Source organism: Acinetobacter sp. Z1 (assembly GCF_024296945.1).
Classification (GTDB): Bacteria; Pseudomonadota; Gammaproteobacteria; order Pseudomonadales; family Moraxellaceae; genus Acinetobacter; species Acinetobacter beijerinckii.
The window spans coordinates 1,903,152-2,364,524 of the sequence record NZ_CP101115.1 but is presented as its reverse complement, the minus strand read 5'-3'; the positions used below and the strand labels follow the sequence as shown (position 1 = coordinate 2,364,524).

Below are 461,373 nucleotides of genomic sequence, written 5' to 3'. Positions count from 1 at the left end.
GGATTTTGTATAAAGTGGCAGACATTATTGAAGCGCGTGTTGATGAACTTTCAAAGCTACAAACCAGAGACAACGGTAAACCGCTGGCAGAGACGCGTGCTTTAACCTTGAGTGCGGCTGCAACAGCACGTTATGTCGCAGCGGCGTGTGAAACCTTAAATGATGAGTTGACGACACAACGTGCGCCAGATTTTATGACCATGAGTGTGCATGAACCTGTTGGGGTAGTGGCAGCGATTACACCATGGAATTCGCCGATAGCCAGTGAAGTGCAGAAGTTAGCACCTGCAATAGCAGGTGGTAATGCAGTCATTCTAAAACCAGCGGAAGTGACTTCCTTAATCGCATTGGAATTAGCAAAAATCTTTGAAGAAGCGGGTTTGCCTAAAGGTCTATTGAGTGTACTGGTTGGACGTGGCTCGGTGATTGGTGATGCAATCGTAAAGCATCCATTAGTACGCAAAATTTCCTTTACAGGTGGAACCAGTACAGGACGTCATTTAGCACATATTGCCGATGACAAGTTGATCACCACATCTTTAGAGCTTGGTGGAAAATCACCAACGATCGTCATGCAAGATGCCGATATTGAGCTATCAGCGAAAGGTGTGGCTTATGGCATTTTTAGTTCAGCAGGACAAGCATGTATTGCAGGATCACGCTTATTTGTGCATAGCAGTATTTATGATCAATTCTTAACGCGTCTAGTTGAAATTACCAAAGGCTTGCGCGTAGGACATCCTGAAACCGCAGGCGTGCATTTGGGTTCTTTGATCAATCCGAAGCATTTAGCTTCTGTGGATGCTTATGTTCAATTAGCCAAAAAAGAAGGTGGTCAAGTTTTGGTTGGTGGGCAGGCATTGACTGAAGGTGAATTGGCAAAAGGTAGTTTCTATTTACCGACCATTATCACAGGCCTCGATAACTCAGCTCAAACCTGTCAGGAAGAAATCTTTGGTCCTGTATTGGTAGTGATGAAATATGACGATGAAGCAGATTTGATTGCACAAGCCAATGACAGTTGTTTTGGTTTAGCCGCAGGGATTTGGACTGAAAACTATCGAAAAGCTTGGCAACTTGCACGTGCTCTAGAAGTGGGAACAGTCTGGATTAATACCTACAAAAAATTCTCGATTTCTGCACCTTTTGGTGGTTTCAAAGAAAGTGGAATTGGACGTGAAAAAGGTCGTTTAGGCATCTTGGCGTATATGCAACAAAAAAGCATTTATATGGGATTAAGCGAACAGCCAAATCCTTGGTGCGATTAATAAATTCATGGATAGAACAAGTTTTTGAGGAATAAGGTAATGACAGAACGTGTAAATGTAGGCGAAGCAATCGCTCGTGTTTTAGAGGCGCATCAAGTTGATAGTATCTACGGCGTCATTTCAATTCATAATTTACCAATTGCTGATGCAGTAGGTCGCCGTGAAAAAATTCGCTTTGTCGCGGCGCGTGGTGAAGCAGGTGCAGTGACGATGGCAGATGGTCATTCACGCTTTAAAGGTTTGGGGGTTGCCTTAACTAGCACAGGTGCAGGTGCAGGAAATGCTGTGGGTTCATTGATTGAAGCAATGAATGCGGGCAGTCCAGTGTTGCATTTAACAGGTCAAGTTGAACGTGAATATTTAGATCGTGATGCAAGTTTTATTCATGAGACCAAAGATCAACTGACTTTCTTACGTGCATCGAGCAAAGCTGCTTTTCGTATTACTAGCCCTGACAATGCAGTAGGCGTGATTCGTGAAGCGATTCGTGTCGCAACGACTGTCCCAATGGGGCCTGTTAGTGTTGAGCTACCGATTGATGTTCAAGCAGCAGAAATTGACCTACCACTGAATCTAGGTCCAGTCAAAGCACTGGAATTACCTCAAGCAGATCAAGTTGAAGTCGATTTGATTGTTAATGAAATCAAAAAAGCCAAACGTCCAATTTTTTGGATCGGCGGTGGTACGCTCAATAGTGTGGATGAAGTCAAAGCGATTGCTGACTTGGGTATTCCAGTAGTATCTTCAACCCATGCGCGTGGTGTGTTAGCAGATGATCATCCACGTAGTCTAGGTGCATTCCATAACTCAGCAGGCGTTGAACAACTTTTAAAAGATGCTGATTTATTGGTTGTTGTTGGTTCTCGCTTACGTAGTAACGAAACCAAAACCTATTCAGTGCAGTTCCCTGAAAATATTATTCAGGTCGATGCTAATCCTGTTGCACAACAACGTAATTACAAAATTCGTAATTTCATTTGTGGTGATGCCAAAGATGTGTTGCAACGTGTTCTCACAGGTTTAGCAGGCGTGTCTAAAATAGATAATGAATATGATGCAGCAGTTGTTGATGCGAAACAGGCAGCAATCAATTCTTTACGTACACAGCTTGACCAATATGCGTTGATCTGTGATCACCTTCGTGCAGCACTACCACAAGATGGAATCTTTGTTCGTGATATCACCATGTCAGGCAGTACCTGGGGCAGTCGTTTATTCCCAGTACAAGCACCAAATCAAAATATTCACTCTTTAGCAGGGGCGATTGGTCTAGGTTTAGCGACTGCAATTGGTGCCTCAATTGCCAATCCTGACAAAAAAGTGATTGGTTTAGTCGGTGATGGTGGTTTGATGCTCGGAATTGGTGAGATTGCGACGATGGCGCAAGAAAATACCAATATGGTGCTAATGATCATGAATGATGGTGGTTATGGCGTGATGCGTGGTATTCAAAATAACTACTTCGGTGGCCGTCAGTATTTCAACGAATTGCACACACCTGATTACCAAGCCTTGGGTGAGGCGATGGGCGTGAAAAGCTGGAAAGTCGGCAGTGCAGAAGAGTTTAAAACAGTCATTCAGCAGGCAGTTGATTTCCAAGGACCAAGTGTGATTGAGCTAGATATGAATTCAATTGGACCACTGAGCTTTGCAGGTCCACCACAAAAGAAATTGTACTGAGTAATTTAAATATTGGTTGAAATGGCTGATGTTTGAAAATTTGTAGGCAAATTTTTTTGCCTACAAAACAATAAAAACTATGTTTTACAGGTAAAACAATAATCCAGACCAACAGGACGGTTGGTATCGAAGCGAAGGAATATGATATGAAAAAGACATTAGTCATGATGTTTGCTGCACTGTCGATAAGCGCGGTATCAAATGTACATGCACAAAGTTCAGCACTGGAATGGAAAAGTGAGGATGGAACGGATTCTGTCAAGCTTGGTGGAGTGATGCGTTTGAATCAACGTTATGAAAATTGGGAGGGGCCAAATGGTGGTTTTGGAAAACTCTATTTTGATATTTTTCGTGTTGATCTGAAAGGCAAGTTTGATGATGCCTATTTCAATGCTAGTTACCTTTTTCAAGATCAAGAGAAACGATCAATTGAAAAAGCCTATGTGGGATATCATTTGGATGAACATAACAGCATAGAAGCAGGTTTTGTTTATAAACCCTTTGCAATTTATCCTTATCCACAAAATGGTTGGACTTATCATATTCCATTCTTTTTGGGTTATGGAAATAACATCGCTCCAGGTTTGAACTGGAATTTTAACAACAAAGATTGGGATGTGAAGTTAGGCTATTATCCTGAAATGCTTGCAACTAATCTTCGATATTCACCTGAAAGTGCGACTTATAATGATTTGGCTGAAAATGCATTTCCAACACAAAAAGCCTATCAAAATGAAAAGCGTCATCAAGTAAATACACGGATTGTTCGTAAGTTAGAAACTGAATTTGGTAAGCAAGAAATTGGTGTATCAGGTGCAATTGCTCAATTGCATAACAAAATCACGGATGACAACGGCAAATATTATGCAGTGGGTTTGCATACTGATAATAATTACAAACGTTTCAATGTCCAAAGCTCAGTGATTCATTATCAATATGATGCAAAAAATCCAGATGGTGTAAATGATGATATGACCTTGATGGGTGCAAATGGTTTAACGCCAGCATATTTCATTGCTTCTGAGGGAACCATTGCAAGTTTAAATCTTGCATATACCTTACCTGTACAGGATATGGGTAAGCTTAAAGCAATCCGTTTTTACAATGACTATAGTTACTTGGATAAAAAACGGGATGATTGGTCTGATTCGCAAATGAATACCACTGGTATGATGTTCATTGCCTCACCCGTTATGGTTTGGGCGGATTATACGTGGGGAAAAAACTCAAATATTATCGGTGGAGCTAGCAATGCCACAGGTTTTACATCTACGGTTTCGCCAAACAGTGATAAATGGCTTTATCGTATCAACTTAAATATTGGTTTTAGTTTTTAAATCTTCATAAATTTTGATCACAAACAAGAAAGCAAAGCCGAGGCTTTGCTTTCTTATAATGAGTTATCAGTTTATATTTTACTAATCAAATCATTGATTTGTTTTGCTTGTTCAGCTGCATTACCTGTGTAAGTTGCAGGTGTAAGCTGAGCTAAACGTGCACGTTCATCTGCTGGAACTTGTAATAGTTCATCACCATTCACAAAATCTACCATCATGTCACGTGTCATTGCCTGACCACGTGTTAGTGCTTTCAATTTTTCGTATGGTTTTTCAACGTTATAACGACGCATAACAGTTTGAATAGGCTCGGCAAGAACTTCTTGTGCTTGGTTTAAATCTTCATTTAAACGGTTTGCATTCAGTTCAAGTTTACCAATGCCTTTTAAGCATGCATCAAAAGCAATCAAGCTTTGCGCAAAACCAACACCCATGTTACGAAGAACAGTTGAGTCAGTTAAGTCGCGCTGCCAACGAGATACAGGAAGTTTTTCACCTAAGTGACCCAATACCGCATTTGCGATACCTAAGTTACCTTCTGAGTTTTCAAAGTCGATAGGATTTACTTTATGAGGCATTGTTGAAGAACCAACTTCACCATCTTTTAATTTTTGCTTGAAGTAACCAAGAGAGATATAGCCCCAAACATCACGGTTAAAGTCGATCAAGATCGTGTTGTAACGACGTAATGCATCGAACAATTCAGCCATATAATCATGTGGCTCAATTTGTGTAGTATATGGGTTAAATGCTAAACCTAAAGACTCAACAAATGCTTGCGCATGCGCAGCCCAATCAATTTCTGGATAAGCAGAGAGGTGAGCATTGTAGTTACCTACAGCACCATTGATTTTGCCTAATAATTCAACATTTTCAAATTGCTTGATTTGGCGTGCTAAACGATAAGCAACGTTCGCCATCTCTTTACCCAAAGTAGTAGGGCTAGCCGTTTGACCATGTGTACGTGACAACATTGGTTGTTCAGCATGTGTGATTGACAAAGCAGATATCGCATTCAAAATTTGCTTCATGCTTGAAACTAGAACTTCACGACCATTTTTAAGCATTAAAGCGTGAGATAAGTTGTTGATATCTTCAGATGTACAAGCAAAGTGAATAAATTCACCTGCATTTTTTAATTCATCAATATTTGCAATTTTTTCTTTAAGGAAATATTCGACTGCTTTTACATCATGATTGGTCGTACGTTCAATTTCTTTAATGCGGTTCGCATCTTCTTCAGAAAAATCAGCAACAATCGCATCTAAAGCTGCATTGGTTTCAGCAGAGAAAGCAGGGACTTCGATAATTTCTGCACGATTTGCAAGTGCTTGTAACCAACGCACTTCAACAGTGACACGAGCGTGGATTAAACCAAACTCAGACAAAAAAGGGCGTAGTGCATCGCATTTGCTTGCATAACGTCCATCAAGTGGTGAGAGTGCGGTTAAAGCATTCATACAGATTCCTTAAATTAAAATCTCTACTTACAAGAGAGATTTAGAGAGGTTGTAAAACGGTATAAAAATAAATTCGTTTCAGCATCGGTTTAAACCACTTGATACTGCAAACGAGCGAGAGCTTGAATATCTTGCAATAATTTGCGTTTACTAAAAATCATACTCCACGAGCTACCACCAGATTGCTTCCATAAATGAGCAAGTTGTAGGCCTGTAAATAAACACGCACGGATACGGTTGGTATGATTGATATCTTTAAATGCTTCGGCATTGCCGCGAACGAGGATGCGTGGATTGATTTGTCCCGCAGTTTCTACATAGGTTTGCGCTAGGTTGGCAATGATACTTGGGTGTAAATAGTTATTATCAAAAAAAGATAGCTGTTTTAAAATTTTTTGTTGAGAGGCTTCAATAATTTTAACGTATTCAGGATTGCTATAAACTTTCTTTTCCAGTTGCAACAAAGCCATCGCATAGGACATTGGTAGTTTCGCAGCAGAAAGTTTAGGAACACGTGATTTAGGAGCACTATTAAAAGGTTGTGTGATACAACCTTCCAAGGTTTTTAGTCCTAAAGAAATATCAGCCAGTTGATTGAAGAAATCTAAGGTTTGGGATGCTTTATTAATTGTAGGGCGAATGTTTAAACTCGCTTTTATGAGTAATTCAAAATAGAAATTACCTGTATCCCCAATACTTTGCTGACCAGCCATCGCGGTCATATGTGTAAGCTGTGTTGCTTGAAAAACCGCTGCTAATGCTAAAGCACGGTTTTGTCTAACATTCAACGCTTGAGCGTGCTGAAAGGGTAACTCGACCATGCTTCGCTTCCAATTTCCTTAAATAAAATCTGGTTCTGGTGCATTTGTATGGTGAATGACACCACCGCCTAAGCAGACCTCTCCAGCGTAGAACACCACGCTTTGTCCAGGAGTCACAGCTCTTTGTGGTTCATCAAACTCAACCCGAATACCATTTTCGGTTTGCTCATCACGATAGATTGTACACGCTTGATCTGGCTGACGATAACGGGTTTTTGCCGTGCATCGGAATCCAGTCGATGGTATATCTTGTTCACCAGCAACCCAATCAATCGATTCGCTCCAAAGCTGCGTGCTTTGCATCAATGGATGTTCATGTCCTTGACCGATCACCAGTCGATTATTGGCAATATCTTTGTGTAATACGAACCATGCACCTTCTTGTACACCTTTCATACCACCGATACCAATACCACCACGCTGACCCAGCGTATAGTACATCAAGCCATGATGTTCACCAACTTCTTTACCTGACTCCAAAACAATTTTTCCAGCTTGAGCAGGTAGATATTGTTTAAGGAAATCGGTAAAACGACGTTCACCAATAAAGCAAATACCAGTCGAGTCTTTTTTCTTGGCAGTTGCCAGATCTAACTCTTCTGCAATGCGACGAACTTCTGGTTTTTCAATTTCACCCACAGGGAACAAGGTCTTGTTGATTTCACGACCATGCACCGCATGTAAGAAATAAGTTTGATCTTTATTATTATCAACACCACGTAGTAATGGCGCATAAGTTTCGCCACGTGAATTTTGCATACTCGCGCCACGACGCGCATAGTGACCTGTTGCGATGAAATCAGCACCTAAAGTCATGGCATGGTCGAGGAAAGCACGGAATTTAATTTCTTTATTACAGAGAATATCAGGGTTGGGCGTGCGACCAGCAGCATATTCAGCTAAGAAATGCTCAAAGACACGGTCCCAATATTCCATTGCAAAATTAGCAGTATGTAGTTTAATGCCAATTTTATCTGCAACCGCTTGCGCATCTGCCAAGTCTTCTAGTGCTGTGCAGTAATCCGTACCATCATCTTCTTCCCAGTTTTTCATGAAAAGACCTTCAACTTGATATCCTTGTTGAAGTAATAGTGCGGCAGAAACGGAGGAATCTACACCACCAGACATACCGACGATGACACGTTGTTGCATCTAATTAAGCATCCAAATGAGAAGTGAATGAGGGAGAGAAAGGGTGCTCATAAATAAGCGATAAAGGATATTTCTTGCCAGCAAGGGCATCTTGAACAGCTTTTAAAACCAATGGGCTACGTGCACGAGCTGTTTCTTGCAGTTCAGCCAAGTTCATCCATACTGCATTGACAATACCTGTATCCAGTTGCGCATTTTCTTCAACTGATGTGAGATGTGCCAAGAAGCAAAAACGGTAATAGGTACGGTCTGGAAACATTGGAGGTGTATAGGTATAGATACCGAGCAAGTGATCTATTTCTACATGATGACCTGTTTCTTCTAAGGTCTCACGGATCGCTGCTTCAATAATCGTTTCACCGCATTCGACATGACCAGCAGGTTGATTAAACACCGTATGCACAAAGCCTTCGCTGTGTTCTTCAACAAACAGAAAACGTCCGTCTTTTTCAACTACAGTGGCGACTGTGACATGAGGTGTCCAAGCGGTCATAGAAAGCACCAAGATTTTTTAAAAACGTATTCTACAAAATTTGAGAGTTTTTGGCTATGGTAGTGCTGATGGGGATTCATTGAATTAATCTAGATTTTTAATTTCATTAATAATTGTATCCAGCAACCAGAAATTTTCTTCAATTGAAATAGCCTTTTTACTCAATTCATCTATATTCTTTCCTTCTATTGTCCATAGAAAAGGATAAAATGAAAAGACCTGATTCCCAGTAAGTTCTTGAACATCAGTTTTCCAATTATTCCATCTTAAAGAGCCATAAAATTGATCGAGATCGCCATTTAAACACCAATTTAAGAAATCTGAATAACCAATCTCTAAATTTTCCCATCTTAAACAGTCGGGAGCAAGATAATAAATATCACCTAAGTTTTCTCCCAAACCACCACCATTTATCGAAAAATAACCGCCCAAAATATCATCGGCTATAAGCAAATAATGAGGTTGCTTATGTTGTTGGATGATTGTTTTTCCAATATTCCATTCATGAATTCCACGATCTAACTTTTTGCTGCCAGAGCCTAAAACTCTCAACCATCCATGATCAATGATTAAACCACCAGTTTCATAAATCATAGCTCCCATTGTGGAGCGAGTCGTCACTTGGTTTGAAAGTAATTCACTTTCTGCTCTGTTTATATTATTAGGTAGCACTTCAAATTGATTCTTAGCTGTTTCCAACCAGCTTTTAATGAGAATCCAACCTGATTCCTTAGTATCTATTAGTTCATTTAGTTGTTTCATTGTTCTTTGAGTTCGTTAGTGTGAATTGACTAAATGGATATAAATTTAATTATTCTTATAATTATCCTTCACTTTTACATAATTTTGCGCTGAATAAGGTAAAAATGCTTTTTCTTTATCTGTGAGAGGGCGGACTTGTTGCACAGGACTACCTACATACAAATAACCGGTTTTTAAGACTTTGCGTGGTGGAACAAGGCTACCTGCACCAATCATCACATCATCTTCAATAATCACGTCATCTAAAACTACAGTATTGATCCCAATCAGGACGCGATTACCAATAGTACAACCGTGTAAAGTCACATGATGCCCAACAGTCACATCTTCACCAATAACTAAAGGTGAGCCATTTGGTTTTGATTGATTTTTATGACTGACATGCAACATACAATGATCTTGCACATTACTATTTTTGCCAATCTGAATTGAGTTGACATCACCACGAATCACAGCAAAGGGCCAAACCGAGACATTCTCTCCTAATTTGACATCCCCGATAACTACAGACATTCCATCTATATAGCAACTTGAATCAATATTAGGTGTTTGATCGAGATATGGACGAATGTTCTTAGTCATTAGAAGCTTCAAAACAAAATATGATGGAATTATAAATTAAAAAAGCATTCATACCCAAGAGCATGAATGCTTAATGAGTAAACTCAAAACTTAGAATAAGTTGCTAAAGAACATTTTGATATGGTCAATCATACGAGCAAAGAAACCCGCTTCTTCAACAGGTTTTAATGCAACAAGCGGTTTTTCAGCAATTACTTTACCATCAAGGCTTGCCACTAATTTACCTACCACTTGACCTTTTGCTAAAGGTGCATTTAGTTTCGGTTGAACGACAAGCTGAGTTTTGATTTTATCTGCTTGACCTTTAGGCATGGTTACGTTGAAGTTTTCAGCTAAACCAATTTGAACGTCATCTTCTTTACCAAACCAGACTTTTGCTTTCGCAAGAACTTGATTTGCAGGTTGTACATTTGCAGTTTCAAAGTTTGCAAAACCCCAAGCCAATAATGTACGTGTTTGATTGGCACGCTCATTCATACTTGGTGTACCAAAGATCACTGAAATTAAACGCATTGGACCACGTTTACTTGAGGTGGTTAAACAATAACCTGCTTCTTCGGTGTGACCTGTTTTTAAACCATCAACACTTGGGTCTGTATAAAGCAAAGCATTACGGTTGCCTTGTTTAATACCATTAAATGTAAACTCTTTTTCTGAGTAAATTGGATAATATTTAGAGCTATCTTTGATGATATGTTGTGCCAACACAGCCATATCTTTAGCGGTAGAATAATGTCCTTCGGCTGGCATACCTGTTGAGTTCATGAAATGGGTATTGACCATACCAACACGTTTAGCTTCTTGGTTCATCATGTGGGCAAAAGTTCCTTCGTTACCCGCAACATGTTCTGCCATTGCTTTAGAAGCATCATTACCCGATTGAATAATAATACCACGAAGCATTTCTAATACGGTCGCCGTACCATTTAAAGGTACATACATGCATGACTCAGTACTACTTCCACGACACCACGCAGATTCATTCATGCGTACTTGTTCGTCTTCAGTCAATTCACCCTTTAAAAGTTTTTGTTCAATGATGTAACTGGTCATCATTTTTGTCATAGACGCTGGCGCAAGTTTTTCATTTTCGTTTTTTGCGGCTAGGATCTGTCCTGTCTCATAATCCATTAATACATAGGATTTATTATTTAATTCTGGTGGAGCAGATAGGACAGTCGCTGCATATGAAAAGCTTGGCAAAAGTAATAATGCAGCAAGAGCGCTTTTTTGAGTCATTCTAGGTGGTTCCAATATCTTGTGTGAAGCAGAAGAGCCTAGCATTTTAGGATAAAGCTAAGCCGACTTCTATGGGCGAAGTCGGCTTTTTCATACAGTATTGTAACCAATCAGTTACTTCGAATAATAATTCCGAACGTCATCGCAAATTTGACGATTATCTTCGTCAGAAGCAGCTTTTGCATCACTACGAGCTTCTTTTAATGCTTCTTGGAAATCTTTAGTTTTTACTTGCTTATTCAGTGTTTCAACTGCCTTAGCATCATTATTTAAATAGGCTTTAACTAAATTGTCATATGCCTTGTTAAATTTTAAGTCTTTACCAATCAAGCTTGGGCAAATTTCAGAAAGAACGTAGATTGCAGCAAGTTCTTGCTTAGTGACAGTGTCAGAAATGGGTGTTACTTCAATCTTTTCTGCTTCAGATGCTTTTTTATCTGCTGCAAAGGCTGTAGGAGCTAAAATGCTAGAAGCGATGAGAAATGAAAGACCTAGTGCTTTAAAAACATTTTTTTTCATAAGAAATAAAACTCAGAACAAGACTTAAAGAATTTGAATAACTTATAGCATAAAAGCGTGTTAAAAAATGTAGGTTTGCTGTAGGAATGGTAGTGTTATGTGATTTTTAAATTTACTTTTTTTATTCAATTTATTATTTAAAGAATGATTTTTGTAGATATAGAATGACTTTACAGATGAATTTTTTTTAAAACACGACTGAGTAAGCTGATTCTATAAGGGCAAATGTTCTTAAGCTTTCTAAAATGAAGTTTGGAATAAAAAATAATTCATTCCCTCAGCTTTAAAATATCGAGTAAGTTAGACGAACTGAGTGGAGATAACCTAAAAGATAAAAAATCAGAATAAGGTATAAAAAGGAGCAGAATAATGACTAGATTTAATGGCGGTGTTGATATCGCATTGAAACTTCCACCTCACCAATTCGACGCTACTGTCACATTTTATCGTGATGTAATTGGTCTCAAACAAATTACAGATAAAGCCCCAGACGTAGGCTTTGAGTTAGGTCTGATCAAATTATGGATTGCTGCTGCACCAGAAATGAGCCAAGCCGAAATTTGGCTTGAACTGTTTACCGATGATTTTACTGAAGCTGCTCAATACCTTGATAAAGTCGGTGTTATTCGTTGTGATGCAATAGAGCCATTACCTGAAGGTTTTCGAGGTGGTTGGATTACGAGTCCAGCCAATATTATTCATATGGTTCGAGAACCTGACGCTTGGTAAATTGATTGGTATCACAAGAATTGAGAGAATTGACTTTGTGCAGATGTAAAAGTGTGGTTTTAAATACGGGCATTTAAAAACCACACAAATATCGAATAGACATTAACCTTCAAAGTTTAAAACATCTTCACAGACAGATTTCTGCTCTGATTTTTCAACTTCTTTAGCTGCTTCACGTGCATCTTTTAATAAAGATTGGAATTCTCCATCTTTTTGCAAGCTTTCAATTGATGCAGATTTATCAGAATAATTACTTAAATATGAAGCAACCATTTGTTTGATGTTTTGGTCAAACTTTGCATTTTTGCCAATAAGAGCAGGGCACATTTCAATTAAGACTTGTGCATTTGCAATATCATCTTTGATCAGCGCATCTGCTTCTTTTACTGAAACCGCTTCGTCAGCAAAAACAACTGACGCCGTAAGAAGTGAGAAACCAACCCCAAAAACTCGAATAAAATTAGATAAATGTCTCATGTCTGTATAAATTTCTAATACTAAGAAGATATAAATATATATAATTCAATGAATAATTCAATTGAAAAAACTCAGTAGTAACATTTAAAGAGATAGGATTTTAGTGAATATTTTAATAGCAAATGATGATGGTGTTTTTGCTCCTGGGCTTCAAGCCTTAGCACAGGCTTTAAAACCTTTAGGGCGTGTTGTTGTGGTTGCACCTGAAAGTGAACGCAGTGGTTATTCTAGTGCTTTAACTTTAGACCGTCCATTACGCCCGATTCCGATTGCAGAAGATGTTTGGGCTGTTAATGGAACCCCAGCTGACTGTGTTTATTTATCGATGAATGGTTTGTTCGATTTTGAGTTTGATCTTGTCGTCAGTGGCATTAATAGTGGCGCCAACTTGGGTGATGATGTTTTATACTCTGGAACAGTCGGCGCTGCTTTTGAAGGTCGTTTAATGAAACATCCTGCTTTGGCTGTATCATTGGCTGGATCAAATGTACGTTCTTATGAACACCCACAAGATTATGCACGCGCGGCCCAATGGGTCCATGATTTTATTGCTAAAGGCCTGCCAATCTTACCGCCACGTCATATTTTCAATATTAATATTCCAGATGTTGAAGAGATTCAAGGTGCGCAAGTGACTTATCAAGGACGCCGTGCGCAGTCTAAACCGATTAGTAGTCATGTTGACCCAAGAGGTCGCCAAGTTTATTGGATAGGTTTAGCAGGAGAAGCGGTTACTGAACCTCAAACTGTATCGAGTCATATCCAATCTGATTTCTTTGCAGTTGCAAATGGTTATGTCAGTATCACTCCAATTCAAATGGATGCTACAAATTACGATGTACTTGATAATTTGCATGATCATGTAAATGGTTAACAGGTGCTATGTTATAACTTTGTGAATATAGAATGTGAGAGCTCGTTTTTTCTCACTTTTTTGGTACTCTTAGGCGCAAATAAAATAAGGTTTTTTTCGATGAGGGCGAAGATGCACTTAAACAATGTCTCGATTTTTCTATCACAGAAGATGATTAAAACAGTTGTATTATCTATGGCGGTAGCAACAGCGGCAATTGTGACGGGTTGTGCATCAAAACCACAGATTAATGGTGGTACACGTTATGTACAAGCACCAAATTATTATACTGTGCGCTCAGGTGACACGCTTAGTGCAATCGCCAATCGTTATGGTTTGAATTATTTAGATATTGCTGCTTTAAATGATATTGCTGCGCCATATCGTATTTATGTTAATCAATCGCTTCGTTTAAAAGGATCGGTTGCGCAACGTACTACATCGACTCAGGCAATGGCTCAGACAACACCGATTCAACGTCAAACGATTAATTTACCGCCGCAACAACAAGTGATAACCAAAACTCAACCTGTTGTACCTAAAGCTGTCGTACCAACCGTACCAGTGAATCCTTCATCAACGCTAGCTTCTAATTTACGTTGGGTGAAACCAACCAATGGAGCCATTATTCAAAGCTTCAATTTAGCCAGTAATGTTAAAGGCACGCGATACGGTGGTAATGAGGGTGATCCAATTTTTGCTGCTGCAAATGGACAAGTGGTTTATGCCGCTGATGGCTTGAAGGAGTATGGTAATTTGGTGTTAATTAAGCATGTTGATGGATATATCTCTGCTTATGCTCATAACAGCAAAATGCTAGTGAAAAGTGGTGATAATGTCACTGCTGGACAGAAAATTGCAGAAATGGGATCAACAGGTGCTTCACGCGTAATGCTAGAGTTCCAAGTTCGCTTAGATGGTAAGCCTGTTAACCCGACAACAGTATTGCCAAATTAAATGAAGCAATTAACACTCTTTCAATAAATTATTAATAATCGCTAGTTTAAGGGTAGACTTCCCTGTATACTTATTGAGATTGCTTTAACTACAACAATAAGCACATTTTAATAAATTAAGAGGGAAGTCTATGTTAGACCAATTGCGTGCAATGGGGGTATTTGCCTGCGTTGTAGAAAAAAGTTCTTTTAGCGGTGCAGCAAGAGATCTTGGGATTACAACGAGTGCTGTTAGCCAACAAATACGTTCTTTAGAACATGAAATGGATGTCACATTACTTCATCGTTCAACTAGAAAACTCAGTCTTACAGAAGCTGGACAGGCTTTTTTCTTGAGTTGCCAAGAAATGTTGGCAGCAGCAGAACGCGGTAAAATCCGAATTAATGAATTAAGAGATGATCTTGTCGGTGATCTGCGTATTGCAACGACACCAGAGCTAGGTGCTTTGCATGTTATTCCTGCACTTTCACATTGGATGTCTGCACATAAAGGTTTAGCCATTCATTTTGAGGCAGATCACCGTTATATCGATTTGATTGAGGAACGTATTGATATTGCGATACGTATGAGCTTACGTGTAGATGATCATCAATTAACTGCGGTTCCTTTGGCTCGTGTAGATCAAGTGTTGGTTGCTTCACCAAGCTATATAAACCAATCAACGCCAATCACGCGTCCTGAAGATTTACGCCACCATGAGCTTCTTCCTATAACATTAATGCAAAACTATCAACATTTCGCTTTCCGTAATGGTTTGAGTGGGGAAGTCGTAAATGTAGATATGAAAACACGTTTAGGAACCAATAATGTATTTGTTGCTAAATCGCTCTGTCAGCAAGGACATGGTTTAGCACGTATTTTATATATGGACATTCAGAAAGAGTTGATGAATGGCACTTTGGTTGAAGTTTTACCAGATTGGCATTTACCGCATTATACGCTACATGCTTTGACCTCGAAGCGTGAACAATACCCAATGAAAGTTCATCGTTGTATCGATGCACTTAAACAATATTTTGGGCAGCTTCCAGGTGGACGTTCTTTACAAGGCGTAGCCTAATCAAAAAAGCCATGTTCAATCTAGAACATGGCTTTTTTTTTACTTCAACTTCTTTTTAAGTTTTGGCTTCATTGTTTTCGCTTCAACGGTATTGTCTTCAGACACTTTATTATTCGCTTCAGAGGTTTTCTTTACTTTTTTGCGCTTCTTCTTTTTCTTGGATTCATCATCCTCGACAGCTTCACCATCTTCAATTGCTTGCCAATACTCTAATTGCTGCATAACGGCAGCATAAATTGAGTTTTTACTATAGCGACCCTTTTTATCAAGAGTACCTACTGGACGAGCCATTAAAATTTCTAAGGCTTGATCAATCGTATCAATCGCATGAACGTGAAATTGTCCTGTCTCAACGGCTTCAATTACGTCTTGGCGTAGCATTAAATGCTGCATGTTTTGACGAGGAATAATGACGCCTTGTTTGCCTGTTAAGCCTTGCAGCTTACAAGCATCATAAAACCCTTCAATTTTCGCATTAACACCACCAATCGGTTGTACTTGACCTAACTGATTCATCGAACCCGTGATAGCCCAAGATTGATCAATTGGAATTTGGCAAATTGCAGAAATTAGAGCTGAAAGCTCCGCAACGGTTGCACTATCCCCATCAACTTGTCCATAACTCTGTTCAAAGGCTAACGCAGCAGAGAAGTGTAGAATTTGCTCACGTCCAAAGTGTGCTTTTAGGAAGCTAGACATGAGCAAGACACCTTTTGCATGCAAAGAACCACCAAGTTCAACGCTACGCTCAATATCTAAGATATCTCCACCACCTTGATAAACAGATGCAGTAAGACGAGAAGGTAAGCCGAACTCAACATCTGCATAATGGATCACGGATAGGGCGTTAATTTGACCTAAGCGATGTCCAGAGGTTTCGATCAGTTGTGTTCCACGAGACAAGTCTTGCCAGTAGAGTTCACGTAAATATCCCAAACGGTATTGACGATGATGTAAAGCTTGATTGACATGATGATCAGTCACGAGCTTATCATCTGCTTTAAACGCATGATGATGCGCTTCACGGATCAAATCTCCTAATGTGGACGCATGTAATGAGAGAGAGCTTTGATCTTCTGCTTGGCGGCTGGAGTCGGTCAGCAGGGCTGCGAGTGCAGAGCGATCAAAAGGTAATAATTTGTCGGCTTGAACATAGTCGGCAATGAGCTGTACATAAGCTTGTTCATTACTGTCATTACGTTGTAATGTGTCAGTAAAGTCAGCGCGAATTTTAAATACACTGCCAAGCTCAGGTTCGACCTCTAAAATTTCATAATAAATTTCAGGCTCAGCTAGTAATACAACTTTAATATCTAAAGGAACAGATGCTGGTTCAATTGAAATGCTTCCTGTTAAGGTGAGCATGTGTTCTAAAGAAGAAAGTTTCAGTTGCCCTGATTTCAGTGCTCTTTTTAGACCTTGCCAAGCATAAGGCTGTTCAAGTAGCTGTTCGGCTTCTAAAATTAAGAATCCGCCATTCGCTTGATGAAGTGAGCCAGGTCGAATTAAAGTAAAGTCAGTGGTAATGGTGCCATTGTGCGTGAGTTGTTCTACATGTCCCAATAAGTTGTAGTGCGTTGGAAAATCTTCAAAAATGACAGGCGCACCACTATTAGGTTTATTGGCAACGATAACATTGGCTTGATATCTTGATGGTACACGATTAAAAAGTGCTGGTGTGAAGTCATCTTCTTCTTGTTCCAAGATGAGCTCAACATTATCAATAATATCATCTGCATATTGCTTTAAATATTGATCTAAGCCTTTAACATCTTTATTTTTATTTAATAACAGTTCAATGCGTGGCATCACCACTTGAGTTGCAATATCACGATTTAATATTGAAACTTTATCTCTGGCATCATCTTCTAAATCACCTAAATGCAAACCAAGACGTTCTAGTTTCTTTTCCATATAACGCATGTTTGAGGTGATTTCTGCGCGTTGCTTGGTATTTAAGCTATCTAAATCATTCTGTGTCATTTCATGATATTCATTATCTTGAAGATACATTGGAATGAAGACATGTTTGTCATTACGAGAAATCAGTTTTAAATCGAGCTCTTCACCTTCTTTGGTCAATTCGATTAATGCTTGTTGTTGTACATCACCTGTATCTTGGCGAATGCGTTCAATGCGGTTGTGATAGGTCTCAGCACTAAAACGACGCTCAAGTTGTTTTAGAATAATTTGCCATGATTGTTGTAAAGCTGCTTGAAACTTTACGCCTTGACCTGCTGGAAAGCGCAATGCAAGAGGTTGTCTTGGGTTTTTAAAATTATTGACGTAGACCCAATCATTAGGTGTTTGCATGGTTTTCGCATGCTGTTGAAGTAAACGCTTGATCATTGTGCGTTTACCAAGTCCCGCTGTACCTACAGCAAAAATGTTGTAGCCAGAATAAGGTAATGAAATTCCCGCCTCAACTGATGCGCGTGCACGATCTTGTCCTAGAAAATTATTGAGTGGCTTAATTCGTTTGGTAGAGCTAGGAATTTTGGCGAAATCTGGCGTATGCGTAAGTTGATCTGCTTTTAAAGCTGTTTTGGTTAATGTTGGTTGTATATCCGTCTGTTCGAAAGCGCTTGGAAAGGTACTGATATTTGCTGTAATCGTGTTTGCTGGTGTTAATGAAAGGGTTGTTGCAGTCATTTGATCGAGCTTTTGGGTCACTATTGATATCCAACAAATAAAACGAAAGTTAAGTAATTAAAGGTATACAGTTTTAGGTCTAAAGATCAAGCGAACTTGTGTTTTTTATCGACGAAATAGTCAGACTTTAGCAATATTTAATTTGCTTGATTTTTTATAGATTGAAACATGTGATGAATAACGCTCAATAGTTGCATAAAGCAACTTGCAAGCGATCTCAAGAAACGATTGAATATGCACATTCAAGTAAGTTCGTGGAAAATAATAACCAATGACTACACAAGCCTCTAGTTGGGCATCAGCATTTAAAGCATTTTTAGATCGACGTGCTCTGATCATGTTATTTCTTGGTTTCTCTGCGGGGATACCAATTTTATTGATTTTTTCGAGTTTATCTTTGTGGCTAGGTGAGGCAGGGATTGATAAAAGTGCTGTCACATTTTTTAGTTGGGCAGCATTAGGATATTCATTTAAATTTGTTTGGGCACCTTTAATTGATGAGTTACCTGTTCCTTTTTTAACGAAGAGTTTAGGTCGCCGTCGCGCTTGGTTGTTAATTGCTCAGTGTTTAATCATTTGTGCAATTTGTATCATGGCATTTTCTGATCCTTCACTAGGGCAAAGTTATCTTGTACAAATGGCAGTCGGAGCAGTTTTATTGGGCTTTTCCGCGGCGACACAAGATATTGTTATCGATGCTTATCGTATCGAGCTTGCTGAAAGTGAAATGCAAACGGTTTTAGCCTCAACATATAATGCTGGTTATCGGATCGGGATGATCGTTGCGGGTGCCGGTGCTCTATTCTTAGCAGCTTATTTAGGAACTGCGAAGGGTAACTATATTTATGACGCTTGGAAATATACGTATTTAACGATGGCGGCTGTGATGGCGGTAGGTATTATCACGACCTTATCTATTCGTGAACCCCAAGTAAATCGCACCTACAAGCATTATAAAACCACAGATTATTATCGTCTTGTTTTTGTCTTTTTTGTTGCTGTTTCAACCTTTGTCGTGAGTTATATCTATTCAGGTAATTTAACTGAAGCGATTACTCAATCTGCTCACATTAAAGACACCGCTGCTTTATTTGGTCTTGAAGCATTGCGCTTTTTAACAGCCACAGCCTTTGCCTTATTGATCGGTTTTGCTTTGGTGAAAATGGGTGTTGTGAATCAACAAATGGCGAAAGAAACTTGGGTCGCGCCAATTCTTGATTTCTTCAAACGATATGGGCTTAAACTCGCATTAGTGCTGTTGTTATTGATTGGATTTTTTCGTATCTCTGACATTATCGCAGGGGTGATTTCGAATGTGTTCTATCAGGATTTAAACTTTACTAAAGAGCAGATTGCTGAAGCAGTTAAAATTTATGGTGTTTTATTTAGTTTGGTAGGCGGTTTCTTAGGTGGATTGTTAGCGCAACGTATGAACATTATGAAATTAATGTTTGTAGGTGCAGTATTGGCAAGCTCAACGAATTTAATTTTTATTGGTTTAGTGAAGTCAGGAAAACCATTGGATCAAGTTGAAGTGCAGGTTGGTGATGATCGGCACTACCAAGTTGAAACCGATGAGGTCGGATATTGGAAACTTTCAATACCTAATGAAGTTCTATCCAAACAAAACACTGTGAACGTGAGTGCTCAGTATCAAAATCAGTCAGATTCAAAAGTAATTTTGTCTATTCCTTATCTAGTAAGTTCTCAAAAAGCTCAGATTCAATTATTGCCGATCAGTGGCGATGATCAACTTACTCCTAACGAGTTAAAGCAAAGTTTAGTCATTAAAGGTCAGTTGGCAGATATAAAGATTGATGAGTTGAACTCAGAGCGTCCAGTTGTTTTAACATTGGATGGTCAGGAGTTTGTCGCTAAAGTTGATAAAAATGCGGTGTTTACTGGCGTTATTGATGGCAAGCTTTTACAAGCATCGCCAACGAAAACAATTACTGCATTGGCAAATTTAAAAAATAACACTGAACATGCATTATTAGCAACCCGACAATATCGTATTGATACAGCGAGCCATGCCGAAATGGCTTTAGATGTCGACATTGAACCTGTTGCAGTGATCAATCCAGCACAAAAAGGTGCAGTTGAGCTTTCTGGTAAAGTGATTAAGAGCTATAGTTCTTTATGGCTATATTTAGCTATCATTATAGATAACTTGGCTTCAGGATTGGCAGGTGCGGCATTTATTGCCTTTTTATCTAGCTTAACCAGTGTGTCATTTACTGCAGTTCAATACGCTATTTTTAGCTCTTTAATGACTTTAACCCCTAAATTATTAGGTGGGTACTCAGGTACGATTGTCAGTAATATTGGTTATCCGAATTTCTTTTTAATGACGACTTTAATTGGTATTCCAATTTTAGTATTAGTGGTTTGGGTCGCGAAACTGTTACGCGATCATGAAAATCAAACAACACAACAGACAGGTGAATAACGATGCGCATGTTACATACGATGCTACGAGTAGGTAATTTAGAACAATCTTTAACGTTCTACACTGAGGTGCTTGGTATGAAATTGCTACGCCAACGTGATTATGAAGAAGGGCGTTTTACCTTGGCTTTTGTTGGTTATGGTGATGAAGAAAATAATACGGTACTTGAGCTAACGCATAACTGGGATACATCTAGTTATGAGCTTGGAAATGCTTATGGTCATATTGCGATTGGCGTAAATGATGCTTATCAAGCATGTGAAGACATTAAGGCACGTGGTGGTAAAGTTGTGCGTGAAGCAGGACCAATGAAAGGAGGCGTGACTGTTATTGCTTTTGTTGAAGACCCAGATGGTTATAAAATTGAGTTGATTCAACAAGATCAAGACGCACGTAATAATTAATCTTTGATCTATTTAGTCTAGGGTTTCTAAACCGAAGCCCTAGCTTTATTTATTTGGCCCAGTATGATGTTTGAGCGAATGGTCAACAATATCATATTGGGCTTTGTTTTTAGTGAATAGATAGGGATAGGTTATGTTGAAGCTATTGGGAGTGGATCGCTTTACAATATTGTTAATTTCCATGGTAGTACTGGCGACGTTTTTGCCAGTTTCAGGTCAAGCCGCGCATTTTTTTAATATTTTAACGACAGTTGCGATTGCCGTACTTTTTTTTCTTCATGGAGCAAAGCTTTCACGGGAAGCTGTGGTTGAAGGTATGTTGCATTGGAAAATGCATGCTTTAGTGTTTGCATTTACCTTTCTGATTTTCCCTGCAATTGGTATTTTGTCGAAACCAATATTAGAACCATTGTTAGGACAGCCACTTTATTGGGGTTTCCTCTTTATGTGTTTCTTACCTTCAACAGTTCAGTCATCGATTGCATTTACGTCAATTGCAAAAGGGAATGTTGCTGGTGCAGTGTGTAGTGCTTCTTTTTCCAATATTATTGGCATGTTCATTACACCAATTTTAGTAAGCTATTTTATTTTAGGACAGAGCCAACATGGCTTTGATCCAACCAAATCAATTATTCAAATTACATTGTTATTATTGGTCCCTTTTGTTTTAGGGCAATTGTTACGTCCACTTGTTTTTCCATACATGGTTAAACGTCCGAGCTTGGTCAAAGCATTCGATCAAGGTTCTATCTTGATGGTGGTTTATGGTGCTTTTAGTAGTGCGGTTGTCGCAGGTTTATGGCATCAGGTGAGTGGTATAACTTTATTATATCTGACACTTGCTTGCTCAGTATTGCTAACCATTGTTATGCTACTTGCTCTGTATTTACCAAAGTGGTTAGGCTTTAATCAAGCTGATCAAATCACAATTTTCTTTTGTAGCTCGAAGAAAACACTGGCAAGTGGTGTGCCGATGGCGCAAATTTTATTTATTGGACAGCCTTTGGGAATGATCGTATTGCCAATTATGATTTTTCACCAAATCCAGTTGATGGTATGCGGCATCATTGCCAATCGTTGGGCAAAATCAAAGCAAGATTAATTCGCTAAATTAAATTAGTTGGCGTATAATACTCGCCACTTGTTGGCTTTGCTCTGACCTTTATGAGTCTCGGTGAGTCAAAAGAAATGGTCTGTTGTGGTATTGATCTGCGAGTTTAAATACTCTGCTTTCCTCATTTTGAGAGTGATCAATTGCGATAACAGCTTAAGCCTTTCTTACTAAATTAGGAGCATCGACCATGCGCGCCGATATTCATCCAAAATATACAACATTAGTTGCAACTTGTTCATGCGGTAACGTGATTGAAACTAAATCAGCTTTAGGTAAAGAAACTCTTTATCTTGACGTATGTTCAGCTTGCCACCCATTCTATACTGGTAAACAAAAGAATGTGGACACTGGTGGTCGTATCGACAAATTCAAACAACGTTTTTCTGGGATGTCACGTTCTATCAAACGTTAATACTAAAAACGCAAAAAAAAAACGGGCTTTATGCCCGTTTTTTTGTCTCAAAATAAATGTATTGAACTAGATGAATTTTAATATTTGCACTTAGTATTGATCAGTGCAAATATTAAAAATACACAAGACCTTATTGATCTTGTACATCTGTTAAACGGTCTAATTTCTTTTGGAAATAATTGCCTTGTAGGTATCTTGCTTCTACATTCCATGCATTTGCGAATAAATTCATATCATTCAAATCTATGAGTAATATTTCTACAGATTTCATAGCAATGAAATGAAGAATTTTCTCCTGTAGTACAGCAATATCTTTTTCGGAACTTAGCATTTTTGCTAACTTATGATTGAAACTTAAATATTGCGTGTCTATTTGCTGAAGGATTGAGTCGCTATAAAGTGAATCACCAAAATTTCGAATCGATATTTCTGCGCCATGCTGACGTAGTAAAGCAATTTGAGGCTGTGCTTGCGATAAATTTTGTTGTAACGCTTGCTCAGAAAATTGTAAAACTAAAGGATGAGCTTGTTTACTACCTATAATCGTCAGTAATTTAGCCGTTAATTCAGGAAGCTTTTTATCATTCAATAAGATGTGATGGTTTAGATTTACAATTAATTTAGCCTTTGGATATTGGGTAATAAAGTTATGCAACTGTTTAGAAGCTTCCACTAATATCCAACGATCTAATTGAACTGATAATTCCGTATCGTCTTTTAACTCATCAATACTATTCAAATCTTGCCACTGATTATTATGAATAAACCCACCGGTAACTTCATAAGTATGGGTATTTTGATCTTGTTTATCATAGAGCTGTTGATATTTAATATGAATATCACCCGCATCTAATTTCAATTTTAATTCTTGTAATATACTTAACTGTGCAGATGTCGGAACATGCTCTGTCGTTAAACTAATATCTGCGTCAATTTTTGGGCTATTAATTTCAGGTAGAGTCGAAGCGAATGCTTTCGTGAGGATCTGCTCAAAGATAGCCTCATCTGAAATTTGTTGTGATAGCTCGTAATGACCTAATTTAAGCTGGAGCGGGAACGTATAATTTGCCGTGACCAAAAGCTGTGGTTTTTGTAAAGCATTAAGGCTAATTAATAGTGAGTTTAAAACGGTTTTAGATTCTGCTTGAACCAAAGCAACAAAGAGCGCTGTATCAATTTGATAAACAGGAACACTGAGTTGTTCTTTGATAAAAGTGGGAATATTTGCAAAATATGCTTTCGTCGCACGCCAATCTGATTGAAACACTTCATTTGGACAACTCTTGAGGCTAAATAAAACTAAAGCATTCGAGTTGGCAGGATGATTTGTCAAATGGCGATTGATTTGTTGGAGTACAGAATTAATATTAGATGCTTTATCAACTGCGATAGATGGTTGTGTGCTGTTAGCTGAGCCTTGGGCTAATGACTCACATTCAATATTAAGCTGAACCTCATCATCATTACCAGAAGGTAAGAACTCTAAATGTAGAGGATTATTTTTTACGCTAGGGTTTTGTGTTCGTAATTCAAATCGAGCTTGCTCAAATTGCCCTTGGGATATTTTTTTAAAGCGGACTTTAAACTGAGCCAAATCTTCAGGTTGTAAAACATCTAAAATTGGCAACCCAATTAAATCATCTTCACTACCGAATCCAAATAAATTGGCATATTCAGTATTGGCATTCATGTGAATACCTTCTTGCAGAATCGCGACCGCTTTATGGCTTTCCGCAACTAATGACTGTGCTTGTGTTTGTGCAGCTTCTAATTCATCGAGTAAACGATGCTCTGCTTGAACAAGTCGGCTAAAAGACAGCGCACGAATAATACTAATATAAAATCTTTCAGGTGCTTTAAGATTTAAAACATCATAAATGCCTTTATGAATATAGTTCTGAAATTGGTCGGAACTATAATCCTCAGGTTCAAGGAGCAAAATAGGAAGACTCGGCTGATGAGAAGCTTGAATTAAAGATAAAGTTTGTTCTACTTTTAAATCATAAGCTCGACCAAAAATAACAATATCCCAAGTCAAATTGAGCTGTTTTTCAAACGCTTTTAGATCATCTAATAATGTTGCTTGAACTTGATGATCTTGCTGATTAAATATTTGTAAAATTTGATTATAACGTAATTGGTTATCATCAATAATAAGTAAACGTGTTTCGGTACGCTTTAACTTTTTAGAGAGTAAAGAATTTCTCACTTCAATGCTTCCCATAAATCTTGATCATTTGTATCCATATTTTTTTGTGCCATAAACTTATTTAGAACAGGCTGTTCTTCTTCGTTTAGCAGTTCAAAATCAAATTGAACAAAACTTTGGGTAATTAATTGTGCTGTTAATAAGTACACTTTTACTTCCTCTTTCCCCAATCTTAAATGAACAGCTTGCTGCTCTCGAAAAATTTGTGAACCTGGTAAAATTAAGGTTGTTTTAGTCTCATCCAAATTTTGATTTTTTAATAAAAGGGCAGGATGATAATTACTGATATGACGATCTGCTTGCAAACGCACTGCACAAGGGAAAATATCTTGTGCCAAAACTTCTAAACCGAGTTCTAAACTTTTTTCTGTTGATTGTTTTAACCAACGAATAACACCACCACGCCAATGTCCGTGTGAGGTTTCTTTTACAAGAATATATTCACCTGTTCTTAGGTTTTTAGGTGCATCCCCAGACCACTTGATGCGATATCCATTTACACTAATATCCAGAATGTCTGTTTGATACACAGATTTACTTTCACGACTCAAACGTTGGATCGATGATTCTTGATTACTAGAATTATCTTTTTTATCCCAAGTTGATAAAAACTTTGACTCACTTTGTAAGCCATAGCCATGTTCTAACATTAATGTTTCAGCGAAATTTTTAGCTTTAGATAAATAAAAGTGTGCAGTCAGTAAGCCGAAACAAATATGTAATTGAGCAGAATATTCATAACGCTCGTGACGACGTTCTGCTGTAGAACCTAAAATTGTTTGCACATGAAATTTCAGCGCAGGGGTTAAATAGATTTTTTCATTTTTAGAGATATATTCTGCATTTTTATGCAGTGTCGCAGTAACGTGATCGAGCAGGCTATGCGTACTAATAAAAATGTTAGGATTAAATCCAGAACTTTGTTTTTTATTATAAATCGGTGGATGATCTTTGGTGACATCCACTACATATTTGGTTAAGTCTGTTTCTTTGGTTAATAGTTGAACCATTTTTGCCCAATCGAAACTACACTGAAATAGGGCTTGAATCTCTGATTGACGAATTTGATTAGTATTAAAAATATCCATTAAAATCAGTTGAGCATATGCTTGACTGATATTGTTCAAACTCGGTTTACCTGGTGCTTGCTCAATATTGGTGTAATGGTATTTGTGTGTTAATGCAGCATCATATAGCTGATGTGCGATTAACCACTGACCAGCAACAGGCTCGCTATACAACATGTGTTGTTGATAAAGTAATTGAGTGAGTTGCTGTAATGCTTGAAAGGTCGCAAGTGTTCGTGCAGTTTGTAGATTTTTTTTCTGATTTAAAGCGAAAAATGAAAATTTTTGATGTTCTAGCTGATCATTACTACGACGTACGATATTGATATAGATTGCCGCAAAGTAGCAGCGTAACAGCATTGCAAGTTCAATGATGTGTTCATTTCGGTCAGAACTGATCACACCTTGATTAAAGAAATTTTTCTCTAAGCTGCCTAAAACATTTTCAATGGTTGGATGTAATGCTTGGATTAAATCAAATCGTAATGTTTCTGAACATTCTAATTCACTCAGTTCAAGCAACGCCGCAAATAAAGCTTTAGATGTATCGCCTAATTGCATAATGGATAGACCTGATATCCATTCATTTATACTTTTAGTGTTCATCGCGCAAAAACTTAATTTGTCACGTCTTAAAACAGTAGGAATTTGAAAAATATCCGAAAATGCATTATTCATCATTGTAATCAATCTCAGAACGTTTGAACCCCAAAAAGCGGTGTCTTATTTTTTTCGCCCGCTATTTCCCTGACGAGTTTAGGGACTAAATAGCCTGGCAAACTCGCTAATACATCACTGTATATCTGATCTATCTCTGAAGATCTTAAGTCAAAATGTTGAGCGCCTTTTACTTTATCTAAAACATGTAAATAGTAGGGCATTACTCTAGCTTCAAATAGTCGCCAACTCAGTGCGGTTAACGTTATTGCAGAATCATTTACACCTTTAAGTAAAACTGCCTGATTTAACACAGTAATATGATGTAATGTTAACTGTTCTAACTTTGAACACGTGTAATTGTCGAGTTCTGAAGCATGATTTGAGTGTATCACTACTATAATGCGTAGCCTACTGTTTTTTAAAATAGAAATCAGTTCTTCATCGATTCGATTTGGTATAACAATCGGAACACGTGAGTGAATTCTCAAAATTTGAACTTGAGGGAGTGATGATAGACGTTCTAACCAAAGTGCCAATTTTCGATTTGATAAAGTTAATGGATCGCCACCACTTAAAATGACTTCATTGATTTTTGGATTTTGCTCAATATACTGTTTTATTTTAATCCAATCATCATTTTTGGGCAGATTTTCCTGATACGGAAAATGTCGACGGAAACAATAACGGCAATGAATTGCACATGCACCTGTCAATGTCAGAAGAAAACGCGATTGGTATTTATGCAGAACCCCAGGCATTTGATTTGCCGCTTCTTCCCCTAAGGGATCAGTCACAAACTCAGGATGTTCTTCAAGTTCTAAATGATGAGGTAAAACTTGTAGCAATAGCGGATCAAAAGGATCACCAATGATCATTTTTCCGACGAATGCGCGAGGAACACGTAATTTGAACTGTTCAGAAGCAAGGATTGCCCCTGATAATAACTGTTCAGTGGATAACTCAAGCAGATTTAACAACTCTAAAGGATCAGTAATTAGATCACTGAGTTGTGATTGCCAGTTTTGCTCTTGATGTAAATAGTTTATCATGCCATACGTTAAAATAGTGTTAGTGCAACACCTGTACGTGTAGTCTAGCATTAATAGATTTGAGTTTTAAGTTGGAGTGCGCCTTTCATGGCCTATTATTCTACAAATGATTTTAAAGGTGGCCTTAAGGTCATGCTTGATGGTAACCCATGTTCAATCATGGAAAATGAATATGTAAAACCAGGTAAAGGTCAGGCGTTTAACCGCGTAAAATTACGTAACCTTCGTTCTGGTAAAGTTTTAGAAAAAACTTTTAAATCAGGTGATTCTTTAGAAGCTGCTGATATTGTAGAAGTAGAAATGGATTACCTCTATAACGATGGTGAGATGTGGAACTTCATGGATCCTGTAACTTTTGAGCAAATCGCTGCTGATAAAACAGCAATGGGCGATGCTGCAAAATGGTTAAAAGACGATTCAAATGAAAAATGTACGATCATGTTATTCAATGGTGTACCTTTAACAGTAAGTCCACCAAACTTCGTTGTACTCAAAATTGTTGAAACTGATCCAGGCGTACGTGGCGATACTTCTGGTGGTGGCGGTAAACCTGCGAAACTTGAAACTGGTGCTGTAGTACGTGTTCCATTATTCGTTCAGCAAGAAGAAAGCGTTCGTGTAGATACTCGTACTGGTGACTACCTAGAGCGTGCTTAATCGTTAAACATAAAGTATACGATTATAGAGGGGATGATAAAAAATCATCCCTTTTTTTATGCCAAAGTATTAGATAAAAAAGATGTAATAAAAGATAAACTAACAAAGATATTTCTTCTACATAGAATGAGAAAGGGAAATCAATATAACCACAACTTAAGTATTTGAGAGGTTTTGAATGGAAACAATACCAGCGAAATCAACACTTCCCTCAAAGCTCCTCTGGAGTTTAGTTGCTATTGTCGGAGCAACTTCATTTGGGATTTTAGCGGTTAGTCGTGGTGAACATGTAAATGCGGTTTGGCTTGTACTTGCTGCAATTTGTGTCTATAGCATTGCTTATCGTTTTTATAGTTTATTTATCGCCAATAAAGTTTTTGAATTAAATTCTAGACGGTTAACGCCAGCTCATCGTTTAAATGATGGTCTGGATTATGTTCCTACCAATAAGTTTGTCTTGTTTGGTCATCATTTCGCAGCGATCGCTGGAGCTGGTCCTTTGGTAGGACCAATCTTAGCGGCGCAAATGGGGTATTTACCCGGAACCATTTGGTTGCTGGTCGGCGTTGTGATTGCAGGTGCAGTTCAAGATTTTCTTGTACTATTTATCTCCACACGTCGTGATGGTCGTTCGTTAGGTGAAATGGCAAAGCAGGAATTAGGTACGTTTGCTGGTGTAGTGGTCATGCTTGGTACATTGGGCGTGATGGTCATTATCTTGGCAGTACTTGCACTTGTTGTCGTGAAAGCACTCGCTCATAGTCCTTGGGGCGTATTTAGTATTGCTGCAACGATTCCTATTGCATTGTTTATGGGTGTTTATATGCGTTATCTGCGCCCAGGCAAAATTGCGGAAGTATCAATCATTGGTTTTGTATTGATGATGGCTGCGATTGTATTTGGTGGAGATGTCGCAAAAGATCCATATTGGGGTCAGCTATTTACCTTGAGTGGTACTCAACTGACTTGGGCATTGATTATTTATGGTTTTATTGCATCAGTTTTACCCGTCTGGCTACTGTTAGCGCCACGAGATTATTTATCAACATTCCTTAAAATTGGTGTTATTGCAGGTTTGGCAATTGGGATTGTCTTTGCAATGCCTGATTTGAAAATGCCTGCGGTAACACATTTTGTTGATGGTACTGGACCTGTATTCGCTGGAACGCTATTTCCATTCCTATTTATTACTATTGCTTGTGGGGCGATTTCTGGTTTCCATGCGCTCGTCGCTTCGGGCACAACACCTAAACTTGTCGATAACGAAGTCAATATTCGTATGATTGGCTATGGTGGGATGTTGATGGAATCATTTGTCGGGATTATGGCAATGATTTGTGCGACTGTGCTTGATCCAGGTATTTATTTCGCGATTAATGCACCTGCTGCTGTTTTAGGAACAACAGTTGAGACAGCTGCTGAAGCGGTACGTAATTTAGGCTTTGTTGTTACACCAGAAATGTTAACTGTACTCGCTCAAGAAGTGGGTGAGAGTTCAATTTTATCTCGTACTGGTGGCGCACCGACTTTTGCGATTGGTATGGCACATATCATTTCAGAGATTTTCAATAGTCGTTCAATGATGGCTTTTTGGTATCACTTCGCGATTTTATTTGAAGCATTATTTATTCTGACTGCCGTTGATGCTGGTACACGTGCATGCCGCTTTATGGTTCAAGATACAGTGGGAATTGTGATTCCTGCGGTTAAACAATCAAGCTCGTTTTTTGGGAACTTGGTTGGAACTTTTGTTGCAGTCGCAGGATGGGGATTCTTCGTTTATCAAGGTGTAGTTGATCCATTAGGAGGTATTAACTCCTTGTGGCCATTATTTGGTATTGGTAACCAAATTCTTGCATCTATGGCATTGATCTTGGGTACAGTGATTTTATTCAAGATGAAGAAAGAAAAATATGTTTGGGTCACCATCGTTCCAACAGTTTTCTTGTTTATTACTTCTATGACCGCCGGTTGGCAAAAAATATTCCATGAAAACCCAAAAATTGGTTTCCTAGCACAAGCAAATCGTTTTTCTGATGCGATTGCACGTGGTGAATTACTCGCCCCAGCGAAAACAGTAGCCGAGATGCAAACCATTGTGATGTCCAATCAAATCAATGCTGTATTGTGTGGATTCTTCATGATTGTTGCAGTGGTCATGGTGATTGCATCTATTGGTGCGATTCGAAAAGCACTAGCGAGTTCATCACCGACAGTGAATGAAGCACCTGCCGTTTATTCAGAAGTACCGATGACTGCGAATAGCGTGAAGGGAGAATAGCTATGGACTTTAAAATTGCGCGAGAGAGTGGATCAGTGATTGTGAAGATTATTAAATTCACAATTATGTCGCAAAAACACCTGATTTTTTCACCAAAAAATTGGTCTCGGATCGCAATTCTGTGGCAAAACTTACAAAAGAGTTTTCGTTTAATGGTTGGTGTGCCAGATTACGAAAATTATCTTAAACACATGCAGCTACACCACCCAGATTTAACACCGATGGATGCGAAGACTTTTTATCGTCATTGTGTCGATGCACGTTACCCATCTTCTGGCGGGAATATGAAAAAATGCCCTTGCTAGAAATCATTTGATTTCTTTGAAAAAAAATCAAAACAGTGTATGTTGAGGCATACACTGTTTTATTTTGGGGATAGAATTATGTGGGGCATGGAAAAAGCTTCTGTTCAAGAGAAAAAAATACAAAATCAACAACTAGAACATGATATTAAAAGCTTTAGCCATAAAATTGAAAGTTTCCTTATTGAAGTTAATCAGCTAATTTTAGATAAACCACAACAAACCAAACTTGCACTCACTTGTTTGTTGGCAGGTGGTCATGTGTTATTTGAAGATTTACCTGGTTTAGGTAAAACCACCTTAGCCAGTGCTTTAGCACGTTTGGCGGGACTGCATTTTCAAAGAATTCAATTCACTAATGATATGCTGGCAAGCGATGTGATTGGGATTAATATTTTTAATCAAAAAGAACATGTTTTCGAATTTAAAAAAGGACCCGTTTTTACCCAAATTTTACTTGCAGATGAAATTAACCGTTGTAGTCCAAAAACGCAAAGTGCCTTGCTCGAGGCTATGGAAGAAGGGGCGGTCACAGTTGATGGGATTCATTATGAGTTACCTCAACCTTTTTGGGTGCTTGCAACTCAAAATCCACTCTTTCAAAGTGGAACTTATGCTTTGCCTGAGTCACAGCTAGATCGGTTTTTAATGCGATTGTCTTTAGGCTACCCATCTCGTCAAGCTGAAAAACTTCTCTTACAACAAAGTTCACGTCAGCTTCTTATTCATCAATTAGATGCAGTATTTACTCAAGCAGACATTCTGCATTTACGTGAGTTGGCTAAGCAGATTTTCCTTAGTGATGCAGTGCTTAACTATATTCTAGATTTGGCCTCAGAAACACGTAAGCAAAGACATGGATTATCAACACGTGGTGTATTGGCATTAAAAGCCGCTGCACAAGCTCATGCATTGGTTGAAGGGCGTGATTTTACAACGACTGATGATGTACAAACTGTTTTTATTGCAGTTGTTGCCCATCGTTTGAGTCTAAGTGAGGTGGAAGTTAAGCAAATTTTGCAGGTAGTGGAAGTCTTGTAGTTGAGATAAGCGTATGCAAAATGGCTTTAAACAAAACATAGAACAATGGGTTGCGAAGCGTTTTCAAGTAGATGGAGAGAAGACACTATTACAAAAAGACGTTTTAGTGTTTATTTATAAACAAGGTTTTTTATATTTAGTTTTGATATTAATCACCTTTATCGCTGGAATTAATTATGCAAATAACCTGATTTTAGGTTTTTGTTTTTTAATCAGTGCAATGCTCTGTATCAGTTTTTATCTAACATTTAAACAACTGCATGCTTTAAAAGTTGAAGTTATCGCAACTGAAGTAGGACAGGTTGGGCAGTCCTTAATACTAAAAATTTTATTTAAGCAGAAAATTAACTCAGCCCGATATTTACGTATTCAATGGCAAGAAAATGAGCAACTTATCTATTTTGATCAAGCGCAGCAAGCATTAGAGCTTACTGTATTGCCGCAACACCGTGGTCATTATGAGATAGGTTCAATAAAGCTTTTTTCCACATATCCACTTGGCTTGGTACGTGCGTGGACATATTTCTATCCTAAACAAAAAATATGGATAGCACCTAAAGCTTATGATTGGCAAAAAGAGCATAAGAATCAGCCGACCAATGCGAATGATAGCCTTGATGAGTTTAAAGAACTTCGATCTTTTCAACTAGGTGATTCATATCAAAATGTAGCATGGAAGCAAGTTGCACGTGGTCAAGGTTTTTTTATCAAGATGTTTGAAGCTCAAGCCAATCTTCAATATTTAGTGATCGATTATCAACAAGTACCCGCACTTGGGCATGAAGAAAAACTAAGTTTTATAATGGGGTTGGTCGAGCAATGTGAGCAGTTAGGTGATGATTATTGTTTGATATTACCGCATGCGATATTAGAAAGAGGGCAAGGACACGCTCAATTGATCAAAGCTAAACTTTTACTTGCGCAGGCCTAAGATGAATAGACAAATATATTTTTGTATTCTAGCTGTACTTGGGTTTGTGTTATTAGGGCAAGTTGCATTCATTCCTGTGACACTGAGTGGATTGTGGGGAATTGTTTGGCTAAGTTTAGTTTGGAGATTTAGTAAACATCTTATGAATCCATTTCCCAAATGGATACTCGTTCTGTTTGTATTTATGTCATTAGCATTAATCTATGTAAATTATCAAACGCTATTTGGGGTTGAGGCAGGTGTAGCCTTTTTGAGTACATGCCTTTTTGCTAAAAGTTTAGAATCGAAAAATACTCGAGATTTATTAATCTTCTTTAATTTTGCCTTATTTGTCAGTGCAAGTTTACTTTTGCATAGTCAGGCCTTTTGGATGGCTGTAATTGTGTTCTCAGCATTTATTATGTGCTTACTCGGTTTATATCGAATACAAACCAATTTATTTAATAAAAGTAAATTATCGTCTAAGCAGTTGAAACAAGATATAAAACAAATTTTTAAGTTCGTTGGAATTGCAACGCCGTTTTTTATTTTACTCTTTATTTTCTTTCCACGTTTACCACCTTTGTGGGCAATTCCAATTCAAAAAGATCGTGCAACCACTGGTATTAGCGATCGTATGTCGCCAGGCGATATTGCTCAATTATCTCAGTCCTCTGCTTTAGCTTTTCGTGTAATTACAGATATGTATCAATTACCTAGTCGACAATCATTATATTGGAGAGCATTAGTCTTAGATGAATATGATGGTGTAACTTGGACCAGTAGCTTTTTTAATCAACAAATTAAAATGGAGCCAGCTCATCAAAGAGCTGTGAAATATCAATATTTGCCCGCAGACGAACAATCCGATTGGATTATGGGACTGGAATATTCAATTCCACAAGAACGCTATTTGCAACTTTATCAAGATAACAGTATACGCCCAAGTAAATTAATTAAACGCAACCAACCGATTCAAATGCTGTGGTTAGGAAGATCAGCAGATGAAGCTATTCCTTTGTCACCTAGACAATTCGAATTTAATATCAAGTTTGATCACGATCGTGATCTAAAATCACAAAAATTGGCATATGAATTGTTTGAAAAAAATCAAAAGCAACCAGAAAAATATATTCAGTCTGTTTTGTCATGGTATCGAAAAAATGGCTTTGTATATACATTAACACCAGGCACTTTAGGTGGTGATCGCATTGATCAATTCTTATTTTCTAGTCGTAAAGGGTTTTGTGAGCACTATGCTTCTAGCTTTGTCATGCTGATGCGTTATGCAGGCATTCCTGCGCGTGTGGTGACAGGCTATCAAGGTGGTCAATTGGCACCTGATGGGCAAAGTTGGGAAGTGAGACAATTAGATGCACATGCATGGAGTGAGGTTTATCTGAATGGTAAATGGAAAAGGATTGATCCTACAGCAATGATTGCTCCGCAACGACTTGATTCTGGAATGCAGGATTACTTAGCACAAGACCAAACAGTTTGGGGCGATGAAAAAGCAAAAGCTTGGCGTTTACAGCAATTTAAATTTTTGAAAAACGTGCGAATTTGGAGTGATTATTTAAGTTATCAATGGCAAAGTAAAGTTGTTGGTTATGATGTGGAAAAACAAAAAAGTTGGTTGGCGAGATTAGGTTTAGATTCAACCTATGGATATGTAATCTTATTATTATTGGGTATGGGTGGGGTTTTAGTTATATATGTTGGTTTTTATTGGTGGAAACAAACAAATCAGCATAAGGAGTATCAGCGCTTAATTTTTAAATTTGAAAGATCATTACCTAAATATTTGCATAAAATGCCTTCTGAAACTTTTTCATTATGGATGCAAAGGTTAGGAACGCAAGTTCAAAATAAGCAAGTATTTGAAAAAGCAATTGTGTTACATCAAAAAATCGTATTTTTAGAACAGAGTAATAATGCAAATATTCAAGAATTTAAGCGCTTGCTTAAAGACTGCGCGATTGCACTAAAACAACCTTAAAAAAACTTGTGAAGCTGATCAAAAATGAATATGATGCTTTTCATTCTAGGTGTATAGCTCAGTTGGTTAGAGCGCTACGTTGACATCGTAGAGGTCAGCAGTTCGAGTCTGCTTATACCTACCAAGATTCACTGTGAAAACAGTATATTAAAGCCCACTCAAAAAGTGGGCTTTTTTTTTCGGGGAACTTCATTCGGTTTTAATGTGAATAAGTACAATAAATCACCGTATTTAGAATTTTAAAAGTTAACTAAAACTAATTCGTGAGATCGAGGCTAGCTGTTCCGCGTGGTCGTTTAGTTATGTTATATCTCAGCTAATATTCGATATGTGATCAGATTACTTTTTACATATGTACAGTCCGTCCAGTAAGCACAAAAGCTTTATACATGAAAATTAACTGTAAAAACTAAAGAAAATAATCTAAATAACCTCCTTTACGAGGTTTTTCTTGCCGAACGGATTACGGCGCACAAAGCCCTGCTAACAAAGATGTGATAGTGGGGCTTTATATTTTATGTGTTAAGCTGAGATTCATAATTATGGATTCTTAAAATGTATATTTGTATTGGCGGCGATTTAAATGGGGAAGTAGTTACAGGTCGTGAAGGAACATATTTTGAAGCGAGTGAAATTAACACTGAAAAAAAGTCTACATACAATCGTCAAACTTACATTGTTGGTGAAAAAACATATCGGTTTTGGCTTTGCGCTGAGCTAACCTATGCTGAGACAACAAAAATAGCGAATGATTACTTGGCTCAAAAGCATCCATACCTTTCATAATTTTGAGATTGAAAATAAGCCCGCCCATTTTGGTGGGTTTAATTTTATAGAGCGAGTCGGTCGGATAAATATTGGTTAAGAAAAAAATCCAATTAAAAAAGCCCCTCATATCTGAGAGGCTAGTTATATCAATTTTCTGGTATGAATGGCTGCAATTTCTTAAATAACTAAACAAATCAAATTGATAAAAGTAGTTAATAGTATAATAAATCAGTGCACTAATTTATTCTTTATAGTAGCAGAGCCTCAAAACAACGTCCAAGGCACTGTTAATAAGAAATTATTTGTTATTAGGATCAGGTTGTTCATTATTCTCAGGCAGATCCTTTACGGTGCCAGGAGCTTGTGTAGATTGAGTTTCAGCAGGTGGTGTTGCTGCAGAATGCTTGTTTATTTGAGATTTGAGGATATTTGCATGGTTAGTTGTATTCTGAGAAAAACTTTTAAAACCTGACATTTTTATCTTCTTATCTTCACTAGGGAGAGTTCATAGTACGCTTTAAACGCCGTTACATTGCGGTAGTTTTAAGACTTATATGTGTTGATATGTCCTAGAAAAGATGTTTATCTCGATGACTTATTTCATAAATAAAATCAATTATATATAAGCTATTGAGTCTTATCCTTTAAATTCTGAAATTGATCTATCCAAATTTCAAGTAGGGGTACACAAAGCACACATATATAATTTTTATTAATGTATTTGATTAAAAGTCATAAGAATTAATTAAATATAGTTCCATATGAAATATTGATAGTATAAATGTGTGGTTAAGCATAGTATGTATAATTAAATTGGAGCATATTAATGCTAAAAGATATTACAATTATTGATTTCCAAGGTAAAGAAAAAAGAGCGCAAGCAAATTATACAGAAGTAAATGCTAATAAAATCAATTATTCAGCTAGAGTTCAGAAACCAAACGTTGAATATATTTTGTTAAAAGGTGAATTTATTTACCCTACTTTAGATTTAGTTTTCAATAGCTCCGATGGCAACAGCTACTATATTGAGTAAACAAAGCTCATATACAGATTAAACATAACCCACTTCGGTGGGTTTTTTATTACCTGAATATTGAGGTGAAACGTAATGAGCAGACCTTGCAGACAGTTTGGGTATCCGAACCTAGTCAAAAGCTACCTGATGTCAATATAAAAGAATTGGAAATAAAGGGAATTACCAATTTTCAGCAAGCGATGCTTCAAGCTTATCGCGCATTGAATAAGATCAAGTATCAAAAGAGGTCTGTAGAATTTGGCGCATATCATGAAGCTGATTTGATCACTCGAAATGATTTAATTCTAGTTGCTGATGATACATGACCAATGCTTATCAGTTCGGGTTCTGTGCTTGAACAAGATAGTTTGTATTTAACGCTGTCCCAACCTTGTCTGCTCACACCAGGTGAAACATATGTGATTCATTTACAAATGCCAAATAAGCAAGTTGATGTAATTGAGGCCACTCAGGGTATAAGTGAATATTAAGTCCTACTTGCACGTGCACCTACTTCTTTAATTGTGCTTGAATATGAGGGAAATATTAGCGCCTCAACTTATTTAGTCACAACAGATACGCATAGTAAACGAGATCTATTTTTAATTACTGAAAAGTCGGGTGGTGGTGCTGAATCTTCAATCACCGCGATAAACTACACTGATAAATATTACTTAAAGCATAAAGACTATATTTAAATCTTAACGCCGCCGAAAGGCGGTTTTTTCCAATTCGTCAATTTTTGACCAAATAATTAGCTAAATAGATATACTAAAAATTCAATTAAAATGAGGTGATCCGTGAAAAAAATAATCTTAGGGACTTTGATAAGCGTAATAACAATAGGCAATACATTTGCAGCATGTACCTATAATTTAAATGCTACACAATCACAAGTAGATGCAGTTAATGCACTAGGTGGTCGTCAAGCAACACTCATGCCTACAATAAATTTAACCGAGCAAAAAGGCACAGCAGTGATTGGTCATTTTAGTAATTCTGTTGATCAAATCGCAACTTCTAGTAACTTTATAAGTAATACTTCAATTAACACACCTATCAATGACAAGGTAGTTGTTAACACTAATATATTGGCTAGCGAATTTGTTTTTGATGTTGCTAATATTAAAGATATTGCTTTGGGTGCTAGTCATGAAATTCAACAATTGGGCCTTCAGATATTAGGCGCATCAAGTTCGAAAAATGAACTTAGTTTGGATTTAGCCTATAGCTTAATAAATAACGATCCTAATTATTCAAATGGCAGTTATATTACTTTAACTGCAGCCACAACAAAGCTAAATGCCAGTGGACAACTGGTTGCTAAAGATTTTGATCGAAAATTGATACCTGTTACAGTGCCTAGTGTTGGTAAGGTTCGAGTAGGGATGTATTTCAATCAAGTGACCAAGCAACTAGGTTATATCATTAATGGTACGAATTATGGGTATCTAAATATTCTTGCAGAAAATGCATTAAGTAATATTGGATTTCAAGCAGTTTCACAGCCATCTCCAAATACAACTTCTAGGTTTCTTGGTAAACAAGTTTCTATTCAGGTAATCACTAATTCTGCAAATATGCAGTTTACCTATCCTTCAAACACAAAGGACATTTGTGGGAATACAATTTAAATAAAAAAGGTAACTATAAATGAAGAAAGTAATTTTATCCTCAATGCTTGGTTTAGTTTCCATTGGAAGTGCTTATGCTGAATGTACATATAGCCTTGATGCGACCTTAACGGATATTAAAAATTGGCAAACAAGTAACAATACAGTTCCTAATTTTTCAAGAACATATGAGTTAATTCAGAATATTAACCAAACTGACCAGAAAGCAAATGGTCCAATTAACTTTTATGCCAATACAAGTGTTGATCATTTTGCAACATCAAAAAAAGTGGCGAATTTCAGAGCTCAATACAGATATATAACAAATATTCCATCTAATGTACCTATGGTAGATACTGCAGTAAGTAGTACTGGAATTGTTGCATTAGAGTCAGTGATTGATGTTGCTAATCTGAATATAAATATGGGTGCATCAACTGACTCGTACGAATTTGGCTATAACTTAACGGGTTCTTCTTCACAAAAAACCGAACTTGGTTTAGATATTGTTTATGGCAAATATAACAATTCACCTGGCCAAGCCAATGGTGACTATATCTATGTGACAGGAGGTTCATTTAAACCAAATGGAACTGGATTCACTACAGTTAAAGAGTTCGACCGTAAAACTCATCAAATTACTGTGCCAATAGATGGAAAAACTAGAGTTGGTGTATATGTGAATCAGTCAACAAAACAAGTTGGCTATATCATTAATGGTGTGAATTATGGTTATTTAAATATCACTCTGCAAAATGCCATAAATACAATTGGTTATTCTGCTGTAATTAACCAAGAACCATATTCTAATTCATTATTAGTTGGTAAGAATGTAAGCCTACAGCTCATCACAGATCACTCTAAAATGTTACTCACATATCCGAGTGCAGCCAAAGATATCTGCGGAACAGCACTTTGACTTAAAACTCCTTCGGGAGTTTTTTTAAGAAACGGCTATAGCCCCAATTGGGGCTTTTTTATTATCTGGAGAAAAGTGAATGCAAGATTATTTTAAATATGCAATTGATTGGTTAGATGCGCATAACCTAACAGTGGTCGCCGTAATTCTGTCAGTGATTGTCGCGATCGTCAGATCACTCAAGAAACGTGGAAAGATCGACTGGTTAGAAGCTGTATTGTGCGGGTGTTTAACGTTAACGATTGTGAGTGCATTAGAGTATTTAGCGTTACCTATACAGCTTTCAATCTTTGTGGGTGGTATTGTGGGCTTCAAAGGCACACTTTGGGTGGATCGAATGATTAGTAAAAAAGTAGGTGAGGAATCATGAAGGCGATCATTGATTATTTACGTAAAATCAGTGGTGGAAAACTGACCCAAAAACAAGTCGATGCCACTGATAAATTAATGAATGTAGCAACAGCCTATGATGTTGCTGATATGCTTGGAATCGCAATTGATTCTGAAATCACTATAAGTTCTATAGGCATTCAACTCATCACCAGTTTTGAAGATTTAAAGTTGAAATCTTATGACGATGGAGTAGGAGTCTGGACCATCGGTTATGGGACAACGATTTATCCAAATAGTGTTGCTGTAAAGAAAGGCGATAGTTGTACCTTAGAACAAGCAAAGTCCTTTTTTCAACATGATTTGAGGCGCTTTCAAACAGCAGTAAATGATGCTGTGAATATTCCACTCTCACAAAATCAATTCGATGCATTGGTTTCTTTGGCTTATAACATCGGAACGAATGCTTTTAAAACATCGACCTTAGTGAAGTATCTGAATGCTTTAGATTATAAAGCCGCAGCGGATCAATTTTTGGTATGGAATAAAGCGGGCGGTAGTGTGTTGAAAGGTTTGGTTCGCCGCCGTGAAGCAGAGAGAGCATTATTTTTAAAGAAATAAAAAAAGCCCTTTTTTTAAGGGCTTCCTAAATACTTAATAACTATTTATATGGATTTTTTTTGAAATTAATTTTCTCCACTTAACGATTTTAATAGGCTAGATAATTTGGGACTTAAATAAAATCCAATATTTTCTGCTTCATTGGTGGCAAGTTTGTTATTGTAAATATTTATTAAAATTTCATTTTCTCTTATATCTCTTATTCTTATTTGTGCATTAAGAAATGCTAATGGTTTGCCAGGTATTTTTATTTTTGAACCGGAAATAATCTCTTTAGTAATTATTTTAATTATTTCATTATCATCAATAACTAATTCTTCTTTGTTAACTAAATGAGAATTAAATACTAAATTAATATTCTTAATTTCAGATGATTTTATAGAGTTACTGCCTAAAGTAATAATATCACTCATAATTTCGTATTCTTGAAAATGCGGGCTTGGAGCAGAAATAGGAGCTGGTCGATTTTCAGGTGTTGCTACTTGCCATACTGCACCATTTTCTTGCCAAATTCGGCATTTGTTGTTGGAGAATAAAAAACCTGTATTAGCCATTACAGGTTTTTTTATAACTTTAGCAATTGCGTAAAGTAGAGCAGCTCCCTCTTCACCTGCACCAGTATGACAAGACCAAATTTTCAACCATGGAAAGTTACGTTGACTAAGTTTTTCTAAAAAAGGGCCCCATGCAACTTGATTCCAATTAGCTATAAAGTTCTTTTGCCAGTCTTGGGGACCATGACCACTACCAGACGTTAAAAAACCTTCACTTCCATGACCACCAATATTCAGTGCCCCTGAACCTTGTATTTGATTATCGATTGAATTGGAGGCTGGTAGTCTACTTAAAAAATTATTGACTGCTTGCTCAGTAGTTGAATGTCTCATTGAATTCCAAAAGCCACATGCTAAATTATTATTTGCACCGTTATCAGCACCGTTTGAAATAGTATTTATTTCACCTATACCTGAGATGCCTATTTCGTAAGATATTTCAACTAGTTTTAGTTCATTCATTTTTATTACTCTTTTTTTGTTAGTTGTATTATTATATGATAATAATATATGAGATTAAAGCAAGGTTTGAGTAAAATAATTGTTTTAATTATTTTATAAATTTAATTTAGTTTTTCTAAATTATTTTCTAATAATATTTTAAAGATAAGGTTTTGGAATGCGAATATTAATATTTATTATAGCTATTTTTATTTTAAATGGGTGTTCTGGAAATGTTTATACAGTAAAAAATCCTATCATAGAATCCAATAAAAAAGTATTGGGAATTCCATTCTATGGATATAAAATCCAAGAAAAAACTGTTTTATTGGATCGTATAAGAAATCCAAAAACTGGTGAAATTACACATTCTATGTATGAATCGGAAAGCTCTAAAAAATATTGCAAACCTGATAAACGTATAGATAAAATTCCTGTAGCTGATTATTCGCAATTATATTATATTTATTATGATCCTGCTTTTTTTGAAAGTAGCAAATTTGGAGTAACTTTAGAAAAAGGAATGTTGACAAGCATAAATAGTGAGTCAACTCCAGGTCCTAAAGTTGCTATCGAAACGCTTCAAGGGATTGCTTCATTGAGAGAGGATATTTTGAATGGTTTCAATGTTCAGGAGAGTTTGGTACAAACAAAATCTATAATTTTATGTTCTGAGGAAAAATAATGAAAATTATAATTCAAAAGCCCTTTTTGAAGGGCTCGATTCAACGATATATAGATACTACAGATTCTCATTTCAAATAAAAGCCAAGCATCACAGCAAACATTCCAGGAAGCATACATAAAAAGCCCATCGCTTTAGCTTCTTGGGTGTTTCTGATATGTCTATGAAATATATGTGGACCAAAGATCACTCCGAAAAAAGCTAAGATGAATCCAATAATTATCAAAAATGCAGACATATTTTTTATCCGTTAAGATGCTTTCTTATCAAAATTAGAACTCAAATACACAACATTTTTTGGTTCAACCATAGAGACATTTTTCTTTTCATCAATGACGGCACATAAGGCAGAGCCACATAAGATACGGTATTGTTTTAAATCGGTTTCAGAGCCAGTAATTTTGACTAAAGGTAATTCATTAATATTGGCGAGAATGTCCATACCATTTTTCTTGCCTTTTTCTTGTGTATCAAGAATTGATGTAAATATTACAACTGAACAACCTATGATTAGAGATACATAAAGAGTAAAAGTTGTATAGTTCTTTTCTAATTCATCTATTTGACTAGAATTGTGAGGTTTAACTTCATGTTTAAAGCGAAACTTAATCTTCCGTCGTAAAAAATCAACTATTGTTTGATCTAAATCTAGAGAAACATAAACATATCGTAAAACATAAATACCTATTCCAGTTAGGAAAATAGCGATTAAAGGGCTTAATGCTTTCAGAAATCCCCAATAGATTTTATCTTGAACGCTAAAGTTTAGGACGACTGGATCTACATAGAAGGGACGTAGTAACCCTCCCAAATAAGATTGACCAGATACAAATAGAAAAATGGCGATCAAAGAAGTGATGATTGCCAAATCAAACGAAAAATTAAACTTCATGTTCTTTCCTTATTATTTCTTGTTCGGGCAATTCTTGCCATTTCCACCCGATAAACAATCATCTTAATTGTATTTGTGAAAGCCCTCACAAGAGGGCTTTCACAGGCTAGTTTTTGGAAACATACCTTAACTAATCCTATCTTTTTAGTTAGCTACACCATCTTGTTCAATTTTTTCTGCAGCTTTCCAACTTGGTAGTGAACTCAAATGTTCGACGTAGCTTTTGATATGGGGATATTTTTCACCTTGTTTCATATGATGAATTAACCCGTGAAGTGCAAATCCCATCATAAAGTCAGCGCCAGTTAAACGATCGTCCACCAAAAATAATTTATCTTTTAAATAATCATTTAAATAACCAAAAACTTTATCAAACTCAACTTGAGTATAGTTTTCTAGAAACACTAATTTTGTACCGTGTTTGGTTTCTATTTGATTAAACGTTTTTAATAAAAATGGCACCATCGCAGAGCTTTCTGCAAAGTGAATCCATTGTAGGTAATTTGCATAAGTAGCGTCATTTGTATCGGGTGCTAGATGTGTTGCAAGTTTTTGAATCAGTAATTCTACAATAGCTCCTGATTCTGCAATGACTTTACCTTGCCATTCAATCACAGGAGATTTTCCTAGAGGATGAATGTTTTTTAGTGACTCAGGTGCCAAATGAGTAGTTTTGTCACGGTAATAGCGTTGCAATTCATAAGGTTGATTGATTTCTTCTAGTAACCACAAAATGCGGAAAGAGCGTGATTGGTCTAAGTGATGTAATGTAATCATGATGATTCCTGCTTTCAAAGCTTTATGGGAAATTTCCCCAAATTTTACGGTTTCAAATATACCCTTAAGTCAATTGATAGTGCTGTTTATCTACTTATAAATAACAATTCAAGCTAGGGCTATATTGATGAGGCTGAGAAAGAGGCATTACAGAGAAAGTTGAATGCTCATCAATATAATTTAACTTAAATGAAAGTTAAAATTATTGTAATTTCATCCTAGAATTTTATAGAGCAGACTTTGATTTTTGATCGAAAAATGTTAGAAATTTTCGGAGAATAAAATTGTAAAATTCTGATTTTATTGAAGTAAGGAAAGTGGTTTTTGACCTGATTTTCAGTCAAATGATGCATACTATTTTTATATAATGTAATTTGTTAGGTTGGGTTTGATGCAATCTTTAAATCGTAAAGGTTAATAGTTCGAGCTTACACTTACCAAAATATAGGGACTTAGGAGCATAAAACAGTTTGTAAGTTCTTTATTAAAGTTTAATTAAAGTTTATTTGTATTTGTCACGCTACATTATCTTGACCCAAACAAATATTGGTGATAATTTAAACAATAAGGAAGTCATATACTATTTGGGATTCAAGAGAAATCTTGCCTAAATGAACAAGATATGACAACCTGAATACACAGCTAACAACGAACGAAACGGTTCAGATCGTTTTTAAAAATGTTCAAGGTTGTAGAAAAGCCCGTTAATCGGGCTTTTTTAATGCCAATTAGGTTTGAAGAAGCTTTAGGCTTTAGTGTGAAATAAAGATTGGGGTAGCAATAGGGGATTGTGATGCTGATGTTTATTATTTTGGTCATCGTGATTGGCTTAGTTTTATTAATTTTCTTTGCAAAGAAAACAGATGCTACACAGGATACTTCTGATTATAGCAATCCTTATATTTCTACATCTTCAAACTTCGATTCATTTCAGGACAATAATGATCAACGTATAGATGATAGTGATTCTAATGCTGACTCAAGTAGTTGTGATAGTAGTAGCAGTAATGATTAAAAAAGCTTGTACCCCTTGGGGTAAGGGATACAAGTTAAACTGAGCTTAAGGTAAGTCAAACCAGATCATTTGACTGTCTTGCAATGCTGCAATGGATGCAGTTTCATCAAATACTAAAGCGTCACCAGCTTTAACCAAATGATCGGCAATCATTACTTCACCTGAAATTACATGTACATAATTCACTTTTTTCCGTGCTGTAATTTCTAAATGTTGATCTTTCTCAATCACTGCAGTTTTGACTTCAGCATTTTGACGAATCAGCATTGGCGCGGTTTCATCACCAGCAATCAAGTGCCATTGATTTGGGTGATCTTTGGGGTTAAGTAAAATTTGCTGATATGTTGGCTCAGCATCTTGCACATTTGGTTGAATCCAAATCTGTAATAAATGCACAGCCTTATCATGCTTGTTCATTTCACTATGAGTTACACCTGTTCCAGCACTCATCAATTGCCATTCACCTGCATTGATTTGTCCCTCATTACCCATACTGTCTTTATGAGAAATGGTGCCATCAAGTACACAGGTTAGAATTTCCATGTTGTCATGGGGATGTGTACCGAAACCATTGTGAGCAGCAACCGTATCATCATTGATCACGCGGAGTGCACTCACACCCATATATTTCGGGTTGTACCAACTACCAAATGAAAAGCTATGATAAGTATCTAACCAACCAGCTTTGACATGCCCACGATTTTCACTACGATGTAGATAAGCATTCATCTTTCATCTCCCAAATTATTATGTTTTGCTTGATAGTTATAATATCGATTCATAATAGTGATAAATAGTCTTTAATTGCGACATATTGTTCTATAAATGAAATGATACAGTATTATGTATTTTCTTGAATAAAATAAAAAAGGCTGAATAAAAATATTCAGCCTTTTAAAGTTAGTAAATTAATTTACCAATCTTTTATTTTGATTTGTTTTCTAGTTGTGGAATCGCAGAGCCTTGGCCAACTGCAAGTAAACCTGTTTCAGTATAGATACCCAATTTTGCACGAGTATCGGTAATGTCGAGGTTACGCATGGTTAATTGACCGATACGATCCATTGGCGTAAATACAGAATCACCTTTCTCCATGGTTAAACGCTCAGCTTCATAAGTAAGGTTAGGAGATTCAGTGTTCATAATCGTGTAGTCATTACCGCGACGTAATTCTAAAGTCACTGTACCTGTAATGGCTTTAGCAACCCAACGTTGTGCTGTTTCACGAAGCATAAGCGCTTGTGAATCGAACCAACGACCTTGGTAAAGTAGGCGACCTAAACGTAAACCGTTAATACGGTATTGTTCAATCGTATCTTCGTTATGAATACCAGTTACTAAACGCTCATAAGCGATATGCAACAAAGCCATACCTGGTGCTTCATAAATACCACGAGATTTTGCTTCGATAATACGGTTTTCGATTTGGTCGGACATGCCTAAACCATGACGACCACCGATACGGTTTGCTTCAAGAATGAATTCAACTGGATCTTCGATACGTTGACCATTTAAAGCAACAGGGAAGCCCTCTTCAAATGTGATTGATACTTCTTCAGCATCAATTTTTACATCATCTTTCCAGAATGCAACGCCCATGATTGGGTCTACGATTTTAATACCTGCATTAAGATATTCTAAATCTTTGGCTTCATGCGTTGCACCCAACATATTTGAGTCGGTTGAATACGCTTTTTCTTTTGACATTTTATAGTCAAAACCGTTGTCGATGAGGAATTGCGACATTTCGGCACGACCGCCTAACTCATCAATAAAGGTTTGGTCTAACCAAGGCTTATAGATTTTAAGCGCAGGGTTGGTCAATAAACCGTAACGATAGAAACGCTCAATATCGTTACCTTTATAAGTTGAACCGTCACCCCAGATGTTCACATCATCTTCTTTCATCGCGGTAACAAGCATTGTACCTGTTACTGCACGACCTAAAGGTGTTGTGTTGAAATAAGGTACACCGCCAGTGCTAATATGGAAGGCACCACATTGAATTGCAGCTATACCTTCAAGAGCAAGTTGTAAACGACAATCGATTAATCGAGCTTTGACTGCGCCGTACTGTTCAGCTTTCTTTGGAATAGCATCATAGTCATCTTCATCAGGTTGACCCAGATTTGCAGTATATGCATAAGGTTCTGCGCCTTTCTGTTTCATCCACAATAAAGCTGCTGAAGTATCGAGACCACCAGAAAAGGCAATCCCAACTTTTTTGCCTACAGGTACGTGCTGCAAGATAGTTGCATTATCAGTCATTGCTTGTCCTAACGTTTATTAGTAAAGACCCCTAGTCGGTAGTCTTGGAGAATAAAAAATCGGAGCTATTGTAACACTTTTCATTAAGCTTGTTTTCGTCAAAAAAAAACTAAGCGCAAAATTTATGCTCTAATTCATTTTGTTTTTAATTTTTAAGCTGAAAAGCATATTCGTTACATTAGTCTTGACTTTAGTGTCAGCATTTTCTCAAAAAGAGTCATAAACTCATATAAAAATTCAGTTAAAGTACTATGCAACAAGTTGCAAAGCCAAAATTATAGAAGGAATACCATGACTAGCTATGCAAATATCTTAAAACCATTACATTTAGGTTTTACTACCATTAAAAACCGTGTCGTAATGGGCTCTATGCACTCAGGTTTAGAGGATCGTTTCTTTAATTATCCTAAACTAGCAGCTTATTTTGGTGAGCGAGCAAAGGGTGGAGTTGGATTGATCATCACAGGTGGTATTTCTCCAAACCGTCAGGGTTGGTTACTCCCTGCGGGCGGAACGATGAATAGTTTGGCGGATATTCCCCATCATCGTTTAGTGACGCATGCAGTGCATAAGCATGGCGCAAAAATTTTAATGCAAATCTTGCATTCAGGTCGCTATGGTTATCATCCATTTTCGGTTTCATCTTCACCGATTCAAGCGCCAATTAATCCATTTAAACCGCGTCAAATGTCTGATTCTCAGATTTTAGCAACAATTGACGATTACGCGCGTTGTGCAAGCTTAGCGAAAAAAGCAGGCTATGATGGCGTAGAAATCATGGGTTCTGAAGGTTATTTAATTAACCAGTTTTTAAGTAGCCATGTGAATAAGCGTACTGACCGTTGGGGCGGTGATATCGACAATCGTATGCGTTTCCCTGTGGAGATTGTCAAAGCGATCCGTGCCAAAGTGGGTGAAAAATTCATTATTGCATTTCGCTTGTCTTTACTTGATTTGGTACATGATGGCAACACAATGCAAGAAGTGATTGTGGTTGCAAAGGCATTAGAGAAAGCTGGAATTACGCTATTAAATACAGGTATTGGCTGGCATGAAGCACGTGTTCCAACGATTGTGACTTCTGTACCACGTGCTGCATTTGTAGATTATACCGCTGCGGTGAAACAGCACGTATCCGTTCCGGTCATTGCTTCAAACCGTATTAATATGCCAGATGTTGCTGAAGAAATTATCGCTTCTGGTAAAGCGGATATGGTGCAAATGGCTCGTCCATTCTTAGCAGATGCTTATTGGGTAAATAAAACTGCAACCAATCGTGTTGATGAAATTAATACCTGTATTGCGTGTAACCAAGCATGTTTAGATCATGCATTTAAGAATGAGCGTGTCAGCTGTTTAGTCAATCCACAAGCGTGTCATGAAACAGAATTGGTTTATATCAAAACCAAGAAACCAAAGCGTATTGCTGTTGTTGGTGGTGGTGTAGCAGGTATGTCTGCTGCAACCGTTGCAGCAAGTCGTGGCCACGCCGTAACGTTATTTGAAGCCAATAACGATGTCGGTGGTCAGTTTAACTTGGCGAAAGTTGTGCCTGGTAAAGAAGAGTTTCATGAAACGATTCGTTATTTCAAAGTTCAGCTCAAGCAGACTGGTGTTGATGTGCGTTTAAATACCAAAGCCAGTCGTGAGCAATTAGAACGTGAAGGCTTTGACGAAGTTATTGTCGCAACGGGTGTTGTACCTCGTGCTTTAAAAATACAAGGTAGTACTGCACCACAAGTGTTGTCATATGCTGAAGTATTACGTGGTGCAGAAGTGGGTCATAAAGTTGCCGTGATTGGGGCTGGTGGTATTGGCTTTGACGTATCAGAGTTTTTATTAAAACCACCATATCAACCACAGCCACAACCATTAGCAGAATGGCAACGTGAATGGGGCGTTGATCCAGATCCTAACTATATTTCTGAAGGTGGAATGCAACGTCCAGAAGTTGAAATACCTGTGCGCCAAATTTACCTATTACAGCGTAAGACAACGCCATTAGGTATTGGTTTGGGCAAAACCTCTGGTTGGGTGCATCGCGCGCAACTTAAAAAGCATGCCGTACGTATGCTGCGTGGGGTGCAATATAAAGCCGTAACTGATGAGGGTCTATGGGTTGAGCACAATGGTCATGATCAATTATTACGTGTCGATACGATAGTAGTATGTGCAGGTCAGGAATCAGTTAAAGAACTGATGCCTAAAGAGGGCGAAAACACGTCGGCGAACTACCATATTATTGGTGGTGCGAAGCTTGCAGCTGAGCTAGACGCTAAACGTGCGATCAGAGATGGTGCTGAATTAGCCGCTAAACTCTAAAATTGATGAAACAATATGCATTTGAATACGTTGCAGTTAAATTTCTCTTGTGTAAAGAGGGCAAGCTTTGTATTCTTACGCACATGGAAGCGTGGCAGAGCGGTTTAATGCACCGGTCTTGAAAACCGACGAGGGTGTGAGTCCTCCGTGAGTTCGAATCTCACCGCTTCCGCCAAATATCTAAATAAGCCCTTGTTTTTACAAGGGCTTATTTTTTATCTATGATCTTACCCCTCAACCTACCCCTCATCAAACATTGGATTAAGTGATATCTAAAAAGTCATCTTTTTACTTATTTGGACATCGTATCAGTTGAAATAAAATTTCCAGTAGAATTCCAAACTGATTTTTAGTGAGGAAATATGGCTGAAAATATACTTTAGAATGACCATTCGTTACTTTGAGCTAATACTTAAATGATCTGTTATATTGGCTTTTGACCGTTGCTTATCTTCACTTTAACCTTAGATAAAATTGCTTGATTTTATACATACTGTTTATGGGATTTTATTGATTCATAATTATGGGCAGACTGTAAAAAAATAAATCTGTCCATATTCTTTAGATGCTAGTAAGTGATGTTAAACCGTTAGACTTGCTGATAGTGGCTTAACATACGGTCTGTTAAGTTGTCTGCATCCTTAGAGGTTGATGATCTTAGCCAATTTGGGTGAAAGTAAGTTTAGTGTATCGGGTATGGTACTTTTTAAGCTATCTTTGCTGATTTTGTGCGTATGGGGTGATCCATTATTTGTACAAGAAATGCTTGTAATTTTGCCTGACATAGCTTTTTTTGGTGCTTTACTTATTTCGATATCGTCAAAATGACTGAGTAAATCGTGTAATTTATCCATGTGCTGAGCTAGATCATAATCTTCATTTTGATTAATACATTCCGCTAAGTCCTGAGTCTTTGCGAAATTGTAGGATTCGATTACAGAGTCGGGAATTTCTATATCCGAGTTTTCCAATAGTAATTCTGAATAATTGATACCCTGAAATTTTATTGGATCACCGTTTAAAATTTTGCGCTTAAAAATCTGTTCATAGAAAATTAGACTGATTAGGGCAGACAAAACAGTATCAGCTCTTTTTAGTACAGAGGACGCATTTACCACACTATCTAATTGATTTCGAATTTGATGGATTTTTTGGAATTGCACTTCGTTGATAGGAATTGCTGTATTAAAACCACTTCTGAGTCGATCTACTTTTCTAGCAATAAAATGATGTAATAAGTCATTGATAATATTTGGTAAATTATTGGAATCTTCATCTAAATGAATATTTAAGTTTAGATATTCTGGAGATTTGGCTTCTGAGTCATAAGAGGAAGTATCAATAAACGATTTGTTATATGCAGGTAAAGGTGAATCATATTTGAATAATCGAGACAGTACCAACTTTGCTTCTTGCGGAGTGGGCTGTTTGGTAATATTTTGGTTTTTCACTTTTTTATTATTAAATTTATGATAATCAATGAAAATCATAAAATAATCTAAAAAAAGCTGTTCAATCGTCCAATGTGGGAAAAGATTAGGCAGATATAAATTATTATTTTTTAGGTGGGTCAGAAGAATTTCAGAAGAATATATGTTATTAGACCTTTTTTCATATTCTTTGATTTTATCCCAGAAGAAGATATAAGCTTGGTTGTACATGCTTACGATCTCATAATGTTGTAATAAATCATGAATTAAATATTCATCTGCTAAGTACAGTTCATGGGTTTGACAATACCCAACAACATGATCGAGTAATCGCCGATCTAAAAGAATGGTTTCAACGTTTTCTTTAATCACTGTGGCTGAGAGGGTAGTCTTTTCTTTATATTTTACAGTGATTTGGTGCTTTAAGTTTATCCCTGTTTGAATGATTACATGTTCGAGATATACATATAAATCTGGAAAAGTCGCTTGAAATTCTTTGCTCTGCACCGCTTGTTGGATAAGTTTTTGCATAACGGGATGTGCGATTCTGAAAATTTCGTGATCAAAGATAGGTTTACTCATTTAAATACGCTACTTAACAATTGGGAATCTTGTTTTTCTGAAGTTTCCGATAATTTTAAAGCATATTTATATCCGAAGACATCCACATCAGGTTTAAATCGGAGTAAACAATGCAAACCTCAGAAAATAGAACTAACCAAATAATTCGCATTAATAAATTAAAGCAGATGATTGGTCTAAGTAGATCAAGTGTCTATGACAAAATGAATCCCAAATCGAAACGCTATGATGCTTCATTTCCTCGTCCGATCAAGCTGAGCATATCGGCTGTAGGGTGGTTTGAGCAGGACATAATTGACTGGCTCAATTCGAAAAAAAGCTGATCAGATTAGCGCGATATCTTTACAGCCTCAAATTATCCCATTTAACCCTAAGACACTGTAACTCCTTGATTTCGAGGTCATTGGATTACGGTGTTTTTTACGCCTGACCATTTGTGGTACTTATATTATTTATATATCTAATAATACTACATTAATTAAATTAGTTATTAATTAACAGATGGTTAGGTGTGATTGATTACAGTAGAGTAAATTATCATGACACAATCACCCTATGTTATGAATGATAGTCAAACACACAAAATTGAATATATACCACCAACACAAGATCCTACTTTATCGAAGAATCCTATAACCAATACCTTGTATCGTTCTATGCAACAAATAACACATGATCCTGATCAACATTTCCAGTTGATGGAAAGTGAATATGAATCATGTTTTAAAGCAGACGACAGTCAACACTCTAGCTCATTGGTCTTAGATCACCAACTTGAGTTCAGTGAGGAATTGCAGGCTTATATTCTTCGTAGAAATCCTGAATTGGAGAAAATATTTACACGAATAAAATATGTGAACTTGATTGTTGAAAAGGGATTCGTGAGAGCTTGTCGTCCATTAGCTAAGAATAACCCATTGAAAGTAATGGGTATTCAATATGAATATGCAGATAAAGAGTTGCAGCAATTATTCAAACAGCTATTTAGACAAGGTTGTGAATCACTTGAGCAATATGACTGTGAACACAATCGAGTTGTACTACAGGCATTTAATGAGGTTTTAAAGCCTGTATATCATGCTGACTTTGAATTTATATATCTAAATGATCCGATTACGATAACCAATCTGGATGGTACGACCAGAATTGGTGTATTCGCTGAATTGCTTGATCAATTTGTGGAGCGAACTTATTGGCTTACCCAAGAAAAAGAGTTTAAGTATCAGCAAAAGAAACGAAAGGATCGTGCTAGAAACCAATTTGAATCAGCTAAACGGTGTATAGATTTGATACTTGAAAAGCATTCAAGAGTATTAGTTATCCGTATTGACCTCAGATTTGATAAAACCCAGAACCCGACTCTTGACCAAGTCAAAAAGGATTTACGTACTTTTTTGCGTTCTGTAGGTCGTACTAAGAATCTGAATATCCTAGGGTATATCTGGAAGCTAGAATTCGGTCAAAGAAGGGGATTTCACTATCACTTTATATTTATCTTAGACAGTCGAGATCATTCTCAGGAAATTAAACTTGCACAACAGATTGGTCAGATTTGGGAAAAGGTCATCGGTGTTGAGGGGACTTTCCATAATTGCCATTTCAAAGCGGTCAATAATCAATATGATAAGTTAGCCATAGGACGGCTGCATCGTCATGAGCAACAGAAATACCAGTATTTACTGGGATTGCTGCGTTATTTTGCAAAGAAAGATCAATTTATTCTGCATAAAAATATTGGTAAAGAACGTACTCTAGGGACAAGTATTGATAAGAATATTGCAAAGACAATGGGACGTAAAAAACAAGCGGAGGTGAACAAGTGAATCACTTTCCAATTACGCCTCCGCAGCCCATATGTCAACGGACTCCACAGTTTCCTTTGGTGTTGGATGCACATCAGAATTATATATTTAACCAAACTGTGAAAAGCTTAGCCCAAATTGAGAAAGGGCAGCTTCAAGTAATGGATAAGCGTGCTAAGGAATGTTTTGAACCACAATATCAAGCATTCTTATATTTTTTACCTTGGTTGCATAATCATCGTACCGTATTGAATGAATTTCAGTTAAACCCTTATTGGAACGCATTGATAGAAATAGTAGGTCATTATCAATTTCAAGATATGAATTATGTATTGGCGAATGCACATCCTATCCATGGAAAAATTAAAACCAAATTATTGAAGCAACGTACTGCAATAAAATATTCAGAGTTTATTGAGCCTATTAACGCAAGTGTAAAACATCAAAAAGCTGTATTTAAGCGCTGTTTAGATAAGCATAAGCAAATGAACTGTTTGTTCTTTGAATTACAGTGCATCTTTACTCATCCACTGTATCAGAGTGATGAAGTTCAACTACCTAAACTCGTTCGAAAATGGCTGGAAAGATTGCATCAATCAGAGCAATTAGCTGGCAAGCTGTATGATGTGCAATGGCGTATTGTGAAATCACTGAATGGATTTTATTCAGTCCATGCCATCATTTATGTGATTGGTGATGAGTTTAAATATTCCGATTTTATCTTGCGGGTATGGAGAGGGGCTTGTTTACACAAGGGACATGAGCTTGTGCAAGGATCACCTTATTTGGTTTGGGAAAAACACTGTTACTTTGCGGACAGTGATATGCGTAGCTACTGGCGTAAACATATTGAGTTTCTAAATGAACCACTCAAGATTTACCGCTATATGAGTCAGCATATTTCCTATTTGTGGCAAAGCTATACAGGAAATATCCCTACTAAATAAGCTTCTCAAATATAAGGCGTTCTAATCAGAACGCCTTTTTATGCTTGTATAAATCCTTGTGATTAAATCTCTAAAAGTTATAGGTATAGGTCAAACCACTGTTGGTGGTGACCGTCACTTCACGAACATATTCAGCCGAACAACCCAAGTAAACTTTTGCCACAGAGCCATAACGCATATTCTGGTAATCATAAGTACCTTTACTTCTACAATTTCCACGATTGATTAAAACGCCTGTGATGGTGGTTGGTGCATCGTTTAAAGACATGATGTTTAACAAATCGCTATAGCCTGTCATGGAGTATTGTGATTCTTCACGACGGACACGGACTTCAAATTGTTCTTGTACAGTGGGTTCAGTCACTTCCTCAGCATTGTATGTTTCATCTTCTAAAAAGGATTTATCTACGGCTGGAAAATCATCTTCGGATTGAGGGGGAGTTTCAGTCGTATCAGCAGTGCTATTCTCACTTGTTTGAGTTTGGACATCTTTGGATTTTGGTACATCGTTGCCCGAATTACATGCGCTTAAAGTCAGCAGCAACACACTGGATAAAACAACAGATGGAATAAAATTCATTACACATGCCTATATTTAATTGAATGTTGTGATCTACAGGGTTGGGCGAAAGCCCAACCCTGTGTATTTAATTGTTTGGTCAATCAATTTTTTACTTTTTATAAAAGTGGGAATTACTCATCGATCTTTTTAAATACTTTCTCGATCGGCGTGTAGTTTTCCAAGCTAAAATCAAAAGGAATTGGCTTTTTAAGTGTCACATCAAATTGCTTTAATCGAGCATTTTCTATGCCGTTGAAATGTTTGCGTTGAAAGGACATGGTGCTTGGTTCAAGGATAGCGATCGGCTCATTTGCTGAATCAGCTTGCGTATTGTTGGCTTTATAAATGACTAAACTATCTAATTCCAACTTATGATTATTGAAGTTAAAAATATAACCGACATACTTTTGCCCACTAGCCGTAATGATATTTTGTGCTAACTCTGGCGTGGATGGGGCAGTGAAATTCACAATAAGATCAGATGCGAAATTCATGTTCTCAAAATGTAATTGTTTCGAGTCAGCATCGTAGTAAACAAAATTATCAATAGGACCCTTTGGTCGATCATTCGGTGTATAGCTGCTTGGCATAAACAGACTTTGACCAGACGTAGCATTTAAACTGAGTTCTAATAGCTTTAAGTCATAATTGAGATGGGCATTTTTACTGTCCAGTTCTTTTTGAAGTGTCTGAATACGTTGTTGATATTGTTCTGTACTTTCAAATTGATCTTTTTGTGGTGGAACGACCTGCATTGTCGATCTTATATAATTGATGGCTGTATCATGCGCTGCACGCAAAGAATAGTCGTCACCTAAAGCAAAAGTGAATGCAGGAAATTGTTGACCTGTATGACCAATTACCAAAACTTGATTATTTTTTAAAGCCAGCACATTTCTTAAATCATTCAGAACAGATTGGAAATGCACACAGTTTGCACAATAGTCAGCCACATCCGAATTCTCAGCAAACATCTGCAAACCAGAGATGGTTTTATACGGTGGATAAAAAGAAAAATACCCTTCATCTTTTATTAATTCCTGAAAGCTTTCACCTGTTTGGGTGAGCGGAGGTGTAATTTTATTTCGAGCGATAATCAAAGGAGAAGAAACAGCCTGTGCAGAGGCAGCATCATTCAATGACATGTTTTCAATCTTTTGAGTTAGTTCCTTGTTCTCTACATCATCATTTTGTGGTTTTGAACAGCCGACCAATGCAAGGCTGGTGAGCAGCGCAATTGAAACGTATTTCATCCTATTATTTCCCCATCCAATATTTTTAAAGTTTTAAAAATGAACTATGAAATTGACTGTAATTTCAAATACATTCTGTTTGGCTGTCACAGGCTCTAGCGATGCTATTTCTGAGCAATAAGGACAACCAAAATAAGCTGTGCGATGAATTTCATGATTTTTATCCAGCACAAAACACCACTGACCAAAATGGATGCAGCAGTTAATTGATTCCTTGAATCAATCAGGACACAGCGAAAGCGTGCGATAAATGAATGGGAATGAAATGCCGAAAAGGCGGAGAAAGTGCAGGGGAATAAAGCACAGTAAATTGCGTCATGGTTGACTATTCCTTTTGTGATGAGAAGTAGTCTTACCAAATTACTGTCAAATAATGGTGGCAAGACTAGAAGGGTTGACAGACTGATACAAAAGGAAATCAGCGCACGCAAGCGTGCCCCTCCTAGCCTCACCATAAAGGCGTGACTTAAGAGAACGCACAAAAACCTATATCGCGTTTGTTGTGCGCCTTTTGTAAACGGTCTGTCAAAACCGACTGACAATGTAGGTCAGCCCTTGCATCATAATCGTTGCCAAAAAACAGGTCAATTGATCTGTTTAATCATCATTCAAAAATCGCCTAAAACTGATGATAAAAAACGCATTCTAAAAAAATACAAATACATAGCATCTAATTGAGAACGGTGTTTCTCCATTCGAGACGGCACCAACACATGCTTCAGCTACATCGCAATCATTTTGCCTGCTTCCCCAGTAGGCTTTTTTATTCATTTACAGGAAATACCACAATGAGTTTGCCATGTCCTTATTGCCAGTCTAGAGAGACGGTACAACTGCAATCACCCCAACATTTACCCAGTACCTCATCCAATAGCTCCTTTTCTAATGGTGTGATGTCACCGATGGCACTTGCCACATTAGGCGTGAGTGTTTCCAAAAGCCTGAATATTCCACCGATTGCAGGCGCAATTGTTGGGGTGTTGATCGGTGGTATCTGGATGTTGATCACTGAAGATGAACAGCAACAACCGCTACAACCCATTTCTCGCAGACAGTACTACTGCAATCACTGTGACCGCAGCTTTAGCCCGAATTTACGCAATTAAGCATTCAGCAAAATTTAAATCCAACGCTTTTACCCATTTTAAAATTGATACAGGAATTATTCTTATGGCACATTTAGTAGAAACAATGGCATTCACTGGACAAACCCCTTGGCATGGCTTAGGCAATGAACTCACCCCAAACCAACCTATAGAGGTCTGGGCACAACAGGCAGGTATGGATTGGCGGATTGAATCTTCAGATGTTAGTTACATGGCACAGAATGAAAAGGGGCAAAGCATTATCATGCCTTTTGAAGAGCAACGGGTACTTTATCGCTCAGATACCCACGCACCGTTATCGGTGGTGAGTCAGCGCTTTCAGGAAGTGCAACCGATGGAAATCCTACACTTCTACAAAGACTTGACCGAGCAATCAGGCTTTGAACTGGAAACCGCAGGCGTACTCAAAGGCGGTAAGAAATTCTGGGCATTGGCTAAGACAGGACAAACTTCGGCCTTAAAAGGCAAGGATGTCAGTAATGGTTATATTTTATTGGCAACAGCATGTGATGGCACATTGGCGACTACAGCACAATTTACCTCCATTCGGGTGGTATGTAACAATACTTTAGCGATTGCTCTCAAAGGACAAAATACCAGTGCAGGCGTAGTGAAAGTTCCGCACAGTACCAGATTCAATGCGGAACGCGTCAAACAGCAACTGGGGATTTCAGTTCGTGCATGGGATGAACACATGTATGAAATGAAACAACTGAGTCAGCGCAAGGTAACACAGCAGGAAGCCGCAGCCTACTTTGATGCAGTATTTAACAACACCAACTTGAGTATTGCTGAACAGGATGAAAGCATCATTCAGTTCTATCGAAATGCAGCCATGCCAAATCAAACACCATCCAAAGCCGACAATAAAACTGAACCGAATGGACGTGCCATGTCTAAAGTCATGACCATGTTTAACGGACATGGACGAGGCGCAGAACTCAGCTCAGCCAAAGATACGGCGTATGGTTTGCTGTGTTCCATTACGGAATTTTGTGACCATGAACGAAGAGCCATGAGCACTGATCATCGACTCGATTCTGCTTGGTTTGGGGCAGGTGCAGCCATTAAACAGCGTGGTCTGGAACAGGCATTGAGAATGATTGCCTAAATTCAGTTTCAGTTAAGTCTTCTACATTAGCCTAAGCAGACGGTAATACCGTACAAGCACAGTAACACCTTTAGCCACATTTCCAGATGTGGCTTTTTTTATGCCCAAAATTCAGCTTTTACGATTTTACTCTTACAGGAATAGTTGCAATGAATAGTCATACTCAAATTCAAAACACCTTAAACCATCCACCTTTACAACCCTATGTACCTAACTTAAATCAACCCACTCAACAGGTTGAGGTGGGAACTCGAAAACGAGATCGACCGAATACGCAACCACGAAAAACCAAAGCACCCACAGCCAAACGTCTTGCCAACACCAAACAGATGAATTACCAGCAATGGTTAGAAGTTCGAAAGCAGGGCATTGGTAGCAGTGATGCCGCTACCGCATGTGGACTCAATCCGTATATGTCGATGCTAGAACTATGGATGATCAAAACAGGTCGGATGCAACAAAACATTGAGGACGAAAGTGCAGGCTATGCACCCTTATATTGGGGCAAGCAGCTAGAACCTTTAGTCGCTGAGTACTACAGCATACACACCAATAATAAGGTACGTCGTGTCAATGCAGTGCTACAGCATCCCGATGAAGACAAACACTTTATGTTGGCGAATTTGGATTATGCCGTAGTGGGTAGTGAAGAAGTTCAAATCTTGGAATGTAAAACCGTGGGGGAATATGGCTCTAAGCTTTGGCGAGATGGTGTACCACTGTATGTACTGTGTCAGGTACAGCATCAACTTGCGGTGACAGGCAAACAAGCCGCGCATATCTGTGCCTTGGTTTGTGGACATGAAACTAAAATCTTTAAAGTGACCCGTAACGAAACGGTGATTCAGCACATCATTAATGCGGAACGTCATTTCTGGCAATGTGTGGAATCCGATATTCCACCAAGTGTGGATGCCTCGGACTCAGCAGCCAAAGCTTTACAACAACTTTATCCAGCACAAACGCCATTACTAGTAGAAGACCTCAGCCAAAATGAACAAGCCAACTATCTATTTAACCAATTGTTAGAGGAGAGACATAGGGTTGAGCAGCATCAACAGTATTTTGATGAACTCAAACATCAACTGCAAATGATGATGAAAGAGGCAGAACGAGCGGTATTTACAGGTGGTTCAGTCACTTGGAAAAAATCACAGGACTCAATCAGCCTAGACAGTAAATCCCTGCTTAAATTGCATCCTGAATATCTACAGCAGTTTCCACAAACCAAAGTGGGAACACGAAGATTTCAGATTTACCCGAATGGTGGATAGAGCAGATACGTATATCCAGCATTTCTTTCTTAAACAAACGTATCAACCACCAGAGCCACGTCAAACAACCCGATCCCATACCTCAACAGGTATGGGATTTTTTTATACCCAAAATTTTAAACAGCTATAAAGAGGACATCACCATGATTAAAGGCTTAGCAATTACACCACCCGTTTTAGGTCGTATTAGCATCGGCAAAATTGTCGAAAAGAATGGAAAACGACTCCCTGAAAAAGATGACCAATTTACCATTACCAGCCAAATCCAGAATAAGGATGGCTGGGTGAAACATCCACTGGATGAACAGTTACGTGCCAAAGCACAAAACCAGAAACTCAGAAGCATACCTGTACGAATGATTTTTAATGATCCTGAGCTCAACCTTAGAGCTGAGTACAGCCTTTTTGACCGCCAAACTGGACGCTTAATCTGTTCAGGCAATGGCGAAACCTGTCAGCGACTCGGACAAAATGGCATTGAACAACATCCATGTCCATCACCTGATTTATGCCCATTGGCGCAAGGTGGGCTGTGTAAACCTTATGGACGGCTGTATGTGAATCTGGATGAATCGGATGAGTTTGGCACATTCATCTTTAGGACCACAGGCTTTAATAGTATTCGGACATTGGCAGCACGGCTAAGTTATTACCATGCAGCATCGGGTGATTTACTTTCATGTCTGCCATTGCAACTAACATTGAGAGGAAAAAGCACAACACAAAGTTATCGTACTCCGATCTATTACGTGGATTTAACCTTAAGGGATGGCATAAACCTGAAAGATGCAATTAGCTCAGCCAAACAGATCGATGAACAAAGCAAGGCAGCAGGGTTTTATCAGGAGGCTTTGGACCATGTGGCACGACAGGGCTATGGCAATGCCAGCTTTGAGATAGGTGGTGAAGAGGGCTTGGATATTGTTGAGGAGTTTTATACTGAGGAAGCTAAATCTGAGCAACATCAGCAAACGCATGATTTAACTCATGTTCAGGATATTCAGAAAGGGTTGCAGCAGTCGGTTCAAGCTCTGAATTAAATACTGTTGGGGGCTAAGAAGCCCCCAACAGTAATATTGCTACTATTTTTTATTAAAAAATTTGAACTACTTATTGAATCAATAAACATTACTTAAGTATCGTTTATTTGGAGGGCGGTAGTACGTTAGGCTTTTGTAACATTAATCCATTTATAACTTTTTGTTGTCTACTATCCTCATTACGTAGTTGTTTATCTTTGGAATGATGGTCATCTTTATTCTCATCAACTTTGGTATCGCCATGGTTATGATCAGTAATATTACGTAATTCAGTATCATCTAAGGAGCGAATCGTTTTTGAAGTGCTAGGTTCAGCCCAAGATATTGTATTTAAAAATATGAGAAATAATAAATTGTACTTCATCCATGAAGTCATAGCGTGATCCTTTTTTACTCAATACCGACTACAGTGGTGATATAACCAGTGGCTAAAAGAATTGATAGACCTAATGACATCTCAAATAAAATGGCATAGCCCAATTGTTTCGCAAATTTCGGGTCTTGTAAGCGAGGTGTGAAATACCATTTGTTAAAGGCTGCTAACAATAAAATACTTAGGACAAATAATATTTTAATAATAAATCCATGCCCATAAGGTGTATTGATTAGAGTATTAAAATCTTTAAAGAGTAATAAAGCAATACTAAGACCACAAGCGATGAGTATTCCTACAATAAAGGCTGCTATTTGCCCAAATAGATGCATATGTTCTTTAAGTGGTAAGCCATTAATTTTTTTGCTTGTTTTCCATAATGGATAAAGCGACCCCATCCATAAGGACATTACAAGTACATGTATTGATAACAAAGCTTGAGCGAATAAGGGTAAATTCGTGACGTGTCCGAGTTGTGAAAAACTTAAAACGATTGGTGTGAGCAGTATGGTAAAGATTGCTCCTTCAGTTTTGGAAATATCAATCGTCCCTTTACTAAGTTTGACTATCATAAATATGAGTAAAAGTGCAAAACTGATTGATCGAATGATATAGACATGTCCAGTAGGAGTATTGACTAGTATATTTATATAGTTGCTATCCCACATACCTGAAAGGCCAGTGTTGGCAAAACTTCCTATAAGAATGAAGAAGCCGAGAACACTTGAAAAAAGACCTAAGCCTGTACCAATAGTTATGTATTTGAGAATAGTTTCCTTTATTTCTACATAACGTCCAAGTAAGAAGTAGGAGAAAGTACCACCAACAACAAATGCAATACCTAAATATAAAATGACTTTAACAAGCCATGATGCATATATCCAAGATTCAGGAATCATAATTTTCTCCATCGTAATAGCAACATGCCAGCAGTTCGCTGGCATGTTGCTATTAGCACTTGATTTTTATTTTGCTGATTTAATGGTGAAATTATATTCGCCATTCATGTTGTGGCCATCCGCTCCCATTGTGGTCCACACGACTGTATATTTTCCTTTTTTTAGTTTAGGTGCAGCGACGTCAAATGATTTTTTCATATCATGAGTTATTTTATAATTTAAAGGAATGTCCTTACGTTGTGCATCAAGTAACTTAACGTTCATTAGCATGACTTCTTCACCAAAATTGAGTGTTATGTTTTTTGGTTGACTTGCTACAGAAGCATTGATCGCAGGAATTGCACTTTCAAGTTTCACGTGTGCAAATGCACTTGAAGCAGTAACAATCAGTGTTGCACCTACGAGAGTGTTACGTAGAGCTGACATTTTATTTTGAAAAATTTTCATTTCTTCATCCTCTTTAAATTAATCTTGGGCCCAGTAATGACCGAATGAAATTCATTGATTGATAGCTTGGTCACCAACTTTGTAATCCTATTATCAAAGAAAGATAGAAACACTCCGATGACTTCAAAATTACATTTTTGTCATTTTAAAAATTGAAAAGTCACAAGTGCTACACTGACTATAAAGAAAATTTCGCTTATCTAATGATCAAGTAATAGGAAATTATTTACGTTTTAATCAATTTATTACTTTTAAAATTAAATATGAAGGAGGTTGTATGGACCATCATCATCACGAAGATAAAAATACACTTACTGATCCTGTCTGTGGCATGGCATTAAAAGAAACATCTCAATTTTATGAAAAAGTTGACAGTAAAACTTTCTATTTTTGCAGTGAAAATTGCTGGTTAAAGTTTAAGAATGATCCTGCTTTTTATATTAATAAACTAGCAAAAGCGACTAATCCAAAAGAGATTGGGATAAATTCAATTGTGGTTGATCAGCCGATAAATGTGAATACTTCTACTATTTACACTTGTCCGATGCATCCCGAAATTCAACAAAATCACCCTGGGAATTGTCCTAAATGTGGTATGACTTTAGAGCCTTTACTTCCAAATCTGGATGAAGCTGACGAAAACCCTGAACTAAAAGATTTTAAAAGACGATTTTGGTATACCTTACCTTTAACTCTTATCGTTGTATTTTTAGCAATGTTTGGTCATCAATTGAACTGGTTCGAAATGCAGGTGCAAAGCTGGATTGAACTGGTACTGACTTTACCAATTGTTTTGTGGGCAGGAATGCCATTTTTTGTGAGATGTTGGCAGTCAATTCTTAATCGGAGTCCAAATATGTGGACCTTGATTGGAATTGGTACAGGAGCTGCTTTTATATACAGCCTCATTGGAACTTTGGCTCCACAAGTATTTCCAGACTCTTTTGTTTCTATGGGACGTGTCGCTGTATATTTCGAAGCCACAGCAGCCATTATTTCGCTGACCTTATTAGGCCAAGTTCTTGAGTTGAAAGCTCGATCACAGACCTCGGCAGCAATTAAATCTTTACTTGGGCTAGCACCTAAGACTGCAAGAAAAATAAATGACGATGGTAAAGAAGAAGATATTCCTCTTTCCCATGTACATGTTGGAGATTTGCTCCGAGTACGACCAGGTGAAAAGGTCCCTGTTGATGGAGTTGTTACTGAAGGGTCAAGTTCTATTGATGAATCAATGTTAACAGGAGAACCTGTTCCCGTTACAAAACGTGAAGGCGATCAAGTAATAGGTGCAACAATAAATATGAATGGTTCATTAGTAATGCGTTCAGAAAAGGTTGGATCTTCAACGGTACTTTCTCAGATCGTACAAATGGTATCGCAAGCTCAACGTTCTAAAGCGCCGATGCAAAGAATGGCAGATCATGTTGCAGGTTGGTTTGTTATGGTAGTTATTGCTATTTCTGTGCTTACATTTTTTGGTTGGGGGGTATTTGGCCCAGAGCCTAGCTGGGTTTACGGGTTAATTAATGCTGTCGCAGTGTTAATTATTGCTTGCCCATGTGCTTTAGGCTTAGCGACACCTATGTCAATTATGGTGGCAACAGGTCGTGGTGCATCGAATGGTGTACTTTTTCGTGATGCAGCTGCAATAGAAAATTTACGTAAGATTGATACTTTAATTATTGATAAGACAGGTACTTTAACTGAAGGCCAACCCTCATTCGATAAGGTTATCGCTCTTTCGGGCTATGAAGAAAATGAGGTACTTCGGTTAGCAGCTAGTCTGGATCAGGGGAGTGAACACCCTTTAGCTGATGCAATCGTACGTGCTGCCCGTGAAAGAGATCTTGTACTGTCTAGACCAACATCTTTTGAATCTGGCTCTGGGATTGGTGTTAAAGGAGAGTTAAATGGACAACAATTATCTCTTGGTAATACAGCATTAATGGAACAGCTGGGAATATCAGTTAAAGCATTTGTTCCCGAAGCTGAAAAGTTAAGAGCCGAAGGTGCAAGTGTCATGCATTTAGCTGTGGATGGAAAACTGATAGGGTTAATAGCTGTTTCAGATCCAATCAAAGCAAGTACACCTGAGGCTGTTCTTTCATTAAAAGATTCCGGTCTAAGAATCGTAATGGCTACTGGTGATGGATTAACAACAGCTAAGTCTGTTGGCGCTAGATTAGGTATTGATGAGGTTTATGGTGAGGTTAAACCCGCAGATAAATTAGAATTGGTTAAGAAATTGCAAAAAGAAGGAAGAGTGGTTGCGATGGCTGGTGATGGGATCAATGATGCCCCAGCTTTAGCTCAGGCTGATATCGGAATTGCAATGGGTACAGGAACAGATGTAGCAATGAATAGTGCACAAGTTACTTTGGTAAAAGGTGATTTACGCGGTATAGAGATTGCTCGTTCATTATCAGAAGCAACCATTAAAAACATGAAGCAGAACCTTATGTTCGCATTTCTTTATAATGCTTTAGGTATTCCTTTAGCAGCGGGTATTTTATATCCATTTACTGGCTGGTTACTTTCTCCTATGATCGCAGCCTTAGCAATGAGTCTAAGTTCAGCATCAGTCATTGGTAATGCTTTACGACTACGTAGCCAAAACTAAGTTTTTCTGACTACTCATTATTTTTAACTATTAAAGATGAGTAGTCAGTAGTTGTTTATTTTTATATAAGCGATTAATTTTTAAAAATAATTTTAAAAGTTATGCGGCCATTATGATAGTCTGCTCTAATTGTTGCGCCATGTACATCAAGAATGGATTTGGTAATTGCTAGCCCTAAGCCAGTACCTTCCTCAACTCGCTGTCTGGAAGCATCTGTTCTATAAAAACGGTCAAATAATCGATTTAGCTGGTCTGATGATAAAGGTGAGCTTTCATTCTCAATTGTAAAAACAGTTTTATCAAAGCTTTGTTGGCAATTGATTTTGATCACTGAATCTGTTTTTCCATATTTGATCGCATTTGATAATAGATTACTGAGTGCTCGACGTAACATTGAAGGATCGCCATTTACATAACCTAGACCAGTTTGTTCTAAAGTCATTTTCTTTTCAGAAGCAATAGCATCATAAAAGTCAAATAAAGCTGAAATTTCTTTGACCAAATCAATTCTTTGTAAGTTTGGTAAATGCAAACCGTGTTCGGCTTTGGCAAGGAATAACATATCTGAAACCATCCGAGCTAAACGTTCAAACTCTTCTAAGTTAGAAAAGAGAACTTCCTGATAAGTATTGATATCTCTACTACGGGATAAACATACTTGGGTTTGAGTCATCAAATTATTAATAGGTGTACGAATTTCATGAGCAAGATCAGATGAGAAGTCTGATAATTTCTCTACAGCAGATTCCAGTCTATCTAACATATCGTTAAAAGCTATGGCTAAGGATCTAAGCTCTGTTGGCGTGTTTTCGACTTCTAAGCGTTCAGAAAGATGTTGAGCAGATATACCTTCTGCCACTTTTGCCATTTTTTGAACTGGGCGTAACCCTCGCCATGCTGCGAACCACCCTAAGAACATTAAACAAATTGTACCCACAAATCCAATGTATAGAAGTTGACGTCTAAAGTCATTTAAGAAATGTAGATGCTCAGAAGTATCGATGCCAACGACAATTTGAGCTGACATAATTGAGTCTTGATGATTAAAAGACTTTGTATAAATTAAACCACGGTAGGTTTTATTTTGAATGCTCCATTCAACCCAAGGCTTTCGTTTTGATTTATTGAGTGTTTGGGTATGAATGGTGGATGGTGCTGAACTAAAAATAATTTGACCCGTTGGTCGTTCAATTTGAACAATTAGATCATGATGACCAACTAAGGCATCTTTTAAATATAAATTCAATTCTTGAGAATTAGAAGGATTCTGTTCTAATAGATTCTCTATAAGTTGAATTTTACCTTCTAATTGAGTTCGGTCTTGAGCTTCGAAATGATGCATTACGAGTTGATGAATAACTAGTCCCATAATCATTAGAATGATTACGGTAGATAGAGAAAAAATAATAGCTATACGAAAGCTGATTGCATTAAACAATTTACGAGTCATCTTCAACCTCTAGAACATAACCCATTCCCCGTATGTTCTGGATTAGCTTAGGGCTAAAGTTACTGTCAATTTTACTTCTCAAACGTTTAATAGCGACTTCTACGACGTTGGTATCACTATCAAAATTCATATCCCAAATTTGAGAAGCTATGAGTGCGCGAGGTAAAATTTCACCACGTCTACGCATAAATAATTCCATCAGCGCGAATTCTTTAGCTGTTAAGTCAATACGTTGCCCAGCGCGAGTGACGCGGCGTTTACGAAGATCAAGTTCAAGATCAGCAATTGTAATAAGGTTACTATCTTCTTTTTGTTGTCCCCGTCGGAGTAAGCTTTTAATGCGTGCTAATAACTCAGCAAAAGCAAAAGGTTTTACGAGGTAGTCATCAGCTCCCAAATCTAATCCCTTAACTCGATCTTCAATTTGATCACGCGCTGAAAGAAATAGAATAGGCATTGTCTTTCCGCTTTTGCGAATATCATAAATGATATTCCAGCCATCTAATTTTGGTAACATAACGTCCAAAATGATGAGGTCATATTCTTCGGAAAGTGCTTGATGTTTACCTGATAATCCATCTGTGACCCAATCCGTAATATACCCAGCTTCAGATAGACCTTGTTTAAGGTAGTCACCAGTTTTTTGTTCATCTTCAACTAGTAAGATTCTCATTGATAAAAATCCAATATCACTCATTAAGAATATAATAACGTTATAAATACGTGATTCTTTGTAGATTACAAAAATGTCATTTTCATGTCATATAGATGTTTGGTGGTAGCCTTTAAGGTATTTGTATAAAGTTAATTTTTGGAGCAAAACATGAAAACTCTATTCCGTCGTAGCTTAACTACACTTATGTGTATTGGAACTTTAATTGCAGGAACTCAGTCTTGGGCAGCCGATGCTAAACAGGGAACCACTGTAGTCACTGAAACTAAAGCGGACTCAAAAATGTCAGAGAAATGCCAAAAACCTTGTAATATGAAGAATGATGAGAAAACCCAACAGGATCATAGTCAGCATGAGCATGGCAATATGGCTGATATGTCTCAGATGGATCACTCTAAGATGATGAATATGGATCAGTCTAAAATGGGTAATATGGATCATTCAAATATGATGAACATGGACCACTCAAAGATGAACATGTCAAATACATCAAATAAATAACAAATACGATAAATGAAAGATTGGGGAGATTAAAGCGAATAATTGGTTTGCTTGAGCTCCCCATCTTTATATTAGATAGGTGAAATAAATGTCTAAAAAATTAAGTCATGTCCTTTTAATAGGAGTTGGTTTATTTTCATCAACTTGGGTAATGGCGGCAGTTAAAGAATATGATTTAACAATCGCTGAACAAACTGTAAATATCACAGGAAAACCAGTTGAGAGAATTACTGTAAATGGTAAATTCGTTGCACCACTTCTTGAATTTGAAGAAGGTGATGAGGCCGTTATCCGTGTTCACAATAAGTTAAAAAATCAGGACTCTTCAATCCATTGGCATGGCTTATTATTACCTGGAATTATGGATGGTGTACCTGGATTTAACAAATTTAATGGCATTGCCCCTAATAAAACTTATGAATATAAGTTTAAAGTCCGCCAAAATGGTACTTATTGGTATCATTCACATAGTAAAGGACAAGAACAAGACGGTTTATATGGTGCTTTTGTTATTTATCCTAAAGATAAAACTCCACTAACAGCTGCTGAAAAAACCGATAAAGATTACGTTGTTTTGCTTTCTGATTTTCATAATTCGACAAGTGATCAAATTATGAAAAATCTTAAAAAAGAAGCAGACTACTATCAGAACCGCCGCGAAACAGTATTCGATGTATTAAAACAAGTTAAACGTGATGGGCTAAAAGCGACTTGGCAAGACCGTTCGATGTGGAATCAGATGCGAATGCTCAAGACTGATATGTCTGATGTGACAAAATATACTTTTTTGATGAATGGTAAGACTCCAGAACAAAATTGGATTGGTAATTTTAAGACGGGTGAAAAAGTACGTCTTCGGTTCATTAATGCCTCAGCAATGTCATTCTTTGACGTCAGAATCCCTAACTTGAAAATGACGGTAGTCAGTGCAGATGGGCAGCCAGTGAAACCTGTTCCTGTTGATGAATTCAGAATAGGAACGGCTGAAACGTATGATGTCATCGTAGAACCTAAACAATCAAATTATCAAATTGAAGCAGAATCAATTGATAGGAGTGGCTTTTCAGTTGGTTCATTACATGATGAAAATACTCCTCCAATAAATCAAATCAAAATGCCGAAGTCACGTCCTCGTTCTTTATTAACTATGGAAGATATGGGGATGGGGCATGATATGTCGTCTATGGCGGGCATGGATCACGATATGTCTTCAATGAAGGGCATGAATCACGACATGTCTTCGATGAAAGGTATGGATCATGACATGTCTTCGATGAAAGGCATGAATCACGATATGTCTTCTATGAAAGGCATGAATCACGATATGTCTTCTATGAAAGGTATGAATCATGATATGCCGATGAATAGCGCTACTGTTAAGTCGGCTTCAGACAAGAATGATAATACCGTATTTGGATGGGCAAATGCTTCAACACCCGTTGGTCAAAAAGCACTCCAGTATAGTGATTTACAATCTTTAAACCCTCAACCAGATACTCGTGCCCCTGAACGTGAAATGGAAATCCGTCTTGGTGGGAATATGGAGCGCTACATTTGGACAATTAATGGTAAGAAGTTTAATGAAACAGAACCATTCAAAGTGAAATATGGGGAACGTATACGCTTGAAATTTGTGAATGACAGTATGATGGCTCACCCAATGCACTTGCACGGTATGTTTATGCAGCTTGAAAATGGTCAAGATCCAAGTAATATGCCAAATAAACACACGATCATTGTGCCACCAGGGAAAACAGTTACAACTTTACTTACTGCTGATGAATTAGGTGAATGGGCTATCCACTGCCATTTGTTATATCACATGGCAGCTGGAATGATGAACAAACTCATTGTGGCAAATGTAGATAGCAATGATGTTGATTCAAAAAGTATCGTTGCCCAACCCCATGCAAATGATAAGGGAGTGAATCAACATGCAAACCACTAAAAAACTTTTTTCAAAAACACTTTTATCAGTTGCTTTAATTGGTTTAGCAGGTATGGCATTTGCGAATGATAATTCGACTGAAAATCTAAATAAGAGTACTTCAAGTATGAATGTGCTTTTAAGAGAATCAGGCGGATTAGGTTATGTTGAACGCAATGTTGCTCAAAAAACTTCAAAAGACAAAGGAATTGAAACTTTAACTCTTAGCCAAAATCATGATAAACATCTGAACGAGCATGGTGGGCAGATTTACCAAACAACTAAATTTTCCAATGAGTGGATAGTTGATAAAGATGGTAAAGGCAGTTTAGGTTCGAGTTTCGAAACATTGATTGGAACAGATGAAAATCGAATGTTTGTTGAAGCCAATCTGAATAAAGCAGAGAGTAATGATCCCAATTATGATGTATCAGCTCTTTACAGTAGAAATGTTGCACCATTTTGGGATGTTCAAGCTGGGGTAAGGTATAGTGAGGACAAAAATAACCGTAATAGTAATCGCATTGATGGTGTTATTGGATTATTAGGTCTTGCTCCTTATTTCTTTGAGACAAAAGCTTACCTTTATGGTGGTGAAAATAATTTTTGGGGAGCCAGTTTTGATTTCGACCGTGATTTATTACTCACTCAAAAGTTGATTACTCAGCCATATATTGAAGCAGATGTTGTGTTTAATGATAATTCTGACTTTGCATCAAAGACGGGATTGTCAGAATTGAAGACAGGTATTAAAACTCGTTATGAGATTACCAAACGTATCAGACCATTTGTTGATATAGCTTATCAATATGAAAAAGGGCAGAAATTAACAACTTTTCAAGAAGCTACAGATTCTGAAAAGGGGTGGTTATACGGGGCAGGCATTGAATTAGTTTTCTAAATATTTTATTAAGAATGAATAATGGTGATATTCCATTATTCATTCTTAATTATTTTAAACTTACGGATAACCCTTCAAGTACTTTACAAGAGTTAATTTCCAAAAAACCAGAGCATTTACTTCTTAAATCAGAAAGTTGTTGCTTAAGCTGAATCTGTTTTTGGATATTCTGCTCTAATTGATGAATATGTTTATCAACTAAGATGTTAATAGAACTACAGTTTCCACAAGGTTTGTCTTTGTATGCTAATAAAATTTTTATTTCGTCCAAGCCCATATTCAAAGTTCGGCAATTAAGAATAAATAGAAGTCGCTCTAAGTGGTCTTTGTTATAAAGTCGATAATTAGCTTCCGAACGATTAGGGGCTAGTAATAAAGCTTCTTTTTCATAAAACCGTATTGTAACAACAGGGCAACCGGATAGCTGAGATAATTCACCAATTTTTAAGTTCATTTCAAGTCACCTGATCTATTGACTCTATAGTAGCTATAGGGATTTTAATATGCAATACGTGAAGATATGACTATAGGCACATCAATGAGTGGTTGCGGTTGTAATCAAGAAAGTTCTTGTGAAGACACTAAGCAAAAACAAAATGAATCAAAAACAGATTCTTGTAAAATTAAAGATTTAGCTACAGAAGAAAGTAAAAGTTCTTGTTGCGATAATGAGGTACAGCAAGAACCTACCCCTGATGAAAAAGATTCCTGCGGTAGTAAGCAGTCGAATTCATGCTGTGGCCCAGATACTATAAATTTACCAGAGCAAGTTCGTGGCAATGAAAGTATAGTGGCTTTCATCAGTGACTATAGCATCCCGAAAATGGATTGTTCCACAGAGGAACAAATGGTTCGGATGACTTTATCTCCATTGGTAGATGTTAAGAGCTTGGTTTTTGATTTGCCGAATCGAAACCTAAAAGTTCTGCATAATGGTGAAAGTAATGAAATCACTGCAAAACTTGAAGCTCTTGGATTTGGGGCAAAATTAAATAAAACTGAAGTTTATGAAAATAAAGAACAAGCACAAGAAGCTAGTACTTTTCTGATTCCGAAGATGGATTGTTCGGCAGAAGAGCAAATGGTAAGAATGGCACTTTCTCCCTTGCATGAAGTTAAAGGTTTATCTTTTGATTTGGCACAAAGACGGTTAGTTGTTTTCCATACCAATGGGATTAATGAAATTACCACAAAACTTGAAGCCCTTGGCTTTGGTGCAAGGCTTGTGGAAACGGTAAAAGCTACGGAGGAATTGCCTGAAGCACCTGATCCAACTAAGCAGGCGGAAGTCCTAAAATTATTACTAACGATTAATGGTGTTCTTTTTTTTATTGAGTTCATAAGCGGAATCATAGCCGCATCGACGGGGCTTATTGCGGACTCTCTTGATATGTTTGCTGATGCAGCCGTTTACGGTATAGCACTTTACGCGGTAGGGAAAGCGGCTAAATACCAATTAAAAGCAGCTCATTTTGCAGGATGGATTCAACTTTTATTAGCTTTGATCGTTATTATTGATGTTGTCAGACGTTTCATGTTCGGTAGTGAACCAGAGTCAGATTTGATGATCATTATTGGCTTCTTAGCACTTATTGCCAATGTGACGTGCTTGTATCTCATTTCTGGGCATAAAGACGGCGGAGCCCATATGAAAGCGAGTTGGATCTTTTCAGCTAATGACGTAATAGTAAATATGGGGGTTATTTTAGCAGGCGTACTTGTCGCATGGACTGGTTCAGCTTACCCGGATTTGATTATTGGTATTCTTGTTTCACTGTTTGTACTGAATGGCGCTCGAAAAATTTTGGCGTTGAAATAGGGTGCAGACAATGAATTTATTTCAAGTAAAGCAAGATCAGACTGTAAAAATTATTGATCTTAAAAAGGGTGAACAGTATCAAGATAAAAATGATCCTGTTCTGGAGCGTTTAGAACTGCTGGGCTTTAGAGTAGGTGAATCCTTACAAGTGCTTGCGAAAGGGCTTTTTGGTGGTGATCCTGTGTTGGTTCAAATCGAAACCTCACGTTTCGCCTTAAGAAAAAATGAAGCAGAACGAATTTTTGTAGAGATTACCAATGGAAACTAAAAATATTGCACTTGTTGGTAATCCTAATTGCGGTAAAACATCACTTTTTAACACCCTCACAGGGACTCGTCAAAAAGTTGCAAATTATGCTGGGGTAACGGTAGAACGGAAAGAGGGATTTTTTAAACTACCTTCTGGTGATACCGTTCGAGTATTGGATTTGCCTGGGACTTACAGTTTAAAGCCAAGTAGTTTAGATGAAGAAGTAACTAGAGCAGTCTGTTTTGGCGAGTTAAAAGGTGAAGTTATACCTGATATTTTTGTATGTGTTGTGGATGCTACGAATCTTCATCTTCATTTAAGTCTTGTACTTGAAGTCAGAGCTTTAAACAGACCAATGTTACTTGTTCTTAACATGATGGATGAGGTTAGAAAACGTGGTATCTCGATTGACACATCAAAATTATCTCAGCTCTTAGGTATTCCTGTTGTTGAATCGATAGCTGTAAAGACAAAAGGGATTCAGGGTTTATTAACTCAGTTAGACCAAAAAAATTTGTTTGTTGCCCCTTATCATTCTGATCTGAGTCACTTTGACCAAATCAAATATATTACAAAACAAGTCATCTTGAAAAATGATAATGGTGATAAACGAACGGCTTTCTTGGACAAAATGTTCTTACATCCAGTTTTTGGATTATTAATATTGACCTTTACCATGTTTGTAATGTTTCAGGCTGTCTTTATTTGGGCTCAACCATTAATTTCCTTTGTTGAGGATTCGATTTCATGGTTTGGTGGGGCGATAGGACCTCTGATCACTCATCCACTTTTAAGAAGTTTGGTCGTTGATGGTGTAATTGCAGGTGCTGGTAGTGTACTCGCGTACATGCCTCAAATTCTGATCTTATTTTTCTTTATTTTAATTTTAGAAGAATCGGGATACTTACCTAGAGCTGCTTTTTTGTTAGATAAGCTGATGTCTAAAGCTGGTTTAAGTGGGCGTTCATTTATTCCACTACTTTCAAGCTTTGCTTGTGCAATTCCCGGAGTCATGGCGACTAGAAGTATTAGCTCTGAAAGAGATCGTTTAGCAACGATTATGATTGCACCTTTGATGACGTGTTCTGCACGATTACCTGTATATGCTTTGCTGATCGCTGCATTCATTCCAAACAAGTTGGTTTATGGTTGGCTCAGTTTACAAGGTCTAGTTCTGTTCGGGCTTTACATGTCAGGAATCGTATCCGCTTTATTGGTTTCTTTATTCCTAAAATTAGTAAGAAAAGATAAAACTGAAAGTATTTTCATTTTTGAATTACCTACATACCGTATTCCAGATGTTCGAAATGTAGCTTTGGGGCTTTATGATAGAGCGACTATATTCTTAAAAAGAGTCGGTGGAATTATTGTCGCACTGTCTATTCTATTATGGTTCTTGGTAACGTTCCCATTACCACCCGATAACCCAACAATGCCACCAATCAATTACAGTATAGCTGGGCAGTTAGGGCATTTGATTCATCCAATATTTGCTCCGATTGGATTTACTTGGGAAATTTGCATTGCTTTGATTCCTGCAATGGCAGCTCGTGAAGTGATTATTGCTGCATTAGGCGTGATTTATGCAATGTCTGGCGATGAGGATGCAGTTACCCAAACTCTATTATCTCAAATATCAGGTCCTGATGGATGGGGATTAGCAACAGGTATGTCACTATTGGTTTGGTTTATTTTTGCCCCACATTGTTTAGCGACATTAGCGACGATCCGAAGAGAAACAGGGAGTTGGAAACAACCAACCATAATGGCTGTTTATCTCTTTTCGTTGGCTTATCTATTCGCTTTTATCACTTATCAAGTTGTTAGTCGTTTAACGGTTAATTAAAGATGAGTATGACTGAAATCACGTCACAAATAGTGGTAAAGCGAGAGAAGTATGCCTAATACTCTACAAATGAATTCAACCAAAAAAATGTTTCAGTTTTATCCTCGCAATTTATTTTGGCTTGGGCTTTCCGTTCTTGCCATTGTTTTGGATCAATGGACAAAATGGATTGCCTTAGAAAAAATTTCTCACATAGATTTACCATGTCAGGATGGCGTAGAAAAAATTTGTGCTTATTCTGATTCTATTCAGGTCATTCCACAAATTCTTGATTGGACATTGGCATATAACCACGGCGCAGCGTTTAGCTTCTTATCTGATGCAGGTGGTTGGCAACGTTATTTGTTTACAGGTTTAGCTGGTATCTTTTCCCTGATCTTTATTTTTTGGCTGATGCGTATCCCAAAGAAATTAGTCATTTTACCTATTGCTATTTCGCTGATTTTAGGTGGTGCGATAGGTAATTTAATTAATCGAATGGTTTTGGGCTATGTGGTTGATTTTATACATATCTACTATGAGAAAATTTGGAGTTTTCCAGTATTTAATTTAGCAGATTGTTCGATTACTTTAGGCGTGATTTTTTTGCTGATTGATACGTTTTTTTTGGAAAAGAAGCGTAACCAAAGCACGGAGATGAACATGGTTAGCATTTTGAAGTAATCGCTTATATTAATTAGGGGTTGTTATTTCGCTAAGAATCTGTAAAACTGAAAAAGCTTAAATTTTGGTCATGACATTATGCACTGGTTAAAAACATGCCTTTCGCTGTTTTTATCATTTGCTATCCTCATCGTAGGATCGGCAGCAGCAGCTGCATCTGTACATAGTCCATGTTTAATGTCATCTCAAGATATGCAATCTATGCAAATGATGAATTCTGAAGATCATGAAAAAGCAAGTGCTATGCACATGGATTGTATGAAAGCTGAAGTAAAGATTAAGAAGCAATTACATGATCCATCATGTATGTCTAAGCAAGATTGTATTATGTCATTTTCTAAAATTGCATATACATCTACAGCACTAGGTGTTTTGCAATCTATGGTTTCTTCCCCTGTGGAACAGTCTGCTTTTTCTCCATTAAATCAAAATTTCACCTCATCTGATCCTTCCAATTTATGGAAACCCCCACGCTCTAATTAATTTGATGACTAATCATCATTCATAGAGTTTTCTATGGATGTTCTGCACGTGCGCGTGTACATCATTTTAGAGCTAAAAATATGAACTTTAATAAAGAAAAACTGTCCCTAAAATGGGGTGGATGCTCAATTGTGACGATCTGTTTTTTCTTGAGTTATGGTCATGCTTATGCCCAGCCATTGACTTTGGATACAGCGTTGAAGCTTGCTGAGCAATATGCACCTACTCTAAGAGCTAATAGCGCTCAGATTGAAGGCGCTGAGAATATGGTTTCAGCCTCTGGTATCTTACCCAATCCTAAACTGTTTGTGGGCCTCGATAACTACCCTGTATCAGGTGATGCTGCATGGTCTGTCACACAAGAGGGGATGACGATGCAAAAGATTGGCATCATGCAAGATTTTCCAAATCGTGCCAAAAGATTAGCTGAAGTTGAATTAGCAAAAGCTGAATTGGGTTCAGCAAATGCTCAAACAGAAATTCTGCGAATTGAGTTACGTCAAAAAGTAGCATCGGCATGGCTTAAACGTTTTTATCTTGAGCGTAAACTGGCGTTATATGATGACCTTCTTTCAGAAAATGGATTGCTATCCCAGATTACACAAACACAGGTTGCGTCTGGTCGAACCATGGTTGCTAATACAATTTCCCCTAGGCTGGACAAAACTATTTTACTTGATCAAAAAGATGATTTGCTTCGAGATATAAATAAGGCAAAACTAGAATTACACCGATTAATCAGTGAGGACTCTAGTGGTACAACTGAAATAGAAAGTTTGCCTACCCAAGAACCTATAATTAATTTTGATACATCACGTTTATATCATCATCTGCATCAACACCCTGAACTAAAAGCATTCCAAGCAGAAAAGCAAACTGTTGAAGCAAAGCTTAAGCAAGCCCAAGCCCTTCAAAAACCAGATTGGGGTATTGAGCTTGCCTATCAGCATCGTGCTCCTGAATTTGGAGATATGATTGGTGTACAACTGACAACAGAACTACCAATATTTTCAAAAAAACGTAGTGGTCCGCTCATTCAGGCAGCATTAGCTGAACAAAATCGGATTACAGCAGATCAGGAGATAAAATACCGCGACCATCTCACCATGTTAGATGAGGGGCTGTCGGATTTAAAAGCTCTTGAAAGACAAATCCAACGTACCGTTCAAAGTACACTTCCTTTGGCTAAAGAAAAAGTAACTTTACAGTTAGCAAGTTATCAGGCTGGTAAAGCCAATTTGTCAGATGTCATTGAGACACGACAAGCATTACTAAATCAGCGATTACGTCTCATCGATTTACAACAACAGCAAGCAATTATCAAAGCCCAGCTCTATTTTTCTTTTGTAGAACCCACCTTAAACCATGCTGAGGAGTCAAGATAATGTTAAAAAATAAATTGGCATTTGTAATTGCTGGCTTGATTGTGGGCAGCTTGGGAGTCGGTAGTGGGGTTGGATATTGGTATGCGCATCAAAATGATAAAAAGCAAACTGTAAGTGATCAGGCAACTGCTAATGTGTTGTACTGGTACGATCCAATGAAACCAGAACAGCATTTTGATAAGCCGGGGAAATCCCCTTTTATGGATATGCAATTAGTCCCTAAGTATGCGGATGAAAGTACTTCTGGAATAACTGATAGTGCAGGAGTAAAGATTGATCCAGCTCTTCAACAAAATCTAGCCATCCGTTATGCCACAGTCGAACAGGCTGTAATGGGCAATACCTTGTTAACCAATGGCATATTACAAGCGAATGAACGGCAAACAGCTATTTTACAAACTAGAGCAAGTGGCTTTGTCCAGCGAGTGTACGGGCATGCTGTTGGAGATATGGTGACGCAAGGAAGCCCTATAGCTGATATTTCAATACCGGAATGGACTGGAGAGCAAACTGAATTTTTAGCTGTGCTCCGTACGGGAGATCGTTCCCTTATTCAAGCAAGCCGTCAACGTTTACAGCTTTTAGGAATACCACAAAATGTGATTCATCAAGTTGAGCGAACTCGTCGAGTGCAATCTAATATAACTTTGCAAGCTCCAACTAGTGGATTTATTGATTCACTAGAAGTCCGCAATGGTATGGCTTTGGCTATGGGGCAAACCTTGGCCACAATTAAAGGTATCAACCCGATTTGGCTAGAGGCAGCCGTTCCTGAAAAACAAATTGCTGGAATCAAACGAGGTATGAGTGTAGAAGCCAATTTTGCTGCTTTTTCTCAAAAAGTAGCTGGCAAAGTTATCGACATTTTGCCTACCTTAGATACAACATCAAGAACTATTAAAGTTCGGATTGAATTACCAAATCCTAGTGGTCAACTTAAGCCAGGGATGTTTGCTTCTGTCAATATAATAAATAATCCCCAAAGCAGTTTAGTTGTGCCAGAGCAAGCTGTTATACGTACCGGTACTCGTAATATCGTCATTGTGGCACATGAACAAGGGCGTTTTGAACCTGTTGTTGTACAGTTAGGGCAGAGTGATGGAAATAAAATAGCAATTCTACAGGGTTTGAACGCTGGTCAGAAAGTAGTGGTTTCGGGACAATTCCTAATTGATTCTGAAGCAAATTTACAGGGTGTACTGGATAAGTTAAACACTGGACAATCGATTACTTCATCTCAAGTAACTAAGGCATCAATATACCAAGGCATTGGTAAAGTGGAAAAAGTTACTGCTCAAGACATTACCATTTCGCATCAGGCAATTGCTGAGTTGGGTTGGGGAGCTATGACCATGGGCTTTAAACAACCAGTACAACCATTTACCCAAATTCAGCAAGGAGATCAGGTCAGTTTTCGCTTTACACATGTTGGGGATGCTTATGTGATTTCTGACATTTCCAAGATGTCTATGACATCTATGAAGAACTAAACGGGAGAACCATCATGATCGCCCGTATTATTCGTTTTTCAATTGCAAATCGAGTATTTGTCTTATTAGCTGCTGTAGTTCTTGCCGTTTGGGGAACTTGGGCTGTCAAAAATACTCCGGTTGATGCTTTACCGGATTTATCTGATGTACAAGTGATTGTCAGAACTAATTACCCAGGTCAGGCACCACAAATTGTTGAAAATCAGGTGACGTACCCTTTAACAACAACCATGTTATCAGTGCCCGGTGTTAAAACGGTTCGCGGTTATTCTTTTTTTGGTGATTCATTTGTATATGTCATTTTTGATGAACATACCGATCTTTATTGGGCCCGTTCGCGTGTATTGGAATATCTAAATCAGATTCAGGGAAGAATTCCTGCAAATGCGAAATCTTCATTAGGGCCAGATGCCACAGGCGTTGGCTGGGTTTATGAATATGCGTTAGTTGATCCAACAGGACAACATGACCTTGCACAACTGAGAAGCATACAAGACTGGTTTTTAAAGTATGAACTAAAGACATTACCCAATGTGGCTGAAGTTGCCACGATTGGGGGAATGGTGAAGCAATATCAGGTTGTCTTAGACCCAAGCAAAATGGCGGCTTTAGGTGTTACACAAAACAATGTCATTGAAGCGATTCAAAAGGCTAATCAGGAAACTGGTGGTTCAGTCCTTGAAATGGCTGAAACTGAATATATGGTACGAGCTTCTGGTTATTTAAAAACTTTAGATGATTTTCGCCAGATTCCACTACGAACAAATAGTTTGGGTGTTCCTGTTTCTTTAGGTGATGTTGCAACAATTCAACTCGGACCGGAAATGCGTCGTGGTATCACTGAGCTGAATGGACAAGGTGAAACTGTTGGCGGTGTTGTGATTTTACGGGCCGGTAAGAATGCACGTGAAACGATTACTGCTGTGAAAGCAAAACTGGCTGAATTGCAACAAAGTTTACCTAAAGGAGTGCAAGTTGTTCCTGTATATGATCGCAGTAAACTGATTGATCGGGCTGTAGAAAATTTAAGCCATAAATTGATTGAAGAATTTATTGTGGTGGCTTTGGTTTGTGGATTATTCCTCTGGCATTTACGTTCAGCAATGGTTGCGATTGTTTCTTTGCCCTTGGGAATCTTGTCAGCTTTTTTATTGATGTATTATCAGGGACTAAATGCCAATATCATGTCATTGGGTGGTATTGCCATTGCAATTGGCGCTATGGTCGATGCCGCTGTGGTTATGGTCGAAAACGCACATAAGCATATCGAAGCTTGGCAACATGAACATCCTGATCAAGTTTTAAAAACACAAGAGCGTTGGGACATCATTACGCATTCTGCTAGTGAGGTTGGACCTGCTTTATTTTTCTGTTTACTCATCATTACTTTATCCTTTATTCCTATTTTTACTTTACAAGCACAAGAAGGACGACTGTTTTCTCCATTGGCATTTACTAAAACTTATGCCATGGCCGCTGCCGCAGGGTTATCAATTACACTGATTCCAATTTTGATGGGGTACTGGATTCGAGGGAAGTTACCCTCTGAACAATGCAATCCATTAAACCGTTTTCTAATCAAAATATACCGTCCGATGTTGGATAAGGTCTTAGCTTATCCAAAGACAACTTTATTTGGTGCATCATTCATTTTTCTTCTCAGTCTTTTCCCTTTAACTCGCTTAGGTGGAGAGTTCCTGCCCAATATGGATGAAGGTGATTTACTGTATATGCCTTCGGCTTTACCGGGATTGTCCGCAGCAAAAGCTTCTGAGTTACTTCAACAGACTGATCGAATGATTAAAACTGTTCCAGAGGTTGCCACGGCATTTGGTAAAGCTGGGCGAGCAGAGTCAGCTACAGATCCAGCACCTTTAGAAATGTTTGAAACCACGATTCAGTTTAAACCGCGATCTGAATGGCGTTCAGGTATGACACCCGACAAGTTAGTAAAAGAACTGGATAAAGCGGTTCAAGTACCGGGTTTAACAAATATCTGGGTGCCACCTATTCGTAACCGAATTGATATGTTGGCAACTGGGGTTAAAAGCCCAATCGGGATTAAGATTTCAGCAAATGATTTGCAAGATATTGATCGGGTCGCACAACAAATTGAACAGGTTGCCAAAAAGATACCCGGTGTTAGCTCAGCTTTAGCTGAACGACTCACAGGTGGGCGATATGTTGATATCGATATTAATCGAAAGCAAGCTGCACGTTATGGTCTTAATATCAATGATGTACAGCAAATTGTGTCATCAGCAATTGGTGGGGAGAATATTGGGGAAACTGTTGAGGGATTAGCTAGGTATCCTATTAATGTACGTTATCCACGAGAAATCCGAGATTCACTTGAAGCCTTAAGGAATCTACCAATTCTGACTGAATCAGGTCAGCAAATTGTTTTGAGTAGCATTGCCAATATTCAAATCACTGATGGCCCCCCAATGCTAAAAAGTGAGAATGCTCGCCCAAGTGGTTGGGTCTATGTTGATGTACAAGAGCGTGATTTAGCTTCTGTAGTTCAGGATTTGAAACGATCTATTGATGAACAAGTGAAACGCTCTGCGGGTATGAGTATTAGTTATTCAGGTCAATTTGAGTTTATGGAAAGAGCAAATGCTCGTCTAAAGGTGGTGATACCAATCACTTTGATGATCATTTTTCTATTGCTCTATTTGATTTTTAGACAAGTACAAGATGCCGCTCTGATTATGCTGACTCTACCATTCGCTTTAATCGGTGGTATTTGGGCAATGTATTTCAGTGGCTATAACTTTTCAATTGCCATAGCAGTAGGCTTTATTGCACTTGCGGGTGTTGCCGCAGAGTTTGGTGTGGTCATGTTGTTTTATTTAAAGCAAGCCATACAACAAACGCAGTCTTCTGAAAAATCCTTAACTGAACAACAGCTCAATGACGCACTTCGTACAGGGGCTGTTCTACGTGTTCGCCCAAAAGCGATGACTGTAGCTGTAATTTTAGTCGGGCTACTTCCTATTCTTTTGGGGACTGGAACAGGTTCTGAATTGATGAGCCGTATTGCTTTACCGATGGTTGGAGGCATGATTTCAGCTCCGCTTTTATCAATGTTTGTTATCCCCGCTGCCTACCAACTTCTAATCAAAAGGAAACTATCAAAATCTTGATAGTTTTATTATTTCGTTCAAAGAGGTTTTATTATGTTTAAATTTATGAAAATTGTAGCTCTTGTTGCAACTATTGCTACGTTAAGCGCTTGTAGTAAAAATGAGGCATCAGAGCAAAAGAAAGCGGAAGCACCTATGGAGCAGATGAGTAAAGAATCATCTACAGCAATGACAGCTCAAGCTGTTGGCGTTATTACGGCTATTAATACGAAAGAAAATATTTTGACACTCAATCATGAGGCAATTGCAGCGATTAAATGGCCAGCAATGACAATGGGTTTTAAGGTTGCAGATCCTAAGTTGTTAAATGGGCTTGCAGTAGGGCAAAAAGTTGATTTTGAATTAAAAGCAGATGGTGAAATTTACACAATCGTAAGTGTTAAACCAGAAAACAAGTAATGTCAAAAGTATAACTAATATCAAGAGTACAGAGCCTGTAAAAAAATCTGTTTAATTGCCTTTAAAACGAATGCTTCAGCCATCTAAGGCTGAAGCATTCGTTTTATGATGTCTAGTTAAAGTGTGTACAACAGAATTCAGTCCAATCAGCCATTAAACCTTTACGTTTTTCAAGGTACCCTCCACGTAAGTAAGAAGCTTCAACTTCATCGGGTAGTTTATGGGCAAGTACATGCTCACAAACTTCCCGTGAATAATCCGTTTTATCGGCTGACCAATCACGGAATGTAGAACGGAAACCGTGTGTTGTAACCACACGATTTTGTTTTGGATCAATATAGCCTAAGCCATCTTCTTTAAGCTTCTGCTCATGCATCCGTTTGATCAATGTGGTTAATGACATATCAGAAAGCATTTCTCCAGAACGTGGGGCAGGGAAAATGAAATCTTGTGCTTGAGTATGATTTTTGATTGATTCAAGCAACGTGATGGCTTCTTCAGACAAAGGTACGCGATGTTCCTTTTCTGCTTTCATCCGTTCTTTAGGAATAATCCAAACCTTATTCTTAAAATCAATTTCCTGCCATTTAGCCCCAAAAATCTCACCAGATCGACATGCAGTTAAAATCGCAAATTCCAGAGCTTTAGGGGAAATCCCTTTTTTCTGTCTTAAATGCTGGATAAACTCAGCAACCTGTTCATAAGGCAGGGATGGATGTGGGCGTGATTCCTGCTTTAAGTTACCTAATATAGGTTCAAGATTGCCTTTCCATTCAGCAGGGTTGTCACCCTCAAAATATCCCATAGCCTTGGCATAATCAAAAATGGTTTCTATACGACCACGAATACGTCTGGCTGTTTCATTTTTTTCAATCCAGATTGGTTTGAGAGCTTCAGCAATATCTACTTTGGTAATGGTGCCAATGGTGAGATCACCCAGCGTTGGATAGATATAGGTTTCCAGTGTTGTTGACCATTGTCCGATATGCTTTTGATTTTTGAGTTCACGGGTTTTATTGGCAATAACAACTTTTGCACATTCCATGAATGTTTTATTCCGTAGTTGCTGGACATGCAGCTTTTCAAGCTGTTCCTGTTTATGCAGAATAGGATCAATCCCATTTCGTATTTGTAATTTTAATTCAGCGGCTTTGGCACGGGCTTCTGCCAAGGAAACTTCAGGGTAGGGGCCAATACCAATATCACGGCGATGAGGTTTTAATTTTCCATCTTTATCCAGACGTTTTCCCACAACGGCACGTAAAATCCAGACACGGGAATCTCTTTCAACATTTAAACAAAGACCATCAACGCCGCCTACGTGGTATCGACCAGTCTCTTTAATTCTTGCTACACTGAGTGCAGAAAGCTCTTTGGATTTCTTTGGCATTCTTTTATTTACCCCTCAACCTACCCCTCATAAAATACTGGAAATGGTCGGATTAGACAAGACTAGGTTGGATGGGTATGGTTGTAATTAATTGAAAAATATTAATTTATAATATTGTTTTGGACTTCTTGGGATTAGTGTTAGACGGACACCGCTTCCGCCAGTTATCTTAAAGGGGATCAAATATATAGTTTGATTCCCTTTTTATTTGGCACAATTTTGGCGCTCACTTGTTTTTTCTTTTCTAAGCTAATCCACTTCGCATAACGATCCGATCCATTAGCATGATTGCACTATGACCTAACTATAAAGCGAAATAGCTTTCTAATGGTCAGTTAGTTGAATTAGCCTAAGCTATCTTTAGTATACAATTTACCAAGTGACAATTTTCGCCACATCAAAACTTATGTGGTTATATATGTTAAAAATATGACTTAAGTTATTAATAGTAATAATTAATTTATGAAAATTGGTTGAAATAAAATCAATTATCTTTAATGATAACTATACTTCACTTAGTCATTCATTCTAGGAGGTAGATCATGATTGATGTGCAATATTCCGAAAATGTCTCGATTCAGCAATTAGCTGATAATGCGTTCCTATTAAAAATTAATGATGCAAAGGTCTATCAGTACTTATTAGTGCAATGCGGCACAACGTTTGGTTGGGAACGATCTATACAAAAGTCACAAAGCTTTTTTAACGGAGACATTGAATATCAAATCAATGTTTCCAATATTCCATTAGAAAACTTTGGTCGAGAGTTTTTCATGCTTGAACCTGAACTACTCAATAATATTGCTAAAACTTAGTCTTTAATGAAAAGGGCATTAATCATATGTTGATGCTCACACCGTCATTCACACTTTCCCCACATCTACCCCGATGTGGTTTTTTTATGCCCAAAATTTAACTTTACGATTTTATTTATATAGGAACTTATACAATGGATAGTTATACGCTAATTCAGAACACGCTTATGCAAGCCTTATGGCAGACTTTACGTCAACTTAAATGAATTGGATGATTTTGGCACATTCATTTTTAGAACCATAGGCTTTAACAGCATACGCACTTTGGCTGTACGATTAAGTTATTACCATGCGGCATCGAGTGATTTACTGTCATGTTTCCTTTGCAGCTCATGTTACGAGGCAAGAGCACTACGTAAAGTTATCGTACTCCAATCTATTACATAAATCTAACTTTACGTGATGGTATTAATTTGCAGGAAGCAATTACTTCAGCTAAGTAAATTGATAAATCAGCAAGCACGTTAGCAGGGTTTTATCAAGACGTTCTGGATCATGCGGCACGACAGGGGCTATGGTAATGCTTGTTTTGACATGGGAGGTGACGAAGGTATGTATATTGTTGAGGAGTTTTATACTGAGGAAGCAAAATCTGAGCAACATCGTCAAACGCATGATTTAACTAATATTCAGGATATTCTGAAAGGGTTGTAGCAGTCAGTTCAGGCTCTGGATTAAAAATATTAAGGGGCTAAAGACTCCCTTAATATCTAATTTTATACCAAAATTTTAAAATACATTGAGTTAAACTTAAAGCATTGTTTTTATAAACCTAAGCAATACACAAGCCATACAGATGATTGTCAGTGCTTAGTATTTTTCGGTTTTGATCCAAACTAACTAACGAGCTAACATCATCCAATAATTTAATCTGATCTTCTGATAACTCAATATTGATCGCATTTAGATTGCTATTTAACTGTTTTAAAGATTTTGGTCCAATTATTGGGATAGTCCCATGTGTACTTGCCCATGCGATTGCAACTTGATCAGCTGAAACGCCAAGTTGATTAGAAACTTCAAGTACTGCATCTAAAATTTTTGTACGCTGCGCTGTGTTTTCTGCTTGAAAAACATTTCCACCAAAACCTTCTGCACGCCCAGTTTCACCTTTACGATATTTTCCAGTTAACATGCCTCCACCCAAAGGGGACCATGTGACCATTCCTAATCCTAGTGCTTTTGAGGCTGGTATTAAGTCTACTTCTGGTTCTCTATGAACCAAACTATGTTGAAATTGTATAGCTGCGACAGGTACTGAATTTTTAAGTTCAGCCAAGGTAACAGCACGTGATACTCTCCAAGCTGGAAAGTTCGAAAGTCCAGCAAAGAGTATTTTCCCAGCACGAGATAGATCTTCCAATCCTCTAAGTATTTCCTCACTGGAAGTAATATTATCAGGATGGTGTACCCAGTAAAGATCGATATAGTCGGTTTTTAATCTGCGTAAACTTTCCTCAACTGAGAAAATCATTGCTTTACGGCTATTACCTTTATGTAGTTGATTTGAGTTTGGCGTAGCTCCGCTTGAAAATTTTGTTGCTAAGACAACTTCATTACGGATACCTTGTAGCAATTCACCTAATATTTGTTCAGATTGACCAAATTGATAAACATCCGCGGTATCAATAAAGTTCCCACCAACATTTAAATATTGATCTAGTATTAATTTTGCTTCTTCAATAGAGGCGCCATAGCCCCAACCTGTACCAAAATTTCCTGTTCCCAACGCGATCTGAGAAACATTTAATCCTGTTTTTCCAAATACTATATTTTTCATAATTTAAACTCCAAAATTATTCTGCAATTTCTACAACGACTTTGCCTTTCGCACGTCCAGTATTCACGTATTCAAGTGCTTCGTTCATTTGTGAGAATGGATATTCTTTATCAACGATAGGTTTAATTTTCCCAGCCTCAACAAGTTCAGCTATTTGAGACAGCTGATATCCATTTGGTTGCATGAATAAAAATGAATAGGTAATGTCTCTTTTTTTTGCCTTATTACGAATGGACCAACTTAAAAGCGGAATGATAAATTTTAATAACCAATTTGCTTTGATTGCTTCAGCAAAAGCACGGTCAGGTGGCCCTGAAATACTGATAATACGACCACCACGCTTTATAACGTTCAATGACTTTTCTAAAGTTTTTCCACCCTGCGTGTCTAAGACCACATCGTAATCTTTCAGTTCTTGCTCAAAATCCATGGTTTTGTAGTCAATAATAATATCTGCGCCTAGTTCTCTAACCCAGCAAGTATTTTTACCACTTGTCGTTGTTGCGACAGTTGCACCGAGATGCTTAGCAAGCTGAATTGCAATCGAGCCTACACCACCTGAACCAGCATGAATCAATACTTTTTGTCCTGATTTAACTTTTGCAATTTCTACTAATGCTTGCCATGCAGTCAAGGCGACAAGCGGTAGTGAGGCAGCATGCTGCATAGAAATATTTTGAGGTTTCAGTGCAAGTGACGATTGCTGAACGATTGTGTACTCAGCAAAAGAACCATTCGAATCTGTCTTGGCATAGACTTCATCACCGACTTTAAACTGAGTAACATTTGAACCAACTTGAGCAACGACACCTGCAAAGTCATTACCTAAAATAAATGGAAACTTAACAGGTAAAATCGCTTTGAATTCACCCTCTAATACTCGTAAGTCAAGCGGGTTGATACTTACAGCATGTACTTTAACAAGTACAGAATCTTTTGAAATAGATGGTTTAGGCTGTTCATCTAGTTGTACATCATCGGTTTTGCCATAACGGTTAATATATGCTGCTTTCATTTGGGACCTCTATATATTTATTTTTTAATCCTTAGAAATGGACTTATTAAGTTGGGTTAAACTTTCAAACTGCGTTGAATCAATGTGTCAAAGATCTTTACTGGGGCAAATTTTCGTAAATTCTTTAAGTGTCTTGCTGTCTTGCCTGATGTATAACGAGGCAAAATGTTTTGACTGTTGATTACCGTTAAAATTGTCTTAGCAACAACACCTGGATCATCTGACTTATTAATTGCTTTTATCATGTGCTGATGGAGCTTCTCGCGAATGTGGTCATACGCTGAGATTTTTGCATCTGCTTCTAGTAAGTTTATGCCTAATGAAGTTTTAGTGTAAGCAGGTTCTATTAATGAAACACGAATCCCTTGTGTTCTCAATTCATGATCTAAGGACTCTGAATAACCTTCAAGCGCATGTTTTGATGCAGAATAAAGCGCGCCAAAGGGCATTGGCAGAAGTCCTAAAACAGAGCTAATGTTCAAAATAAGTCCAGAATTTTGTTTACGCATCACTGGAAGTACTGCTCGAGTCATTCGGACAACACCAAAGAAGTTGGTATCAAAAATAGCTTGAGCTTGTTGCATCGAACTTTCTTCAGCGCCAGCGGGTGCGATTGCAAATCCTGCATTATTGATCAAAATATCAATTCGACCTTCATTTTGAATCACTTTCGCGATTGCACGATTAACCGAATCTTCATTATTTACATCTAGTTCAATCAGATTGAATTTATATTGAGATGACTCACTTGTGCGTCGACTCGTACCATAAACAATAAAACCTGCCCTATGTAAAAGTTCTGCTGTTGCTAAACCAATACCAGAAGATGCACCTGTAATAAGAACCACTTTGCTTGTCATACAACATTTCTCACACGTAATAGGTTGGTGATGGAACAACCAATTTCACCTTGATGTTTTGATCATAATCTAAAATTAAAATAGTTACTACTAAAAAGATAGTGACAATGCGTTTTTGTTGATGTATGGTTAATATTAAATCGATACTGACTTTGTTTTTGATTTCCTTATCTCAAGAAATAATTAATTAAATTCAGTTGAATAGGCTTTATGCATTAATTCTGAGGATTAAAAAAATGAATTTTTTACTAAATACAATTGCGATGGGATTGACGGTGGTCTCTGTTTTTATTTCGCCATTAACGCAAGCCGAAACAGTAGCATCGATCTCTTTTAGCGACTCGGTGGCTAAAGGTGACGGATTATCTCCAAAACTTATTTTCAATCAGCAAGCTGGTCAAAATCCTCAGTTAGCTACGAATTGGAAGAATGTACCAACTCAATTTATAAATGCTGATGGAGTTAATTTCGCCTACAGAGAATATGGTCAACAAAATGGTGGAACACCTATTATTTTTCTGAATCATTTAGCTGCTGTATTAGACAATTGGGATCCAAGAATTATTGATGGAATTGCCGCAAAACATCATGTGGTGGTTTTTGATAACCGTGGTGTTGGTGCTACTACAGGTAAGCCTGCTCAGTCGATTGAGCAAATGGCAGGAGATGCAATTACCTTTATTCAAGCAAAAGGTTTCAACAAAGTTGATTTATTTGGTTTTTCGATGGGAGGCATGATTTCACAAGAAATCGTATTGAAACAACCAAACTTAGTAAGAAAGATGATTTTATCAGGAACAGGACCTGCTGGAGGAACTGGCATCAGTACAGTTGGACGAGTTTCTAATTGGGATTTAGTCCGTGGGATGGCAACGCGCCAAGATCCTAAAGTCTATTTGTTTTTTACTCGGACCGACAATGGTAAAGCTGCTGCGAAACAGTTTGTTCAACGGATTAATGAACGTACCGAAAACCGCGATAAAGAAATCACTATTTCTGCCTATCGTGCCCAGCTTAAAGCACTCAAAAAATGGGGAAGTAAGAAACCCTCCGACCTTTCTGTGATTCAACAACCTGTTTTAGTTGCTAACGGTGATCATGATCGAATGGTACCCACTGTAAATACTTATGACTTAGCAAAGCGCCTTCCAAATAGCACGCTCATCATCTATCCAGATGCTGGACATGGTGGAATTTTTCAGTTTCATGATGATTTCGTTAAACAATCGCTTACTTTTTTAGCTAAATAAAATTAGATCCAACCAAATATTTAAAAATTAGGACAATCAATATGACCGCGATTACACACCAAACCGCTGAAACACAATTTATAGAAGTTGATGGAGCCAAATTTGCTTATCGTAGATGGGGTAATGCAAATACAGAGCAACCACCGCTATTTTTTCTTCAGCATTTCCGAGGTGGTTTAGACAATTGGGACCCATTAATTACTGATGGATTAGCAGCGGACCGAGAAGTTATTTTATTCAATGGGCGAGGGGTCGCTTCATCAACTGGACAACCTCGAACTCGGATTGAAGATATGGCTGACGATGCAGCAGCGGTAATTCGAGCATTAGGTTTGAAACAAGTTGATTTACTGGGCTTCTCTTTAGGCGGTTTTCAAGCACAAGATTTGGTACGTCGCCACCCTGAATTAGTTAGAAAATTGATGTTGTTAGGGACAGGTCCTCGGGGAGGAAAACCTAGAGGTGATGATCCTGATGTTCCAGCCTTAGTATTGAAGCATGCCACCAGTGCTGTCCCCTCTGAAGATGACTTTCTATTTTTATTTTTTGGTCGATCATCAACAGCAATTCAAGCAGGGCATGATTTCTGGCAACGTCGCCATCAACGTAAGAATCAGGACCCAGCAAGTTCAGACAGCGTAATGCAGGCTCAGATTGAAGCCAATATGCACTTTTTACCGAAGCTTGATGAACAAGATCCTTTTGCTCATTTACGCGAGATTAAACAGCCAACCTTTATTCTTAATGGTGTAGATGATGTGATGATTCCAACCATCAATGCTTATCAGATGGCACTTAATATTCCAAATGCACAGCTGTTTATTTATCCCGATGCTGGTCATGGAGCACAGTTCCAGTACCCAGAACGTTTCCTCAAGCATGCAATACAGTTTCTAAATGAGTAATGCATCAGGATTCCCTAAGTATCTTCATATATTGATGAACAGAGAACTAAAATGATGAAATTTAAATTATTACTGTGGATGCTGACTAAGCTTTTACAACGAGCTGTGAAAAATAACCCAAAATGTGCTGCTTATGTGAAAGATAAAAATGTCACATTCCAAATTCAAACGGCTAGTGGTGAAGGACGTTATTTTGAAGTCAAAAATGGCAAAATAAAGTCTCATACTGGTCGAAGTAAATCCCCAAGTTTTACATTCACTTTTAAAAATGGCAGTACAGGTTTTGCTGTGCTATCAGCTAACGATAGTGTTAATACATTTTTAACAGCCCTTAGAAAACAGGATCTTGTGATTACTGGAAACTTTGTCGATGTCATGTGGTTTCAAAGTCTAGTCGACTTTATTCAACCTCAGCCTAAATCATCTTCAACTTTGTGAGCGAAGCCCATGACTGACTTGCCATTAAAAACAAATCTCCTGAATCAGCCTTTAACGTTACCGAATGGTTTCGTAATTCCAAATCGTTTGGCTAAGGCAGCAACCAGTGAAACGCTAGCGACCTATTCCAATAACCCAACTGAAAAGCATATACGACTATACCAGCGTTGGGCGGCATCAAGGGTTGGCATGATTATCACGGGCAACATTATGATCGACCGACGTGCTTTAGGGGAGCCTGGGAATGTTGTGATTGAAGATGAACGGGATTTTGTAATTTTACAGCAATGGGCAACAACGGTGACTGATCAAGGCTCCCAATTATGGGCACAACTCAATCATCCTGGAAAACAATCCCCAAAAGGATTAAATTCACGAAACATTTCTGCTTCAGCAGTGCCATTTGGGGCCGAAATGCGATCATTATTTGCAACGCCAGATGAAGCAACCCATCAAGAAGTACTAGAGATCATTCAGCGCTTTGGTCGTAGTGCGTTGATATGTAAAAAGGCTGGATTTAGTGGTGTTGAGATACATGCTGCACATGGTTATTTGATTAATCAATTCTTATCACCATTACACAATCTAAGAAATGATGAGTGGGGAGGTACTCCAGAAAATCGTCGTAAGTTTTTAATGGAAGTCTATGCAGAAATTAGAAAACAAGTAGGGGCATATTTTCCAATTGCGATAAAGCTTAACTCAGCGGATTTCCAAAAAGGTGGATTTACAGAAGAGGATTCTCTAGCAACCATTAAAGCATTATCTAAAGCAGGAATTGATTTAATTGAAATTTCAGGCGGTACTTATGAGTCAGGTGTAGCTAAAGCACCTCAAAAAGCATCAACTATTGCTCGTGAAGCATTCTTTATTGATTTTGCTGAAAAGGTTAGGGCGCAGGTAAAAACACCATTAATGGTGACAGGTGGCTTTAGGAGTGTTGAAGGTATGAATCAAGCTTTAGGATCAGATGCTTTTGATGTAGTTGGGATTGCTAGACTGATGGCAATTGATCCTGATGCTCCCAAATATCTATTAGCAGGAACCAATAGTGAGCAAACAGTTCAACCAATTAAGACTGGCATAAAAAAGATTGATCAACTTGGGGTTATGGAAGTACTTTGGTATACCCAACAACTTAATCGCATTGCCAAGGGAAGTAATCCAAAACCTAAGGAAAGTGGCTTATGGGCATTTATCAAATCAGTTTTACGTAGTGGTTGGGGAACTTACAAAACACAGCGTACTCGAATCAAATAATAATTTAGTATTTAAATTTATAAAAAAGCACTCTCACAGGAGTGCTTTTTATTATTCAGCTTTTTGGTGAATAGTTCGAGATCCAATTTCAGCACCTGTCACTTTATCAATTACAATCGGTTGAATTTCTGTACCTTGTTCAGCATCAAGAAATATAGGCATTTTCTCAGGATTTTTAAAAGGTTTATGCTTACGACCCCATGCACCTATTACAAATAAAACGGGTAAGAAATCTTTGCCTGCTTGAGTTAATACATATTCTTCACGTGGTGGATGTTCAGAATATTGTCGTTTTTGAAGTAATCCTTCATCTACTAAAACGGACAAACGTTTAGTCAGCATCGTGGGAGCAATGCCTAAACTTTTACGAAATTGATCAAAGCGTGTAAATCCTGCATGTGCATCACGTAGAATTAACATACTCCAAGCATCACCAAGAACAGATAGGCTTCTTGCAATTGGACAAATTTCAAGATTGGTATTTTTAGTCATAAAATTAACAAACTTTATAGTAACTACTTAAATGATATTAACATGGTTGGTTTTTTTAAACTATTAAAATTGGCAATTAAGAGCCATATAGATACATTGTATTTAGATTGATTGCATTCTCTTAACAGTATGAGCGGTTAAGTTTACGAGATGGGATTAATTTGTAAAAGATGTTTAGTTTAAACAAAAAAATTGATGAGTAGAGGAAAGTAACTGAAATTTATTAGAAGTCTTTGCATATTAGACCTCTTTCATAAATCATTTTTCACTCAGCTCCAAATTATAGATTCCAGCGATTAAAATAAATCTCAAACCAAGTCTTTTCCCTCTATTTCGATAACGTTCGGCAAGGATCCTGAAGGTTTTCAGGCTGCCAAATACATGCTCAATACCTATTCTTCTTCTATTCATTTCCTGATTAAAAACTTTTAATTCGGGATCCAATTTAAAGCCTCTTTTTGCTTTTAATGGGCTTTGTTGCACAAAGGTTTGAAAGACAATGCTACCCTAATTGAGCTAAATTCAAGTGACAACTTGGGTATGAGGTCGACCTAATTCTGTGAATTTATTCAAAACTGCTACACGTGCATGAATCTCATTCACCTGACTAGGAAAACTCCTTGCTGTTAATTTATCGCCTAATAATTTGATGCAATGCATTTTGGTTTCCACTAAACTTCGACGATGATAACCAGACCATTTTTTCCAAAGTGACCTACCTAGCCGTTTGACTGTTTTTAATAATTCATTCCTCTCTAAAGATCTCAATTTCTTATCTTTCCAAAGTTTTGCATTCTTCCTAGGTGGAATGACTGCATGTGCATCTCGATCTAAAATGACTTGTCGGCAGTGCTTTGTGTCATAAGCACCATCTGTATAAACTGAATCAATTCGTTCATCCAACGGAATTTGATCAAGCAAATCACCAAGTACCTGTGAATCACTCACATTGTTTGTTATGAGCTGAACTGCTCGTATTTGAAGGGTCTTAGCATCTATACCAATATGAAGTTTGCGCCATTGGCGACGATATTCAGGCTGATGTTTCTTACGCTTCCATTCGCATTCACCTAAAAATTTTAACCCTGTAGAATCGACGAGTAGGTGTAATCCATCACGACTTTTCTGATAGCTTATCGCAATATCAATATGCTTTTGTCGTCTACATAGGGTGGAGTAATCTGGTGCTGTCCAATTCAAACCACAGAGTTTAATCAGGCTTTGAGAAAAGCCAGTGACCATACGTAAAGAAAGACGGAATAGAGATTTGATCATTAAACAGCATTGAATCGCTGTATCGGAATAAGTTTGATTTCGTCCATGCTTGCCTTGTGGCTGTGCATACCATTCGGTTTTGGGATCAAACCAGATTGAAATATTTCCTCGCTTGATTAAAGCTTGGTTATACGAGGACCAATTGGTTGTACGGTAGATTTTAGGGGCAGGCTTCTTCATCTGGAAATTATATTGCTGAAGAAACCTTCAAGAATAGCTTTGTGCAACAAAGCCAATTAGAACTATAAAATGTCAACAGACCCAATTGATTGTTAAATTTTTTCTAAAAAAGTCTGAATAACTTCACGAGATTTGCTCACTAATTTTTTTGCATAAAGTTTGTTATCTTCTCTTAATTGAGGGATTGATAAGCCTGCATATCGTATCTCACAAGTATGACCAATCAACCACTTCTCAAAACTTTCTTCAATCATTTCAAGATGAAATTGTAAGGCTAGAATTTTATTTCCTACTGAAAATGCCTGATTCGGATAAATGGTTGAACTAGCGAGTAAAGTCGCATTATTTGGTAAGTCAAAAGTATCACCATGCCAGTGTAAAACTTTGATACTTTCAAGTGATGTTAAGACATTACTATCACTATCTAATAACTTAATTTCTAATTCGTTCCAACCTATTTCCTTTTGATGTCCTGCATATACTTTAGCACCAAGCGCATGCGCAATAAGTTGTGCACCTAAGCAAATACCTATGGTAGGTTTGTTTTCTAGCAATCGCTGCTTCAGACCTTCAAGTTCATCCTTTAGAAAAGGATAGTCCTCTGTTTCATATACACCAATTGGACCACCTAAAATAATAGTGAGTCCTTCATAATTGAAAGCTAGTGTTAGATCATCAACACCAGCTTCAAAATATCGGACACGAAAACCAAAATCATAAAAAATATCTTCTAAGGAACCTAAATCTTCAAAGGCAAGATGTTGAATCGCATATATTGTTTTAGGAAGAGATGTTTGTAGGCTCATATCAATACTTCTTGTTTATTCAGGGTAAATCATAACGGTTCAATACATGATTATATTCAAAAATAAATAAGTATTAATGTTGTTTAGTCGTATTCCAATCAGATAATAATAATCCGTATTGTAATAAATCATGGTGTTGATTTGACCAATAGCCTGCTTCTCTCAGCAAACCTTCATTCCTAAAACTTAAATTTTCAATTAAACGAAGAGATTGTGCATTTTTAGGATGAATGAGCGCTTCGATTCGATTTAACTTCATTTCGGTAAAACCCCACGGGATAATTGTATTTAGTGCTTCAAACATGTAGCCATTCCCCCAAGCAGATGAAACAAGTTCATAGCCAATACTACATTTTTTCCAATTTGTGTCCCAACGGAACAGCCCACAAGTTCCGATTAAATGGTCTTCGCCTTTTAGCTGAATACCCCATCTTGTACCTGGGTTAGCCTGAATTCTCCAGTTTGCAAAAAGTTCGATAATGCTTTGTGCTTGTTCTGATGATTGGACTGGATTTGTACCAAACCAACGCATTGCTTCAGTATCACTGTAAATTTCAAAAATTTGTTGAATATCAGTCTGAGTAATTTCACGTAGAATCAGTCTTTTGCTTGTAAGCGTAGGGAAGGGAGTCGATGGCATCGTTATTTGTCTTAAAAAAGTAATTGAGATGAATCTGTTTGTTGAATGTTAGGAACTTGATGTTCATCTTTTAAATCAACGCCAGAAAAACCAAGCTGTTTTGAATTTTTCATCAACTTAATCAAGCGTTGTGTTGCAATTGGGATACTTAGTCCAGCGTTTCGAACATTTGAAATACAATTACGTTGGGCATCTGTCGAACCTGTATGCGCATCCCATGTATAGTACACGCCCATGCTATCTGGAGAGCTTAATCCTGGGCGTTCGCCGATGAGCATGACCAGCATAGGTGCTTTTAAAATTCCCGCGACATCATCTCCTAAAGCGACTCTACTGCCAGTTGCAATGATGACAGGAGCAAGTGTCCAATCTTGTTGTTGAATTTGTTTTGCTAAAGACAGAATAAAAGGTATTGCATTTGATTCGATTGCACGGGCAGATAATCCATCTCCTACAACAATACAAACATCGTATTTCTCAGCTTTATTGCTAAATTTATTTACTAAGCGTTCTTTTGAGTCTTTCGATAATTGTCGCCCTAAATCAGGTCGCTTGAGATATGTTTGTTTGTCTTTAGCATTACTTTCTACATGGATACTTTCTATAAACTGCTTAGATAAATGTTCAGATAAATAATGAGTATCTAATTTCTGGTAAACAGCATCCTGAGCTTGAGCATGCGCTAATTGAAAATCTAATAATACTTTGGTTGGCAAACTACATCCCGTACGACCCAAAGCGATTCTTGCATCTGTAAATTGCTTTAGTTTTTCCCATTGGTCTTGATGTGTTGATGATGGGTATTGAATATCAGGACTCAGCTTCATAGTATTGCTCCTAGTTCATGAGTAAACGAGAGAACTGTTCAGGCATTTGTTCTGCCCAATGAATATGGGCATTTTGCTGTTTAAAAATACCTTGTTGTTCTAGCCATTTAGAAAATTCAGGGGCAGGTTTCAGGCCCAATAATTGTCTTAAATACAATGCATCATGGAAAGATGTCGTTTGGTAGTTCAACATAACATCATCCGAACCAGGTATACCCATAATGAAGTTCAGACCAGCAGCACCAAATAGAGTGAGTAATACGTCCATATCATTTTGATCAGCATCAGCATGATTGGTATAGCAAATATCACAACCCATTGGTAAGCCGAGTAGTTTTCCACAAAAATGATCTTCTAACCCAGCTCGAATAATTTGTTTACCGTTATAAAGATATTCAGGTCCAATAAAACCAACAACTGTATTGACTAATAAAGGTTGATATTTTCTCGCCACTGCATAAGCCCGTGTTTCTAGTGTTTGCTGATCAACTCCATGATGAGCATTACTTGAAAGCGCGCTGCCTTGTCCAGTTTCAAAGTACATGACATTATTTCCTAGAGTTCCTCGGTTTAATGCCAAAGTCGCCTCATAACCTTCTTGTAATAACGCTAATGAGATACCAAATCCTTCATTGGCACGTTGTGTTCCTGCAATGGACTGAAACATCAAATCAATAGGTACATTTCTTTCAGCTAATTGAATTCCTGAGCTAATGTGGGTGAGAACGCATGATTGAGTTGGGATTTGATATTCTTGAATCACATGATCCAAAAGCTTTAAAAGTTCGGTTAGATTATGTAAATTATCTGTTGCAGGATTAATCCCTATAACAGCATCGCCATTACCATACATTAGACCATCTAAAATACTCGCAGAAATACCTAATACGTCATCCGTTGGATGATTGGGTTGTAATCGAGTGGAAAGATGACCTTTTAAACCAATTGTATTTCGAAACTGGGTAATTACTTCGCACTTGCTTGCGACATAGATGAGGTCTTGGTTACGCATGATTTTACTTACAGCAGCAACCATTTCTGGAGTGAGTCCAGATGCTAAAGTAGTAAGTGTTTCTGAAGTTGCCTGCTCGCTTAGCAACCAGTTGCGAAAATCTCCGATAGTAAAATGTGAGATAGGATTAAATGCCTGAGCATTATGCTCATCTATAATCAATCGTGTCACTTCATCGATTTCATAGTCGACGACAGCCTCATTGAGAAAAGTTTTTAAGGGAAGATCAGCCAATGCCATTTGTGCTGCAACGCGTTCAGTTGCATCGAATGCAGCAACACCCGCAAGTTCATCGCCTGAACGTAAAGGTGTTGCTTTTGCCATAAGTGTTTTCAAATCTGCAAAATGATATTGTTGATTGGCAACTATAATTCGATAGCTCATTTTTTATCCTTAATCTTTATAGTGTTTTCTCGGTAGCTTTAATATTTGCAAACTCTTCTTCTGGCGTACCTTTTACTAAATGATAACGGCTATAGAGTAAAAAGTAAGCAATAAAGCATGCATAAATAAGTGCTGCAATGAACCATATTTTCGGATTAACAACAAAGCCTGCAACGACGGCAGCAATTGCCATGATAAGTGCGAGAGAGGAAGTTATGATTCCTCCTGGGGTTTTATAAGGGCGAGGCATAACTGGTTTGGATAAACGAAGCTTAATATGAGAAAGTAAAATGAGGACATAAGAAATTGTTGCACCAAACACGGCAATTAAGATTAATGAATCACCTTCTTTAGTCAAAGACAGCAAGAAGCCAATAATCCCTGGAATAATGATAGCTAAATAAGGTGCTTTATTTTTATTGGTTAATGATAATGATCTTGGTAAATATCCAGCACGAGACAAAGCAAAAATTTGTCTTGAATATGCGTAAATAATTGAGAAAAAACTCGCGATTAAGCCTGCTAAACCGACAAAATTAACAAATGTAGCAACCCATATTTCAGTTCCATACACTTTGATCAGAGCATCGACTAACGGGGCGCCTGAGTTTTGTATATTACTTGCACCCGCAGCGCCTACGCCTAATATCAAAATAAGCAGTGCGAAAGCAGTTAAAATAAACATCGCACCCATGAGTCCGCGTGGTAAAGATTTCGCAGGATCTTTGGTTTCTTCGGCAGCAAGTGGTACGCCTTCAACTGCTAGGAAAAACCAAATTGCGAATGGTACAGCAGCCCAAATACCGATATAACCATGTGGAAGAAAAGCGCTGGCTCCAAATGCATTACCGACAGGTATATCAAATAAATTTTGTAGATTAAAATGAGGTGCCATAGCGGCAATAAAAACCACTAGAGCAATAACAGCAATAAGCGTAATGGCAAATATAATTTTAAGTGCCTCACCAGCACCTTTTAAGTGAATTCCCATAAAGACGAGATAGCAAAATAGATACACCATCCAACCATTTAAACCAAATAACGACTCACAATATCCGCCGATGAAAACAGCAATTGCAGCAGGGGCGATCGCGTATTCAATTAAAATGGCAGTTCCTGTTAGATAACCTCCAAGAGGACCGAAAGCTGCACGCGCAAAACTATAGCCCCCACCAGCAGTTGGCATCATTGTCGACATTTCAGACATCGAAAGACATAAACATAAATACATGATCGCAACTAGAACGGTTGCTATAAACATTCCACCCCAACCACCTTGAGCAAGACCGAAATTCCAGCCAGCAAAATCCCCAGAAATGACGTAGGCTACACCCAAACCGATCAGAAGAACCCATCCGACCGTACCTTGTTTCAATTGTCGTTGTGAAAAATATTCAGCTGATGAGATTTCAGTTTGGGAGGAGGTGCTTGATACAGTGTTTGATTGATTCATACAAGATTACTCATCAGAGTGAATTTATATCAAACAGTGCAAAAGTAATGCCTAATTTTTTAGAAAAAATCTAATAGTCTGCTTTTTTTATTCCAAATGATAAAAATAGTAATTTTTTCAGAAGCTTTTGATTTTAATGATGACTGAATTGAAACCTTAGGAATTAATCTATCGTGCAACTATCTATAATTTATCTAACAAATATAGGGGTGCGCACCAAGATGATGCGCAACACAGAATAAAAAGAACTTCAATATATTTGTATATATGAAGCTCTTTTATAAATTAACTTTTAGAAAAATGAACTCTAAGCGATCTTTTGATCAAGCCAATCAAATAATGCCTGATAGACTTTTTCACGAACAGGAGGTGAGGACAATACAAGGTCATGCAGACCATTGTGTATTGCGAGTGTTTGTATATCACCTTTCATTTTTTTAGCGTTATTCGTCATGTCTTTAACGTCAAGAATAACATCACTTTGTTGTGCATCTAATCCCCATTTTCTAGGGTATTTAGATTGATGCGAGTGCATAATCAATGTTGGGATATTTAATCTAATGCCTTGATGTACTTCTTTTTGAGCTTCATGGATTGCGTGCACAAAGCACAATCGAACAAATGGAACCGATTTTGGTTTCCAATTTAAATTGAAGTCCCATTCTCCATAAAAGTCTTGATGTAAACTTGGTGTGTACCATTGATTTAAACCGCTTGGAAATTTTGCGTTGGGTAAACGTTTGCCAATTTCACTTAAAACAGGAATTCCAACTTTTTTCTCTAAGAGACTTTTATAAAAATCATAAAATGGACTATTGGTCCATAAGGCTTTAATTAGACGATGGTCTGGATAATGTGCAGCGTACAACGTAGTAATTAAGCCGCCAGTTGAATGTCCTGCAAGTAAAACTTGGTTATGGTTTTCTTGACCAATGATTTCCAGTGCTTTGCTTATTTCAGCATCATACTCACGTAAATCAAGGACATAATAAAGCTTTTGATGCGGTAATTTTGAACGTCCATATTTTCTTAGGTCAAGGGCATAAAAATCATAACCATGTTCATTGAATTGCTCAGCCATTTCTTTTTGAAAGAAATAATCAGCAAAACCGTGGATATATAAAACTGCCTTCTTTGTTGCTTGTGTTGTTTTTTTTCTAATTAATGTTGCAATGACTTTACCATCGTAGTCATCAGCAAAATTCAAAGTCATTTTTTGGTAAGCATCACCCAATATATCTGTTTGATATGTATAAAGATTTGAAGTAGGCATTTTTATATCAAGTCTGAATTCATTTACAAACACATTAAATGAAAACCTTTGGATGTCAATGTAAAAATGAGATATACCGAGTTCTCAAATACGCTTTGAGTTTTTAATTTTCATAAAAAATCGTTAAGCTATGTGCTGTTGTTTTTGACTGACGAAATTATGAAACAAGAAACTGCACTAAATTTACTAAAAGCTGGAGAAAATGTTTTTTTAACGGGTTCGGCTGGTGCAGGTAAAACGTACACACTTAATCAATATATTCATTATTTAAAAGCACGAAAAGTTCCTGTTGCGATTACCGCTTCTACTGGAATTGCCGCGACTCATATGAATGGTATGACCATTCATACATGGGCAGGCATAGGTATTAAAGACAGTTTGAGTGATGATGATCTCAAGCGTATGAAAGAGCGTAAATATTTAAAAGAGCACCTAGAAAATGCCCAAGTTTTGATTATTGATGAAATTTCAATGTTGCATGCTAAGCAACTGAACTTAGTGAATCAGGTCTTAAAATACTTCAAAGAAAGTGATGAAGCTTTTGGTGGTATCCAAGTTATTGTCGCTGGAGATTTTTTCCAATTACCGCCAGTTGGTAAAAAAGAAGAAAGCAATCGAGATAAATTTTGTTTTATGTCAGATGCATGGGTAGAAGCGAAATTTCGAGTTTGTTATTTGACTGAACAACATCGTCAAGATGATGAAACGCTCAATAAAATTCTGAATGCAATCCGTGCTCAGAATATTCAAGATCATCATGTTAGTGCCTTACAGCAATCACGTCAGCACGATATTGGCGATACCTTTACTCGTCTCTACACTCACAATATGGATGTTGATAACATCAACTATCAACACTTGAATGAGATTGATAACGAAAGCCATCAATTTAATGCTGTACTTGATGGTAATGACAAGTTGATTGAAACGCTAAAATCCTCAGTTCGCGCACCAGAAGAGTTAACGCTTAAAAAACATGCCAAAGTGATGTTTGTTAAAAATAATTTTGATATGGGATATATCAACGGCAGTTTGGGTGAGGTGATTGGCTTTGAAGAAGATGATAAACAGGGCATTTTACCTAAGGTAAAATTAACTGACGGAACAACGCTGTTAGTTGAACCTGAGACGTGGTCAATTGAAAATGAAGCAGGTAAAGCAATTGCGAGTTTTCAACAAATTCCATTACGTTTAGCTTGGGCAATTACCATTCATAAAAGCCAAGGTATGACATTAGAAGCAGCAGAAATTAATTTAACGCATACTTTTGAAAAAGGTCAGGGTTATGTGGCTTTATCACGATTAAAGTCCATGACAGGACTGAAACTGCTCGGATTTAATGAACAAGCACTTGAATTAGATAGTTTAGCGATTAAAGCTGATCGTCGTTTTCAAGAACTATCTAAGGAAGCTGAAGTTAATTTTGAAAATATTGACTTAACCACACAACACAATGCATTTATTCGACATTGTGGTGGTACATTAAATGCGACAGAAATTAATCGTAATGAAAAGAAACTTTCTAAAAGCACTAAGCAAAATTATGCAGCAGCAACACTAGACGAAACGCGTGCATTATTTGAAGATGGATATGAAATTGAAGATATCGCACATGAACGTGGCTTAACCCCAGCTACGATTATTAACCACTTAGCGCGTTTACAAAAAGAACAAGGCTTAGATATTTCAGTTGCTAACCCTGGCGAAGAAGTTATTGAAGAAGTCCGTAAAATTTATAAACGCTTACATAAACGCAAGAATCCTGAACATTTTACCGATGATGGTGCAATCAAGTTGCGCCCAATTGTTGAAGCAACAAGTCCACGCATGGCTTATGATCAAGTCCGTCTAGCACTTTTATTTATTGAATAGGAAGTTAAAATGCCTCATCTGATTGCTCACTATTCAGCAAATTTAATTGAATTAGATCAGCATGCTTTACTCAAAGTCGTGAATACTGCATTGATTGAAACTGATTTATTCAGTGCTGATGATATCAAATCGCGCATTTTTAAAGATGACGTGTTTTTGATTGGTTTAGAAGAAAATCAAGAAGCCTATATTCATCTGAAACTTTATCTTTTGAGTGGACGAACTGAAGCGCAAAAACAAGTGGCGGGTGAGGCGTTACTTGGTGTACTTGAGCAAAAAAACTATATGAAAGCTAAGATCGAAAACTCGATACAAGTTTGTGTCGAGGTCATTGATATGCCACGAGAGTTTTATTTTAAAGCGATAATTGAGCCATAATTAGAAAGTAAAATTCGGAAAGAACTTTGACGAATTGATGTAAAAGTTAGTTCTTTGATCTAAAAAACTTCAAAACTTTGTTTACTATGTACATGATTCAGATTTTGATTACAAACTTTTATTATTTCAATAGTTTGTGAGCTCTGCTAAAACAGAGCCACATTAAAGAGTTTCGATATCCACATATTGCCGAATCAAATTATCATCTAACATATGTACATAATCTAAAAATGCTACATTGAAGCTACCCACAGTCTGAGCGTGTTCAAATGCCAGTTTTCCTGCAATTGAAAAATGAATATGTGAGGCGAGGGCAGCAATTGTGGGGTTGCTTACAGCGTTATATGCTGCTGTTAATGCCCCTAACGCACAACCTGTTGCTGTGATTTTAGGTTGCAAATAGCAACCTCCATTCACCTGAATAACGCAATCAAAATGTTTGGAAATGATGTAATCAGACTGACCAGAGATTGCTATACAGTCAGCATGCCGTAGTAAATTTTTTGCTTGGGCATAAACATCTTGACTGTTTAATGTAGTGTCTACACCCTTAGATTGATTTTGACTGCCTGCTAGCGCACTTATTTCTGAGGCGTTGCCACGAATAATACTCGGTTTAAATTCTAAAAGTTGTTCAACAGTTTCACTACGCCATTTTAAAATTGCACCATAACCCACTGGATCAAGTATCCAAGGGACTTGATGTTGTTGAGCAGTTTTAGTTGAAATTAACATGGCTTGAGTTTGTTCAGTTGTTGGCGTCCCTAAATTAATACTCAAGGCAGAACTGATTTTTGTAAAATCTTCTGCTTCAAAAGGATTATCAATCATTGCAGGTGATGCACCTGCTGCAAGTAAAATGTTCGCGACATAATTACTGGCTACGCTATTGGTGATACATTGTACAAGTGGTGTTTGACTCTGCAAGGAATGCCATGCTTCTATGACTTGTTCAATTAATTGTTGTTTTTGTGACATTTTGCAGCCCCTTGAATGCACTCAAAAAAGGTATTTTAACGTGTAAAATAATGATCTTGATGTTTACACTTACGACAAATGAGCGAAACATAGTCATCTGCATCATAATCCACAATAAGATCATTTGAACCACAATACATGCAACGTTTGACTGAATAAAAATTAAGTCTAGGTTCTATTTTTCGCCAAGATTTCCAAATCGGCTGAAAGAAAACACTTTCATCATAACCTAGTAATTTAAATAGTAAAATCTCACTCATTTTACTCAATGGAATATTGTGTGGTCTTGGTAAAGTTGTGGTTTCCCAGCGTTCTGCTAAGGCACGTTCACGATATTGTTCCAATGTTTTTTTCAGTAAATTGGTATTAATAAATTTATCATTTCTAGGTTGTAATACCTTTTGTTTGTGTAAGTATTCCAATGCTGTTTGGATTAAATAATAAATTTGTCCCACTGCTAAGCCTTCCATTAAACGATAGCAAAAGGCTTGGAAGGCGCGATTCCCAGCAATTTTAATCCCCCAAGTTCTACAGTAAAACTGCATAAATTGAACAATTTCTTGATAGAGCACTAAATAAAGTACATCCTTCACTTCATCAGTGCTTTTAAAAGGGATGCCTAAGCTTAAATTTTGATAAAACCAATTACGTAATTGTTGAGCGATACTATAAAGACTCGGATCAGAATATCCATCGAGTCGAATATTTAAATAAAAATGTTCAGTTTCACTGGTTGAATCTTTTAACTTAAAGATGCCAAGTTTAACCAACTCTTGAACGATTTGATTTTGAAATAAATAATTGGGTGTGAAATCATAGTACTTAATTTTTTGCCAATGGATCATTTCATCATGTTGGACATCTTCGCGGGCATAATTATCGAGCAAGCTAAGTAAAAATAATTTATGTAAAAAACTCAGCTGATTTAAGCTATAAACCACTTCATCCTTGATTTTGTATTTTCGTTGTTCTTGTAAGATTGTCTGTTGAGTTTGCTTTTTTCTCTGTGCAGTACATTGAGCACAGTGGCAATTTAACTTACTGTCGCTTTTAAAAACGCGGTGCTGACAATGACTGCATTCATGAAATTGAAATTCTTGTGAATATTGTTCTGCTTCGATCCAAAACATGGAGGCTTGGCATAAAGGGCAATGGCTACTTTCATCTAACTGTTTTTGTAGAATCTGTAAATCCATTCAAATAAAACTCACTTGCTATAAACCTAAGATTATACATGTTGGATGATCCTTGAGATGGAAAGTTTATACTTAAAAAAAGAAAACCTAAAATAGGATGCAATCCACTGAAATTTATATAAAAGTTATTTAGACTACTTTGTATTTTTTGAAAATATAGTAAATTTCTACGTCAATTAAAATTACATTTGAATCTTAACTTAAAAAATTGAAAAGGAATGGGGAAATGGGCGTATCATCGAAAGTAAAACAGGAAAAGTATATAAAGGAAAAGCACGTTTAAATAATGATGGTAAGCGTTTAAATATGCGCGGTTATGTTGGGATTTCAGCTCTGGGTCGGACTGTGGTATGGATTAGAATAGACAGTGCCAACCCATAATCATTTATTATTAAATGTGTGAATTGCTTAAAATTTTAATGAATATTAAGCAATTAAATATCCATTAGTCTTGTTGACTGTCTGGGTTCATTAGAATAAAAGTGTATAGGAAGGATTGCTTTGCATTAAGGAGAAATTTATGCAAAAAAACTCACTCATGAAAGGAATCATGGGAATTTCTTTTGCTTTATGTACAACAACAACTTTTGCGATTACTCCTGAGGGTTTTTGGAAAAGTATTGATGATCGTACTGGTCAACAGCTTTCGATTGTAGAAATCAAAAAGAAACCAGACAATACATACACAGGAACGATTGTATATCGCTATCCAGTTTTAGGTGGTGGAACTGTATTGACTCATTGTGTGAAATGCCCTGAGCCATATAAGAATAAACCCATTTTAGGCTTACAAATTGCTTCTGATCTAAAAGAAGATCCAAAAAAGCCAAATCATTATATTGATGGTCGTATACTAGAGCCTAAGACAGGCAATATTTATAAAGGCAAAGCTCAACTAAGCCCAGATGGAAAACGTTTGCGTATGCGAGGATACATGGGTATTTCTGCGCTTGGACGCACTCAAGTATGGATTCGAACTGACAGCGCGAACCCTTAGGCTTTGCTAAAATTTATTTGATTAATAATGAGAAAATTATGATAAATCGTATACTTATGAAAGGAATCATAGGCGTTTCGATTGCTTTTATAAACATCACTACTTCTGCAACTTCTATTGAGGGCTATTGGAAAAGTATTGATGATCGTACCAGTGAACAACTTGCAATTGTTGAAATTAGAAAAGTTGAGGATGGTACATATCGTGGTAAGACTGTTTATATTTATCCAAGCGTAAGAAAAGGAGCAGACGTTACACATTGTGTAAATTGTCCACCGCCTTATACAAACAAACCACGTTTAGGTTTGGAGTTCATGACACAAATTATTCAAGATCCTAAAGATCCAAATAATTATATAAATGGAAAATTGCTAGATCCAGCTACTGGTAAAATTTATAAAGGCAAGGCTCGTTTGAGTATTGATGGCAAAAGATTGAAGTTAAGAGGCTATATTGGAGTCTCAATGCTAGGACGTTCAATCGTTTGGATTCGTACCAATAGTCCAAATCCTTAATGAGATATATTTAATTTGTAGAATGCCTTAGGGATCACTTTTGGCATTTTTTTTCTGCTAAAGAATCATGATTGTTGTATTAAATTTTAAATAAAAACTGTCACTTAGTGTACAAATGAACTGTAGCGTACAGTGTAACTTAAATAAAAATGTGATACTTTTCGAATATTAAACTTATAAAGATGAATAAGTTACTTTTTTAAATGACGGGGTCAATATGCTAAATCGTATACTCATGAACGGAATCATGGGAATAACTATTGCTTGTGCAAGTGTGTCAACTTTTGCTGCTTCTATCGAAGGTTATTGGAAAAGTATCGAAGAACGTACTGGAGAACAGCTTTCTATTGTCGAAATTCGCAAAGGAAGTAATGGACGTTTTCATGGAAAAATTATATATCGTTATCCAAACTCACATGGCATCGCACTCACAAATTGCACTAAATGTGCAGCACCAAACACGAATAAGCCAATTTTAGGTTTGGAGATATTATCTGGATTTAGAGAAGATCCAAATAAACCAGACTCTTATATTGATGGTCGTGTTTTAGAACCGACTTCAGGTCGAGTTTATAAAGGTAAAGGTGTTGTGACTGGCGAAGGTAAGCGTTTACGTATGCGTGGATACATGGGTGTTTCCGCACTTGGTCGTACTGTGGTGTGGATCAGAACTGATAGCCCAAATCCTTAAAATAATTTAAGCCTAAAAAAACCTCGAAGTTTCGAGGTTTTTTGTTGATTGATGATTAAACAGGGCATGGTAAATTTTCGTCCTCCTGACCAATTTTTTTTGCAGCAATAAGTGCTTGTACCTTTTTACTTGGTAATTTTTCTTTGCCAAGCGCGTCGTATGTATTCACAATATTGGTTACTTCTAATGCCGTTAGTTCAATTCCTTCTGCTGTTAAAAAAACCGAGATTACGTGGTGATCAACACCTGCCTTTGCAAGATCGTGGATCGCTTTAATATTTTCTAAACGATATAGATGTGCTTTCAATTCCATAGTCGTAGCCCTCGCTTGTTATTTTATATACCTACATTGGCATATATGATTAAGCAATAACCGTGCACAAAATGTTAAGTTGAAGAAAAAAATGTAAATTAAGCGATGAAAAGGGCGGGCTTCTGTATTTTTTATTTAAGAATAGAAAACTATGTTGTAATTTTGTCTAAACGAACCTTAAATTCTGCTCTTGTATTTGAAAAAAGAACAATAAACATCATAAAACTCTTAAATGAGATAGTTGTGTCTAAAGACAGGTTTTATAAGTTGGCGTATGATTTGCTAATCAAGAAGTCTTGCCAACAAGACCATCTAATGACATGACGAAAGATAAGGAATACTGATGAATATCGCTGCGCAACCTCCTGTACAAGCAGATCAAACCATTTATTTGAAAGATTATCAAAAACCATCTTTTTTAGTTGAATCAATTAATTTAGATATTCAAGTCTATGATGATCATACGATTGTTGATTCAATATTGGTGATGAAGCGTCAAGCTAGTGGAGCATTAGTATTATTAGGACGTGATTTAGAGCTGAAATCCATTCAACTCAACGGTAAATTATTAACTGCTGATCAGTATGAGCTAGATGCAGAGCAATTACAGATCACTGATGCACCAGATGAGGTCATTATTCAAACTCAAGTGATCATTCATCCAGAATCAAATACTCAACTGGAAGGTTTATATAAGGCGGGCGATCTATTTGTTACCCAAAACGAACCCGAAGGTTTCCGCAAAATTACTTTTTATCCAGATCGTCCAGATGTTTTGTCAGTATTCACGACCCGTGTTGAAGCAGACAAAAAATATCCTGTTTTATTGGCAAATGGTAATTTACTTGAAACGGGTGAGGCTGGTGAAGGTCGTCATTTTGCAATTTGGCAAGACCCAACCAAAAAACCAAGTTATTTATTCGCCTGCGTCATAGGTGATTTAGCTGTATTGAGAGATCGTTATACAACTTCTGAAGGTCGCGATGTTGCCTTAGAAATTTACGCGATCGAGAAAGATATTCCAAAATGCCATATTGCGATGGAAGCATTAAAGCATTCGATGCGTTGGGATGAGGAACATTATGGTCGTCCTTATGATCTCGACAATTATATGATTGTTGCAGTTAGCCAATTCAACATGGGGGCGATGGAGAATAAAGGTTTAAATATCTTTAATACCTCTTGTGTACTCGCTGATGAAGAATTTACGACTGATGCAGCAATCATGCGTGTTCAATCAGTAATTGCACATGAATATTTCCATAACTGGACGGGTAACCGTATTACTTGTCGCGATTGGTTCCAGCTTTGTTTAAAAGAAGGTTTGACTGTATTTCGAGATCAATCATTCTCTGAAGATTTACAGTCGGCAGCAGTACAGCGTATCGATGATGTTGCTGTATTAAAAGCACATCAATTTCCTGAAGATGCGGGTCCATTATCTCATCCCCCACGTCCAGATCATTTTGTCGAAATAAATAACTTCTACACAGCGACGGTTTATGAAAAAGGGGCGGAAATTAACCGCATGATGGCAACACTTTTAGGTAAAGAAAAATACCGTAAAGGCACAGACGAATATTTCTTTCGCCATGATGGTCAGGCTGTAACAGTTGAAGATTGGGTTGCAGCACTCAGCGTAGGGTCTGGTGTAGATTTATCAAATTTCCTGACGTGGTATAACCAACCGGGTACACCTAAGCTAGAAGCGAAAGGTGAATATAATGCAGCTGCAAAGACCTATCGTTTGAGCTTCAAACAAAGCTTAAAAGCACATCCGAAGTATCCAAACTTAAAAGCTGTTCCAATCCCAGTTGCTTTAGCATTGTTCAATGCAAAAACGGGTGAGCAGTACACTTTGCATAGTGCTGATCTATTCGTAAATGATGTGAAAGATGGCGTTTACTTATTTGATCAAGATGAAGTTACTATTGAATTTTCAGATGTGACCGAACAACCAGTCGCTTCATTACTACGTAACTTCTCTGCGCCTGTAAATCTAAGTTTTGATTATTCTAATGATGATCTAGCGTTCTTGATTCAACATGAAACCAATGGTTTTAACCAATGGCAAGCGACTCAAACGTTGCTAGAACGCATTTTATTAGAAGATCATCAAGCAGATACCTACATCCAAGCAATTAAAAATACGTTGCCTGATTTGGTTAATAAAGATCCTTTGCTTGCATCACGTTTGTTTGATGTACCAAGTGAAAGTTATTTGGGTAGCCGTATCGATCAAGATTATGAACCTGAGTTAGTACGCGAGAAACGTGAAGCAGTTATAAATCGTTTGGCGCGTGAACTTGGCTCGTTCTGGAAAGAAACCTATTTAGCGCTTGATCCTGACTTGCAGAAAGAATTTTCTTTGGCAATGGGTGTACGTGCATTGAAAAACATCATGTTAAATATGTTGGCACGTCAAGGTGATGAATCTGCTTTCGATTTGGCTTATCAGCAATATCAGCAAACAGGGAATATGTCTGAGCGTTTAGGTGCTTTGCGTGTTCTCGTGTGGAATGATGCACGTCAAGCTCAATCGGTACTTGATGATTTCTATAATCGTTTTAAAGATGAAGCTTTATCTTTAGATCAATGGTTTACCATTCAAGCATCTAATCCTAATGCCACTGCTGAAACCATTGGATATCTCACCAAGCATCCTGATTATGATTTAGGTACACCGAATCGTATTCGCTCAGTGAGTGGTGGATTATCTAATAGTCCAGTGAATACATGGAGTTTTGGCGTTGAACATTTCATCAATCTAGCAACTTATTTAGATGAGAAAAATCCAATTTTAGGTTCTCGCTTATTACAAGTATTGTCACGTTGGTATACCTTAGCTGAACCTCAGCGTTCGCAGGTGCAGCAAGCACTTAAAGCGATGCAACCAAAGGTTAAATCGAAGAATGTATCTGAAACATTAAATTCTTTACTCAGTATTTAATCTAAACTAAGTTTTAGCTTTAACCACAATCGTTTACGGTTGTGGTTATTATTTTTTATTCAGCATTTATAGAATTTCCCGCAATTAAAAAATTATAAAAAAAATAGAAATGGGAGCATTATAGGAATAATGACACATGGCTTTGAGTGTATTTGATCTTTTTAAAATCGGTGTAGGTCCTTCAAGTTCACATACTGTCGCACCGATGCGAGCAGCATATCGTTTTGTCGAGGTATTGCAACAACGCCGTGATTTAGAAAAGGTCAAACAGATTAAAATTTACTTATACGGTTCATTATCTTCAACAGGAATTGGTCATGCTACAGACAAAGCAACTTTACTGGGGCTAATGGGGAATGATCCTGAGACAATCAATATTTCAGCAAGTGATTTAACTCTAGAGCGCGATTTAAAATCTAAAATTTTAAAAATTGCAGGTATTCACCAAATTCCGTTTGATGCGAATCAAGACATCCTCTTTATCGATGAAGCTTTGCCGTATCACCCGAATGCAATGAAAATTATTGCATTTGATCAGCAAGATAATGAAGTCTATGCCAATACTTATTATTCGATAGGCGGAGGTTTTATCTTAGATGAGAGTCATATAGGCCAAGGAAGTTTTATTGAAGATAAAACTCAGATTCCATATCCATTTCAAAGCGCAAAAGAACTGTTAGCACTTTGCAAAAAGCATCAGTGCAGTATCAGTCACTTGATGTTAGAAAATGAGAAAAGCTGGCGAACTGAAACTGAAATACGTGCCAAAATCATGGCAATTTGGCAAGTGATGCAATCTTGTATTCAAAGTGGTTTACAGCATGATGGCATTTTGGCAGGTGGATTAAATGTAAAACGTCGTGCGAAAAGTATTCACCAACGTTTATTAAGAAAAGAACATAGCAATCTGATCGCGACCACCTTTAATGCAATGGAATGGGTAAATTTATTTGCACTTGCAGTAAATGAGGAAAATGCAGCAGGTGGAAGAGTCGTGACTGCACCGACCAATGGAGCGGCTGGAATTATTCCCGCAGTTTTATCCTATTACGTGAATTTTTCCGAAGATGAATCTGAGGAGACGATTGTAAAATTCTTTTTAAGTGCCGCAGCAGTTGGGATTTTATGTAAATTGAATGCTTCTATTTCTGGAGCAGAAGTGGGCTGTCAGGGTGAGGTCGGTTCAGCATGTGCAATGGCTTCAGCAGGTTTAGCTGAAATTTTAAATGGAACACCTGATCAAGTTGAACATGCTGCCGAAATTGGGTTGGAACATAATCTAGGATTAACTTGTGATCCTGTGGGTGGCTTAGTACAAATTCCTTGTATTGAACGTAATGCCATTGCTGCTGTAAAAGCGATTAATGCTGCACAGATGGCGCTCAATGGTGATGGCCAGCATTATGTTTCTTTGGATAAAGTCATTCAAACTATGAAAGAGACAGGTAAAGACATGTCCGATAAGTATAAAGAAACCTCGAAAGGTGGTTTAGCTGTAAATTCGATTGAGTGTTAAATACCATATAGACGATTGCTAAGCTGACATAAAAAAAATTGATAAAAAAGGATATTGATGGATATCCTTTTTTATTTGACAATTTGTATTGTCATAAATAGTATGTGATGAAATCTAATACGAAGATGGATCGCTGAGATGGAAATAAAAACAATCACATTACCCACCCGTGACATAGAAGTAGAAGTTTATACACCTGCTGAAAAATCAGATAAAGTGCCTGCAATTTTATTGCTACATGAGTTATTTGGCGTACTTGATGTTTATCGTGAAGATGCTCAAGATTTAGCAGATCGTGGTTATTTGGTTTATGTACCCAATTTATTTAGTGGTGGTGCAGTTAAATACTGTATTCGCGCAATGGTTAGTAAGGCTGGGCGTATAAATGCTGCGGATAGTGATGTTAATCAAGAAATTCATGTGCTACTTGATGCATTAAAGGCTGACCCACGCTCAAATGGTCGACTTGGTATGCTTGGTCAATGCTTGACAGGTGGCTACGTTATCCAAATGGCAAAACGTGCGGATATGCTTGCACCTGTGGTTTATCATCATTCTTTGGGCATTCAAGGTGCAGGTGTACCGAAAAAAGAATCCTTGGATGACATACGAATCTTACAAGGTCATTGGTCAACTGTAGACCCATTTTGCCCAGCAACGAAACGTAATAAACTGATAAATCAGTTAGGAGATCGTGTAGAGGCTTATACTTATAATATGCCACATGGCTTTCGAAGTGTAAGTCGTGGCTTACCTGAGGCGAAAATTGTATGGCAGCGAACGGTTGATTTTTTCGATCGAGAATTAAAACAAATAGGCGTATAAATGTTATTCTCAAAATAGATCATGAATAAGTGTTTATTTTTATAAAAAATAAAAGGTGAGAGAAAATGTCTTCTAAATATGAATATGCTGGTTTTTGGATACGTGTTGGCGCAGCCATTATTGATTCAATTATTGTTGCAATTGCTTTAATTCCGATTGCGATGATTGTGGGATGGAATAGCACTTATACTTCTGGAATGAGTTCTGGGTTAGAGTGGGCATGGCAACTTCTTTGCGCGGTATTTTATATTTTCTGTTGGATTAAATTTGCAGGAACACCAGGTAAACGTCTATTACGTTTAAAAGTTTTAGATGAAAAATCAGGTAATCATGTAACAGTCGGTCAGGGGATTATTCGCTATATAGGCTACATACCTGCAACACTTGTTTTATTTATTGGACTTATTTGGGTTGCGTTTGATTCTAAAAAACAAGGCTGGCATGACAAAATGGCAAAAACTGTTGTAGTCAGAGAGCTTTAATTTAGAGCGAAATTTTATCATGTAATAAAAAATTCATATGATAGGGCTTGTGAATCAATTCGCATGTCCTATAATGCCGTTGAGTTTATTCACGGAGATCCTAAATGGGAAGTTGTTCGAGGTTCGGGTTTAATAAAGGATTAAGCCAAAGCGAATACTGAGCAAGTGAGTTATTTAGGTCGGCTATCTTGCAATGAGATAGCTTTGCTAAAAATTATCTAAACCTTCCAATAAAATTTTGCTGTATCCACAAAATTTATTCTATTGACTACGTCCTGTTTAGTTTCTCACCTAAAATAGGGAGAAGCCTATGTTTTTTCATGCTTCCATTCAATGGCTTGTTGTTCTTAACGTATTTATTTTATGTGGATTATTGCTGCCCCAAAAGAGTAAGGCTGGCCCACTCATCAACACCGATGATATTTCTATAACAGCTGCACAGCAGTGTCAGCTAGAAAGTGCCTATAATTATAATCAAGACGGAACGTGGTCTTATCAAGTCGTACCTGCCTGTAATCTCAATCAAAATTTAGAAGTATCTTTAGGTTATCACTCAAGTAAAGATCACGATCAGATTCATGGCTTTTCGCTTCAAGCGAAAAGTATTTTAAAGCCAATCGAAAATGATTGGGGTATTGCTAGTAGTTTACAGCTATCACGTGATGATGTAGCTCATCATGGGGATTTAAACTGGTTTTTGAATGTTCCAGTCAGTTTTCAACTCTTAGATCAACGTTTAGCATTGGATACCAATCTCGGTTATCAACAAGCCGATGAGCGTCTAGTTCGCTGGGGAATTGCTTCAACTTATACGCTGACCGAGCATGTTGGTGTAACACTTGAAACTTATAATCAAGACCGTCAAGCGCCATTTTTTCAAACAGCGCTGCAATACAGTTTGATTCCGAATGTACTTACTTTAGAAGCTTCCTTTGGCGATCGTCTACATCGTTTAAAACAGCATTGGTTTGGACTTGGTTTAAGTTATACACCGTCATCATAATGAGCTTAAATTCAGTTGATCTATTATTAGACTTATTGATAAAAATATAGGTGTAAGATGCAATTAAAATTTTTACAAAATATTGATTTATCGAATATTGCTGACACTTTGGTCAGTCTATCTGTTGCTTTTATTCTCGGTGCATTAATTGGTTTTGAACGTCAGTATCGACAACGTACGGCTGGACTCAGAACCAATGTTTTAGTCGCTGTTGGTGCTGCAATTTTTGTCGATATTGCCACCAATTTAACGGGTGCAGAAGGTGCAGTTCGCGTGATTGCCTATGTGGTTTCAGGTATTGGTTTCTTGGGTGCGGGTGTGATTATGCGCCAAGAAGGCAATATTCATGGTTTAAACACGGCAGCGACCTTATGGTGCTCTGCAGCCGTTGGAGCTTCCGCGGGTTCAGATCTTATTATTGAAGCAATACTGGCAACGGCTTTTATTTTGGCAGCCAATACTTTGCTAAGACCGATTGTTCATGCAATAGACCGTCGTCCATTAGATGACGAAACTGAAGTGTTACATGTGATTTATATCATTTGTGATCGTGTACAAAGTAAAGTTGTAATGGATGAATTAAATCTGACGCTGAAACATCATAATTATCCAGCCAAAGATATTGAAGTCACTCCATTTGGTGAAAAGGAAGTGGAAATTGAGGTGACGTTGATTGCGACTTCGATCGAAAGTGAAGATGCACAGCATATTATTAATCATTTGAATGCGATGCCACAGATCCGTCAGGCATTTTGGGATAAAAATGCCGTAACATAATATTTGTGTATCACGGTTTTAGATTTTTTAGCTATTTAAAATCATTTATTTGAGATGAATTGTCTCATAAATAATATATAAGTCTACTATTGTTTCAAATAGAATGATTTCAGATTGATAAAAATGAGAACAGTATGAGTTCAGAAGCACATTCAATAAGCTTGATTGCGCCAGTGGTTTTATTGGCAGCTGCTGTTGTCGCAGTACCTATATTTAAGCGTATAGGGTTAGGGTCAGTTTTAGGATATCTAATTGCAGGGCTTATTATCGGGCCATTTGGTTTTGCATTTTTCCATGATTCGGCCTCCATTTTGCATATCGCTGAATTAGGTATTGTGATGTACTTATTTGTGATTGGGCTAGAAATGCAGCCTTCTCATTTATGGGGATTAAGGCGAGAAATCTTTGGCTTAGGAACTTTGCAAATTGTGGCGTGTTCTTTGGCGCTTACTGGCGTGGGACTTTTATTCGGCTTTACATGGCAAGTAGCATTTATTGGCGCTGCTGGTTTTGTATTAACTTCAACTGCGATTGTGATGCAATTACTTGGTGATCGGGGAGATATTGCTCAACCGCATGGGCAGAAAATTGTCTCGATTTTATTGTTTGAAGATTTATTGATTGTGCCTTTGCTTGCGATTGTGGCATTTATGGCACCAAATCATGTTGTCGAAAGCACGTCCACTCGCTTAGAAAATATAGGAATAGGACTCATCGCGATTGCTGGATTAATCGCGGCAGGTTATTGGTTACTCAACCCCTTATTTAGATTGCTGGCTGCTGCGAAAGCAAGAGAAGTGATGACTGCGGCTGCGCTTTTAGTGGTTTTAGGTGCTGCTTTGTTGATGCAAGTGAGTGGCTTATCAATGGCAATGGGTGCTTTCTTAGCTGGCGTTCTGTTATCTGAATCTACATTTCGACATCAAATTGAAGCAGATATTGAACCCTTTAGAGGGTTGTTACTCGGCTTGTTCTTCCTTGGTGTTGGCATGTCGCTTGATTTATCAGTAGTTGCTCAGAACTGGCAGCTCATTATTAGTGGTGTTTTGGCGTTGATGTTTGCTAAGGCACTGATGATTTATGTGATTGCTCGTGTTACTAAGAGCTCTCATTCAGAGGCTTTAGATCGAGCATTATTAATGGCACAGGGTGGAGAATTCGCCTTTGTATTATTTACCGCGGCTGTGAGCGCACAAGTTATTGATAATACTGTTAAATCAAATCTTACTGCGATTGTTGTATTATCCATGGTGTTGACGCCAATTATTGGAATTATTTTTAGTCGATTTACCAAGACAGATAAAACGGTTTCTTTGGAAAATGTCAGTGTTGCAGAGGGTCTATCTGGCAGCGTATTAATGATTGGTTTTGGTCGCTTTGGTCAAGTTACAAGTCAATTGTTACTAGCGCGTGGCGTTGATGTAACGATCATTGATAATGATATTGATATGATCCAAAACGCAGAAAAATTTGGCTTTAAAATCTATTATGGTGATGGTTGTCGTCTAGATATTTTGCACGCATCAGGCGCAGAGTCGGCACAAGCAATTGTAGTTTGTGTAGATAGTAAAGAAACAACCAATCGAATTGTTGAGTTGGTTACGCATGAGTTCCCACTTGCTAAGCTACTCGTTCGATCTTATGACCGAGAGCATTCACTTTATCTAGTGAAACAGAAAGTTGATTACATGATGCGTGAAACCTTTGAATCAGCAATTAAATTTGGTGAAGTAATATTACAAGAACTTGGTGTAGATGAAGATGAAGTTCGTATTATCTCTGATGAAATTCGAGATCGAGACAATGAACGCTTTGAGACGGAAATTGCAGCTGATGATGTTTATGCAGGTGCGGGTATGCAATATTCACACACTCATCCTCGCCCAACTGCGCCATTAATTCGTCCTAAACAAGCTGGACGAATTTTAAATGATGAAGAGACACAGAAAGATTTAGACGAAAAATAATTCTTAATATTTTTGAATAAGTCTTAGTCCAACTAAGGCTTATTTTTTTGCTTAAATTTGAATAAAACTAAAACAAAAATACCTAGGATCAAACCCCAGAAAGCTGAACCAATTCCTAAAAATTGTACACCCGAAGCACTGCATAAAAATGTTAGGAGCGCTGCTTCACGTTCTTCTACATTTGCAAATGCCACAGCGATGTTATGACTAATGGTAGCAAAAAGTGCAATACCAGCAAGGGCAACAATAAAAATTTGTGGGAATGACATCAGCAAACTTACAAGTGTCGCCGCAAAAAGTCCCATTAAAATATAAAATAAGCCACAACTAATCCCTGCGATATATCGTTTGCTTGGATCAGGATGCACTTGATCATCTAAGCTTACTGCTGCACTGATCGCCGCTAAATTTATTGAAAAACATCCAAAAGGAGCAAAAATAGTATGTGCAACACCTGTCCAACCAACCAATTGATTTACATGCGGGTGATAACCATAACTTTTGATCATCGCAATTCCTGGTAAGTTCTGCGAGGTCATATTGATCACAAACAGTGGCAAAGCTAAACCAAGAATTGCAGACCATGAAAATGAAGGTTGCATCCATACAGGTTGAGTAAATGACCAAGTAATCGATTGCAATTTAAAATCAATAAACAACGGACAAATTGCTGCGCCTAAAATTACTGTGAGTACGATGCTGTAACGAGGAAACAAGCGTTTAGACACAAGATAAATAATAAGCATGCTCAGAATAAATCCTAGGTGGCTTTCTAAACTGCTAAAAATTTGGATACCGAATTTTAACAAGATGCCAGCAAGCATTGCACAAGTTAGACTTTGAGGAATATGCGCTAATAGTTTCTGAAAAATGCCAGAAAATCCAACCACAGCAATTGCGATACCACAAATAACAAATGCACCAATCGCTTCATAAAGATCATAATGACCTGTAGATGCAATAATTAAAGCAATACCTGGCGTAGACCATGCCGTTGCTACGGGGTATTTATACTTCCAAGATAGAATTAAACCAGATAAACCAATCGCCAGACCTAAAGCCCAAAACCATGAGCTAATTTGTGCAGTATTTGCACCTAGCGATTGAGCGCCTTGAATCACTAATATTGCAGATACACTAATACCAATTAGGAAGGTAATAAAACCCGCAAACACCGCAGGAATTGAAAAATCTTGGATGAGACGTTGCATCTATACATCTACATTTATTTAAAATTTGTTGAAAAGTATATCGTTAATACACACTAAATCGTAGTTCTAAAATCATCAAATCAATAAATCAAATTTAATTTAGGTGAGGGTGGACGTAGCGAGTCTTAAACCAAAACCAAAGAATAGAATACCGACTAAAAAAATCCCACTTGCTGCAAGTTTGTAGTTGTGTTTAAAAAAGTTAGCTAATTTAATACCTGAGAAAATTAAAGCAGTTAAATAGCTAAAACTAATGATTTGCAAAATAATAGCTAAAATTAAAAAGCTAAATGCGGGATAAGCATAACTAGGTTCAACGAATTGAACAAAGAAAGACAGGAAAAATAGGATCGCTTTAGGATTGAGTAGACTAATACTGAGTGCGGTACGATAAGGGTGAATCTGATCAAGTTTAGGTAAATCAGCGAGTTCAGCGTTATGAGTTGGTTTATTCCACGTCTGATACGCAGATTGTAATAGTTTAAATCCTAAATAAGATAAGTAGCACGCGCCTGAAAGTTTCAGAAGAACAAACAAAATCGGAAAAGCTTTAAGGAGGGAAGCCGCACCTAAGACAGTACAGATAATTAAAATAAAATCACCGGTAAAAACACCACAAGCAGCGGCGTATCCTGTACGGATACCATAGCGCGAAGCGACAGACATCACATACAAAGAATTCGGACCTGGCAATAACACAATTAAGATTGTACCAATAATATATGTGGTTAAATCTGTTATGCCAAACACGATAAACTCTTTAAAAAACCGATTTTTGCTAATATAACAAAAATCGGTTTTTATAGGTGAAAAATCGACTAATTATGCTTTAATTTCAGCATCAATACCGAAAGACTGGCGTAGTAATAAACTTAACTGATCACGTGCTTTGATAAAGCCATCAATTCCACCTTGAAGTAATTGGAAAGCCATCAAATCTTGTTCTAACTCAGCTTTAAAACTTTCTTTGGTTTGCAGCGCACGTTCAATTTTATCAGCTTGTAGTGCTGCATCTTTTGTTAATTGTGCTTGAATAGTTTGCTGGTCTTGTTCCAATTGTGCCAATAAATTCGGTGCAATCGTTAATAAATCACAACCTGCCAAACCGAGTACTTGTGCTGTGCTACGGAAACTCGCACCCATAACTTGAGTTTGAATATCATATTGTTTGTAATAATTATAGATTTTCTTAACAGATAAGACACCAGGATCTTTTTCGATCGGGTACTGATCAACACCTTCAGCTTTCTTATACCAATCCAAAATACGACCTACAAATGGAGAGATCAAAGTGATGTTTGCATCTGCACAAGCCTGCGCTTGATGTAAACCAAATAACAAGGTGAGGTTACAAGGAATACCTTCCGCTTCAAGAACTTTTGCTGCTTGGATACCTTCCCAAGTTGAAGCAATCTTAATTAAGATACGTGATTGTTCGATTCCGTATCCTTGATAAAGCTTAGACAGTTCACGGGCTTTAGCGATTGTTGCTTCGGTATTATATGAAAGTGAAGCATCTACTTCAGTTGAAACACGACCATCAATTAACTTTAGAATTTCTACACCAAATTTTACAGTCAAAATATCAATCGTGCGTTCAATCAACGCATCACTTTGATAGCCTTCTTCTTTGGCCTGATAAAAGGCATCTTCAATCAGCTCTTTACTTTCAGGCTGTTCAGCCGCAGCAGTAATGAGAGAAGGGTTTGTTGTTGCATCTAATGGTCGAAACTTTTCAATTGCTTCAAGATCACTACTATCAGCAACAACGGTTGTTAAATTCTTTAATTGGTCTAATGCATTCTGGGTCATTGATATAACGTTCTTAATAAACAATATTATTGGTAACTTCTTTTATAACACAATCTGACTGAAAGCAAAGTACAGCTTTCGTTTGATGGATCAGTATTAAATAAGTGGCTGTTATTTAGCCGTATCATGGCGTTGTGCTCTAATATGATCAATTAAAAAGCGCGCCGCAGCACCTAATTCACTTTCTCTACTCCATACTAAATCAACGAAATATTCGAATTTCGGGGTGAAATCATAGAGTTCTAAGATTTTCAATTTCTTCTTTAGCTCAGGATTTTCATTAAACATTTCGAGTGGAAGTACGCCCCAACCTAAATTTCTCACAATCATCATACAAGCAGAGTGGTGATTATCAGTACGCCAATAATCTTTAGAAAAAAGTAATTCTGGTTTAATACTGTTATCACGACTTGCGACAACGATTTGACGCGTTTGCACCATTTGCTCGAAAGAAACATTCTCTAGTTGTGCAAGAGGATGATGCTTAGCAAGTACTGGCACCAAAGCTTCTCTTTTTAACTCTACAAATTGTTCACGACTATCCAGTTGTTCTCGCTCAAACATCAGTGCAAGTTGTGCTGTTTGATCAAGCAACATTTGTAGAGCGTCTTCTTGAGGAGCTGAAACGATATTGATTGCTAAACTAGGAAAATGTTGTTCTAACAAAGTGATGTAATCAGTCCAATTGGTATGGAGTAATTCTGAGACTATAACGATATTCAGTGTTGATTCAAGACCATTACTCAAGGCATGTGCATGTTGCTTCCATTGATTCATTTCAATCAATAATTGCTGAGTTTTTTCATAAAGCACCATCGCTTCGGCTGTCGGCGTTGGCTCACGACCAATTCGTTGGAACAAGTTGAGATTGAGATCAATTTCTAAATTCGCAATCGACATGCTCACAGCGGAAGGAACTTTGCCTAATTTACGTGCAGCAGCAGAAAATGAACCTGTTTCAATCACGGTTTGGAACATCAAAAGTTGTTCTTGATTTATATTCATCTGTCAAAAAAACTGAAAGAATCTGATTAGATTAATCAACATTATAAAAATAAAATGGCTCATATACAAACAAGAGAGTGTTATAGAAATGTTGATTTCCAAAAGAAGACTCGTTCATGCGATGAGCTATGAAGTGATTTTATTGGTCATCATCGCAATCGCGTTAAGTTTTATTTTTAATATGCCTTTAGAAGTCACTGGTGTTTTAGGTGTGATTATGGCGGTGATTTCTGTGGTGTGGAATATGATTTTTAATCATTATTTCGAGAAAGTTGAATATAAATATCAATGGAAAAGGACCATTCCAGTTCGTATTCTTCATGCAGTCGGCTTTGAAGGCGGTTTGATGCTTGCGACCATTCCGATTATTGCCTACATGATGAAAATGAGTTTCATTGATGCATTAATTTTAGACTTTGGTTTAACCATGTGTATTTTGGTTTATACATTTATATTCCAGTGGTGTTATGACCTGATTGAAGAACGCTTCTTTCCGAATGCCAAGTTAGCTGTTTAAACAGTAATATTCCAATAAAACATAGTAATAGTATTGATTTAAAAGTTGATTCAAAGAAATTTGGATCAACTTTTTTTGTGCATGGTTTAAGAGGAGTCTTTTATTAGACCAAACCAAAACCATTTTGAAAATTTGGGTTTTGAACTAAAACAACACACTACTATTAACTTTAAGTTAATGAATTTGCATTTAGGTTGATTGATCAAAATCTCGAAAAAGTTTTTTATAAGAATAGATCAAGACATAACCAAGGGAAAGCACATGGAAGGTTCTGTTCAGCATAAAGAACGACTATGGACAAAGCGTCGGCATAGTAAACAACTCAAGTTGGAAATGGCAAAAAAGTATACAGACGGCGTAGTTATTCCAACACAAGATATTATCAAGGTTTTAGAAACCCTTATTACACCTGGTGATCGAGTTGTACTCGAAGGAAACAATCAAAAACAGGCAGACTTTTTATCGCGTTCATTGGCAAAAACGAATCCCGATATTTTACATGATCTACATATGATTATGCCCAGCGTAGGACGTCCTGAACATTTAGATTTATTTGAAAATGGTATTGCACGCAAATTAGATTTTTCATTTGCTGGAACGCAAAGTTTACGTATCAGTCAGTTGCTTGAAGATGGATTGCTTGAGATAGGGGCGATACATACTTATATCGAATTGTACTCTCGTTTGCTGGTCGATTTAATCCCAAATGTGGTGTTGTCGGCTGGGTTTATGGCAGACCGACAAGGCAATATTTATACAGGTCCTAGTACAGAAGATTCGCCTGCATTGATTGAACCAGCAGCATTCAGTGATGGAATCGTGATTGTACAAGTCAATGAGCTCGTTGATGACGTGAGTGATCTGCCGCGTGTTGATATACCAGCTTCATGGGTGGACTTTATCGTTGTTGCAGATCAGCCATTTTACATTGAACCTTTATTCACGCGTGACCCTAAACACATAAAACCAGTACATGTGTTAATGGCGATGATGGCTATTCGAGGTATTTATGAAAAGCATCAGGTGCAATCTTTAAATCATGGAATTGGTTTTAATACCGCTGCGATTGAGCTTATTTTACCGACTTATGGTGAATCCTTGGGTTTAAAAGGAAAAATTTGCCGTAATTGGACTTTAAATCCTCATCCAACTTTAATTCCTGCGATTGAAACAGGTTGGGTTGAAAGTGTGCATTGTTTCGGTACTGAGTTGGGAATGGAAAAATATGTTGCGGCACGTCCAGATATATTTTTCACAGGTCGTGATGGCTCTTTAAGATCTAACCGAATGATGTGTCAGCTCGCAGGGCAATATGCAGTTGATTTATTTATTGGCGCAACGCTTCAGGTAGATGGAGACGGTCATTCTTCAACAGTAACCAAAGGGCGCTTAGCAGGTTTTGGTGGTGCCCCCAATATGGGACATGATCCTCGCGGTCGTCGTCATGCTACACCAGCATGGATGGATATGCGTATTGCGGGCAGTACAGATACTGACACCTATTTGGCACGTGGTAAAAAGCTAGTCGTTCAAATGGTTGAAACCTATCAAGAAGGTGGCAAACCGACATTCGTTAAAACTTTAGATGCTGTAGATGTGGCAAAAAAATCTGGAATGGATTTAGCGCCGATTATGATTTATGGCGATGATGTTACTCATTTGCTGACCGAGGAAGGCATAGCCTATTTATACAAAGCTCGAAGTTTAGAAGAACGCCGTGACATGATTGCTGCTGTTGCAGGGGTCACAGAAATTGGTCTAAGCCAAGATCCTAAAAAAACACAAAAATTGCGCCAAGAAGGATTAGTTGTATTTCCTGAAGATTTAGGTATTCGGCGTACAGATGCAACGCGGGAGCTGTTAGCAGCCAAAAACATCGCTGATTTAGTGACTTGGTCTGATGGATTGTATCAACCGCCTGCAAAATTTAGGAGCTGGTAATGAATGCGATCTTAAAAACCACTAGCTTTTTTAGCACTTCAGAATATTTAGCAGATATGGCTGTAGAAGCATTATTGGCTGAAGTGAATTTAACTCCTAAACCAGCATTGGTCGATCAACGCGGAAGTGGCGCACATGATGATTTAACGCTTGAACTAATGGAAAAATCGGCACGTAGTTTGTTGCCTATGTTCAAAGCCATGGCTGAAGCTGCTGAATATCATGGTCAAGTTTGTCAGAGTTTAAGAGAGGATATTGGTCAACTCGGTAGACAAGGCGAACAACGCATGTTGCAAGTCACGAAAGGTATCAATACACATCGTGGCGCAATTTGGTCAATTGGACTTGTAGTGACTGCTACGGCATTACGAGTTCGAAATCAGCAACCTTTTCTTATAGATAATATTTGTGCCACAGCCAGTCAAATAGCGCAGATCGAAGATCGTTTTATTCCTCAGCAAAGTCCGAGTCACGGTCAAAAAATAAGACAAAAATTTGGCATCAATGGCGCTAAACAACAAGCCCAGCAAGGTTTTCCAATGATTACTCAATTTGGAATCACCCAGTTAAGACTGAGTCGTGAGCAAGGGATTAAAGAGTCTGAGGCACGTTTGAATGCTTTGTTAGCGATGATGGCACAGCTGACGGATACTTGCGTCATCCATAGAGCAGGACTTGAAGGTTTGAATCTAATGCAAACCGGCGCCAAACACATATTAGAGCTAGGCGGTTGTTCGACTTTTCAAGGACGGAATCGACTTGAACAATTAGAACAGGAGTTATTGGCAATAAGAGCTTCAGCAGGTGGAGCAGCAGATCTACTAGCCACACTTTTATTTCTAGATGAAGTTGAACAATACAACTGGACTTGATAGCAGGGAATATATCAATGGAAATACTGAATTTTGAATTTAAAGCAAATCAATCTCCACAAAAATCTGCCTTAGTCGGTTGTGTAGGCTCAGGTGATTTAGAAATTTTAATGGAGCCTAGCACCTCAGGAAAAACAACGATTCAAGTGATGACTTCTGTGGATGGCAGCGAGCAACGTTGGAAAAATTTATTTGAACGTATTTTTCTAGATCCAAACACGCCCGCTGTGAATATTGATATTCATGATTTTGGTGCTACGCCTGGGGTTGTCCGTTTAAGACTAGAGCAAGCATTTGAAGAGGTGCAACATGGCTGATATCGAGTATTTACTCAGTAAGCAAAGTTTTATCGAACTCAGTGCACGTGAGCGAGCAAAGTCATTATTTGATAAAGATCAATTTAAAGAACTACTTGATCCGTTCAGTCGCATGATGTCACCTTGGCTATTGAAACAGAATATTGTGCCACAAGCGGATGATGGCGTTGTGATTATCAAAGGTTTGATTCAACAAAAGCCAGTTGTGGTGATTTCAATAGAGGGCGTATTTCAAGGCGGCAGTTTGGGTGAAGTGGGCGGCGCTAAAATTGCTGGTGCATTAGAGCTCACAATTGAAGACAACCAAAACAATATTCCAACCACTGCAATTCTATTGCTAGAGACTGGTGGAGTCAGATTACAAGAAGCGAATTTAGGTTTGGCTGCGATTGCTGAAATTCAATCCGCTATTGTGGAGCTGAGACAATTTCAGCCTGTTATAGCTGTCATTGCAGGTAGCGTAGGCTGCTTTGGAGGAATGTCTATTGCTGCTGGATTATGTAGTTATCTGATTATGACTCAAGAGGGACGTTTAGGTTTAAACGGTCCTCAAGTGATTGAGCAAGAAGCAGGAGTAGAAGAGTATAACGCCAAAGATCGTCCATTCATTTGGAGCATTACTGGTGGCGAGCAACGTTTTGCAAGTGGTCTTGCGGATGCATTTGTCGAAGATGATCGTGACCAAATTAAGCAGCAAATTATTCGTTATATGCAACAAGGGCTCTCTAAAGTTCAACGTAGTACCCAAGCTGCATTTTATTTGTCAAAACTTTCTCAAGTAGATACGTCAGATCAGATTTCACCGATGCAAGTACAAACACTATATCAGGGAGAACAAGCATGAACATGGATGTAAATGCGGTGAGAAGTTCAATCAGAGGAAAACATTGGTTCAATGTTTTAACTCAAAATTTTGAGGCTATTGATACTGGCATAGCGTCATTACATGTTGCAAATGGGCAGCTCAATGGTATGGAAATCAGTGTGCTTTCTATCGTAGCTGATGAACATAATCTTTATCCAAGAGCACGACAAGGTGAAGTTGGATTACTTGAAGGTTGGTCTTTAGCGCTTGCAGTAGATCAGATTATTCAAGCTGATCGAGAGCTTGAAAAAAAGCGGGGCATTGTTTGTATTGTAGATGTTCCAAGTCAGGCATATGGTCGTAGAGAAGAAGTATTTGGAATTCATCAAGCATTAGCGGGTGCAGTAGATAGTTACGCTCGGGCGCGTTTGGCAGGACATCCACTTGTAAGTTTGCTGGTAGGTAAATCTATGTCTGGGGCTTTTTTAGCACATGGTTATCAAGCAAATCGAATCTTGGCATTAAATGATCAGGGTGTAATGGTACATGCTATGGGCAAAGAATCAGCAGCACGTGTGACTTTGCGAACTGTCGATGAATTAGAAAGTCTTGCTGCCAATATTCCCCCAATGGCTTATGACATCGAAAGTTATAATTCATTAGGCTTACTATCAAATTTATTAAATGTGAGTAACGCGGACGAACCGACTGACGAAGATATTGAGTACATACAGCAAGCGCTAAAGAGTGCTTTTGAAGATATTACTTTGAGTGGTGTAAATGATTTAAAGCATCGTCTTAATGCAGAGAATCGCAGTATGTCAAAACAAGTTCGTGAGTTGTTGAGGGAGCAATGGACATGATGCATTCTTTCCAACCTCATGATCTTCTGTGGGGCATGACCACAAAGTTGTTACCTAATAGCGCTCCACAATGGGTGATTGATACGATATCCGAGCAAAAGCCTGTGGTGGTAAGACGTGCTGTCTCGGCTTGTAATATGGTTGCTGTCGGTATAAGGGGAATTCAACGGAGCCAAAGATTTGCAACTGAGGTACCAATTAATGTCATTACAAAGTGTATACAGCCAGAGTGCTTAATAGAAGAGGATTTAAGCTTATTTCCTCACTTAAAGTTGAAGTTGCAACAAGTTTATAACGTGATGCAAAGCTTTAATATGACATGGGGTTATACAGGTAGTGTTGGATTTGAATTGGCTACTGGATTGAGAACGGTCACAGAAAATAGCGATATTGATTTACTCATTCGAGCAGATGAGCCTGTTTCAAAATCGCTTGCTCAAACTATTTTACTTCAGTTAGATCATCTCAATATGAAGCTTGATGTGCAATTACAAACACCTCAGGGTGGTGTCGCACTTAGGGAATGGGCAGGCAAAAAAGGGAGTGTTTTACTAAAGAGAAACGATGCTGCTGTTTTGGTCGGAAATCCTTGGTACTAAGGGAATAATAACATGAGCTCAATATGGGTATATCCAGGACAAGGTGCTCAAAAGATCAATATGTTACATGATCTTCCAAAGCATGCCTTGGTGAATCAGTATCTTGAACAGGCATCAGATGTTTTGAAAGAAAACGTCATGTTACTTGATCAGGTTGACGCGTTAAAGTCTACCTACGCAGTTCAGCTTTGTTTATACATTGCTGGTGTTATTAGTTCCGCTTTATTACGAGAGCAAGGGTTACAACCAAAGTACGTTGCGGGTTTATCGATCGGTGCTTGGGCTGCGGCAACGGTTGCCAATGTTATTCGCTTTGAAGATGGGCTCACTTTTGTTGCCAAACGCGCAGAATTGATGCAACAAGCATATCCGAATGGTTATGGAATGACTGCAATTATTGGCGCTGATCGTTTTCAAGTTGAGTCATGGATTGCAAAAGTTGCATCAGATGGTCAGGAGGTTTTCATGGCAAATCTGAACGCTGAAAATCAAGTAGTAATTTCAGGGTCATTTGAAGCAATGCAATTGGTAGCAAAATATGCAAAACAGAATGGAGTAATTTCTAAAAAAATTGAAATTAGTGTGCCATCACATTGCATGCTTTTGGAAAAACAAGCGCAGCAACTCGCGTGTTTAGTGAAAGGATTAAATTCGCAACAACCAACCATACAATATTTGAGTGGTACTTCTGCGCGATTACTCAGAACAAATACTCAAATTATTGACGATATTGTTTTTAACATGAGTCGGACAGTGGATTGGCAGAGCACCGTTCAGGTCGCATGGGAGCGAGGTGTACGCTTACAGATAGAGGTTTTACCCGGGACTGTTTTAACGGGTTTAGCTCGGAAAGTATTTAAAGAAGGGACAGTCTTATCCTTTCAAAATACACAATTTGAAAGTCTGATTATTGCAATGCAAAAGGAAGAAGATTTTGTATAAAGCATAATCAAAAAATGATGCAACTCAAAGGATAGAGGAAACGGAAAATGATTATATACGGAACAGCAATTTTAGCGATTTGTCATTTATTGGGTGATTATTTTGGTAATACGCTAGGCATGCTTTTGGGTGTAAAGGCAAATGTTGGTGGTGTAGCCATCTCTATGATTTTACTTATATTGGCGAAAGAGTTATTAGCGAAAAAAGGTTATCTCCCTCAAGTCACACAATTTGGCATTTTATATTGGTCAGGGATGTACATTCCAATCGTTGTTGCGATGTCTGCGGGACAAAATGTTGTTGCGGCACTGTCGGGTGGATTATTAGGAATTATCGTATCTGTTGCTTCACTTATAGGCACGGTATTGGTTATTCGATATTTAAACCGTATGAGTGGTGACTATGAAACATATGAATGGTCATTAGAAACAACTGAAAAAACGGCTTAAAAAATAATATAAAGGATTGATGAAATGGAAGATTTAATAGCGGTTCTCAGTAAAAATGCACTTGTCACAGCACTTGCGGTTACTGGCTTGATGATGTTTGTATCGCATTTATTGTCTAAATACTTAACCAAAGGAAAGTTACAGAGTTCAGCAATTGCAATTACATTAGGATTGGTTGTGGCATATTTTGCAGGCGTATATACCAATGGCACCAAAGGTATTTCTGATATTGCAATATTTTCAGGGTTTGCATTATTAGGTGGAGCAATGATCCGCGATCTTGCAATCGCATCAACAGCTTTTGAAGTCGATGTGAAAGAGGTGAAAAAAGCTGGAAAAGTCGGATTAATTGCTTTGACTTTAGGATGTGTTGTGCCATTTGCAATTGGAGTTGTTGTAGCTTGGTGTTTAGGTTACAAAGATCCAATTTCAATGACTACGATTGGTGCCGGTGCGATGACTTATATCGTGGGGCCGATTACAGGTACTGCCATAGGTGCAAGTTCAGATGTAATTGCATTGTCAATTGCGATTGGTTTAATCAAATCGGTGTTCTTTATGGTTGGAACGCCTTTATTAGCAAAGTTTATGTATTTAAAAAGCCCTAGATCAGCAATGGTTTTTGGTGGCTTAGCTGGAACAACTAGTGGAACTGCTGCTGGTTTAGCTGGTACTGACGTCCGTTTAGTTCCATACGGTGCTTTAGTTGCTACCTTTTATACAGGATTAGGATGCTTACTTGGACCTTCAGTTTTCTTTCTAACCGTCAATGCAATTTTTAGTTAATTGAAATTGAAGACTAAAAAGGGTAGTTAATTAAATATTAACTACCCAAATAATTATAAATATTGTCGCGCAAACATCCGACATTCAGCGATTAATGCCAATAGGTTTGGATCCCTTTCTTTACTCTTTAGAAAAACGACTCCAATTTCCTGTTTGATTTGATAAGGTGCTTGTAATGGAATAAGTTTGACCGAACTTTCATAAATTGTAGAGATACGGCCAGGTAGTAAAGCCATGCCTACACCTGTACTGACCATACTGACCAAGGTGAAAATATCACTTACCTGTAAGAAAACTTTTGGATCAATACCTGCTTTTTCAAACACAATATCGCTGTCATGACGTGTTGCAAAACCTTTAGAAAGCGTTAAAAAAGTTTCGTCTTTCAAGGTACTTAAATCGATTTCCTCTAAAGTGGATAGCGGTGAGTTTTTGTTGACAGCAAGATATATATTGTCCTCAAACATCGCTAAGCTTTCAAAATCAGGATCAGATGTTGTTTGATTTAATGCAACGATAATTGCATCTAACTCGGTTGTTTTTAACTTTTTGACTAGATCTAGGTTTGAGCTAAGTAGCAATTGAATATCTAATTCACCTCGGCGTAATTTTAAACGACTAATCACATTCGGTATGGTATTTACAGTCAACGAGTATAACGAACCTAAATGTAAAACTTTGGCTGCAAATCCAGCTGCTTCTCTCGTCTTATTAACCGTTGTTACGATATCTTGCACGATTTTTTGAGCATGCTCTTGTAGTACATAAGCGCTTTTTAATGGAATTAAGTTGCGACCTTCATTTTTAAATAATGGACAACGCAGACTATTTTCTAGGGAATGCAATGCCTTGTGAACACTGACATTACTGATTTGCATTTCTGTCGCAGTTTTTGAAAGGCTGCCACAGCGCATGAAAGCTAGAAAAATTTGAATTTTTCTTAAGGTTAGGTCTTCATCAATTTCCATATCAATCATGCTCGTAGCGAATTAAATTTACTTTAAATTGACATTTATATTAGGTCTAAAAGCGCTGTTATGTTCATGATATAGACTAAAATCTTTGAATTAATTTAAGATCGAGTAATGGTTGCATATTTTTAATAAGCTTTAATTGTGAATAAATAGCCTAGGCATCAATACAGGGTGATGATATTTATCCACATAACAATTCTGTGGTTATGTTTTTAATTTCTGAGTTGCTCATAAACATATAGTTATATAAATTGTGTGAGTATTGTTCAAGTTTCAAATTGATCAGTTAAGATGGTCTAAACCAATGCGATTAATAATGCTTAAAACTTCCAACTAAGTTTATAACGAAACGGTAGAAATCCTACGTGAGTCAACTGACATCTGAGCAACGATCTGAGCTTTTAAAAAATAAAGATCTTCATATTTTTGGAGAGGATTTATCTCAGTCGGAATTAGTGGGTTGCGAGGAATGCGACACGATCTATCGTAGAGTTGATTTAGCCGCTGGAGAGCGGGCGTATTGCGAGTGTTGTGGTGCAGAACTTTATAGGCAACCCAAATCGTTTACATCACTATTAGCATTGGTAATAACTGCTTTTATTATTTTTATTATTGCTAATAGCTTTCCTATTGTAAAAGTTGAGCTACAAGGGAATTTTTCCCAGACGACATTGCTTGGTGCAGCATGGACAATGTTTCAGATTGATCGAGCTTTTGTGGGGATTTTAATTTTAATAACCACATTTATCGTTCCCTTAATTGATTTGATGCTTTTAATGTATGTACTCACATCAATTGGACTTTTTAAAACCAGACCTAAATTTTTAAGATTGACATTAAGAGTGCTGTTCTTATTTCGAGTATGGGGAATGGTCGAAGTTTTTCTTATCGGTGTATTGGTCACTCTTGTAAAATTAGTAGGAATGGTCATTGTCATTCCTGGGATTGCACTTTGGGCATTTGGCATATTAAGTATATTGCTGGTCTATATATCTTCAGTAAAAATTAAAGATATTTGGGACGAAATTGATAGGTGTTTATCATGAAAAATCAGCATGTAAGCGCCAACAAATATAATGATCATTCGATTGGAAATATTAAACACTACCCAAGAGCAAAAGATTTTTCACTCTTACAATGTCATTGTTGTGGTCTTTTAAATCCGCAACAAAATATGGATGGAGATGATCAACATTGTTCACGTTGTCATACAGCATTACATCTTCGAAAACCTTATAGTTTAGATCGAACTTTAGCATTAGTGATCGCTGCGAGTATTTTATATATTCCAGCAAATGTATTACCAATGACAATGACGGATTCATTGCTTGGTCGTCAGCAAGATACAATTATGAGTGGTGTGATTTATTTCTGGAAAAGTGGTGACTATTTGGTATCTGCCGTAATTTTTATGGCGAGTATCTTTATTCCTATGTTAAAACTACTGATCTTGTGCTTCCTATTAATTGCAGTACGTATACAATCATTTTCACGATGGAATTTTTCTCCTGAACAATGCACATTGTTATATCGAGTTGTCGAATTTATAGGTCGATGGTCGATGATCGATGTATTTGTAGTGGCTTTATTAACAGCGCTCATTCAGATTCAATCGCTTGCAACCATCTTAGCTGGGCCAGGTGCTGTTGCATTTGGAGCAGTTGTTGTTCTCACTATGTTTGCATCTTTGAGTTTTGATCCACGAATTATTTGGGATAATTATTACGCAAATGAAGCTCGTGATCGCCAGCAATCTATAGAGAAAACTTCGACAGTAATGCACATGGAAAACTCCATTGAATAAACTAATTTTTAACTTTGACCAAGAAAAGAATCATAAGTATGTCTGAGAATACGCCGAATAACGAACAGTCTGTCTTGAGTTCTTCAGAGTCAAATTTGAAAGAGCAAGGATTACCTGAACCTCAGAAAAAGAAAGATCGTTGGAGACCAGCACTAATTTGGTTGATTCCATTTATTGCATTATTAATTGGTCTTTCACTTGCAATAAAAGCTGTTTTGGATACAGGTCCTACGATAGATGTATCATTTAGAACGGCTGAAGGTTTGGTCGCTGGTAAAACAACAGTTCGTTATAAGCAGGTGGATATTGGACTGGTTCGGCAGATTGATTTATCTGAAGATCGTTCGCATGTGATTGCAAAAATTGAATTAAGAAAAGATGCCAGCAATTTTGCAGCTAAAGATTCTCGGTTTTGGGTGGTACGACCAAGAGTGGGAGTAGGTGGTATATCTGGTATTGATACTTTACTGTCGGGTGCATATATTGAAGTTGATGGTGGTAAATCGCCTGAAAAAAAAGAAAATTTTTCTGGGCTTGAAGTTCCTCCCGTAATTTCATCCGACGTACCCGGCAAAGTCTTCTTTTTAAAAGCACGTGATTTAGGTTCTCTTGATATTGGTGCGCCGATTTATTATCGCCGTATTAATGTGGGTCAGATTACAGCATATAAATTAGCTCAAGATGGTAAAAGCGTAGAGCTGCAAACATTTGTACAAGCACCCTATGATAAGTTCGTGACAACAGATGCGCGGTTTTGGCAAGCGAGTGGTGTCGATGTAACTTTGAATGCATCTGGATTTAATTTAGACACTCAATCGCTTGCAAGCATTGTCGCGGGCGGTATTGCTTTTGGTTATCCTGAAACATCTAACGCTGCTTCTGCTGAAAATAACAGTCGATTTAACTTGTGGGATTCACGAACAGAAGCGATGAAAGAGCCAGATGGTAAAGCACATCAAATTTTGATGTACTTTAATCATTCCTTACGTGGTTTAGCTGTTGGTGCACCGATTGATTTTATGGGTATAGAAATTGGCAGTGTTAAATCAATTAATGTTGAATTTGACCCAAGCTATTCACAACTTCGTATGCGTGTTGACGCTGTAATTTATCCTTCACGTCTTGCAAATGGTAAAGAGTTAGATCCAGATGGTGAAATATTTAAACATTTCATTCAAAAAGGCTGGCGTGCACAAATGCGAACAGGGAATTTACTTACAGGGCAAAACTATATCGCTTTTGATATGTTCCCTAAAGCCAAATCAGCAACTTTAATAATTCGTGCTGATGGCAAAGCAGAAGTACCAACTACGCCAACTGAATTAAGTGGATTACAAGCGCAAGTTTCTCAAATTGCAGATAAAGTGAGTAAGTTCCCATTGGTTGAGATTGGTCAGGATGTTCGTAAAACATTGAATAATATGAATACGACCATTGAATCTACAGATAAATTAGTAAAACAGTTAGATGGTAAAGTTGCTCCTGGCTTACAAGCTGCTTTAGACGATGTGCGCAAAACCATGCAATCTACTGAAACAATTTTATCGAGTGATGCACCAATGCAGCAGGATGTGCGTCGAGCACTTCAACAAATGACACGAGCTGCCGCCTCATTACAACTTATGGCAGATTATATTGAACAACATCCTGAATCACTGATTCGTGGAAAAAGACCAGAGGCTGACAATGATAAGTAAAAGCATTAAAAAATCATTTTTCAATGAGAAAGTGATTGTCGATAGTGGTCTAGTTTTAATGACGATAATGTTGAGTGCCTGCTCTAGTTCGACTACACCCAACTACTATACATTGGCGCCTAAAGTGACGCCAATAGTGAGTTCTAATGTTCGTGTGATTGAAGTATTGCCTGTAGGTCTACCTGATCGTTTAAATAGAGCACCTTTGGTAATTCAAAATAATAATGGACAGTCCAAAGTGTTAGATAATGAACGTTGGACTTCTACATTAAGCGCTGAATTACGAGATGGTTTATCGGCTGGGTTACAGCAAAAATTAGGTGCTGTCGATAGATATAGTAGTGGCATGACAGGTGGCAAAGTGTCATATCGTATTGCAACAGATTTTTCACGTTTTGATATAATCAATAATCATGCTAGTGACAAATATAATCGAGCCGTTGAGATCTCGGTTGCATGGATTATTAAACGAGAAGACCCTTTTAAAGTTCTATCAGAAAAAACCAATCCAAACACGACTAATACGATTAATCAGCTCAGTTGCAGAATGTCATTCACGCAACCTATTTTAAATGATCTTAATAAAACTCAAGATGTTGTAAATGCTTCAAGTATCGGGTTGAGTCGTGTTATTGATGCTGTTGCTGCTTCTGTAAATATGGTTGATGAAAAAAGAATAATGACGATGAATGGTGTGACTTGTTCGTAATACCTATTTGGGTTTAAAGTTTTGCTTATAACAGTGGTTGTAATTTGAAATTGATTGGATTCATTTTCTATAAATGTGATCAGTATGTTTAAATGAAGTCTTTAAATATACTAATTTACTTTGCTCATGCTTAGTAGAACGATCATAACAGTCTCAATTATTCTGATGATATATCCTTAAGTGAAGGCTCTGCATTTTTCACTGTTGATTTCAGAAAATGTAATTTAATTGTTTAATTTAATAGCAAATATCCGTTTTTTTCATTTCATTGCATTAAAAGAACTTGTATTCCTATTTAAAATTCGCTACCATCCTTTCGGTGTTAAAACTTGCAAATACAAGAGTTTACACTATAAAGGGCCTATAGCTCAGTTGGTTAGAGCAGCGGACTCATAATCCGTTGGTCCCGTGTTCAAGTCACGGTGGGCCCACCATATAAAACCTCGTAACTATTTGAGTTATGAGGTTTTTTAATGGAAGAAATGAAAAAAAGTTTAGACCAACGGTCTATTTGATGGTCCATCAGTTCAAAAATCCGATGGACCAATTTATGGTCAAACCTCTTCTAGATTCGACATTTCCGCAAGTTCATTTGCTAATTGCTCAGCCTGTTCTATAACAGTTTCAGTCGCTAATAATGCCATATCAGGTGGGTATCCATATTTTTTTAGCAACCGTTTCACAATTACTCTTAACTTTGCCCGTGCTGCTTCTTTAATTGTCCAATCCAACGTGACATTTTGGCGAATAGATTCAGTAAGTACCACTGCAAGCTCTCTAAGGATATCTTTTTGCATAAGTTCTCTTGCACTATCATTTTCAGCGACAGCAGAGTAAAAGGCATACTCATATTCAGTTAGATTGAGTTCGGCAGCAAGCTTGTCAGACTCCTGAATGGTCTTTGCGAGCTTGATGAGTTCATCAATCACTTCAGCAGCAGTGAGTACTTTATTCTGATAGCCTTTAATGGCAGTACTTAGCATATCCATGAGCTTCTTGCCTTGGGTTACGCTACGTTGTCCTCTTATTTTGATTTCATCAGCCAATAGTTTTTTCAGTGTTTCAAGCGCAATATTTTTATGCTGATATCCTTTCATCTCTTGCATGAACTCATCTGAGAGAATAGAAATATCAGGTTTCTGAATACCAGCCGCATCGAAGATATCGACCACTTGTTCAGTAACTAAGGCTTGATCAATTGTTTGCTTCACTTTGGCTTCAAGTTCGGCATTACTCATACCTGAGATTTTGCCTGTACCATCGCTAAATTTTACTAATCGAGCTTTTACTGCTTGAAAGAATGCAACGATAGGAGCTGCTTCCATTGCAGAAGGATGAGGAACAGCTAAAGCAAATGCTTGAGACATTGCTGTAACCGCAGTGAGAAAGCGGTTTTTGGCTTGTCCTTGCTCTATACCCAAAATATGCTCCTCAGCCTCCAAAATAATACTTAACTTACGTGAAGTATTTGCAGTGAAGTACTCAGCATAATTGAAGCCATGCATCATTCCATCAAGGACTTCTAGTTTTTCTTGCAAAATTGTGGCTGCTTCATCTTGTATTAGCGCAGGATCACCTTTACCACCTGCATCAGAATAAAATGACAAAGCTTCTTTGAGGTCTGATGCGATTCCTAAATAATCGACCACTAAACCGCCGAGTTTATCTTTATATACTCGGTTGACTCGTGCAATGGCTTGCATGAGGTTATGACCTTTCATCGGCTTATCAATATATAAAGTGTGCATACTTGGGGCATCAAAGCCTGTTAGCCACATATCACGAACAATAACGAGTTTGAGTTTGTCGTCATTATCTTTCATTCTATTGGCTAAGATTTGGCGTTGTTGCTTGGTGGTATGATGTTTGGCAATCACATCACCATCCGATGCACTGGCGGTCATGACGACTTTGATGACACCATCATTTAAGTCATCACTATGCCATTCAGGCTTGATTGCTACAATTTCATTGTAAAGATCTACGGCAATTCTACGTGACATACTCACGATCATGCCTTTACCTTGATTGGCATTGGCGACTAATCGTTGCTCAAAATGTTCAACGAGGTCTTTTGCAATCGCTTTGATGCGTTCTTTACTACCAATGAGTCCTTCAACTCTTGCCCATTTAGCACGTTCTTTTTGGGTTTGGTTTAGATCATCTTCAGTAAATTGATCATCAAATTGCTCAATCAGTTCTTTACCTTCATCTCTGATTGCAATTTTTGCTAAACGGCTTTCATAGAAAATTCGTACTGTTGCGCCATCTTCAACTGCCTGTGAAATATCGTAAATATCAACATAATTACCAAAAACAGCAGGGGTGTTGACATCCGTTTTCTCAATCGGCGTACCTGTAAACCCTAGGTAAGTTGCGTTTGGTAATGCATCACGCATGTATTTGGCAAAGCCGTATACGGTACGCTTACCTACGACTTTGCCATCATCATCCTTAATATCGACTTCTTTTGCATTGAAACCATACTGTGAGCGGTGCGCTTCATCAGCAATCACAACAATATTGGTTCGATTGGATAATTCTTCGTAAATGCTGCTACCGTCTTCAGGTTGGAACTTTTGGATGGTGGTAAAGATCACGCCACCTGAACCAACCTTGAGCAGTTCTTTAAGTTCATCTCGATTATCTGCTTGCTTGGGTGTTTGTCGAAGAAGTTGGCTTGCACCTGCAAAAGTACCAAATAATTGATCATCTAAATCATTCCGATCCGTAATGACCACAACGGTTGGGTTATCGAGTGCAAGTACAATTTTCCCCGTATAGAACACCATAGACAACGATTTGCCTGAGCCTTGCGTATGCCAAACCACACCTGCTTTTTTATCACCTAAGGCTTGTTGTTGTACCAGTTCTTGTTTGCTTCTACCTTGTTGATGAATAGCGACTTCGGCTGATTGAGATTCAGTATTTGCATTTGATGCACGAATGGTAGAAAGGACTGCGGCATTGACTGCATAGTATTGATGGTAAGCAGCCATTTTTTTGATGGTCTTAACGGTAATCAAACCATTGGTATCTTCTTGCTTGCTTGACTCAAACACAATGAAATGTCGAATCATATCAATCAAGGTGATAGGATTAAGTAAGCCTTGAATCAGTACTTCGAGTTGCGCTTGCGTCTTCTTGGCTTTGGTTTGACCATTTGCTGTTTTCCAAGCCATATATCGACTAAAATCAGCAGAAATCGTACCTGCTTTCGCTTCTAAGCCGTCAGAAATAATATTAAAAGCATTGTATGTAAATAGGGTAGGAATTTGGTTTTGGTAAGTCTGAATCTGTTTGTATGCGCCCTCAATGGTGGCATTTTCATCCGTAGCATTTTTGAGTTCAATGACAACGAGGGGTAGACCATTCACATACAGAATAAGATCAGGTCGCCGTTCCCAACGATCTTCTCGAATGGTGACTTGATTGACTACGAGAAATTCATTATTTGTCGGGTGGTTAAAGTCGATGAGCCAAGCGAGTTCACCTTGTGTATTCCCATGCTTGGAAATCTCAAGCTTGATACCTTCGGTCAATAAACGATGAAATGCTTGGTTGTTACTCAGCATTTCTTGTGACTGTAAATTATTGATTTGCTTGAGTGCTTCGATGCACTTGTCTTCGCTCAGTTGAGGGTTGAGTCGTTGTAATGATGCCAATACTTTCGATTCTAAGATGACCTGCTTATAGCTTCTTAAAGGATCGACCGATTTAGATTCAATATCAGGCCCATAAATGTAAGTGTAGCCTAGTGCTTCAAGTTGCTCTATTGCCATCAGCTCTATGTCTGATTCTGTCATCTTAGACACTAAAAAACCTCACATTATAATTTTTGGAACGTTGCAGACTAAATATAACAAAAAAAGTAGATAAATTTCGAAAATTTAGTTATTTATATCGATGAAATAATTATTGTCACATACTTAATTTTTTTATAAGGATAAAGATAATGGGTTCGCATTCGATTATAATTGGGGAAGATGAGAAGCATCCTTTAATAGAAATTTCAGCTCAATATTCTAAACAAGAAAAGGTATATAAAAAGATTCCACATTTAGATGCACTTTCTAACATTGCTTCAGTTGCCGCACAAGCAGCTCCTGCATTAATGACATCAGCTGAGATTGCTAATAAGCATATTATGGAAGTTGTAATTCATGGTGATTTAGCCCAAGCTGCTGATGGAAATGGTTTAAGAGCATTTTCTCGAGCTACAAATGGCGGAATTACAGAACATGCTCGTTTATATCACGCTGATTCATTATCTAAACTGGTTAATGCTGCTGCTGTCTGGCAAATAGCATCTGTAATAGTTGCACAAAAACATTTGGCTGACATTAATAAAAAACTAGAAGCTTTGCAAAATAGTGTAAATCAGATTTCTGATTTTCAGAAAACTGAACGTAAAGCAAGAGTTCAAGCAATCTTTGATAACTTAAAAGAGAAGATGGATTTTTTAACTATCGCAAATCCAGAACAACGAAAAATTATTCTGAATGCTTCAATTTTATCGAAATATGATGATGATTTAAAACAGATTTACTTACATCTTAAAGCTGATTTAGAGAAATATGGTCTGCAAAAAGTTGAACATAAGGAAATATTTGGAACCGCAGATCTAAAAGCAGATATTGAAAAAAAAGTAAAAGACGTAAATGAGCTAGCAGAGCTTGCATTCCTATGTTTAAGTTTACGTCTAATTTGTTGTCATATTATGAATCATTTAGGAGATATGGATGTAATCAAAGAATTACTTCAACAGCGTATTATGCAAGAGCTAGAACATTTGATATTGTTAAATAATCGAATAAAAGAGAATATTACAACTGAAATTAATTCTATGAATTCTTTAACTAATAAGGCTCAGAAAGTAGTCAATGACAATAAAGGTAAAATTGCTGCAACAATTTTAACAATTGGTTTTCCTCCGATAGGTCTAACCACTTTTGCTTTAGGTGCTACAGTTGGCTTTGGTGGTAGTTTTATGGATGGAAAAACTAAGAATCAGCTGAGTATTTTGGATAAGAGAAAACAGGAGTTACTACACAGTGTGCAAACATTTTCATCGAACATTGCTGAAAAAAGTGTGTTTGCAAAGAAAATAGCCGAACATGGTATCCAAGCTGTAATGGCAAAAGAACCCCCAATTACACTAGCTTTTCAGAAATTAGATGATCAACATCTTCTGTGCATGAACACAGGAGAAAGAATTCTAGTCTAACGAGTATAAGTTTAAGTAGTCTTATTGATAAGGCTACTTTTTAGTATCTTAAATAAGTTAGTTTAGTGGAACTACTATCTTATTAATTTTCCAACTCAAGCCATTACGGACCATCAGTACTTTGACGTCTTTAGCTTTGCCTTGATCTTTGACCACAATCTCAAAGTCATTGAGAGAGGTGTATCCTGATTTGTAATCTGGTTGATGTTCATCTTGGATTGATGATTCTTCTTGTTGAACTGAATCTTTTACGTTGTCCTTTAGATTTTTCCCTTGAAGCATCAATGTCATGCCTTCAGGAGTAACAACAGTATCTACCATTTTATCAACCATAGTTGTTGCCATCATTGCACCTAAAGCTTCCCAACCATTAGTTTCTTTTGATGTCATATCCTTAACCATGTAAGCATTCATTTGATCTTTGAAGCTTTGGCGGCTACTTGGATAGTCGATGTATGCAGAGACTTTCTCGCTGTCACCTGCTTTTGCTGCACTCTTGATGCTATTGAGGACGAGGTAGGGCGAAGCATAGTAGTAGCCCCCAACTAGTACGATAACAGCAGCGATTATAGCCTCGATTAATTTCTTATTTACATTCAGCCCCCTGAATGTAATGTAAAAAAGGTGAAGCCATCAAATGACTTCACTAAATATTATACGACTTGTTCTGTTTGGTATTGGATTCTAACTTCACCGCTCATAAGCTTAGGAAGCAAGGTGTCTCGTAGTTGTTCAAGTGTCTGGATTTGCCCTAAATTCTCTTTTACTTTTTCATAGTAAATTTGAACTTGTTCCCCACATTGTATAAGAAAAGAATTATCAAATTTTGGAAATGGGCAAGCTTCAATTAAAGAACCACTAATATTGGGTTGTGCGCTACCTGTTGCTGAGTTCGCAATGTAATCTTGCCCATATTCACTCTTCAAGTGAAGATAAGCGAGATATTCAGCTCCTTTAAACTTTGGTTCTAGCAATCCCACTCGTTGATTTAATAAAAGCTTTTTACTTGTTTTTGGCACAAGACCCAACTTACCAATTTCAGCTCCTGTCATCGCAATTAAGACTTGCCCACTCAATACATAGAAGCGTTGAGCAGTAGATAATCCAACTTCATCACATACAAAATCAGTTTGCTCAATATCAATGATATTTCCTGAAATATTCTTGATCTTGATTACTCCAAAAATTCCACTTTCCTGAAAATCTTTACTTTTAAATGTATATCCGCTTTGTAAACGAATTAATTGTGTAAGATCAGCATCTCCTAACTCCTCTCTCGCTTCCTCAATAAACCACTGTCGAAACAGTGTTTCAGCCATCGCTTCTAAAGTTTTATTCTGACGATGTAATAAGTCGATCTTGTCATCTAATGATGAAAGAACAGAGGCTATGGCTTTTTGTTCAGGGAGAGGGGGAAATGAGAACTCTAAAGCACGAATGTCTTTCATATTTAGATGGGCAACTACACTACCACCTGAAAGCTCATTTAAATAATCCTTAAATCTCGGTGATACGAAAGAATAGAGCAAGTACTTCTTATCGATTTTATCTGAATAGATTTTGATAAGCACAGTTCTCTGCCCAAGACAAATTTTATGATCTTTATCAATCCATCCTACCTCGCCAACAGGAGCTTCACGGGCAAGTATAAGATCACCAGTTTCAGGTATTCCTCTTTTAGTCCATGAATTATAAGTTTCTACACTGACTCTGTTTGCTTGTTCATATAACAAACGTCCATTTTTGATGTCAGGAGTACGAATAGAATAATATTCACTTGAGTCTATTTTTGGTGCTGTCTTATGTTCGCAGTCAATTACATTTGCGATTTCATCTAGGCGGTATGTGATTAATTTACTCATATAATCACCTTTGCCAAATTCTCCATAATAGCTTGATTCAGCTTAGCTTCTTCTGCAAGTTGTGCTTCAAACTCTGCTTTTAGACTGCTAAAGCGTTCTTTAAAATCAAACTCATCTTCATCATCAGCCAAACCGACATAACGACCTGGGGTAAGCACATAATCAAGCTCAGCGACTTTTTCGAGTGGTACAGAAGCACAAAAGCCTGCAACATCTTCGTACACAGCGTTTTTATTACGCCAGTTATGGTAAGTCTCTGTAATCAGCTTAATGTCATCATCAGATAAAACTTTGGTTCTGCGGTTAATCAGATGCCCTAAGTTACGAGCATCAATAAACAGAATCTCGTTGCTACGATCTTTGTACTTGCTTGAATTGGCACGATCACGACGCAAAAACCATAAAGCAGCAGGAATCTGAGTATTTAGAAAAAGCTTGGCAGGTAAATTGACAATACAGTCGATCACATTGGCATCATTAACCAAAGCTTTGCGAATTTCACCTTCACCACTGGTTTTGGAGGTGAGCGCACCTTTCGCCAGTACCACACCAGCTTGTCCTTTAGGCGACATGTGATAAAGAAAATGCTGCATCCACGCGAAGTTAGCATTGCCCACAGGGGGGGTACCTAATTGCCAGCGAGCATCGCCAACCAATTGCTCACCACTCCAGTCGGATACGTTAAATGGAGGGTTGGCGATGATGTAATCTGCCTTGAGGTCTTTGTGCGCATCATTGAGGAATGAACCCTCAGAGTTCCATTTCACATGCTCTGAGTTAATGCCACGAATGGCTAAGTTCATCTTGGCAAGTCGCCAAGTGGTCTGGTTGCTCTCTTGACCATAAATCGAAATGTCATCAATCAGGCCTTGATGAGATTCTACAAATTTCTCCGACTGAACGAACATACCACCCGAACCACAGCAAGGATCAAATACACGCCCTTTATACGGTTCTAACATCTCAACTAATAAACCAACAATTGACTTTGGCGTATAGAACTGACCACCTTGCTTACCTTCAGCTAAAGCAAACTCACCTAAGAAATACTCAAATACATGACCTAATACATCGGCAGAGCGAGACTTGGTATCACCCAATGCGATATTACCGATCATATCGATCAGTTCACCTAAACTTGTTGGATCAAGATTTTGACGTGCGTAGACTTTTGGAAGTACACCTTTGAGTTGAGGATTATCATTCTCAATCGCTTCCATTGCGGCATCGACAATCACCCCAATAGAGGGTTGCTTGGCTTGTTCTAGTAGATAAGACCAACGAGCGACTTCAGGCACAAAGAAGACGTTATAGGCGGTGTATTCATCACGATCTTCTGGATCTGCACCTGCAAACTCACCTTGACCATCGACTAATTTTTTATAGTGCTCTTCAAATGAATCACTGATGTATTTGAGGAAGATCAAACCAAGTACGACATGTTTATATTCAGCAGCATCAATATTCTTTCGAAGTTTATCTGCTGACTTCCAAAGTACGACCTCAATTGGTTCTTGTTTTGTTTGCTTTGGAGTACGAGCCATAGTGTTTGTGAATCCCAATAAATCATCATTTTATGAGATGATTATAATAGATCGTCTAGTCAAAATACTAGAAAGAGCAGAAATATCACGACATTGGTTGTCGCTATTATAACTTGACGAATAAAGCAGGTAAGTAATAAGTATGGTTAGAGTTCTCTAAAGGGGGGAGTTTTGGAGGGGGAGTAAAAAATCTGTAGAGAAAAAAAGGTGAAAGCCATGCTATATAAGGGATAGAGACCAAAAAACAGGGGGGAGTTTTCTTATATAATAATTCATATAACTAACAAATTTCCCCCTTTATTCTCAGACAGGCTTGAGCTGGTATTAGCAAAGATGAATACAGTCGAATGAGTGTGATGTACAACAAAAAGAATAGGTCAAAGGTTGATGGGTATTGATTGATATTATATTAATCTGATTGTGTTTGCTTTTGAGTCGAGGGTAAATATCAACCAAGTCTAATTTCAGTCAAATATTTTAGCCTATTAATGATTGAATTTTTTATAAAAATCCTTATCTAGTTCTAAACTTAGGAATTATTAAGGTCTACAAAACTATGTGTACTTATGAAGAATCAATCATTAGTAAAAAAGAAATTGATTGTGAATACCGATGTCCGAAACTTTCTGCTACTGATGAGAATAAAAAAGAGCTATCTTATCGAATTTTGAGGTTAGCCGATTCTACTTTAGGTTTAGAAATATTGAATTCGGCTAAAGGTACAGTATTTAAAAATCCTTTGAGTTTAAATACTCTCAGAGAGTATATTTTGGAATTAGCAGATATAAAGTATTACAAAGCCAGTGATATGTTTCAGCCATTATTCGCAAGGATAAATTTATTAGCTGGAAAGCTTTCTGTAGCAGATAATAATAATTCTGGATTTTTATGTGCAGTATTAATAAACCTAGGTTTGATTTCAAAAAACAGATCAGGCGAATATAGTGTATATCAACTAATACCTGAAGCAATTAATAATCTTGAAAAATTTTTAAATATTCACACAGAGAAATGATTCCCAAAGTGTTCATTGAGCTGATTTAGTGAGTAATGAACAGTTACTTAACCACATATTATTTTCATGATCTTTAGAACTAGGAATGATCATGAAGATAATTTATTTTATACCAAGCAACGCCACAGTTTCCCACAATTTTTGTTCGCTACAGCCCTATATTTTGAGCTTTGCCCTTCTTGGGAGCGAATCAGAATGACACAAATTTTGCAGCAATGGCTCAAAAAGGAAAGAAAATCTAAAGGAATTTCGAAACTAGAATTATCCAATAAGCTGAACAAACCTAGCTCATATGTCAATGATATTGAGCAGGGTCAATATGTATTGGATATTATTGAGTACCTATATTATTGCCATGCACTAGGGAGTGATCCTAAGCAAGGAATCCAGTACATCAGCGATGAGCTAGAAAATCAGCGTAAGTGATTCTGTTATTGTACGAACTGATTGTATTTTCTACAGTATAGATTTTGGAGGGGGAGTAAAAAATCTAGAATACAAAAATAGATAAAAGACTTGCTGGACAAGGGTTAGTGACCAAAAACTAGGGGGAGTTTTCTTATATAATAATTCATATAATATCAATTTCCCCCCCTACAGTAGATCAATCTTATTTTTCTAGCAAAGCGAAATAAATCTAACTTTGATTTACATATTATTTGAGTGAGTTGCTAAGTAAATAATGTATGCAGCAATAATATTCATAAACGTGAACAGGAGTACAGATGAAATATTCGCATCATTTAGAGTGCATTGCAGATGCTATTGCGCTCATTCCAACAGAGAAAGCACAAACTTTGGCAAACGCACTTTACACATGTAATAACCCAGATAGAGCTATTCTTGAGAAGCTAATTGCTATAGGTCGTATTCTGATCTGATCTAGTCTCATACGTTTCACAATTGATCCCGATGTACGAAAAGTACATCGGGATTTTTTATGCTTGCATTCAGATTAGGAGAAAGGCCATGTAACAGACCAATTAGCATGAAAATATTTAGATTATCGTGGATGAATGCTTAGGTAGGAGGTATGGAGCTATTATCTTTTGGAAGCTCATTCTGAATTAATTCCAGTCCAATCTGAGGATCAATACCCAAAGTATGGCAATACCATACATATTCTACGACATCTAAACGGCGTTCGCCTTGTTCAACTTTTTGTATAAACGAGTGCGGTTTCTCCATACGTTCTGCTAGAGCACGCATAGAAAGATTTCTAGCTTCACGTTCTTGTTTCAACCAACTTCGCAAAGCAAGCATTTCATTGGTGTAGATACTATTTGTCATTGTACCTATTTAAGATACATTGACCTTTGTACCCAAAATAGGTACATTATGTGCGTATCTCTATCATCATTTAATTCAAATATTTATAAGTTAGGTATATATGGAAGGAAAAATCCTTGGAATTGATACTGTCCAAAATAAAGCAGTAATCATCACAAAAAATAGTGAGCGTATTACATTTGATTTGTACGAATGGCGTGGCACTATTCCAATAAAAGAGGGCTTAGAGATTGATTATGAGCTCAATGATTCGAGTCAAGCGATAAATGTTTATCCTTCTCTAGCAGCTACCACCGTAGTTCAGAATAAGGAAAAATCAAAAGTTGCATTGATACTCTTAACGTTAGTTGGCGGTGGCTTGGGCGCGCATAAATTCTATGTCGGCTCGTGGGGATGGGGGATTGTGTATCTTTTGCTTTGTGTACTCTATATCCCACTCATTTTAAGCTTTATCGAATTTGTTCGGTATTGCTTCCTGTCTGAGCAAGAAATTAATGAAAAAGTCCGAAAGCTTAAGGGACCATTTTCATGGCTTTGGTGAATTAGCTTCTCACTGATTCGAAATATCTATGTCCCGATGTACGAAAAGTACATCGGGATTTTTTATACCCAAATTTTGGAGAAAAATATGCAACCACGTGTTCCAGATAAAATTAATCATACTCTAGTCAATACGCTAATTTGCCCAAAACTATCGGAACGATCCAAAGGGAACTTGCATTATCAAATATGGCGAAATAATGATGATGCGTCTTTAGGAATAGCGATTAGCAAAAATGAATCATCAGGTGGGTTTAGCGCAGAATTAGTCAAAATAGAAGATATTCTTCAGACAGTTTATGCATTACGAAAAACTGGAAAAGCTTTTCATGCAACCTCATTGAAAGGACTTTTCATTGGTAAGTCAGCAAATAACCCATGCTTTCTGGCTGCAATTCTCGTTGATCAGAAAGTCGTTCATCCTCATCCCAATACGCAACGGTTATTAGAGGTGAGTGATGATGCTGAATTTTGGCTAAAAAGGCTCAATGACGCATCATCTGCACCACTATCTAATGTATTAGACGATGATGACAAAAAGGCAATCGATACAAAATCTATTACTGATAAGCCGAAACACGGACGCTCTGAAACATCAAAAAAGGAGGGATAGCGAATGAATATTGTCAAAAGTAAGCGTGATTTAGAACATGTGATGAATCAAGCTATACGTTTAGCAATAGCTAGTGCGATTGATCGAATCGAAATAGAGTATCAAGAAGACTACCAAGCCACCCAATATGGGTGGTTTGTTGTTTTAGAGCATACCCATGAACTTAACGTACCTATTGCAGGTTTACCATTCTCAATTCTGGACAAACTAAATGCTAGTGAGGTTGAGTACATTGAGAAATGTCCATACGCTTGTGAAGTTTATATCACCCTTAACGATACTGAAGGAGTGTTGATCTATATTCCATATCAAATCTATCCAAATTTGGGTATCAAAAATACGTGATGGTGCTTTAGCGAACCCCAGTCAGCAAAGTAGTGGAGAGGATAATCGAATAAGCCCCTGAGTTATGTCACTCTAGTTGTTAAACAGCATCCCATAAATCTAAACACCAGTCTTAAACCGTAAGATGAACCGTAAAACTTTTTGGGTTTTACGGGAATTCTAATTTGGACTTGTAAGGAAAGGACTAATGCATACGTCAAATAGGAAGAAGCAGGGTCTTGTAGTCCTTAGTTCCTTTGGATAATTATTTGCTGTAGTTTTTCTCTTTGTATTTGCGATATATTTTTTTCGAAAGTTAACCCATTACTTAGATTTTGCTGATATTGCGAATGCAGTTCAAGCCAGCCAACAGCTTCTGATAAATTATTTTGAATGAGTAACTTCTTGGCTTTATTGAATAATGATAACTGGATTGGAGGTGGCAATTTTAGTGAGTCAGTTTTTTCTTCTAAGGTTTTTGATGAGCGATGAACTTTTAAAGTTAATAGTTCTGCACGATCAATAAATTGTGTTTCTTCTTCGCGTTTAAGTATTTGAAAATATTCTAGAACAGAAGAAAATTCCTGAGTATTTAGTAGAGATATTGCTTTCTTAAGATTCTCTGTAGAGATCGTTCTGTAGCTGTAGATATCCAGTTTTTGCTTTTCTATCAAAGTGTGAAGCTTTTTTATTAAGTCTGGAAATGATACAAAACGGAATAACTCTTGATGATCACTCCATAAATTCTGATTAATCTTTAGAATATTTTTAGCAACATAGACTGTTTCGAAACAGTGTAAGTATTTTAAATTAATATCTTTAATATTTTGTCGTGAACAAATGACTCTATATAGAACCTTATCAACTTCTAAGGATATTGATTCAATAATAAAAATATGCTTGTAATAGTTGATTTTCTTATCAAAAATCAGACATTTATTATAATCAACATTAAAGAAAAAAAGTTGTTTGCATTTATAAAATCTTCCCAATATTTTTTTCTCTTCAATTTTACGTAACTTGCTTCTTAATGTCATGCGTGTGGTCGGAATATCTGCAGCAGCATTGTAATAATCTAATAAATCTTTTAATGATTTAGCTCCATTTTTGATTGCATCTTTTTGTAGTTGATGGAACTTTGCGTCGTTCATGAATTTCGGGTGCGTATTTTTCGATCTTTTTGTTTGACTTGGAGTGATAACGGAGTCAGAGAGAATCATGGGAAAAGCTAGATTAGCACCTTTTGTTAGTACTAATTCTTCAGAATCAAATTGATTTTCAACCAAAGAAGCCACTGTACCCTCCGAAAGATGTAACGGTTTGTAAAAAATATTGAATTTTTTCGCATATGCTTTGATAGAAAACTATATTACATCTATATGAAATATAAGTATATATACATTTTTTATTTTGAATTTTTAGAGATATTGTTTTGAAAATCACAATCATGCAAGATGTTTTCAACTTAAATGAAATGACATTTTTAAAGGAGATGACGACTTAATGATTCATATACCTGATTTACCTATTGTGTGAATTAGGAAACCAACTTAAAGCATGAATACTCAAGCTTACTAATTTTTATTAATCCCCCTTTTGAATTTGCAAAATGGCCTTTAGCGGTCAAGGGGATTTGTTTGCCTAAATTTTGGAGAAACTAATGAACGCGAAACAAAAATTGGATGAGGCACTCGTGATGAGCATTGTTTGTCCTCAGAGTCGACGTGAACTTGAGATAACTGACAATGTAGTGAAAGGACTCAAACTTGTAGTTACTCGTCAGGGTAAAAAGACTTGGTTATTTCGTTATGTAATTAACGGAACCAAGCGCGCGATGAAATTGGGTAATTATCCAGAATTACGTTTAGCTGAGGTAAGGCTTATTGCCCAAGCTAAAAATGATTTATTGACGATTGGTAAAGACCCACAGCATGAACGTGATGTACAAAAAGCAATGCCGACAGTAAATGAATTTTTCACTAAGACTTACTATCCATATGCGCAGAAACGTAAACGTTCACACAGTGATGATTTATCAAGGTTTAACAATCATTTGCACAATGTGATTGGTCATCTTCCATTAAATCAAGTGGAAGCAACTAACGTCATGCAAATTCTTGATCATGCGAAAGATTCGGAGCTATCACATGCAACGATTAATCGTATTCGTGCATTACTTTCCGTAATGTATAGCCATGCGATGGATCTAGGTTTAGTTGAAAAGAACCCAGTATCACGAGTTAAGAAATACAAAGAGGTGAATAAAATTGAACGTTTTTTATCCCAGCAAGAGCTCCCTCGACTAATGCAAGTGCTGAATTCACCTGCAGAATATGGAATTGATAATCTCGTTATTGTGGCGATTGTAAAAGTTTTATTACTGACAGGTATGCGTAAAAGAGAGGTTATGGATATGAAGTGGGCTGATGTCGATTTGTCCTCAGGCCATTGGAAGCTTGAAAATAACAAATCAGGTAAACCACGCTTGATACGTTTAGCAAGTGAAAGCTTGGCAGAAATTAGAAAAATGTTACCACGTCAAAGTGAATATGTTTTTGCTAATCCGCAAACGGGACAAGCGTTCAATGATATTCGTAAATGCTATGACAAAATCATGAAAGCAGCAGGGATACCGAACATGCGAATTCATGATTTGAGACACAACTTCGCAAGTATGGCTGTCAATAAAGGGTTAAGCCTGTATGTTGTTCAGCATTTACTTGGTCATGCTTCACCACAAACAACCCAGCGCTATGCTCATCTCAATGGGGAAGTCATGTTAGATGCCTACCAAAAAGTCGCTGAAATTGTAAATCAAGCGTCTATCTAAGCCTACGACCTAAACACACGTGAAATTTTATTGGGTATGAAAACCATACCCTTAGGAGAACTCATGCCAAATTTAGTAAATATGATGGAATTTAACTTAAGTGAAGGCCAAATGATTGCGGATCATTTGGCATCAATTGAAGTCGGTACAACATTGCTTAAAGCTTCTACTGGGACAGGAAAATCTACATTTGTAGTGGAAACTCTTATGCCACAGGAGCGAGTTGTGATGTTGTGTCCAAAAGTGTCTCAGGTACAACAGCTTGAGCAAAATTACAAAGATCAGGGAACTGTTTTTTGTTATGGAGAACTTAAAGTGTCTGAGGAAGAATTATCGACAAATAATATTGTGGCTACATATGATCAGTTAGCTAAAATCAAGCCATACATCCAATCAGATACTATTTTAGTGGTGGATGAAGTACATCAGCTTTATTGTGCAGGTGGGTATAGAGGCAAGGCGTTAAATGAAATATTAGACTTTATGCAAAAGAAGCATGTAAGAAAGGTATTGTTGGTGAGTGCAACGCTTACTATGGAACTTTTAGATAAGTTGCCACTTTCACTTGATCATATTTATCAGTTTACCCAAGTAAAGCCAGTTCAACGTCAGATCTTTTTACAACAATACGCTCAGCAACATGATCTTAACTGCGTTAACTTTATCATTAACCGAGTTAATTTGATGAAGTCTACGGATTCTGAAAAGATCATCTTTGTTCGAATTAACGATAAAAGAAAAGCTGAAGAATATCGTTTCTTTTTGCAGAAGCAGGGTATTTCTACACTTGTTGTAAACCGAGAAAGACAAGGGAATGAAGCTATTATTGATATGGTTAACTCAAGCAAGTTGTCAATGGAATATAGCGTAATTTTGACAACTTCTGTTTGGGATGAAGCCATAAACTTCATGAATACTGATGATGAGATTGATAGTATTCATATATTGGGTGGTAATACACATGTAGATGAAATTACTCAATTTATAGGCAGAACACGTCATGCAAATCCACCAATTTACATTCACTTAGATCAAGAAATTGATAGTTCTATAATTAATGATGTAGTGGCGATTCATCACCAATATGTAGAAATAGTTGATTTAGAATGTGCAGCCAATATCAAGATTTTAGAGCATTTGCAAGCTGCTTCACAGCTTATGAAGCAAAAACAATCGCTAAAAGGGTATAAGGTTGTAGAGACTATAAATAAGGCTCTCAAAGATTTGATAAAAATAGAAGGGCTTGGAAGCATTGATGATGAAATTACTATTAATCATGCGGTTGTCGCAGCTAAAGCATTCTCAATAGATACTCAGAATCTTTATTCTAATATTGGATATTTAGAATATCGATTAACTGAAGCTAACCCAAATGCATTCATTTCTCAAACAGTGAGCACCGCAACCATTGGTGGTGAGTTGGAGAAAGCTTACGCAGAAGCTAAGCAAAAGCTGCAAGAACTGAAAGAAAATAAAGTATCAGGTGTTGCTAAACAATATCTCAAGGATACTAGACAAGTTTACGGAGTTACTTCGCATGGAAAGCAGATTTTAAAAAACCCACAGGTAATTCCTTATATAAAAGAGGATTCTGAGATTGAATTTGATCTGTATTATCACATGGCTGAAGTATCAATTTACGTCGGCAATATGCATGATATTCTTGAAATCTTACGGAGGGATAGCTACAAGTCTGTAAAAAAAGTTGGGCATGAATATCAAAATCATCCAATCATTAAAATACTTATGGATCAGATTGCTAAGCACATATTCATAAATGATCAAGCATCTAAGACATATGATGTAAAAGCATTGGAAAAGTTGATTAATCAAGGGTTACGAAAGCTCGATAAAGATGAGGCAACCAAGTTTGCTCTAGGCATCAAAAGCCATAAGTATTTTGAGTTAGACCAAAGAAATAAGATCGTTCTTAAATCTAATCAAGCCGTAAATTTTGTAAAGAAATACTGCAATGTTAGGGTCAAAAATGATAAGAAATCTTATGAAGACAAGATCGTAACTTTTATGGGGTTAGGTTGGGGAGGCTATCAATATAACGGGCTTTCCTATATTGAACCCAACAAACCACAATGTATTGAACTAGAGGGAGAGAGAATAGATGCTCGATCTGGTCAGTTACTTAGTGACATATCAGAGTTAACGCAAACTGTGGCAGCTTGATAAGAAGTAGGACCGTAGACAAGTGATGAAATATCAGTCTACGGTCTAATCATTTTACTACGTGACTGTAAAAGTAGTTATGGTCAGTTACGGTCTATAAAAAATGCATTGTTATCTACGGTTTATCGAAACGGTTTTCAGGTCTAGCTACGGTAAATCTTCGGTAAGTACTGTATATGCTAAATGATAAAACGTTATTTCTTATGCATTTATTACTTTTACGGCAAAGATTTTTTGATTAGATTTCTATCAAAATATTGAAAATTCTTCAGATTTCTTTGAGTTGTAAAGAAACTACCTACGGTCATTTGCTAGTCATGTATTTCTTGATTGTATTTTATTTAAGTTGTTGAAATATATCAATATAAATGAGTGTTTGTCTAAACTCATAATCCGTTGGTCGACAGTTCAAGTCTGTCTGGGCCCACCATATAAAACAACCACTTAGGTGTACTAATCCTAAGTGGTTTTTTAATATTTGAATTACGAATAAATTTTAATTGTTTACTTAATGCTCGGTATTGAGTGCTTAATTGATTAAATAAATCACATCAAAGTTAACATCAATCGACATGAAGATAAGTTCGGAATTTAAATGTGTATTCACAACTTCTGAGATTTGACTTATTTCATTTCTTTCATAAGCTTTTAATTCTCTGATTAAAATATCACAAGCTGTATTAAACTCGTTAATATTCCAATCTTTATTAAATAAAAATTTAATCGAAGTATTCTCATTTACTTCATACATGAACGTATGATGAAGAGAGAAGCCCTTGTCATCTATGATTTTACGACTTTGGAAAAGAGTAGGTTCGTTCTGATTGGCTTTTATCAATAACAGAGAGTTAACGATTTGATGAGTTAATTCACTATCAAGACTAATAAAGAAACCAAAAGAAAACATTGTGATCACGGCGGCATCCATCCACACTGATACTTTGTTTTTAGTCGGTTCTAATCTTAGATCAATTAGTTCAGGTTTCGAGTTTAAATTCGCCATTTGTGTAAATAGCGAGTATTCATTTTCATTTTTAAATTTTATTGATGAATGTGGCATGGAGCTTACCTGTTCTTACACTATACAACAATACTACTACAAATAAATTTTATCATATATTAAATTTTTATTAATTTAAGTATTTGATTTTATTCGTATATATAAGGTGCTTATTTAATTTATTTAAACTTTATAGTTGGATGTGAGCTAAATTTTTAGCATAAAAATCTAATTGTTGTTTTTAAAGACAAGTTGATCATTTTTATTAGCCTAATGATTTTCATTGTTAATAATATTTTTTAAGAAATACTTATAAATAATTTAATTTCAAATAAAATTTTAATAATTTCCCTTAATTATTTGATGAATAGGAATTTATAGCTAAAAACATAAGTCATGCTGATAAATGTATCAGCTGTGATTATACACATCTAAAGTTATAGGCTAATATACTTTTAAATTTATGAATGCTATTTATCTGAAAAACTGTTAAAAAATGTTCAAAAAAATAAAATCTATGATAAAAAAAATGCTCAACAATTGGTTGAAAAAAATATTAAAAGTGAATAGGAATATTTCATGAATAAAATTTATAGATTAGTGTGGAATTCTAAATTTTTATGTTGGCAAGCTGTGAGCGAAATCGCAAAAGGGGGAATTATTGCAGACCAAAAATCTACAAAAACAGAGTCTAAAGTCTCTTTAATTCTTACTGCAAAAGCAGTAGCTATTTTTATTGTGAATATTTTAAGTGCAAGTATTGCATTGGCAGGACCAAACGGTGGAGTTGTAAGTTCAGGAACTGCAACGATTTCAACATCAGGAACCACCACCACCATTAACCAGTCAACCGCAAAAGCAGCAATTGATTGGAGTAGCTTTTCGACCAGTAGCAATGAAATTGTCAATTTTGTCCAGCCTAATAGTAGCTCTATTACTTTAAACCGAGTTACGGGGACTAGCGCTTCAACTTTAAATGGTCAATTAAATGCCAATGGACAGGTATTTATTATCAACCCAAATGGAGTGTTATTTGGGAGTACTTCACAGGTCAATACAGCGGGCTTAGTAGCATCCACCTTAAATCTAAGCAACAGTGATTTTAATAACAACCTATTTAATTTTAGCAATACGAGTAACAACAAAGTTGTTGAGAACAGAGGGAAAATTACTGTGCCAACAGGCGGTACAGTTGCTCTGATTGCCCCGACAGTAAAACAAACAGGCACGATCAAAGCACCGCAAGGCAATGTATTATTGGCAGCAGGCGGTGATATTACCCTGAATTTAAATAATGGTAGCTTGTTGGGTTACACCATTAATCAAGGTAAGGCGCAAGCTCTAATTAACTCAGGCGGAATGATTCAGGCGGATGGTGGTAAAGTTGTACTGACGGCAAAAGGTATTGATGAATTAAGCAATGCGGTCGTAAATAGCGTTGGAGTGATCCAAGCACAAACAGTGAATAATGTCCGTGGTGTGATTGAATTAGGCAGTGATTTAACCAGTGGGACATTGAATGTCAGTGGAACACTAGATGCTTCAGCGCCTAATGGCGGTAATGGAGGTCAAATAAAAACTTCTGCGGCACAGGTACATATCAATTCTGGTACCAATATCACAACGCAGCGTAATACAACAACAAGCTTGCCGCCGACCACGAGCGGTTGGGAGTTAAAAGCCAAAAATGTAGATGTCGATTTCTTTGGCGGTAGTATCAGTAGTACGACTTTGGGCGATGCTTTAAACAAAGGCAACGTCACCTTGAATGCGACTGGTACGGCAGAGGGTCAAGGCAATATTAATGTCAACGATGCAACCAGCTGGAATGGCAATACTGCACTTACACTTACCGCAAATAAATATATTAACTTTAATAGTGATTTGGATTTAAGTGGCGACAAAGCTAAACTTGCTATTAATTATGGGGTTAACTCAGATTACAACTTAAATAATGGTTCAAAAATTAATATCAGCGGCTCTTCACCAACGCTTTTGATTAATGGTACTTCCTATATTGTAATCAATAATTTAGGTGAAGAAGGTGATGCAAATATTAATACCTTACAAGGGATGAATAACAATCTTTCAGGTAATTATGTGTTAGGAGGCGATATTGATGCTTCGGATACAATAAACTGGAATAGTGGTAAAGGTTTTGATCCAATAGGAAATGCTGGAGGGATTATCGAAATATTTAATGATCCGACTGCACCTAATGGATTTAATGTTACAACTACGATTGTAGATAATCCGTTTTTAGGGGAATTTCATGGTTTAGGTCATACAGTATCAGGTCTCTACATAGATCGCATAGATCCTTTGCCAATTCCACTTCCTTTGGAATTGCCAGCCACTTATTTCATTAATTCATCTGGTCTATTTGGAGCGACATCAAATACAATTAGAGATATCGGAACTAAAGCTGGTGTAATCAAAGGCACAAATACTGTTGGAGGATTAATTGGTTTTCAAAAATCAGGTGCTGTAAAAAATGCTTTTAGCTCAAATACTATATATGGTTTAGCTGGTGTTGGAGGATTAATAGGAAAAAGCGGCTATCGAAATGAGAATAACCAACAAATCTCGGGTTCTATCTTAAACTCTTATGCTTTAGGGGATATTACAATATTAAGTGTCGCTGAGCCTGTGTTAGGAGCTTCAGTTGGAGGATTAGTAGGACAAAGTTTTAGTTTAATCAAAAACAGTTACGCTACTGGTAATATTAATTCTCAAATTGCTAATTCATATGGTGTTGGTGGACTTGTAGGTGAACAGATAAACAATGATATTGTTGGAAGCCATGCATCTGGTAATATTTTTGGGGAGGTAGAACATTTGGGTGGGCTAATAGGCTCATTAAGATTCTCTCAGGGTAATACAAAAATCTATCAAAGTTACGCAACTGGAAATATGGATGGAAAAGCTAGTGTTGGTGGCTTAATTGGATTTGTTGGATTAGAAGCCTCATATAATAATCCAAATCGAGATATTAATTCATTTGTAACAATCGAGCAAAGTTATGCAAAAGGTAATGTATCTAGTTATAGTAGCGATATCATTCCTGCCGCAGGAGGATTAATAGCTTCCGTAAACGGTACTATCAAAATCAAAAATAGTTTTGCTTCTGGGAATATAACTGGAACAAAAAATGTCGGAGGGCTCATAGGAATATTAAACAATAGTTTTCCAAGTCAACAACAAGTTTCTTTGATTGAAAATAGTTATTCAAATGGTTTGGTTGTTGGTACTAGTTTTACTGGTGGGCTGATAGGGCAGATATTGTCGCAAACTCCTACGATTGTAAATAGTTATTGGGATTCTGATACATCTTCGCAAATGTCGAGTGCTGGCGGTGGTGATAGAAGAGCATCATATTATTTAACTCAAATACCAAATTTCGAAGGTTGGGATATAGCTGATGTATCAGACTCAAACTCAACATCTGTTTGGGTGATTGATGAGAATAATACGACGCCGTGGCTGCGCTATAACTATTAAGATTCTATAGATTTTAAATTTTCAGACAAGAAGCTTAGCTTCTTGTCTTTCATATGAGCTTTTAATAAATTTAGAGAAAAATGGAATTTTACTTCTATAAAATACTAGGAAAGGGTTATCTAAAAACGCTCTTTTTTATCCCAAATGTTTATATTATTTTAGGGATTTCGACTTTTGTTCATGCTGAGGTTGTTGTTCCTGATAGTGGAACAATTACCAAGCAGCTAGGTCAAGAATCTTTCAAATCGCATGTAAAAGATGATCAAAAGTATTTTGATGTTGATATTACACAACAAAATTATAGTCGAGATCAAACTCCGATTTGGGTGGGTAAGGTTCAGATTGAAGGTAATCATCAGATTAAGACTGAACTTCTGTATGATTTAGTTCATCATTTAGAAAATAAAAATAATGTTCTTGCTGACTTACAACTAGCAACAGATGAGATCACTCACTTCTATAAAAAACAAGGTTACTTCTTAGCAAAAGCATATTTACCGAAACAAAAACTAGAAAATGGGGTATTAATTATCAGGGTGTTAGAAGGTCAATTAGGCAAAGTTATCTTAAATAACCAATCAAGTATTCAAGATGAAATTATTTATCGTTATACAAATCGAATTCCAGTCAATCAAGCATTGCAGCAACATCAGGCGAATAAAACTTTATTACTGATTTCGGATGTACCTAGTGTTGGGCAAATTCAAGCAAATTTACAAGCTGGGGAACAAATAGGACAAACAGATCTGGTATTAGATATACTTGGCCAGAAAGCTATTTCAGGTAGAGTCGGAGTTGATAATGGGGGAAGTAGTTATACGGGGCAATATCGTTTTTCAGGATATTTAGAAAGTAATGGATTTATTGGATATGGAGAAAAAATTTCTGCTCAAATACTCAGTAGTGATCAGAACTTGGTTTTAGGAAACATAAATGCACAATTCCCAATCACTGGAAATGGCTTAAGTCTAGGGGGGGGGTATAGTAGAACTGAATATGAATTAGGTGAGCAGTTTGAATTACTTGAAGTAAAAGGGACTTCTGAAAACTATAATTTACATTTTATTTATCCACTGATTCGAAGTCAGAAAACGAATCTTAATTTGAAATTATCATTTGAAGAAAGAAAGCTCTTCGATGAGATTGCTGCAACAGATACCGAAACATTAAAAAAAATAGGCGCAAGTCGTATTACATTCAACTTCTCTCGCTTAGATGAATGGGGTATAGGAAATGTAAAAGGTGGTATTAATCAGCTACAGTTTATTACCACATTTGGTCATTTAAATATCAAAAGTCCTTCAGCTTTAAATATTGATCGCTTATCAGCAAAATCACAGGGCAATTTTCATAAATATGAGTGGAAGCTTTCTAGACAACAACGTTTGGGTGCATCATCATGGTTTACTGGAGAATTATATGGACAATTATCTTCTAAGAATTTAGATTCTGCCGAAAAATTTTCATTTTATCAAATGCGTGCTTATCCCGCTGCGGAAGGTCTTGGTGATCAAGGTTGGGGAGCATCAACAAATTTTTATTATCAACTTTCTCCCTTTGTAAATACATTTTTATTTCAAGATATTGGGCGCATTCAACACAATAAAAAAGTTTACTTAAATGAAAAAAACAATCGATCTTTAGCTAGTACAGGAATTGGCTTGGGAGGCAGCTATAAGTATTGGGATTATAATTTGACTCTAGCATGGAGGAATACATCAACTGCTAAAAGTGATAATGATAAGAATCCTCGTTTCGCATTTCAAGTTGGTTGGAGGTTTTAAAAATGGATTTTAATTCAAAGGATATTTAGATCGTTAGATAAGAATAGGTTCCGCTGCTAATTTTTCTGCCAAATATTGAATGAAGACACTGAGTTTTGGGGGAACATGACGGGTGGGTGGGTAGAGTAACCATGCGCCGCCACTGTAATGGGTCTTAAAATGCCAATCAGGTAAGACCTGAACCAGTGTGCCTTGCTCTAAAGCATGTCGAGCCACGAAGTAAGGCAAACTGGCAATGCCTAAATGTTGTAAAGCGGCACTGAGACGCACGCCTGTATGATTCGCAGCATAACGACCGCGGACAGCAACAGTAATGGATTTCTGTTCTTGCTGGAATTTCCATTTAGAATCATTCGGTTGTTCGCCCAAATAGATACATTGATGCTGTTTTAAGTCGTGTGGATGCTGTGGTATGCCATTTTTCTGCAAATATTCAGGCGTGGCACAGATTAAATGATCAATATCAATTAGTTTTCGCCCCATCAAGCCACCCGGTGGTTGTTCGGTAATGCGAATCGCTAGATCTACACCATCATCAATCAAGTCAATATAGCGGTCTTCCAATAGCAATTGAATATCAATTTTTGGATACAGTGCCAAGAATTCGGGTAGATGCGGATGTAGCATAAAATGCCCAACAGCTTTGGGCACACTGATCCGAATAATACCCTGTGGTTCAATATGAAACTGACCTGAGCTTTCCATCACCGCTTGTGCGGCATTGACCATGTCGACACAGCGTTCATAGACCTGTTGACCACTTTCACTTAAGCGCAGTTTACGGGTCGTGCGATGCAATAAACGTGTACCTAAAGCTCGTTCTAAACGGGCAATCGCACGGCTCACAGCAGATGGGGTTGAACCGAGTTGTCGTGCTGTTTCAGAAAAGCTTTCGGTTTCGACAACTTTGACAAAGGTTGCCATTTCATTTAACAGAACTAGACTTTGATTTGTGCTCATGAAGCAAAAGTTATTTGGATTGTGATTGGATTATCGCGCTTTAAAAATCGCAATACAATCTTTTTCCTGTAGTCATGATGGAGATAAATCAAATGTGGCAGTTGTATGGACATGAGTTTCTGGCCTTGGCATTGATCCATTTTATGGCAGTCGTTTTACCGGGTCCTGATTTTATTATTACAGTACGACAAAGTGTTCGATATGGCTATTTGATTGGTTGTATCACTGCAATCGGCATTGGTGTCGGCATTTCGGTGCATGTGTTTTATACCTTGGTGGGTGTTGGCGTGCTGATCCAGCAAAGTGTCTGGTTAATGTCGGTATTACGCATAGCTGGAGCGGCTTATTTGATTTATTTGGGCTGGCAATGTTTACGTAGTCAACCGAATGCCAATCTGGATATTTTGGCAGGTGAGGTGATGGGTAAACCGAGTTTAATCCAAGCCTTTAATATGGGATTTCTAACCAATGCGCTGAACCCCAAAGCGACAGTTTTCTTTCTGGCGATTTTTACTACCATTGTTAGCCCGACCACACCGTTAAAGATTCAAATTGGTTATGGCATCTGGATGTGTCTAGTCAATGCTGTGTGGTTTATTTTGGTCAGCATTTTGTTTGCTCAGCCAGTTGTACGGAAACGCTTTTTAGAGTTTGGGGTGTATTTTGAGCGGGTAATGGGGGTTATTCTCGGTGTAGTTGCAATACGATTGATTTGGAGTGTTGCATTTGCCTGAACATAAAAAAGACTGCGCTGAGGCAGTCTTTTTTATTAGAGAGGGGTTAGGAACTTAGTTTGTTTCTGGCCAGTTGATGTAAGACTGACACCAGCAAATCAATTTCTTCCGTGGTGTTATAAAACGCCAAAGAAGGGCGTACAGTCTGTTCTACACCAAAACGACGTAAGATCGGCTGAGCGCAATGATGTCCTGAACGTACTGCAATCCCATGTTGATTCAGTGCTTTACCCACTTGCTCTGTCGAATAACCTTCAAGGGTAAAGGACATGACACTGGCTTTGTTTTTCGCCGTGCCAATCGGTCTCAAACCTGCGACACTGCTTAACGCATGCTGACCATATTCCAGTAAGTCATGTTCATAGCGAGCAATATTATGAATGCCAAGGCGCTCAACATATTCCAAAGCAGCACCTAAACCCACCGCATCAGCAATATTACCTGTTCCTGCTTCAAACTTATTTGGGGCAGGTTGGTAAACCACTTGTTCAAAGCTCACATCCTGAATCATATTACCGCCGCCTTCCCAAACGGGCATGGTTTCCAGAATTTCAGGTTTGGCATAGACTGCACCAATACCTGTTGGCCCAAAAACTTTATGCCCTGAGAACACAAAGAAGTCGGTATCAATCGCTTGAACATCGGTTGGCATATGCGAAACAGACTGAGCTCCATCGACCAAGACTCGCACACTTTTGGCATGCGCGATTTTGATCACCTCAGCGACGGGTGTCACCGTACCTAAGGCGTTGGACACTTGGGTAATAGAGATCAGTTTGGTGCGTTCATTGATCAGTTTTGGCAGTTCTTCCAAAATGATTTGGCCAGTATCATCCACTGGAATGACACGGAGTTTGGCACCGACTTTTTTGGTGAGTTGAAACCACGGTACGATATTGGCGTGATGTTCAAGATGCGAAACAATAATTTCATCACCTTCACCAATATTCTGCTCACCCCACGTCTTGGCAATCAGGTTAATCCCTTCAGTCGTACCACGTACAAAAATGATTTCTTTGGATGATTTTGCTCCAATAAAACGAGCCACCACATTACGTGCATGTTCATAGGCATCGGTTGCACGTGCTGCCAGCTCATGTGCGGCACGATGAATATTGGAATTTTCGTGCTGATAAAAATAGGCAATGCGATCAATCACGCTTTGTGGTTTCTGCGTGGTCGCTGCATTATCAAACCAAACCAAAGGACGGCCATTGACGCGTTCTTTCAGAATGGGGAAGTCACGACGAATCGCTTGAATATCCAAAGGTTGAGCGGCATTGGCTACAAACTGCGGTTGTGAAGCTTGGTAATTGCCATAACCCGTATTGCTTTGTGGTAAATCTAAAAAGTAGAAGCCTGTTGAGGTAGGGCTTTTTGGGGGGGCTGAACTTGGCTGATCTTGCTGCAACAAGCTTTTTAGTGCATCGCCGTGTGGTAATTGAAATGATTGTGCAGTAGCAAAACTGGCAGCATCAAATTCAGAGCTTGATGTGCTGGGGGCTGCAAAATCATTTAAAAAATAAAATGGTGAAACCTCGCTTGTAGATGGACGAGAAGGTTCAACCAAAGGCACATTCGGTGCACTATGAATCGCCTGTGGAAAATTTGGTTCAATTGGCGGGCGAGGCAAGTTCGCCCCACCGACCACGGGTGCAGAGGCAATGGCACGACGTTCAGGATAATCAGGATAGTTTGGAATATGCTCAGGATATTCAGGATTCAAACTTTTTTCATAGGCAATATTTGGCGCACGTCCACTTAACGCTGCTAAAGGTTCAGCGGGCTGAGGTTGATGTGGCGGTGTACCGACATTGGGCAAGTCCAAATTCAAACCAGACGGATGGCCACTGCCTGAACTTGGCAGCGCAGCAAAAAATTCAGAGGCAAGTCTTGAAAGTGTTGCTTCATCTGGGAAGTTGGACGGTGGGCTAACACCGACCACTTCAGAACCCGTCGGACTACCGTGTACATTACTTGTAGATAACTGGGTAGTCATGATACTTGTCCACCTCCACATCTTCGAGTACAGCCAACGCATCCTCAGTCAATACCGCCAATGAGCAGTATAATGAGATCAGATAAGACGCAATCGCATTGCGGTTGATGCCCATGAAGCGTACAGAAAGGCCAGGAGATTGTTCACCTGCCAAGCCCGGTTGGAATAATCCCACTACACCTTGGCGTTTTTCACCCACACGCAGTAACAAGATTTTGGTTTTACCATCTTCCACAGGAATCTTATTCGATGGAATCAGCGGTACACCACGCCATGTAATGAACTGTGAACCGAATAAACTGACTGTTGGAGGTGGCACGCCACGACGGGTACATTCACGACCGAATGCAGCAATGGCATCTGGATGTGCCAAGAAGAAACCAGGTTCTTTCCAGACCTTACGCAATAAATCATCAAAGTCATCTGGTGTAGGAGGACCATTTAAAGTTGAGATACGTTGGTCATCTGCCACGCTTGCCAATAAACCATATTCAGGGTTATTGATCAGCTCGCTTTCTTGACGTTCTTTAATGGTTTCAATGGTTAAGCGTAATTGTTCTTTAATTTGATCGTGTGGACTGCTGTAGAGATCGGCAACACGAGTATGAATATCTAAAACGGTAGAAACACCATTTAAGAAATATTCACGTGGTTGCGCATCATAATCCACAAAAGTTTGTGGCAAAGTAGCTTCATCACGTTGTGTGCACGCGACTTGGATATCGTCGGTATTGCTGACACGGTTAACACGATAAATACCTGCTTCAACAGGAATCCATTGCAATAAATGTGTGAGCCAACGTGGAGTAATGGTCGAAAGTTGTGGAACGGTCTTGGTTGCATTGGCAAGCTGTCTTGCTGCATGATCACCAAGTGCAAGTTGAACTTTATCGTTGGTTTTTGCCATGAATAAATTTTCCTATTGTGTTTGGCTTTGTTGATAAAATTGTTTTATTTAAATAATGCTCAATGAGTTATTTAATAAATCTAAAATAATTGAAGTTAGTAAATTATTAATATGAGATAAAACTTATTTATTACTCATAAGAATATAGTTGTGAAAAATAAATATATTGAGCATGTAAGATATTTATTATTTAAAATAAATAAATGCCTTTTAATAAGGTTCTATTAAACTTTATTGCTATATATAAATTCACTTGGTGATTGTAAAATTTGACTACCTGCTGCCACGCTATGAGTTAGCCAAACATTGCCTCCAATAATTGAACCTTTACCAATCGTGATATGACCTAAAATGGTCGCGCCTGCATAAATCACCACTTGATCTTCCACAATTGGGTGACGAGCATAATCTTTCTTCAAGGCACCATCATCGGTTAGCTCGAAACGCTTCGCGCCTAGAGTAACTGCTTGATAAATCCGCACATATTCACCAATCACCGAAGTTTCTCCAATCACTACGCCAGTTCCATGATCGATAAAAAAACCTTTGCCAATTTTCGCGCCAGGATGGATATCAATTCCTGTTGCAGAATGTGCTAATTCGGAAATAATTCGAGAGAGTAAAGGAACGCTTGGGTAGAGCTGATGTGCTATGCGATGGTATATAATCGCGAAAATACCGGGATAACAAAGTAAGACTTCATCCACGCTATGCGCTGCGGGATCACCTTCATAAGCCGCACAGACATCAGCATCTAATAAGCGTCGAATGTCGGGTAGGGTATTGGCAAAATCTTGTACAATTGTTTGAGCTAGTATGATTTGTTGTTCGTAGAGCAGACGTTCGTTATTTGAAACTGGTATGGGCTTAACATGGCTTTTAGCTTCATAATTTAATGCAAGCTTAACTTGTGAAAGTAACTCGCTGAGCACACGGTCAATTGTATAGGCAATATAATAATCTTCAGTTTCTTGTTTTAAGTCACTAGGACCAAGTCGCATTGGAAATAAAATGCCGCATAAATCATCTAAAATTGATTTAAGAGATTCTTTCGAAGGCAGCTCACGCCCACCAAATTCTTTAATTCGATGTTGTTGTTCTCTCCATTCATGTCGTGCAAGTTGCAAACCTTCAATGACAGGTTGTATTTTCCATTGGCTCATGCGTTTTCCTTGCGAATTAAATTAAAAAGAGTCTTCAAATTTGATTTTTATTTAACTTTAATCTTGTACCCAAGGTAGGTGATGTATACGCCAGCCGTTGGTTTGATTGCGTTGTTGTTGCTCGTTCAAATCACCTTCAAAGCCTTCAAGAACGTTATAAACTTGCGCAAAGCCTGAACTAAATGCAGCCGTTGCAGCTAAGGCAGAACGTTTGCAACTGCGACATAAAAGTAAAATGGTTTTATCTTTGCCAATTTTGCTATCCAACTCTTTTAGGAATCTTGGATTTCGATTAAAGCTCGTGCCAGTAGCCCAAGCGATGTGAATACTTTCAGGAACATAACCTACAAACACACGCTCTTCGTTGGTACGTACATCGACTAAAACAGCTAGACCTTGCTCAACCAAATACCAAGCATCTGTGGGTGGTATGCTTCCAGTAAAATCGAGTTCATTTTCCTCAGCATAATGTTGAGCACGTTGTAATATTTCTAGTGGATTTTTTGATAAACCATCAGTAGCAGAGCTGGATTCTACAGTTTGGGTAGAATCAAATTGAGCATTCATTTTTATGACCTTTAATACAGCTTTGGAATATTTTTATCTTATTTATATTTTTAAATGCTGTGAAATAATCAAAATTTATTTATATATCTAAATAAGATAAATAAGCGAACCATTTAAATAAATTATGAATATATAAATTTATTATGAACTTTTAAAATGCTTTCGAAATGATATAACGGGGCATGATTTGATTTTGTTTTAGATCACTTTGTTTCTAAAATAATTTGGCATTTCAATTGGGAGGAATATTGAAAATATTTTAAAGCTTCGCTCAGAGATGAGTTGCAGAAAATGATTTTATAAGGTGTCGAATTTGAAAAACAACATGTTAAACTAGGCTACTTGTCTTTTAGTACACATGATTTTCTCTATGTTTCAACAAGAAATCTCTCAACTCAACCTACAACAATTCAAAGCAGGTGAGAAACGCTGGATTGGTTCCTTACTCGGATCTTCCGCAGCATTATTATTCAAAGAAATTGCGACTCAAAGTTCAAATCTTTATATGATTGTAGCGAGAAATAATCAACATCTCGCACAACTCGAAAGTGAGCTTGAGTTTTATGGCATCAAACCCATCATTTTTCCCGATTGGGAAATTCTACCTTATGACCGTTTATCTCCTCATCAAGACATTGTTTCCGAACGGTTATCCATTTTATCGAGTATGCCTCAAAAAGGTATTTTACTGATTTCTGCCAGCACATTGGCACAACGTGTTGCACCATACGCTTGGGTTGTTGGTGAGCACTTTGATATTAAAGTTGGACAAAGACTTGATTTAGAATCGCAAAAAAAGCAATTGGTTCAAGCGGGCTATCGTTTAGTGGATACCGTTTATGATCATGGTGAATTTGCAGTTCGTGGCAGTATCATGGATATTTTTGCTTCTGGACAAAATGAACCCATTCGGATTGATTTATTTGATGATGAGATCGAGAGTTTAAAATTCTTTGACCCTGAAACACAAAGAACCACTGAATCCTTAAAAAATTTCACCGTTTTGCCTGCTAAAGAGTTTCCTTTGAAAGAGGGGCGATCAATTTTTAGAGATCGTTACGCAGAAAGCTTTCCGACTGCAAACCCAAAGAAAAATCCAATTTACCAAGATGTACTAGAAGGAATTGCCACACCTGGTTTGGAATTTTATCTGCCTTTGTTCTTTGATAAGAGTTTGATGGAAGCACAAAGTATATTCACTACGTACTTACCAAAGAATTGCGTTGTCATTACAAATAACGAAGTTGAAGATGAATTAATTAACTTTTGGAAAGAAGTGGTAAGACGTTATGAAGATCGCCGTCATAACATAGATCAACCTATTCTTCCGCCAGAAGATTTGTTTTTAATGCCGAATCATATATTACAAGCATTAAATCAATTTCCTAGAATTATCGCGTCAGCTGAAATATTTGATCAGAAAGCTGGGGTTTTGAATCTTTCTGCTGAACAGCCACCCAAACTTGCAGTTGATCCTAAAAAACCTCAACCTTTCGAAGCGGTTAAACAATATATCGATCAAGCCCAGCATCCAGTTCTGTTAGTCGCGGAAAGTGCTGGTCGTCGCGAAACGTTAAAAGATGCTTTACGTTCAGTATTGGGCGATATTCAAAATGTTGAAAGTTTTGCTAAGTTTCAATCTGAAAAATTACAAGTTGCCATTACCAGCGCGCCTCTAGACAGGGGTTTGTTGCTGAGTCATCAGCTTTCAGTTATTTCTGAAAATCAACTCTATGAACACCGCGTAGTACAACGCCGTCGCAAGCGTCAACAAGACGTATCCGAAGAGTTTTTAATCCGTAGTTTGACTGAACTCAATATTGGCGCACCTGTTGTTCATATTGATCATGGTGTTGGTCGTTATGCAGGATTAATTACTTTAGAAATAGATCAACAAGATCATGAATTTTTGCAGCTAGATTATGCAGATGGTGCAAAAGTTTATGTGCCTGTGACCAACTTGCATCTGATCAGTCGTTATAGTGGCGGTGATCCAGATCTTGCCCCATTACATAAGCTCGGAACGGACACTTGGAGTAAAGCAAAACGTAAAGCATTAGAACAAATTCATGATGTAGCAGCAGAATTATTACATATCCAAGCACGTCGTCAGTCTAAGCCCGGCTTCGCATTTGAACTTGACCATACAGGTTATATGCAGTTTTCGAGTGGTTTTGCTTATGAGGAAACCTTAGACCAAGCAAATGCAATTGAAGCTACATTACACGATATGCAATTGGCTAAACCAATGGATCGTTTGGTGTGTGGCGATGTTGGTTTTGGTAAAACAGAAGTTGCAATGCGAGCCGCTTTTGTTGCTGTGCAAAATAATAAACAAGTTGCGGTTTTAGTGCCGACCACCTTATTAGCCCAACAACATTTTGAGTCATTTAAAGATCGATTTGCTGATACAGCAGTACGTATTGAGGTGCTTTCTCGTTTTGGTAGCAATAAAACGCATCTGAAAATCATTGAAGATTTGGCTAAAGGTAAAGTAGATATTGTTGTCGGCACACATAAAATTTTGCAAGAAAATATACAATTCAAAAATCTTGGTTTAATGATTGTAGATGAAGAACATCGTTTTGGTGTTCGAGATAAAGAGCGAATCAAAGCCCTTCGAGCAGATGTTGATATGCTGACTTTAACGGCTACGCCAATTCCGCGTACCTTAAATATGGCTTTTTCTGGAATGCGTGATTTATCGATTATCGCAACACCTCCTGCACGCCGTTTGGCAGTAAAAACTTTTGTTCAAGAGCATACTGATGATTCAGTCAAAGAGGCGATTCTTCGAGAGTTATTACGTGGTGGGCAGGTTTATTTACTTCATAATGAAGTTGATACGATTGAACGCGCTGCCGAAACTATTCGAAATTTAGTTCCTGAAGCACGTGTTGCTGTTGCACATGGTCAAATGCGAGAACGTGAACTCGAACAAGTCATGCAACAGTTCTATCATAAAGAATACAATGTATTGGTGTGCTCAACGATTATTGAAACAGGTATTGATGTACCAAATGCCAATACAATTATTATTGAGCGGGCAGATAAATTAGGACTTGCACAGTTGCATCAATTACGTGGTCGTGTCGGACGTTCACATCACCAAGCTTATGCGTATTTATTAGTGCCATCACTTAAACATTTAAAAGGTGATGCAGAAAAACGTTTGGATGCAATTCAACGTGCTTCAACTTTGGGTGCGGGTTTTATGTTGGCAACCGAAGACTTGGAAATACGTGGAGCAGGCGAGTTATTGGGTGAGCAACAAAGTGGTTCGATGCAAGCGATTGGATATAGTTTGTATATGGAAATGCTTGAAAAAGCGACCAAAGCTATTCAAAAAGGCAAAACACCAAACTTTGATGCACCATTGTCATTGACTGCTGAAATTAGTTTGCATATGCCAGCATTAATTCCAGATGATTATTTGGGTGATGTACACCAACGTTTATTGTTCTATAAGCGTATTAGTAATACCGATAGTCAAGAAAAGCTTGATAACATTCGAATGGAGTTGATTGATCGTTTTGGAATACCACCACAACCAGTAAAACAATTGTTTAGTGTTCATCAAGTTCGTTTGAGAGCCGAGCAGCTCGGTATTACTAAGATAGATATGAACAGTAATGGTGGTTATGTCGAATTCGCACCTGATACCCCTGTGCAGGCGATCAGTATCATTCAACTTATGCAAAAAAATCCAACCCATTACAGGATGGAAGGTGGTCAGCGTCTTAAGGTGACGGTGCAATTAGCGGAATACGATAAACGAATTCAGTTCATCAATGATCTTTTAAATAAGCTATTAGCTGAGTTGAAAAGTTAGTTGAAAAGTGAATTTTTGCTGCATAAATGAGCATGTGTAATGCTTTGAAATTGAAGAATCATCTTTTGGTCAGATGTATGCAGAATAAATGAGGAAAATCATTGTTATTTGTAATCAAACAGGTTACTAATAATATTCACATCAAAACTGATGTGGTAGTATTGATCATCATTATTTTGCATCATTTATAAAGATATGTTTAGTTTGCATCCACAACTTGCTCAAGATACATTTTTTGTAGGCGACTTTCCGCTTTCAACATGTCGTTTAATGAATGATATGCAATTTCCTTGGTTGATACTTGTACCTCGTGTACCTGGTATCACAGAGTTATATGAACTCAGCCAAGCAGATCAAGAACAGTTCTTGCGCGAATCAAGCTGGTTATCTAGTCAATTAGCGCGAGTTTTTCGTGCGGATAAGATGAATGTTGCAGCATTGGGGAATATGGTTCCTCAGTTACATTTTCATCATGTTGTACGTTATCAAAATGATGTTGCATGGCCTAAGCCAGTTTGGGGAACACCTGCAGTGCCATATAGTAATGATGTGTTGGCTCATATGCGTCAAACATTAATGCTTGCATTACGTGGTCAAGGTGATATGCCTTTCGATTGGCGTATGGACTAATTCACTCAGTAAAATAAAAACATCTTCTATAATAAGAAAGGAGGATAGAGTGCCACTAGATAGGTTAATTGATAAAGAACCTAGGCAGTTCGCATACTTCCATCGTTTGATGGGATATTCGATTCTGTCACTTATTTTGGTAATTTATACATTTACCTCTTCGAGTGCTAGCTATCAACTTTATATCCTTCCTTTATTATTAGTTTATTTTCTATTTTGTCCTCGATTGGAAAAGTGGCTGCAATATAAGTTTGATAAAAATACTGAAAAAAATGTTCTTTTTGCTTGTGAAGCAGTCATTGTTGCAATTGTTCTCTCGGGTATACATCTTAGTTTAGTTCCTACGTTTACCATTCTATTCGCTTTACTCTATGTCGGTTTAAATAACAAAATCACCTTACCAATTTCCTGTCTTATTGGTCTTATCGGTGTTTTAACATTCTATTTCTGTACCTATTTCCTATTTGGTGCGGAAGAATACTTTGAACCAACCAATCCAGAGCTAACAGTGGTTAGCTTACTAGGGTTGATGATGTTTATTGTGATTGGTAATTACTACCAACATCGTCGTTTAGATATCTTAGGACAACAGCGTCAGCATTATCATAATCAAATGACGCGATATATTGCTTTTGCGAATCAATTAAGTCGCTACGCGCCCTTACAGTTATGGCAATCTATTATGCGTGGCGAAGCTGAAGCTAAAATTGAATATAAACGTAAAAAACTCACCATATTCTTTTCAGATATTCAAGGTTTCACCGAATTATCAGAAACACTTATTCCAGATGATTTAGCATTTCTGCTTAATGATTATCTGAGTCACATGACTGAGATTGCTAAGCAATACGAAGCGACTGTTGATAAATTCATGGGTGATGCCATTCTTATTTTCTTCGGAGATCCAAACTCGCAAGGTGTAGAGCCAGATGCGAAATCTTGTGTAGAAATGGCCATTGCTATGCGTCAGCAAATGAAATTGCTACGTGAACGTTGGAAGAAAATGGGTTATCCAGCTTTGCATATTCGTATGGGGATTAGTACGGGTTATTGTCACGTCGGCAATTATGGTGCTTCACATCGTATGGCTTATACAATTGTAGGGCGTGATGTAAACTTGGCTGCTCGATTACAATCCGCGGCAGAAGTGGATGAAATCTTAATTGCTGATGATACACATCAACTGATTAAAAATGAGTTTTTATGTGTTCCTAAAGTACCTATTTATTTAAAAGGTATACAAGGGCCTGTGAAAACTTGGCAAGTGATGGAAAAATTCACGGGTAAAAAGTCGGATACGCAAAAATGGTTCGACTTTGAATACAAGGGTTTTCACTTGGTGTTGAATCTTGAAGAGGTTCAGAATTATGAATATCCTGAGTTGGTTGAAATCTTAGAGAAAATGATTCAAAGAATTAAGACTCAACAAAAAATTACGAATGCACAAGGCATCCCGCGACTTACCTTAGATGATGAAGTGAAACAAACATAACTTATCAGTTATTACAGTCATAAAAAAACTCCTCTTAAAAGAGGAGTTTTTGATTTGGAAATAGATTAATGATTCTCTGAAGCGTGGTTAATGGTGTATTTAGGAATTTCAATTTCTAAATCTTCATCAACAATTTTAACTTGGCATGAAAGGCGAGAATCAGGCTCTAAACCCCATGCACGATCAAGTAAATCTGCTTCAACGTCATTCATTTCTTCAAGACTATCAAAACCTCTGCGCACGACCACATGGCATGTTGTACATGCAGCAGACATGTCGCAAGCATGTTCAATTTTAATACCTTGTTTTAATAAACTTTGGCATAAATTGGCGTTTTGTTCGACTTCAAATTCTGCCCCTTCAGGACAGATTTGTGCATGAGGAAGAACTTTAATACGTGGCATATTGATCACCTATACCTTTAATTTGAGTTAGACCAATCTTCAAGTTTTGTACCCTTCAAGGCATGGTCAATATGTCGATTCATACGCAGTGCAGCAAATGCATCGCTGTGAATTTTAAGTTGTTGAACGGCATGCTCAATTGCTTCAAGCTCATTGGTTTTTAGACGTGCTTTAAGTGCTTCTGCTGCTAAAATTAAATCTCTAGCTTGTTGCTGAGAGAGTAAATCAGTGTCAGCTTTTAAGGCTTGTTCCAATGCTTCTAATTCGCGTTGTGCTTCAACCTTAGTTTCTTGCAAATGACGAAGCTGTTTATCTTCTTCAGCATGTTTGAAACCTTCGACCAATAAGCGTTCTGTATCTGTTTCTGACAATCCATAAGATGGTTTGATATCAATTTGTGCTTGAACACCAGAGGTTGTTTCTTTGGCAGATACAGTGAGTAGACCATCAGCATCAACTTGGAACGTCACTTCAATACGTGCTTGACCCGCGGTCATAGGAGGAATGCCGTGTAAAACAAAACGACCTAATGATCGGCAATGTTCAACTAAATCGCGTTCACCTTGAACTACATGAATCAACATCGCTGTTTGACCATCTTGATATGTAGTAAATTCTTGACGACGAGCAACAGGAATCGCTGTATTACGTGAAATTAAACGTTCAACCAAACCGCCCATCGTTTCTAAACCAAGAGAAAGAGGCGTAACATCAAGCAGCAATGAACCATCTTGGCTATTACCAATCAATTGGTTGGCAGTGATTGAGGCACCAATAGCAACTACTTCATCTGGATTGATGGTGCATAATGGTTCACGTTCAAATAATTCACGTACAGCTTTTTGTACTGCATATGAACGTGTTGAACCACCAACTAAAACGACATGTTCAATATCATCTAGTTCTAATTTGGCATCACGTAATACGCGTTTACATACGCTCATCGTTTTATCAAGTGCAACCTGAATGATTGATTCAAATGTTGAACGATCTAAGGTTAAAAGATTGTCGAGTAATTTTAACTCAGCAGACTGATGTTCAGTTAAATACTCTTTTGCTTGACGAGCAGCAATGATAAAAACAGCGTATTCTTCATCGCTTAGAGTATCGATATTGAGTTGTTTTTTTGCCCATTTAACAATTAGACGATCAAGATCATCACCACCTAGAGCCGTATGACCACCCGTCGCTAGAACTTCAAAAACACCTTCTGAGAATCGTAAAATTGACACATCAAAAGTACCACCACCTAAATCATAAATCACATAATTACGATCAGTGCTAAGGTTAGTCTCTTGATCTAATCCATAAGCAACAGCAGCAGCAGTAGGTTCATTGAGCAATCGTAAAACATTTAAGCCTGCAAGTTGAGCTGCGTCTCGAGTTGCTTGACGTTGGGCTTCATCAAAATATGCAGGAACTGTAATGACTGCGCCATTTACAGGATTGTTCAAACTTGTTTCTGCTCGGTCTTTTAATTGTTTTAAAATTTCAGCAGAAATTTCGACTGGTGTTTTACGTCCTGCGGCGGTTTCAAACGCAGGCATTTCATTTTCAGCACCTATAAGCGTATATGGATGCTGAAATTTAATATCTGCTTGTGAACGACCCATAAAGCGTTTAACAGAAACAATGGTATTTTTAGGATCTACCAACATAAAAGGTTTGGCTTCATAACCAAATGTGGTCACATCCTTGGCAAAATGAACAATAGAGGGCAACAACACTCTATCTTTATCATCTTGAAGAACTTTCGGTTTTCCCGATAGCACTGTCGCCACTAGAGAGTGGGTTGTCCCTAAGTCAATGCCAATCGCAATACGGTGCTGATGCGGGGCAGTCGCTTGACCTGGTTCAGCAATTTGCAAAAGTGCCATGCGTGAGATATCCCTTGGAAATAATTGGTAACAGCGGACTAAAAATCATCATCTAGATTGAAGCTATCGTCATCATCAAGCATGCGATCTTCAGCTTTTTCAATATCATTGACTACACGTTGGAAGAAACGTAACTTACGAACTGTATCACGTGCTTCAGCCCAATCTTCCTCAGAATAATCAATTTTAAATTCACGAATGAGACCATCAATCCATTGCTGAATTTCAACTTTCAATGTTTCAAGTTGTGTCGTAGAAGATGCCTCATCGAGTTGTTCACGCATTTCAAGTGCTGATTGCAAAAACTCAAAGTCGCTGATCGATTGGTCAAGATGATGATCTTGTTTTTTTAAGGCAAGCAGGTAGGCTGCACGACTATCAACTTGAGACAGTACTTTATAAGCCTGATTAATATTACTTGACTGGATCAAAGCTTGATTTTTATCGATGGCTTTATCTGGGTGATATTGCTGTTGCAAATTTAAAAATTGTTTCTTTAAAATTGCTAAATCTATATCGAGTGCTTCTGGTAGTTGGAACAACTCAAAATGATTCATGGGAGATGAATTCCGCTAGTGGTAAATACATCAAAACAGTGCGGAACACACTGTTTTGAAGAAAAAGAAAAAGGGAGTGGGTTAAACAGTAAAGGATTCACCGCAACCACATTCACCCTTTTGATTTGGGTTACTAAATTCAAAACCTTCATTGAGACCATTTTTGACATAGTCCATCTCCAAACCATCGAGATAAACTAAGCTTTTAGGGTCAACAAAAACTTTTACACCGAATTGTTCAAATATTTGATCATGTGAATCAACAGCGTCCACAAATTCAAGTACATAAGCCAATCCAGAACAACCCGAAGTTTTCACACCAACACGAATGCCTTCACCCTTACCACGATTTTGTAGGTAATTGCTGATGTGAGTCGCAGCATTTTCAGTTAAATGGATCATGAAAACTCCAATGTTTTTTCGGTAATCACACAGCTTTCGCTTTTTTGCCGCGATAGTCTTCAATCGCAGCTTTAATCGCATCTTCAGCCAATACAGAGCAGTGAACTTTTACTGGTGGAAGTGCAAGCTCAGTTGCAATGTCGATGTTCTTGATTGTTTGCGCTTCATCAAGGGTCTTGCCTTTCAACCACTCAGTTACAAGTGAGCTTGATGCAATTGCAGAACCACAACCATAAGTTTTAAAGCGTGCTTCTTCGATTACGCCATTATCGTCGACTTGAATCTGTAAGCGCATCACATCGCCACAAGCTGGTGCGCCGACCATACCTGTACCTACGTTTTCTGCATTCTTGTCTAATACGCCAACATTACGAGGGTTTTCGTAATGATCAATTACTTTTTCGCTATAAGCCATGTTGCTTCTCCAAAACTCGGGGTCAGCCTAATATTAATTAATATGAGGGTGAAAACACATTTTTCAATTGAAAGTTCAATGAATTAGTGTTCAGCCCATTCAACTGTTGAAAGGTCAATACCTTCTTTATACATATCCCAAAGCGGAGAAAGTTCACGAAGTTTCTCAACAGCAGCTTTGGTAATTGTTAACACGTGATCAATATCTGCTTCAGTTGTGTATTTACCAAAACTAAAACGAATTGAACTGTGTGCTAGCTCATCAGATAAACCTAAAGCACGTAGTACATAAGACGGCTCTAATGTTGCAGATGTACATGCAGAACCACTTGAAACGGCTGCATCTTTTAATGCCATCATCAATGACTCACCTTCAACAAAGTTAAAGCTGACATTTAAATAGTTTGCAACATTTTGAGTAGGGTGACCGTTTAGGAATACTTGCTCTAAATCTTGTAAGCCATTCCAAAGTTTGTCACGTAATTTGCGAAGACGTTCTTGCTCGGCATGTATCGTTTTACCTGCAATTTCAAACGCTTCACCCATACCCACGATTTGATGAGTTGGTAAAGTACCAGAACGCATACCACGCTCATGTCCACCACCATGCATTTGGGCTTTTAGTCGAACACGTGGACTACGACGAACAAAAAGTGCACCGATACCTTTTGGACCATAAATTTTATGACCAGAGAAACTCATTAAATCAACTTTCATCGTTGAAAGATCGATGTCAACTTTTCCAGCAGCTTGAGCAGCATCGACATGTAAGAATGTCTTATTAGCGCGTGTTAACTCACCAATTGCTGCAACGTCAGTAATCGTACCGATTTCGTTGTTCACCATCATAAGTGAAACAAGAATAGTATCTGGACGTAAAGCAGCTTGAACCATTTCAGGTGTAATTAAACCTGTACGTGGTTCAGGCTCTAAATATGTAATTTCAAAACCTTGTTCTTCAAGTTCGCGACAAGTATCGAGAACCGCTTTGTGTTCAATTTTACTTGTAATAATGTGTTTGCCTTTAGAACCATAAAACTGAGCAATACCTTTTAATGCTAAGTTGTCAGATTCAGTTGCACCTGAAGTCCAAACGATTTCACGTGGGTCAGCTTTGATTAAATTCGCAACTTGCTCACGTGCATATTCAGCTTTTTCTTCAGACTGCCAGCCATAGGCATGTGAACGTGAAGCGGGATTACCAAAAGTTCCTTCGAACGTTAAGCACTCCATCATTTTTTCCGCAACTTCAGGCAGAACAGGAGTGGTTGCTGCGTAATCAAGATAAATTGGACGTTTCATGTCAAATACCTGTAACCGATAAGAGGGCTGAATCTAAACTAACTGTATTTTGACGCAAAGCGACAGTTTGTACATTGTCACGTGCGATAAGATCAGCAAGAGAGATTTTTGCAAGATAATCGGCAATATGGTGGGAGAGTTCTTGCCATAAGTCATGCGTTAAACACATCGCACCATTTTGGCAGTTGCCTTTATGATCGCAACGGGTCGCATCAACAGTTTCATTTACAGCTTCGATGATTTCTAGCACAGTAATTTCAGTGGCATTGCGCGCAAGATGATAACCACCATTTGCTCCGCGTACACTTGAAACTAAGCCATGACGTTTAAGTTTTGCGAATAACTGTTCTAAATAAGCGACTGATATGGATTGACGAGCTGCAATTTCTGCAAGCGTTATCGTTTGTTCAGTTGGCTGCAAAGCTAAATCAAGTAGAGCAGTCACTGCGTAACGACCGCGAGTTGTAAGACGCATGATTCGGTACACATGGTTAGACTAGATGTCTAAATTTTATGAATTCCGACTAAAATAGTCAAGTTTTTTTAATTGGGAATATCAATCAGAAACATGAAATGTGTTTTAATTATTATGCCCATAGATTATACACAAAATATGCAATAAAAATAAAGCTTAATACAGCAAAGCTGATATTGATTAAACGTTGACGTTTTTGCATACGTTGTATGCGATTTTTATATTGTTTAACTTCGACTAACAGCGTGTTAATTTCCGAGCGTTGTTCATCAATTTTATCTAAAAGAGGTGCTATGCGTTGCTGAGATGCCACTGCTTCAGCATCGTCGTTAAACACACTAAGCCATTGTTTCCAATTCGATAATATATTGCTGAAAGTAAGGTGAGGGACTAAATCAAGCCATTCCTCTACAAGTGTACTGTCACCTAAAATACGCATATTGGAAATGCTACGTTGATTGTTAAACACAAAGATCTTAATTAAATCGATGAGTGTGCTATTAATCTCTAAATCAATTTGACGATCTAATACTTTAGTATCAAACAAGAGACCTTTTTCAGTAAATTGAACATAAAAATCAAAGAAGGGGATGTAGCTATTAATTCGAATAGTGACTTTTCGATCGATGAGTTTCTTAGCTTGAAGGCGTAAAGCAGCATCATGCGTAAGGATGAAAGAAAAAAAAGTTTCTAAAACAATGATGACAATGTTTAGCAACAAATCGGGATGTTTATGTCTTTGTTGCGTATCGCTCATAAGTCTATTTTTCCTTACCAATCAATTTATAAAGCCAAAGTATGTAAACAGTGAGTATCCTTACTCGATTGTTAAAAATAATTTACATGACTTTATTGCTTTGTAGAACAGTTTTTTAAAACGATCAAGTCTTAACTTTGATATTATAAAAACATTTTTATGGTTAAATACGACATACAGTTTGTAAAGTGCTTGGGAGCATGGGTCTATGGATAACTCAAATACAGAAAACACGGGTGAAGACGAAGAGGTGAAAACTAAACTAAAATCAAAGAGTTCTAAAAAATCTGCGCTCGATTTCAAAAAATATACACAACAGATTTGGTTGGCAGGATTAGGTGCTTTTTCACGTGCTGAAGAGGAAGGAAATAAATTATTCGACTCTCTAGTCAAGGTTGGAGAAGAGCTTGAATCTAAAACTGTAGACTTCGCTGATAATACTGTTGGTAAAGTGACAGAGAAAGCTAAAGAGTCAGTAACAGATACCAAAGACAAAGTTGAGAAAATATTAGACACTGGTGTCAATCATTCTCTAAACCGCATTGGACTGGTTACTCCCAAAGATCTTCAGCACATCGAACAACTTTTAGTACAACTGCACATTAAAGTTGATGCGCTGATTGAAGAAAATAACGAGTTAAAGTCTAAATTGAATAAAAAGTAAAAAAATTAAAGGCACTCGTCTGTTTATGTCGTATTTCAGTATTTATTTTTACTAAATAGCCTTTCTAGTATTGCGTTATCCCCCAAAGCATTGCTATAAAGGCGTCATGGCCTTTTAAACTATAGCCTTGGATCTTAACAAACGATATTAAGAGGATATTTTTTATCATGAATAAATCAGAATTAATTGATGCGATTGCTGAAAAAGGGGGAGTATCTAAATCGGATGCTGGTAAGGCACTCGATGCAACGATTGCGTCAATCACTGAAGCACTTAAAAAAGGTGATACGGTTACTTTAGTTGGTTTTGGTACTTTTAGCGTAAAAGAACGTGCTGCACGTACTGGTCGTAATCCTAAAACTGGTGAAGAGTTGCAAATTAAAGCAAGCAAAGTACCTAGTTTTAAACCAGGTAAGGGTTTAAAAGATTCAGTTGCGTAATCTTTTAAAATCAATAAACGCACCATCTTGGGTGCGTTTTTTATTTATTAAATGAAATCGTTAATTTGCGGCTTTTTCTGCATTCATTCGTTTAGTTTTTTCAGTTAAAATTGCCTCGAAATAAAATATTGGAATTCTCATGGAATCATTTCGTACACTCATTAAGGGGTGGCTTGGCAAAGTCCTTCTCGTTTTGTTTTTGACTCCTTTAGCGCTTGTAGGTATTGAAGGATATTTTAGTGGTGGCAACAAAGCAGATGTAGCGAAATCGGTAAACGATCAGGATATTTCTAATAAAGAAGTAGAAAGTGCAACCAAGAACTATAAAGATCAATATTTATCATTGGTTAAAGGTGATGAATCACTTTTAAATTTGCCTGTTATTCAACAGAAGGCTTTAGATGCATTAATTGCGCGTTCATTATTGCAACAACAAGCTGAAAAATTAGGTATTACATTAAGTGATGCTCAGTTAGAGCAAATGCTTGCTCAACAGCCTACTTTTCAAGAAAATGGTCAATTTTCACAAAAGCTTTATGAAAATTACCTACGTTCTGTTGGGATGACCAATCAAGCTTTGATCACTAGTTTACGCCAAGATCATGCTTTGAAAATGATCTCATCAACTTTGATGGATTATGCTTTGGTAAGTCAGTCTGATTTACAACAGCTTGCAAATTTACAAACAGAACAACGTACTTTGCATTTAGCAAGTATCAAGTTAGATGATTATAAAAAAGGCTTAACTGTATCTAATCAGGAAATTGCTGATTACTACAACAAGCATAAAAATGAATTTAAACAAGTTGCCAGTGTCGATGTTGATTATGTTGTATTAAGCCCATCGTTACTACCTCAAGCGAATTTAGCTGTTACTGATGCAGACTTACAGCAAGCCTATAAAGCATTTGTAGATAAACAACAGCAAGAAGCTAAGCGCGAAGTTAAACATATTTTAATCACAACAGATTCTCGTAATGATGCAGCCGCTCAGAAGCTAGCAAATGAAGTTTATGCTAAAATTCAAGCAGGTATGACATTTGCGCAAGCCGCAGCAGAATTCTCGGAAGATCCAGGTTCAAAAGCGCAGGGTGGTTTGGTTGACTCATATGCACCAGGTGTTTTCTCAGCAGATTTTGATAATGCTGTAAATGCATTGAAAAATGGTCAAATTTCTAAACCTGTAAAAACGCAATATGGCTATCACTTGATTGAGGCAAATGCTCCTACAGTAAAACTGCCATCATTTGAATCAGAAAAAGCACGCCTTACTGTTGAAGTACAGAAAGCGAAGACTGCAAATTTATTTAGTGACACCGTCAATAATCTAAATGAAATGGTTGTCGGGAATGACTCATTGGATGCAGTAGCACAAGAAGTTAAAGCTGCAAGAGTTCAATCTGCAAATGGCATAACATTAGCAACTCAAGATCCGATCTTAAGTGATTTGAGTGTTAAAGCTAAGCTATTTAGCGACGACGTTAAAAATGGTGATCGCAACGCATCTTCTAATATCCAGCTAGCAAATGGTGACACAGTTTGGATTAAAGTACGAAACTATCATCAAGCAGGTATTAAACCTTTAGCTCAAGCAACTTCACAAGTTAAGGCTAAAGTGATTGAAGAAAAAGCCTATAAAGCTGCTCAAGCAAAAATAGCAACTATTTTAGCTGATTTCAAAACGCAACCTGCTGCACAAGTTGTTCCTAAGGCACAAGTTACTTTTGAGAATGCAGGTACCTTTGCTCGTTCTCAGGGGTTGAAGCGTGAAATTGAGCGTGCTGCATTTAGTATTCCAGCACCAACTAAAGAAGGTATGTGGTCAGCTACTACAGCTAAATTGCCGAATGAGTTGGTGATTGTTGCTGTCTCAAATGTAAATACTGAAGCTGCTCGAGCTTTACCACCAGAACAGTTGGCTGAATTAGCAAAACTTTACCAACAATTCCGTGGTCAGCAAATTTTAGAAGATTATACTGAGTATCTAAAATCTCAAGCGAAGATCAAATAATTTTGCTCTAAGCAATAAAAAACCAGTTCTTTTGAACTGGTTTTTTATTGGGTGAATTACAAGCTACTTTTTCTGGATAAATTTTGCTTCTTCAGATTGAGGGTATTGGTTTAACAACCTGGTTTTATATTGATTAGCTAATGCATTATTTTTATCGACTTCTTTTGCAATGCTATAAAGTTGATAAACGGCACGAGATGCTTTTGCAGAATTTGGATAGCGCGTAGCAACAATATTGTAGTTTTGTTTTGCTGCTTTATAGTCAACTGGTTCAATAGCTAAATAAAATTCAGCTAGCCAAAAATATGCATTTCCAACATAAATACCATTTGGATGGTTCTTAATAAAGTTTTGCATGGGTTGAATGGCTTTTTTTGCTCCACCTTGCTTATAGGCATCCAAGGCAACCGTATATGCTGCTTTCTCTAACTCAATTTGATTATTAGTGCTGTTGGTTGTGGCTGTTGAGTTTTGTTGTGGTTGAACGACAGGTGTTTGAGGCTGTGCAGGTGCAGTTTGCTGCGCAGTAACACCAGTTGCAGTGTTGTCTGATGCTGAAGTGTTTGTACTGGCTGTTTCTGTTGTTGCATTCTCTGTTTCAGTATTTTCTTCTGGCGGATCAATTTTTTGAGAGAGTAGTTCTAAACGTTGATCTAAGTCTGTATAGCGATTTGCTAACTCTTTTTTTAGTTGCTCAATTGCGTTGTCATGTTCTTCAAGCTGACCTCTTAATTTACGAATGTCTTCTTCAAGCTTTTGGTTTTTTTGCATGATTTCCCAGTTTAAGCTCGGAGTACCTGCAACCACGCTATTTGCTTGTTGTTGACTTAACGATCGGGATTCAATAGGAATATTGGCATATAAATGTGTGCTGCCAAATAGCGCTATAAACAATGCAGAATGCTTTTTTAGCATGAAAATTCGTCCATAAAGTTTGAAATAAAGCTAAAGGCAAACAAGTCTTTATTCTTCACTTGTTATATGCCTGATATACGATTTTTGATTTAGTCATTAAAACAGCAACTCATGTAAATGCAATACATGTTTACAATCTTCAAGCACTTTTGAATAGAAATAGTTCGATTCTGTTTAATCTTTAAACTTGATTTAGTGTGGATAGTGATTTTGAAATAGTGATTGATGCTGATTTAAGCAATTGAATCAAAAAATGAATTAAATACATAAGCAAGACTTGCAACTCGAATAAAAATCTCTATACTCTGTCTTGCAATGGTAGCCCTGCTGGTAGCTTCGCAATTGTACTCTATGAACCCCGCCAGGACCGGAAGGTAGCAACGGTAATAGAACTATGATGTGCCGAAGTCATGCTAGTAGGGTTGCCACCATTTATTCTTCGCTCGTTCGAGCAATCACTTTCATAATCACATCCATATCAAATCCTCTATATTGTAAAAATCGAATTTGCTTGGCTTTTATTTTTTGGTCTTTTGTGACTTCTTCTCCAAATTTCTTTATCTTCAATTGATACGCTTGTTGTAACCAGTCTACTTCTTCTAATTCTTGTGTAATCAGCTCGGCATCTAGATGTTTAGCTTTTAATGTTTGCTTAATACGCTGTAAACCTTTTCCTTTTCGAATTTGACTTGCAAGTGTTAGTTCGGCTACACGTTGATCACTTTGATAATTTTGTTCTGCTAGTTCTTCTACTAGCTTTGTCACTTCCTCTGGGTTGACTGCATATTGATTAAGCTTAGTTATTAATTCAACTTGAGAGTAATCACGACGAGTCAGTAGAGCAAAGGCATAAGAGCGTAATCTTGAGCCTGTAAGCGTTTTAGGTTTCTCAGTCTTATCTGAATTAAACATAGTTTCCTCATTAAAGAAAAACGCCCCGAAGGGCGTTTCAGTTTAGCTTTCTAAATACTCTGGCTCTTCAATTTCAGCCTGGGCTGCTTCATTTTTGTTTTTGGTGAGAAGCTGCTCACGAATGACCTTTTCAATTTCTTGAGCCATCACTGGATTCTCTTCAAAATGACGAATCACGTTATTTTTACCTTGTCCAATTTTATTACCTTGATATGAATACCAAGCACCCGCTTTTTGGACGATATCTTGTTGAACAGCTAAATCAACAAGTTCACCTAATTGGTTCGTGCCTTTACCATACATAATTTGGAAGACTGCTTCTTTGAACGGAGGTGCCATTTTGTTTTTAACAACTTTAACGCGTGTTTCGTTACCTGTAATTTCATCGCCTTCTTTAACTGCACCAATACGACGAATATCCAAACGAACAGAAGCATAGAATTTGAGTGCGTTACCGCCAGTTGTTGTTTCTGGGCTACCAAACATCACACCAATCTTCATACGAATTTGGTTAATGAAGATCACCATACAATTTGAGCGTTTTGCATTACCTGTGATTTTACGCAATGCTTGACTCATCAAACGTGCCTGTAGACCCATATGTGAGTCACCCATTTCGCCTTCAATCTCGGCTTTTGGGGTAAGTGCAGCAACGGAGTCGACAACAATGAGATCAATTGCACCTGAGCGAACCAGCATATCTGCAATTTCTAAAGCTTGTTCACCGTGGTCAGGTTGGGAAACGAGCAAATTATCAATATCAACACCCAATTTACGAGCGTATTCAGGATCTAAAGCATGTTCGGCATCGATAAAGGCACATGTACCACCATTCTTTTGACATTGCGCAATGGCTTGTAAGGTCATGGTTGTTTTACCTGATGATTCAGGACCGTAAATCTCAACAATACGACCTTTAGGTAATCCACCAATTCCTAGTGCAATATCTAGGGTTAATGAACCTGTAGAAACTGCTTCAACAGCTAATACTGTATTGTCGCCTAAGCGCATTACTGTATTTTTACCAAATTGCTTCTCAATCTGACCTAAGGCAGCTTGTAGCGCTTTGCTTTTATTATCATCCATCTCAAAACCTCAAAACTTTATTTCTTAACGACTAACCCAAGTGGATGTACTGAATCTCAACTTGTTGGGACTTAGGTATAGTGGCAGATTCTAGTTGTTTATTCCACATCTGATCTGTGTCAATACGACACAAAATGACGCATCCAAATTAGAAAATTTTATTCATCATGATAAGACCATGATTGTACATTTTCTTGTTTAAAACGATTGATATCACGACGATCTTTTTTACTTGGTCGATGATCAGGTCGGGCTAGATTATGCAATTTTCGTTGTGAGGCATGCAACTCTCGACGCTCAATGCTTTCAGCTGTTTCTTCATAAAGTAACTGTGCGGCAGGCGCACCACCACGGATAGCAGAAAGTGCTTTAATCACGACTGTTTTCTTTTCAAAGCCTTGTTGAATCGTAAGTTCCATGCCGACACGAACATCTCTAGAAACTTTGACACGATCATTGTGGTGATGGACTTTGCCACCTTCGATGGCAGCTTTAGCAATTGAGCGTGTTTTAAAAAAACGTGCTGCCCAAAGCCATTTATCAATACGCATGGAATCCATGCTTTCTGGTTCATGCTGTCTTGGCATCTGTTACCTGTTGGTTGGTTTCAAGATAATCAAAAAGTTCAGTTAAATGATCAAGTGCAGGATAAGCTAACTCGGTTTTTGATCTAGGCATTTTATTGCTTGAAGGCTGTAGAATACTAAATAATTGATGTATGCCAAAGTCTTCAGCACTATTAAGTACAACAACAGTATCATCAATAAATATAGCTTGTGCAGGATCAAATGGATGCAAGAGTTGAAGCTTCTGCCAGAAAGCCACTTCTTCTTTGGCATGTCCAAGTTCTTCACTGCTGATCATAAGTTCAAAGTAGGGGCTTAACTCCACATTTTCAAGTTTCATTTCTAAGCCAGCACGGTCTGCATTGGTGAGTAACCAACAGCGATAACCTCGTGCGTTTAATTGTTTTAATAATTCATGACAACCGATTCTGGCTTTGATTTTATCTCGATGTTCATATTGTAATTGAAGTACATCAACTTCAACTTTCTCAGTCCAGTACGTCGAAGAATACCAAGATAGTGTATGCTTATGTTGTTGGTAAAATTGAAACAGCGTTTTTTGACTTTGTTCTAAACTACACTGATGCACTTGAGCATGACGCTCAGGCAAACACTGATTCCAAATAAAATCATCAAAGGCTAAATCGAGTAATGTACCATCCATATCAAACATGGCGATAGGCTGCTGCTGTAAATCTGAATATGACATAAGGTTAATCTATGTTTATTAAAACGCTTGCTCCACAAGACCACTTGATTTCACAACTTCTGCCAATTATGGTGCAGGCAAGTCAAATATTACTGGAAGAATACCAAAGTTATTGTGCTGGATGCGAGTTTAATATTCAGGAAAAAAGTGATGACTCACCTGTTACGCAAGCTGATTTAAAAGTAAATCATTTTCTACTCAAACAATTGGCAACAGTAACGCCTCAATTACCTGTATTGTCAGAAGAAAGTGATTACTCTGCACGAGCGGAATGGAAAAGTTGTTGGATGCTTGATCCTTTAGATGGTACTAAGGAATTCATTCATGAGCGTGATGAATTTACAATCAATCTTAGCCTGATTGAAAATCATGAAACAACATTCGCGATTATTGCAGTGCCTTGTGAGCAACTTATATATATCGGTTATACATCGCAACTTCCTTATAAATATAGTATTAGTCGTGATGAATGGTATAAATATCAAATTGAAGAACATGCTTTAGAAGCACCTATTCAAATTGGCTTAAGTCATAACAGTAAAAATCCAAAATATAAAAACTTCATTGAACCTATTTTGCATTTTCGTGAAGTAGAGCGTCGTGAAGCTGGCAGTGCTTATAAATTTTGTATGATGCTTGAAGGTGAAATTGATATTTATCCTCGTTTTCATCCAACTTCAGAATGGGATACCAGTTCAGGCCAATCGTTATTGGAAAGTATTGGTGGTGGGCTAATGACATTAGATGGTAAACCTTTCCAATACAATCAACGTGAAACTGTTTTAAATAATGGCTTTATCGCATTTAAAGATCAATATAGTAAAAAAATAGCTTATGAAGCTTTACGTGATTCTGGGATTTTAGATTGAGAGTTTGGCTATGCATGTTATAGTGGCTTAAACATTTATTTTTAATAATTAAATATGGCCCTGCATTTATTGCCGAAAAGTATGTTTGAAGCGATTGATTTGCTTCCTGATACTTCAATCCCTGTCACTTTATTTACACGCCATTCATTACGTGAACTGGTGAATGGACAGGGCTTGGCTGGATATGATTTGCAATTAACGGAGCAGGGACGAGAACTTGCTTATGTTTGGGGGCAATATTTAATTCAGAATTCTGATCGAGCCATTCAGCATTGTATTTCGAGTCCAATTCAACGTTGTGTTGATACCGCAGCGTTAATGATTGAAGGTGCTGATGGAACTCATAAAGTTAAAAATACGCATACCATCGAAATCGTTGAGCAGCGGTTATTGGTAGAGCCGGGTAGTTTTGTATTAGATATTCAGCAAGCCGCTCCATATTTTCGTAAACAGGGCGCGTTAGGCTTTATCAATAGTTTTGTGAATAATGCTTTACCGGGAATGAAGCATCCGATTACAGGTGTATTCGATGTTTTGGAACTGCTTTACCACACGCATCCAACTCAGCATAAAGGACTCAGTTTAGCTGTGAGTCATGATACGATTTTAGCTGCAATAGTCGCAGTTATTTCGGGTAAAAATCAAATTGATCAGGCAGATTGGCCAGACATGATGGAAGGCTTATTTGTATGGTTTGAGGGAGAGGATTTTAGCAACAGTAAATTAAAATGGATTTGGCGCGGGAAAAAGCAAGAATTAATCATTAAAGATTTTAAAAAATAAATAAAAAATGGTTCTTATTCACATAATATTTAATATTTGTTGACTGAGCTGACAAAAGTTCATGTATTTGATCGTTCGATAAATTCCATACAATCCAGAAAACTTGTTATTATATTAAGTGTATGATTTTTAATAATTTTAACTATTACACATAAATTATACTTATCAATATTCTAATGCGCTTTTTCTTGGGGAAATGTGATGCAATTACGACTTAAACATTTAACAGTATGCTTATTATCAACCATGCTGATTGCTTGTGGCGGAGGTGGAGAGGGTGAAAATAATCCTAAACCGAATGAGCCGCCGAAAGACAACTCTTCAGGTTCAGAGAATAACCAGAATCCAAAGCCCGATGGTGGGAGTAATGAATTACCGGGTGATGGGTCTGCTGAAACACCCGATAATGGATCAGGAAGTGAAAATCCTGCTCCAGTTCTAGAAAAGTATCCTGAACCTAAAAAAGATGCAATGGATGATTCGATTTTAGGTTTTTACGATTATGACAAATTAGGTCAAACACGTGTCTTAAGAAATGATTTAACAGGAAGTTTTGCTGCAATGATTCAGTTTGCACAAAGTCATGTAGTCAATCCTAAAAATAATGAAAAAGATTCAATGCCACGTTTAACGACTGAGAAGGACGCATTATTACTGGTAAGTCCTTTGGCTGAAATGGGTGATCTACAACAGCTACAAGTTGGAATATATCAAGGTAGTCAACTTGTACGAACTGTAAAATTAAAGGAACCTTCGCGGATTGCTGCTTCAGATCAATCTAATTCAGATACACGATCACCTGTAAACTATTCTAAACGTGCGTGGACAGTCGCATTAAAATGGAATGAAATTAGAGCGGGTCTAAATCTTCGAATCATTGATCCAATAAATAACCGCGTTGGTGAATTAACCGCAGAGAATATTGATTTGGCTGCGCCAGGTGAGTTGGTTGTACAAAATATTCGTTTAGGTTTATTGACAGATCCGCCTAAATCCAATGGTCACTATATGTTATTGGAGCCAGAAAAGGCTGGAACTGATTATTTTCAAACTATTCCTGCTGCTCGAATGATTGTCTCAAAATATGAAGATCTCAAGTTGGACAAAGTAATGGTTGCAAGTGGCGTCATTTATGACGCTGCGAGCTCGACAACGGGTGATGTATATAGTGGAGATATGCGTGAGAACACCGCTAAGTCGACTTTTGGTGTAGGCATAAATCTTGCCAATTGGGGAATTACCAGTGCATCAATGGCAAGCCAAGAACAACCACAACTGACTCAAAGTGTGATCACGCATTATGCACGAGGGAAGTATAGTAATGGGGATGTCACGCATGGTCTAAGTGGTGGTAATGGTATGCTGACACTTATCGATTCTGTGGGAAATGAATTTAGTCATGAAATCGGTCATCACTACGGATTAGGGCATTACCCTGGTTCTGTAGGCAATAATATGTTTTGGGCAGCACATCATGCGGATAGTGGATGGGGTTATATCGCCTTTAGAAATAAAATGCGAGGTAATTTAAACTGGTCAACCACGAATTTGGGTGATGGTAGTAATGGTGTGCCCAATTTTCTAAATAAGTATGCCTATGGTTGGGATGCTATGTCAGGCGGTGCAACCGCAAGTAGCATCTCTAAATATACGCATTACACTGGTTATAGTACTTATCTTAAAATCCAACCTGCATTTGACCGCTATGTTTGGGACGCTTCTTCGCCTACAGGTTATAAAAAGTGGAACTCTATTACACGTACAATGGATGTTGCACAGCCGAAAACGCCTAACTCAAATAATGTTTGGTATAACAGTGCTGATGGTAATTACTTGAAACCAAGATTATTTAGTGTGCCTGTTTATACAATTTTAGGTGGCTATGATCCTGTTAATCAAAAAGGTTTAATCTATCCAGCGGCTAAAGGAAATTGGGGAAATGTGTTTAATTTACCGCAGGTTAATCCAAACAGTGCTACAGCACAGTGTTGGCTCAATATTCAGTTTGCGAGTGCTAGTCAAAATATTGCATTAGCACCTCAGCGGATGAATACCAATAGTAATGCGAATAAATTCCATGTAAATGTGGCGCAAAGTGAGTTACCTCAACAAGCTAAACTGTATTGTAAAAAAGCAAATGAAGCAGCAGTTTTACTTTCAAATATCACAATTCCTGCAACAAACACACCACCATTATCACCTTACGTCGTGATTGGTAAAGAAGCTGGATACTCAGCATTAAAGGCGATTGAACTTCCTCAGTTTGAACAAGCGTTACTACAAAATAAGGATAAAGCGGTCGTAAGTCTTTCTCCAGAATCTAAATTATTATTTGATTCATATCGTACATTTAAAGATGAGCTATCACTTGATGCTCAAAATGAGATGCAACGTTTTGTTCAACAGCAAATTAAACTTTATCGATTAAATCGTTGGATCAATGTTTATCGTTCAGATTTAACCAATTTAAACGCTGATGCTGTAACTGCATTTAATGCATTTGTTGAAAAATTGGATTTAAAAAATGATTTTACGTTCAATTCTACAAGCACACTCATGAACAAGACCAACTGTTTAAAAGTTGAAAAATTAGCAACGGGTCAATTAAATACTTTTATTAGTGGGGCAAGTGGTTGTACAGGAGACGACTCTGAAAAGTGGATGTATGATGCTTTAGGTAAAATTCATAATAAGCAATATATTGACCAATGTTTAACAACATTGTCAGGTAATGTGGTTAATTTAATGCCTTGTAGTGGTACAGCATCTCAGATTTGGGAAGTGGATACTGCACAACAGGCGATCAAACAATTTAATCAATGTTTTGATTTAGAGGGGGGGTATCTCACGAATAATCGTGCTCGTTTAATCCGCTATAGATGTACTAATGGTGGGAATCAAAAATGGACATCACTTCCAATAAATAACAGCTTAATTCTGGCTGGTTTATCATCGAAAAACCTACCTATCGCCACAAAATTACTTAAGGTTAATCCGTAGCTGTAATTTTAAGTCTTTATATTGAATCAATGGCATAAAACCTTGCATAGGATTTATGCCATTTCTTTTAAATAACAAGTTACATATAAGTTTAAAAACTGTGCTTTCAAAAAAATCTCTTTTTGGGCATTATAAAAAAATAAAAAAGATAAACTTGACGCATAATTGGATAAAAAGATGTTATTAAACACGATTTATTTGTGGGAGCCTGAGATATTTACAGGTAAAGTTCCTGCCGAAGATGATTCACATCAGGCTGCATTAGAGTTGCACCAACAATATGGCAAAGTATCAAGTCATGGTAAAACGTTGAAAGCTTGGTTGGATTTATTTTCGAGTAAAATTTGTGATCCAGAATATCAAAATTATTTTTCAGAGCAGACCCAACAATGGGTAAGTTCGCTGAAGGAACAATTTTCTCAGGGATTATTTGCAAGTGTGCAACTAGATGTTCTTGCTTTAGAAGCACAAAACGATGCCTTGTATCGCGTATTTTATGAAGCGGTACATGCAACGGGTGTAGGCTGTTATGAGCCTAATTATAATATATGGGCAATAGGTGAGCTTCAATCACCCCGAGATGCTATTTCAACAATGTTGCAGCCTTATTTGTTAGCGCCATTAATTGCAAAACAAACAGAAACTCATATGGTTGATAAAGTAGCCATAAATCGCAGTGAATTTCAGATTCCTCAAAATATGAATGAAGCTGAACAATTGATGAGTAAATGGTTTCAAGAACAATCTTATACGCGAGATCTAAAGCTGAATGTTTTTAACATTGCACATGACTATATCTCTCGTTGGGGGAATGTTGAGCATCCTGAACGTTCAATTGATACAGGGTATCGATGTTTTTTATTAACGCAGCAATATGATGGTATTTTTTATCAGCTTAAATTGGTGCTAAGAAAATTAACCATTAGCCCAATGGTCTCTTTTGCTATAGATATGACCAATCGATTTATTCCTACAGAATTACAAGAACAAATACCTGAACGTCTTATTTTTCGATTGAGACCAGTTGATGTTGTAACTCTTGATCAATTTAGTCAAAAAGATAAATTAAGTTTCGATTTGTCTGGAAGATGGGATTCCGCCAACGATATCCATAAGTTTTTTAGTCAATTAGATGCTTATATCAATTTTATTTTTTCGCATTTAGGTCATGGAAATATAGATAACTTACAAGCTTGGGCATATCACGCTATGCCATTAAATCAGGATGTTGATTTGGATTTTCGTGTTGAGTTAATGATGATTGCCTTAAGCCAAGATCATGATTTGTTGAATGAACGATATCAATTCTATAAGACGTTATTTATTCAAAATAATTTAAGAGCGCATGATTTGGTTTTATTGGAAGATAGCTACAAATGCTGTCAAAAAATTATAGCAATTGTGCGAGACGAAAGAACAGGCTTGTCACCATTTGCATAAACTGAAGACAATAAAAAAGCCCGAAAATCGGGCTTTTTTATACGATCAAATTAGTTAGCTAACGCTTTAACTTGAGCATTTAAGCGGCTCTTGTGACGAGCAGCTTTGTTTTTGTGGATGATACCTTTATCAGCCATACGGTCAATTACAGGTACAGCTGTTTTATAAGCTTCTGAAGCAACAGCATAATCACCAGCAGCGATCGCATTTACAGTACGTTTGATGTAAGTACGAACCATAGAACGCAAGCTTGCGTTGTGTTTGCGTGCTTTAACGTTTTGACGAGCACGTTTTTTAGCTTGAGCAGAGTTTGCCACTCGTGCACTCCTTAAAAATAAGTTGGTCTGGGCGGGCTGAAGTTAAAACCAATAAATTGGCAACATTCACCAGCCCGTAAACAAGTGGCATATTTTGAGGAAACTAAGCCGCGAAGTCAAGCTTTGTCATGTTTTTAAGTGCATTTAACAGATGATAAACGTGCAAGAAAACGTTACATTAGGTCGAGTGATGACTTAAGTGGAATAAAAATGAAAATAGGTGATAAAAAAGCAATCGTCATTGGTGCAACCGGATTAGTCGGACAAGCCTTGATTGATGAGTTGCAACAATCAGCAGATTTTAGTGCAATTACAGTTGTTGTACGTAAAAAGTCTGAAACATTAAATGCTTATAGCAAGGTGATTCAGCTAGTTTTAGAAGATTTTCTTTTACTTAATGATGAAGATGTAAGTTCACATACACATGCTTTTAGTTGTTTGGGTAGTACGATAAAACAAGCAGGTTCTAAACAAGCATTTTATGCAATTGATTATGAAATTAACGCGCATTTTGCAGACTTAATTCAAGATAAAAATATTCATTTCTTGATTGTGAGCGCACTAGGTGCTGATGCAAATTCGCCTATTTTTTATAATAAAGTGAAAGGTGAGTTGGAGGATTATCTGAAAAGTTTATCAATTTATAAACTATCTATTTTTCAGCCTTCGCTTTTAATAGGCAAACGAAGTGATGTTCGTATTTTAGAAGACGTAGCGCAAACTTTATTTAAATTGGTTGAAAAAACTTGGACCAAGCCGTTTAAATTTAAACCTGTAACCGCTGAGCAATTAGCGCATACAATGGTCGTTGCAGCGCAAAGTCAGACCGCCATATTTAAACTTTATGACAATTTAAGCATACAACAAACGCAGTGATGGAGAATTTAAGTGACAACAGCAGCTTTCGTAACTTGTGATTTATTAGATGATAATCCAGGAAAAGATTTACAAGTGGTTATACCTTCCTTGGATGGTAAATTCTTTAAAAGCTATGGTGCTCGTAAAACCTTTGGTGGGCAAGTCGTAACTGTAAAGTGTTTCGAGGATAATTCACGTGTAAAAGAGCTTTTAGCAACGGATGGTACTGGTAAGGTATTGGTTGTTGATGGTGGTGCATCAATGCGTTGCGCACTTATGGGAGATTTGATTGCAGAATCAGCTGTAAATAATCACTGGAATGGAGTGGTGATTTATGGTTGTGTGCGTGATGTGGATGCAATTGCGGAATTAGATTTAGGTGTACATGCATTGGCTGCAATACCACAAAAAAGTAATCGTAAGGGCATAGGTGAAGTAGACATCACATTGTATTTTGGTGGCGTGACGATCAGTTCTGGTGATTATATCTATGCAGATAATAACGGAATTGTGATTGCAAAAGAAAAACTAGTCGAATGCTAAAAGGATAACAGTATGCTTAAAATGGTGAGCCATCAGTTTAAAGTTTTACAATCAGTCGCTGCAACACTGATCGAAGGTGGACGTGGGGTATCAGGAACACCATTTCCGAATCAACCTGCGAAGCCGATTAAGCTCTATGAGTTTGAAGGTTCACCATTTTGCCGCCGTGTTCGTGAAGTCATCACAATATTAAATCTAGATGTTGAAATTTATCCATGTCCTAAAGGCGGACAAAAATATCGCCAAGTTGTAAAAGAAAAGGGTGGTAAAAGACAATTTCCATTTTTGATTGATGAAAACACAGGTGATCAACTCTACGAGTCACAAGAGATCATTCATCATCTGTTTAAGCATTATGGCAAAACAGGGCATACACCTAAAAAATATAGCTACTATCCAAAACTACCATATATTTCGACCTTAGCAACTGTTGCGAATGCCGCTCGCGGTGTGTGGATCAATAAGCAAATTATAGATCGCCCAGCGCCTACAGAGCTTTTAGAATTGTGGAGCTTTGAAGCGAGTCCATATACACGTTTAGTACGTGAGGTTCTTACTGAATTAGAATTACCTTATATTTTACACAACGTACCAAAAGAGCGTTGGCAAGATATGGGACCTGCCATTTTACGTTTAAAACCTGGTCCATATATTCCTTTGCCGAATGGCAAGCGTGAGAAGACTGTCGAAATAATGGGACGTGATATTCAGGTTCCATATTTAGTTGACCCAAACACTGGTGTGAAAATGTTTGAATCAGCTAAAATTGTTGAGTACCTCAAGAAACAGTACGGACAATAAGCTTTGAACAAGCACCTTTAAAAGGTGCTTTTTTTTGTATTATTTGGTTGTTGCATTCATGATTGTTTTGCAGCTTAAATACTTTAGTAAATATTGTGATGTGATCAACTAATGTTAAGTCAGTTATCTAGTTTATTCAAAAGCTCAAAAGAGACACCTGAACAATTGTTTTTGAAAGAGCATGCTTTAGCCTTTGATACGGAACATGGCACTATATTAGATGGTGTAAAACTGAATGAATTAGGTTTTCGTCTGGAGTATTTTTCAAATCGAAAATTAGATCGATTTGATGATTTAGAAAAGCTATTTAGGATTGCACCGCAAATTAATGAAAAGATCGATTTGGAAATTCATTCACAACGCTTTGTTGAACGATTGGGCAACACTGAGGAAAATCTTAAAGAACTTAAACAAGCGATTAAAGTGTTAAACGATTATTATGTAAATTTTCAAAGAGCGAAATAGTCTAAATAGGGACATGACCTTTAAAGTGTAACATCCAAACGATAAAGCTCAAAAACCAAAGGCAAATAGCAAAAAATATAATAATCGGTAAGTGTTCCTCTGCACCTGATGATAGGAAGTGGAGTAGAACAAAGCATAGACCCAAAATAGAAAGATATTTATAATGAATAACCACATCTTTAATATCTATTGGTGATTTGATAGTGGGCTTTACTGGTTAGTATATAAGGTAAACAAATACAAGAAGAAAGAAAATAGATAAAATTAAAGTTAAATAAATAGCTTATCGTAAAAAATGAAACACTACAAAGGATGCTATTTAATACTCTTCTATATCTTTGCAGGCTTTCAACGGGATACTTAACCAAAGCCTTTTTAAAAGATAATTCCGCAAGATAAAATCCAAACAAAAATAATAGAACCAATAAAATTGGATGCCAAGCACCTATATAAAAAAGTTGGTCAAATAGAAATGATTGCATGTACTATATTTTTATAGATATTGGTTTGTTTAATCATAATTATAATAAAAAAGGACTAAATCCAAAGATTTAATCCCTTTTTTGTGTTAGGCGAGCAATTATTTTTCAATAATAGCAGTTACACCTTGACCACCAGCAGCACAGATCGATACTAAGATACGACCTGATCCTTTTTGGTTTAAGATTTTTGCAGCAGTCGCGATGATACGACCACCAGTAGCAGCGAATGGGTGACCAGCAGCTAAAGAAGAGCCTTTAACATTTAGCTTGCTACGATCAATTGAACCTAAAGGTGCATCTAAACCTAAACGCTCTTTACAGAATTTTTCATCTTCCCAAGCTTTCAAAGTAGAAAGAACTTGTGATGCAAATGCTTCGTGGATTTCATAGTAGTCGAAATCTTGAAGTTTAAGACCAGCACGCTCAAGCATACGCGGAACTGCATAAGCAGGCGCCATCAATAAGCCTTCTTTTTTACCAACGAAATCAACTGCAGCAGTTTCAGAGAATGTTAAGTAAGCAAGAACTTCGTGGCCATTTGCTTTAGCCCATTCTTCAGAAGCTAAAAGTACACATGATGCACCATCAGTAAGTGGAGTAGAGTTACCCGCTGTCATTGTTGCAGCTTCGCCTTTACCAAATACTGGTTTTAATTTTGCTAATTTCTCAGCTGTAGAGTCAGCACGTAAGTTGTTATCACGGCTTAAACCAAGGAAAGGCGTAATTAGGTCATCGAAGAAACCTTCTTCGTATGCTTTCGCCATTTTTTGGTGAGAAGAAGCAGCTAAAGCATCTTGCTCTTCACGTGGAATACCCCACTCAAGTGCAGTAATCGCTTGGTGATCACCCATAGATAAACCAGTACGTGGTTCACCATTTTTAGGCGCATCCATAAGATCTTTAACATTGATCTTAGAAAGTGCTTTTAAGCGATCTTTACCTGTTTTAGCAATGTTAAGCTCAAGTAAAGCTTTACGTAAGCCGTCACCAAATGCGATAGGTGCATCAGATGTAGTATCAACACCACCAGCGATACCCACTTCGATTTGACCTAGAGCAATTTTGTTTGCTACTTGGAATGCTGCTTGTAAACCAGTACCACAAGCTTGTTGAAGATCACAAGCTGGTGTTTCAGGAGCAAGTTGAGTATTTAAAACACACTCACGAGTCATGTTGAAGTCACGGCTGTGTTTTAATACTGCGCCAGCAACAACTTCACCCAAACGTTGACCTTGTAGGTTGAAGCGCTCAACCAAACCGTTTAACGCAGCAGTAAACATGTCAATGTTAGAAGCTGTGAAATAAGCGCCGTTAGAGCGAGCGAAAGGAATACGGTTACCGCCGATAATGGCAACACGGCGCACAGTGTTTTGGCTCATGGTTTTATCCTGTTGAACAGAAGGTTTGGTTGTTTTAGCTGATGCTGCTTTTGTAGTACTTGAAGAAGCAGTACTTTTCGGACTACGAGTGGTAGTACGAGTTGTCTTAGGTGTCGTGCTTGCTGCTTTTGAAGTTGTGCTAGCAGTTTTACGTGTAGTAGAAGCTGCTTTTGATGTATTTGACACATTTTCTTCAGCAGAATTTTCGACTGCTGGATTTTCTTGAGTTGTTTTGCTCATAAGGCTTTTCCAAGCATAATTGCGATATTCTTGTGATAACAATACCATATTTACAATACTGCTGTATTGACTAGAATGACGCTTTAGACCACATTCAGGTCAAGACATCAGAACATGAACTCAAGTATGATTTGTTATGAGTCAATCAGACATTGATTTCATGTTTTTAGGCTAACATGAAGCATATGTTTGTAGAAAATTCATTTGTATGAGAGATAATAATCATGACCGATCAATACCAAGCATTTACACAATCACCTTTGGGTAAGTTTGTTGTAAAAAATTTAGGTTTACCATCGCCAGTAACGTTAGAACGTTTTGAAAGTGCTCAACCTGTTGTGAATGGTGCCGTATTGTTTGGCACTGCTCCATCAAGCACGATTTCTGCTGCTATTGCTCAAGTACTTAGCAATATCCATGCAGATAGCTATGTGGGTAATAATGTTGAATTACAACAAACTGCTGCAAAAGTTGGTTTAAATCTTCGTCCTTTAAACGCTGATGATAAAGAGTCAAAGTTTAAAGCGGTGGTATTTGATGCTTCTGGTATTCAAGATTCTGAACAATTAAAAGCATTGTATAACTTCTTTAATCCGATCGTTCGTCAAATTTCTAGTTCTGGTCGTGTGATTGTTATTGGTACAACACCAGAAACAGCTAAGACTGTAAAACAAGCAATTGCACAACGTGCGCTTGAAGGCTTTGTTAAATCTGCTGGTAAAGAATTTAAAAAAGGTATCACCGCTCAAGTGGTTTATGTTGATCAAGGTGCTGAAGCAAACCTAGAGTCAACTTTACGGTTCTTAATCTCTCCGCGTTCAGCTTATGTTTCTGGTCAAGTGATCCGTGTTTCTAAAGCGGATGTGGTTGACTTAGATTGGGCGAAGCCACTTGCAGGTAAAACGGCATTAGTAACAGGTGCGAGCCGTGGTATTGGTGAAGCAATCGCTCATGTTCTTGCTCGTGATGGCGCGCATGTGATTTGCTTAGACGTTCCACAACAACAAGCTGATTTAGAGCGTGTTGCAGGTTCAATTGGTGGCTCAGTATTGGCAATTGACATTACTGCTGCTGATGCGGGTGAAAAAATCAAAACTGCTGCTGCAAAACAAGGTGGTTTAGACGTTATTGTTCACAACGCGGGTATTACTCGTGATAAAACTTTGGCAAATATGAAGCCTGAGCTTTGGGATCTAGTCATCAACATTAACTTATCTGCTATTGAGCGCGTTAACGATTACTTACTTTCTAATGATGGTTTAAATGCAAATGGTCGTATCGTTTGTGTATCATCAATCAGTGGTATCGCTGGTAACTTAGGTCAAACTAACTATGCTGTTTCTAAAGCAGGTGTGATTGGTTTAGTGAAGTTTACTGCGCCTACATTAAAGAATGGCATTACCATTAATGCTGTTGCACCAGGTTTCATTGAAACTCAAATGACTGCTGCGATTCCTTTTGCGATTCGTGAAGCAGGTCGTCGTATGAACTCAATGAATCAAGGTGGTTTGCCTGTAGATGTCGCTGAAGCGATTGCTTGGTATGCATCAACAGGTTCAACAGGTGTGACTGGTAACGTAGTACGCGTTTGTGGTCAAAGCCTGTTAGGTGCTTAAGCATTAAGGTTTTGAAGAGGGGTGCTAGTGCATCCCTTTTTTATAAAAATATAGAAAGGTTTATTATGAATACACGTCATTTTAGTCAATTACCAAAACCTTATTTAGCTTATCCAAAAGTTATCCAAGGTTTAATTTTCAAAAAGCCGAAAGGTGAAAAAGTTTTGCCACAAGTTGAATATGTGGTTGATACACTCAAAATTGATGCAAAACATTTAGAAAGCTACAACGAAATTTGTGGTTTTAAAAATGATGGATTTGTACCTGCAATTTACTTGGCAGTATTATCTCAAAGCTTGCAAATGCACATGATGACGAGCGAAGCGTTCCCATTTGCGATATTAGGTTTGGTGCATATCCGTAACCAGATCAAACAAACACGCAAAATTGGTGTAGATGAGCAGATTACATTGTCATGTAAATTTGGCGAGCTACAACCACATGATAAAGGCTTACAGTTTGATTTCATCACAACTGCAAAAGTTGGTGGTGAAGTGGTGATGGAAAGTTTAACCACTTACTTATCTCGCCAAAAAACTGAGAAAAAAGCATCTGAAAAAGCGAAAGAAAATAAAGAGCCAGCTTATCAGCCGCAAACAGAATGGAATATTTCTGAGAATACTGGTCGCCGTTATGCAATGATTTCAGGTGACTTTAATTTGATTCATATCCACGCTGTTACAGCAAAAGCATTTGGTTTTAAACAAGCAATTGCACATGGTATGTGGAGTAAAGCAAAAGCATTAGCTAGCCTTGAACTTCCAAATGCGTATGAAGCAGATGTCTGGTTCAAGTTACCTATGTTTTTACCTTCAACAGTAGAGTTTTTAACTGCGATTGAACCAAAACAAACTGAGTTTTTAATTCGTAATGTAAAATCTAAAAAACCACATGTTGCGGGTACAGTAAAAGCCCTTTAATACCATCATGTATTTCTAATGATCCCTTTTGTTCGCAAGAGGGATATTCTAAAAGTATAAATATCATAAGGATTTGAGCTTTGATTAGAGAACTTTTATTAGCCGATACTCATAATTATCGTGGCACAGTTGATGAACGGTTTTCTGATTTAGCACGTCAGTTTAGCCGTTTTCAAGATGCAAGAAGCGATCGGGGTGGTGCGGCTTTGGTTGTTTATTTCCAAGGCAAAAAAGTTGTCGATATATTTACAGGTAAAAAATCTCAAGAAGAAGATTGGCAGTCTGATACTTTGGCAATGTGCTATTCAACAGGTAAAGGAATCTTAGCAACGCTTGCACATATTTTAGTAAGTGAAGGCTTACTTGATTACGAGCAACCAATTGCAAATTATTGGCCTGAATTTGCTCAAAATGGTAAAGCGAATATCACATTAAGGCACGTGTTATCTCATCAAACGGGTCTATTTGATATTCGTAACCTTATCGATTCAGCAACAGAGATGTTAGATTGGCAACATATGTTAGAGGTTGTAGCAGGTGCTACGCCACGCTTTACAGCAGGGCAAAGTTATGCGTATCAACCATTAACTTATGGTTGGATTTTGGGGGGTGTGGTTGAGAAAGCTGCTAAACAACCTTTAAATTGGCTAATGCAACGTTATTTAGTTCAGCCGCTCGAATTGAATGGAGCGTATTTTGGCGTACCAAGTTCAGAATTGAATCGTGTCGCTCGCTTAATATCAAAACCAAAAACGCTTGTTACTTCTAAACCTCAAGTGCAAAAAAGTAATCAATCGCGTAAGCCATCTTTATCTGAAAAATTATTAGAACTATCAGGACAAAGCCCACAAGATTTTAAAGATGCAATGATTCCAAAAGGAATGAATCATTTTAGCTTTTTTAGCGATGCTGGCTTACAGGCAATTATTCCTGCTGCAAATGGGGTGTTTACTGCGGATAGTTTAGCAAAAGTTTACGCTATGCTTGCCAATAAAGGGCAGTGGTATGGTGAGCAGTTAATTCGCCCTGAGATTTTCAAGCAGTTAGGTAAAGTACAATTCACAGTACGTGATCGAGTGATGCCTATTCCAATGCATTGGCGTTTAGGATATCACCGTATTTTAACGATGGGTAAGCGTGCACCACATGGTTTTGGTCATGTTGGTTTTAATGGCTCGGGTGCTTGGTGTGATCCTGATCGCGGAATCAGTTTTGCTTACACGCATAATTTTAATGTCACATCTGCGACAGGCGATTATCGTTTATGGGGTTTGAGCCAAGAAACTTTACGTTGTGCAGATGAAATATTAAATGGTCGTAAGGGCTGGTTTTAATTGATTTTATTTTGAATAAGGCGGAATATGATAAATCACCGCCTCATATTTGCTTTCTGTTTTGTATCCAGCAATAGTTCCACCTAAAAATTCAGCCAGTTTACGACTTGGCTGATTATCTACTGCAACAGGGTATACAAAGTATTGCGCGGATATATTGCGAGAAGCCCAACAAAAGACTTCAAGCAATGCTTCTTTAGCAAAACCCTGATTGTGACAATCTTCTCGAATCCACAAACCCAGTTCAGGGGTTAAAGTGTGCATCCGATGTAAGCCAATAAGACCAGTAAAACGTAGATTTTCTTTATCACGTAATACGAAGTGAAGGTCAGTGGCGTTTGCTTCAGCAATCAGCCATTTTTTACAGATATATTCTAATGCTTCAAGACTTTGAGCTGGTTCCCACGCCATATATCGAGTTAATGTTGGTGTTATGCAAGCATAGATTTCAGATATATCTTCTACAGAAAATATGAATAAATTTAGCCTAGAACTTTCTAAAATTGGTATTTTCATTTTTTATTTCATAAATAAATCTGTTTTAAAATATCAATTTAACTTTAATTTTTAAGTCAACACTCATGATCATTGTAACTTCATATTTTTGCTGTCTTGTTCCTCTAAATTGGAACGACTAAACTCAAGATTATACTATTTAGTAAAATTAATAAGTAAGAGGGTTTATGTGCTGAATTACACACTTTTACAGCAAATCATATAGAGCCACAATCTTCTTTAAAATTACAGCTTCTGCTTGGATATTTAGTCTATTAACTTGAATGGTTAAACAGATTATTGCTAAACTGTGATAAAAATAAGATTATGATTTTAAATGATATATTATAAATATTAATTGAGTGGTGAGGTGGTTTCTGCTACTCTTATCGTGCAAAAAAAGCACAAAAAAGGAAAATAAATGAAATTAAGTCTTAGAGTGATTTGTATAGCTGGACTATTAGCTGCATCAGCAGTTTATGCTTCTACTACATTATCTCCAAATCAAAATAGTAATAGTGGCAATATCCCAACGGGTTACGCTGATCTAAAATTTGTTTTAGCAAATGGCAATTGGGTAAAGAATATTTATTTGCCAAATAACGCAAATAATTTAGACAAGGTGACTATTCAATCAACTGCGGGTTATAAAAGCTATTTAGATACTTCAAACACAAACTTGCCTATTGAAGTACTTGAAATACAAAGCGGAGATACTTTTCAATTTGTCTATAATTCAACTTCAAAGAAATGGGTGGCTCAACTTGCTACTGTAAGTCCGAGTAATAATTCACAAGTTGAACAAATCGCATTAAGTAATATTAAATTACAGCAAGTTTCAGTTGCCGATGGAAAATGGGCAAAAACAATTGTGCTGCCAACGAATGTGATGGATGGCGCTTTAGTTCAAATTGTTTCTACTGCGGCTTACGCTTCTGAAATTTCTAAAGATAATTTACTTTTTGGTAGTAGCTATAATCTAAATAATGGCAGTGAATACTGGCTCAAATATAATGCTGCTTTGCAGAAATGGGTTCCTGAGTTTATTAAACCCGTTAAAATAAATGTTAAGGATATTGGAACAAGCTTAAATGCTGTAACGACACCTGTAACGGAAGTTAATTTTGCAGATGCAAATTGGGTTTCAAATTTCACATTGCCAAATACTGCAAATGATCGTGATCGTGTCATTATTAAATCAACAGCAACTTGGGCTGCAAAAATTAATAATACGAATACCAATAGTAGTGCGACATTGAGCCTGAAAACAGGTGACCAATATGAGTTTATGTATGTAACAGATAAGGCTCATTGGGTGCTAATGTCTGCTCCAACAAAAACTATTAGTTCAAGCAGTACAATTGCTTCAACTTTACCCAACATGACTCAGCCTACACTCAAAGTGAATATTTCGGATTCTAATTGGAAACAAACAATTAATTTACCGACAACAGCACAGGTGGGTGATAAGGTCATTTTGTCTTCTACAGCGGGTACAAATAGTTTTATTACAGCTGCTAACGGCTTATCTACTACAATCAAAACTGGTGAAAATCGTCGTTTTATTTTCACTGCTCAAGGTTGGGCAATTGATAGCTATACCATTGATATATTGTTGGTCAATAGTCCAGACGTTTCTAGTATTTTAGGTGAAAGTGCTTCAAAACTTCGTATGATTGAAGGATTGAATTTAACTAATTTAACTGCGGAAAATTCATCAGCTAAATTCTATTTAAGACAAACAGGATATTTAACTTATAAAATTCCTGCTGCAACTTTACTTGATGCAATTAATGTTGGACGCTCGGATACAACCGTTCAAGCAGAGCGTAAACGTGTATTAGCAGATGGGGTATATTACCAAGGAAATGAGCCTGGTGCTGGCGGTTGTGGTTGGGCTTGGATCAATGCGAGTTCGTATAACATGATTGGAGCTAATGATATTGCTGGCTGTTCAGTTGCAGCAATGCGTCATGAAGTTGGTCATAACTTAGGTTTGTATCATGGCGACTCAGCCAATATTGGTTCAGGTTTTTCTCATCCATTAGGAAGCACCGCTTTGGGTGGAAATAACTTAAACTTTTATTCAAGCCCATATCTTTATAACCCTAAATATGGTGTGCGTTTAGGCGAAGAAGGCAAGAAAGATGCTGTTAGTGTTATTAATGCTAACGTTATCCGAATCTCACAATATAATTAAGTTGTTTTCAAATTTATGAAGCACTATAAAATTTTAACTTTACTTGCAGTCACGTTGATCGTGACTGTGGGTTTATTTGTTTTTTTTAAGCCTGATCAAGTTGTGGCATCTACACAGAATGGCTCAACTCAAAAATCAAATCGTTTTAATTCTTCGGATCAATCCGAATCTAATTTTCCGCGTGACAATTTGAATATTTCAAAAAAGGAGTTAGAAACTGCGAAGAAAGAAACCGTTTTGTTTCATGAAATACAAGACAATGATTTGAAAAATAGTGAAGCCTTACCGCTTTCTAAAAGCAATAAAGGAATGGCTGTTAACTATAATCAAAATATTATTGAAACCAAAAATATAGGTGATGTTGTTAAGTTCCAGATGCTTGAGTATGGACTCAATCGTAGTGGGAAAATTGTTGAAATTGAAAAGCTAGATGATGATATCTTACGTTGGCGTGGTGAGTTTGAACAAGGTATACCAGAGAGGAATTATTTTACGATTACTCAAAGCCAAAAAGATCAATATACGATTATTCAGATTTACAGTGATAAAGGAAATTATACAGCTGAGATCAAAAATGGACAGGGTATTGTGCAAGTGATGGATCAAGGGGTTGAAGATAAAGAAGTACATGCGCATGATCATTAACTCAGGGATAAAGCTCTGATTTGATCATATATTCGGTATGCCGTTTAAAATCTTCTTCATTTAGTCCCGACAAACCAAGTTTATAAATACCTTCTAAACCGCAGACAAAAGCAATCAAACGCCAAGCAATGTCTTGGCTTTTTGTTTCAAATTTAAACTCTTCGCAAAGTTTACCTTCTTCGATAATTTTGACGATAGAATCGTGCCAATCTTGCATTGCGATGTTATAGGCTTTTTTAATTTCTGCATCTTGTTCAATTAAAACTTCAGCTTCATTCCATAATCTTAAATAGGGCTGAACTTGCTCTATATTTTCACAGCCCAGTAAAAAATAAATACGATGTAAATAGTTGTTTGTAGCCACCAGACTTTCAATTTCATCTAGTTGCTGCATGAGTTGAATAAATGCTTCGGCTTTTAAATGTGAGTTGGATGCAAAGTGATGATGTACTTGTCCTGTTGAGGTTTGCGCTTCAGTGGCAATACGACGTACAGTCATTGCTGAGAAACCTTCATTTAAAGCAACTTTCATAGCCGCTTGTAGAATCATTTCACGACGTCGATCTTTGTTTAAATATGCCATATTTCATCACCTTGAATAGCTTTTCACAAACCGATACAAACTAACTTAAATTTTAAAGTTGGACAAGTGTTCAGTTTTGATTATAATAAAGCCAATTTGAACAATTGTCCAACTCAGAGGCATTTATGACCCGCAAGTGGTTAATTCTTGCAATCATTGCATTGATCTATCTCCCTGTTGTTATTGATGCAACCGTATTACACGTTGCTGCGCCAACACTTATTGATTCATTATCACTAACAAACAATGAATTGTTATGGATTATTGATATTTATTCCTTGGTTATGGCGGGACTGATTCTGCCGATGGGTGCGTTGGGGGATCGTATTGGATTTAAACGCTTAATGATGATCGGCGGCGGATTATTTGGCTTAGCATCTTTGATGGCTGCATTTTCTTCTACAGCATGGATGTTGATTGCATCTAGAGCGTTATTGGCAGTAGGCGCAGCTATGATTCTACCTGCGACACTCTCCGCTGTACGGAATACCTTTTTGGATGAAAAGCAACGTAATATTGCATTAGGTATATGGACGACTGTCGGTGGTGGTGGTGCAGCCTTTGGTCCTTTATTTGGTGGTTTCTTACTTGAGCACTTTCATTGGGGAGCGGTATTTTTAATCAATATTCCAATTGTTATCGTGGTATTGATCATGGCTTATTGGGTGATTCCAAAACAGGCGGGGCAACCAAAACAAAATTTAAACTTGGTACAAGCCTTAGTGTTGGTATTCGCCATTTTGTGCATCATTTATGCAGTAAAAACAGCAATGCATGCGTTTACTATGAATGTTGTCGTGATTTTTGTTGTTGGACTTAGCTTATTAATTGCTTTTATCCGCAAACAATTAACCGCCACATCACCAATGATTGATATGCAATTGTTTAAACATCCTGTGATTGCTACGGGTATGGTCATGGCAGTCGTATCAATGATGGCACTGGTTGGTTTTGAATTACTCATTTCTCAAGAATTGCAGTTTGTTTATGAACTATCGCCATTAGCAGCAGGGATGTTTATTTTACCTTTTATGCTGGCGTTTAGTTTAGGTGGGCCTATTGCAAGTATATTGGTCAATCGCTTTGGTTTACGTTTGATTGCAAGTCTTGGTATGTTGATGAGTGCAATAAGTTTGTGGGGCTTAGCTAATACGGACTTTATGCAAGCCAAACTTCAAGCTTGGGCGTGGATGGTGGCGTTAGGTTTGAGTGTGGAAATAGCTTTACTTGCTTCCACCTCAGCAATCATGTCATCAGTACCACCCACTAAGGCAAGTGCTGCTGGTGCAATTGAAGGAATGGCATATGAACTTGGTGCTGGTTTCGGTATTGCTTTTTTTGGATTATTGCTTTCTTGGTTCTATGCACAAGCAATTGTAATACCAAATGAAGTTCCTGAGTCATTGATCGCGCAGGTGAGCACTTCAATTGGTGAGGCTGTACAAGCAGTTAAACAGGCATCACCAAGTATTGCTGATCAAGTGATTTCTGCGGCGCAACTTGCTTTTAGTCAATCACATCGGGCTGTATTAGAAGTGGCAGCAACCTTCTTTTTGGTGTTGACGGTATTTATTTGGTTTGCTTTACCAAAGCGAGTTGAGATCGTTGAGGAATAAAATAATGACTTACCCTTATCTATATAGATTTAGATAAGGGTGTTTTGTTTTTAAGGAATAGCTATCCCAAATTCACGTAAAATCTTACACAACTGAATCATCGGTAAACCCATCAATGTGGTTTGATCATCTCCCACCATTTTTTCAAATAAGCTAATCCCTAAGCTTTCACACTTAAAGCTGCCTGCACAATGCAAAGGCTGATCAATTTCAATATAACGTTCAATTTCAGCGATCGTTAGTTGGCGAAATTTTACTTGGTAATGTTCGACTAGTGTGGTTTCAAAGCCAGATTGTAAATGCTGGACACTGAGCGCCGTGCTAAAAAATACAGTTTTCCCGGAGTTTGCTTGTAATTGTTGAATCGCATTTTCAACCGTTAATGGTTTACCAATAAAGTCATAAGGCGCATGTTCACGCCAAGCAACTTGATCAGAACCAATCACAATCGCATTTGGATTTTGCTCAGCAATCACCCGTGCTTTCTCGAAAGCGAGACGTTTAGCCAAATCATCGGCATGTAATTCACCATCTGCTGACTCATCGATATCAGGTGAAATACAGCGATAATTTAGATGTAAACGATCCATCAGATCTTTGCGGGTTTGGCTGCTCGAAGCCAAAATTAGTTCAAATTGACGCATTACACCGCATATTCCACAAGAATATTAAGCGGAACATAATGTAAAACTGCATTATGGCAAGCGTTCAATTTAATAGGCGGGGCTTGACCCGCTTCATATGCCTCAACCCATCGTGTCACGCAAATACACCAGAAATCACCAGGCTTTAGTCCTGGGAATCCAGCTTCAGGTAAAGGGGTAATTAAATCGTTACCAATCTTTTGTGAAAAATTTAGAAATTCAGAGGTCATCTGTGCACACATCGTGTGTTGACCAATATCTGTGACCGAGGTGTGACAAAAACCGTTACGGAAATATCCTGTAATCGGATCATAACAACAACTGGCTAAAGGTTCGCCAAGGACATTTAAACGATTAATTTTTGGATCAGGATGAATAGACATAATCATATTAAGAATAAGTGACATTGATTATCATAATCAAAAGTGACGCTTTCGCCAGCTTTTCTGCAAAAAAACTCACCTTTATTTTTGATAATCATTTAAAATTGTGCCGTTTTTAAAATCAACTAGAGAGCCACCCATGAATTTTCAGCGCATGACTGACCTTGATTTAACAGGTAAACGTGTTCTTATTCGTGAAGACTTAAACGTTCCTATAAAAAATGGGGAAATTACTAGCGATGCACGTTTGCGTGCGGCGTTTCCAACGATCAAAGCTGCTTTAGATAAAGGTGCGGCAGTGATGGTGTTTTCTCATCTTGGTCGTCCTGTAGAGGGTGAGCCAAAACCAGAACAATCACTTGCACCAGTAGCAGCGTATTTAACGAAAGCTCTAGGTCAAGATGTAAAATTATTTACTGATTACTTAGATGGTGTTGAGGTTGAAGCGGGTCAAGTTGTATTGCTTGAAAACGTGCGTTTCAACCATGGTGAAAAGAAAAATAACGAAGAGCTTGCAAAAAAATATGCAGCACTTTGTGATGTATTTGTTATGGATGCCTTTGGTACAGCACACCGTGCAGAAGCGTCAACTGAGGGTGCAGCACGTTTTGCTCCAATCGCAGCAGCAGGTCCATTATTGGCGGCTGAGTTAGATGCGCTTGGTCGTGCGATGCAAACGCCTGAAAAACCAATGGTAGCGATTGTTGCAGGTTCTAAAGTTTCTACAAAACTTGATGTACTGAATTCACTTTCTACAATCTGCGATCAACTGATCGTGGGTGGTGGTATTGCCAATACATTCCTTGCTGCTGCAGGCTTTAATGTTGGTAAATCACTTTACGAAGCTGATTTAGTTGAAACTGCAAAACAAATTGCTGCAAAAGTTAGTGTTCCATTGCCAACAGATGTTGTAGTTGCTGATGCGAGCCAAATTAGCTTCGATGATTTCTTAGGCTCATTAGCAAATGCACAAGCTGTTGTGAAAAACGTTGCAGATGTAACTGATACCGATATGATTTTAGATGTTGGTCCAGAAACTGCTAAAGCATTTGCTGAGATATTAAAAACCTCGAAAACGATTCTTTGGAATGGTCCAGTAGGCGTATTTGAAGTGGATCAATTTGGTGAAGGAACCAAGACGCTGTCGTTAGCAATTGCTGAGTCGGCTGGTTTCTCTATTGCAGGTGGTGGTGATACCCTTGCTGCAATTGACAAGTATGAAGTTGCTGATCAAATTGGTTATATTTCGACTGGTGGCGGTGCATTCTTAGAATTTGTAGAAGGCAAAACTTTACCTGCTGTTGCGGTTTTACTTGAGCGTGCATAATCAGTATTAATCTTATATTTTTTAATAAGATGATAGAAAAAGAGCCGAGCTGAATCGGCTCTTTTTTGTTTTAGGATAAGTTGCAGTCATAAAAATGTCATATATTTGAAATATGCTTGTCATTAACTTAAGCAAGTAACTGTGGAAAGCCGTGATGAAATTCAAATTAACTCTTGCCGCTTTAATCATTGCCCCAATCATGTTGACTGCGTGTGCAAAGAAAGAAGAAGCGAACAACGCTGAACAGCAAGAACAAGCAGCTTCAACTGTATCGACACAGACTACCCCAGAACAACAAGCTGCCATTGATGCAATTGATAAACCGAATTTAGATGAGAAGAATACTGATGTTGTAGAAAGTGCAGCATCGGAAGGAGCAGCGAGCGAAGCTCAGTAAGCTCCCCCACAATGAGAAAAGCCGATGTGATCACATCGGCTTTTTTTATTTAAGCATTAGGCTTGCAGTAGAAGGTCAATGTCGTTTGGTAATCATCATCTTTGGCTATAGAAGCATTTTTCCCTGTAAGTGTGCCGATTACGCCCGCAGCAGCTTCGACCATTTTTCCAGTTTGTTCATCTACGACGCCTTTCAATACACCTTGGTAAACTGTTTTTTCGTCGACAACAACAGGGGCAGTATTGCGCGTACAAGTTTTTTGAGCAGCACTTATTGTATTGTTTTTAGAAATTAAATTTGTTTTACCAATACCTGTCACTTCATATTGATTATTTTCTTTTTGAATCGCTAAGGTATTGGTTGGTGTTGATGCGCATGCAGTAAGACCAAGTGCCAAGCCACCTAATAAACTCATGATAAATGTTTTTTTCATTGCTTGCTCTCTGGTAGTTACATAATTGTATTATTTGAACATATAATTTTTGAGTGCTTTTGCAGGTTATGTACAGTTTGTAGTGAGGCTCTGTTAAATTTCTCAAATTGATGATTCAGCAAGGATTAAACGTGGTGGAAAATAGTCAGATTATGCTAATCTAGCGCAATCCTTATGTTAGTTAGATTCATGTCAATGACGGACTCAAATATAGAGACGATTCATCAAAATATTCATCAACGTCAATCGATTGGACAACTCATTGAGCCTGCGCCCAATACACAACAAATTGAAAAAGCAGTACAAGCTGCACTTACAGCGCCTGATCATCACCGTTTAAAACCAACACGTTTTGTTGTTGTAACACCCGAATTACGTGCTGCATTTGGTGAGCATTTAGCTCAAGCTTTGACTGATTTAGGTGAGGCTGATCCAGCACAATTAGATCGCGCTAAACAGCATCCTTTTCGTGCTCCTTTATTGGTCTTGGCATTAACTACGCTTCAAGATCATCCAAAAGTTCCTCATTTTGAGCAGATATTAAGTACAGGTGCAGCAATTCAAAACTTCTTGCTCTCCTTACAAGCACAAGGCTTTGCAAGCATGTGGCGTTCGGGTGCAGTGGTTGAGTCAAATTGGTTAAAACAACAATTGGGGCTTAAGCAACAAGATCTAATTTCTGGCATTATTTACATTGGAACAGCGGCTAAAGCAATTGCTCCTCGTAATGATGTAGATGTTCAAGAATTTTTAAAGGTTTGGCAGCCAAACTAACCTTATTTGTTAACGATTAAAGAAATAAATTGGTTTAGGATAAAAAATGACAGAGTTAAAATTTAGTGATTTAGTTGAGCCTGTAGCAGTAGATCAAAAAACAGCATTAAGAATTACTGTATTGGGTGGTGGTAGTTTCGGTACGGCAATGGCCAATTTAGCTGTGCGTAATGGCTGCGACACCATGATTTGGATTCGTGACGAAGAAGCAGCGAATGAAATAAACCAAACACATGTTAATAAACGTTATTTACCTGATTTTACATTGGAAACAGGACTGCGTGCAGTATCAGATTTAGAATTGGCTGTGCGAGATCGCGATATTATTTTAGTAGCAATTCCAAGTCATTCATTTCGAGATGTTTTGAAAAAAATTGCGCCGTTCATTAGCGCTCAAGCAGTTGTTTCTCTAACTAAAGGTATCGAAGCAAAGACCTTTAGTTTCATGAGTGAAATCATTCGTGAAGAATTACCTGAAGTGCCTTATGGCGTATTATCAGGACCAAACTTAGCAAAAGAAATTATGGCTGGTATGCCATCAGGTACAGTAATCGCAAGTGAATCAGAATTGGTTCGTTATGCAGTTCAACATGCTTTACATAGTGCCTTATTCCGTGTCTTTGGTAGTGATGATGTGCATGGTGTTGAGTTGGGTGGAGCACTAAAAAATATCTATGCAGTTGCGATGGGTATGGGCGGGGCTTACAAGATTGGTGAAAATACCAAAAGTATGATTTTAACTCGTGCTTTGGCAGAAATGAGCCGTTTCGCTGTAAAGCAGGGTGCTAACCCATTAACTTTCTTAGGATTGTCAGGTGTCGGTGATTTATTTGCGACGTGCAATAGTCCATTGAGTCGTAATTACCAAATTGGATTTGCACTTGGATCTGGTAAAACGCTTGATCAAGCAACAAAAGAGTTAGGTCAGACGGCAGAAGGGATTAATACCATTGTACAAGTACGAGCTAAAGCACAAGAGTTAGATGTGTACATGCCGATCACGAATGCATTGTATGAAGTCATTTTTGAAAATGCACCACCTATGACAATTGCGCTTTCTTTAATGAAGAATGGTCATCGCAGTGATGTTGAGTTTGTTTTACCACATCATGAAGTCTAATCAAAAAACTGTCATCAAATGTAGTTAAAATATAGATATAAAAAATAAGGTAATTTTATGCAGTTAACTTTAGTTCGTCACGGTGAAGCGTCTCCAGCCATCAATGGAAATGATACGCAACGTCCCTTAACACAACGTGGACATCAGCAAGCTGAACAAACAGGTCAGTTTCTAAAAGATGTTATTCAACCTGAAATTTTTATTGTCAGTCCTTTATTACGTGCCCAAGAAACTCTGGCACATATAAAAGCTCATTTTTACGGTATTCCAGTTTTAATTTGCGATAAAATTAAACCTGATGATGATGCGAAAGATGCGATAGAATGGCTATCAAAATTGCCGTATGAATCAATTGCTGTTGTGTGTCATATGAATGTAGTTGCACATATTGCTGAACAATTGACGCATGAGAATTTTAATCCATTTGCGTTGGCTGAAGCACGTATTTATGCTCAAGCTGTGATCGCAAATGGTTTATCTACACAAAAGAATCGTTTTACACCAACAATATAATTTTATATATCCACAATAGGATAAGGGTACTGAACACCGATGCTGCATATATGGATGCCCGAAACCAATGGAACATGGTATTGGTCGAATGGGGAAAATTGGTTAGAGGCAGTAAGTCTTGAACAGTTAATACAAGATTTGCAAGCGCATAACGGCAAAGAAGCTGTGCTTTATTTTCCAAGCCGAAATGCTCAAATCATGCAGCAACCCATGACTAAAACGCATTATAAGCAACTAGGTCAAGAGGGGATCAAATATCTATTAGAGGAGTTTGTAACCTTACCGATTGATCAAATGAAAGTTGTTCATCACTTCCAAAATGATCAACTTTATATTTTAGGTGTTGCTCAATCGACCATTGAAACTTGGCAACATGCTTTAAGTCTTTTACCTGTCCAAATTACAGCATTTTTACCCGATTTCTTAATTTTGCCAGAACCAGAGCAAAGTGAAGTGGTGATTGTAAATCTTTATGATCATTTATTGGTAAGAGAAGGTGTTTGGTCAGGTAACTCAGTGGATGATCTGGCTCTATTATTAGAATTTCAATCTCCAGAAACAAAATATAGATTTGCGAACCTGACTGAAACTCAGCATAGTTGTCTAGAACATATTTCAAGCCAAGATCAGCAGACACAGTTTAGTTATCAATTTCAGCCTTTATTAAAAGCAAAACAACATCCATTTAATGTGCTGCCAAAATCGAAAAATGCAGATGTTAAATGGTCTGGTTACTGGAAAGCTTCTGCATTTGTATTATTGGCCGTTATTTTTGTTCAACTCGGATACGATGCTTTACGATGGTCTAAATTGAAGAACGTTGCTGATCAAACAGCAGTTCAGGCGGTTGATCAATACAAACACTGGTTTGGCGAAAATAGTCGTGTGACGGAACAAAATATTAAAAGCCAATTTGAAAGCCAGTTGCGTATGAGCCAGCTTGGTGATACGCAAGCGTTGTCTTTACTTAGTCGAGTAGGGCCAATCTTAATGCAAAAACAGATCGTTGCTCAGCAAGTTAGTTATGAAGAATCTATGTTGGCAATGTCATTAAAAGCTAAATCAGCAGATGATTTGCAAGCACTGACTCAACAATTGAATCAACAAGGCTTTCAAGCTGAATTAGGTAATGTTCAAGCGGACAGCATCGGTGCAATTGGGATGGTGAAAGTAAAATAATGAAAGCAATAACAGTATTACAAAATAGCTTGGATCAAAAAACCGAAGCGCTGAACCAATATTTACAGAGTTTATCTGTTCGTGAACGAATGATGGTGATCTTCACAGCCGTATTTTTGACCATTGTGATTATAGGCTCTGCCTTATGGAAAATGCATACTCTAGCCGATCAGCAACAAAATCGCTTAAATGAACTTAAAGATTTAACCGTTTGGATGCAAAGTAATGCAGCCACGATGAAGCCTGCCAATGATCTTGGGCTTTCCGTTGCAGATAAAATTCAGCGTACTGCTCAGCAACAAGGTTTAGCCGTAGCGTCTCAGCAAAACGGAGATCAGATTCAATTGATTGCAGAACACCAAAATTATGCTGTTTTGGCTAATTTTTTGATGCAACTCTCTCAAATGGGCGTTAGTGTGCAAAAAATGGATATGGTATCAAGTAATAATCAAATTAAATTAACTGCAACAGTTGAATGAAAAATAGGGGCTATGGCTCCTATTTAGTTTTTTATAATTTTAATTATTGTTTCGCCATGCTTTGAATAAATATTCATCGTTGATTGTATTTTTTCTAAGCGTATTTTCATGCTTTTTAGCCCAATATTGACGTTTGATGCACTTATTTCATCTACATTGAAACCAATACCATCATCTTTAATTTCTAAAATTATTTGTTTGATATCTGAAAAATACAACCGAACCAAAACTTTTTTGGCATAACTATGTTTGATCACATTTGTTAAAGCCTCTTCTGTTACTCTCAACAATGTTAGGCATTCTAAAGCGGTTGGTTTGGAGTACCAGATCTCAGGAAAACTCCAAACCGATTGGATCCCTAACTCATTAAAAATTTGGCTAAAACGATGTCGAATCGGTGCTCCCCATAAAATTGGAGTTTTAGGAATTTCTTTAGAAACTGTTGAACTGCTGTCGATAACTTCGCGTAGATCATCTCGGAGTAATTTGAGCATTGATAAAAATTGCTGATTACTCAGATTTTGCTGACTTTGACTGACAACACTGATTGAGCGAATTAATGAACCTCCCACAATATCGTGTAAATCATGAGCAAGTTGTAAGCGCTCTTGCTGTCGAATTTTTTGTAAATCAGATTGCTGAATATGAAATATTTCTTCCATATAGCCCATCAATAATAAGCTTGAATAAATTAGTAATAAGATAAAAAAAGAAAACTGTAAGTAAAACCAATGGTGATTAAGAATAAAGATTGTCTCAAGACTACTTTTATTCAGTAAAAAAACAATAAGGATGAGAATAGTCCCCAAAAAGTATATTTTTAATAAATTATCAAATAATTTTTTTGTTTTGAATGTGATAATTTTTTTTATTTGAATTGATGTAAGTGTTAAATAATACAAAAATAGAGCCATTAAAGTACTAGGTAAATCTTTTTTTATTTGTGAATAATATACTAATAAAATAATGGCAATTAAAGTGATGAGTAGGAAAGAAATAATATTAATTTCAATATTAAATTTTTTAGATATTGAAAAGTAAAATGAAATTAAGATAGATAGGGAGAGTGCTAATACAGTAAATAAGAGTAATGTTGAAGGATGAGATGTTTGTAAATATGATACTAATAACATATTTCCTGAAGATAAAATAAGTATTGCAAACCAAGTGATGGATAAAGGAAGTTTTTTTTGGATAGATGTAGAGATTAAAAATAAACCACTAATGATGAGGAAAGATGGAATAAATAACCCAAAATAATTTTCAATATTATACATTTGATTACTTTTATAATTAAAATAAACCCAAAGAGTAAGCAATTTTTATTGCCTTAGAACGACTGTCTACAGCAAGCTTACTATAGATATTTCTCAGGTGAGCTTCGATAGTATAACGTGACAATCCTAGCTCATTTGCAATATCTTGATTATTTAAACCTTGAGTGACGTGTTCTAATATCTCAAGTTCTCTACATGATAAGTTTTCAGGCGAGTTCTTAATTTTTTGAGGTTTTTTCACCATATTTGATAAAATAATTTGAGCCAAAAAAGGATCTATCGGAATACCACCCTGTAATATTTGTTTAATTGAAATAGTAACTTCATAATCATCACGCTCTTTCAATAGATAACCAGTTGCACCAGCTTGTATTGCTTTAAAAATTGCATCTCTGGTACTCCAAGCTGAAATAACAAGAATTGGAATGGTAGAATGTTTTTGTCTCAAACTACGAATTAATTTCGTACCATTGCCATCAGGCAAACCTAAATCGACTAAGGCAAATGCAATATTATTTTGTTTTACTTCAAGCATAGATTGAGATAAGTTTTTAGAAAATATTAAATCGCTATTGCTATAGTTTAGGTCTATTAAAATTTTTTTTAATCTATTTTGAACTATATAGTCGTCATCAACAACCAGAACTGGTTTTGGTAAAGCAGAGCCAAGTAAATTTTGATCAAAAAAACTTAATCTATCTTTTATTTGTTCTATCATGATGATTATCAAATATACGTATATTTTTTATTATAATCATCGGTTCTTTATTTGCTATATTTTTTTAAATTAATTTAAATTGTTTATAAAATTTAAATTAATTTTTACAATATAATTAATAGTTATTTAAATAAATCTTTATATGTTGGGTTAAATATACACAAGCTTAGAAATTACTAAGCTTGCTGTAACCAAAGAATGAGTAGAGTTAATTAGCAACTACCAACCACTGTACCACTCCAAAGTGCTTGATCATTGACATACAAGGTGATTTTAAGTCCTGTTGGAATTCCCCAGGTTGTGCAAACATCACCACATACGCGTAAATTTGCATTTGCAGGAATTCCGATTGGAACATTGACACAAACATTTCCGAAAACTGGAAAGTCAAAACAAACATCGCCGTTTCGATAAGAAGCACCTACACATGCACTTAGACTTAAAGCCTGAACATTGGTACTACTCAACTGATTTTGTACAGATTCAATTGTATTTGTTGTTTTTACACTAGATTGTAAAGCATTACTGTTTTCACCATTAAAACCTACTTTTGTGTAGTCTGGAACGACTTGTGGATCACATTGACATCCGCTCATTATTTTACTTCCTTTAATATTTATAAAAGTTATAGTTCGTACTCATATGGCTTTTCCGAATATCGCCCCATTTTTTACAGTGGTTTCTGGCATCCACAATAAGTCTTAAGACAAGCGATGAAGATTGTATTAAGACTTAATTTTATTGATTTGAATTTTTATGAGCGTGAAGGGTATATACCTTCCAAGCTGATCAAATAGTAAAGCGCTAAATACGGGTTTGTAATATTGACGGGTTGGCTACCCCCAGCTATTCCTGTGTTTTGCACAGGAACAACGACTTGCGTGGTTGCATTTAACGGTTTCATATTGACTAATTGACTCGTATCTTGAGTAAACACATCATATACACTGCCTGTGTTAGGATCATTTGCATTTGCCCAAGCTGCATTGGCAGGGCTACTTGTATTGCCACCGACTGAGCTTGCTTGTGGTGTTAATGAAACTGAAGCATTGATGGTTTGACTAGCAACGACATGGGTATGTGCTGGTAAGTTATTTATTGTGAGAGTCGTACTTTGACTTCCTGCGGCTTGACCAATTGGAAAATTATTGTTTACCCCAAGTGCGAAGCGTCCACCTAAGTTTGGTAGTGCGAAAGTGGTTATGCCATCACCACCATAAATGGTACCAAGTAAGCTGAAAAGTGCTTGGTTTTGTGCGATTGATAATAATTGTCCATTGCATGCCGCCCAACCTCTCGGAACGAAGTTGTATGGAACCAGCATGATTTCACCTAGATACGGATCTGCGCTCATAATTTTTACCTTTTAATTTTCAGTAATATTGTTGATGTTTTTGTGTTTTTTAATTTACTGAAATTTCTTCATAGGCCAATATCCCCAAAACATCGTATTTTGATTGAATGGTTTTGAGTTTTCGATTAATCGATTTTCGGTAGCTATAGACTGTTTCAATGCTGAGATTTAATTGGATAGATATGTTGGAGCTACTCAAGTCTTTAGATAAAAGCTCGACGATCATTAATTCTCGAGGTGTGAGTAGGTTTAGAAATTCAGAATAATATGATGAAAATTGCAGCAGAAAAGATCTGTGATGAATGTCGAGTTTTTGATAAATGTTTTCTTGATGGGTAGTAACAGTTCTTTCACTAATATGAAGTTTTAACGAGATCTCTTTAACTCGATAACCATGTACTAACATTTAAAAAAATTTGATGCTCACGTTTACTTAGCATTTTTAAAGTATCCATTTTTATCCTTTGTATTGAATTAAAAAATTAAAATTTTTATGTGGATTTATTAGAGATAAATTACTTAGCGTTTACATCATTGAAATTTGTTATTTAAGTGATTTTTTCAATGTTATTTTTTTATTTTTCTACCAAATTTCAATGATTCATTCTCAATAAAAATGTTCTCTAATTTATGTGTTTATATTCACAAAATAAAGGGAATAATATGAATCGTATCTTTAAAAAAATTTGGAGTAGATCTCTGGGGTGTGTAGTTGTTGTATCGGAGAATGCTAAAAGCGAAGTTAAGACGAACAAGACAGGTGGTATTGTTGAGACGAATACTATTTTTAATGAATTTGAGTTTTTAAGTACTCAAAATAAATTACGGTTAAAACCGCTCGTTATCGCTTTAGGATTATCAACGATTACTTTAACAACCCAACATGTTTTTGCCGAGCAAGTGATAACCTGTGGAGCAAAAGATTCAAATACAAATCCAGGTATTGCAGCCACAACTCATGGTAATACGATTGTGAGCCAACAATATTGGGGAGCGATCAATTGTTATAACAATGCACCAATTTCAGATAGCAAAATCGCAAATGATGATTTCGATGTCACTATTAATGCAGACACTTTAAAAGTGGGTGCAGGCGGGATTACCTCTAAAGGTTCATTAAGTGGTTCAGCTGGTAACGGAACCATTTCTTTTAATAATAATAAAATCACCAACCTTGCTAATGGTACATCTACAAATGACGCAGTTAATTTTGGACAATTAAATTCATTAGCCAATGTTTTTGGTGGTGGCGCTGGTTTTAGTGGCGGAATATTTACTGGTCCTACATATACGATACAAGGTTCAAATTATACAAATATTGGAAGTGCATTTACTGCTGTAAATACTAAATTGACCAATTTACAGAGTCAAATTGATGCTTTACCAACGGGAGGTGGTGCTGATGGAAAAAGTGCTTATGAGCTTGCAGTTGATGGTGGTTACTTAGGTTCACAAACTCAATGGTTGGCTTCATTGAAAGGAGATAAGGGTGATAAAGGCGACAAGGGCGATAAAGGTGATGTAGGCGCTACTGGAGCTCAAGGCGTACAGGGTGACAAGGGCGATAAAGGTGATGTAGGTGCTACTGGAGCTCAAGGCGTACAGGGTGACAAGGGCGATAAAGGTGATGTAGGCGCTACTGGAGCTCAAGGCGTACAGGGTGACAAGGGCGATAAAGGGGACGTAGGTGCTACTGGAGCTCAAGGCGTACAGGGTGACAAGGGCGATAAAGGCGATAAAGGCGATAAAGGCGATGTAGGTGCTACTGGAGCTCAAGGCGTTCAGGGTGACAAGGGCGATAAAGGGGACGTAGGTGCCACTGGAGCTCAAGGTGTACAGGGTGACAAGGGCGATAAAGGGGACGTAGGTGCAACAGGCGCAACTGGAGCTCAAGGCGTACAGGGTGACAAGGGTGATAAAGGCGATGTAGGTGCAACAGGTGCTCAAGGTGTACAAGGTGACAAGGGCGATAAAGGCGATATCGGCGCAACAGGTGCCACTGGAGCTCAAGGCGTTCAGGGTGAAAAGGGCGATAAAGGTGACGTAGGCGCTACTGGAGCTCAAGGTGTACAAGGAGACAAGGGCGATAAAGGTGACGTAGGCGCTACTGGAGCTCAAGGTGTACAAGGAGACAAGGGAGATAAAGGTGATGTAGGCGCGACAGGTGCTCAAGGTTTACAGGGTGATAAGGGCGATAAAGGCGATGTCGGTGCAACTGGAGCCCAAGGCGTACAGGGTGATAAGGGCGATAAAGGTGATGTAGGCGCGACAGGTGCTACTGGAGCTCAAGGCGTACAGGGTGACAAGGGCGATAAAGGCGATGTAGGTGCCACTGGGGCCCAAGGCGTTCAAGGAGATAAGGGCGATAAGGGTGATGTAGGCGCAACAGGTGCAACTGGAGCTCAAGGCGTACAGGGAGACAAGGGTGATAAAGGTGACGTAGGTGCGACAGGAGCTCAAGGCGTACAAGGTGACAAGGGCGATAAGGGTGATGTCGGTGCAAACGGAGCTCAAGGCGTACAGGGTGACAAAGGCGATAAAGGTGATGTCGGTGCAACTGGAGCTCAAGGCGTTCAGGGTGATAAGGGCGATAAAGGTGATGTAGGTGCAACTGGGGCCCAAGGCGTTCAAGGAGATAAGGGCGATAAGGGTGATGTAGGCGCAACAGGTGCAACCGGAGCTCAAGGTGTACAGGGTGACAAGGGCGATAAAGGGGACGTAGGTGCAATAGGTGCCACTGGAGCTCAAGGCGTACAAGGTGACAAGGGCGATAAAGGTGATATTGGTGCCACTGGAGCTCAAGGCGTTCAGGGTGATAAAGGCGATAAAGGTGATGTAGGTGCAACTGGGGCCCAAGGCGTTCAAGGAGATAAGGGCGATAAGGGTGATGTAGGCGCAACAGGTGCAACTGGAGCTCAAGGCGTACAGGGTGACAAGGGTGACAAGGGCGATAAAGGTGACGTAGGCGCTACTGGAGCTCAAGGCGTACAAGGTGACAAGGGCGATAAAGGTGATATTGGTGCAACCGGAGCTCAAGGCGTTCAGGGTGACAAGGGCGATAAAGGCGATGTAGGTGCAACTGGAACTCAAGGCGTACAAGGAGACAAAGGCGATAAAGGTGATGTCGGTGCAACTGGAGCTCAAGGCGTTCAGGGTGATAAGGGCGATAAAGGTGATGTAGGTGCAACTGGGGCCCAAGGCGTTCAAGGAGATAAGGGCGATAAGGGTGATGTAGGCGCAACAGGTGCAACCGGAGCTCAAGGTGTACAGGGTGACAAGGGCGATAAAGGGGACGTAGGTGCAATAGGTGCCACTGGAGCTCAAGGCGTACAAGGTGACAAGGGCGATAAAGGTGATATTGGTGCCACTGGAGCTCAAGGCGTTCAGGGTGATAAAGGCGATAAAGGTGATGTAGGTGCAACTGGGGCCCAAGGCGTTCAAGGAGATAAGGGCGATAAGGGTGATGTAGGCGCAACAGGTGCAACTGGAGCTCAAGGCGTACAGGGTGACAAGGGTGACAAGGGCGATAAAGGCGATGTAGGTGCAACTGGAGCTCAAGGCGTACAAGGAGACAAAGGGGATAAAGGTGATGTCGGTGCAACTGGAGCTCAAGGCGTTCAGGGTGATAAGGGCGATAAAGGTGATGTAGGTGCAACTGGGGCCCAAGGCGTTCAAGGAGATAAGGGCGATAAGGGTGATGTAGGCGCAACAGGTGCAACCGGAGCTCAAGGTGTACAGGGTGACAAGGGCGATAAAGGGGACGTAGGTGCAATAGGTGCCACTGGAGCTCAAGGCGTTCAGGGTGATAAAGGCGATAAAGGTGATGTAGGTGCAACTGGGGCCCAAGGCGTTCAAGGAGATAAGGGCGATAAGGGTGATGTAGGCGCAACAGGTGCAACTGGAGCTCAAGGCGTACAGGGTGACAAGGGCGATAAAGGGGACGTAGGTGCAATAGGTGCCACTGGAGCTCAAGGCGTTCAGGGTGATAAAGGCGATAAAGGTGATGTAGGTGCAACTGGGGCCCAAGGCGTTCAAGGAGATAAGGGCGATAAGGGTGATGTAGGCGCAACAGGTGCAACTGGAGCTCAAGGCGTACAGGGTGACAAGGGTGACAAGGGCGATAAAGGGGACGTAGGTGCAATAGGTGCCACTGGAGCTCAAGGCGTTCAGGGTGATAAAGGCGATAAAGGTGATGTAGGTGCAACTGGGGCCCAAGGCGTTCAAGGAGATAAGGGCGATAAGGGTGATGTAGGCGCAACAGGTGCAACCGGAGCTCAAGGTATTCAGGGTGACAGGGGTGATAAAGGCGATGTAGGTGCCACTGGAGCGCAAGGCATACAGGGAGATAAGGGAGACAAAGGTGATACTGGGGCTAACGGTAAGAGTGCATATGAAGTTGCGGTAGCTAATGGTTATAACGGTACCGAAAAAGAATGGTTAGCAACGCAGGGTGGTAATAATCCGTATCTTGATGCAAATCCGAATGCTACTTCAACGGGCGCTAAAGCGACTGGAACAGGTGCGACAGCATTAGGTGATGGAGCAGTAGCCGATGGGAATAATAATACTGTTATAGGTTCAGGGGCTTCTGCCAAAGGTGAGTCAAATACTGTAGTGGGCAAAGGAAATAAAGTTGAGGGTAATCGTTCAGGTGCATTTGGCGATCCAAACTTAGTTCAAGGTGATGGAAGTTACGCCGTTGGTAACGATAATACGGTTAAAGGCGATAACAGCTTTGTTGTAGGTAATAATGTTAATACTTCAGCCAAAAACTCAGTTGTGTTAGGTAATGATTCTGCATCTGATCGTGACAATACAGTATCGGTAGGGGCATCAGGTAAAGAGCGTCAAGTGATTCATGTTGCAGCAGGTGTTCAAGATACTGATGCGGTTAATGTGAAACAAATGAAAGATGGCAATGCTAAAGTATTAACAGATGCTAAAACGTATGCTGATGCTGGTGATCAGGCAACATTATCGAGTGCTAAAGGCTACACTGACAGTCGTGAGGTTGTGATGCGTCAAGAATATAAAACTGCTGATGCTAAAGTGTTATCGGATGCTAAAGCATATACCGATACTAAAATTTTGGATTTAGAAAATAACTTTAGAGACGTTTCAAATCGGTTAGACCAAACGAACCAAGATGTGCGTAAAAACCGTGAAATTGCTGCACAAGGTATTGCAGGTATTACTGCAATGACTAATATTCCGATGCCAGCAGAACAAGGTGCATCCACTGTAGGGGTTGGTATGGGGCATTACGATAGTCAATCTGCAATTGCTGTGGGTGCGAGTCATTATTTTGAAAATGGCGTTGCAGTTAAAGGTGCTTTCTCAACAGGGTTCAACAATGGCAATACTACTGCCGTAGGTGCAGGTGTTTCTTATTCTTGGAAATAACTAACCCATTAAAAATATAGTAAATAGCCAAGCTTCTTTTTACAGCTTGGCTATTTACTATTTGAAATTTAAGAGAGGATCACATACTTATAATTAGGAATTGTTTAATCTAAAAGCATTAAAGCAAAGACTCTACAAAATAAGCCTATGTCAAGCATGGTGTTTTGTTTAGCCTAAGCCTATAATACTGCTACTTGGAAATCAGTAGACTGTGATTGGTATGTTATATACATTGGCTCGCCCTTTGTTGTTTACTTTAGCACCAGAGCGTGCACATGAACTTACACTTTCAATGCTTGATAAAGCTCATAAATTTGGACTGATGCATCAAAAAGTTGCACATAAACCTGTGACTTGTATGGGAATCGAGTTTCCAAATCCAGTTGGCTTGGCAGCTGGTCTAGATAAAAATGGAGCACATATTGATGCTCTTGCTGCTTTAGGTTTTGGTTTTATTGAAATTGGAACCATTACTCCTCGCCCTCAAGAAGGTAATCCTTTACCTCGACTATTCCGTATCCCAGAAGCAAAAGCCATCATCAACCGTATGGGATTTAATAATGATGGTGTTGATAAGCTCATTGAGAATGTAAAGGCATCGAAATTCCGAGGTATTTTAGGAATTAATATCGGTAAGAATGCTGATACGCCTGTTGAAGATGCTGTCTCAGATTATTTAATTTGTTTAGAAAAAGTTTATAACTACGCTTCTTATATCACAGTAAATATCTCTTCTCCGAATACAAAGAACTTACGTAGTTTACAAAGCGGTGATGCGCTCACAGAGTTGTTACAAACTTTGAAAGATCGACAACTAGAACTTGCTGAACAATACAATCATTATGTTCCTTTGGCACTTAAAGTTGCACCCGATTTAGAACCAGAAGATATTCGCTTTATCTCAATGCAATTAATCAAATTTAAGATTGATGGATTGATTGTGACGAATACAACCTTAGGTCGAGAAGGGGTTGAAAATCTTGCTAATGGAAATGAAGCAGGCGGTTTGTCTGGTGCACCAGTCTTTGAAAAAAGTACAAAGTGTCTAAGCCAATTTGCAGAGATTCTCGCTGGAAAGGTACCTTTAATTGGTGTTGGTGGAATTGTATCTGGAGAACAAGCTGTAGCAAAACAGCAAGCAGGTGCAAGTTTAGTACAGGTCTATAGTGGACTCATTTATACAGGTCCGACCCTTGTAAAAGATTGTATCGATGCGATGACAGTGTGAAATGAACACCCTTGATATCATCATTCTGATCATATTGCTCATTGGAGGGCTTAACGGTTTGCGTCAAGGATTTATCAAAGCCTTTGCGAACTTGATCGGGTGGATATTCGCATTGATCATTGGGGCAAAATACGCAGTTATGTTGGCACCTGCTATGAGCAGTTTGAGCCAAGACCCTGTTGTGCAAAAAATTGCTGCGTTTGCTTTTATTGTCCTAATTATTGTTGTGTGTACTTGGGTCGTTACCGCGCTGTTAAATGGGCTCTTGAAAAGTTTAAAATTGGGCCCATTAAATCGTTTAGCAGGTGGAGCATTTGGCTCATTAAAAGGTTTATTGATTGTTTTAGTTACAATCCAAGGTGTAGGGCCTTGGGTTGATAGTTCTCCTCACTGGAAACAGTCTAAATTTGTACAAATTCTTTTACCTTATGCGCCTGTAGCAACTGAAATATCTAAAGATGCTGCAAATGAGGCATTAAATCAAATGACATCCGAAGGCGCGTTATTACATCGCCCTTCAACTGAAATGGAAGATTCAGAACGAGCTTCAGTAGATCAACGTTCTGATCATTCTACCAAGAATCCTTTTTATTAATTGCTAGCTCGTTGAGAGGTTGCTATGTGTGGAGTTGTTGGGATTGCTGGTAAATCACCAGTAAACCAAATGTTATTTGATGCCTTGACGATGTTACAACATCGTGGACAAGATGCAGCAGGGATTGTAACTTGCGATCAAGGGCGTTTATTTCTCCGCAAAGATAACGGTATGGTACGTGATGTATTCCATACTCGTCACATGCGTGCCTTACTTGGTAACTACGGTATTGGGCATGTTCGTTACCCAACCGCTGGTTCATCGAGTAGTGCAGAAGCGCAACCCTTTTATGTCAACTCTCCTTACGGAATTACGCTTGCACATAATGGTAATTTAACCAACGCAGCAGAAATTCATGATGATCTATTTAAAACAGATCTACGACACATGAATACCGATTCTGATTCTGAAGTTTTACTGAATGTATTTGCGCATGAACTACAGAAAATCGGCACCTTAAATCCAACACCTGAAGATATTTTTCATACAGTAACGCGTGTTCATGAGCGTTGTAAGGGTGCATATGGTGTAGTGGCGATGATTACCGGACATGGTTTAGTAGGCTTCCGTGATCCAAATGGTATCCGTCCACTGATTTATGGTTCTAGAGAAACTGATCAGGGTCTTGAATACATTATTGCATCTGAATCTGTTGCTATTACAGCATTAGGTTTCAAAATTGAGCGAGATATTGCGCCTGGCGAAGCAATTTTTGTGGATAGCAAAGGGCAATTATTTACTAAACAATGTGCGGTAGAACCTGAGTATCGCCCTTGTATTTTTGAATATGTGTATTTTGCGCGTCCAGATGCAATTATCGACGGAATCTCTGTTTATAAAGCTCGTTTAAAAATGGGTGAAAAGCTTGCCTATAAAATTTTAAAAGAATGGAGTGAGCAACACGATATTGATGTTGTGATTCCTATTCCTGATACGAGTCGTACTTCTGCATTAGAGTTAGCAAATATTTTAGGTGTGAAATTCCGTGAAGGGTTTATGAAAAACCGCTATATCGGACGTACCTTTATTATGCCTGGTCAACAGCAACGCAAAAAATCAGTGCGTCAAAAGCTGAACCCTGTAGAACTTGAGTTTAAAGGCAAAAACGTTTTACTGGTTGATGACTCAATTGTACGTGGTACAACCTGTAATGAAATTATTCAGATGGCACGTGATTCTGGTGCGAAAAAAGTATTTTTTGCATCTGCTGCACCTATGGTGAAATATCCAAATGTGTATGGTATTGATATGCCAGCAAAATCTGAGCTTATTGCATCTGATCGTACTGTTGAAGAAATTCGTGACATCATTGGTGCTGATCGCCTTATTTTCCAAGATTTGGAAGATCTGAAAGATGCAGTTCGTACTAGCAAAGTTCCAGATTTAAGAGAGTTTGATTGCTCTGTTTTTGATGGTGTTTATGTCGCTGGTGGAATTGATAGTGACTATTTGATTAATCTTGAGCAGAAGCGTAATGACACAGCTAAGAAGAAAGCTGATGGCTATATCGATGTTAATATCGATGCTTCTTCTGTTGATTTGACAGGGATTAAAGAAGAGTAATTTCTTTAATCATTAGAAAAGCGGGAATTTCCCGCTTTTTTATTTTATGATAGATAAGGCAATTAAGCCGTTGACGAAGACAATGTAATAAGGAAAATTTACATTGAAAGAAATGAGCCATTACTTAATTGAAAATAAAAATATTGCTTGGTCAGTAAGCTTTTGCATTCTTGCAATGTTGCTCACTGTTTTTATTCTGAACTTAATTCTGGGTTTGGTGGTTCATTTTTTTGATTATACGCAACCGATTTGGTGGCATGTTCTTAGTCCTTATTTTATTGCAATTTTATTTTTAGTACTCATTTGGTCGGTGGGAGCAGAACTTTACGTGTTGCGCGAAGGCGGACATTCACTTGCAAAACAACTTAAAGCAAGACGTTTAGTCTTTGATGAAAGCACACCAGAGGAAAGTACTGCTTTAAAAGTTGTCGAAAAAGTTGCCCAAAGTTTTGCGATTGATACACCCGCTGTTTATGTCTTACCAGATGAAGTTGGTGTCAATGCTTTGACGGCTGGTTTTAAATCACAGGATATTGTGATTATTTTAACTTGGGGAGCATTACAAAATTTAGATGAACTAGAACTATATGGTTTATTAAGCTATGAGTTTAATCAAATTTTGTCAGGTGAAGCGGTTGAAAACACCAAATTAAAAATACTATACAGTGGTCTAACTACCTTTAGTCAGTGGGGCAGTAAATTAGCTCAAGCTGGATATAGTCCTTATGCAACATCTTATCGTAATAAGTTTGAAACTATTTTTGTTGCGATTGGTGGTGTGATTTGGTTGATCGGTAGTTTAGGAATTTTAATCACTCGATTGATTAAATATTTAACCTTGAGTGGTCGAACTTTCCGTAATGATTTAAAAACCATGCGTTTGATGAATAATAATGCCAATATTCAAACCCTGTTACGGATTTATGTACATCATTCAGGTTCACAAATTCATAGTGCTTACTCAGAATCGATTTCGCATATGTGTTTTGCAAATTCGCTTAGTCCACAAAGTTGGATGAATATTCATCCAAATATTAAAGATCGAATTTATGAACTGAATCCGACGCTATTGCAGGATTTACAGCTAGAAAATTTAAGAAAATTACGTAATCGCCCTTTATTTAGTCTATTTCGTTCTTTGGAAGAGGAATTAACAGATCTCAGCGTACCTTGGAGTTCGCCACAGCCATTACCGTTGTTGCGATTATCTCCAATTAGCTTTGCATTGAATGATGCAATTAAGCCATTAAATTCCGAAATGCGAAAAAATAAAAAACGCCCTGAACTAATTCAGCGCGCCATGCAAACGGCAACTGGCTCAAGAGAGGTGATGGTTGCGATTTTAATGATAAGACAATATCGTGAATTTATTCCACAAGATGCTGCTGTGAGCCATGCAATTGTCGATGCCTTATTAAATCTAGATGGTCGAATTCATGTGCAGATTTTTCATGATGCTTGTAAGAATATTGGGCATATGCCAACCAGTATTGCACGTCAATTTTTGACGAAACTCGCATGTATTATTCAAGAAGATGGTGAGGTGGGGTTACTTGATGCTTTGTTGCTTGAGCGAGTCAAACATGAACTTAATTTGATGCCAGCACATTTACCGACCTCGTTTGAAGACGTAAAGTCGCAAATAGTACATTTAATTGATGCTTTATTGCATGTGCAACAAATTAATAGTCCAAATCAACTTGAAGTCAGAGAGCGGATTTTACAACAAATATTAGCACCACATGAGATGCGAATTTATGCAGATATTTCTGATGAACCGCTTGATTTAGCTGAAATATTGAATGATGTTTCTGGATTGCTGCTGAGAGATCGTTTAAATATTTTATCTATAGCCGAACGTTGTTTGTGGAGCGATCGTATTATCACGCAAGATGAGTTAGATGTTTTAGAGCTATTGTACTGGCGTTTGGGTTTTGACACGCGTGAAGTTGTGGAACAAATGCAGAAAAAAAATAGCTTAATGATTATCTAAATATAGTGATCTTTGGATAAATGATTCATTAAAACGTTACGTGACAGTCACATAATTTGATTTAAATTCGGGTTAAGCTTGCCTCTAATTTTTTTAGCTATTTTATATTACGTGCTTTTGAGTAAGTTATGGAACATATTGAAATTTTAAAAGCTTTATTTTTAGGTTTTATTGAGGGTCTCACTGAGTTTTTACCTATTTCGAGTACAGGGCATCTGATTTTATTTGGTCATATGATCGATTTCCATTCAGATGATGGTCGTGTATTTGAAGTTGTTATTCAACTTGGGGCAATTTTAGCTGTATGTTGGTTATATCGTCAGAAGATTTTCGATTTACTTAAAGGCTTTTTTAGTGGGGACGCAGAAGCACGTCATTTTGCATTTAGTGTTTTAATTGCATTTTTCCCTGCAGTTGTGATTGGGATATTCGCAGTAGATTTTATTAAGAGTGTTTTATTTAGTCCCTTAGTCGTTGCTGTCGCATTGATTATCGGTGGTTTGATCATCTTCTGGGTGGAGTCTATTAAATTTGAGCATAAAACTACAGAAGCAACGAAGATCACTTATAAGCAAGCATTCTTAGTGGGCTGCGCGCAATGTGTGGCGATGATTCCTGGAACTTCACGTTCTGGTGCAACCATTGTCGGAGGGATGTTCTCTGGTTTATCTCGAAAAGCTGCAACAGAGTTCTCTTTTTTCTTAGCGATGCCAACAATGCTTGGTGCAGCGGTTTTTGATTTGGCTCGTAATGCAGATGTACTAACACAAGACAATATGTTGAATATCGCTGTAGGCTTTGTGGCAGCGTTTATTGCGGCATTGTTGGTTGTCAGTGCATTAGTAAAATTTGTTGAGCGCCACACATTACGTGTTTTTGCATGGTACCGAATTGTACTTGGTATCATTTTATTATTTATTTTTCTATAAAATAATACTTCTCCCTTTTAGTAAAATGACTAAAAGGGAGCACTTCTAAGATAAAATTGCGGTTCTTTATTTTTATATCTCACTAATGGTTCAACTGTAAAAATGACAATAGCAAAAATGAATGCACGAGATTTAATTATTGATTTACTTCTTGGGCTACAGGGTCGTGAGATATCAATTAAGCAAATAATTATTGCAGCGAAACTTTTCGACATTAGTGAAAATAGTATTCGTGTAGCGGTTACTCGCTTGTCAAATGAAGGTGTAATTGAAGCTATTGAACGAGGAATATATCAGTTCACGGCTCAATCACATGAGTGGGCAGACGTGATGCTCAATCGAAAGAATGGTATTAAACATACTAAACCGTGGAATCATCAATATCTTGCTGTTTTAACTGGGGTGCTCGGGCGAGTCGACCGTACCGCATTGAATCGTAGAGAAAGAGCACTGAAGCACTTTGGTTTCAAAGAGCTTGAGCAAGGAATTTATATACGCCCTGATAATTTGGCAATTCCTTTTAAAGCACTTTTTTTAGAATTACAGACATCTGGTTTAGAGAAAACAGCAAAAATTTGTCAAATTAATGATTTTGATGAATCAACGTTATTAAATATTCCAAAATTGTGGCCGACTCAAACTTTGAATGAAAACTACAAAAAATATAATGGAATGATTCAAAAATGGTTGGATACCGTAGATCAATTAACTCTAGAAATTGCCGCTAAGGAATCACTATTACTTGGTCGACAAACGATTTCCTTGCTTATGAATGATCCTTTATTACCTCAAGATTTTGTCGATGTTGAGTTGCGTCAGGAATTTGCATCAAGCGTACAACGATTAGACCAAACGGGATTGCTCCTATGGCAAAAATTTTATGAATCTCATTTAATCTGAAATATTACAATAAAATTAATTTTAATATATTGACAGAAATATTACTTGTTTTAAAATAAAACTATAAATTTTGTATTTTTTAAAAATTAAAACAAATATAGGTCAAGGATATGAATACACGAACCGCGATTAGTGATTTATTTACACGAGAAGAAATCACTGAGTTAACATCAAAGTCTGATATACATGGCAGTTGGGCTGTTTTATCAACATGGGCAGTTATTGGTGGAACTTTTGCAACTGTAGCAAGTACATGGGAGTATTTACCTGCATGGGGTAAACTACTGATGTGCATAGCTGCTTTAATCGTTTTAGCAGGTCGTCAGCTAGCGCTTGCTATTATTATGCATGATGCATCGCACCAAAGTTTATTTAAAACAAAGTGGTTAAATGATGTCGCGACAGATTGGCTCTGTGCACGACCAATTTGGAACGATTTAAAAAAATATCGCGCTCATCATATTCGTCATCACAGTAAGACTTCTACTGTGGATGATCCTGATTTGTCCTTAGTAGCTGGTTTTCCAACGTCTAAAAAATCGTTGATGCGTAAATTTTTAAGAGATATTTCAGGAATTACTGGTTTTAAATTTGCTGTTGGTCGTGTTCTAATGGATACAGAGAAAATGGAATGGACTGTGTCGAATGATCGTCGTTGGATTTCCCAAGAAGGTCGACATTGGGCTGACTACGCAAAAGCTTTTTTAAAAAATAGTGGCGGCGCTATTGCAACCAATGCGGCATTATTTTCTGTGCTTTGGGCAGCAGGACATCCAAAATTATATGCACTTTGGGTTTTAGCTTATTTAACACCATTTCCACTATTCCTACGTGTACGCTCAATAGCAGAACATGCAGGTATGCCAACTAGTAATAGTGCTTTGACCAATACTCGTACTACTAAAGCAGGCTACATTGCACGTGCTTTGGTTGCACCAATCCATGTCAACTATCATAAAGAACATCATTTGATGGCAACGGTTCCATATTTTAAATTACCTCGAATGCATCAAATGCTCAAAGATAGAGGTTATGTGTCTGAGCCACCAAATTATTGGCAAGTCTTAAATGAGTTATCAAATAAAGCTGAATAATGATTGCGGTGAATTTTTTAATCAAAATAAATTTTAAAATGTGGAATAAAAAATGGCGATTGATAAAAACGAAATCATTAATTTTTTAGCGCAAGAGTTTCCTCAAGCGCTCGAAAAAACCAGTATTCAAGAAATAACGGATAGAGGTGCTGAATTATTATATCGTGTTGATCAGAATGATTTACGACCAGGGCAAACAGTTTCTGGCCCGACATTAATGTTAGTTGCAGATTTCGCCCTTTATGTCGCAATCATGGGGCATCTAGGTTTAATTGCGATGGCAGTAACCACAAATATGACGATAAATTTTTTTCGCAAACCGAATGGAAATCAAAATATTCGTGCAGTGTGTAAATTAATTAAGGTCGGACGAACACTGGTTACAGGCGAAGTTTGGTTATATTCAATGGGTGATGATGAACCCGTAGCACATGTGATAGGAACTTATGCCATCCCGACAAAACAGATCCAATAATTGAGTTTCCAAAACAATCATTTTATCAACATGCTTAGAAACGATTTTATCAACCCATGAAATAAAAATTAAAACATATGCTTAAAAACGATTGACTTTAATTGGTCTAAAAATATTTATGATGTCATAGGAACACATTTGAAAATGGAGTGAGATGGATATCTATAAAAATCTTTTTCAGGAGGAATAAGATGATAAATAAAAAACTATTGGTCGGTGTGCTATTTTCAGGTTTGGCGTCTTTTACTCAAGCGAAACAAATCGTTTGCATCTTTGATCCTGTTGGTAAATCAGGTGATGCCTTTGCATTAGCTAAAGATTACGCTTTAGAAGCGAAGAAGTGGGGTGCAGATATTGAATTACGTGCTTACGTAGATGAACGGATTGCAGCAGAGAATCTCAAAGTTGGTCATTGTGATGGAGCAATTATTAGTGGTTTACGAGGTCGGCAATTTAATAAATATATCGGCTCATTAGATGCAATTGGCGCATTAACAGATATGAAAACCGCAATTCTTGCATATCAAATTTTGTCTAAACCTCATGCAGCTCAAAGCATGGTCAATGGTCCTTATGAAATTGCAGGTTTAGGTACAATTGGTCCAGCGTATCTATTTGTTTCAGATCGAAACATCAATACTTTAGCGAAAGCTGCGGGTAAAAAAATAGGTGTATTTGCTTATGATGAAGCTCAACCTCGTTTAGTAGCTCAGGTTGGGGCGCAAGCTGTATCTGTTGATGTCACTACAGCCGGACCAAAATTTAATAATCATCAAATTGATATTGTGCCTGCTCCGATTGTGGCTTATAAGCCACTTGAGTTGCATAAAGGGTTGGGTGAAAAAGGTGGTATTGTTAAATTTCCACTGACGCAAATATCAGCTAATTTTATTATTCGAAAAGAAAAATTTCCTGAGGGTTTTGGGCAGAAATCAAGAGAATGGGTCGCTGGTCAATTGGGTCGAACTTTCAATATTATTTCCAAATATGAAAAAGAGATTCCAGCAAAATATTGGATGAATATTTCAGCTGAAGAACAGGTCAATTATATGAAAATGATGCGTGAAGCACGGATTTCATTAACTAAAGCTGGCGTTTACGATCCGAAAATGATGAGTTTCCTTAAAAAAGTTCGGTGCAAACAAAATCCAAATAGTTTTGAATGCGCATTGAATGATGAATAATCGATGAGAAGATTTGGTAATAAGCCTTCTTAATTTATTGTGGTTGAGAAGGTTTTACTCAGAATAACTAAAATAATATTAAAAACATAACAACATTTAAGTATGCGAAAAATCAATAACATGCTAAAACTAAATATGTTCGGATTTCTTTGTTGTTACTCGTTTTAATGATATGGCTACAGCACTCGACTTAACACCTTTATCGCAAATTGAGTCAAATCAAGACCATATTTTGGCGATTAAGCGTAATGATTTATTGCCTTTGCTCAATGATCCTCATCTTTTAAATCATTATGCCGATCATTTGGTACAGGCTCAAAGTGTATTGTTGAATGGTGTTGATCCTAAGCTGAATCAACAACTTAGTGAAGTAATTACACAAATTATTCAGCAATTATCATTGTCCAAAAAATATTTAGGCGGTCGTCGCTTTAACGCATTGCAAAAATGGTTGGGCATTGATATTGAATATGATGCCGGGCAAGTGAAATATATTAAAGACTTAGATCGCTTAATTAATGAAGCCAATCATTTAAGTCAAAAATTACAGATTGAAATTCAAAAATCACAATCGAGATTACAACAAGTACTTGGCTTAAGAGAACAAATGGCAGCCTATATTTTTGCTGCTGATGAGTTTCTAAATGAATATCCTCAGTTTAGCAAACAACAAGTGCTTGATCATTTTGTGGAGCGTTTATCAAAAAAAATTAATACGTTACAAACTTTACAAAGCAGTAATGACATTGCGATGAAACAAATGCAATTGTCACAGCATTTATCATTTAGCCTATTAGATCGTTTTAAAGAGGCTCAACAAGTTTTGATTCCTGCATGGCAATATCATTTGAAGCAAAGTCACGAATCTCATTCAGCTGCGACGATTGAGCAGTTAGATAAGAGTAGAGAAAAACTGATTCAAAATTTGAAAAAATCATTACAGAAATAAGAGGGGATTATGATGTCAGATTTAGAACTTAATAAAGTCTCAAATGAGGTTGTACTAAAAGAAGAGCAACGCTTTGAGCAACTGAACTTGAAAGAATTAGGATTGCAACCGCAAGATTTTTCAGAAGTAATGGATGCTCATAAAGAACTTGCAGATATCAGCACAACAGTAGTTGCTGAGTATGGTAAAAATATTGCGAATAAAACCTCTACATATACAGACGAGTTATTAAATCTTGTTCAAAATAAAGACTTGGATGCGACAGGCCAAAAATTGAATGAGGTTGTGCAAGTGGCTCAGCAATTGAACACTTCAAGTATCTTGAATAAGTCTAAAAACTCTGGCTTTTTCGGAGGCTTACTGAGTAAGTTTAAAGGCGCTAAACAAAGTTTTGATCAGCATTTTAATACCACGAAAGAACAAATCGATGTGTTGGTGAAAGAGATTGAAAGCTCACAGTCTGGTTTAAAAGCACGTGTTGGAACATTGGATAAAATGTTTGATGCTGTCCAAGAGGAATATAAACAGTTGGGTGTTTATATCGCTGCTGGGCAACTAAAACAACAGGATATTCAACAACAAATATCAAGCTTGACGACACTAGAGCAAGATCAAAAAACCACGCAGCAAATTTATGACTTTAATCACTTGGCAAACAACCTTGAAAAAAGAGTGAGTGATTTACAAGTTTTACAGCAATCTGCAATGCAAACTTTACCGATGATTCGTATTATTCAATCAAATAATTTGATGTTAGTAGACAAGTTCTATGCAATTAAGAATATTACCTTACCTGCATGGAAGAATCAGATTAGCTTAGCGATCTCTTTGCAAGAGCAAAAGAATAGTGTGCAGCTCGCAAAAGCAATTGATGACACCACAAATGAATTGTTACGTCGCAATGCAGAATTATTACATCAAAACTCAGTTGATACTGCTAAAGCCAATCAACGTTCAGTAATTGATGTGGAAACACTTGAACATGTTCAAAACACCCTCATTAAAACAGTAAATGATGTTATTCAAATTCAGAAAGAAGGTATGCAAAAACGAGCAGAGGCAACAACGCGGTTACGTGCGTTACAAGAGAGTTTGAATCATTTAGTTCTGGAAAATAGCGGACAAAACACCCCTAAGTCTTAGATTTAATTTACTGAAGGAAAGATCATTGTCACCAATAGACGAATTTAGTGTGCAACCCATTGACCAACGTTTGGATGTGTTAAAAAAGCGTCAACGTCATTTGATGATCTGGTTTGTTCCAACCAGTGCTTTAGCAGTTGTTACTATTGCATCTTTATTTTTGCAAAAAGAATTTATCTATCGTTTCTATGATCTTTCAATTCATGTTCAAGCTTTGGATCTACCTTATCATGTTCAAGAATTAGTTCCTTTTAAACAGCCTATTGATTATTTTTTTAATTTAATCTCTTGGTTTGGTTGGCTATTTCTCAAAATATTTGGTGCATTTATTGGTGCATTTGTAGTTGTTAGTTTGCTAAAAAAATTCAGTTTTTTTAAGAGACGCTTACAGGGCTGGATTCAAAAGATTTTGGCATGGGTGATTGGTTTTATTTTGATTTGGTCCAGTTTGGCTTATATCCAATATGACTGGAAAGATGAAACTAAGCAGGCATATCAGCAATGGATGAGTTATGAAAATAATATTGCTGAAAGTCAGATCGCGCAAGATTTGTATCAAGCTGATGTTAGCTCAACTGAAAAAGCTTATATATTGGCTCAAGTCGCTTTATTACATCAGCCTGTAGATCGAAAAACAGCGAATATCTATGTCAATCAACTCATTAAAGCAGAAAAAAGTAATCCATCTCAATTTCAAGAATATGATTTTAAGCCAGAACAGTTGTGGGTGATGCAACAACAACTCTATGGCAAAAGTATTACTGCGTTAACACAACCTTTAGATTTGCGTGCTCAACAAGCTGAGCATATTTCAATGATTGTGAATGTGATTTTATGGATTTTTACTGTTCTAATGTTAGCTATGAGTGGAATTTTTTATCTACTTGCGAAACATTTAAAAAATCGTCGTTATCGAATTGAGAATAAACTTGATGCTTTCTAAGTATTAATTCAAAAATCCGATTGAAATAATAAAAACATACTGTTTCACCTATTTAGTGTTTTTGCGTACTATAGCCTCATTGAAAGAATTTAGCTGATTGTACTGCTTAGAATTTGGAGAAATATATGTTAGATCAAAATATTAAAACGCAATTAAAAGCTTACTTAGAACGTTTAGAAAGTCCAATCGAATTGGTTGCTGCTTTAGATGAATCAGACAAAGCTGCAAAAATCAAAGAACTCGTGACTGAAATTGCAGAACTTTCTGATCAAGTTACGGCGCGTTTTGACGGTTCAAACGCTCGTCGTCCTAGTTTTGGTATTGCCAAAGCAGGTGAACAACCGCGTGTGTTCTTTGCTGGTTTACCAATGGGACATGAGTTTACCTCTTTGATCTTGGCATTATTACAAGTCTCAGGTTATGCACCTAAAGTGTCTGATGAAGTACTTGCTCAGATCAAAGGCTTAAACTTAACTGCAAACTTTGATGTGTTCGTATCTTTAAGCTGCCATAACTGTCCAGATGTGGTTCAAGCACTGAATCTGATTGCGATTAATAATCCAAATACTACCGCAACCATGATTGATGGTGGTTTCTTCCAAGATGAAGTTGAAGAACGTAAAATCTTAGCTGTACCAATGGTGTTCCAAGATAATGAACATATTGGTCAAGGTCGTATGACTTTGGAAGAAATTGTAGCGAAATTGGACACCAATTCTGCTGAGAAAGATGTGGCAGTGATCAATGCCAAAGATGCATTTGATGTGTTGGTAATTGGTGGTGGTCCTGCAGGCGGTACAGCAGCAATCTATGCAGCGCGTAAAGGCATTAAAACAGGTATCGTAGCTGAACGCTTTGGTGGTCAGGTGATGGATACCATGGATATTGAAAACTTCACTACGGTGCAAAAAACAGTAGGTCCTCAGTTTGCTCAAGATATGGAAGCACATGTTCGTGAATACGGCGTGGATATTATGAATTTGCAACGTGTCAGCAAGATCACAGGTGCAGATCAAACGGCGAATGGTCTGGTTGAAGTTGAATTGGAAAATGGTGCCAAGCTTGAATCTAAAACCATCATTCTTTCAACAGGTGCTCGTTGGAGAGAAATGAATGTACCGGGTGAAGCTGAATACCGTACCCGTGGTGTAGCGTACTGCCCGCACTGTGATGGTCCATTATTCAAAGGCAAACGTGTTGCAGTGATTGGTGGCGGTAATTCTGGTGTAGAAGCTGCAATTGATCTTGCAGGGATTGTGGAGCATGTGACTTTGGTTGAGTTTGATACCAAACTTCGTGCTGATCAAGTGTTGCAAGATAAATTAAACAGTTTGCCAAATACCACCGTGATCTTAAATGCATTGAGTACGGAAGTGGTAGGTGATGGCGCTCAAGTGACGGCATTAAAATATAAAGATCGTGCGACGGATGTTGAACACACGATCGAACTTGCTGGAATCTTTGTGCAAATCGGATTACTACCAAATACGGATTTCTTAAAGAACAGTGCGGTTGAACTGAGTAATCGTGGTGAGATTGTGATCAATGATCGTAATGAAACCAATGTTAAAGGTGTGTTTGCTGCGGGTGACTGTACCACAGTGCCATACAAGCAAATCATCATTGCAACTGGTGAAGGTGCGAAAGCTTCACTTTCCGCTTTTGATTATATGATCCGATCTGGTATGTAATTTCAATTCTTAAAGGAAAGCCCAAAGAAATCTTTGGGCTTTTTTATTCTGTTAGTTGTTGGGTTTGTATAGTCCATGATCAACTAAATGTTGACGTAGTATACGACGTAGTTCTAAAACAGCTTCAGGTGTTTCTTGAATAGAATGTCCGCCAGTAAAGATCTTTTCAGAAACAGCTCCATCTAAATGTGCACTCTTATAAGGAACAATCCCATCCGTAATTGTATTAGGATCGTCACTTTTAGTGATGTTGCCCATAATAGAGTGGAAAACTAAGTCTTTTTCAGGTGGGATGTTTGAAGTAAGCTCCATAAATTTTGATTTTTTACTCAGATCACTAGGACCATTTTGAATTACTTCATTGGTAAGTGTCTTAACAAAATCTTTAAGATCGGCATCATTACTGGTTAATGTATCTGTTAGGGTGGTTAAAAATGTTGCTGGCAATTTAATGATTTTACGTGCCGCTAGCGTAAACCATCGATCAGCAAAATCTGTCCCACGATGAGGAGCTGCAAGAAAAATAGCACGATCAAAGTTTTGAATTGGTCTCATTTTAAGACGCTCACCAATCACTGGATGTTTTCTCAAACGAGATTGTTGGCGGCTATTCATCATTTCCAATGCTTGTTTAGAAATATCAGCATCGCTTACTAATAAGCGACTGATAATACCACCCATACTATGACCTATGAGTACTGCGTCTTTGGAAGCCGCATCTTTACTGTTTAAAGAGCCAAAAGCTTGTTTGAGTAGAGCATAAATTTGAAAACGACTTTCCAAAATTGGCATGTTGGTTGAGTAAAACACTTGCCAAACTTGGTAGTGCTCACGCAGGACAGGATCACCCATAATATCATTTGTCACTGCAATCCATGCTTCTGGGCTACTTGCAAGTCCGTGAACCAGTACAATCACTTTTTTGTTTGGATTATAAGGTTCAAGCATGTAGAGATGCGGCATGGTGAGATGCTGATCGCGGTCTATTAAAGTTAAGTAGGCGGCTGCCCCTAAGTTATTTTCGGCTAACCATAATCCATACGGTGCTGAGAAGTTTGCAGCTAAGGAGTAAGGCTTACCCGCAATATTTACTTTTTCTGTGTTATAGGGATCATAAACTTTAATTTCAAAATTTGGACTATGTAATACATCATCAATGGTTGCATTATTTTTCTTAGGTTGGGCAATAATCGTCGCAGCTAAATAACGTGCTTTATGAATATTAGGATTGATGCCTTTAGGATAATCAAATGAGAGTGGATCAAGAATATATTTATTTTCAAGTTTGGATGTATCACCTGAAGGATAGACTGCAACAAAGTCAGAACCGAAACCATCACGTCTATTAATCGCCCTTAGACCTGAGAAGTTCATGTTATAGCTAGAAATAAACTTTTCTAATTGCATGTTTTGTATACGTTGATATGACTGAATATCAATGGTGTATATACTTTTACCAATTTTTATTGTCGGAGCGATATTGGTGGAGGGATTTCTCAAACTATGCACATTCACTAGTTTTGTAAGGGCTTGGTTATAAAAATCACGAATTTGAACTTGGCGATTGTCAAAAATACGTTCTTGCGGTTGTCGTTCTGTTTTAAATAAATAGGCATAACTATATCGAATGCTTTTGTCTAAAGCTTCAAGTTCTTGATCTAAACATTCGTCATAACTATTTTGAATTTTCTGTTGTTCTTCATCCGATTTATGTTTGCTTAACTTACTTATTTTACAAGCAGCTGATTCTGAAAGTGTAATGGATTTAGACAGATACAATTCACTGGCTGTTGAAAGCAATTGCTCATCTAAAATCTGAGGAATTTTATGTAAGTCTGCAATACATTGATCAGGTGTTTGCATGCAAATCTTGGCTTCTTTGCCTGACATTGAAAGTACGTTAAGGCTCGCTTCGCTTAATTTTTTTTGCGTCAAAATACTGTTACGTTCATTTGCAATGGTTACGTCAAGCGCTTGCTGTTTTAAGCTAACAACCTGACAACCGCTCATTGTTAGCGTTGTAAGTAAAATGCCATAAAAAAGATAATATTTTGATTTAAATACAAGCATGGGAATTCAGCAAGTTATGCAGAAAGAATAGGGCTATAATACGAAAATAAGTTGCTTTTTCAATCGCCCAAAAAAAATAGACCGTTAAAACGATCTATTTTTTACAAAAAAGCAGATTTAGTTAAGCACTTGCCAAACATTCCAACGTTTACCTGATTCCACTTCACTGATGAGTTTATCAGTCACTTCAGCTTCGTCTGGGTAATTAATTTTATAATTTTTAAGTGTTTGAATTGCATTTTTCTTTTGCTCTAACCATAAATAGTTGTTTGCAGCAGAAAGATAAGCTTCTTGTACACCACCTTTGATTGCCTTATCTAAGTAAGGAATAGCTTCACGTTGACCGCCACCTTCAGATAAACCAAAACCAAACCAGAAGTTGGTTTCAGGATCATTTGGACTAATCGCAAGAATACGTTGAGCATATGTGAGTGATTTGGTGGTATATGCTGTACCCAAATCCATATTTCGAGCCATGACGCTTGCTTTAAATGCACGCGTTAGAACATCTAGTGAAGCGTTTGGTTTTTCGGCTAAAGCATCAAGTTGATGAGTGATTTCTTTTAATTTCACCTCATAACCTTTACGTTCTTGACGCTCAGGGAAACGTGGAGGGTAGTGGCGAGCTTTGCCTTCAACGAGTTGTAAGAAGTCATCAACTTCAGTCACATCAACTTCATTTTCACCTGCAAGGACAGCGTATTTCATATTACGTTGCTTGCTCTCAATTGTAGGTACGATTAATTTATTGACTTCGAGTGTGGTAGATTTAGATGGATCATTTTGTAATGAAACAACCATTTTAGTCACAGGTTGAGCTGCTGCATCTTTGATTGCAACTTCAAAACTCGGTGGTGCATCGTATTTGACTGGATTTAAAGCATAGAATGGCGGAGTTGGGTCTGGTTCTTTAAACACAAAAGGTTCATTCACCTTTTCCTTTTTAACTGGTGCAATACCACATGCCGTCAGAACAGAAGTTGAAAGGACAAGTAGTGCCAAAGGCTTAAAATTCATGCTTTACATCCATTAATTTTAGTTAAATGAGAAGTAGATAGTTGGTTTTACCAGTCTAGGAAAAGCAAAACCAACTTGCAATGATAAGCTTGTTACATTTTTTATAATTTATATATTAGGTTGATGAAGTTTTACTCTGTGCTTCACATTCTCGTCTAACTTCTTCAATAATCTTAAGTTCTTCTTTACTTAATGGTTGATTCTTAGACGTCTGAGGCTTGAATGATGGATCCAGTTCAGACAAACGTTGGCAAAGCATATTCATATGCTTTTCATTCTTCTGCATGCGATCGAGTAGAACACGAATACCATCTAAAATAGGATCTGCTTGATCTTGTGTCGTTGCATAAGGTTCAAAACCAATGCTTTCTGCATAATCACGACGATTCGCTTCATCTTGCGCAATTTGAGTTTTATCTTTGAAAATATATCTTGCTGGATTACCTACAGCAGTTACACCTTCTGGAACTTCTTTAGTTACTACTGCGTTTGAACCTACTTTTGCACCTTTATGTACAGTAAATGGTCCAAGAATTTTTGCGCCAGCACCTACCACAACCCCATCTTCTAAAGTTGGGTGGCGTTTACCTTTATTCCAAGTTGTGCCACCTAATGTAACCCCGTGATAAAGGGTCACATCATCTCCAATTTCTGCTGTTTCACCAATCACAACGCCCATACCATGATCGATAAAGAAACGTTTACCTATTTTAGCCCCAGGATGAATTTCGATACCTGTTGCGAATCGGCTAAATGAAGAGAGTAGGCGAGCAGAACCTTTCAGTTCTTTTTTCCAAAGTTCATGCGCTACGCGATGCATGATCAGCGCATGAATACCTGGATATGTGGTTAAAACTTCAAGTGTATTTCGTGCAGCAGGATCACGTGCAAATACAGCTTCAATATCTTCTTTTAGCTGTTTAATCATGAGACTGATCCTCTTTGATATTTTTTTTCCATGAACCACTGGCTAAAGCCTGTACGCGGCTGAAGACGCCACGTAATAAATGATACTCCATACGATCTAATTGTATCCTTCCAAATAAACGACGCAAGCGTAAAGGAAGTAAACGTGGATTATTTGGATCTAAAAATTCAATTTCGGTTAGCATTTTTTCGAAATGGGGGTAGAACTCTTCCATCTGCTGTTGAGTAACTAGAGGTTCATCCCACTGCATACTTTGCTGTTGTTTTAGCTGCATATAGTCATTTTTTATTTCATTAGGCTGATTATGTTGCTCAAATGCTGCCATTCTGAGTTCATAACATACGACTTGAATGGCTTGAGCAACATTTAAAACGCCATAATCTGGATTAACAGGAATCGTTAAATGATAATTTGCTAATGCTAATTCTTCGTTGGTTAAACCTCGGTCTTCACGACCAAAAACGATGGCAATATTTTGATCTTTACTTGCTGCATTTAAAGCTTCTTTTGCAGCAGGTCGAACATCAAGTAATGGCCAAGGAATAGTACGACTACGAGCGCTTGTTCCGAAAACAAGATGGCAATCTTGGATCGCCTGTTCTAAAGTTTCAACAATTTCAATTTTTTCAATTAAATCTTGCGCACCCGCTGCAAGCGCATCAATATCAGGATGCGGATAGGTTTTTGGCGCAACTAAAACAAGTTTAGATAATCCCATGGTCTTCATGGCACGTAAGGCACTGCCAATATTCGCTGGGAGAGTGGTATTGACCATAACGATACGAACATGATCCAAACGGTTGGACACGTCATTTGAGTCAAACGAGTTCATAAATCATCCAAAATTAAGAATATTGAGAGATTTCAGCTTGATAGATATCTAAAGCTTCATCCATTGACATATTTTCAGGCGGTGGCGCAATCATCGCGGGTTTAGGCGATTCAGCTACCCGAGCTGCTTTTGATTTGACTTGGTATTCAATAAAAATTGCATCTTTACCAAAGTAATCTCTGAGCTTGCTAAGTAATTCATCAAATGGAGCAACTTTCCATTGAGGACCTAAATGAAGCTCAGCAGTAGCAAAACTTTGATCGATTAATATTTGAAGACCAATATGCTGACACATATCGATATTACAATATGGAAGAAGTATGGTTTGCAAATCTTTAGCTAAAGATTTGTTCATGAGATCATGTGCTAATCGAATTTGAATGCTCTGCGCACGTTTTTGTCGAATTTCATTTAAAGTAAATGCTTTGCTTAATCGAGCCATAGGTCGATCAAAGCCTTCACGCTCGTAGATCTCACCTTCGATAACGATGACTTGTTCTAAACGAATAATATCTTTATAACGTTGGAAACGTTCATGATTACAACTAATTTCTACCCGAGCCGTACCATCATCTAAGGTAATCATAACGCGGTTTGGAAAGTTAGCAATATCAACGACCAAGCCTGCATAAACTGTAGTTACACCTCTACGCGTAGGTGTAAGTTCATTCAATTTAACAGGTACAAAAGCTTTTAATTCAGTTCGATAAACATCAATTGGATGACCTGTTAAATACAAACCAAGCGTATCCTTTTCACCTTTCAATCGAACTTCATCTGACCAAGGTTTCACAGGTTTAGCGGGTTTACGTTGAACTTCTTCAACCTCACCAAACAAATCCATAATCCCAGTTTCGCGATTACTGCGTGCTTGTTCTGCGGCTTGCACAGCTTCTGGTAACTGCGCCATTAAACTTGAACGTTCGATACCTAAACAGTCCAAAGCACCTGCACGTATTAATGCTTCTAAAGTACGCTTATTAATTTTTTTAAGGTCGATTCGATGGCAGAAATCAAATAAGTCTTTATAAGGTCCTTCTTTGATACGTGAGTCGATGACAGATTGCATCGCTTGTTCACCTACGCCTTTGATTGCGCCTAAACCATAAACAATGGTTTTCTCATCACTGGCGTGAAAATGATACAAAGACATATTTACAGAAGGCGGCAGTACTTCTAATTTATTATTTCGACAGTCATCAATTAAGAATACAATGCTGTCTGTATTCTGCATTTCTGATGATAGAACGGCAGCCATAAATTCAGCAGGATAATGTGCTTTTAACCATGCTGTATGGTAAGCAACGAGTGCATAAGCAGCTGCATGTGATTTGTTAAAGCCATAACCAGCGAACTTTTCCATATAGTCAAAGATATGGTTTGCTGTCGCCTCATCAATATCTTTTTCAGCAGCACCTGTAATAAAGATTTGGCGTTGTTTCACCATTTCTTCAGGCTTCTTTTTACCCATCGCACGACGAAGTAAATCTGCACCACCAAGCGTATAGCCTGCACAGAACTGTGCAGCCTGCATAACCTGTTCTTGGTAAACCATAATCCCGTAAGTAGGCTCTAATACACTTTCGAGCAATGGATGTAGATACTCAAAATCACCACCATGCATACGATGAATAAAGTCTGGAATCAGATCCATTGGACCGGGACGATATAAGGATACGAAAGCAATAATTTCTTCAAATTTGCTTGGTCTTGCTTCCTTCAACATTTTTTTCATGCCGACGGATTCAAATTGGAATACGGCGGTGGTATTTGCTTCGGCAAAGACTAAATAAGCATCTTTATCATTCAAAGGCACATCTGCAATATTCAGTGGCGTGTCGGATTTAATTCTTTTATTAATATTCTGAACAGCATCTTCAATAACTGTCAAATTTCGTAGACCTAAGAAGTCAAACTTGACTAAGCCAGCAGCCTCAACATCATCTTTATCATATTGTGCGACACGACCTGTTCCATCTGCTTCACAAAGTACAGCTGAATAATCAGTAATTTTCCCCGGTGCAATAACCACACCACCCGCATGTTTACCTGTATTACGAGTTATACCTTCTAGTTTGAGCGCCATTTCCCAGATTTCAGCGGCATCATCATTATCTGGATTCGATGGATTGGTCACAATATCTTTAAGTTGAGGTTCCATATCGATGGCAGTTGCCAAGTCGACACCGAGTGGTTTGGTTGGAACCATTTTGGAAATACGATCGGCAAGACCGTATGATTTACCTAAGACACGTGCCACATCACGAATTGCGCCCTTGGCAGCCATCGTACCGAATGTCGCAATCTGTGAAACAGCTTCACGTCCATAGTTCTGTGCGACATATTCGATCACTCGATCTCGACCAGCAATACAGAAATCGACGTCGAAGTCGGGCATGGAGACACGTTCAGGGTTTAAGAAGCGCTCAAAAAGTAGATCGTAACGTAACGGATCAAGATCGGTAATTTTTAAACTATAAGCAACCAATGAACCTGCGCCTGAACCACGTCCCGGACCTACAGGTACACCATTATTTTTTGCCCATTGAATAAAGTCCATGACGATGAGGAAGTAACCAGGGAAACCCATCTTAAGAATAATATCGACTTCGTATTTGATTCGATCATCATAAGGCTTTCGGATGTCAGCCCAATCTTCATCACGTTCAGAAATTGGATAAAGATGATTGAGTCGCTCCTCTAAACCTGTACGTGATAAATGCTCAAAGTAGGTATCAATGGTGTAACCATCAGGGATAGGGAAGTCAGGAAGGAAATACGTTCCTAATTGCAAAGCAACGTTACAACGTTGCGCAATAAAATACGAGTTTTCTATGGCACTTGGAATATCTGAGAAAAGCTCAGACATTTGTTCAGCGGTTTTAAAATATTGTTCAGTACTGTAGTTTTTAGGACGTTTGTCATCTCCCAAAACATAACCATCTGCAATACAGACGCGTGCTTCATGAGCATCATAATCATCTTGTTCAATAAAATGCACGTCATTATGTGCAACAACACCGATTTGATATTTGGCAGCTAATTTTACGGCTTGTTGAATAAAATCTTCTTCGCCAGCACGATCTGTACGGGTTAAAGCCAGATAAACACGATTGCCAAATTTCTCAATCCAAGCTTCTAATAATGGTTCGGCTTTTTGCGGATTTGAAGAGCACAACATTTTGCCCACATCGCTATGTTGTCCGAGCAAAATAATTAAATCATCAGCTTGTTGAAGTATCCAATCTTTTTGAACACAAGGAATACTGAGTTGCTGACCTTCAATAAAGCCGCGAGAAACGATCTCTGTTAAATTTCTCCAACCCACACTCGTCATGGCGAGTAGCGTGGCTCTATGCTCTGCATCATTCAGGCGAATGACACTGCCTAAAATAGGTTTAATGCCTTTTTTTAAGCAAGCTTCATAAAATTTAACTGCTGCATGCAAGTTAGATAAATCTGTAAGCGCAAGAGCAGGCATCTCTTCACTTACCGCAGCTTTGACCAAATCAGGTATGCGAACTATCGACTCTGTAATCGAAAACTCTGTGTGTATACCAAGATGAACAAACTGCATAAATCTATCCTAAACGCGACTGCGAAATATTCTAGCACGCTCTGTCTAGGACAGTTGTCTAATATTTTTGCAATAGGGCGGATATCCAGTCTGAGTAATAGAGTAGAAACAAAAAACCGATGTATAAGTGATCAGACTATATACATCGGTTATAAAATGGCGCGCTAAAATCAATATTGCCAGAACATTCTTTGAATTTCTTTTGCATCATTGGTTTTGGTCAAAGCAAGTGCAGCTAAGATGCGTGCTTTCTGAGGATTAAGATCATGCGCAGCGATCCAACCATATTTGTCATCTGGCTGTTCCGCATTGCGTAAGACGAAACCTTGTGCCACGCGTGATGAGCGAATGATGTGTATTCCTTGTTCATCATGCAGTTGTTTTAATGTTGGCACAATATAATTAGGCACAGAGCCATTACCTGTACCTGCATGGATAATGGCTTTAGTACCCGCTTTTGCATAAGCAAGATAAGCTTCAGGTGTCATTGAGCTAGAACCATATACGATTTGTACCTGTGGTAATTGATCTCCTTTAATATTTTCAATATTAAATTCTGAGCTATTGGTCTGACGTTTAACACTATTTCTAAACCAATATGGTTTGCCTTCAACAATAGTGCCTAAAGCACCCCATTGGCTTACAAAAGCATTGGTGTGGATATTAATGCCCTTGGTTGTATCGCGTGCAGCAAAAATTGAATCGTTCATTACAATAAAGACGCCTTTATTCTTTGCTTCGTCAGATGAAGCAACAGCGACTGCACTATACAAATTGAGAGGACCATCTGCAGATAGAGCAGTTGATGGGCGCATAGAGCCAACTAAAACGATCGGTTTATCTGTATGTATAACAAGATTCAAAAAGAAAGCCGTTTCTTCAAGCGTATCTGATCCATGCGTAATCACGACACCATTTACAGATGGTTTCTTGACTAAATCATTCACCTGTCTAGCGAGTGATAAAAGTTCTTTATCGGTAATATTTTCCGATGCAATCTGTAAAGCTTGTATGCCACTGACATTTGCCAAATCTTTAAGTTGAGGCACTGCATTAATTAAACCATCGACAGGAACTTTTGCTGCCGTATAAGTAGCACTGTTGGTTGAGCTCGCGCCCGCGCCTGCAATTGTTCCACCAGTGGCAACAACGACTACATTATTTTTTGCATATAATGAAACAGAAGCAGCAAGCAATGTGAATACTAAACCAACTGTTTTAACCGTTTTATTGATCATCAATAACAATCCTGTATTTTATAATTTCCATCAGAACCATGATGTCTATACAAGACATGACAGCGCGGACATTATTTTTGTTTTTGATCTTTAAATCATTGGCAATATATGCTTTCTTAAATGAGTCGCGTTCTAAAAAAGTGAAGTTATTTTTTGATTGATTTTTAATTCAGTACGTCTGAATGTGATGATTAAAATTAATTATTTTCATTATTTTATTTTTTCCAATAAGACAAAAAATCCTTGTTTTTTAATTTTTTAAATCGCATTAACAATAAGTTTTAGCTTAAATTCAACAGAGACTCTATGGCAAAGTGTCATTGTCACAATATTTTACGCGTTATTTCTTGATGAAAATTACATCATATTTCTTGTGATTTGTTTGATAAATTAAGTCAGAGTAGCAACAATTATCCGTACTGAACATTAATAATTCATTTAGATTTATCATTTTTTTATAAAATTGAATTTTTATTTTTTGGCTTTCAGTCAATTTAAATTTAGGTTTACATAGAACATTTTGACGCTAGAATATCTTTGATTAAAAATTTATCAAATTGGACTTAATAGTGAAATTAAAAAATATCGCATTTTCAATTTTCATGGTTTTTAGCGCATTTAATCTCTCACATGCAGAAGATGTATCTTTTACTCAAGAGCTTGTACAACAAGCCAAAGCGGGTGATGCAGTTGCCCAAAACAATTTGGGTGATGCTTACTATTATGGAAATGAGGTTGAGCAAGATTTTGGTAAAGCATTAGAATGGTTTAAGAAATCAGCTGCTAAAGGTAATGCTGATGCTTTATTTTCCGTAGGTTATATGTATGACTACGGCGAGGGTACTGAAGAAGATAATCCAACAGCTTTGAAATGGTATACGCAGGCAGCACAAAAAGGGCAATTACATGCTCAATATTACTTGGGTTACTTGTATCTATATGGTGATGAAGGTGTATCTGTTAATACTAAGAAAGGTTTGGAGTGGATGATCAAATCTGCTGATGCAGGATTGGATCTTGCCCAAGCGGAGTTGGGGCATTTATATAATGATGGTGGCGATGAAGTTCCTCAAGACTTAAAAAAAGCATTACATTACTATCAGTTAGCAGTAAAGCAAGATGAGTCATCTGCAATTAATAATCTTGGTATTTTCTATTTGGAAGGAAAAGCGGGTATAAAACAAGATTACAAAGAAGCTTTGCGTTTATTCACTTTAGCCTCAGAAGCTGAAAATGGTTTGGGTTCTTCAAATATCGCCTATGTATATGAAGAAGCTAAGGGTGTTGAAAAAAATTATAAAAAGGCAGCAGAGTATTATTCACTCGCAGTTGAGCAGGGTGAGAACGAAGCTTTATTAGATTTAGCTCGTTTATATGAGAAAGGTGGTTTTGGTTTAACTAAGAATTTAAAGAAAGCCAAAGAGTATGAAGCTCAATGGGATGAATTACAGTCTGAAGCTAATTAATTAGGAAATTGGTTATGAGTAAAAAAGGAAGCAAATTGCTTCCTTTTTTATTGCTTATTTTATTTAACGCATCTTCGCCAAGAAACGACTTAAACGATTGATTGCTTCACGTAATTCATTTTCAGCAGGTAAGAACACCACACGGAAATGATCAGGTGTAGGCCAATTAAAGCCTGTTCCTTGAACCAGCAAAACTTTTTCAGCTTTAAGTAAATCCAACATTAGTTTTTCATCGTCTTCAACTGGATAGATCTCAGGATCTAGTTTAGGGAAGCAATACATTGCACCTTCAGGCTTTACACAACTTACACCAGGAATCTCATTGAGCATTTCCCATGCAATATTACGTTGTTCGTATAAACGACCGCCTGGACGAATCAAATCATTAATCGATTGGTAGCCACCTAATGCGGTCTGAATGGCATATTGAGCTTGATGATTCGCACACAAACGCATTGAAGCGAGCATATCCAAACCTTCAATGTAGTCGGCTGCACGTGATTTATCACCCGTTATTGCCATCCATCCAGCACGGTAACCTGCAATACGATATGCTTTTGATAAACCGTTAAAAGATATACAGAGCTGATCACCTGAAAGGGCAGCAACAGCCACATGTTCAATACCGTCATAAATGATTTTGTCGTAGATTTCATCTGCAAATAAAATTAAATCGTATTTTTTAGCCAAAGCGACAATTTGTTCTAATACATGACGAGGATAAACTGAACCTGTTGGATTGTTCGGATTAATCACGACAATACCGCGTGTACTGGAAGTGATTTTGCTTTCCATATCTGCAATATCAGGATACCAATAGTTTTCTTCATCACATTTATAGTGAACAGCTTTACCACCAGATAGATTGACTGCTGCTGTCCATAACGGATAATCAGGCATTGGAACCAGCATTTCATCACCATCATCGAGCAAGCCTTGCATTGCCATGACGATCAGTTCAGAAACACCATTTCCGACATACACATCATTGACGTGCATATCAAAAACACCTTTTTGCTGATAGTACTGGCAAATGGCTTTACGTGCAGGAAAGATTCCTTTTGAATCAGTGTACCCAATTGCATTCGGAAGATTTAATGCAACATCATTGATGATTTCTTGTGGTGCTTCAAAACCAAAAGGTGCAGGGTTGCCAATGTTTAGCTTAATGATTTTGTGTCCTTGCTCCTCCATTTCATTGGCGGCGCGTAATACTGGTCCACGAATGTCATAACAAACATGCTCAAGTTTAGATGATTTTTTAATTTCTCGACTTGACTGGGGTGTAACAGTATTTTTAGACATAGCAGGATTCACTTTTGCATATCGGTATAAATAACTTTTGAATGTTTCGACACTAACCAAATTTAGATCATGTTGATCTTTCAGCAATTCAACAATTTTTTCATGGGTGAAACCCAATTGTTGATATTCTCTGATGGTTGGTAATAGATTTTTAAAAACCACACTTTTTTTCTGTGACATTTTTTTTCCTACACAACCTTGCTGTACAAGAATAACACTATGATTGCTTACTTGAAAGATAATTTATTTGAAAATGCTCACCTTAGTGGATTTATTTTGCTTACTATTTGCTATTTTAAGTTAAGTGCTTAAATTACGATAAATTATACAGTGAAAGACTAGAGTTTTTTTTTTGAATGGCGTAAATATAAAAACATGATCATCAAGAAATTGTTTTCAACAAAATAAAAGGTGCAGGCTATGGGAAAAGTGAATAAAACAGATCGTGAGTGGCAAAGAGAGCTTTCTCCAGAAGAATACCGAATCACACGTAAGAAAGGCACTGAACCCGCATTTACTGGACAATACTGGAATAATAAACAACACGGAACGTATATTTGTCGTTGTTGCGGAGCTGAGCTATTTTCATCAGAAACAAAGTATGACAGTGGATGTGGTTGGCCAAGTTTTTATAGACCGATTGATAGTGTTGCAATAGAAGAACATGAAGATTTATCTCATGGTATGGTCAGAACCGAAATAGTCTGCCATGATTGCGATGCACATTTGGGGCATGTGTTTGAGGATGGCCCACAGCCGACAGGATTACGTTATTGTGTGAATTCGGCATCATTACAACTTAAAACAGAAGAAAAGAATGACGAGGAAACTTATCCATGAGTAACATTTATCAGTTCGAAGCTGAATTGTTAGAGGGAGAAATAAAGGCGCTCGCTGATTATAAAGGCAAGGTCATGCTGATTGTAAATACTGCAAGTAAATGTGGTTTCACACCGCAATTTGCAGGCTTAGAAAAGTTATATGAAAAATATCAATCGCAAGGCTTAGAAATATTGGGTTTTCCATGCAATCAATTTGGTGGACAAGACCCAGGAACAAATAAGGAGATAGGAAGTTTTTGTCAACGTAACTATGGCGTTAACTTTCCTATGTTTGCTAAAGTTGATGTTAAAGGACCTGAAGCACATGTGATTTTTCGTTATTTAACCCGCGAAGCAAAAGGAATTTTAGGTAGCCGCAATATCAAATGGAACTTTACAAAGTTTTTAGTTGGTCGTAATGGTGAAGTTTTGGGGCGTTATGCACCGACCACAAAGCCAGAAGCTTTAGAAGCTGATATTGAAAAAGCTTTAGCTAAATAGTTTTTTTTAAATTGTGGTCACTCTTTAATTTTGAGGCTGAGATGTTATTAGACTCAACAGTTGAGTTCTGGAATGATCCACTCATGCCTTATGTAGAAATACGTAGGGCGTGCCAAAGTCGAATTTGTTATAAATCACATAGCCATCCTACCTTTTCAATTGGTGCGGTGGATGTGGGTCAGAGTCATTTTTCAAGCTATTTTGCTCAAGAGCAATTGCTTGAGTCTGGTAGTGTTGTTGTCATTCCAGCAAATGTTGAGCATTCGTGTAATCCTTTACCTCAACATGCTTGGAGCTATCAAATGATGCACCTTGATGTCGAATGGTTAAAAACGTTGATGAATGAGTTATGGACTGATCAAACACTAAACTCAGATTTAATTGCAGCAAAAATACCAAAGATAAAACCAAATATATTAAAAAATTCAAAATCTTATTCTGCTTTTACTCATTTAAATAATAGTTTGTTTGATTCAGAAATTTCAATTTTTCAGAAAGAACAGAATTTGGTTGCCACGCTCACAGAAATTTTATTACCAGATTTTGATTTGCAAGAAATCGTACCGTCAAATTACTATCAGCAATATTTACCGCAACTGATCAAATGTTTATCTACAGGCTCAGAAAATTTATCTCTACAGCAATTGGCCGAAAAAATGGAGATTAGTCGATATGCTTTAATTCGGTTATTTAAACATTATTTTGGATTTACGCCACATGCGTATCAACTTAATACTAAAATCAATATCGCTCGTCAACGATTACAACAGCGTTGTGATATTGCGCAGTTAGCTTATGAGTTGAACTTTACAGATCAGAGTCATTTTCAAAGAGTGTTTAAGCAACATACAGGGATTACACCGAAACAATATTCTAAAAAAACTTAGCGCACGCAATTTTATACAAGAATAAAGCTGATGGCTTTTTTAAGCTTGCTCCATTGACGTGGAGAAAGATGTATGGAGTTTTTTATAACAATTGCAATTACTCATTTTATTGCATTACTCTCACCAGGTGCAGATTTCTTTTTAATCTTAAAAACAGTAATTGAAAAAGGTAAAACATCAGCAAAATATACGTGTTCAGGTATTGCTGTTGGAAATGCAATTATCTTGATGTTGATCTATCTCAGTTTATATCTACTAGGGCAAGTGGATACTGATCTGATTATTTTTTTGAAATGGTTGGGGATAATATATTTTGCTTATTTGGCTTTTCAATGTTTACGCTCTGCCTTTTCGGCTCAAACAGTACAAGATATATCTGATGATAAGATTAAAAAAATGCGGAAGTCGAGTGACTTGAGGTATTTCGGGTTGGGTTTGCTTTCCAGTTTGCTTAACGTTAAAAATCTGATGTTTTATACCGTTTTAGTTATCCTGATTTACCCTAAATATAATTTTATTCAAAATATCTTGTTGTGCATTTGGATGGTTGCTTTAGTGCTGTTTTGGAATGTAGCAATTGTTAGCTTTCTAAGCTCAAATGTTTACTTATCTTGGTTAAAGCGCCATTTTCATCATGTTTATTTTTTAGCTGGAATCAGTTTTATATTTTTTATGATCGTACTGATTATGTCTTAGAAATAAAAAAGACGATCATATGATCGTCTTTTTTTAATTTGAGCGATGAAAATTAATTACTAGATTGAGGCTCAGTTTTTCTAAAGCGTATCTTACGATTTATATCATCAATAAAGGTATATACCACTGGAATAACCAATAACGATAAGAATGTACTGGTAATCAGCCCACCAATCACTGAAATTGCCATCGGCGCACGAAAACTTGGGTCTGTTCCAATACCGAGAGCGATTGGCAGCATACCTGCGCCCATTGCCAATGTAGTCATGATAATGGGGCGCGCGCGTTTATGGCATGCATCCAATAATGCATTGAAACGAGAGTAATGCTTTTCGTTTCGGGCAATGATCGCATAGTCAACCAGTAGAATTGAGTTTTTACTGGCAATACCCATCAGCATGATTAGGCCGATTAAACTCGGCATCGAGAAGCTACTTTTAGCTAAAAGTAATAAAACGAATGCACCACCAAGTGATAATGGTAAAGCAACCAAAATAGTAATCGGTTGTAAAAAGTCTTTGAATAAAAGAACGAGTACAACGTAAATACAAAGCACACCCGTAAGCATAGCTAAGCCAAAACTTGAGAACAGTTCCTGCATGACTTCTGCATCACCAATATTGGTGCGTTTTACTGTTGGTGGTAAGTTTTTCATGGTAGGTAATTGATCGACTTTGGCTGCCACGTCACCTAAAGGCTGATTATTCAATTCAATATTAAAATTAATATTACGTAAGCGATTGAAGCGATCGATTTGCGATGGACCACTTTCAATATTCACTTCAGCAATCGTGCCTAACATCACGGGGCCACGACTACCTTTAATCATTAATCTTTTCATTAAATCTTGATCTTGACGCGCTGCAAGTGGAAGTTTAATCACCACAGGTACTTGTCGTTGCGATAAGTTCAATTTGGCAAGGTTTTGATCAAAATCACCCGCAGTTGCGATACGTAAAGTCTCTGCAATATCGTAAGTTGTGACACCAAGATCAGCGGCCTTTGCAAAATCAGGACGAATCACCAATTCAGGACGAATTAATGCCGCACTTGAGGTAATGCTTCCAATGTTAGGAATAGTACGTAGCTCGCGTTCAAGTTTTCGTGCCGTGTCCATAAGGGCTTCGGGATCATCACCAGAGAGTGCTAATTGATACTGGCTATTATTTCCAGCTAATCCAACTTGAATACGTGCACCAGGAAGAGGTGCTAATTTTTGACGAATTTCTTCTTCAATCGTTTGCAAGCTTGCACTACGATCTGAACGTTCAGAGGTTTGGATGGTTAAAGTTGCTTTGCGTGGTTCACTAGATGCCCCACCAGAAAATGGGTCTGTACCCGCAGCACCACCACCGATCGTTGTATAGATACTCTTAATTTCAGGATGATCCTTAATTAAGCTACGTGCGTATTCGGCAGTTTTTAACGTATCAGAAAATTGTGAGCCAGGCGTAAGCTCTAATCGAACTTGAGTTTGCCCTGTATCTGGTGGAGGGACAAAACCAGTGGGTAGTAATGGAATCAGCATTACTGAGCCGATAAAAAATGCAATTGCGCCGAATAATGTAATCCAACGATGATTTAAACACCACGTCACTAAACGCATGTAACTGCGCATCACTTTGCCATCGCTCGAACGATCTTTGGCTAAGGAAGAAGTCCCTTGATCATGAATAGCTTGATTTTGAGAGGTTTCATTTTGTGCCTCAACTTTACCCACCCAAGGTTTAAGTATGTAGGCTGACATCATTGGGGTAAGCAAACGTGCAACTAAGAGCGATGCAAAGATTGCCAGTGCAGCTGTCCAACCAAATTGAACAAAGAACTTACCTGCGATCCCACTCATAAAAGCAGTTGGTAAAAATACAGCAATCAGTGTAAAGGTCGTTGCGATAACAGCTAAGCCAATTTCATCTGCTGCTTCCATCGCGGCTTCATAGGGTGTTTTACCCATTCTTAAATGCCGAATAATATTTTCAATCTCAACAATAGCATCATCGACTAGAATACCGACCACCAGTGACATTGCTAAAAGTGTGACTGTATTGAGGGTGAAGCCAAAGTAATACATACCAATTAAAGCTGGTAAAATAGATAATGGCAGAGCAGTGGCTGCGATAATCGTTGCTCGCCAATCACGTAAAAATAACCAAACCACTAAGATTGCTAAAATCGCTCCTTCGTAAAGAAGAGACATTGATCCTTTATAATTATCAACGACAGGTTTTACAAAGTTAAATGCTTCTGTGATTTTTATATCAGGATGGGCTGCTTTAAGCTTATCTAAGGCTTCAACCACACCTTTTTCAACATCAACCTCACTTTCACCTTTACTTCTGGTAATTTCAAAACCAATCACAGGCTGACCATTGAGTAATGCCGCAGAACGTCTTTCAGCAATGCCATCACGAATATTCGCGACTTGGTCTAGGCGAATATGGCGACCACCACTTAGAGCGATTTCCATCGCACCAATTTCATTAGCTGTTTTTACAGTTGCGATTGTACGAATTGATTGTTCACTACCGCCAATTTTAGTTTGACCACCTGAAGCATCTTGTTGGACTAAACGAAGTTGACGGGTAATGTCGGTTGCTGTTGCATTAAGTGCTAATAATTTTTCAGGATCGAGTTCGACTTCGACTTGTCGTGTTACACCACCAACACGTGCCACAGCGCCAACGCCCTTTACTTGTAACATGGCGCGAGCAATATCGTAGTCTACAAACCATGACAATGCTTCTTCATCCATTTTTGGTGATTGAATGGTATAGGTCAGAATAGGAGAGCCTGAAAGGTTTATTTTACTTACAATTGGATCTCGTAAATCAGCGGGTAAGTCTGAGCGAACCTGTGATACCGCATTTCGGACATCATCTACGGCTTCTTGCAAAGGTTTTTCAAGCTGAAACTCGGCTGTAACGGTGACTACACCATCTTGAATATTGGTATATTGATTTCTTAATCCTTGTAATGTCGCAATTGAATTCTCAATTTTACGGGCAACTTCAGTCTCCAATTGGGGAGGTGCAGCACCAGGTAAAGCCGCAGTTACAGTGACCATGGGTAATTCAATATCAGGAAACTGTTGTATTTTCATCCAGTGAAAACAAAGTAATCCTGCCAAGCCGAGCATAATAAATAATAAAATTCCAGGAATAGGATTACGAATAGACCAAGCGGAGAAATTCATTTTATTTCTCCTGTATGTTTACGAGTTGCTTGCTAAGAGGTGTTTCTGGAATCGCTTTAGCAACAGTCACAAGGTCGCCATCTGTAAGAAATCCCGTACCTGATGAAACGACTTTTACATTAGGATTTAAATCTAAAATTTCAACACGATCACCCAGACGACGCCCAACCTGTACTTTTTGCTGACTCACACGATTTTTATTATCCAAAATAAAAACATATGAAAAACCATCGCGTAATAACAAAGCTGTTTGTGGAATAGTGAGCGCAAGTTTTTGACCTAAATCAAATTCACCTTTGACAAACATTCCCATACGTAATGCTTGTGTTGTCGGAATATCAACATACACAAGCCCATATCGTGTTTGTGGATCAATCACAGGTGCAATCATTCGTACTTTACCAGTCACAGCGGGTTGAGCTGGATCGGGTGAAATGATATGCGCTGTCATGCCTTGTTGAAGTTTATACAAATCAGTCGTGGTAACTTCAGCTCGCCACTCCAAACGCTGATCTCTTATAAGGCGAAATAATTCTTGACCTGTTTGCGCCAAAGAACCTACGGTAGCGGTACGAGCTGAAATAACACCGTGGTCAGGTGATACGACTTGTGTTTGAGATAAACGTAATTGATTGCTTTCTATTTGTGCTTTAGCTGCATCAAGGCGTGCTTGTGCGGTTGCTTGAGAAGTCTGATATTGAGTTGCTTCTTGTGCAGAAATTGCACCTGTATTTTTTAATTGTTGAATACGTTTATTATTAGTGATCGCATCAGTAAGTACAGCTTGTGCTTCTGCATAGCTTGCTCTTGCTGCTGCGAGATCTGCACGAATTGTTTCGCTATTAATTTCTGCTAAAACTTGACCGCGCTTAACTTGATCACCGACATTGACATTTACTTTGGTTAAGCGCTGACCTGATAATTCGCTACCAATAACGACTTCTTGCCATGCTGCGATATTGCCATTGGCAGTAAAGGTCTGCTGCCAATTTTGCTGTTCAGGTCGAATGACTGTTACCGTTAAAGCGGCTTTCTGCACGCTCTGATCTGTTTTTCGCTGTTTTTCACTCTGATTGGTTTTTTTATCCGATCCAGATTTCCAAATTAAAAGTGCAACAACAAAAACCACAATTACAATTACTGAAATTAACCAAACCTTGTTCTTTGAATTTTGGGAAGTTTGAGAATCCATCTTTCCATAGTCACTAAATTTTGATGTCTAAGTATAGACGAAGATTTCAACAGATGGTCAATAGTAAACAGACAGATGAATTCATTCAAAAATAAATGCATAAACAAGTTGATTAACGTTAGGTTGATACAACAATCAAATCTGTAATTTTATAGGGGAAGTAAACGATTGATTACCACATTTTTCATCACAATCGTTGATGTAAGACGTTGAACATTGGGTAAAGCAGAGAGGCTATCATCATAAAGCTTCTGAAAACTTGCAAGGTCTTTAGCGACTACATGAAGAAGGTAATCAGGATTTCCAAATAAACGCTGTGCTTGAATCACATTCGAAATCTCAGTAACTTTCTCTTCGAAACTAGATAGGGCGCTCTTATCACCATCTTTTAAAGTAACGAAAATAATTGCTGAAAAATTTAAGCCAATTTTAGAAGCTTCTAAATCTGCATGATAGCCTTTGATCACACCTGATTCTTCCAAAGCTTTTACTCGACGATGGCATGGAGATAAACTTAGACCTACTTTTTCAGCCAGTTCAGTGATAGATAATCGCCCATTTGCTTGTAGTTCAGCAATTATTTTCTTATCAATCCGATCCATTTAGAAGAATCTCCCTCATGCTTTTAAATTTATAGAAGTATTTAGAATAACATTTTCAGCATTTAAGCATATTCTTTGCAAATAATCTTCACCATTTGGTTGAAAAAATTGAGTTGAAGAAACCGATTAAATGTTGAGAAGGCTTTGATAATGGAACTGAGTGTAATTTTTGCATTTTGGTGTGTGTCGATCTTATTTGTACTCACGCCTGGTGCAGATTGGGCTTACGCTATTCTTGCAGGAATAAAAGGGCAGTTTGTATTTACTGCTGTTAGTGGATTAGTAATAGGGCATTTAATTGCTATTTTGTGTGTTGCGGCAGGGGTTGGTGTACTTGTTCAACATTATCCGATTTTATTAACTGTGATGACCATTTTGGGAGCCTGTTATTTATTATGGATGGGCATTAATCTTTTTCTACGCCCTGCAACCATCTCAAATGAGACTGATGCCATACAATCAATTGATTCTGCACGCTCTTGGCTCATTAAAGGTGTAGGGATTAGCGGATTAAATCCTAAAGTGTTGCTGTTATTTTTTGCTCTATTGCCACCGTTTATTCATCCGCACATGGCATTTTCACCGACAACACAGATTATTTTATTGGGGATGATTCATTTACTGAGTTGTGCAGTGGTGTATGTGTTGGTTGGAATTGCTGCTAAAAAATTGTTAGCGACTCGACCAAGCGCAGTGAAAGTAGTAAGTCGAATTTCTGCTACTCTGATGATGGGAATAGGTTTTATTCTGTTGATGGGGCAAATGTAGACGTTAATCTTGGAATCTATAAAAATATAGACTCCAAGATTAGATAACATTAAAGAATTGATTTAAGTCGTTTAACGACTTCTTCACATTGCGCTAAGTTAGCAACCAATGCCATTCTGACATGACCTTCGCCCGGATTACCTTGCTCAGTATCACGGGACAAATAACGACCAGGTAATACTTTGATATTGGCTTTTTCCATTAACATTTTGGCAAAAGTCTCATCATTATCTACTTTTAGCCAATAATAGAAACCTGCATCTGGTTTTTGTAATGGCAATAAATGACCGAGTTCTGATTGAAACAAGTCAAATTTAGCACGGTATTGCTGACGGTTTTCTTCAACATGTGCTTCATCATTCCATGCTGCAATTGAAGCCAATTGATTTTGAACAGGCATTGCAGCGCCGTGGTAAGTACGGTATTGCAGATATGGTTTTAGTAAAGCCGCATCGCCTGCAACAAAACCAGAACGTAGACCCGGTAGGTTTGAACGTTTAGAAAGTGAATGGAATACGATGCAATTTTTATAATCATCACGACCTATTTCAGCACAGACTTCTAATAGGCCGATTGGTGCTTGGTCAAACCAAAGTTCGGAATAACATTCATCAGATGCAATCACGAAACCGTATTGGTCGGAGAGAGCAATCAGTTTTTTAAATTGTTCTTTCGATAGCACCGTTCCTGTTGGATTACCGGGTGTACAAACAAATAATAATGCTGTTTTTTCCCAAACTTCGGCAGGTACAGCGTCAAAATCACCTAAGTAACCATTTTCTTCAGTACAGTTAATGAAATAGGGTTTTGCACCTGCAAGCAAGGCTGCACCTTCATAAATCTGATAAAACGGATTTGGCATCACCACATAAGGTGCATCTTCACGCTTAACCAAAGCCTGTACAAAAGAGAAAATACCTTCACGTGTACCAGAAACAGGCAGAATATGATCTTCTGCACTAATTTGATTCAGCTTGAAGCGACTGGTGAGCCATTGTGCAATACTTTGGCGCAGCTCAGGTAAGCCTTTACTATTGGGATAGGTAGAAAGGTGAGCGAAATTATCAAAAAGTGCTTGTTTTACAAACTCTGGTGCAGGGTGTTTAGGTTCACCTATTGATAAGGGAATTAACGGTAAATTGGCTGGTTGCACATCTTTAAAAAGTTGATTTAACTTTTCAAAAGGATAGGGATGCAATAAAGACAAGCTAGAGTTCATTTAAACAAGTACCGAAATAAGATTAACAAGTTCCCTGAGATATAAACATAATCGTATCTTAGGGAACTTAAAAGGTTAGGATGGATTACAAATTTGGTTTGAGGCTTCATCTAAGGCTGATTTTAGCGTTTCAGCGAAAATTTTCACTTCTTCATTTGTCAATAAAATGCCATTTTTCTTGGTAACAAAGAAAATATCTTCTGCGCGCTCACCGAGCGTTGCAATTCTTGCTGAATGAATGTCTAGACCTTGTAGCATAAATAAACCACCGATTCGAGCCAGTAGCCCAGGTTGGTCGAGGGTTGAAATCTCAACCATATGCTGTTGTAAGGTCGGATTCAGTACGATATCAACGGTATTTTGCACATCAAAGTGGCGTAAATGTCGTGGAATACGACGCTGCATAATACCTGGATATTGATCTGAATGGCTGAGTGCATCGACTAATGCTGCTTTTACTTTGCGCTCTCGATCAGGGTCGGTAAGTAAAGTTCCAAAACGATCAAGCACTAAATAAGTATCTAAGCTAAAAGCAGTAGATGCTGTAATAATTCTTGCATCTTGCACATCAAGATTCATGCGGTCTAACACAGCAACTGTGGTTGCAAACAAGTTCGGCTGATCGCGTGTATAAATAAAGATCTGAACAGCATCTTCTGCTGCATTTCGATGTGCACGAAGTAAAACCAATGGCTCAGGATTATCGCCGTGTTTTAAGATTGCTTGAGTATGCCATGCAATTTCATTCGCAGATTCTTTAACAAAATACTCATCGCCTAGTTCTTGCCAGACTTTTTCAACATCAACTAACGAGAAATCATTGACCAATAACTCACTCGCTGCAAACTTGGTATCTTCGATTAGCATTTGGTAATCCACAGGACGACCCAATCCTGAACGAATCACATCACGCGAATATGTATAAAGCTGACGCATAAGCGAAGCGCGCCAAGTATTCCAAAGTTTTGGATTGGTCGCATTAATATCTGCCACAGTCAGCGTATAGAGATAATCTAAATGCTCCATATCACCGACTTTTTCAGCAAACTCTTTCACTTCATCAGGATCAGAAATATCTTTTTTCTGTGCTGTGAGAGACATGAGTAGATGATTGTTAATCAACCATGCGACTAATTTGCATTCCCGTTCGGTAAATCCATGCGTTCGGCAGAACTCAATCGCATCAAGTGCACCAAGCTCACTATGATCACCGCCACGGCCCTTGGCAATATCATGAAAAATTGCTGCAAGAAATACGATGTCATGTCGAGTAATTCGTTGAAAAACTGAACTTACAACAGGAAATTCTTTTGCAAACTCAGGTTCTTTAAAACGACTTAAATTACGTAGCAGTAATAGGGTATGTGCGTCTACAGTATAAATATGGAATAAATCGTACTGCATCAATCCTGTGATTTGTCCAAAAGCAGGAATATAATTACCCAATACACCATAACGTTTCATCGAAACCATTGTGTCATACAAGCGATGCGGTGAACGTATAATCGACATGAACAAAGCTTGATGTTCTGGATTATCTCTAAAACGTTGATCAATACGTTTAGCAGCAAGAACAAGTAAGCGTAAAGTACGTGCGCGAATCCCTGTAATTTCGGCGCGATTCGCCAGTAAATAAAATAATTCTAAAATTGCACTTGGTTCTTCTGCGAACACTTTATGGTGTTGTACGGCTAATTTGCCATCTACTATCTTGAAGCGTTCATTAATATCGATAATTTCACGTTCATAATCTGTTAAACGAGGTGTAATTACAGACTCATTGAAATAGGCAAGTAGCATTTCATTCAGCGTTGAAACTTGTTGTGCCGTTCTATAGTAGCGCTTCATGAACTGTTCAACGGCAAAATTAACAGGTTGACCTTCTTCACGGACATAACCAAATTTTGCAGCGATATCTCTTTGATATTCGAAGAGTAGGCGATTTTCATCGCGCTTCGCCAGTCGATGTAAATGGGTTCTGATTTCCCATAAAAAGCTTTCAGCTTCTTCAAGAACACCCAGTTCAAACTCAGTAATAAAGCCTAAATGAACCAAATCATAAATACGATTTACGCGGAAATGACGTTTCGCAATCCAGCCAATTTGATTGATATCACGGATACCACCCGGCGCATTTTTGATATCAGGTTCTAAGTTACTTTCAGTATTGTTGTGTTGAAAATAGCGTTTAGCTTGTTCAGCCATTTTCGCATCGTAGAAGGTTTTATCTGTCCAAGTTTGTGCAACAATTCGACGAGGCCATTTTGCAAGCTGCTCATTACCCGTAATTAAACGCGCTTCGATGAGTGTCGTTGCAACGGTAAGATCATTACTTGCTTGTTCGACGCAGTTCTGAATGGTACGGACACTAATTCCCGGTTTGAAATTACCAACATCCCATAATGAAGATATAAAGATTGAAATCTGTTTTTCTTGTTCTTCGCTTATTTCATCTTCAGACAAAATCATAATATCTGTATCGGAATACGGTAGCATTTCACGGCGACCATATCCTCCTACAGCAAATAAACCCAATTGTGTTTTATTTAACTCAGCATGATTCCATAAAAAAATCAGTGCTTCATCAATTGAGTTAGATCGCGCTTTAATGACTTCACGAATAGTTTGCCCATTTTCATAACTCTCTTGCAATTGTTTTTCTACATCAGTACGCCATTGATTAATAGCTTGAATATCATGATGGCTGGTAACGTAGTTCAACAATGGAGATGTATTGATCATGAAAATGGGTCTACTCAATTTAGGTTAAGAGTTAGTTTGTACGCTCACTTGGTCAGCAGCTTGTTGTGCCAACTCACGAGCGAGTTCTGTTGTTTCGGCACGAGCAGTTGCAACACCCATACGACGGCGTTTAAATCCTTCTGGTTTACCAAATAAACGTAAATCTGTATTTGGGTTTGCTAAAGCAAGATTTAAGCCAGTAAAGCTTAAATTATTCGCATCAACACCCGCATAAATCACCGCACTGGCAGCCACACTATGGCGTTGTGTATTGACAGGTAAGCCTAAAATTGCACGAGCGTGTAATTCAAATTCACTTTGGAATTGAGACGCTAAAGTGACTAAGCCAGTATCATGTGGGCGAGGTGATACTTCGCTGAACCACACTTTATCGCCTTTAATAAATAACTCTACACCAAAGATACCACAGCCGCCTAATGCAGTTGTTGCTTTATTTGCAATACGTTTTGCTTCCTGTAACGCCGTTGCTGTCATTGGTTGTGGCTGCCAACTTTCAACATAGTCACCTGCATCTTGACGATGTCCAATCGGATCGCAGAAATGTGTTTCGATTTCACCTGTTTCAGGATTTTTTGCACGTACTGTTAACAAGGTAATTTCAAAATCAAAATCAATTTGAGATTCAACAATCACCGTACCTTGATTGACACGACCGCCTTGCATCGCGTATTCCCAAGCAGCATCAACTTCACTAAAGCTTTTTACACGTGATTGACCTTTACCCGAAGATGACATCACAGGTTTTACAAAGTTTGGATAACCAATGTCATCACAAGCTGCGCGGAAACTTTCTAAAGTATTTGCAAAGCGATATGCAGAAGTAGGTAGACCAAGTTCTTCGGCAGCTAAACGACGAATTCCTTCGCGGTTCATTGTTAAGTTCACTGCTTTTGCAGATGGGATAACTATAGCTGTTTGAGCTTGTTCGATTTCAACTAAAACTTCTGTCGCAATTGCTTCAATTTCAGGAACGATAAGATTCGGTTTAATTTCTTCAATGAGTTGTTTTAATTCAACAGGATCAGCCATATTTAATGTATATGAATAATGCGCTACTTGCATTGCAGGCGCATGATCATAACGATCAGCAGCATGAACTTCTACTCCTAAGCGCTGTAAAGAAATCACGACTTCTTTACCAAGTTCTCCAGAACCTAACAGTAAAACCTTAAATGCAGAAGATTGAAGTGGAGTTCCTAGAGTGACGCTCATGCGAATAATCCTATCCTGAGTAATTTGCATTTAAGCATAGCAGAACTTTTTAAGGAATTAAGTCAAAATGAGACAAAAAACATGGTTTTTGTTAGACAAAAAACAGCACTATGCAGCAAGACTTTCTGTTTAGACATTCACCTGATAATTTAATTGTAATTCGTCGGCATTTTGTCCACGGATACCCCAATTGCTTTTAGGTGTCTCAAAAATAGTGATTTCAATGTCTTGTAGTGAAATTCCACATTGCTGTTGAATATTAGAAAATATAGTTTGAATCAGGCGTTTTTTTGCTTCATTTGTTCTTCCTTCAAACATTGAAATTTCAATGATTATGTAATTTTCACTTCTATCCTCAGGATAAATAAAATCATCATGAGCCAAACCAATGAAACGCTGAAATTTCTTTTCTACAGGATAATTTAAACTTTCAACTAAGGCTTGGTGAATGGCATTTGAAAGGAGATTTCTAAATTCCACAATTGTTTTTTCTAATGCATAAATCTTAATTTGTGACATAAATAATTTATTTCCCTTAGGGTCTGTTGACATTTGCTGTGCAAAAAAATAGCGAGAAAGTAAAATTCAATCGCCAAACCAAATTTACTCCTCGCTATGACTCGTACAATGCTGAATGATCAACACTGGTTAAAGCTGAAATCTATTGTCCACAATTTGGGGATCTACCTCAAACATAATCTTCGAAATTTTATTGAAGCCATTCTCTATAGAATTAGAACAGGTTGTCCTTGGCGAGATTTACCTGAATCTTTTGGTAAGTCCAACACCATATTTAAACGATTCACCAGGTGGTCTAAAGATAATAAGCTACTAAAAATATTTAAATTATTATCAAAACATGCTGATCTAGAATGGGTGTTTATTGATGCTAGCCATATTCGAGCACATCAACATGCTACAGGACTCAAGGATCAAGCTATTTCAAGAAGCATCGGTGGAAACAGTACTAAAATCCATTTAGCTGTGGATTCAAATGGGAACCCAATCCAATTTCTCATTCATGATGGCACCACCCATGATGTGAGTGTTGCACCTGCATTAGTCGATAGCATTGATTTAAAAGATACCGATGTGCTTTGTGCAGATAAAGGATATGACTCAGAATTATTGAGAGAGCAGATAGAAAAAACAGCGACTAAAGCAAATATTCCAAAGAAATCCAATACACGATCGAACAATGATTATATGGACTGGCACTTATATAAAATCAGGCACTTAGTGGAGAATACCTTTGCTAGACTCAAGCAATTTAGGGGAATTGCAACACGTTATGACAAGCTAAAGCGGAACTACGAAAATTCAGTTGCTTTAGCCTGTATATTTATTTGGCTACCGCTATGAAATGTCAACACACCCTAATAAAATAAAAACTTAAATTGGCTTCTATTAAAATATTTTGGTTTATCTCTAATTAAAACTAATTAGGCTAAATTATGGTGTGCTCAACATCAAAAATATATAACAATGATTGAGAATTATTCGCAAATTGACTAGCATAAGCACCAAAGGTTTCATTGGCGCTTTAATATGTCTAATCTCAACACTCGTGTTGCCGCTATCATGCTATGCAGCGCGTTTCTACTGCCAGCTTGTGGTAATTCAAGCAATGATCCAAAGGAAAAAGTAGAAATCAAAGCTGCGCCAAAACTCAATAATGATGCTACAACTTATGCGAATGCAGCATGGAAGTTGATTAATGACATTGATCCGATTGTTTATAATAAACAGACAACTGAAATTGAAGAGAAGGTGAGAAAACCGCTACGTCAACTCAGTACTGACTGGCGAATTAATGTCAAAATGACTGACTCAGTCACAGAAGGCAAATATGCGCTATGTCGTAAAGCACTCACAAGCTTAGATACATGGGCGAGAGATGTAAAAGACAATGCTAATGTGTCTACTCAAAAACAAGCTGATTATGAACGTGATAAAGCGCAATGTAAGGATGCAATTGATAATCCTGCATTAGGCAATACCTCACCAAAATGAATCTGAGCGGTTAAAATTATAAATTGTAATGAAATAAAGAGGATAATCTGGATAATTGATTGACACCAATTATCCAGAAAACGTAGGATAAATTTCCTCAATTATGTAAGGTTCTATGGTTAAAAGCCAAGTTCTCATATGGATATTCCCAGTTTAATTTCAGAAACTTTTGGTCAATTTTCTCTAGCTTCAGCCCTCACTGGTGACGCTTTACTTTTATTTTTGTATGTTATTTTAGCCTTGTTTTTTTCGTTCCTCTGTTCGATTGCCGAGGCAACTTTACTAAGTATTACTCCAAGTTATATTGCGGGTTTAAAAGAAACTAACCCTAAAAAAGCTGAACGATTAAGACGTTTAAAAGAAGACAACATTGATCAGTCATTAGCAGCAATTCTTACTGTAAATACCATTGCACATACCGTCGGTGCGATTGGAGCTGGTGCCAAAGCAACTTCAGTATTTGGCCATGCATGGTTCGGTGTGTTTTCCGCAGTCATGACGCTATTAATCCTATTCCTTTCAGAGATTATTCCCAAAACACTTGGAGCAGTATACTGGCGTCAGTTGGCTTCTTTCACAGGTGTTTACGTTAACTTATTAATCAAGTCGATGTATCCCTTAATTATTGTCTCTGAGAAATTAACTAAACTCATTTCTGGCAATAAAAAAGCACAGCAATTTAGTCGCGATGAGTTTGTAGCGATGGCTGGGATAGGGAAAGAAGAAGGTATGCTGAATGATCGAGAATCTAAAATTATTAGAAATCTTTTTTTGTTCAAGTCTTTTGATGCCAGTACGGTGATGACCCCGAGAATTGTTTTATCTGCCTTGCAAAAAGATATAACAATTGATGAAGCATTATCGACGTCAACGATCTCTAATTTCTCACGTTTACCTATTTATGCCGATGATCTAGATCATATAGTTGGCTTTGTTTTACGTGAAGATTTACTTGTTGCGAAAAACCAAGGTAAAGGTGGAAATTCGATTAATGATTTCCGAAGAGAACTCATTACCGTTATGGCTAAAACACCACTTTCTAAATTAATGGAAATATTATTGGAGCAGCGACAGCATATTGCATTGGTGGTTGGCGAATATGGCGATACCAAAGGTGTCGTAACTCTTGAAGATGTTGTTGAAACACTTTTAGGAATTGAAATCCTTGATGAAGGTGACAAAGTTGAAGATATGCAGAAATTAGCAAGACAACTTTGGGAAAAGCGAGTTGAAAAAATGGGTATTCATTTAGAATCGCCTTTCAAATAGTTTTTTAATCAGTGCTAATACATAATTGGCATCGGGTTATATCACTTTCGCCTGTGTAATCATCTTTTGAACAATATTTAGATTACACAGGTTTTAATCCATTAAAGTACCTTTTGTAGATAAAACTTTTAATTTTTTTAAATCAATAACCTGTATTCTTTTAAAGCCTAATTGAATAATTCCTTGTTTTTCGAAAGCATTCAATTCTTGATTTACAGTTTGCCTAGAGACTGTCAGCATATTGGCAAGTTGATCTTGTGAGATTTGAATATTTAGATCTTGAATAGACGAGCGGTTGCCGTAACCTTCCAATATAAATAACAAGCGTTGAGCAAGACGCTGACTAATACTTTGAGTTTGAATCGCAATTTGCTCTAAAAAGACATAGCGAAGTTTTTGACTGGTAAGTAAGGCAAAGAAATACCAGTAATAAGGATTTTTTAACAAAAAATCTTTCAGTGGTTCTGCTGGGATTTGCAGAACAACGCTTTTTTTTAGTGCTATCGCATCATGCGAGCGTGGTTGCTGATCGATTAGAGAAATTTCGCCAAACCACATGATTGGCTCAGCAATTGCAGCAATGGCCTCATTGCCATTGACATCGATGTAACCCAAGCTAATCGAACCTTCAAGCACACCATATACACCATTAAATTGATCCTGAGCATGGAATACAGCGGCATTTTTTTCTATGACGAGTTTTTTGCCGTGCTCAACAACAAATTGCTGAAAAGGTTCCTCAAGATGGCTAAACCAAGAATTTTGCTGCAAATGGTGGATATAAATAGAGTCTAACACAGCATTTCCTTTCTCAAATATAAATCCATTTGTCAGCTAAATGACAACTTCATCTTTTGTTTTCTTATAGATTAATAACATATAGAAATAATCTGAGGAATGAGAAATGACAAATTTGGAGCGTCTACTGAGTCAATATGCGGCTTATCACTTAGATCGAAATAATATTTTGACCCATTTTATAGGGATTCCTTTAATTGTTTTTTCTATTTTATGTTTAAGCGCTCGTGCTGGTGTGGAAATTTCAGGCGTTTCAGTGACTTTGGCATCCATACTGATTCTATTAAGTACGATTTACTACATTTCGCTGGATAAGCTATTTGGAATTCTAATGCTGATTATATTCGTTGCAGCATATCCACTTGCAATCAAAATAGCTGCATTGCCGATGTGGAGTTGGTTAGGTATGAGTATTGGTATTTTTGTTGTAGGTTGGGTGTTTCAATTTATTGGGCATTATTTTGAGAAGAAAAAACCCGCATTTGTTGATGATTTAGTAGGTTTAGCAATCGGCCCTCTATTCGTGTTAGCAGAGTTCATCTTCTTACTCGGATTCCGCAAGCCATTACATCAACGTATTTTAAAAGAAGCTCAAATGAAACGTGCGGAAATGGATATGAAAACGCAAACAGTGTCTTAATTGATTTATTTCAACTTAATAAAGCCAAGTTCATAATTACTTGGCTTTTACATATAATGATTCTAAAAGTGTGACCTAATTGCTAAGCTTATTTTCAGTTTAGTTTGATGATTTACGATTAAAAAGAATATGACAGGAATTTATGAATATTGGTCTTTACCTAAAAAGTTAGAAATTAAATGTCCTTCTTGTATGGGTAAAGCTCATTTCGAATTTGCAAGAATAGCCAAGATAACACTCAAGAAAGATATCGAGTATTTCCAACAACATGCTGATTTTGAATATGAGCGCTTTCAGGATAGTTGCGGTGGTTATTGGCATGCGGCATTTTATTATCCAAATTTATCAATTCCGATTGAGCAAATTCAAGATCTACCTAAAGACTATGCCGCAACAGTTTGGCATTCACTTTATTCCAGACAAAGTCGTGGAGGAATCGTTTGTGAATCATGTAATTATCGACAAAAGCATCTATTAAATTGGCCGAATGATGCTTATTACACTGTGACGTATAAAGAGCAGGTTTTATGGGCATTTCATCGTGAGGCTGCTTTAGATTTATATCATTATCTAAATAAAAAATTGAGAGACCATAAACAATATCGACATTCATTCTTTTTATTACATATCCCAACTATTTTTAAGCAGAAAAAAGCGAGATTGCATGTCACGCAACAATTGAAAAAGTTATTGTTATAAGTTGTTTTTTTAATTTCAGTGGTAATTAAAAAATAAAAAAACCGCCAATCAGATCAAATTGGCGGTTTGGAAATCAAAACTTTGATTTATACGTTGAAGCGGAAGTGAAGAACATCACCGTCTTGAACGACATAGGTTTTACCCTCTAAACGCCATTTTCCTGCTTCTTTAGCGCCGTTTTCACCGTTGTATTGAATAAAGTCATCGTACGCAATACATTCAGCACGGATAAAGCCTTTTTCGAAGTCGGTATGAATCACACCAGCTGCTTGTGGCGCAGTCGCACCCACTTTAACTGTCCAAGCACGAACTTCCTGTACGCCAGCAGTAAAGTACGTTTGTAAGCCAAGTAAGCTATAACCTGCACGAATCACCACGTTTAGACCAGGTTCTTCCATACCCATTGCTTCCAAGAATTCAGCGCGATCTTCATCTTCTAATAATGAAATTTCAGCTTCGATTTGGTTGCAAAGCGGTACAACGATTGCATTTTCTTCAGCAGCAAGTTTTTTTACTGCGTCAAGATGTGGGTTGTTTTCAAAACCATCTTCTGCAACGTTGGCAATATACATGGTTGGTTTAAGTGTCATTAAACCAAAACCGCGAACTGCTTTACGTTCGTCATCAGAAAGGTCAGCGGCACGAGCTGGTTTGCCTTCATCGAGTAAAGGTTGGATTTTTTCTAGTGCTGCTTTGGTTGCGATTGCTTCTTTATCGCCACCTTTTGCTGCTTTAGTTAAGCGTAGTAATGCTTTTGCAACAGTATCAAGATCAGCAAGTGCAAGTTCAGTGTTAATGGTCGCGATGTCATCTAATGGGTCAATTTTACCATTTACATGAATCACATTTTCATCTTCGAAACAACGAACCACATGTGCAATTGCATCTGTTTCACGGATGTTAGCAAGGAATTGGTTACCCAAGCCTTCACCTTTAGATGCACCAGCAACCAAACCTGCGATATCAACGAATTCCATCGTAGTTGGAATAACACGTTGTGGTTTAACAATTGCTGTAAGTTTGTCTAAACGTGGATCTGGAACAGGGACAATGCCTGTGTTTGGTTCAATGGTACAGAACGGAAAGTTTTCAGCAGCAATTGCTGCCTTTGTTAATGCATTAAATAATGTAGATTTACCTACGTTTGGCAGACCAACAATACCGCAATTAAAACCCATGAAACCACTCACAAATGTGTTATTTAAAAATTGCTGCTGATTTTACATGAAAGCCATGACAAAGTCAGGTCATGGCGCGTGCGGATTTTTATTTCGGACTTAAACTTTGCGTTTATCCAGTTGTTTGGCAATATTATCACCTGTGACTTGTACCAACATCACCAAGACAATCAGCACTAAAATTACCGCCAGCATCACTTGCATATCAAAACGTTGATAGCCGTAGCGATAGGCGATATCGCCCAAACCACCTGCACCAATCGCACCTGCGATGGCAGAGGAACTGATCATGGTCACAATGGTCACGGTAAAACCTGCGACAATACCCGGCAAGGCTTCAGGGAGTAACACATGCCAAAGAATCTGTTTACGATTACAGCCCATTGCTTGTGCTGCTTCAATCAGACCTTGATCGACTTCACGTAGGCTGACTTCGGCAATACGGGCAAAGAACGGAATCGCGGCGATGGTTAAGGGCACAATCGCGGCCAAGACCCCATAGCTGGTGCCGACGATCCAACGGGTAAATGGAATCAAAGCCACCATTAAAATCAGGAAGGGCACGGATCGAGTGATGTTAATGACCCAGCCCAAAGGCTGATTAATTTTCTTGGATGGGTAAATCCCAAAATCTGCGGTACTGACCAAAATCAAAGCAATCGGCAGACCAATCAAAAAGGCCAGAATCGCTGAAACACCGACCATGATTAAAGTATCGGTCGTACCTGTGAGTAACAGATCAATGAGTTGATTGTACATAACCGACCACCTCAAGTTGTGTTATTGCAGGATGTTTTTCAAAGTGGGTGTGAGTTAAATCAAATTCCGAAGAGGGAACCCCGATAATCAATGAGCCAATGGTTCGTTGCTGAATGCTATTAATTTGGCTGTGGTAGATTTGAACGGGGCGATTAAAGCCATCCAATAGTTCGTATAAATCAGGTACCGATTTCGATTCACTGACATATTTCAGTTTTAAGATCTGATGTGTACTTTGGGGCAGAATGGTTTGACTCAGTTCAAAAGGTAAATTCACTTGTTCAAAATTGAGTAATTCCCGTGTGATCTGTTGTTTTGGATCGGAAAATACCGACCAGACTTGCCCAGACTCGATGATTTCACCATGATCAATCACCAGCACTTGATCGCAGATTTCCTGTATAACCTGCATTTCATGCGTGATCAAGACAATGGTTAAACCCAAGTCTCGATTGATCTGTTTTAACAAAGCGAGGATATTGGCGGTACTCTCAGGGTCGAGTGCCGAGGTAGCTTCGTCACAGAGCAGAATTTCAGGCTGAGAAACCAAGGCCCGAGCTATACCGACACGTTGTTTTTGTCCACCAGAAAGTTGAGCAGGGTAATCATTTCGCTTTGCTGCTAAGCCAACCAGCGTCAAGACATCACTGACCCGTTGTTCGATCTCAGCTTTGTCATAACCCGCAATACGGAGCGGTAAAGCCACGTTTTCCCACACCGTTTTGGCAGACATCAAATTAAAATGTTGAAAAATCATGCCAATTTTCTGCCGAGTTTTAATCAACTCGGCATGACTGAGTTCAGCAATATTTTGCTGATGAATCAAAATACTGCCTGTATCAATTGACTCCAGACCATTTAAGGTACGCAGCAGGGAGGATTTACCTGCACCACTTTTTCCGATAATCCCGACAATCTGTGCTTTAGGAATATCCACATTAATGTCTTTTAATGCATGTAAGCGTTGGCCCTGTACATCATAAAACTTATTCAAACCACGTATTTTCAGATGCGGGACTGAAAAATCGACCTGTGAACCAAAACTCACCATCATCGTTCTCCTTATTTCCAACCTGGGAACCACAACGTTGGACCGAAATCGCTATTCAAGGCTGCTTTAACTTTCGGTGAGTTTTGATAAATTTCGACAAACTTCTGTAGTTTGTTGTCTTTATCCTGATAATCATCACGCACCACAAATAAGATCGCATAACGCTTATTGGTATTGTCATCAAACAATAAGGCACTTTCAGGATCAGCCGTTTTGGCCAAGCGTAAGTAATGTGGATAGCCAAAAGCTAAATCAACATCATCAATGGCACGTGCAGTTTGTGGGCCTTCAACTTCGGTAAATTTCAAGTTCTTCGGATTTGCAGTAATGTCTTTCAGTGCAGAAAGGTGATTATTGCTGTCTTTCAGTTCAATCAGCTTAGCTTGTTGTAAAAGCAGTAGTGCACGACCTTGATTCACGGGATCATTGGGAATGGCAACAGTTGCGCCATTTGGGAGTTCATCAAAGCTTTTATATTTTTTCGAATAAAGTCCGACATGCGAAGCCGCGCCTGCAGCAAAGGATTTTAATTTAAACCCTGTTTCCTTAATCGCATTATCCAAGAAGGGCTGATGCTGGAAAAAGTTCGCATCAATGTCACCATGATTTAAGGTAATGTTCGGCGTATTCCAATCGGAAAACTCCACCAGTTTGACATTTAAACCCTGCTGTTTGGCTTCATCCGCAGCGACTTGTAGCGGATGTGCAAAAGACGGACTAATCCCAATCATCAGTTCACTGCTATGGTTCTGTCTTTGTTTATTCCAAATCAATAAGGCAATAATCGCAACAACGAAGACAAGGCCAATACCAAGCCATTTTTTAGAGGCTGTTTGAGCCATATATTTCTCCAATTCTTTTCTTAAATGTTAAGCACTAATTTCTTCAATTATTTTTAGGTCATCTGCGTTGTTATGCGTTCTACATCGGAACTGATTAGCAGGATGGCTTGCAGCTAAATGATCGCCTTGGGCAAACAGTTTGTTCCGCAGTGAACCTGTGGCATATTCAGTTTTATAACGTCCATGTTGCTGTAACTCAGGGATCACCAGTCGAATGAAATCATGGTGTGATTCAGGTGCAACCGTACGAGTCAGGTTAAAACCATCAATGCCAGTTTGATCGAGTAGCTCAATCAGATATTCTGCAACTTCCGTAGCACTCCCGACAATCAGTGGATAACGTCCACCCAAAACATGCTGTGCTTTTAAGTCATTTTTACTGATACGCTGTTCTTTAAATTTTTCATTGACGGAGGCAATGCTATTGCTCTTTTGATAAGGAATCGCTTCATCATCAGCAAACTTGGCAAGATCAATGCCGACGGAACTTGCATAATGCGCTAAACCTGCTTCTGGGCTGGCATATTGGCGATATTCAGCCAGTTTCTGTTGAGCAAGTTCATGTGTTTCAGCCACAACCACGGTAATGCCGACAAAGATTTTAATTGCATCTTCATCTCGACCTTGTTGCTGTGCTTGTAGTCGTATCTTATTAACTTGCTGACGAATTTTTTCAGGCTGATCACCGCCAATAAAGATACATTCGGCATGACGTGTGGCAAATTGCAGACCTTTCGGTGATGCACCTGCTTGGAAGAGTGTTGGGGTACGCTGTAGTGACGGCGCAACCTGAAACACTCCTTGGCTTTGGTAATATTGGCCTTGATGATTGATCGAGTGAACCTTATTAGGATCAGTAAAAACGCGCTGTTTTTTATCTTTCTTTAAGGCATCATTTTCCCAAGAGCCTTCCCAATATTGATAGCAAAGCTGTAAAAACTCCTCGGCCTGATCATAACGTGCATCATGATCTTTTAAGCCTTTTTGCCCAATTAGGCGTTCGGCACTATCCAAATAGCCGGTGACAATATTCCAGCCCAAACGACCTCGGGTTAAATGATCCAAACTGGCAAAACGCCGTGCAAATTGATAGGGCTGTTCATAGCTCAGATTGACCGTGACACCAAAGCTTAAATTTTGTGTGACCAAGGCCATTGCCGAAATCAGGGTCGATGGATCATGGCTTGGTAGTTGAATGGACTCTTTGAGGGTCAGATCAATCCCATTCTGATAGACATCATAAACCCCTGTAATATCAGCTAAAAATAAACCATCAAATAAGCCTTGTTCTAAGGTTTGTGCCAATTCAGTCCAATAATTCAGCTCATTAAAGCGATGTGATTGATCTCGTGGATGGGTCCATAAACCATGATTGATATGACCAACACAATTCATATCAAAGGCATTTAACAAGATTTTTTTAGCAGTCGTTTGACTCATTACAAAGTCCCCCGACGTGGAGGCAGAATGCCATTCAACACATAATTACCAATGAAGTAATATTTCCAACGTGCGGCATCATGCAAGGTGTGTACACGTGCATTACGCCAATGACGATCCAGCCCATCGGCACGTTGACTACCACGGCTACCTGCTAATTCAATCAGTTTCGATGAAGCCTTTAATGCAGTTTCCGTACTATGCGCACGAACTTTGGCGACATCAATTGAGGCTTTGGCTAAGGTCTCAGCATTCAACTCATATTTAGCAGCATCAACAGATCGAGCTGCTTGTTTAAGTAAAAGTTCGCTGGCTTTGACATCGGTTGCCACACGACCTAGTTCAGATAGGGTTAATGGATCTTGCGTCGCAGATTCAATATTGGCATCAATCCAAGGACGCGCCACACGTACACGTTCCAGTGTTTCTTCAAAGGCAGCACGGGCAATGCCGACTTCAATCGCAGCATGCATGATCTGGGCAAAGGGGCCAACCAGAGACAGTTGCTTAAAGGCGGTATCAAAAGCAATCACATCCTCTTTGGCAACAAAGACCTGATTAAACTTAACTGTGCCGCTGCCCGTGGTGCGTTGCCCAAAACCAGACCAGTCATCAATCAGTTCTAATCCTTGACTGTCTCTTTGCACAAAAGCTAAAAATTCATTGCCTGCTTCATCCACCACTAGGGTTGGAATACGGTGTGCAAACAAGCTGCCCGTGCAATAGAATTTTTCCCCTATGATTAGATAACCACTTTCGCTTGGGATTAAGGTAGTTTGTTTATGTGCTGAAGTGCGAGTTTTAAATTCAGCCAGTGCATTACCGAAACGAGCACCTTGCAACACTTCTTGATAGAGGCGTTTCTTTTGCTGTTCTGTCCCTGTATTCCGCAATACTTCTAATGCATAAAAATGATTCTGTGCAATCTGGCCGATTGAACCATCCGCACCACTAAACAGCGCAATCACTTTAGCTACGGTTAGACTCGAAACTTCTGCACCACCATACTGCTTAGGTACTGTAATCGCCCATAAACCTGACTGGCTATAGGCTTCGATTTCTCTAAATGGCAAGTTTCGATTGGCATCACGTTCAACTGCTGTTTGTTTAAACTGCTGACTCAGTTGCGTAGCAATTTCTAGGGCTTCGGCATCGTTTTGGATAATATGTACTGCTTTCATATTAGTTTTGGCAAAACCTTGTAATTCTTGATATGAGGTCATGATGATTTTCTCCTTAAATCCAAGCATGGCGGGCAGGGTGAGTACCATTGAGGTAATAGTCACCGATGGCATGGAATTTCCAACGCACAGGATCATGTAAGGTATGTACGCGAGCATTGCGCCAATGCTGATCAAGATTGTGTTGGCTCAGGCTGGCACGGCTTCCACCAAGTTCGAGTAATTTTTCTGAGATATGCAGAGCAGCATCATTGGCATAGATTTTGGCTTCCGCCACTAAAATAGAAGCGTGCGCGGCTTGTTCGGCAGAGATTTCTGTAAGTTGATCCAGTTCATCCAGATATTCGGCAGCATCATCCAGTAATAAAATCGCTGCATCGAGCAGGATGTTGAGCTTGCCAACTTCTTGTAGGGTGTAATGTTCTTCACTGGCTTTTTCTACACCTGAATCAATAATAGGACGTGCTTTACGAATGCTAGACAAGGTGTCATCAAAGGCTGCTTCGGCAATGCCAACATCAATGGCAACCTGTAAAAGTTGAGAATAAGCACCGCGAACATTTGGGGTGTCAGCAATAATGCGCTCATCAAAAAATAGTGCAGGATCAACGACAACATTGTGAAGTTTTACGGTTCCACTGGCTGTAGTACGTTGGCCAAAGCCATTCCAATCATTAATCACTTCAACACCATTTGCATGTCGATCAATGATCGTCAATACGATATAGCCATCTGGATGTAAGGCACGAATCGCTACCCAATCTGCAAAGCTGGTTCCTGTAGAGTAAAATTTTTCTCCATTTAAAAGATATTGACCATTTTCTAACGTTAAAGTGGTTTGGATGGCTTTAGTATCTTTTGAGTTTTTCTCTGGACCACCATTGGCGATGCGTTTACCTGCAAGAATTTCAGCGTAGATAAACTGTTTTTGTGCATCTGAACCTGTGATATTAATAAAATTTAAAAGACCGAATTGGTTTTGTGGAATTTGTCCAACATTCGCGTCTGCTTTACTCAAAATACGAAACACATGGGCCAAAGTTTTATTGGAAACAAAAGCCCCTCCGTATTGTTGTGGTACACGGATTCCACCTAAACCTTTTTGACTAAAATGAATGATTTGTTCGGTAGGTAGAATACGATTTTGATCCCGATCATTTCGATCTTCTAATGCAAAGTCAGCAACTTGATAGGCAGCGTTAATGGCCTGCTGATCATTTGAAATCAGTTGGGTTTTAGCTTGAATCACTGATTGATTACTGGACATGTGAGCACCTCTAATAGATAAGAGGAACTTTACAAAAGTTTTACTTTTCCACTAAACCATCAGTTTTGGTTTAGATATCATAATAATTGTTAAGCATTTATTATGAGAAAATTAACGTAAAAATAGATATTAAATAATATTAAAAAACAATAACTTGTGATTATTTTGAATTTAATGGTGATGTAAAAAAGAATATTTCTATGAAATAAAAGAATAATAACAACCAAAAAACATATAAAGAAATTTAGCCGAAATTAAAAAAGATAGAGCGAAAACGACATTGTAATCATTCACTTTTACTTCTAAAGTAAGGAAAACTTTATGTTTGAATGAATAGAAAAATAAATTTGGAGAATTTATGCGGGTTTTATACCAATTTCCTTTGTCTCACTATTGTGAAAAAGCTCGCTGGTTGTTAGATCATAAAGAATTGGACTATGTGGCACATAATTTAATTCCTGGTGTTCATCGGGCATTTACTTATCTAAAATCTGGGCAATATTTTTTGCCAATGCTAAAAGATGACAAACGATGGGTTGCTGATTCAACCAAGATTGCCCTCTATCTTGATGCGACTTACCCAGAGCATGCATTACTTAGACGTGATGAAAACCTACGCAAACAGGCACTTGAGATTGACCAACTTGCTGGTGAATTAGGTGTTCATGTTCGTCGTTGGACGCTAGCACAAGCACTTTCTATAGGTGATCATCCACTTGAAATTATGATGGGTGAGCAAGGTTATCTACGTCAATTTGAAAAAATATCAAAACCAATTCTAAAGAGTTTAGTTTCTACCAATTACAAACTGAACCCCGAAAAAGTTGAGAAATCTAAAGTAAGAATGACAGCGTTAATTACGGATTTAAATCAACGTTTGATCGACAATCAAGGACGTTATTTGGTCGGTGATCGTTTAGGTTTAGCTGATATTGCAGTTTGTTCGATTCTCGCGCCTCTGTTAGTGATCAAAGGAACGCCTTGGGAATTAGAAAATGATGACATTGAACAATTTTCAGGTGAACTAAAAGCATATCATGATTATTTACTAGACTTACCAATCGGGCAGTATGTACAGCGAGTTTATGCAACCGAACGCAATGCTCGTATTGATTGGCGTGGTCTCTAATCGATTCACGTAATCAATAGATATAACCCTGATTTTAAATCAGGGTTTTTTATGAGAAAGAAAATAGGAAAAATGTCGAAAAATTAAAAAATTAATGAACAATAAAAATAATTTTTAAAAGAATATTCGTTTTTATCCTGAAATATTAGAAATTATTGCCAAATTTACTTTAAAAAAACTGAAAAGAGGGAAATAATTATAGAAAGGCTTTGCTATCTTATATTTCAGGGTGTGATGGGGATCGAAACGAGTTGTTCAACTATTGGGAGATCACTTGAACAGTTGCTCAAAAGGTCTTGTTTCGGCTTTGGGACTAAGATAAATCACAAGTTTATCGGAATCATGTTTGTGTTATCCACGCAACATCGTCAAAAGTTAAACATTTGTTTTCCCTTGACCCTTAAAATTACTGAGTTCAAACAGTTCCGATAAAAACATAAATTTAGAGTGAGAACTGTAAGATGGAATTGGATCGTTTCGATAAACAAATTCTTGAAATTTTGACCCATGAAGATGTCAATCTAAATGAACTATCTGAACGAATTAATCTTTCTGTCAGTTCAGTTCATCGTCGTATTAAAAATCTAATAGAGTCCCAAGTGATGGGGCAACTCAAGCGGGAAATTAATTTTAATAAATTGGGTTTTAGTCTGCATATTCTTTTGCAGGTATCGCTCAGTAAGCATGATACTGAAACCTTTGATAAGTTTTTAGAAGAAATTGAAGATATTCCTGAAGTGACCAATGCATTTCTAGTGACGGGGCAGAGCGCCGATTTTATTTTAGAGTTGGTTGCGAGAAATATGGATGATTATAGTGAAATCTTACTACGCCGTATTGGTAAGATTGACAGCGTGGTGGCACTACATTCAAGTTTTGTGATTAAAGAATATAATGTATTTAACTGCTATAAACTTTTAAATAAGCTATAAAAAATGCATCTAAAAGATGCATTTTTTACTGAGCTAAATCAGTTAAGCATCAAGCTGAGCTAAAACTTCTTCAGTAAACTCCACGTTTGTATAAACGTTTTGAACATCATCAAGATCTTCGAGCATATCAATCATTTTCATGATTTGTTTAGCTTGATCAATATCATTGATTTCAGCTTTAGTCGATGGGCTCATGACTACTTCAGCATTGTCAGATTTTAATCCTGCTGCTGTAAGTGCATCTTGAACATCACCAAAACTTTCTGGGCTAGTAATGACTAAGATACTATCTTCATCGATCTCGATGTCATCAGCTCCTGCTTCTAAAGCGACTTCCATGATTTTGTCTTCTAAAGACACATCTTCAAAAGAAATTTCACCGCGTTTAGTAAACAAGTAAGCTACAGAACCATTAGTTCCTAAGTTACCATTGGTTTTGCTAAAACAGTGACGTACATCAGGAACGGTACGGTTTAAGTTATCAGTCATTGTTTCAACAATAACAGCAACACCACCTACACCATAACCTTCATAGGTTACTTCTTTTAAATCATCGTTATCATCACCACCAGCACCACGTTGAATCGCACGGTTAATGGTGTCACGCGTCATATTCACTGACAGTGCTTTTTCTACAACCGCACGTAAACGAGGATTACTCGCTGCATCTGGACCGCCCAATCTTGAAGCAGTCACAATTTCACGGATATATTTAGTAAAAACTTTACCGCGACTTGCATCTTGTTTAGCTTTACGATGCTTAATATTGGCCCATTTAGAATGACCCGCCATGGAAGTAACTCCAAAAATTAAAACTCAAAAAAGTGCGTGAATATTAGCATAGCGATAGTTTTGTTGAAAACTCTTGCGGACTACATTCAGAATTTAAAATATTGATCATCTTTCAAAGTTTGATCAAATGAATTATTTAATTTTTACATCGATACCAAACTCGGCATAAAGTTCTTTAATTTTTTCTAGATCTGTTTGCAAATCAGTTGGATAAATCTTGCCTAAAATACCACCTTGTTTTGTGCGTGCATTGGCATACATTAAAATAATAGGTACGTTGGCTGCTTTAGCAATATGCCAAAAACCCGAACGAATCGGTTTGCGTTCCTCTCCATTTTTTGCGCGTGTTGCTTCAGGTGCAATCACGAGGTTAAAACTTTCATTTTGGTTAAATAGTTCAACCATTTGCGTGACAATATCTTTACTTGATTTACGATCAACAGGAATGCCACCTAATTTTTCTAGAATTGGTTTCAGTGGACCCTTAAATAATTCTTTTTTGATAAGTGTATGAACTTTTAATTCTAGGATCTCAAATAAGGCCAGAGATAAAATTGTGTCAAGATTGGAGGTATGCTCAAAACCAATAATGACTTGTTTTTTTTCTAAAATTGTTGGATCAACATTATATTCCCAACCAGTTGCTTTAAAGATCGATTTTCCTAAAACTTTTCTCATATTTGTCTTCATAGCGAATGAATCAGAGCAGTGTAATACCAGAAATTGAGAAAATATATATCCAAAAAGCTCAAACAAAAACAAAACTTAGATGTGTATTTTATGTTTAAAATATGCTGCTGATCATTTTATATCTCAATAAAACACTAAGTTCTACAGGAAATTGTTCTTTCTATTTCACTCATTTATACAATTTCTTTGTCTGTAAGATTCTGAATATATTTAAAAAAATTATGAGATATTCTTGAAGTGTAATCTGGTGAATGCTTTTTTTATTGATTGAATTGAAAGCAAATAAAAATGCTAACAGATTTAATATAAAGAAATACTAGAGAAAACATGAAAAACGTGGATAATGTGATGGATTTCACAATAATGAAAAAATGATGTTTAGAATCTTGGGTAATTTGATCGTCTGTACGCTTTTCGTGATTGGTACCATACTTGTGGTGCTGGGTGTTGCATCATTTGATGTGATATTAATTGTCATGGCATTTGCATTGCTGTTTTCATCATATTTATTGGCATCAGAATTTCGGCTTAGCTTATTTAAATGGAATTAGTGATCGATGAATAGTAGTTAAGCTTAGGTTTCAAACTGACAATCTAAGTACACTATACCTAATTCATTCAATGCAAAATTCGATTGTTCTTGATGCGAATTAAGATATGAGAAATCCAAAAATTATTTGAATTTCAAATATTGATTTAAATACTTAATTTTCGATGATTAGTAAACTTTAGGCTGACCATCTAGTCTGGTTTTAAAACGACGATGGAACCACATATATTGTGTTGGACACATCTTGATCTGATTTTCCAAAATCAAATTTACTCTAGTCGCATCATGGACTTCATTATCACTCGGAAAATTTTCCAAAGCTGGTTCTAATAAAATTTGATATTGTGGATTTTGTATGCTGCCTGTGCGATAGAAAAATATTGGAATAGCAGCAGCCTTAGCAATTTTCATTAACCGTCTGTGCGAGGTTAAAGTCGCAGCTTGTATACCAAAAAATGGTGCCATAACGCCTTGTTTTAAACCAAAGTCTTGATCAGGACTGTACCAAACTGCATGACCAGATCTAAGATTTTGAATTAATCCTTTCATATCGTCTTTGGAAATTTGATTTTTATAAATTGTTTTTCGACATCGACTGATCATCATATCTAAAAGGGGATTATTCTGTGGTCTATACACAACATCCATATCAAAGAAACAACTGCTAACGAAACCACCTGCATCTAACAGTGTGGTATGACTACCTAATAATAAAATACCTTTTCCTTCGACTTTTTTTAAGTGTTCAAGTCCTTCAATATGAATTCGATTTTTGAACCATTTGGGACTATACCAAGCATTGAGCGCTTCGAACACGCCTAGAAATGCATTGAAAAATACTTCTTGAGCATCTGTTTGAATTTCTGATGGGCTTTTATCTGGAAAGCATAATTCTAAATTTCTAATCGTGGTTTTTCGTCTAGATTTTAAGGTCTTCCATGCCAGTTTTGATAATTTTTCAGCTAATCGCCATTGCAAAGCCCAAGGCAAAATTGCAAAAAACATTAACATTAAAATAGCGAACCATATTCCCCAATATTTAGGTAATAAAAATGACCAGCGAAACTCACCTGTTGTATATTGAGTTTTTAAATTCATGATGACGAGTTTCATAAGCAAAACTCATCAGCCTAACATAATTAGAAAACGAATATCGGTCTATATTTTGAGATAGTCTAAGCACAGCTTTTATTGATTAGAAATAACTCTTAATCATTTCAATAAATTCAATCATTACAATTGTGTGCATCCAATTATTGAGGTTCTTGTCTTGGTGCAGCATTCATTTCATGCCTTACCGTGCTTATATTTTCGTATATAACTTTTCGTAATCTATTGATAGCGCCTAAAGGTTTATGATCTGGTAAAGCATGCCATGGTGTAAATGATAGATTTTCACAGAATTTGTTTTGTTCAGGTGTATCAAATACTTGTTGTGGAATACGGATTGTAGCAACAGTATAAAAAGGTGCTTTATTCTCTTTCCATTCAGTCATTGAATCTTCAATTAACATTTTAGGTGAAGTTCTTGGCTGTATTAAAAACTCCATACAAGCATCATGATTGTTGAGTTCATTTCGCAGTGCTTCGCGTAAAAAGTTTTGATCTGGTTTATTTGGAATTTTGTCTGTACCATGTGAGCATGCTCTAACCGAATACTTAACTGCTTCACGTTCTGCTCCTAATCCGAGTTGATAGGGAACCATGGACCAATATCTTGCTTGCAAAGGATTTGCAATTTTTGAACTTGCTGCCTTTACAGCATTTATGGTTCCTTTCGCACCTAGTGCGATGGGAATATGCAGTTTTTTTAATAAGCTTTCACTATTAACATCCTGTATAAATGACTGATAACGTTTAGGATCATTCACAAAAAATACGGGATGATTAATCATGATGAAATCTTGAGTATTTGCGTCTGGCTCACTTTCTAAAACTTTTTTGCCTGTAACGCCTAAAACTTTGATCGCTATTCCTCTAGCATCTTTTTCATAATCTGGTTTTTTTGCATCTCCAGAGGCATTCGAAAAACGAATCCAAGCTGAGTAAGTTTTATTGGGAATAAACATACCTTTAGCAAAACGTTCATTTAGATCACTTTTGACTTGAAACGTGGCTCGAACACAGCCATGTGCTTTTGGATGGGCATCTCGAAGTGCATGACCTAATGAATATTGTTGACGTATAGATTGTTCAATAATTGCTGAAATTTGTTCAGCCATCATTTTTTCATTTGGTTGTAATGCTTCACCCAAATCTTTATCAATATTTGGATAAATAATTTTATTACGATTCGCAATCGTAGTTTTTGTTAAAATATCAGTTTGTGCAGGAGAGGTCGCATAGCATCCTGTTACGAGTAATAAAAAAGGAGAGGCCACTGCAAATAATTGAAAATATAATATTTTTCTTATCATGTGTGTAATCTCTACTTTGACTTATTCAATTATTCCAACGATTTTCAGCCAAACTTTATCGTTCTCAGTTAGCTTTCTATATACTGTTGATTCACTGCTTTATTTTGAGGCAATTTTAATTTTTTTGCGTTGTAAATTTTGTATCTTTCATTAGACTAATTAAAAAAAGGGATTAGCCTTTAATTTTTAAAGCGAAATTATTCTAGTTATTGAACTAAAAAATATCTTTTCTGATTATTATTGAAAGTTAGATAATGACGATAAGCAGAATCTAAATCTTAGAAATGAAATTGGATCTTTAAAATGATAGAACTCACAAAAGAAAAATTAGAAAGCATACTGGATTCTTGTATGAAAACTACCCAAGGTCCTTGGATTTCATATGTAGAGGGACGAGATCACGAGAGTGGTTCAAGCTTTATAATGACAGGGGCTGAAGATATTGAACTCACAGGAGCAACTATTGCTGATCAAGATTTTATCGCGAGTGCCAAACAAGATATTCCTTTATTGGTTATGGAAATTTATAGGCTTCAAAACCTTTTAGCCATTAAATAGTTTATAACTTTAGTTCAACAGCTTATACAGTATTTTGTTTGAGAAATTCTAATAATCTAATCAGAGATTTGCTGTAGCTGGTGTGCTTGCCAAAAAGGGCTATTACTCCATCTTTGTTCTTGTCTGTAAATCGAAAGCCTCCGATTTTCGTATGTTCGAAGTATATGATTTAATTCAGTTGTGTATTTAATCTCCTCAGTTGCATTTTTACTAGATAAAATGACTTCTGCGGCTTTCATTCCTGTGTAAATTGCATTAAATAAACCTTGACCTGCGATTGGATCGAAAGCTAATAAGGCATCACCGCAAGCAACCCAATCTTTTCCAAATGATTTTTCTAGCCAGCAACTTCTTGCATCATGTGAGAAAATATCTTTTCCGAATTCTAGTGCACCAAACAATTCAGAAAGCCCTAAGTTAGTTTGAATCATTTGTTGCCATTGATTCGCATCTTGATGGAATTTTGAAGCAATTTTAGGTATAGTATGAAATCCCATTACCCATTGTTTATCGGTCATTTTACCTGTGTATATCCAACCATATTTATGGGCTGAAAGGATCGTGCGATTAAGCTGATGATTTTTTTTAGGTAAGCAAGTTCGGTATAAGGCGACTAAGGGAAGACCACGATTACGTTGCACACCCAGCAGCTTTACAATTTTTGCACTACGACCAGTCGCATCTACAATCCATTTAGCTTTGATCTTTTCTCCATTTTCTAATTCTATTTCCCAATTATTTTCTTTTTTTTGTAGATTAATGATATTTGAAGCATAAAAGTTTGTACCACTGGTGAGTGCTGCCTCTCTTAACTGTTGATCAAATGTCTTTCGATTAATTCTAATTCCTAATCCGTAAGGGTCATGAATAAAATCTGTAATAGAACTAAAGTCGCTGCCCCAAAAAGAGATGTTACCGCCAACACGTTCAGAATAAGATGTTTGAAAATTAGATTTAGAGCTTAAATTTTCGATAATGGCCTCTAAGCCCAGCTTTTTTAATAAGCGAATAGCTGCGCTAGGTAATGTTTCGCCAAATTTATTAGTATTACTTACGGGTCTATCTATCAACATGACATTTAGACCCGCCAAAGAAAGTTGCCGAGCAACAATACAGCCAGCAGGACCGCTTCCAGCAATACAAACATCAATATTGGACAAGTTCATATCAACGCTTTTGAACGCGGACTGAACGGAATGCTTGTAATTGTTCATGACTTGCCCAGCCAGCTTTTTCAAGATCATTCAGTGGATGAGGTTTGCTTTGAAGCAAATGAGACGCATATTCTGCTGACTCTTTTAATTTCCCAGCAATTAAGGTTTCGACATATAAATATTCAGGAATATCAGGATCGTTTTTTAGACCTGGACGTATTTCAACGATGCCGAGTTCATTAAAATGCTCAATCATTCGCATCATCACATCTGCAACATTGGCATCCATGATTGATCTTAACCAGTTTTGACGTTGATTAAAGGCAGCAATACGCTGTTCTCTTGGAAGTTTGTCATTGATCACTTGTTGATAATCGACTTCAGTCAAGACATGATTTGGAACTCTTGCTGCCCAGAATGTAGGTAAGTAAGGATCATAGTCAGGATCATATCCTGATCGGCAAAATGCAGTATCACCTTGCCATGGGACCGCCATCCAACGGGTAATGCTTCCTGGAATTTGACCATATAAAGGACCATCTACTTGTTGCACTTTGATTGGAGTCATGGTCGAGCCATAATTTGGTTCCACATCATTTATTCGTGAGCGAATACGGAAAGGGGAGCTATATAGACTGGCATGACGCATTGGCCAAGTCATTTCACAACCGGGATGGAACGTATCCGCTAAACAATAATGTAACGCTGCCTGATCAAGCATATTCGGTTGTTGTGCGAGTGGAACTTTATCGATTGAGGTCTCAGGTTTGCAGTTTTCAATTGACCAATCATTCAGAAATTTACCTTCAACCCAATGACGGAGTAATGCTTCTTGCAAACCTGTCATGGTGAGCATATTGCCAGTTCCACTTTCAGAAAAGCTACCAAAAGCATCGCCATAGATCCAAGGCCAAACATGAGGCCACGCCACAGGCTCAGCGACTACTGGTTTAGATGGTCTGAAACTATGAAAAATTGCGCGACGTAATTCTGTGTATGGGTCAGAACCGCCTTGTTTAGGTTTAAAAGACAATTTAGAAAGTAAGTCTGGATTATTGAAATCCATTGGACATCCTTTACCAAAATATGCCGCATAACCTTTATTTACCCACTGTAAGCCTCCTAACCGTTTGAGTAATGGTAAAATGTCATGAGTGAAAGAAGGGGTTTCTGGCATAGTCATCCAACCAGCATTGACATATACATCACACATTAAGTCATACATTGTTCTCCAACTAACAACGTCAGGAGCGTAATTAGGTGGAGCAACAACAACCCAAGCTGATTCAACTGGAATAGACACACCATTGATAGATACCGTTGCCGTTACTGGCCCATCTGAAGTGTCGTCATACCAATCATCCGCATTATTAAAACTTGGCGGATTATCTGGGTCGTATACAGGAGCATTGGTCGGCGAGGCTGATTTACCATGTCCACCTAAAAACAGTAATCTGCCATTTTCATCCGTTTGGATCTCACCTAATGGCACAATCACTGGTTGTTGTGCCGCAGCTTGAAAAGTTCCTGTATCAAATCGATGCTCTGTACCCCCAATCGTATTTCGACCAGAAATACTACGCGGACCAGGATCAATCGCTAATTTTTTTCTATCTTTGACTTTAGGATTGCGAAGTGTGAAGGCATTATCTGGGGCATTGACTGCTTCAGGTATATCGAGTGCATATTGAAATTGATACCATTGAGATTTTCGGTTTGCAACATGTACTGTCCAAATTATATCTGCATTGTCTGGATTTAGTTCGCGAACAACTTCACCCGCGGCGTTATAACCATAAATTCGGAAGCGAGCAGCTTGGCGTTTTATCGCACCTGTCTCATCTCTAAAGTTATTTGGTTTTTGATTTGGATCTGATAAAGCATCAACAATTTCAGGGCCGATAAAAAACTCTGTTTCACTATCGCCAACTCTAGCAATACCGATTGCAGGATGGATCGCTGCGCGAACAATATACGTATCTATTGCTGTAGCAGGTGAAATTAATGGACGAGGAACATCTGGTTCTGAAAGTGGTACACCATTTACATTACGACGTAATTCAGCCGATGCTGCATAAACAACTTTACGTGCTTCTGCAATTGAACCAACAGGCGCATGTTCTTGAGTTACACGCCAAATATTCATTGCTAGATTTTCACCATATTCAGCTTGACCACGTGCAGAAATATCTTGAATAGGAATAACAATATCAGCAACATGAATAGGTGGACTAAGATCCTCAGACCAAACAACTGTTGCCTCATCCAATGGCATTCTTTCAGGGTCAGTTCTAAGCTGAATCATAAAACGAAAACGCGTTTCAGATTGAGATAGACGTTGAACAAGATCTTGACCCAAATAAGAAGGGTCGTTTGGAGAGTGGGTAGGTGGGTCTAAATAGAATGTAGGTTCCAATTTATATTTTACATATTGATTCTCTCCAAAATGGAATGGTAAACCACTCCAATATGGTGAAACTAGAACACTGGCAACTGGTTTTGCCATAGCATCAAGTAATTCTGATGTTTTCGGATGAGCGTTTAGATAAGGAGTATAATCACCATCTACCACACCAGCTTTAGTGAACTCACACATATCTTTGGCTGTATCAACAAAAAAAGCATCAAAGTTTTGCATGATAAAATCAAAAGTATCGGCATGAGGATTGCCGAGAAGTTTCTCACCATCAACATCAAATAATTTAATTCCAATACCTAATGTTGATTTGAAATCGGTACTGGTTGGTGTGGTATCAGAAGAAAAACGAATCCAAGCGGGATATTTTTTCTTTGTCTCCGCGAATAGACCAATGCGTAAATTCTCAGGTAAATCATCTCGAATAATAAACTCAGCCGCTGCTAGGCCATGCGCTTTTAAAAAAACCGGTCGCATGGCAGGGCATTGACCTTTTACAATTCGTCCAGCTTGTACCATGTCTACAAACATATTTTTTAATGATGTAATTGGATCTTGTGAGCAATCGACACAGGAGGTGACATGCGTTGAGGATGGTTTATCCATTATTATATTCCTTATTATTTTTAAAGTATTTTATATTTGCAACGATCAAACTACAGAAAAGATATTCTTTGGTCAATATTTATGCTTAAAAATAGAATATTTATTTAATAATACTTATGCGTTGAATTTTTTCTAAAGATAATGTTAATTTAAAATTAAATAAATTTTAATATGCTGCTAATATTTAAAATGATAGTTTAATTAATATTAGCAACATGTGGTAATTGATTGGTGCAGGTATGATATATTGAAAAATTTTACAATCTAATTGTTAGTAATAACTAGCAACAATCACAGCGCTTTTTTCGTCATTTAGTTTTTCAAAGGATATCTCATTTATAGAGTTTTTTTGTGAACTGGTGTTTAAATCATTGTTAGATATTGATTCTGTATTGATTTTTTCTTGAATTTTGTTGATTGCTTCACAATCTTTATTGGTGTGATTAGAGAAACAAGTATCTTCAACAATATTTCCATTAAATTGAATTGTGTTTGCAGAATATGTAGTTGCTGAAAATACAGCTACTATCGATATTAATAATGATTTTGATATATTTTTATACATGATTATATTCCTTAGTATCATTTGTTATTATTAATTAACATGGAATTTATTGTTAAGGCAATATTAAAATAATACTTTGATTAAATAAACTTTTAAACTGTGATGGGATTATTGTTTTTATGGAATTATATTAAATAATTGAAATTTTTAATTTGTTAACTAAGTCACATATTTAATATGTTTCCAATTTAATGAATATGAAGTGAATTTGATCGCTTGAAGTTATTTAATTTAAGCAAACCCAATCATTTGATTGGGTGGAATAGCTAGAATTTATATCTCATTACCACATTTGTCTGTTACGCCTTGTGGATAGCTGAACTGTAAGGCATTTCGGTCAGTGATTAGCTCGGATGAAAATTCTAATCCTGCTAGTTTCTCAGAGAATGTACCATCCCTATCAGAACTAACCGAGCTACGAATATCAAAACCTATATTTTTCAATGGAGCAGGGAGTGTTCCTTGATACCCCTGATCAACACCATTGATAATAAAACCGACCTGTTTAGTATTTTGGTTGATATAGATACCTAAACGATGATATTTGCTTTGATAGTCGGTCATTTTATTGTAGTAATAGGCAACTGAAGTATACTCAGTATCATCACTACTTGGGTAACCAAGCATAAATAATACGGATGGTGGGTTTTCACCGAAATCAGGATCAGCGGCACCTGCCATGAAACTATATCCTGAGCTTACGACATATCCATTTTCAGAGATTCCACTAAAATTAATATCTGCGAAATAAGATGAACCTGGTTCTCCGTAATAACCACCATTAAGAGGAGCTGCGGGAATGTCTATTTGCATTTCTAATGTAAGAATCCCCGTGTTAGGTAAAGGTAGATCACCTAAGTTATCTAACAATGGGGACTAAATTCTTCATAGTTGCTTGATTTTTTAGTCTTTTCCTACTTGTTGGTAATAAGTAAAAATACTTAAAATTACTGTACTCAGAATCATTAATTGAAAAATATGGAGGGGCAACAGTTAAGCTAAATTTTTGTCCATTGATTGCAGGAAATAGACCGATCAGGTAATCTGAATTTTGATTGTTCCATAAATTATCATAATCTTCTTGTGTTGCATCAAAGTTATACTGACACATTTGTGGTTGGCTGAAATTACGTAAACTAAAGCTTGTGGATGTTGTAGCCATGTATTGAGCACTGGCATTATTTTGCAAATTATTCTGATTTTCACCACAGCCAAGCAGGGCTAAGCTAAGTGCGACTAAACTCAGTTTTTTTATTGATTATTCCTTTTGATTAAATGATTTAAGGTTTTTTGTCAAAGTAAGGCTAAAAGCCAAGTTTTTAATAAAATTAGCTATTAATGAAATTTAGAGATTTAAAATTTAAGTTTTATAAAAAAAACCTTCCATTTTTAAAGAAGGTCTTATAAAAAAATTAATCGTATTGGATTGTAACTGTTGCCATTGCACGAACAGTACCAGCGGTGACATTGGTTGCTGTCTGATAATAGCGAGCCGATAATGGAATGTTATATTGAACGGTTTGGTTAGAGTTAACAGTACCAACTTGTAATTTATCGCCTTTACGAATCACTTGATTTTTATTTTGATACTTCCACATTAACTGTACACCCACACCATTTGCTTTAGTAGAGTTTGGTGCTGTGTTTGCCATGACTTGAGTATTAGTACCATCTTGTGGGAAATCAAAATCTAAGCTGATTAGATTTTTTTCTTCATATCCAGTTGGGTTTTCACCGCCATTACAGAGAATATTTAAGTCAAATGATTGAGTTCCTTGAGTTGAACCAATACCTGTAAATCCTGACTTTGTAACAGAGGGAAGCTGAACTACTTTATTGATATTCCCTTGTAGTTCACAAGATGAAGAGGCAATCGTAATTGCATTTGCAAGAACATGGCTTGTTAGAATAGGGCGGGATGAGTAATTAGTTAAATAATAACTACTGTATTGGCCTGGTACGAGTGCGCCAGATCCCGTTTGTTCTGCTGTTTTTACAATTTCAACTACAAAATAGCCTGAATCAAGTGAGTAATTAGTACCTCTCCAACCACCTGTAATATTTCTTGAATATGGGTAATATCCTGAAAAGTTTGCATTATTCTGTGCTTCACGATACAAACGGATGCCGATCCCAGGAATATTAGTTGTATAAATATTATTACCTAGTGAACTTACAGGGTAGCTCTGGATTAAGTCTGCTTTCACCATCCCAGAAGAGTTTGGACTACAGTTAATTGTTGAATTATTAGGATCAATTGCAAAGGTCGCTTTACGTAAAACCTTTCCAACTTCATCTGAAGGTCTAACGACCACACGGCCAACAGCCATACTAATGACTTTTGTTGTAAAACCTGATGTAGGGGCACAAGCTGCATTCGCTTCAGTATAGATACCAAGACCTGCGGTAAGCAAAACACTATTTAAGAGTAATTTTTTCATTTGCATACTGCCTCGGTCATGATCATACTTTGCTGATCGTTAGAAATTTGCGCTGTAACGTCATAATTAAAATTGCACTGTTCATTGGCATCATCGCCCCATTTTACGTACAAATCACCTTTTGGTTCTTGAGTACGTAAATAGACCATACTACCTTGAGCAACGATTCCAATTGCTTCGTCTTTATCGTTAAAGACTTGAGCAGCAAAAGGTAAGCTTTCACCAGTTGCAGTTTTGGTATTGATGTAAATGGCATAACCTTTCTTTGTTGAGAAATCAACTTTTGCAATTGCACCTGCAAAAGGAGCAATACGTTGGCTCGTTTCTTCCAATTCAACATTGGTTGACATTTCTTGTGGGTCAAGGGTGATGTCATTTAAGCGATAAGGTGTTACATAAGGGATAACGGCATAACCAGATTTATTAATACTCAAACCAGTCGTATTATTTACTTTTGCCCCAGCAGCATCAGGCGCATAAACCAGTACCATGGTTTGACCTTGTTCTGGACCAAATAGGATACCTTCAGAGTGCGCAACAATATTACCGCTAACACTAACCATTGCTTGCTGATAGGTATCCGCAACGCTATAAGAACCGCCCACTGTAGCAAAGTTAGTACGATAACGAGCATTGGCGTTAAAACTTGGGCTCTGTCTATCTTGGTGTGATACCGACGAACCGTAACTGAAACGATCACCAACCATGCCACTGAAACCTACGGTACGACTGTCTTCAGAAACGTTTGCATTGACATTAACTGAGCTCTTTCTGAAATTAATCGGGAAAGATAGAGTCATCAAATATTCAGTGTCACGTGTCTGACTACGCGAACCATATTCAACTTCACGATTGGTCGCTGAAAGACCATAAGTTAAGCCATGATAGTTATTACTATAACCGATCTGATATTGGCGACTCGTTTCATTTCGATTCCAATAGTCATTCCAAGAACCAACCATATACACGTTACCCCAACCATCAGGTAAACCTTGGTTCAAGGTAATTTGGAATTCGCTACGTTGTTTACCAACTGCAAAAGTATTAACACCTTTATTTTCAAGGTCTCTAATTAATAATGCATCGCGTAATTTATAATAGTTTTCAGTAGAATAACGATACGCCGCCAAGGTTAAATTGGTGTTGGTTGGAGAAATAAGTTTACTGTAGCTTAAACGAAAACTCTGACCAGATTGCGAGCCTTGTTTATCAAAATCTGCATTTGAATGTGTTGCATCAAGTGATACTGCTCCAATAGGGGTCGCAAAGGCTGCACCCAATAATATAGCGCTATAGTCTTCAGCCAACTGAAAACCAGTATATCCTGTCAAATAGTTATTAATACCGCGTTGGTATTTACCTTGAGTTGTCCAAGGAGTTAAATCAATATCTCGATCACGGAATTCACCAGCCGTTAATGAATAGCGGCTGAGTCCAGGACGTAGCATTTGTACAACTGAAGCATATGGAACAGCGAACTTTTGGATTTCTCCATTTGATTCAATAATAGAAACTTCAAGCTCACCACCAAAACCAGTAGGGTAGAGATCATTAATTTCAAAGCTACCCGGTGCTACAGTCGTTTGATAGATCAACTGACCTTGTTGGCGCACTTCAATTTTTGCATTGGTTTTTGCATTACCACGAATACGCGGTGCATAACCAAGCATACTATTTGGTAGCATGCGATCATCGCTTGAAAAATCTACACCACGATAACCAAATGAATCAAACAATTCACCGTTGGTAAAACTATCACCAAGCGTTAAAACACCACGATATTGTGGAAAAGCACGTTGTAAATAAGTGCTGGTTGATTCGTAATTAGATTTTTTCTTGGTTTTTGAATCGAGTTCACTTTGATTGCCATCTTGCCATTGCCACTGACCATTGTGACGAAGTTGCCAACCTGCAATATTTGCTCCAGCAGAGAGAGCCATGAACGCATTTGTGGTTTCTTTATTGTCATTTGCACGATTAAAAGTTTTATAGGCGCTACCACTATAAGATAAAAAGCCTGCATTAATGCCGCGATCCCAAATACTTGGATCAACATAGCCTTGTGCATTTTTCTGTAGTGCAATTTGTGGAATAGAAATGTCTACACGTAGGCGAGAAGTATCAAAATCATAATACGCATTTTCAATCCATTCTTCGATCTTGTAACAAGCATTTGGAGCGGCTGACTCGGTACGATTGACAAGTACTTCTTGTTTTACACCGTATTCAAGTAATGAACCTGAAGTAAAACAGGTAAATGCATTTTGATTTTGTTCAGTTGAACGGAAAACCATTCTTTTTTTGCCAAACCAGTTGCCATTGATATAAACATCAACGCTATATTCACCGGGCAAAACAGGATTACCGTATTTGAAACGGGAAACATCAACTTTTTGTGCATCACCTATGAGGAAGACAGAGTCAAACTCTGCTTCCATTGGCGCTTGTTCTGCTGTCTGTTCTACCGCATATACAGCCATAGGCATCGTAATTGTGATTACCCCAGATGTGAGGTAATAACAAACTCGACGCTTTAAGAATTTAGCTGTTGCATTTTTCTTTGACATAATACATTCGCCTATTCAACGATAGGTACACAATCATCTATTGAGTGGGAGTAAATTTACTTGTTATTGAAGTTTGATTGGGTGTTCGATACGACCACCGTAATCATTAATATTAATAAAACTAAGTTTTTCGATACTTGCAGTTTTCAATTGGACTTTCTCTTCAGAAAACGGCGCGAGCATTAGACCTTTAGGAAGTAGGTCGACAGTTTTTCCTGCATTATGCTGATATATCGATGTCATTGTGACATGAAACGGTGTTGGATTTTTAACCGTCAAAGTTTGTCCGCTTCTAGACCACTGTAGTTTTTCTCCTGCTAGATTTGCATCTTCTTTAATAGTTGCAGGACGATAGAAAAACTTAATACGTGAACGAATCGCTAGTTGGAGAAAGTTATCAGGGACTTCATCTTTTGCACCAGCTTTAGGACGAGGTGGAATATCCAGCACGTTTAACCAATAAACCGTTTCTTTTTTCTGATCGATTTGAGCTGCATTTGGCAGAGCAGTGATACGAAGAGATTGACTCTTGGTTGGATCAACCCGAGAAATCGGTGGTGTAATCATAAATGGAACTTTTGATTGGTCTGGTGTACTTTTAGCATCACCTTCATCAATCCATGCCTGAACAAGAGATGGTTTAGAACCATTGTTACTTACTTGCAAGGTAACTTCACGAGCATCAGATGGATAAATCACTCGAGTACCATGTAAGATAATTTCTGCATGTGTGCTATTTGCGACAACAATAGAAGACATCGCTAAACCAAGCAAAAAATTGTAACCGTTCAGTGCCATTTATATTTACTCTACAGTTGCATGTTTTTTTATTGAAAACTGCGAGTTTTTAAGTGCATAAAAACTCGCAGAGATTTATCAAAGATTATTGATAAATGATTGTGTACTGAACTGAAGTATTTACTTGACCAGCAGTAGAAGCGCCAGTTGCATAGTATTCAGCATAGTAGTTAAGGTCAGCAGTACCAGTTGCTGTAACATCAGCCCATTGAGAGTTCTCTTGAGCACCATTTGAACCAGCTGCACGTACAGGAATAAATAAGTTATTGCTACCTAATAATTGAACGTTAACATTTTTAGCACCAGCAGCGTTTTGGTTAAGTAAACGACCAGTATTAAAGTCAACTGTAGCACCTGGTTCGAAGTAAGTAGCAACTTTACCTTCAGAACAGTTTTTTAGGTTAATTTGAAATGGTGTACGACCAGCAACATCACCTGCATTAGCAAGAGTTTGTTTAGATACAGTTGGAAGAGTTACAATAATATCTTTGCCTGTTGGATTAGAAATGTCACAAGTTTTGTCAGTTACTAAACCATTAATCGTAATCGTACCATCAGCAGCTTGAGCATTTGCAATACCAACAACTGAAAGAGTAGCGATCAAAGCAAGTTTTTTCATAATAATTTCTCGAATACATCAGCTAAAAGTTTGAATTAAATTACTTTTCCAGATATTTTTTTGCGCTGAACAAGTAATGTGCGAAATATACCAGTTATTTGAAAAAAATGCAAACTCCATCACAATTTTAATATTTCTTAAAATATTCTTAAGCAGATTAAATTTAACTCATTGTTTATTGTTTATTTTTGCTTTTAAAGTTTTCTTGATTATGTGAATTTTACACAAATATTTGTTGATCTTAGGATTGTTTTTGTAAGTGATGATGCACCGTTTGTTTATTTTTTATACAAAATAGCTAACTTTTTTATTAATTTTTTATGACAGTTCACAAAATTGTGACTTTTTTTGCCTATTAGGTCTGACATTTTTTTCAAAATTAACATGGTTACAAAAACGCCAAACTTCTTTTAAGAATTTTTTAAGGTTAAATTCTTACTGTTTTAGTCATGATTAGATGAAAAATCATCCTAACTTAAGGAGCTTTCAATGAACATGCTTTATACCCATAAACCGAATTACTATTTTTTTGCACATAAATTTGTATTGTTCTTAGAAGACCATCTTAAAACGCATTCTTATGAACATGAAACAAGTTTTAATCTACAAACCATCTATGATTTATTTGGACATGACCGCGCTTCAAGTACGACTAATTTAGAAGGTATTTTAAATATTGCTGATGAATATGTACTTGAAACTGATGAAGGGCAGCAGTCATTAATTCGTTCTTATCATGTGCACTTAGATAATCACGTGCTTAATTTAGAATTTAATACTAAAGCGGTTGAAAGTTTAAAAGCGGGTCAAACAATTGTTAGTCCGCAAGCGGCTTAATTAAAACTCGGAAATTTCAGTTCCTCGTTTATACACTTAGTCATCAATCTCCTTTGACTAAGTGTTTTTTTATGCTGTTTAAACCTGTTCTATTGGTTATGATAAACATATCTTGATGTACAAAGAAGATCTATATGGCTAAAGATTTTAATTTAGAAACATACACTGTAGACGAATCTACTGCCGATACAATTTTATGGCTTATGCAGCATCAAGATATTTTTGATTCGTTTCATTTTGATGTGCATACCCAAGAATTATCAGTAACACATGCCGCTGGTGTCGATATCATTCGTGTAGGAATGTTTTTAAACGCAAAATATGGAATTTTAGTGACTTCTATTTAATTATGGACAGATCTAAAAAAGCCTTGTCAGACGACAAGGCTTTTTGATTTATGCACTCATGGCATCTATAGAGAGCTCTGAAACTGTAGGTTTCGGTTTTTCTGCGGTTAAACCTAATTTTTCAAATAAAATTTGATCTTTACCTTCGCCTGCATTTGGAGTGGTGAGGAGCTTATCACCAGAGAATAATGAATTTGCTCCAGCCATAAATGCGAGGGCTTGATCAGAATCACTGAGAGATTCACGTCCAGCAGATAAGCGAATATAGCTGTGTGGCATGATAATACGTGCTACAGCAATGGTACGAATCCACTCTGTCACATCAAGCTTTTCTACTTCTGCAAGTGGTGTTCCTTCAATCGGTACAAGCATATTAATTGGTACAGATTCAGGATGTACTGGCATCGTTGCAAGTTCATGCAATAAACCTATACGGTCATTACGGCTTTCACCTAAACCAACAATACCACCACTACATACTTTCATACCCGCTTGACGCACATGATCCAATGTATCAAGACGATCATCAAAAGTACGTGTACTGATAATATGCGAATAGTATTCGCGAGAGGTATCAAGATTGTGGTTGTAATAATCTAAACCAGCATCTTTTAATCGCTCTGCTTGAGATTGATTTAGCATACCAAGTGTCATACAGGTCTCTAAGCCTAATGCTTTAACCTCACGAACCATTTCAAGCACGTATGGCATATCACGCTCATGTGGGTTACGCCATGCTGCGCCCATACAAAAACGAGAAGAACCAGATTCTTTTGCAGAAAGAGCTTCACGAATTACCTTGTCAACAGCAATACGCTTTTCGGCTTCTAGTTTTGAGTCATAGCGTGCAGATTGGGAGCAATACTTGCAGTCTTCAGGACATTTACCCGTTTTAATTGAAAGAAGTGTACTGACCTGAATCGTATTTGCTTGGAAATGTTGACGATGAACACCTTGTGCTTGAAATACTAAGTCTAAAAAAGGTTGGTCGTACAAAGCTTGGATTTCGTCACGAGTCCAGTCATTACGTAGGGTCATTGTTATATCCATGATAATTGATTACAAAGATTGAGATTAATCATACAGAAATCGTGCCAAAGCCATAGGGCAAAAAACATCATTTTTCTATTTGGTGAACATTTGATTGCTGCATTTGTTGTTGAATTGCCCAATCAATATGAACATTTACAATCTCATCGTGCCAAGTTTTTGCTTCTTGCAATTTGGCTATGATTTCATCTGAGTATGGCGCATTTCCAAGCCCGATTGCAATATTACGTTTAAATGATTGATAGCCTGTGCGTCGTATTGGGCTACCTTCTGTATTGGCTAAAAATGTTGCCTCATCCCATTGCCAAATATCTAATAAAAGAATGTTGTCTAAACCGTGTCTAGGATCAAAGTCAGGAATTGTTGCCGTTTTAGCAAAACCATTCCAAGGACAAATTAACTGACAATCATCACAACCAAAAATTCGATTTCCTATGCCAGCACGTAATTCTTCTGGAATAATACCTTTATATTCAATGGTTAGATACGCAATACATTTTCTTGCATCTAACATATAAGGTTCAACGATCGCTTGAGTTGGGCATATATCAATACAAGCTGTACAAGAGCCACAATGTGCTGTTGCAGGCTGATCAAAAGGAAGATCAAGCGATGTAAATAATTCACCTAAAACAAAAAAGGATCCTGATTTTTTATGGATGAGTAATGTATGTTTTCCAGTCCACCCCATGCCAGCACTTTCAGCCAAAGATTTTTCAAAAATAGGTGCTGAATCAGCAAAAGGACGTGACTCAAAATCGCCCACTTTTTCTTTAATTCGAATGGCTAAGGTTTTGAGTCGTCCGCGCATCACTTTATGGTAATCACGGCCTCGCGCATAGCGTGCGATAATGGCTGAATTTGGTTCAAATGGTACATAACGGGGCTTGGGTGATGCCACAAGATAGTTCATTCGCACACAGATGATGCTTTTTGTACCTGGAACAAGTAAGGTTGGATCAGCTCGCTTTTCTAGATTTTCCTCTAAATAGTGCATATCTGCATGGTAACCACGTTCCAAATATTCTTTAAAACGTGGCATTTGATCTTGAGCATCTGGTTTAGCAATGACACAATCAGAAAAGCCCAAGTCCAAAGCTTGTGCTTTGATCCATGTTTTAAGCTGTTGGGGATCAAGCTGTTGAATCTCAATCTTTTGAGATGAAGGAGTGGAAGCCATAAACCAATAATAAGGAGAAAACCATGCAACGTTCAGTTTACCATAGTCCAGTTTATGACAGTCAAAGTATACAAGCATGGGAGCGTCGTTGGTTTGCTCAGCACAATTCATCTTTGGGATTAATGCAGCAAGCGGCTTGGACAATATCTCAGCGATTAAATGAACAGTTTCTATTAAAGAAAATTCAGAATATCGCAGTTTGGTGTGGGCAAGGTAATAATGCTGGTGATGGCTATTTTATTGCAGCATTTTTAAAGCAGCAGGGCTATAAAGTAACGGTTTTTGCAACTGAACTAGGTCAATCTTGTGATTTACAACAAGCATTTAAGTATGCACAAAGCCAACAAGTTGATATTCAAACTATTGATTATTTATTGACTGAACATGAAATCCAACAAGATTTACCAATATTTGACTGCTATATCGATGCTTTATTTGGCATAGGTTTAAACCGAAAGCTTGATCAAAAGTGGCAAAATATCATCCAACTTTTTAATAGACAAACAGGATTTAAAGTCTCGATTGATATTCCGAGTGGATTACATGCCAATACGGGACAAGCTTTACCGTGCGCTATTCAAGCAGATCAGACTTTTACTATATTAGGATACAAGACAGGATTGTTTACAGGTCAAGGTAAAGAATATGTTGGAATACTCGATCTAGTTAGCCTTATTCCTACTGATTCAGCATTAACACCGATTGCTTATTTATCACCACAAGAAATTGCTCTACCTAAACGCTTAGCTTTTGGTCATAAAGGAAATTATGGACATGTTCTCGTCGTGGGTGGGCATGCAGATATGGGGGGTGCAGTCATTATGTCTGCTGAAGCAGCTTTTCATGCTGGCGCTGGCAAAGTTACAGTGGTTTGCCATGCTAAACATCATCAAGCAATTTTATCGCGTTCACCTAATATTATGGTTCGAGATATTAATGTTCTAGATCAAGAGGCTATTCAAAATCTATTAACACAAGTCAATGCTGTTTGTTTTGGTATGGGATTAGGACGCGATGAATGGGCTGAATCAATATATTTAAAATGGTTTGAGTATCTGGATCAGAATTCACATTTAGAAATTGTACTCGATGCTGATGGACTTTGGTTTTTGGCTAAACATCCGCAACAATTAAACAATCATATTTATGCAACACCACATTCAGGTGAGGCTGCAACATTGTTGGGTTGTACAGCAGCAGATATTGAGCAGGATCGAATTGCAGCGATTTATAAGCTTAAAGAAAAATATTCAGCAAAATGGATTTTGAAAGGTGCTGGAAGTTTAACTTTGGATAATCATTTATGGATCTGTTCGCAAGGCAATGCTGGCATGGGAACCGGAGGCATGGGTGATGTGTTAGCAGGAATGATTGCCAGTTTAAAAGCTCAGTTACATCAACAAATTGCTTTACATCAAATTGTCAGCTTACATGCAAAAGCGGGTGATTTACTGGCTGAAAACGGCATGAGAGGTTTGCAAGCGCATGAAATGAGCAACGTGATTTATCAGGTAGTAAATAAGAATTAGATAGTTAAATATTTATGAGTTGGTTATTGATTTCTAATTTTGAAGGACGACGTATTTTTCAAGTATTTGAGGAGGTATTGTACGTTTTGATAACTAATCGATAACACGAACGATCTAGACAGGGTTGTCTGGTGTTTATAGAATGCGCGAAATTTAAGCCAATATTCAAAAAAAGATGTTCAATAATATATTTCAAGCTTTAGAGAGTTTAGGGCTTGGCGCACAAAAACGTGCCATTCATATCCAGTTTTCTAATCAAAAATTAAATACACAAATCTTTTTACAACGTATCGATGGCCAACATCACCTCAATGAAGGCTTTAAAGCAGAACTGATCTGTCTATCCACCAATGCCACGATTCCATTAAAACAATTCATTGGTAGTCAGGTTGCGATAGATACAGTGACCGATCAAGGTCAGTTGACTCGTGTCACAGGCATCATCACCCAAGCCCTACAAGGACAATCCGACGGCAGCTTAACTTTATATAAACTCACGCTCGAAGACCCCACCACACTATGGAAACAACGCCGTAACAGCCGCGTATTTATGAATAAAAGTGTGCCTGATGTAGTGGAAATCATCTTCAAAGAGTGGCAACAAAAAAGCTCATTGTTTGCATCAAGTCTCACTTTAGATTTAAGTGGTCTCAGCCAAGACTACGATGTCCGCCCATTCATCATGCAAGCCAATGAAAGCGACTATGACTTTCTGACCCGATTAATGCGCAGCGAAGGTATCAATTGGCTAATCGATGAAGCCGAGCGAATTGTTGCACTCAGCAGCGCTGCTATCCAAGCACAAAAACTTCGACTCATCGATGACAATAGCCAATACCAAGCACTCGAACGAAGACAGATTCGCTACCACCGCAGCAGTGCCACCGAACAATACGACAGCATGACCAGCTTAATCGGACAACGCACACTACAGCCGAGTTCAGTTCATGTACAACGCTGGCAAGCCGATGCCTTAGAACAAGAAGAAGGTGCAGGCAGTGTGCAGAGCACGCATCAACACAGTGAACAACATGACAATGCCAGCCTCGGTTTAGAACAGGCATGGCATTTCTCACCAGCTTGGATGCAAGACTTGAATGATGAAGATGGATCAACTCAATCAGGCAATGCTCAAATTGAAAAAATTAATCAGACTCTGAGCCAATACTACGACTTACAATCCAAACAATTTATAGCTCAGACTACCGTGCGAGATAGTCATGTCGGTTATTGGTTTGAACTGGCAGAACACCCTGAAATAGATCAACACGATGGTGCAGACAAAGAATTTCTGATCACAGGCAAAAACTTCTATAACCAAAACAACTTGCCCAAAGATTTAAGCCAACAGATTGATCAACTATTAGCGCAAAGCAATTGGCAGCCGACCCAAGCCAATAATGAAGAACGGCAAGCCAATCAACTGACACTACAACGTCGCAATATCAAAACCGTTCCTGAATTTAATCCGCTACAACATCGTCCAGCAGCTTCACCACAACGCGCCAAAGTGGTTGGGCCAAGCGGTGAGGAAATCCATGTGGATGAATGGGGTAGGATAAAAGTAAGATTTCTATTCACAAGAAATGAAGACCATAGTCATGATGGTGGTGCAGGTGCAAATAACAACGACACCGATTCAGCATGGGTGGATGTACTTACACCGTGGGCAGGAGAAGGCTATGGCGCACGATTCTTGCCACGTATAGATGAACTTGTGGTGATAGACTTCTTTGATGGCAATATCGATCGTCCATTTGTCACAGGACGGATTCATGAGGGATATCGTAGCCCAACCAAATTTGACAATGCAGGCAAATTACCTGATACCAAAAAACTAGCAGGAATCAAATCCAAAGAAGTTCAAGGCGAAGGCTTTAATCAATTGCGTTTTGATGACACGACGGGTCAAATCAGCGCGCAACTGCAAAGTAGTCATGCTGTTAGCCAACTCAATCTCGGCAAACTGAGTCACCCAAAAGACCAAGCAGAAAGTGAAGATAGAGGTGAGGGCTTTGAACTGCGTACCGATCAATGGGGTGCAGTACGTGCAGGGGAAGGTTTACTCATTTCTACGCAGAAACAGGATCAAGCCCAAGGCGACCATCTTGATGCCCAAGTTGCTAAACAGCAGCTAGAGGGTAACCAAAGCAACGCCAAGGCGCTGAGCGAAGTTGCCAAGAATCAGCAAACGGATGAGATTGAATCGATTGAGCAATTGAAAGCTTTTGCTGAAGAAATTGAAGCTGATATTGCTAAGTTTAATAAAGCAATGCTGTTGCTTAGCTCACCCGCTGGGATTGGCCTGAGTACTAATGAAGATATTCATTTATCTGCGGATGGACAAATTAATCAGTTTGCAGGTGACAGTATCAACTTAAGCACCCAAAAGAATCTGATCGCACATGCAAGTGCTAAGGTAAGCCTGTTTGCAGCACAGAATGGCATTAAGCAAGTTGCGGCAAAAGGTAAGTTTGAGATGTTGGCACAGGCTGATGGAATGGACCTATTAGCCAAGCAAGGCATCCAGATTATTTCGACAGAAGACCGAATTGAAATCACCAGTCCAAAAGAGATTGTGATTACTGCCGGCGGTTCTCAGATCAAGATTAATGGTTCAGGTATTTTGCTAACGACGGGTGGCAAGTTTGAGGTGAAGGCAGGGCAGCATTTGTTTGTGGGCGCCGCATCGGTGAGTGTACCTGCGATTGATTTACCCGACTGTTCTGCGAAACAGCACTCAGCAGCGACCAATGGTGCTGCATTGGTTGAGATATAAAATGTCAGATTTATTTAAATTAGATACACCGATTGAAGCAGTTGATGAAGATTTATTGCTATTTAGATTTGAGCACATTTATAAAGAGAACCGAGCCATAGATTTCATTATAGATCGGACTGTTGAGCCTGATTTTTTTAGTGAAATTATTGATGATTTTGATCCCCTCATTTCGGTAGAAAAAGTTTTTATCGCTAAGCCGATTACACGGGAAGCAAAACAGCCGCTTGCTCTGCTACGACTTAAAAATGATCTTAGATTCTATGAATATGCACCTAAGATTGTCGAAATATTGTTAGAACAACTGGCTTATACATCCACACGTCAGATTATTTGTGGTTGGGGATATAGTGAACATTCATTAGATGGTTTAAAAATCAAATTTCAAAAAAATTTAATTGCTAAGTCAGAAGGCTCTGCTCAAGCCTTTGTTCTACGTTGGTTTGATCCTCGGGTTCAGTATGTTTTTCAAAATATGGCGCCTGAGGTTCTTTATCATCATTATTTGGCGGATTATAAAATTTGGGATTATATCCACCCTAAGGGGATTTTCACCAAAGCACCTATAGCCTATATGATTAAATTTAATAATATTTTTCCAAAACAGGTCATTGATTTTTTAATGATGTGTGAAGACGTGAACAGCATTAATAAATATCTAGTGAATAAAAATATTCCGTCAAATCAAATCGAGCCTATGTTGACCTATGAACACCTGATTTTGATTAAAGGTAATTCAGCCAATGTTGAGTTTAATGTGATGAGTGAGCTTGTATATTGGTTCTATAAAGTCGGTTCAAATTTGACTGAGCATGCAGACATTAAAGCTTTATGGCATAGAGAAGATTATGAGCAAATACTTGAAAAGCTCAATACTGATTCAACTTTGCAAGTCAATCTTTTAGAAAGAGATCGTGTAAATGGATAATAAAAATTCAACTAAAAAACTTCCCCCTTATTTACAGAATGCACAAAACAATCAAGCAAATAAAACTGTCTCTTGGGGGCAGAATCTTAAAAAATACGATTTAGCCAAGATTGAACAAAAGAAAGCTGAATTACCTGCCAATCAATCTAAAGGCGCACCCAAAGCAATTGCAGTAAAACAGCTTTCTTCAGAAGGGGTAAATGAGCAAAAAAAGGATTGCCCATTTTGTCACGCAGAAGATGATAGTTTTTTTCTATTTCCCACACGCTATGCTATCGCTAAGAAAGCAGATACCCAAGCGGTTTCTCTACCTGCGCACTTGAATAGTTATGTAGGTGATAAAACCATTGCTTATTCGAAGTACACATTAAAATATTTAAATACAGGTTATTTATATGCCTTTGTTGAGTATGAGAATGGAGCAACCAGATGGTTAGGGTATCGTGTCAATGAAGAAGGATTTCTAGCAAAGCTCAAGAATATTTTTGACCCGAATTGTGCACCCACGCCTTATGGTTGTACCAATGAAAAACACTTTGCAAATAGCTCAATGATTTGTCTTGCGCCTTTTCAGAAGTCAAAGGCAAAAACAGCCTATCTTCTTTTTTCAAAGGGATTTCTTACACAAGCAAGATTAAAACTCTACCAAGCAAATCGTGTTAGTTATGCCAATGAAAAGAAATGGCAGAAGATTGATTTAAATGCTTGGCGAGGAGGGCAAAAATCAAACTTTTGTTATAACCAGCAAATTTTTGATCGCCATGTCCCTACACCTAATTTTGCGAAATTTGGTAAGGCCAATCAAACCAGAAAGCAAAAAATTTCAGGTAAATTTGCCCAGTTTCCAAAAGCCGTATGTGGCGTTGCTATTTATGATGCTTTGGGAATTGCAATTGATCTAAATGAAAGAAGAAATGATCAATTTATTGAATTAACAAAATTTATGAATACCTATAAAGATGGTATTAGTAATCAGCAGCGCTTTAATAGCATTCCTTTAATTGAATCGATTGAAGAAGGCTTAAAAAGAAAAGCCTTACAAAGTGCAAAAAATTGGGCAGAACACACTAAAAATGTTGATATGAAATCAATCGATGCCCAATTGAATCAACCTTATAGCGAACGGAATTTTCAGTTGCACAATAGAGTTATGGAGGAGATGAAAAGAAAAAATCCAGAACATTATAAAATTACTGAAAAAACGCGTAAGGATTATTTTGCACAATATGGTATGACTCCGCCAAGCTCTGCTAAACAGGCTTATGAACAGCAAAAGGAAATCGCTCAACAGAAGGCAAAAGCACTGGAAAAGGCAAAGATTGAAAGCAATACTGCTTTTGCAATGAATCAGTGGGAGAATAAATATAAGCCTTTAGTCAAATATGATGAGATGCAGACATTTAAATCGAATGTTGCTACAAAGACTAAAAGTGGAATGGACAACGCAAATGTGGTGGGTGCTGATCATTTGATTTGGCTGAAATCGTCTCAATTAGTACAAGAGTTACACGCCTTTGACCCAGAAGATAAAATAAGTGGCTTTGTCTTTTATGAATACATGATGCAGGCCGTTGCTGGTACAGGTGTAACAAAGGCAGGTGCGACTCAGATGGATGGTTGGATTACCAAGCGTAAAGTCGAGCCTGATAATGTGTTTATGCGAGCAGTTCTTTATAACCAGAAATCTGCTATTGATTATTATAATGAGGGTACACAAAGCTTCTTTGCATCTGTTGTAAATTATACCGATTGGACAACAGGCCAGAGTACCTATAAGCAGTTGATTGTTACTATTGCTGCTTTAGATGCGGCATGGGATGAATGGGCATCTAATAATTCCAACAAGCATTATATGCCCGATTTTGATAAGACTTTTGTGGGTCGTGTAGGGCGTTGGAGCGCAGAGTTTATTCGTGTAGCAGCACAAAAAGCCAGAAGTACCAGTCTCGACCGTTTAATTGCCACACAAATTTGCTGCTTTTTATATGCTCGTACGGGTGTATTTAGTAAAGGTGTAAATTTGCATTCACTGATGTTGTTTGCAACTCCGGGACTAGATCCGCAGCGGCGAGATCCGAAGGTCAGCAATGCAACTTTAGATTCAATTTTAAATGACAGCAAAAACAAAGGAACTGCACGGGTTGCTTCTTTTGTCATGGCACTCGAAGCAATTAATTTAATGTTCCAGCTCAGCAAACCAATGACAACTTTAGATCAGAAGCTGCAAATATGGGGAGGAGCATGTGGTTTAATCACTGCCAGTTTGGAATTGGTTGGCGTTGTTACTGCAACAACTAAAAGTGCTTCACATAATATGATTAAGTTTGCTGCCAATAGTTTTGCAATTGTTGGGAGTGCTGTTTTTGCATTTTATGATTTTAGACAAATGAAAGATAATTCTTCCGAAGATAGATTTTTAGCACTTATTTATGCATCACGAGCTTTGATGTATACCGGATTAGCATTAGGTTATACCAAAATTTCGCTGGATTTTCTACAAAAAATAGCGGATGTAGCCAAAAGACCTACGATGTTACGTTTTACTGGCAAATTAATTGGTTCTGGAGTTTACCGTTTACTTGCATTTCTAGGTAGCGTGCTTTGGTTAGCACGAATAAATCTAGTTATTTTAGGTTTAACGGCAATTGAGATTATTTATAAGGCTTATTTTTCTGATAACGCACTTGAGGATTGGTGTAAAAAATCAGCCTTTGGTATCAAAGCCGTGAATTTTGAGAATGAAGCAAAAGAGTTAGAAGTTTTTAACCAAGCATTCGTAGATGTTATTGGAGCGTGAGTATGAAAGTAAAATATGGCGCAGTAAGAAAACTCCAATTTGTTGATGCAATTGTTGGTGAATTACCAAAGCTGAGATCGCAAGCAACTGCCACAGCGTTAGTGTCAATGTTTGCTGAATCTGGAGGAATGGGTGCAGCAGCAACTTTAGCTGGGGTAAATGGATTTCCAGGTTACTATATTCATTTTTATATTGATGATATTGAATTTTATGCTGCCTTTACTGGCATCTTTTTTAACGAAGGTGAAAGCATTTATGTTGTTTATGATGAAGGAGTTAAACAAAATTTTAATGTTTTAGCGATTATGAATAAAAATAACCATTTATTAGGCATGGTCGTTCCTTTTGGTCATACAGTAGCAATGTCGAATAAAGCCCATAATAAAACTGCATTAACGATGGGAGTATTAACAGCTTTGATTGGTTCAATTGTAAGTTTTTTTCTCGAAGTTAAGGAAATATATATATATGTATATATAGTGATTTTTTCCATAGTAGTTATGTTGTTAATTGGTCGTAGTATTGGAAAACAATTCAGAGTTTATGCAGAAGAGTCAGAACGAATTTATAGAATATTAGGTGTTACAGATTTAACCTCCTTGGAAAAAACAGGCATGCAGGCTTATATAGACCCAAATAACCGTATGTATGACGATGTTTATAATTATACACAGTTTTTAGATTATGACCCTCAGCCACTAGTAGATGTTAGAACTGATGAAAGTCATCTACGGTAAAGTCCAAAAACTCCAATTTGTTGATGCAATAGTTGGTGAGTTACCAAAGTTGAGATCACAAGCAACAGCAACAGCTTTAGTATCGATGTTCGCTGAATCAGGAGGAATGGGTGCAGCAGCAACATTGGCAGGTGTAAATGGTCTACCTGGATATTATCTTCATTTCTATATTGATGATGTTGAGTTTTATGCAGCTTTCACTGGTCTCTTTTTTCGAAAAGGGGATAATATCTATGTGGTTTATGATGAAGAAGTTGAAAAAAACTTTAATGTTTTAGCAATTATGAATAAAAATAACCACTTATTAGGTATGGTAGTTCCTTTTGGTCATACAGTAGCAATGTCGAATAAGGCTCATAATAAAAGCAATTTAATAATGGCAATACTAACTGCTTTAATTAGTATAATCATAGTTTTTCTTCTAGGCGCAAAAGACATATATATATATATAATATTTTGCTCAATAACAGTAATATTGTTTATTGGTTATACTATTAAGAAACAATTTAGAGGATATGCAGAGGAATCAGAACGAATTTATAAAATATTAGATATTAATGATATTGATGCTCTAAATGCAGAAATTAATAAGAATCATCTGAAGCCATACGAAGATAAAGAAACTAATCGTATCTATGATGATGTTCATAATTATACTGAATTTTTAAACTATGATCCTCAGCCACTAGTAGATGTAAGAACTGATGAAAGTCATCTACGGTAAAGTCCAAAAACTCCAATGTGTTGATGCAATAGTTGGTGAGTTACCAAAGCTGAGATCTCAAGCAGCAGCGACGGCTTTAGTATCGATGTTTGCTGAATCTGGAGGGATGGGGGCAGCAGCAACTTTAGCTGGGGTAAATGGGTTTCCAGGTTACTATATTCATTTCTATATTGATGATGTTGAGTTTTATGCAGCCTTTACAGGTCTATTTTTCAAAGAAGGAGAAGATATCTTTGTGGTTTATGATGAAGAAATAAAACAAAATTTTAATGTTTTAGCAGTTATGAATAAAAACACTAAACTATTAGGAATGGTAGCACCTTTTGGGCATACAGTAGAAATATCTGACAAGACTCATAATCGTAATGCATTATATCTATTCTTAGGAATTAATATTTTTACAACTTTGGTTTTATTCTTTTTTGAATTTAAAATGTTTTTATTTCTTTCTGGCTTGATAGGGTCATTTATAATAGTTTTTTCTATAGGTTATAGCGTTAAGAAACAATTTAGAGGGTATGCAGAGGAATCAGAACGAATTTATAAAATATTAGGTATTAATGATATTGAGGCTTTAAATGCAGAAATTAATAAGAATCATCTGAAGCCATACGAAGACAAAGAAACTAATCGTATCTATGATGATGTTCATAATTACACTGAATTTTTAAACTATGATCCTCAGCCACTTGTAGAGGTGAAATAAAATGAAAAAGTATGAGTTAATTAACAAGTCCTTTATTTCTTTTTTGATATTTTTTGTTTTTTTGAGTTTTATTTTTATTTTTATTTTTATTTTTTTTAAATTTAATTTTTTATTTGTTTCTTTTTTATTTTTTTTAATTTTATTTACTCTTGGAGGGAGGGTGGGGTTAAATAAAGGTGGTCAAAAATACTTTTTTTATATTATTTTGAATGCTATGGTTTTGTATTTTTTTGCAGTCTTTACAATTGTTTTGATTCTAAAGAGTTATGCAGTCTTTATTATTTTTCCTATTTTTATTTATACGGTTTTGGACTATATATTTTTTGAGATTAAGCTGGAAAAAATTTTAATTAAATTTTTTAAAAGAGGATTTATTTGTTTTGGATAATAATTATGATGGTTTTTCAAGTGATTTTGAACTTGAGCATGGAAAAGTTTGGGGAGTGGGGTTTGGGCTTTTTAATCTGGTTTATATTTTATATATGTTTGTAGTTGGGCCGTACTTCTTTATTTTTAATTTTAAAAATTATTTTGATGTAAATAATATTGTAATGGAGTGGAAGGTTGGATTTGTTATATATGCTTTAGTTCTTCTATTTTTGATATTGTGGGAATATACCTTTAAAAGGCTTATTTTTTCAAAAGGCTGTTATCCAATTAATTTTTTATACAAGAGTAATGAATTTAAATGAAAGTTATTTACGGTAAAATAAAAAATCTTCAATTTGTCGATGCAATTGTAAGTGAGCTCCCTAAACCAAAAAAAGTTAGAGCACAAGCTGGAGCTACAGCATTGGTATCGATTTTTTCTGAGTCTGGAGGGATGGGTGCTGCTGCTACCTTGGGTGGAGCAAATGGCGAACCAGGTTATTATATTTATTTCTGTATTGATCATATCAATTTTTATGCCGCGCTTACTGCTGTTTTCTTTAAAGAAGATGAAGACGTATATGTCGTTTATGATGAAAATGTGGAAGGTGACTTTAATGTCTTAGCAGTTATGAATAAAAATAATAAGTTATTAGGTATATCTTTGCCTTTTGGAGAAACGGTGGAAATGGTAACAAATAGCCACAGCCCCAAGAATTTGGCTATTGTTGCATCGGGAATGTCAATATTCATGCTTATAATATCATTGTTCTTGACTGATAACGGCACTATTAATGTAGACATAATGGATTATGTCTTTTTATATGCATGTATTTTAGTTTTACCATTTGTTGTGATATTTGGGATAGGGGCGAGTGCGAAAAAAGAGTTACTCCGTTATGCTCTCATATCGGATCAAATTTATAAGTTGTTAGGAGTAAAAGACTTAAAAGTATTTGAGAAAAGGGATCTTACATTAGCTTATCATGATGTTGAGAATAGACAGTTGTGTAAGGATATACATGATTACACCCAGTTTTTAGATTATGATCCTCAGCCACTAGTAGATGTAAGAACTGATGATAGTCATCTATGGTAAAGTTCAAAATCCCAATTTGTTGACGAGACCAATCATCTATCTAAAACACATGTAGCTGATACGATTTAATATATCAGCTCAGAAAAACGAAAAATGCGTCTTGGGTTTACTCAGGTTTTTTGTTTAAAACGGTGTTTGCATTTCAGACAAAGATAGTCTTGAAAAATATTCTTGTCGATCACTACACCTGCTTTTTTTCCGAAAATATTACCGACAACTCCACCAGTTATCCCTACACTAATCGCCCCTACGAAAGTTCCAATAGTCCCACCAACAATTACCCCTAATGGACCTGCTACAGTTCCTATAGCTGCTCCAACTGATGCACCAGTTGCTGCACCACCTACTGTACCAGCAGTTGTACCAGCAGCAGTCATTAAAACGCCACCTGTTGTTCTCAGTAATTTGTCATGATCACGTACTTCAATTTCTGTAGAACCACATTTTGGACATTGTAGTGTTTTTTCCATAAAACTAACCTTTCTTCATCATTTGGCTAAATCATTGTAGCGAATAGAGCACTCATTGTTTATGAAACGATAATTTGTTCATTCGAGGTAAAACTATCTATTTTCATTTTAGCTAAACATGAGAAAAAAATATTTATAGATCATGTAAATAGAGGTGAATTAAAATTCATCATATTGGATTTTATAAAATAAGATGTATGTTTACGATTTAGAGACATGGCTTTTACTGGCTGTTGAGATAATTCTTTTTTATATTTAAATTTTAATTGAGTAAGTTCATTCGAGATTAAATAGCATTAAATATTGATATTTAATGCTATTTTTTAAATCTGATGGATCGCTACTTTATTTTCTTGAAAATAAAGTCATTAATCTTATGACCCGATTCTAGACCACGACGCTCGAATTTCGTGACTGGACGCCATTCAGGGCGAGGGTAGCTATTGCCTTTACCTGCCAAGTTTTCCATATCTGGACGATTATCTAAAATATCAAGCATCCACTCTGCGTATGGTTCCCAGTCAGTTGCTGAATGGAACGTACCACCAAGTTCCAACTTCTGTTCAACCAATTGCATACGCTCATGAATCACAAAGCGGCGTTTAAAGTGACGCTTTTTCTGCCACGGATCTGGGAAATAAAGCTGTACGCAGTTAATGCTGTTGTCTGGCATTTCACGTAATACTTGAATTGCATCAGCATCCAAAACAAACAAGTTCTTTAAGCCAGCCATACCTGCTTCATAAACACACTGTGCGATACCAGGCACGTGAACTTCGATTCCGACAAAGTTACGTTCTGGATTGGCTTTTGCCATGAGCACCAAAGAACGACCCATACCAAAACCGATTTCAACGGTTAATGGACGCTCAGGATGTTCAAAATGTTGACGTAAATCACCAACAGGATATTCCAAAATTAAATCACGATAATCTTCTAAAGCAGTGCGTTGTGAGGTATTGAGCGGAGCTGAACGACGCATAAACGTCACAATTTCACGGTGCTCAGGCAAATTGTCGAGTTCCGTAATTTGCGTTTCTAACTGATCGTTTGACATGATTCTGGAGATATAAATATAGAAATGCCGTATTTTAAGTGTTCAGGTGGTCAAGTCAAACTTTAAGTGATTTTATTTAGCTGATCATTTCTGAAATTACTTAAAATTTGTCAAAAAAGCTTCATAGAGTTGTCATAGAAGTTGCATAGCCTAATTGCAATTTAAAACACTTAGTAAAAAACTATGAAAAATTTTAATTACCATTCGCTTGCCATCTGTTTAGGTTTGTTGGGTGCTTCTTCAACATTTTCTATTGCGCATGCGCAACTCATGTTTAGCCAATATGTTGATGGCAGCAGCAATAAGAAAGGACTAGAAATTTATAATCCTGATGCAACAACAGTGAATCTAGCTGATTATGAAATTCAGCAGTTCAATAATGGAGGCACTGTCAAAACAGTTGCTTTTCCGCTACAGGGAACTTTAGCCAGTAAACAAAAATTCTTGATTGGTCGTTCTGAATTGAAGAGTCAATTGGGTGATAAGGTTAATCAAGTTGCGGGACTATCTTTTAATGGTGACGATGCCATTGTGTTGCTTTATCGTGGTACACCCGTAGATCGTTTTGGTCGAATCGGTGAGCGTCCAACGGCAGGTTGGGGCACTACAGTGTTGAGTATTGCGAATAGCTTTAAACGCATTCAAACAGATAATCCTGTAGTCAGTGTTGACCCGACCAGCGCATTTGATCTTGATCAATCTTGGCAGGCATGGACAGATCGTAATGACTTTTCGAATTTAACAGGTTCAACCACCACACCGCCTGTGGATGCGGTTAGTTGTAGTAGCAACGATACACCAATTGCAAGTTTGGCAGAATCGTCTCAGAATCAAAACTATACCATTCGTGGTGTGATCACTGCGGACTACCGCTATAGCAATGGTTTCTCAGGCTTCTATGTACAAACGCCTGATAGCAAAGCAACGCCAAATGTCAGCAATGCCATTTTCGTCTATATTCCTGTCAGTAGCGCAGTAAAAGGTGGACAAGTTGGTGATGAAGTTATTCTGCGTGGTCGTTTAACCAGTTATCAGAATCAACTTCAAATTGATCAATTACTGCAAGATGTGCAAAGTTGTAACCAAAATATGGCATCGCTAATTCAGCCGCTTGATCTTAATTTGCCATTTACGAGTTTGACTGAAAATACAGGTAACACACCAAAACGCTATCAAGGGATGTTGGTGAAACTACCGCAAACTTTAACCGTCAGCGAGAACTATAATTTTGGGCGTTATGGTGAACTTTCATTGAGTCTTGGTCGCTTATTCATTCCGACCAATCTATATCCTGCACTTTCAAATGAAGCGAAGGCTTTAGCACAGCAAAATATGCTTTCTAAGATCATTTTTGATGATGGTTATAACAATCAAAATCGTGCACCGTGGTTGCCACAAAACTTTAGCGCTTTTAATACTTTACGTTCTGGTTATCAGTTAAAGAACACACAAGGCATTTTGGAATATCGTTTTAATGCTTGGCGTGTACAACCTATTGTAGGCGCGAACCTACCAGAAGTTGTCACTACGACCAATCCACGTACGACAATTGCTGTGAAACAAACGAAACATATTCGCGCAGCTGCATTTAACGTGCTGAACTATGACAATGGCAAGAATGGCTTCCCAACAGAACGTGGTGCCAACAGTCAGGCTGAATTTGATAAGCAACATGCCAAAATCGTCAATGCATTAAAATCAATCGATGCGGATGTTTATGGTTTGATGGAGATTACCAATAATGGCTATGGCAGTGATAGTGCAGTTGCTAACTTAACTAAAGCGTTAGGAGCAGATTGGAAATATGTTATTCCAGAAGGACTAAATCAGCTTGGTACTGATGTGATTGCAGTTGCAATTATTTATAACAGTAAACGTGTACAGCCAGTGAATAAACCTGCGGTATTGGATTTAGGTGATAAAAACCGTTCGACTATTGCTCAATCCTTCAAGCCTGTACAGGGCGGACAAATCTTTACAGTGATTCCAAATCATCTTAAATCGAAGAGCTGTCGCGGTGTCGATGAAAACTCTCTCGATGCAGATCAACGTGATGGGCAGGGCTGTTGGAACCCAACCCGAGTTAAGGCGGTTGAGCAACTTACCCAATGGATTGCCAAGAATCCAACCCAAGTGAAGAATCCGAATATCTTGCTGTTAGGCGATATGAATAGTTATGCCAAAGAAGATCCAATCCTCAGCTTTGAGAAAGCTAACTACAAAGTATTGCTGAATGATAGCAAAGTGGGTGAGGGCAATCAGGCTTATAGCTATGTGTTTGGTGTCGCCAGCGATGCAGATGGTTATGGCGGTGCAGGTAACCTTGATCATGCCATTGCCGATGCCAACCTATATAAGCGTGTGATCAAAACTTTTGCATGGCATATCAATGCCGATGAGCCAACGGTATTGGACTATAACGAAGAATATAAAACCGATGAGCAAAAAGCCCTATTCTTCTCGGCAGATGCTTATCGTTCTTCAGATCATGATCCTGTGATTGTAGATTTGGATATGAAAAGCTCGGATTCTCAACTTGAACCACATAATCCGAAGAATATCATTGTTGAATTTTTAAACTCATTATTTGAATGGTTAGGCAAACTCTTTGGTCGAGCGTAATCTGATTTCCGTGACATTGTTTGGTTTGTTCTTTCATAAATTAATCAATCGTCACGGAATATAACTTGCAAGGTAGAAAAAAATTCATTAATAGTAGATGTGTAAATGTTCTTAGCATGAAAGCTATTATAAATTTTTAGTTTTATCTGTTCTCGAGTTTCAATAGAACGTTCTAGAGCATAAGTAGTTAGATAACAAGGATCAATTATGAAGTTGTATTATTCACCTGGCGCATGCTCATTGGCAGCCCATATTATTTTAAATGAAATAAACGTAGATTTTGATTTAGAACGAGTTGATCTAAAAACACATAAAACCTCAAGAGGTGTTGACTATTACGAGATTAATCCTAAAGGTTATGTGCCAGCTTTAGAAATTAATCCAGGTTTGATTTTAACGGAAAATGTTGCAATTTTACCTTTCTTGGCTCAACACGATCCAAAGCAAGATCTTATTCCACCATCGGGTATGGGGCGTGCTAAAGTATTAGAATGGCTAGGTTATTTGAATTCAGAATTACATGATGCTTATGCTGTGTTTTTTGGCGGTAAACTCAGTGATGATGAAAAAACTAAAGCTTATGCAGAAGTAGATCGTTTATTAAAATATATCGATAATTATTTAGCTGAATCTGATTGTGATTATTTAGTTGATGATAATTTTGGTCCAGCAGATGCATATTTATTTGTTCTCACAAATTGGTCAAATCACATTGAGCATGATTTAACACCGTATATCCATATTATTGCATTGCGTAATAAAGTGGCTGAACGTCAGTCCGTACAAATTGCGATGCGTGATGAAGGCTTATTAAGTTAATTCACACTCGTAAAAAAGCCTCTGTAAACAGAGGCTTTTTTGTTTTAACAGATTATTGTTGAGCTTTTTCTTTTACATCAGCAGCGCCTGATTCTACAGCACCTGCAACTTTAGCAGTTGCTTCACGTGCAGCAGCTTCAGTTTTTGCAGCAGCTTCAGCAGTCGCTGTTGCAGTATGATCAGCAGCAGCATCAATCTGATCACCAGCAGTATCTACAGCAGTGGCAACATTGTTAGTAGCAGCTTCGGTCGCATTTTTAACATCAGCACCAGCTTGATCAGCAGCGTGTTCTAAATGCTCGCCTGTTGTTGCACCTGTTTCAGGTGCTTTATCTTTATTACAGCCTACAAGAGCAACAGTTGCAGCGAGACCTAAAGCAACAAGTAATTTATTCATTGTCATGTTTCCTTTTCATTGTGGCATCCAAATGGTATGGATATGCAAAATATAAACATAAAATGTATGAATAATAAAGTTGAGAATTTGTTGAAAACTTGTAAAAACACGCACTTACATTTTAAAAATGTAAATGCGTGCACATGTTTATTGGTTAAAATTACAGACCAGATCGGATCATATAATCAAAAGCGGAAAGTGAAGCTTTTGCACCTTCACCAGTGGCAATGATAATTTGCTTGTATGGCACTGTGGTACAGTCGCCCGCAGCAAACACACCTTTGACATTGGTTTCATTACGATCATTGATCACGATCTCACCACGATTACTTAATTCAACCGCACTGTTCTTTAAGAAATCCGTATTTGGTAGTAATCCGATTTGCACAAAGATTCCAGCAAGTTCGATCGTGTGTTCAACATCCGTCGCACGATCTTTATATTTTAATGCCGTCACTTGAGCGCCATCACCTACCACTTCCGTACTCAATGCATTTAAGATCACGGTGGTATTTGGCAAACTGTTTAATTTATCTTGCAACACTTGATCAGCACGAAGTTTGGTATCAAACTCAACCAAAGTCACATGCTCCACAATCCCTGCAAGATCAATTGCAGCTTCTACACCAGAATTACCGCCACCAATCACTGCAACACGTTTGCCTTTGAATAATGGACCATCACAGTGCGGGCAGTACGCTACACCACGGGTACGGTATTCAGCTTCACCCGGTACATTCATTTCTCTCCAACGAGCACCTGTTGAAAGAATGATGGTTTTAGATTCAAGCTTGGCACCATTTTCCAATTCAACTTCAACCAGACCATTCGCCGTTTGATCTGCACCTGTGATCTTGCTGACACGTTGCAAATTCATAATATCCACGCCGTATTCACGAACATGTGCTTCCATATCTTGAGCAAACTGAGGACCTACTGTTTTTTGCACCGTAGTGAAGTTTTCAATATCCATGGTATCCATCACCTGACCACCAAAGCGTTCAGCTACGATACCTGTTTTAATGCCTTTACGCGCTGCATAGATTGCTGCTGTACCGCCTGCAGGACCACCACCAATTACCAACACATCAAATGCATCTTTGGCATTGATCACTGCCACATCTTTCTCAGCAGAATTGGTGTCCAATTTCGCTACAATTTCTTCCAAAGTCATACGACCTTGACCAATATGTTCATTATCTTGGAACACCATTGGTACAGCTAAGATTTTACGTTCTTCAACTTCATCTTGGAAGAAACCACCATCAATCATGGTTGCGGTAGTATTTGGATTATTAATCGCAATCAGATTCAGTGCTTGAACCACATCTGGACAGTTATGGCAGCTTAAAGATACGAACACATCAAAGTTTGCAGTTAAGTTTAAGCCTTTGATCTGAGCAAGTACTTCATCAGACACTTTAGGTGCATAACCTGAGACTTGTAATAATGCCAAGATCAAAGAGGTAAACTCATGTCCCATTGGTAAACCAGCAAAGAACACACGCGGTTGTTCACCTGCTTTGGCAATACCAAAACTAGGACGACGAGCGTTTGAACCGTCAAAACGCGCCGTAACTTGATCAGAAAGTTCTGCAATTTCAGTCACGAGTTCTTTGATTTTTGCAGCTTTGTCTGATTCATCTAAAGCAGCAACCAATTCGATTGGACTTTCTAAACGTTCTAAGTAAGCTTTTAATTGCGTTTTAATATTTTGATCTAACATATATTTCTCCAAATTCTAAGCAGTACAATCAGCTAAATTCATTCAATGAGGCTATAGTACGCAAAAACACTAAATAGGTGAAACAGTATGTTTTCATGAGATCAATCGGATTTTTGAATTAAAATATCAATCTGTAAAAATTTTGTGCAAGCAACAACATAAAAAATTTGAATCGAATAAAACTTGTTATATAACTGCAATTATTTCATGGCATATATAAAGGAGCAGGAAATGGTGTTGCAACGTGGTATTTATCAGCACTACAAGGGTCGACTATATCAAGTGTTTAATGTGGCTCGCCATAGTGAAACTGAAGAGCAACTTGTTGTATATCAATGCTTATATGGTGATTACTCAATGTGGGTACGTCCATTATCTATGTTCATTGAAACTGTTGAACTTGAAGATGGACAAATCATTCCACGTTTTAAATTAATACAAGCAACCTAATTTATGGTCTCGATTTAAGTATTACGGAGATGAAAGATGACGAGCACGGTTTTTTTACAACGCATTGCTAATTTATACGATGAGTTTAAACAACATGATGCTCGCCAATCTGATCGTTTAAGACGTTATAGAAATATAGAAGCTGAATCTGCAAAACTGTTGGGAATGTTGGTTCGTACTCAGCAATCCAAGCGAATTTTAGAAATAGGAACGTCGACGGGTTATTCAACTTTGTGGTTAGCAGAAGCTGCAAAAGCTGTTGGTGGTCAGATTAAAACCTTAGAAATAAATGCATTTCGTAGTGCTCAAGCTAAAAAATACGCAGAAGATTTCGCTTTAGAAGATTTTATAGATTTTTGGGTAGGAGATGCTTGTGATTATTTAAAACAAGCAACCGAATCCTATGATTTAATTCTACTTGATGCAGAGCGCGGCTGTTATGTGAGTTATTGGCAAGATTTAAAACGTTTATTGCAATCTTCTGGAAGTACTTTGATTGTCGATAATGTTATTTCACATGCAGCAGAAGTGAAAGATTTTCTAGAATTGATTAAAGCAGATGAAAACTATATGAGTAGTATTTTAGCTGTCGGTTCAGGGCTGTGTATGGTCGTGTTGAAATAGTCATATTTTATTTAGATGTTCTAGGCGATAGTATTGCGGACTACATCCGACCATTTTATGAAACGCACGAGTAAAATTGGCAGGATTGGAATAACCTAACTCATAAGCAATATGGGTAATAGTAAAATGAGAATTTTCTAGTAAATCGATTGCACGCTCGGTACTGATTTTTTGTTTTAAAGACTGAAATTCGACACCTTGTTGCTGCAAATAGCGTTGTAAAGTCTTGGTGGAAATATTTAAGACCTTGGCACACTCAGTTAGGGTAGGCACTTGATTGGCTTGTCTTAACATCATGCTTACCCATTCAACAATTTCACCTTGATGATAAATTCTTTGAATTTGTTCCTGACAACGTTGTTCAACTACTTTTAAGCTATGCGCATCAGCCAAAGGTAAGGGAAGCGCGAGCTGTTGTCGATCAATCACGACACGAATACCTGCTATCCATGTGTAATTAAAATGAAAACCAGCTTTAACTAATTGTAAATAACGTTCGGCATAAACAGGTTCAGGTACACTCAAATGAATCTGGTAGCGCTGGAGTTGCTGTCCCGCAAGTTCTAATAAACTGTAATAGAAACCGACAGCAATCGCCTCAATATGAAAGTTCAAACATTGTTTATTCATTTGTAAAATCGGTTCGAATAAAAGCTCAACTTTTTGCGGATCAGATGGAAATTGAATACTCAGTTTAAAACTCGGCATGATGAGTCGAAAATATTGCGCAATTAATCTAAGGGCATGCTCTAAGTTTGGACTTGTCATAAGTGCATAACCAACCAAGCTATGTGAACTCAGTTTTAGATTTTTACCGAGTTCAAAAGCTAAATCTTCGGTATTGGGTAAACTCAGTCCCAGTTCAATAAATTGCTCAATCTGTTGAATGGATAACAGTTCAGCTTTAGAAAGTTCATTATGGAATGCGTTTAATAAATCGTTATCGTACTGGTTCGTACCAATCAAAATCTCGATTAGTCGCAAGTAATAGCGTGACGGGATAACAGGAATTTGCTGCTTCTGCACAATAAAAATCCAGTAAAGTCTTAAAATGATAATATCAAGTCTTAAAATGATAATATAGAGCTGTTTTAAAAGAACACAATCAATCCAAGCAAAACATGATCTGATTGATTGAGGATTTTCTAATGAATATGCATACTCAACTGGATGTAGAGCAAGCTACAACAACTTTTAAAGATAAAAAACGTCATTTGTGGCTATTGGGTTTGGCTGTACCCACCATTGCAATGGGTGGTTTAGCTGGTTACCAATTTGGTCCGAAAAAAACCAAGAAGTTTTTCGCGTCTTTTGGTCCATTATTTATTCATGGTGTGATTCCAACTTTAGATAAGTTAATTGGCGAAGACACTGAAAATCCACCACTTGATGCGATTGCAGATTTAGAAGCAGATCCGTATTACGCGCGCATTGTTAAACTATTTATTCCATTACAATATGCAACCAATATCTATGGAACTTACTTAGCAAGTCGTAAAGGAACCTCGATTGCTGATCAAGCTTTACTCGGAACATTGGTCGGTATGGTAAATGGTATTGCCATTAATACCGCACATGAATTAAGTCATAAAAATGGTCGACTCGAACATTATTTATCGCATTTAGCATTAGCACCATCAGGTTATAACCATTTCCGTATTGAACATCCATATGGTCATCATCGTCGGGTGGCAACACCTGAAGATCCTGCATCTTCACAACTGGGCGAAACCTTTTGGAAGTTTTTACCTAGAACCGTTATTGGCAGTTTCAAATCAGCGATTGAAATTGAGAAAAATCGTTTAGAGCGTAAAAAATTACCATTCTTCTGTAAAGAAAATGAGTTGATTCATGGATGGGCGATGTCAGCAATTTATCATGCTGCCATGTTCAGTAAGTTTGGTGTTCGTTCTGTACCATTCCAAATGACACAAGCAGCGTATGCAATCACGCTATTTGAATCGGTAAATTATATTGAACATTATGGTTTGATGCGTGCAAAAAAAGCCAACGGTCAGTATGAACGTACTATGCCAGAACATAGCTGGAACAATAATAATGTCGTGACCAACTTGTTCTTGTATCAATTGCAACGTCATTCAGATCATCATGCAAATCCAACACGAAGCTTCCAGACTTTGCGTCATTTTGAAGATGCGCCGCAATTACCAGCAGGTTACGGTGCGATGATTTTACCTGCGTTTATTCCATCGTGGTGGTCAAAAATTATGGATGATCGTGTTGTTGAGCATTACAAAGGCAACTTAGAGAAGATCAATGTTTACCCTAAAGCAAAACAAAAAATATTAGAAAAATATGCAGAACAAGCAGAAATTGCATAATGTGATTTAAAAATGAAAATCAGCCCTATGTGGCTGATTTTTGTATTTAAGATGCCAAAAGACAAAGTCGTTTAAAATGAAGGTCAAATTCTAAATATTTTTGAACGAAAGCTGTTTTATCTGTAGTACGCAGTAAATTATTATAAATAAACTCTGGAACAGGATGATAAAGCTCGGCTGTACCATTGTTATAGAAAATTTTTAAATAACGCGAAGAAACATCATATTTCCAAGAGGTTACAATAACAGCTTTTTCCATATATTTGTCCCCATTCTAGATTGATTATTTAGTACATATCAAAAAACTCTTTTGTTCATCATTTGACATTACTCCAAGTTATGAGGATTGACAATTCATTAATGAATTTTGCTATGAAGATATAAGTATAAGAATTGTTAAGAATTTAATAATAAAATGAAGGCTGAAATTGATTTTAGTTTTTATAAAATTTATAAAAAGAAACCACTCTTTTTAGAGTGGTTTCTTGACTGTTTTATCAAATCTAAAGAATTAGATTTTACCAACTAAGTCGATTGAAGGAGCTAAAGTTGCTTCGCCTTCTTTCCATTTAGCAGGGCAAACTTCGCCTGGGTGGCTAGCTACGAATTGAGCAGCTTTAAGTTTACGTAAAGTTTCTGATACATCACGAGCAATTGCGTTGTCATGAATCTCAGCAGTTTTAATCACGCCTTCAGGGTTAATGATAAATGTACCGCGAAGTGCTAGACCAGCTTCTTCAATATGAACATCAAAAGCACGTGTTAATTGGTGAGTAGGGTCACCGATTAATGGGAATTGAGCTTTACCAACAGCTGGAGAAGTTTCATGCCATACTTTGTGAGAGAAATGAGTGTCAGTTGTTACGATATAAACTTCTGCACCAGCTTTTTTGAACTCTTCATAGTTTTCAGCAGCATCTTCAACTTCTGTTGGGCAGTTAAATGTAAATGCAGCTGGCATGAAAATAAGAACAGACCATTTGCCTTTAAGATCTGCATCAGTTACTTGAATGAATTCACCGTTACGGAACGCATCAGCTTTAAATGGTTTAACTTCAGTATTAATTAAGCTCATCATTGTCTCCATGATTGAGGTTTTATTGAGAGGCTTAAAGCCTTACTTGTTTACGGGATCAAGAATAAATAATTTTTAGTTATTGGGGAAATAGTATTTTTACATGACTAAAATCGGAAAATTGAATGAATCAATATGAAACGATTTTCACCCAAAGATATATGCCTTATTTGACTTCACTGAGATGAAGAAAAAATGACAAAATATCTCAAAACTAACTTGCATAACAACATGAAGTCTAAGCGTATAAAATTCAAGGGTAAAATTGAAAAAAACTAAAAAATATATAGAAAACGATAATATACGATTAAAACACCGTCTAATTTCATTATTTTTTGAGCATTGTACTTAGAATGCTGTTTGTTTAAAATGCGCAATATGCCATCGAAATACTTGATCGTATTTTGTGATAAAAATTAAAACTTTATGTGCAAGATACTTTTCTTCTCATGACTAGAGTGAATTGAATACTAAAAATGACTGATCAATTAAGAGCCAAGTTTGAAAACTTAGAACTCAATGCGGGTTTAGGAAAAATAAGTGCCTTTATATCAATGTCTTTGGGTCTTTTAGGCATTTTTGGTGCGCTATGTTTTTTATTTCCGTCCGTGCTAACCATGCCAGAACTACGTCCTGTTTATTCAAAGCATTACGATATTTTTTATTTAAGCTTAATAATTGGTATTGTACTCAGTGTTATTTTTGGTGCTTTCAGTTCCATTGTTCGCCAAAATCGCTACGGTTTTTATGGACTTTGTTTGGCGCTAATTGCAGCAATTTTGGGTTGTGGTTTGATTAAAGCGCCAACTTTACCGAGTTTGCCTTTTTATGCAGGGATTGATTATTTTATATTGACGCTTGTAATTTTAGCGTTGATTTTTATTCCGCTTGAAGGCTTTTTTGCCAAGAATCCTGATCAAAAAATTCTGCGAGTTGGTTGGGTGACGGATATGAAATATTTCATGTTTAGTCATGTCGGCATTCAACTTTTTACGTTTTTGACGGTGATGCCAATTCAATATTGGATTACGCATTTACCGAATAATCCAATTGTTCCTTATGTGCAAGCTCAGCCCATTTGGTTGCAATTTATAGAATTACTGATCGTGGTGGATTTTGTGGTGTATTGGCTACATCGAGCTATGCATGAAGTAGATTTTTTATGGCGATTTCATGCAATTCATCATTCAACAGAATATATGGATTGGTTAGCATCCTCACGTTTACATGTAGTTGAAGTGTTGATGACACGGTTTTTAGCAACTTTACCTATTTTCTTACTTGGTTTTCATACATCAGCAGTGTTTGCTTACCTCATTTTTATTTCTTTTCATGCCATCTTTATTCACTCAAATGTACGTTTTCGTTTTCCCTATTTACGCTGGCTGATTGCTACACCTGAATTTCATCATTGGCATCATTCATCTGAAAAGCCTGCGATTGATAAAAACTACGCTGCATTTATTCCGCTGTATGATGTGATTTTTAAAAGTGTCTATATGCCAAATCATTTGGCAAGTGTTTATGGAACGGTAGGCTATAAAATTCCAAACAGTTTTGTTAAACAATTTACGTGGCCATTTAAAAAGTATGTCAAAAAACTTCGCAATCGCTTCGATCATTCATCTAAACCATAAATTTATAAAATCGACTACATCAATATTCGTATTGATTGATGTAGTTTCTTTGCATAGCAAGGCTTTAAGGCGTAAAATAGCCGATTATTTTATTTTTCAGGAAAGCTGTTCAGTGCAGAGTCATTTAAATGTAGACCAATGGGTTATGGCACGTGACCGTCACCGTTTAAATCGACTGCGCAAAGATAAAAAGACAGAAACAGCAGAAATCGAAAAACTGATTGAGCAATCAAACCATAAAGTTAGACAACGTTTAGCGCGACTTCCAAAGATCAAACTCAATCAAGACTTGCCTGTTACTCAATATGCAGATCGGTTGATTGAAGCTATTCAAAAGCATCAAGTGATTATTGTGGCAGGTGAGACGGGTTCAGGTAAAACCACTCAGCTTCCTCAAATCGCAATGCTCGCAGGTCGTGGTCTCACTGGCATGATCGGGCATACTCAGCCTCGTCGGTTGGCTGCCCGTAGCGTATCGCAACGTATTGCTGAAGAGGTAGGCGAAAAACTCGGTGAGTCGATTGGTTTTAAAATTCGTTTTAATGAGCAAGGTTCTCAGGACTCTATTGTTCGTTTAATGACGGATGGTATTTTACTGGCTGAATTGACCAACGACCGATTTTTATCTAAATATGACACGATTATTATTGATGAAGCGCATGAACGCTCTCTTAATATCGATTTCATTATGGGATATTTAAAGCAGCTTTTGCCGAAGCGCCCTGATTTAAAAGTGATCGTTACTTCAGCAACGCTAGATGTAAATCGTTTTAGTCAATATTTTAATCATGCTCCAATTTTTGAAGTGGAAGGTCGAAGTTTTCCTGTTGAGTTACGTTACCGTCCGATTTCAGAGCTTAGTATTGTCGGCAGTGATGATGACGAATTTGATGATTTTGAAGAAAACTTACCTCGTGCAGTTGTACAAGCTGTAGAGGAGTGTTTTGCGGATGCTGAAAGTAAAGGTCATCCTGAATATGCGGATATTCTAATTTTTGCCAGTACAGAGCAAGAAATTAGAGAGTTACAGGAAACTTTGCAGAAATATGGTCCTCGCCATACAGAAGTTTTACCTTTGTATGCGCGGTTAGCGATTGCAGAGCAACAAAGGATTTTTAGCCCAGGTGGAAAGGGGCGACGTATCATTATCGCAACCAACGTTGCGGAAACAGCACTGACTGTACCCAATATTCGTTATGTCATTGATAGTGGTTTTGCTCGTATATCACGTTATAACTATCGCTCTCGTGTTCAGCGCTTACCCATTGAAGCTATTTCACAAGCAGCAGCCAATCAAAGGAAAGGACGTTGTGGACGTATAGCAGCGGGCGTATGTATTCGCTTATATAGCGAAGAAGATTTCCAAAGTCGTCCTGAGTTTACTGAGCCTGAGATCAAACGGACTAACTTGGCTTCTGTAATTTTACAAATGCAAAGTTTAGGGTTGGGTAATTTAGAAGATTTTGACTTTATTGAACCACCTGATTTTCGACTGGTCAATGATGGGCGTAAGCTTTTGGTTGAGTTAGGTGCACTAAATGAACGTAAGAATGATTTAACTAAAGTCGGTCAAATGATGGCGCGGATGCCGATTGATCCGCGTTTAGCGCGAATGCTTATTGGTGGTGCGCATTTTGGTGTGCTCAAAGAAACTTTAATTATTGTCAGTGCGCTAGCAATCCAAGACCCGCGTGAACGTCCCGCTGATAAACAAATGCAGGCGGATCAAAAGCATGCATTGTTTAAAGAAGCTGATTCTGATTTCTTGTTCTATTTAAAGTTGTGGAATACGATTCAAACCAGTCCAGATACACAATCTGAAAGTAAGCGTCGTCAATTTGCACGTCAGCACTTTTTAAGTTGGTTGCGCTTACGTGAATGGAAACAAACTCATCAGCAGTTAGTTGAGTTGGCTGAAGGTTTAAAACTAAGCTTTAATGAAAAATCAGCCAATTATGAAAATTTACACCGTGCGCTACTCACAGGTTTACTTTCATTTATCGCCAATAAAACGGATGAACGTAATACCTTTATGGCGGTACGCCAACAAAAAGCAAAAGTCTTTCCAGCCAGTACGTTGCATAAGACTAATACTGCTTGGGTAATGGCATTTGAGATGGTCGAAACCTCTCAAGTGTATTTGCGGACGTTGGCGAAAATTGATCCTGAATGGATTTTGTTGGCTGCTGGTGATTTATTGAAACACCACTATTTTGAACCGCACTGGTCGAAAAAAGCGGGTATCGTCAATGCCTATGATCAGATTTCATTATTTGGTTTAATCATTGAACCAAAACGTCTGGTGAATTTTGAGAAGGTTGATCAAGCTGCGGCGCATGAAATCTTTTTACGAGACGCACTCACCACTGGTAATTTGGGTATTACACCACCGTTCTTAAAACACAACTTGTTAAAAATTGAAGAAGTTGAGCGTGTTGAAGATAAATTACGTCGTCGTGATTTAGTGGTCGATGAAGAAACTATTTATCAATTTTATGCTGCCAAAGTACCGACTGAAATTGCCAGTCGCAGGAGCTTTGAAGATTGGCGTGCCACAGTTGAACCAGAACATCCACGATATTTATTTGTGGATGATGAGGCGTTGTGGATGAATGATCGACCAACCACGCAGCAATTTCCTGACTATTTACATAATGGACAACTTCGATTAGCTGCGAGTTATCGTTTTGATCCAAGTCATGATGAAGATGGTGCAACGGTTAAAATTCCTGTGCAAGCTTTGCCTCAAGTGGATGAAAAGCAATGGTCATGGGGAATCCCTGGTTGGCGTCAAGATCTGATTGAGGCATTACTTAAAGCTTTACCAAAAGATAAACGTCGTAATTTAGTTCCGATTCCTGATACTGCTAGAAAATTATTGCAAGGAATTGATGCAGTTCATTTGCGTGAACATCTATTTAGTTATTTAGCATTTGCTTTACGTGGTGACCAAATTACCGAAAAAGATTTTTCTTTTGAACGTATTGATCAATATCTAGTACCGTTTATCAAAGTCGTTGATGAAAAAGGCAAGTTAATCGCCCAAGGTCGTGACTTAGATGAACTGAAAGCAAGATGTCGCGTTGAAACGCATCGACCTGTTAAACAGCAGGAAGGTGAATTTCAGACCTTCCCTGAAAATTTCATTTTTGAAGCATCACAGAAAGTGACTGGCGTAGTTGTAAAACAATATCAGGCATTAGTTCCAACCAAGCTATTTGTCGATTTAGATGTTAAAGATGAGTCAGGAGTGGTGATTCAAACCTTTAATGATCAAGCTGAAGCGATTAAGCAGCATCGTGAAGGTGTGATTCGTCTAGTGCATATGCAATTAGGCGATTTAATCCGCCAGTTGAAAAAACAAATCTCAAAACCGCTAGCCTTGGCATATTCGCCATTGGGTGATCGAGCCAAACTCGAACAAATGTTGGTGTATGCAACATTGCAAGTTTCAATTAGAGAACTTCCTAAAGACTCACAAGAATTTAATCAGCTATTAACTGAAGTAAAAAAACAATTCTTGGCAGATGGTCAAAAGGTACTCACTGATATTACAGATATTTTTACCCAATGGCAGCAAATACGCCGTGAACTATTACTTTTAGATCAAGGGATATTTGGACGAAGTATAGATGATGTTGAAGATCAACTTGATTTAATGTCTTTGGCGAACTTTGTATATAGTCGACCTGCGGAAATTTGGCAGGAATATCCAAGATATTTAAAGGCACTGCTATTGCGTTTGGAGCGTTTGCCAAATAATCTACAACGTGACCTTGCTGCAATTGATGATGTCGATCCGTGGATGGACAAAGTTTTTAAATTTAAAAATGATTCTAAAATCAAAGAAATGTATTTGATGTTGGAAGAGTTTAGGATTTCTTTGTTTTCTCAACCGATGAAAACAAAGCTGCCTATTTCACCAACTAGATTACAAAAACTATGGGATCGTTTGGCAATCGGTTAAACTGGACAATGATGAAAGTTAGAACCATTCTTTACAGGAGTTTTACATGGGCATCCGTATAACAGGTACAGGTTTATTTCACCCGACCGAATCTATTTCCAATGCAGAGTTGGTTGAAAGCCTAAATGCTTATGTAGAACAATTTAATCAAGAAAATGCTGAGAAAATTGCAGCAGGCGAGATCGAAGCACTACGTGGCTCAAGCCCTGAATTTATTGAAAAAGCATCAGGTATTCAACGTCGTTATGTCGTCGAAAAATCTGGAATTCTTGATCCAAAACGTTTACGTCCACATTTGCAAGAACGTAGTAATGAGGAACTTTCACTTCAAGCGGAGTGGGGTGTCATTGCTGCGAAACAAGCGATGGAAAATGCAGGTGTAACGGCTGAAGATATCGATGTCGTGATCTTGGCATGTTCAAATATGCAGCGTGCCTATCCGGCGGTTGCGATTGAGATTCAGTCAGCGCTTGGCATCCAAGGCTATGCGTATGATATGAATGTGGCTTGTTCTGCTGCAACCTTTGGTTTAAAGCAAGCATATGATGCGGTGAAATGTGGCGCGCGCCGTGTATTGTTGCTTAATGTCGAAATTACCTCAGGTCATTTAGACTATCGTACTCGTGATGCACATTTTATTTTTGGTGATGTCGCGACTGCTTCAATTATTGAAGAAACAGAAACTAAGTCTGGTTATGAAATTTTAGATATTCATTTGTTTACTCAATTTTCAAATAATATCCGTAATAACTTTGGTTTCTTAAATCGTAGTGAAGATGCAGTAGTTGATGACAAACTATTCCGTCAAGATGGCCGCAAAGTCTTTAAAGAAGTTTGCCCACTTGTTGCCAAAATCATTACAGCTCAGCTAGAAAAATTGGAATTGACACCTGAGCAAGTGAAACGTTTTTGGTTGCATCAAGCTAATGCGAATATGAATGAACTAATTTTAAAATTAGTTGTAGGTAAAGAAGCTGATTTAGAACGCGCACCCATTATTTTAGATGAATTTGCAAATACGTCTTCTGCGGGTGTAATTATTGCGATGCATCGTACTGGTGAACAAGTTGATAATGGTGAATATGCTGTCATTTCATCATTTGGTGCTGGTTATTCTGTGGGTTCAATCATAGTGCAAAAGCATATTGCTTAATAATTATCTCTATTTAAATAAAAAACACCACAATCAAAGTTGTGGTGTTTTTTTAAGTGTTCTAAGTTCTACTTAAATAAAATTGCTAAATCAATCACTTGAGGTGTGGTGTTAGTTCCGATTGTAGATGCATTTAGATTTGGTGATCCATCTACACTAATTGCTAAATTTGCTCGAGGTGTTGTTATTGTTGTATCACTATTTAAATCAATACGATACAAAACTGATGGACCAGAACCACCTGACACTGTCGCTAAAGCTAAACCATTATCGCCACCAGCAATATCAAAACCATTATCAGTGCCAAGATTAATACCTAGACTTCCAATCAGGCTCAAGGTGCCGTTATTAGGTGGATTCTGTTTAGTTAATGTTTTATTGGTTTGATCGAGATCAAATAATTCGGTAGCAAGTGCAGCTACAGGAGTTTTAAAACTGTTGGTATAAGCGGCCGCCGTTACTTTTGCACCTGAAGCACCATTAATATCACCATCTTTAATGGTGTCACCAGTATCTACATTGATTCGTAGATTTTGACCAGTATTACTGATGACACGTAATCGATCAGCGGTTGGATTGAAATCAACAGCAAAGCTGGTTCCATCCAATGCAGTAAAACTACTTCCTGCTGCTGGTTTTAATGTGCTTACTAAGCTTGCTAAGCCAGATTCAGGATTAATGGTGTATAAATTCGCTTTGTTGGTTAGTCCGTAAAGTTTACCTGAATGATCAGTTGTTGTTCTCAAACGATAGTCAATTCCAATAAATCGCTCATCAACGAGCAGACCAGTTAATGATTTTTCAGAAACTGAGTTTGGATTATTTAGAGCAAAGTTTAATAATTTATTATTCGCCGTTAAACCGAAAGCTTGCGCCGTAGAATCAGAAGCTCTTTTTAGAGCAATTCCACGAATTCCCATGGTATTAAAACTATTATTTAAATCGCTAGAAGCAAAGACGGCATCATTACTAGTTCCAACATTACCAAGATTGATTTGAAAAAATTTATATGCTCCAGAGGTGAGTTTAAGTGCTGCGAATCCGACGTTGCTGACCGGATCAATGTCTAGCCCACCACCGCCATTGATATCTGCACCTAATGCTGCTGAAATTCCAAGTGTTCCTGCGTTCGCATTTTGCAAATAAATTCGATCTGAGTTTTGATCAATGCTGTAAAGTTTAGTAGAAGCTGTTCCAGCAAATGCATTGGTATAAGCTCCAGCAACCACTGTGGCTGTGCCTTCAGCTAATTTAATTGTACCGTCAGTGATTGTAACGCCTGTATCGACATTGATTCGCAAATTTTGACCTGTATTTGATATCACACGTAAACGGTCTGCAGCAGGGTTGAAATTCACTGTGATCAGATTGGCGTCACCCATAATTTTGCTGAAAGGTGCATCATCACTTGAATCAGCAATCAACTTTCTAAGAAAACTTGCTTTGCCTGTATTTGGGTTTAATGTATATAGGTTTCCTAACAAGCCAACGGCATACAGTTTTCCATCTTTAGGACGATAATCGATACCTACAAGTTCATCGCCACTTTCTAAACCTGTGATTTTAAGATTTGAAACAATCTTATTGGGTGTTGCGCGATCTATGGAACTGATCATTCCATTGCTGGTTAAAATTAATGTATCACCAGTAATTGTATTTGTAGTTTCTGTATCGTTGTTAGAGTCATTATTACAACCCAATAGTATTAGGCTACCCAGAGTTGCTGCAGTCAAAGTTAATGCTCGTTTATTCATAGTCGTTTATCCTGATACATATTTTGGTTATAAGAAGCTTTTGAGAAGTATTCCCTGTTATTTATTAACTGCGAGCTTCTTGTTATTGGATTGCTGTAATGGGTCTAGCCTTAGAAAAAGATTTCGACTTTTATTTTTAAATGAATAATTTAAAAATCTTATATTTACTTTTGTTAGCTTAAGTGGGGTAAAGTTGAAAGTAAACTAGTGTTTTTAAGTGATTTTTTCGTATTTGAGTTTTGAGTTGTAATTATTCACACCAAATTCACGGCATCTAAGAAACTCTAAATTATTAAAAGTAATTATTATGACAAATTTATAATGTTTAAACCTGAAAAATAAAAAATCGAGAGAATTTTAAAATTCTCTCGATTGGGATATATTATTGCTTATGCTTCGACAGTTTGAACTGCAATTTTTTTTGCTGGATCGACTTTACGGCGTACCGCAGGAACAGGCTCACCATGATACTGACGATCTGCAAAGTAGCTTGAACGAACCATTGGCGCAGACCAAATGTTTCTAAAACCTAATTTACGACCATGTTCAGCGTAACGCTCAAACTCTTCTGGTGTAACAAAACGATCAATCGGTGCATGCTGTTTAGAAGGCTGTAGATATTGACCAATGGTTACATAATCCACTTCATGTGCACGCAAATCATCGAGCAAAGAAATCACTTCTTCTTCAGTTTCACCAATACCCACCATCAAACCACATTTGGTTGGAACATCAGGGCAGTATTCTTTAAACATTTTCAAAAGAGTCAAAGAATGTTGGTAGTCAGAACCTGGACGCATTGCTTTGTATAAGCGAGGAACAGTCTCGATATTGTGGTTAAAAACGTCTGGTGGACATTCAGTCATAATGCGTAAAGCAATATCCATGCGACCACGGAAATCAGGAACTAAGATTTCAAGTAGCGTTTTTGGACTCAAAGCGCGAGCTTCTTTAATACAATCCACAAAATGTTGAGCGCCGCCATCTAATAGATCATCACGATCTACAGAGGTGATAACTGCATATTTCAAACCCAAGTTTGAAATCGTTTCAGCCATGTGTCGTGGTTCATCAGCATCGAGTGCATTTGGTCGACCATGAGCAACGTCACAGAAAGGACAACGGCGAGTGCAGATATCGCCCATAATCATAAAAGTCGCAGTACCACCACCAAAACACTCTGGAAGGTTAGGGCAGGCAGCTTCTTCACAAACAGTATGGAGTTTTTGCGAACGTAGAGTTGTTTTTATACGCTGAACCTCTTCAGGTGCAGTCATTTTGACGCGAATCCAGTCTGGTTTACGAGGTACTTCAACCGTAGGTATAACTTTTACAGGAATTCTAGCGACTTTTTCTGCGCCACGAAGTTTTATGCCCTGTTCAGGTTTACGGTGTTCAGACATCTTGTTTTCTACAACCTATTACTTGAGATATTGGATTATTATAGTCAAATTTACAGGTTTATAGGATGAAATAGGTATTCATTTTGAAAATGTGAATATATAAAAATATATGGTTGAGAAATACATCAACCCATAGCATATTAGTTATCATATATATAGAAGTAAACAGCGAACAGATAAAGGAGCTTTGAATGCCACGTAAGAAAGAGGTCGTTGGTGGGAATGTTGTAAAATTTGATGCAGTCATTCTCGGTTCTGGCCCAGCTGGTGAAGGCGCGGCAATGAAGCTAGCTAAAGCAGGTAGAAAAGTAGCAATCGTCGATGTACGTGATCAACTCGGTGGTAACTGTGCACATGTCGGTACAATTCCAAGTAAAGCCTTACGTCAAACAGTTTCAAGTATTATCCGTTATCAGCGTGATCCAATGTTTCAAAAAGTAGGTGAGTGGAAACAATTCACCATGAAACAAGTGTTACGCAACGCGCATAAAGTAATTCAACAGCAAGTTGACACGCATACACGTTTTTATGATCGTAATAAGATTGATGTTTTTCATGGTCGTGCATACATCCAAGACAAAAATACGGTTTTAATTTTTGGTCAGGATGGTATTAAAGATACGATTATTTGTAAGCAAATTGTGATTGCAACGGGTAGCCGTCCTTATCAACCGCAGGGACTGGATTTTAACCATCCACGTGTCTTTGATTCAGACAAAATTCTTGATTTGGATTATTCAATTCAAAAAATTATTATTTATGGTGCTGGTGTTATTGGTTGTGAATACGCATCGATTTTCATCGGTTTAGATCATAAAGTTGATTTAATTAATACGCAGCAAAAATTATTGAGCTACCTCGATGATGAAATTGCAGATGCATTGTCTTATCACTTACGTGAACAAGGTGTGCTAATTCGTCACAATGAACAAATTGATCGCCTAGAAACCTTTGATGATCATGTGGTATTACATTTGCTTAGTGGTAAGAAAATTAAAGCTGATGCCATCTTATGGTGTAACGGTCGTTCGGGTAATACGGATGGTTTAGGACTCGAGAATGTAGGTCTTGTACCAAACAATCGTGGTCAGTTGATGGTGAATGATCAATATCAGACTGAGGTTGATAATATATTTGCTGCTGGTGATGTGATCGGTTGGCCGTCACTTGCATCTGCTGCTTATGACCAAGGACGTTGCGCTGGCGCAAATATGGTTGGTGAAAAGAATGTTAAACCAATTAAAGACGTGCCAACAGGAATTTATACCATTCCTGAAATTTCGTCGATTGGTAAGACAGAGCAGGAACTAACTGAAGAAAAGGTTCCTTACGAAGTTGGACAGGCATCATTCCGTCATCTCGCCCGCGCACAAATTACGGGTGATACGGTAGGTGAGTTAAAGATTTTGTTCCATAGAGATACTTTAGAGGTATTGGGTATTCACTGTTTCGGTAACAATGCGGCTGAAATTATCCATATTGGCCAAGTTGTGATGCATAGCCCAAACAATACATTAAAGTACTTTGTTGAAACGACATTCAACTATCCAACCATGGCAGAGGCTTATCGCGTGGCTGCTTTAAATGGAATAAATCGTCTATTCTAAAATATATAGACATTGTATGAGCAAAATGCCAATCAATCTGATTGGCATTTTGCTGTTTCATGAACAATAAAAGGTTAAATATGAAAATTCAAAAAAATAATTTAATAATCGTTGTTGTGATTGTTATTTTGATGACTGTTTATTTAGGTTTGGACTTAAAGCCGCAAGATCAAATTACTGATAAGTCACAAACAGAGCAGAGCAACACAGCAGTTTCAATCTCTGCGGATCAGTATAAGATCATGCAGGCTTTTCAACAGCAAAGCAGCAATATTCAAGTTCAAGGGCACGGTGTAGTAAAAGCAATTCTTCCTGATGATAATGATGGATCGAGACATCAAAAAATGATTCTCAAGTTAGAGAATGGTTTAACTGTTTTAATTGCTCACAATATTGATTTGGCACCCAGAATAGAAGGTTTGAAAAAAGGTGATACTGTTGAGTTTTATGGTGAATATGAATATAGCCAAAAGGGTGGTGTTATCCATTGGACGCACCATGATCCGCGTGGAAAACATATTGATGGATGGCTGAAATACCAAGGAAAAATATATCAATGATATTCTTCCTTGATAAGTTAACTGCAAGATATGCGCTAAATTAGCTTATAAGCCCCAGTTTTTGACGAGATTTCCATTTAGGTAGGACTTTAGCTAAATATGCATCCATACACCATACAGGGCCAATCAAGAGAAATTGTAGATCTTTAAAGAATGAAGGTTTCTTGCCTTCAACTTTATGCCCATAGAATTGCCCAATCCAAGCGATCACAAAGACACCAATATAGAATCCTACACCTACTGGTAAGATAATAATTAACCATGCCATGACTGCTAACAATGCTGCCATTGCCACCGCTAAAACAATATCTAAGCGTGCATAAAACACTAAAGTGAGAACGAGTAGTAAAGCAGTGAGTAAGGTACTAAAATGAGCGAGAATGCCAATAATTGAAAATAAAATTGCAGGAACACAAACCCAATGAATTTTCTTGTTGGTTTGATTTTGATGACTATCACTGTATTCATCAAACCATTCATCGATTGATTTCATTGTGCACTCCGTACTTTGATAATTTTTATCCATTCAATATACCGAAGATGATCCTAAGCGTCAAAATGATTCAAACCAATTTTTATAATCATTAAAAACAAAAAAACCACACGAGGTGGCTTTTTCATTTAAGCTTGTAATTTATGAGTTAGGTCCATCAACACGTTCGATGCTGACATTACCTGTACCTGAACTAGACATTCCAAGTTGCTTAGCAGCACCATAAGATAAATCTAATACACGGTTACCATGGAAAGGGCCACGGTCATTTACTTTTACAACTACGCTTTTACCATTATCTTTATTGGTAACGCGGATGTAACAGTTTAAAGGCAGACTACGGTGAGCAGCGGTCATCGCATTCATATCGAATGTTTCACCACTCGCCGTTTTACGACCATGGAATTGACGACCATACCAAGATGCAACACCATTTTGGCTAAACTTACGCACAGTGTTAGATGCAACTGCATTCAGTTTTTCAATCACTGAAGGCTCTTCTTCAGGGATATCGATTTTTGCTGCAATCGTCTGGCGACGTACTTGGTCACCTGAACGCTCAGTGATTGAAAGACTATTAACGTTAGAAAAACGAGAATTAAAATTTTGAGAATCTTTACTCAAAACGCGGGCAGCTAAATTAGAACCTTCCACATCATTAGTAAGTGATGAAGACTGAACCATTTCAGCATGTAACGGGCTTAAACTTAAGCCTGCCGTCAGCGCTATAATATATTTTAGCGAAAACTGCATTGTATAAACTCCTAGAGAACATGCTTTTCTATTTCAATAAACACTCTGAAATATAGTGCACATGTCTAATTATTCACTTTTGCAATTACTTTAACTTGGGTGGATAATATTCATCGCTTACGAAGTGTGTCTAGTCTTTAACGATAAATAGTTACAAAAAGGGTAAAAACTTACAGTTATGGATTAAAAAATAATCAATATTGTAACAATTTATGTATTTTGCTGAATATATATACTTTTATACAAAGAAAAATATTGACTTTTGGGTTGTATGTAAAAAAGCTAGCCTAACGGCTAGCTACTTCTGTGCCTAATAACCATACTGCTGTCGCATACATACGGCTTTTATTGTAGGTCGTAATCACTTGGAAATTTGGATAAGTGATGTAGTAAATTGGACCGAATTGATCTTGTAATTGAATGACATTCACTAAGTCTAAATCATCAATTTTTACCACTGGATCTATGGGTGCAATACCCAATCTTTTTAATTCACCATAAGGTCGTGGTTGAGTCAAATCTTTTGCAATGATGCTATCTGGATTATTGCCAAGATACCGAGCGGGGAAGCCGATTGGACGGTCACGTTCCCAACCATACTGAGCTAAATAATTTGCAATAGAACCAATGGCATCGGTGGCAGAATTTCTTAAATCAATGTGCCCATTGCCATCATAATCGACACCTAATTTTTGAATATTACTTGGCATAAATTGTGGATAACCAATCGCACCAGCATACGATCCAACAATACTATTTGTTGGATAGCCTTCTTTATATGTCCATGAGATTAATGCAGCAAGCTCATCACTAAAATATTCTGCTCGGCGTGGATAACCAAAGGCTAAAGTTGCTAATGCGTCACGAGTGATGAATGAGCCTTTATTTGCTCCGTAACCTGTTTCAACCCCCAATATTCCTAAAATAACCGCTTTAGGGACCCCATACTGCTGTTCTGCGCGATTCAGTACATCTTCATATTGGTTTTTGAAACGAATACCACGTTGAATGGTACCTTCAGCTAAAAACATCGAACGATAATCGTACCAAGGCTTACTTTCTCCTGGGCGAGTCATAATGTTTAAAATATTAGGTAAGTTGCGTGCACCACTCATTGCCGCATCGACTTGCTCACTGCTTAAACCATAAGTGCTCATGGTTTTTTGCTTGAAGTTAGCGTAATTAGGATCATTATAAAATTCATTTGCTTGTGCCCAATTACTGCTTAAAAATAAACTGGCACTCAAAGTCATAAATTTAAAAGTTTTATTTAAAGTTGGATGAAACATATGTTTATAAAATTCCTCGTTATCGATGTGTATGAATAGACATAACCAGTCCAAAAGTTGACATAAGAGTAATAATTGCAGTTCCACCATAACTCATGAACGGCAAAGGCACACCTACCACTGGTAAAATACCACTGACCATACCCGCATTTACAAATACATAAACAAAAAATGACAAACCAAAGGCACCTGCAACCAAACGACCATAGTTATGGAAGCTTTGTAAACCGATTTGGAAGGTTCTAAAAATAATTGCACAATAAAGCAGAATCAGTAGGGTGACACCAATTAGTCCAAATTCTTCTGAATATGCAGCAATAATAAAATCTGTATGACCTTCAGGTAAAAAGTGAAGGTGTGATTGAGTACCTTCTAAAAAGCCCTTGCCTGAAAAGCCACCTGAACCAATCGCAGTTTTTGATTGGATAATATTCCAACCTGTACCAAGAGCATCGGCTTCAGGATCTAATAATGTTAAAACGCGCTGCCGTTGGTAATCATGTAGCAGAAATTGCCAAGCGATAGGAATAATAATTGCCACCACTCCAGCAGCAGCAGAAATGAGTTTCCACGACAGTCCACTTAAAAACAGTACAAAAATACCGCTTGCAAGCACAAGTAAAGATGTTCCTAGATCGGGTTGTTCTGCAATTAATAGAAATGGTACGACAATCAGCATCAAGGACAAAACGACCTGAGTGAAACTTGGAGGTAGAGCTTTGCGTGATAGGAACCACGCTACCATCATTGGCATGCCAATTTTCATAAATTCACTGGGCTGTACACTACCAAAACCAGGAATATCAATCCAACGCTGTGCTCCCATACGAACTTCACCAAAAATCACCACTGCGATAAGTGACAATACCCCGAAGATATAAAAGTATGGTGAAAAGGCTTGATAAACTTTTGGTGGAATTTGGGCAAGTCCAAACATTACCACAAAACCAATTCCGAAACTCATAGCTTGTTTACTGACTAGCCCAACATCTTGAGCGGAAGCGCTATATAAAACAGTTAGTCCAAGTATTGCATTTAGAACCAAAAAAAGACAAAGCCATGGATCTATATGGAGTTGTTGCCAACGCGAAGGGTGGTTAGCTGTGCTCAAGCCATCACGTGGTGCTTGGCGTAAAAATTTGTACTGTGAGCTTGGGGCCATGCGATTCTAAATCAACTCAATCAACGCTTCGCGAATGCTAACATAAACCCTGATTTAGACAATGCAAATTTAGAATTTGTGACACTTATAATCTTTGATTTTTTAAAAATATAAAAAAGCGACGATATGAATATCGTCGCCTTTTAGAGCTAATCTGAGCTTACTTTTGTACCAATAACTGATCGAAGTGTTTAGTAAATACTTCGAGTTCAACTTGGCTCAAACTTGGAATCAGCTTTTTGATAACAATATGTACTGCTGTTTCAACACCGCTGGTTGCAACACTTGCAACACCACGTTTTACCATGCCTAAACCTAATGTTTTATTATATTCAGTCATGAAGTGTTGGATAAGCGCATCTGCAAATGTCTTAAACTGTTGTGTTAAAGCATCACGTTGCTCTTTACCATTTCCTGCTGCTACTTCAGCAAAGCTTTTTTTCATATCATTAACAAGGCTATCAGGAAGTACAGTACCAATACGTTGTTTGCCTTCATTGTCGATAAACAAGCTTTTTTCCATGAACGCCAATGATTCTAAAACTTGATCATTTGAGGTTTTACCCAACAACTGTTTCATTAACGTTGAAACGATGCTGCGAATTTTTTGAGCAAGTTCTTCAGTTGTATCTCGTTTATCACTTGGTGGAAATTGTTGAACCAAATGAACCAACATGGTGTCAATTAACTCATCAGTTAGCTGTAGAGAAATTTTGTCACGTAAAGGGTATTGTGGCTCTTTACTGTTACGGTTGGCTTGTGCAAGTTGAATATCCTGACTCAACGTTGCCGATGGAAGAATACCGAAATAACTGGTCATTGAAGAACATCCTCTATATCAAATTTATTCGTTTTATTGTCGCGCCAAGCGAATTGGCTCGGGCATCCATGTCAAATCAGATACTCGGCATGGGTTAATATCCAAGCCCCCTCGACGAGTATACGTTGCATAGACCATCAGCTTTTCTGGTTGCAGCAATTGCCAAATATCAGCAAAGATTTGCTCAACACATTGCTCATGAAAACCATTATGCTGACGGTACGAGATAATATAAGCTAATACGCTGCGATAACAAGGTTTTTTACCCTTAAAACGAATAAAAACCGTGCCCCAATCGGGTTGACCAGTTACTGGGCAATTGCTTCTTAAAAGATGTGAATACAATTCAATCTCTATATCATCTTCCGCTGTATTATCTAATTGCAATAAGCTTGAGTCTGGGTGTTCTGAAAGACGTTCAGGAGTTAAATTGTCAATACAAATACCTTTCGGTTTAGAAATCTCTAAATCATCGACTTGGAACAGTTGCAGTTCAACTTTCCCACCAGCAGCATTTGACAGATCACGTTCTACTGTTTCTATAAAAGTATTTTGGGACTCAAATTGAGTGAAGTTCATACTATTGAAATAAAGTTTAAGTGACTTTGATTCAATCAGGTTAGGTGAGCTGGCTGGCAACATTAAACGACCAATCGCAACCTGTGGTAAACCAAGCTTATTTAGCCATGAAATTTCGAATACATGCCACCAGTCTTTGCCTTGAGTGATTCCTTCAACGTGTGCATATTGTTGACGGGATTCAGCACGGGCTATTGGAAATAAAACCTCTGGCTGATATTGAGTAGGGTATTGGGTGTCTTTACCCAATAAAGAATGTTCAACACTCATTCACGCATTCCTGAACCACGAGCTAATAAATGATAAGCAACTGCATACAGCACAACACAGCATAGAGTAACGATACTCAATGAGAATGTTACATTGACATCACTATGTCCTAAGATGCCAAAACGGAAAGCATTGACCATATATACAATTGGATTAATTAAAGATAAATTCTGCCAAAATGGACTTAAAGCACTAATCGCATAGAAAACACCACCAAGATAGGTGAGCGGTGTTAATACGAAGGTCGGGATAATTGAAATATCATCAAATGACTTCGCATAAACTGCATTAATGAAACCACCAAGCGAAAATAATAATGAAGTAATAATGACTGTATATATAGTCACGAAGAAATTATAAATTTCTAAGTGAGTAAAGAATAAACTCATGATAGTGACAATTAGCCCAACCAAGACACCGCGACTAACGCCGCCAATCACATATCCCCAAAGAATTAAATGTAATGGCACAGGACTCATGATCAGTTCTTCGATGCTTTTTTGGAATTTAGCACTAAAGAAGCTTGAAGATACGTTGGCGTAGCTGTTTGTGATCACCGCCATCATAATTAAGCCTGGCACAATAAACTGCATGTAGCTAAAGCCACCCATTTCACCAATGCGTGAGCCAACTAAATTACCGAAAATCACGAAATATAGGCTCATAGTGATCGCAGGCGGTAACAACGTTTGTGGCCAAATTCGCATAAAGCGACGAATTTCTTTAACAACTAAAGTCCATAGAGCGGTTTGTAATTGATTGAAATTCATTGATCCGCTCCTGCAAGATTTTTCTCCACCATTTTGACGAACAATTCTTCTAAGCGATTTGATTTATTACGCATACTACTGACTTGAATATTTTGCGATTGTAAAATTAAGAATAAATCATTCATGCTATGAGCTTTATCCATCGTGACTTCTAAGGTCATGGGATCAATTAAATTAAACTTAAAACCAATAATATCAAGCTGGAATTCATTTATTGGTTCAACAAGGTCACAAATAAATGATTCTTCATTGAGTTGATTGAGGAAACCTTTCATTGAGGTATCTTCTTTGATCACGCCACGATCAATAATCGCGATACGGCGACAAAGCATTTCGGCTTCTTCTAAATAATGTGTTGTAAGAATAATAGAAGTGCCTTTTTCATTCATTTCGGTGAGGAAATCCCACATTGAGCGGCGTAATTCAATATCGACACCCGCAGTAGGTTCGTCAAGAATAAGAAGTTTAGGTTCATGCATCATTGCGCGTGCAATCATTAAACGACGTTTCATACCACCTGATAACATACGTGATTGAATATTACGCTTTTCCCATAAGCCAAGTTTTTCTAAATAGAACTCTGCACGTTGTTCAGCCAGTTTTTTGGGAATTCCGTAATAACCCGCTTGTGTCACTAAAATATCAAATGTTTTTTCAAATTGACCGAAGTTAAACTCTTGAGGAACAACACCAAGACATTGTTTCGCATGGGATGGGTGGGTATCTAAGTTATGCCCAAAGATTTCCACTGTACCCGATGTTTTTTTGGTTAAAGAGCTAATAATACTAATCGTGGTAGATTTACCAGCACCATTAGGACCTAATAATGCATAAAATTCACCTTCAGGCACGGTTAAATCGATACCTTTTAACGCCTGAAAACCATTACGATAAGTTTTGGACAAACCGCTCAACACCAAAGCATCAGTCATAAACGTCTCACGTTGTTAAATAGAACGGGTATTTTGAGCGATATGAAAAAATAAACCAAGTAGAAAAATAGGTTTATGGCGTGTTAAAAACAGAACGTTGTTTTTTGAGCTTGATTCAAGGGTAAGAAGATCCGGTTCTGTTAAATTAAACTGTTTAAAAGTAATTAGATAATTTTATAAGATTGAAATCGTTGGTTTAATAGACAATAAACATTTTTGTTTAAGGCTATGTATTTACCAATATGCTTTTTTTGCCTATGATGTGCCTCGCATGCGCTCATAGCTCAACTGGATAGAGTACAGGTCTCCGAAGCCTGTGGCGTGGGTTCGAGTCCCGCTGAGCGCACCAAGATAACATTTTAATTTCTCTTATTTTTAATAATTTTCTGATAAAAACAAATCCTTCATAATTAGATTTGAGGGATTACATTTGTTTTGCTAATTTTGTCATATCAAATTATTTCTATATTTTATGAATTATAAATGTTGTACTGAATAATTAATGAGCTTTAATGTTTGATTCAATTGACTTGGTGAGATTCTCGATTCTTGTAATGAGGTAATCCATTGCATTTGGCAAGCTTTGAGTTGTTGAATCGTTTTTATAGATTGAATTTTTTGCACTAATGGGCGAGCCATGAGCCCACAATAGGTTGTGAGTGTTTGAATCATCACTTGTTGAATTTCAACAAATGGTAATTTTTCTAATGTTATGTCTTCAGGTTCAATATTTTCTATCGAGTTTAATGTAATTTGTTGGATTTGCTCTGATTGGGTTGCATTTAATATTTGTTCATTATCATTTTGATCAGCATTGATTTCACTTGTATTTTTTTGAGCTGTTTGTTCTGCTAATAGTCCCATTTCAATCAATTGCTGAACCAATTCATTGGGTGCAATTCTTTGTTTATAGTCTTGATCTAGTTCTTTAAAATCCTCATGATCAATTAAAAGCAGTAGACGGCGTTGACGTGCGGTTAAAGCAATACTACGTTCTTGGAGGGCAGTTTGCCCAAGCTCTGTTTTAAAAAAATGTGACATCTCTTAATCTCCCCCAATCAAGATCTAGACGGAGATTAAGTTAAGGTTGAAAAATGACAGTTACGTTAACATATTATTAAATATCATTGTCTTGTTTCGAGTAACTGGAAAATAATCTTGATTATATAATTTCCATTACTTTATCAGTTTATTTTCTAAGGCTTTTCTCAAATATGGATCAAGATCATCTTGGCGAAGTAACCACTGAATATAGTCAGCAGGTAAATCTTGAATAGAAGAACCTTTGTGTTTACCAAAAGTGATACTTTTTGGAATGCGTGCTTGTTCAGAAGCTATATATAGTTGTTCAATATTTTCAATGTTTAATTGATGAATGATATGCATCAAAATATTGGCAGTTAAGATAATATCCGCGTCTGCTCGATGAGCACCTTTAAGCATTTCGCGTGCTTTTTCACTTCCCTTTGAGATTAAATAAATAAGTGCAGAAATGTTATGTGCTTCTGCATCCTCCCAAACATGACGGGCGAGGGCAAGTGTACATATTGGTTTTAATTTAGAGGTATCTACACCACATCGTGCGATTGCAGCAATATCATAATCAACATTATGTCCAATAATATAAGTTGTCTCTGACGGGAGCTTAAATTCCTTATAAAAAGGTTGATCCGCTAGGTCTGATTCTAATATGTGATGCACCGCCATTGCAGCGAATGAAATAGGTTGTCCTACTTGGTAAAGCTGATCAAAGATTTTTTTCTTATCTAAGCTTAATTTTCCGTTTTCAATTTCGATCGGCGCATAAGCGATTTCAATTGGCAAACCATTCAATGTATGTGTTTCTGTATCTAAAATGATGGTTTGCATAAAGTAGACTCAAGTTTGATAGGATTTGATTATCTTACAAGAAATTTTCTCATAATCTGTTTCGAAAATACTTCAGATTTTGATTTTTTTAAGTTTTCTCGATGTTTTGAATAAATAAAAATCAAAAAATAAAAACAACTTGAAACATAATGAAATTAGGCGTAATTCTAATAAATGTTATTACAACCTTAGAGCATTCAGTCTAAGGAAAAAAATGAAAAATAGTTAAGGAAAAACTAGATGAAAATTAAACTATTAACGGTTGCGATGCTGAGTAGCACTTTGTTCTTGGCAGCATGTGGTGGCGATGATAATGGAACGACAATATTTGTTCCAAAACCTGAGATTCCTGAAAATAATATCAAAGATCCTGTGGTTGGAATGCCAACAGCATATACCAAAAGTAATTTTAGTCTTGTAGCGTCAGAAAGCTCTATTATGACTTACAAAATGTTAGGTAAAAATGGTCAAGAAACGATGGCAACCAGTTTGGTTTTTGTTCCTAAAGGAACAATGCCGGCTGGTGGTTGGAAAATTGTGGCTTGGGCGCACGGAACAACTGGTGTGGCTGATATTTGCGCGCCGAGTGGTAATTTAACTAATGAATATGTTCATGGAATGATTAGTAAATTTTTAACAGCAGGTTACATCGTCGTTGCGCCTGATTATGAAGGGCTTGGCGAACCGAGCGGGCGTGAACTTCATCCATTTTTAAATGTAAAAAGTGAGGCCTATTCAATTACCGATGCTGTAGTTGCAGCCAGATCTTATTTATCTAGTCAAGGAAAAATGACATCACGTCAATGGATGTCGGTCGGGCATTCACAAGGCGGGCAAGCCGCATTAGGAGCAGCTCAATATGCGAGCCGCGCAAAATTGGATTATAAAGGAACGGTTGCTGTAGCGCCTGCATCTAATCTTGGTGCAATTTTAATAAATGGAGAGCAATCTGTAAAAGATGCGCCTGTAAACTTTCAAATTCCAGTTTATGCACAACTTGATACTTTTACTGCATTGATTACTGCAGGTCTAAGAAATAATAATTTAACGTTCAGTTATTCAAATGTTTTTAAATCACCAACTGACTTAATTGCGAGTCAAGCTGAGTCAGACTGTTCAGATGTATTAGGTAATAAGTTTGTTGGCGGGATGCAAAATTATTTAAAAACAAATGTCGATTTGAAAAATTATCCTCGTACTCAAACAAACTTTATGGCTTTACCTATAGTGAAAGAGTTTTTAGAAAAAGATTCTCAACCTGCACAAGTTAAGCTTAATCAACCTGTTGTTATTTATCAGGGAGCAAAAGATACCACTGTACCAAAAGAAGCAACGGATGCTCTAGTTTTTGTTGCTGCTAGTAAAGGGTCTAATATTCGATATGTAACAAATCCTGAATGGGATCATAGAACGGCATATGAGCTTAATATTGAAAATATTTTGAATGATGTCAAATCAGTAATGCCACCTAGTAATTAAGATTTTAAGTTTTATCAAAACCCAATTTTCGTGATTTGAGGATTGGGCTTTATAGTTTTAAGCATAATGTTTTGAATAATACAGAAAAGAAAATAGATCAATTCCAGCAAATTAAAATTAATAGTGAAAGATGAATCAAATTCACCAATAATTAAATAAATATCAAGCTCTGTAACAGCAAACTTCATGCTATAATTCGCACCAATCTTTAGCACGGCTTAAAAGCCCTAATTTATAGGACCCTCCGCTAATGTTTGCCAATATCTCTATTGCTGAATTTGATCCAGAATTAGCTCAAGCGATTGCTTCGGAAGGCGACCGCCAAGAAGCTCACATCGAGTTAATTGCTTCTGAAAACTATTGCTCTAAAGCTGTAATGGAAGCTCAAGGCTCGAAACTTACTAACAAATATGCAGAAGGCTATCCGGGCAAACGCTATTATGGCGGTTGTGAATATGTTGACGTTATTGAGCAACTTGCAATTGACCGTGCGAAAGAGTTGTTTGGAGCAGATTATGCAAACGTACAACCACATGCAGGCTCACAAGCAAACTCAGCAGTTTACTTAGCGCTTCTTAATCCTGGTGATACAGTATTAGGCATGAGCTTGGCTCACGGTGGTCACTTGACTCACGGTGCTAAAGTTAGCTTCTCTGGTAAAACATATAATGCAATCCAGTACGGTTTGAACCCTGAAACAGGTGAAATCGATTATGAAGAAGTTGAGCGTTTAGCTTTAGAACACAAGCCACGTATGATCGTAGCTGGTTTCTCTGCTTATAGCCGTGTTGTAGATTGGCAACGTTTCCGTGATATCGCGGATAAAGTTGGGGCTTACCTTTTTGTTGATATGGCGCATGTTGCAGGTTTAGTTGCTGCTGGTGTTTATCCAAACCCAGTTCAAATTGCTGATGTAACGACAACGACTACTCATAAAACGCTTCGTGGTCCGCGTTCTGGTTTAATTCTTGCGAAAGCAAATGAAGAAATCGAAAAGAAACTTCAATCAGCTGTATTCCCAGGCAACCAAGGTGGTCCTTTAATGCATGCAATTGCTGCTAAAGCAATCTGTTTTAAAGAAGCTATGGCACCTGAATATAAAACTTACCAACAGCAAGTTGTTAAAAATGCTCAAGCTATGGCTGAAGTATTCATTGCTCGTGGTTATGATGTTGTATCTGGTGGTACTGATAACCATTTATTCTTATTATCTTTAATTAAACAAGAAGATGTAACGGGTAAAGACGCTGATGCATGGTTAGGCGCTGCTCATATCACAGTAAATAAAAACGCTGTTCCAAATGACCCACGTTCTCCATTCGTAACTTCTGGTATTCGTATTGGTACACCAGCTGTAACAACTCGTGGTTTTGGTGAAGCTGAAGTTCGCGACCTTGCAGGTTGGATCGCTGACATTATCGATAGCAAAGGTGATGAAAAAGTTATCGCTGATGTTAAAGCTAAAGTTGAAACGGTTTGTGCTAAATTCCCTGTATATGCAAACTAATTTGTATATCTAAAAAAGCGCCGTCAGGCGCTTTTTTTATTCAAATTTTCTAAAAGTTCTAAACAAAGTGTTTTCTTGCAGAGCATCATATTGGTGCTAATTTTTATCTCTTGTCTCAAATTATCCCTAAAAATGATCAAATAAGTATTACGAATGCGAAAAATCGTAATACTTATTTGGCATGTCTTTTGCTTCACCTAAACATAGCTAAAAGTTGTCTAGGGTTCCGATGTTGATCAACATGACTGGTCCGAGAGATAACGGTTCGATAGAACTACACGGAGGGATAAAAGCCCGGGAGGTCAGGCATTTTGCCATTACGAGGTTAAATTATCCGCAAGAGGTGTGTTATGAATCAATCGTCTTATCACGACAATCAGATACTTTGGGATGAAAAATTACCAGGCGGGCATCATTGGTCTGGTCGTATTCAAAGGGGTACGGTATTACAAGTTGAAGCACTCAATGAAAATGCCAATCTTGCTTTGTTTTGTGTAAATGCAGAAGAAAAATTAGAACGTTTTAATATGCCAGACAGCTTAAAGGCACAGCACACTGCATTTTTGTCAACGGGACATGTTTTATATTCAGATTTAGGTCGGGTAATGGCATCAATTGTGAAAGATGATCACGGTTGGAATGATGTTTTTTGTGGCCCAAGTACAGCAGCACAGATTGAAAAAAAATATGGTAAGCAAAATTTCCAACAAGCACGTAATGACATGTTTCAAAATGGATTAGACAGTTTATTGGTTGAGTTAACCAAATTTGGTTTAAGACAAGCTGATTTGACAGCCACAGTTAATTTATTTTCTAAGGTTCAACCTGATGATAGTGGAAAATTAACTTATCTTAAAAATGATAATCGTCATCAAATAATAGAGTTGCGCTTTGAGATGGATTGTTTGGTCTTTCTTTCTGCGGCACCACATCCTTTAGATCAAACAGAAACTTATCAACCTGCTGATATTCAACTTCGATTATTTAAAGCCAATCCTCTAACCGAAATTGATATTTGCAAAGATTCATGCCCGCAAAATCAACGTGGTTTTGCCAACAATAAACGCTATTACGCATTATCAAATTAAGGATTGGAGAACTAAGATGTCAGCATTACAAAAACTCGAAAAAGCAGTCCTTGATGAAGTATGCCCAGCAGGTGAAGCGTGGATGTGCGAGGTCAAAAAAGGTCAGTATTTCAGAATTGTAGATTTAGAGGGTAATCAAGCTGTTGATACTTTATTTATCAGCGCAGAAAATCCAGATGAACGATACAGTGCCACAGATACACTAGCGCAAAATCAACAAATTTATCTTGAAAAAGGCACCTTGCTATTTAGTAATTATGCTCGTCCTATTGCGGTTATTGTGGATGATAACTGTGGTAGACACGACACATTAGGTGGTGCGTGTTCATGTGAAAGTAATACGGTGCGCTATGCACATGATAAGTATCCGATGCATAGTTGTCGTAATAATTTTATGTATGCCTTAGCTCAGCATCCGATTGCGAAAAAACATCAACTGAACGTCAGTCATATTGGCCCAAACATTAACTTCTTTATGAATGTTCCTGTAACGACTGAAGGACATTTAAAGTTTGAAGATGGCGTATCAGCAGCAGGAAAATATGTAGAGCTTCAAGCAGAGATGGATTTGATTGTTTTAATTTCGAATTGCCCACAATTGAATAATCCATGTAACGCCTACAACCCGACAAAAATTCAATTAATTGTACGTGAAGCTTGAGGGGCGAATTATGTTTAATAAAGTATTAATTGCCAATCGTGGTGCAATTGCGTGTCGGGTCATCCGTACATTAAAAAAGTTAGGTATTCAATCTGTTGCAGTCTACTCAGAAGCAGATCGAGATTCTTTACATGTTACATTAGCAGATGAAGCGATTTTTATTGGTCCTTCACCTGCGCAAGAAAGCTATTTAAATATTGATAAGATTCTGGCTGCTGCAAAAGCATCAGGTGCTGAAGCGATTCATCCAGGTTATGGTTTTTTATCAGAAAATGCAGCTTTTAGTGAATTATGTGAGAAAAATGGAATTGTTTTTATTGGTCCAACTGCTCAGCAAATGCTTGATTTTGGTCTTAAACATACCGCTCGTGAATTAGCAATTCAAAATAATGTGCCTTTATTACCCGGTAGTCAATTATTGCTTGATCAAGCGGATGCTATTCAACAAGCTGATTTAATTGGTTATCCTGTCATGCTCAAGAGTACCGCAGGTGGTGGCGGTATTGGGATGCGTTTGGTTTGGAATGAAACCGAGTTGAAAGATGCTTATCAAACGGTCTCATATCTTGCACAAGCAAATTTCAAAGATGCTGGATTATATTTAGAAAAATTTGTTCAAAATGCACGTCATATCGAAGTTCAAATTTTTGGTGATGGCAAAGGAAATGTCATTGCCTTAGGTGAGCGTGATTGTTCGGTTCAGCGTCGTAATCAAAAGGTAATTGAAGAAACGCCAGCACCTCATTTAGATGATCAGCAACGTCAATATATTCAAAATGTTGCCATTCAATTGATGCAATCCGTGCAATATCGTTCAGCAGGTACAGTTGAATTTGTCATGGATACCGATAATCAAGCGTTCTATTTCTTGGAGGTTAATACACGCTTACAAGTTGAGCATGGTGTAACTGAACAAGTGTATGGCGTTGATTTAGTGGAATGGATGGTGACCTTAGCGAGTGGCGATTGGGAACCACCCAAGCAAAAATTGCAATCTTCTGGACATTCAATTCAAGTCAGATTATATGCTGAAGATCCAATTAAAAATTTCCAACCGAGTGCAGGCTTATTGACGAATGTTACATTTGATTCAGCCGCTCGTGTGGAAACTTGGGTTGAAACGGGATCAAACGTTTCCTCTTTTTATGATCCAATGATCGCTAAAATTATTGTGACAGCTACAGACCGTGATCACGCAATATCGGCGATGAAAAATAGCCTAAGTATTACTGAGATTGCAGGGATTGAAACAAACCTAGAATACTTACAGGAAATTATTGATTCTGAGACCTTTAAACAAGGCACTCAAACAACACGTTTTTTAAATACTTTTGCGTGGAAAACACAAAAAATAGAAGTGTTACAGGCAGGTATTCAAACAGCCATCCAAGATGTGACGGGGCGATTAGGGTATTGGGACGTGGGAGTTCCACCTTCGGGAGCTATGGATGCATTAAGTTTGAATTTAGCCAATCAACTACTTGGTAATGCATTTAACACTGCTGGTTTAGAGTGCACGTTGCAAGGGCCTACGCTGAAATTCCATTGTAATAGCCAGATTGTACTGACGGGTGGCGACATGGAAGCCAGCTTAGATGGTCAAGCTATTCCAATGTGGTCAACGATTAATGTTTCAAAAGGACAAGTTTTAAAATGTGGCCGTGTCGTTACGGGTTGCCGAAGCTATATTGGAATAAAAGGGGGCTTTAATGTTCCTAAATATTTAGGCAGCTTAGCGACATTTACGTTAGGACAATTTGGTGGTCATGCAGGTAGAAATTTACTTATTGGGGATATGTTGCCAATATTTGCATCGGAGCAGACTGAATCAATCTCCTTAAACCCAGAGCAAATACCGACATTTCAAACAAACTGGGAAATTGCGGTGATGTATGGCCCACATGGGGCGCCTGACTTTTTTACCAAAAATGATATTTCTATGTTTTTTGAGCAGGAATGGGAAATCCATTTCAACTCAAGTCGTACAGGCGTTCGCTTAATTGGACCTAAACCTGAATGGGCTCGTATTGATGGTGGAGAGGCAGGATTACATCCTTCAAATATCCATGATAATGCTTATGCAATCGGTGCAATTGATTTTACAGGGGATATGCCGATTATTTTAGGACCTGATGGCCCAAGTTTAGGCGGATTTGTGTGTCCTGCTGTGGTTATAAATTCTGAATTATGGAAGCTTGGACAGTTAAAAGCAGGAGATAAAGTGAAGTTTATCCCTGTGAGTTACACGCAAGCACAATGCTTAGAACAGCGTTATCAAGCTTCAATGGCGCATGAAACCACAGCACAGCTCAATTATCAGCCACAAATTGAAGCAGAAGAAATTACATTAGCAAATGCAGTCTTGGCGACCTTAGAGCAAGCTGATGATAAACCAAATGTAACGTATCGACCTGCTGGGAATCATTATTTATTAGTTGAATACGGAGAACTGGTTTTAGACTTAAATCTGAGATTCCGTATTCATGCTTTGATGCAGTGGGTTCAACAACAAAATATAAAAGGTATTATTGATCTGACACCGGGCATTCGATCTTTACAAATTCATTTTGATTCAACAATTTTAGATCAGCTTGAATTATTGAAATTATTGCAGGCAGCAGAAAGTGAGTTACCAGACATAGAAAACATGCAGGTTGCATCGAGAACGGTATATTTGCCACTCGCTTGGGAAGACTCTCAAACTCAACTTGCTACTGAAAAATATACGCAATTGGTAAGACCAGATGCACCGTGGTGTCCTGATAATATTGAGTTTATTCGCCGTATTAATGGTCTGGAATCGAAGCAGGCAGTTAAAGATGTGGTGTATAACACGTCATATCTTGTGATGGGGCTAGGTGATGTTTACCTTGGTGCGCCTGTAGCAACACCACTAGATCCTAGACATCGTTTGGTGACGACAAAATATAATCCAGCACGTACATGGACACCTGAAAATGCAGTCGGTATCGGCGGTGCATATATGTGTGTGTATGGCATGGAAGGACCGGGTGGTTATCAGTTTGTTGGGCGAACGACACAGGTTTGGAGCCGTTATCGTCAAAATCCTAATTTTGAACAAAATAAACCGTGGCTATTACGATTCTTTGATCAGATTCGATTCTATGAAGTATCTGAACAAGAACTGTTAGAAATGCGTGAATCATTTAAAGCGGGTCGTTTACAGTTACGCATTGAAGAAGGTGTTTTGAACCTTAAAGAATACAATGCATTTCTCAAAGAGAATGAGCAAAGTATTGGAGCATTCAAACAAGTTCAGCAATCTAATTTTGAAGCCGAAAGACAAAGATGGCATGAAGCGGGTCTAGCTGAATATGTTTCGGATCAGGTTGATGTTTTGATTGATGAGACTGAAATTAGTATCCCGGATGGTGGGATGCTCGTGGAATCACACATGCCGGGATCAGTTTGGAAAATTGAGTGTTCAGTGGGAGATATCATCGAGGAGGGCGAAACTCTTGCTGTGATTGAAGCTATGAAAATTGAGATTCCAATTATCGCACCTGCAAAAATGAAAGTAGATACCATTCTAATTGATAAAGCACAAACGGTAAAAACAGGGCAAGCTTTGTTTACACTTGCGCCAGCATAAAATCAAAAAAACCATGATGCAGAAAAAGCCCTATGATGAAACTTAGGGCTTTTTTTATGTGCATTTTTTCATCTTTTTAAAATGATTTACTCAGTAAAACAGCGTAAAAACTGGCATGGATACTGCATTTAATATTACGAATCTTTAATTTGGTATTACTGGAGCGGTCATGAAAATCAAAAAAATTCTAGTTCAGTATTTTCACATTGCTACAAAAGTGCTGATTGAGTTGCTTTCTGTGAGAGCAGGTTTGTATGTAAAGCAAAATCAACTTCCTAAAAAATAGCTGAATGAGTATGAATGCAAAACCTAAGCTAACACGTATTAGCATTACAGTTCCTGAAAAAACGGTTGAAGCTTTAGATCAAAAAATTGTTGAGGAACATTATGAAAGTCGTTCTCAAGCGATTGTTGACATGATCAATAAGCATCTCATTCATCAATACACCACCGAAAATTCAGTGATGGTGGGCACATTGACACTACTTTATCAACGCAGTTCAAGCAACATTCGTGTTCAGTTAAGTGATTTGCAACATCAGTTTTTGGAACAAGTGATCAGTTCTTTAAGTATTCAACTCGATCAGCAAAAGATTCTTGAAGTTATGCTTTTACAAGGAAAAAGTAATGACCTCAAACAAATAAGCCAGCAGTTCATTGCACTCAAAGGTGTGATTAAAGGGCATTTAGAACTCATGGATGCCGTCATGCCACCTTTACAGCAAAACGAGTAGCAAACCCATTTGGCTAAAAGCCAGATGAATTGATTTGTACACAGATTTATCAATGGAAATTTAAAACTTTTCTGAACGTCAAATATGGGGTTATACAATGAAGCGTGCAATATCTTCTTTATCAGTTTCAATTCTTTTCGCGATGTCTGTGGTGGGATGTGACAACTCTGCCAAGGTGCTAACAGCAGATAAATCAACTGAAACAAAAAGCGCAAATACAGCCACACCGATTACGATTGGATATAGTGATTGGCCGGGTTTTGTGGCATGGCAAGTAGCGATTGAAAAAGGTTGGTTAAAAGATGCTGGTTTAAATGTAGAGTTTAAATGGTTTGATTACTCAGCTTCGCTTTCAGCTTTTGCTGCAAATCAACTGGATGCAGTTTTAGTCACCAATGGCGATAATCTTGTCAATGCATCTGGCGGTACTAAAGGCATGATCATTATGGTGACGGATTATTCTGCGGGTAATGATGTGATTATTGCTAAAGAGGGCATTAATAGCATCAATGATTTAAAAGGAAAATCGGTCGCAACTGAAAAGGGTTTGGTTGATCATTTATTATTGGCGACAGCTTTAAATGATGCAAAAATTCCATCGACTGATGTGAAATTAGTGAATTCAGTGACCAATGAGTTGCCTCAAGTGTTTGCGAGTAAAGATATATCAGCAATTGCAGTTTGGCAGCCAGTAGCCAATCAAGCACTTAAAGCTGTCGCAGGTTCAAAAATTATTTATACTTCAAAAGATAAACCTGGTTTGATTTATGACACTTTAGCGGTCAATACTAGTCACTTGTCTATGCATAAAGATGAATGGAAGAAACTCATCCAAGTGTGGGATAAAACCGTAAAATATATTCAAGATCCTGCTACACATGATGATGCCGTGAAAATCATGGCAAATCGTGTTGGTGTTGATCCAAAACAATATGAGCAATTTATTGATGGTACTCACTTATTAGATGTCGCTGCCAATAAAAAGGTATTTGTAAAAGGAGACGGTTTCGATTCAATTTATGGATCAACTTATCATGTGAATAAATTTAACGTCAGTAATGGTATTTATAAAAGCGAAGTGGATGTTGATGGTTTGATCTATCCTGCTCTGCTAGATGAACTTAAATAATAGATTTGCAAACATTAAAAAACCGTTCAAAAATGAACGGTTTTTAAGGTCTTAAATATGTGTACTGTTGGAGAAAACGTTGATTACAATAATTCCAGCCAGCATCAGACCAAGCCCGATGATTGCAGCTAAATCTAAATGTTGTTTGAAGAAAATCCATCCAACCGTTGAAATTAGTACAATGCCTGCACCAGACCAAATCGCGTAAGCAATACCAACAGGTATGGTTTTAAGTGTAAGTGATAAGAAAAATAATGCGACTGCATAACCTAATATCGTAATTATAGAAGGCGTCAGAAGGCTAAAACCTTGTGAAGCTTTTAAGGCTGAAGTCGCAATTACTTCAGCAATAATTGCAATGGTCAAAAAGAGATAGGACATAGATCGCCTATTTAAAGTTAGAGAACATGAATTGAATTTTTTAACAAGTGATCCTTCTCATGATCGAACCATTGTTCTGACTCAGAAGTAGTGGAGCTTGAATGACTAAATTCAAAATGTGGTTGATAGACATCAATAGTGAAATAAAGTCGATATTCCTCGCCATCAATCACTTTGAGCTGTGAAATGGTATTGCTATCAATTATTTCAAAATGATCCAATGCAATGAGCTGATCAATTTTGTCTGGTTGTGTACTGAAATGAATAGTTGCATTAGTTAATGCAATTGAGACTTCATAGTTATCAATGGAGCTGTTTTTATCCTGCAAATCATAGAGCCAAGCTACATTTCCAATCTGCTGCTGATGATATGGCAGACGAGATTGTGCATAGGCAATCTGTTGATCTGTAATAATTAAACCACCATCCATCGTGATTATTTCTTGGCTTGCTAAATGTTGCATTTGAAATAATCTGAGTCCGAGAAACAAACCTTTGTTAGCTTGTTGACGCCAATCTTCGACATAAGCATTCGAAGGCGAAAATTCTAAAATACAATTTCCAATCTGATAAAGTTTTGCGGGCTCTGGCCACTGCACATGATTTTGATAATTGTGTTTGATATGCCATGACAAAAGTTCAGTTTTCGCATCCCATATCGTGTCCCCAATCCATCCTTGACGTTGGTAGATAGAGGTATTATTGCCATCAACCAGCCTTAAATCGATGCTAAAAGATTTGGACTGAAACCAATAAACAATGGTCTTTTCATCCGTCATTCCATTAAAAAAAGTAATACTTTTCCGTCTAAAACTTCCCATTAAATATTGAGGTAATTCTATATCGCTTAAAGTAGTGGGTTGTAGTTGTTCTAAGAGCAGCACTAGATTCATGGTGTTTCTCCTTTTTCTTGCATACCAAAGGAGTAAAGTGGTCGAGCATTTTCTAAAACAAGTTTACCTGTTTCAATTCTCTTTTTCAGATACATGAATGTTTGAGCAGTTTGATTAAACAAATGTTCACCACCTTTCATGGCGGAGTAGTGAGGTGCTTCATTCTCTATGATTGGCTGAATGATATAGTCGTAATCACATGAGAAGAATAAAGGAAAAGAGTAACGTTCTTGTTGAACTTGTTTAACCCGATGTTTTGTTGCTAAATAACGGCCATTTGACAAAATTTCCATCATGTCACCAATATTCATCACCATGGTGTTTTCTATCAATGGAATATCAATCCATTCGCCTTGTTTATTGAGAACTTGCAGTCCTTCAGCGGTCGGAAAGAGCAGGGTGAAGCATTCATAATCTGTGTGTGCGCCTATTCCAAATTGATCTTCTGCTGCTGGATTGTAGGGATAATGAATCAGTCTTAATTGGCTTGGCGCACGTTGTGTATGTTGTTCAAAAAAGTCTTCATCTCGCTCTAAGGCTAAAGCGAAAGCCTTAAATAATTGCTGACCTATTGCTCGAATATGCTGATAATAATTTAAAACGACAGCTTTAAATTGAGGATGGTCAGGCCATAACGTAGGACCTAATAATGGTCTTCTATCCGATGGGTCTGAATAATCATAATTCACATCATAGGATTCTTTTAAATCGTAAACATTTGCCTTGAATTGTTCTTCGCCGATAGGAACATAGCCACTATGATTTTGAGAAAGACCAATATAGTGGCGCATTTTGGTTTCTTCATCTTGAGCAAAATAACTTTGCGCAATCTGTTTCAATTGGTGGAATAATTCAGGTTGAAATTGCTCTCCTCGAATATATAAGAAACCAATATCTTTACAGGCCTGATCAAGCGCTGTGACAACTTTGATTCGATCTTGTAAGCGATCACTTGCAAGCAGTGAAATATCAATCAGCGGCAGTGCATAAGCATCATGAGATTGACTCATAAGGTTCACCATAGGCTGGTCGTCCAGCAATAAATGAAGCAAGTTGGGTCGTCCCAATTGCTATTTTTATTTCTATGTACTGATTTTGGTCATACGAGGAATTTTTGGCAGATCCTCTAAAGCAGGGTCAATGTCTTCTTCCTGCGCATGGACGAGTTGATCTACTCGCTGACGTAATTGTTTAAATTCGGGTGAGTGAATTAAATCTAATGATCGTGGGCGTGGTAGATTCACTTCAATAATTTCTTTGATTTCACCTGGATTTGCTTTTAAAGCCACAATACGATCAGCCAATAAAATAGCTTCATCCATATCGTGTGTGACAAACATAATCGTGATGTCGATGTTTTGCCATAAATCCATCAGATGCTTTTGCATTTTTTGTCGGGTATAAGGGTCTAGAGCGCCGAAGGGCTCATCCATTAATAAAATTTTCGGTTCATTGACCAAAGCTCTGGCAATTGCAACACGTTGCTTCATTCCACCAGATAGCTCATGCGGAAACTGATTTTCGTATTTTTCTAAACCAATAATATTGATCCATTCACGCGCCATTTCCTCAGATCGAGTCGGACTCACGCCTTTCATCAATGGGCCAAACATCACATTTTCTTTGACGGTTTTCCATGGGAAAAGGGTATAACCTTGGAACACCATGCCGCGTTCGGAACTCGGTCCTTGAATTTTTTCCCCTTCAACTAGGACTTCACCACTGTGAAAATCATCCAAACCTGCTACGACACGACTTAAAGTTGATTTACCACAACCTGACGGTCCGATGACACAAATGAACTCACGTTTGTGAATGCTTAAATGAATGTTATTTAAAACCACTCGCTCAGTATTTCCATGCCGGAAAACTTGACTTAAATTCTTGGTTTCAAGCATGACAGGTCGAGCATAAATAGTGTCGAAGTAGCTTTTTGAATCAAAAATTTCATCCATATTCATACTCCTTTTTTCCACTTAAATAGACGTGCGCCGAGTTTCATTAAAATCAAATCACAAACGATGCCAATGACCCCAATGATGAGAATTGCTGCATAGACATTATCAAAGTTTTGATAGCGAGCTTGTTGAGTGATAAACCATGTGATTCCTGAGGTTGCACCAATTAATTCCGATACAATTAAATAAGTCCAAGCCCACCCAAGTAGAACACGCTGATCTCGATAAATATCAGGAAGTGCTGCGGGGATAACCACATGGAATAAACTTTTGATCTTATTAGTACCTAATGTATAACCCGCTTCTATGAGACCTCGATCCACCATTCGCGTTGTATTCGCGATAATTAAGATTTGTTGGAACAACGTACCAATCACAATAATGGCAATTTTAGGTGCATCATTGATACCTAATATAGCAACGGCCAATGCACCAAAGGCAGGTGCGGGTAAATAACGGAAGAACTCGACAAAAGGCTCTGTCAATCTTGAGATGGTTTTTGAAAAACCACATAAAATTCCAAGCGGCACACCCAGCAAAGACGATATAAAGAAAGCCGTAAATACGATCTTAATACTATGCCATAGGCTCTGATGTAACCACGGAGAGTCGGGTTGCTGTGGTGGTGTCGTAAATGAAGTAAACAGTGCTTTTGCGACTTCATGTGGTGCAGGTAAATAGATTGGATTGACTAAGATGCCTGTAGGAGGATTTTTCCCCTGATCAATGATATTTTGCGCTTCAGCATAATAAGCATCTTTTTCTAAGCGAGTTCCCATTTGTAAATAGGATGCATCACCTGAATTTGTAATTTGTACTTGAGGATGCCAAATAAAAGGTAAATAACTGACACAGCTCCAAATCAGTAAAGGAATTAAAAAAGATCCTAAACTTAAGAAAAGCGTGTTCTTATTTGACGCGGATGAATGGTGCATAGGCAGACACCTGTAGTAATACTAATTGTTAAAAACGTAATACTAAATAGCAAGTTTGATGCCAGTGTTTTGTCTATGTCCCTAAATATTGCTTTCTTTTTAGAGATGACAATCGATGATTGATATGCGATTGAGTGATTCACTTATATTGTGTAAGTCTCTAATTACCTAATAAATTTAAGCTATTAAATTTAATTTGCAGTTGATCCTTGCTCTCTATGTGTAAAGGATCAGGTTTAATACAATCAATAGGGCAAACTGCAATACATGTGGGTGCTTCGTAGAAACCGACACATTCAGTGCAACGTTGTGGGTCAATTTCGTAGATTTTTGCACCTTCATAAATCGCTTGATTAGGGCATTCTGGCAAGCACATATCACAGTTTATACATGCTGAAGTAATCAATAGCGCCATATTTAATCTGCCGAATATGCAAGTGCATCAGTTTTTAACTGTGTTTTGGCGTGTGGAAGATTGCGGATTAATAAGGCATAAGTAATATCGATATCTGCTGAAAGTGGGATTTTCACAATATGTCCAGAACCTTTTGCACTTTCGATTGGATAACCTTTTAAATCAAGCATTTCAGTCAAAGTGAAGACAAGATTACCTTTAGGAGTCATGAGCTCAAGTGTATCGCCAACTAAAAACCGATTTTTAACTTCGACTCGAACATAGTCTCCATTGCGCTCAATTACCTCACCACAAAACTGTTGATAGTCGAAATGTGATGAACCATCCTCATAATTTTGGTAATCGCTATGCACATGGCGACGTAAAAATCCTTCTGTGTAACCACGATTGGCTAAACCTTCAAGTTGATCCATTAGACTTGAGTCAAATGGTTGACCTGATAGCGCATCATCAATTGCCTTACGATAAATTTGAGCTGTTCGAGCACAGTAAAAATAGGATTTTGTTCGTCCTTCAATTTTAAGTGAAGCAATTCCCATATGAGTCAAACGATCAACATGTTGAATGGCACGTAAGTCCTTCGAGTTCATAAAATAAGTACCATGTTCATCTTCTTCAGCCGCAAACATTTCTTCATCATTACGTTGTACTAAAACACTCTGAACTAGGTCATCTTGAACTTTATTGGAACAGCATTGTTTTGATTGTTCTATCTGCTGAACAGGAATCACGTCACCATTCACATCTTCTTGTGCTTCATGAATTTTATATTCCCAACGACAAGCATTGGTACATGCGCCTTGATTTGCATCTCGTTTATTCATATACCCAGAGAGTAAACATCGTCCTGAGTAGGCCATGCATAGTGCGCCGTGGACAAAAACTTCGAGTTCAATCTCTGGTACATTTTTCTGTATTTCTTCAATTTCTTCTAATGCTAATTCTCGAGAGAGAATGACCCTGCTTAAACCATAGTCTTTCCAGAATTTTACAGTTGCCCAATTAATCGCATTGGCTTGTACCGAAAGGTGGATAGGCATATCAGGGAAATGTTCGCGAACCATCATGATTAAGCCAGGATCAGACATAATTAATGCATCAGGTTGCATCGCAATAATTGGCTCTATGTCACGAATAAAATTTTTAAGTTTGCTGTTATGTGGCTGAATATTGGCAACAACATAGAATTTTTTTCCTAATGCATGTGCTTCATCAATTCCGATTTTTAGATTTTCATGATCAAACTCATTATTACGAACACGGAGACTGTAACGTGGTTGTCCTGCATAAACGGCATCTGCACCATAAGCAAAAGCATAGCGCATGTTTTTAAGTGAACCAGCAGGAGAGAGTAATTCAGTATTCATGATACAAAAGGCATATAAAAAATAGGGAATTATTTTAAAAATATAACCGCATAGATTCAACCTAGCATTTTGCTCGGAATTTTAAATATCTAAGTAAGTATTAACTGAAAAAAAGCACCCGTAGGTGCTTTTTGTATTAATGACGACGATGCTTTTTCTTCTTTTTATATTTCTTCGATTGGTAATTGTCATAGTCTCGATCTTGACCAACTTTACGACCTAGTGCCGCACCACCTGCTGCACCAGCCGCAGCACCAATGTAACCACCAGTTGTGCCGCCAACATTTCTACCCACTGTGTAGCCACCAACGCCGCCTAAACCGCCACCAATCGCAGCTTCGGTACGGGTACGTTTACTACTTGCAGCCGCAGCACCACCAGCACCACCAAGCGCAGAGCCAATCATAGCGCCATTGTTACCACCCATTTCTTTACCGATAGCAGTACCAACAACACTACCAAGAGCAGAAGTTGCAGCAACGCGTGTTGCATTATCAGCATATACATTGGTTGCTAAAGTTGAGCTCGCTAAAACTGCACCTAATAATAAAATATTCGCTTTCATTTTTGACTCCATGTTCCTACTGATAGGACATCTTTCTAATGGTTGCAAATGTAACAAAGTTTTAGAAAGAAAATGTGGAGAAGCACTCGCTAATTATTATTCTTTGGTGACTTGATTGTAGAGTTTTGTTTCAATGATGGAGGTGGAGTGAGAAATTAAGCAGATTTAACAATAAGATAGTTAATCTGCTCACATCATAAAAATCAAAAAATGGAGATGTCCCAAACGCATTCCGATGTTTACTCAGCATCATCTTGTTTAGAAGTTGATTCATCTAATCTGATTTGGTGAGGATTTAATTCAGTTTGTAAGCGTAAATAATTTAAGTCACGAATATTTTTCTGTGTAGCAACTACACCAAATAAACTGAGTAAGAATGACATGATATAAAAGCCTTTTTCACTCATTGCGAGATCTGCATTCCACAAACTGATCAGTAATAAAACAATACATACCGCCATAGATGCCCAACACAAGCCATAATATATTTGAGTAACAGGAATTTCTTCTAATTGATCGCGAACTGCTTTTTGTAATGAGGCCGCTGAAAATAATCCATAGAGTAAAATAACGAAATAATAGCCTTTTTCATGCAGAGGCATATTGGCATTCCATAAACCAATCATGAAACCAACAGCGCCAGCCAGCAACGCGACCCAGCTTGCTGCTATAAATGCCGATGTTGGACGGTTTATAAAGTTATTCATAGATCATCCTATTGTTTTATCTTTTTATTTATCCTGACTAATTTATATCTAAGCACCGATAAGAGAACAAGTGCAAACAACAAAACTGAACAATTTGTGATGAAATGATGGTAGATAAGTAAGTTCATAGCTTTGACTATGTCTTTTAATCCATAGAGTCTGTAAACTATGCGCAATTTTTTGATTTTACTCGTGCTTCAAGTTTTTGAATTGCATTGAGTCTTTAGATTTTTGAGATATTTCACCCATGAAAGCATCACTCCGTTTAAGACTAGATCAACTTTGTGATCGTCATGAAGAGTTGACTGCATTACTTGCTGATCTAGAAGTAATTTCAGACAACAAACGATTCCGTAAACTCTCACGTGAGCACAGCGATTTAACTGAAATTACAGAGGTATGGAAGAAATATCGTCAAGCTGAAGAAGATATTGAAACTGCTGAAATGATGAAATCTGACCCTGATTTCAAAGATATGGCAGAAGAAGAAATAAAGGAAAATAAAGCACTATTGGTTGAATTAGAAGATCAATTAAATGTGCTTATGATTCCTAAAGATCCGAACGATGCCAATGCTGCTTATCTTGAAGTGCGAGCAGGAACGGGTGGTGATGAAGCTGCGATCTTCTCAGGTGACTTATTTCGTATGTATAGTAAATACGCTGAAACACAAGGTTGGCGTATCGAAGTGCTTTCTGAAAATGAAGGAGAGCATGGCGGTTATAAAGAAATTATTTGCCGCATCGATGGTGAAGGCGTTTACGGTCGTTTGAAATTTGAAAGTGGTGCACATCGTGTACAACGTGTACCAGCGACCGAATCACAAGGGCGTGTTCACACCTCAGCTTGTACTGTTGCTATTCTTCCAGAAGTTGATGTCGATACCACGGTAGAAATTAATCCTGCTGATTTGCGTATTGATACCTATCGTGCGTCAGGTGCGGGTGGTCAGCACATTAACAAAACTGATTCTGCGGTTCGTATTACTCACATTCCATCTGGGGTCGTGGTTGAATGTCAGGAAGAACGTTCGCAGCATAAGAACAAAGCCAAAGCTATGGCGTTGCTTGTATCGCGGTTAGAAAATGCAAAACGTGCAGCGGCTGATGCGGCAACCTCCGAAATGCGCCGTGACTTGGTTGGTTCGGGGGATCGTTCAGAACGTATTCGTACTTATAACTATTCACAAGGTCGTATGACTGATCACCGTATTAATCTAACTTTATATAAGTTAGATGCGATTATGGAGGGTGATTTAACCGAGTTACTTGATAGTTTGCACCGTGAATATCAAGCGGATCAGTTAGCGATGCTTGCACAGGAAAATGGCGGCTAATGAATATTGCTCAAGCCTTAGAACTTAAAGGTGAAATTGATAGCTATGAACGTCAAGAAGCGGCATGGTTACTAGAACATCTTTTGGGTATTCATGCTTTAGAGTTAAAGCTGAGGCTTGAGCAGGATTTAACGGAGATGCAAGAGCAAGCATATTTAGATGGGCTTGCTCGAATTGAGCAAGGTGAACCCTTAGCATATGTCACGGGTTCGCAACCATTTTGGACTTTAGATTTAAAAGTCACCCATGACACATTAGTCCCACGTCCTGATACCGAAATTTTAGTTGAAACAGTTTTAAAGTTACAACTTGATCAAAAAGCAAATATTGTAGATTTGGGTACTGGTACTGGGGCTATTGCTTTAGCTTTGGCGAGCGAAAGACCTGAATGGCAAATAACAGCAACTGATATTTTTCAGCCTACATTAGATGTTGCTAAAGAAAATGCTATTCGGCACGGTTTAATACGAGTTCAATTTTGCTGTGGTGCATGGTTCGAGGCATTGAGTGATCAAAAGTTCGATTTGATTGTTTCTAACCCTCCTTATATCGATCCTGATGATGTACACATGCAAATGCTTAAATCAGAACCTGAGCGTGCATTAATTTCCGATAATCATGGCATGGCAGATATTGAAATTATTATTCAGCAAGGTAAAAACTGGCTCAAAGCAAATGGCTGGATTGTACTTGAACATGGTTATGATCAAGGCAAAATTGTAAGAGACACTTTTGAGCAACAAGGTTTTCAGCAAATTAAAACCATCAAAGATTATGGCGGTAATGATCGTGTCACGCTTGCCCAACTTTAAGCATAATTATCTAAAAAGCGAATAATTTCTTTAGCTACAGTTGTAGGGTAGATCATTCATACGGTATCTAATGTCCATAATCTTCTAATTCAACGATTTGTAGATTTGTAGATTTGTAATTAGTCCTTTATAGCGCGCAGCCATCTGTTGATCAGAGCTTAAATAACTTTATCTAGACAATTTTTATCATATATAAAATTGGATAACAGTTAATCCTGAATATATTGCTGTACGGCTTGTCCGAGTAGACGATCACCTTGTTTTTCTAAACCATCCACAACTCCTAAAGCATCAGACTTATCACGATTTTGACTCAGTTTGAATTTTCCTGTCATTTTATTAATTTTGATTTCAATTCCAACAATGCCTTGAAGTTGCTGAGCTATATATTCACTTGGTGCATCAGACATTTTCCAAGGCACTGTTTGTTTAGCTTCATGCGTACGTGTCAGTTTGGCTAAAATACCTCGTAAAGATTTTTCATCAGATAAAAAGGTAATAGTTCCTTTGACATGAACCACCTGATAGTTCCAAGTTGGTACGTGCTGGTGATGTTGCTGTTTACTTGGGTACCAGTTCGGCGAAATGTAGCCTTGTTCGCCTTGAAAAATAATCAGTACATCGGCACCATTTTCGATTTGGATATGCAGTAAATTATTTTTTGCAATATGAGCAATTAAAGAAGCTGTGTTCTCATCTTGATTTTGAATCAATTGAAAGGGTAGATGATTCGCTTCAATTCCTTCTGACGTATTGCAGATCAGGGTCGCAAAGGGATAACTTTGAATGAGTGTAAATAACTTTTCTTGATCTTTTTCTTCGAAAATTTCTGGTAAATACATCTTTTAACTCCGGTTATTATTCCAAATGACCCGAAAGGCTTTTCTTCGTCGGCGAGGATTTTCGATAGCTGCCAGGACTAACACCTGTCCATTTTTTAAATGCACGGTGAAATGCACTTGGATCATGAAAATTGAGATCATCACTAATACTTTGAATAGAATCTAAAGTTTTGCTTAAACGTTCAATCGCGATATCACAGCGAATATCATTTTTGAGTTGCTGGTAACTGACGCCTTCTTGTTTTAATCGGCGTTGAATGGTTGCTGTTGACATGTTTAATTGCTGAGCGATGTCTTTAAGTTCTGTCCAATCACATGGGGGTTGTAGCAGCAATTGACGACGAATTTGCAAGCTTAAAGAATTTTCATTTTTAAACCTTACGATTAAGTTATAAGGTGTTTGTTTCAGAAAATCATTTAACGCTTGTTTATCTTTTTTAATTTTATGTTTGAGATAATGTGCATCAAATTCAATTTTATTTTGATCTGCGTTGAATTCAATATTTTCACAAAACCGAATACGATAATCTTGCAATTCTAGCGGTTGATGACATTTAAACATCATGTGCTGAAAATGAATACGTTGATCACTTAGCCAGCACATCAAACTATGCACAAGCATTAAAAAAGTCGCATAGGTGAACATCCTTTTGGGCTGTTCCCGATCATGCAATACTAAATAAGCTTTTGAACCTTCTTGAATTAATTCACCTTGAATATCATCTAAGATCAGGCTGAGAAACTTAAAAATTTCATGAATTGCTTGTTCTAAGGTTTCAGCTCCAAAAGCTATTTGAGCGAGTAATTTATAGCTTCCACGCCGCATTGGATGTGAATCCATACCTAAAAATTCATCATTTAGCATTTTTGCTGTTTCAATCCAAAGCTGTGCGCATTGGATGACGGGAACACGAGCTTTGGTTGAAGTGAGTAATTCTGCTGAAATACCTGCACGATTGGCAATATTGACAATGTTCAGACCTCGACTTGCAGCAACACTCAATGCCTCACGTATTAAAGCATTTGAAATGGTGTCTTTAGCAGAGTTCAATTCAATGTGCGGATTTTTGCTCATATTTAGATAAAAGATAGGAGATAAATTAGGATGAATGCTCAAAAGTTGCATTAAATTTGCTACTTTTTGGAATTGTATCGGAAAAAAGTTATCTTTACTCTCGCTTATAAAAATATATATCTTTAATTTGATAGGAAACGTAAATGAAAATTCAAGGAAAACATTTTGTTATTACTGGTGGCGGTTCTGGACTTGGTGCGGCTACAGCTGAATATTTAGTAGAGAAAGGCGCATCAGTTACATTAGTGGATATGAATGTTGAAGCGGGTGAGCAACAAGTACAGGTTTTAGGTGACAAGGCTGACTTTGTGAAGTTGGATGTGACCGATGAACAAGCTGCGGAACAATTCTTTAAAGAGGTTGTTGCAAAACATGGCAGTGTCCATGGTTTAGTAAATTGTGCAGGGATTGGACCATCTGCAAAAGTTGTAGGCAAAGAGGGTGCACATGACTTAGCAATGTTCTCTAAAACTTTGCAGATCAATGTAACGGGTACATTTAATATGCTTCGTTTAGCAGCAGAAGCAATGAGTAAAAACACGGTTGCAGAGGGTGATGAAGATCGTGGCGTGATCGTCAACACGGCCTCAGTTGCGGCATTTGATGGTCAAATTGGTCAAGCAGCTTATTCAGCTTCTAAAGGTGCTGTAGTGGCAATGACTTTACCGATTGCACGTGAATTATCGCGTCACGGAATCCGAGTTATGGTTATTGCCCCAGGTATTATGGAAACGCCAATGCTCAAAGCTTTACCGCAAAATGTGCAAGATGCATTAGGGCAAATGGTACCTTATCCGTCACGTTTAGGTCGCCCAGAGGAATTTGCTCGTTTAGTTGGGCATATTGCTGAAAATTCATATTTGAATGGTGAAGTCATTCGTCTTGATGGCTCCATTCGCATGGCCGCTAAATAAAATCTCAAAGATACAAAAAAGCGATGATTGATCGCTTTTTTTGTATTTAAGCTATTTAGAAATGTATTGATTTATATACTGTTGTTTGACCCAAGGCTCATTTATCTATATGTTGATAATGAAAACGATTATCAATAAAGGTGTGTGATGCGAAATCTTCAGAAAGGATTTTTGTCTTTAGTTATATGTTCTAGTTTTAGTGTTTCAGCTTTTGCAAATTTTACGCAAGCGCCGTTACCTTATAAAACCAATGCGTTAGAGCCTGCGATTGATCAACAAACCATGGAAATTCATTATGGAAAACATCATAAGGCTTACGTGGACAATCTTAATGCTCAGATCAAAACATATCCTGAGTTAGATAAACTAACAGTTGAACAAATTCAAAAGCAAATTTCTAAATACAATGCTGCTGTCAGAAACAATGGTGGCGGTCATTTCAATCATGCATTTTTTTGGGAAAGCTTAGCTCCTACCAATAAAACGGGTAAGGTAAGCCCAAAATTGTTGAAGCAGATTACTCAAGATTTTGGTTCATTTGAAGCTTTTCAAGAACAATTTAACCAAGCTGCAACTAGTCGTTTTGGTTCAGGTTGGGCATGGTTAATTGTCAACCCTGCGGGAAAATTAGAAATTACATCTACACCTAACCAAGATAATCCATTGATGGATATTGCCGATAAGAAAGGGCAACCATTATTAGGCTTAGACGTTTGGGAACATGCGTATTACTTGAAATATCAAAATCGTCGCGCAGATTATACGAAAGCGTTTTGGAGCGTAGTGAACTGGAACAAAGTTAACCAACGCTATGAGCAAGCAGTTAAATAAATCCGAGAATAATTTGAATAAAAAGAGATGGCTATAGTCATCTCTTTTTTTGTTTTTATATACTGGCTTTGACTTCATCACCGATCAAATAAAATGTTCCGCCAGCGATATAGTGCAAGCTTCTCAATTCTTTTCCGACATTTTGAAAATTCCAGTGCCCATCTTTAAACACACGTGGGTCTGCCCATGCTGCAATCACTGATCCAATAAAGAGATCATGTGTTTGTTGGATATGTGGTTCAGGAATTACTTTACATATCAGCCATGCGAGGCTGTCTTTAACTAAAGGAACATCAAATCCTGCTTGGTAGAAAATCTGAGTATGACAATCTTCTAGTTTGTTTGGATTATCAAATTTACTTATCGTTCCTAATTGATGCACCATGTCTATTTGCGCGTAACAAGGAACTTGTAAAGCAAAATATCCACTTTGCTCAACTAGTTGCCGTGTTTTGGTACTTTTATCTAATACGATAGTCACCTTGGCAGGCGTCAGTTCTAAGGCACACGCCCAAGCTGCCGCCATAACATCGGTATCTTGTTCGTGTTGTGCAGAAACTAAAACTGTAGGACCGTGATTCAGTAAGCGATAAGCTTTAGGTAGATCTACAGGCAGCATCTTATTTTCAGACATATCTCATCCGATCAGTTTCATCATCAGCACTTATTGTGACATAGGATTAGTCTGATTTATTGATTTTCCCAACGTTTATAGGCACGACTAAAGCTTGATGTTGATGAGTACCCCAAATTTTTTGCAATTTCATCTTTGGTAATGAATGGATTCAATAATAATTTTTGAGCTTTAGTCCTACGAACTTCATCATAGAGTAATTGAAAGCTTCTTTCTTTCTCTTTCAACATACGTTGAAGTGTTCTTTTAGTAAGATTTAATTTTTGGGATACTTGATCAATATTAAGTAGGCCATCAGTTTTATCATCTATAAGATATTTAACGCGTTGAATGATATCTTGTGTAGCCACCAGATCATCCAATTCTTTTTGACACAGTAGTTTAAATTTTTCTGAAGTCAGCGGGTCTGACATGCTCAGAGGTATGTCTAAAAATTTTGCAGAACTAATAATACGGCTAGAAGATTGCTCATAGCGTATTTCTTCAAAAGTTGTAGTTAGAATGTCATTGAAACGCGTGAAATATTCTGGATATTTACATTGTAGTTCTACACATGGTTTAAAACTAGGTATAAAAAAACGCACTAAATGTACAAAACCGATGAGGAAAAATACACAGCTAAATTCATAGGCTTGTAAATCTGTTGCATCATTAAAATTTAATACAGAGTGATCGTATGTAATTCCATAATAAGCAAGATCATTCTCTACAGTAAAATTTAGTTCCACAAATGAACATTGCAAACGAACAAATTGGTTAATAGTTTCTATTGCTTCAAAAGCATTTTTTGATATGGCAACGGTAAAGCCAAGTAAACCATGAGAGCTTATTTTGAGTTGAGTGCCGGCGTAGAAAGCGATTCCATCTTCTTGAGTAAGCTCTATAGTACGAGCAATCACTTTCTTGAAAGAACTCAGACTAATTTTATAATTCAGATCATTTAATTGTTTAACATCGACTCCAGTACCCCAGAATAATTCTTCAGATGAAATGTTCCACCGAGACACAACCTCACTGAGTAAATGTACATAAGAGCCACTAATAAAATGCTGATACTGAAGACGGGGAATACTCATAATGTTGAACAAATTCCATTGAAATACTTATTCCATTCATCGTGAAATTAAAGCAGTGAAGCGCATTTGAAAATGTACATTCATCGGAATTTTGCATTTCAATAAAAAAAATGGCGTGTATTGTTATGATTTTGGCGCGGTTTGTTTTAGTCTAAAATTCACACAATATTTCTAGGGAGTATAATTTTCGCAGTCTTTTGTATGTATGGAATGATTCCGCATACAAAGCTTTAGGACTAAACGTTTGTAATAAAAATGAAAAATGCTAGGAGCAAAAACGTGAAGAAAAAACACTTCAAGACTATGGCGTTAATGGCGGGCATGCTAGTGAGTAGTGGATCTGTTGTACATGCAGGTTTATTCGATTTTCTAGCGCCAAAAGCATCATGGCAAAACTGTAATGTAAATTCTTGTTCAGTCGGCGGTAGTACAAGTGTTACATCAAGCTATGCAAAAACTAAATATCCAATTTTGTTGGCACATGGAATGGCAGGTTTTTCTGCGGTCGGACCATTGCAATATTGGAATGGCATTACAGAGGATCTAGTTGGAAACGGTGCAAATGTATTTGTGGCGCAACAAGCTTCTTTTAATTCATCAGAAGTTCGTGGAGAACAATTATTACTTCAAGCTAAACAAGTGCTGGCGATCACAGGTGCTCAAAAAGTTAACTTGATCGGGCATAGTCACGGTTCACAATCAATACGATATGTGGCTGGTTTGATACCTAATCAAGTTGCTTCTGTAACATCAGTGGGTGGTCCCGCTAAAGGTTCAAATGTAGCAGATGTGGTTTATACAGTAACGCAATCACCTATTGGGCCAGCAGCTTCGCCTATCATTGCTGGTGCGGTTAATGCATTCTTTTCTTTAGTTGGGATTGGCTCTGGTCATTATTATGATCAAGATGCGATTGCAGGACTTAATTCATTAACGACTGCTGGTTCAGCTAATTTTAATCAACGTTTTCCTGCTGGTGTCCCAACGACCGCTTGTGGAGCAGGTACTGAGCTTGTAAATGGCGTTCGTTATTATTCTTGGAGCGGAACAGGGGTCTTAACCAATGTTTTAGATCCGATGGATTATGGTCTTGCTGCTACATCTCTACTTATCCCCGGTGAAAATGATGGTCTAGTACCAAGGTGTTCAAGCCATTTGGGAACGGTTATTCGTGATAATTATGCATTTAACCATTTGGATGAAGTGAATCAAATATTAGGTTTAGTAGGCTTCTTACAAAATCCTGTTACACCATTTCGTACTCAAGCAAATCGGTTAAAAAATCAGGGTCTTTAATAAATAGGCTAAAGGGGTAAATTTAACTCCTTTAGCCTCAATATTTTTTAGAATGAATAATAAATAGAGTAAAGGATGATGAGTAATAAGGTTTTAAATAATAGAATAATCTTTTTAGGCTTAATGGTCTGTTTATTGCTATTGCTGGCTTTTATATACTGGTATTTTAAACCAGAGGGACAAAAGCAGCAGAATCATCTAAATCAGCAAACTCAATTACAATCAAAAAATGATTTGTCCAATGAAAAACAAAATAATCAAAAAGGAAAGATGCCTATACTCGCACCGTCACTGCAAGGAACAGAAATAGATTGTCCAATCCAAGTAGATGGGAGCGGTAAACTAATTTTAACGGTAGGTCTGAGAAGTTGTTTCGATTATTTTTTCTCAAGTTTAGGTGAAAAAACAGAATCAGAACTAATTTCTGATATTAAACAATACCTAACAGCAACTTTGCCTGATACTGCTTCAAACTATGCAATTTATTTATTGGATCAATATGTTGCTTATACGCATGCTTTAAAAAATCAAAAACCAAGAGGGAATTTTAAATCTGGAGATGTTGAGGAATTTCAAAAAATTATTGATCAGATGAATAAGCTACAGCAACAGTTTTTCAATCAGGCTGAAATTAATGCTCTGTTTGGAAACGAGCGCAATCTGAATCAGTTTAATATTGAGCAAATGAGAATCCATTCTAATAAGAATTTATCAACACAACAAAAAGCCATAAAGATAGCTGACTTGATTAATGAGCTGCCATCTACTTTAGCAGATGGCGTTCGTGTGTCGATGCAATTTGCAGAATTACAGCAACTTACTCAAGAAATAAAAACGAAGGGTGGCTCTGCTCAAGAACTGCGTAATATGCGAGAAAGTTTACTCGGGCCTGAAGCGGCAGATCGTTTGGAGAGAGTTGACCAAGATGAAGCGAATTGGCAAACACAAGTAAATAGTTATTTGTCTCAACGTGATCAAATTCTAAAAAGTAACGCTAATGATGCAACCAAACAAAAATCTATTGAACAACTTCGGAACAGTACGTTTGCGACAAAAGAAGATTTACTTCGAGCGCAGTCATACGAAATTATGAATGATCAGAAGAAACTTAACTAAATTATATTTCTTTAGGTGTTTTGATCATTGTCTAAGCAACCTGTGCGCCAGTGAACTTAATCCTCAGAGTATTAGGACTTTATTCAAATTTCTAAGCTGCCTATGTGGCAGTGAACCGCAGGCACTTGGCTAAAATCAGGGGGTAGTATTTCTAAGCTGCCTATGTGGCAGTGAACGACCAGGCACTAAATTTAGAAATATTTTCGCATTTCTAAGCTGCCTATGTGGCAGTGAACTTTTATTTCAGACTTGCTAAACCATTTTGCACTTTCTAAGCTGCCTATGTGGCAGTGAACTTAAGATATCATCAATATAATAAGCTAAAACATAAACTTATTAAAAAAATTGAAGAATATCCAAAGTTTTTAACCTGAGTTATAACTTGTTGATTTTATTTAACTGTTAATGAGTGTGTAAAATATTGGGGTAAAAAATGGCTATTGTCAAAGTTAAATTATATAAATGCTAGAATCTTCTTTCATAAACACACTCATATACTTAAAATCTAGCCAGTTAAATGTAACTTAGGGAATTAATGTGTCAGACCATTTAGAAAACGAATTTGAGCTAAGTCATGAGGAAATGCATCTCTATAGTCGTCAGATTTTATTAGATGGTTGGGATATAGAAGCGCAAGAAAAATTAAAACTCGCGAATGTATTAATTATTGGTGCTGGAGGAATAGGTTGTACTAGCGCTGAGTTGCTCGCACGAGCGGGTGTAGGAAAAATTACAATTGTCGATGCTGATACGATTGAGATTAGTAATTTACAGAGGCAGATTGCTTTTACTACAAATGATTTAGGTCGATATAAGGCTGAAATACTCGCAAAGCGTATACAAGAGATTAATCCTCACATACAAGTCAGCTATCAAAATATACGATTTGATGTAACGAATGCTGATGATTTCGTACAACACCAAGATGTAGTGTTAGATGGCTGTGATAACTTTACAACTCGTTATTTGGTCAACACCATATGTAAAAAGTATCAAGTACCATTAATTAGTGCTTCAGCAATAGGATTTGAAGGACAGTTATTTATGGTGGATTCTGATTCAGCCTGTTATGAGTGTCTATTTCCAAAAGCAGACAATGCTAATGAAGGTCTAAGATGTGCAGAATCTGGCGTACTTGCAACTACACCTGTAATGATGGCGTCATTACAAGCACATCACACATTGCTGTTTTTAGGTTTGGGGTTGATGCCACTGAGAGAAAAACTCTTAGTTTGGAATGGTTTAAATTTAACTCAACGTATTCTCAAATTTGAAAAAGATGTAAATTGTCCAGTTTGTCAGGCAACTTGATCGGTAAAATGAGCAAAATTTGCTAAACTACAATAATCTGTGAGGCAAGAAAGATTATGAAAAGAAATATTTTATTCGATGGATTACGATCTGTTGCACGTATTGGTGAAACAGTCGTTGTTGCGGCACAAGCAGGTGTAAAATACGCAACCGAAAAACCAAGTAACGCAAAGCTCATGCGTGAGACTTTTGAATCATTGGGTTCGACGTATATTAAATTGGGACAATTTATTGCCAGTACGCCTTCTTTATTTCCGCGTGAATATGTTCAAGAGTTTCAAGGTTGTTTAGATCAAACGCCAACTTTACCCTTTAGCTATATTCAGAAAGTATTGGCAGAAGAGTTTGAAGGGCGCAATCTCAATGAAATTTTTAGTTTTATTGATGAAAAACCTTTAGCATCGGCTTCGATTGCTCAAGTTCATGCAGCAAAATTGGTGACAGGTGAAGATGTTGTATTAAAAGTGCAAAAACCAGGTGTCGAAACTATTTTATACACTGATTTAAATGTAGTGCATTGGGCAACAAAATTACTTGAAAAAGCAGTGCCTAAAATAAAATTTGCATCTCTTTCTGAAATCGTTGATGAGATCAAAACACGTATGGTACGTGAAGTTGATTTTATTGAAGAAGCACAAAACTTAGATGATTTTATTGAATATTTAAATATCTCGGGTAATCAATCTGCTACTGCGCCAAAAGTTTATCATCAATTTTCTACACGTCGTGTTTTGACCATGCAGCGTTTGTATGGTGTGTCATTGACGGATTTTGATGTTGTAAAAAAATATGCGAAAGATCCAACACAAGTTCTCATTACCGCAATGAATACTTGGTTTGGTAGTTTGATGCTTTGTAAGAGTTTCCATGCAGACTTACATGCAGGGAATCTCATGCTGCTCGAAGATGGTCGTATTGGATTTATCGATTTTGGTATTGTTGGACAGTTAAACCCTGAAGTTTGGTCTGCGTGTATGGCATTTATGGATGCATTACAACATACCAATTACGTTGCTATGGCAGAAAATATGCTCAAAATGGGCATGACACATCATAAAGTTGATACACAAGTGCTTGCAGATGACTTAGAGCGTTTATTTAGCGGTGTTTTGTTGGCAGATCCGCAAGAAATTTTAAGTTCAAATCCTGCTGATCTTAATGACATTATGATGGATATGATTGGCGTCGGTGAACGTCATGGGATTAAATTCCCACGCGACTTCGCCTTATTGTTTAAGCAGATGCTATATTTTGATCGTTTCATGCGTGTTCTTGCACCATATACCGATATTTATGCTGACCAACGTTTGAAAATGGTTCACAATATTGAACCTGCTTCATTTTTAAAGCATTAAGAAGAATTCCCCTAAATCCCCCTTTATTAAAGGGGGAATTATTAAGTGATGTAAATTATGGATGCCATTATTATTGAGGGGCTAAAGGTCGATACAGTGATTGGTTGTTTCAATTGGGAACGTCAAATTATTCAACCTTTAATGCTAGATTTAACCATTCATAATGATCTGGCACAGGCTGCAACTTCAGATGAGTTAGAAGATACTCTTAACTATGCTCAGATTTGTGAGCTTGCAGCTCATGTTATTCAGACAGCTCAACCAAAGTTAATTGAACATGCTGCACAGCTCGTCCTAAATAGTTTGTTTTCTACTTTCCCTTCGATCGAATCGATCAACATTACCATTCGTAAACCAGCCATCATTGCACAAGCTCATGCAGTAGGAATTCGTCTTGAACGCAACAGAAACAATTTTTGCGCTCGCACTGGCGAGTAATGTTGATCAGCAAAAGAATTTTCTTTTTGCTTATGATCAGATTGCTAGTTTAGGTCGTGTTGAATTTTCTCCAATTTATGAAATTCCTTGCCGAGATAAAATTGGAGCTGATTATTGGAATTCTGCGTGTCTATTAATAAGTCAGCTTAATTTTGATCAAATAGTTGAAACATTAAAAAAACTTGAAGCGCAGTCAGGGCGCGTGCGTCCTTCGCACAATATTAGTTTAGATATTGATGTAATTGCATGGGGTAACTCTCTAAAGCATATGCAATTTAATCCAAAAAAGTTGCCATTGGCTTTAGATGTTAAAATCCCATTATTCGATTTATGGCGACATAATGATTTAATGTATCAACAGCAGCATGCTTATCCTGTCATTACAATGTAATTAATTTTGTTGGAACACTATAATAATAGGAATTTTTTATGAAAAAAATTTTATGCTTATCAGTTTTAACGGTTTTGCTTTCTGGTTGCGCTGCTATGAGTGTCGATCAATGTAAAACGGCAAATTGGTTTAATGTTGGTGAGAAAGATGGTTCTGCTGGGTATGATTCACGTTTAGATAAATACTATTCATCTTGTCAAAAAGCGAATATTGTCCCGAATCAAAGTTTATATGAGAAAGGTTACCAAAAGGGCTTGGGATATTACTGTCGCCCTGAAACCATTTTTAATGAAGCTTTAGACGGACGTGGTGATTTTAGAGTTTGTCCAATCGAAAAACGTGAGTCATTGCGTAATTATTACCAAGTTGCAAATGCATATTATCAAGCAGACTCAGAATTTAATCGTTCGCAAACTGACATAAATCATTATCTCAAAGAATTGGAACGCAAAGATCTATCGGTTAAGGATCGTGATGATTATAAAAAGCGTTTGTATGATTTAAGAATGAACAGTAGTCGGGTGCAATCGCGTTACCAAGATGCAGTTCGAAATTTAGAGCGTTTTAAGGCTGAACATGGTTTAAACTAATTTCTTAATTTTTTAAAAGCCTATGATTCATCTCATAGGTTTTTTATTTTTAGGCTCAACATTTAAATTACAGACCTATTTTAAGATTGATGTTTAAATAAATGATTGATGAATAAAATATAAAGGTGCTCTATGCAAATAAAGCTGATGATTGCGGGTTTTATCTCATGTGGCGTTATGAACTCTGCTTATGCAATTGATGCCAAATATAGACAACAATTGGAATATTCAGGCTGTACACAAGTCAGTGAGTTGCAAGGCTGTGATATTAGCAAAACCAAAGAAGAAAACATTAAAGCTGGGTTAGTTGAATCTAATAACGTGGTAACAGATCAAAATGCATCAATAAGTCAGCCACAGTGGATTGCTGAACGACAAGATGGTACATCTTTAGCTCGGATTAAAATTGATCAGCAACAGCGTGTTTGGGTCAATGATTTAAGAGTTATAGCGGTAAAAAATCGTGATCAAATCAGTTTTAGACAAGGGAAAATTAACTATACGATTTTTACGGATACAGAAAAGCAATCTCAAAGCTTTTGGTATGACCGTTATTCACATGATAAGGGCAAAATTGTATTTAAATGAATCTCTTAATTTTTTGAAAAAATAGGGGAATTATGATTTCACAATTCCCAAGCCTATTTTATAAATAATAACTTGTTTTAGTCATTAATTTTGAAATTGCAGTCATGGTGATACGAACAGGAACAGGCAAATCAACACCTCCTGCATTTAGTGCAGTTTCTCTATGATGCAGTTCATCTTCATTCATTTGTACGAGTATTTTACGTGAGCGATCATCATGAACTGGCAGTTGCTGGATGTGCTCTTGCAAATGCTGGCTGACTTGGCGTTCAGTTTCAGCGACAAAACCTAAACTGTATTTATCACCTGCAATGCCTGCAATTGCACCCATTCCATATGATAATCCGTACCAAATTGGATTTAAAACACTTGTATGGCTATCTAACTCTTTTAAGCGATCTTCACACCATGCCAAATGATCTTGCTCTTCAATAGCAGCCTGTTGCATTTCTTCGCGAACATGGGGGAGTTTTGCTGTTAAAGCTTGTCCATGGTAAAGCGCTTGCGCACATACTTCTCCACTATGGTTTACTCTCATTAATCCAGCAACATGACGAGCGTCACTTACGCATAATTGTGAAGGTTCATCGCTTGCGGGATTATTGCGTTGAGCACTGGTTGCACCAGGCACTAAGCTTCTTAAAGCTTGATCAAAAGAATTAATAATTTTATCGAGACCAGTGTAATGACGCATATATTAATCCTCTAATGTGTTGGGTGAATCTTTCAATAAAGGCTTTAAGCGTTTTAATAACCAAAATGAAAAGATTGCACTTAAAACAGCAGTAATTGTAAATAAGATTTTAATATCAATTTTCAAAATGCTTAAGATTAAAATTGAAAAAATTGCTGAGGAGACCATAAATACAGCATTTAAAATGTTATTTGCTGCAACAACACGTGCTCTGTGTGAACGTGGCGAATAGGCTTGCATCATTGCATAAAGAGGGACGATGTAAAAACCACCACTTATTCCAAGTAGCGTAACCGCTAGCATGACATGATAATAAACTGAACCCTGAGTAAAGATATCTTTCAATGTAAGTAAATCGCCTGTGCGCTCTGGAACAAAAGCTAAACTTGCCGCCAAATAAAGTGCGAAAACTGTCAGACCAATTGCACCATACGGCACCATTTTGATATTGATTTCAGTTCCACCAATTCGTCTACACAGTAGTGAACCGACCCCTATACCAACCGAGAAAAAAGTGAGGAGTAAACTGACAACATTTTCTGAGGCATGTAAATTTTGTTGGGTAAGTTGAGGTATTTGTGTGAGATAAGTTGCGCCGTAAAACCAATACCATGAGTTACCGAGCAAAATGACAAATACAACAGGAATACTTTTCGCATATTTAATTGTTTGAAAACTAGTACGCACAAAATTCCAATCAATTTTTAAATCAGGTGCGGCGACTTTCTGAGGAAGGATAAAGCGACTGCATAAATAGCCTAAGCAAGCGATCAACACAACTGTAATACTAATCCACAATAAATTTCCTTCAGAAGAGGCAATGACTGCACCACCAACGATCATACCCAAAAGTATGGCAATCGAAGTTCCTGATTGAAACAATGCATTGCCAGACATCAATTCATGAGGTTTTAGAATTTCTGGTAAAATTGCGTATTTAATTGGACCGAAACAAGTTGAGTGTGTTCCCATTAAAAATAAAGCGAATAACAAGAGCCATAAATTACCAAGTAAAAAGCCCGCTGTACCAATCAGCATAATCACGATTTCTAATATTTTAATAAATCGTATAAGTTGAGATCTTTCATATTTATCAGCAATTTGCCCAGCCGTGGCGGAGAAGAAAAAATATGGCAAAATGAATAAAAGTGCTGCTAAATTATTTAATGTGCTAATTGGAGCGCTTTGTTGTTGAATCCAGCCATAAGTTATGACTAAAAGAAGTGCTTGTTTATAAACATTGTCATTGAGCGCCCCAAAAAACTGAGTGAAAAACATCGGGGCAAATCGGCGTGATGTCATTAAGCGGTCATCTTGTTTCATCATGTGTTCACTTCATTGTGTTTTATAAAAAAATGTGACGTAGTGTAAAAATAGTAGAAAATGCATGTATGATACTTTCAATGTTTGATTGGATGAAAATCAATTATTTGAACGTTATTTCAGCCATCAACACAACATAAATTAAAATAAGTTTAGAGCCCAACATGCCATCAAAAGCTAAGTTTAAACAGTCGACACTGGTTCATTCTATGCATTTAATTTTTAAAATGCAGGATTTTCCTAAACTTATTTGTAGTAGTTTTTTGATTAGTTCTTGTATATCAGTTGCTTGGGCTCAAGAGCAAGCGCCAGTTTTGTCTGAAAATGAATCAGTATTACAGCCTCAGGTTTCTGCTGACTTGCAATCAAGTGTCAGTAGTATTGGTTATACGCCATCTTCAGAAGTTCAATATTCTCAATACAGCAGCTCAGATTTTGATAGTCTTGCAGCTTTGCAACAACAAGAACAATCCCTAAACCAAATTAATGAATTAAAGCCAATTGAGTTAGATGATAATTTAGAAAACTTACCTGTGTTGACCGTAGATCAAAACATGGCAGATGAGATCTTTCGTGTTGCTGAAGATGCAAAAAATGAGGCAAAAAATTATAAGGATAGTGCTTCGAAAGTCCCAGAAATTTCGGTGAATGATGCTTCTCAGTCAGAATTAACACAGATTACTCAAGCGCCTGTTAATATTGATCAACTGATGCAACAGATTCAAACAGATAGTAAGATTGTTGTTGAAGCAAATGAAACAGGTAGAACACTTGCAGAGCTTCAGCCCAAAGAAGAACAAGCACAAGAAAAAGTTGGATTCTTTAAACGAATATGGACGCGTTTACGTCCTGAAAATTTATTAAATGCTGATAAAGTTCCGCGTATTACAGCTGATGTTTCAGGAGCACCGCCCGAATTAGCAACCAATATTAAGGCTAAACTTTCTAGTTTTACTCAGGAAGCCTTTGAAGACTTTAGTGTCGCACTACCACAACTAAGATCCTTGACAAATCAAGCTGCGCAGGCTGTTGGTTATTATAATGCTGAATTTAAGTTTGAGCGATTGAGTGACAGCAAGGTAAAAGTGAATGTCGTACCTAATGAACCTATCATTATCAAAGATCAAAATATTGAGTTTACGGGTGCGGGTGAGAACTTACCTCAATTTCAAGTTATACGCTTAGTTCCAGAACAAGATGTTGATGACATCTTTAATCATGGCAAATATGAAGCGACTAAAAACAAAATTGTGAATACTGCAACTGATAACGGTTTTTTTGATTCCTTTTGGCGATTACACGATGTCAAAATTAGCCAACCAGAAAAAGTTGCTGATATTAATTTAAAATATGAGACAGGTGAACGCTATAAGCTGAAACAAGTCGAATATCGTATGAGTGATCCAAACAAGCCTTTACCTTTAACACAAAAGGTTTTAGACAGTTTGGCACCGTGGAAAGAGGGTGATGATTATGCTTTTTGGCGTGTTAATCTCTTGGCGAATAATCTGACCAATACACGCTATTTTAACTACACTCTAGTCGATACGATTAAACCTGATCCTATCCAACCGCCGTTAGAACTTGCTCCAGATTTACAAGCACTGGTTGATCAACAAAAAATTCAAGAATCACAATTATTAAATAGCCAACAAAAAGAAGATTTGGCTAGACAAAAAGTCACCTCAGCGCAAGAAGTTACTCAGGATGTGGTTGATGAATCACAGTTCTCTGGTGGGCAAGCAGCGCAGCCTTATGCTTTAGCAAGTACGATGCCTTTATCTCATGATCACGAAGATGAAGATGATGCGCGCCAACAAATGGAAGAACAAGCAAGAATTGATAAAAAGATTCCAGTTGTGGTGACTTTAAATGCAGATCGCTTGAATAGTCTTGAAACAGGTATCGGTTATGGAACTGATACAGGTGCACGTATTAGAAGCCAGTATAGACGTGCAATCGTAAATAAATACGGTCATGCGTTTGATGCGAACGTTGAAGTTTCTGAAATTCGTCAGTCAATAGATGGACGCTATAGCATTCCTTATAAACATCCGTTGAATGATTATTTTAACCTTGTAGGAGGTTATGAACGTGAAACACGTGATGATATTGGACCGAATATTAATCTGTTGGTGGAATCCGCTGTACTAGGTGGCGAACGAGTGATTAAAAATCCATTGGGTGATTGGCAGCATACCATGGGGTTACGTTATCGCTTGGATCGTCTTACCAAACAAGGTGATATTGATGTTAATGATTTGCCTGATGCCTTTAGAGTCTCTGGCATTGATTCAGAGCAAGAATCACTTTTGTTCGGTTATGAGTTGTCTAAAACTAATTCTAATTCGCGATTGAATCCGACCAAAGGATTTAAACAAACATATAAAGTTGAGCTAGGTACAGAATCGTTACTATCAGATGCGAATATGGCAATCCTAACCGCAGGATGGCGCTTTATTTATTCTTTAGGTGAAAATGAAGACCATCAATTTGTCGGGCGTGGCGATGCAAGTTATATCTTTACAGATGATTTCAATAAAGTGCCATACAACTTACGGTTCTTTACTGGAGGAGACCAATCTCTTCGTGGTTTTGATTATAAAAGTCTGTCACCTGAAGAAAATGGCTATAAGATTGGTGGACAAGCTTTAGGGGTAGGATCATTTGAATACAACTATCAATTTAAAGATGGCTGGCGCGCAGCTATTTTCTCTGATTTCGGGAATGCTTATGATAAACAATTTAGCAATCCGACAGAATATAGTATTGGTGTAGGTATTCGCTGGAAATCACCGATCGGACCAATTCGTTTAGATGTGGCATCGGGAATTTCAAATGATAATAATCCTATACGATTACATTTCTTTATTGGTCCACAACTTTAATAACTTTTAAAAATTCCTTCGAGAAGGTCAAACAATTTTAGGTCGATTATGTCGGAAGTAGAACAGCAACCAACAGCTCCTATTGGACCAAAACAAAAGCGGCATATACTCCGTAGTATTTTGCTGATTGTGCTTATCATTTTTTTACTCTTTATAAGTTCATTCCTTGTCATGATGTCTACGGATAAGGGAAGTCGCTTTCTATTAGATCGTGTCCTCAAGAGTCAAACCATCATTACTTATGAATATGAGGGTGGTAATTTGCTCAGAGGGATTATTCTTAAAAATGTATTATTAAAGCTCAGTGCTGTAGATGTATCGCTTGATCGTGCTGATGTATCTTTGGGCTGGCGTGCAATCCTCAATAAAGAAATACATTTAAGTCATGCTGATGTTCGAAACTTAAAGGTTATAAACAAAAAACCACCTTCAGATAAACCATTTGCATTTGATGCTATTAAATTACCTTTTGTTTTGCGTATAGATGAGGCGACTTTAGATCATTTGCAAATTAAAACGGCAACATCTAAAGTTGATTTTAATGATGTTTATTTAAAAGACGCACTTTGGTCAGGGACTAAACTTGAGTTTGAAGATTCTCGAATGGATATGGGCTATCTGGCAGTTAAAAATGCCAAGGGTAGTATGGACTTTAGTGGCAAATATCCAATTGATGCCAAGGCAGATGTAATTATTCCGTCTTTAAAAAGTTTAGATATACACACAATAAAACTGGTAGCGACAGGTACTCTAGATACTTTAAAAGCAGGAATTGCAACGACTACACCTGATTTACTTACAGGCTGGGTAAGACTTCACCCAGTACGTGAACATGTTCCTATGCAGGGTGAGTTGTTGTTTAAAAACTATCATTTACCACTGATGAAAGAACAAAAATTATTTGCAAAAGATGGTGTTGCTAGATTCAGCGGTGATATTGAAAAGTTAGTGCTAAATTTAGACACAGATCTAAAAGGTGAGCAAATTCCAGAAGGTAAATATACTGCGATTATGGATACTGATCTGGTAAATCAACTAAATATCCGTGATTTTAATGGACAGTTGATGGGCGGTTCGGTTACCTTAGCAGGCTTGGTGAATTGGCACGATCATGTATCATGGGATATTAAAGGGCGTTTAAATCGTCTGAATCCTAAAGATAAAACAGTTCCTCAAGTCGCTCAAGATTTTTTACCGCCTAATTTGGACGCAAATCTAAGTACCTCAGGTTCGATGGAAAAAGGCTTGGCTCTAATTGCCAATCTTGCCTTTGATCAATACGAAACGTGGACAGTTAAACTAGACCAAGCCGCTTCAAAAGATAATCAATCACAGCCGATGTTGTTGAATGTTGCTTGGAAAAATATTGATCGCGCTGTGCCTTATATTGGCTGGCTAAGTAGTGATGAAGGTCAAACCAATGTAACTTTAAAAGATGGTCAGCAAGATGTATTTGTTTCAACGACGGTTCGCCAGCATGAGCAAACATTATTGCCGACAGGAAAGTACGAAGCTCGACTTGATTTGAAAGATAATCTTTTAAATGTGGAAAATTTTTTATATCAAGCTGATAAGGGTAAGTTAACAGGTCAAGCAAAAGTTAAATTACCAAATGAAAAGCAACAATTGGTTTGGAATGCGGATTTAAAAGCCGAGAATTTTAACCCTCAAAGCATTTCAACTGCCGCGCCAGTGAATTTGTTAAATGGTCAGATCAAAGCGAATGGTTTTGCAAAACCAAATCAACAAATCATTAAGTTTGATCAAATTGATTTAAAAGGACAAATTCCTCAAGCTGGTAAAGTTGAGACTGTTGCACTAAAAGGTAAAAGTACTGCGGCTCTGATTTTCAATGATCAAAAGGCTGGTGGCGGTTTCAAAAGCTTTGCGGTGAATTATGATGGTTCATTGAATGCTTTGAATCAAGGCAATGGGCTATTGAAAATCGATCTAGCAGGCACACCTGAATATATTAAAATTAATGAATTAAAGCATGATGGTGTTGCGGGTAAAGTATTTGCAAAAGGTGCAGTAAATCTAAAAGATAAAATTGGATGGGATATTCAAGCTTCGCTAGTACGATTTAAGCCACAATATTTCGTTTCAAGTGTAAAAGGTGAAATTTCTGGAAATGTAAACTCACAAGGTGTGTGGTCTGATAAATTAAAACGAATTGATATTAGACAATTAAATGCTGCTGGTTTGATTAATAACAAAGCCATACGTGGCCGTGGTAATTTATCATTATTACTAGACTCGAATCAAAAAGGCTTTTTACCTCAACAGTTTGAAGCAAATGATTTATTTCTTTCATATGCTCAAAATCAGTTGCAAGCAACGGGTAATGCTCAAAATTTAAGAATCAAATTAAATGCACCTGCGTTATATGAACTTTATCCTGGATTACAAGGTCGTGCATACGGCATTTTGAATGTGCAATCGCAGCCAAGGTTAAAAGCCACTGCAAATATTGCCGTTGATAATTTTGCGTTTAATGATTTAGCCAGTATCAAATCATTACGTATACAAGGTGAGTTGCCAACCTCAGAAACAACACCGACTTTATTAACTACAAAAATTGATCGCTTGCGTAACGGTAATCGAGAAATTGAAAATGCGACGATCAGCTTGGCTGGTACGCGTAAAGCACATTTATTAAAAGTTGAAAGTAAAAATCGTCAATCGAATTTTTATGTACAGCTAGCAGGTGGTTTTAACCAAAATAATGATTGGTTAGGACAACTCCAAAAAGGTAATTTTAGTTCGCGTCGTGTCAATCTTGTACAAAACCAAAGTGCGCCAATCGTTTATTCAACTGCATTGTCCGAGTTATTTGTAGGGCAACACTGTTGGCAGAGTTCAAGCAGTCAGGTGTGTTTGGATCAGTCCGCTCGCATTAGCAAAGCCAAAGGTAATTTCTCAGTCATTACCAAAAATCTAGACTTAAATGACTTTGCTGCATTTATGCCTGAAGGATTGGCAGTCACTGGATTATTAAATGGTTATGCGAGAGCATCTTGGGTGAGTGGTGCTCGTCCAAAAGTGGATGCAAGCCTAGTGACTCGTAATGGCAAAATTGGTTTAGCTGCAGCAGATCCGCAGGATATTGCGACGACAGTTACCTACGATGAGTTAAGTCTTCTAGCAAAAAGCGTGACTGATGGATTGTTATTCCGTGTTGATATGAAAACGCCTGATATCGGAACAGGTTATGCAAACGTCATTATTAATCCATTCCAAAGCACTATGCCAATGCGTGGAGAAATCGCTTTTGATGATGTGCAACTCAAAATTTTCAAACCATTTATTAAAGATGTACGCTCAATGGGCGGTACTTTAGCGCTGGCAGGTAAGGTAAATGGAACGCTGACTCAACCACAATTTACAGGTGAAATGCGTTTAAAAAATGGTGCAATCAGTATGATTTCACTGCCTGTAAATTTAAACAATATTCAACTTTACTCATCTATCCGTCAAGATTCTGCAAGTATCGATGGGGCATTTAATAGTGGTCAAGGTGTTGGTCGACTTAAAGGTAGTTTTGATTGGAAAGATAATCCACATCTCGCATTGACTTTAAAAGGTGATAATTTATTAATTCGCCAAGCACCGATGATCACTGCAATTGTAAAACCAGATTTAAGCCTTGATGTATATCCGTTTGATCAACGTTTAAGTTTAAAAGGTACAATTGATGTTCCGCGTGCTCGTATTTCAATGCCAGAAAGTTCTGCAACAGTGGTTAATGTTTCTCCGGATGTTCGCGTTGTTCAGCAAGGTCAAGACTTATTAGCGACCCTAAAAGCTGCAAAACCATGGGATATTCGTGCTGATATGACAGTGACTTTGGGTAATCAAGTTATTTTCCAAGGCTTTGAAAGTAATATTCCTTTAGTAGGGCGTTTACATCTTTCACAACGTGGCTTAGAAACAGCAATGCGTGCTAACGGTGCGATAGGTGTGAGTCAAAAAGTGAAAATCGAGGCCTATGGTCAAAGTCTTGATTTGAATAGAGCGATTGCACGTTTTAATGGGCCACTTGCAAATCCAACACTAGACATTGATGCCAATAAACCAGTACAAGGTAGTATGGTGGGCGTGCGCGTTACTGGTACAGCAACGGTTCCTAATATTCAAGTGTACAATGATGCAGGTTTATCTGAACAAGAAGCGTTAAATGCATTACTGACAGGACGAATTAATGAGGGTAACAGCGGTTTAAGTAATACAGAGGGCTTTAAATCTGATGTAAACAATACAATCGCTGCTGCTGGTATTAGTATGGGCTTAGGTGGTACGCGAGCACTGACCAATCAAATTGGGCGAACTTTTGGTTTAAGTGGTTTAGCACTGGATGCACAAGGTACTGGCGATGATACTCAAGTCAGCCTAACAGGCTATATCACACCAGACTTATTCATTCGTTATGGTATTGGTGTATTTACGCCCGTGAATAAACTGACTTTACGATATCAGATGAACCGTCGACTTTATTTAGAAGCAAGTCAGTCATTGGAAAGAGCGTTAGACGTTTTCTATAATTGGCGATTCTAATGATCTAAGATTAAAAAGCCTGTTTTATATTGATAAAGCAGGTTTTTTTTTGACTATTTTTTATAATAAAAAAATGGTAAAATTAATTTAAGTTATTGAAAAGTATATATTTATTGACAATTTTTGGAGTTATGAGATGAAATCTGTCACTTTTGGTCAGCTTTGGGCAGTCATTGGTTTAGGATTAATGTGTATTACAAACCCAACCTATGCCAAAGAATACTATAAGTGGGTAGATGCTCGTGGGGTAACGACGTATTCCGCTACGCCACCACCAAGTCAAAAGAAAGAGCCACAACTTGACCCGCTTAAAAAAACTACAAATGCTGTTTCGGCGGAGCAAAGTATCGGGATGTCCAGTAGTTCAGCAGTGAAAGATACCAAATCAGTTAACCCAACATCAGCTATTCCAACGAATGTTATAAATAAGCCAGTTGTCACAGCTTCTAATGATAAATTAAATGCTGCTAGTGAAATGGTCACTTCAATCAAAAGCTGTAATGGCGTTAGATGCTGGGATGCAAAAGGTAAGATTTTTAATTTAGTTGCAGGTAACACCTATCTTTCGTCAACAGGTGGAAAATGCCAAAAAATTTCAAATAACATGCGCTGTAGCAAATGATTTGTATATTTTTATTACCAACTGAATCTTTTTAAAGGCTTCCTTTTTGCAAAATGAATCAGTTTGAGTATGATGTGTGCATCAAATTAATCGCAGTATGATGATGAAAAAGGTTTTGTTGATTGCAGTCGGTTTGGTTTTAGGTGGTTGTGCAGATAAAAAACCATTAACACCAGAACAGCAATGGCATGGATATTGTGTGAGTGTGGGTAATGCGGCTCGCTCAATTACTTTAGATCGCCAAAATGGAATCGAGCAAAAACAAGCCAAAGAACACGCGGCTAAAATTGAAGATGAAACTACGCGTAAATTTATCTTTGAAATTTTGGATGAAGTGTATGCAATTCCTGTTGATCAACTTAAAGCCGATCCTGATGCGATTCGTGAACAGCTCAAGCAGAAATTTATGAATCAATGTTTGGAAACACCACACGAAAAGCTTCCAAACTATAAATCATTTTAATGTGTTAATGAAAAAGGCAACACCAGTTGTCTTTTTTTATGGGTGTAATTCTTTGTTTTATTGAGCTTTGATCTAATACCAAAGCGGTATTTAAAACAGATGAACATTTCGCTATAAAATAATGGGCATCACGTAGAAATACGGTAGTTCGATTAACTTTTATCGCGAAGTCTAGTAAAATTTTGCTGTCCATATTACTTGTGAAGCTTGTAGAAAGCTGGAACTTGCGAGTAATTTTTTAAAAAAGAGGAATAACACTGTGCTAGAAGCTTACCGCCAACACGTTGAAGAACGTGCCGCACTCGGAGTCCCACCGAAGCCACTTGATGATGCTCAAACTGCTGAACTTGTAACTTTATTAAAAAATCCACCAGCAGGCGAAGAAGCTTATTTAGTAGATTTGCTTGAAAATCGTGTTCCAGCAGGTGTTGACCAAGCTGCTTATGTAAAAGCTGCATTCTTATCTGCTGTTGCAAAAGGTGAAGCGACTTCTCCACTAGTAACTAAAGAGCGTGCAGTTTATTTACTTGGCACAATGCTTGGTGGTTACAACGTAGCTCCTCTTGTTGATCTTCTTGATAATGCTGAACTAGCAGAATTAGCTGCTGAAGCATTAAAGAAAACACTTCTTGTATTTGATGCATTTCACGATGTAGCAGACAAAGCTAAAGCAGGTAATGTTGCTGCTAAAGCTGTATTACAATCTTGGGCTGATGCAGAATGGTTCACTAGCCGTGCTGATGTTCCAGAAGAAATAAAAATCACTGTGTTCAAAGTAACTGGTGAGACGAATACAGATGACTTATCTCCAGCGCAAGATGCGTGGAGCCGTCCTGATATTCCATTACATGCAAATGCAATGTTGAAAAACGAGCGTGATGGTATCAACCCTGAAAAACCAGGTGAAGTTGGTCCATTAAACCAAATCAAAGAATTGATCGCGAAAGGCAACCAAGTTGCTTACGTTGGTGACGTTGTTGGTACAGGTTCTTCTCGTAAATCTGCAACTAACTCTGTTCTTTGGTTCTTCGGTGACGAACTTCCACACATTCCAAACAAAAAAGATGGTGGTGTGTGCTTAGGTTCTAAAATCGCTCCAATTTTCTTCAATACAATGGAAGATGCGGGTGCATTACCTGTAGAAATCGACGTTGCCAACATGAACATGGGCGACGAAGTTGTATTGAAAATTGACCACGCTGCTGCAAAAGTTACTGCTTTTAAAGATGGCGTACAAATTTCAGAAGCTGAACTTAAAACACCTGTACTTTTAGACGAAGTACGTGCTGGTGGTCGTATTAACCTGATCATTGGTCGCGGTTTAACTGCGAAAGCGCGTGAAGAATTAGGTCTTGCACCTTCTACTTTATTCCGTACTCCAGTACAACCTGCTGACACAGGTAAAGGCTTTACACAAGCTCAGAAGATGGTTGGTCGTGCATGTGGTTTAGCTGAAGGTCAAGGTATCCGTCCAGGAACTTACTGTGAACCTAAGATGACGACTGTTGGTTCTCAAGATACAACTGGTCCTATGACTCGTGACGAGTTAAAAGACTTAGCGTGCTTGGGCTTCTCAGCTGACTTAGTGATGCAGTCTTTCTGTCACACTGCTGCATATCCAAAACCAGTTGACGTAACAACTCACCATACATTACCAGACTTCATCATGAACCGTGGTGGTGTATCTTTACGTCCAGGTGACGGTATTATCCATTCTTGGTTAAACCGTATGTTACTTCCAGATACTGTTGGTACTGGTGGTGACTCACATACTCGTTTCCCAATCGGTATTTCATTTCCAGCGGGTTCTGGTCTTGTTGCGTTCGCAGCTGCAACTGGCGTTATGCCACTTGATATGCCTGAATCTGTACTTGTTAAGTTCAAAGGTAAAATGCAACCTGGTATCACTTTACGTGACCTTGTACATGCAATTCCTTACTACGCGATTCAAGCGGGTGACTTAACTGTGGAGAAGAAAGGTAAGAAAAACATCTTCTCTGGTCGTATCCTTGAGATCGATTTATCGGAAATGGAAAATGACTTGACGGTTGAGCAAGCATTCGAACTTTCTGATGCATCTGCTGAACGTTCTGCTGCTGGTTGTTCAATCACACTTTCTGAAGAGAAAGTTGCTGAATACTTACGTTCTAACATCACCATGTTGAAGTGGATGATCGCAGAAGGTTATGGCGATGCTCGTACAATGGCACGCCGTGCTGAAAACATGCAGAAGTGGTTAGACAACCCAAGCTTGTTAAAAGCTGATGCAGATGCAGAATACTTAAAAGTTTACGAAATCGATCTTGCTGACATCAAAGAACCAATCCTTTGCTGCCCGAACGATCCAGATGACGCGAAACTTCTTTCTGACGTTCAAGGTGACAAAATTGATGAAGTGTTCATCGGTTCTTGTATGACCAACATCGGTCACTTCCGTGCGGCTGGTCAGTTACTTGATAAAGTACCAAGTGGTTCATTAACGACTCGTTTATGGTTGGCTCCACCAACACGTATGGACGAACATCAGTTGATGGAAGAAGGCATGTACAACATCTATGGTCGTGCTGGTGCGCGTACTGAGATGCCAGGCTGTTCATTGTGTATGGGTAACCAAGCACGTGTAGCACCGAATACGACATGTGTATCGACTTCTACTCGTAACTTCCCGAACCGCTTAGGTCAAGGTGCAAACGTTTACTTAGCTTCTGCTGAGCTTGCATCTGTAGCTGCTGTTCTTGGTAAATTACCAAGCCCAGAAGAATATCAACAGTACGCGTCGCAAATCGACAGCGCTTCTGCTGACATCTACAAATACTTAAACTTCGACAAGATGAGCGAATATACAAATGAAGCTGATCAAGTTGATACTAAGAAAATCCAAGCTGCTCAATTGACTTAATTTATTGATAATTAAGTTTAAATGAGTTAAAAATAAGGGCTGATTAATCAGCCCTTTTTATTTATGAAATTAACTAAATTTACAATTAAAAATTTTAGAAGTATTACAGACGGTAGTGAAATTAATTTAACAGACTATTCTGTACTAGTAGGGAAAAATAATGAAGGTAAAACAACAGTATTACTAGCATTGAAAATGGCAATGGATGCTTTAATTAGCCATGGGAGGAGTGGTACAACGCGGAATAGATTCCTACTAAGTCGGAGAGATAATAGGTACGAATGGGAAAGGGATTTCCCCATTTCATTACAAAACAAATCAAGGATTAAAAAAGTTACCATTTTTAGATTGTATTTTGAACTGGATGTTAGTGAGCAAGCAGAATTCAAAAGAGTAATAAAAAGTATTAGTAATAAATCTCTATGTATCGAAATTACTTTTGATGAAAAAAGTAATCCTGATTTTTTAGTTCCTAAAAGAGGGAGTAGTGCATTAACAAAGAAATCGGCTATTGTATCAAAATATATTGCAGAGAGAATACAGTTTACTTATATTCCTGCGATTAGAACAGATAAAGAAGCTATTGAAGCAATTAATAGTATGATTGAGGAGGAGCTTAGGAAACTTGAAGAAAAGCAAGATTATAAGGACGCTCTTAGTGTCATTGCTCATCTTCAGCAACCAGTTCTTGATAATGTATCACTTTCAATAGAACGTTCTTTGCAAAATTTCTTACCTAATATCCAAAAAGTCGAATTAGGAATTTCAGAAGATGACAGAAGATATAGATTACGAAGAGATTATTTTGTAGAAATTGATGATGGAAATAAAACAGATATTAGGTATAAAGGTGATGGAGTTAAAAGCCTTGCCGCAATTGGTTTGTTAAAAGATCGTCAGAAAATACACAACGGTGCTTCAATTATTGCAATAGAAGAACCTGAGTCACATTTACATCCTTCTGCGATGCATAGTTTAAAGCAAGCTCTTGAAGAGCTTTCAGTAGAAAATCAATTGGTTATATCGACACATAATCCAATATTTATCCATCGTGATAAATTATTAAATAATATATTAGTATCAGAGAATAAGGTTAAATCTGTTAAAAAAATACAAGAAATTAGGGATTGTTTAGGGGTAAGAATATCAGATAATCTTGAGCATGCTAGGAAAGTAATTATAGTTGAAGGTGAGTGTGATTTCATAATCATATCTAAATTAATAAAGGAAAGAAGTGCAAATTTAAGTAAGCAAATGAAAGAAGGAGATTTGGTTGTTAAGTATTTAGGGGGAGTGAGTAAATTAGGTTATATGTTGAAACACTATCAAGAAATGCTATGCTCTTGTTTTATAATTGTAGATAATGATGAGGCTTCAAAAGTAATTTTGCCAAAACTCATTGATGCTAAAGAGATATCTAATTCTTCTTATAGTTATTTAGTGGCAAAAGGTAAGAAAGAAACGGAAATTGAGAATTTATTTAAAATAGAGGTTTATATAAAGCAAATTGAAGATGATTATGGAGTTAATCTAAAATCTACTAAATTTAGTCAAGATAATAATAAGTGGTCTCATGCTCTGAAGAAGGCTCTTGAATCTCAAGGAAAAGATTTATCGGAAGCAGCACTTAGTACACTAAAAAAAGCAATAGCTATTCAAATTTCTAATTCATCTGTTTATGAGAGTGTACATGAATGCAATAGAAATTATGTAGATAGCCTTATTGAGCAGTTGGAAAAAAAATTTCATAATTAATTTCGAAAGAACATTAAGAAAATAATTAATGTAATCAGCCCTATTTTATAGGGCTGATTACATTGGTCTATTTAGACTTGTATAAATTTAACTATTAAATATCAGTCTGCGTAAATAGTATAATGTAGCTGTTATACTATTTAATTAATATTAAACCAATTGTAGTTTATTATTTCCAATCACCAATATCCCAACACTTTCCACCAAGGTCCGCCAATCACCACAAAGATGATGATATTGACGACACTCATGACAAAGCCAGCTTTCCACCATTCCCCCAATGTGGTGTAACCCGAACCAAATACCACAGGCGATGTACCCGTTGCATAATGGGTTAAGGTCATCATGATACTGGAAGCGGCTGCCATCATTAAAGCAAACAACATCGGTGGCGCACCCAACGCCAGTCCAGCCGTATAGAAGGCCGCAAACATGGCAGTGATATGCGCCGTGGTGCTGGCAAACATATAATGTGCATACAGATAGGCAAGCATGAGCAATAAACAGGCAGGCATCCAGCTTAGACCTAAATGACCAATCCCAGTTTCGAGCACACCTGAGAACCATGTGATTAAACCGAGCTTATTTAAATAAGTCGCCATCATCACCAAGGCTGCAAACCAAGTGATGGTATCCCACGCGTTTTTTTGCGTCAGGATATCTTCCCAAGTCAGTACGCCAGTGATTAGCAGCAAGCCCAAACCAATAAAGGCAGTTGTGGTGGGATCAACCGCCCAAGCTGAGCCAAAAATCATGGCAGGGATACCTGCCCATAACAGCAGTAAAATACCGAATACGCCGAGCATAATGATTTCATTTCGACTGACTGAACCCATTTCCTGTAACTTAGTTTTTGCAAACTGAGCGGCATTAGGCGTTTCTTTAACTTCGGGTGGATACATCCAGTACATGATCAACGGCATGATGATTAACGCAATTAAACCGGGTAATAACATTGCAATTGCCCATGTACTCCAACTCAATGAAATTTCACTATTGGTTGCTTTCGCTACCAGATCAACCACCAAAGGGTTAGGGGCGGTCGCGGTAATAAACATGGCAGAAGTAATGGGGTTGGCTTGGTAGTTGACCAAAGCTAAATATTTCCCCATACGACCTTCGGTGCCTTTGGCTGGGTCAGAGTCGTAACTGGTAGAAATTGCACGGACAATCGGATGAATAATCCCGCCACCACGTGCGGTATTACTTGGGGTAACAGGTGCAAGAATCAGTTCAGACAGAACCATGCTATAACCGATACCAATGGTTTTCTTACCCCAAACTGCTATAAATAAATAGCCTAAGCGTGCACCGAGTCCCGTTTTTTGCAGACCTTTGGAGATCATGATCGAAATACCAATCAACCAGATTAGAGGATTGGAAAAACTACTGAGCGCATCTTGAATGGCTCCACTTGGGCTGTCATTGGTTACACCTGTCACGGCAACCAACGTAATGGCAATAATCGCAATCGCACCAATTGGCATAGCTTTACCGATAATTGCAGCAATCACACCAACAAACATTGCCAATAAATGCCATGCATCAGGATCAACTCCTCCGGGCACAGGAATAACGAACCAGATCAGTAATGCAATAAATAAAGAGATAAGCGTAGGGAGAGCTTTAAATCCCATCTAATTTCCCCTTGTTGTATGGATTTAATAAAATTTATAGTTCTTTATGAATGAATCGTTAAAGAAAATAGCTACTAAGTCTTTATTATCATTGAAGAGAACGTCGAACTGCAAAGAGAGTTTTGTTGAAACAGCGTTATATTAGGCAGTGAATAGACAAATGATTTGCTTGTATAAAAGGAAATAGCTATTGGGAACAAAATCTCTTATTAAATTTTTGAGCAACATGCTACATTTTCAACTTGCTTGATCAAATAATAAGTATGGTATGACTCAATTTTCATTACAGCAATCAAGACGTTTTGTTTATAACATTCTCCACGACGATGAGTATAAAAGTAAGATTAGTATTTGTATAAATTATTTATTGATTGCTTTGATTATTGGCAATGTTGCAGCGGTATTATTAGAGTCAATCAATGAAGTCTATAAGTTGTACCAGCCTTACTTCAATATTTTCGAAAATCTTTCGATCTTCATTTTTAGTGCTGAATACCTTCTTAGGTTTTGGAGTATTGCTGAAAAAGACCCAACTCAATCTGCTTGGAAGCAACGCATACAGTGGATGAAAAGTGGCGGTGCAATAATTGATTTGATGGCAATTTTACCTGCCTATTTAAACTTCATTGTGCCGATTGATTTGCGTTTCTTACGTGTTCTGCGTTTAGTGAGGTTACTCAAACTAACGCGTTATTTTGTGTCATTACAAATTCTTTTACGCGTCATTCAACGCGAAAAAGGATCATTCCAAGCAGTTATTTTTATCTTATTCATTATGATTGTGATGACAGCTTCTGCAATATATGTAGTAGAAAATAAAGCTCAACCTGAGGTATTTAGTTCGATACCGCAAGCAATGTGGTGGGCAGTGGTTACTTTGACTACAGTGGGTTATGGCGATGTCACACCTGTGACCAATTTAGGTCGGATACTAGGCGCATTTATTACTATTCTTGGTGTTGGTATCGCTGCTTTACCAGCTGGTATTTTAGCTTCTGGTTTAGCAAATGAATTGAATCAACGTAATCAAAGACTTGAGCAAGAATTCCGTGAAGTTTTGCAAGCCAAAGGTCTAGACTTGCTGCATGACCAAGATGAAATTGAAAGGATTAGAAAAAAAGTGGGCTTGCCTAAAGAGCAAACGCATGAAATTATTATGCAATTGGTTCGAGAAAAGTTAATTGAAGATCAGGAGCAAGAAAACAAACAATATCGGTTTTGCCCGCATTGTGGGGAAAAACTATCTGAATAGTTTGAAATGGATGATGAAATTGAATGCTTAAGTGCAAGCCTATGTTATTTATTCTTATGTAATAACGAAAAATTTGACATAAAGTAACTCATTTACGCTGAGTCTTCGTACAATTTATCATCAAGCATCTTAAAAAAATGTAGATAGATGAATTGAATAGAGATGCAATTTAGACATTTTATAATCAATCTCCGAAGCATTGTCTTTAGATTTTTTATATGATGCTATGAAATAAACAATACATATATAAGCTAATGCGTTTTTGTTTTTTATGCTTTGGTACGATGATTCTGGTCATTTTATTAGTGATTTCTGGCATACAACCTTTTGATCGAATCACTTGGTGGCTTGAAGTCACGCCAGTATTGATTGTGCTACCGTTATTATTTGCCACATATAAAGCTTTTCCACTGACTGCGATTTTGTATGTGCTTATTTTCTCACATGCGATTGTATTAATTGTTGGTGGGGCATATAGCTATGCACGTGTGCCTTTGGGTTTCGAAATAGCGCAATGGTTTAGTTTGGATCGAAATCCTTATGACAAGCTTGGGCATTTTATGCAGGGCTTTGTACCAACAATGGTTGCACGTGAAATTCTGATTCGTAATCATATTCTAGCCAAAGGCAAAATGCTCAGTTTCATTGTGATCTGTATTCTATTGGCAATCAGTGCCAGTTATGAATTGATTGAATGGGTGGCGGCATTGTCTTTAGGGCAAGGTGCAGAAGAGTTTTTGGGAACGCAAGGTGATGAGTGGGATACGCAATCAGATATGTTCTTTGCACTGATTGGGTCGATCACAGCCTTACTGTTGTTATCTCGATGGCATGATCGACAAATTGCAAAGTTAATGTAGTCATAGACAAAGCGATGAATCTGCCTTTAAGAAATGACAGATTCACTTTTCTTTGAATATTTAGCATAAGCCAAAGCAATTAATAAGATGGCTAAGCCACCTAAACTTAATACAAAGCCAACCCAGATCGGTGCTAACCACCCCATATTATGACTCAACACCCAACCGCCCAAGAATGCACCAAGTGCATTTGCCAAGTTAAATGCTGAATGGTTTAGCGAAGCGGCTAAGGTCTGCGCATCACCTGCGATATCCATTAAATGAGTCTGCAATGCACCACCTAATCCTATGACGGTAAAGCCAATCAAAAATAGTGCTGTAATTGCGGTATAGAGATTAGACATCATAAAACTTGCTGCTACAAACGCGAGTGCAGAACTCACTAAAATTCCAATCATGGTTTTAAATAGGCTTTTATCTGCTAACCATCCAGCGACTAAGCCACCAATCACCATGCCGACTCCCCAAATAGCTAAAGCTACAGGAACAACACGGATATCGGCATGTGTATATTCAGTCAAAATCGGTGAAACATAACTATATACAGAGAACATCCCACCAAATCCAATCGCACCCACGGCAAGAGTGAGCCACATATTGATATTTTTTAAACCTGCCAATTCAGCTTTAATGCTAGCAGTTTTTTGTAATGGAATATTGGGTACAAATAGACTGACACCTATCAGTGTGAAAAATGCAATTGCAGCAGAAAATTCAAAACCTGATTTCCATCCAAATTGTTGACCCAACCATGTAGCAATTGGTACGCCGATCACATTGGCAATCGTTAGACCCATCATGACTTGGGCAATCGCGGTTGCGCGACGTTGTTTTCCAGCCAATTCAGCCGCTACTAATGCTGCTACACCAAAGTATGCACCATGTGGAAAACCTGCAATAAAGCGAGAAATCAGCATAGTTTCAGAGGTGGTTGCAAAAGCTGTTGCCGCATTTGCCAACCCATAAAAAAGCATCAGACTCAACAAAAGTGTCTTACGGGGTACTTTTGCTCCCAATATTGCAATAATAGGGGCGCCAACCATCACGCCAAGTGCATAAGCACTAATGAAATAGCCTGCATGCGGAACACTGACATTTAAATCAGTGGCAATTTCCTGAATCAGCCCCATTGCCACAAATTCTGTCGTACCAATACAGAAACTACCAACAGCAAGGGAGAAAATAACAAGGAATAGAGAATAATTGTGTGAGGGCGAGTTTGGTGAGGACATATAACTTGTAGTCTAAAAGTGCCATCGTATTATATTCAACTTGCTTTCAAAAAGGTGAAATGGAACACAATTTTATCTTAATCAATTTTTAAATATAGCTTATTAGAAAATAATTTGAATGATAATTATTTTCATTTATGTATAATGCAAAGCAGACGTTTAAATGAAGATATTCAAAGGGTGGAAATAAAATGAAAAAATTATTAATCAGTTCATTACTGCTTGTTTCAGGTTTTAGCTTTGCTCATGAACCCTATGTCGCACCGCTCGCATATACCACTGGACAAACCCAAGTCGCTATTATTTCAGGTTATGCAGAAGAAGCTTTGCAAAGTGAATATGCACTAAAAGATGCGAAATTTGAAGTGACTAGCCCAAATAATGCCAAAACCACAGTTGCAGCAGAGTCTAAATTGGGTTCGGCAACCGTATTTGATTTAAAATTGCCTGAAGCTGGAACTTATAGCATTAAAACCAGCGCTAGTTATCCATTGAAATATGTACAAGATCAAAAAGAATGGAAAATGTTCTTTGATATGCCAGCAGACAAAGCACCTGCCAAAGCTGAACGTGATTTTGTTATTCCTTCTGACTTAAAATCGAAAAAAATTACGCCTGTTGAAATTACTCGTGAATGGACATTATTGACTTACGTGTCTAAAGACAAGAACACACCTGTTCAAGCAAGTACAGCTCCGATTCAAGTTGACTTTTTAACACATCCTAGTGAGCTAAAATCCAATCAAACCGTCAAAATTAAGGCATCTAAATCGAATCAAGCATTGGCTCATGCTAATGTGATCATTCGTGCTAAAGGTGCAACTGACAAGCAAGGTATTAGTTTAAAAACAGCCGCGGATGGTAGTGCTGACTTGATATTTGCAAAAGCAGGTGAGTATCTGATTGAAGTTAGTGAGGCGGTTGACGCGAAGCAAAAGCCAAGCAATCAGTTCTATAGTATTATCAGCGTTGCTGTAAATTAAGAAACGAAAAGGCTAATTCAAATGAGTTAGCCTTGTATTTAGACAAATTCTTAAAAATTACTAATTCGCCTAATTTGACTCATCATCCATTGCATTGCTATAAAACTTCACACCTAATTGGATACGGTCACGACCATTACTCATACGCCAGCGATTGCTATCTCTGAGTGAATAGACACAGCCACAGTATTCTTGTTGATAGAACTCTTCTCGCTTACTGATTTCAAGCATACGTACCGCGCCACCATATTTGCGCCAGTTATAATCCCAATATTGAATATTTGGATAATGCTCCGCTGCACGTAAACCACAGTCATTGATTTGCTGCATATTTTTCCAGCGTGAAATGCCGAGCGAACTACTGATTAGGCTAAAGCCATTTTCAAAGGCATACAGCGCTGTGCGTTCAAAGCGCATGTCAAAACACATGGTGCAGCGAATACCTTTCTCAGGCTCATTTTCCATGCCTTTGGCACGGGCAAACCAGTTGTCAGTGTCGTAGTCACAGTCGATAAATGGAATATTATGCTTCTCGGCAAATCGAATATTTTCCTCTTTACGAATCAAATATTCTTTCACAGGATGAATGTTTGGGTTATAAAAAAAGATCGAAAACTCAATGCCTGACTCTATTAAAGTTTCCATGACTTCACCTGAACATGGCGCACAACATGAATGCAGCAACAGTTTTTTATGCCCTTCAGGTAGCGTGAGCATTTGGCGTTCAAGTGTCTTTTGACTTTGTTGTGTCATATCAGCAATGTTTGAAAAGTGAATCATCTATTGTAAAAGTTTTAAATACTTGGAGGGTTTCAATTTAATGAAATGTTCTCAGCTCTAACTGAATTTTTTTTAATAAGCAGTACAATTTTAACAGTCTGACAATTAACTGAGCATTAAACGACTAAGGCGTTATATATTTTTAAAGCATGAATGTTAATGCAATAATCAAATATTATTCTTGGTGAGACAAACTCATTAATTTAATGATAAGATGAAATAAATTCAATTTTGGTTTGGCTTGTGTTAGAACTTCGTCATTTAAAAACACTTCATGCTTTAAGAGAGCACGGCTCATTAGTCGCTGCTGCCTCGGATTTGTGTCTTACGCCATCAGCTATTTCACATCAGTTAAAAGAATTAGATCACTGGTATGGGGTTGAGGTAGTGAATCGTCGTAGCCGTCCTGTCAGCTTCTCAAATGTAGGTGAGCGCCTACTCAAGTTGGCAGATGATATATTGCCACAAGTGCAAATCGCTCAATCGGATATTACTCGGATTGTACATGGTCAAACTGGACGCATAATTTTCTCATCTGAATGTCATAGCTGTTTTGATTGGTTAATGCCTCTACTTAATCAATATCGTCAACAATATCCAGATGTTGACTTAGACTTTGCAGCAGGTTTTGAGTCTAATCCGCATGAGTTATTACAAAATGCTGAATTTGATTTACTGATTACAGCGGATCCAATTGCATTAAAAGATATTGAATACTTTCCAATTTTTGAATATGAATCTCGTTTAGTGCTTTCCAATACACATCCATTAGTGCGCTCAGAACACGTTACAGTACAAGACTTGGCGGAAGAAACCTTAATTACATATCCTGTTGATAAGCATCGTTTAGATATCATGGCGCATTTATTTATTCCTGAAAATATTCAACCAAAGCATATTCGAACTACTGATTTGACTCAGATGTTAATTCAGTTGGTTGCGAGTGGTCGAGGTATTGCAGCGTTGCCAGATTGGGTGGTGAATGAATATGAGCAAAAAGGTTGGGTCGTCAGCCGTCGATTGGATTGTGTGTCAGAAAAAGGTTTAAGACGTACTTTGTACGCTGGTTATCGAACCGAAGACAAACAAAAAAATTACTTTGAAGGTTTTCTCAAACAATTAGAGAAGTTTTCACAAAAGAGAGCGATGTATTACGATCGATAAATAAAATTGCATATTTAATTAGGGGCGGCGGAAAAAAATCTTTCGCCGTAGCCCTTTGATCAATCTAAATCTCAAAACATTTTTTGAATTAGGACTTTCCAATCAACAAAGATAATATTCCAGCAGCGATGAGCGGACCTACAGGAACGCCACGTAAAAGCGCAACGCCTGCAACCGTTCCAATTAATAATCCAGCTACAACATCAGGTTGGTGTGTCATAAGTTTTACACCACGACCACCTAACCAAGCGACTAAGAGACCAACAGCAATTGCTAGTAAAGATTTAATGCTAATAAATGATTTTAAAATGCTCTCACCGCTGAGTTTTCCACTTGCGATCGGAGCAAGAACACCTATGGTTAAAATAATAATGCCGATATTGAGACCATGTTGTTGTATATAAGGGAAAAATTCAGCGAGAGGTGTGAGTTTAATAACGATCAAAACGCCAATTGCTATAATAATTGCAGTGTTTTGACTAAAAACGCCGAAGCCTAATAAAATTAACAGAACCAGTAAATTGACATCAAGTTGCGATAACATATTAGAAAAATCAGACATGAGAAAGTTGAATTGTACAGTAAATGATAGTGTGATTTTGATCAAATTTGAATATTTAACTTATTTCAATCTTATAAAAAGACTTGTATAACCTTTAAATTTCAATGATGTAATTCTTTATTGCAAATTTGATCAAATTGCAAAGCAAGATCGGCGAGGGTAGTGGACTTTAATTTTGACAATAAAATCAATTGTGCTTGATTCATAGCATCATCTAAGGCTGCATTGACCACTCGTTCAACTGCACAGTTTGGATTGTCTCTTTCATTTCCGATTGCAAATATTGTGGGTTCACCTACAGCATTGTAAATATCAAATAAAGTAATGTTCTCTAAATTACTAATCAGTAACCAACCACCTTTAGGTCCTTTCTCGGATTGAATAAAACCGGCTTTTTTTAAACCAGCCATAGTACGCCTGACCACCACAGGATTAGTTGATAACATCAGAGCAATTTCATCAGAAGTAAAAATTTTATTGTTTCTCGACATATGAAGCAGAACATGAAGCATCCGAGAAAGTTTACTATCAGTACGCATAACAGAATCAGCATAAATAAAACATTAATGTAACATTAAAAGTTGCAAATTAAAATGAAAAGCATTAATGTAACTTTAAAAGTTACTTAATGGTGTTGGTATGATTTATGATGTGGCAATCATTGGTGGTAGCTATGCGGGATTGGCAGCTGGATTACCATTAGCCCGAGCTAGAAAAAATATAGTCGTGATTGATGCGGGGCAAAGAAGAAATCGATTTGCCAAGTTTTCACATGGATTTTTAACTCAAGATGGTACTGACGCTACAGAAATTGCGAGAATCGGTAAACAGCAATTATTGCAATATGAAACTGTAGCTTGGCAAGATGGGTCGGTAAAACGGATTGAAAAAAAAGATGATCAATTTCATATTTGTATTGATGCTACGCATGCGGTAATTGCTAAGAAAATCATAATCGCAACGGGTGTGACTGATCAATTACCTTATATTAAAGGCTTAGTAGAGAGGTGGGGCGAAACTATTTTTCATTGCTCGTATTGTCATGGTTATGAGTTGAATCAAGGCAGCATTGGACTAATTGCAAGTTCAGAGCATTCAGCACATATGGCGATGATGTTACCAGACTGGGGAAGTGTTACATTTTTTTTAAACAATCAGTCAATTGAAAATGAGGTGCGAGAGCAATTAATAGCAAGGGGAGTTAGCATTGAAGATAGACCGATTAAGGAAATTATCGAGCAATCAACCCTTGTTTTAGAAGATGACAGCAAAATGAAGATGGATGGCATATTTGTAACCAGTAAATGTCTGATTTCGCAAGATTGGATCTATAAATTAGGCTGTGAAATTGAACAAAATATTATGGGTGAAATGATTAAAACCAATGCATTAAAAGAAACTTCTGAAATGGGTATTTTTGCCTGTGGGGATGTAGCCCGTTTAGGTGGGTCAGTTTCGCTCGCTGTTGGTGATGGTACGATGGCAGGCGTAGCGGCTCATAGATCACTTATATTTTAAGTTTAAAAAACCTTCTCTATACAAAAATAGAGAAGGTTCTTTTCTAAATTTAAGCCAATTTACGAAATGCTTCATACTGATAACTAACAATTTGCTCATCCCAAAATTGTTGCCATAAGTCACAATATTCTAGACAGATTTGACGAATCGAGCTGTAGTCAGATTCTACACAAGCTTGAGCCAGAACAAACCATAAGTCATCTTCATGATCATCATCAGCTGCTTCCGCAGTTTCATCATGAGAAACGCCATGCACAAAGTAATAACCGCTATCAACATCGAAGCCAACGGCACTTGTTGCTTGACGTAAAGCAGGGCTAAATAAAATAACTTCTTCTTCAGCCACAGCCAACAGAGCAGCTACTGCATGATAACGATCAAATGACTCTTCTAAATAGTTACGAACTTGTTGAGCAATAATTGAAGGTTGATAGTTATTGCGCTCTGCTTGAGTTAGATCAAACTCATTTAGAACATCTTCAAACAGTGGATAATGAGCGTATTGAGGATTACCTGAATAGTATCCATCTTTGTCTAGGGCTGGACGGAAACCAAATTCGTCAAGAATGTTTAGATTGAGTAAAAAGCGTGGAAACATTTTTGAACCCGATAACAAACGTGGTTCAAGTTGCTTAGTTTGGAATTGAGCCATTAATAAAGCATCAGTGAATACTTGAACAATGGCATGACGATATTCTAAATGAATGTGTTTTAGTGTTTCTTTATCTATTAAACCATCATTTAGCAGTTGGATAGCAGGATGCTTTGAAACAGGATGATTGGAAATTTCTGCTCTTAAATCACTCAGAAATTTAACATTCTTGTTCCATTGTTCTTCAGAAATACTATTTTTCATTCCGTCTATAGCTTTCTGTCTTGGGTTATCAAAATCTTCAAATTGTTTTGGCATAGTTTTGTACTCAATGAATTAATATTATTGCTTTTCCAATTATATAGTTTAGATTTACTTTGGTTGCTTTTGAATATAACTATTAGTTCAACCAAATATCTTTTTATTGGATAATTTAAATATAAAATGATTTTTTTGTGAAATCAATTTATTAAGCAATCTAAAAAATATAAATATAGTTTATTAATTAACCTAAATTTTAGCAAAAGGTGATATACTTCACTATATATTTTAATTTTTTTAAAATAGAAAAATTTTTTTACAAATGATCTTGTTTGTTATTCAATTTTTGCTTAATTTATAAGGTGAGACAATAAAGAAAAATTTCATATTTTCTAGAATGTTCTTAAAAGAATATAAATTAACATAGTTGCCAGAAATCACCAGCTTAACTATGTCTAAATAATGCATTAAGTTTTTTGATAGAATTCTAAAAGGATAATAAAATGTCAAAAAAAGAAGATATTATTGCAACGGCTCTGAATCTCTTTAACCGCTATAACTACAGCTCAGTTGGGGTGGATCGTATCATAAGTGAATCCGGCGTTGCCAAGATGACCTTCTATAAGTACTTTCCATCGAAAGAGAACTTGATAGAAGAGTGTTTGTCACGTCGGAATAAAAGTATCCAAAAGGCTATTGAAAGTGAAATCAGTTTAAAAGATGAAGATGACTACTTAGGAAAAATCAAAGCAGTTTATTTTTGGCATTTAGCATGGTTTAACTCAGATGACTTTCATGGATGTATGTTTCAAAAAGCATCACTTGAAATATTGCAACAGTATCCATCTATTATTGGTCCTATTGTTGCTTATCGAGAGTGGTTAATGACATTGCTCGAAGATTTATTTGAAAAAGCGAAAGTTTATCAACCTCATGTATTAACATCTATGTATATAAATATATTGGATGGAATGACGGCTTATGCCAAAGTGAATAAAGATCATGCTCAGATAGAGGAATGTTGGTATTATATTGAAAAACTCATTAATCTAGATGCTGCATAATATATTAAGCATTTCTTAATAAACTATTTTATTATGGTTAATGTGAATATATTCTTAATTGTTATTTATTTAAAATTAAAAAACCGAGGTAATCACCTCGGTTTTTTTATGCAGTTAAAATTATTTTTCGACAAAAGCTCGTTCGATTACATAATCACCCATAACCCCCATGCGTGGAGATTCGACTAAACCATGTTGATCAAGTAAAGCAGCAACATCTTTTAGAAAAGCAGGGCTACCACAAAGCATTGCGCGGTCAGTTTCGCGATTGAAACGTGGTAAACCTATTTTCTCAAATAATTCGCCAGTTTCAATTGCCGTCGTAACACGACCTTGAGTGTGGAATGGTTCACGAGTAACAGTTGGGTAGTAAACTAATTTATCTTTGATACCTAACTCTTCGAAAAACTCATGGTTTGGTAATTCATTTAAAATCAAATCTTGATAAGCAAGCTCTGATACATAACGTGTACCATGTACCATGATCACTTTTTCAAATTTTTCATAAGTCTCTGGATCACGGAGAAGTGAAAGGAATGGTGCAAGACCAGTACCAGAAGACAAAAGGTACAAGTTTTTACCTGGTAATAAATCATCATGTACTAAAGTGCCTGTAGGCTTTTTAGAAATAAGAATTTCGTCGCCCACTTGTACTTTTTGTAAAATAGAAGTTAATGGACCGTCTTGTACTTTAATCGAGAAGAATTCTAGTTCTTCTTCATAATTTGCACTCGCGATCGAATAAGCGCGCATTAAAGGCTTACCATTCACTTCAAGACCGATCATCACAAACTGACCATTTTTAAAACGTAGGCTTGTATCGCGTGTCGTTTTAAAACTGAAAAGTGTGTCATTCCAGTGGTGAACATGAGTAATGCGTTCAACGTTAAAAGCAGCCATTAAAGGTCTCGATCACAGTTAAAAGAAACAGATTGCTATTCTAATCTAAAATCATTCTCGATAAACTGAATATATTTAATTGTGTTTATAAGAAAAAGTGATGAACGAGTCTATAGTGATGCCGATAATCGGTTACATGAACTCTCCTTATCGAGAGAAATTTGGTATTCCAAGACAACCAAACTTAGTTGAGATTGAGTCCTATATTGAAATGATCGAGCCTTACAATGATGTTTTAGCATTTGAGGGAATTGAGGAGTTTAGCCATTTATGGTTGTTATGGCAGTTCCATGAAAATAAAAATTCTGATAACTCTTTGAATCAAATGTCTAAATTTCGTTCACAAGTGCGACCGCCAAGACTTGGAGGCAACCAGAAAATAGGTGTTTTCGCTACACGAAGTATGTATCGTCCAGCTCCAATTGGTTTATCGGTAGTACGATTTAAAAGAGTAGAAAAAATTGGCAAATCTATACGGCTTTATGTTTCAGGTAGTGATCTATTAAATGGAACACCAATTTTAGACATCAAACCATATATCCAATACTCGGATGCGATTCAGGATTCAATCAGCGGTTATGCCCAAGATGAGCCATCGAGAAAAGTTGTGGTTTGGACGCAAAATGCTCAACTACAACAAAGCCAATTATTGAAGCAATCTATTTTGAATAAAAAAGTACTTGATGAACTAGAACAAGTGTTATCTTTAGATCCTCGACCTGCGTATCAAAATGATGCAGAGCGAGTCTATGGAATGTGTTTTGCTGAAGTGAATATTCGTTTTACTGTGGACGATCAGAATGTCACGGTTATAAATGTAGAGCAAACAAACTTAAAAATATAAATGATTCATAATTTTGGGGAACAAACGGTTATGCAAGCGCAGGCGAAATTTGCAAACTTTTCATTTACGATTGATGTAACGTGGTGTTTAGAGCAACTACAAAAAGATGGGCGAATTACAGAAAGAGATAAGCTTCTTATTCAAACCACTCATCGTCAAAAGGATCAGTTGAAATGGCATCCGTTGCAATGGATTGCGAGCTTCAACTTAAAAGATCAGTTAAATGTACCAAATACTTTAACCTTGAATCGTTTGTGTCTATGGTTAGCAGAAAAAGCAGAAATTCCGCTATTTGTGATTGATCCACTAAAAGCAGATGTTGCAGCACTGACAAGTGTGATGTCACAAGAGTTTGCCGTTAGAAATCATATTTTAGCTGTTGAAGTCCAAACGGATAGGATTTTAATTGGAACGGATCAGCCCTTTACAACAGAATGGTTGAACAATTTAGAGCGAAGTTTAGCACCTCGTAAAATCGAAAAAGTTTTATTGAGCCCTGAACAATTACAACGCTATATTGTTGAGTATTATCAAGTTAGTCGAGCAGTCAACTCATCACAAAGTACGACCTCATTTGATCGAGATAACAAAGGTGTAGAAGCGCTATTACAACTCGGTGATACACAAAATCCCGATGCCAACGATCAACATATAGTGAAATTAGTAGATTGGGTATTGCAGTTTGCCTTTGAACAAGGTGCAAGTGATATCCATCTAGAGCCACGCAAAGACAAAGGTAAGGTGCGTTTTCGTATAGATGGCGTTTTGCACACGATTTACAACATGCCAGCCAATACACTTACTGCTGTTGTTTCTCGTATTAAGATTCTTGGTCGTATGAATGTTGCTGAAAAACGCAAACCTCAAGATGGACGTTTAAAAACGCGTACCCCAAAAGGACAAGAAACTGAACTGAGACTATCAACACTACCAACCGCCTTTGGTGAAAAGTTGGTTATGCGTATTTTTGATCCTGAGGTATTGGTACGTAGTTTTCAACAGTTGGGATTTGAAGGGCATTTACTACACAGTTGGCAGCAACTAACGCAGCATAGTCATGGCATCATTTTAGTCACAGGACCAACAGGTTCGGGGAAAACCACAACCTTATATTCTTCTTTAAAGCAATTAGCTACCGAACAAGTCAATGTCTGTACGATTGAAGATCCAATTGAAATGTTGGAACCAAGTTTTAATCAAATGCAGGTCAACCCAAATATTGAACTTGGTTTTGCTGATGGCGTACGTGCTTTAATGCGCCAAGATCCAGACATTATTATGATCGGTGAGGTTCGAGATCATGATACTGCAAATATGGCGATTCAAGCGGCTTTAACAGGTCACTTGGTCTTATCAACCTTACATACTAACGATGCACCCTCAAGTCTTACACGCTTACATGACTTAGGTATTCAACCATTTTTGACAGCAGCCACTATTTTAGGCATTTTGGCGCAACGATTAGTGCGTAAACTTTGTCCTCATTGTAAACAACAAACACAGATGAATGAGCAACAATGGGAGCATCTGACCTTTGATTATATGATGGATATGCCAGAGACTATGTATAAGGCAGTTGGATGTGAAGTTTGTCGTCAAACAGGTTACAAAGGTCGTGTCGGAATTTATGAATTCATGCCTGTAAGTTTAGAGTTAAAGTCGATTATCAGTGCCAATGGCACATTGAATGACTTAAAAGCACAGGCAAAAAAAGAAGGTGTTGAACCTTTGCGTATTGCAGGTGCTCGTAAAGTGATTGAAGGTATGACCACATTAGAGGAAGTATTGCGAGTGGTGCCTTTGAATTAAACAGAAAATTTTAATCTTCAGATTCGCCTCATTTTCATTTGTTTTAATGACTACATCGAAATGATGAACAATGATGAGGGTATAAAGATGAACCTATTTTCTAAAGTTGTTGTTGTTACTGGTTTAGTTGGTGTTACAACGTTTGCAGTTGCAAATACAGGTGCAGTTAACCAACAAGCTTTAGCACCAACACAGACAACAACTGTCAAACAGGCGTTAACGTTAAAAGATGATACACCTGTGCAATTGAAAGGCTATGTTGTTAAATCCATAGGTGATGAAAAGTACCAATTCAGTGATCAAACTGGCAGTATTACGGTCGATATAGACGATGATTTATGGCAAGGGAAACCAATTTCAGCTAAAACGCCTGTGACCATTATTGGTGAAATAGACATTGACTACAAACCAGCGAAACGTGTTGAAGTTGATGTGGATCAAGTTAAATTCTAATCACAGATCCCATATAGAAAACCACATGATATTCATGTGGTTTTTTGTTTATGCTTTAATTCAATATTGGAAATAAAATGAGAGCGTTTATTGATGCGAATTTTATTGGCTGAAGACGATGCTTCTCAAGCAGAAAGCATTAAAGACTGGCTAGAAATGGATGGTTATAGTGTCGATTGGGTTGAGCGAGGTGATTACGCGATTGCTGCGATCGAACAACATCAATATGACTGTATATTATTAGATAGAGGTTTACCTCAGGCATCGGGAGATGACATTCTAAAAACTATACGTCGCCAAAATATGAAAACACCTGTCATTTTTATCACAGCAAAAGATCATGTTCATGATCGTGTGGAAGGATTAGATTTAGGTGCAAATGACTATTTGGTTAAACCTTTTAATTTAGAGGAGTTGTCCGCTCGTGTCCGTTCCCAGTTGAGACACTATCACTCAGAAGTTGGTCAGTATCTTAATTTTTTAGATTTACAACTTGATCCCCAAGCGAAAACACTTGTGAAAGCAGGTAAACCCATCAACCTTACTGCCAAAGAGTTTCAGATTTTGTATAAGCTCATGCAAAAGCCGAATCATATTTTGACACGTGAGCAGCTTGAGGAATCGCTTTATGCATGGGGAGATGAAATTGAAAGTAATGCAATTGAAGTTTTTATTTATCAAATTCGTAAAAAAATTGGCGGTCATTACATCAAAACCATACGGGGTCTAGGCTATCGAATGCATCAGGAAGAGTAGAATGAAAGTTGTCTCTTTACAAAGCAAACTGATCAAAACATCTGTAGCAAGTTCAGTCATCGCTGGAACTTTGGCATTACTTTTATTTATTATTATTTCTATCTATCAAACTATGCAAATCCAAGATGAAATCATGGATGAGATTTCTGACATGTTACTGATCGCAGATTTAACAACTGCATCAGGTCAGCAAATAGATGAGTTGAGTGAGCAGTTTGATATTCAATATCGATTAAGTAATCCGCAATACACTTTGACTCAATCTGAAGATTTTAAACTAGATCAAACCTACTATCGATTAGGCACTGGAGACGAAAATTACGGCTTTATTTGGCAAGATCATCAGTTATGGCGAAGTTATATAGCTATAGATAAACAGTCAAATATAGAAGTGTTGTTGATACAACCTTTAAGAGAGCGTTTTAAAGAGTTATTTCATAATTTCTTATGGTATTCATTCATTTTAATCATGGTTTGGTTCATACAATGGTTGATTTTACATTTTTTGATTAAGCGTCAATTTCGTGTTATTCATCAATTATCAACTGAAATATCTGAAAAAAATGTCGATGATCTTAGCCCCATTCAAGTAAGAGAAATTGAACTAAAAGAATTACAACCGATGCTCAAACAATTAAATCATTTATTGGAGCGTTTAGATCAATCTTTAAAAGCTGAACAACGATTTACTGCCGATGCATCACATGAATTGAGATCGCCATTATCTGCTATACAACTACGATTACAGTTATTACAACGCAAATATCCTGAACGTGCTCATGACTTTGTACAAATGCAGCAAGACGTAAGTCGCGGCATTCAAATATTAGAGAACTTATTATTATTGGCGCGTTTAGATCCAGGAAAGCCAGAAAATCTGCCTAAATCACCTTTTGATATACAAGAAATAATGGATGAAGCAATCCAAGCTCTAACTTTTTTTGCAAATGAGAAGTCGATTAAATTTATTCAAAAAAGTAGAGTTGAAAATTGTATGGTCGTAGCCAATCAACAACTCATTTTTACCAGTATAAGAAATATCTTAGATAATGCGATTCGTTATACACCCATTGGCGGAAATGTTTATTTAACTGTAGAACAGCAACCTGAGTTTGTAGAACTTACATTCGAGAATGAAGGACAAGCTATTAGTTCAGAAGTTTTGGAGCGATTAGGAGAGCGTTTTTACAGAGCTTTAGGAACGAAAACGCAAGGTTCAGGTCTCGGTTTATCAATCTGTAAAAAAATTATAGATTTGCATCACGGTAAAATTTTATTTATGCATTCTGAGCATGGTGGTTTAGAAGTTGTTATTCGATTGATGCGTTAAGTTATATGTTTTTATTAAGACATAAAAAATAAAAAGCAGTATGCGCTGACATACTGCTATTTCCACGTTTATTATTGTTCCGTTTTTAATATTTTACTTAGTTAGAATTAAGCGATTGTTACGTGTTAAACGTAAGCGATATTCTTCTCCTGCGTGCATGATGCGAATTTCACGACCTAATGCAAATAAGTTATTTGAATGTAGCATCGGTAAAGAGTGAGCGGTATCAGTACTACGAGTAAATAGGTTAAATGGTGCGTTCATTTGTTATGCTCCGTGGTGTGTTTTTTAATGTTTTAAATGATAATCATTATCGAATAGGCCTGTCAACGTAAATTTAAAAAAATTACAAAATCATTCATTAATTATGTTTTTTAACATGTGAATTGATGGTCGTTTTACTTAAAATTAATATGAAAATATGAGAGATTTTAAACTGTTATGTCTAAAGCTACAGTTGATGTTGCAATCGCAATTTTATTACATAAATCCAAAGTTCTTGTCGGTTGGAGGCAAGCAGATCAGCATCAAGGAAATAAGCATGAATTTCCTGGTGGGAAAGTTGAAGCAGGTGAAACACCTGAACAAGCCTGTCGTAGAGAGGTTTATGAAGAGGTTGGTATTGGTTTAAAAGAATGGCATTCATTTGATCTAATATGCCACGAATACGATGATGTGATTGTTAATCTACATCTATATCATGCTTATGTGCCTGATGAATTATTAGAGCTTATTCACCAACCGTGGACATGGTATAGCCGTGATCAATTGGCGAGTTTAAATTTTCCAAAAGCAAATCAAGCAATATTAGACCGTTTGATATGGTCACATTTGATTAAAATTAGTGATCAAATGAGTGATTTACCTGAATGTAATGCAGAATTTTATTGGCGTGTAGAATCTGATGAAATCAATGCTATAGAACAGCAATTACATGGTTTGACGTCTGAGCAATTAAATAAGTTAATTTTAAACTTCGATATTTGGAACAAGCTTAATCCAGAATTAAAAACAAAAATTAAATCTATTCATCTGAAGCAATCACAGTTATTGCAATTGAAAAAAGGTGACTTGCTCACAGGTAAAAGATTTATCGCTGCTTGTCATGACGCTGTTTCTTTACAGCATGCTCATCATGTTGGATGTGATGCTGCATTTCTGAGTCCTGTACATGCAACTCAAACGCATATTGATGCAAAAGTATTAGGATGGGATGGTTTTGTAGAATTAGCAAGGAAAAGTGATATTCCTGTGTTTGCTTTAGGTGGTGTCAAACCATCAGATTTAGAACAAGCCCAAAGACATCACGCTTATGGGCTTGCTGGTATTCGAGCATTTAATTCTTTAAAATGAATTAAAGTGCTTGAATGGCTTTTTTAGCTTCTTGTGCTTTCATTGGATGGTTACGTGCTTCGCTTGCTCTAAGAACAATGTACCAAAGTTGTTTTTTCATAACATTACTTTGCGCATAACTCAAACCACGACGTGCTAATGCTTCGGCATTGGCATATTGTTTGCGCTGATTGGCAATCATTGCTAAATATAAATAAGTTTCTGAAGCTTGAGGTGCAATACGTTGTGCTTGTAGTGCATAACGTTCAGCTTCGGCAAGTTGCTGTTGTTTATAAGCAACTTGAGTTTTTTGCATCAAAGTTCTAAATGCAGGTAGTTGGCTACCATCATTAAATTTTTGCTGCACTTTTTGTTGGGGTACAACAACCTGCACATTTTGACGTTTAATTTCTTTCTGATCATATGGTGTGATCTTTACGCCAGTTGAAGGTGGAGTCACCTTCTTTTTCTGTGTATTGGTCGTTGGGGTTTGATTTGAGGGCGAAGTCGATGTTTTTTGAGGTGTAGTGGTACAACCTGCAACGACCAACATGCCCATAATAACCGTTAATTGCTTAATCATGTCCAATCATCCTTTTAAATTAGTTATCACCGTTATAACTACCGCTTGAAATAACGCGGGTTGAGGTGTGATTGGATAAATCTGTATGCATTTGATTTTCACTTTCTCGAATATAATTACCTATGCCATCATTAGATTCATCAGCGTTCGATTCATCAGTTTGTGGCATATAGGTAGGTTCAACTTCATAATGTGATTGTCCACAAGCCGTAGCACGGCGAGGAACTGTTTGGCGAAGCAAAGGAATATACATTGCACCATCACAGCCTTGAGCAGATAAATCGCCACTTGCACTATCAATCCATTGCCATTGAACATTATCAGTTTGACGTAGGTTTACAGGTTCTTGACGAAGTTGTTTCATTACATTCGTCCATACAGGCAATGCACCTGATGACCCTGTTAAGCCAGTCACTTTATTATCATCAAGACCTAGCCACACTACAGCAACATGATTACCTGAATATCCTGCAAACCATGAGTCACGAGTGTCATTAGTCGTACCTGACTTACCTGCTAAGTTTAAAGACTCTGGTAAGCTCGCATAAGCAGAACGTCCTGTACCTGAGCGCATAACTTGCTGTAAGCCATAATTCAAAATATAAGCCGCAGCAGGATCAATGGTTTGTTGAACATTTAAACCATAACGATCTAACAAATGTCCTTTAGCATCGACGACAGTACGAATCGAACGAGGAGGATATTTAAAACCGCCAGTTGCAAAGTTGCCATAAATGCTGAGCACTTCCATTGGCGACATATTTACAGCACCAAGATAGATAGATGGATACGCTGGAATATCCGAACTCACGCCAAATTGTTTTAATTTATTACTAAATGCAGACAATCCAAATTCATTTGCTAGGCGGACAGTGGAAAGGTTATATGAGTTTGCTAAAGCTTGTTGCATAGGCACAACACCGTGTTCACCACCACTGTAGTTTTTCGGTGTCCAGCTTTTATCTCCATCAATTGGAATGTTTACCGTACTATCTTCGATAGGTGTTGCCCAAGTATAACGACCTGACTCAATTGCATTTAAATAAATAATTGGTTTCAGCAAAGATCCAACTTGACGTTTTGCATCTAAAGCTCGGTTAAAACCTGTGAAATCTTGAGTTGATCCAACAGCGGCGATCAGTTCACCATTATCAGGATGCGCAACAAGAACAGCACCTTGCAAGTTCTTTAAGCGAGCTGGGTTCGCTTTGGCTAAACGCTCAACAGTATTCTTAAAGGCATTTTGAACTTGGGTTTGAGCAATAGGATCTAGCGTAGTGAAAATTCTTAAACCTTGATTGGTAATATCGCTTTCTTGATATTCAGTACGTAATTGACGGCGGACAATATCGAGGAAATCAGGAAATTTGGCAGGCCCTAAAGCTGGTTTACTCACCACATTTAAAGGACGCGCAATTTCATCTTGATATTCAGCTTCGGTTAAATAACCCATTACTTTCATGTTATTCAAAACGACATCACGACGTTTTTTTGCCGATTCTGGATTACGCCAAGGATTATATAGTGAAGGACCTTGTACTAGACCGACTAAGTATGCCTGTTGTGAAATATTCAGTTCGCGTAATGGCAAACCAAAATAAAACTGTGAAGCTAAACCATAGCCATTAATCGAATAGTTACCGTTTTGCCCCAAATTAACTTCATTCAAATAAGCTTCAAGAATCTCATCTTTGCTGTAATGTAGTTCAATTAACACCGCCATTAGCGCTTCATTAACTTTACGTTTAAGCGTTTTCTCAGGAGAAAGGTAAAAGTTTTTGACCAACTGCTGAGTTAAGGTTGAACCACCTTGACGTTTACCACCAGTTGCATTACTTACTAGTGCACGAGCTGTACCGCGAATGGAAATACCATGATGGTGATAGAAGTTTCTGTCTTCTGTAGAAATTAAAGCTTCTATTAGAGGTTTTGGTACTTTATTTAATTTTATAAGTACACGGTCTTCATTATGCTGAGGATAAATACCGCCAATTAATAAAGGTTCTAAACGTGCAATACCAGTGCTAGAAGGTTTTGTAGAGCGAATTTCACTGACTTGACCATCTGTAAAAGCGAGCTCAATAACTTGTTCAGGTTCGCTACTATCACCATAATCAAAACCACGTGTATGAACATACATTTGGTTGCCTTGCACGACATAACTACCAGATTTGTCATAGTTAGCTGTATTTTTATAGCCTAATAATTTTAACTCTTGAGTAAAATTATCTTGGGTAATAGGGGCATTTGCGTAGATTTCTAATGGGCGAGCGAAAACCTTGGCAGGGATATCCCAACGCTGACCTTCAAACTTGTCACGAATAATCGTATCTAAACGAATCAGATAGATGCTAAAAGCAACAAACACACCAATCACTAAAATTGAAAAAATGAGTGCTAGGAAACCAATACCACGTTCAAACTTCATAGATTTGCGTTAAAACCAAAACAATGGTGGTAATGATGCGATAGCTTATTGTCATTTTGCAATCATAAAACTGTGAATAAATAGCAACATGGAATAAAAAGTTTAAGAATGTGTTGACATTAATCGTATAAAAAAACAACGAATAGACATTTTTATACTTTTTAATCAATCATCAACGCAATTTGAGTTGTTAATGATATGATAGCCAGTAATCGCAACGGAGCTGAATTATTCGTGCAAATTTCACATAAATCCTTTCGAAATATTGGTCTAATTGGGCGACCAGATAAGTATTCTGTAGTAGAAACGTTATGTTTAATTCATGATCATTTAATCACTTTGGGCTTAAATCCTGTATTTGATCAAGAAACAGCTAAATTGGTCCCTTATAGTCATGGACAAACAGTCAGTCGCAATTTACTTGGGGAAGTTGTTGATTTAGTGATTGTTGTAGGTGGTGATGGTTCACTCCTCCATGCGGCTCGTGCTCTGGTGAGACATAACACACCTGTACTGGGTATCAACCGAGGTCGACTCGGTTTTTTAACTGATATAAAACCTGCTGAAGCGATTTTTAAACTAGATCAAGTTTTACAAGGTCAGTTTCAACTCGATCGCCGTTTTCTATTGGAAATGGAAGTCCGTACAAATAATGAAACGATCTATGATGCTATTGCTTTAAATGATGTGGTTTTACATTCTGGTAAATCCGTTCACATGATTGATTTTGAGCTGAGTATTGATGGACAATATGTTTATCGTCAGCACAGCGATGGTTTAATTGTATCAACACCAACTGGTTCAACTGCTTACGCATTGTCTGGTGGTGGTCCTATTTTGCATCCAAGTATGGATGCAATTGCTTTAGTTCCAATGCATCCTCATACACTTTCTTCAAGACCGATTGTTGTTGGTGGTCATAGTGAAGTTAAGATTACGATTAGAGAAAATCGTGTGCTACCAATGGTCAGTGCAGATGGGCAACACAGTGTTGCATTAAATGTGGGTGACACCGTGCATATTCGGAAACATCCGTTTAAACTAAGCTTATTACATCCACCTGGTTATGATTTTTATATGGCTTGCCGTACAAAACTAGGCTGGAATCAAGATTTTGAATCTTTTCAACAGGATGACTCATGAATATTGAACAAATGCTCGCTATTTTAAATCCTGAGATTGTTGAGCGTCTGAAAACGGCTGTTGAAATTGGTAAGTGGCCAAATGGTATTGCATTGACCAAAGAGCAGCGTGAAATTTGTATGCAAGCTGTGTATGCATGGGAAATGGAAAATTTACCGAAAGAACAGCGTAGTGGTTATATTGATCGTGGTACGAAAGAAGAAGGTGAAGAGTGTGATGACGATCATCACAAAAATGAGCCTGAGTTTAAGCCGATTCGTTTTGTGTAAAAGTTGCGAGATATTTACAGTGCCCTTAATTTTGAGGGCATTTTTATTACTCTATGTTTGAAGATAATTGCTTGAAAATGATCATAAAAATAAAAATAGATTGTGTTAGGTGGTACTGGAAAAGTGACATAAAATGTCATAAATAGACAATATTGTATAGACAGAGGCGTATTGCTATCAGTAAAATGCTGTAAATTTAAGCCAATATTCAAAAAAAGATGTTCAATAATATATTTCAAGCTTTAGAGAGTTTAGGGCTTGGCTCACAAAAACGTGCCATTCATATCCAGTTTTCTAATCAAAAATTAAATACACAAATCTTTTTACAACGTATCGATGGCCAACATCACCTCAATGAAGGCTTTAAAGCAGAACTGATCTGTCTATCCACCAATGCCACGATTCCATTAAAACAATTCATTGGTAGTCAGGTTGCGATAGATACAGTGACCGATCAAGGTCAGTTGACTCGTGTCACAGGCATCATCACCCAAGCCCTACAAGGACAATCCGACGGCAGCTTAACTTTATATAAACTCACGCTCGAAGACCCCACCACACTATGGAAACAACGCCGTAACAGCCGCGTATTTATGAATAAAAGTGTGCCTGATGTAGTGGAAATCATCTTCAAAGAGTGGCAACAAAAAAGCTCATTGTTTGCATCAAGTCTCACTTTAGATTTAAGTGGTCTCAGCCAAGACTACGATGTCCGCCCATTCATCATGCAAGCCAATGAAAGCGACTATGACTTTCTGACCCGATTAATGCGCAGCGAAGGTATCAATTGGCTAATCGATGAAGCCGAGCGAATTGTTGCACTCAGCAGCGCTGCTATCCAAGCACAAAAACTTCGACTCATCGATGACAATAGCCAATACCAAGCACTCGAACGAAGACAGATTCGCTACCACCGCAGCAGTGCCACCGAACAATACGACAGCATGACCAGCTTAATCGGACAACGCACACTACAGCCGAGTTCAGTTCATGTACAACGCTGGCAAGCCGATGCCTTAGAACAAGAAGAAGGTGCAGGCAGTGTGCAGAGCACGCATCAACACAGTGAACAACATGACAATGCCAGCCTCGGTTTAGAACAGGCATGGCATTTCTCACCAGCTTGGATGCAAGACTTGAATGATGAAGATGGATCAACTCAATCAGGCAATGCTCAAATTGAAAAAATTAATCAGACTCTGAGCCAATACTACGACTTACAATCCAAACAATTTATAGCTCAGACTACCGTGCGAGATAGTCATGTCGGTTATTGGTTTGAACTGGCAGAACACCCTGAAATAGATCAACACGATGGTGCAGACAAAGAATTTCTGATCACAGGCAAAAACTTCTATAACCAAAACAACTTGCCCAAAGATTTAAGCCAACAGATTGATCAACTATTAGCGCAAAGCAATTGGCAGCCGACCCAAGCCAATAATGAAGAACGGCAAGCCAATCAACTGACACTACAACGTCGCAATATCAAAACCGTTCCTGAATTTAATCCGCTACAACATCGTCCAGCAGCTTCACCACAACGCGCCAAAGTGGTTGGGCCAAGCGGTGAGGAAATCCATGTGGATGAATGGGGTAGGATAAAAGTAAGATTTCTATTCACAAGAAATGAAGACCATAGTCATGATGGTGGTGCAGGTGCAAATAACAACGACACCGATTCAGCATGGGTGGATGTACTTACACCGTGGGCAGGAGAAGGCTATGGCGCACGATTCTTGCCACGTATAGATGAACTTGTGGTGATAGACTTCTTTGATGGCAATATCGATCGTCCATTTGTCACAGGACGGATTCATGAGGGATATCGTAGCCCAACCAAATTTGACAATGCAGGCAAATTACCTGATACCAAAAAACTAGCAGGAATCAAATCCAAAGAAGTTCAAGGCGAAGGCTTTAATCAATTGCGTTTTGATGACACGACGGGTCAAATCAGCGCGCAACTGCAAAGTAGTCATGCTGTTAGCCAACTCAATCTCGGCAAACTGAGTCACCCAAAAGACCAAGCAGAAAGTGAAGATAGAGGTGAGGGCTTTGAACTGCGTACCGATCAATGGGGTGCAGTACGTGCAGGGGAAGGTTTACTCATTTCTACGCAGAAACAGGATCAAGCCCAAGGCGACCATCTTGATGCCCAACCCGCCAAGCAACAGCTCGAAGGCAACCAAAACAATGCCAAAGCCTTAAGTGAAGTTGCCAAGAATCAGCAAACGGATGAGATTGAATCGCTGGATCAACTAAAAGAGTTTGCGGAACAAATCCAAGAAAAAATAACACAATTTAAAAAATCACTATTACTACTCAATTCACCAGCTGGCATCGGCCTGAGCACCAATGAAGATATTCATTTATCCGCGGATGGACAAATCAATCAGTTTGCCGGCGACAGTATCAATTTGAGTACACAGAAAAATCTGATTACGCATGCTCAAAACAGAATCAGTGTGTTTGCCGCACAGAATGGTATTAAACAGGTCGCAGCCAAAGGTAAGTTTGAAATGCATGCTCAAGGGGATGGTATGGATTTACTTGCCAAGCAAGGGATTCAAATCATCTCGACGGAAGACTGTATTGAAATTACTAGTCCGAAAGAGATTGTGATTACCGCAGGCGGTTCTCAAATTAAGCTGAATGGTTCAGGTATTTTGCTAACGACGGGTGGCAAGTTTGAGGTGAAGGCAGGGCAACATTTGTTTATGGGTGGAAGTAAGCTAGCTATACCAAAATATTCACTACCTAAAATTGGTGAAAAAAATCAATATAGCTTAAAATACCAAATTTTGGATGATAGTGGTAATCCTTTGATAAACAAGAAATATATTGTTTTTTTAGATTCTGGAAAAACGGCTGAAGGTATAACTGATTCCAATGGTTTTACCAATGAAATAAGAAGCATACAAAAAGAAGATGTATCAATTCATGTTTTTTTGGATAAGGAGTTAGATGTTGAGCAATAATATAAAAGAGTATCTTCCATATGTGAAGTTAAAAACTGAAGTAGATATTACTAAATTAAGCTATACTTTATCTATATTTGATACTGTAAATCAAAAATATAAAAACTCTGATTATAATGTTAAGTATCTTTTTAAAAAATCTGGTTCTAATTTTAGGACTGCAATGATAACTTTGAAAAATAATCGTTCAAGAGTTGAAGTTTTGAAAGATTATGTTTTAATTTTTAATCTTTATAGGTCAGATAATAATGGGAATTGGCACCATGTAATAAAAAATTATTACGTAAATAATATGGTTGAAGAATTTGAAAAAAGTATTGTAGGAAATGTTAAATTAGATATCGTTAAATACTCTGAAAAAAATGATGCAACTAAGGTTGTACAGCCTAAAAATCTAAATACTGTTGTAGTTAATATTTCTACAACCCCAATATTTGTTTCAGTGGAGCATCCGCCAGGTTCTAAAAAAGACCCTTTTACAAAAGAGGCAGTAGAAGCAAGTCTATTTAGCCGTTTAAAAGAACCTTATCCTGATCAAAGATTTACTTATTTATGTGGTCCTGCTGCTTTTTTTTATTGTGTATTAAATAGTAATAAAGAAATTTATAAAAAAATTGTTAAGGCTTTATGGGAAAAAGGAGAAGTTTTAATTGGAAGGTTAAATATAAAACCTGATCTAAAAGGTGCACGCCTTGTTCATAATTTTTATGATGATAAAGAAGTTGCAAGAATATCTGCCGTTGACTGGATTACAATGGGAAGTTTAAGAGATAGCTCTAATTCGGTTACAAAGTACAATCAAGCAGAAGCAGTTGGATGGATAGCAGATAAGCTAAATGGTTTAACGGCATTTACAATGCCAGATGAAATAAAAAATTGGTTTTCTTCGATAGGATATAGTGTTCCTTTATACCAAAGTTTTATTCGCCAAAAGGTTCCAAGAAATGTTGATTGGCTTGATGTCTTGAGAAGTCTTTCATCTTATCCATCACAAGATTATTATTACGTTTTGTTAACGGTTGGAGCGATAACACAAGGTGGTTCAGATCTACCTTCAGTAGCAATAGGCCCTTCACATTATATCGTAATTAATTCAGATTTAAAGACAGACTTAGGGGTTGTTAATAAACTTACCTCTGATGATACTATCGTTAATGCTACATGTTTTAACTGGGGTAGGCAGGATAGAATTAAATCTGTTAGCTTAAAAACTTTAAGTCGGTTTATTTGGGCCGTTATTGTTGTAAAAAGAGAGTTAAAATAGATGAAAAAATTTGTAGCACTAACATTTTTATTTCTATTAGGTTGTTCTAATATAAACAATGATGTGTTTTTGACAAAAGAAATTCCAGTAGCAAAAGTTGGAAGTCCTTATTTTGGAGAAATAAAAATGAAGGAATATAGTATTATCGAGGATACTTTTCTTGTACAGTCAAATATCGATCAAAAGAGTGGTCTGATTGTTTCATCAGACCAAGGTGAAAAAGAGTTTGCTCCTCATGCTTTGACAACAATTAAAGGTACACCCAAAAGATCTGGTATTTATAAGATAAATATTTCTGGCACTGTAAGGGATGGATTAAAAGATTTTAATAAGGATTTTGTTCTAAAAGTTGAAGATTAGAATAATCATGTATAAGAATGATGTTGTGATTGAGCCTAGTAATAAGCTAAATGGGTATCATAATGTAAATGTAAAAGGTAATCCGAAATATTCTGGCAAGTTTTCTATTGAAATTTCTACAGGTTTTTATGGTAAAAGTGATGATGAGTTAAGTAAAACTTATGATTTTATAATAAGTGAATAAACTCTAATTTTATCAATTTTTATATTCAGCAAATAACCCAAGGTTATATAAATAATCTTGGGTTTTTTTTGATCAAAAATGACTATCCCATAATTCTTGTGCTTTCTTCATTGCATCATCGTAATTGCTAACCACACCCATAGTATATAGCGCAATGCTCATCGTTTCAGTTATCGCCATTTCGCCATATTCGTGAGATTGTTCACCCAACCAAACAGCTTTGAATACAGCAAGGTCGAGTTCTTCTTCAATTGGGCTGCGGTCAGGTGTTAATTTGGGCAGTTCATATTCATATAATTCGCCATTTTTAATGCCACAAATTAAAGTCTTAGCATCAGGATTTCGCTCAAACTCACCACCTTCACCTTTAATTACGGCACTATTTTGATAGCCCAATCGAAAAGCCGTTTGCTGATGTGAAGTACGATAAGCAGGGTGGAAAATCGCTTGCAATGTCGCTTTAGCATTAAATGGATTAATTAAACGCGCTAATGTATGAATCGGAGAGCGTAGTCCCATTACATTTCGTAGTGAAATCAAATCACTTAGAATTGGTGAGATGGCCTCAAGTGGTAGATAAGCAAAGTTGTGTTGTTGAAGTTGTTCACGAACATCTTGTTCGTTGTGGCAGATAGAATAACCTAAGTATTGTAAAACTTGTTCTGTGTAGACGCGGTTAATCGTGTGACCAGAAGCACCATGCATCACAATCTTGTAACCATGATGCGCTAAAGTCAGAGCAGCCAATAAAAACCATGGATAATGTTTACGTTTACCTGCATAAGACGACCAATCTAAGTCGATTTCAAGCGGTTCAAAATTCAGTTGATCACGGGTTGCTTGTACAAAACCTGCAAGTTCATCTACAGATTCTTCTTTAACGCGTAGTAGCATCAAAAAAGCACCAAGTTGTACGTCTAGTACTTCATTTTTTAAGATCATACTAAAAGCTTGATAGGCTTCTTCATAACTTAGCGATCGAGAACCTGTTTTACCTTTACCTAAAATACGAACATATTGGGCAAATGGATGTTCAGCAATTTGGTAGATATTTCGTTTAGTATTCATCGTGGTTTATAAATCATCGCTAAGAATAGAATTAATATGACATAAAAGAAGCTGATTGCACGTAAAAAATAACTGGGGTTGTCTATAGATTAAACAATTGTTTATGCTCATCGATGAGTTGAAAATAAAATATTGACCGAATCAGTCTAGTGAAATGATGTAAACGGAACATGACATTAGGTCTAAAAATCATTAGCATGGCTTCGAAACAATTTTTAAGAAAAATGAAAGCGAAAGGAAATAAAGATGTTAGCTTATGATGCAGATTTGGAACTCTTCCGTGATAACTTTAAACGTTTTATGAGCGAGCAAGTCGCACCGCATTATGACCAATGGGAACGTGAAGGAATCATGCCACGCTCAGTTTGGACAGCGCTAGGTGAAAATGGCTTCCTGTGTGTGGATGTGCCTGAAGAGTATGGTGGCTATGGTGTTCCTACTCATTATTCATTAATGTTAGTCGAAGAATCAGCACGTGCAGGATATGGAGCTTTATCAACAGCAATTTCTTGTCATTCTGAAATTGCTGCGCCTTATATTCAGCATATTGGTACAGAACAACAAAAACAGCATTGGTTGCCAAAAATGGTATCTGGTGAAGCTGTAGGTGCTATTGGTATGACCGAACCAGGCGCAGGTTCAGACTTACAAGCGATGCGTACTAGTGCAATTCTTCAAGATGATCATTATGTATTAAATGGCTCTAAAACCTTTATTTCAAATGGTCAACATGCAGATGTTGTGGTTCTAGCCGTGAAAACTGATCCTCAAGCTCGGGCTAAAGGCGTTTCCTTAATGCTGGTGGATACACATTTGGACGGCTTTAAAAAGGGAACCAATCTCGACAAAATTGGTTTACATTCACAGGATACGTCTGAATTGTTCTTTGACAATGTCAAAGTGCCGAAAGATCAATTGTTAGGTAGCGCGGGTCAAGGTTTTGCTTATTTAATGCAAGAATTACCTCGCGAACGTACAGCAATTGCGTCTACTGCTTTAGGTGCCATTCGCGGTGCGATTGATATTGCGACTCAATATGTAAAAGAGCGCCAAGCTTTTGGTCAAGCGATTGGGAATTTCCAGAACACGCGTTTTGTATTGGCTCAAGCAAAGATTGATGAGTTAGCAACAGCAGCTTTCTATAACCAAAATGTTGCCTTATATAATGAAGGTAAATTGGATGTGGAAACTGCAGCGGCATTGAAGAGCTTCAGTACCGATATGCAAATGAAAGTGGCAGATAACTTGCTTCAATTATTTGGCGGATACGGTTATATGACTGAATATCCGATTTCACGTTTCTTTGTTGATGCACGTATTCAACGTATTTACGGTGGTACAAATGAGATCATGAAAGAAATCGTGGCTCGTGGATTGATTGGGAAAGCTTAAAAAAGAATTTTCAGCTTACTTTCGAGTAAGCTGAAATCTTCCAAATAAAATTATTTTTTAGGGTTGTAAATAACTGGATAGCTTTGTTGTTTCGGTAATTTTTGTAATGCTTGATTTATTTTTATTAAAAATTCATCTGCTTGATCCTGATTCGGCCAATGTTCATTATATTGGCTTCTTTTTTGAATATTTACACCACAACCTCTAATTTCCATATTTTCAGGATTAAAAGACCAGTCATTTGGGTTTTTTAGAGTGATATCTAGATCACTTGCGCAACTTTGCCATAATTTAATAAATTCATTTTGACTTGTCGGTGTAAATCTTTCTGCTGGGTAAACTGAGAAACCTCTCATTTCTGAATTAAAAAATTTAATAAACATATAAGAGGGCATATCGCCCCAAAGTATTGCTGTATCAGGCGCTAATTGAATACCTGTAATGTCTTTTTCTTTTAGAGCTTTCATTTGTTGTTCTTTTTGAAAAGCATTTTGAGACTTGTATTTTATTTTACTTTGAGGTGGAAGCGTAATGCCACGGACCTGAGTGGTTGTTTGGGTAATGTAATAGGGAGAGGTATCACGGTTACAACCTGTTGGATTGTAGCAACCAATACAGCCAGTCAAAATGATGCTGCTTAAACCAAGCGTTGTAATCGATAAGATTGTATTCATTTTAAGTTACTATTCTTATTTCATTCGATTTCATCATAACTCAATATTCAAGAACAAATGTTCAAATATTATGGAGTCAATTCATCAAATAAAGCTGAACAATTTTGAGTGTGGCATCCTGCTAACATGATCGCTTTAGGTAGGCTCGCATACATATTGGTAAGATGTTGTTCAGCTGGATGTTTGAAATTCCAAAATAAAAATTGATCAGAGCGTTGTTTATTTAGGTTTTGATAAAAATCAAATTGTTTTTGAGTTGATTCAGTTACATCGATATCACTTTTACGTTGCTCATGAGTTCCAACTGTCGTCATCAACATTAAATCGTGTTTGTTGGAATTTTTCTTATTTAACCAGTTTGTTTCATGATCAAGTAAAGCATAGTTATCAAACCAAAGTGAAGGGCTAGCAGCAATATAGCGTTGAAATGTTTGGGGTTGGCTAAAGAAAGTATGTAAAACAAATAGCCCACCAAAGGAATGTCCAAATAAACTTTGTTGTTGCAGATTGACTTTAATTTTCGTGTGAATGACAGGTTTGAGTTCTTTTTCAATGAATTGAATGAATTGATCGGCACCGCCATGTTGATATTTGGCTTGTTTTTGAAACTCAGCAGAAGTTTTGGGTGTGTAATCAAAAGCACGTTTTTCTACATCAAAACTGTTTTGCTGAGGGTAGCCAATCGCAACAATTGCGACAGGACTTAGACCTAAGCGATTGGCACCACCACCTACTGATTTAGCAATATTGGCAGCACTATCAAATGCGGCGTTGCCATCCAATATATAGAGAATTGGAAAACCTTGACTTGGAACTTCGCCAACTGGAACAAAGGTCTGAATCAAATAATTATGTTTGGTATATTTAGATTTCAATACAAAACTTTGCTTAGTATTGTTCTGCTCCTGTAGAGGAGCATGATCTTTAGTTATATTTTCTTGTTGTGCAAATACGGTTTGTATAGTGATGAGTAATGAAAAAGTCACAATACTAAATTGTTTAAACATAATTTATTCACAAACTTTAAATTCCTTGAGTAATATATAATGAAAATCATTATCAATAAAGTTTATTGATAAAAAGAGTTAAAACTCAGCGTGTTTAATAGCTTAAAGTGTTGTTATACTAGCTCGGATAATCAATTCAAAGATGAATTGTAATCCATTCTTATAGATGATTTTGCTGAGGCTGCATTCAATGGTAAACGATGGACAAAACACATCGACTTCACTTAATTTAGAACAAATTCGCGATGATATTGATAGTGTTGATCAACAAATTCAAGAATTATTAAACCGTCGAGCTTCTTTAGCTGAAGCTGTAGCGAAGGCCAAGTTTGCAGCTGAAGACAATCCATTGTTTTATCGTCCTGAACGTGAAGCTCAAGTATTACGTAAAGTGATGGAGCGTAATCAAGGACCTTTGTCTGATGCGACTATGGCTCGATTGTTCCGTGAAATCATGTCCGCGTGCCTAGCACTTGAAGCACCACAAAGCATTGCATTCTTAGGGCCTGAAGGGACTTATACTCATTCGGCTGTATTGAAGCATTTTGGTAAAGATGCCGTTGTGCGTCCATTACCAACAATTGATGAAGTATTCCGTGAAGTTGAAGCGAGCAGCGCACATTACGGCGTTGTTCCAGTAGAGAACTCATCAGAAGGGATTGTCAACCATACCTTAGATTGCTTTAAATCATCGACAGTGAATGTGATTGGTGAAGTTGAACTGCGTATCCATCATCAATTCCTAGTATCTGAAAATACCCGTAAAGACAGCATTAAACAGATTTATGCACATCAGCAAACCTTGGCACAATGCCGTAAATGGTTAGATGCACACTATCCAGGGGTTGAGCGTGTTGCACTGAACTCAAATGCAGAAGCGGCACGTCGTATTCGTAACGAATGGCATTCTGCTGCAATTGCATCTGATATTGCGGCAAGCATGTATAACCTTGAGATTTTACATAGCAATATCGAAGATAACCCTGAAAATACCACTCGTTTCCTAGTGATAGGTCGTGAGAAGATTCCTCAAAGTGGTAATGATAAAACATCTTTATTGATCTCTGCACATGATCGTGCAGGTGCTTTATTGGAAATTCTTGCACCGTTTGCCAAGCATGAAATCAGTTTGACCAGTATTGAAACGCGTCCAGCATTACCTGAAAAATGGGCTTATGTGTTCTTTATCGATTTAGAAGGACATATCGGTCAGGAAAATGTTGCGGCTGCATTGGAAGAAATCCGTCCAATGGTCAAGGAATTACGTGTACTCGGCTCATATCCAATCGCTGTTTTATAATCCCGTTTTATCATATGGATAGATGACTTCGGTATCTATCCATATCAATGTCGTCTCATTAGGCAAATATGTTTTATGTCTCAACCATTATTTAAGAAAGTTGCATTTATTGGGCTTGGACTGATTGGATCGAGTCTCGCTCGTGTGATTGTGGCAGAACAACTTGCATCTCAAATTGTGGCTTCAACACGCTCGAAAAAAACATTAGAAGATGCCAAGGCACTCGGTCTTATTCTACACGGTTATGCAACGCCTGAAGAAGCAGTTCAGGATGCAGATTTAATTGTTTTAGCCTTACCCGTTCGTGCAACGCAAAAAGTACTTGAACAGATTAAACCTTATCTTGCAGACAATGTCATTATTACCGATGTGGGCAGCACCAAAGGCAATGTTGTGGAAGCAGCTAAGGCGGTATTTGGTGAAGATCTACCTGTCGGTTTCGTGCCAGGACATCCGATTGCAGGTGCTGAGAATACAGGTGTGCATGCAGGTAAAGTAGATCTATTCGTTAATCATAAAGTGATTTTGACGCCACTTCCGACCAGTGCGGAGTGGGCAGTTGAAAAACTGATTCAGCTTTGGTCTGCGGCAAAAGCCGAAGTGATTTGTATGGATGTCACCAAACACGATGAAGTGTTGGCACATACCAGTCATTTACCGCATTTGATGGCATTCAATCTAGTTGAGCAACTGGCAAATCGTGAAGATAATTTAGATATTTTTCGCTATGCTGCGGGTGGTTTTCGAGACTTCTCGCGGATTGCAGCGAGCGATCCGCAGATGTGGCATGATATTTTCTTTGCCAATAAAACCGCAATTTTGAATGCTGTTGATGGCTTTGAACAGCAATTATCAGTCTTAAAAAAATTGATTGAACAGGAAGACTCGCAAGCGTTGATGGGCCTACTTGGACACGCGCAAGCCGCACGCCAACATTTTAATCATATGTTAGCCAAAAAACCTTTGATGGAGAAAAACAAGGTGACACAGCAATTTACCATTTTGCCCGGAAAGAAAACATTTACAGGTAAATTCACCGTACCAGGTGATAAGTCTGTGTCACATCGCTCAATCATGTTTGGTGCGATTGCAGAAGGCACAACCCATGTGACAGGCTTTTTGGAAGGTGAAGATGCACTCGCAACTTTGCAGGCTTTCCGTGATATGGGTGTGAGCATCGAAGGACCTAAGAATGGTGAAGTCACTATTCATGGTGTAGGCATGCAAGGTTTAAAAGCCCCAGCGAGCGCATTGTATATGGGTAACTCTGGTACCAGTATGCGTTTGCTGTCCGGCATGTTGTCTGCACAAAAATTTGATTCAGTGATGACTGGTGATGCATCGCTTTCTAAACGTCCAATGGAGCGTATCGCTAAGCCATTACGTTTGATGGGTGCACAAATCCAAACTACAGGTGAGAAAGGTACTCCGCCAGTGAGTATTACAGGTAGTCAAGCCCTTAAAGGGATTGAATATGATTTACCAATGGCGTCTGCGCAAGTGAAGTCAGGTATCTTGTTGGCGGGTTTATGGGCTGAAGGTGAAACATCTGTGACAGAACCTGAACCAACGCGTGATCACACCGAGCGTATGTTACGTGCTTTTGGTTATGAAGTGAAAACTGAAGGCAATAAAATCTCACTTGTGGGTGGCGGCAAATTAGTTGGTACTGATATTCAAGTGCCTTCTGATATTTCATCTGCTGCATTCTTTATGGTGGGTGCCGCAATCACAGAAGGTGCTGATGTAGTTCTTGAAGCTGTTGGAATCAATCCAACACGCACAGGTGTGATCGAAATACTGAAGCAGATGGGTGCTGATCTTACGGTTGAAAATGAGCGTATTGCTGGCGGTGAGCCGATTGCTGATATTCATATCAAAGGTTCTCGTACACTTAAAGGTATTCATATGCCTGAAGATCAAGTACCTTTAGCGATTGATGAGTTCCCAGCATTGTTCATTGCTGCTGCTTGTGCTGAAGGTCAAACCGTTTTAACGGGTGCTGCTGAATTACGTGTCAAAGAATCTGACCGTATTCAAGTGATGGCAGATGGTTTGAAAATTATGGGTATCGACTGTACACCCACTGAAGATGGAATCATCATTGAGGGTAAAGGTAAGTCTGGTGATTGGTCTGCAATCTTTAATGGTGGTGAAATTGAGTCACACCATGACCATCGTATTGCCATGAGTTTTAGTATGGCTGGTTTACGTACTTCAGGTAACATCACCATTCATGGTACAGAAACTGTGGCGACAAGTTTCCCAACTTTTACTGAATTGGCAAATGCTGCTGGTTTGGATTTAAAGATTGTGAATCCATAAGTTGATTTGAAAAGGCAGTGTTTAGCTTTATTAATAAGTTAAATGCTGCTTTACTTATAATTATATCAAGAAAAATAATTGACTAAAGAGAATGATAAAACGCTTAAATAATAAAAATGTTAAGTTTGTATATGTACATATCTAATCAGGTCGAAATTTCTAAAATTTGAACGAGAAGTAAGACAATCGGCTAATCAATTAAAGACAATTGTATATATAATAATTCATACCGCTGCAGTAGGCTTTACTCTGTGATCCAGAGTTAAAAAACATAAAAATAGAGGGAATACCATGAGAACGTTGCAATTCATAGCAGATTGCCCAAAACATGGATTGATCGATCATCCACCAAATGAATGTTACATTACTCAAGAGTATGTAGCAGCTTTATTGTATAAGCAATTAGAACAATATGGTTTTGATGCAGAGCATATTCGTCATGAGCATGAAAAAATTGAAGTGCGTATAGATAACCATCATTTGCCACTCTCTATTTTATGTTCTCAGCAAGGTGCAGAAGGACATATCTTGTGTCAAATTTCAGCTAATCCGCAGCAAGAACAAGCTTGGTTTGAGCGTATTGAGACACAAAGTATTATTCGCCAATTGGCTCAGGCTGTTGAAAACAGCTTGAAAGCAGAACATAGTTTTTCTCAGTTCGTGTGGAAAAGCTAAGTCAATTTTGAGAATAAAACCTTAAATAAAGTGATTTAAGCATCGCTGTTTAGGCGTATATTTGTTTAAACACTTTATTTGAGAGCATAGGTGCATGATACAGGTCGATTTTTCTAAATTATCACCCCAAGCAGTTTGGCAACATTTTGAGACCTTATGTACGATTCCTCGACCATCCAAGCATGAACAACAACTCAGACAACATCTAAAAGATTGGGCAGAACAGCGCAACTTGGAAACTTATGTCGATGACATTGGTAATTTAATTATTCGAAAAGCTGCTATAGTAGGTAAAGAGCACGTTGCAGGTGTGATTTTGCAGGGACACTTAGATATGGTGACTCAGGCAAATCGTGGTACTCAACATGATTTCTTTAAAGATCCCATTCAACCTGTATTAAAAGATGGCTGGCTGATTGCTGAAAACACGACATTGGGCGCAGATAATGGGATTGGAGTTGCACTTGCACTGGCGGTATTAGAATCAAATGATATTGCACATGGGCCGATTGAAGTCCTGTTGACCATTGATGAAGAAGCAGGAATGAGTGGTGCTCGTTTACTTGAGTCAGGCATCTTAACTGGACAGTGGCTTTTCAATATTGATACCGAAGAATGGGGCGAGCTGTATCTTGGCTGTGCTGGGAGTATTGATCTGGAAGTACAGCAAGCACTTGAATATGAAGTAGCACCTGCAAATTTAATGTATGTCGATCTGTTGGTTTCGGGCTTAAAAGGCGGTCACTCTGGTGTTGATATTCATTTAGGTCGTGGTAATGCCAATGTGATTTTAGCCCATTTCTTGAATGATTATTTGACACAATCCAAGGGTCGATTGGTTGAATTTGTTGGCGGAACAGCACGCAATGCTATTCCTCGTGAAGCGGTGGCAACCATTGCAATTCAAGTGGAGCAATGGGCTGCTTTACAACAAGCACTTGCAGTAACACAAGCAGAGTGGCAACAAAAATTACAAGGCGTTGATGATCAAATTCAGATCACGGCACAGCAAAATAGCAATCCGCTCAATAATGAAGTGATAGCTTTACAGCAGCAACAGGCTTGGTTGCAAGCGTTGGCAACGTGTCCGTATGGTGTTGCACAATGGAGTAAAGTTTTAACTGATGTGGTTGAAACTTCGAATAATATTGGTGTCGTTAAACTGACCAAAGAAGTAGCCAAAGCCTTAATTATGGTGCGTTCGATGGTGAATCAAGAGGCGCTAATCTTTGCACAGAACATTCAACAACATTTTGCTAATTTCCAGATTCAATCTGAATTAACACCATTGGTATCAGGCTGGACACCAAACCCAGATTCGGCTGCATTAAAATGTTTACAGCAAGCTTATCAATCCGCATTTGATATTGAACCAAATTTGAAAGTGATTCATGCAGGTTTGGAGTGCGGCATTATTGCGGAACATTATCCAAATTTGCAGATGGTGTCTTTCGGTCCTGATATTCAAGGGGCACATGCACCAGGTGAACGGGTTAAAGTAGATACTGTCGAGAAATGCTGGAAGCTGTTGGTGACTGCTTTGGAATCTGTAAAATAAATTGCCATAGAAAAGAAGCTCATTCTTGAGCTTCTTAAACTTTGACATTGACCTGAAACAGATTTTTATTGAGTTCAATAAATTCAATTTCACAATCAATAAATTTTTCAATCATGGCTGCTTGGGTGCGCGTATGTTCGCTGATGCATTGTGCAGTAAAACGACCGCCTTGACCTAATACCAAAGGCAAGAGCAATTGATCTGCCAAATATTCATCAACAACGGCATTAGATGTTAAATAATGTTGTACTTCTTTGGCAAGTTCACTGGCAATTTGTTCTGATCGCTTACGCATTTCACCCAATGCCGTAAACAGTTGTGTGTGATGTTCATACTCAACTTTGACATAAACCGTGTTGCCTTGACTAATTCCATCGAAAAAGAATTGCTGCTGTGCGGTCAGTTCTAGCTTTTGGTTTAAGGTGGCTAATTCACGTTGTGCAATATCATGTACCAAATTCAGTACCGCAGCATGTGCAGTGAGAGCCTGTTGCTGACCACATTGTAATAAATCAAGTGGGTGACGTTGTTGCCACGGTTGAATGTTGATTTGAATTTCGCCTGCACCAATCGGAAAGAAGCCTGCTTTGTTTAATTTAAAATCAACCTCAATGCCGATCTTTTTGAGACAGGGTAAAAAACAATGCTCAATAAAATCCGCCGTTGGTGCAAGTGGGTTATGCGTACCGCCTGAAATGGTGATTTCGCTGGCTTGATCTTGTAAAAGTAATGCAGGCAATAAAGTTTGTAAAACCAAAGTCGTGCTGCCAGCCGAACCAATCTGGAATTGGTATTTGCCACTTTGAACGTGTTGTGGCGCAAAATATAGGCGTTGGCTATGTAGTTCAGCACCTTCGACATAGGCTTGGCTGACTTGCTGTGAAGCTTGTACACAAACCAAATGCTGACGCATTAAGCCTGACTTTTTGCGTCCTGCACGAATGTTAATCAGTTCAAATGCCTGACCTGTAATCATGGAAAGGGCAAGGGCGGTTCTTAAAATTTGCCCGCCACCTTCGCCTTGTGAACCATCAATCTGGATGGTGGTTGGCAGTTGTGCCAAAATGTTATTCACGTTGTTTTTCCTTTATTTCTAATTAAATGAACATACTGTCAGTACATGGTAATGCGAAGTAACGTGTCACTTTGCTTTTGGCAAAGGTTTACTCAGTACATGGTGCTGAGCCTAATCAGTGAAGATTGATGCACGGCTCACATGCTGCCATAGCCGCCTGAATTATTTTCAATCCCTCAGATCGGAGTAAAGCGGGATCTTGTACTCGCCCAGTATGTTCAAACTGGTGTTGTGAAATGATTTCACAAAATCTATTTTCTATTCGACTAAATCAATCTGCCAGTTTGCAGCCTGAATTTTGATATTTAAGTCACGTAATTTTGCACTGATATCATCTGCCTGTTTTTGCAAATTGGAAACAGGGATGACTTTTTGCCATTTAATTTCCCGTGCACTATAACGGTCGGGTTCACGATGGGTATTGGCAATCGCATCAACGAGAATCTTATGTTGCTCGGCATAATTGTCTCTCAAGCTTAATAATGAGAGCAAGTTTTTTCCATTTTCCTGTTTTGCCTGTGCATTGGTCAAATGAATACGACAAATCAATTGATTGCTTTCTTGGGTTAAAGCAAATACTTGTTTGATGAGTTCGTTCGGATCTTCACTCGGTTCATCACCATCTTGTACCAATACATTGGCGTTGATCCGTTGTTTTAATGAAGCGAGCTTTTTATGTTGATCGCTTCGCAGTAAAAGTGCTTCTGCGAGTTTCATCTTTTATTTTCCTAAAAATTTATTCTTTAATCTGTTGAGCTTGCAAGTAGTAAACAACCTTTCTTTAGCTGTGGTGAGTAGACAGTTAGGCACCAATTCCCCCACCATTCTCGGCCGGGTTCAAAATAATCATTCCATTCAGAATCGTTATCTCGACCACTACCTGGGTAGCCAACCCAATCATATATTTCACAGTCTTTTTCAGTTAAAAGACATAATTGCGTGAATGTTTTGAAGAATGTTACTCGATGAGACTGGGCAAGGGTTGTTCCATAGGGTGGATCAATGATTGCCTCTAACATGCTCAAAAACCAATTGTGTCCAGAAAATAAATTAGGTTTGTCCAAACAATTAAGATTTATAAGGCTGCGATCTAATTGCTCCTTTATGGCTAGTGAGTTCAAGTCTAACGTTTTTTCTAAGGCTAAACTTTCACAATTCAATAGCATCTTTTGATGAATAGTCAGCGTATTTGAAGATTCCGTTTGATGTGTGACATCAAACAAAAAAACTTCAAATACGGCTTGTATGGCATCAAGATTAGATTGTAATTCTTTGGTCTTCAAATGATCTAATTGGACAAACATATGCTCACCTTCTGGTTGTGCTCAGGTATCTAGCCCTTAACACAAACTACTTGTCTTAATGTATAAACCACTTCAACCAAATCTTTTTGCGCATTCATCACATCTTCAATCGGTTTATAAGCCGATGGAATTTCATCAATCACAGCAGCATCTTTTCGGCATTCCACACCTTCAGTCTGCGCAATCTGATCTTCCACAGTGAATCGACGTTTTGCTTCAGCACGGCTCATCACGCGTCCTGCACCATGTGAACATGAGCAAAATGACTCCTGATTTCCAAGCCCACGAACAATAAAGGACTTGGCACCCATCGAACCGGGGATGATTCCATATTGTCCAAGTTTGGCACTTACAGCACCTTTACGGGTTACCATGACTTCTTCGCCGTAATGTTCTTCCTTTTCCACGTAATTATGGTGACAGTTCACGGCTTCCAATTTTGCATTAAATGATTTTGGAATAATGGTCGCTAAAGCTTTAATCGCTGATTGCATCATAATCTCACGGTTTTTCATGGCAAAGCGTTGTGCCCAACCTACAGCAAACCAATAATCATCAAAATGTTCTGTTCCTTCAACTAAATAAGCTAAATCTTTATTGGGTAAATTAATAAAGTGTTTTTGCATATCTTTGCGTGCCAGCTCAATAAAATGATTACCAATGGCATTACCGACACCACGAGAACCTGAGTGCAGCATAATCCAAACGTGATTGTGTTCATCCAAACAGATTTCTACAAAGTGATTCCCTGTTCCTAAAGTTCCCAATTGCTTGCGGTTGTTGGTATTTTTTAGGCGAGGGTGCTTCGCACAAATCAACTCAAAATCTGCAACTAAATCAGCCCAAGCTTGATCTACCATTTCAGGTGGTGTTTCCCAAGAACCTTTATCTCGTCCACGTTTGGTCATTCCATGTGGAATTAAACGTTCAAGTTCAGTACGCAAAGCATGTAAATTATCTGGTAAATCTGATGCGGTTAAGTTGGTACGGGTGGCCATCATCCCGCACCCAATATCGACACCGACCGCAGCTGGGATAATTGCACCTTTGGTTGGAATCACGCTTCCGATGGTTGCACCTAAGCCAAAGTGAACGTCTGGCATCACTGCCATCCATTTATAAATAAATGGCATTTGGGCAGTTTGTAGTAATTGTTGTTTTGAGTTGTCATCAACAAGAACACCTTTGGTCCACATTTTTACAGGCATACTTTTTTCATTTTTTAGAACTTGATAAGCACGTTGTTGCTGTTCTTGTTCAAATTGAGCTTGTTGGTTGATTTGTTCAACAACAGACATTTTCATTTTCCTTTCAAAGCCTGCCTGCCAAGCGTTTGCAGGCAGGTGTTATTCACAAGATCCGAATGATGTTGTGTGCTTATACTATTGCAGTGACTGTGCCAATGTTTTAAAAAGCAAATCAAAATTATTATATGTTATTGATAATAATATAAAATAAAATTTATTCTACTGTGGGTTGAAATATTGGGGTATATTTTTTATATAAAAAATATATTTATATAGATATAAATATATCTTAAAGGATATGCGATCTATTCTTGAATTTTACAGATAGATCGCATAACAGGAGGTGTATTAGGTTTTATCAATTTTTAAGAGTTGACCATTTTCATCTAAGCTAAATTGATCAAAATCATGAGCTAAATAAAAATTACCTTTGTAAAACGCTCTGACCTCCTCGGCGATCGCTTGCTGCCCAGCACTATCTTGATGTCGCGGACTAAAGTGCGTGAGAATGAGATTGCCTAATCCTTGCTGCTGAGCAAATTCAGCCACCATTTTTGCTGAACTATGCATTGGACCTTGACCCACTTTATCCAGAACTGCTTGAGTGTAGGTGCTTTCATGAATCAATAGTTGAGCATCTTGACATGACTGAGCTAATAACTCAGGCTGATCATTGTCACCACCCACTATCGCGTGAACGCGCTGTATATGCGTTTGAATAAAATCACTCGCTTTTAAGGTTTGATCATTGAATTGGATATCTTTACCTTGTTGCAAATCACCCCAAGCTTTACCTTTAGGTACACCAAGTTGAATTAAAGCCTGTGTGTCTAATTTCTTTTGAGTGTATTGCGTGATAATACTAAATGCAAAGCTTGGTACTCGATGGCTAAGTGGGTGAGCTTGAATTGAAAGATTATCCGTCAGTTGCTGTATCTGAGTCGCTTCATTTACATCGATAAAGTGGAGTGGGTAAGGTAAATGTAGATCAGTGAGCTGTGCTGTAACATCAATCCATTGTTGAATTTCTTTGGGTGCAATAATGGTTAAAGGTGCAGTACGGGCATTCATACCCGCACTTGCAAGTAAGCCGACGAGACCATAACAATGATCACCATGGACATGGGTAATGCATATCGCAATCAAAGTCTGTAAAGAAAGTTTAGCCTGTTGAATCCGATGCTGTGTACCTTCACCTGCATCAACCAATATCCAGTCTTTATTCTTACTGTTACGAATTGCCAAAGCAGAAACGTTGCGTGTGAGTGTGGGTACACCTGAAGATGTGCCTAAAAAAGTAAAATGAAGCATCTTGTTGGTATTATTTAATGAAAAGGTCATTGTATATGAAACTATAAAATTTTATAGAAAATGATGTGTAAAGATCATAAGATCAATAAAATGATTTAAGGGCATAGCCTCAAATGAGTAAACTAGGATGTGTATGTGGTCATGTGATTGTTGATCAGACGGATCAAATTCCATATAAAGCTTCTTTTATTACTGATGTTGATTTATTTGATTTTTATGATGCAGTCGACGACAAGATTAATGCTTCTTTAAATAATAAACAGATATTTTCTGAGCAGATTATAGATAGGTTTATACGATATTCTGCAGATATGTATGAATGTACGCAATGTGGGCGATTATGGATAAGTATTGGAAATAATCAGTTTAAGTCTTTTCTTCCTGAATCAGGGAAATATCAAGCTATTTTAAATATCCAACATGATAGATTTAAATGAATAAAAAAACTGTTGTAATTGGTTTCGTCGGTTCTACTTTAGATCAAGGCAAGCGTCCTGACCGTTGGCAACGCTGGCGTCCGACCTTGAGTCTTTTGATGCATGAAGATTTGATTGTAGATGAACTGGTACTATTGCATGATCGACAACATCATAATTTAGTCAAATTTATTGCTGAAGATGCACAGAATGTATCTCCATCAACCATAGTGTCAGGTCATCGAGTGAGTATTCGTGATCCTTGGGATTTTGCCGAGGTCTATGGTGCGCTGTATGACTTTGTAAAAACCTATCCATTTGATACTGAAAAAAATAACTATCTTTTGCATATCACGACAGGTACACATGTTGGTCAAATCTGCTGGTATCTTCTAGTCGATGCTAATTATTTGCCTGCCAAACTGATTCAAAGTGCGCCAAATCAACAGAAAACGCCAGAAGGTGAATATCGCATTATTGATCTGGATTTATCTCGCTACGATGTTCTCAAGCAGCGTTTTGAAGATGAGCAACAACAAAACTGGCAACAGTTAAAAGCCAATATTTCAACCTATAACCATGAATTTAATCAACTGATCACCGAGGTTGAATTGGTGGCAACACGTTCAAGTGCGCCGATTTTGATTATGGGGGCGACAGGTGTTGGTAAATCGCATTTAGCCAAACAAATTTTTCAATTAAAGAAAGATAAGTTTCATCTGAGTGGACGTTTTATTGATGTGAACTGTGCGACGCTGCGTGGTGATAGTGCCATGTCGAGTTTATTTGGACATATTAAAGGAGCTTTTACAGGGGCAGCGGCTTCAAGAACAGGCTTATTAAAAAGTGCTGATCAAGGTATTTTATTTCTGGATGAAATAGGGGAGCTTGGGTTGGATGAGCAAGCGATGTTACTTAAAGCGCTTGAAGATAAATCTTTTTTTCCAGTCGGAAGTGATAAAGAGGTTCAGGCAGATTTTCAGTTGATTGCTGGGACAAATAAAGACCTGAGAACAGAGGTACAAGAAGGTCGCTTTCGTGAGGATTTATGGGCGAGGTTGAATACATGGACTTTCTTTTTACCCAATCTTAAAGATCGAATAGAAGATATTGCCCCGAATATTGAATTTGAGTTGCAACGTTTTGCTGTAAATCATCAGCGTCAATTACGATTTCAACGTGATGCCCTTGATGCATATTTGAAATTTGCCAAGTCTAAAGAAGCATCTTGGCAGGGGAATTTCCGAGACTTAACCGCCAGTGTCACCCGATTAGCAACGCTATCCACTGGTGAGTTGATTCGTTCCGAAACGGTAGAAAAAGAGATTCAGCGTTTAAAACAGTTGTGGTCGATTCAAGCCAAACAAAATCATTCTAAAGATGTAGATATTCTCCTTAAATATTTAGATCAAACGCAGTTGAGTGAAATCGATGAGTTTGATCAGATTCAACTACGTGGCGTACTCCAAGTTTGTGAAAATGCCAAGTCGATGGCGGATGCTGGACGCCAGCTATTTGCTGCTTCACGCCAGCAACGTAATACCACCAATGACAGCGACCGAGTCAAAAAGTATTTGGCTCGGTTTGGCTTGAGTTGGAGTGATTTTCAGTAATTATTCAATGGGATGGTCTTTTTTTATTTGTGATTGAGCTGGTAGAAACTCTAAATTCCAAAGTTTTTCGGCGTGTCGTCCAATCCACCAGAAAGATGCAGCGAGCAAGATAAAGAAAATGGCTTTGTGCATGCTATTCCAAAAGAACTCAAAATACTTGGTGTAGAGATTAATAAATAAGAAGGTGATACCAAAACCACGTGAGGTGGCATCATCATGTTTTAGACCGTAGACTATTGCAATGATGGCAATAAATGCGAAAAGCACACCCCAATGTAAGAGTTCATATTGTTTAACGTTATACCAGCTATTCAAATCACCATAATTGCCAAAGATCGAGAGAATCCATAAGGCAATAAATAGATAAAGCAGTCCCATGACATAAGTTGAATGGGCGAAGTCTCTAAAATGCGCGTAGCGTTTAAACAGCAAGCTTAAACCAATCAATACGCCGCCAAAAAAGACAAAACGTAAAGGAAAGTTCATGCCTAGGTAATAGGCCCCCCAACCCGACATATAGCCAGTTTCCGTCCCAAACCATGACCCGAGTGAAAGTAAGGAAAATACCCAGATCAGTTTAGAAGGGAACCAGAAGGCAAGTGCTGCATAAATAATGGTAGAGAGCAGGAATAACAAAGAGAAATGCCCACTGCCTGTATCAATTGCTTGACCAAAATAGGCGATGGACGCTGCGGTAGACAGCACGCCTGCAAAAATAATCGCTTCATTGCTAAATTGATGTAGGGGCTTGGTTTGGCGTCGACGATAGGCAAAGCCATAAAAAGCTGCAGCAACTGCAGCGAAAATCAGACAAGGAATGATTTTGGAATCAACAAAGATTTTTTCAATCAATTCCATCAAGAATTTATCAGCGGTAATTGCAGCAATCGAAATCACGGCACAAATCATTGAAATCCAAAATGAATATTTTGCCAATCGTTCCCAATCAAAAGGTCGAATCGAAAAACTTTGATTTAAATCATTGGCAACATCGGGCGTAATCGTGCCTTGCTGTTGCCAATATTCAATGGTTTGCTTTAAAAAAAGTCCCTGTTTTTTATTTAACTTCATTATTTAAAAACCTAAATGCCTGTACATCTATACTGATATAACAGACATTGGATTCAAAAGGCGTATATTTTTCTTAGTAATTTGTTGTTAAGTCTAAAGTTTTAAAAAACGAGTGATAATTTGACGCAACTGTTTTAGATAACCTGTAAAGAAATGATTGGCACCTGGCAGAATTGTGATTGGATGTTTTTGTGGTTTTGCCCAAGCAATCATATCTGAGAGCAGGGTAATAACATCTTGTTCGCCGTGTACGAATAAAATATCGCCGTCAATTGCAGGGGTTTTATAATGACGTAAATCCACTACTGAGCCAGTTGGTAGTCCGCAGAGCACTAATTGTTTTGGACGTAATTCTTCACTGAGTTGTGCTTGGCATTTAGCTAATACATGAGAACCGAAACTAAAACCACCTGCATAGAAAGTTAAACCTGCATGTTTAGCACGGGCATATTCAATCACAACCATAATATCTTCAGTTTCGCCATGACCTTGATCATGTGTACCTTCGCTACCCTGTAAACCACGGAAGCTAGGACGATAAACCACACACCCCATTTCATTAAAAATCTGAGCCAATAGGACAGGGACTTTATGATGAGGTGTTCCACCTTGTAAAGGATGTGGGTGGCAAACAACAGCAAAACCTGTGATTTCACCTTGGGGTTGATCGACAAACATTTCAATTTGACCAACAGGACCTTGGATGAATAATTGCTCAGACATAAGATACGCAATGGATAATGGAAGAATCCACTATTTTACCGATAAAACTTAACGAGAACACGAATTGGCATTAAAAATTATCAACTGATATAGTTTCACCAAGATAAATTTATTTTGATTAATTATGCTTGCTTTAATTTCTCCAGCGAAAACACTTGATTACACAACAGCTTTACCGACTGATACACATACTCAGCCACGTTTATTAGAGCAATCACAACAATTGATAGATGCGTGTCGAAAACTTTCTGCAACAGAAATAGCATCGTTAATGACCGTGAGTGAAAAAATCGCCAATTTAAATGTAGAGCGTTTTCGTGATTGGAATGTGGAATTTGATTTTTCTAATGCACGTCAAGCTTTATTTGCATTCAAAGGTGACGTGTATATAGGTCTAGATGCTTATCATTTAAAAGATAGAGATATTGATTTTGCCCAACAGCATTTACGTATGCTGTCTGGTCTTTATGGTTTATTGCGTCCGTTAGACTTGATGATGCCGTACCGTTTGGAAATGGGCACTAAATTAAAGAATAGTCGTGGTCATAATTTATATGAGTTTTGGGGCAGCATTATCACCGACCAAATTAACCAAGATTTAGCTAAAATTGATTCGAAAATATTGGTAAATTTAGCCTCTGACGAATATTATAAATCTGTAAATGAAAAGAACATTCAGGCGGAAATTATTAAGCCAGTATTCTTGGATCAGAAGAACGGAAAATATAAAGTCATTAGTTTCTATGCGAAAAAAGCGCGTGGTCTGATGGCGAGATACTTGATTGAAAATAAATTAAGCCAAGTAGAACAATTAAAAGCATTTGATAGTGAAGGGTATTACTTTGATGCTGAAAGTTCATCGAATAAAGAGTTGGTCTTTAAGCGAGATGAGCAACACGCAGCTTAGATTTGCCTTGGGCAGGGTGGGATGTTAACCAAAGAATATTTATTAAAACACGCAATATCGTCTGATCAAGTTAAAGTTAAAGGACATTTGACAGAACCTCGAAGTTATGGAGTGTATGCATTGCCTTTAGACCGAGATGGTACTCGACGGTTTCGATTTGGTAATCACCCTATGCGCCAACAGGAACTGAAGCATGAGTTTGGTTCCTGTACCTTGTATCAGCTTTTTTTAGAGCGTAAAGATGCAGAGTCATTAGCAAAGTGGCTTAATAAGGCAATCCAATAAGGATGAGTAATGCAGCAATATTTAACTGTATTAGAAAAATCTTGGTTTGAGCTGCATCAGCATTATCATTTTTCTGAGCCACAGAAAGTTTTTAATAAGTTGATTGCTGCCTACAGTGAAAAGCAAAGGGCCTATCATACCGTTCAGCATTTGTATGAATGTTTGCTTTTAGTTGGAACGATTCGATCTGATTTAAATGATGCGAATGCAGTTGAGTTAGCACTTTGGTTTCATGATGCGGTCTATGATCCGCAAGCAAAAGATAATGAGCTGAAAAGTGCGGAGCTATTCGTACAGTATTTGGCTCAAGATTTATCAATTGATATTGTTGAAAAGATAAAGCTATGGATTATTGCGACGCAAAAGCATGAAGCAACGAATGAGCTAGATTTGCAATTTTTACTGGATATTGATTTGGCCATTCTAGCTGTTTCACCAGAGCGTTTTGATGAATACGAACAGCAGATTCAGCATGAATATGCTTGGGTAGATCCAGATGTTTATTCGATTAAAAGAAAACAAGTCCTAGCGCATTTTTATCAGACAGTACCGCTGTATCAAACTGAATATTTTCAACAGAATTTTGAGCAGAGTGCCAAAAATAATTTAAAGAATATAATAGAATAAATGATTAGGGTGTGTTGACATTTCATAGCGGTAGCCAAATAAATATACAGGCTAAAGCAACTGAATTTTCGTAGTTCCGCTTTAGCTTGTCATAACGTGTTGCAATTCCCCTAAATTGCTTGAGTCTAGCAAAGGTATTCTCCACTAAGTGCCTGATTTTATATAAGTGCCAGTCCATATAATCATTGTTCGATCGTGTATTGGATTTCTTTGGAATATTTGCTTTAGTCGCTGTTTTTTCTATCTGCTCTCTCAATAATTCTGAGTCATATCCTTTATCTGCACAAAGCACATCGGTATCTTTTAAATCAATGCTATCGACTAATGCAGGTGCAACACTCACATCATGGGTGGTGCCATCATGAATGAGAAATTGGATTGGGTTCCCATTTGAATCCACAGCTAAATGGATTTTAGTACTGTTTCCACCGATGCTTCTTGAAATAGCTTGATCCTTGAGTCCTGTAGCATGTTGATGTGCTCGAATATGGCTAGCATCAATAAACACCCATTCTAGATCAGCATGTTTTGATAATAATTTAAATATTTTTAGTAGCTTATTATCTTTAGACCACCTGGTGAATCGTTTAAATATGGTGTTGGACTTACCAAAAGATTCAGGTAAATCTCGCCAAGGACAACCTGTTCTAATTCTATAGAGAATGGCTTCAATAAAATTTCGAAGATTATGTTTGAGGTAGATCCCCAAATTGTGGACAATAGATTTCAGCTTTAACCAGTGTTGATCATTCAGCATTGTACGAGTCATAGCGAGGAGTAAATTTGGTTTGGCGATTGAATTTTACTTTCTCGCTATTTTTTTGCACAGCAAATGTCAACAGACCCTAAAGTTCATTCGTTGAGTTTGTAAGTGAAAGATTTAACATTAGATATTGCAGAGGGAAAACTTAATATTCGTGTAGCTGCTTGGATAGAGCATGAAGATCAGATTTTGGTTTCTACATTTCCAGATGGAAGCATCTCCTTGGTAGGAGGGCGGTTAAAGTTTTCGGAAACAACATTAGAAGGGATTCAACGAGAAGTGCTTGAAGAAACAGGAGAGTATTTTAATTCGCCTGTGCTTTTTGCGATTGTTGAAAATTTCTTCTATGATCCCGTAGTGGGGCGGCATTTTCATGAATTTCTTTATATTTATAAAGGCAGTATTCAAACGAAAGCTCGTTATTTTGATGATGTGACTGAAGCTCAGGTAATTTCATGGATGCCAAAGCATGAGATCAAACAGCTCAAGCCAGATGTTTTACATGATCTTGCTTTACAATCAACGGAGCATGTTGTTCATTTGGTTAATCTGGAATCAAGATAAATTGTAATTGCATTAAAAAAGGGAGCCCAAAAGCTCCCTTTAATCGTTCTATTTTTACTTAAAGAAATACCCCGTCTCAGGTGAGCTGGCATTGGCCATACGCTTACGTGACATACGACCTGCTAAAAATGCTTCACGACCTGCTTCAACCGCTTTTTTCATGGCAGAAGCCATTAAAATTGGATTTTGCGCAGCCGCAATCGCTGTATTCATTAATACGCCGTCGCAACCCAATTCCATTGCAATCGCAGCATCACTGGCAGTACCAACACCTGCATCCACCAGCACAGGAACTTTAGCGTTTTCTTTGATGATAGAAATGGTATGTGGATTGAGAATACCGAGACCAGAACCAATTAAGCTACCCAAAGGCATGATCGCAACACAACCCATACTTTCAAGTTCTTGAGCAACAATAGGGTCATCTGAGGTGTAGACCATGATTTCAAAACCATCATCAATCAATGTTTGCGCTGCTTTTAGCGTTGCGGTCACATTTGGATATAAGGTTTTTTCGTCACCGAGAACTTCTAATTTCACCAGATTGTGCCCATCAAGCAGTTCACGTGCCAACATACAGGTGCGAATCGCGCTATCTGCATCGAAGCAGCCTGCGGTATTTGGCAGAATTGTGTATTTCTCTGGTGGAATCACTGAAAGTAAGTTCGGTTGATCTGCATGTTGACCGATGTTTACACGACGAATCGCAACGGTAACAATCTCTGCACCACTGGCTTGAATAGCTAAATCGGTTTCATTTAAATCTTTGTATTTACCAGTTCCGACCAATAAACGTGATTGAAACGTCCGTGAACCAATAATTAAAGGGGAATCTTGCATGGGCTTACTCCATTTTTAGCCAATCAGCCGCCACCAACAGCTTGAATAATTTCAATACGATCTTCAGGAGCAATGACAGTTTGCTCAAGTCTACTTTTCGGAATAATCTGTTGGTTCTTCTCTACAGCAAAGCGTTTGCCTTCAAGCGCTAAGCTTTGAATCAATTGCTGTAGATTTTCACAAGGCGTGTCTGTTGACTCGCCGTTTAAATAGATATGCATGATCAATCCTTATTTCGCATGCTTGATTGCTTGCCATGCGAGTAACAGCCAGCCCGCTATCATAAACGCACCGCCAATCGGTGTAATCGCACCTAAAATGCGAGGTAGGCCGAGCGCCATAATGTACAACGAACCGCAGAAAAAGATGATACCAATTTGGATCAAAATAAAAGAAATTTTTATTGGAAATGTTGTTGTGGTTTTATGCAGGACACCCAAGATAAGCAAACCAATCGCATGATAGAAAAAGTATTGAGTTGCAGTACCCCACCAACTAAGTTGTTCAGGTGTGGCAAAAGATTTGAGACCATGAGCACCAAAAGCACCCAACATAACTGCAAGCGCAAGATTAAGCGCCGAGATGGCTATCCACATAATGATAATGGAACTAGAGATTTGATGAGCAAAGTTAACATATTCGGGGGCTTAAACAAAGCCAGATAAAACAAAAGGGCATTGTAGCCCTTATGTTTTTGTTTGATTTTAACTCGCAGACATTGCAGTTTTGATTTTTTCCATTGCATTTTTTTCAAGCTGGCGAATACGTTCGGCAGAAACGTTATATTCAGCAGCCAGTTCATGCAAGGTTGATTTGTCATCGTCCAACCAACGACGCTGTAAAATATTACGTGAGCGATCATCAAGTTGATCCATTGCCTCATGCAAAGCAGAGGTACTTTGCTGTTCGTAATCCTCTTCTTCGACAAGTCGAGCAGGGTCGTAACGGCTATCTTCTAAATAAAGCGCAGGAGCAGTATGTGGAGTGTCATCATCATCATCGCCTTGAGCTTCAAAAGCAGCATCATAGGCGGTTAATCGACCTTCCATTTCGAGTACTTGCTCTGGCGTAACATTTAGGTCATTCGCAATAGATTGAGCTTCCGCTAATGTCAGCTTTTTACTTGATTTTTTAAGACTACGTAAGTTAAAGAATAATTTACGTTGTGCCTTGGTCGTTGCGATTTTGACAATACGCCAGTTACGAATCACATATTCATGTATTTCAGCTTTAATCCAGTGAACTGCAAAAGAAACTAGACGGACACCCATATTAGGATCGAAGCGTTTTACCGCTTTCATTAATCCAAGGTTGCCTTCTTGAATGAGATCGCCTTGTGGCAATCCGTAACCTGCGTAGCTACGTGCAATATGCACAACAAAGCGTAAGTGTGACATTACCAAAAGTTTGGCAGCATCAAGATCTTGGTCATAATAATAACGCTCAGCAAGTTCTTTTTCCTGCTCGGCCGTTAGAATTGGAATTTGATTGACAGTACTGATATATGCACCAAGGTTTACGCCTGGCGCAGACAATGACAGGGGCATCAATTGATTGCTGCTGTCAGTAGTCATGGAGTCTCCTTATAGGATGGTGTTTGAGTCAATAATTTCATCTTAATGTGAATGTGCTTCATCACTAAGGAAATTTGAGTATAAAAATGTAAATTTAACAATATTTTCTTTAGCAAGAGTTTATCAAAGAATTATATAGATTCAATTAAATAGTGAAATTCATTGTCTGAAATTTTCTGAGTCAGGCAATGAAGTTGCTGAATTTGGCAATATCGAGTTACATCAATTTCACTATGAGGATCAGATGACTTCAACAAATATTGTTTCACACTAATGTCTTTTTTCATGGCGCGTTTCAGCATGAGTAAAGGCATAGGGCAAGGTTGTCCTAATGCATCAATAATTAGAGGTAAATTTAATGTTTCGGTCATATACTTTTCAATTATTTCATTCATCACTATTTTAGCAAAAATTGGCGTAATTTTTGAGATAAAAATTTCATCAATAAAACAGCTAAAATATTCTATAAAACAGCTAGAACTATCGGAAATAACTTAAAATAAATCTATTAATTATCATAAACCCATGTTAAGCTCGATGCGTTTTAGGATACATGTTATACGATTTTATCGTAATAAACCTATAACAAATGGATGTAACCGGAAATTGTTGATAGTTTTACAGAATGATTACAAGCTTTAAAATTATAAAAAATTTTAAAACCTTGTTGGCTCTGCTGTTTGCAACACCGGAAGGTCCTTATCTTTCAATATCTGAGGATTGACTTATGACAGCTCGTGAACAAGGCGTAGTAAAGTGGTTTAACGACACTAAAGGCTTTGGTTTTATTCAGCGTAATGGTGGTGATGACGTATTTGTTCATTTCCGCGCAATTATGGGTGACGGTCACCGTTCTTTACGTGACGGCCAACGCGTTGAATTCAGCGTAGTTCAAGGACAAAAAGGTTTCCAAGCTGAAAACGTTCAGCCTTTAGACTAATTTGTTGCTTTAAAGCAATATAAAAACGCCCCAATGTAATTTGGGGCGTTTTTGTTTATAATACCCACTTTCTTTTGATCATTGATGGTCCGAGAGCATATATGACATCTGGTTTTGAAACCTTAAATTTACATCCGCAGTTAAAAAAAGCGATTGATGCTTTGGGTTTTACACAAATGACCCCAATCCAACAAAAGGTTTTAAAATATACATTAGCAGGGCATGATGCGATTGGTCGAGCGCAGACTGGTACAGGAAAAACAGCTGCTTTTCTAATTAGTGTAATTAATGATTTATTAAATAATCCTGTGACAGAGCAACGTTATCGGGGTGAACCGCGTGCTTTGATATTGGCGCCGACTCGTGAACTAGCTTTGCAAATTGAAAGTGATGCTCAAGGCTTGACTAAATTCACTGATCTGAGTGTTGTTACACTTTTGGGCGGTGTTGATTTTGATAAACAAAAGAAGTTGTTAGATCGAGGTTTTGTTGACATTATTGTCGCTACACCGGGTCGCTTAATCGATTTTGTTGAACAAAAAGAAGTTTGGTTAGATAAAATTGAATTTTTAGTGATTGATGAAGCTGATCGTTTGCTTGATATGGGCTTTATTCCATCAGTAAAACGAATTGTTCGCTATTCGCCGTTTAAAGAGCAGCGTCAGACATTGCTGTTTTCCGCAACATTTAGCTACGATGTTCTAAACCTCGCTAGACAGTGGTTATTTGAACCTGTAACAGTTGAAATCGAACCTGATCAAAAAACCAGTATTGATGTAGAGCAACGTGTTTATGTTGTTGCAAAAGAAGATAAATATAAATTATTGCAAGAAATTCTTCGTGACGAGCCAATTGATAAAGTCATGATTTTTGCAAATCGTCGTGATCAAGTGCGCCGTTTATATGATCATTTAAAACGTGATGGTTATAAAGTTGGAATGCTATCTGGCGAAATTGCACAAGATAAACGTTTAAAAATGTTAGACCAATTCAAACAAGGCAAGAATAACGTCATGATTGCAACTGATGTTGCGGGTCGTGGAATTCATGTGGATGGAGTCTCCCATGTGATTAATTATACTTTGCCTGAGCAATCTGATGATTATGTTCATCGTATTGGGCGTACTGGTCGAGCTGGTTCACAAGGTGTCAGTATTAGCTTTTTATCGGAAGATGATGCTTTTTATCTACCTGAAATTGAAAAGGCGATTGGTAAAACATTACCACTCACTCGTTTGGAAGGTTATTGTTAATAACGTTAGACTTTCATTCTCTAAACTCAGTGTATTGTAAATATCTAGACCAAATCATTAAAAGATTTGGTCTTTTTTATGGCTAAAGTGAATTGATAACCAAATTACACAAAAGATTCATGATTTTTTTGGAAATCCTGCGATTAGTTGCTGAATTGAAGTAAATCAACATGTAGAATATGCCGCATTACCTGGGAGGATATTATGGCTCTAATTTCAATGCGCCAGCTCTTGGATCACGCTGCAGAACATAACTACGGCGTACCAGCGTTTAACGTAAACAATTTAGAACAAATGCGTGCAATTATGCTCGCGGCAGATGCAACGAATTCACCTGTGATTGTGCAAGCTTCGGCTGGTGCGCGTAAATATGCAGGCGCACCATTCTTGCGTCATCTTATTTTAGCTGCGATTGAAGAATGGCCACATATTCCAGTGGTAATGCATCAAGATCATGGTACAAGTCCTGATGTATGTCAGCGCTCTATCCAATTGGGTTTTAGCTCAGTTATGATGGATGGTTCGTTGGGTGCGGATGGTAAAACGCCTACTTCATATGATTACAACGTTGATGTAACTCGTCGTGTTGTCGCTATGGCACATGCTTGCGGTGTTTCAGTTGAAGGTGAGATTGGTTGCTTAGGTAGCCTTGAAACTGGTATGGCTGGTGAAGAAGATGGTGTTGGTGCAGAAGGTGTACTTGACCACTCTCAGTTATTAACATCTGTTGAAGAAGCAACTCAATTCGTTGCGGATACTGATGTCGATGCCTTAGCGATTGCTGTGGGTACTTCTCATGGTGCGTACAAGTTCACTCGTCCACCTACAGGCGATATCTTGGCGATTGACCGCATTAAAGAAATTCATGCTGCACTGCCAAACACGCATCTTGTAATGCATGGTTCAAGCTCTGTACCACAAGAATGGTTGGCGATTATTAACCAATATGGTGGTGATATTAAAGAAACTTATGGTGTACCTGTAGATCAGCTTGTAGAAGCGATCAAGCACGGTGTTCGTAAGATTAATATCGATACAGATTTACGTTTGGCTTCTACTGGTGCGATGCGTCGTATGATGGCGGAAAAACCAAGTGAATTTGATCCACGTAAATTCTTTGGTGAAACCGTTGAAGCAATGAAAGATATTTGTATTGCACGCTATGAGGCATTTGGTACAGCAGGTAATGCTGACAAGATTCGCCCTATTTCTTTAGAACAAATGGTTGATCGTTACAAATAATTTAGTTAAAAAAATAGCGGCAATTGCCGCTATTTTTTATGAAACTTCTTAAGAAAAATGCCAGAATTAAAACTGGCATTTTTTCATTATTTAGTTTTGTTTCGCTTTAGAATCTAAGTTTACGTCTTTAATTTCCACATAAGCATTAGCACGAAGTTCACGAGCCCAGCTATCCACTTCGGTGTCAAATTGGCGTTCGCCAAGGATTTGACGAGCCATTCTTTCTTGAACTTCTTTGGTCATATCTTGTTGGCGGGTGTCCGTAACTTGAAGAATATGCCAACCAAATTGACTTTGGAATGGTTTGCTGACTTGCCCAACAGGTGTTTCTTTCATGACTTGTTCAAATTCAGGCACCATAACACCAGGACTTACCCAGCCTAAACTACCGCCATCACGTGCTGAACCTGTGTCATTTGAATAGGTCGCTGCTAAAGTTGAAAAATCTTCTCCTGCTTTTACGCGATTATAAAGATTGTCAATCATCTGCTTGGCACGATCTAAAGTGACAACCTCAGATGGTTGAATAAGGATGTGACGTGTTTGGAATTGTGAAACTAATGCTTTTTGATCGTTCTGTTTGCGTTCAATAAGTTTTAATACATGTGTTCCATCACGAACATTAATCAGTTCTGTCGTCTGACCCACTTTCAGCGGTGTAATGCGAGCAGCAAGTTCAGTTGGTATTTCAGATAATGAACGGAAACCCATATCTGCACCATCAACTTTAACAGCAGAAGTGGATAGTTTTGAACTAATCGATTTCGCATCATCATTGGAGTTAAGAGATTGCTTAACCTCTTGAGCTACTTTTTGAACTTCAGATTCGTTTTCACCAGAAATACGCATGTGAATAACATGAACTTGAGTGCCTAGTGCAGCTTGACCTTCTGGAGAGTTTAAGAAATTTTCAACATCATGATCACTGATTTTAATGCGTGACATGACTTGTTGTTGACGTAAACGACCAATTGCTAAGTCTTCTGCAACACGATTGCGTAGGTTTTCATATGTACCGGGTGCAATGGCATCTAATTTTTGTTGAAATGCTTCTAAACTATTGGCACCTGATTGGTTTGCCACTTTTAACACAGCGGCATTTAAGCTTTTTTCGTCTGGTTTGATGCCGTAACGTTTAACTTGCTCTAATTGAGCTTGGCGAATAATCAGTTGATCTAAAACTTGCATTTGTAAATACTGTTGCGGAGGAACAGTTTTGTTTTGTGCTTTAAGCTGATGTTCTGTTTCAGCAACGCCTTGTTCTAGATCGCTTTTAAGAATGACACTACTATCTACAATAGCAACAACCTCATCCGTAGGTTGAGCAAAGCTTTGCATTGATGAAGAAATTAGGGCAGCGAGAACAGTCGCTTTAAAGATATGGTGAATTGGTTTTATCTTCATTAACGTTGTGTCCAAGATTGATTAATTTTGTTGAAACCTAAAACTCTATTCTCAAGAAGAGATGCTAGCTTATTATTTAAAGCACCTAAACCTTTTAGGGTAAATTCGGCCATAACAGCATTCTTTTTGCGAACATCTGGAGCGTTTGGATCGTCCAAGTCGTTATAGTAAGAACGACCATAGACCGATACAGCCCAACAGCATGACTCGTAATTTACACCGAGTAAATATTCACGCATCACATTGTTGTCTAGGTCATATTGAGCATGCCCCATAATACGCCAATTGTCTTTTACAGGTTGTATAAACGATGCAACAGCTTGGTCATAAGAGTTTTGTCTATCAGGAATGTCTTTGCGATAGAAGTAACCCACATTATATAGATTACCTTTGTCACCGACATAATATGCTTGGAAGTCTCTTTGAGCGTTATCACCATTTGACATCCATGCAGAATTGGCTGCAATCGTAAAGTTTTGGTTGAGTTGACTAGATAAGCTGACAATTGGACCCGTGCGGCGCTGCGTGTCAAATTCATCAGGTTCTTGATTTAGAGACACACGGCGATCGCTGAAATAATAGCTTTGTCCAACACTGGCTTTGATTCGTTCTAAACCTTCTGTATCTAATAGACTATAGGTTACGCCGAGTGACAGGAAATTGTTGTCATCTAAACGGTCATGTCCATAGAATCGGTATGGGTTGAACAATTGATCATAGCTAATAGATGCAGTAGTGGAATCGAAGTTTGGATGATCTTCTTGGTTTTTATACGGTGAGTAGGCATAAAAAGCACGAGGTGAAATGCTTTGAAGGTATTTACCATCTTTTTCAAAAGTTATGCCAGTCGCTAATGTAAATTGCGGAACCACAACAGATTTTTCTAAATCATCAGATGCAGAATAACCGAGTCCTTCTTTTGTATCTTGATCGTAAAATGTATTAATGCTACGAACAGATACTTCAGGGACAACATAAAACCAAGATGGTGTTAAATAATTATATCGAACAGCAAATTGATTATAGATACGTGTACCACTTGATTCTAAAGCAGAACCATCGCTAATCGATTTTTTAAAGTAGGCTGTGTCATTATTAAATTCGTACTGAAGTCCTTGAGGATCACCAGTGACATAATTTAATAAAAATTGTGGAAGTCTCGCGTAAGGCTTATCTTTATCAGCAATGGTTTTGTCGAGTGTCTGGAAGTCTTCAACTTTTAACTGTGCTTTAAGTCCAGGAATACCATTTTTGTAGTTTAGCTCCCATGCACGACGTAAATTCAAATCGGTTTTTGTATTTGGACTTGAGTTAAAATCTGAAAAATAATCTTTATCTGATGCGCTGTTAAATTCTAAATTTGTAGACCATTGTTGATTGATTTGCCAATTATGAATGAAATGAAGGTCGTCACGATCTTTATTATCATATTCATCATCATTCGGTAAAAAACCACCCCAAATTCGACCAGAACCGAAGTTTTCAGTCATGTATCTAAATTCAGCATCCATCTTCACACCACGTTTGCTCATATAGCTTGGTGTGAGTGTTAAGTCATAATTTGGTGCTAAGTTAAGATAAACAGGAACGGTTAGTTGAGCGCCACCATCGTTACTATAGCCAAAATTCGGGCTTAACATACCTGTGGTGCGACGATCATCGATAGGGAAGTTGAAATAAGGTACGGCCAGAATAGGTACATCTTTTACATAAAGTTTTGTACCACGTGTTACACCGCGACCAGTATCTTGATTTAACTCAATTTGTTTTGCTTGAATTTTCCAAGCTGGTTTTTGTTCTGGTGGACAGGCGGTATAGCTCGCATCTTTTAAAATAACTAAATTTTCGCTTTCTCGTTTGATTTGACTTGCATGACCATGCGCATGCTGTTGCTCAGAGATGTAAAAGCTATTATTTAAATCACCTGTCTGGGTTTTTAAATTGTATTTAATCGCATCGCTTTGGGTAAGCAAACCTGATTGAGCAAGCTGTACACGTCCTTCAGCATTTGCATGCGTTTGAGTCGAATCGATGGTGACTTGATCTGCACGAATCGTCCGACCTTCTTGATCAATAACAACATTACCTTTTAGGACAGAATCACCCGTTGGATTGTAATGCCCATAATCAGCAGTTATGACCGAGGTTGTGGTGCTTGTGTCACCTGCTTTTGTTTCAGGATTGATCGGGGTGACCCAAGTTCCTTGGCAAAAAGAGGAGCTTAAATAGCGATTGTCACGTAGTTGTGCTTCAGGAGCTGTTTTATCTACATAATATTGCTGAAAAAAACTTTCACCAGGATAACTTTCTTGGTTTTGAGTTTGAGGAATTGCTGCTTTGAGCTGTTTGTTGTCAAGCGTAGAGACAGCACCAGTCGTAGCCGCGAAACCTGATTGAATCGAGCCGCCACATAAGAGTGTCAAAATAGCTGTTGCTAAAGGATTAAATTTAAACTGATGTTTCATTGTCTCATTAACCAATACGCTAATTCACAATTAATTATTGTCGCATCATAGAGAAAAAGTTGATAAGTGGCTACACTTAAGCTTTCAAAATCTCAGCTAGTTTTAGATTTTATTGCAAATGAATACACAACGTGAACAATTGATACAAACTTGGCTTCAAGCCACTCTACAATCTGATCAATTTGAGATCAGCTTTTTGGCTGGAGATGCAAGCTTTCGTCGCTATGCGCGAATTAAGTTACAAAACAATACATATATGTTGATGGATGCGCCGCCTGAAAAAGAAGATTGTGTGCCATTCGTAAACATAGATGAGTTTTTTGACAAAAATGGTGTGCGTGTTCCGCATATCATTGCTAAAGACTTAACACTGGGATTGCTCTTGTTAGAGGATTTTGGGGATGTTGTTTTATCAACCTTACTCAATGATGAAACAGTCGATCAATACTATGCGCAAAGCTTTAAGCAGCTCATTGAATTACAGCAAATTGACGGCCATGCGCAATTACCAACTTACTCTTATGAAAAGTTAATGACTGAGATGCGACTTCTAACGGATTGGATGCTTCCTTCATTAGACATTCAACCAACAGAGCAGCAATTGGAAACGATTGAACAGGCTTTTGATTTCTTAGCTATTGAAGCAACAAATCAGCCTCAAGTGATTGTGCATCGTGACTTTCATAGTCGTAATTTGATGAAAATCGAAAATGAACAAGAGCTTGGTGTAATTGATTTCCAAGATGCAGTGATCGGTGCTGATACTTACGATCTCATCTCGATTACGCGTGATGCCTATGTGCAGTGGAATGCTGAGCGCGTCTACGAATGGTTTGAAGTGTTCTATAACTTATTACCAGCAACTGCGAAACAAAACCGTAGTTTCGAGCAATTCAAACGAGATGCAGATTTGATGGCAATTCAACGCCATCTGAAAATTTTGGGTATCTTTGTTCGTCTGTTTAAGCGTGATGGAAAATCTGGCTACCTCAAAGATTTACCTCGCGTAATGTGGTATTTGCTTGAAGAAAGCCAGGGCTATGATGAACTGAATGACTTTATGCAGTTTATTCGTGAAGTGGTTATGCCAAAGTTTATTGTGAAGTATGGCAGTTACGAGGTTGCAGCATAATGAAAGCCATGATCCTTGCTGCCGGCTTGGGCAATCGCATGCGCCCTTTGACTTTGCACACACCTAAGCCGCTGCTTGAAGTGGGTGGAAAACCACTGATTGTTTGGCATATTGAAAAACTAAAAACGGTGGGTGTGACTGAAATTGTAATCAATACTGCTTGGTTGGGCGATAAACTTGTTGCTGCTCTCGGTAATGGTTCTCAATTCGGCGTAACAATTCTTTGGTCGCATGAAGGTGAGGGGCTGGAAACAGCTGGTGGTATCATTAATGCTTTGCCTTTATTGGGTGACGAACCTTTTATTTTAGTAAATGGTGATGTTTGGACCACAATGAATTTTTCTTCATTGTTAAATGTTCAGCTGGGTGATCAACAAGCGCATTTGGTGTTGGTGGAAAATCCCCCACAACATTTGAAAGGTGACTTTATCTTGTCGAATGGTTTGGCTTATACATTTGAGCAAGAACAAATGGGCGAAGCTTTAACTTATAGTGGTATTGCTGTAATAGCGCCAAAAATGTTTAGCGGTTTGGAACAGGGTAAACGACCTTTAGCGCCATTACTCAAACAAGCAATGCTGCAAAAGCAAGTTTCCGCTGAGAAGATGCAAGCAATATGGGTTGATGTTGGTACGCCTGAGCGTTTAGAACAGCTAGATCAGCAAATCAAGCAGAATGCATTTGCATAATAAAAAATGCTTTGTGTCGCTTTGATTTGCAAAAGAAAAGACAAAAAACTAATGGATTGTGCAGTTTATCATGTTTGTATATGTTTAACTGCATAATCGTTCAACAAGTCCTACTGTGCCTTGTATCAGAAATCGGTATACTGCACGGCAAGTTTATCGAGATGTTGCACTGATATGCATCCTTTTTTTCAAGAATTAAAGCAAGGTAGTCAAGCTCTAGGTTTAAACCTGAGTGAAGAGGCGCTATTACTCTTACTGAAATATCAAGATGCTCTAGTGCTTTGGAATAAAGCGTACAATTTAACCGCTATCCGTGATCCGAAAGAAATGTTGGTTAAACATTTATTAGATAGTTTAAGTATCTTAAATGATTTACCACAAGGTCGCTTATTGGATGTGGGTACAGGTGGCGGAATGCCTGGTATGATCATTGCTTTATGTCAACCAGAACGATCTTGTGTACTATTAGATTCCAATGGAAAAAAAATTCGTTTTTTGAAGCAGTTTATTGCTGACTTGAAATTAACAAATGTAATTGCAGTTCAAACTCGTGTCGAAAATGAAGATAGTATTGATGATCTAGGTCAGTTCGATGTCATCACAAGTCGTGCATTTGCTTCATTAACAGATTTTGTCAACGCCGCACAACCTTATATGCATGAGCTAAGTATCATTGCTGCGATGAAAGGCTTGATTCCTGCTGATGAAATTGAACAGATGAAAGCGCAATATTCTTGCAAAGTAATTGAGCTGCGTGTACCGCGATTAGATGAACAGCGTCATTTACTTTTACTTCAACGCATTTAATAAAAAAATTAAGGGTAATCATGGCTCAAATTATTGCAATTGCAAATCAAAAAGGTGGTGTGGGAAAAACCACAACAGCCGTTAATCTTGCTGCATCTCTAGCAATTTTGAAAAAGCGTGTCTTGTTGGTCGATATGGACTCTCAGGGAAATGCCACTATGGGGTCTGGCGTTCAAAAAAATGATTTGCTTTATTCAATTACAGATGTCCTTCTTGGAGAAGTACCCATCGAAACTGCAATTCAAAAAGCAGAAGTGGGTTATAAGGTTTTAGGTGCAAATCGTGAACTTGCTGGAGTAGAGCTGGCAATTGCAGAGCAAGAAGGTCGCGAATTTATTCTTAAAAATGCATTACAGCAAGTCGATTCGACATTTGATTATATTATTGTTGACTGCGCACCTAGCTTAAGCTTAATCACTGTTAACGCATTGGCAGCGGTGAATAGTGTAATCATACCAATGCAATGTGAGTATTATGCTTTGGAGGGTTTGGCTGATCTGACACAGACTATTGATCGTATACAAAAAGCCCTTAATCCCAACTTGGAAATCGTTGGGGTATTACGTACTATGTACGATGCTCGTAATGCGTTAACTCGAGATGTTTCTGCTGAGTTAGAACAATACTTCGGTAAAAAACTATATGAAACAGTGATTCCTCGAAATATTCGTTTAGCGGAAGCTCCTGCGCATGGTTTACCTGTAATCTATTTTGAAAAGAGTTCAAAAGGTGCGATTGCATATTTGAACTTAGCTGCAGAAATGTTGAAGAAAAGTAAAGTGAAAAAAGGAAATGCTGTATGAGCATCAAAAAACGCGGATTGGCTAAAGGTCGTGGTTTAGATGCGCTATTGGGTTCAATTCAAAAAGAGAAATTGCAACTTGAAGCACAAGCCTTAGATCACGGTCAACTTAAGCAGATTGATGTCAATTTATTAAAACGTGGAGAATATCAACCTCGTCGTTTTATTCAAGAACAAGATTTACAAGAGCTTGCTACATCGATTGAAAAGCATGGTGTGATGCAACCAATTGTGATTCGTCCTGTTGATGATGAACATTTCCCATACGAAATTATTGCGGGTGAGCGTCGCTGGCGCGCAGCACAATTAGCAGGTTTGACTGAAATTCCTGCAATTGTTCGTGAGTTAAATGATCAAGTTGCGATTGCCTTGGCTTTGATTGAAAACATTCAACGTCAAGATCTTAATCCAATTGACCAAGCTGTTGCATTACAACGCTTCCATGATGAGTTTGGTCTAAGCCATCAAGAAATTGCAGATACAGTAGGCAAAGCACGTACAACGGTAAGTAATTTACTTAGACTGCTGAGCTTGGCAGATCCAATTAAAGATTTAATGCAACAAGGTCAATTAGATATGGGGCATGCACGTGCCATTTTGACTTTGAAAGCAAAAGATCAAATGGATGTTGCAAAAATCGTGATTGAAAAAGCATTGTCAGTGCGTCAGACTGAACAATTAGCACGTGAGTGGGGAGAGCCAAAACCTGAAAAGGAAAAAACTCAGGTTTCTCCAGATATTGAACAATTGACCCAAAAGCTATCTGAGCGTTTTGGTGCAAATGTTAAAATTGACCATAATCAAAAAGGTAAGGGAAAAATGGTCATTCACTATCACTCATTAGATGAATTGGATGGAATCCTAAATATTTGTTTACCTGACTAATATTGGGTGAAATCCCTGTTATTTATTTAATATTATTGGGGAATAATATGTGGGAACTAGTAAAAGCAGGCGGTTGGTTAATGCTGCCTCTTATGCTCTCATCAATTTTTACGGTTGCAATTATCTTAGAGCGTTATATTCGATTAAAACGCTCACAGGTATTACCAAAAGATTTACTGATGACCAGTGCTAATGCTGAATCAGTAATTATGCATTTAGAGCAAGAGCAAGCTATTAAAAGTCCACTTGGTCGTATTTTAAAAGCTGGATATGAACACCAAGATCAAGGTGAACAGTTTGCTCGTGCGCAGATGGAGGCAAAAGCTTCTCAAGAAATCAGCTATTTAGAAAAAAATATTAATTTCTTAGGTACATTAGGTGCGATTGCCCCTTTATTAGGATTATTAGGTACGGTTCTAGGTATTATTGAATCGTTTCTCGTTATTGATGTGGGTTCTGCTGGAAACGCTAGTATGATGATGCCTGGTATTTCTAAAGCTTTGATTACGACAGCCGTAGGGATGTTGATTGCAATCCCTGCGATGATTGCTTATCGCTATTTTCAACGTGTTGTGCATGAATATATTGCTGAACTAGAGCAGCAATCAACCCTGTTTCATGCAGCACTTTTTTATAAAAAAGCACCACATGTGCAAGAACATCGCCTTGCAAGCTGAGCATAGGTGTAATTATGAAATTCAAACGCTCTCAAGTTGAAGATATTCATATCAATTTAACGCCAATGATTGACTGTATGTTATTTATTTTGGTGTTCTTATTGCTTTCTACGACTTTCAGTCAACAAAGTCGTATCAATCTTACACTGCCTGATGCTCAAGGGGTTCCGCCGAAACAGTTCGATCAAAAAATCGAAATCATGGTAGACTCGACAGGGCATTATTCTGTGAATGGTCAAGCATTATCGACGAAAGAAAGTGCGGATCTAAGTACTGCGATTAAACAGGTTGCACAAGATCGCCGTGACTTTATGTTTATTATTGCTGCCGATGCTAAAGCTGCTCATCAAGATGTTATACGCGTTATGGATGTCGCTGGTCAGCTTGGTTTTGTAAATGTGAATATCAGCACCAAAGTTCCAACAAGAGGTTTTACTGAGTGAGTCAAGATTTTAAGGTTTATGTCCGACTTTTAGCATATTTAAAATCTTATTGGGGCATTGCCTTATTTGTATTGCTTGGATTTGGCATTAATGCTGCGACAGAGGTTTCAGTAGCCAAATTACTTAAATACATTATTGATGCAATTCAAAGTGGTAGTCGTGAAAATTTAGACTGGTTCCCAGTCCTAATTATCTTGTTAATGTTTTTCCGCGGTATTGGTTTATTCTTGGGTGGATACTTTACGGCAGTCATATCACGCCGATTAGTGTTTAGTATTCGTCAAGAAGTTTACGCCAAGCTACTTAGATTGCCAGCTCAATACTATCTTGATAATAGTACTGGTCACATTAGTGCAAAACTAATGTACAACGTAGAACAGTTAACTGCTGCATCATCAGATTCGTTACAAACATTAGTGAAAGATGGCTTAATTGTCATCGGATTACTCAGCTATTTATTTTATACAAACTGGCGTTTAACACTTTGTATCATTGTTTTCATGCCAGTCATTGGTGTTCTTGTTCGTATTGCTTCCAAGAAAATGCGAAAGTTATCCATACAAGTGCAAAATACAATGGGTGATGTGAACCATGTGGTTCAAGAAACAATTAACGGTAATAGTGTGGTAAAAAGTTTCACTGGTGAAGCTTTTGAACAACAGCGTTTTTATAAATCTTCAGAAGAAAACCTGCGTCGTGGTTTAAAGATGGTGATTGTTCAAAATATTAACAGTCCTGTTATTCAATTGGTTTTATCATTCGCAATGGCGCTTATTCTTTGGTTAGCACTTCGTCCACAAATATTAGGCGATACTTCAGCGGGTGAGTTTGTAGCTTATATTACTGCGGCAGGTTTGATTTCTAAACCAATTAAAAATCTAACTGACATCAATGAAAAGCTTCAACGAGGACTTGCTGCGGCATATTCCGTTTTTGAATTGCTTGATATGCCTGAAGAAATGAATCAAGGCCAACTGAAGCCCGTGATAAAAGGTAATATTCAATTTGATCATGCGAATTTACGTTATCAAGATGGCACCCATGCAATCAAAGATTTTTCATTAGATATTAAAAGTGGTCAAACGATTGCCTTAGTTGGACGTTCTGGTGCGGGTAAAACATCATTAGTCAATATGTTGCCACGTTTTCAAGAACTAAGCGAAGGACAAATTTATTTTGATGGTATTCCAGTTCAAGATATTGAATTAAGTTATTTGCGTTCTCAAATTGCGACTGTGAATCAACAAGTTGTATTATTTAACCGTTCTGTGCGAGATAATATTGCCTATGGTCAGTTACAAGATGCAAGTGATGAGCAAGTGATAGCAGCAGCGAAGGCTGCATATGCACATGATTTTATTATGAACCTACCTCAAGGTTACGATACGATTCTCGGTTCTCAAGGCTTGAATTTGTCTGGTGGACAAAGACAACGTGTCGCAATAGCTAGAGCAATATTAAAAGATTCACCGATCTTAATTTTAGATGAAGCAACCAGTGCCTTAGATAATGAGTCTGAATACTTTATTCAACAAGCGTTTGATGAAGCAATGCAAGGTCGAACGACGATTGTTATTGCGCATCGACTTTCTACAGTTGAAAACGCTGATGTAATTGTTGTGATGGATAAAGGGCAGATCATTGAGCAAGGTACTCATCAAGAATTACTTGCAAAACATGGAATGTATTACCAATTACATCAACGTAATTTCGAGGAAGATTAAGCATGTCTTTGGCGCATCGTATTCAGGATGCTTGGAATAAACAATCATCATGGTTGATTATGTTGCGCCCTCTATCATGGTTATATCAACTTGCTTTTTATACGAATAAATCACTCTATAAAAGTGGTATAAAACAGGTATATCAAGCACCTATTCCGATTATGGTCATCGGTAATATAACAGTTGGAGGTAGTGGCAAAACGCCATTACTTATCCAATTAGTTAAATATTTACAGCAGCACAATGTCCGTGTTGGAGTGATTAGTCGTGGATATGGTGGTCAAGGGCCTTTTCCTGCATTGGTGAATGCATCGTCAAATCCAAACGAAATTGGTGACGAACCAGCTTTGATTGTCCAGTCTACGCATGTCCCAATGGCGGTTGGGCCAAATCGTAAAGAATCGATTGAACTTTTATTAAATTCAGAACAACTGGATTTAATTATTAGTGATGATGGATTGCAACATTGGGCTTTAGCACGTCAAATTGAATGGATTGTAGTGGATCAAAATCGAGGTTTGGGTAATGAGAAACTATTGCCTGAAGGATATTTAAGAGAACCAAAATCTCGTTTAGTCGAAAGTACTGTAATCGAACATACGAAGACAGCTCATTCATATCGAAATATGCATTTGATGACAGGAAAGCTTTATCTGCTGAATGCTTATGAACAATCAAATGTGTTTGATATAGATCAGTATTTTAACGTTGTTGTTGGAATTGGTTTTCCTCAACGATTTTATCAGACGCTTCAAGGTTTAGGTGTGCATAAATACCATTCGACTGAATTCAAAGATCATCATAATTACGAAATTAATGATCTTATTTTTGCAAATGATTCTCCAATCATTACAACTGAAAAAGATGCTGTAAAGTTCAAGACGTTGTTGCTGCAAAATCCTGAATTCAAAACTGCTATTTGGGTTGTACCCGTTGAAGCGGTTTTATCTGCTGATTGTTATGATTTACTCAAGCAACAATTGCAACAAGTTGGGATTCAACTTTCTTAGAGATATGACATGAAACACATTGTGATTCCTGCTCGTTTTGCGAGCTCACGTTTGCCAGCAAAGCCACTGTTATTGATTCATGGTCGCCCAATGATCTTGCGCGTTGTCGATCAAGCAAAAAAAGTTGCCGGCTTTGATGATTTATGTGTTGCGACGGATGATCAACGAATTGCTGAAGTGTGTATTGCGGAAGGTGTTGATGTTGTTTTAACCAGTGCTGAACATCCGTCAGGAACCGATCGTCTAAGTGAAGTTGCTCGTATTAAAGGGTGGTCTGACGACGATATTATCGTAAATGTTCAAGGTGATGAGCCATTACTGCCAGCGCAACTCATTCAGCAAGTGACACGGCTTTTAGTGGATAATCCACAGTGTTCGATGTCGACTTTATGTGAGCCAATTTTTACGCTTAATGAGTTTGAGCGAGATAGTATTGTTAAAGTTGTGATGAGCAAACGCAACGAAGCGTTATATTTTAGTCGAGCAACTATTCCGTATGATCGAGATGGCGCAAAGCTGACAGAAATTAAACTTCACAACCATGCCTATCGTCATTTAGGTTTATATGCCTATAAAGTTAAATTATTACAGGAATATGTGACTTGGGAGCAAGGGGATTTAGAAAAACTGGAAAGTCTTGAACAGCTTCGGGTTTTAGAAAATGGGCATAGAATTGCAATTGCGATAGCTGAAGCGAATTTACCTCCAGGTGTAGATACACAAGAAGACTTAGATCGTTTGAATTTGATGTCTGTGAGTGCATTTGAGTAATGACAGTTGAGCAACAAAGTACCATGATTTATCCTTGGCATCAGCAAACTTGGTCGCTGCTTACCGCTAAATTTCCTGAGATCGCTCATGGTTTATTATTTTTTGGCAAGAATGGTTGTGCTAAGAATGAATTTACCCAGCGTTTTGTGGCTTGGATTTTATGCTCAGATAAAAAGGTAAATTCGGCTTGTGGTGAATGTAGTAGTTGTTTGTGGTTAAAATCTAATACTCATCCGAATTACGTCCACATTAGTACGGATGAAGAAAATAAAAAGGCAAATGCAAAGATAAAAATAGAAAAAATTCGTGATTTATTGCCTTTTGTTCAACAAACCGGTGAAGGGTGGCGAGTTGTTGTTATCGAACCCGCTGAAGCGCTCAATATTGCATCTGCCAATGCACTACTGAAAACCCTTGAAGAACCAGGTGAGCGGGTCGTCCTTATTTTAGTTGCCGATCATTATCTAAAATTGCCCGCGACCATTCGCAGTCGATTGCAACATTTCGCACTTGATCGATTGACTAAAACAGAAGCGGAGAGTTTTATTAAACATGAATTACCGACTTTAACTAGTGAAAAGTTATCTTTATTGCTCAATTTAGCAAATGATATGCCTTTAACTGCTCTCGAACTTGAGAAAAATACGTGGATAGAAAAACGTTCAGTATTTTTAAAAGACTGGGAAAAATTGGTTGCTGAGAAGAATAATCCTATTTCTCTTGCTAATAAATGGGCTAAAGAACTTAGTTTTCAAGATTTTTTAACAATGTTTGAATATCTGCTAGGCGATCTTGTGGCTTTTAAATTAAATCAAACCTTGAAAAATTTTGATTTAGAATTTCACAATTTAAATACTTATTATCATTTAGAGCAGTTATTTGAAATATATTCATTCCTCCAACAAGCCAAGCTAATGACAGATCAAAATGTTCAAAGCCAATTGGTAATGGATGAGATTTTTATGAAGATGATGAATGTATCTTAATTTTAAGAATTTCTTTATTTAAATGCTTGTGTGTTTACTATGTCTTAATAGTGGTAAATATTTAAGTAATTGATATTTATCTATATTATTTTTTAATTTTACTGCTTGATTAATAATTGTATTCAATTTGTTTTGAAGAATAAAATAAAAAATAAAATGATGTAAATTGTGAATTACATCACAATAATATTAAAATATAGGATGAAAATAATGAATATTAAACATCTAATAATAGGCATCAGTACAATTCTTGCATCAACACTCGTAATGGCAGAACCAAAGTTTAACTCTGATATTGATGGTTCTTCTTTTATGGTTAATGTATCCAATATTAGTCAGCAAAAATATGAATGTACATATACTTATACCTACAATGCTAATCAACAGGGCTTTCAAAGTCCGAGTTTCAATGGAAAATTTTTGGTTGAGGCTGGGGTAAGAAATATCGCTGTACTTGCTCGCAATGTAGATAGACCAGTAACAAAGCTAAATTTCGATTTTAAGTGTAAAGAAATTTAATTAATGATAAAGGTGTAATTTTTGCACAATTTGAATGTTAAAAATTCACATATTTAAATAATTATGTTATTTTTTCACATCTATCATGTGGGGAAATACTATGCTCAACAAAACATTAATTTTATGTTCGTCATTTTTACTATTTGCTGGCTGCCAAACGCTTGATTCTGCTATGTCTGCTACAGATGGTATTTTAAATAAAACAGGTGATCTTTTGAGTGGTGATTTTAGGGGATTAGCACCTGCAAAAAAAACAAGTTTGAATGATGTTTGGCAGGATTGGCAACAGAATGAGATCACTGCGAAGCGAAAGTGGAATGCACAGAGACTAGAAGTACCAGGGATCATTACACGAATTACAAAAACAGGTGATGTGGTTTTCCAAAATCAAATCGCCATTATTTTTAAAGATCCTTCAAACTCTAAATGTAAAGGTCAAGGGTTAACTAGAGATGATTTAAAAGTAAACACCGATAAAATTAGTCATTTAAAAGTAGGTGATCGAGTTGTGGTTACAGGCGTTCTTGGTACGACTGAGTCAAAGTGGTCAGATCAAGGTGAATGTTGGTTCTCATTTGACAAAGCAGAAATTGTTAAAGTTGTTAAAAAATAAATCACTTATGCATAGAAAAGACAGAGACGACTCTGTCTTTTTTGTTAAATGATGACTTAATTTATTTTTGAAAATTTACAATGATTTGTTAAATATAAAAATAACATAAATATCATTTGGTTAAGAATAAAGCGTTTAAAAAACTTTATTTGTTGTTTGTCCTAATCTTTCTTATAATCCAATCACAGAAAAGCGAATTTCGTAAAACGGTCTGATCACATTTATATTGTAATAGCTGTAAATCATCGTATTGATAGATATGCTTTTACTGATTGGTATTATAAAAAGTAGTTTAAGTTTTAAAGCGTACAGGGGAATGTTATGCAACCACAAATGATGGGCGGGATTATACAAGTCAATATTCCTGATAAAGCGACTTTACAATCAAGTTATATGCCTTTTGTACAAGGCGGTGGGCTCTTTGTTCCAACGAAACAAACTGTAAAAATGGGACAAGAGGTTTTTATATTGGCAACGTTACCAGAACAAACACAAAAAATACCTTTAACAGGTAAAGTTATTTGGATTTCTCATAAGCAAACGCACTTTAAACCACAAGGTTTCGCTATTCAGCTTGCTGGTGAAAAGGGCGTATATTATAAAAACGAAGCTGAAAAATTATTGGCAGGTTCAAAAAGTTTGGATCGTCCAAGCTATACGATGTAGTTGCTATTGATCATAGGAAGAAAGAGTGTTTGTTGATACGCATTGCCATTTAACGATGTTGGACTTAACGCCTTATGATGGGAGTTTAGACCAAGCACTCGCGCAAGCTCGACTTGCTGGTGTTTCAAAGTTTATGGGGATTTCAGTTGATCTTGATGATCATAAAAAATTGGCTGAAATCGCCTCACGTCATGCAGATGTTGGCTATTCTGTAGGTGTGCATCCCTGTGAGGATGCGGATGTCATGGCGCAGGCAACCACTGAATACTTAGTGAGTCTTGCGCAATCAGATAAAGTTTGGGCGATAGGTGAAACTGGTCTAGATTATTATCACAGCACGGATTTTATTGAAGAGCAAAAACGTTGTTTTGCTAGGCATATCGAAGCTTCTAAAATTGTAAAAAAACCAGTGGTTGTTCATACCAGAGCTGCAAAACACGATACGGTTGATATTATTAAGGCTGAACAATCAGCGCATGGCATTTTGCATTGTTTCACTGAGGATTGGGAAACTGCAAAAGCTGTATTGGATTGTGGGTATTATATTTCATTCTCAGGTATTGTCTCTTTTAAAAATGCTCAAGACTTGCGAGATGTGGCAAAACAAGTTCCACTTGATCGCTTATTGATCGAAACGGATAGTCCCTATTTAGCACCTGCCCCTTTTCGTGGTAAAACCAATGAACCGAAATATGTTCCATATGTGGCAAAAGCATTAAGTGACGTATATGATAAATCGGTTGAAGAGATAGGTCGAATTACAACACAAAATTTTGAAAATCTCTTAAATTTGAAATAAACGGTTTAGTTGTACTAGGAAAGAGAGTTATCACGTGAAAATGGATCGTCAAGCTCAGTTTAGAGCGCGAGAAGTATTAATTTTTCAAATCGCTGAACAACTCCTATTAGAAAATGGCGAAGCAGGCATGACGCTCGATGCGCTTGCTGCTGAATTGGATCTTGCTAAAGGCACGTTATACAAGCATTTTCAAAGCAAAGATGAGTTGTATATGTTGCTGATTATACGCAATGAACGCATGTTGCTTGAGATGATTCAAGATACAGAAAAAGCTTTTCCTGAACATTTAGCTTTTTTCATGTTACATCATTTGCATCATCCTGAGCGTACAGCTTTATTTCATCAACTTGAAGAGCGGCTTTCGACGACTGGGCAAGGCATTCAAATGTTGTTTAGCGAATTATATAAAATTCGTCGACAACGTCTGCGAATCATTATCCGTATGACAGAAAGTTATTTGCTTGATATTAACAGTTCTATGACAACACGTGATTACTTGGCTTCTATTTGGTCACTAACTTATGGTGCTGCTGTTATATTAAATTCAAGTTTTTATCAAAGATATCTCGGTTCTCGAGATACTTTACGTGTCGCTTATATTGAGCAAGCCTTGGCAATGCCAAAACAGCTCGATTCTATTGCTTCAAGTTGATCATCCAATGAATTCACCACGTAGATTGCAACAAGGTTTTACCCTCATTGAGATCATGGTGGTGATTGTTATTATGACTGTCATGGCATCACTCATCGTGTTGAATATAGGTGGTGTTGATCAACGTAAAGCGATGCAGGCTAGGGAAATGTTTATCCTTGATCTACAAAAAATTAATAAAGAAGCGACAGATCAAGCAAAAGTTTTTGCATTGAATACTCAAAATGCTACTGACGTTGCGCCATTTAGTTATAATTTATTTGAATATCATGATCAGAGTCTAGAGCAGCTTCAACAAGATAATAAAACATGGCAGCCTTATACTGAGTTTAAAACACGTCAACTCCCTGACCATGTTTCTTTTAGCATTCAAAGTCTAGATTCTAAAAATTATGCTAGAGCTAGAAATGAGGATCTTTTAGGTGGGAGATCACCACAATTGATTTGGTTTGGTAATGGTGAAGTCAAACCAGCAAGAATCCAGTTTTATTATGAGCAGCAGCCAGTTGGTCATGAATTGGAGCTAGATCACTTGGGTAAAATAAATGAAAACTAGATACTCACCCTGTAGCTCTTCGTTTTGTGCTCAGGCAAAGTTCAATGCTCCGTATGCTGTTACTCCAAGTATAGTTTCACGTCTTACAACAGCAGGTAGGCCAGCTCACTTCGAACATAGCTCTTCATCTTGCGCTCAGATGAAACGTTGTCTCATTAATCCTGCAACTCGAAGCAAAGCTTCACGACTTGCAGCAGGGCAGAGCGGTACTCGGCGTAAACCTGCTTCAGGATTTACGTTGCTTGAAGTTATGGTGGCGTTAGCGATTTTCGCTGTAGCTGCGATTGCATTAACTAAAATCGCAATGCAATATACCCAAGCAACATCGAATGCGATCTTACGTACCAAAGCACAATTTGTGGCAATGAACGAAGTTGCAATGATGGAAATAAATCAAGAGTGGTTGGATGGAACTCAATCTAAGCAAGTTACCGCTCAAGGCGAAACATGGCAAATTGATAAAAAAGCCCAATCCACCATTAGTCCAAAGATACAACGGATAGAATTACAAATTAGTTTATTTAATCGCGAGCAGGGTAAGGTTGAAGCTGGAATTACGAACCTTACTTTCTTTAATTATCCAACTCAAGCTAAAACGCAATGAAATATAAGAAAGGATTTACTCTGGTTGAGTTGCTGGTTGCAATTGCTATATTTGCTGTACTTTCTATGCTCGGTTGGAAAGTTTTTGATTATTTATTGAAAGTTAAAGATAGAAATGCTGAGCACGAAAATCACTTATTTGAACTTCAAGATGCATATCAGCAAATTTTAAGAGATAGTCTGCAAATTATTCCTCTAACAGCTAATGAAGGTCGAGAATTACAAGCAGCACTTGTCTTAAATGATCGATCTTTTGCTTTTAGTAAAGCAGGCGTATCAGATCCACTCAAACAAGGTTTATCACCCTATGAGCGAATTGAATATCGTTTTGATGCAGAACAAAAGAAAGTATATCGATTAAAATACTCAAATCTTAATATTCCAAATCGCGTTCAACCCATATCAAGCACGTTGTTACAGAATGTTGATGATTTTCGAGTTACGGTGCTAAATCCTCAGGAATTAAGCCAATGGCCTGAAAACTTAAATGACCCCAATAATGTGAATGAATTAAAGAAA

At 37.6% G+C, this 461,373-nt stretch carries 427 protein-coding genes, 4 tRNA genes, 1 other RNA gene, 3 pseudogenes, 1 CRISPR repeat array and 1 riboswitch (2 of these 437 running past the window's edge); of the genes and pseudogenes, 251 read left to right on the top strand and 184 right to left on the bottom strand.

Annotation, left to right across the window (positions count from 1 at the left end; all coding sequences use genetic code 11):
• The 3 genes from NGC85_RS11045 to NGC85_RS11035 form a co-directional block, all read left to right on the top strand.
• Nucleotides 1–1,268 carry the 3' portion of an aldehyde dehydrogenase gene (locus NGC85_RS11045; protein WP_254731107.1) on the top strand. The gene continues 199 nt to the left of window position 1, outside the view, so only the last 1,268 of its 1,467 coding nucleotides appear in the window; its start codon lies off the left edge, out of view; the stop codon is at nt 1,266–1,268.
• Nucleotides 1,269–1,307: 39 nt separating this feature from the next.
• Nucleotides 1,308–2,948, top strand: coding sequence for a thiamine pyrophosphate-binding protein (locus NGC85_RS11040; RefSeq protein ID WP_254731103.1), 1,641 nt, complete (start codon nt 1,308–1,310; stop codon nt 2,946–2,948).
• Nucleotides 2,949–3,094: 146 nt separating this feature from the next.
• A complete protein-coding gene (locus NGC85_RS11035) occupies nt 3,095–4,285 on the top strand; it encodes a hypothetical protein (protein WP_254731100.1) in 1,191 nt (396 codons plus the stop codon).
• A 71-nt stretch (nt 4,286–4,356) separates the two neighbouring features.
• On the opposite strand, the gene purB is transcribed toward NGC85_RS11035, so the two are convergent.
• The 8 genes from purB to NGC85_RS10995 all read right to left on the bottom strand — a co-directional run bounded on the left by purB (nt 4,357) and on the right by NGC85_RS10995 (nt 11,313).
• Nucleotides 4,357–5,745: an adenylosuccinate lyase gene (gene purB / locus NGC85_RS11030; RefSeq protein WP_254731097.1), complete on the bottom strand. Its 1,389-nt coding sequence runs from the start codon at nt 5,743–5,745 to the stop codon at nt 4,357–4,359.
• An 89-nt stretch (nt 5,746–5,834) separates the two neighbouring features.
• A complete protein-coding gene (gene hflD, locus NGC85_RS11025) occupies nt 5,835–6,566 on the bottom strand; it encodes a high frequency lysogenization protein HflD (protein WP_005058162.1) in 732 nt (243 codons plus the stop codon).
• Nucleotides 6,567–6,584: 18 nt separating this feature from the next.
• Nucleotides 6,585–7,718 (bottom strand): tRNA 2-thiouridine(34) synthase MnmA, encoded by a 1,134-nt coding sequence (mnmA, locus tag NGC85_RS11020; protein WP_254731094.1) that lies wholly within the window; start codon nt 7,716–7,718, stop codon nt 6,585–6,587.
• Nucleotides 7,719–7,722: 4 nt separating this feature from the next.
• Nucleotides 7,723–8,211 (bottom strand): NUDIX hydrolase, encoded by a 489-nt coding sequence (locus tag NGC85_RS11015; RefSeq protein WP_254731091.1) that lies wholly within the window; start codon nt 8,209–8,211, stop codon nt 7,723–7,725.
• A gap of 84 nt (nt 8,212–8,295) precedes the next feature.
• Entirely contained in the window at nt 8,296–8,973 is a 678-nt protein-coding gene (locus NGC85_RS11010; RefSeq protein WP_254731088.1) for a DUF2625 domain-containing protein, read from the bottom strand.
• A 45-nt stretch (nt 8,974–9,018) separates the two neighbouring features.
• Nucleotides 9,019–9,555 (bottom strand): gamma carbonic anhydrase family protein, encoded by a 537-nt coding sequence (locus tag NGC85_RS11005; RefSeq protein ID WP_254731085.1) that lies wholly within the window; start codon nt 9,553–9,555, stop codon nt 9,019–9,021.
• A gap of 90 nt (nt 9,556–9,645) precedes the next feature.
• The gene (dacC, locus tag NGC85_RS11000; RefSeq protein WP_005053136.1) at nt 9,646–10,794 is read right to left on the bottom strand and encodes a D-alanyl-D-alanine carboxypeptidase PBP5/6; all 1,149 of its coding nucleotides are present in this window, start codon (nt 10,792–10,794) and stop codon (nt 9,646–9,648) included.
• 114 nt (nt 10,795–10,908) lie between these two features.
• Complete coding sequence (locus NGC85_RS10995) at nt 10,909–11,313, bottom strand: MCR_0457 family protein (protein ID WP_254731082.1); 405 nt, start codon at nt 11,311–11,313, stop codon at nt 10,909–10,911.
• Between the two features lie 366 nt (nt 11,314–11,679).
• Here NGC85_RS10995 and NGC85_RS10990 point away from each other — a divergent pair, with 366 nt between their 5' ends.
• Nucleotides 11,680–12,042, top strand: coding sequence for a hypothetical protein (locus tag NGC85_RS10990; protein ID WP_254805591.1), 363 nt, complete (start codon nt 11,680–11,682; stop codon nt 12,040–12,042).
• A 102-nt stretch (nt 12,043–12,144) separates the two neighbouring features.
• On the opposite strand, the gene NGC85_RS10985 is transcribed toward NGC85_RS10990, so the two are convergent.
• Nucleotides 12,145–12,519 (bottom strand): MCR_0457 family protein, encoded by a 375-nt coding sequence (locus tag NGC85_RS10985; RefSeq protein WP_254731079.1) that lies wholly within the window; start codon nt 12,517–12,519, stop codon nt 12,145–12,147.
• A gap of 103 nt (nt 12,520–12,622) precedes the next feature.
• Here NGC85_RS10985 and surE point away from each other — a divergent pair, with 103 nt between their 5' ends.
• From surE to NGC85_RS10970, 3 genes are all read left to right on the top strand, one after another.
• Nucleotides 12,623–13,393, top strand: coding sequence for a 5'/3'-nucleotidase SurE (gene surE / locus NGC85_RS10980; RefSeq protein WP_254731076.1), 771 nt, complete (start codon nt 12,623–12,625; stop codon nt 13,391–13,393).
• Nucleotides 13,394–13,504: 111 nt separating this feature from the next.
• The gene (locus tag NGC85_RS10975; protein WP_005053141.1) at nt 13,505–14,329 is read left to right on the top strand and encodes a peptidoglycan DD-metalloendopeptidase family protein; all 825 of its coding nucleotides are present in this window, start codon (nt 13,505–13,507) and stop codon (nt 14,327–14,329) included.
• Nucleotides 14,330–14,459: 130 nt separating this feature from the next.
• Nucleotides 14,460–15,389, top strand: a complete 930-nt coding sequence (locus NGC85_RS10970; protein ID WP_005053142.1) for a LysR family transcriptional regulator — start codon at nt 14,460–14,462, stop codon at nt 15,387–15,389.
• 39 nt (nt 15,390–15,428) lie between these two features.
• Here NGC85_RS10970 and NGC85_RS10965 read toward each other — a convergent pair whose 3' ends face one another.
• Nucleotides 15,429–18,062 (bottom strand): Lon protease family protein, encoded by a 2,634-nt coding sequence (locus NGC85_RS10965; protein WP_254731073.1) that lies wholly within the window; start codon nt 18,060–18,062, stop codon nt 15,429–15,431.
• Between the two features lie 250 nt (nt 18,063–18,312).
• Here NGC85_RS10965 and NGC85_RS10960 point away from each other — a divergent pair, with 250 nt between their 5' ends.
• From NGC85_RS10960 to rpmE, 4 genes are all read left to right on the top strand, one after another.
• Entirely contained in the window at nt 18,313–20,490 is a 2,178-nt protein-coding gene (locus tag NGC85_RS10960; RefSeq protein WP_254731070.1) for an MFS transporter, read from the top strand.
• Nucleotides 20,491–20,492: 2 nt separating this feature from the next.
• On the top strand, nt 20,493–20,894 hold the full coding sequence (gene gloA / locus NGC85_RS10955; RefSeq protein ID WP_005053145.1) for a lactoylglutathione lyase: 402 nt from the start codon (nt 20,493–20,495) through the stop codon (nt 20,892–20,894).
• A gap of 133 nt (nt 20,895–21,027) precedes the next feature.
• Nucleotides 21,028–21,996 (top strand): bile acid:sodium symporter family protein, encoded by a 969-nt coding sequence (locus tag NGC85_RS10950; protein WP_254731067.1) that lies wholly within the window; start codon nt 21,028–21,030, stop codon nt 21,994–21,996.
• A gap of 199 nt (nt 21,997–22,195) precedes the next feature.
• On the top strand, nt 22,196–22,420 hold the full coding sequence (rpmE, locus tag NGC85_RS10945) for a 50S ribosomal protein L31 (RefSeq protein ID WP_005053147.1): 225 nt from the start codon (nt 22,196–22,198) through the stop codon (nt 22,418–22,420).
• 130 nt (nt 22,421–22,550) lie between these two features.
• Here rpmE and NGC85_RS10940 read toward each other — a convergent pair whose 3' ends face one another.
• Genes NGC85_RS10940 through epmB form a run of 3 tightly spaced genes read right to left on the bottom strand, consistent with a single transcriptional unit; the run spans nt 22,551 to nt 27,405 of the window.
• On the bottom strand, nt 22,551–24,644 hold the full coding sequence (locus NGC85_RS10940; RefSeq protein ID WP_254731065.1) for an EAL domain-containing protein: 2,094 nt from the start codon (nt 24,642–24,644) through the stop codon (nt 22,551–22,553).
• Nucleotides 24,626–26,377 carry a hypothetical protein gene (locus NGC85_RS10935; protein WP_005058185.1) on the bottom strand — a complete coding sequence of 584 codons (1,752 nt, stop codon included), beginning with the start codon at nt 26,375–26,377 and terminating at the stop codon, nt 24,626–24,628. Before NGC85_RS10935 ends, NGC85_RS10940 begins: the two co-directional genes overlap by 19 nt.
• A gap of 11 nt (nt 26,378–26,388) precedes the next feature.
• A complete protein-coding gene (gene epmB / locus NGC85_RS10930; RefSeq protein ID WP_254731062.1) occupies nt 26,389–27,405 on the bottom strand; it encodes an EF-P beta-lysylation protein EpmB in 1,017 nt (338 codons plus the stop codon).
• An 87-nt stretch (nt 27,406–27,492) separates the two neighbouring features.
• Between epmB and efp the strand changes: the two genes are divergently transcribed.
• From efp to NGC85_RS10890, 8 genes are all read left to right on the top strand, one after another.
• Nucleotides 27,493–28,062: an elongation factor P gene (gene efp / locus NGC85_RS10925; protein WP_005053151.1), complete on the top strand. Its 570-nt coding sequence runs from the start codon at nt 27,493–27,495 to the stop codon at nt 28,060–28,062.
• A gap of 178 nt (nt 28,063–28,240) precedes the next feature.
• Complete coding sequence (locus tag NGC85_RS10920; protein ID WP_254731059.1) at nt 28,241–30,343, top strand: carbon starvation CstA family protein; 2,103 nt, start codon at nt 28,241–28,243, stop codon at nt 30,341–30,343.
• 2 nt (nt 30,344–30,345) lie between these two features.
• Complete coding sequence (locus tag NGC85_RS10915; protein ID WP_254731056.1) at nt 30,346–30,648, top strand: YbdD/YjiX family protein; 303 nt, start codon at nt 30,346–30,348, stop codon at nt 30,646–30,648.
• Nucleotides 30,649–30,726: 78 nt separating this feature from the next.
• Entirely contained in the window at nt 30,727–31,686 is a 960-nt protein-coding gene (locus tag NGC85_RS10910; protein ID WP_254731053.1) for a MoxR family ATPase, read from the top strand.
• A 13-nt stretch (nt 31,687–31,699) separates the two neighbouring features.
• A complete protein-coding gene (locus NGC85_RS10905) occupies nt 31,700–32,617 on the top strand; it encodes a DUF58 domain-containing protein (RefSeq protein WP_254731050.1) in 918 nt (305 codons plus the stop codon).
• A gap of 1 nt (nt 32,618) precedes the next feature.
• Nucleotides 32,619–34,595: a DUF3488 and transglutaminase-like domain-containing protein gene (locus tag NGC85_RS10900; protein WP_254731047.1), complete on the top strand. Its 1,977-nt coding sequence runs from the start codon at nt 32,619–32,621 to the stop codon at nt 34,593–34,595.
• 47 nt (nt 34,596–34,642) lie between these two features.
• Nucleotides 34,643–34,719, top strand: a tRNA-Val gene (locus tag NGC85_RS10895).
• A 431-nt stretch (nt 34,720–35,150) separates the two neighbouring features.
• Nucleotides 35,151–35,381 (top strand): hypothetical protein, encoded by a 231-nt coding sequence (locus NGC85_RS10890; protein ID WP_254731044.1) that lies wholly within the window; start codon nt 35,151–35,153, stop codon nt 35,379–35,381.
• A gap of 280 nt (nt 35,382–35,661) precedes the next feature.
• On the opposite strand, the gene NGC85_RS10885 is transcribed toward NGC85_RS10890, so the two are convergent.
• Nucleotides 35,662–35,838 carry a hypothetical protein gene (locus tag NGC85_RS10885; RefSeq protein WP_254731040.1) on the bottom strand — a complete coding sequence of 59 codons (177 nt, stop codon included), beginning with the start codon at nt 35,836–35,838 and terminating at the stop codon, nt 35,662–35,664.
• 351 nt (nt 35,839–36,189) lie between these two features.
• Between NGC85_RS10885 and NGC85_RS10880 the strand changes: the two genes are divergently transcribed.
• The 7 genes from NGC85_RS10880 to NGC85_RS10850 all read left to right on the top strand — a co-directional run bounded on the left by NGC85_RS10880 (nt 36,190) and on the right by NGC85_RS10850 (nt 39,864).
• On the top strand, nt 36,190–36,399 hold the full coding sequence (locus NGC85_RS10880) for a hypothetical protein (RefSeq protein WP_005058203.1): 210 nt from the start codon (nt 36,190–36,192) through the stop codon (nt 36,397–36,399).
• Between the two features lie 65 nt (nt 36,400–36,464).
• Nucleotides 36,465–36,707 (top strand): hypothetical protein, encoded by a 243-nt coding sequence (locus NGC85_RS10875; RefSeq protein ID WP_254731037.1) that lies wholly within the window; start codon nt 36,465–36,467, stop codon nt 36,705–36,707.
• Nucleotides 36,708–36,710: 3 nt separating this feature from the next.
• Complete coding sequence (locus NGC85_RS10870) at nt 36,711–36,872, top strand: hypothetical protein (RefSeq protein ID WP_254731035.1); 162 nt, start codon at nt 36,711–36,713, stop codon at nt 36,870–36,872.
• Nucleotides 36,873–37,181: 309 nt separating this feature from the next.
• Entirely contained in the window at nt 37,182–38,015 is an 834-nt protein-coding gene (locus NGC85_RS10865; RefSeq protein WP_254731032.1) for a DUF4882 family protein, read from the top strand.
• A gap of 19 nt (nt 38,016–38,034) precedes the next feature.
• A complete protein-coding gene (locus tag NGC85_RS10860) occupies nt 38,035–38,913 on the top strand; it encodes a DUF4882 family protein (RefSeq protein WP_254731029.1) in 879 nt (292 codons plus the stop codon).
• A gap of 79 nt (nt 38,914–38,992) precedes the next feature.
• Nucleotides 38,993–39,283 carry a phage holin, lambda family gene (locus NGC85_RS10855; protein WP_005058213.1) on the top strand — a complete coding sequence of 97 codons (291 nt, stop codon included), beginning with the start codon at nt 38,993–38,995 and terminating at the stop codon, nt 39,281–39,283.
• Nucleotides 39,280–39,864, top strand: coding sequence for a lysozyme (locus NGC85_RS10850; protein ID WP_254731026.1), 585 nt, complete (start codon nt 39,280–39,282; stop codon nt 39,862–39,864). Before NGC85_RS10855 ends, NGC85_RS10850 begins: the two co-directional genes overlap by 4 nt.
• A gap of 65 nt (nt 39,865–39,929) precedes the next feature.
• Here the strand turns inward: NGC85_RS10850 and NGC85_RS10845 are convergent, their stop codons facing one another.
• Nucleotides 39,930–40,880: a hypothetical protein gene (locus NGC85_RS10845; protein ID WP_005058217.1), complete on the bottom strand. Its 951-nt coding sequence runs from the start codon at nt 40,878–40,880 to the stop codon at nt 39,930–39,932.
• 157 nt (nt 40,881–41,037) lie between these two features.
• Here NGC85_RS10845 and NGC85_RS10840 point away from each other — a divergent pair, with 157 nt between their 5' ends.
• A complete protein-coding gene (locus NGC85_RS10840) occupies nt 41,038–41,544 on the top strand; it encodes a hypothetical protein (RefSeq protein ID WP_005058219.1) in 507 nt (168 codons plus the stop codon).
• Nucleotides 41,545–41,794: 250 nt separating this feature from the next.
• Here NGC85_RS10840 and NGC85_RS10835 read toward each other — a convergent pair whose 3' ends face one another.
• Together NGC85_RS10835 and NGC85_RS10830 are read right to left on the bottom strand one after the other, a co-directional pair.
• Nucleotides 41,795–42,436 carry a hypothetical protein gene (locus tag NGC85_RS10835; protein ID WP_254731023.1) on the bottom strand — a complete coding sequence of 214 codons (642 nt, stop codon included), beginning with the start codon at nt 42,434–42,436 and terminating at the stop codon, nt 41,795–41,797.
• Between the two features lie 144 nt (nt 42,437–42,580).
• Nucleotides 42,581–43,213, bottom strand: a complete 633-nt coding sequence (locus NGC85_RS10830; protein WP_254731019.1) for a glutathione S-transferase family protein — start codon at nt 43,211–43,213, stop codon at nt 42,581–42,583.
• A 793-nt stretch (nt 43,214–44,006) separates the two neighbouring features.
• Here NGC85_RS10830 and NGC85_RS10825 point away from each other — a divergent pair.
• On the top strand, nt 44,007–44,228 hold the full coding sequence (locus tag NGC85_RS10825; protein ID WP_254731016.1) for a hypothetical protein: 222 nt from the start codon (nt 44,007–44,009) through the stop codon (nt 44,226–44,228).
• Nucleotides 44,229–44,273: 45 nt separating this feature from the next.
• On the opposite strand, the gene NGC85_RS10820 is transcribed toward NGC85_RS10825, so the two are convergent.
• Together NGC85_RS10820 and argG are read right to left on the bottom strand one after the other, a co-directional pair.
• Nucleotides 44,274–44,957 carry a pirin-like bicupin family protein gene (locus NGC85_RS10820; RefSeq protein ID WP_254731013.1) on the bottom strand — a complete coding sequence of 228 codons (684 nt, stop codon included), beginning with the start codon at nt 44,955–44,957 and terminating at the stop codon, nt 44,274–44,276.
• A gap of 195 nt (nt 44,958–45,152) precedes the next feature.
• Nucleotides 45,153–46,496, bottom strand: coding sequence for an argininosuccinate synthase (gene argG, locus NGC85_RS10815; protein ID WP_005053217.1), 1,344 nt, complete (start codon nt 46,494–46,496; stop codon nt 45,153–45,155).
• A 291-nt stretch (nt 46,497–46,787) separates the two neighbouring features.
• On the opposite strand from argG, the gene NGC85_RS10810 reads away from it, so the two are divergent.
• Both NGC85_RS10810 and NGC85_RS10805 read left to right on the top strand, forming a co-directional pair.
• A complete protein-coding gene (locus NGC85_RS10810) occupies nt 46,788–48,818 on the top strand; it encodes an NADPH-dependent 2,4-dienoyl-CoA reductase (RefSeq protein ID WP_254731010.1) in 2,031 nt (676 codons plus the stop codon).
• An 85-nt stretch (nt 48,819–48,903) separates the two neighbouring features.
• Nucleotides 48,904–48,993: transfer RNA gene (locus NGC85_RS10805), tRNA-Ser, on the top strand.
• A gap of 466 nt (nt 48,994–49,459) precedes the next feature.
• On the opposite strand, the gene NGC85_RS10800 is transcribed toward NGC85_RS10805, so the two are convergent.
• Complete coding sequence (locus NGC85_RS10800; protein ID WP_254731007.1) at nt 49,460–50,830, bottom strand: hypothetical protein; 1,371 nt, start codon at nt 50,828–50,830, stop codon at nt 49,460–49,462.
• 110 nt (nt 50,831–50,940) lie between these two features.
• Between NGC85_RS10800 and NGC85_RS10795 the strand changes: the two genes are divergently transcribed.
• From NGC85_RS10795 to NGC85_RS10785, 3 genes are all read left to right on the top strand, one after another.
• Nucleotides 50,941–51,153, top strand: a complete 213-nt coding sequence (locus NGC85_RS10795; protein ID WP_050041580.1) for an AlpA family transcriptional regulator — start codon at nt 50,941–50,943, stop codon at nt 51,151–51,153.
• 216 nt (nt 51,154–51,369) lie between these two features.
• The gene (locus tag NGC85_RS10790) at nt 51,370–52,653 is read left to right on the top strand and encodes an inovirus-type Gp2 protein (protein ID WP_050041581.1); all 1,284 of its coding nucleotides are present in this window, start codon (nt 51,370–51,372) and stop codon (nt 52,651–52,653) included.
• On the top strand, nt 52,650–53,579 hold the full coding sequence (locus NGC85_RS10785; protein ID WP_050041582.1) for a hypothetical protein: 930 nt from the start codon (nt 52,650–52,652) through the stop codon (nt 53,577–53,579). The genes NGC85_RS10790 and NGC85_RS10785 overlap by 4 nt, the downstream gene beginning before the upstream one ends.
• A gap of 70 nt (nt 53,580–53,649) precedes the next feature.
• Here NGC85_RS10785 and NGC85_RS10780 read toward each other — a convergent pair whose 3' ends face one another.
• Together NGC85_RS10780 and NGC85_RS10775 are read right to left on the bottom strand one after the other, a co-directional pair.
• Nucleotides 53,650–54,159: a hypothetical protein gene (locus NGC85_RS10780; protein WP_151822004.1), complete on the bottom strand. Its 510-nt coding sequence runs from the start codon at nt 54,157–54,159 to the stop codon at nt 53,650–53,652.
• A 113-nt stretch (nt 54,160–54,272) separates the two neighbouring features.
• Nucleotides 54,273–55,394, bottom strand: coding sequence for a hypothetical protein (locus tag NGC85_RS10775; protein ID WP_050041584.1), 1,122 nt, complete (start codon nt 55,392–55,394; stop codon nt 54,273–54,275).
• A 788-nt stretch (nt 55,395–56,182) separates the two neighbouring features.
• On the opposite strand from NGC85_RS10775, the gene NGC85_RS10770 reads away from it, so the two are divergent.
• The 4 genes from NGC85_RS10770 to NGC85_RS10755 all read left to right on the top strand — a co-directional run bounded on the left by NGC85_RS10770 (nt 56,183) and on the right by NGC85_RS10755 (nt 59,925).
• Nucleotides 56,183–56,500 (top strand): hypothetical protein, encoded by a 318-nt coding sequence (locus NGC85_RS10770; RefSeq protein ID WP_050041585.1) that lies wholly within the window; start codon nt 56,183–56,185, stop codon nt 56,498–56,500.
• A gap of 64 nt (nt 56,501–56,564) precedes the next feature.
• Nucleotides 56,565–57,611, top strand: coding sequence for a DUF932 domain-containing protein (locus tag NGC85_RS10765; protein WP_050041586.1), 1,047 nt, complete (start codon nt 56,565–56,567; stop codon nt 57,609–57,611).
• A gap of 149 nt (nt 57,612–57,760) precedes the next feature.
• Nucleotides 57,761–58,885 (top strand): YqaJ viral recombinase family protein, encoded by a 1,125-nt coding sequence (locus NGC85_RS10760; protein ID WP_050041587.1) that lies wholly within the window; start codon nt 57,761–57,763, stop codon nt 58,883–58,885.
• Between the two features lie 143 nt (nt 58,886–59,028).
• Nucleotides 59,029–59,925 carry a hypothetical protein gene (locus NGC85_RS10755; RefSeq protein WP_050041588.1) on the top strand — a complete coding sequence of 299 codons (897 nt, stop codon included), beginning with the start codon at nt 59,029–59,031 and terminating at the stop codon, nt 59,923–59,925.
• A 103-nt stretch (nt 59,926–60,028) separates the two neighbouring features.
• Here the strand turns inward: NGC85_RS10755 and NGC85_RS10750 are convergent, their stop codons facing one another.
• The 3 genes from NGC85_RS10750 to NGC85_RS10740 form a co-directional block, all read right to left on the bottom strand.
• Complete coding sequence (locus NGC85_RS10750) at nt 60,029–60,301, bottom strand: hypothetical protein (protein ID WP_005159403.1); 273 nt, start codon at nt 60,299–60,301, stop codon at nt 60,029–60,031.
• Between the two features lie 14 nt (nt 60,302–60,315).
• Nucleotides 60,316–61,197: a copper resistance D family protein gene (locus tag NGC85_RS10745; RefSeq protein ID WP_050041688.1), complete on the bottom strand. Its 882-nt coding sequence runs from the start codon at nt 61,195–61,197 to the stop codon at nt 60,316–60,318.
• 66 nt (nt 61,198–61,263) lie between these two features.
• Complete coding sequence (locus NGC85_RS10740) at nt 61,264–61,644, bottom strand: copper resistance protein CopC (protein ID WP_050041589.1); 381 nt, start codon at nt 61,642–61,644, stop codon at nt 61,264–61,266.
• A 277-nt stretch (nt 61,645–61,921) separates the two neighbouring features.
• On the opposite strand from NGC85_RS10740, the gene NGC85_RS10735 reads away from it, so the two are divergent.
• A complete protein-coding gene (locus NGC85_RS10735; RefSeq protein WP_254731004.1) occupies nt 61,922–64,267 on the top strand; it encodes a heavy metal translocating P-type ATPase in 2,346 nt (781 codons plus the stop codon).
• A 73-nt stretch (nt 64,268–64,340) separates the two neighbouring features.
• On the opposite strand, the gene NGC85_RS10730 is transcribed toward NGC85_RS10735, so the two are convergent.
• Together NGC85_RS10730 and NGC85_RS10725 are read right to left on the bottom strand one after the other, a co-directional pair.
• On the bottom strand, nt 64,341–65,717 hold the full coding sequence (locus tag NGC85_RS10730) for a heavy metal sensor histidine kinase (RefSeq protein ID WP_004959365.1): 1,377 nt from the start codon (nt 65,715–65,717) through the stop codon (nt 64,341–64,343).
• The gene (locus NGC85_RS10725) at nt 65,707–66,390 is read right to left on the bottom strand and encodes a heavy metal response regulator transcription factor (protein WP_002058525.1); all 684 of its coding nucleotides are present in this window, start codon (nt 66,388–66,390) and stop codon (nt 65,707–65,709) included. The genes NGC85_RS10730 and NGC85_RS10725 overlap by 11 nt, the downstream gene beginning before the upstream one ends.
• A 150-nt stretch (nt 66,391–66,540) precedes the next feature.
• On the opposite strand from NGC85_RS10725, the gene NGC85_RS10720 reads away from it, so the two are divergent.
• The 3 genes from NGC85_RS10720 (at nt 66,541) to NGC85_RS10710 (ending at nt 69,719) form a co-directional block, all read left to right on the top strand.
• Nucleotides 66,541–66,891 carry a hypothetical protein gene (locus NGC85_RS10720; RefSeq protein ID WP_002058521.1) on the top strand — a complete coding sequence of 117 codons (351 nt, stop codon included), beginning with the start codon at nt 66,541–66,543 and terminating at the stop codon, nt 66,889–66,891.
• A gap of 88 nt (nt 66,892–66,979) precedes the next feature.
• On the top strand, nt 66,980–68,839 hold the full coding sequence (locus tag NGC85_RS10715) for a copper resistance system multicopper oxidase (protein WP_050041591.1): 1,860 nt from the start codon (nt 66,980–66,982) through the stop codon (nt 68,837–68,839).
• The gene (locus NGC85_RS10710; protein WP_005159431.1) at nt 68,826–69,719 is read left to right on the top strand and encodes a copper resistance protein B; all 894 of its coding nucleotides are present in this window, start codon (nt 68,826–68,828) and stop codon (nt 69,717–69,719) included. Before NGC85_RS10715 ends, NGC85_RS10710 begins: the two co-directional genes overlap by 14 nt.
• Nucleotides 69,720–69,768: 49 nt before the next feature.
• Here NGC85_RS10710 and cadR read toward each other — a convergent pair whose 3' ends face one another.
• Nucleotides 69,769–70,173 (bottom strand): Cd(II)/Pb(II)-responsive transcriptional regulator, encoded by a 405-nt coding sequence (cadR, locus tag NGC85_RS10705; RefSeq protein WP_005144789.1) that lies wholly within the window; start codon nt 70,171–70,173, stop codon nt 69,769–69,771.
• Between the two features lie 84 nt (nt 70,174–70,257).
• Between cadR and NGC85_RS10700 the strand changes: the two genes are divergently transcribed.
• The 9 genes from NGC85_RS10700 (at nt 70,258) to NGC85_RS10660 (ending at nt 81,203) form a co-directional block, all read left to right on the top strand.
• On the top strand, nt 70,258–71,538 hold the full coding sequence (locus NGC85_RS10700) for a cation transporter (RefSeq protein WP_151822002.1): 1,281 nt from the start codon (nt 70,258–70,260) through the stop codon (nt 71,536–71,538).
• Between the two features lie 10 nt (nt 71,539–71,548).
• Nucleotides 71,549–71,806 carry a FeoA family protein gene (locus NGC85_RS10695; RefSeq protein WP_004655745.1) on the top strand — a complete coding sequence of 86 codons (258 nt, stop codon included), beginning with the start codon at nt 71,549–71,551 and terminating at the stop codon, nt 71,804–71,806.
• Nucleotides 71,796–73,634 (top strand): ferrous iron transporter B, encoded by a 1,839-nt coding sequence (locus NGC85_RS10690; RefSeq protein WP_151822001.1) that lies wholly within the window; start codon nt 71,796–71,798, stop codon nt 73,632–73,634. The genes NGC85_RS10695 and NGC85_RS10690 overlap by 11 nt, the downstream gene beginning before the upstream one ends.
• 51 nt (nt 73,635–73,685) lie before the next feature.
• The gene (gene lspA, locus NGC85_RS10685) at nt 73,686–74,297 is read left to right on the top strand and encodes a signal peptidase II (RefSeq protein WP_151822000.1); all 612 of its coding nucleotides are present in this window, start codon (nt 73,686–73,688) and stop codon (nt 74,295–74,297) included.
• 78 nt (nt 74,298–74,375) lie between these two features.
• Nucleotides 74,376–74,780, top strand: coding sequence for a hypothetical protein (locus NGC85_RS10680; protein WP_005198552.1), 405 nt, complete (start codon nt 74,376–74,378; stop codon nt 74,778–74,780).
• Between the two features lie 80 nt (nt 74,781–74,860).
• On the top strand, nt 74,861–76,165 hold the full coding sequence (locus NGC85_RS10675; RefSeq protein WP_151821999.1) for a TolC family protein: 1,305 nt from the start codon (nt 74,861–74,863) through the stop codon (nt 76,163–76,165).
• Nucleotides 76,165–77,655, top strand: a complete 1,491-nt coding sequence (locus tag NGC85_RS10670; protein ID WP_151821998.1) for an efflux RND transporter periplasmic adaptor subunit — start codon at nt 76,165–76,167, stop codon at nt 77,653–77,655. The genes NGC85_RS10675 and NGC85_RS10670 overlap by 1 nt, the downstream gene beginning before the upstream one ends.
• A gap of 14 nt (nt 77,656–77,669) precedes the next feature.
• Nucleotides 77,670–80,804, top strand: coding sequence for an efflux RND transporter permease subunit (locus NGC85_RS10665; protein ID WP_151821997.1), 3,135 nt, complete (start codon nt 77,670–77,672; stop codon nt 80,802–80,804).
• A 33-nt stretch (nt 80,805–80,837) separates the two neighbouring features.
• Nucleotides 80,838–81,203: a copper-binding protein gene (locus tag NGC85_RS10660; RefSeq protein ID WP_004912811.1), complete on the top strand. Its 366-nt coding sequence runs from the start codon at nt 80,838–80,840 to the stop codon at nt 81,201–81,203.
• A gap of 112 nt (nt 81,204–81,315) precedes the next feature.
• Here the strand turns inward: NGC85_RS10660 and NGC85_RS10655 are convergent, their stop codons facing one another.
• Nucleotides 81,316–82,593 (bottom strand): tyrosine-type recombinase/integrase, encoded by a 1,278-nt coding sequence (locus NGC85_RS10655; RefSeq protein WP_050041595.1) that lies wholly within the window; start codon nt 82,591–82,593, stop codon nt 81,316–81,318.
• Between the two features lie 542 nt (nt 82,594–83,135).
• On the opposite strand from NGC85_RS10655, the gene NGC85_RS10650 reads away from it, so the two are divergent.
• Nucleotides 83,136–83,408 carry a hypothetical protein gene (locus NGC85_RS10650; protein WP_254731001.1) on the top strand — a complete coding sequence of 91 codons (273 nt, stop codon included), beginning with the start codon at nt 83,136–83,138 and terminating at the stop codon, nt 83,406–83,408.
• A 165-nt stretch (nt 83,409–83,573) separates the two neighbouring features.
• Nucleotides 83,574–84,062: pseudogene (locus tag NGC85_RS10645) on the top strand (hydrolase or metal-binding protein); the annotation flags it as partial.
• A gap of 118 nt (nt 84,063–84,180) precedes the next feature.
• On the opposite strand, the gene NGC85_RS10640 reads toward NGC85_RS10645, so the two are convergent.
• From NGC85_RS10640 to NGC85_RS10630, 3 genes are read right to left on the bottom strand one after another with little or no spacing between them, the layout of a single operon-like run.
• Nucleotides 84,181–85,188: an aldo/keto reductase gene (locus NGC85_RS10640; RefSeq protein WP_254730999.1), complete on the bottom strand. Its 1,008-nt coding sequence runs from the start codon at nt 85,186–85,188 to the stop codon at nt 84,181–84,183.
• Between the two features lie 16 nt (nt 85,189–85,204).
• A complete protein-coding gene (locus NGC85_RS10635) occupies nt 85,205–86,203 on the bottom strand; it encodes an NADP-dependent oxidoreductase (RefSeq protein ID WP_254730997.1) in 999 nt (332 codons plus the stop codon).
• Nucleotides 86,204–86,259: 56 nt separating this feature from the next.
• Complete coding sequence (locus tag NGC85_RS10630) at nt 86,260–87,063, bottom strand: oxidoreductase (protein WP_254730996.1); 804 nt, start codon at nt 87,061–87,063, stop codon at nt 86,260–86,262.
• 236 nt (nt 87,064–87,299) lie between these two features.
• Here NGC85_RS10630 and NGC85_RS10625 point away from each other — a divergent pair, with 236 nt between their 5' ends.
• The 4 genes from NGC85_RS10625 to NGC85_RS10610 are packed head-to-tail and all read left to right on the top strand — an operon-like array spanning nt 87,300 to nt 90,916.
• Nucleotides 87,300–88,313 carry an alpha/beta fold hydrolase gene (locus NGC85_RS10625; RefSeq protein ID WP_254730994.1) on the top strand — a complete coding sequence of 338 codons (1,014 nt, stop codon included), beginning with the start codon at nt 87,300–87,302 and terminating at the stop codon, nt 88,311–88,313.
• Nucleotides 88,314–88,354: 41 nt separating this feature from the next.
• Nucleotides 88,355–89,218 (top strand): alpha/beta fold hydrolase, encoded by an 864-nt coding sequence (locus tag NGC85_RS10620; protein ID WP_254730992.1) that lies wholly within the window; start codon nt 88,355–88,357, stop codon nt 89,216–89,218.
• A 51-nt stretch (nt 89,219–89,269) separates the two neighbouring features.
• Entirely contained in the window at nt 89,270–89,656 is a 387-nt protein-coding gene (locus tag NGC85_RS10615; RefSeq protein WP_254730990.1) for a helicase, read from the top strand.
• 9 nt (nt 89,657–89,665) lie between these two features.
• Nucleotides 89,666–90,916 (top strand): NADH:flavin oxidoreductase/NADH oxidase family protein, encoded by a 1,251-nt coding sequence (locus NGC85_RS10610; RefSeq protein ID WP_254730988.1) that lies wholly within the window; start codon nt 89,666–89,668, stop codon nt 90,914–90,916.
• Nucleotides 90,917–90,967: 51 nt separating this feature from the next.
• On the opposite strand, the gene NGC85_RS10605 is transcribed toward NGC85_RS10610, so the two are convergent.
• The 9 genes from NGC85_RS10605 to NGC85_RS10565 form a co-directional block, all read right to left on the bottom strand.
• A complete protein-coding gene (locus NGC85_RS10605) occupies nt 90,968–91,408 on the bottom strand; it encodes a helix-turn-helix domain-containing protein (protein WP_254730986.1) in 441 nt (146 codons plus the stop codon).
• A gap of 258 nt (nt 91,409–91,666) precedes the next feature.
• Nucleotides 91,667–91,891, bottom strand: a complete 225-nt coding sequence (locus tag NGC85_RS10600) for a transposase (protein WP_277560653.1) — start codon at nt 91,889–91,891, stop codon at nt 91,667–91,669.
• A gap of 39 nt (nt 91,892–91,930) precedes the next feature.
• Nucleotides 91,931–92,863 (bottom strand): IS5 family transposase, encoded by a 933-nt coding sequence (locus tag NGC85_RS10595; RefSeq protein WP_254730984.1) that lies wholly within the window; start codon nt 92,861–92,863, stop codon nt 91,931–91,933.
• Nucleotides 92,864–92,955: 92 nt separating this feature from the next.
• Entirely contained in the window at nt 92,956–93,669 is a 714-nt protein-coding gene (locus tag NGC85_RS10590; RefSeq protein WP_254730982.1) for a glutamine amidotransferase, read from the bottom strand.
• A 73-nt stretch (nt 93,670–93,742) separates the two neighbouring features.
• The gene (locus tag NGC85_RS10585) at nt 93,743–94,309 is read right to left on the bottom strand and encodes a GNAT family N-acetyltransferase (RefSeq protein ID WP_254730980.1); all 567 of its coding nucleotides are present in this window, start codon (nt 94,307–94,309) and stop codon (nt 93,743–93,745) included.
• Between the two features lie 11 nt (nt 94,310–94,320).
• Entirely contained in the window at nt 94,321–95,136 is an 816-nt protein-coding gene (gene eutC, locus NGC85_RS10580; protein ID WP_254730978.1) for an ethanolamine ammonia-lyase subunit EutC, read from the bottom strand.
• Between the two features lie 10 nt (nt 95,137–95,146).
• The gene (locus NGC85_RS10575; RefSeq protein ID WP_254730976.1) at nt 95,147–96,532 is read right to left on the bottom strand and encodes an ethanolamine ammonia-lyase subunit EutB; all 1,386 of its coding nucleotides are present in this window, start codon (nt 96,530–96,532) and stop codon (nt 95,147–95,149) included.
• Between the two features lie 16 nt (nt 96,533–96,548).
• Nucleotides 96,549–97,985: an ethanolamine permease gene (gene eat / locus NGC85_RS10570; RefSeq protein WP_254730974.1), complete on the bottom strand. Its 1,437-nt coding sequence runs from the start codon at nt 97,983–97,985 to the stop codon at nt 96,549–96,551.
• Between the two features lie 307 nt (nt 97,986–98,292).
• A complete protein-coding gene (locus NGC85_RS10565) occupies nt 98,293–99,258 on the bottom strand; it encodes an alpha/beta hydrolase (protein WP_254730972.1) in 966 nt (321 codons plus the stop codon).
• Between the two features lie 159 nt (nt 99,259–99,417).
• Between NGC85_RS10565 and NGC85_RS10560 the strand changes: the two genes are divergently transcribed.
• Both NGC85_RS10560 and NGC85_RS10555 read left to right on the top strand, forming a co-directional pair.
• Entirely contained in the window at nt 99,418–101,130 is a 1,713-nt protein-coding gene (locus tag NGC85_RS10560; protein WP_005053387.1) for an AAA family ATPase, read from the top strand.
• Nucleotides 101,131–101,139: 9 nt separating this feature from the next.
• Entirely contained in the window at nt 101,140–101,508 is a 369-nt protein-coding gene (locus tag NGC85_RS10555) for a 5-carboxymethyl-2-hydroxymuconate Delta-isomerase (protein WP_254730970.1), read from the top strand.
• A 162-nt stretch (nt 101,509–101,670) separates the two neighbouring features.
• Here the strand turns inward: NGC85_RS10555 and thiM are convergent, their stop codons facing one another.
• Both thiM and NGC85_RS10545 read right to left on the bottom strand, forming a co-directional pair.
• Complete coding sequence (gene thiM, locus NGC85_RS10550; RefSeq protein WP_254730968.1) at nt 101,671–102,486, bottom strand: hydroxyethylthiazole kinase; 816 nt, start codon at nt 102,484–102,486, stop codon at nt 101,671–101,673.
• A gap of 35 nt (nt 102,487–102,521) precedes the next feature.
• Complete coding sequence (locus tag NGC85_RS10545; RefSeq protein WP_254730966.1) at nt 102,522–103,682, bottom strand: hypothetical protein; 1,161 nt, start codon at nt 103,680–103,682, stop codon at nt 102,522–102,524.
• 219 nt (nt 103,683–103,901) lie between these two features.
• On the opposite strand from NGC85_RS10545, the pseudogene NGC85_RS10540 reads away from it, so the two are divergent.
• The 4 genes and pseudogenes from NGC85_RS10540 to NGC85_RS10525 all read left to right on the top strand — a co-directional run.
• A pseudogene (locus NGC85_RS10540) lies at nt 103,902–104,063 on the top strand (DUF2147 domain-containing protein); the annotation flags it as partial.
• A gap of 139 nt (nt 104,064–104,202) precedes the next feature.
• The gene (locus NGC85_RS10535; RefSeq protein WP_005053396.1) at nt 104,203–104,679 is read left to right on the top strand and encodes a DUF2147 domain-containing protein; all 477 of its coding nucleotides are present in this window, start codon (nt 104,203–104,205) and stop codon (nt 104,677–104,679) included.
• A gap of 38 nt (nt 104,680–104,717) precedes the next feature.
• A complete protein-coding gene (locus NGC85_RS10530; RefSeq protein WP_254730964.1) occupies nt 104,718–105,194 on the top strand; it encodes a DUF2147 domain-containing protein in 477 nt (158 codons plus the stop codon).
• 217 nt (nt 105,195–105,411) lie between these two features.
• Nucleotides 105,412–105,885: a DUF2147 domain-containing protein gene (locus NGC85_RS10525; protein WP_005053400.1), complete on the top strand. Its 474-nt coding sequence runs from the start codon at nt 105,412–105,414 to the stop codon at nt 105,883–105,885.
• Between the two features lie 55 nt (nt 105,886–105,940).
• Here NGC85_RS10525 and NGC85_RS10520 read toward each other — a convergent pair whose 3' ends face one another.
• Nucleotides 105,941–106,198, bottom strand: coding sequence for a hypothetical protein (locus NGC85_RS10520; RefSeq protein ID WP_005053401.1), 258 nt, complete (start codon nt 106,196–106,198; stop codon nt 105,941–105,943).
• Nucleotides 106,199–106,541: 343 nt separating this feature from the next.
• Between NGC85_RS10520 and pepN the strand changes: the two genes are divergently transcribed.
• The 7 genes from pepN (at nt 106,542) to NGC85_RS10485 (ending at nt 115,718) form a co-directional block, all read left to right on the top strand.
• On the top strand, nt 106,542–109,148 hold the full coding sequence (pepN, locus tag NGC85_RS10515; RefSeq protein WP_254730962.1) for an aminopeptidase N: 2,607 nt from the start codon (nt 106,542–106,544) through the stop codon (nt 109,146–109,148).
• Between the two features lie 136 nt (nt 109,149–109,284).
• Nucleotides 109,285–110,664 carry an L-serine ammonia-lyase gene (locus tag NGC85_RS10510; protein WP_254730960.1) on the top strand — a complete coding sequence of 460 codons (1,380 nt, stop codon included), beginning with the start codon at nt 109,285–109,287 and terminating at the stop codon, nt 110,662–110,664.
• A gap of 138 nt (nt 110,665–110,802) precedes the next feature.
• Nucleotides 110,803–111,489, top strand: coding sequence for a dienelactone hydrolase family protein (locus tag NGC85_RS10505; protein ID WP_254730958.1), 687 nt, complete (start codon nt 110,803–110,805; stop codon nt 111,487–111,489).
• Between the two features lie 65 nt (nt 111,490–111,554).
• Entirely contained in the window at nt 111,555–111,971 is a 417-nt protein-coding gene (locus NGC85_RS10500) for an RDD family protein (protein ID WP_005053405.1), read from the top strand.
• A 310-nt stretch (nt 111,972–112,281) separates the two neighbouring features.
• Nucleotides 112,282–112,974, top strand: coding sequence for a hypothetical protein (locus NGC85_RS10495; protein ID WP_254730956.1), 693 nt, complete (start codon nt 112,282–112,284; stop codon nt 112,972–112,974).
• Nucleotides 112,975–113,031: 57 nt separating this feature from the next.
• Complete coding sequence (locus tag NGC85_RS10490; RefSeq protein WP_254730955.1) at nt 113,032–113,751, top strand: MgtC/SapB family protein; 720 nt, start codon at nt 113,032–113,034, stop codon at nt 113,749–113,751.
• A gap of 134 nt (nt 113,752–113,885) precedes the next feature.
• Nucleotides 113,886–115,718 carry a monovalent cation:proton antiporter-2 (CPA2) family protein gene (locus NGC85_RS10485; RefSeq protein WP_254730953.1) on the top strand — a complete coding sequence of 611 codons (1,833 nt, stop codon included), beginning with the start codon at nt 113,886–113,888 and terminating at the stop codon, nt 115,716–115,718.
• 32 nt (nt 115,719–115,750) lie between these two features.
• Here NGC85_RS10485 and NGC85_RS10480 read toward each other — a convergent pair whose 3' ends face one another.
• The 4 genes from NGC85_RS10480 to NGC85_RS10465 form a co-directional block, all read right to left on the bottom strand.
• Complete coding sequence (locus NGC85_RS10480) at nt 115,751–116,929, bottom strand: benzoate/H(+) symporter BenE family transporter (RefSeq protein ID WP_254730951.1); 1,179 nt, start codon at nt 116,927–116,929, stop codon at nt 115,751–115,753.
• A 99-nt stretch (nt 116,930–117,028) separates the two neighbouring features.
• The gene (gene leuE / locus NGC85_RS10475) at nt 117,029–117,679 is read right to left on the bottom strand and encodes a leucine efflux protein LeuE (RefSeq protein ID WP_254730949.1); all 651 of its coding nucleotides are present in this window, start codon (nt 117,677–117,679) and stop codon (nt 117,029–117,031) included.
• Nucleotides 117,680–117,751: 72 nt separating this feature from the next.
• Complete coding sequence (gene tal / locus NGC85_RS10470; RefSeq protein WP_254730946.1) at nt 117,752–118,741, bottom strand: transaldolase; 990 nt, start codon at nt 118,739–118,741, stop codon at nt 117,752–117,754.
• Nucleotides 118,742–118,852: 111 nt separating this feature from the next.
• Nucleotides 118,853–119,746 carry a LysR family transcriptional regulator gene (locus NGC85_RS10465; RefSeq protein ID WP_254730943.1) on the bottom strand — a complete coding sequence of 298 codons (894 nt, stop codon included), beginning with the start codon at nt 119,744–119,746 and terminating at the stop codon, nt 118,853–118,855.
• Between the two features lie 88 nt (nt 119,747–119,834).
• On the opposite strand from NGC85_RS10465, the gene aceI reads away from it, so the two are divergent.
• From aceI to madM, 10 genes are all read left to right on the top strand, one after another.
• Nucleotides 119,835–120,263, top strand: coding sequence for a chlorhexidine efflux PACE transporter AceI (aceI, locus tag NGC85_RS10460; protein ID WP_254730939.1), 429 nt, complete (start codon nt 119,835–119,837; stop codon nt 120,261–120,263).
• A 261-nt stretch (nt 120,264–120,524) separates the two neighbouring features.
• Complete coding sequence (gene mdcA, locus NGC85_RS10455) at nt 120,525–122,204, top strand: malonate decarboxylase subunit alpha (RefSeq protein WP_254730936.1); 1,680 nt, start codon at nt 120,525–120,527, stop codon at nt 122,202–122,204.
• Nucleotides 122,204–123,076 (top strand): triphosphoribosyl-dephospho-CoA synthase, encoded by an 873-nt coding sequence (locus NGC85_RS10450; protein ID WP_254730933.1) that lies wholly within the window; start codon nt 122,204–122,206, stop codon nt 123,074–123,076. The genes mdcA and NGC85_RS10450 overlap by 1 nt, the downstream gene beginning before the upstream one ends.
• Nucleotides 123,077–123,093: 17 nt before the next feature.
• Nucleotides 123,094–123,393: a malonate decarboxylase subunit delta gene (locus tag NGC85_RS10445; RefSeq protein WP_005053418.1), complete on the top strand. Its 300-nt coding sequence runs from the start codon at nt 123,094–123,096 to the stop codon at nt 123,391–123,393.
• Nucleotides 123,386–124,237, top strand: coding sequence for a biotin-independent malonate decarboxylase subunit beta (locus NGC85_RS10440; RefSeq protein WP_254730929.1), 852 nt, complete (start codon nt 123,386–123,388; stop codon nt 124,235–124,237). The genes NGC85_RS10445 and NGC85_RS10440 overlap by 8 nt, the downstream gene beginning before the upstream one ends.
• Nucleotides 124,234–125,061 carry a biotin-independent malonate decarboxylase subunit gamma gene (gene mdcE, locus NGC85_RS10435; RefSeq protein ID WP_254730926.1) on the top strand — a complete coding sequence of 276 codons (828 nt, stop codon included), beginning with the start codon at nt 124,234–124,236 and terminating at the stop codon, nt 125,059–125,061. The genes NGC85_RS10440 and mdcE overlap by 4 nt, the downstream gene beginning before the upstream one ends.
• Entirely contained in the window at nt 125,052–125,660 is a 609-nt protein-coding gene (locus tag NGC85_RS10430; RefSeq protein ID WP_254730924.1) for a malonate decarboxylase holo-ACP synthase, read from the top strand. Before mdcE ends, NGC85_RS10430 begins: the two co-directional genes overlap by 10 nt.
• 12 nt (nt 125,661–125,672) lie before the next feature.
• Entirely contained in the window at nt 125,673–126,602 is a 930-nt protein-coding gene (mdcH, locus tag NGC85_RS10425; protein ID WP_254730922.1) for a malonate decarboxylase subunit epsilon, read from the top strand.
• A 47-nt stretch (nt 126,603–126,649) separates the two neighbouring features.
• Nucleotides 126,650–127,051 (top strand): malonate transporter subunit MadL, encoded by a 402-nt coding sequence (madL, locus tag NGC85_RS10420; RefSeq protein WP_005058496.1) that lies wholly within the window; start codon nt 126,650–126,652, stop codon nt 127,049–127,051.
• A 24-nt stretch (nt 127,052–127,075) separates the two neighbouring features.
• Nucleotides 127,076–127,837 (top strand): malonate transporter subunit MadM, encoded by a 762-nt coding sequence (gene madM / locus NGC85_RS10415; RefSeq protein ID WP_005058497.1) that lies wholly within the window; start codon nt 127,076–127,078, stop codon nt 127,835–127,837.
• 53 nt (nt 127,838–127,890) lie between these two features.
• Here madM and NGC85_RS10410 read toward each other — a convergent pair whose 3' ends face one another.
• Nucleotides 127,891–128,805 (bottom strand): LysR family transcriptional regulator, encoded by a 915-nt coding sequence (locus tag NGC85_RS10410; protein ID WP_254730919.1) that lies wholly within the window; start codon nt 128,803–128,805, stop codon nt 127,891–127,893.
• 428 nt (nt 128,806–129,233) lie between these two features.
• Between NGC85_RS10410 and NGC85_RS10405 the strand changes: the two genes are divergently transcribed.
• The 5 genes from NGC85_RS10405 (at nt 129,234) to NGC85_RS10385 (ending at nt 133,455) form a co-directional block, all read left to right on the top strand.
• On the top strand, nt 129,234–129,857 hold the full coding sequence (locus NGC85_RS10405; RefSeq protein WP_254805589.1) for a paraquat-inducible protein A: 624 nt from the start codon (nt 129,234–129,236) through the stop codon (nt 129,855–129,857).
• Nucleotides 129,854–130,615, top strand: a complete 762-nt coding sequence (locus NGC85_RS10400; protein ID WP_254730916.1) for a paraquat-inducible protein A — start codon at nt 129,854–129,856, stop codon at nt 130,613–130,615. The genes NGC85_RS10405 and NGC85_RS10400 overlap by 4 nt, the downstream gene beginning before the upstream one ends.
• Nucleotides 130,616–130,653: 38 nt before the next feature.
• Nucleotides 130,654–132,312, top strand: a complete 1,659-nt coding sequence (locus NGC85_RS10395) for an intermembrane transport protein PqiB (protein WP_254730912.1) — start codon at nt 130,654–130,656, stop codon at nt 132,310–132,312.
• Nucleotides 132,302–133,021, top strand: coding sequence for a membrane integrity-associated transporter subunit PqiC (locus NGC85_RS10390; RefSeq protein WP_254730909.1), 720 nt, complete (start codon nt 132,302–132,304; stop codon nt 133,019–133,021). Before NGC85_RS10395 ends, NGC85_RS10390 begins: the two co-directional genes overlap by 11 nt.
• Nucleotides 133,022–133,378: 357 nt before the next feature.
• A tRNA-Ile gene (locus NGC85_RS10385) sits at nt 133,379–133,455 on the top strand.
• A gap of 120 nt (nt 133,456–133,575) precedes the next feature.
• Here the strand turns inward: NGC85_RS10385 and NGC85_RS10380 are convergent.
• A complete protein-coding gene (locus NGC85_RS10380) occupies nt 133,576–136,836 on the bottom strand; it encodes a type I restriction endonuclease subunit R (RefSeq protein ID WP_302885506.1) in 3,261 nt (1,086 codons plus the stop codon).
• 140 nt (nt 136,837–136,976) lie between these two features.
• On the opposite strand from NGC85_RS10380, the gene NGC85_RS10375 reads away from it, so the two are divergent.
• Nucleotides 136,977–138,248 carry a hypothetical protein gene (locus NGC85_RS10375; protein ID WP_254730903.1) on the top strand — a complete coding sequence of 424 codons (1,272 nt, stop codon included), beginning with the start codon at nt 136,977–136,979 and terminating at the stop codon, nt 138,246–138,248.
• Between the two features lie 57 nt (nt 138,249–138,305).
• Here NGC85_RS10375 and NGC85_RS10370 read toward each other — a convergent pair whose 3' ends face one another.
• The 3 genes from NGC85_RS10370 to NGC85_RS10360 form a co-directional block, all read right to left on the bottom strand.
• The gene (locus NGC85_RS10370) at nt 138,306–138,803 is read right to left on the bottom strand and encodes a DUF2939 domain-containing protein (RefSeq protein WP_302885550.1); all 498 of its coding nucleotides are present in this window, start codon (nt 138,801–138,803) and stop codon (nt 138,306–138,308) included.
• Between the two features lie 98 nt (nt 138,804–138,901).
• Nucleotides 138,902–140,110 carry a restriction endonuclease subunit S gene (locus tag NGC85_RS10365; RefSeq protein WP_254730900.1) on the bottom strand — a complete coding sequence of 403 codons (1,209 nt, stop codon included), beginning with the start codon at nt 140,108–140,110 and terminating at the stop codon, nt 138,902–138,904.
• On the bottom strand, nt 140,107–141,654 hold the full coding sequence (locus NGC85_RS10360; protein WP_254730897.1) for a class I SAM-dependent DNA methyltransferase: 1,548 nt from the start codon (nt 141,652–141,654) through the stop codon (nt 140,107–140,109). Before NGC85_RS10360 ends, NGC85_RS10365 begins: the two co-directional genes overlap by 4 nt.
• Before the next feature lie 556 nt (nt 141,655–142,210).
• Here NGC85_RS10360 and NGC85_RS10355 point away from each other — a divergent pair.
• The 3 genes from NGC85_RS10355 to NGC85_RS10345 all read left to right on the top strand — a co-directional run bounded on the left by NGC85_RS10355 (nt 142,211) and on the right by NGC85_RS10345 (nt 143,550).
• Nucleotides 142,211–142,669, top strand: a complete 459-nt coding sequence (locus NGC85_RS10355; protein ID WP_254730894.1) for a hypothetical protein — start codon at nt 142,211–142,213, stop codon at nt 142,667–142,669.
• Nucleotides 142,670–142,864: 195 nt separating this feature from the next.
• Complete coding sequence (locus NGC85_RS10350; RefSeq protein WP_254730891.1) at nt 142,865–143,095, top strand: helix-turn-helix transcriptional regulator; 231 nt, start codon at nt 142,865–142,867, stop codon at nt 143,093–143,095.
• Nucleotides 143,096–143,394: 299 nt separating this feature from the next.
• Nucleotides 143,395–143,550 (top strand): hypothetical protein, encoded by a 156-nt coding sequence (locus NGC85_RS10345; protein WP_254730889.1) that lies wholly within the window; start codon nt 143,395–143,397, stop codon nt 143,548–143,550.
• A gap of 139 nt (nt 143,551–143,689) precedes the next feature.
• On the opposite strand, the gene NGC85_RS10340 is transcribed toward NGC85_RS10345, so the two are convergent.
• The gene (locus tag NGC85_RS10340; protein ID WP_254730887.1) at nt 143,690–143,959 is read right to left on the bottom strand and encodes a helix-turn-helix domain-containing protein; all 270 of its coding nucleotides are present in this window, start codon (nt 143,957–143,959) and stop codon (nt 143,690–143,692) included.
• Between the two features lie 100 nt (nt 143,960–144,059).
• On the opposite strand from NGC85_RS10340, the gene NGC85_RS10335 reads away from it, so the two are divergent.
• The 3 genes from NGC85_RS10335 (at nt 144,060) to NGC85_RS10325 (ending at nt 145,457) form a co-directional block, all read left to right on the top strand.
• On the top strand, nt 144,060–144,500 hold the full coding sequence (locus tag NGC85_RS10335) for a TM2 domain-containing protein (protein WP_254730885.1): 441 nt from the start codon (nt 144,060–144,062) through the stop codon (nt 144,498–144,500).
• A gap of 87 nt (nt 144,501–144,587) precedes the next feature.
• Complete coding sequence (locus NGC85_RS10330) at nt 144,588–145,112, top strand: hypothetical protein (RefSeq protein WP_254730883.1); 525 nt, start codon at nt 144,588–144,590, stop codon at nt 145,110–145,112.
• Nucleotides 145,113–145,115: 3 nt separating this feature from the next.
• A complete protein-coding gene (locus tag NGC85_RS10325) occupies nt 145,116–145,457 on the top strand; it encodes a hypothetical protein (RefSeq protein ID WP_254730881.1) in 342 nt (113 codons plus the stop codon).
• A gap of 227 nt (nt 145,458–145,684) precedes the next feature.
• Here the strand turns inward: NGC85_RS10325 and NGC85_RS10320 are convergent, their stop codons facing one another.
• Nucleotides 145,685–146,731 (bottom strand): hypothetical protein, encoded by a 1,047-nt coding sequence (locus NGC85_RS10320; protein ID WP_254730879.1) that lies wholly within the window; start codon nt 146,729–146,731, stop codon nt 145,685–145,687.
• 365 nt (nt 146,732–147,096) lie between these two features.
• Here NGC85_RS10320 and NGC85_RS10315 point away from each other — a divergent pair, with 365 nt between their 5' ends.
• Complete coding sequence (locus tag NGC85_RS10315; RefSeq protein WP_254730877.1) at nt 147,097–148,266, top strand: site-specific integrase; 1,170 nt, start codon at nt 147,097–147,099, stop codon at nt 148,264–148,266.
• Nucleotides 148,267–148,329: 63 nt separating this feature from the next.
• On the top strand, nt 148,330–150,447 hold the full coding sequence (locus NGC85_RS10310; protein WP_254730875.1) for a DEAD/DEAH box helicase: 2,118 nt from the start codon (nt 148,330–148,332) through the stop codon (nt 150,445–150,447).
• Nucleotides 150,448–150,976: 529 nt separating this feature from the next.
• On the opposite strand, the gene NGC85_RS10305 is transcribed toward NGC85_RS10310, so the two are convergent.
• Entirely contained in the window at nt 150,977–151,507 is a 531-nt protein-coding gene (locus tag NGC85_RS10305; RefSeq protein WP_254730873.1) for a hypothetical protein, read from the bottom strand.
• A gap of 519 nt (nt 151,508–152,026) precedes the next feature.
• Here NGC85_RS10305 and NGC85_RS10300 point away from each other — a divergent pair.
• Nucleotides 152,027–154,948 (top strand): filamentous hemagglutinin N-terminal domain-containing protein, encoded by a 2,922-nt coding sequence (locus tag NGC85_RS10300; RefSeq protein ID WP_254730871.1) that lies wholly within the window; start codon nt 152,027–152,029, stop codon nt 154,946–154,948.
• An 80-nt stretch (nt 154,949–155,028) separates the two neighbouring features.
• A complete protein-coding gene (locus NGC85_RS10295) occupies nt 155,029–156,732 on the top strand; it encodes a ShlB/FhaC/HecB family hemolysin secretion/activation protein (protein ID WP_254730869.1) in 1,704 nt (567 codons plus the stop codon).
• A gap of 33 nt (nt 156,733–156,765) precedes the next feature.
• Here NGC85_RS10295 and NGC85_RS10290 read toward each other — a convergent pair whose 3' ends face one another.
• The gene (locus tag NGC85_RS10290) at nt 156,766–157,692 is read right to left on the bottom strand and encodes a LysR family transcriptional regulator (RefSeq protein WP_254730867.1); all 927 of its coding nucleotides are present in this window, start codon (nt 157,690–157,692) and stop codon (nt 156,766–156,768) included.
• Between the two features lie 92 nt (nt 157,693–157,784).
• Between NGC85_RS10290 and NGC85_RS10285 the strand changes: the two genes are divergently transcribed.
• On the top strand, nt 157,785–158,426 hold the full coding sequence (locus NGC85_RS10285; protein WP_254730865.1) for a LysE family translocator: 642 nt from the start codon (nt 157,785–157,787) through the stop codon (nt 158,424–158,426).
• A 46-nt stretch (nt 158,427–158,472) separates the two neighbouring features.
• On the opposite strand, the gene NGC85_RS10280 is transcribed toward NGC85_RS10285, so the two are convergent.
• The 4 genes from NGC85_RS10280 to NGC85_RS10265 form a co-directional block, all read right to left on the bottom strand.
• A complete protein-coding gene (locus NGC85_RS10280; protein WP_254730863.1) occupies nt 158,473–160,425 on the bottom strand; it encodes a family 2A encapsulin nanocompartment cargo protein cysteine desulfurase in 1,953 nt (650 codons plus the stop codon).
• Nucleotides 160,400–161,332: a family 2A encapsulin nanocompartment shell protein gene (locus NGC85_RS10275; RefSeq protein ID WP_005053291.1), complete on the bottom strand. Its 933-nt coding sequence runs from the start codon at nt 161,330–161,332 to the stop codon at nt 160,400–160,402. Before NGC85_RS10275 ends, NGC85_RS10280 begins: the two co-directional genes overlap by 26 nt.
• 224 nt (nt 161,333–161,556) lie before the next feature.
• A complete protein-coding gene (gene epsC / locus NGC85_RS10270; RefSeq protein WP_254730861.1) occupies nt 161,557–162,495 on the bottom strand; it encodes a serine O-acetyltransferase EpsC in 939 nt (312 codons plus the stop codon).
• Nucleotides 162,496–162,552: 57 nt separating this feature from the next.
• On the bottom strand, nt 162,553–163,062 hold the full coding sequence (locus NGC85_RS10265) for a rhodanese-like domain-containing protein (RefSeq protein ID WP_254730859.1): 510 nt from the start codon (nt 163,060–163,062) through the stop codon (nt 162,553–162,555).
• A 370-nt stretch (nt 163,063–163,432) separates the two neighbouring features.
• Between NGC85_RS10265 and mfd the strand changes: the two genes are divergently transcribed.
• The 3 genes from mfd (at nt 163,433) to NGC85_RS10250 (ending at nt 169,016) form a co-directional block, all read left to right on the top strand.
• Entirely contained in the window at nt 163,433–166,894 is a 3,462-nt protein-coding gene (gene mfd / locus NGC85_RS10260; protein WP_254730857.1) for a transcription-repair coupling factor, read from the top strand.
• A 195-nt stretch (nt 166,895–167,089) separates the two neighbouring features.
• Nucleotides 167,090–167,524 (top strand): HIT domain-containing protein, encoded by a 435-nt coding sequence (locus NGC85_RS10255; RefSeq protein WP_005053297.1) that lies wholly within the window; start codon nt 167,090–167,092, stop codon nt 167,522–167,524.
• Nucleotides 167,525–167,573: 49 nt separating this feature from the next.
• Nucleotides 167,574–169,016, top strand: coding sequence for an adenylate/guanylate cyclase domain-containing protein (locus NGC85_RS10250; RefSeq protein ID WP_254730854.1), 1,443 nt, complete (start codon nt 167,574–167,576; stop codon nt 169,014–169,016).
• 65 nt (nt 169,017–169,081) lie between these two features.
• Here NGC85_RS10250 and fdx read toward each other — a convergent pair whose 3' ends face one another.
• The 8 genes from fdx to NGC85_RS10210 all read right to left on the bottom strand — a co-directional run bounded on the left by fdx (nt 169,082) and on the right by NGC85_RS10210 (nt 175,204).
• Nucleotides 169,082–169,420 (bottom strand): ISC system 2Fe-2S type ferredoxin, encoded by a 339-nt coding sequence (fdx, locus tag NGC85_RS10245; RefSeq protein WP_254730851.1) that lies wholly within the window; start codon nt 169,418–169,420, stop codon nt 169,082–169,084.
• Nucleotides 169,421–169,437: 17 nt separating this feature from the next.
• On the bottom strand, nt 169,438–171,297 hold the full coding sequence (gene hscA, locus NGC85_RS10240) for a Fe-S protein assembly chaperone HscA (protein ID WP_254730847.1): 1,860 nt from the start codon (nt 171,295–171,297) through the stop codon (nt 169,438–169,440).
• 38 nt (nt 171,298–171,335) lie between these two features.
• Nucleotides 171,336–171,854 carry a Fe-S protein assembly co-chaperone HscB gene (gene hscB, locus NGC85_RS10235; protein ID WP_254730844.1) on the bottom strand — a complete coding sequence of 173 codons (519 nt, stop codon included), beginning with the start codon at nt 171,852–171,854 and terminating at the stop codon, nt 171,336–171,338.
• A gap of 81 nt (nt 171,855–171,935) precedes the next feature.
• The gene (iscA, locus tag NGC85_RS10230; RefSeq protein WP_005053304.1) at nt 171,936–172,256 is read right to left on the bottom strand and encodes an iron-sulfur cluster assembly protein IscA; all 321 of its coding nucleotides are present in this window, start codon (nt 172,254–172,256) and stop codon (nt 171,936–171,938) included.
• Nucleotides 172,257–172,281: 25 nt separating this feature from the next.
• On the bottom strand, nt 172,282–172,671 hold the full coding sequence (gene iscU / locus NGC85_RS10225; RefSeq protein ID WP_005053305.1) for a Fe-S cluster assembly scaffold IscU: 390 nt from the start codon (nt 172,669–172,671) through the stop codon (nt 172,282–172,284).
• 83 nt (nt 172,672–172,754) lie between these two features.
• On the bottom strand, nt 172,755–173,972 hold the full coding sequence (locus NGC85_RS10220; RefSeq protein WP_254730841.1) for an IscS subfamily cysteine desulfurase: 1,218 nt from the start codon (nt 173,970–173,972) through the stop codon (nt 172,755–172,757).
• A gap of 1 nt (nt 173,973) precedes the next feature.
• Entirely contained in the window at nt 173,974–174,447 is a 474-nt protein-coding gene (locus tag NGC85_RS10215) for an Rrf2 family transcriptional regulator (RefSeq protein WP_005053307.1), read from the bottom strand.
• 112 nt (nt 174,448–174,559) lie between these two features.
• Nucleotides 174,560–175,204, bottom strand: coding sequence for a hypothetical protein (locus tag NGC85_RS10210; protein ID WP_254730838.1), 645 nt, complete (start codon nt 175,202–175,204; stop codon nt 174,560–174,562).
• A 208-nt stretch (nt 175,205–175,412) separates the two neighbouring features.
• Between NGC85_RS10210 and NGC85_RS10205 the strand changes: the two genes are divergently transcribed.
• From NGC85_RS10205 to NGC85_RS10195, 3 genes are all read left to right on the top strand, one after another.
• Complete coding sequence (locus NGC85_RS10205) at nt 175,413–175,868, top strand: phasin family protein (protein WP_254730835.1); 456 nt, start codon at nt 175,413–175,415, stop codon at nt 175,866–175,868.
• 167 nt (nt 175,869–176,035) lie between these two features.
• Nucleotides 176,036–176,308: an HU family DNA-binding protein gene (locus NGC85_RS10200; protein WP_004878739.1), complete on the top strand. Its 273-nt coding sequence runs from the start codon at nt 176,036–176,038 to the stop codon at nt 176,306–176,308.
• A 139-nt stretch (nt 176,309–176,447) separates the two neighbouring features.
• Complete coding sequence (locus NGC85_RS10195; RefSeq protein ID WP_254730832.1) at nt 176,448–178,319, top strand: SurA N-terminal domain-containing protein; 1,872 nt, start codon at nt 176,448–176,450, stop codon at nt 178,317–178,319.
• Nucleotides 178,320–178,382: 63 nt separating this feature from the next.
• Here the strand turns inward: NGC85_RS10195 and NGC85_RS10190 are convergent, their stop codons facing one another.
• Complete coding sequence (locus NGC85_RS10190) at nt 178,383–179,234, bottom strand: YbgF trimerization domain-containing protein (RefSeq protein WP_254730829.1); 852 nt, start codon at nt 179,232–179,234, stop codon at nt 178,383–178,385.
• 325 nt (nt 179,235–179,559) lie between these two features.
• Here NGC85_RS10190 and ffs point away from each other — a divergent pair.
• Nucleotides 179,560–179,656: signal recognition particle sRNA small type (ffs, locus tag NGC85_RS10185), an RNA gene on the top strand.
• 10 nt (nt 179,657–179,666) lie between these two features.
• Here the strand turns inward: ffs and NGC85_RS10180 are convergent.
• From NGC85_RS10180 to NGC85_RS10165, 4 genes are all read right to left on the bottom strand, one after another.
• A complete protein-coding gene (locus NGC85_RS10180) occupies nt 179,667–180,146 on the bottom strand; it encodes a regulatory protein RecX (protein ID WP_254730826.1) in 480 nt (159 codons plus the stop codon).
• Nucleotides 180,147–180,188: 42 nt separating this feature from the next.
• Nucleotides 180,189–181,232: a recombinase RecA gene (gene recA / locus NGC85_RS10175; RefSeq protein WP_005053313.1), complete on the bottom strand. Its 1,044-nt coding sequence runs from the start codon at nt 181,230–181,232 to the stop codon at nt 180,189–180,191.
• A 158-nt stretch (nt 181,233–181,390) separates the two neighbouring features.
• The gene (locus NGC85_RS10170) at nt 181,391–181,819 is read right to left on the bottom strand and encodes an RNA-binding S4 domain-containing protein (protein ID WP_254730823.1); all 429 of its coding nucleotides are present in this window, start codon (nt 181,817–181,819) and stop codon (nt 181,391–181,393) included.
• Nucleotides 181,803–182,507: an HAD-IA family hydrolase gene (locus tag NGC85_RS10165; protein WP_254730820.1), complete on the bottom strand. Its 705-nt coding sequence runs from the start codon at nt 182,505–182,507 to the stop codon at nt 181,803–181,805. The genes NGC85_RS10170 and NGC85_RS10165 overlap by 17 nt, the downstream gene beginning before the upstream one ends.
• A gap of 11 nt (nt 182,508–182,518) precedes the next feature.
• Between NGC85_RS10165 and NGC85_RS10160 the strand changes: the two genes are divergently transcribed.
• The 4 genes from NGC85_RS10160 to NGC85_RS10145 all read left to right on the top strand — a co-directional run bounded on the left by NGC85_RS10160 (nt 182,519) and on the right by NGC85_RS10145 (nt 188,599).
• Nucleotides 182,519–183,376: a 3'(2'),5'-bisphosphate nucleotidase CysQ gene (locus NGC85_RS10160; RefSeq protein ID WP_254730817.1), complete on the top strand. Its 858-nt coding sequence runs from the start codon at nt 182,519–182,521 to the stop codon at nt 183,374–183,376.
• Between the two features lie 54 nt (nt 183,377–183,430).
• Nucleotides 183,431–184,159, top strand: coding sequence for a histidine phosphatase family protein (locus NGC85_RS10155; protein WP_254730814.1), 729 nt, complete (start codon nt 183,431–183,433; stop codon nt 184,157–184,159).
• A 201-nt stretch (nt 184,160–184,360) separates the two neighbouring features.
• Nucleotides 184,361–187,159 carry a M66 family metalloprotease gene (locus NGC85_RS10150; RefSeq protein WP_254730812.1) on the top strand — a complete coding sequence of 933 codons (2,799 nt, stop codon included), beginning with the start codon at nt 184,361–184,363 and terminating at the stop codon, nt 187,157–187,159.
• Between the two features lie 177 nt (nt 187,160–187,336).
• Nucleotides 187,337–188,599: a hypothetical protein gene (locus NGC85_RS10145; protein WP_254730809.1), complete on the top strand. Its 1,263-nt coding sequence runs from the start codon at nt 187,337–187,339 to the stop codon at nt 188,597–188,599.
• Nucleotides 188,600–188,649: 50 nt separating this feature from the next.
• Here the strand turns inward: NGC85_RS10145 and rpsT are convergent, their stop codons facing one another.
• The gene (rpsT, locus tag NGC85_RS10140) at nt 188,650–188,916 is read right to left on the bottom strand and encodes a 30S ribosomal protein S20 (protein ID WP_005053324.1); all 267 of its coding nucleotides are present in this window, start codon (nt 188,914–188,916) and stop codon (nt 188,650–188,652) included.
• A gap of 210 nt (nt 188,917–189,126) precedes the next feature.
• Between rpsT and NGC85_RS10135 the strand changes: the two genes are divergently transcribed.
• From NGC85_RS10135 to NGC85_RS10120, 4 genes are all read left to right on the top strand, one after another.
• On the top strand, nt 189,127–189,792 hold the full coding sequence (locus tag NGC85_RS10135) for an NAD(P)H-binding protein (RefSeq protein WP_254730805.1): 666 nt from the start codon (nt 189,127–189,129) through the stop codon (nt 189,790–189,792).
• A 12-nt stretch (nt 189,793–189,804) separates the two neighbouring features.
• Complete coding sequence (rraA, locus tag NGC85_RS10130; protein WP_254730802.1) at nt 189,805–190,317, top strand: ribonuclease E activity regulator RraA; 513 nt, start codon at nt 189,805–189,807, stop codon at nt 190,315–190,317.
• Nucleotides 190,318–190,329: 12 nt separating this feature from the next.
• Nucleotides 190,330–191,118: a glutathione S-transferase N-terminal domain-containing protein gene (locus tag NGC85_RS10125; protein WP_254730799.1), complete on the top strand. Its 789-nt coding sequence runs from the start codon at nt 190,330–190,332 to the stop codon at nt 191,116–191,118.
• A 111-nt stretch (nt 191,119–191,229) separates the two neighbouring features.
• A complete protein-coding gene (locus NGC85_RS10120) occupies nt 191,230–191,583 on the top strand; it encodes a hypothetical protein (protein WP_254730796.1) in 354 nt (117 codons plus the stop codon).
• A gap of 580 nt (nt 191,584–192,163) precedes the next feature.
• Here the strand turns inward: NGC85_RS10120 and NGC85_RS10115 are convergent.
• Nucleotides 192,164–193,684, bottom strand: a complete 1,521-nt coding sequence (locus tag NGC85_RS10115; protein ID WP_005058395.1) for an acetyl-CoA C-acetyltransferase — start codon at nt 193,682–193,684, stop codon at nt 192,164–192,166.
• A 224-nt stretch (nt 193,685–193,908) separates the two neighbouring features.
• Here NGC85_RS10115 and NGC85_RS10110 point away from each other — a divergent pair, with 224 nt between their 5' ends.
• The 3 genes from NGC85_RS10110 (at nt 193,909) to NGC85_RS10100 (ending at nt 197,554) form a co-directional block, all read left to right on the top strand.
• Nucleotides 193,909–195,300, top strand: a complete 1,392-nt coding sequence (locus NGC85_RS10110; RefSeq protein WP_254730793.1) for a 3-oxoacyl-ACP reductase — start codon at nt 193,909–193,911, stop codon at nt 195,298–195,300.
• A 65-nt stretch (nt 195,301–195,365) separates the two neighbouring features.
• The gene (locus tag NGC85_RS10105; protein ID WP_005053334.1) at nt 195,366–196,220 is read left to right on the top strand and encodes a MaoC/PaaZ C-terminal domain-containing protein; all 855 of its coding nucleotides are present in this window, start codon (nt 195,366–195,368) and stop codon (nt 196,218–196,220) included.
• Between the two features lie 80 nt (nt 196,221–196,300).
• The gene (locus NGC85_RS10100) at nt 196,301–197,554 is read left to right on the top strand and encodes a serine hydrolase (RefSeq protein WP_254730790.1); all 1,254 of its coding nucleotides are present in this window, start codon (nt 196,301–196,303) and stop codon (nt 197,552–197,554) included.
• A 6-nt stretch (nt 197,555–197,560) separates the two neighbouring features.
• On the opposite strand, the gene NGC85_RS10095 is transcribed toward NGC85_RS10100, so the two are convergent.
• Nucleotides 197,561–198,070 (bottom strand): GNAT family N-acetyltransferase, encoded by a 510-nt coding sequence (locus tag NGC85_RS10095; RefSeq protein WP_254730787.1) that lies wholly within the window; start codon nt 198,068–198,070, stop codon nt 197,561–197,563.
• Nucleotides 198,071–198,470: 400 nt separating this feature from the next.
• Between NGC85_RS10095 and cpaA the strand changes: the two genes are divergently transcribed.
• Nucleotides 198,471–200,249: a metalloendopeptidase CpaA gene (cpaA, locus tag NGC85_RS10090; protein WP_254730783.1), complete on the top strand. Its 1,779-nt coding sequence runs from the start codon at nt 198,471–198,473 to the stop codon at nt 200,247–200,249.
• A 15-nt stretch (nt 200,250–200,264) separates the two neighbouring features.
• On the top strand, nt 200,265–200,894 hold the full coding sequence (gene cpaB, locus NGC85_RS10085) for a metalloprotease secretion chaperone CpaB (protein ID WP_254730780.1): 630 nt from the start codon (nt 200,265–200,267) through the stop codon (nt 200,892–200,894).
• Between the two features lies 1 nt (nt 200,895).
• Here the strand turns inward: cpaB and NGC85_RS10080 are convergent, their stop codons facing one another.
• Nucleotides 200,896–201,477, bottom strand: coding sequence for a TetR family transcriptional regulator (locus tag NGC85_RS10080; protein ID WP_254730777.1), 582 nt, complete (start codon nt 201,475–201,477; stop codon nt 200,896–200,898).
• A gap of 125 nt (nt 201,478–201,602) precedes the next feature.
• Here NGC85_RS10080 and NGC85_RS10075 point away from each other — a divergent pair, with 125 nt between their 5' ends.
• On the top strand, nt 201,603–203,093 hold the full coding sequence (locus tag NGC85_RS10075) for a SmvA family efflux MFS transporter (protein ID WP_254730774.1): 1,491 nt from the start codon (nt 201,603–201,605) through the stop codon (nt 203,091–203,093).
• Between the two features lie 50 nt (nt 203,094–203,143).
• Here NGC85_RS10075 and NGC85_RS10070 read toward each other — a convergent pair whose 3' ends face one another.
• Both NGC85_RS10070 and NGC85_RS10065 read right to left on the bottom strand, forming a co-directional pair.
• On the bottom strand, nt 203,144–203,737 hold the full coding sequence (locus tag NGC85_RS10070; protein ID WP_254730771.1) for a nucleoside triphosphate pyrophosphatase: 594 nt from the start codon (nt 203,735–203,737) through the stop codon (nt 203,144–203,146).
• Nucleotides 203,737–204,120, bottom strand: a complete 384-nt coding sequence (locus NGC85_RS10065; protein WP_034710455.1) for a DUF2237 family protein — start codon at nt 204,118–204,120, stop codon at nt 203,737–203,739. The genes NGC85_RS10070 and NGC85_RS10065 overlap by 1 nt, the downstream gene beginning before the upstream one ends.
• 139 nt (nt 204,121–204,259) lie before the next feature.
• Here NGC85_RS10065 and NGC85_RS10060 point away from each other — a divergent pair, with 139 nt between their 5' ends.
• Nucleotides 204,260–205,447 (top strand): phosphoglycerate kinase, encoded by a 1,188-nt coding sequence (locus NGC85_RS10060; RefSeq protein WP_254730768.1) that lies wholly within the window; start codon nt 204,260–204,262, stop codon nt 205,445–205,447.
• A 154-nt stretch (nt 205,448–205,601) separates the two neighbouring features.
• On the top strand, nt 205,602–205,844 hold the full coding sequence (locus tag NGC85_RS10055; RefSeq protein ID WP_254730765.1) for a hypothetical protein: 243 nt from the start codon (nt 205,602–205,604) through the stop codon (nt 205,842–205,844).
• Between the two features lie 49 nt (nt 205,845–205,893).
• Here NGC85_RS10055 and NGC85_RS10050 read toward each other — a convergent pair whose 3' ends face one another.
• On the bottom strand, nt 205,894–206,277 hold the full coding sequence (locus tag NGC85_RS10050; protein ID WP_254730762.1) for a hypothetical protein: 384 nt from the start codon (nt 206,275–206,277) through the stop codon (nt 205,894–205,896).
• Nucleotides 206,278–206,472: 195 nt separating this feature from the next.
• Between NGC85_RS10050 and NGC85_RS10045 the strand changes: the two genes are divergently transcribed.
• Genes NGC85_RS10045 through gspM form a run of 5 tightly spaced genes read left to right on the top strand, consistent with a single transcriptional unit; the run spans nt 206,473 to nt 210,342 of the window.
• Nucleotides 206,473–207,051, top strand: a complete 579-nt coding sequence (locus tag NGC85_RS10045) for a nitroreductase (RefSeq protein ID WP_254730759.1) — start codon at nt 206,473–206,475, stop codon at nt 207,049–207,051.
• A 46-nt stretch (nt 207,052–207,097) separates the two neighbouring features.
• Entirely contained in the window at nt 207,098–208,171 is a 1,074-nt protein-coding gene (locus NGC85_RS10040; RefSeq protein WP_005053353.1) for an NAD(P)H-dependent glycerol-3-phosphate dehydrogenase, read from the top strand.
• A gap of 57 nt (nt 208,172–208,228) precedes the next feature.
• A complete protein-coding gene (gene sixA / locus NGC85_RS10035) occupies nt 208,229–208,684 on the top strand; it encodes a phosphohistidine phosphatase SixA (RefSeq protein ID WP_254730756.1) in 456 nt (151 codons plus the stop codon).
• A gap of 39 nt (nt 208,685–208,723) precedes the next feature.
• Nucleotides 208,724–209,863, top strand: a complete 1,140-nt coding sequence (gene gspL / locus NGC85_RS10030; protein ID WP_005058422.1) for a type II secretion system protein GspL — start codon at nt 208,724–208,726, stop codon at nt 209,861–209,863.
• Nucleotides 209,863–210,342, top strand: coding sequence for a type II secretion system protein GspM (gspM, locus tag NGC85_RS10025; protein WP_005053357.1), 480 nt, complete (start codon nt 209,863–209,865; stop codon nt 210,340–210,342). Before gspL ends, gspM begins: the two co-directional genes overlap by 1 nt.
• 23 nt (nt 210,343–210,365) lie before the next feature.
• Here gspM and NGC85_RS10020 read toward each other — a convergent pair whose 3' ends face one another.
• The 5 genes from NGC85_RS10020 to NGC85_RS10000 all read right to left on the bottom strand — a co-directional run bounded on the left by NGC85_RS10020 (nt 210,366) and on the right by NGC85_RS10000 (nt 214,097).
• Nucleotides 210,366–211,619 carry a sensor histidine kinase gene (locus tag NGC85_RS10020; protein WP_254730753.1) on the bottom strand — a complete coding sequence of 418 codons (1,254 nt, stop codon included), beginning with the start codon at nt 211,617–211,619 and terminating at the stop codon, nt 210,366–210,368.
• Between the two features lie 16 nt (nt 211,620–211,635).
• Nucleotides 211,636–212,337: a response regulator transcription factor gene (locus NGC85_RS10015; protein WP_254730750.1), complete on the bottom strand. Its 702-nt coding sequence runs from the start codon at nt 212,335–212,337 to the stop codon at nt 211,636–211,638.
• A gap of 212 nt (nt 212,338–212,549) precedes the next feature.
• Nucleotides 212,550–212,933, bottom strand: a complete 384-nt coding sequence (locus NGC85_RS10010; RefSeq protein ID WP_254730747.1) for a hypothetical protein — start codon at nt 212,931–212,933, stop codon at nt 212,550–212,552.
• 158 nt (nt 212,934–213,091) lie between these two features.
• The gene (locus NGC85_RS10005) at nt 213,092–213,691 is read right to left on the bottom strand and encodes a phage tail protein (protein WP_254730744.1); all 600 of its coding nucleotides are present in this window, start codon (nt 213,689–213,691) and stop codon (nt 213,092–213,094) included.
• Between the two features lie 49 nt (nt 213,692–213,740).
• Nucleotides 213,741–214,097: a LuxR C-terminal-related transcriptional regulator gene (locus NGC85_RS10000; RefSeq protein ID WP_254730741.1), complete on the bottom strand. Its 357-nt coding sequence runs from the start codon at nt 214,095–214,097 to the stop codon at nt 213,741–213,743.
• Between the two features lie 257 nt (nt 214,098–214,354).
• Between NGC85_RS10000 and NGC85_RS09995 the strand changes: the two genes are divergently transcribed.
• The 14 genes from NGC85_RS09995 (at nt 214,355) to ahpF (NGC85_RS09930) (ending at nt 233,781) form a co-directional block, all read left to right on the top strand.
• Nucleotides 214,355–219,094, top strand: a complete 4,740-nt coding sequence (locus NGC85_RS09995; RefSeq protein ID WP_254730738.1) for an ESPR-type extended signal peptide-containing protein — start codon at nt 214,355–214,357, stop codon at nt 219,092–219,094.
• Between the two features lie 220 nt (nt 219,095–219,314).
• Complete coding sequence (locus NGC85_RS09990; RefSeq protein WP_005053365.1) at nt 219,315–220,322, top strand: quinone-dependent dihydroorotate dehydrogenase; 1,008 nt, start codon at nt 219,315–219,317, stop codon at nt 220,320–220,322.
• 1 nt (nt 220,323) lies between these two features.
• Nucleotides 220,324–220,917: a CvpA family protein gene (locus NGC85_RS09985; protein ID WP_005053368.1), complete on the top strand. Its 594-nt coding sequence runs from the start codon at nt 220,324–220,326 to the stop codon at nt 220,915–220,917.
• A gap of 24 nt (nt 220,918–220,941) precedes the next feature.
• A complete protein-coding gene (gene purF / locus NGC85_RS09980; RefSeq protein WP_005053369.1) occupies nt 220,942–222,480 on the top strand; it encodes an amidophosphoribosyltransferase in 1,539 nt (512 codons plus the stop codon).
• Between the two features lie 103 nt (nt 222,481–222,583).
• A complete protein-coding gene (locus NGC85_RS09975) occupies nt 222,584–224,473 on the top strand; it encodes a M48 family metalloprotease (protein WP_171065737.1) in 1,890 nt (629 codons plus the stop codon).
• Between the two features lie 128 nt (nt 224,474–224,601).
• Nucleotides 224,602–225,402 carry an undecaprenyl-diphosphate phosphatase gene (locus NGC85_RS09970; RefSeq protein ID WP_005053371.1) on the top strand — a complete coding sequence of 267 codons (801 nt, stop codon included), beginning with the start codon at nt 224,602–224,604 and terminating at the stop codon, nt 225,400–225,402.
• A gap of 102 nt (nt 225,403–225,504) precedes the next feature.
• Nucleotides 225,505–226,302 carry a PaaX family transcriptional regulator gene (locus NGC85_RS09965; RefSeq protein WP_254730735.1) on the top strand — a complete coding sequence of 266 codons (798 nt, stop codon included), beginning with the start codon at nt 225,505–225,507 and terminating at the stop codon, nt 226,300–226,302.
• Nucleotides 226,303–226,412: 110 nt separating this feature from the next.
• Nucleotides 226,413–227,396, top strand: a complete 984-nt coding sequence (locus NGC85_RS09960) for a fatty acid desaturase family protein (RefSeq protein ID WP_254730732.1) — start codon at nt 226,413–226,415, stop codon at nt 227,394–227,396.
• Nucleotides 227,397–227,448: 52 nt separating this feature from the next.
• Entirely contained in the window at nt 227,449–227,871 is a 423-nt protein-coding gene (locus NGC85_RS09955; protein WP_254730729.1) for a PaaI family thioesterase, read from the top strand.
• A 191-nt stretch (nt 227,872–228,062) separates the two neighbouring features.
• Nucleotides 228,063–229,055, top strand: coding sequence for a putative solute-binding protein (locus NGC85_RS09950; RefSeq protein WP_254730726.1), 993 nt, complete (start codon nt 228,063–228,065; stop codon nt 229,053–229,055).
• A gap of 172 nt (nt 229,056–229,227) precedes the next feature.
• On the top strand, nt 229,228–230,004 hold the full coding sequence (locus NGC85_RS09945) for a tellurium resistance protein (protein WP_254730722.1): 777 nt from the start codon (nt 229,228–229,230) through the stop codon (nt 230,002–230,004).
• Between the two features lie 12 nt (nt 230,005–230,016).
• Nucleotides 230,017–231,147: a toxic anion resistance protein gene (locus tag NGC85_RS09940; protein ID WP_034710346.1), complete on the top strand. Its 1,131-nt coding sequence runs from the start codon at nt 230,017–230,019 to the stop codon at nt 231,145–231,147.
• A gap of 25 nt (nt 231,148–231,172) precedes the next feature.
• On the top strand, nt 231,173–232,090 hold the full coding sequence (locus tag NGC85_RS09935) for a hypothetical protein (RefSeq protein WP_254730719.1): 918 nt from the start codon (nt 231,173–231,175) through the stop codon (nt 232,088–232,090).
• Between the two features lie 125 nt (nt 232,091–232,215).
• Complete coding sequence (gene ahpF, locus NGC85_RS09930; RefSeq protein WP_254730716.1) at nt 232,216–233,781, top strand: alkyl hydroperoxide reductase subunit F; 1,566 nt, start codon at nt 232,216–232,218, stop codon at nt 233,779–233,781.
• Nucleotides 233,782–233,832: 51 nt separating this feature from the next.
• Here ahpF (NGC85_RS09930) and NGC85_RS09925 read toward each other — a convergent pair whose 3' ends face one another.
• From NGC85_RS09925 to NGC85_RS09900, 6 genes are all read right to left on the bottom strand, one after another.
• The gene (locus NGC85_RS09925; protein ID WP_254730713.1) at nt 233,833–235,851 is read right to left on the bottom strand and encodes a triacylglycerol lipase; all 2,019 of its coding nucleotides are present in this window, start codon (nt 235,849–235,851) and stop codon (nt 233,833–233,835) included.
• 117 nt (nt 235,852–235,968) lie between these two features.
• Nucleotides 235,969–236,868, bottom strand: a complete 900-nt coding sequence (locus NGC85_RS09920) for an ABUW_2363 family tetratricopeptide repeat lipoprotein (protein WP_254730711.1) — start codon at nt 236,866–236,868, stop codon at nt 235,969–235,971.
• Nucleotides 236,869–236,983: 115 nt separating this feature from the next.
• Complete coding sequence (gene cysE / locus NGC85_RS09915; RefSeq protein WP_005054600.1) at nt 236,984–237,796, bottom strand: serine O-acetyltransferase; 813 nt, start codon at nt 237,794–237,796, stop codon at nt 236,984–236,986.
• Nucleotides 237,789–238,628 (bottom strand): RNA methyltransferase, encoded by an 840-nt coding sequence (locus tag NGC85_RS09910; RefSeq protein WP_254730708.1) that lies wholly within the window; start codon nt 238,626–238,628, stop codon nt 237,789–237,791. The genes cysE and NGC85_RS09910 overlap by 8 nt, the downstream gene beginning before the upstream one ends.
• A 13-nt stretch (nt 238,629–238,641) precedes the next feature.
• Nucleotides 238,642–242,205 (bottom strand): DNA polymerase III subunit alpha, encoded by a 3,564-nt coding sequence (dnaE, locus tag NGC85_RS09905; RefSeq protein ID WP_254730705.1) that lies wholly within the window; start codon nt 242,203–242,205, stop codon nt 238,642–238,644.
• Between the two features lie 170 nt (nt 242,206–242,375).
• Complete coding sequence (locus tag NGC85_RS09900; RefSeq protein WP_254730702.1) at nt 242,376–243,443, bottom strand: asparaginase; 1,068 nt, start codon at nt 243,441–243,443, stop codon at nt 242,376–242,378.
• 569 nt (nt 243,444–244,012) lie between these two features.
• Here NGC85_RS09900 and NGC85_RS09895 point away from each other — a divergent pair.
• The gene (locus NGC85_RS09895; RefSeq protein ID WP_254730699.1) at nt 244,013–244,909 is read left to right on the top strand and encodes an SEL1-like repeat protein; all 897 of its coding nucleotides are present in this window, start codon (nt 244,013–244,015) and stop codon (nt 244,907–244,909) included.
• 63 nt (nt 244,910–244,972) lie between these two features.
• Here NGC85_RS09895 and NGC85_RS09890 read toward each other — a convergent pair whose 3' ends face one another.
• Complete coding sequence (locus tag NGC85_RS09890; RefSeq protein WP_254730696.1) at nt 244,973–246,394, bottom strand: pyridoxal phosphate-dependent aminotransferase; 1,422 nt, start codon at nt 246,392–246,394, stop codon at nt 244,973–244,975.
• A gap of 240 nt (nt 246,395–246,634) precedes the next feature.
• Here NGC85_RS09890 and msrB point away from each other — a divergent pair, with 240 nt between their 5' ends.
• The 4 genes from msrB (at nt 246,635) to NGC85_RS09870 (ending at nt 249,119) form a co-directional block, all read left to right on the top strand.
• Nucleotides 246,635–247,054 carry a peptide-methionine (R)-S-oxide reductase MsrB gene (gene msrB, locus NGC85_RS09885; protein WP_005054588.1) on the top strand — a complete coding sequence of 140 codons (420 nt, stop codon included), beginning with the start codon at nt 246,635–246,637 and terminating at the stop codon, nt 247,052–247,054.
• Nucleotides 247,051–247,536: a glutathione peroxidase gene (locus NGC85_RS09880; protein WP_005054587.1), complete on the top strand. Its 486-nt coding sequence runs from the start codon at nt 247,051–247,053 to the stop codon at nt 247,534–247,536. The genes msrB and NGC85_RS09880 overlap by 4 nt, the downstream gene beginning before the upstream one ends.
• A 41-nt stretch (nt 247,537–247,577) precedes the next feature.
• Nucleotides 247,578–248,423 carry an AraC family transcriptional regulator gene (locus NGC85_RS09875; protein ID WP_254730693.1) on the top strand — a complete coding sequence of 282 codons (846 nt, stop codon included), beginning with the start codon at nt 247,578–247,580 and terminating at the stop codon, nt 248,421–248,423.
• Nucleotides 248,424–248,495: 72 nt separating this feature from the next.
• Nucleotides 248,496–249,119 carry a LysE family translocator gene (locus NGC85_RS09870; RefSeq protein WP_254730690.1) on the top strand — a complete coding sequence of 208 codons (624 nt, stop codon included), beginning with the start codon at nt 248,496–248,498 and terminating at the stop codon, nt 249,117–249,119.
• Nucleotides 249,120–249,171: 52 nt separating this feature from the next.
• Here NGC85_RS09870 and NGC85_RS09865 read toward each other — a convergent pair whose 3' ends face one another.
• The 3 genes from NGC85_RS09865 to NGC85_RS09855 all read right to left on the bottom strand — a co-directional run bounded on the left by NGC85_RS09865 (nt 249,172) and on the right by NGC85_RS09855 (nt 254,106).
• A complete protein-coding gene (locus NGC85_RS09865; protein WP_254730686.1) occupies nt 249,172–252,312 on the bottom strand; it encodes an efflux RND transporter permease subunit in 3,141 nt (1,046 codons plus the stop codon).
• A gap of 1 nt (nt 252,313) precedes the next feature.
• A complete protein-coding gene (locus NGC85_RS09860) occupies nt 252,314–253,504 on the bottom strand; it encodes an efflux RND transporter periplasmic adaptor subunit (RefSeq protein ID WP_254730683.1) in 1,191 nt (396 codons plus the stop codon).
• A 149-nt stretch (nt 253,505–253,653) separates the two neighbouring features.
• Nucleotides 253,654–254,106, bottom strand: a complete 453-nt coding sequence (locus NGC85_RS09855) for an Lrp/AsnC family transcriptional regulator (protein ID WP_254730680.1) — start codon at nt 254,104–254,106, stop codon at nt 253,654–253,656.
• A gap of 150 nt (nt 254,107–254,256) precedes the next feature.
• Between NGC85_RS09855 and NGC85_RS09850 the strand changes: the two genes are divergently transcribed.
• Entirely contained in the window at nt 254,257–254,874 is a 618-nt protein-coding gene (locus NGC85_RS09850) for a LysE family translocator (protein WP_254730677.1), read from the top strand.
• A gap of 49 nt (nt 254,875–254,923) precedes the next feature.
• Here the strand turns inward: NGC85_RS09850 and dapC are convergent, their stop codons facing one another.
• The 4 genes from dapC to NGC85_RS09830 form a co-directional block, all read right to left on the bottom strand.
• The gene (gene dapC / locus NGC85_RS09845; RefSeq protein ID WP_254730674.1) at nt 254,924–256,093 is read right to left on the bottom strand and encodes a succinyldiaminopimelate transaminase; all 1,170 of its coding nucleotides are present in this window, start codon (nt 256,091–256,093) and stop codon (nt 254,924–254,926) included.
• A 75-nt stretch (nt 256,094–256,168) separates the two neighbouring features.
• On the bottom strand, nt 256,169–258,835 hold the full coding sequence (glnD, locus tag NGC85_RS09840) for a [protein-PII] uridylyltransferase (RefSeq protein ID WP_254730672.1): 2,667 nt from the start codon (nt 258,833–258,835) through the stop codon (nt 256,169–256,171).
• Between the two features lie 24 nt (nt 258,836–258,859).
• A complete protein-coding gene (gene purT, locus NGC85_RS09835; RefSeq protein WP_254805587.1) occupies nt 258,860–260,077 on the bottom strand; it encodes a formate-dependent phosphoribosylglycinamide formyltransferase in 1,218 nt (405 codons plus the stop codon).
• Nucleotides 260,078–260,197: 120 nt separating this feature from the next.
• Entirely contained in the window at nt 260,198–260,587 is a 390-nt protein-coding gene (locus NGC85_RS09830; protein WP_169111068.1) for a tautomerase family protein, read from the bottom strand.
• Between the two features lie 96 nt (nt 260,588–260,683).
• Here NGC85_RS09830 and NGC85_RS09825 point away from each other — a divergent pair, with 96 nt between their 5' ends.
• From NGC85_RS09825 to NGC85_RS09815, 3 genes are all read left to right on the top strand, one after another.
• On the top strand, nt 260,684–261,430 hold the full coding sequence (locus tag NGC85_RS09825) for an IS5 family transposase (protein WP_254730381.1): 747 nt from the start codon (nt 260,684–260,686) through the stop codon (nt 261,428–261,430).
• A gap of 186 nt (nt 261,431–261,616) precedes the next feature.
• Nucleotides 261,617–262,081, top strand: coding sequence for a hypothetical protein (locus NGC85_RS09820; RefSeq protein ID WP_254730669.1), 465 nt, complete (start codon nt 261,617–261,619; stop codon nt 262,079–262,081).
• Between the two features lie 138 nt (nt 262,082–262,219).
• Nucleotides 262,220–263,350: a CNNM domain-containing protein gene (locus NGC85_RS09815; protein ID WP_254730666.1), complete on the top strand. Its 1,131-nt coding sequence runs from the start codon at nt 262,220–262,222 to the stop codon at nt 263,348–263,350.
• A 93-nt stretch (nt 263,351–263,443) separates the two neighbouring features.
• Here NGC85_RS09815 and NGC85_RS09810 read toward each other — a convergent pair whose 3' ends face one another.
• Complete coding sequence (locus tag NGC85_RS09810) at nt 263,444–264,148, bottom strand: Crp/Fnr family transcriptional regulator (protein WP_254730663.1); 705 nt, start codon at nt 264,146–264,148, stop codon at nt 263,444–263,446.
• Nucleotides 264,149–264,254: 106 nt separating this feature from the next.
• Between NGC85_RS09810 and NGC85_RS09805 the strand changes: the two genes are divergently transcribed.
• Both NGC85_RS09805 and NGC85_RS09800 read left to right on the top strand, forming a co-directional pair.
• The gene (locus NGC85_RS09805) at nt 264,255–264,788 is read left to right on the top strand and encodes a DUF962 domain-containing protein (protein ID WP_254730660.1); all 534 of its coding nucleotides are present in this window, start codon (nt 264,255–264,257) and stop codon (nt 264,786–264,788) included.
• Between the two features lie 129 nt (nt 264,789–264,917).
• Entirely contained in the window at nt 264,918–265,487 is a 570-nt protein-coding gene (locus NGC85_RS09800) for a hypothetical protein (protein WP_254730657.1), read from the top strand.
• Nucleotides 265,488–265,573: 86 nt separating this feature from the next.
• Here the strand turns inward: NGC85_RS09800 and ychF are convergent, their stop codons facing one another.
• The 7 genes from ychF to NGC85_RS09765 form a co-directional block, all read right to left on the bottom strand.
• The gene (gene ychF / locus NGC85_RS09795) at nt 265,574–266,665 is read right to left on the bottom strand and encodes a redox-regulated ATPase YchF (protein WP_125501745.1); all 1,092 of its coding nucleotides are present in this window, start codon (nt 266,663–266,665) and stop codon (nt 265,574–265,576) included.
• 99 nt (nt 266,666–266,764) lie between these two features.
• Nucleotides 266,765–267,424: a methionine ABC transporter permease gene (locus NGC85_RS09790; RefSeq protein ID WP_005062303.1), complete on the bottom strand. Its 660-nt coding sequence runs from the start codon at nt 267,422–267,424 to the stop codon at nt 266,765–266,767.
• Nucleotides 267,405–268,475, bottom strand: a complete 1,071-nt coding sequence (locus NGC85_RS09785) for a methionine ABC transporter ATP-binding protein (RefSeq protein WP_254805586.1) — start codon at nt 268,473–268,475, stop codon at nt 267,405–267,407. The genes NGC85_RS09790 and NGC85_RS09785 overlap by 20 nt, the downstream gene beginning before the upstream one ends.
• A gap of 11 nt (nt 268,476–268,486) precedes the next feature.
• Nucleotides 268,487–269,317 (bottom strand): MetQ/NlpA family ABC transporter substrate-binding protein, encoded by an 831-nt coding sequence (locus NGC85_RS09780; RefSeq protein ID WP_254730654.1) that lies wholly within the window; start codon nt 269,315–269,317, stop codon nt 268,487–268,489.
• A 27-nt stretch (nt 269,318–269,344) separates the two neighbouring features.
• Nucleotides 269,345–270,757: an LLM class flavin-dependent oxidoreductase gene (locus tag NGC85_RS09775; protein WP_254730651.1), complete on the bottom strand. Its 1,413-nt coding sequence runs from the start codon at nt 270,755–270,757 to the stop codon at nt 269,345–269,347.
• The gene (locus NGC85_RS09770; protein ID WP_254805585.1) at nt 270,757–271,980 is read right to left on the bottom strand and encodes an SfnB family sulfur acquisition oxidoreductase; all 1,224 of its coding nucleotides are present in this window, start codon (nt 271,978–271,980) and stop codon (nt 270,757–270,759) included. Before NGC85_RS09770 ends, NGC85_RS09775 begins: the two co-directional genes overlap by 1 nt.
• 13 nt (nt 271,981–271,993) lie before the next feature.
• Nucleotides 271,994–273,205 (bottom strand): SfnB family sulfur acquisition oxidoreductase, encoded by a 1,212-nt coding sequence (locus NGC85_RS09765; RefSeq protein WP_254730648.1) that lies wholly within the window; start codon nt 273,203–273,205, stop codon nt 271,994–271,996.
• 358 nt (nt 273,206–273,563) lie between these two features.
• Between NGC85_RS09765 and NGC85_RS09760 the strand changes: the two genes are divergently transcribed.
• Both NGC85_RS09760 and NGC85_RS09755 read left to right on the top strand, forming a co-directional pair.
• Entirely contained in the window at nt 273,564–274,334 is a 771-nt protein-coding gene (locus tag NGC85_RS09760; RefSeq protein ID WP_169111045.1) for a glutathione S-transferase family protein, read from the top strand.
• 461 nt (nt 274,335–274,795) lie between these two features.
• The gene (locus NGC85_RS09755; protein ID WP_005054548.1) at nt 274,796–275,266 is read left to right on the top strand and encodes an Lrp/AsnC family transcriptional regulator; all 471 of its coding nucleotides are present in this window, start codon (nt 274,796–274,798) and stop codon (nt 275,264–275,266) included.
• A gap of 42 nt (nt 275,267–275,308) precedes the next feature.
• On the opposite strand, the gene NGC85_RS09750 is transcribed toward NGC85_RS09755, so the two are convergent.
• The 4 genes from NGC85_RS09750 to NGC85_RS09735 all read right to left on the bottom strand — a co-directional run bounded on the left by NGC85_RS09750 (nt 275,309) and on the right by NGC85_RS09735 (nt 279,715).
• The gene (locus NGC85_RS09750; RefSeq protein WP_005054547.1) at nt 275,309–276,058 is read right to left on the bottom strand and encodes a YebC/PmpR family DNA-binding transcriptional regulator; all 750 of its coding nucleotides are present in this window, start codon (nt 276,056–276,058) and stop codon (nt 275,309–275,311) included.
• A 132-nt stretch (nt 276,059–276,190) separates the two neighbouring features.
• The gene (locus tag NGC85_RS09745) at nt 276,191–276,748 is read right to left on the bottom strand and encodes a 1-acyl-sn-glycerol-3-phosphate acyltransferase (RefSeq protein WP_005062287.1); all 558 of its coding nucleotides are present in this window, start codon (nt 276,746–276,748) and stop codon (nt 276,191–276,193) included.
• A gap of 718 nt (nt 276,749–277,466) precedes the next feature.
• The gene (locus NGC85_RS09740; RefSeq protein WP_254805584.1) at nt 277,467–278,396 is read right to left on the bottom strand and encodes a lauroyl acyltransferase; all 930 of its coding nucleotides are present in this window, start codon (nt 278,394–278,396) and stop codon (nt 277,467–277,469) included.
• 155 nt (nt 278,397–278,551) lie between these two features.
• The gene (locus NGC85_RS09735; protein WP_254730645.1) at nt 278,552–279,715 is read right to left on the bottom strand and encodes a catalase family protein; all 1,164 of its coding nucleotides are present in this window, start codon (nt 279,713–279,715) and stop codon (nt 278,552–278,554) included.
• A 351-nt stretch (nt 279,716–280,066) separates the two neighbouring features.
• On the opposite strand from NGC85_RS09735, the gene NGC85_RS09730 reads away from it, so the two are divergent.
• On the top strand, nt 280,067–280,273 hold the full coding sequence (locus NGC85_RS09730) for a hypothetical protein (protein ID WP_254730643.1): 207 nt from the start codon (nt 280,067–280,069) through the stop codon (nt 280,271–280,273).
• Between the two features lie 56 nt (nt 280,274–280,329).
• Here the strand turns inward: NGC85_RS09730 and NGC85_RS09725 are convergent, their stop codons facing one another.
• The 8 genes and pseudogenes from NGC85_RS09725 to NGC85_RS09690 all read right to left on the bottom strand — a co-directional run bounded on the left by NGC85_RS09725 (nt 280,330) and on the right by NGC85_RS09690 (nt 291,439).
• Nucleotides 280,330–281,439: an FAD-dependent monooxygenase gene (locus tag NGC85_RS09725; RefSeq protein ID WP_254730640.1), complete on the bottom strand. Its 1,110-nt coding sequence runs from the start codon at nt 281,437–281,439 to the stop codon at nt 280,330–280,332.
• Between the two features lies 1 nt (nt 281,440).
• The gene (locus tag NGC85_RS09720) at nt 281,441–284,449 is read right to left on the bottom strand and encodes a LodA/GoxA family CTQ-dependent oxidase (RefSeq protein WP_254730637.1); all 3,009 of its coding nucleotides are present in this window, start codon (nt 284,447–284,449) and stop codon (nt 281,441–281,443) included.
• A gap of 271 nt (nt 284,450–284,720) precedes the next feature.
• Nucleotides 284,721–285,014, bottom strand: a complete 294-nt coding sequence (locus tag NGC85_RS09715) for a type 1 fimbrial protein (protein ID WP_254730635.1) — start codon at nt 285,012–285,014, stop codon at nt 284,721–284,723.
• 273 nt (nt 285,015–285,287) lie between these two features.
• Nucleotides 285,288–286,269 (bottom strand): annotated as a pseudogene (locus tag NGC85_RS09710) (DUF4882 family protein).
• Between the two features lie 157 nt (nt 286,270–286,426).
• A complete protein-coding gene (locus NGC85_RS09705; protein ID WP_254730633.1) occupies nt 286,427–287,455 on the bottom strand; it encodes a fimbrial protein in 1,029 nt (342 codons plus the stop codon).
• The gene (locus NGC85_RS09700) at nt 287,452–290,025 is read right to left on the bottom strand and encodes a fimbria/pilus outer membrane usher protein (RefSeq protein ID WP_254805583.1); all 2,574 of its coding nucleotides are present in this window, start codon (nt 290,023–290,025) and stop codon (nt 287,452–287,454) included. Before NGC85_RS09700 ends, NGC85_RS09705 begins: the two co-directional genes overlap by 4 nt.
• A gap of 60 nt (nt 290,026–290,085) precedes the next feature.
• The gene (locus NGC85_RS09695; RefSeq protein WP_254730630.1) at nt 290,086–290,820 is read right to left on the bottom strand and encodes a molecular chaperone; all 735 of its coding nucleotides are present in this window, start codon (nt 290,818–290,820) and stop codon (nt 290,086–290,088) included.
• 85 nt (nt 290,821–290,905) lie between these two features.
• Nucleotides 290,906–291,439, bottom strand: coding sequence for a fimbrial protein (locus tag NGC85_RS09690; RefSeq protein ID WP_254730627.1), 534 nt, complete (start codon nt 291,437–291,439; stop codon nt 290,906–290,908).
• A gap of 489 nt (nt 291,440–291,928) precedes the next feature.
• Here NGC85_RS09690 and NGC85_RS09685 point away from each other — a divergent pair, with 489 nt between their 5' ends.
• Together NGC85_RS09685 and NGC85_RS09680 are read left to right on the top strand one after the other, a co-directional pair.
• Nucleotides 291,929–292,276: a hypothetical protein gene (locus tag NGC85_RS09685; protein ID WP_005058566.1), complete on the top strand. Its 348-nt coding sequence runs from the start codon at nt 291,929–291,931 to the stop codon at nt 292,274–292,276.
• 134 nt (nt 292,277–292,410) lie between these two features.
• Nucleotides 292,411–292,623, top strand: a complete 213-nt coding sequence (locus NGC85_RS09680) for a hypothetical protein (RefSeq protein ID WP_039909357.1) — start codon at nt 292,411–292,413, stop codon at nt 292,621–292,623.
• Nucleotides 292,624–292,671: 48 nt separating this feature from the next.
• Here the strand turns inward: NGC85_RS09680 and bioB are convergent, their stop codons facing one another.
• Together bioB and queG are read right to left on the bottom strand one after the other, a co-directional pair.
• Nucleotides 292,672–293,661 carry a biotin synthase BioB gene (gene bioB, locus NGC85_RS09675; RefSeq protein ID WP_005053487.1) on the bottom strand — a complete coding sequence of 330 codons (990 nt, stop codon included), beginning with the start codon at nt 293,659–293,661 and terminating at the stop codon, nt 292,672–292,674.
• 79 nt (nt 293,662–293,740) lie between these two features.
• Nucleotides 293,741–294,853, bottom strand: coding sequence for a tRNA epoxyqueuosine(34) reductase QueG (gene queG / locus NGC85_RS09670; protein WP_254730624.1), 1,113 nt, complete (start codon nt 294,851–294,853; stop codon nt 293,741–293,743).
• A gap of 23 nt (nt 294,854–294,876) precedes the next feature.
• On the opposite strand from queG, the gene NGC85_RS09665 reads away from it, so the two are divergent.
• The 10 genes from NGC85_RS09665 (at nt 294,877) to NGC85_RS09620 (ending at nt 306,521) form a co-directional block, all read left to right on the top strand.
• A complete protein-coding gene (locus NGC85_RS09665; protein ID WP_254730621.1) occupies nt 294,877–296,382 on the top strand; it encodes an NAD(P)H-hydrate dehydratase in 1,506 nt (501 codons plus the stop codon).
• Between the two features lie 175 nt (nt 296,383–296,557).
• Nucleotides 296,558–299,161, top strand: coding sequence for a type VI secretion system Vgr family protein (locus NGC85_RS09660; protein WP_254730618.1), 2,604 nt, complete (start codon nt 296,558–296,560; stop codon nt 299,159–299,161).
• Between the two features lies 1 nt (nt 299,162).
• Complete coding sequence (locus NGC85_RS09655) at nt 299,163–300,089, top strand: hypothetical protein (protein ID WP_254730615.1); 927 nt, start codon at nt 299,163–299,165, stop codon at nt 300,087–300,089.
• A complete protein-coding gene (locus tag NGC85_RS09650) occupies nt 300,082–302,886 on the top strand; it encodes a T6SS effector BTH_I2691 family protein (RefSeq protein WP_254730614.1) in 2,805 nt (934 codons plus the stop codon). Before NGC85_RS09655 ends, NGC85_RS09650 begins: the two co-directional genes overlap by 8 nt.
• A gap of 2 nt (nt 302,887–302,888) precedes the next feature.
• Nucleotides 302,889–303,623, top strand: coding sequence for a putative type VI secretion system effector (locus NGC85_RS09645; RefSeq protein ID WP_254730611.1), 735 nt, complete (start codon nt 302,889–302,891; stop codon nt 303,621–303,623).
• Complete coding sequence (locus NGC85_RS09640; RefSeq protein ID WP_254730609.1) at nt 303,604–304,347, top strand: putative type VI secretion system effector; 744 nt, start codon at nt 303,604–303,606, stop codon at nt 304,345–304,347. Before NGC85_RS09645 ends, NGC85_RS09640 begins: the two co-directional genes overlap by 20 nt.
• Nucleotides 304,328–305,053, top strand: coding sequence for a putative type VI secretion system effector (locus tag NGC85_RS09635; RefSeq protein ID WP_254730607.1), 726 nt, complete (start codon nt 304,328–304,330; stop codon nt 305,051–305,053). The genes NGC85_RS09640 and NGC85_RS09635 overlap by 20 nt, the downstream gene beginning before the upstream one ends.
• Nucleotide 305,054: 1 nt before the next feature.
• Nucleotides 305,055–305,441: a hypothetical protein gene (locus tag NGC85_RS09630; RefSeq protein ID WP_254730604.1), complete on the top strand. Its 387-nt coding sequence runs from the start codon at nt 305,055–305,057 to the stop codon at nt 305,439–305,441.
• A complete protein-coding gene (locus NGC85_RS09625; RefSeq protein ID WP_254730601.1) occupies nt 305,434–305,745 on the top strand; it encodes a hypothetical protein in 312 nt (103 codons plus the stop codon). Before NGC85_RS09630 ends, NGC85_RS09625 begins: the two co-directional genes overlap by 8 nt.
• The gene (locus NGC85_RS09620) at nt 305,742–306,521 is read left to right on the top strand and encodes a putative type VI secretion system effector (RefSeq protein WP_254730598.1); all 780 of its coding nucleotides are present in this window, start codon (nt 305,742–305,744) and stop codon (nt 306,519–306,521) included. The genes NGC85_RS09625 and NGC85_RS09620 overlap by 4 nt, the downstream gene beginning before the upstream one ends.
• A 110-nt stretch (nt 306,522–306,631) precedes the next feature.
• Here the strand turns inward: NGC85_RS09620 and NGC85_RS09615 are convergent, their stop codons facing one another.
• Together NGC85_RS09615 and trmB are read right to left on the bottom strand one after the other, a co-directional pair.
• Nucleotides 306,632–306,991, bottom strand: coding sequence for a hypothetical protein (locus NGC85_RS09615; RefSeq protein ID WP_005053514.1), 360 nt, complete (start codon nt 306,989–306,991; stop codon nt 306,632–306,634).
• A 340-nt stretch (nt 306,992–307,331) separates the two neighbouring features.
• The gene (gene trmB, locus NGC85_RS09610) at nt 307,332–308,048 is read right to left on the bottom strand and encodes a tRNA (guanosine(46)-N7)-methyltransferase TrmB (protein ID WP_004654068.1); all 717 of its coding nucleotides are present in this window, start codon (nt 308,046–308,048) and stop codon (nt 307,332–307,334) included.
• Between the two features lie 183 nt (nt 308,049–308,231).
• Here trmB and NGC85_RS09605 point away from each other — a divergent pair, with 183 nt between their 5' ends.
• Complete coding sequence (locus NGC85_RS09605) at nt 308,232–310,670, top strand: ExeM/NucH family extracellular endonuclease (RefSeq protein WP_254730595.1); 2,439 nt, start codon at nt 308,232–308,234, stop codon at nt 310,668–310,670.
• Between the two features lie 207 nt (nt 310,671–310,877).
• On the top strand, nt 310,878–311,489 hold the full coding sequence (locus tag NGC85_RS09600) for a glutathione binding-like protein (protein WP_254730592.1): 612 nt from the start codon (nt 310,878–310,880) through the stop codon (nt 311,487–311,489).
• Nucleotides 311,490–311,541: 52 nt separating this feature from the next.
• Here NGC85_RS09600 and NGC85_RS09595 read toward each other — a convergent pair whose 3' ends face one another.
• Both NGC85_RS09595 and ahpF (NGC85_RS09590) read right to left on the bottom strand, forming a co-directional pair.
• The gene (locus NGC85_RS09595; RefSeq protein WP_005053521.1) at nt 311,542–311,886 is read right to left on the bottom strand and encodes a hypothetical protein; all 345 of its coding nucleotides are present in this window, start codon (nt 311,884–311,886) and stop codon (nt 311,542–311,544) included.
• Between the two features lie 160 nt (nt 311,887–312,046).
• Nucleotides 312,047–313,612, bottom strand: a complete 1,566-nt coding sequence (ahpF, locus tag NGC85_RS09590; protein ID WP_254730589.1) for an alkyl hydroperoxide reductase subunit F — start codon at nt 313,610–313,612, stop codon at nt 312,047–312,049.
• A gap of 231 nt (nt 313,613–313,843) precedes the next feature.
• Here ahpF (NGC85_RS09590) and NGC85_RS09585 point away from each other — a divergent pair, with 231 nt between their 5' ends.
• Both NGC85_RS09585 and NGC85_RS09580 read left to right on the top strand, forming a co-directional pair.
• Complete coding sequence (locus tag NGC85_RS09585) at nt 313,844–314,062, top strand: DUF1653 domain-containing protein (RefSeq protein ID WP_254730586.1); 219 nt, start codon at nt 313,844–313,846, stop codon at nt 314,060–314,062.
• A gap of 36 nt (nt 314,063–314,098) precedes the next feature.
• Entirely contained in the window at nt 314,099–314,686 is a 588-nt protein-coding gene (locus NGC85_RS09580; RefSeq protein ID WP_169109535.1) for an O-methyltransferase, read from the top strand.
• Here the strand turns inward: NGC85_RS09580 and NGC85_RS09575 are convergent, their stop codons facing one another.
• Complete coding sequence (locus NGC85_RS09575) at nt 314,687–315,712, bottom strand: AraC family transcriptional regulator (protein ID WP_254730583.1); 1,026 nt, start codon at nt 315,710–315,712, stop codon at nt 314,687–314,689.
• A gap of 122 nt (nt 315,713–315,834) precedes the next feature.
• Here NGC85_RS09575 and NGC85_RS09570 point away from each other — a divergent pair, with 122 nt between their 5' ends.
• Nucleotides 315,835–317,028: an alkane 1-monooxygenase gene (locus tag NGC85_RS09570; protein ID WP_005053534.1), complete on the top strand. Its 1,194-nt coding sequence runs from the start codon at nt 315,835–315,837 to the stop codon at nt 317,026–317,028.
• Nucleotides 317,029–317,074: 46 nt separating this feature from the next.
• Here the strand turns inward: NGC85_RS09570 and NGC85_RS09565 are convergent, their stop codons facing one another.
• Nucleotides 317,075–317,287, bottom strand: a complete 213-nt coding sequence (locus NGC85_RS09565) for a KTSC domain-containing protein (protein ID WP_254730580.1) — start codon at nt 317,285–317,287, stop codon at nt 317,075–317,077.
• 252 nt (nt 317,288–317,539) lie between these two features.
• Nucleotides 317,540–318,103 carry an alkyl hydroperoxide reductase subunit C gene (gene ahpC, locus NGC85_RS09560; RefSeq protein ID WP_005053538.1) on the bottom strand — a complete coding sequence of 188 codons (564 nt, stop codon included), beginning with the start codon at nt 318,101–318,103 and terminating at the stop codon, nt 317,540–317,542.
• Between the two features lie 476 nt (nt 318,104–318,579).
• On the opposite strand from ahpC, the gene NGC85_RS09555 reads away from it, so the two are divergent.
• The 3 genes from NGC85_RS09555 to NGC85_RS09545 all read left to right on the top strand — a co-directional run bounded on the left by NGC85_RS09555 (nt 318,580) and on the right by NGC85_RS09545 (nt 324,860).
• Nucleotides 318,580–319,740 (top strand): sterol desaturase family protein, encoded by a 1,161-nt coding sequence (locus tag NGC85_RS09555; protein ID WP_254730577.1) that lies wholly within the window; start codon nt 318,580–318,582, stop codon nt 319,738–319,740.
• A 112-nt stretch (nt 319,741–319,852) separates the two neighbouring features.
• The gene (gene hrpA, locus NGC85_RS09550) at nt 319,853–323,707 is read left to right on the top strand and encodes an ATP-dependent RNA helicase HrpA (protein WP_254730574.1); all 3,855 of its coding nucleotides are present in this window, start codon (nt 319,853–319,855) and stop codon (nt 323,705–323,707) included.
• Between the two features lie 46 nt (nt 323,708–323,753).
• Nucleotides 323,754–324,860 carry a beta-ketoacyl-ACP synthase III gene (locus tag NGC85_RS09545; protein ID WP_005058602.1) on the top strand — a complete coding sequence of 369 codons (1,107 nt, stop codon included), beginning with the start codon at nt 323,754–323,756 and terminating at the stop codon, nt 324,858–324,860.
• A 68-nt stretch (nt 324,861–324,928) separates the two neighbouring features.
• On the opposite strand, the gene NGC85_RS09540 is transcribed toward NGC85_RS09545, so the two are convergent.
• On the bottom strand, nt 324,929–326,614 hold the full coding sequence (locus tag NGC85_RS09540) for a DUF4394 domain-containing protein (protein ID WP_254730570.1): 1,686 nt from the start codon (nt 326,612–326,614) through the stop codon (nt 324,929–324,931).
• A gap of 389 nt (nt 326,615–327,003) precedes the next feature.
• Complete coding sequence (lipA, locus tag NGC85_RS09535) at nt 327,004–328,017, bottom strand: lipoyl synthase (RefSeq protein ID WP_254730567.1); 1,014 nt, start codon at nt 328,015–328,017, stop codon at nt 327,004–327,006.
• A 191-nt stretch (nt 328,018–328,208) separates the two neighbouring features.
• Here lipA and sthA point away from each other — a divergent pair, with 191 nt between their 5' ends.
• Together sthA and NGC85_RS09525 are read left to right on the top strand one after the other, a co-directional pair.
• Nucleotides 328,209–329,624 carry a Si-specific NAD(P)(+) transhydrogenase gene (sthA, locus tag NGC85_RS09530; RefSeq protein WP_005053550.1) on the top strand — a complete coding sequence of 472 codons (1,416 nt, stop codon included), beginning with the start codon at nt 328,209–328,211 and terminating at the stop codon, nt 329,622–329,624.
• A gap of 80 nt (nt 329,625–329,704) precedes the next feature.
• Nucleotides 329,705–330,184, top strand: coding sequence for a DUF3465 domain-containing protein (locus NGC85_RS09525; RefSeq protein WP_254730564.1), 480 nt, complete (start codon nt 329,705–329,707; stop codon nt 330,182–330,184).
• Nucleotides 330,185–330,224: 40 nt separating this feature from the next.
• Here NGC85_RS09525 and NGC85_RS09520 read toward each other — a convergent pair whose 3' ends face one another.
• From NGC85_RS09520 to NGC85_RS09485, 8 genes are all read right to left on the bottom strand, one after another.
• Nucleotides 330,225–330,677: a DUF962 domain-containing protein gene (locus NGC85_RS09520; RefSeq protein WP_254730561.1), complete on the bottom strand. Its 453-nt coding sequence runs from the start codon at nt 330,675–330,677 to the stop codon at nt 330,225–330,227.
• 141 nt (nt 330,678–330,818) lie between these two features.
• Entirely contained in the window at nt 330,819–331,430 is a 612-nt protein-coding gene (locus NGC85_RS09515; RefSeq protein ID WP_005053557.1) for a septal ring lytic transglycosylase RlpA family protein, read from the bottom strand.
• Nucleotides 331,431–331,717: 287 nt separating this feature from the next.
• Nucleotides 331,718–332,683: a lytic murein transglycosylase B gene (gene mltB, locus NGC85_RS09510; RefSeq protein ID WP_254805582.1), complete on the bottom strand. Its 966-nt coding sequence runs from the start codon at nt 332,681–332,683 to the stop codon at nt 331,718–331,720.
• 55 nt (nt 332,684–332,738) lie between these two features.
• On the bottom strand, nt 332,739–333,881 hold the full coding sequence (gene rodA, locus NGC85_RS09505; protein WP_254730558.1) for a rod shape-determining protein RodA: 1,143 nt from the start codon (nt 333,879–333,881) through the stop codon (nt 332,739–332,741).
• Between the two features lie 160 nt (nt 333,882–334,041).
• Entirely contained in the window at nt 334,042–334,701 is a 660-nt protein-coding gene (locus tag NGC85_RS09500) for a hypothetical protein (protein WP_005053565.1), read from the bottom strand.
• A gap of 33 nt (nt 334,702–334,734) precedes the next feature.
• Nucleotides 334,735–335,550, bottom strand: coding sequence for an NADPH-dependent 7-cyano-7-deazaguanine reductase QueF (gene queF / locus NGC85_RS09495; RefSeq protein ID WP_254730555.1), 816 nt, complete (start codon nt 335,548–335,550; stop codon nt 334,735–334,737).
• Nucleotides 335,547–336,320, bottom strand: coding sequence for an ABC transporter permease (locus tag NGC85_RS09490; RefSeq protein WP_254730552.1), 774 nt, complete (start codon nt 336,318–336,320; stop codon nt 335,547–335,549). The genes queF and NGC85_RS09490 overlap by 4 nt, the downstream gene beginning before the upstream one ends.
• Complete coding sequence (locus tag NGC85_RS09485; protein ID WP_005053571.1) at nt 336,317–337,252, bottom strand: ABC transporter ATP-binding protein; 936 nt, start codon at nt 337,250–337,252, stop codon at nt 336,317–336,319. Before NGC85_RS09485 ends, NGC85_RS09490 begins: the two co-directional genes overlap by 4 nt.
• A 273-nt stretch (nt 337,253–337,525) precedes the next feature.
• On the opposite strand from NGC85_RS09485, the gene NGC85_RS09480 reads away from it, so the two are divergent.
• Nucleotides 337,526–337,601, top strand: a tRNA-Arg gene (locus NGC85_RS09480).
• A 128-nt stretch (nt 337,602–337,729) separates the two neighbouring features.
• Here the strand turns inward: NGC85_RS09480 and NGC85_RS09475 are convergent.
• Together NGC85_RS09475 and NGC85_RS09470 are read right to left on the bottom strand one after the other, a co-directional pair.
• Nucleotides 337,730–338,293, bottom strand: a complete 564-nt coding sequence (locus NGC85_RS09475; RefSeq protein ID WP_254730549.1) for a hypothetical protein — start codon at nt 338,291–338,293, stop codon at nt 337,730–337,732.
• A 135-nt stretch (nt 338,294–338,428) separates the two neighbouring features.
• A complete protein-coding gene (locus NGC85_RS09470; protein WP_254730546.1) occupies nt 338,429–339,121 on the bottom strand; it encodes a 3'-5' exonuclease in 693 nt (230 codons plus the stop codon).
• A 240-nt stretch (nt 339,122–339,361) separates the two neighbouring features.
• Between NGC85_RS09470 and NGC85_RS09465 the strand changes: the two genes are divergently transcribed.
• The 7 genes from NGC85_RS09465 (at nt 339,362) to NGC85_RS09435 (ending at nt 349,332) form a co-directional block, all read left to right on the top strand.
• Entirely contained in the window at nt 339,362–340,600 is a 1,239-nt protein-coding gene (locus tag NGC85_RS09465) for a prolyl oligopeptidase family serine peptidase (RefSeq protein WP_254730543.1), read from the top strand.
• A gap of 250 nt (nt 340,601–340,850) precedes the next feature.
• The gene (glyA, locus tag NGC85_RS09460; RefSeq protein ID WP_005053578.1) at nt 340,851–342,107 is read left to right on the top strand and encodes a serine hydroxymethyltransferase; all 1,257 of its coding nucleotides are present in this window, start codon (nt 340,851–340,853) and stop codon (nt 342,105–342,107) included.
• A gap of 207 nt (nt 342,108–342,314) precedes the next feature.
• Nucleotides 342,315–342,410, top strand: a riboswitch (guanidine-I (ykkC/yxkD leader).
• Between the two features lie 47 nt (nt 342,411–342,457).
• Nucleotides 342,458–343,195, top strand: a complete 738-nt coding sequence (locus tag NGC85_RS09455; protein WP_254730540.1) for an urea amidolyase associated protein UAAP1 — start codon at nt 342,458–342,460, stop codon at nt 343,193–343,195.
• Nucleotides 343,196–343,211: 16 nt separating this feature from the next.
• The gene (locus NGC85_RS09450; RefSeq protein WP_254730537.1) at nt 343,212–343,856 is read left to right on the top strand and encodes an urea amidolyase associated protein UAAP2; all 645 of its coding nucleotides are present in this window, start codon (nt 343,212–343,214) and stop codon (nt 343,854–343,856) included.
• 10 nt (nt 343,857–343,866) lie between these two features.
• A complete protein-coding gene (gene uca, locus NGC85_RS09445) occupies nt 343,867–347,469 on the top strand; it encodes an urea carboxylase (RefSeq protein WP_254730535.1) in 3,603 nt (1,200 codons plus the stop codon).
• A gap of 296 nt (nt 347,470–347,765) precedes the next feature.
• Nucleotides 347,766–348,203, top strand: a complete 438-nt coding sequence (locus tag NGC85_RS09440) for a CopG family ribbon-helix-helix protein (protein WP_034710366.1) — start codon at nt 347,766–347,768, stop codon at nt 348,201–348,203.
• A gap of 97 nt (nt 348,204–348,300) precedes the next feature.
• Nucleotides 348,301–349,332, top strand: a complete 1,032-nt coding sequence (locus NGC85_RS09435) for an ABC transporter substrate-binding protein (RefSeq protein WP_254730530.1) — start codon at nt 348,301–348,303, stop codon at nt 349,330–349,332.
• A gap of 51 nt (nt 349,333–349,383) precedes the next feature.
• Here NGC85_RS09435 and NGC85_RS09430 read toward each other — a convergent pair whose 3' ends face one another.
• From NGC85_RS09430 to yiaA, 9 genes are all read right to left on the bottom strand, one after another.
• Entirely contained in the window at nt 349,384–349,713 is a 330-nt protein-coding gene (locus tag NGC85_RS09430; protein WP_254730527.1) for a multidrug efflux SMR transporter, read from the bottom strand.
• A 17-nt stretch (nt 349,714–349,730) separates the two neighbouring features.
• The gene (locus NGC85_RS09425) at nt 349,731–350,606 is read right to left on the bottom strand and encodes a hypothetical protein (protein ID WP_254730524.1); all 876 of its coding nucleotides are present in this window, start codon (nt 350,604–350,606) and stop codon (nt 349,731–349,733) included.
• Nucleotides 350,603–351,628, bottom strand: a complete 1,026-nt coding sequence (locus tag NGC85_RS09420) for an isopenicillin N synthase family oxygenase (RefSeq protein ID WP_254730522.1) — start codon at nt 351,626–351,628, stop codon at nt 350,603–350,605. The genes NGC85_RS09425 and NGC85_RS09420 overlap by 4 nt, the downstream gene beginning before the upstream one ends.
• Before the next feature lie 60 nt (nt 351,629–351,688).
• Complete coding sequence (locus NGC85_RS09415) at nt 351,689–352,567, bottom strand: ABC transporter ATP-binding protein (RefSeq protein ID WP_254730514.1); 879 nt, start codon at nt 352,565–352,567, stop codon at nt 351,689–351,691.
• Nucleotides 352,564–353,499: an ABC transporter permease gene (locus NGC85_RS09410; RefSeq protein WP_254730512.1), complete on the bottom strand. Its 936-nt coding sequence runs from the start codon at nt 353,497–353,499 to the stop codon at nt 352,564–352,566. Before NGC85_RS09410 ends, NGC85_RS09415 begins: the two co-directional genes overlap by 4 nt.
• A gap of 160 nt (nt 353,500–353,659) precedes the next feature.
• Complete coding sequence (locus tag NGC85_RS09405) at nt 353,660–353,914, bottom strand: YfhL family 4Fe-4S dicluster ferredoxin (protein WP_254730510.1); 255 nt, start codon at nt 353,912–353,914, stop codon at nt 353,660–353,662.
• A 2-nt stretch (nt 353,915–353,916) separates the two neighbouring features.
• Nucleotides 353,917–355,281: a tRNA 5-hydroxyuridine modification protein YegQ gene (yegQ, locus tag NGC85_RS09400; protein ID WP_254730507.1), complete on the bottom strand. Its 1,365-nt coding sequence runs from the start codon at nt 355,279–355,281 to the stop codon at nt 353,917–353,919.
• 136 nt (nt 355,282–355,417) lie between these two features.
• Entirely contained in the window at nt 355,418–355,846 is a 429-nt protein-coding gene (locus tag NGC85_RS09395; RefSeq protein ID WP_005053607.1) for a hypothetical protein, read from the bottom strand.
• Nucleotides 355,847–356,085: 239 nt separating this feature from the next.
• Nucleotides 356,086–356,553, bottom strand: coding sequence for an inner membrane protein YiaA (gene yiaA / locus NGC85_RS09390; RefSeq protein ID WP_254730504.1), 468 nt, complete (start codon nt 356,551–356,553; stop codon nt 356,086–356,088).
• A 247-nt stretch (nt 356,554–356,800) separates the two neighbouring features.
• Between yiaA and prfA the strand changes: the two genes are divergently transcribed.
• Entirely contained in the window at nt 356,801–357,889 is a 1,089-nt protein-coding gene (gene prfA / locus NGC85_RS09385; protein ID WP_254730503.1) for a peptide chain release factor 1, read from the top strand.
• Complete coding sequence (gene prmC / locus NGC85_RS09380; protein ID WP_254730501.1) at nt 357,889–358,701, top strand: peptide chain release factor N(5)-glutamine methyltransferase; 813 nt, start codon at nt 357,889–357,891, stop codon at nt 358,699–358,701. Before prfA ends, prmC begins: the two co-directional genes overlap by 1 nt.
• 209 nt (nt 358,702–358,910) lie before the next feature.
• Here the strand turns inward: prmC and NGC85_RS09375 are convergent, their stop codons facing one another.
• Together NGC85_RS09375 and NGC85_RS09370 are read right to left on the bottom strand one after the other, a co-directional pair.
• A complete protein-coding gene (locus tag NGC85_RS09375; RefSeq protein WP_254730499.1) occupies nt 358,911–359,543 on the bottom strand; it encodes an FMN-binding negative transcriptional regulator in 633 nt (210 codons plus the stop codon).
• 16 nt (nt 359,544–359,559) lie between these two features.
• Nucleotides 359,560–360,618 carry an AraC family transcriptional regulator gene (locus NGC85_RS09370; RefSeq protein WP_254805581.1) on the bottom strand — a complete coding sequence of 353 codons (1,059 nt, stop codon included), beginning with the start codon at nt 360,616–360,618 and terminating at the stop codon, nt 359,560–359,562.
• Between the two features lie 143 nt (nt 360,619–360,761).
• Here NGC85_RS09370 and NGC85_RS09365 point away from each other — a divergent pair, with 143 nt between their 5' ends.
• Both NGC85_RS09365 and NGC85_RS09360 read left to right on the top strand, forming a co-directional pair.
• Nucleotides 360,762–361,532, top strand: coding sequence for a 3-hydroxyacyl-CoA dehydrogenase (locus NGC85_RS09365; protein WP_005053617.1), 771 nt, complete (start codon nt 360,762–360,764; stop codon nt 361,530–361,532).
• A gap of 147 nt (nt 361,533–361,679) precedes the next feature.
• On the top strand, nt 361,680–362,363 hold the full coding sequence (locus tag NGC85_RS09360) for a superoxide dismutase (protein ID WP_254730496.1): 684 nt from the start codon (nt 361,680–361,682) through the stop codon (nt 362,361–362,363).
• Between the two features lie 55 nt (nt 362,364–362,418).
• Here NGC85_RS09360 and NGC85_RS09355 read toward each other — a convergent pair whose 3' ends face one another.
• Nucleotides 362,419–362,997 carry a flavin reductase family protein gene (locus NGC85_RS09355; protein WP_254730493.1) on the bottom strand — a complete coding sequence of 193 codons (579 nt, stop codon included), beginning with the start codon at nt 362,995–362,997 and terminating at the stop codon, nt 362,419–362,421.
• 56 nt (nt 362,998–363,053) lie between these two features.
• Complete coding sequence (locus tag NGC85_RS09350) at nt 363,054–364,073, bottom strand: AraC family transcriptional regulator (RefSeq protein ID WP_254730492.1); 1,020 nt, start codon at nt 364,071–364,073, stop codon at nt 363,054–363,056.
• Nucleotides 364,074–364,352: 279 nt separating this feature from the next.
• Between NGC85_RS09350 and NGC85_RS09345 the strand changes: the two genes are divergently transcribed.
• The 8 genes from NGC85_RS09345 to NGC85_RS09310 all read left to right on the top strand — a co-directional run bounded on the left by NGC85_RS09345 (nt 364,353) and on the right by NGC85_RS09310 (nt 371,158).
• Complete coding sequence (locus NGC85_RS09345; RefSeq protein WP_254730491.1) at nt 364,353–365,369, top strand: triacylglycerol lipase; 1,017 nt, start codon at nt 364,353–364,355, stop codon at nt 365,367–365,369.
• A gap of 78 nt (nt 365,370–365,447) precedes the next feature.
• Nucleotides 365,448–366,485: a lipase secretion chaperone gene (locus NGC85_RS09340; protein ID WP_254805580.1), complete on the top strand. Its 1,038-nt coding sequence runs from the start codon at nt 365,448–365,450 to the stop codon at nt 366,483–366,485.
• Nucleotides 366,486–366,513: 28 nt separating this feature from the next.
• A CRISPR array of direct repeats spans nt 366,514–366,781; the repeat unit is 28 nt; unit sequence TTTCTAAGCTGCCTATGTGGCAGTGAAC.
• A 241-nt stretch (nt 366,782–367,022) separates the two neighbouring features.
• On the top strand, nt 367,023–367,796 hold the full coding sequence (locus NGC85_RS09335) for a HesA/MoeB/ThiF family protein (protein WP_254730490.1): 774 nt from the start codon (nt 367,023–367,025) through the stop codon (nt 367,794–367,796).
• A 56-nt stretch (nt 367,797–367,852) separates the two neighbouring features.
• Entirely contained in the window at nt 367,853–369,151 is a 1,299-nt protein-coding gene (locus tag NGC85_RS09330; RefSeq protein ID WP_254730489.1) for an AarF/ABC1/UbiB kinase family protein, read from the top strand.
• A gap of 57 nt (nt 369,152–369,208) precedes the next feature.
• Nucleotides 369,209–369,589 carry a dihydroneopterin aldolase gene (gene folB / locus NGC85_RS09325; RefSeq protein WP_005053637.1) on the top strand — a complete coding sequence of 127 codons (381 nt, stop codon included), beginning with the start codon at nt 369,209–369,211 and terminating at the stop codon, nt 369,587–369,589.
• Entirely contained in the window at nt 369,546–369,980 is a 435-nt protein-coding gene (locus NGC85_RS09320; protein WP_254730487.1) for a 2-amino-4-hydroxy-6-hydroxymethyldihydropteridine diphosphokinase, read from the top strand. Before folB ends, NGC85_RS09320 begins: the two co-directional genes overlap by 44 nt.
• 38 nt (nt 369,981–370,018) lie before the next feature.
• Nucleotides 370,019–370,570 (top strand): DUF2799 domain-containing protein, encoded by a 552-nt coding sequence (locus tag NGC85_RS09315; RefSeq protein WP_254730485.1) that lies wholly within the window; start codon nt 370,019–370,021, stop codon nt 370,568–370,570.
• A gap of 132 nt (nt 370,571–370,702) precedes the next feature.
• Nucleotides 370,703–371,158 (top strand): hypothetical protein, encoded by a 456-nt coding sequence (locus NGC85_RS09310; protein ID WP_005058679.1) that lies wholly within the window; start codon nt 370,703–370,705, stop codon nt 371,156–371,158.
• Between the two features lie 58 nt (nt 371,159–371,216).
• Here NGC85_RS09310 and coq7 read toward each other — a convergent pair whose 3' ends face one another.
• Together coq7 and NGC85_RS09300 are read right to left on the bottom strand one after the other, a co-directional pair.
• Complete coding sequence (gene coq7, locus NGC85_RS09305) at nt 371,217–371,852, bottom strand: 2-polyprenyl-3-methyl-6-methoxy-1,4-benzoquinone monooxygenase (protein ID WP_005053646.1); 636 nt, start codon at nt 371,850–371,852, stop codon at nt 371,217–371,219.
• Between the two features lie 3 nt (nt 371,853–371,855).
• Nucleotides 371,856–373,178, bottom strand: coding sequence for an MFS transporter (locus NGC85_RS09300; RefSeq protein WP_254730482.1), 1,323 nt, complete (start codon nt 373,176–373,178; stop codon nt 371,856–371,858).
• Between the two features lie 161 nt (nt 373,179–373,339).
• Here NGC85_RS09300 and NGC85_RS09295 point away from each other — a divergent pair, with 161 nt between their 5' ends.
• From NGC85_RS09295 to NGC85_RS09270, 6 genes are all read left to right on the top strand, one after another.
• Nucleotides 373,340–376,063 carry an autotransporter assembly complex family protein gene (locus NGC85_RS09295; protein ID WP_169110017.1) on the top strand — a complete coding sequence of 908 codons (2,724 nt, stop codon included), beginning with the start codon at nt 373,340–373,342 and terminating at the stop codon, nt 376,061–376,063.
• 48 nt (nt 376,064–376,111) lie between these two features.
• Entirely contained in the window at nt 376,112–380,617 is a 4,506-nt protein-coding gene (locus NGC85_RS09290) for a translocation/assembly module TamB domain-containing protein (protein ID WP_254730479.1), read from the top strand.
• A gap of 136 nt (nt 380,618–380,753) precedes the next feature.
• Entirely contained in the window at nt 380,754–381,239 is a 486-nt protein-coding gene (locus tag NGC85_RS09285) for a DUF4124 domain-containing protein (RefSeq protein ID WP_254730470.1), read from the top strand.
• A 103-nt stretch (nt 381,240–381,342) separates the two neighbouring features.
• Nucleotides 381,343–381,702, top strand: coding sequence for a hypothetical protein (locus tag NGC85_RS09280; RefSeq protein WP_254805579.1), 360 nt, complete (start codon nt 381,343–381,345; stop codon nt 381,700–381,702).
• A 259-nt stretch (nt 381,703–381,961) separates the two neighbouring features.
• A complete protein-coding gene (locus NGC85_RS09275) occupies nt 381,962–384,601 on the top strand; it encodes a bifunctional aconitate hydratase 2/2-methylisocitrate dehydratase (RefSeq protein ID WP_254730467.1) in 2,640 nt (879 codons plus the stop codon).
• 63 nt (nt 384,602–384,664) lie between these two features.
• A complete protein-coding gene (locus tag NGC85_RS09270; protein ID WP_254730464.1) occupies nt 384,665–386,356 on the top strand; it encodes an ATP-dependent endonuclease in 1,692 nt (563 codons plus the stop codon).
• Between the two features lie 179 nt (nt 386,357–386,535).
• On the opposite strand, the gene NGC85_RS09265 is transcribed toward NGC85_RS09270, so the two are convergent.
• Nucleotides 386,536–387,993 carry a DASS family sodium-coupled anion symporter gene (locus tag NGC85_RS09265; RefSeq protein ID WP_254730461.1) on the bottom strand — a complete coding sequence of 486 codons (1,458 nt, stop codon included), beginning with the start codon at nt 387,991–387,993 and terminating at the stop codon, nt 386,536–386,538.
• Nucleotides 387,994–388,261: 268 nt separating this feature from the next.
• Here NGC85_RS09265 and NGC85_RS09260 point away from each other — a divergent pair, with 268 nt between their 5' ends.
• Together NGC85_RS09260 and NGC85_RS09255 are read left to right on the top strand one after the other, a co-directional pair.
• Nucleotides 388,262–389,245, top strand: coding sequence for an ion transporter (locus tag NGC85_RS09260; protein ID WP_254730459.1), 984 nt, complete (start codon nt 388,262–388,264; stop codon nt 389,243–389,245).
• 254 nt (nt 389,246–389,499) lie between these two features.
• A complete protein-coding gene (locus NGC85_RS09255) occupies nt 389,500–390,105 on the top strand; it encodes a DUF2238 domain-containing protein (protein WP_254730457.1) in 606 nt (201 codons plus the stop codon).
• A gap of 26 nt (nt 390,106–390,131) precedes the next feature.
• Here the strand turns inward: NGC85_RS09255 and NGC85_RS09250 are convergent, their stop codons facing one another.
• Nucleotides 390,132–391,337: an MFS transporter gene (locus NGC85_RS09250; RefSeq protein ID WP_254730454.1), complete on the bottom strand. Its 1,206-nt coding sequence runs from the start codon at nt 391,335–391,337 to the stop codon at nt 390,132–390,134.
• Between the two features lie 191 nt (nt 391,338–391,528).
• On the opposite strand from NGC85_RS09250, the gene NGC85_RS09245 reads away from it, so the two are divergent.
• Entirely contained in the window at nt 391,529–392,320 is a 792-nt protein-coding gene (locus tag NGC85_RS09245; RefSeq protein ID WP_005058705.1) for a DUF4198 domain-containing protein, read from the top strand.
• Nucleotides 392,321–392,389: 69 nt separating this feature from the next.
• Here the strand turns inward: NGC85_RS09245 and NGC85_RS09240 are convergent, their stop codons facing one another.
• On the bottom strand, nt 392,390–393,037 hold the full coding sequence (locus tag NGC85_RS09240) for an epoxyqueuosine reductase QueH (RefSeq protein ID WP_171065933.1): 648 nt from the start codon (nt 393,035–393,037) through the stop codon (nt 392,390–392,392).
• A gap of 306 nt (nt 393,038–393,343) precedes the next feature.
• Here NGC85_RS09240 and NGC85_RS09235 point away from each other — a divergent pair, with 306 nt between their 5' ends.
• A complete protein-coding gene (locus tag NGC85_RS09235) occupies nt 393,344–394,264 on the top strand; it encodes a LysR family transcriptional regulator (protein WP_005053678.1) in 921 nt (306 codons plus the stop codon).
• 88 nt (nt 394,265–394,352) lie between these two features.
• Here NGC85_RS09235 and NGC85_RS09230 read toward each other — a convergent pair whose 3' ends face one another.
• Both NGC85_RS09230 and NGC85_RS09225 read right to left on the bottom strand, forming a co-directional pair.
• Nucleotides 394,353–394,808: a DUF441 domain-containing protein gene (locus tag NGC85_RS09230; RefSeq protein WP_254805578.1), complete on the bottom strand. Its 456-nt coding sequence runs from the start codon at nt 394,806–394,808 to the stop codon at nt 394,353–394,355.
• A 119-nt stretch (nt 394,809–394,927) separates the two neighbouring features.
• On the bottom strand, nt 394,928–395,365 hold the full coding sequence (locus NGC85_RS09225) for an Rrf2 family transcriptional regulator (RefSeq protein WP_254730452.1): 438 nt from the start codon (nt 395,363–395,365) through the stop codon (nt 394,928–394,930).
• Between the two features lie 100 nt (nt 395,366–395,465).
• Here NGC85_RS09225 and NGC85_RS09220 point away from each other — a divergent pair, with 100 nt between their 5' ends.
• A complete protein-coding gene (locus NGC85_RS09220; protein ID WP_254730449.1) occupies nt 395,466–396,344 on the top strand; it encodes an NAD(P)/FAD-dependent oxidoreductase in 879 nt (292 codons plus the stop codon).
• A gap of 49 nt (nt 396,345–396,393) precedes the next feature.
• Here NGC85_RS09220 and NGC85_RS09215 read toward each other — a convergent pair whose 3' ends face one another.
• Complete coding sequence (locus NGC85_RS09215; RefSeq protein WP_254730446.1) at nt 396,394–397,254, bottom strand: iron-containing redox enzyme family protein; 861 nt, start codon at nt 397,252–397,254, stop codon at nt 396,394–396,396.
• Between the two features lie 446 nt (nt 397,255–397,700).
• Between NGC85_RS09215 and NGC85_RS09210 the strand changes: the two genes are divergently transcribed.
• A complete protein-coding gene (locus NGC85_RS09210; protein ID WP_005053686.1) occupies nt 397,701–398,261 on the top strand; it encodes a TetR/AcrR family transcriptional regulator in 561 nt (186 codons plus the stop codon).
• 120 nt (nt 398,262–398,381) lie between these two features.
• On the opposite strand, the gene NGC85_RS09205 is transcribed toward NGC85_RS09210, so the two are convergent.
• The gene (locus NGC85_RS09205) at nt 398,382–399,161 is read right to left on the bottom strand and encodes a ferredoxin--NADP reductase (protein ID WP_005053688.1); all 780 of its coding nucleotides are present in this window, start codon (nt 399,159–399,161) and stop codon (nt 398,382–398,384) included.
• Nucleotides 399,162–399,279: 118 nt separating this feature from the next.
• Here NGC85_RS09205 and tsaA point away from each other — a divergent pair, with 118 nt between their 5' ends.
• The 5 genes from tsaA (at nt 399,280) to NGC85_RS09180 (ending at nt 404,353) form a co-directional block, all read left to right on the top strand.
• Nucleotides 399,280–400,005, top strand: a complete 726-nt coding sequence (tsaA, locus tag NGC85_RS09200) for a tRNA (N6-threonylcarbamoyladenosine(37)-N6)-methyltransferase TrmO (RefSeq protein ID WP_254805577.1) — start codon at nt 399,280–399,282, stop codon at nt 400,003–400,005.
• A gap of 30 nt (nt 400,006–400,035) precedes the next feature.
• Nucleotides 400,036–401,814, top strand: coding sequence for a GspE/PulE family protein (locus NGC85_RS09195; protein WP_254805576.1), 1,779 nt, complete (start codon nt 400,036–400,038; stop codon nt 401,812–401,814).
• Nucleotides 401,815–401,901: 87 nt separating this feature from the next.
• Nucleotides 401,902–402,267 carry a NirD/YgiW/YdeI family stress tolerance protein gene (locus NGC85_RS09190; protein WP_254730444.1) on the top strand — a complete coding sequence of 122 codons (366 nt, stop codon included), beginning with the start codon at nt 401,902–401,904 and terminating at the stop codon, nt 402,265–402,267.
• A 93-nt stretch (nt 402,268–402,360) separates the two neighbouring features.
• Nucleotides 402,361–403,023, top strand: a complete 663-nt coding sequence (locus NGC85_RS09185; protein ID WP_254730442.1) for a response regulator transcription factor — start codon at nt 402,361–402,363, stop codon at nt 403,021–403,023.
• A 1-nt stretch (nt 403,024) separates the two neighbouring features.
• Nucleotides 403,025–404,353, top strand: coding sequence for a HAMP domain-containing sensor histidine kinase (locus NGC85_RS09180; RefSeq protein ID WP_254730440.1), 1,329 nt, complete (start codon nt 403,025–403,027; stop codon nt 404,351–404,353).
• 93 nt (nt 404,354–404,446) lie between these two features.
• On the opposite strand, the gene hemP is transcribed toward NGC85_RS09180, so the two are convergent.
• The gene (hemP, locus tag NGC85_RS09175; RefSeq protein ID WP_005053700.1) at nt 404,447–404,617 is read right to left on the bottom strand and encodes a hemin uptake protein HemP; all 171 of its coding nucleotides are present in this window, start codon (nt 404,615–404,617) and stop codon (nt 404,447–404,449) included.
• Between the two features lie 177 nt (nt 404,618–404,794).
• Here hemP and NGC85_RS09170 point away from each other — a divergent pair, with 177 nt between their 5' ends.
• The gene (locus NGC85_RS09170; RefSeq protein WP_254730437.1) at nt 404,795–405,706 is read left to right on the top strand and encodes a thiamine phosphate synthase; all 912 of its coding nucleotides are present in this window, start codon (nt 404,795–404,797) and stop codon (nt 405,704–405,706) included.
• 1 nt (nt 405,707) lies between these two features.
• On the opposite strand, the gene NGC85_RS09165 is transcribed toward NGC85_RS09170, so the two are convergent.
• Both NGC85_RS09165 and mrcB read right to left on the bottom strand, forming a co-directional pair.
• Nucleotides 405,708–406,268, bottom strand: a complete 561-nt coding sequence (locus NGC85_RS09165) for a tetratricopeptide repeat protein (RefSeq protein WP_005053704.1) — start codon at nt 406,266–406,268, stop codon at nt 405,708–405,710.
• A 19-nt stretch (nt 406,269–406,287) separates the two neighbouring features.
• Nucleotides 406,288–408,696 (bottom strand): penicillin-binding protein 1B, encoded by a 2,409-nt coding sequence (gene mrcB, locus NGC85_RS09160; RefSeq protein ID WP_254730434.1) that lies wholly within the window; start codon nt 408,694–408,696, stop codon nt 406,288–406,290.
• A gap of 234 nt (nt 408,697–408,930) precedes the next feature.
• On the opposite strand from mrcB, the gene NGC85_RS09155 reads away from it, so the two are divergent.
• From NGC85_RS09155 to NGC85_RS09130, 6 genes are all read left to right on the top strand, one after another.
• Nucleotides 408,931–409,839: an NAD(+) kinase gene (locus NGC85_RS09155; protein ID WP_034710474.1), complete on the top strand. Its 909-nt coding sequence runs from the start codon at nt 408,931–408,933 to the stop codon at nt 409,837–409,839.
• Nucleotides 409,836–410,108 carry a YeaC family protein gene (locus tag NGC85_RS09150; protein ID WP_005159772.1) on the top strand — a complete coding sequence of 91 codons (273 nt, stop codon included), beginning with the start codon at nt 409,836–409,838 and terminating at the stop codon, nt 410,106–410,108. The genes NGC85_RS09155 and NGC85_RS09150 overlap by 4 nt, the downstream gene beginning before the upstream one ends.
• A 218-nt stretch (nt 410,109–410,326) precedes the next feature.
• The gene (locus NGC85_RS09145; RefSeq protein ID WP_254730431.1) at nt 410,327–413,089 is read left to right on the top strand and encodes a type VI secretion system Vgr family protein; all 2,763 of its coding nucleotides are present in this window, start codon (nt 410,327–410,329) and stop codon (nt 413,087–413,089) included.
• Entirely contained in the window at nt 413,076–414,353 is a 1,278-nt protein-coding gene (locus NGC85_RS09140) for a hypothetical protein (protein WP_254730428.1), read from the top strand. Before NGC85_RS09145 ends, NGC85_RS09140 begins: the two co-directional genes overlap by 14 nt.
• Nucleotides 414,354–414,713: a hypothetical protein gene (locus NGC85_RS09135; RefSeq protein WP_254730425.1), complete on the top strand. Its 360-nt coding sequence runs from the start codon at nt 414,354–414,356 to the stop codon at nt 414,711–414,713.
• 7 nt (nt 414,714–414,720) lie between these two features.
• Entirely contained in the window at nt 414,721–414,897 is a 177-nt protein-coding gene (locus tag NGC85_RS09130) for a hypothetical protein (protein WP_254730422.1), read from the top strand.
• Between the two features lie 72 nt (nt 414,898–414,969).
• Here NGC85_RS09130 and NGC85_RS09125 read toward each other — a convergent pair whose 3' ends face one another.
• Nucleotides 414,970–415,965, bottom strand: a complete 996-nt coding sequence (locus NGC85_RS09125) for a glycosyl transferase family protein (RefSeq protein ID WP_254730420.1) — start codon at nt 415,963–415,965, stop codon at nt 414,970–414,972.
• Between the two features lie 246 nt (nt 415,966–416,211).
• Between NGC85_RS09125 and NGC85_RS09120 the strand changes: the two genes are divergently transcribed.
• Nucleotides 416,212–417,357 (top strand): acyl-CoA dehydrogenase family protein, encoded by a 1,146-nt coding sequence (locus tag NGC85_RS09120; RefSeq protein ID WP_005053713.1) that lies wholly within the window; start codon nt 416,212–416,214, stop codon nt 417,355–417,357.
• 50 nt (nt 417,358–417,407) lie between these two features.
• Here the strand turns inward: NGC85_RS09120 and NGC85_RS09115 are convergent, their stop codons facing one another.
• Both NGC85_RS09115 and NGC85_RS09110 read right to left on the bottom strand, forming a co-directional pair.
• Entirely contained in the window at nt 417,408–418,031 is a 624-nt protein-coding gene (locus tag NGC85_RS09115) for a hypothetical protein (protein ID WP_254730418.1), read from the bottom strand.
• Nucleotides 418,032–418,099: 68 nt separating this feature from the next.
• Nucleotides 418,100–419,038, bottom strand: a complete 939-nt coding sequence (locus tag NGC85_RS09110; RefSeq protein WP_254730417.1) for an alpha/beta hydrolase — start codon at nt 419,036–419,038, stop codon at nt 418,100–418,102.
• 190 nt (nt 419,039–419,228) lie between these two features.
• Between NGC85_RS09110 and pheA the strand changes: the two genes are divergently transcribed.
• From pheA to pepD, 4 genes are all read left to right on the top strand, one after another.
• Nucleotides 419,229–420,338, top strand: coding sequence for a prephenate dehydratase (gene pheA / locus NGC85_RS09105; protein WP_254730416.1), 1,110 nt, complete (start codon nt 419,229–419,231; stop codon nt 420,336–420,338).
• 75 nt (nt 420,339–420,413) lie between these two features.
• Nucleotides 420,414–422,663, top strand: coding sequence for a bifunctional prephenate dehydrogenase/3-phosphoshikimate 1-carboxyvinyltransferase (locus NGC85_RS09100; RefSeq protein ID WP_254730414.1), 2,250 nt, complete (start codon nt 420,414–420,416; stop codon nt 422,661–422,663).
• Nucleotides 422,664–422,954: 291 nt separating this feature from the next.
• Nucleotides 422,955–423,338, top strand: a complete 384-nt coding sequence (locus tag NGC85_RS09095; RefSeq protein WP_254730411.1) for a hypothetical protein — start codon at nt 422,955–422,957, stop codon at nt 423,336–423,338.
• 94 nt (nt 423,339–423,432) lie between these two features.
• Nucleotides 423,433–424,896, top strand: a complete 1,464-nt coding sequence (gene pepD, locus NGC85_RS09090; RefSeq protein WP_254730408.1) for a beta-Ala-His dipeptidase — start codon at nt 423,433–423,435, stop codon at nt 424,894–424,896.
• A 34-nt stretch (nt 424,897–424,930) separates the two neighbouring features.
• Here the strand turns inward: pepD and rtcA are convergent, their stop codons facing one another.
• The 5 genes from rtcA to NGC85_RS09065 all read right to left on the bottom strand — a co-directional run bounded on the left by rtcA (nt 424,931) and on the right by NGC85_RS09065 (nt 429,833).
• On the bottom strand, nt 424,931–425,971 hold the full coding sequence (rtcA, locus tag NGC85_RS09085) for an RNA 3'-terminal phosphate cyclase (RefSeq protein ID WP_254730405.1): 1,041 nt from the start codon (nt 425,969–425,971) through the stop codon (nt 424,931–424,933).
• A gap of 258 nt (nt 425,972–426,229) precedes the next feature.
• The gene (locus NGC85_RS09080; RefSeq protein WP_254730403.1) at nt 426,230–426,688 is read right to left on the bottom strand and encodes a DIP1984 family protein; all 459 of its coding nucleotides are present in this window, start codon (nt 426,686–426,688) and stop codon (nt 426,230–426,232) included.
• Between the two features lie 26 nt (nt 426,689–426,714).
• Nucleotides 426,715–427,275, bottom strand: coding sequence for a hypothetical protein (locus tag NGC85_RS09075; protein ID WP_254730401.1), 561 nt, complete (start codon nt 427,273–427,275; stop codon nt 426,715–426,717).
• A 29-nt stretch (nt 427,276–427,304) separates the two neighbouring features.
• Nucleotides 427,305–428,573: an RtcB family protein gene (locus NGC85_RS09070; protein ID WP_254730399.1), complete on the bottom strand. Its 1,269-nt coding sequence runs from the start codon at nt 428,571–428,573 to the stop codon at nt 427,305–427,307.
• A gap of 297 nt (nt 428,574–428,870) precedes the next feature.
• Nucleotides 428,871–429,833, bottom strand: coding sequence for a ribonuclease Z (locus NGC85_RS09065; protein ID WP_254805575.1), 963 nt, complete (start codon nt 429,831–429,833; stop codon nt 428,871–428,873).
• Between the two features lie 113 nt (nt 429,834–429,946).
• Between NGC85_RS09065 and NGC85_RS09060 the strand changes: the two genes are divergently transcribed.
• Together NGC85_RS09060 and rtcR are read left to right on the top strand one after the other, a co-directional pair.
• On the top strand, nt 429,947–430,270 hold the full coding sequence (locus NGC85_RS09060) for a hypothetical protein (protein WP_254730397.1): 324 nt from the start codon (nt 429,947–429,949) through the stop codon (nt 430,268–430,270).
• Entirely contained in the window at nt 430,267–431,862 is a 1,596-nt protein-coding gene (gene rtcR / locus NGC85_RS09055) for an RNA repair transcriptional activator RtcR (protein ID WP_254730396.1), read from the top strand. Before NGC85_RS09060 ends, rtcR begins: the two co-directional genes overlap by 4 nt.
• On the opposite strand, the gene NGC85_RS09050 is transcribed toward rtcR, so the two are convergent.
• Together NGC85_RS09050 and NGC85_RS09045 are read right to left on the bottom strand one after the other, a co-directional pair.
• Nucleotides 431,863–432,933, bottom strand: coding sequence for a DUF2157 domain-containing protein (locus NGC85_RS09050; RefSeq protein WP_254730394.1), 1,071 nt, complete (start codon nt 432,931–432,933; stop codon nt 431,863–431,865).
• Nucleotides 432,934–433,026: 93 nt separating this feature from the next.
• Nucleotides 433,027–433,656: an alpha/beta hydrolase gene (locus NGC85_RS09045; protein WP_254730392.1), complete on the bottom strand. Its 630-nt coding sequence runs from the start codon at nt 433,654–433,656 to the stop codon at nt 433,027–433,029.
• 124 nt (nt 433,657–433,780) lie between these two features.
• Here NGC85_RS09045 and yaaA point away from each other — a divergent pair, with 124 nt between their 5' ends.
• From yaaA to NGC85_RS09030, 3 genes are read left to right on the top strand one after another with little or no spacing between them, the layout of a single operon-like run.
• A complete protein-coding gene (gene yaaA / locus NGC85_RS09040; protein ID WP_254730390.1) occupies nt 433,781–434,563 on the top strand; it encodes a peroxide stress protein YaaA in 783 nt (260 codons plus the stop codon).
• Between the two features lie 21 nt (nt 434,564–434,584).
• Complete coding sequence (locus NGC85_RS09035) at nt 434,585–434,848, top strand: hypothetical protein (RefSeq protein ID WP_254730387.1); 264 nt, start codon at nt 434,585–434,587, stop codon at nt 434,846–434,848.
• 9 nt (nt 434,849–434,857) lie between these two features.
• A complete protein-coding gene (locus tag NGC85_RS09030; protein WP_254730384.1) occupies nt 434,858–435,475 on the top strand; it encodes a metal-dependent hydrolase in 618 nt (205 codons plus the stop codon).
• Between the two features lie 22 nt (nt 435,476–435,497).
• Here NGC85_RS09030 and NGC85_RS09025 read toward each other — a convergent pair whose 3' ends face one another.
• The gene (locus NGC85_RS09025; protein ID WP_254730381.1) at nt 435,498–436,244 is read right to left on the bottom strand and encodes an IS5 family transposase; all 747 of its coding nucleotides are present in this window, start codon (nt 436,242–436,244) and stop codon (nt 435,498–435,500) included.
• 102 nt (nt 436,245–436,346) lie between these two features.
• Between NGC85_RS09025 and NGC85_RS09020 the strand changes: the two genes are divergently transcribed.
• Entirely contained in the window at nt 436,347–436,802 is a 456-nt protein-coding gene (locus tag NGC85_RS09020; protein ID WP_254730378.1) for an NUDIX domain-containing protein, read from the top strand.
• 54 nt (nt 436,803–436,856) lie between these two features.
• Here the strand turns inward: NGC85_RS09020 and NGC85_RS09015 are convergent, their stop codons facing one another.
• From NGC85_RS09015 to NGC85_RS08995, 5 genes are all read right to left on the bottom strand, one after another.
• Entirely contained in the window at nt 436,857–437,642 is a 786-nt protein-coding gene (locus NGC85_RS09015) for a thiazole synthase (protein WP_254730376.1), read from the bottom strand.
• 23 nt (nt 437,643–437,665) lie between these two features.
• A complete protein-coding gene (gene thiS, locus NGC85_RS09010; protein WP_254730374.1) occupies nt 437,666–437,863 on the bottom strand; it encodes a sulfur carrier protein ThiS in 198 nt (65 codons plus the stop codon).
• A gap of 9 nt (nt 437,864–437,872) precedes the next feature.
• A complete protein-coding gene (locus NGC85_RS09005; protein ID WP_254730372.1) occupies nt 437,873–438,238 on the bottom strand; it encodes a DUF423 domain-containing protein in 366 nt (121 codons plus the stop codon).
• A gap of 108 nt (nt 438,239–438,346) precedes the next feature.
• Complete coding sequence (gene rpoH / locus NGC85_RS09000) at nt 438,347–439,216, bottom strand: RNA polymerase sigma factor RpoH (protein WP_005058780.1); 870 nt, start codon at nt 439,214–439,216, stop codon at nt 438,347–438,349.
• 131 nt (nt 439,217–439,347) lie between these two features.
• Complete coding sequence (locus tag NGC85_RS08995) at nt 439,348–439,587, bottom strand: sulfurtransferase TusA family protein (protein WP_254730370.1); 240 nt, start codon at nt 439,585–439,587, stop codon at nt 439,348–439,350.
• Nucleotides 439,588–439,943: 356 nt separating this feature from the next.
• On the opposite strand from NGC85_RS08995, the gene NGC85_RS08990 reads away from it, so the two are divergent.
• From NGC85_RS08990 to fba, 3 genes are all read left to right on the top strand, one after another.
• The gene (locus NGC85_RS08990; RefSeq protein ID WP_004653893.1) at nt 439,944–440,156 is read left to right on the top strand and encodes a cold-shock protein; all 213 of its coding nucleotides are present in this window, start codon (nt 439,944–439,946) and stop codon (nt 440,154–440,156) included.
• A gap of 101 nt (nt 440,157–440,257) precedes the next feature.
• Nucleotides 440,258–441,409: an ATP-dependent RNA helicase RhlB gene (gene rhlB / locus NGC85_RS08985; protein WP_254730368.1), complete on the top strand. Its 1,152-nt coding sequence runs from the start codon at nt 440,258–440,260 to the stop codon at nt 441,407–441,409.
• Between the two features lie 204 nt (nt 441,410–441,613).
• Entirely contained in the window at nt 441,614–442,651 is a 1,038-nt protein-coding gene (fba, locus tag NGC85_RS08980) for a class II fructose-bisphosphate aldolase (protein ID WP_005053772.1), read from the top strand.
• A 90-nt stretch (nt 442,652–442,741) separates the two neighbouring features.
• On the opposite strand, the gene NGC85_RS08975 is transcribed toward fba, so the two are convergent.
• A complete protein-coding gene (locus NGC85_RS08975; protein ID WP_169110109.1) occupies nt 442,742–444,055 on the bottom strand; it encodes a peptidylprolyl isomerase in 1,314 nt (437 codons plus the stop codon).
• On the bottom strand, nt 444,055–446,520 hold the full coding sequence (locus NGC85_RS08970) for an LPS-assembly protein LptD (RefSeq protein WP_254730366.1): 2,466 nt from the start codon (nt 446,518–446,520) through the stop codon (nt 444,055–444,057). Before NGC85_RS08970 ends, NGC85_RS08975 begins: the two co-directional genes overlap by 1 nt.
• 118 nt (nt 446,521–446,638) lie before the next feature.
• Here NGC85_RS08970 and NGC85_RS08965 point away from each other — a divergent pair, with 118 nt between their 5' ends.
• The 19 genes from NGC85_RS08965 to gspJ form a co-directional block, all read left to right on the top strand.
• The gene (locus tag NGC85_RS08965; protein ID WP_254730364.1) at nt 446,639–447,652 is read left to right on the top strand and encodes an aminoglycoside phosphotransferase family protein; all 1,014 of its coding nucleotides are present in this window, start codon (nt 446,639–446,641) and stop codon (nt 447,650–447,652) included.
• Complete coding sequence (murU, locus tag NGC85_RS08960; protein ID WP_254730363.1) at nt 447,652–448,341, top strand: N-acetylmuramate alpha-1-phosphate uridylyltransferase MurU; 690 nt, start codon at nt 447,652–447,654, stop codon at nt 448,339–448,341. The genes NGC85_RS08965 and murU overlap by 1 nt, the downstream gene beginning before the upstream one ends.
• Before the next feature lie 174 nt (nt 448,342–448,515).
• Nucleotides 448,516–449,148, top strand: a complete 633-nt coding sequence (rsmG, locus tag NGC85_RS08955) for a 16S rRNA (guanine(527)-N(7))-methyltransferase RsmG (protein WP_005053778.1) — start codon at nt 448,516–448,518, stop codon at nt 449,146–449,148.
• A gap of 20 nt (nt 449,149–449,168) precedes the next feature.
• Complete coding sequence (locus NGC85_RS08950) at nt 449,169–449,951, top strand: ParA family protein (protein WP_254730362.1); 783 nt, start codon at nt 449,169–449,171, stop codon at nt 449,949–449,951.
• Complete coding sequence (locus NGC85_RS08945; RefSeq protein ID WP_005053780.1) at nt 449,948–450,835, top strand: ParB/RepB/Spo0J family partition protein; 888 nt, start codon at nt 449,948–449,950, stop codon at nt 450,833–450,835. Before NGC85_RS08950 ends, NGC85_RS08945 begins: the two co-directional genes overlap by 4 nt.
• A gap of 47 nt (nt 450,836–450,882) precedes the next feature.
• Entirely contained in the window at nt 450,883–451,512 is a 630-nt protein-coding gene (locus NGC85_RS08940; RefSeq protein ID WP_254730361.1) for a MotA/TolQ/ExbB proton channel family protein, read from the top strand.
• A gap of 14 nt (nt 451,513–451,526) precedes the next feature.
• Nucleotides 451,527–451,955: a biopolymer transporter ExbD gene (locus NGC85_RS08935; protein ID WP_005053784.1), complete on the top strand. Its 429-nt coding sequence runs from the start codon at nt 451,527–451,529 to the stop codon at nt 451,953–451,955.
• Entirely contained in the window at nt 451,952–453,679 is a 1,728-nt protein-coding gene (gene msbA, locus NGC85_RS08930; protein WP_005058801.1) for a lipid A export permease/ATP-binding protein MsbA, read from the top strand. The genes NGC85_RS08935 and msbA overlap by 4 nt, the downstream gene beginning before the upstream one ends.
• A gap of 2 nt (nt 453,680–453,681) precedes the next feature.
• Nucleotides 453,682–454,689, top strand: coding sequence for a tetraacyldisaccharide 4'-kinase (gene lpxK, locus NGC85_RS08925; protein ID WP_254730360.1), 1,008 nt, complete (start codon nt 453,682–453,684; stop codon nt 454,687–454,689).
• 9 nt (nt 454,690–454,698) lie between these two features.
• Complete coding sequence (kdsB, locus tag NGC85_RS08920) at nt 454,699–455,460, top strand: 3-deoxy-manno-octulosonate cytidylyltransferase (protein WP_254730359.1); 762 nt, start codon at nt 454,699–454,701, stop codon at nt 455,458–455,460.
• A complete protein-coding gene (locus NGC85_RS08915; RefSeq protein WP_005058807.1) occupies nt 455,460–456,446 on the top strand; it encodes a hypothetical protein in 987 nt (328 codons plus the stop codon). The genes kdsB and NGC85_RS08915 overlap by 1 nt, the downstream gene beginning before the upstream one ends.
• 210 nt (nt 456,447–456,656) lie before the next feature.
• Nucleotides 456,657–456,965, top strand: coding sequence for a hypothetical protein (locus tag NGC85_RS08910; RefSeq protein ID WP_254730358.1), 309 nt, complete (start codon nt 456,657–456,659; stop codon nt 456,963–456,965).
• Between the two features lie 100 nt (nt 456,966–457,065).
• Nucleotides 457,066–457,578, top strand: a complete 513-nt coding sequence (locus NGC85_RS08905) for a hypothetical protein (protein WP_254730356.1) — start codon at nt 457,066–457,068, stop codon at nt 457,576–457,578.
• 321 nt (nt 457,579–457,899) lie between these two features.
• On the top strand, nt 457,900–458,244 hold the full coding sequence (locus NGC85_RS08900) for a PilZ domain-containing protein (protein ID WP_005053804.1): 345 nt from the start codon (nt 457,900–457,902) through the stop codon (nt 458,242–458,244).
• 25 nt (nt 458,245–458,269) lie between these two features.
• The gene (locus tag NGC85_RS08895) at nt 458,270–459,043 is read left to right on the top strand and encodes a TatD family hydrolase (RefSeq protein ID WP_254730354.1); all 774 of its coding nucleotides are present in this window, start codon (nt 458,270–458,272) and stop codon (nt 459,041–459,043) included.
• A 40-nt stretch (nt 459,044–459,083) separates the two neighbouring features.
• Nucleotides 459,084–459,695, top strand: coding sequence for a TetR/AcrR family transcriptional regulator (locus tag NGC85_RS08890; RefSeq protein WP_171065762.1), 612 nt, complete (start codon nt 459,084–459,086; stop codon nt 459,693–459,695).
• 7 nt (nt 459,696–459,702) lie between these two features.
• Nucleotides 459,703–460,251, top strand: a complete 549-nt coding sequence (locus NGC85_RS08885; protein ID WP_254730352.1) for a type II secretion system protein — start codon at nt 459,703–459,705, stop codon at nt 460,249–460,251.
• A 139-nt stretch (nt 460,252–460,390) separates the two neighbouring features.
• The gene (gspI, locus tag NGC85_RS08880; RefSeq protein WP_302885505.1) at nt 460,391–460,855 is read left to right on the top strand and encodes a type II secretion system minor pseudopilin GspI; all 465 of its coding nucleotides are present in this window, start codon (nt 460,391–460,393) and stop codon (nt 460,853–460,855) included.
• A protein-coding gene (gene gspJ / locus NGC85_RS08875) for a type II secretion system minor pseudopilin GspJ (protein WP_254730350.1) crosses the window boundary here: on the top strand, nt 460,852–461,373 show its 5' portion. 108 nt of this gene lie beyond the right edge of the window; the window shows 522 of its 630 coding nt (coding positions 1–522); its start codon is at nt 460,852–460,854; its stop codon lies beyond the right edge, outside the window. The genes gspI and gspJ overlap by 4 nt, the downstream gene beginning before the upstream one ends.

Excerpts from the sequence above, each read along its gene's own strand:
- NGC85_RS09165 (WP_005053704.1), bottom strand. The coding sequence starts at position 406,268 with ATGATTAAGCAATTAACGGTTATTATGGGCATGTTGGTCGTTGCAGGT.
- NGC85_RS08935 (WP_005053784.1), top strand. The coding sequence starts at position 451,527 with ATGAAATTCAAACGCTCTCAAGTTGAAGATATTCATATCAATTTAACG.
- NGC85_RS10850 (WP_254731026.1), top strand. The coding sequence starts at position 39,280 with ATGAAGGCGATCATTGATTATTTACGTAAAATCAGTGGTGGAAAACTG.
- NGC85_RS09940 (WP_034710346.1), top strand. The coding sequence starts at position 230,017 with ATGTCAGATTTAGAACTTAATAAAGTCTCAAATGAGGTTGTACTAAAA.
- NGC85_RS10755 (WP_050041588.1), top strand. The coding sequence starts at position 59,029 with ATGATTAAAGGCTTAGCAATTACACCACCCGTTTTAGGTCGTATTAGC.
- NGC85_RS10310 (WP_254730875.1), top strand. The coding sequence starts at position 148,330 with ATGCCAAATTTAGTAAATATGATGGAATTTAACTTAAGTGAAGGCCAA.
- NGC85_RS09765 (WP_254730648.1), bottom strand. The coding sequence starts at position 273,205 with ATGTCCAGTAATCAATCAGTGATTCAAGCTAAAACCCAACTGATTTCA.
- NGC85_RS10150 (WP_254730812.1), top strand. The coding sequence starts at position 184,361 with ATGCAATTACGACTTAAACATTTAACAGTATGCTTATTATCAACCATG.
- sthA (WP_005053550.1), top strand. The coding sequence starts at position 328,209 with ATGCCACGTAAGAAAGAGGTCGTTGGTGGGAATGTTGTAAAATTTGAT.
- NGC85_RS09440 (WP_034710366.1), top strand. The coding sequence starts at position 347,766 with ATGAATGCAAAACCTAAGCTAACACGTATTAGCATTACAGTTCCTGAA.
- lipA (WP_254730567.1), bottom strand. The coding sequence starts at position 328,017 with ATGTCTGAACACCGTAAACCTGAACAGGGCATAAAACTTCGTGGCGCA.
- NGC85_RS10510 (WP_254730960.1), top strand. The coding sequence starts at position 109,285 with ATGGCTTTGAGTGTATTTGATCTTTTTAAAATCGGTGTAGGTCCTTCA.
- NGC85_RS10910 (WP_254731053.1), top strand. The coding sequence starts at position 30,727 with ATGTGGGGCATGGAAAAAGCTTCTGTTCAAGAGAAAAAAATACAAAAT.
- NGC85_RS10365 (WP_254730900.1), bottom strand. The coding sequence starts at position 140,110 with ATGAGTAAATTAATCACATACCGCCTAGATGAAATCGCAAATGTAATT.
- NGC85_RS10095 (WP_254730787.1), bottom strand. The coding sequence starts at position 198,070 with ATGAAAATACCAATTTTAGAAAGTTCTAGGCTAAATTTATTCATATTT.
- NGC85_RS09425 (WP_254730524.1), bottom strand. The coding sequence starts at position 350,606 with ATGAATCTAGTGCTGCTCTTAGAACAACTACAACCCACTACTTTAAGC.
- NGC85_RS09830 (WP_169111068.1), bottom strand. The coding sequence starts at position 260,587 with ATGTCACAAATTAAGATTTATGCATTAGAAAAAACAATTGTGGAATTT.
- NGC85_RS09060 (WP_254730397.1), top strand. The coding sequence starts at position 429,947 with ATGAGTAAACTAGGATGTGTATGTGGTCATGTGATTGTTGATCAGACG.
- recA (WP_005053313.1), bottom strand. The coding sequence starts at position 181,232 with ATGGATGATAATAAAAGCAAAGCGCTACAAGCTGCCTTAGGTCAGATT.
- NGC85_RS10975 (WP_005053141.1), top strand. The coding sequence starts at position 13,505 with ATGCACTTAAACAATGTCTCGATTTTTCTATCACAGAAGATGATTAAA.
- NGC85_RS10450 (WP_254730933.1), top strand. The coding sequence starts at position 122,204 with ATGAATGCGATCTTAAAAACCACTAGCTTTTTTAGCACTTCAGAATAT.
- NGC85_RS09825 (WP_254730381.1), top strand. The coding sequence starts at position 260,684 with ATGACTCGTACAATGCTGAATGATCAACACTGGTTAAAGCTGAAATCT.
- NGC85_RS09990 (WP_005053365.1), top strand. The coding sequence starts at position 219,315 with ATGTTATATACATTGGCTCGCCCTTTGTTGTTTACTTTAGCACCAGAG.
- hscB (WP_254730844.1), bottom strand. The coding sequence starts at position 171,854 with ATGAATCATTTTGAGTTGTTCCAACTACCAGAAGCACTCGATATAGAT.
- NGC85_RS09225 (WP_254730452.1), bottom strand. The coding sequence starts at position 395,365 with ATGCGTACTGATAGTAAACTTTCTCGGATGCTTCATGTTCTGCTTCAT.
- thiS (WP_254730374.1), bottom strand. The coding sequence starts at position 437,863 with ATGCATATCTATTTAAACGGCGAGTCAACAGACACGCCTTGTGAAAAT.
- prmC (WP_254730501.1), top strand. The coding sequence starts at position 357,889 with ATGAATATTGCTCAAGCCTTAGAACTTAAAGGTGAAATTGATAGCTAT.
- folB (WP_005053637.1), top strand. The coding sequence starts at position 369,209 with ATGGATGCCATTATTATTGAGGGGCTAAAGGTCGATACAGTGATTGGT.
- pheA (WP_254730416.1), top strand. The coding sequence starts at position 419,229 with ATGGTAAACGATGGACAAAACACATCGACTTCACTTAATTTAGAACAA.
- NGC85_RS10885 (WP_254731040.1), bottom strand. The coding sequence starts at position 35,838 with ATGTCAGGTTTTAAAAGTTTTTCTCAGAATACAACTAACCATGCAAAT.
- prfA (WP_254730503.1), top strand. The coding sequence starts at position 356,801 with ATGAAAGCATCACTCCGTTTAAGACTAGATCAACTTTGTGATCGTCAT.
- NGC85_RS10110 (WP_254730793.1), top strand. The coding sequence starts at position 193,909 with ATGACCGATCAATACCAAGCATTTACACAATCACCTTTGGGTAAGTTT.
- glyA (WP_005053578.1), top strand. The coding sequence starts at position 340,851 with ATGTTTGCCAATATCTCTATTGCTGAATTTGATCCAGAATTAGCTCAA.
- mfd (WP_254730857.1), top strand. The coding sequence starts at position 163,433 with ATGTTTCAACAAGAAATCTCTCAACTCAACCTACAACAATTCAAAGCA.
- mltB (WP_254805582.1), bottom strand. The coding sequence starts at position 332,683 with ATGACTTTGAGTGCCAGTTTATTTTTAAGCAGTAATTGGGCACAAGCA.
- NGC85_RS08970 (WP_254730366.1), bottom strand. The coding sequence starts at position 446,520 with ATGAAACATCAGTTTAAATTTAATCCTTTAGCAACAGCTATTTTGACA.
- NGC85_RS09760 (WP_169111045.1), top strand. The coding sequence starts at position 273,564 with ATGCGGGTTTTATACCAATTTCCTTTGTCTCACTATTGTGAAAAAGCT.
- NGC85_RS08915 (WP_005058807.1), top strand. The coding sequence starts at position 455,460 with ATGACAGTTGAGCAACAAAGTACCATGATTTATCCTTGGCATCAGCAA.
- NGC85_RS08950 (WP_254730362.1), top strand. The coding sequence starts at position 449,169 with ATGGCTCAAATTATTGCAATTGCAAATCAAAAAGGTGGTGTGGGAAAA.
- NGC85_RS10560 (WP_005053387.1), top strand. The coding sequence starts at position 99,418 with ATGAAACAAGAAACTGCACTAAATTTACTAAAAGCTGGAGAAAATGTT.
- coq7 (WP_005053646.1), bottom strand. The coding sequence starts at position 371,852 with ATGCGTCATTACACTGGTCTCGATAAAATTATTAATTCTTTTGATCAA.
- NGC85_RS09115 (WP_254730418.1), bottom strand. The coding sequence starts at position 418,031 with ATGAATACAATCTTATCGATTACAACGCTTGGTTTAAGCAGCATCATT.
- NGC85_RS09095 (WP_254730411.1), top strand. The coding sequence starts at position 422,955 with ATGAGAACGTTGCAATTCATAGCAGATTGCCCAAAACATGGATTGATC.
- NGC85_RS10040 (WP_005053353.1), top strand. The coding sequence starts at position 207,098 with ATGACAGAGTTAAAATTTAGTGATTTAGTTGAGCCTGTAGCAGTAGAT.
- fdx (WP_254730851.1), bottom strand. The coding sequence starts at position 169,420 with ATGCCACGTATTAAAGTTCTTCCTCATGCACAAATCTGTCCTGAAGGG.
- NGC85_RS10545 (WP_254730966.1), bottom strand. The coding sequence starts at position 103,682 with ATGGATTTACAGATTCTACAAAAACAGTTAGATGAAAGTAGCCATTGC.
- NGC85_RS09515 (WP_005053557.1), bottom strand. The coding sequence starts at position 331,430 with ATGCAGTTTTCGCTAAAATATATTATAGCGCTGACGGCAGGCTTAAGT.
- sixA (WP_254730756.1), top strand. The coding sequence starts at position 208,229 with ATGCAGTTAACTTTAGTTCGTCACGGTGAAGCGTCTCCAGCCATCAAT.
- NGC85_RS09655 (WP_254730615.1), top strand. The coding sequence starts at position 299,163 with ATGTCAGATTTATTTAAATTAGATACACCGATTGAAGCAGTTGATGAA.
- NGC85_RS09280 (WP_254805579.1), top strand. The coding sequence starts at position 381,343 with ATGAAAAAGGTTTTGTTGATTGCAGTCGGTTTGGTTTTAGGTGGTTGT.
- NGC85_RS08995 (WP_254730370.1), bottom strand. The coding sequence starts at position 439,587 with ATGACCGAAACATTAAATTTACCTCTAATTATTGATGCATTAGGACAA.
- NGC85_RS09970 (WP_005053371.1), top strand. The coding sequence starts at position 224,602 with ATGGAACATATTGAAATTTTAAAAGCTTTATTTTTAGGTTTTATTGAG.
- NGC85_RS10445 (WP_005053418.1), top strand. The coding sequence starts at position 123,094 with ATGGAAATACTGAATTTTGAATTTAAAGCAAATCAATCTCCACAAAAA.
- NGC85_RS11015 (WP_254731091.1), bottom strand. The coding sequence starts at position 8,211 with ATGACCGCTTGGACACCTCATGTCACAGTCGCCACTGTAGTTGAAAAA.
- NGC85_RS10300 (WP_254730871.1), top strand. The coding sequence starts at position 152,027 with ATGAATAAAATTTATAGATTAGTGTGGAATTCTAAATTTTTATGTTGG.
- cpaB (WP_254730780.1), top strand. The coding sequence starts at position 200,265 with ATGAAGCACTATAAAATTTTAACTTTACTTGCAGTCACGTTGATCGTG.
- NGC85_RS09035 (WP_254730387.1), top strand. The coding sequence starts at position 434,585 with ATGTTAACCAAAGAATATTTATTAAAACACGCAATATCGTCTGATCAA.
- NGC85_RS09745 (WP_005062287.1), bottom strand. The coding sequence starts at position 276,748 with ATGAAGACAAATATGAGAAAAGTTTTAGGAAAATCGATCTTTAAAGCA.
- NGC85_RS10355 (WP_254730894.1), top strand. The coding sequence starts at position 142,211 with ATGTGTACTTATGAAGAATCAATCATTAGTAAAAAAGAAATTGATTGT.
- NGC85_RS10745 (WP_050041688.1), bottom strand. The coding sequence starts at position 61,197 with ATGATTCCTGAATCTTGGATATATGCATCATGGCTTGTTAAAGTCATT.
- NGC85_RS09145 (WP_254730431.1), top strand. The coding sequence starts at position 410,327 with ATGTTCAATAATATATTTCAAGCTTTAGAGAGTTTAGGGCTTGGCTCA.
- efp (WP_005053151.1), top strand. The coding sequence starts at position 27,493 with ATGGCCTATTATTCTACAAATGATTTTAAAGGTGGCCTTAAGGTCATG.
- NGC85_RS09030 (WP_254730384.1), top strand. The coding sequence starts at position 434,858 with ATGCAGCAATATTTAACTGTATTAGAAAAATCTTGGTTTGAGCTGCAT.
- NGC85_RS09135 (WP_254730425.1), top strand. The coding sequence starts at position 414,354 with ATGAAAAAATTTGTAGCACTAACATTTTTATTTCTATTAGGTTGTTCT.
- NGC85_RS10200 (WP_004878739.1), top strand. The coding sequence starts at position 176,036 with ATGAATAAATCAGAATTAATTGATGCGATTGCTGAAAAAGGGGGAGTA.
- NGC85_RS10605 (WP_254730986.1), bottom strand. The coding sequence starts at position 91,408 with ATGACTAAAAATACCAATCTTGAAATTTGTCCAATTGCAAGAAGCCTA.
- NGC85_RS10395 (WP_254730912.1), top strand. The coding sequence starts at position 130,654 with ATGTCTGAGAATACGCCGAATAACGAACAGTCTGTCTTGAGTTCTTCA.
- NGC85_RS09965 (WP_254730735.1), top strand. The coding sequence starts at position 225,505 with ATGACAATAGCAAAAATGAATGCACGAGATTTAATTATTGATTTACTT.
- NGC85_RS09620 (WP_254730598.1), top strand. The coding sequence starts at position 305,742 with ATGAAAGTTATTTACGGTAAAATAAAAAATCTTCAATTTGTCGATGCA.
- gloA (WP_005053145.1), top strand. The coding sequence starts at position 20,493 with ATGCGCATGTTACATACGATGCTACGAGTAGGTAATTTAGAACAATCT.
- NGC85_RS10920 (WP_254731059.1), top strand. The coding sequence starts at position 28,241 with ATGGAAACAATACCAGCGAAATCAACACTTCCCTCAAAGCTCCTCTGG.
- NGC85_RS09025 (WP_254730381.1), bottom strand. The coding sequence starts at position 436,244 with ATGACTCGTACAATGCTGAATGATCAACACTGGTTAAAGCTGAAATCT.
- NGC85_RS09180 (WP_254730440.1), top strand. The coding sequence starts at position 403,025 with ATGAAAGTTGTCTCTTTACAAAGCAAACTGATCAAAACATCTGTAGCA.
- NGC85_RS09240 (WP_171065933.1), bottom strand. The coding sequence starts at position 393,037 with ATGCTCACGCTACCTGAAGGGCATAAAAAACTGTTGCTGCATTCATGT.
- NGC85_RS09860 (WP_254730683.1), bottom strand. The coding sequence starts at position 253,504 with ATGGATTCTCAAACTTCCCAAAATTCAAAGAACAAGGTTTGGTTAATT.
- NGC85_RS09770 (WP_254805585.1), bottom strand. The coding sequence starts at position 271,980 with ATGACCTCATATCAAGAATTACAAGGTTTTGCCAAAACTAATATGAAA.
- epmB (WP_254731062.1), bottom strand. The coding sequence starts at position 27,405 with ATGATAAACTATTTACATCAAGAGCAAAACTGGCAATCACAACTCAGT.
- purB (WP_254731097.1), bottom strand. The coding sequence starts at position 5,745 with ATGAATGCTTTAACCGCACTCTCACCACTTGATGGACGTTATGCAAGC.
- NGC85_RS08990 (WP_004653893.1), top strand. The coding sequence starts at position 439,944 with ATGACAGCTCGTGAACAAGGCGTAGTAAAGTGGTTTAACGACACTAAA.
- NGC85_RS10780 (WP_151822004.1), bottom strand. The coding sequence starts at position 54,159 with ATGAATTTTATTCCATCTGTTGTTTTATCCAGTGTGTTGCTGCTGACT.
- NGC85_RS09365 (WP_005053617.1), top strand. The coding sequence starts at position 360,762 with ATGAAAATTCAAGGAAAACATTTTGTTATTACTGGTGGCGGTTCTGGA.
- NGC85_RS10115 (WP_005058395.1), bottom strand. The coding sequence starts at position 193,684 with ATGAGCAAAACAACTCAAGAAAATCCAGCAGTCGAAAATTCTGCTGAA.
- NGC85_RS09545 (WP_005058602.1), top strand. The coding sequence starts at position 323,754 with ATGGGCATCCGTATAACAGGTACAGGTTTATTTCACCCGACCGAATCT.
- purF (WP_005053369.1), top strand. The coding sequence starts at position 220,942 with ATGTGTGGAGTTGTTGGGATTGCTGGTAAATCACCAGTAAACCAAATG.
- gspI (WP_302885505.1), top strand. The coding sequence starts at position 460,391 with ATGAAACGTTGTCTCATTAATCCTGCAACTCGAAGCAAAGCTTCACGA.
- NGC85_RS09215 (WP_254730446.1), bottom strand. The coding sequence starts at position 397,254 with ATGCCAAAACAATTTGAAGATTTTGATAACCCAAGACAGAAAGCTATA.
- NGC85_RS10065 (WP_034710455.1), bottom strand. The coding sequence starts at position 204,120 with ATGTCTATTCATCCTGATCCAAAAATTAATCGTTTAAATGTCCTTGGC.
- NGC85_RS10655 (WP_050041595.1), bottom strand. The coding sequence starts at position 82,593 with ATGCCAAAGAAATCCAAAGAGCTTTCTGCACTCAGTGTAGCAAGAATT.
- NGC85_RS09100 (WP_254730414.1), top strand. The coding sequence starts at position 420,414 with ATGTCTCAACCATTATTTAAGAAAGTTGCATTTATTGGGCTTGGACTG.
- NGC85_RS10735 (WP_254731004.1), top strand. The coding sequence starts at position 61,922 with ATGGACCATCATCATCACGAAGATAAAAATACACTTACTGATCCTGTC.
- NGC85_RS10730 (WP_004959365.1), bottom strand. The coding sequence starts at position 65,717 with ATGACTCGTAAATTGTTTAATGCAATCAGCTTTCGTATAGCTATTATT.
- uca (WP_254730535.1), top strand. The coding sequence starts at position 343,867 with ATGTTTAATAAAGTATTAATTGCCAATCGTGGTGCAATTGCGTGTCGG.
- rodA (WP_254730558.1), bottom strand. The coding sequence starts at position 333,881 with ATGGCCCCAAGCTCACAGTACAAATTTTTACGCCAAGCACCACGTGAT.
- NGC85_RS08910 (WP_254730358.1), top strand. The coding sequence starts at position 456,657 with ATGAATATTAAACATCTAATAATAGGCATCAGTACAATTCTTGCATCA.
- NGC85_RS09775 (WP_254730651.1), bottom strand. The coding sequence starts at position 270,757 with ATGAGTCAAACGACTGCTAAAAAAATCTTGTTAAATGCCTTTGATATG.
- NGC85_RS09395 (WP_005053607.1), bottom strand. The coding sequence starts at position 355,846 with ATGAAAGCGAATATTTTATTATTAGGTGCAGTTTTAGCGAGCTCAACT.
- NGC85_RS09260 (WP_254730459.1), top strand. The coding sequence starts at position 388,262 with ATGACTCAATTTTCATTACAGCAATCAAGACGTTTTGTTTATAACATT.
- NGC85_RS09245 (WP_005058705.1), top strand. The coding sequence starts at position 391,529 with ATGAAAAAATTATTAATCAGTTCATTACTGCTTGTTTCAGGTTTTAGC.
- NGC85_RS10775 (WP_050041584.1), bottom strand. The coding sequence starts at position 55,394 with ATGAAATACGTTTCAATTGCGCTGCTCACCAGCCTTGCATTGGTCGGC.
- NGC85_RS10075 (WP_254730774.1), top strand. The coding sequence starts at position 201,603 with ATGACCCGCAAGTGGTTAATTCTTGCAATCATTGCATTGATCTATCTC.
- NGC85_RS10700 (WP_151822002.1), top strand. The coding sequence starts at position 70,258 with ATGAGTGGTTGCGGTTGTAATCAAGAAAGTTCTTGTGAAGACACTAAG.
- cpaA (WP_254730783.1), top strand. The coding sequence starts at position 198,471 with ATGAAATTAAGTCTTAGAGTGATTTGTATAGCTGGACTATTAGCTGCA.
- NGC85_RS09410 (WP_254730512.1), bottom strand. The coding sequence starts at position 353,499 with ATGCACCATTCATCCGCGTCAAATAAGAACACGCTTTTCTTAAGTTTA.
- NGC85_RS10915 (WP_254731056.1), top strand. The coding sequence starts at position 30,346 with ATGGACTTTAAAATTGCGCGAGAGAGTGGATCAGTGATTGTGAAGATT.
- NGC85_RS08900 (WP_005053804.1), top strand. The coding sequence starts at position 457,900 with ATGCAACCACAAATGATGGGCGGGATTATACAAGTCAATATTCCTGAT.
- NGC85_RS09875 (WP_254730693.1), top strand. The coding sequence starts at position 247,578 with ATGTTATTAGACTCAACAGTTGAGTTCTGGAATGATCCACTCATGCCT.
- NGC85_RS10565 (WP_254730972.1), bottom strand. The coding sequence starts at position 99,258 with ATGCCTACTTCAAATCTTTATACATATCAAACAGATATATTGGGTGAT.
- kdsB (WP_254730359.1), top strand. The coding sequence starts at position 454,699 with ATGAAACACATTGTGATTCCTGCTCGTTTTGCGAGCTCACGTTTGCCA.
- NGC85_RS09780 (WP_254730654.1), bottom strand. The coding sequence starts at position 269,317 with ATGGCTCAAACAGCCTCTAAAAAATGGCTTGGTATTGGCCTTGTCTTC.
- yiaA (WP_254730504.1), bottom strand. The coding sequence starts at position 356,553 with ATGAATAACTTTATAAACCGTCCAACATCGGCATTTATAGCAGCAAGC.
- NGC85_RS09005 (WP_254730372.1), bottom strand. The coding sequence starts at position 438,238 with ATGTGGATAGCCATCTCGGCGCTTAATCTTGCGCTTGCAGTTATGTTG.
- NGC85_RS10050 (WP_254730762.1), bottom strand. The coding sequence starts at position 206,277 with ATGAAAAAAACATTTATCATGAGTTTATTAGGTGGCTTGGCACTTGGT.
- rsmG (WP_005053778.1), top strand. The coding sequence starts at position 448,516 with ATGCATCCTTTTTTTCAAGAATTAAAGCAAGGTAGTCAAGCTCTAGGT.
- NGC85_RS09555 (WP_254730577.1), top strand. The coding sequence starts at position 318,580 with ATGACTGATCAATTAAGAGCCAAGTTTGAAAACTTAGAACTCAATGCG.
- rtcR (WP_254730396.1), top strand. The coding sequence starts at position 430,267 with ATGAATAAAAAAACTGTTGTAATTGGTTTCGTCGGTTCTACTTTAGAT.
- NGC85_RS09690 (WP_254730627.1), bottom strand. The coding sequence starts at position 291,439 with ATGAAAAAACTTGCTTTGATCGCTACTCTTTCAGTTGTTGGTATTGCA.
- NGC85_RS10400 (WP_254730916.1), top strand. The coding sequence starts at position 129,854 with ATGAAAAATCAGCATGTAAGCGCCAACAAATATAATGATCATTCGATT.
- NGC85_RS09125 (WP_254730420.1), bottom strand. The coding sequence starts at position 415,965 with ATGAATACTAAACGAAATATCTACCAAATTGCTGAACATCCATTTGCC.
- NGC85_RS09340 (WP_254805580.1), top strand. The coding sequence starts at position 365,448 with ATGAGTAATAAGGTTTTAAATAATAGAATAATCTTTTTAGGCTTAATG.
- NGC85_RS10495 (WP_254730956.1), top strand. The coding sequence starts at position 112,282 with ATGTTTTTTCATGCTTCCATTCAATGGCTTGTTGTTCTTAACGTATTT.
- NGC85_RS09255 (WP_254730457.1), top strand. The coding sequence starts at position 389,500 with ATGCGTTTTTGTTTTTTATGCTTTGGTACGATGATTCTGGTCATTTTA.
- NGC85_RS09920 (WP_254730711.1), bottom strand. The coding sequence starts at position 236,868 with ATGAATTTTAAGCCTTTGGCACTACTTGTCCTTTCAACTTCTGTTCTG.
- NGC85_RS09740 (WP_254805584.1), bottom strand. The coding sequence starts at position 278,396 with ATGAATTTAAAAACTCAATATACAACAGGTGAGTTTCGCTGGTCATTT.
- NGC85_RS10820 (WP_254731013.1), bottom strand. The coding sequence starts at position 44,957 with ATGAATGCTTATCTACATCGTAGTGAAAATCGTGGGCATGTCAAAGCT.
- NGC85_RS10690 (WP_151822001.1), top strand. The coding sequence starts at position 71,796 with ATGGAAACTAAAAATATTGCACTTGTTGGTAATCCTAATTGCGGTAAA.
- glnD (WP_254730672.1), bottom strand. The coding sequence starts at position 258,835 with ATGATCAATACATCTCCATTGTTGAACTACGTTACCAGCCATCATGAT.
- NGC85_RS10410 (WP_254730919.1), bottom strand. The coding sequence starts at position 128,805 with ATGGAAATTGATGAAGACCTAACCTTAAGAAAAATTCAAATTTTTCTA.
- NGC85_RS09540 (WP_254730570.1), bottom strand. The coding sequence starts at position 326,614 with ATGAATAAACGAGCATTAACTTTGACTGCAGCAACTCTGGGTAGCCTA.
- rpmE (WP_005053147.1), top strand. The coding sequence starts at position 22,196 with ATGCGCGCCGATATTCATCCAAAATATACAACATTAGTTGCAACTTGT.
- NGC85_RS09150 (WP_005159772.1), top strand. The coding sequence starts at position 409,836 with ATGAATATTGAACAAATGCTCGCTATTTTAAATCCTGAGATTGTTGAG.
- ahpC (WP_005053538.1), bottom strand. The coding sequence starts at position 318,103 with ATGAGCTTAATTAATACTGAAGTTAAACCATTTAAAGCTGATGCGTTC.
- NGC85_RS10010 (WP_254730747.1), bottom strand. The coding sequence starts at position 212,933 with ATGAGCGGATGTCAATGTGATCCACAAGTCGTTCCAGACTACACAAAA.
- NGC85_RS09430 (WP_254730527.1), bottom strand. The coding sequence starts at position 349,713 with ATGTCCTATCTCTTTTTGACCATTGCAATTATTGCTGAAGTAATTGCG.
- NGC85_RS11035 (WP_254731100.1), top strand. The coding sequence starts at position 3,095 with ATGAAAAAGACATTAGTCATGATGTTTGCTGCACTGTCGATAAGCGCG.
- NGC85_RS09265 (WP_254730461.1), bottom strand. The coding sequence starts at position 387,993 with ATGGGATTTAAAGCTCTCCCTACGCTTATCTCTTTATTTATTGCATTA.
- NGC85_RS09080 (WP_254730403.1), bottom strand. The coding sequence starts at position 426,688 with ATGAAACTCGCAGAAGCACTTTTACTGCGAAGCGATCAACATAAAAAG.
- NGC85_RS09185 (WP_254730442.1), top strand. The coding sequence starts at position 402,361 with ATGCGAATTTTATTGGCTGAAGACGATGCTTCTCAAGCAGAAAGCATT.
- NGC85_RS10880 (WP_005058203.1), top strand. The coding sequence starts at position 36,190 with ATGCTAAAAGATATTACAATTATTGATTTCCAAGGTAAAGAAAAAAGA.
- NGC85_RS09330 (WP_254730489.1), top strand. The coding sequence starts at position 367,853 with ATGAAAAGAAATATTTTATTCGATGGATTACGATCTGTTGCACGTATT.
- NGC85_RS09790 (WP_005062303.1), bottom strand. The coding sequence starts at position 267,424 with ATGTACAATCAACTCATTGATCTGTTACTCACAGGTACGACCGATACT.
- NGC85_RS10715 (WP_050041591.1), top strand. The coding sequence starts at position 66,980 with ATGTCTAAAAAATTAAGTCATGTCCTTTTAATAGGAGTTGGTTTATTT.
- NGC85_RS08965 (WP_254730364.1), top strand. The coding sequence starts at position 446,639 with ATGAATACACAACGTGAACAATTGATACAAACTTGGCTTCAAGCCACT.
- NGC85_RS09220 (WP_254730449.1), top strand. The coding sequence starts at position 395,466 with ATGATTTATGATGTGGCAATCATTGGTGGTAGCTATGCGGGATTGGCA.
- NGC85_RS10105 (WP_005053334.1), top strand. The coding sequence starts at position 195,366 with ATGAATACACGTCATTTTAGTCAATTACCAAAACCTTATTTAGCTTAT.
- NGC85_RS09890 (WP_254730696.1), bottom strand. The coding sequence starts at position 246,394 with ATGTCACAGAAAAAAAGTGTGGTTTTTAAAAATCTATTACCAACCATC.
- NGC85_RS09715 (WP_254730635.1), bottom strand. The coding sequence starts at position 285,014 with ATGTATAAAAATATATCAAAATCATTATTAATATCGATAGTAGCTGTA.
- NGC85_RS09910 (WP_254730708.1), bottom strand. The coding sequence starts at position 238,628 with ATGAACTCGTTTGACTCAAATGACGTGTCCAACCGTTTGGATCATGTT.
- gspM (WP_005053357.1), top strand. The coding sequence starts at position 209,863 with ATGAAAGCAATAACAGTATTACAAAATAGCTTGGATCAAAAAACCGAA.
- queF (WP_254730555.1), bottom strand. The coding sequence starts at position 335,550 with ATGAGTGTTGAACATTCTTTATTGGGTAAAGACACCCAATACCCTACT.
- NGC85_RS10215 (WP_005053307.1), bottom strand. The coding sequence starts at position 174,447 with ATGCGTCTTACAACTCGCGGTCGTTACGCAGTGACTGCTCTACTTGAT.
- NGC85_RS10265 (WP_254730859.1), bottom strand. The coding sequence starts at position 163,062 with ATGAATGCTCAATTTGATTCTACCCAAACTGTAGAATCCAGCTCTGCT.
- NGC85_RS10575 (WP_254730976.1), bottom strand. The coding sequence starts at position 96,532 with ATGAGCTATCGAATTATAGTTGCCAATCAACAATATCATTTTGCAGAT.
- NGC85_RS10765 (WP_050041586.1), top strand. The coding sequence starts at position 56,565 with ATGGCACATTTAGTAGAAACAATGGCATTCACTGGACAAACCCCTTGG.
- tal (WP_254730946.1), bottom strand. The coding sequence starts at position 118,741 with ATGACCCAGAATGCATTAGACCAATTAAAGAATTTAACAACCGTTGTT.
- NGC85_RS09120 (WP_005053713.1), top strand. The coding sequence starts at position 416,212 with ATGTTAGCTTATGATGCAGATTTGGAACTCTTCCGTGATAACTTTAAA.
- NGC85_RS09415 (WP_254730514.1), bottom strand. The coding sequence starts at position 352,567 with ATGAATATGGATGAAATTTTTGATTCAAAAAGCTACTTCGACACTATT.
- NGC85_RS09960 (WP_254730732.1), top strand. The coding sequence starts at position 226,413 with ATGAATACACGAACCGCGATTAGTGATTTATTTACACGAGAAGAAATC.
- NGC85_RS10155 (WP_254730814.1), top strand. The coding sequence starts at position 183,431 with ATGGCCCTGCATTTATTGCCGAAAAGTATGTTTGAAGCGATTGATTTG.
- NGC85_RS09815 (WP_254730666.1), top strand. The coding sequence starts at position 262,220 with ATGGATATTCCCAGTTTAATTTCAGAAACTTTTGGTCAATTTTCTCTA.
- NGC85_RS10535 (WP_005053396.1), top strand. The coding sequence starts at position 104,203 with ATGCAAAAAAACTCACTCATGAAAGGAATCATGGGAATTTCTTTTGCT.
- NGC85_RS09490 (WP_254730552.1), bottom strand. The coding sequence starts at position 336,320 with ATGAATTTCAATCAATTACAAACCGCTCTATGGACTTTAGTTGTTAAA.
- NGC85_RS10985 (WP_254731079.1), bottom strand. The coding sequence starts at position 12,519 with ATGAGACATTTATCTAATTTTATTCGAGTTTTTGGGGTTGGTTTCTCA.
- NGC85_RS10905 (WP_254731050.1), top strand. The coding sequence starts at position 31,700 with ATGCAAAATGGCTTTAAACAAAACATAGAACAATGGGTTGCGAAGCGT.
- pepN (WP_254730962.1), top strand. The coding sequence starts at position 106,542 with ATGAATATCGCTGCGCAACCTCCTGTACAAGCAGATCAAACCATTTAT.
- dnaE (WP_254730705.1), bottom strand. The coding sequence starts at position 242,205 with ATGCAGTTTGTTCATCTTGGTATACACACAGAGTTTTCGATTACAGAG.
- NGC85_RS09270 (WP_254730464.1), top strand. The coding sequence starts at position 384,665 with ATGAAATTAACTAAATTTACAATTAAAAATTTTAGAAGTATTACAGAC.
- tsaA (WP_254805577.1), top strand. The coding sequence starts at position 399,280 with ATGCCGATAATCGGTTACATGAACTCTCCTTATCGAGAGAAATTTGGT.
- NGC85_RS10630 (WP_254730996.1), bottom strand. The coding sequence starts at position 87,063 with ATGACAAGCAAAGTGGTTCTTATTACAGGTGCATCTTCTGGTATTGGT.
- NGC85_RS10315 (WP_254730877.1), top strand. The coding sequence starts at position 147,097 with ATGAACGCGAAACAAAAATTGGATGAGGCACTCGTGATGAGCATTGTT.
- NGC85_RS09045 (WP_254730392.1), bottom strand. The coding sequence starts at position 433,656 with ATGTCTGAGCAATTATTCATCCAAGGTCCTGTTGGTCAAATTGAAATG.
- NGC85_RS10505 (WP_254730958.1), top strand. The coding sequence starts at position 110,803 with ATGGAAATAAAAACAATCACATTACCCACCCGTGACATAGAAGTAGAA.
- NGC85_RS10590 (WP_254730982.1), bottom strand. The coding sequence starts at position 93,669 with ATGAGCCTACAAACATCTCTTCCTAAAACAATATATGCGATTCAACAT.
- NGC85_RS10015 (WP_254730750.1), bottom strand. The coding sequence starts at position 212,337 with ATGATAGAACAAATAAAAGATAGATTAAGTTTTTTTGATCAAAATTTA.
- bioB (WP_005053487.1), bottom strand. The coding sequence starts at position 293,661 with ATGACCCTACGTAATGACTGGACTCGTGACGAAATCCAAGCTTTGTAC.
- NGC85_RS09375 (WP_254730499.1), bottom strand. The coding sequence starts at position 359,543 with ATGTATTTACCAGAAATTTTCGAAGAAAAAGATCAAGAAAAGTTATTT.
- hemP (WP_005053700.1), bottom strand. The coding sequence starts at position 404,617 with ATGAACGCACCATTTAACCTATTTACTCGTAGTACTGATACCGCTCAC.
- NGC85_RS09705 (WP_254730633.1), bottom strand. The coding sequence starts at position 287,455 with ATGAAAAAATTACTCTTAAATAGTGTTTTGCTTACCGCAGGTCTTGGT.
- NGC85_RS10190 (WP_254730829.1), bottom strand. The coding sequence starts at position 179,234 with ATGCTAAAAAAGCATTCTGCATTGTTTATAGCGCTATTTGGCAGCACA.
- NGC85_RS10870 (WP_254731035.1), top strand. The coding sequence starts at position 36,711 with ATGCTTATCAGTTCGGGTTCTGTGCTTGAACAAGATAGTTTGTATTTA.
- NGC85_RS09925 (WP_254730713.1), bottom strand. The coding sequence starts at position 235,851 with ATGCTTGTATTTAAATCAAAATATTATCTTTTTTATGGCATTTTACTT.
- NGC85_RS09600 (WP_254730592.1), top strand. The coding sequence starts at position 310,878 with ATGAAGTTGTATTATTCACCTGGCGCATGCTCATTGGCAGCCCATATT.
- NGC85_RS09685 (WP_005058566.1), top strand. The coding sequence starts at position 291,929 with ATGAACATGCTTTATACCCATAAACCGAATTACTATTTTTTTGCACAT.
- NGC85_RS10555 (WP_254730970.1), top strand. The coding sequence starts at position 101,140 with ATGCCTCATCTGATTGCTCACTATTCAGCAAATTTAATTGAATTAGAT.
- NGC85_RS09015 (WP_254730376.1), bottom strand. The coding sequence starts at position 437,642 with ATGCAAGATTCCCCTTTAATTATTGGTTCACGGACGTTTCAATCACGT.
- NGC85_RS10720 (WP_002058521.1), top strand. The coding sequence starts at position 66,541 with ATGAAAACTCTATTCCGTCGTAGCTTAACTACACTTATGTGTATTGGA.
- NGC85_RS10125 (WP_254730799.1), top strand. The coding sequence starts at position 190,330 with ATGCTTAAAATGGTGAGCCATCAGTTTAAAGTTTTACAATCAGTCGCT.
- NGC85_RS09110 (WP_254730417.1), bottom strand. The coding sequence starts at position 419,038 with ATGTTTAAACAATTTAGTATTGTGACTTTTTCATTACTCATCACTATA.
- NGC85_RS10855 (WP_005058213.1), top strand. The coding sequence starts at position 38,993 with ATGCAAGATTATTTTAAATATGCAATTGATTGGTTAGATGCGCATAAC.
- NGC85_RS09725 (WP_254730640.1), bottom strand. The coding sequence starts at position 281,439 with ATGAACTTGTCCAATATTGATGTTTGTATTGCTGGAAGCGGTCCTGCT.
- iscU (WP_005053305.1), bottom strand. The coding sequence starts at position 172,671 with ATGGCTTATAGCGAAAAAGTAATTGATCATTACGAAAACCCTCGTAAT.
- NGC85_RS09870 (WP_254730690.1), top strand. The coding sequence starts at position 248,496 with ATGGAGTTTTTTATAACAATTGCAATTACTCATTTTATTGCATTACTC.
- NGC85_RS09130 (WP_254730422.1), top strand. The coding sequence starts at position 414,721 with ATGTATAAGAATGATGTTGTGATTGAGCCTAGTAATAAGCTAAATGGG.
- NGC85_RS10255 (WP_005053297.1), top strand. The coding sequence starts at position 167,090 with ATGTTTAGTTTGCATCCACAACTTGCTCAAGATACATTTTTTGTAGGC.
- NGC85_RS09580 (WP_169109535.1), top strand. The coding sequence starts at position 314,099 with ATGACGAGCACGGTTTTTTTACAACGCATTGCTAATTTATACGATGAG.
- yaaA (WP_254730390.1), top strand. The coding sequence starts at position 433,781 with ATGCTTGCTTTAATTTCTCCAGCGAAAACACTTGATTACACAACAGCT.
- NGC85_RS10290 (WP_254730867.1), bottom strand. The coding sequence starts at position 157,692 with ATGAGCACAAATCAAAGTCTAGTTCTGTTAAATGAAATGGCAACCTTT.
- NGC85_RS09290 (WP_254730479.1), top strand. The coding sequence starts at position 376,112 with ATGTCGGAAGTAGAACAGCAACCAACAGCTCCTATTGGACCAAAACAA.
- NGC85_RS10615 (WP_254730990.1), top strand. The coding sequence starts at position 89,270 with ATGATGAAATTTAAATTATTACTGTGGATGCTGACTAAGCTTTTACAA.
- NGC85_RS10835 (WP_254731023.1), bottom strand. The coding sequence starts at position 42,436 with ATGAAGTTTAATTTTTCGTTTGATTTGGCAATCATCACTTCTTTGATC.
- NGC85_RS09900 (WP_254730702.1), bottom strand. The coding sequence starts at position 243,443 with ATGATCAATAAAACGGTTAAAACAGTTGGTTTAGTATTCACATTGCTT.
- NGC85_RS10595 (WP_254730984.1), bottom strand. The coding sequence starts at position 92,863 with ATGAAGAAGCCTGCCCCTAAAATCTACCGTACAACCAATTGGTCCTCG.
- NGC85_RS09360 (WP_254730496.1), top strand. The coding sequence starts at position 361,680 with ATGCGAAATCTTCAGAAAGGATTTTTGTCTTTAGTTATATGTTCTAGT.
- NGC85_RS10520 (WP_005053401.1), bottom strand. The coding sequence starts at position 106,198 with ATGGAATTGAAAGCACATCTATATCGTTTAGAAAATATTAAAGCGATC.
- NGC85_RS10665 (WP_151821997.1), top strand. The coding sequence starts at position 77,670 with ATGATCGCCCGTATTATTCGTTTTTCAATTGCAAATCGAGTATTTGTC.
- NGC85_RS09355 (WP_254730493.1), bottom strand. The coding sequence starts at position 362,997 with ATGTCTGAAAATAAGATGCTGCCTGTAGATCTACCTAAAGCTTATCGC.
- mnmA (WP_254731094.1), bottom strand. The coding sequence starts at position 7,718 with ATGCAACAACGTGTCATCGTCGGTATGTCTGGTGGTGTAGATTCCTCC.
- NGC85_RS10345 (WP_254730889.1), top strand. The coding sequence starts at position 143,395 with ATGAAATATTCGCATCATTTAGAGTGCATTGCAGATGCTATTGCGCTC.
- NGC85_RS09595 (WP_005053521.1), bottom strand. The coding sequence starts at position 311,886 with ATGAATAAATTACTTGTTGCTTTAGGTCTCGCTGCAACTGTTGCTCTT.
- NGC85_RS10000 (WP_254730741.1), bottom strand. The coding sequence starts at position 214,097 with ATGTTAGTACATGGTTATCGAGTTAAAGAGATCTCGTTAAAACTTCAT.
- gspL (WP_005058422.1), top strand. The coding sequence starts at position 208,724 with ATGCTGCATATATGGATGCCCGAAACCAATGGAACATGGTATTGGTCG.
- NGC85_RS10890 (WP_254731044.1), top strand. The coding sequence starts at position 35,151 with ATGTATATTTGTATTGGCGGCGATTTAAATGGGGAAGTAGTTACAGGT.
- NGC85_RS09485 (WP_005053571.1), bottom strand. The coding sequence starts at position 337,252 with ATGACTGATGCTTTGGTGTTGAGCGGTTTGTCCAAAACTTATCGTAAT.
- pepD (WP_254730408.1), top strand. The coding sequence starts at position 423,433 with ATGATACAGGTCGATTTTTCTAAATTATCACCCCAAGCAGTTTGGCAA.
- NGC85_RS09285 (WP_254730470.1), top strand. The coding sequence starts at position 380,754 with ATGAAATCTGTCACTTTTGGTCAGCTTTGGGCAGTCATTGGTTTAGGA.
- NGC85_RS10285 (WP_254730865.1), top strand. The coding sequence starts at position 157,785 with ATGTGGCAGTTGTATGGACATGAGTTTCTGGCCTTGGCATTGATCCAT.
- NGC85_RS08885 (WP_254730352.1), top strand. The coding sequence starts at position 459,703 with ATGAATTCACCACGTAGATTGCAACAAGGTTTTACCCTCATTGAGATC.
- NGC85_RS09695 (WP_254730630.1), bottom strand. The coding sequence starts at position 290,820 with ATGGCACTGAACGGTTACAATTTTTTGCTTGGTTTAGCGATGTCTTCT.
- NGC85_RS09525 (WP_254730564.1), top strand. The coding sequence starts at position 329,705 with ATGAAAATTCAAAAAAATAATTTAATAATCGTTGTTGTGATTGTTATT.
- NGC85_RS10335 (WP_254730885.1), top strand. The coding sequence starts at position 144,060 with ATGGAAGGAAAAATCCTTGGAATTGATACTGTCCAAAATAAAGCAGTA.
- NGC85_RS10625 (WP_254730994.1), top strand. The coding sequence starts at position 87,300 with ATGAATTTTTTACTAAATACAATTGCGATGGGATTGACGGTGGTCTCT.
- NGC85_RS10770 (WP_050041585.1), top strand. The coding sequence starts at position 56,183 with ATGAGTTTGCCATGTCCTTATTGCCAGTCTAGAGAGACGGTACAACTG.
- NGC85_RS09945 (WP_254730722.1), top strand. The coding sequence starts at position 229,228 with ATGGCTACAGCACTCGACTTAACACCTTTATCGCAAATTGAGTCAAAT.
- cadR (WP_005144789.1), bottom strand. The coding sequence starts at position 70,173 with ATGAACTTAAAAATTGGTGAATTATCTCAGCTATCCGGTTGCCCTGTT.
- NGC85_RS09585 (WP_254730586.1), top strand. The coding sequence starts at position 313,844 with ATGGTGTTGCAACGTGGTATTTATCAGCACTACAAGGGTCGACTATAT.
- NGC85_RS08890 (WP_171065762.1), top strand. The coding sequence starts at position 459,084 with ATGGATCGTCAAGCTCAGTTTAGAGCGCGAGAAGTATTAATTTTTCAA.
- NGC85_RS10045 (WP_254730759.1), top strand. The coding sequence starts at position 206,473 with ATGACGGACTCAAATATAGAGACGATTCATCAAAATATTCATCAACGT.
- murU (WP_254730363.1), top strand. The coding sequence starts at position 447,652 with ATGAAAGCCATGATCCTTGCTGCCGGCTTGGGCAATCGCATGCGCCCT.
- NGC85_RS11005 (WP_254731085.1), bottom strand. The coding sequence starts at position 9,555 with ATGACTAAGAACATTCGTCCATATCTCGATCAAACACCTAATATTGAT.
- dacC (WP_005053136.1), bottom strand. The coding sequence starts at position 10,794 with ATGACTCAAAAAAGCGCTCTTGCTGCATTATTACTTTTGCCAAGCTTT.
- NGC85_RS09405 (WP_254730510.1), bottom strand. The coding sequence starts at position 353,914 with ATGGCGCTATTGATTACTTCAGCATGTATAAACTGTGATATGTGCTTG.
- NGC85_RS10465 (WP_254730943.1), bottom strand. The coding sequence starts at position 119,746 with ATGAATATAAATCAAGAACAACTTTTGATGTTCCAAACCGTGATTGAA.
- NGC85_RS09140 (WP_254730428.1), top strand. The coding sequence starts at position 413,076 with ATGTTGAGCAATAATATAAAAGAGTATCTTCCATATGTGAAGTTAAAA.
- NGC85_RS09470 (WP_254730546.1), bottom strand. The coding sequence starts at position 339,121 with ATGCAAACCATCATTTTAGATACAGAAACACATACATTGAATGGTTTG.
- NGC85_RS10830 (WP_254731019.1), bottom strand. The coding sequence starts at position 43,213 with ATGATTACATTACATCACTTAGACCAATCACGCTCTTTCCGCATTTTG.
- NGC85_RS10080 (WP_254730777.1), bottom strand. The coding sequence starts at position 201,477 with ATGGCATATTTAAACAAAGATCGACGTCGTGAAATGATTCTACAAGCG.
- NGC85_RS10790 (WP_050041581.1), top strand. The coding sequence starts at position 51,370 with ATGACACAATCACCCTATGTTATGAATGATAGTCAAACACACAAAATT.
- NGC85_RS09205 (WP_005053688.1), bottom strand. The coding sequence starts at position 399,161 with ATGGCTGCTTTTAACGTTGAACGCATTACTCATGTTCACCACTGGAAT.
- epsC (WP_254730861.1), bottom strand. The coding sequence starts at position 162,495 with ATGAGCCAATGGAAAATACAACCTGTCATTGAAGGTTTGCAACTTGCA.
- NGC85_RS10845 (WP_005058217.1), bottom strand. The coding sequence starts at position 40,880 with ATGAATGAACTAAAACTAGTTGAAATATCTTACGAAATAGGCATCTCA.
- NGC85_RS09455 (WP_254730540.1), top strand. The coding sequence starts at position 342,458 with ATGAATCAATCGTCTTATCACGACAATCAGATACTTTGGGATGAAAAA.
- trmB (WP_004654068.1), bottom strand. The coding sequence starts at position 308,048 with ATGTCAAACGATCAGTTAGAAACGCAAATTACGGAACTCGACAATTTG.
- NGC85_RS10840 (WP_005058219.1), top strand. The coding sequence starts at position 41,038 with ATGCGAATATTAATATTTATTATAGCTATTTTTATTTTAAATGGGTGT.
- NGC85_RS09785 (WP_254805586.1), bottom strand. The coding sequence starts at position 268,475 with ATGGTGAGTTTTGGTTCACAGGTCGATTTTTCAGTCCCGCATCTGAAA.
- NGC85_RS08940 (WP_254730361.1), top strand. The coding sequence starts at position 450,883 with ATGTGGGAACTAGTAAAAGCAGGCGGTTGGTTAATGCTGCCTCTTATG.
- cysE (WP_005054600.1), bottom strand. The coding sequence starts at position 237,796 with ATGATTAAACAGCTAAAAGAAGATATTGAAGCTGTATTTGCACGTGAT.
- NGC85_RS09735 (WP_254730645.1), bottom strand. The coding sequence starts at position 279,715 with ATGATAAGAAAAATATTATATTTTCAATTATTTGCAGTGGCCTCTCCT.
- madL (WP_005058496.1), top strand. The coding sequence starts at position 126,650 with ATGATTATATACGGAACAGCAATTTTAGCGATTTGTCATTTATTGGGT.
- NGC85_RS10960 (WP_254731070.1), top strand. The coding sequence starts at position 18,313 with ATGACTACACAAGCCTCTAGTTGGGCATCAGCATTTAAAGCATTTTTA.
- dapC (WP_254730674.1), bottom strand. The coding sequence starts at position 256,093 with ATGAACTCTAGCTTGTCTTTATTGCATCCCTATCCTTTTGAAAAGTTA.
- ychF (WP_125501745.1), bottom strand. The coding sequence starts at position 266,665 with ATGGGTTTTAATTGCGGTATTGTTGGTCTGCCAAACGTAGGTAAATCT.
- NGC85_RS10490 (WP_254730955.1), top strand. The coding sequence starts at position 113,032 with ATGCAATTAAAATTTTTACAAAATATTGATTTATCGAATATTGCTGAC.
- NGC85_RS10275 (WP_005053291.1), bottom strand. The coding sequence starts at position 161,332 with ATGGCAAAAACCAACGATAAAGTTCAACTTGCACTTGGTGATCATGCA.
- queG (WP_254730624.1), bottom strand. The coding sequence starts at position 294,853 with ATGGCTTCCACTCCTTCATCTCAAAAGATTGAGATTCAACAGCTTGAT.
- NGC85_RS09310 (WP_005058679.1), top strand. The coding sequence starts at position 370,703 with ATGCAAATAAAGCTGATGATTGCGGGTTTTATCTCATGTGGCGTTATG.
- NGC85_RS10635 (WP_254730997.1), bottom strand. The coding sequence starts at position 86,203 with ATGAAAGCAGCATATATTAACCGTTATGGCAAAACCGATGATGTACAA.
- NGC85_RS10430 (WP_254730924.1), top strand. The coding sequence starts at position 125,052 with ATGGACATGATGCATTCTTTCCAACCTCATGATCTTCTGTGGGGCATG.
- NGC85_RS09050 (WP_254730394.1), bottom strand. The coding sequence starts at position 432,933 with ATGAAGTTAAATAAAAAACAGGGACTTTTTTTAAAGCAAACCATTGAA.
- NGC85_RS09850 (WP_254730677.1), top strand. The coding sequence starts at position 254,257 with ATGGAACTGAGTGTAATTTTTGCATTTTGGTGTGTGTCGATCTTATTT.
- mdcE (WP_254730926.1), top strand. The coding sequence starts at position 124,234 with ATGAACATGGATGTAAATGCGGTGAGAAGTTCAATCAGAGGAAAACAT.
- NGC85_RS10995 (WP_254731082.1), bottom strand. The coding sequence starts at position 11,313 with ATGAAAAAAAATGTTTTTAAAGCACTAGGTCTTTCATTTCTCATCGCT.
- NGC85_RS09640 (WP_254730609.1), top strand. The coding sequence starts at position 303,604 with ATGAAAGTCATCTACGGTAAAGTCCAAAAACTCCAATTTGTTGATGCA.
- NGC85_RS10640 (WP_254730999.1), bottom strand. The coding sequence starts at position 85,188 with ATGAAAAATATAGTATTTGGAAAAACAGGATTAAATGTTTCTCAGATC.
- NGC85_RS09195 (WP_254805576.1), top strand. The coding sequence starts at position 400,036 with ATGCAAGCGCAGGCGAAATTTGCAAACTTTTCATTTACGATTGATGTA.
- NGC85_RS09170 (WP_254730437.1), top strand. The coding sequence starts at position 404,795 with ATGTCTAAAGCTACAGTTGATGTTGCAATCGCAATTTTATTACATAAA.
- NGC85_RS10940 (WP_254731065.1), bottom strand. The coding sequence starts at position 24,644 with ATGGGAAGCATTGAAGTGAGAAATTCTTTACTCTCTAAAAAGTTAAAG.
- NGC85_RS10280 (WP_254730863.1), bottom strand. The coding sequence starts at position 160,425 with ATGACTACCCAGTTATCTACAAGTAATGTACACGGTAGTCCGACGGGT.
- argG (WP_005053217.1), bottom strand. The coding sequence starts at position 46,496 with ATGACTGATAATGCAACTATCTTGCAGCACGTACCTGTAGGCAAAAAA.
- NGC85_RS09635 (WP_254730607.1), top strand. The coding sequence starts at position 304,328 with ATGAAAGTCATCTACGGTAAAGTCCAAAAACTCCAATGTGTTGATGCA.
- NGC85_RS09755 (WP_005054548.1), top strand. The coding sequence starts at position 274,796 with ATGGAATTGGATCGTTTCGATAAACAAATTCTTGAAATTTTGACCCAT.
- NGC85_RS10950 (WP_254731067.1), top strand. The coding sequence starts at position 21,028 with ATGTTGAAGCTATTGGGAGTGGATCGCTTTACAATATTGTTAATTTCC.
- iscA (WP_005053304.1), bottom strand. The coding sequence starts at position 172,256 with ATGATCCATTTAACTGAAAATGCTGCGACTCACATCAGCAATTACCTA.
- lpxK (WP_254730360.1), top strand. The coding sequence starts at position 453,682 with ATGTCTTTGGCGCATCGTATTCAGGATGCTTGGAATAAACAATCATCA.
- NGC85_RS09865 (WP_254730686.1), bottom strand. The coding sequence starts at position 252,312 with ATGAATTTCTCCGCTTGGTCTATTCGTAATCCTATTCCTGGAATTTTA.
- NGC85_RS09955 (WP_254730729.1), top strand. The coding sequence starts at position 227,449 with ATGGCGATTGATAAAAACGAAATCATTAATTTTTTAGCGCAAGAGTTT.
- eutC (WP_254730978.1), bottom strand. The coding sequence starts at position 95,136 with ATGAAGCTGAGTCCTGATATTCAATACCCATCATCAACACATCAAGAC.
- NGC85_RS10740 (WP_050041589.1), bottom strand. The coding sequence starts at position 61,644 with ATGAAAATTTTTCAAAATAAAATGTCAGCTCTACGTAACACTCTCGTA.
- NGC85_RS10055 (WP_254730765.1), top strand. The coding sequence starts at position 205,602 with ATGAAATTCAAATTAACTCTTGCCGCTTTAATCATTGCCCCAATCATG.
- NGC85_RS09645 (WP_254730611.1), top strand. The coding sequence starts at position 302,889 with ATGAAAGTAAAATATGGCGCAGTAAGAAAACTCCAATTTGTTGATGCA.
- NGC85_RS09630 (WP_254730604.1), top strand. The coding sequence starts at position 305,055 with ATGAAAAAGTATGAGTTAATTAACAAGTCCTTTATTTCTTTTTTGATA.
- NGC85_RS10860 (WP_254731029.1), top strand. The coding sequence starts at position 38,035 with ATGAAGAAAGTAATTTTATCCTCAATGCTTGGTTTAGTTTCCATTGGA.
- NGC85_RS10525 (WP_005053400.1), top strand. The coding sequence starts at position 105,412 with ATGCTAAATCGTATACTCATGAACGGAATCATGGGAATAACTATTGCT.
- NGC85_RS10710 (WP_005159431.1), top strand. The coding sequence starts at position 68,826 with ATGCAAACCACTAAAAAACTTTTTTCAAAAACACTTTTATCAGTTGCT.
- NGC85_RS10795 (WP_050041580.1), top strand. The coding sequence starts at position 50,941 with ATGCAAACCTCAGAAAATAGAACTAACCAAATAATTCGCATTAATAAA.
- NGC85_RS09615 (WP_005053514.1), bottom strand. The coding sequence starts at position 306,991 with ATGGAAAAAACACTACAATGTCCAAAATGTGGTTCTACAGAAATTGAA.
- NGC85_RS09315 (WP_254730485.1), top strand. The coding sequence starts at position 370,019 with ATGAAAAAAATTTTATGCTTATCAGTTTTAACGGTTTTGCTTTCTGGT.
- lspA (WP_151822000.1), top strand. The coding sequence starts at position 73,686 with ATGCCTAATACTCTACAAATGAATTCAACCAAAAAAATGTTTCAGTTT.
- NGC85_RS09950 (WP_254730726.1), top strand. The coding sequence starts at position 228,063 with ATGATAAATAAAAAACTATTGGTCGGTGTGCTATTTTCAGGTTTGGCG.
- NGC85_RS10500 (WP_005053405.1), top strand. The coding sequence starts at position 111,555 with ATGTCTTCTAAATATGAATATGCTGGTTTTTGGATACGTGTTGGCGCA.
- NGC85_RS09730 (WP_254730643.1), top strand. The coding sequence starts at position 280,067 with ATGAAAACTACCCAAGGTCCTTGGATTTCATATGTAGAGGGACGAGAT.
- NGC85_RS09230 (WP_254805578.1), bottom strand. The coding sequence starts at position 394,808 with ATGTTATCGCAACTTGATGTCAATTTACTGGTTCTGTTAATTTTATTA.
- NGC85_RS09475 (WP_254730549.1), bottom strand. The coding sequence starts at position 338,293 with ATGTCACATTTTTTTAAAACAGAGCTTGGGCAAACTGCCCTCCAAGAA.
- NGC85_RS10810 (WP_254731010.1), top strand. The coding sequence starts at position 46,788 with ATGACTAGCTATGCAAATATCTTAAAACCATTACATTTAGGTTTTACT.
- NGC85_RS09075 (WP_254730401.1), bottom strand. The coding sequence starts at position 427,275 with ATGTTTGTCCAATTAGATCATTTGAAGACCAAAGAATTACAATCTAAT.
- NGC85_RS10750 (WP_005159403.1), bottom strand. The coding sequence starts at position 60,301 with ATGACTTCATGGATGAAGTACAATTTATTATTTCTCATATTTTTAAAT.
- NGC85_RS09300 (WP_254730482.1), bottom strand. The coding sequence starts at position 373,178 with ATGATGAAACAAGATGACCGCTTAATGACATCACGCCGATTTGCCCCG.
- NGC85_RS10970 (WP_005053142.1), top strand. The coding sequence starts at position 14,460 with ATGTTAGACCAATTGCGTGCAATGGGGGTATTTGCCTGCGTTGTAGAA.
- NGC85_RS09500 (WP_005053565.1), bottom strand. The coding sequence starts at position 334,701 with ATGACCAGTTATTTCGGTATTCTTCCATCGGCAACGTTGAGTCAGGAT.
- NGC85_RS10390 (WP_254730909.1), top strand. The coding sequence starts at position 132,302 with ATGATAAGTAAAAGCATTAAAAAATCATTTTTCAATGAGAAAGTGATT.
- NGC85_RS09370 (WP_254805581.1), bottom strand. The coding sequence starts at position 360,618 with ATGAGCAAAAATCCGCACATTGAATTGAACTCTGCTAAAGACACCATT.
- NGC85_RS09435 (WP_254730530.1), top strand. The coding sequence starts at position 348,301 with ATGAAGCGTGCAATATCTTCTTTATCAGTTTCAATTCTTTTCGCGATG.
- NGC85_RS09350 (WP_254730492.1), bottom strand. The coding sequence starts at position 364,073 with ATGAGTATTCCCCGTCTTCAGTATCAGCATTTTATTAGTGGCTCTTAT.
- NGC85_RS10210 (WP_254730838.1), bottom strand. The coding sequence starts at position 175,204 with ATGAGCGATACGCAACAAAGACATAAACATCCCGATTTGTTGCTAAAC.
- NGC85_RS10330 (WP_254730883.1), top strand. The coding sequence starts at position 144,588 with ATGCAACCACGTGTTCCAGATAAAATTAATCATACTCTAGTCAATACG.
- NGC85_RS09070 (WP_254730399.1), bottom strand. The coding sequence starts at position 428,573 with ATGTCTGTTGTTGAACAAATCAACCAACAAGCTCAATTTGAACAAGAA.
- NGC85_RS10305 (WP_254730873.1), bottom strand. The coding sequence starts at position 151,507 with ATGCCACATTCATCAATAAAATTTAAAAATGAAAATGAATACTCGCTA.
- NGC85_RS10680 (WP_005198552.1), top strand. The coding sequence starts at position 74,376 with ATGCACTGGTTAAAAACATGCCTTTCGCTGTTTTTATCATTTGCTATC.
- hflD (WP_005058162.1), bottom strand. The coding sequence starts at position 6,566 with ATGGTCGAGTTACCCTTTCAGCACGCTCAAGCGTTGAATGTTAGACAA.
- NGC85_RS10485 (WP_254730953.1), top strand. The coding sequence starts at position 113,886 with ATGAGTTCAGAAGCACATTCAATAAGCTTGATTGCGCCAGTGGTTTTA.
- NGC85_RS10375 (WP_254730903.1), top strand. The coding sequence starts at position 136,977 with ATGGGTTCGCATTCGATTATAATTGGGGAAGATGAGAAGCATCCTTTA.
- NGC85_RS10440 (WP_254730929.1), top strand. The coding sequence starts at position 123,386 with ATGGCTGATATCGAGTATTTACTCAGTAAGCAAAGTTTTATCGAACTC.
- NGC85_RS10935 (WP_005058185.1), bottom strand. The coding sequence starts at position 26,377 with ATGATGAATAATGCATTTTCGGATATTTTTCAAATTCCTACTGTTTTA.
- NGC85_RS10295 (WP_254730869.1), top strand. The coding sequence starts at position 155,029 with ATGGAATTTTACTTCTATAAAATACTAGGAAAGGGTTATCTAAAAACG.
- madM (WP_005058497.1), top strand. The coding sequence starts at position 127,076 with ATGGAAGATTTAATAGCGGTTCTCAGTAAAAATGCACTTGTCACAGCA.
- NGC85_RS10760 (WP_050041587.1), top strand. The coding sequence starts at position 57,761 with ATGAATAGTCATACTCAAATTCAAAACACCTTAAACCATCCACCTTTA.
- NGC85_RS09570 (WP_005053534.1), top strand. The coding sequence starts at position 315,835 with ATGAATATGCATACTCAACTGGATGTAGAGCAAGCTACAACAACTTTT.
- NGC85_RS09800 (WP_254730657.1), top strand. The coding sequence starts at position 264,918 with ATGACAGGAATTTATGAATATTGGTCTTTACCTAAAAAGTTAGAAATT.
- NGC85_RS10145 (WP_254730809.1), top strand. The coding sequence starts at position 187,337 with ATGTTATTAAACACGATTTATTTGTGGGAGCCTGAGATATTTACAGGT.
- yegQ (WP_254730507.1), bottom strand. The coding sequence starts at position 355,281 with ATGAATACTGAATTACTCTCTCCTGCTGGTTCACTTAAAAACATGCGC.
- ahpF (WP_254730589.1), bottom strand. The coding sequence starts at position 313,612 with ATGTTAGATCAAAATATTAAAACGCAATTAAAAGCTTACTTAGAACGT.
- NGC85_RS08945 (WP_005053780.1), top strand. The coding sequence starts at position 449,948 with ATGAGCATCAAAAAACGCGGATTGGCTAAAGGTCGTGGTTTAGATGCG.
- NGC85_RS09995 (WP_254730738.1), top strand. The coding sequence starts at position 214,355 with ATGAATCGTATCTTTAAAAAAATTTGGAGTAGATCTCTGGGGTGTGTA.
- NGC85_RS09750 (WP_005054547.1), bottom strand. The coding sequence starts at position 276,058 with ATGGCGGGTCATTCTAAATGGGCCAATATTAAGCATCGTAAAGCTAAA.
- NGC85_RS10725 (WP_002058525.1), bottom strand. The coding sequence starts at position 66,390 with ATGAGAATCTTACTAGTTGAAGATGAACAAAAAACTGGTGACTACCTT.
- NGC85_RS09210 (WP_005053686.1), top strand. The coding sequence starts at position 397,701 with ATGTCAAAAAAAGAAGATATTATTGCAACGGCTCTGAATCTCTTTAAC.
- NGC85_RS10675 (WP_151821999.1), top strand. The coding sequence starts at position 74,861 with ATGAACTTTAATAAAGAAAAACTGTCCCTAAAATGGGGTGGATGCTCA.
- NGC85_RS09605 (WP_254730595.1), top strand. The coding sequence starts at position 308,232 with ATGAAAAATTTTAATTACCATTCGCTTGCCATCTGTTTAGGTTTGTTG.
- NGC85_RS10205 (WP_254730835.1), top strand. The coding sequence starts at position 175,413 with ATGGATAACTCAAATACAGAAAACACGGGTGAAGACGAAGAGGTGAAA.
- NGC85_RS10165 (WP_254730820.1), bottom strand. The coding sequence starts at position 182,507 with ATGTCATATTCAGATTTACAGCAGCAGCCTATCGCCATGTTTGATATG.
- NGC85_RS10170 (WP_254730823.1), bottom strand. The coding sequence starts at position 181,819 with ATGCCAAGACAGCATGAACCAGAAAGCATGGATTCCATGCGTATTGAT.
- NGC85_RS10020 (WP_254730753.1), bottom strand. The coding sequence starts at position 211,619 with ATGTATAATATTGAAAATTATTTTGGGTTATTTATTCCATCTTTCCTC.
- NGC85_RS09855 (WP_254730680.1), bottom strand. The coding sequence starts at position 254,106 with ATGGATCGGATTGATAAGAAAATAATTGCTGAACTACAAGCAAATGGG.
- NGC85_RS10480 (WP_254730951.1), bottom strand. The coding sequence starts at position 116,929 with ATGCAACGTCTCATCCAAGATTTTTCAATTCCTGCGGTGTTTGCGGGT.
- NGC85_RS10120 (WP_254730796.1), top strand. The coding sequence starts at position 191,230 with ATGTTAAGTCAGTTATCTAGTTTATTCAAAAGCTCAAAAGAGACACCT.
- mdcA (WP_254730936.1), top strand. The coding sequence starts at position 120,525 with ATGGAAGGTTCTGTTCAGCATAAAGAACGACTATGGACAAAGCGTCGG.
- NGC85_RS10070 (WP_254730771.1), bottom strand. The coding sequence starts at position 203,737 with ATGCGTCAATTTGAACTAATTTTGGCTTCGAGCAGCCAAACCCGCAAA.
- rpoH (WP_005058780.1), bottom strand. The coding sequence starts at position 439,216 with ATGACTACTGACAGCAGCAATCAATTGATGCCCCTGTCATTGTCTGCG.
- NGC85_RS09720 (WP_254730637.1), bottom strand. The coding sequence starts at position 284,449 with ATGGATAAACCATCCTCAACGCATGTCACCTCCTGTGTCGATTGCTCA.
- NGC85_RS08975 (WP_169110109.1), bottom strand. The coding sequence starts at position 444,055 with ATGAAGATAAAACCAATTCACCATATCTTTAAAGCGACTGTTCTCGCT.
- NGC85_RS10060 (WP_254730768.1), top strand. The coding sequence starts at position 204,260 with ATGAATTTTCAGCGCATGACTGACCTTGATTTAACAGGTAAACGTGTT.
- NGC85_RS10530 (WP_254730964.1), top strand. The coding sequence starts at position 104,718 with ATGATAAATCGTATACTTATGAAAGGAATCATAGGCGTTTCGATTGCT.
- fba (WP_005053772.1), top strand. The coding sequence starts at position 441,614 with ATGGCTCTAATTTCAATGCGCCAGCTCTTGGATCACGCTGCAGAACAT.
- NGC85_RS10340 (WP_254730887.1), bottom strand. The coding sequence starts at position 143,959 with ATGACAAATAGTATCTACACCAATGAAATGCTTGCTTTGCGAAGTTGG.
- NGC85_RS10220 (WP_254730841.1), bottom strand. The coding sequence starts at position 173,972 with ATGAAACGTCCAATTTATCTTGATTACGCAGCAACCACTCCTGTTCTG.
- NGC85_RS09665 (WP_254730621.1), top strand. The coding sequence starts at position 294,877 with ATGCAACGTTCAGTTTACCATAGTCCAGTTTATGACAGTCAAAGTATA.
- NGC85_RS08905 (WP_254730356.1), top strand. The coding sequence starts at position 457,066 with ATGCTCAACAAAACATTAATTTTATGTTCGTCATTTTTACTATTTGCT.
- aceI (WP_254730939.1), top strand. The coding sequence starts at position 119,835 with ATGTTGATTTCCAAAAGAAGACTCGTTCATGCGATGAGCTATGAAGTG.
- NGC85_RS10350 (WP_254730891.1), top strand. The coding sequence starts at position 142,865 with ATGACACAAATTTTGCAGCAATGGCTCAAAAAGGAAAGAAAATCTAAA.
- hscA (WP_254730847.1), bottom strand. The coding sequence starts at position 171,297 with ATGGCACTTTTGCAAATTGCTGAACCAGGTCAAGCGACTGCCCCGCAT.
- NGC85_RS10325 (WP_254730881.1), top strand. The coding sequence starts at position 145,116 with ATGAATATTGTCAAAAGTAAGCGTGATTTAGAACATGTGATGAATCAA.
- NGC85_RS11040 (WP_254731103.1), top strand. The coding sequence starts at position 1,308 with ATGACAGAACGTGTAAATGTAGGCGAAGCAATCGCTCGTGTTTTAGAG.
- eat (WP_254730974.1), bottom strand. The coding sequence starts at position 97,985 with ATGAATCAATCAAACACTGTATCAAGCACCTCCTCCCAAACTGAAATC.
- NGC85_RS09650 (WP_254730614.1), top strand. The coding sequence starts at position 300,082 with ATGGATAATAAAAATTCAACTAAAAAACTTCCCCCTTATTTACAGAAT.
- NGC85_RS09295 (WP_169110017.1), top strand. The coding sequence starts at position 373,340 with ATGCCATCAAAAGCTAAGTTTAAACAGTCGACACTGGTTCATTCTATG.
- NGC85_RS10800 (WP_254731007.1), bottom strand. The coding sequence starts at position 50,830 with ATGAGTAAACCTATCTTTGATCACGAAATTTTCAGAATCGCACATCCC.
- NGC85_RS09065 (WP_254805575.1), bottom strand. The coding sequence starts at position 429,833 with ATGCTTCATTTTACTTTTTTAGGCACATCTTCAGGTGTACCCACACTC.
- NGC85_RS09465 (WP_254730543.1), top strand. The coding sequence starts at position 339,362 with ATGAAAATTAAACTATTAACGGTTGCGATGCTGAGTAGCACTTTGTTC.
- NGC85_RS10195 (WP_254730832.1), top strand. The coding sequence starts at position 176,448 with ATGGAATCATTTCGTACACTCATTAAGGGGTGGCTTGGCAAAGTCCTT.
- thiM (WP_254730968.1), bottom strand. The coding sequence starts at position 102,486 with ATGTCACAAAAACAACAATTAATTGAACAAGTCATAGAAGCATGGCAT.
- NGC85_RS10900 (WP_254731047.1), top strand. The coding sequence starts at position 32,619 with ATGAATAGACAAATATATTTTTGTATTCTAGCTGTACTTGGGTTTGTG.
- NGC85_RS10610 (WP_254730988.1), top strand. The coding sequence starts at position 89,666 with ATGACTGACTTGCCATTAAAAACAAATCTCCTGAATCAGCCTTTAACG.
- NGC85_RS09250 (WP_254730454.1), bottom strand. The coding sequence starts at position 391,337 with ATGTCCTCACCAAACTCGCCCTCACACAATTATTCTCTATTCCTTGTT.
- mrcB (WP_254730434.1), bottom strand. The coding sequence starts at position 408,696 with ATGAAGTTTGAACGTGGTATTGGTTTCCTAGCACTCATTTTTTCAATT.
- NGC85_RS10005 (WP_254730744.1), bottom strand. The coding sequence starts at position 213,691 with ATGAGCGCAGATCCGTATCTAGGTGAAATCATGCTGGTTCCATACAAC.
- NGC85_RS10135 (WP_254730805.1), top strand. The coding sequence starts at position 189,127 with ATGAAAATAGGTGATAAAAAAGCAATCGTCATTGGTGCAACCGGATTA.
- NGC85_RS09565 (WP_254730580.1), bottom strand. The coding sequence starts at position 317,287 with ATGGAAAAAGCTGTTATTGTAACCTCTTGGAAATATGATGTTTCTTCG.
- NGC85_RS09985 (WP_005053368.1), top strand. The coding sequence starts at position 220,324 with ATGAACACCCTTGATATCATCATTCTGATCATATTGCTCATTGGAGGG.
- rhlB (WP_254730368.1), top strand. The coding sequence starts at position 440,258 with ATGACATCTGGTTTTGAAACCTTAAATTTACATCCGCAGTTAAAAAAA.
- NGC85_RS10160 (WP_254730817.1), top strand. The coding sequence starts at position 182,519 with ATGTTTATTAAAACGCTTGCTCCACAAGACCACTTGATTTCACAACTT.
- mdcH (WP_254730922.1), top strand. The coding sequence starts at position 125,673 with ATGAGCTCAATATGGGTATATCCAGGACAAGGTGCTCAAAAGATCAAT.
- NGC85_RS10180 (WP_254730826.1), bottom strand. The coding sequence starts at position 180,146 with ATGTTTAATTCAGATAAGACTGAGAAACCTAAAACGCTTACAGGCTCA.
- NGC85_RS09820 (WP_254730669.1), top strand. The coding sequence starts at position 261,617 with ATGTCTAATCTCAACACTCGTGTTGCCGCTATCATGCTATGCAGCGCG.
- NGC85_RS09190 (WP_254730444.1), top strand. The coding sequence starts at position 401,902 with ATGAACCTATTTTCTAAAGTTGTTGTTGTTACTGGTTTAGTTGGTGTT.
- NGC85_RS09680 (WP_039909357.1), top strand. The coding sequence starts at position 292,411 with ATGGCTAAAGATTTTAATTTAGAAACATACACTGTAGACGAATCTACT.
- msrB (WP_005054588.1), top strand. The coding sequence starts at position 246,635 with ATGGGAAAAGTGAATAAAACAGATCGTGAGTGGCAAAGAGAGCTTTCT.
- NGC85_RS09880 (WP_005054587.1), top strand. The coding sequence starts at position 247,051 with ATGAGTAACATTTATCAGTTCGAAGCTGAATTGTTAGAGGGAGAAATA.
- NGC85_RS09660 (WP_254730618.1), top strand. The coding sequence starts at position 296,558 with ATGTTCAATAATATATTTCAAGCTTTAGAGAGTTTAGGGCTTGGCGCA.
- NGC85_RS09450 (WP_254730537.1), top strand. The coding sequence starts at position 343,212 with ATGTCAGCATTACAAAAACTCGAAAAAGCAGTCCTTGATGAAGTATGC.
- ahpF (WP_254730716.1), top strand. The coding sequence starts at position 232,216 with ATGTTAGATCAAAATATTAAAACGCAATTAAAAGCTTACTTAGAACGT.
- NGC85_RS10360 (WP_254730897.1), bottom strand. The coding sequence starts at position 141,654 with ATGGCTCGTACTCCAAAGCAAACAAAACAAGAACCAATTGAGGTCGTA.
- NGC85_RS10825 (WP_254731016.1), top strand. The coding sequence starts at position 44,007 with ATGCTGATGTTTATTATTTTGGTCATCGTGATTGGCTTAGTTTTATTA.
- NGC85_RS10650 (WP_254731001.1), top strand. The coding sequence starts at position 83,136 with ATGATTGATGTGCAATATTCCGAAAATGTCTCGATTCAGCAATTAGCT.
- NGC85_RS09420 (WP_254730522.1), bottom strand. The coding sequence starts at position 351,628 with ATGGTGAACCTTATGAGTCAATCTCATGATGCTTATGCACTGCCGCTG.
- NGC85_RS11010 (WP_254731088.1), bottom strand. The coding sequence starts at position 8,973 with ATGAAACAACTAAATGAACTAATAGATACTAAGGAATCAGGTTGGATT.
- NGC85_RS10695 (WP_004655745.1), top strand. The coding sequence starts at position 71,549 with ATGAATTTATTTCAAGTAAAGCAAGATCAGACTGTAAAAATTATTGAT.
- NGC85_RS10660 (WP_004912811.1), top strand. The coding sequence starts at position 80,838 with ATGTTTAAATTTATGAAAATTGTAGCTCTTGTTGCAACTATTGCTACG.
- NGC85_RS09520 (WP_254730561.1), bottom strand. The coding sequence starts at position 330,677 with ATGAAATCAATCGATGAATGGTTTGATGAATACAGTGATAGTCATCAA.
- NGC85_RS10620 (WP_254730992.1), top strand. The coding sequence starts at position 88,355 with ATGACCGCGATTACACACCAAACCGCTGAAACACAATTTATAGAAGTT.
- NGC85_RS10585 (WP_254730980.1), bottom strand. The coding sequence starts at position 94,309 with ATGCCATCGACTCCCTTCCCTACGCTTACAAGCAAAAGACTGATTCTA.
- NGC85_RS10670 (WP_151821998.1), top strand. The coding sequence starts at position 76,165 with ATGTTAAAAAATAAATTGGCATTTGTAATTGCTGGCTTGATTGTGGGC.
- NGC85_RS09805 (WP_254730660.1), top strand. The coding sequence starts at position 264,255 with ATGACAAATTTGGAGCGTCTACTGAGTCAATATGCGGCTTATCACTTA.